Annotated in this window: 385 protein-coding genes, 8 tRNA genes, 1 pseudogene and 2 riboswitches (2 of these 396 only partly in view); of the genes and pseudogenes, 174 read left to right on the top strand and 220 right to left on the bottom strand. The window is 59.3% G+C overall.

Annotated features, from left to right (window positions below; translation table 11 throughout):
• Positions 1-320 carry the final stretch of a hypothetical protein gene (locus J2129_RS03380; protein WP_209629464.1) on the top strand. Its footprint begins 703 nt before the window's first position, so only the last 320 of its 1023 coding nucleotides appear in the window; its start codon lies beyond the left edge, outside the window; the stop codon is at positions 318-320.
• A 95-nt stretch (positions 321-415) separates the two neighbouring features.
• Here J2129_RS03380 and J2129_RS03375 read toward each other — a convergent pair whose 3' ends face one another.
• Positions 416-556 (bottom strand): hypothetical protein, encoded by a 141-nt coding sequence (locus J2129_RS03375; RefSeq protein WP_209631361.1) that lies wholly within the window; start codon positions 554-556, stop codon positions 416-418.
• Positions 557-662: 106 nt separating this feature from the next.
• Between J2129_RS03375 and J2129_RS03370 the strand changes: the two genes are divergently transcribed.
• Both J2129_RS03370 and J2129_RS03365 read left to right on the top strand, forming a co-directional pair.
• Positions 663-995 (top strand): hypothetical protein, encoded by a 333-nt coding sequence (locus J2129_RS03370; protein WP_245320576.1) that lies wholly within the window; start codon positions 663-665, stop codon positions 993-995.
• Entirely contained in the window at positions 985-2538 is a 1554-nt protein-coding gene (locus J2129_RS03365) for a DEAD/DEAH box helicase (protein WP_245320574.1), read from the top strand. Before J2129_RS03370 ends, J2129_RS03365 begins: the two co-directional genes overlap by 11 nt.
• 517 nt (positions 2539-3055) lie before the next feature.
• On the opposite strand, the gene J2129_RS03360 is transcribed toward J2129_RS03365, so the two are convergent.
• Entirely contained in the window at positions 3056-4138 is a 1083-nt protein-coding gene (locus J2129_RS03360) for an NYN domain-containing protein (protein WP_209629458.1), read from the bottom strand.
• A gap of 1171 nt (positions 4139-5309) precedes the next feature.
• Here J2129_RS03360 and J2129_RS03355 point away from each other — a divergent pair.
• Entirely contained in the window at positions 5310-6131 is an 822-nt protein-coding gene (locus J2129_RS03355) for a TIGR01458 family HAD-type hydrolase (RefSeq protein ID WP_245320573.1), read from the top strand.
• A gap of 566 nt (positions 6132-6697) precedes the next feature.
• Positions 6698-8194 (top strand): sodium/proline symporter PutP, encoded by a 1497-nt coding sequence (gene putP / locus J2129_RS03350; RefSeq protein WP_209629456.1) that lies wholly within the window; start codon positions 6698-6700, stop codon positions 8192-8194.
• Positions 8195-8805: 611 nt separating this feature from the next.
• Here putP and J2129_RS03345 read toward each other — a convergent pair.
• Positions 8806-9435, bottom strand: coding sequence for a hypothetical protein (locus tag J2129_RS03345; RefSeq protein WP_209629454.1), 630 nt, complete (start codon positions 9433-9435; stop codon positions 8806-8808).
• 270 nt (positions 9436-9705) lie between these two features.
• Between J2129_RS03345 and J2129_RS03340 the strand changes: the two genes are divergently transcribed.
• Complete coding sequence (locus J2129_RS03340) at positions 9706-11268, top strand: hypothetical protein (RefSeq protein ID WP_209629452.1); 1563 nt, start codon at positions 9706-9708, stop codon at positions 11266-11268.
• A 1246-nt stretch (positions 11269-12514) separates the two neighbouring features.
• On the opposite strand, the gene J2129_RS03335 is transcribed toward J2129_RS03340, so the two are convergent.
• From J2129_RS03335 to J2129_RS03320, 4 genes are all read right to left on the bottom strand, one after another.
• Positions 12515-13027: a flavodoxin domain-containing protein gene (locus J2129_RS03335; RefSeq protein ID WP_209629451.1), complete on the bottom strand. Its 513-nt coding sequence runs from the start codon at positions 13025-13027 to the stop codon at positions 12515-12517.
• Positions 13028-13067: 40 nt separating this feature from the next.
• Positions 13068-14507, bottom strand: a complete 1440-nt coding sequence (locus tag J2129_RS03330) for an ATP-dependent DNA helicase RecQ (protein ID WP_209629449.1) — start codon at positions 14505-14507, stop codon at positions 13068-13070.
• 835 nt (positions 14508-15342) lie between these two features.
• Positions 15343-15426: transfer RNA gene (locus J2129_RS03325), tRNA-Ser, on the bottom strand.
• Positions 15427-15480: 54 nt separating this feature from the next.
• Positions 15481-16587 (bottom strand): hypothetical protein, encoded by a 1107-nt coding sequence (locus J2129_RS03320; protein WP_209629447.1) that lies wholly within the window; start codon positions 16585-16587, stop codon positions 15481-15483.
• A 28-nt stretch (positions 16588-16615) separates the two neighbouring features.
• On the opposite strand from J2129_RS03320, the gene J2129_RS03315 reads away from it, so the two are divergent.
• On the top strand, positions 16616-17611 hold the full coding sequence (locus tag J2129_RS03315; protein ID WP_209629446.1) for an archaeosine biosynthesis radical SAM protein RaSEA: 996 nt from the start codon (positions 16616-16618) through the stop codon (positions 17609-17611).
• Here J2129_RS03315 and J2129_RS03310 read toward each other — a convergent pair.
• From J2129_RS03310 to J2129_RS03300, 3 genes are all read right to left on the bottom strand, one after another.
• The gene (locus J2129_RS03310) at positions 17601-18839 is read right to left on the bottom strand and encodes a TIGR00300 family protein (RefSeq protein WP_209629444.1); all 1239 of its coding nucleotides are present in this window, start codon (positions 18837-18839) and stop codon (positions 17601-17603) included. The genes J2129_RS03315 and J2129_RS03310 overlap by 11 nt on opposite strands.
• 1066 nt (positions 18840-19905) lie before the next feature.
• Entirely contained in the window at positions 19906-20529 is a 624-nt protein-coding gene (locus tag J2129_RS03305) for an NTP transferase domain-containing protein (protein WP_209629442.1), read from the bottom strand.
• Positions 20517-21515, bottom strand: a complete 999-nt coding sequence (locus tag J2129_RS03300; RefSeq protein WP_209629440.1) for a histidinol-phosphate transaminase — start codon at positions 21513-21515, stop codon at positions 20517-20519. Before J2129_RS03300 ends, J2129_RS03305 begins: the two co-directional genes overlap by 13 nt.
• 200 nt (positions 21516-21715) lie before the next feature.
• Between J2129_RS03300 and J2129_RS03295 the strand changes: the two genes are divergently transcribed.
• The 5 genes from J2129_RS03295 (at position 21716) to J2129_RS03275 (ending at position 27785) form a co-directional block, all read left to right on the top strand.
• Complete coding sequence (locus tag J2129_RS03295; RefSeq protein WP_209631237.1) at positions 21716-21892, top strand: ribbon-helix-helix domain-containing protein; 177 nt, start codon at positions 21716-21718, stop codon at positions 21890-21892.
• 10 nt (positions 21893-21902) lie between these two features.
• The gene (gene ftsZ / locus J2129_RS03290; protein ID WP_245320571.1) at positions 21903-23048 is read left to right on the top strand and encodes a cell division protein FtsZ; all 1146 of its coding nucleotides are present in this window, start codon (positions 21903-21905) and stop codon (positions 23046-23048) included.
• Between the two features lie 1754 nt (positions 23049-24802).
• Positions 24803-25666 (top strand): phosphoserine phosphatase, encoded by an 864-nt coding sequence (locus J2129_RS03285; protein ID WP_209629437.1) that lies wholly within the window; start codon positions 24803-24805, stop codon positions 25664-25666.
• A gap of 613 nt (positions 25667-26279) precedes the next feature.
• Positions 26280-26420, top strand: a complete 141-nt coding sequence (locus J2129_RS03280; protein ID WP_209629435.1) for a hypothetical protein — start codon at positions 26280-26282, stop codon at positions 26418-26420.
• 234 nt (positions 26421-26654) lie between these two features.
• Positions 26655-27785, top strand: a complete 1131-nt coding sequence (locus tag J2129_RS03275; RefSeq protein WP_209629433.1) for a DUF373 family protein — start codon at positions 26655-26657, stop codon at positions 27783-27785.
• On the opposite strand, the gene J2129_RS03270 is transcribed toward J2129_RS03275, so the two are convergent.
• From J2129_RS03270 to J2129_RS03230, 9 genes are all read right to left on the bottom strand, one after another.
• Positions 27775-28233 carry a hypothetical protein gene (locus tag J2129_RS03270; RefSeq protein ID WP_209629432.1) on the bottom strand — a complete coding sequence of 153 codons (459 nt, stop codon included), beginning with the start codon at positions 28231-28233 and terminating at the stop codon, positions 27775-27777. The genes J2129_RS03275 and J2129_RS03270 overlap by 11 nt on opposite strands.
• Before the next feature lie 67 nt (positions 28234-28300).
• Positions 28301-28576, bottom strand: a complete 276-nt coding sequence (gene albA / locus J2129_RS03265) for a DNA-binding protein Alba (protein ID WP_209629427.1) — start codon at positions 28574-28576, stop codon at positions 28301-28303.
• Between the two features lie 23 nt (positions 28577-28599).
• Positions 28600-29616, bottom strand: a complete 1017-nt coding sequence (gene asd / locus J2129_RS03260) for an aspartate-semialdehyde dehydrogenase (protein WP_209629426.1) — start codon at positions 29614-29616, stop codon at positions 28600-28602.
• Positions 29617-29839: 223 nt separating this feature from the next.
• Entirely contained in the window at positions 29840-30013 is a 174-nt protein-coding gene (locus J2129_RS03255) for a 4Fe-4S binding protein (protein WP_209629415.1), read from the bottom strand.
• A gap of 65 nt (positions 30014-30078) precedes the next feature.
• Complete coding sequence (gene dapB, locus J2129_RS03250) at positions 30079-30840, bottom strand: 4-hydroxy-tetrahydrodipicolinate reductase (protein ID WP_209629414.1); 762 nt, start codon at positions 30838-30840, stop codon at positions 30079-30081.
• Entirely contained in the window at positions 30833-31708 is an 876-nt protein-coding gene (gene dapA, locus J2129_RS03245) for a 4-hydroxy-tetrahydrodipicolinate synthase (protein WP_209629409.1), read from the bottom strand. The genes dapB and dapA overlap by 8 nt, the downstream gene beginning before the upstream one ends.
• Before the next feature lie 9 nt (positions 31709-31717).
• Positions 31718-31912, bottom strand: coding sequence for a 30S ribosomal protein S17e (locus J2129_RS03240; RefSeq protein ID WP_209629408.1), 195 nt, complete (start codon positions 31910-31912; stop codon positions 31718-31720).
• On the bottom strand, positions 31903-32475 hold the full coding sequence (locus tag J2129_RS03235) for a thiamine-phosphate synthase family protein (RefSeq protein ID WP_209629407.1): 573 nt from the start codon (positions 32473-32475) through the stop codon (positions 31903-31905). The genes J2129_RS03240 and J2129_RS03235 overlap by 10 nt, the downstream gene beginning before the upstream one ends.
• A 32-nt stretch (positions 32476-32507) precedes the next feature.
• A complete protein-coding gene (locus J2129_RS03230; RefSeq protein ID WP_209629406.1) occupies positions 32508-33056 on the bottom strand; it encodes an HDIG domain-containing metalloprotein in 549 nt (182 codons plus the stop codon).
• An 85-nt stretch (positions 33057-33141) separates the two neighbouring features.
• Here J2129_RS03230 and J2129_RS03225 point away from each other — a divergent pair, with 85 nt between their 5' ends.
• On the top strand, positions 33142-33339 hold the full coding sequence (locus J2129_RS03225; RefSeq protein WP_209629405.1) for a hypothetical protein: 198 nt from the start codon (positions 33142-33144) through the stop codon (positions 33337-33339).
• Positions 33340-35116: 1777 nt separating this feature from the next.
• On the opposite strand, the gene J2129_RS03220 is transcribed toward J2129_RS03225, so the two are convergent.
• Both J2129_RS03220 and J2129_RS03215 read right to left on the bottom strand, forming a co-directional pair.
• Positions 35117-36121: a DNA primase large subunit PriL gene (locus J2129_RS03220; protein ID WP_209629404.1), complete on the bottom strand. Its 1005-nt coding sequence runs from the start codon at positions 36119-36121 to the stop codon at positions 35117-35119.
• Positions 36121-36864, bottom strand: coding sequence for a DNA polymerase sliding clamp (locus J2129_RS03215; protein WP_209629403.1), 744 nt, complete (start codon positions 36862-36864; stop codon positions 36121-36123). Before J2129_RS03215 ends, J2129_RS03220 begins: the two co-directional genes overlap by 1 nt.
• Before the next feature lie 99 nt (positions 36865-36963).
• On the opposite strand from J2129_RS03215, the gene J2129_RS03210 reads away from it, so the two are divergent.
• The 6 genes from J2129_RS03210 (at position 36964) to J2129_RS03185 (ending at position 42504) form a co-directional block, all read left to right on the top strand.
• Complete coding sequence (locus J2129_RS03210; protein WP_209629402.1) at positions 36964-37563, top strand: RlmE family RNA methyltransferase; 600 nt, start codon at positions 36964-36966, stop codon at positions 37561-37563.
• On the top strand, positions 37553-38431 hold the full coding sequence (moaA, locus tag J2129_RS03205; protein WP_209629401.1) for a GTP 3',8-cyclase MoaA: 879 nt from the start codon (positions 37553-37555) through the stop codon (positions 38429-38431). Before J2129_RS03210 ends, moaA begins: the two co-directional genes overlap by 11 nt.
• Positions 38432-39878: 1447 nt before the next feature.
• Positions 39879-40394, top strand: a complete 516-nt coding sequence (locus tag J2129_RS03200; protein WP_209629400.1) for a hypothetical protein — start codon at positions 39879-39881, stop codon at positions 40392-40394.
• Between the two features lie 15 nt (positions 40395-40409).
• Positions 40410-41582 carry a M20/M25/M40 family metallo-hydrolase gene (locus J2129_RS03195; protein ID WP_209629399.1) on the top strand — a complete coding sequence of 391 codons (1173 nt, stop codon included), beginning with the start codon at positions 40410-40412 and terminating at the stop codon, positions 41580-41582.
• A 219-nt stretch (positions 41583-41801) separates the two neighbouring features.
• Positions 41802-42338, top strand: a complete 537-nt coding sequence (locus tag J2129_RS03190; RefSeq protein WP_209629398.1) for a hypothetical protein — start codon at positions 41802-41804, stop codon at positions 42336-42338.
• A 94-nt stretch (positions 42339-42432) separates the two neighbouring features.
• Positions 42433-42504: transfer RNA gene (locus J2129_RS03185), tRNA-Arg, on the top strand.
• Positions 42505-43041: 537 nt separating this feature from the next.
• Here J2129_RS03185 and J2129_RS03180 read toward each other — a convergent pair.
• From J2129_RS03180 to J2129_RS03165, 4 genes are all read right to left on the bottom strand, one after another.
• Complete coding sequence (locus J2129_RS03180) at positions 43042-43869, bottom strand: hypothetical protein (RefSeq protein WP_209629397.1); 828 nt, start codon at positions 43867-43869, stop codon at positions 43042-43044.
• 1505 nt (positions 43870-45374) lie between these two features.
• Positions 45375-49238: a PAS domain S-box protein gene (locus J2129_RS03175; protein ID WP_245320846.1), complete on the bottom strand. Its 3864-nt coding sequence runs from the start codon at positions 49236-49238 to the stop codon at positions 45375-45377.
• Between the two features lie 177 nt (positions 49239-49415).
• Positions 49416-51425 (bottom strand): PAS domain-containing methyl-accepting chemotaxis protein, encoded by a 2010-nt coding sequence (locus J2129_RS03170; RefSeq protein WP_209629395.1) that lies wholly within the window; start codon positions 51423-51425, stop codon positions 49416-49418.
• A 539-nt stretch (positions 51426-51964) separates the two neighbouring features.
• Positions 51965-53971: a methyl-accepting chemotaxis protein gene (locus J2129_RS03165; RefSeq protein ID WP_209629394.1), complete on the bottom strand. Its 2007-nt coding sequence runs from the start codon at positions 53969-53971 to the stop codon at positions 51965-51967.
• Positions 53972-55268: 1297 nt separating this feature from the next.
• Here J2129_RS03165 and J2129_RS03160 point away from each other — a divergent pair.
• The 3 genes from J2129_RS03160 to J2129_RS03150 all read left to right on the top strand — a co-directional run bounded on the left by J2129_RS03160 (position 55269) and on the right by J2129_RS03150 (position 61967).
• Entirely contained in the window at positions 55269-55754 is a 486-nt protein-coding gene (locus J2129_RS03160; protein ID WP_209629393.1) for a universal stress protein, read from the top strand.
• A 769-nt stretch (positions 55755-56523) separates the two neighbouring features.
• Positions 56524-57654: an aminotransferase class I/II-fold pyridoxal phosphate-dependent enzyme gene (locus J2129_RS03155; RefSeq protein WP_245320569.1), complete on the top strand. Its 1131-nt coding sequence runs from the start codon at positions 56524-56526 to the stop codon at positions 57652-57654.
• 1571 nt (positions 57655-59225) lie between these two features.
• Complete coding sequence (locus J2129_RS03150; protein WP_209629392.1) at positions 59226-61967, top strand: cation-transporting P-type ATPase; 2742 nt, start codon at positions 59226-59228, stop codon at positions 61965-61967.
• Between the two features lie 313 nt (positions 61968-62280).
• On the opposite strand, the gene J2129_RS03145 is transcribed toward J2129_RS03150, so the two are convergent.
• Complete coding sequence (locus tag J2129_RS03145; RefSeq protein ID WP_209629391.1) at positions 62281-62838, bottom strand: YeeE/YedE thiosulfate transporter family protein; 558 nt, start codon at positions 62836-62838, stop codon at positions 62281-62283.
• A 13-nt stretch (positions 62839-62851) separates the two neighbouring features.
• Positions 62852-63376, bottom strand: a complete 525-nt coding sequence (locus J2129_RS03140; protein ID WP_209629390.1) for a YeeE/YedE thiosulfate transporter family protein — start codon at positions 63374-63376, stop codon at positions 62852-62854.
• A gap of 105 nt (positions 63377-63481) precedes the next feature.
• Here J2129_RS03140 and J2129_RS03135 point away from each other — a divergent pair, with 105 nt between their 5' ends.
• The 4 genes from J2129_RS03135 (at position 63482) to J2129_RS03120 (ending at position 71569) form a co-directional block, all read left to right on the top strand.
• Positions 63482-67168, top strand: a complete 3687-nt coding sequence (locus J2129_RS03135; protein ID WP_209629389.1) for an AAA domain-containing protein — start codon at positions 63482-63484, stop codon at positions 67166-67168.
• A gap of 132 nt (positions 67169-67300) precedes the next feature.
• Complete coding sequence (locus J2129_RS03130; RefSeq protein WP_348632330.1) at positions 67301-68128, top strand: AAA family ATPase; 828 nt, start codon at positions 67301-67303, stop codon at positions 68126-68128.
• Between the two features lie 21 nt (positions 68129-68149).
• Positions 68150-70762 (top strand): methyl-accepting chemotaxis protein, encoded by a 2613-nt coding sequence (locus J2129_RS03125; RefSeq protein WP_209629388.1) that lies wholly within the window; start codon positions 68150-68152, stop codon positions 70760-70762.
• An 18-nt stretch (positions 70763-70780) separates the two neighbouring features.
• Entirely contained in the window at positions 70781-71569 is a 789-nt protein-coding gene (locus J2129_RS03120) for a protein-glutamate O-methyltransferase CheR (RefSeq protein ID WP_209629387.1), read from the top strand.
• A 1698-nt stretch (positions 71570-73267) separates the two neighbouring features.
• Here the strand turns inward: J2129_RS03120 and J2129_RS03115 are convergent.
• On the bottom strand, positions 73268-73504 hold the full coding sequence (locus J2129_RS03115; RefSeq protein ID WP_209629386.1) for a hypothetical protein: 237 nt from the start codon (positions 73502-73504) through the stop codon (positions 73268-73270).
• 141 nt (positions 73505-73645) lie between these two features.
• Here J2129_RS03115 and J2129_RS03110 point away from each other — a divergent pair, with 141 nt between their 5' ends.
• Both J2129_RS03110 and J2129_RS03105 read left to right on the top strand, forming a co-directional pair.
• Positions 73646-74239, top strand: a complete 594-nt coding sequence (locus J2129_RS03110; RefSeq protein WP_209629385.1) for a hypothetical protein — start codon at positions 73646-73648, stop codon at positions 74237-74239.
• A 392-nt stretch (positions 74240-74631) separates the two neighbouring features.
• Positions 74632-75843, top strand: a complete 1212-nt coding sequence (locus tag J2129_RS03105) for a hypothetical protein (protein ID WP_209629384.1) — start codon at positions 74632-74634, stop codon at positions 75841-75843.
• Here the strand turns inward: J2129_RS03105 and J2129_RS03100 are convergent.
• The 17 genes from J2129_RS03100 to J2129_RS03020 all read right to left on the bottom strand — a co-directional run bounded on the left by J2129_RS03100 (position 75777) and on the right by J2129_RS03020 (position 91198).
• The gene (locus J2129_RS03100) at positions 75777-76814 is read right to left on the bottom strand and encodes a hypothetical protein (RefSeq protein ID WP_209629383.1); all 1038 of its coding nucleotides are present in this window, start codon (positions 76812-76814) and stop codon (positions 75777-75779) included. The genes J2129_RS03105 and J2129_RS03100 overlap by 67 nt on opposite strands.
• Positions 76799-77290, bottom strand: coding sequence for a chemotaxis protein CheD (locus J2129_RS03095; RefSeq protein ID WP_209629382.1), 492 nt, complete (start codon positions 77288-77290; stop codon positions 76799-76801). Before J2129_RS03095 ends, J2129_RS03100 begins: the two co-directional genes overlap by 16 nt.
• Before the next feature lie 15 nt (positions 77291-77305).
• Positions 77306-77920, bottom strand: coding sequence for a chemotaxis protein CheC (locus J2129_RS03090; protein WP_209629381.1), 615 nt, complete (start codon positions 77918-77920; stop codon positions 77306-77308).
• 30 nt (positions 77921-77950) lie between these two features.
• Positions 77951-79912 (bottom strand): chemotaxis protein CheA, encoded by a 1962-nt coding sequence (locus tag J2129_RS03085; RefSeq protein WP_209629380.1) that lies wholly within the window; start codon positions 79910-79912, stop codon positions 77951-77953.
• A complete protein-coding gene (locus J2129_RS03080; RefSeq protein ID WP_209629379.1) occupies positions 79905-80939 on the bottom strand; it encodes a chemotaxis protein CheB in 1035 nt (344 codons plus the stop codon). The genes J2129_RS03085 and J2129_RS03080 overlap by 8 nt, the downstream gene beginning before the upstream one ends.
• Before the next feature lie 2 nt (positions 80940-80941).
• Entirely contained in the window at positions 80942-81304 is a 363-nt protein-coding gene (locus J2129_RS03075; RefSeq protein ID WP_209629378.1) for a response regulator, read from the bottom strand.
• Between the two features lie 77 nt (positions 81305-81381).
• The gene (locus tag J2129_RS03070) at positions 81382-82176 is read right to left on the bottom strand and encodes a CheF family chemotaxis protein (protein ID WP_209629377.1); all 795 of its coding nucleotides are present in this window, start codon (positions 82174-82176) and stop codon (positions 81382-81384) included.
• Positions 82169-83374 carry a hypothetical protein gene (locus tag J2129_RS03065; RefSeq protein ID WP_209629376.1) on the bottom strand — a complete coding sequence of 402 codons (1206 nt, stop codon included), beginning with the start codon at positions 83372-83374 and terminating at the stop codon, positions 82169-82171. The genes J2129_RS03070 and J2129_RS03065 overlap by 8 nt, the downstream gene beginning before the upstream one ends.
• Before the next feature lies 1 nt (position 83375).
• Positions 83376-84980, bottom strand: coding sequence for an archaellar assembly protein FlaJ (gene flaJ, locus J2129_RS03060; RefSeq protein ID WP_209629375.1), 1605 nt, complete (start codon positions 84978-84980; stop codon positions 83376-83378).
• A 3-nt stretch (positions 84981-84983) separates the two neighbouring features.
• Complete coding sequence (locus tag J2129_RS03055; protein ID WP_209629374.1) at positions 84984-86849, bottom strand: type II/IV secretion system ATPase subunit; 1866 nt, start codon at positions 86847-86849, stop codon at positions 84984-84986.
• A 1-nt stretch (position 86850) separates the two neighbouring features.
• Positions 86851-87591: an ATPase domain-containing protein gene (locus tag J2129_RS03050; RefSeq protein WP_209629373.1), complete on the bottom strand. Its 741-nt coding sequence runs from the start codon at positions 87589-87591 to the stop codon at positions 86851-86853.
• Positions 87592-87596: 5 nt separating this feature from the next.
• Positions 87597-88079, bottom strand: coding sequence for a hypothetical protein (locus J2129_RS03045; protein ID WP_209629372.1), 483 nt, complete (start codon positions 88077-88079; stop codon positions 87597-87599).
• A 1-nt stretch (position 88080) separates the two neighbouring features.
• On the bottom strand, positions 88081-88569 hold the full coding sequence (locus J2129_RS03040; protein ID WP_209629371.1) for a flagellin: 489 nt from the start codon (positions 88567-88569) through the stop codon (positions 88081-88083).
• Positions 88570-88581: 12 nt separating this feature from the next.
• The gene (locus J2129_RS03035; RefSeq protein WP_209629370.1) at positions 88582-89361 is read right to left on the bottom strand and encodes a hypothetical protein; all 780 of its coding nucleotides are present in this window, start codon (positions 89359-89361) and stop codon (positions 88582-88584) included.
• 51 nt (positions 89362-89412) lie between these two features.
• Positions 89413-90000 (bottom strand): archaellin/type IV pilin N-terminal domain-containing protein, encoded by a 588-nt coding sequence (locus tag J2129_RS03030; RefSeq protein ID WP_209629369.1) that lies wholly within the window; start codon positions 89998-90000, stop codon positions 89413-89415.
• Between the two features lie 11 nt (positions 90001-90011).
• Positions 90012-90605, bottom strand: coding sequence for an archaellin/type IV pilin N-terminal domain-containing protein (locus J2129_RS03025; RefSeq protein ID WP_209629368.1), 594 nt, complete (start codon positions 90603-90605; stop codon positions 90012-90014).
• Positions 90606-90616: 11 nt separating this feature from the next.
• Positions 90617-91198: a flagellin gene (locus J2129_RS03020; RefSeq protein ID WP_209629367.1), complete on the bottom strand. Its 582-nt coding sequence runs from the start codon at positions 91196-91198 to the stop codon at positions 90617-90619.
• A gap of 232 nt (positions 91199-91430) precedes the next feature.
• Between J2129_RS03020 and J2129_RS03015 the strand changes: the two genes are divergently transcribed.
• From J2129_RS03015 to J2129_RS03005, 3 genes are all read left to right on the top strand, one after another.
• Entirely contained in the window at positions 91431-92084 is a 654-nt protein-coding gene (locus J2129_RS03015; protein WP_209629366.1) for a hypothetical protein, read from the top strand.
• A 64-nt stretch (positions 92085-92148) separates the two neighbouring features.
• On the top strand, positions 92149-92856 hold the full coding sequence (locus J2129_RS03010; RefSeq protein WP_209629365.1) for a sugar phosphate isomerase/epimerase family protein: 708 nt from the start codon (positions 92149-92151) through the stop codon (positions 92854-92856).
• 139 nt (positions 92857-92995) lie between these two features.
• Positions 92996-93067, top strand: a tRNA-Thr gene (locus J2129_RS03005).
• Between the two features lie 1558 nt (positions 93068-94625).
• Here the strand turns inward: J2129_RS03005 and J2129_RS03000 are convergent.
• Positions 94626-94853, bottom strand: a complete 228-nt coding sequence (locus J2129_RS03000; RefSeq protein ID WP_209629364.1) for an antitoxin VapB family protein — start codon at positions 94851-94853, stop codon at positions 94626-94628.
• Between the two features lie 544 nt (positions 94854-95397).
• Positions 95398-95634 (bottom strand): hypothetical protein, encoded by a 237-nt coding sequence (locus J2129_RS02995; protein ID WP_209629363.1) that lies wholly within the window; start codon positions 95632-95634, stop codon positions 95398-95400.
• Between the two features lie 350 nt (positions 95635-95984).
• Between J2129_RS02995 and J2129_RS02990 the strand changes: the two genes are divergently transcribed.
• The 4 genes from J2129_RS02990 to J2129_RS02975 all read left to right on the top strand — a co-directional run bounded on the left by J2129_RS02990 (position 95985) and on the right by J2129_RS02975 (position 100965).
• Positions 95985-96947 carry a radical SAM protein gene (locus J2129_RS02990; protein WP_209629362.1) on the top strand — a complete coding sequence of 321 codons (963 nt, stop codon included), beginning with the start codon at positions 95985-95987 and terminating at the stop codon, positions 96945-96947.
• Positions 96948-97848: 901 nt separating this feature from the next.
• Positions 97849-98880, top strand: coding sequence for a hydrogenase formation protein HypD (hypD, locus tag J2129_RS02985; RefSeq protein ID WP_209629361.1), 1032 nt, complete (start codon positions 97849-97851; stop codon positions 98878-98880).
• A 46-nt stretch (positions 98881-98926) separates the two neighbouring features.
• Positions 98927-98998 (top strand) — tRNA-Arg (locus tag J2129_RS02980).
• A 281-nt stretch (positions 98999-99279) separates the two neighbouring features.
• Positions 99280-100965, top strand: coding sequence for a CHASE4 domain-containing protein (locus tag J2129_RS02975; RefSeq protein ID WP_209629360.1), 1686 nt, complete (start codon positions 99280-99282; stop codon positions 100963-100965).
• A gap of 1149 nt (positions 100966-102114) precedes the next feature.
• On the opposite strand, the gene J2129_RS02970 is transcribed toward J2129_RS02975, so the two are convergent.
• The 5 genes from J2129_RS02970 to hxlB form a co-directional block, all read right to left on the bottom strand.
• A complete protein-coding gene (locus J2129_RS02970) occupies positions 102115-103731 on the bottom strand; it encodes a putative manganese-dependent inorganic diphosphatase (protein ID WP_209629359.1) in 1617 nt (538 codons plus the stop codon).
• A 709-nt stretch (positions 103732-104440) separates the two neighbouring features.
• Positions 104441-105016 (bottom strand): flavin reductase family protein, encoded by a 576-nt coding sequence (locus J2129_RS02965; protein WP_209629358.1) that lies wholly within the window; start codon positions 105014-105016, stop codon positions 104441-104443.
• Positions 105017-105477: 461 nt separating this feature from the next.
• Entirely contained in the window at positions 105478-106512 is a 1035-nt protein-coding gene (locus tag J2129_RS02960) for a M42 family metallopeptidase (protein WP_209629357.1), read from the bottom strand.
• 26 nt (positions 106513-106538) lie between these two features.
• A complete protein-coding gene (locus tag J2129_RS02955) occupies positions 106539-107651 on the bottom strand; it encodes a pyridoxal phosphate-dependent aminotransferase (protein WP_209629356.1) in 1113 nt (370 codons plus the stop codon).
• Between the two features lie 5 nt (positions 107652-107656).
• Positions 107657-108256, bottom strand: coding sequence for a 6-phospho-3-hexuloisomerase (gene hxlB / locus J2129_RS02950; protein WP_209629355.1), 600 nt, complete (start codon positions 108254-108256; stop codon positions 107657-107659).
• Between the two features lie 114 nt (positions 108257-108370).
• Here hxlB and J2129_RS02945 point away from each other — a divergent pair, with 114 nt between their 5' ends.
• Positions 108371-109159: a site-specific DNA-methyltransferase gene (locus J2129_RS02945; RefSeq protein WP_209629354.1), complete on the top strand. Its 789-nt coding sequence runs from the start codon at positions 108371-108373 to the stop codon at positions 109157-109159.
• Positions 109160-109449: 290 nt separating this feature from the next.
• Here J2129_RS02945 and J2129_RS02940 read toward each other — a convergent pair whose 3' ends face one another.
• Positions 109450-109782, bottom strand: coding sequence for a DUF1622 domain-containing protein (locus tag J2129_RS02940; protein WP_209629353.1), 333 nt, complete (start codon positions 109780-109782; stop codon positions 109450-109452).
• A 98-nt stretch (positions 109783-109880) separates the two neighbouring features.
• Between J2129_RS02940 and J2129_RS02935 the strand changes: the two genes are divergently transcribed.
• The gene (locus J2129_RS02935; protein ID WP_209629352.1) at positions 109881-110159 is read left to right on the top strand and encodes a glutaredoxin family protein; all 279 of its coding nucleotides are present in this window, start codon (positions 109881-109883) and stop codon (positions 110157-110159) included.
• A complete protein-coding gene (locus J2129_RS02930) occupies positions 110156-110659 on the top strand; it encodes a ferredoxin-thioredoxin reductase catalytic domain-containing protein (RefSeq protein WP_209629351.1) in 504 nt (167 codons plus the stop codon). The genes J2129_RS02935 and J2129_RS02930 overlap by 4 nt, the downstream gene beginning before the upstream one ends.
• A 618-nt stretch (positions 110660-111277) precedes the next feature.
• Here the strand turns inward: J2129_RS02930 and J2129_RS02925 are convergent.
• The 7 genes from J2129_RS02925 to J2129_RS02895 form a co-directional block, all read right to left on the bottom strand.
• Entirely contained in the window at positions 111278-111961 is a 684-nt protein-coding gene (locus tag J2129_RS02925) for an HAD family hydrolase (protein ID WP_209629350.1), read from the bottom strand.
• Positions 111925-112935, bottom strand: a complete 1011-nt coding sequence (locus J2129_RS02920) for a hypothetical protein (protein ID WP_209629349.1) — start codon at positions 112933-112935, stop codon at positions 111925-111927. Before J2129_RS02920 ends, J2129_RS02925 begins: the two co-directional genes overlap by 37 nt.
• On the bottom strand, positions 112932-113420 hold the full coding sequence (locus J2129_RS02915; RefSeq protein ID WP_209629348.1) for a hypothetical protein: 489 nt from the start codon (positions 113418-113420) through the stop codon (positions 112932-112934). Before J2129_RS02915 ends, J2129_RS02920 begins: the two co-directional genes overlap by 4 nt.
• Positions 113421-113458: 38 nt before the next feature.
• Complete coding sequence (locus J2129_RS02910) at positions 113459-114214, bottom strand: ABC transporter ATP-binding protein (RefSeq protein WP_209629347.1); 756 nt, start codon at positions 114212-114214, stop codon at positions 113459-113461.
• Positions 114208-115335 carry an iron ABC transporter permease gene (locus tag J2129_RS02905; RefSeq protein ID WP_209629346.1) on the bottom strand — a complete coding sequence of 376 codons (1128 nt, stop codon included), beginning with the start codon at positions 115333-115335 and terminating at the stop codon, positions 114208-114210. The genes J2129_RS02910 and J2129_RS02905 overlap by 7 nt, the downstream gene beginning before the upstream one ends.
• Before the next feature lie 22 nt (positions 115336-115357).
• Positions 115358-116518 carry an iron ABC transporter substrate-binding protein gene (locus tag J2129_RS02900; protein ID WP_348632282.1) on the bottom strand — a complete coding sequence of 387 codons (1161 nt, stop codon included), beginning with the start codon at positions 116516-116518 and terminating at the stop codon, positions 115358-115360.
• A 131-nt stretch (positions 116519-116649) separates the two neighbouring features.
• Positions 116650-116964 (bottom strand): hypothetical protein, encoded by a 315-nt coding sequence (locus tag J2129_RS02895; RefSeq protein ID WP_209629345.1) that lies wholly within the window; start codon positions 116962-116964, stop codon positions 116650-116652.
• A gap of 570 nt (positions 116965-117534) precedes the next feature.
• Between J2129_RS02895 and J2129_RS02890 the strand changes: the two genes are divergently transcribed.
• Together J2129_RS02890 and J2129_RS02885 are read left to right on the top strand one after the other, a co-directional pair.
• Positions 117535-117960, top strand: a complete 426-nt coding sequence (locus tag J2129_RS02890; RefSeq protein WP_209629344.1) for a fasciclin domain-containing protein — start codon at positions 117535-117537, stop codon at positions 117958-117960.
• A 487-nt stretch (positions 117961-118447) separates the two neighbouring features.
• Entirely contained in the window at positions 118448-119233 is a 786-nt protein-coding gene (locus tag J2129_RS02885) for a hypothetical protein (RefSeq protein ID WP_209629343.1), read from the top strand.
• Positions 119234-120047: 814 nt separating this feature from the next.
• On the opposite strand, the gene J2129_RS02880 is transcribed toward J2129_RS02885, so the two are convergent.
• The 7 genes from J2129_RS02880 to J2129_RS02850 all read right to left on the bottom strand — a co-directional run bounded on the left by J2129_RS02880 (position 120048) and on the right by J2129_RS02850 (position 125731).
• Positions 120048-121226 (bottom strand): STAS domain-containing protein, encoded by a 1179-nt coding sequence (locus J2129_RS02880; RefSeq protein WP_209629342.1) that lies wholly within the window; start codon positions 121224-121226, stop codon positions 120048-120050.
• Positions 121227-121236: 10 nt separating this feature from the next.
• Entirely contained in the window at positions 121237-121641 is a 405-nt protein-coding gene (locus J2129_RS02875) for an ATP-binding protein (RefSeq protein WP_209629341.1), read from the bottom strand.
• Between the two features lie 3 nt (positions 121642-121644).
• Positions 121645-123015, bottom strand: coding sequence for a SpoIIE family protein phosphatase (locus J2129_RS02870; protein WP_209629340.1), 1371 nt, complete (start codon positions 123013-123015; stop codon positions 121645-121647).
• 954 nt (positions 123016-123969) lie between these two features.
• Entirely contained in the window at positions 123970-124596 is a 627-nt protein-coding gene (locus tag J2129_RS02865) for a class I SAM-dependent methyltransferase (RefSeq protein WP_209629339.1), read from the bottom strand.
• The gene (locus J2129_RS02860; protein WP_209629338.1) at positions 124583-125080 is read right to left on the bottom strand and encodes a peptidylprolyl isomerase; all 498 of its coding nucleotides are present in this window, start codon (positions 125078-125080) and stop codon (positions 124583-124585) included. The genes J2129_RS02865 and J2129_RS02860 overlap by 14 nt, the downstream gene beginning before the upstream one ends.
• Before the next feature lie 80 nt (positions 125081-125160).
• The gene (locus tag J2129_RS02855) at positions 125161-125469 is read right to left on the bottom strand and encodes a DUF1894 domain-containing protein (protein ID WP_209629337.1); all 309 of its coding nucleotides are present in this window, start codon (positions 125467-125469) and stop codon (positions 125161-125163) included.
• A gap of 190 nt (positions 125470-125659) precedes the next feature.
• A tRNA-Thr gene (locus J2129_RS02850) sits at positions 125660-125731 on the bottom strand.
• 391 nt (positions 125732-126122) lie between these two features.
• Here J2129_RS02850 and J2129_RS02845 point away from each other — a divergent pair.
• Entirely contained in the window at positions 126123-127100 is a 978-nt protein-coding gene (locus tag J2129_RS02845) for a glycosyltransferase family 2 protein (RefSeq protein WP_209629336.1), read from the top strand.
• Positions 127101-127342: 242 nt separating this feature from the next.
• Here J2129_RS02845 and J2129_RS02840 read toward each other — a convergent pair whose 3' ends face one another.
• Positions 127343-128563, bottom strand: coding sequence for a PD40 domain-containing protein (locus tag J2129_RS02840; protein WP_209629335.1), 1221 nt, complete (start codon positions 128561-128563; stop codon positions 127343-127345).
• A gap of 938 nt (positions 128564-129501) precedes the next feature.
• On the opposite strand from J2129_RS02840, the gene J2129_RS02835 reads away from it, so the two are divergent.
• Positions 129502-130386 carry an ion transporter gene (locus J2129_RS02835; protein ID WP_245320566.1) on the top strand — a complete coding sequence of 295 codons (885 nt, stop codon included), beginning with the start codon at positions 129502-129504 and terminating at the stop codon, positions 130384-130386.
• Positions 130387-130579: 193 nt separating this feature from the next.
• On the opposite strand, the gene J2129_RS02830 is transcribed toward J2129_RS02835, so the two are convergent.
• A complete protein-coding gene (locus tag J2129_RS02830; protein WP_209629334.1) occupies positions 130580-131152 on the bottom strand; it encodes a HemK2/MTQ2 family protein methyltransferase in 573 nt (190 codons plus the stop codon).
• Positions 131153-131266: 114 nt separating this feature from the next.
• On the opposite strand from J2129_RS02830, the gene J2129_RS02825 reads away from it, so the two are divergent.
• Positions 131267-132052, top strand: a complete 786-nt coding sequence (locus J2129_RS02825; RefSeq protein WP_245320564.1) for an ATP-binding cassette domain-containing protein — start codon at positions 131267-131269, stop codon at positions 132050-132052.
• A gap of 12 nt (positions 132053-132064) precedes the next feature.
• Here the strand turns inward: J2129_RS02825 and ilvN are convergent, their stop codons facing one another.
• Genes ilvN through J2129_RS02810 form a run of 3 tightly spaced genes read right to left on the bottom strand, consistent with a single transcriptional unit; the run spans position 132065 to position 135707 of the window.
• Positions 132065-132559: an acetolactate synthase small subunit gene (gene ilvN / locus J2129_RS02820; RefSeq protein ID WP_209629333.1), complete on the bottom strand. Its 495-nt coding sequence runs from the start codon at positions 132557-132559 to the stop codon at positions 132065-132067.
• Positions 132559-134223 carry a biosynthetic-type acetolactate synthase large subunit gene (gene ilvB, locus J2129_RS02815; protein ID WP_209629332.1) on the bottom strand — a complete coding sequence of 555 codons (1665 nt, stop codon included), beginning with the start codon at positions 134221-134223 and terminating at the stop codon, positions 132559-132561. The genes ilvN and ilvB overlap by 1 nt, the downstream gene beginning before the upstream one ends.
• Positions 134220-135707, bottom strand: a complete 1488-nt coding sequence (locus J2129_RS02810; protein WP_209629331.1) for a 2-isopropylmalate synthase — start codon at positions 135705-135707, stop codon at positions 134220-134222. Before J2129_RS02810 ends, ilvB begins: the two co-directional genes overlap by 4 nt.
• An 806-nt stretch (positions 135708-136513) precedes the next feature.
• Here J2129_RS02810 and J2129_RS02805 point away from each other — a divergent pair.
• Both J2129_RS02805 and J2129_RS02800 read left to right on the top strand, forming a co-directional pair.
• A complete protein-coding gene (locus J2129_RS02805) occupies positions 136514-137047 on the top strand; it encodes an RDD family protein (RefSeq protein WP_209631231.1) in 534 nt (177 codons plus the stop codon).
• Between the two features lie 6 nt (positions 137048-137053).
• Complete coding sequence (locus J2129_RS02800; protein ID WP_209631230.1) at positions 137054-137902, top strand: zinc-ribbon domain-containing protein; 849 nt, start codon at positions 137054-137056, stop codon at positions 137900-137902.
• A gap of 347 nt (positions 137903-138249) precedes the next feature.
• Here the strand turns inward: J2129_RS02800 and J2129_RS02795 are convergent, their stop codons facing one another.
• Positions 138250-138504, bottom strand: a complete 255-nt coding sequence (locus J2129_RS02795; protein WP_209629330.1) for a hypothetical protein — start codon at positions 138502-138504, stop codon at positions 138250-138252.
• A gap of 238 nt (positions 138505-138742) precedes the next feature.
• Here J2129_RS02795 and J2129_RS02790 point away from each other — a divergent pair, with 238 nt between their 5' ends.
• Entirely contained in the window at positions 138743-139069 is a 327-nt protein-coding gene (locus tag J2129_RS02790) for a hypothetical protein (protein ID WP_209629329.1), read from the top strand.
• A gap of 357 nt (positions 139070-139426) precedes the next feature.
• Here the strand turns inward: J2129_RS02790 and J2129_RS02785 are convergent, their stop codons facing one another.
• The 4 genes from J2129_RS02785 to J2129_RS02775 form a co-directional block, all read right to left on the bottom strand.
• Positions 139427-140239: an ATP-binding protein gene (locus J2129_RS02785; RefSeq protein WP_209629328.1), complete on the bottom strand. Its 813-nt coding sequence runs from the start codon at positions 140237-140239 to the stop codon at positions 139427-139429.
• A gap of 464 nt (positions 140240-140703) precedes the next feature.
• On the bottom strand, positions 140704-140838 hold the full coding sequence (locus J2129_RS13125; protein ID WP_281069791.1) for a hypothetical protein: 135 nt from the start codon (positions 140836-140838) through the stop codon (positions 140704-140706).
• 113 nt (positions 140839-140951) lie between these two features.
• Positions 140952-142478, bottom strand: coding sequence for a DUF2779 domain-containing protein (locus tag J2129_RS02780; protein WP_209629327.1), 1527 nt, complete (start codon positions 142476-142478; stop codon positions 140952-140954).
• A 352-nt stretch (positions 142479-142830) separates the two neighbouring features.
• Positions 142831-144216: a PAS domain-containing protein gene (locus tag J2129_RS02775; RefSeq protein WP_209629326.1), complete on the bottom strand. Its 1386-nt coding sequence runs from the start codon at positions 144214-144216 to the stop codon at positions 142831-142833.
• Positions 144217-145025: 809 nt separating this feature from the next.
• On the opposite strand from J2129_RS02775, the gene J2129_RS02770 reads away from it, so the two are divergent.
• The 5 genes and pseudogenes from J2129_RS02770 (at position 145026) to J2129_RS02755 (ending at position 148544) form a co-directional block, all read left to right on the top strand.
• On the top strand, positions 145026-145259 hold the full coding sequence (locus J2129_RS02770; RefSeq protein ID WP_209629325.1) for a hypothetical protein: 234 nt from the start codon (positions 145026-145028) through the stop codon (positions 145257-145259).
• 24 nt (positions 145260-145283) lie between these two features.
• Positions 145284-146024, top strand: a complete 741-nt coding sequence (locus tag J2129_RS02765; protein ID WP_245320562.1) for a glucose 1-dehydrogenase — start codon at positions 145284-145286, stop codon at positions 146022-146024.
• 245 nt (positions 146025-146269) lie between these two features.
• Positions 146270-146398: pseudogene (locus J2129_RS12990) on the top strand (EVE domain-containing protein); the annotation flags it as partial.
• Between the two features lie 31 nt (positions 146399-146429).
• Positions 146430-147014, top strand: a complete 585-nt coding sequence (locus tag J2129_RS02760; protein ID WP_209629323.1) for a hypothetical protein — start codon at positions 146430-146432, stop codon at positions 147012-147014.
• Positions 147015-147356: 342 nt separating this feature from the next.
• Positions 147357-148544, top strand: coding sequence for an ATP-grasp domain-containing protein (locus J2129_RS02755; protein WP_209629322.1), 1188 nt, complete (start codon positions 147357-147359; stop codon positions 148542-148544).
• Positions 148545-148624: 80 nt separating this feature from the next.
• Here the strand turns inward: J2129_RS02755 and J2129_RS02750 are convergent, their stop codons facing one another.
• From J2129_RS02750 to J2129_RS02740, 3 genes are read right to left on the bottom strand one after another with little or no spacing between them, the layout of a single operon-like run.
• The gene (locus J2129_RS02750; RefSeq protein WP_209629321.1) at positions 148625-148876 is read right to left on the bottom strand and encodes a hypothetical protein; all 252 of its coding nucleotides are present in this window, start codon (positions 148874-148876) and stop codon (positions 148625-148627) included.
• Positions 148873-149526: a hypothetical protein gene (locus J2129_RS02745; RefSeq protein ID WP_209629320.1), complete on the bottom strand. Its 654-nt coding sequence runs from the start codon at positions 149524-149526 to the stop codon at positions 148873-148875. The genes J2129_RS02750 and J2129_RS02745 overlap by 4 nt, the downstream gene beginning before the upstream one ends.
• Positions 149523-149807, bottom strand: coding sequence for a hypothetical protein (locus tag J2129_RS02740; RefSeq protein WP_209629319.1), 285 nt, complete (start codon positions 149805-149807; stop codon positions 149523-149525). Before J2129_RS02740 ends, J2129_RS02745 begins: the two co-directional genes overlap by 4 nt.
• Positions 149808-150821: 1014 nt before the next feature.
• Between J2129_RS02740 and J2129_RS02735 the strand changes: the two genes are divergently transcribed.
• Positions 150822-151640 (top strand): cupin domain-containing protein, encoded by an 819-nt coding sequence (locus J2129_RS02735; protein ID WP_209629318.1) that lies wholly within the window; start codon positions 150822-150824, stop codon positions 151638-151640.
• Positions 151641-151860: 220 nt separating this feature from the next.
• On the opposite strand, the gene J2129_RS02730 is transcribed toward J2129_RS02735, so the two are convergent.
• The 3 genes from J2129_RS02730 to J2129_RS02720 form a co-directional block, all read right to left on the bottom strand.
• Complete coding sequence (locus J2129_RS02730) at positions 151861-152412, bottom strand: heme-binding protein (RefSeq protein WP_245320561.1); 552 nt, start codon at positions 152410-152412, stop codon at positions 151861-151863.
• 523 nt (positions 152413-152935) lie between these two features.
• Positions 152936-154063 (bottom strand): GNAT family N-acetyltransferase, encoded by a 1128-nt coding sequence (locus J2129_RS02725; protein ID WP_209629317.1) that lies wholly within the window; start codon positions 154061-154063, stop codon positions 152936-152938.
• A 1086-nt stretch (positions 154064-155149) separates the two neighbouring features.
• Positions 155150-155437 carry a hypothetical protein gene (locus J2129_RS02720; protein ID WP_209629316.1) on the bottom strand — a complete coding sequence of 96 codons (288 nt, stop codon included), beginning with the start codon at positions 155435-155437 and terminating at the stop codon, positions 155150-155152.
• A 67-nt stretch (positions 155438-155504) separates the two neighbouring features.
• Here J2129_RS02720 and J2129_RS02715 point away from each other — a divergent pair, with 67 nt between their 5' ends.
• A complete protein-coding gene (locus J2129_RS02715) occupies positions 155505-155834 on the top strand; it encodes a hypothetical protein (RefSeq protein ID WP_245320555.1) in 330 nt (109 codons plus the stop codon).
• Positions 155835-155879: 45 nt separating this feature from the next.
• On the top strand, positions 155880-157898 hold the full coding sequence (locus J2129_RS02710; protein ID WP_209629315.1) for a M3 family metallopeptidase: 2019 nt from the start codon (positions 155880-155882) through the stop codon (positions 157896-157898).
• A 48-nt stretch (positions 157899-157946) separates the two neighbouring features.
• Here the strand turns inward: J2129_RS02710 and J2129_RS02705 are convergent, their stop codons facing one another.
• Positions 157947-158816, bottom strand: a complete 870-nt coding sequence (locus J2129_RS02705; protein ID WP_348632281.1) for an alpha/beta fold hydrolase — start codon at positions 158814-158816, stop codon at positions 157947-157949.
• Positions 158817-158902: 86 nt separating this feature from the next.
• Here J2129_RS02705 and J2129_RS02700 point away from each other — a divergent pair, with 86 nt between their 5' ends.
• On the top strand, positions 158903-159493 hold the full coding sequence (locus J2129_RS02700; protein WP_209629313.1) for a HEAT repeat domain-containing protein: 591 nt from the start codon (positions 158903-158905) through the stop codon (positions 159491-159493).
• Positions 159494-159680: 187 nt separating this feature from the next.
• On the opposite strand, the gene J2129_RS02695 is transcribed toward J2129_RS02700, so the two are convergent.
• Positions 159681-160838: a toll/interleukin-1 receptor domain-containing protein gene (locus J2129_RS02695; RefSeq protein ID WP_209629312.1), complete on the bottom strand. Its 1158-nt coding sequence runs from the start codon at positions 160836-160838 to the stop codon at positions 159681-159683.
• Positions 160839-161757: 919 nt separating this feature from the next.
• On the opposite strand from J2129_RS02695, the gene J2129_RS02690 reads away from it, so the two are divergent.
• Positions 161758-162288, top strand: coding sequence for a GNAT family protein (locus tag J2129_RS02690; RefSeq protein ID WP_245320554.1), 531 nt, complete (start codon positions 161758-161760; stop codon positions 162286-162288).
• A gap of 205 nt (positions 162289-162493) precedes the next feature.
• Here J2129_RS02690 and J2129_RS02685 read toward each other — a convergent pair whose 3' ends face one another.
• Positions 162494-162985, bottom strand: a complete 492-nt coding sequence (locus tag J2129_RS02685; protein WP_209629310.1) for a hypothetical protein — start codon at positions 162983-162985, stop codon at positions 162494-162496.
• 659 nt (positions 162986-163644) lie between these two features.
• Positions 163645-164580, bottom strand: coding sequence for a hypothetical protein (locus J2129_RS02680; protein WP_209629309.1), 936 nt, complete (start codon positions 164578-164580; stop codon positions 163645-163647).
• Between the two features lie 470 nt (positions 164581-165050).
• Here J2129_RS02680 and J2129_RS02675 point away from each other — a divergent pair, with 470 nt between their 5' ends.
• The gene (locus J2129_RS02675; protein WP_209629308.1) at positions 165051-165698 is read left to right on the top strand and encodes a DUF4013 domain-containing protein; all 648 of its coding nucleotides are present in this window, start codon (positions 165051-165053) and stop codon (positions 165696-165698) included.
• Positions 165699-165925: 227 nt separating this feature from the next.
• The gene (locus J2129_RS02670; protein WP_209629307.1) at positions 165926-166585 is read left to right on the top strand and encodes a DUF4013 domain-containing protein; all 660 of its coding nucleotides are present in this window, start codon (positions 165926-165928) and stop codon (positions 166583-166585) included.
• A 460-nt stretch (positions 166586-167045) separates the two neighbouring features.
• On the opposite strand, the gene J2129_RS02665 is transcribed toward J2129_RS02670, so the two are convergent.
• Positions 167046-167465 carry a hypothetical protein gene (locus tag J2129_RS02665; RefSeq protein WP_209629306.1) on the bottom strand — a complete coding sequence of 140 codons (420 nt, stop codon included), beginning with the start codon at positions 167463-167465 and terminating at the stop codon, positions 167046-167048.
• Positions 167466-167572: 107 nt separating this feature from the next.
• The gene (locus tag J2129_RS02660) at positions 167573-167992 is read right to left on the bottom strand and encodes a hypothetical protein (RefSeq protein WP_245320552.1); all 420 of its coding nucleotides are present in this window, start codon (positions 167990-167992) and stop codon (positions 167573-167575) included.
• 258 nt (positions 167993-168250) lie between these two features.
• Here J2129_RS02660 and J2129_RS02655 point away from each other — a divergent pair, with 258 nt between their 5' ends.
• Positions 168251-169006 carry a hypothetical protein gene (locus tag J2129_RS02655; RefSeq protein ID WP_209629305.1) on the top strand — a complete coding sequence of 252 codons (756 nt, stop codon included), beginning with the start codon at positions 168251-168253 and terminating at the stop codon, positions 169004-169006.
• Between the two features lie 523 nt (positions 169007-169529).
• Here the strand turns inward: J2129_RS02655 and dnaJ are convergent.
• The 4 genes from dnaJ to J2129_RS02635 form a co-directional block, all read right to left on the bottom strand.
• Entirely contained in the window at positions 169530-170669 is a 1140-nt protein-coding gene (gene dnaJ / locus J2129_RS02650; protein WP_209629304.1) for a molecular chaperone DnaJ, read from the bottom strand.
• 6 nt (positions 170670-170675) lie between these two features.
• Complete coding sequence (dnaK, locus tag J2129_RS02645) at positions 170676-172550, bottom strand: molecular chaperone DnaK (RefSeq protein ID WP_209629303.1); 1875 nt, start codon at positions 172548-172550, stop codon at positions 170676-170678.
• A gap of 12 nt (positions 172551-172562) precedes the next feature.
• Positions 172563-173117: a nucleotide exchange factor GrpE gene (locus J2129_RS02640; protein WP_245320551.1), complete on the bottom strand. Its 555-nt coding sequence runs from the start codon at positions 173115-173117 to the stop codon at positions 172563-172565.
• A 124-nt stretch (positions 173118-173241) separates the two neighbouring features.
• On the bottom strand, positions 173242-174627 hold the full coding sequence (locus J2129_RS02635) for a phosphoadenosine phosphosulfate reductase family protein (protein WP_209629302.1): 1386 nt from the start codon (positions 174625-174627) through the stop codon (positions 173242-173244).
• A gap of 91 nt (positions 174628-174718) precedes the next feature.
• Between J2129_RS02635 and purH the strand changes: the two genes are divergently transcribed.
• The 6 genes from purH to J2129_RS02605 all read left to right on the top strand — a co-directional run bounded on the left by purH (position 174719) and on the right by J2129_RS02605 (position 183461).
• A complete protein-coding gene (gene purH / locus J2129_RS02630; RefSeq protein ID WP_209629301.1) occupies positions 174719-176203 on the top strand; it encodes a bifunctional phosphoribosylaminoimidazolecarboxamide formyltransferase/IMP cyclohydrolase in 1485 nt (494 codons plus the stop codon).
• A 299-nt stretch (positions 176204-176502) separates the two neighbouring features.
• A riboswitch (Fluoride riboswitch) is annotated at positions 176503-176564 on the top strand.
• A gap of 34 nt (positions 176565-176598) precedes the next feature.
• Positions 176599-178395 (top strand): dynamin family protein, encoded by a 1797-nt coding sequence (locus J2129_RS02625; protein ID WP_209629300.1) that lies wholly within the window; start codon positions 176599-176601, stop codon positions 178393-178395.
• A gap of 8 nt (positions 178396-178403) precedes the next feature.
• Positions 178404-179693 (top strand): phosphopyruvate hydratase, encoded by a 1290-nt coding sequence (gene eno / locus J2129_RS02620; protein ID WP_209629299.1) that lies wholly within the window; start codon positions 178404-178406, stop codon positions 179691-179693.
• A 468-nt stretch (positions 179694-180161) separates the two neighbouring features.
• Positions 180162-180629: a YbhB/YbcL family Raf kinase inhibitor-like protein gene (locus J2129_RS02615; RefSeq protein ID WP_209629298.1), complete on the top strand. Its 468-nt coding sequence runs from the start codon at positions 180162-180164 to the stop codon at positions 180627-180629.
• A 707-nt stretch (positions 180630-181336) separates the two neighbouring features.
• Positions 181337-182062 (top strand): ABC transporter ATP-binding protein, encoded by a 726-nt coding sequence (locus J2129_RS02610; RefSeq protein WP_209629297.1) that lies wholly within the window; start codon positions 181337-181339, stop codon positions 182060-182062.
• Complete coding sequence (locus J2129_RS02605) at positions 182055-183461, top strand: hypothetical protein (RefSeq protein ID WP_209629296.1); 1407 nt, start codon at positions 182055-182057, stop codon at positions 183459-183461. The genes J2129_RS02610 and J2129_RS02605 overlap by 8 nt, the downstream gene beginning before the upstream one ends.
• 3 nt (positions 183462-183464) lie before the next feature.
• On the opposite strand, the gene J2129_RS13120 is transcribed toward J2129_RS02605, so the two are convergent.
• A complete protein-coding gene (locus J2129_RS13120; RefSeq protein WP_281069790.1) occupies positions 183465-183587 on the bottom strand; it encodes a hypothetical protein in 123 nt (40 codons plus the stop codon).
• A 404-nt stretch (positions 183588-183991) separates the two neighbouring features.
• Between J2129_RS13120 and J2129_RS02600 the strand changes: the two genes are divergently transcribed.
• The gene (locus J2129_RS02600) at positions 183992-185179 is read left to right on the top strand and encodes an argininosuccinate synthase (protein WP_209629295.1); all 1188 of its coding nucleotides are present in this window, start codon (positions 183992-183994) and stop codon (positions 185177-185179) included.
• A 732-nt stretch (positions 185180-185911) separates the two neighbouring features.
• Here J2129_RS02600 and J2129_RS13115 read toward each other — a convergent pair.
• The 5 genes from J2129_RS13115 to J2129_RS02565 all read right to left on the bottom strand — a co-directional run bounded on the left by J2129_RS13115 (position 185912) and on the right by J2129_RS02565 (position 193133).
• Positions 185912-188785 (bottom strand): PKD domain-containing protein, encoded by a 2874-nt coding sequence (locus J2129_RS13115; RefSeq protein ID WP_281069789.1) that lies wholly within the window; start codon positions 188783-188785, stop codon positions 185912-185914.
• Between the two features lie 57 nt (positions 188786-188842).
• Positions 188843-190060, bottom strand: coding sequence for a hypothetical protein (locus J2129_RS02580; RefSeq protein WP_209629294.1), 1218 nt, complete (start codon positions 190058-190060; stop codon positions 188843-188845).
• 515 nt (positions 190061-190575) lie between these two features.
• Complete coding sequence (locus J2129_RS02575) at positions 190576-190815, bottom strand: hypothetical protein (RefSeq protein WP_209629293.1); 240 nt, start codon at positions 190813-190815, stop codon at positions 190576-190578.
• 10 nt (positions 190816-190825) lie between these two features.
• Positions 190826-192328, bottom strand: coding sequence for a methanogenesis marker 14 protein (locus J2129_RS02570; RefSeq protein ID WP_209629292.1), 1503 nt, complete (start codon positions 192326-192328; stop codon positions 190826-190828).
• 25 nt (positions 192329-192353) lie between these two features.
• A complete protein-coding gene (locus J2129_RS02565) occupies positions 192354-193133 on the bottom strand; it encodes an ArsR family transcriptional regulator (protein ID WP_209629291.1) in 780 nt (259 codons plus the stop codon).
• Positions 193134-193195: 62 nt separating this feature from the next.
• Here J2129_RS02565 and J2129_RS02560 point away from each other — a divergent pair, with 62 nt between their 5' ends.
• The gene (locus tag J2129_RS02560; protein WP_209629290.1) at positions 193196-193600 is read left to right on the top strand and encodes a pyridoxamine 5'-phosphate oxidase family protein; all 405 of its coding nucleotides are present in this window, start codon (positions 193196-193198) and stop codon (positions 193598-193600) included.
• A gap of 1361 nt (positions 193601-194961) precedes the next feature.
• Here the strand turns inward: J2129_RS02560 and carB are convergent.
• The gene (gene carB, locus J2129_RS02555) at positions 194962-198129 is read right to left on the bottom strand and encodes a carbamoyl-phosphate synthase large subunit (RefSeq protein WP_209629289.1); all 3168 of its coding nucleotides are present in this window, start codon (positions 198127-198129) and stop codon (positions 194962-194964) included.
• Positions 198129-199184 carry a glutamine-hydrolyzing carbamoyl-phosphate synthase small subunit gene (gene carA, locus J2129_RS02550; RefSeq protein ID WP_209629288.1) on the bottom strand — a complete coding sequence of 352 codons (1056 nt, stop codon included), beginning with the start codon at positions 199182-199184 and terminating at the stop codon, positions 198129-198131. Before carA ends, carB begins: the two co-directional genes overlap by 1 nt.
• A 214-nt stretch (positions 199185-199398) precedes the next feature.
• On the opposite strand from carA, the gene J2129_RS02545 reads away from it, so the two are divergent.
• Both J2129_RS02545 and J2129_RS02540 read left to right on the top strand, forming a co-directional pair.
• Entirely contained in the window at positions 199399-200196 is a 798-nt protein-coding gene (locus J2129_RS02545; protein ID WP_209629287.1) for a flavodoxin family protein, read from the top strand.
• 296 nt (positions 200197-200492) lie between these two features.
• The gene (locus J2129_RS02540; protein ID WP_209629286.1) at positions 200493-200834 is read left to right on the top strand and encodes a hypothetical protein; all 342 of its coding nucleotides are present in this window, start codon (positions 200493-200495) and stop codon (positions 200832-200834) included.
• A gap of 712 nt (positions 200835-201546) precedes the next feature.
• Here the strand turns inward: J2129_RS02540 and J2129_RS02535 are convergent.
• The 6 genes from J2129_RS02535 to J2129_RS02510 all read right to left on the bottom strand — a co-directional run bounded on the left by J2129_RS02535 (position 201547) and on the right by J2129_RS02510 (position 208188).
• Positions 201547-202110 carry a hypothetical protein gene (locus J2129_RS02535; protein WP_209629285.1) on the bottom strand — a complete coding sequence of 188 codons (564 nt, stop codon included), beginning with the start codon at positions 202108-202110 and terminating at the stop codon, positions 201547-201549.
• Between the two features lie 33 nt (positions 202111-202143).
• Positions 202144-203103, bottom strand: a complete 960-nt coding sequence (locus J2129_RS02530) for a calcium-dependent protein kinase (RefSeq protein ID WP_209629284.1) — start codon at positions 203101-203103, stop codon at positions 202144-202146.
• A gap of 16 nt (positions 203104-203119) precedes the next feature.
• Positions 203120-203893 carry a DUF6345 domain-containing protein gene (locus J2129_RS02525; protein ID WP_209629283.1) on the bottom strand — a complete coding sequence of 258 codons (774 nt, stop codon included), beginning with the start codon at positions 203891-203893 and terminating at the stop codon, positions 203120-203122.
• Between the two features lie 604 nt (positions 203894-204497).
• The gene (locus J2129_RS02520; protein ID WP_209629282.1) at positions 204498-205085 is read right to left on the bottom strand and encodes a carbonic anhydrase; all 588 of its coding nucleotides are present in this window, start codon (positions 205083-205085) and stop codon (positions 204498-204500) included.
• A 959-nt stretch (positions 205086-206044) separates the two neighbouring features.
• Positions 206045-207688: a dihydroxy-acid dehydratase gene (ilvD, locus tag J2129_RS02515; protein WP_209629281.1), complete on the bottom strand. Its 1644-nt coding sequence runs from the start codon at positions 207686-207688 to the stop codon at positions 206045-206047.
• A gap of 32 nt (positions 207689-207720) precedes the next feature.
• Positions 207721-208188, bottom strand: a complete 468-nt coding sequence (locus J2129_RS02510) for a dTDP-4-dehydrorhamnose 3,5-epimerase family protein (protein WP_209629280.1) — start codon at positions 208186-208188, stop codon at positions 207721-207723.
• A 203-nt stretch (positions 208189-208391) separates the two neighbouring features.
• On the opposite strand from J2129_RS02510, the gene J2129_RS02505 reads away from it, so the two are divergent.
• The gene (locus J2129_RS02505) at positions 208392-209570 is read left to right on the top strand and encodes an NAD(P)-dependent oxidoreductase (RefSeq protein WP_209629279.1); all 1179 of its coding nucleotides are present in this window, start codon (positions 208392-208394) and stop codon (positions 209568-209570) included.
• Here the strand turns inward: J2129_RS02505 and cobA are convergent.
• Genes cobA through J2129_RS02475 form a run of 6 tightly spaced genes read right to left on the bottom strand, consistent with a single transcriptional unit; the run spans position 209558 to position 215266 of the window.
• Positions 209558-210304 (bottom strand): uroporphyrinogen-III C-methyltransferase, encoded by a 747-nt coding sequence (gene cobA / locus J2129_RS02500; protein WP_209629278.1) that lies wholly within the window; start codon positions 210302-210304, stop codon positions 209558-209560. The genes J2129_RS02505 and cobA overlap by 13 nt on opposite strands.
• Positions 210301-211185: a hydroxymethylbilane synthase gene (gene hemC / locus J2129_RS02495; RefSeq protein ID WP_209629277.1), complete on the bottom strand. Its 885-nt coding sequence runs from the start codon at positions 211183-211185 to the stop codon at positions 210301-210303. The genes cobA and hemC overlap by 4 nt, the downstream gene beginning before the upstream one ends.
• The gene (gene hemL / locus J2129_RS02490; protein ID WP_209629276.1) at positions 211170-212420 is read right to left on the bottom strand and encodes a glutamate-1-semialdehyde 2,1-aminomutase; all 1251 of its coding nucleotides are present in this window, start codon (positions 212418-212420) and stop codon (positions 211170-211172) included. Before hemL ends, hemC begins: the two co-directional genes overlap by 16 nt.
• Positions 212407-213393, bottom strand: coding sequence for a porphobilinogen synthase (hemB, locus tag J2129_RS02485; RefSeq protein WP_209629275.1), 987 nt, complete (start codon positions 213391-213393; stop codon positions 212407-212409). Before hemB ends, hemL begins: the two co-directional genes overlap by 14 nt.
• Positions 213372-214616 carry a glutamyl-tRNA reductase gene (gene hemA / locus J2129_RS02480; protein ID WP_209631225.1) on the bottom strand — a complete coding sequence of 415 codons (1245 nt, stop codon included), beginning with the start codon at positions 214614-214616 and terminating at the stop codon, positions 213372-213374. The genes hemB and hemA overlap by 22 nt, the downstream gene beginning before the upstream one ends.
• A gap of 26 nt (positions 214617-214642) precedes the next feature.
• Entirely contained in the window at positions 214643-215266 is a 624-nt protein-coding gene (locus J2129_RS02475) for a bifunctional precorrin-2 dehydrogenase/sirohydrochlorin ferrochelatase (RefSeq protein ID WP_245320549.1), read from the bottom strand.
• A 108-nt stretch (positions 215267-215374) separates the two neighbouring features.
• Between J2129_RS02475 and J2129_RS02470 the strand changes: the two genes are divergently transcribed.
• From J2129_RS02470 to J2129_RS02460, 3 genes are all read left to right on the top strand, one after another.
• Positions 215375-216331, top strand: coding sequence for a hypothetical protein (locus tag J2129_RS02470; protein WP_209629274.1), 957 nt, complete (start codon positions 215375-215377; stop codon positions 216329-216331).
• Positions 216332-216349: 18 nt separating this feature from the next.
• A complete protein-coding gene (locus tag J2129_RS02465) occupies positions 216350-217306 on the top strand; it encodes a hypothetical protein (protein WP_209629273.1) in 957 nt (318 codons plus the stop codon).
• A gap of 285 nt (positions 217307-217591) precedes the next feature.
• A tRNA-Gly gene (locus J2129_RS02460) sits at positions 217592-217663 on the top strand.
• A 1332-nt stretch (positions 217664-218995) separates the two neighbouring features.
• On the opposite strand, the gene J2129_RS02455 is transcribed toward J2129_RS02460, so the two are convergent.
• From J2129_RS02455 to J2129_RS02425, 7 genes are all read right to left on the bottom strand, one after another.
• Positions 218996-219340, bottom strand: coding sequence for a hypothetical protein (locus J2129_RS02455; protein ID WP_209629272.1), 345 nt, complete (start codon positions 219338-219340; stop codon positions 218996-218998).
• 502 nt (positions 219341-219842) lie between these two features.
• Positions 219843-221300, bottom strand: a complete 1458-nt coding sequence (locus J2129_RS02450; protein ID WP_209629271.1) for an aspartate ammonia-lyase — start codon at positions 221298-221300, stop codon at positions 219843-219845.
• Positions 221257-222516, bottom strand: a complete 1260-nt coding sequence (locus tag J2129_RS02445) for an NADP-dependent malic enzyme (protein WP_209629270.1) — start codon at positions 222514-222516, stop codon at positions 221257-221259. The genes J2129_RS02450 and J2129_RS02445 overlap by 44 nt, the downstream gene beginning before the upstream one ends.
• Positions 222517-222556: 40 nt before the next feature.
• Entirely contained in the window at positions 222557-223198 is a 642-nt protein-coding gene (locus J2129_RS02440; protein ID WP_209629269.1) for a LysE family transporter, read from the bottom strand.
• A 719-nt stretch (positions 223199-223917) separates the two neighbouring features.
• Positions 223918-224616, bottom strand: coding sequence for a glycerophosphodiester phosphodiesterase family protein (locus tag J2129_RS02435; RefSeq protein ID WP_209629268.1), 699 nt, complete (start codon positions 224614-224616; stop codon positions 223918-223920).
• 420 nt (positions 224617-225036) lie between these two features.
• Positions 225037-226242: a hypothetical protein gene (locus tag J2129_RS02430; protein ID WP_209629267.1), complete on the bottom strand. Its 1206-nt coding sequence runs from the start codon at positions 226240-226242 to the stop codon at positions 225037-225039.
• A gap of 134 nt (positions 226243-226376) precedes the next feature.
• A complete protein-coding gene (locus J2129_RS02425; RefSeq protein ID WP_245320547.1) occupies positions 226377-226694 on the bottom strand; it encodes an RNA repair domain-containing protein in 318 nt (105 codons plus the stop codon).
• A 69-nt stretch (positions 226695-226763) separates the two neighbouring features.
• Here J2129_RS02425 and J2129_RS02420 point away from each other — a divergent pair, with 69 nt between their 5' ends.
• Positions 226764-227561 carry a basic amino acid ABC transporter substrate-binding protein gene (locus tag J2129_RS02420; RefSeq protein WP_209629266.1) on the top strand — a complete coding sequence of 266 codons (798 nt, stop codon included), beginning with the start codon at positions 226764-226766 and terminating at the stop codon, positions 227559-227561.
• 410 nt (positions 227562-227971) lie between these two features.
• Here J2129_RS02420 and J2129_RS02415 read toward each other — a convergent pair whose 3' ends face one another.
• The gene (locus J2129_RS02415; RefSeq protein ID WP_209629265.1) at positions 227972-228475 is read right to left on the bottom strand and encodes a hypothetical protein; all 504 of its coding nucleotides are present in this window, start codon (positions 228473-228475) and stop codon (positions 227972-227974) included.
• Between the two features lie 154 nt (positions 228476-228629).
• On the opposite strand from J2129_RS02415, the gene J2129_RS02410 reads away from it, so the two are divergent.
• From J2129_RS02410 to mmp10, 9 genes are all read left to right on the top strand, one after another.
• The gene (locus J2129_RS02410) at positions 228630-228854 is read left to right on the top strand and encodes a hypothetical protein (protein WP_209629264.1); all 225 of its coding nucleotides are present in this window, start codon (positions 228630-228632) and stop codon (positions 228852-228854) included.
• Positions 228854-230608, top strand: coding sequence for a carboxypeptidase-like regulatory domain-containing protein (locus J2129_RS02405; RefSeq protein ID WP_209629263.1), 1755 nt, complete (start codon positions 228854-228856; stop codon positions 230606-230608). The genes J2129_RS02410 and J2129_RS02405 overlap by 1 nt, the downstream gene beginning before the upstream one ends.
• On the top strand, positions 230601-231491 hold the full coding sequence (locus J2129_RS02400; RefSeq protein ID WP_209629262.1) for a DUF4350 domain-containing protein: 891 nt from the start codon (positions 230601-230603) through the stop codon (positions 231489-231491). The genes J2129_RS02405 and J2129_RS02400 overlap by 8 nt, the downstream gene beginning before the upstream one ends.
• Positions 231481-232455 carry a MoxR family ATPase gene (locus tag J2129_RS02395; protein ID WP_209629261.1) on the top strand — a complete coding sequence of 325 codons (975 nt, stop codon included), beginning with the start codon at positions 231481-231483 and terminating at the stop codon, positions 232453-232455. Before J2129_RS02400 ends, J2129_RS02395 begins: the two co-directional genes overlap by 11 nt.
• A complete protein-coding gene (locus J2129_RS02390) occupies positions 232456-233772 on the top strand; it encodes a DUF58 domain-containing protein (protein ID WP_209629260.1) in 1317 nt (438 codons plus the stop codon).
• On the top strand, positions 233769-234218 hold the full coding sequence (locus J2129_RS02385) for a hypothetical protein (RefSeq protein WP_209629259.1): 450 nt from the start codon (positions 233769-233771) through the stop codon (positions 234216-234218). The genes J2129_RS02390 and J2129_RS02385 overlap by 4 nt, the downstream gene beginning before the upstream one ends.
• Positions 234215-234985: a hypothetical protein gene (locus J2129_RS02380; protein ID WP_209629258.1), complete on the top strand. Its 771-nt coding sequence runs from the start codon at positions 234215-234217 to the stop codon at positions 234983-234985. Before J2129_RS02385 ends, J2129_RS02380 begins: the two co-directional genes overlap by 4 nt.
• Before the next feature lie 207 nt (positions 234986-235192).
• Positions 235193-236770: a hypothetical protein gene (locus J2129_RS02375; protein ID WP_209629257.1), complete on the top strand. Its 1578-nt coding sequence runs from the start codon at positions 235193-235195 to the stop codon at positions 236768-236770.
• Positions 236771-236963: 193 nt separating this feature from the next.
• A complete protein-coding gene (gene mmp10, locus J2129_RS02370; RefSeq protein WP_209629256.1) occupies positions 236964-238193 on the top strand; it encodes a methyl coenzyme M reductase-arginine methyltransferase Mmp10 in 1230 nt (409 codons plus the stop codon).
• 1187 nt (positions 238194-239380) lie between these two features.
• On the opposite strand, the gene J2129_RS02365 is transcribed toward mmp10, so the two are convergent.
• From J2129_RS02365 to J2129_RS02355, 3 genes are all read right to left on the bottom strand, one after another.
• On the bottom strand, positions 239381-240166 hold the full coding sequence (locus J2129_RS02365; protein WP_209629255.1) for an alpha/beta hydrolase: 786 nt from the start codon (positions 240164-240166) through the stop codon (positions 239381-239383).
• Positions 240167-240773: 607 nt separating this feature from the next.
• The gene (locus tag J2129_RS02360) at positions 240774-242453 is read right to left on the bottom strand and encodes an AMP-binding protein (protein ID WP_209629254.1); all 1680 of its coding nucleotides are present in this window, start codon (positions 242451-242453) and stop codon (positions 240774-240776) included.
• A 576-nt stretch (positions 242454-243029) separates the two neighbouring features.
• Entirely contained in the window at positions 243030-244709 is a 1680-nt protein-coding gene (locus tag J2129_RS02355; protein WP_209631222.1) for an AMP-binding protein, read from the bottom strand.
• Positions 244710-244833: 124 nt separating this feature from the next.
• Between J2129_RS02355 and J2129_RS02350 the strand changes: the two genes are divergently transcribed.
• Positions 244834-246621 (top strand): SLC13 family permease, encoded by a 1788-nt coding sequence (locus J2129_RS02350; protein WP_209629253.1) that lies wholly within the window; start codon positions 244834-244836, stop codon positions 246619-246621.
• On the opposite strand, the gene J2129_RS02345 is transcribed toward J2129_RS02350, so the two are convergent.
• Entirely contained in the window at positions 246612-247040 is a 429-nt protein-coding gene (locus J2129_RS02345) for an EVE domain-containing protein (RefSeq protein WP_281069788.1), read from the bottom strand. The genes J2129_RS02350 and J2129_RS02345 overlap by 10 nt on opposite strands.
• A gap of 105 nt (positions 247041-247145) precedes the next feature.
• On the opposite strand from J2129_RS02345, the gene J2129_RS02340 reads away from it, so the two are divergent.
• On the top strand, positions 247146-247367 hold the full coding sequence (locus tag J2129_RS02340; protein WP_209629251.1) for a hypothetical protein: 222 nt from the start codon (positions 247146-247148) through the stop codon (positions 247365-247367).
• 129 nt (positions 247368-247496) lie between these two features.
• A complete protein-coding gene (locus J2129_RS02335; RefSeq protein WP_209629250.1) occupies positions 247497-248600 on the top strand; it encodes an inositol-3-phosphate synthase in 1104 nt (367 codons plus the stop codon).
• Between the two features lie 319 nt (positions 248601-248919).
• Here the strand turns inward: J2129_RS02335 and J2129_RS02330 are convergent, their stop codons facing one another.
• Both J2129_RS02330 and J2129_RS02325 read right to left on the bottom strand, forming a co-directional pair.
• On the bottom strand, positions 248920-250158 hold the full coding sequence (locus J2129_RS02330) for a hypothetical protein (protein WP_209629249.1): 1239 nt from the start codon (positions 250156-250158) through the stop codon (positions 248920-248922).
• A gap of 57 nt (positions 250159-250215) precedes the next feature.
• The gene (locus tag J2129_RS02325) at positions 250216-251184 is read right to left on the bottom strand and encodes a methyltransferase domain-containing protein (protein ID WP_209629248.1); all 969 of its coding nucleotides are present in this window, start codon (positions 251182-251184) and stop codon (positions 250216-250218) included.
• Between the two features lie 39 nt (positions 251185-251223).
• On the opposite strand from J2129_RS02325, the gene J2129_RS02320 reads away from it, so the two are divergent.
• Positions 251224-251904: a DUF5591 domain-containing protein gene (locus tag J2129_RS02320; protein WP_348632280.1), complete on the top strand. Its 681-nt coding sequence runs from the start codon at positions 251224-251226 to the stop codon at positions 251902-251904.
• Between the two features lie 329 nt (positions 251905-252233).
• Here the strand turns inward: J2129_RS02320 and J2129_RS02315 are convergent, their stop codons facing one another.
• Together J2129_RS02315 and crcB are read right to left on the bottom strand one after the other, a co-directional pair.
• The gene (locus J2129_RS02315; RefSeq protein WP_209629247.1) at positions 252234-252584 is read right to left on the bottom strand and encodes a DUF190 domain-containing protein; all 351 of its coding nucleotides are present in this window, start codon (positions 252582-252584) and stop codon (positions 252234-252236) included.
• Positions 252581-252967, bottom strand: a complete 387-nt coding sequence (crcB, locus tag J2129_RS02310; protein ID WP_209629246.1) for a fluoride efflux transporter CrcB — start codon at positions 252965-252967, stop codon at positions 252581-252583. The genes J2129_RS02315 and crcB overlap by 4 nt, the downstream gene beginning before the upstream one ends.
• A gap of 159 nt (positions 252968-253126) precedes the next feature.
• A riboswitch (Fluoride riboswitch) is annotated at positions 253127-253191 on the bottom strand.
• Positions 253192-253404: 213 nt separating this feature from the next.
• Between crcB and J2129_RS02305 the strand changes: the two genes are divergently transcribed.
• Positions 253405-253641: a hypothetical protein gene (locus tag J2129_RS02305; protein ID WP_209629245.1), complete on the top strand. Its 237-nt coding sequence runs from the start codon at positions 253405-253407 to the stop codon at positions 253639-253641.
• Between the two features lie 352 nt (positions 253642-253993).
• Here the strand turns inward: J2129_RS02305 and J2129_RS02300 are convergent, their stop codons facing one another.
• The 9 genes from J2129_RS02300 to J2129_RS02260 all read right to left on the bottom strand — a co-directional run bounded on the left by J2129_RS02300 (position 253994) and on the right by J2129_RS02260 (position 264750).
• On the bottom strand, positions 253994-255175 hold the full coding sequence (locus J2129_RS02300; RefSeq protein WP_209629244.1) for a hypothetical protein: 1182 nt from the start codon (positions 255173-255175) through the stop codon (positions 253994-253996).
• A 109-nt stretch (positions 255176-255284) separates the two neighbouring features.
• On the bottom strand, positions 255285-255749 hold the full coding sequence (locus J2129_RS02295; protein WP_209629243.1) for a hypothetical protein: 465 nt from the start codon (positions 255747-255749) through the stop codon (positions 255285-255287).
• A gap of 527 nt (positions 255750-256276) precedes the next feature.
• A complete protein-coding gene (locus J2129_RS02290; RefSeq protein ID WP_209629242.1) occupies positions 256277-256681 on the bottom strand; it encodes a pyridoxamine 5'-phosphate oxidase family protein in 405 nt (134 codons plus the stop codon).
• Positions 256682-257621: 940 nt separating this feature from the next.
• Positions 257622-258854, bottom strand: a complete 1233-nt coding sequence (locus J2129_RS02285) for a hypothetical protein (protein WP_209629241.1) — start codon at positions 258852-258854, stop codon at positions 257622-257624.
• Between the two features lie 197 nt (positions 258855-259051).
• Complete coding sequence (locus J2129_RS02280; protein WP_209629240.1) at positions 259052-260257, bottom strand: hypothetical protein; 1206 nt, start codon at positions 260255-260257, stop codon at positions 259052-259054.
• A gap of 1231 nt (positions 260258-261488) precedes the next feature.
• Positions 261489-262424, bottom strand: coding sequence for an ornithine carbamoyltransferase (gene argF / locus J2129_RS02275; protein WP_209629239.1), 936 nt, complete (start codon positions 262422-262424; stop codon positions 261489-261491).
• Positions 262421-263716 (bottom strand): phosphoribosylamine--glycine ligase, encoded by a 1296-nt coding sequence (purD, locus tag J2129_RS02270; protein ID WP_209629238.1) that lies wholly within the window; start codon positions 263714-263716, stop codon positions 262421-262423. The genes argF and purD overlap by 4 nt, the downstream gene beginning before the upstream one ends.
• A gap of 27 nt (positions 263717-263743) precedes the next feature.
• On the bottom strand, positions 263744-264256 hold the full coding sequence (gene pyrE / locus J2129_RS02265) for an orotate phosphoribosyltransferase (protein ID WP_209629237.1): 513 nt from the start codon (positions 264254-264256) through the stop codon (positions 263744-263746).
• Entirely contained in the window at positions 264250-264750 is a 501-nt protein-coding gene (locus tag J2129_RS02260) for a CDP-2,3-bis-(O-geranylgeranyl)-sn-glycerol synthase (protein ID WP_245320834.1), read from the bottom strand. The genes pyrE and J2129_RS02260 overlap by 7 nt, the downstream gene beginning before the upstream one ends.
• Before the next feature lie 178 nt (positions 264751-264928).
• Here J2129_RS02260 and tes point away from each other — a divergent pair, with 178 nt between their 5' ends.
• A complete protein-coding gene (tes, locus tag J2129_RS02255; protein ID WP_209629235.1) occupies positions 264929-266398 on the top strand; it encodes a tetraether lipid synthase Tes in 1470 nt (489 codons plus the stop codon).
• Between the two features lie 764 nt (positions 266399-267162).
• On the opposite strand, the gene J2129_RS02250 is transcribed toward tes, so the two are convergent.
• Positions 267163-268098 carry an ornithine cyclodeaminase family protein gene (locus tag J2129_RS02250; protein ID WP_209629234.1) on the bottom strand — a complete coding sequence of 312 codons (936 nt, stop codon included), beginning with the start codon at positions 268096-268098 and terminating at the stop codon, positions 267163-267165.
• Positions 268099-268334: 236 nt separating this feature from the next.
• Here J2129_RS02250 and J2129_RS02245 point away from each other — a divergent pair, with 236 nt between their 5' ends.
• From J2129_RS02245 to J2129_RS02225, 5 genes are all read left to right on the top strand, one after another.
• Positions 268335-268925, top strand: coding sequence for a hypothetical protein (locus J2129_RS02245; protein WP_209629233.1), 591 nt, complete (start codon positions 268335-268337; stop codon positions 268923-268925).
• Positions 268926-269029: 104 nt separating this feature from the next.
• Positions 269030-269833: a RimK family alpha-L-glutamate ligase gene (locus J2129_RS02240; protein WP_209629232.1), complete on the top strand. Its 804-nt coding sequence runs from the start codon at positions 269030-269032 to the stop codon at positions 269831-269833.
• A gap of 1302 nt (positions 269834-271135) precedes the next feature.
• Entirely contained in the window at positions 271136-272203 is a 1068-nt protein-coding gene (locus tag J2129_RS02235; RefSeq protein ID WP_209629231.1) for an ABC transporter permease subunit, read from the top strand.
• Positions 272204-272417: 214 nt separating this feature from the next.
• Complete coding sequence (locus J2129_RS02230) at positions 272418-272849, top strand: hypothetical protein (protein ID WP_209629230.1); 432 nt, start codon at positions 272418-272420, stop codon at positions 272847-272849.
• A 966-nt stretch (positions 272850-273815) separates the two neighbouring features.
• Positions 273816-274421, top strand: a complete 606-nt coding sequence (locus J2129_RS02225) for a MarR family transcriptional regulator (RefSeq protein ID WP_209629229.1) — start codon at positions 273816-273818, stop codon at positions 274419-274421.
• A 37-nt stretch (positions 274422-274458) separates the two neighbouring features.
• Here the strand turns inward: J2129_RS02225 and J2129_RS02220 are convergent, their stop codons facing one another.
• The 8 genes from J2129_RS02220 to J2129_RS02185 all read right to left on the bottom strand — a co-directional run bounded on the left by J2129_RS02220 (position 274459) and on the right by J2129_RS02185 (position 279948).
• The gene (locus J2129_RS02220; protein ID WP_209629228.1) at positions 274459-274644 is read right to left on the bottom strand and encodes a hypothetical protein; all 186 of its coding nucleotides are present in this window, start codon (positions 274642-274644) and stop codon (positions 274459-274461) included.
• Positions 274645-274872: 228 nt separating this feature from the next.
• Positions 274873-275175 (bottom strand): UPF0058 family protein, encoded by a 303-nt coding sequence (locus J2129_RS02215; RefSeq protein ID WP_209629227.1) that lies wholly within the window; start codon positions 275173-275175, stop codon positions 274873-274875.
• 55 nt (positions 275176-275230) lie between these two features.
• Positions 275231-276457, bottom strand: coding sequence for a DNA primase DnaG (gene dnaG / locus J2129_RS02210; RefSeq protein WP_209629226.1), 1227 nt, complete (start codon positions 276455-276457; stop codon positions 275231-275233).
• A 130-nt stretch (positions 276458-276587) separates the two neighbouring features.
• Positions 276588-276908 (bottom strand): DUF167 domain-containing protein, encoded by a 321-nt coding sequence (locus J2129_RS02205; RefSeq protein WP_209629225.1) that lies wholly within the window; start codon positions 276906-276908, stop codon positions 276588-276590.
• Positions 276909-277108: 200 nt separating this feature from the next.
• Entirely contained in the window at positions 277109-278374 is a 1266-nt protein-coding gene (gene pyrC / locus J2129_RS02200; RefSeq protein WP_209629224.1) for a dihydroorotase, read from the bottom strand.
• Positions 278375-278389: 15 nt separating this feature from the next.
• Positions 278390-279385 (bottom strand): hydrogenase expression/formation protein HypE, encoded by a 996-nt coding sequence (gene hypE / locus J2129_RS02195; protein ID WP_209629223.1) that lies wholly within the window; start codon positions 279383-279385, stop codon positions 278390-278392.
• Positions 279382-279723 carry a hydrogenase maturation nickel metallochaperone HypA gene (locus J2129_RS02190; protein WP_209629222.1) on the bottom strand — a complete coding sequence of 114 codons (342 nt, stop codon included), beginning with the start codon at positions 279721-279723 and terminating at the stop codon, positions 279382-279384. The genes hypE and J2129_RS02190 overlap by 4 nt, the downstream gene beginning before the upstream one ends.
• Positions 279724-279948, bottom strand: a complete 225-nt coding sequence (locus tag J2129_RS02185; protein WP_209629221.1) for a HypC/HybG/HupF family hydrogenase formation chaperone — start codon at positions 279946-279948, stop codon at positions 279724-279726.
• 904 nt (positions 279949-280852) lie between these two features.
• Here J2129_RS02185 and J2129_RS02180 point away from each other — a divergent pair.
• Entirely contained in the window at positions 280853-281221 is a 369-nt protein-coding gene (locus tag J2129_RS02180; RefSeq protein ID WP_209629220.1) for a hypothetical protein, read from the top strand.
• A 716-nt stretch (positions 281222-281937) separates the two neighbouring features.
• Entirely contained in the window at positions 281938-282876 is a 939-nt protein-coding gene (locus tag J2129_RS02175; RefSeq protein ID WP_209629219.1) for a calcium-dependent protein kinase, read from the top strand.
• Positions 282877-282906: 30 nt separating this feature from the next.
• On the opposite strand, the gene J2129_RS02170 is transcribed toward J2129_RS02175, so the two are convergent.
• The 4 genes from J2129_RS02170 to uvrA all read right to left on the bottom strand — a co-directional run bounded on the left by J2129_RS02170 (position 282907) and on the right by uvrA (position 290243).
• A complete protein-coding gene (locus tag J2129_RS02170) occupies positions 282907-283110 on the bottom strand; it encodes a hypothetical protein (protein WP_209629218.1) in 204 nt (67 codons plus the stop codon).
• 827 nt (positions 283111-283937) lie between these two features.
• On the bottom strand, positions 283938-285878 hold the full coding sequence (gene uvrB, locus J2129_RS02165; RefSeq protein WP_209629217.1) for an excinuclease ABC subunit UvrB: 1941 nt from the start codon (positions 285876-285878) through the stop codon (positions 283938-283940).
• Positions 285879-285882: 4 nt separating this feature from the next.
• Complete coding sequence (gene uvrC, locus J2129_RS02160; protein WP_209629216.1) at positions 285883-287433, bottom strand: excinuclease ABC subunit UvrC; 1551 nt, start codon at positions 287431-287433, stop codon at positions 285883-285885.
• Positions 287430-290243, bottom strand: coding sequence for an excinuclease ABC subunit UvrA (gene uvrA / locus J2129_RS02155; protein WP_209629215.1), 2814 nt, complete (start codon positions 290241-290243; stop codon positions 287430-287432). The genes uvrC and uvrA overlap by 4 nt, the downstream gene beginning before the upstream one ends.
• Before the next feature lie 553 nt (positions 290244-290796).
• On the opposite strand from uvrA, the gene J2129_RS02150 reads away from it, so the two are divergent.
• Genes J2129_RS02150 through J2129_RS02140 form a run of 3 tightly spaced genes read left to right on the top strand, consistent with a single transcriptional unit; the run spans position 290797 to position 294056 of the window.
• Positions 290797-292944 (top strand): Tex-like N-terminal domain-containing protein, encoded by a 2148-nt coding sequence (locus J2129_RS02150; RefSeq protein WP_209629214.1) that lies wholly within the window; start codon positions 290797-290799, stop codon positions 292942-292944.
• The gene (locus tag J2129_RS02145; protein ID WP_209629213.1) at positions 292941-293438 is read left to right on the top strand and encodes a DNA-deoxyinosine glycosylase; all 498 of its coding nucleotides are present in this window, start codon (positions 292941-292943) and stop codon (positions 293436-293438) included. Before J2129_RS02150 ends, J2129_RS02145 begins: the two co-directional genes overlap by 4 nt.
• Positions 293439-293468: 30 nt before the next feature.
• A complete protein-coding gene (locus J2129_RS02140; RefSeq protein WP_209629212.1) occupies positions 293469-294056 on the top strand; it encodes a hypothetical protein in 588 nt (195 codons plus the stop codon).
• Between the two features lie 724 nt (positions 294057-294780).
• On the opposite strand, the gene J2129_RS02135 is transcribed toward J2129_RS02140, so the two are convergent.
• From J2129_RS02135 to J2129_RS02125, 3 genes are all read right to left on the bottom strand, one after another.
• Positions 294781-295800, bottom strand: coding sequence for a sugar-specific transcriptional regulator TrmB (locus tag J2129_RS02135; RefSeq protein WP_348632279.1), 1020 nt, complete (start codon positions 295798-295800; stop codon positions 294781-294783).
• An 85-nt stretch (positions 295801-295885) separates the two neighbouring features.
• Positions 295886-296872: a homoserine dehydrogenase gene (locus J2129_RS02130; RefSeq protein WP_209629210.1), complete on the bottom strand. Its 987-nt coding sequence runs from the start codon at positions 296870-296872 to the stop codon at positions 295886-295888.
• Positions 296869-297360, bottom strand: a complete 492-nt coding sequence (locus J2129_RS02125; protein WP_209629209.1) for an amino acid-binding protein — start codon at positions 297358-297360, stop codon at positions 296869-296871. Before J2129_RS02125 ends, J2129_RS02130 begins: the two co-directional genes overlap by 4 nt.
• Before the next feature lie 326 nt (positions 297361-297686).
• On the opposite strand from J2129_RS02125, the gene proV reads away from it, so the two are divergent.
• The 7 genes from proV (at position 297687) to J2129_RS02090 (ending at position 304453) form a co-directional block, all read left to right on the top strand.
• A complete protein-coding gene (proV, locus tag J2129_RS02120; protein WP_209629208.1) occupies positions 297687-298910 on the top strand; it encodes a glycine betaine/L-proline ABC transporter ATP-binding protein ProV in 1224 nt (407 codons plus the stop codon).
• Positions 298907-299758: a proline/glycine betaine ABC transporter permease gene (locus J2129_RS02115; RefSeq protein WP_209629207.1), complete on the top strand. Its 852-nt coding sequence runs from the start codon at positions 298907-298909 to the stop codon at positions 299756-299758. Before proV ends, J2129_RS02115 begins: the two co-directional genes overlap by 4 nt.
• Positions 299759-299773: 15 nt before the next feature.
• Positions 299774-300655 carry a glycine betaine ABC transporter substrate-binding protein gene (locus J2129_RS02110; protein ID WP_209629206.1) on the top strand — a complete coding sequence of 294 codons (882 nt, stop codon included), beginning with the start codon at positions 299774-299776 and terminating at the stop codon, positions 300653-300655.
• A 204-nt stretch (positions 300656-300859) separates the two neighbouring features.
• The gene (locus tag J2129_RS02105) at positions 300860-301738 is read left to right on the top strand and encodes a glycine betaine ABC transporter substrate-binding protein (protein WP_209629203.1); all 879 of its coding nucleotides are present in this window, start codon (positions 300860-300862) and stop codon (positions 301736-301738) included.
• 232 nt (positions 301739-301970) lie between these two features.
• Positions 301971-302858, top strand: a complete 888-nt coding sequence (locus J2129_RS02100; protein ID WP_209629201.1) for a glycine betaine ABC transporter substrate-binding protein — start codon at positions 301971-301973, stop codon at positions 302856-302858.
• A 244-nt stretch (positions 302859-303102) separates the two neighbouring features.
• Positions 303103-303990 (top strand): glycine betaine ABC transporter substrate-binding protein, encoded by an 888-nt coding sequence (locus J2129_RS02095; protein WP_348632278.1) that lies wholly within the window; start codon positions 303103-303105, stop codon positions 303988-303990.
• Positions 303991-304015: 25 nt separating this feature from the next.
• Positions 304016-304453 (top strand): hydrogenase maturation protease, encoded by a 438-nt coding sequence (locus J2129_RS02090; RefSeq protein ID WP_209629198.1) that lies wholly within the window; start codon positions 304016-304018, stop codon positions 304451-304453.
• Between the two features lie 622 nt (positions 304454-305075).
• Here J2129_RS02090 and J2129_RS02085 read toward each other — a convergent pair.
• From J2129_RS02085 to J2129_RS02075, 3 genes are all read right to left on the bottom strand, one after another.
• Entirely contained in the window at positions 305076-305792 is a 717-nt protein-coding gene (locus tag J2129_RS02085) for a DUF169 domain-containing protein (protein ID WP_209629196.1), read from the bottom strand.
• A 68-nt stretch (positions 305793-305860) separates the two neighbouring features.
• Positions 305861-306679 carry an NAD(+)/NADH kinase gene (locus J2129_RS02080; protein ID WP_209629193.1) on the bottom strand — a complete coding sequence of 273 codons (819 nt, stop codon included), beginning with the start codon at positions 306677-306679 and terminating at the stop codon, positions 305861-305863.
• A gap of 5 nt (positions 306680-306684) precedes the next feature.
• Entirely contained in the window at positions 306685-307461 is a 777-nt protein-coding gene (locus J2129_RS02075; RefSeq protein ID WP_209629191.1) for a bifunctional fructose-bisphosphatase/inositol-phosphate phosphatase, read from the bottom strand.
• A gap of 67 nt (positions 307462-307528) precedes the next feature.
• Between J2129_RS02075 and J2129_RS02070 the strand changes: the two genes are divergently transcribed.
• A complete protein-coding gene (locus J2129_RS02070; RefSeq protein ID WP_209629169.1) occupies positions 307529-307909 on the top strand; it encodes a translation initiation factor IF-5A in 381 nt (126 codons plus the stop codon).
• 50 nt (positions 307910-307959) lie between these two features.
• Positions 307960-308826: an agmatinase gene (gene speB, locus J2129_RS02065; RefSeq protein WP_209629167.1), complete on the top strand. Its 867-nt coding sequence runs from the start codon at positions 307960-307962 to the stop codon at positions 308824-308826.
• A gap of 17 nt (positions 308827-308843) precedes the next feature.
• Here speB and J2129_RS02060 read toward each other — a convergent pair whose 3' ends face one another.
• The 3 genes from J2129_RS02060 to J2129_RS02050 form a co-directional block, all read right to left on the bottom strand.
• Complete coding sequence (locus tag J2129_RS02060; RefSeq protein ID WP_209629165.1) at positions 308844-309701, bottom strand: PepSY domain-containing protein; 858 nt, start codon at positions 309699-309701, stop codon at positions 308844-308846.
• 626 nt (positions 309702-310327) lie between these two features.
• Positions 310328-310412: transfer RNA gene (locus J2129_RS02055), tRNA-Leu, on the bottom strand.
• A 209-nt stretch (positions 310413-310621) separates the two neighbouring features.
• Entirely contained in the window at positions 310622-311092 is a 471-nt protein-coding gene (locus J2129_RS02050; protein ID WP_209629163.1) for a hypothetical protein, read from the bottom strand.
• Positions 311093-311301: 209 nt separating this feature from the next.
• Between J2129_RS02050 and J2129_RS02045 the strand changes: the two genes are divergently transcribed.
• Positions 311302-311856, top strand: coding sequence for a TATA-box-binding protein (locus tag J2129_RS02045; protein WP_209629161.1), 555 nt, complete (start codon positions 311302-311304; stop codon positions 311854-311856).
• A 7-nt stretch (positions 311857-311863) separates the two neighbouring features.
• Here the strand turns inward: J2129_RS02045 and J2129_RS02040 are convergent, their stop codons facing one another.
• The 3 genes from J2129_RS02040 to J2129_RS02030 are packed head-to-tail and all read right to left on the bottom strand — an operon-like array spanning position 311864 to position 316051.
• Positions 311864-314626 (bottom strand): DEAD/DEAH box helicase, encoded by a 2763-nt coding sequence (locus J2129_RS02040; RefSeq protein WP_209631219.1) that lies wholly within the window; start codon positions 314624-314626, stop codon positions 311864-311866.
• Positions 314553-315284: a metallophosphoesterase gene (locus J2129_RS02035; RefSeq protein WP_209629159.1), complete on the bottom strand. Its 732-nt coding sequence runs from the start codon at positions 315282-315284 to the stop codon at positions 314553-314555. The genes J2129_RS02040 and J2129_RS02035 overlap by 74 nt, the downstream gene beginning before the upstream one ends.
• Positions 315284-316051 carry a hypothetical protein gene (locus J2129_RS02030; RefSeq protein WP_209629157.1) on the bottom strand — a complete coding sequence of 256 codons (768 nt, stop codon included), beginning with the start codon at positions 316049-316051 and terminating at the stop codon, positions 315284-315286. Before J2129_RS02030 ends, J2129_RS02035 begins: the two co-directional genes overlap by 1 nt.
• Positions 316052-316130: 79 nt before the next feature.
• On the opposite strand from J2129_RS02030, the gene J2129_RS02025 reads away from it, so the two are divergent.
• From J2129_RS02025 to J2129_RS01995, 7 genes are all read left to right on the top strand, one after another.
• The gene (locus J2129_RS02025; RefSeq protein WP_209629155.1) at positions 316131-317099 is read left to right on the top strand and encodes a replication factor C small subunit; all 969 of its coding nucleotides are present in this window, start codon (positions 316131-316133) and stop codon (positions 317097-317099) included.
• Between the two features lie 39 nt (positions 317100-317138).
• Entirely contained in the window at positions 317139-319262 is a 2124-nt protein-coding gene (locus tag J2129_RS02020) for a minichromosome maintenance protein MCM (RefSeq protein ID WP_209629153.1), read from the top strand.
• The gene (locus J2129_RS02015; RefSeq protein ID WP_209629151.1) at positions 319262-321355 is read left to right on the top strand and encodes a minichromosome maintenance protein MCM; all 2094 of its coding nucleotides are present in this window, start codon (positions 319262-319264) and stop codon (positions 321353-321355) included. Before J2129_RS02020 ends, J2129_RS02015 begins: the two co-directional genes overlap by 1 nt.
• Positions 321356-321554: 199 nt before the next feature.
• Positions 321555-324605, top strand: coding sequence for a hypothetical protein (locus J2129_RS02010; protein ID WP_209629149.1), 3051 nt, complete (start codon positions 321555-321557; stop codon positions 324603-324605).
• 3 nt (positions 324606-324608) lie between these two features.
• A complete protein-coding gene (locus J2129_RS02005) occupies positions 324609-324947 on the top strand; it encodes a hypothetical protein (protein WP_209629146.1) in 339 nt (112 codons plus the stop codon).
• Between the two features lie 1217 nt (positions 324948-326164).
• Complete coding sequence (locus J2129_RS02000) at positions 326165-326428, top strand: hypothetical protein (RefSeq protein WP_209629144.1); 264 nt, start codon at positions 326165-326167, stop codon at positions 326426-326428.
• A 93-nt stretch (positions 326429-326521) separates the two neighbouring features.
• A complete protein-coding gene (locus tag J2129_RS01995) occupies positions 326522-326668 on the top strand; it encodes a hypothetical protein (RefSeq protein ID WP_209629142.1) in 147 nt (48 codons plus the stop codon).
• 506 nt (positions 326669-327174) lie between these two features.
• On the opposite strand, the gene rfbB is transcribed toward J2129_RS01995, so the two are convergent.
• From rfbB to J2129_RS01970, 5 genes are all read right to left on the bottom strand, one after another.
• The gene (gene rfbB, locus J2129_RS01990) at positions 327175-328131 is read right to left on the bottom strand and encodes a dTDP-glucose 4,6-dehydratase (RefSeq protein WP_209629139.1); all 957 of its coding nucleotides are present in this window, start codon (positions 328129-328131) and stop codon (positions 327175-327177) included.
• Between the two features lie 15 nt (positions 328132-328146).
• Positions 328147-329223: a glucose-1-phosphate thymidylyltransferase gene (locus tag J2129_RS01985; RefSeq protein ID WP_209629137.1), complete on the bottom strand. Its 1077-nt coding sequence runs from the start codon at positions 329221-329223 to the stop codon at positions 328147-328149.
• 604 nt (positions 329224-329827) lie between these two features.
• On the bottom strand, positions 329828-330223 hold the full coding sequence (locus J2129_RS01980; RefSeq protein ID WP_209629135.1) for a thioredoxin family protein: 396 nt from the start codon (positions 330221-330223) through the stop codon (positions 329828-329830).
• A 620-nt stretch (positions 330224-330843) separates the two neighbouring features.
• A complete protein-coding gene (locus J2129_RS01975; protein ID WP_209629133.1) occupies positions 330844-332343 on the bottom strand; it encodes a serine hydrolase in 1500 nt (499 codons plus the stop codon).
• A 906-nt stretch (positions 332344-333249) separates the two neighbouring features.
• A complete protein-coding gene (locus J2129_RS01970) occupies positions 333250-334257 on the bottom strand; it encodes a phosphate uptake regulator PhoU (RefSeq protein ID WP_209629131.1) in 1008 nt (335 codons plus the stop codon).
• Positions 334258-334403: 146 nt separating this feature from the next.
• On the opposite strand from J2129_RS01970, the gene J2129_RS01965 reads away from it, so the two are divergent.
• The 4 genes from J2129_RS01965 to phoU are packed head-to-tail and all read left to right on the top strand — an operon-like array spanning position 334404 to position 338661.
• Complete coding sequence (locus tag J2129_RS01965) at positions 334404-335267, top strand: phosphate ABC transporter substrate-binding protein (protein ID WP_209629129.1); 864 nt, start codon at positions 334404-334406, stop codon at positions 335265-335267.
• 38 nt (positions 335268-335305) lie between these two features.
• The gene (gene pstA, locus J2129_RS01960; RefSeq protein ID WP_209629127.1) at positions 335306-337234 is read left to right on the top strand and encodes a phosphate ABC transporter permease PstA; all 1929 of its coding nucleotides are present in this window, start codon (positions 335306-335308) and stop codon (positions 337232-337234) included.
• A gap of 3 nt (positions 337235-337237) precedes the next feature.
• Positions 337238-338002, top strand: coding sequence for a phosphate ABC transporter ATP-binding protein PstB (pstB, locus tag J2129_RS01955; protein WP_209629125.1), 765 nt, complete (start codon positions 337238-337240; stop codon positions 338000-338002).
• A gap of 8 nt (positions 338003-338010) precedes the next feature.
• The gene (phoU, locus tag J2129_RS01950; protein WP_209629123.1) at positions 338011-338661 is read left to right on the top strand and encodes a phosphate signaling complex protein PhoU; all 651 of its coding nucleotides are present in this window, start codon (positions 338011-338013) and stop codon (positions 338659-338661) included.
• Here the strand turns inward: phoU and J2129_RS01945 are convergent.
• Positions 338654-339631, bottom strand: coding sequence for a TIGR00341 family protein (locus tag J2129_RS01945; RefSeq protein ID WP_209629121.1), 978 nt, complete (start codon positions 339629-339631; stop codon positions 338654-338656). The two genes, phoU and J2129_RS01945, sit on opposite strands and share 8 nt — an antisense overlap.
• A gap of 589 nt (positions 339632-340220) precedes the next feature.
• Positions 340221-342323, bottom strand: a complete 2103-nt coding sequence (locus J2129_RS01940) for an acetate--CoA ligase family protein (protein WP_209629119.1) — start codon at positions 342321-342323, stop codon at positions 340221-340223.
• A gap of 553 nt (positions 342324-342876) precedes the next feature.
• Between J2129_RS01940 and J2129_RS01935 the strand changes: the two genes are divergently transcribed.
• A complete protein-coding gene (locus tag J2129_RS01935; RefSeq protein WP_209629117.1) occupies positions 342877-343821 on the top strand; it encodes an EF-Tu/IF-2/RF-3 family GTPase in 945 nt (314 codons plus the stop codon).
• A 248-nt stretch (positions 343822-344069) separates the two neighbouring features.
• On the opposite strand, the gene J2129_RS01930 is transcribed toward J2129_RS01935, so the two are convergent.
• Positions 344070-346532, bottom strand: coding sequence for a CHAT domain-containing tetratricopeptide repeat protein (locus tag J2129_RS01930; protein WP_209629115.1), 2463 nt, complete (start codon positions 346530-346532; stop codon positions 344070-344072).
• A gap of 1134 nt (positions 346533-347666) precedes the next feature.
• On the opposite strand from J2129_RS01930, the gene J2129_RS01925 reads away from it, so the two are divergent.
• Positions 347667-348554, top strand: coding sequence for a hypothetical protein (locus tag J2129_RS01925; RefSeq protein ID WP_245320543.1), 888 nt, complete (start codon positions 347667-347669; stop codon positions 348552-348554).
• A gap of 53 nt (positions 348555-348607) precedes the next feature.
• Positions 348608-349591, top strand: a complete 984-nt coding sequence (locus J2129_RS01920) for a hypothetical protein (RefSeq protein ID WP_209629112.1) — start codon at positions 348608-348610, stop codon at positions 349589-349591.
• Between the two features lie 16 nt (positions 349592-349607).
• On the opposite strand, the gene J2129_RS01915 is transcribed toward J2129_RS01920, so the two are convergent.
• The 7 genes from J2129_RS01915 to J2129_RS01885 form a co-directional block, all read right to left on the bottom strand.
• Entirely contained in the window at positions 349608-350627 is a 1020-nt protein-coding gene (locus J2129_RS01915) for an ABC transporter permease (RefSeq protein ID WP_209629110.1), read from the bottom strand.
• A gap of 11 nt (positions 350628-350638) precedes the next feature.
• A complete protein-coding gene (locus tag J2129_RS01910; RefSeq protein ID WP_209629109.1) occupies positions 350639-351628 on the bottom strand; it encodes a PepSY domain-containing protein in 990 nt (329 codons plus the stop codon).
• A gap of 117 nt (positions 351629-351745) precedes the next feature.
• A complete protein-coding gene (locus J2129_RS01905; protein WP_209629107.1) occupies positions 351746-352189 on the bottom strand; it encodes a hypothetical protein in 444 nt (147 codons plus the stop codon).
• Between the two features lie 742 nt (positions 352190-352931).
• Positions 352932-353663: a flavodoxin family protein gene (locus tag J2129_RS01900; RefSeq protein ID WP_209629105.1), complete on the bottom strand. Its 732-nt coding sequence runs from the start codon at positions 353661-353663 to the stop codon at positions 352932-352934.
• A 322-nt stretch (positions 353664-353985) separates the two neighbouring features.
• Complete coding sequence (mutL, locus tag J2129_RS01895; protein WP_209629102.1) at positions 353986-355776, bottom strand: DNA mismatch repair endonuclease MutL; 1791 nt, start codon at positions 355774-355776, stop codon at positions 353986-353988.
• Entirely contained in the window at positions 355773-358430 is a 2658-nt protein-coding gene (gene mutS, locus J2129_RS01890; RefSeq protein ID WP_209629100.1) for a DNA mismatch repair protein MutS, read from the bottom strand. The genes mutL and mutS overlap by 4 nt, the downstream gene beginning before the upstream one ends.
• A 761-nt stretch (positions 358431-359191) precedes the next feature.
• Positions 359192-360286 carry an ABC transporter substrate-binding protein gene (locus tag J2129_RS01885; protein ID WP_245320542.1) on the bottom strand — a complete coding sequence of 365 codons (1095 nt, stop codon included), beginning with the start codon at positions 360284-360286 and terminating at the stop codon, positions 359192-359194.
• 275 nt (positions 360287-360561) lie between these two features.
• Here J2129_RS01885 and J2129_RS01880 point away from each other — a divergent pair, with 275 nt between their 5' ends.
• From J2129_RS01880 to J2129_RS01860, 5 genes are read left to right on the top strand one after another with little or no spacing between them, the layout of a single operon-like run.
• Positions 360562-361641 carry an iron ABC transporter permease gene (locus J2129_RS01880; protein WP_209629096.1) on the top strand — a complete coding sequence of 360 codons (1080 nt, stop codon included), beginning with the start codon at positions 360562-360564 and terminating at the stop codon, positions 361639-361641.
• A complete protein-coding gene (locus J2129_RS01875) occupies positions 361638-362528 on the top strand; it encodes an ABC transporter ATP-binding protein (protein WP_245320541.1) in 891 nt (296 codons plus the stop codon). The genes J2129_RS01880 and J2129_RS01875 overlap by 4 nt, the downstream gene beginning before the upstream one ends.
• The gene (locus tag J2129_RS01870; RefSeq protein WP_209629094.1) at positions 362525-363370 is read left to right on the top strand and encodes a class I SAM-dependent methyltransferase; all 846 of its coding nucleotides are present in this window, start codon (positions 362525-362527) and stop codon (positions 363368-363370) included. The genes J2129_RS01875 and J2129_RS01870 overlap by 4 nt, the downstream gene beginning before the upstream one ends.
• On the top strand, positions 363361-364614 hold the full coding sequence (locus J2129_RS01865; RefSeq protein ID WP_348632277.1) for an ABC transporter substrate-binding protein: 1254 nt from the start codon (positions 363361-363363) through the stop codon (positions 364612-364614). The genes J2129_RS01870 and J2129_RS01865 overlap by 10 nt, the downstream gene beginning before the upstream one ends.
• 7 nt (positions 364615-364621) lie before the next feature.
• Complete coding sequence (locus J2129_RS01860) at positions 364622-365839, top strand: ABC transporter substrate-binding protein (protein WP_209629092.1); 1218 nt, start codon at positions 364622-364624, stop codon at positions 365837-365839.
• 625 nt (positions 365840-366464) lie between these two features.
• Here J2129_RS01860 and J2129_RS01855 read toward each other — a convergent pair.
• Positions 366465-366791: a HEAT repeat domain-containing protein gene (locus J2129_RS01855; RefSeq protein ID WP_209629090.1), complete on the bottom strand. Its 327-nt coding sequence runs from the start codon at positions 366789-366791 to the stop codon at positions 366465-366467.
• A 471-nt stretch (positions 366792-367262) separates the two neighbouring features.
• Between J2129_RS01855 and J2129_RS01850 the strand changes: the two genes are divergently transcribed.
• The 8 genes from J2129_RS01850 to J2129_RS01815 all read left to right on the top strand — a co-directional run bounded on the left by J2129_RS01850 (position 367263) and on the right by J2129_RS01815 (position 382810).
• Positions 367263-367733: a peptidylprolyl isomerase gene (locus tag J2129_RS01850; RefSeq protein ID WP_209629088.1), complete on the top strand. Its 471-nt coding sequence runs from the start codon at positions 367263-367265 to the stop codon at positions 367731-367733.
• Between the two features lie 94 nt (positions 367734-367827).
• Positions 367828-368196 (top strand): hypothetical protein, encoded by a 369-nt coding sequence (locus J2129_RS01845; RefSeq protein WP_209629086.1) that lies wholly within the window; start codon positions 367828-367830, stop codon positions 368194-368196.
• A 470-nt stretch (positions 368197-368666) separates the two neighbouring features.
• Positions 368667-373217, top strand: a complete 4551-nt coding sequence (locus tag J2129_RS01840; RefSeq protein WP_209629083.1) for a NosD domain-containing protein — start codon at positions 368667-368669, stop codon at positions 373215-373217.
• Between the two features lie 375 nt (positions 373218-373592).
• The gene (locus J2129_RS01835) at positions 373593-374762 is read left to right on the top strand and encodes a hypothetical protein (protein WP_209629081.1); all 1170 of its coding nucleotides are present in this window, start codon (positions 373593-373595) and stop codon (positions 374760-374762) included.
• 17 nt (positions 374763-374779) lie between these two features.
• Complete coding sequence (locus J2129_RS01830) at positions 374780-378331, top strand: NosD domain-containing protein (protein ID WP_348632276.1); 3552 nt, start codon at positions 374780-374782, stop codon at positions 378329-378331.
• Positions 378332-378347: 16 nt separating this feature from the next.
• Complete coding sequence (locus J2129_RS01825; RefSeq protein WP_209629077.1) at positions 378348-379427, top strand: hypothetical protein; 1080 nt, start codon at positions 378348-378350, stop codon at positions 379425-379427.
• A gap of 69 nt (positions 379428-379496) precedes the next feature.
• Positions 379497-380228, top strand: a complete 732-nt coding sequence (locus J2129_RS01820; protein ID WP_209629075.1) for a class I SAM-dependent methyltransferase — start codon at positions 379497-379499, stop codon at positions 380226-380228.
• A gap of 1058 nt (positions 380229-381286) precedes the next feature.
• A complete protein-coding gene (locus J2129_RS01815) occupies positions 381287-382810 on the top strand; it encodes an ACT domain-containing protein (RefSeq protein ID WP_209629073.1) in 1524 nt (507 codons plus the stop codon).
• Between the two features lie 957 nt (positions 382811-383767).
• On the opposite strand, the gene J2129_RS01810 is transcribed toward J2129_RS01815, so the two are convergent.
• Complete coding sequence (locus tag J2129_RS01810; RefSeq protein WP_209629071.1) at positions 383768-384073, bottom strand: ferritin family protein; 306 nt, start codon at positions 384071-384073, stop codon at positions 383768-383770.
• Between the two features lie 188 nt (positions 384074-384261).
• Between J2129_RS01810 and J2129_RS01805 the strand changes: the two genes are divergently transcribed.
• From J2129_RS01805 to J2129_RS01790, 4 genes are read left to right on the top strand one after another with little or no spacing between them, the layout of a single operon-like run.
• Positions 384262-385158 (top strand): glycine betaine ABC transporter substrate-binding protein, encoded by an 897-nt coding sequence (locus tag J2129_RS01805; protein ID WP_209629070.1) that lies wholly within the window; start codon positions 384262-384264, stop codon positions 385156-385158.
• Positions 385159-385165: 7 nt separating this feature from the next.
• On the top strand, positions 385166-386290 hold the full coding sequence (locus J2129_RS01800; protein WP_209629067.1) for an ATP-binding cassette domain-containing protein: 1125 nt from the start codon (positions 385166-385168) through the stop codon (positions 386288-386290).
• The gene (locus tag J2129_RS01795; protein ID WP_209629065.1) at positions 386287-386925 is read left to right on the top strand and encodes an ABC transporter permease; all 639 of its coding nucleotides are present in this window, start codon (positions 386287-386289) and stop codon (positions 386923-386925) included. The genes J2129_RS01800 and J2129_RS01795 overlap by 4 nt, the downstream gene beginning before the upstream one ends.
• Complete coding sequence (locus J2129_RS01790) at positions 386919-387527, top strand: ABC transporter permease (protein WP_209629063.1); 609 nt, start codon at positions 386919-386921, stop codon at positions 387525-387527. The genes J2129_RS01795 and J2129_RS01790 overlap by 7 nt, the downstream gene beginning before the upstream one ends.
• Before the next feature lie 1608 nt (positions 387528-389135).
• On the opposite strand, the gene J2129_RS01785 is transcribed toward J2129_RS01790, so the two are convergent.
• Both J2129_RS01785 and J2129_RS13175 read right to left on the bottom strand, forming a co-directional pair.
• Positions 389136-389612: a pyridoxamine 5'-phosphate oxidase family protein gene (locus J2129_RS01785; protein WP_209629061.1), complete on the bottom strand. Its 477-nt coding sequence runs from the start codon at positions 389610-389612 to the stop codon at positions 389136-389138.
• Positions 389613-389670: 58 nt separating this feature from the next.
• The gene (locus J2129_RS13175) at positions 389671-389955 is read right to left on the bottom strand and encodes a DUF427 domain-containing protein (protein ID WP_209629059.1); all 285 of its coding nucleotides are present in this window, start codon (positions 389953-389955) and stop codon (positions 389671-389673) included.
• Positions 389956-390422: 467 nt separating this feature from the next.
• Here J2129_RS13175 and J2129_RS01775 point away from each other — a divergent pair, with 467 nt between their 5' ends.
• Positions 390423-391826, top strand: a complete 1404-nt coding sequence (locus J2129_RS01775; protein ID WP_209629057.1) for a PQQ-binding-like beta-propeller repeat protein — start codon at positions 390423-390425, stop codon at positions 391824-391826.
• Here J2129_RS01775 and J2129_RS01770 read toward each other — a convergent pair.
• Positions 391823-392722: an A/G-specific adenine glycosylase gene (locus J2129_RS01770; protein ID WP_348632275.1), complete on the bottom strand. Its 900-nt coding sequence runs from the start codon at positions 392720-392722 to the stop codon at positions 391823-391825. The two genes, J2129_RS01775 and J2129_RS01770, sit on opposite strands and share 4 nt — an antisense overlap.
• A gap of 975 nt (positions 392723-393697) precedes the next feature.
• On the opposite strand from J2129_RS01770, the gene J2129_RS01765 reads away from it, so the two are divergent.
• On the top strand, positions 393698-395026 hold the full coding sequence (locus J2129_RS01765; RefSeq protein WP_209629053.1) for a deoxyribodipyrimidine photo-lyase: 1329 nt from the start codon (positions 393698-393700) through the stop codon (positions 395024-395026).
• 18 nt (positions 395027-395044) lie between these two features.
• Here J2129_RS01765 and J2129_RS01760 read toward each other — a convergent pair whose 3' ends face one another.
• On the bottom strand, positions 395045-395500 hold the full coding sequence (locus tag J2129_RS01760) for a ferritin family protein (RefSeq protein ID WP_209629051.1): 456 nt from the start codon (positions 395498-395500) through the stop codon (positions 395045-395047).
• A 380-nt stretch (positions 395501-395880) separates the two neighbouring features.
• Positions 395881-397293, bottom strand: coding sequence for an MFS transporter (locus J2129_RS01755; protein ID WP_209629049.1), 1413 nt, complete (start codon positions 397291-397293; stop codon positions 395881-395883).
• 127 nt (positions 397294-397420) lie between these two features.
• Between J2129_RS01755 and J2129_RS01750 the strand changes: the two genes are divergently transcribed.
• The 3 genes from J2129_RS01750 to J2129_RS13105 all read left to right on the top strand — a co-directional run bounded on the left by J2129_RS01750 (position 397421) and on the right by J2129_RS13105 (position 399342).
• A complete protein-coding gene (locus J2129_RS01750; protein ID WP_209629046.1) occupies positions 397421-397897 on the top strand; it encodes a YbhB/YbcL family Raf kinase inhibitor-like protein in 477 nt (158 codons plus the stop codon).
• Positions 397898-398228: 331 nt separating this feature from the next.
• Positions 398229-398441, top strand: coding sequence for a hypothetical protein (locus tag J2129_RS01745; RefSeq protein ID WP_209629044.1), 213 nt, complete (start codon positions 398229-398231; stop codon positions 398439-398441).
• Between the two features lie 772 nt (positions 398442-399213).
• Positions 399214-399342: a hypothetical protein gene (locus J2129_RS13105; protein ID WP_281069786.1), complete on the top strand. Its 129-nt coding sequence runs from the start codon at positions 399214-399216 to the stop codon at positions 399340-399342.
• Positions 399343-399354: 12 nt separating this feature from the next.
• Here J2129_RS13105 and J2129_RS01740 read toward each other — a convergent pair whose 3' ends face one another.
• The 5 genes from J2129_RS01740 to J2129_RS01720 form a co-directional block, all read right to left on the bottom strand.
• On the bottom strand, positions 399355-402585 hold the full coding sequence (locus J2129_RS01740; protein ID WP_209629042.1) for a DNA methyltransferase: 3231 nt from the start codon (positions 402583-402585) through the stop codon (positions 399355-399357).
• A gap of 1147 nt (positions 402586-403732) precedes the next feature.
• A complete protein-coding gene (locus tag J2129_RS01735; protein ID WP_209629040.1) occupies positions 403733-405697 on the bottom strand; it encodes a copper-translocating P-type ATPase in 1965 nt (654 codons plus the stop codon).
• 222 nt (positions 405698-405919) lie between these two features.
• Entirely contained in the window at positions 405920-406114 is a 195-nt protein-coding gene (locus tag J2129_RS01730; protein WP_209629038.1) for a hypothetical protein, read from the bottom strand.
• Positions 406115-406149: 35 nt separating this feature from the next.
• Complete coding sequence (locus J2129_RS01725) at positions 406150-406482, bottom strand: zinc ribbon domain-containing protein (RefSeq protein ID WP_209629036.1); 333 nt, start codon at positions 406480-406482, stop codon at positions 406150-406152.
• Positions 406483-406497: 15 nt separating this feature from the next.
• A complete protein-coding gene (locus tag J2129_RS01720) occupies positions 406498-407736 on the bottom strand; it encodes a hypothetical protein (protein WP_209629034.1) in 1239 nt (412 codons plus the stop codon).
• 83 nt (positions 407737-407819) lie between these two features.
• Between J2129_RS01720 and J2129_RS01715 the strand changes: the two genes are divergently transcribed.
• Together J2129_RS01715 and J2129_RS01710 are read left to right on the top strand one after the other, a co-directional pair.
• Complete coding sequence (locus tag J2129_RS01715; RefSeq protein WP_209629032.1) at positions 407820-408023, top strand: hypothetical protein; 204 nt, start codon at positions 407820-407822, stop codon at positions 408021-408023.
• 61 nt (positions 408024-408084) lie between these two features.
• On the top strand, positions 408085-408279 hold the full coding sequence (locus tag J2129_RS01710) for a hypothetical protein (protein ID WP_209629030.1): 195 nt from the start codon (positions 408085-408087) through the stop codon (positions 408277-408279).
• A gap of 50 nt (positions 408280-408329) precedes the next feature.
• Here the strand turns inward: J2129_RS01710 and J2129_RS01705 are convergent, their stop codons facing one another.
• From J2129_RS01705 to J2129_RS01625, 17 genes are all read right to left on the bottom strand, one after another.
• Positions 408330-409478 (bottom strand): hypothetical protein, encoded by a 1149-nt coding sequence (locus J2129_RS01705; RefSeq protein ID WP_209629028.1) that lies wholly within the window; start codon positions 409476-409478, stop codon positions 408330-408332.
• Complete coding sequence (locus J2129_RS01700) at positions 409475-409975, bottom strand: DUF4365 domain-containing protein (RefSeq protein WP_209629025.1); 501 nt, start codon at positions 409973-409975, stop codon at positions 409475-409477. Before J2129_RS01700 ends, J2129_RS01705 begins: the two co-directional genes overlap by 4 nt.
• A 204-nt stretch (positions 409976-410179) precedes the next feature.
• A complete protein-coding gene (locus J2129_RS01695; RefSeq protein ID WP_209629023.1) occupies positions 410180-411928 on the bottom strand; it encodes a DUF2070 family protein in 1749 nt (582 codons plus the stop codon).
• Positions 411925-412581, bottom strand: a complete 657-nt coding sequence (locus J2129_RS01690; protein WP_209629021.1) for a diphthine--ammonia ligase — start codon at positions 412579-412581, stop codon at positions 411925-411927. The genes J2129_RS01695 and J2129_RS01690 overlap by 4 nt, the downstream gene beginning before the upstream one ends.
• Before the next feature lie 5 nt (positions 412582-412586).
• Positions 412587-413471 carry a carbohydrate kinase family protein gene (locus J2129_RS01685; protein WP_209629018.1) on the bottom strand — a complete coding sequence of 295 codons (885 nt, stop codon included), beginning with the start codon at positions 413469-413471 and terminating at the stop codon, positions 412587-412589.
• Positions 413468-413806 carry a DUF555 domain-containing protein gene (locus J2129_RS01680; RefSeq protein WP_209629016.1) on the bottom strand — a complete coding sequence of 113 codons (339 nt, stop codon included), beginning with the start codon at positions 413804-413806 and terminating at the stop codon, positions 413468-413470. Before J2129_RS01680 ends, J2129_RS01685 begins: the two co-directional genes overlap by 4 nt.
• 21 nt (positions 413807-413827) lie before the next feature.
• Complete coding sequence (locus J2129_RS01675; protein ID WP_209629014.1) at positions 413828-414358, bottom strand: nitroreductase family protein; 531 nt, start codon at positions 414356-414358, stop codon at positions 413828-413830.
• Positions 414345-414701 carry a hypothetical protein gene (locus tag J2129_RS01670; protein WP_209629012.1) on the bottom strand — a complete coding sequence of 119 codons (357 nt, stop codon included), beginning with the start codon at positions 414699-414701 and terminating at the stop codon, positions 414345-414347. The genes J2129_RS01675 and J2129_RS01670 overlap by 14 nt, the downstream gene beginning before the upstream one ends.
• A 56-nt stretch (positions 414702-414757) precedes the next feature.
• Positions 414758-415057 (bottom strand): DUF5350 family protein, encoded by a 300-nt coding sequence (locus J2129_RS01665; protein ID WP_209629010.1) that lies wholly within the window; start codon positions 415055-415057, stop codon positions 414758-414760.
• Positions 415058-415110: 53 nt separating this feature from the next.
• A complete protein-coding gene (gene gatE / locus J2129_RS01660; protein ID WP_209629008.1) occupies positions 415111-416940 on the bottom strand; it encodes a Glu-tRNA(Gln) amidotransferase subunit GatE in 1830 nt (609 codons plus the stop codon).
• Positions 416930-418168, bottom strand: a complete 1239-nt coding sequence (gene gatD / locus J2129_RS01655) for a Glu-tRNA(Gln) amidotransferase subunit GatD (protein ID WP_209629006.1) — start codon at positions 418166-418168, stop codon at positions 416930-416932. The genes gatE and gatD overlap by 11 nt, the downstream gene beginning before the upstream one ends.
• The gene (gene argH / locus J2129_RS01650) at positions 418165-419646 is read right to left on the bottom strand and encodes an argininosuccinate lyase (protein WP_209629005.1); all 1482 of its coding nucleotides are present in this window, start codon (positions 419644-419646) and stop codon (positions 418165-418167) included. The genes gatD and argH overlap by 4 nt, the downstream gene beginning before the upstream one ends.
• Positions 419647-420327: 681 nt before the next feature.
• Positions 420328-420963, bottom strand: a complete 636-nt coding sequence (locus tag J2129_RS01645) for a hypothetical protein (protein WP_209629003.1) — start codon at positions 420961-420963, stop codon at positions 420328-420330.
• A 785-nt stretch (positions 420964-421748) separates the two neighbouring features.
• On the bottom strand, positions 421749-422396 hold the full coding sequence (locus J2129_RS01640; RefSeq protein ID WP_209629001.1) for a hypothetical protein: 648 nt from the start codon (positions 422394-422396) through the stop codon (positions 421749-421751).
• Between the two features lie 611 nt (positions 422397-423007).
• A complete protein-coding gene (locus J2129_RS01635) occupies positions 423008-423241 on the bottom strand; it encodes a type II toxin-antitoxin system RelE/ParE family toxin (RefSeq protein WP_245320821.1) in 234 nt (77 codons plus the stop codon).
• Between the two features lie 20 nt (positions 423242-423261).
• Positions 423262-423513: a hypothetical protein gene (locus tag J2129_RS01630; protein ID WP_209628997.1), complete on the bottom strand. Its 252-nt coding sequence runs from the start codon at positions 423511-423513 to the stop codon at positions 423262-423264.
• 644 nt (positions 423514-424157) lie between these two features.
• A complete protein-coding gene (locus J2129_RS01625) occupies positions 424158-424691 on the bottom strand; it encodes a helix-turn-helix domain-containing protein (protein WP_209628995.1) in 534 nt (177 codons plus the stop codon).
• Between the two features lie 189 nt (positions 424692-424880).
• Between J2129_RS01625 and J2129_RS01620 the strand changes: the two genes are divergently transcribed.
• From J2129_RS01620 to hisB, 18 genes are all read left to right on the top strand, one after another.
• Complete coding sequence (locus J2129_RS01620; protein WP_209628992.1) at positions 424881-426104, top strand: ABC transporter substrate-binding protein; 1224 nt, start codon at positions 424881-424883, stop codon at positions 426102-426104.
• Positions 426104-426922: an ABC transporter permease gene (locus J2129_RS01615; RefSeq protein WP_209628990.1), complete on the top strand. Its 819-nt coding sequence runs from the start codon at positions 426104-426106 to the stop codon at positions 426920-426922. Before J2129_RS01620 ends, J2129_RS01615 begins: the two co-directional genes overlap by 1 nt.
• Positions 426919-427671, top strand: coding sequence for an ABC transporter ATP-binding protein (locus tag J2129_RS01610; RefSeq protein ID WP_209628987.1), 753 nt, complete (start codon positions 426919-426921; stop codon positions 427669-427671). Before J2129_RS01615 ends, J2129_RS01610 begins: the two co-directional genes overlap by 4 nt.
• A gap of 447 nt (positions 427672-428118) precedes the next feature.
• Complete coding sequence (locus J2129_RS01605) at positions 428119-428352, top strand: tetratricopeptide repeat protein (RefSeq protein WP_209628985.1); 234 nt, start codon at positions 428119-428121, stop codon at positions 428350-428352.
• Between the two features lie 1082 nt (positions 428353-429434).
• Positions 429435-429947 (top strand): 50S ribosomal protein L16, encoded by a 513-nt coding sequence (locus J2129_RS01600; protein WP_209628983.1) that lies wholly within the window; start codon positions 429435-429437, stop codon positions 429945-429947.
• 95 nt (positions 429948-430042) lie between these two features.
• A complete protein-coding gene (locus tag J2129_RS01595) occupies positions 430043-430888 on the top strand; it encodes a fumarate hydratase (RefSeq protein ID WP_209628981.1) in 846 nt (281 codons plus the stop codon).
• A complete protein-coding gene (locus tag J2129_RS01590; RefSeq protein WP_209628979.1) occupies positions 430879-431436 on the top strand; it encodes a FumA C-terminus/TtdB family hydratase beta subunit in 558 nt (185 codons plus the stop codon). The genes J2129_RS01595 and J2129_RS01590 overlap by 10 nt, the downstream gene beginning before the upstream one ends.
• On the top strand, positions 431433-431705 hold the full coding sequence (locus J2129_RS01585; protein ID WP_209628977.1) for a ferredoxin family protein: 273 nt from the start codon (positions 431433-431435) through the stop codon (positions 431703-431705). Before J2129_RS01590 ends, J2129_RS01585 begins: the two co-directional genes overlap by 4 nt.
• The gene (locus tag J2129_RS01580; protein ID WP_209628975.1) at positions 431702-432802 is read left to right on the top strand and encodes a 2-oxoacid:acceptor oxidoreductase subunit alpha; all 1101 of its coding nucleotides are present in this window, start codon (positions 431702-431704) and stop codon (positions 432800-432802) included. Before J2129_RS01585 ends, J2129_RS01580 begins: the two co-directional genes overlap by 4 nt.
• Before the next feature lie 32 nt (positions 432803-432834).
• A complete protein-coding gene (locus J2129_RS01575; RefSeq protein WP_209631215.1) occupies positions 432835-433593 on the top strand; it encodes a thiamine pyrophosphate-dependent enzyme in 759 nt (252 codons plus the stop codon).
• Complete coding sequence (locus J2129_RS01570; RefSeq protein WP_209628973.1) at positions 433590-434138, top strand: 2-oxoacid:acceptor oxidoreductase family protein; 549 nt, start codon at positions 433590-433592, stop codon at positions 434136-434138. The genes J2129_RS01575 and J2129_RS01570 overlap by 4 nt, the downstream gene beginning before the upstream one ends.
• On the top strand, positions 434125-435210 hold the full coding sequence (sucC, locus tag J2129_RS01565) for an ADP-forming succinate--CoA ligase subunit beta (RefSeq protein WP_209628971.1): 1086 nt from the start codon (positions 434125-434127) through the stop codon (positions 435208-435210). The genes J2129_RS01570 and sucC overlap by 14 nt, the downstream gene beginning before the upstream one ends.
• Entirely contained in the window at positions 435207-436073 is an 867-nt protein-coding gene (gene sucD, locus J2129_RS01560) for a succinate--CoA ligase subunit alpha (RefSeq protein WP_209628970.1), read from the top strand. Before sucC ends, sucD begins: the two co-directional genes overlap by 4 nt.
• Positions 436070-436867, top strand: coding sequence for a diadenylate cyclase (locus tag J2129_RS01555; RefSeq protein ID WP_209628968.1), 798 nt, complete (start codon positions 436070-436072; stop codon positions 436865-436867). Before sucD ends, J2129_RS01555 begins: the two co-directional genes overlap by 4 nt.
• A 57-nt stretch (positions 436868-436924) precedes the next feature.
• Complete coding sequence (locus J2129_RS01550) at positions 436925-438130, top strand: methionine adenosyltransferase (protein ID WP_209628966.1); 1206 nt, start codon at positions 436925-436927, stop codon at positions 438128-438130.
• Positions 438131-438183: 53 nt separating this feature from the next.
• The gene (gene hisG, locus J2129_RS01545; protein WP_209628964.1) at positions 438184-439047 is read left to right on the top strand and encodes an ATP phosphoribosyltransferase; all 864 of its coding nucleotides are present in this window, start codon (positions 438184-438186) and stop codon (positions 439045-439047) included.
• Positions 439048-439053: 6 nt separating this feature from the next.
• The gene (hisA, locus tag J2129_RS01540) at positions 439054-439764 is read left to right on the top strand and encodes a 1-(5-phosphoribosyl)-5-[(5-phosphoribosylamino)methylideneamino]imidazole-4-carboxamide isomerase (RefSeq protein WP_209628962.1); all 711 of its coding nucleotides are present in this window, start codon (positions 439054-439056) and stop codon (positions 439762-439764) included.
• On the top strand, positions 439761-440339 hold the full coding sequence (gene hisB / locus J2129_RS01535; RefSeq protein WP_209628960.1) for an imidazoleglycerol-phosphate dehydratase HisB: 579 nt from the start codon (positions 439761-439763) through the stop codon (positions 440337-440339). The genes hisA and hisB overlap by 4 nt, the downstream gene beginning before the upstream one ends.
• A gap of 1569 nt (positions 440340-441908) precedes the next feature.
• Here the strand turns inward: hisB and J2129_RS01530 are convergent.
• The 3 genes from J2129_RS01530 to J2129_RS01520 form a co-directional block, all read right to left on the bottom strand.
• Positions 441909-442115 (bottom strand): histone, encoded by a 207-nt coding sequence (locus J2129_RS01530; protein ID WP_209628957.1) that lies wholly within the window; start codon positions 442113-442115, stop codon positions 441909-441911.
• 182 nt (positions 442116-442297) lie between these two features.
• Entirely contained in the window at positions 442298-443050 is a 753-nt protein-coding gene (mtxX, locus tag J2129_RS01525; RefSeq protein WP_209628955.1) for a methanogenesis marker protein Mmp4/MtxX, read from the bottom strand.
• Complete coding sequence (locus tag J2129_RS01520) at positions 443047-444054, bottom strand: methanogenesis marker 2 protein (protein WP_209628952.1); 1008 nt, start codon at positions 444052-444054, stop codon at positions 443047-443049. The genes mtxX and J2129_RS01520 overlap by 4 nt, the downstream gene beginning before the upstream one ends.
• 144 nt (positions 444055-444198) lie before the next feature.
• On the opposite strand from J2129_RS01520, the gene J2129_RS01515 reads away from it, so the two are divergent.
• Positions 444199-445590, top strand: coding sequence for a replication factor C large subunit (locus J2129_RS01515; RefSeq protein ID WP_209628950.1), 1392 nt, complete (start codon positions 444199-444201; stop codon positions 445588-445590).
• Between the two features lie 383 nt (positions 445591-445973).
• Here J2129_RS01515 and J2129_RS01510 read toward each other — a convergent pair whose 3' ends face one another.
• The gene (locus J2129_RS01510; RefSeq protein WP_209628948.1) at positions 445974-446384 is read right to left on the bottom strand and encodes a UPF0146 family protein; all 411 of its coding nucleotides are present in this window, start codon (positions 446382-446384) and stop codon (positions 445974-445976) included.
• 15 nt (positions 446385-446399) lie between these two features.
• Between J2129_RS01510 and J2129_RS01505 the strand changes: the two genes are divergently transcribed.
• From J2129_RS01505 to J2129_RS01485, 5 genes are all read left to right on the top strand, one after another.
• Positions 446400-446936 carry an archaemetzincin family Zn-dependent metalloprotease gene (locus tag J2129_RS01505; protein ID WP_209628946.1) on the top strand — a complete coding sequence of 179 codons (537 nt, stop codon included), beginning with the start codon at positions 446400-446402 and terminating at the stop codon, positions 446934-446936.
• 60 nt (positions 446937-446996) lie between these two features.
• Complete coding sequence (locus J2129_RS01500) at positions 446997-447542, top strand: universal stress protein (RefSeq protein WP_209628943.1); 546 nt, start codon at positions 446997-446999, stop codon at positions 447540-447542.
• A gap of 11 nt (positions 447543-447553) precedes the next feature.
• On the top strand, positions 447554-448828 hold the full coding sequence (locus tag J2129_RS01495) for an ArsB/NhaD family transporter (protein ID WP_209628941.1): 1275 nt from the start codon (positions 447554-447556) through the stop codon (positions 448826-448828).
• A 188-nt stretch (positions 448829-449016) separates the two neighbouring features.
• Positions 449017-450294 (top strand): ArsB/NhaD family transporter, encoded by a 1278-nt coding sequence (locus J2129_RS01490; protein WP_209628939.1) that lies wholly within the window; start codon positions 449017-449019, stop codon positions 450292-450294.
• A gap of 7 nt (positions 450295-450301) precedes the next feature.
• Positions 450302-450754, top strand: coding sequence for a universal stress protein (locus J2129_RS01485; RefSeq protein ID WP_209628937.1), 453 nt, complete (start codon positions 450302-450304; stop codon positions 450752-450754).
• Here J2129_RS01485 and J2129_RS01480 read toward each other — a convergent pair.
• The 4 genes from J2129_RS01480 to nadX all read right to left on the bottom strand — a co-directional run bounded on the left by J2129_RS01480 (position 450741) and on the right by nadX (position 454359).
• Positions 450741-451766 (bottom strand): HEAT repeat domain-containing protein, encoded by a 1026-nt coding sequence (locus tag J2129_RS01480; RefSeq protein ID WP_209628935.1) that lies wholly within the window; start codon positions 451764-451766, stop codon positions 450741-450743. The genes J2129_RS01485 and J2129_RS01480 overlap by 14 nt on opposite strands.
• A 102-nt stretch (positions 451767-451868) precedes the next feature.
• Positions 451869-452702: a carboxylating nicotinate-nucleotide diphosphorylase gene (gene nadC, locus J2129_RS01475; RefSeq protein WP_209628933.1), complete on the bottom strand. Its 834-nt coding sequence runs from the start codon at positions 452700-452702 to the stop codon at positions 451869-451871.
• A 5-nt stretch (positions 452703-452707) separates the two neighbouring features.
• Entirely contained in the window at positions 452708-453601 is an 894-nt protein-coding gene (nadA, locus tag J2129_RS01470) for a quinolinate synthase NadA (RefSeq protein ID WP_209628931.1), read from the bottom strand.
• Entirely contained in the window at positions 453598-454359 is a 762-nt protein-coding gene (gene nadX, locus J2129_RS01465; protein WP_209628929.1) for an aspartate dehydrogenase, read from the bottom strand. The genes nadA and nadX overlap by 4 nt, the downstream gene beginning before the upstream one ends.
• 108 nt (positions 454360-454467) lie before the next feature.
• Between nadX and J2129_RS01460 the strand changes: the two genes are divergently transcribed.
• Together J2129_RS01460 and J2129_RS01455 are read left to right on the top strand one after the other, a co-directional pair.
• On the top strand, positions 454468-455733 hold the full coding sequence (locus tag J2129_RS01460) for a tRNA (N(6)-L-threonylcarbamoyladenosine(37)-C(2))-methylthiotransferase (RefSeq protein ID WP_209628927.1): 1266 nt from the start codon (positions 454468-454470) through the stop codon (positions 455731-455733).
• A 2-nt stretch (positions 455734-455735) separates the two neighbouring features.
• Positions 455736-456272: a hypothetical protein gene (locus J2129_RS01455; protein ID WP_209628925.1), complete on the top strand. Its 537-nt coding sequence runs from the start codon at positions 455736-455738 to the stop codon at positions 456270-456272.
• 387 nt (positions 456273-456659) lie between these two features.
• On the opposite strand, the gene J2129_RS01450 is transcribed toward J2129_RS01455, so the two are convergent.
• A complete protein-coding gene (locus J2129_RS01450) occupies positions 456660-457244 on the bottom strand; it encodes an indolepyruvate oxidoreductase subunit beta (RefSeq protein ID WP_209628923.1) in 585 nt (194 codons plus the stop codon).
• Positions 457241-459016 (bottom strand): indolepyruvate ferredoxin oxidoreductase subunit alpha, encoded by a 1776-nt coding sequence (iorA, locus tag J2129_RS01445; RefSeq protein WP_209628921.1) that lies wholly within the window; start codon positions 459014-459016, stop codon positions 457241-457243. Before iorA ends, J2129_RS01450 begins: the two co-directional genes overlap by 4 nt.
• Positions 459017-459151: 135 nt before the next feature.
• Here iorA and J2129_RS01440 point away from each other — a divergent pair.
• Positions 459152-459224 (top strand) — tRNA-Ile (locus tag J2129_RS01440).
• Positions 459225-459576: 352 nt separating this feature from the next.
• Here J2129_RS01440 and J2129_RS01435 read toward each other — a convergent pair.
• From J2129_RS01435 to cas4, 3 genes are all read right to left on the bottom strand, one after another.
• Positions 459577-459792 carry a hypothetical protein gene (locus J2129_RS01435; RefSeq protein WP_209628919.1) on the bottom strand — a complete coding sequence of 72 codons (216 nt, stop codon included), beginning with the start codon at positions 459790-459792 and terminating at the stop codon, positions 459577-459579.
• An 85-nt stretch (positions 459793-459877) separates the two neighbouring features.
• On the bottom strand, positions 459878-460210 hold the full coding sequence (locus J2129_RS01430; protein WP_209628917.1) for a hypothetical protein: 333 nt from the start codon (positions 460208-460210) through the stop codon (positions 459878-459880).
• Positions 460211-460871: 661 nt separating this feature from the next.
• On the bottom strand, positions 460872-461373 hold the 3' portion of the coding sequence (gene cas4, locus J2129_RS01425) for a CRISPR-associated protein Cas4 (RefSeq protein WP_209628915.1). Its footprint extends 185 nt past the window's final position; the window shows 502 of its 687 coding nt (coding positions 186-687); the start codon falls outside the window, past its right edge; its stop codon occupies positions 460872-460874.

Below are 461373 nucleotides of genomic sequence, written 5' to 3'. Positions count from 1 at the left end.
GGATCGGCAACTGGGTCGGCACCTGGGAGCGCGAGGTCGGGGAGGGGGACTACTCCTCAGGGGTGATGAGCTGGGCGCTCTCGCATGGGCTCATCACGCCTGCCGACATCGCCGCCCACCGTGCCTCAGGCGACGACAACGCCTTCCTTTCCTATCTCAGGGCGGCAAAAGTGGAGGAGCGGCTCATGGAAGAGTGGGAGGAGGACCACCGGCAGGTACGAGAGATTGGCCGGCGGATCCGCTCGGTCGATGCCGCCGAGTACATCTGGGGGCTTGAGACCCTGATGGCCTACTTCCTCGCGTGCCGCGGCTTGATCTAAGATCTTTATTCTGCAGGGATGCAGGCCGGGGGGCGGACATGCCGTCCCCCCGGACCCCTCACCGATGAAGACTGGCGGGGGATTGCGTCCTATCTTCATGGTTTCCCCTCTGCCTTCCCGACGCAATCGAGGTTCAGGAGATCCAGGCGGCACTCGCCCTCGACGTGGGCGTGGGAGTCGGCGACGGATGCATGGGTGCGCGATGAAAATGCAGGGATCTCTTCAATCTCATCCATCGCTCTCATTGGTGAGAGGAGGGCGGGAGAGTTTTGGGATGACCTCCAGGGTCTTGCCCCGGGATCCAGAAGTGACAGGGGAACCGGGCAGGCACAACAGGTGAACATGAAGAGGGAGGTGAAGTACCCTGGAGGGCGTGGCCCTGGTTCCTCCCTCCTCCACCCCCTCGTCGACCGGGCGCGCGAGGAGATGAATATGGGCGTAAAGTCAGTAATATGTGATATCGACCTCCATATCTCGATCTCCTGGAAGTCGGATGCATATCCCCCGGAATATAGATCTCTCAAAAGAGAGTCAGGGAGGGAATATGCCCCTGCCCTGACATGGTACATAATGAGGGGTGAGCACACACATATAAGGAATGCAAGAATATTGTGGCTTCTCAACTTTTCCTATCTCCCCGAATATCCTCAAGGCAATAGAAGATATGGGCTTTGAGGAGCCAACACCCATCCAGAAACTTGCTATCCCCAAGATTCTGGAGGGACAGGACGTAACCGGTCAGGCCCAGACCGGTACCGGTAAGACGGCGGCATTCGGGATCCCGCTCGTCGAGAAGGTCGACCAGGAAGACTCCAGGACACAGGCGCTGGTCCTCTCTCCGACCCGCGAACTCGCCCTCCAGACGTCTGGCGAGATCAAGAGACTGTCCCGTCACCAGGGAAATATCTCGGTCGTCCCCATCTATGGCGGCCAGCCGATCGGGCGGCAGTTCGGAGCACTGCGGCGCGGGGCGCAGATCGTTGTCGGGACACCCGGACGGGTGATCGACCACCTGGAACGCGGCACCCTCATGCTTGACACCGTGCAGACTGTCGTCCTCGACGAGGCCGACCAGATGCTGGACATGGGTTTCAGGGAAGACATCGAGCGGATCCTCTCCGAGACCCCTGACGACCGCCAGACCGTCCTCTTCTCCGCAACGATGCCCAAGCCGATCCGGGACATCTCGCGCCGTTTCCAGCAGGACCCGGCATTCGTGCGGGTGCAGCAGAAAGAGATGACCGTCCCGCAGGTGGAGCAGTTGTCGGTGAAGGTCAGGAGAAAGGAGAAGCCGGAAGTGCTCTCCAGGCTCCTCCAGATCTACAACCCTGAGCTTACGATCGTCTTTTGCAACACCAAACAGGGCGTGGACGACCTCACGGCACAACTCCACACCCTCGGGGTCAGGGCCGAGGCACTCCATGGCGGCATGAAGCAGATGCAGCGCGACCGCGTGATGGGCAGGTTCAGGAACGACGCCATCGACGTGCTCATCGCCACCGACGTCGCGGCCAGGGGGATCGATGTCGAGGACGTGGAACTGGTCATCAACTACGACCTGCCCCAGGACCTCGAGTATTATGTCCACCGGATCGGCCGGACGGCCAGGGCCGGGCGCGGCGGCCGGGCGATCACCTTCATGGGGCCGCGGGACGGCTACCGCCTGAAGGCGATCCAGCGCCGGTGCCGGGCCAGGATCCACACGATCCCGGTCCCGAGTGAACGGGATGTCGAAGAGAGCAGGATGCGTCATCTGGCCGAGGAGATCAAGGAGACGATCGAGGAAGGGGACCTCGACCGTTACGCCGGGATCGTCGACCAGGTGATCGGCGAGGACGATCTCTCTGCCAGGGACGTGGCGGCGGCCGTCCTGAAGATGATGCTCAGTCGCAAGACGCGGCGGTCATCCTCGGCATCGTCCTCATCCGCGGCACCAGAGGACAGGAGTGAGGTCGAGGCCGGGATGGTCCGTCTCCACCTCAACGCCGGCAAAGACCGCAACATAAGGCCCAAAGATATCGTGGGTGCCCTGGCCGGCGAGACCGGGATCTCGGGGCGGTCCATCGGGGCGATCAGGATCGAAGGCACCGATACCTTTGTCGAAGTACCAGAAGAGTCGGCAAAGACGGTTGTCGAGCGGATGAAGGGCAAGAGCATCGGGAACGTCCGTCTTATCGGCGGAACCTGCCTCACCCTTGCAGTGCCAGTTGACCAGTGAGAAGCACTCTCCTTTTTTTTGCTCTGTAGAATCTGGCATGAACCCCTGGTTCACGCATACGCGATTGAACATGATTGTGGGTTTCTATAGTGTGTGGACCTGTGCTCCCTATTCAGAACAGGACAATCTGTGAGACCGCCGCCTCATTGCCGCCCCACCCCTATCCTCGTCGTGGGGGGTCCGGGGGGCGTGTCTGTCACCCTACGGACCTCCCGCAGATGAAGATTGGGAGAGGACTGCGTCCCGTCTTCACGATCATCGCTCTGCCTTCTCGCCCCAATCGCCATCATCGGGGTCCGGGGACAGTGCTCCCAGCGCGAGCATGGGGACAGGCGGCGAATGCAGAGTTGCGCGATGAAAACGCAGGGATCTCTTTATTCTCATCCATCGCTCTTCATCGGTGACGAGGAAGAGCAGGAGAGTTCTGGGATGATCTCAAGTACAAAATTGTTTCAGAGAGTGCTGCCGTCCCTTGCCTATTCAGTCACAGGATCAGAAGGCCCCCCCACCAGGGCGTTCACAGGTCGCGGAACCGGTCGTCCATGAACCTGGCCTTCCTCTCCTCATAGTCGTCAGGCAACATGAACACCGATTTTTCAAGACTCTTCTCGGGATTTTTCCTGATCAATATATCAGACTCGAGGAGACGGAGCAGGGCCGCCTTGAGACTGCTCTGGTCCAGACCGATCTTTCCCTCCCGCCTCTGCTGCGTTAAGTAGGCGATCAGGTACTGGTACCACCCTTGCGTATACTTCCCCTCTCCCTCGCGGAAACACCGTTCAATAGTCCCAAAGATGATCCCCCACTCCCTGAGATGTGGTTCCCGCTGCTGGTATTCCTCTGAGGTGATCATCTCGTCGTGATCAGAGAAGTAGTCAAGGAACCAGTCACCGCTGTCCCTCGTATGGATCTTGATCGGGAGCAGGCATTCGTCGCCGATGTACCTGATAAATTTTCCAAAATTGGAAAACCCATAGGACTTCTCGTTGAAAGAAGGGTCAAGCCTGAGCATCTGGTTTTTGATCGCAGCCAGGTGCAACCCCTTTCCCTCGTCGACCCTGGAGAGGATGACCTTCTCAAGCAGTTCGATCGCATCCTTCAACTTCTTCTTCTCTTCATGAGGTTTCTCGATCCCGGCGATCGTTTCGTAGGAGATGAACTTGTCGCAATTTTTCATGATATACGGACTGGTGAACCCATCGCCGCTGATCACCGTCACATACTTCCCATATTCTCTCAACTTCTGGATGAGCGGGAGGAAGTCGCTGTCTCCAGATACGATCACGAAGATATTGATGAAGTCGTTCTTCAGCGCCAGGTCGACGGCGTCGATGGCGATCTTGATGTCCGCCCCGTTCTTCCCGCTGTTAGTGATGGAAGTCCGTTCGATCAGTTCGATCCCGTGTTCGATAAGTCCTTCACGGTAGGACTGATAGGACACCCAATCACCATAGGCCCGCCTGACCACCACCGTGCCCATCTCAGAGAGTTCTTTGATGATGGGCCCGATCGAAAAATTCCGGTTATATTCTCTCCTGATGCCGATCTCAATATTGTCAAAATCGATGAAGAGTGCAATTGAATCAGATTTTATATCCATTCCATCATGCAATTGATAGAATGATCCATATAAACATCTCGGAATCGAAAGATGAACGATATTATCCTCCTGTCCTTCCCCAATCCAGGGAGAGGATACACCCCTCAAGTATATAGCAAGCAGATCCCAGAACGCTCTGAGGTTTGAACGCTCCTTCGAACCGAAACGCTCCTTTCAAGGCATTTCGAACGCGGATATCCTCTGGGAAGGGTGTCGCCCCCGGCGCAAAGATGTGAGGGGGCCATAAATGCTTCTTAGTGCTACGAGGCGGTAAGAATTCTGAACTGTCGTCCATCGTTATCTTCTGTGAGGGTAAGGCTGGAGAGTGTTGGGATGGCCGCAGTATGAAAATAACTCAGAACTGCGCCCCATGGTCTGGAAAGAATCCTGTCCATTCGCCACCTTTCATGTATCTCTCTACAGGGGATCTGGGAGGGGCAACCCCTCGGTGCAGGACGGTAGTGAAGATTCTACGAGAGGGGTCGCGCTTCTGGCTATCCTGTCTTCCTCTCCTATACATGCCAGGGTTCCTATCGAATATTGCAGATCACCTCGAACATACTATCATTCCCTCCCTAAAGTTTGAATATCCGGCCCTGTAGAAATCACCACTTTTTTGATTTGAGTATGATTCAACCGCCTTCCCACATCCCCGCGCCTGGGGCGCTGTCCCCGGACCCCCGGGGATGAAGATAGGGCCGGGAAGGCACACTCAATCGCCATGAAGAGCGTAATGCCGTCCACCGTTTATCTTCACTCGGAGGGACCAGGGGGCGGCGGCGGCACGCACCCGCCAAAGATAACAGTCCAGAGGATTTCTACAGAGCCCTCTGTAGGATCTCTCTGGCGGGAAGTGTGCCACAAAGACCCGCAAGGGACCGCATTCTGTCCTCATGGTCTTCTTGTTCCGGGGGTCCGGAGAAGTGATGGATGCATGGGTGCACAACGAAGGGGTGAGGATCTCCCCTCTCACCATCTTCCGTATCTTCTGGGAGGAGGGGGGGGCGCGCGAGAGGGCCGGGATGGCCCCATAGCAAATATCAGTTCTATCAGGAGTCCCCTGATGACGATCTCTACAGAGGGGAAGGTACTTCTCTCTTCATATTTCATTGACTGGGCCTTCCAGGCCCAATCTTCGTCCAAGAGGCCACTCCTCACATGAGCATATGAGATGGTTTTTTTAATCGTCTCCACCGACGGACGGGCGATGATCAACACAGAGGCAGTACTTTTCGATATCGAAGGCGTGCTCCATGTCGGCGGCGTGCCCGTGCCTGGCGGGACAGCGGTGGTGAAGGCATTGCAGGCGGCCGGGGTTCTGTTTCGGTGCGTCTCCAACACCACCCGCAGTTCTCGTGCCGCGCTGGCGGCGAAGCTGGAAGGACTTGGATATGACATCCCCGCGTCCTCGATCTTCACCCCGTCGGTGGCGGCGGTGCGAGAGATCAGGCGGCGCGGGGGCGGGCCGTGCTACCTGCTCACCACCGGGGATCTGCACACCGACTTCTCGGCGGCCGGCATACCGCTCGGTGCCGGGGAAGAGGGCACCAGGTTTGTCGTCGTCGGGGACGCCGGGGACGAATTCACCTACGAGTCGATGAACCGCGCCTTCAGGCTTCTCCTCCAGGGCGCCGACCTCATCGCCCTTGAAAAAGACCGCTATTGGCGGGGCGCAGAGGACCTGATGCTCTCCGCCGGGCCCTATGTGACGGCCCTTGAGTACGCCAGCGGGGCCAGGGCCCATCTTGTCGGAAAGCCTTCACCGGCCTTCTTCGCGCGGGCCCTTGACGATATGGGCGTGGCCCCAGGAGATGCCGTCATGGTCGGGGACGATATCATGACCGACATCGGCGGTTCAAAGGGCGCCGGGATGCGGGCGGTCCTGGTCAGAACCGGGAAATACGACGAAAAATTCGTGAATCAGGCGCGGGTAGTCCCAGATGCAGTCATCGACTCGGTGGCGTCCCTTGGAGAAGTCGTGAGACTGCGGTGAGAGATGAGTGCCGGGCAAAACCCAGGACAAGATCTCCGCCTCTTCATTGCGCACCCATGCATCCTTCACCGTCCCCCCTCCCACCGCGCCGGGTTGCCCTCCCCCCGGACGCCAGGGAGGGTAAGAGGGACGGGAAAGCAGAAAGAAGACCATGAAGACAGGACGTGGTGGCCCGCGCGAAGAGAAGGAGTGAACAGGGCAATTCCCTCAAAAAACATCGGTCCTACCTTCCTGCCTCCCCCTTCATCCCGGAGGTCAGGGGCAGCGCTCCAGGTGCGATCGAAGAAAAAAGGCATGGAAGCCACATGTGCATAAAAAATAGGTAGATATTTCTATGCAGTCAATTTCTTAGAGATATAGGGCCTTATTATCAATAATAATTTATTATGGGAACTATTCTGAACATCTGACCCCTTCTGTGCCTCCGCACCAACTCTCTTCCAGAAGTCAAGTCCGAACCCTATAAATAGTGTTCCTGTGAACCTTTCTAAGAATCGATGTATCTCTGCCTTCTTTTTTAAAAAATGAATGAATGGCGGACAGGGTGCATCATTACAGGAGAGAGCATGTTCAGCAACGGCACCGCAATATTGGCCGCATTTATCGTCTATCTAGGCGCAATGGTCCTCATCGGGCTCTTGTATTACAACAAGACGCACACTGTCAGCGACTATATCCTCGGGAACAGAGGTCTGAACCGTTATGTTGCAGCACTCAGTGCTGAAGCCTCAGATATGAGTGGGTGGTTGCTCATCGGCCTGCCAGGACTTGCCTATCTCTCTGGCATGAGTGCCATCTGGGTGGCGCTCGGGCTCATCATCGGGACCTTCCTGAACTGGAAATTTGTCGCAAAACGCCTGCGTATCTATACCCAGAAGGCCAACGACTCGCTAACCCTTCCCGACTTCTTCAGGAACAGGTTCAATGATCAATCCGGCATCATCAGCGCGATTGCCGCCGTCTTTATCCTGATCTTCTTCCTGATATACACCTCGGCGCAGTTTGTCGCCGGCGGAAAACTCTTCAACACGGTCTTCGGGCTCGACTACACCACCGCGCTGCTGGTCGGGTCGTTGATCGTCGTCGCCTACACTTTCACCGGGGGGTTCAAGGCAGTCTGTCTCACCGACTTCATCCAGGGGACACTGATGTTCTTTGCACTCCTGATGGTCCCGATCATGGCCATCCTCGCCCTTGGCGGCCCTGAGGCCACCGTCGCCGGGATCGAACAGATCGACCCTGCGCTCCTCGACCCCTTCATGGACGCAGAGACCGGTCTACCCCTCACTGCCATCGCGATCGTCTCCAGTCTTGCATGGGCGCTCGGGTATTTCGGCCAGCCCCATATCCTGGTCAGGTTCATGGCGATCAGAAAACCCGAGGAGATCAGAGAGGCGAGATCGGTCGCCATGATCTGGGTTACGATCTCTCTTCTTGCGGCGGTCGCGATCGGTCTTGTCGGCCGTGTCTTCCTGAACCAGCCTCTGGTCGGTCCGGACGCCGAGACGGTCTTTATGGTGATGACAAGCGAGGTCTTCTTCTCGTTCCTTGCAGGGATCGTGCTCTGCGGGATCCTTGCGGCGATCATGAGCACGGCCTCTTCCCAGCTCCTGGTCAGCGCCTCGGCGGTCTCACAGGACCTCTACAAATCATTCTTCAGGCATGAGGCGAGTGAGAAGGAACTGATCTGGGTGAGCCGTCTCTCGGTTCTTTTCGTTGCAGTGCTGGCGATCTTCCTCGGGCTCGACCCAGAGAGCAGCGTCTTCCAGATCGTCTCCTACGCCTGGGCCGGATTCGGTGCGACCTTCGGGCCGGTGATCCTGATGGGGCTCTTCTGGAAGCGGACGACGCGGCAGGGGGCCCTCGCCGGGATCGTCGTCGGCGGGCTGACGGTCCTGGTCTGGAAATGGTTCGGGTTCTTCGGGCTGTACGAGATCGTGCCAGGGTTCATTCTCTCGATGCTTGCGATCTATGTCGTCAGCAAGATGACGCCTGCACCTGAGCCTGAACTTGTGGCGGTCTTTGAAGAGACTGACAGAGAGATGCAGAAGAGCGATTCCTGAAGGGATATTTTATTTTTTTTTTTTGCTCTGTAAAATCTGGCATGAACCCCCGGTTCACGCATACGGGATGAAAATTTTTTGTCACGTGGTCTCTCTTTTTCAAGACTGAAGTGCAGGTGAAGATCGTGTTCCCTCGTCGCCCCTGCCTCTCCCCGTCGTGGGGGGGTCAGGGGGGTGCACCCCCCAGGGCGAGACGGCGGTGAAACCTCTACGATCAGGCGGCTGTTCTGATCATCATGCCTTCCCATAGCCTCCTGCTGGGGGCGAGTGCCGCCCTGACCCCAGGGATGACGATGGGGGCGGGAAGGCAAAGGCATGTTCATTCAGGAGATGTATCCGCAATCTGCGTATCGGTCCAGAGGGGGTGTGGGGGATTCAAACCATTGTGGAAACCCAGAGAGGCGACTTTCAGGATCATGTTCATGGTAAACCCTCTCAACTCCTCTTGGTGGCGGGGGGTGCACCCCGCGCTCCCCACGGGAAGAAAGTGTAGGAAAGGAGGTAAAAGTTCCGTTCACACCAAGAATAAGAGAGGGGTTCTACAAAACCTCTTATTTTGTTGTGTAGGATTTTTTTCTGTCCAGACCTGCGGGAAAAATGAGGGGGACCAGTTATCCCAGAGCTGCGATCCCCCTGCAGTCGACAGTGTTCACAAAGGTGTCCAGGTCTTCCTTCGACCCCGCATCCACCGAGACGTAGACCATGAATCGGTCGTCGATCCCGATCCATTGTGCATAGATCTGTGAATCTTTCTCATAGGATTCCCATGACGGATAACCCTGGACCTTGCCAGACTTGAGATAACCGTCAGTGGTCTCGTATGAGAATCTGCTCTCCCACAACTCCCATCCTCCGACAGCATAATAGGCAGAGTCGTAGATGACGAGTTCCGCGGTCGTCCCCTCGTCTGCTTCGTTCAGATAACTGATGGAGGCCATGCTCCACGTCCCGTCATCGATCTGGTTGGCGATGCCGAAGGGTTCTTCCGCAGCCCAGCCCGACGGTGCGGCAGGCAGATAGGAGATCAACTCTTCATACCCGACTGCCGTGACACTTCCCGCCTCCGGCCTCTTTTCCTCGCCAGCAGAGAGATCCGCACCCGGACCGGCGTCACCGCTGCCGGTTGCACCGCCGGGAACCGGCTCCTGATCTTTTTCCTTGTCTGTACCGGGAGATGTACATCCTGCAATGCAACAGGCGACGATAAGCATCAATACATAGATTATGGGCACTGCTCTCATCAGAGATCCCTCGCATGATGAACATCATGATATTATATAAATTTTTCAAATAATCTGATGCACATAGATGCGCATGGTGAGTGATATCGATTGGAGAAGCAGTAGAAAACCATAGAGTCGTATCCCGGGCCGTTTCGAGGATGATCGCTGAAATATAATAACGGTAGAAGGTATCGATCTCCAGTCTCTATTTTTTTGCACGCTTATCCTTTCGTCAGCTCACCCACAATGTAAAGTATCCTTAACACCAATACAGAGCAGATAACAACCATGAGTATACTACTCATCCTCTTCTGGCTCATCATGACGGCCCTCTGGGCTGTCCGCATAGAAGACAGGACACTGACCCTCAACCATCCAGGATTCATTGCTCTCGGTGCCGTGGTCTCAGGGGCCCTCCTCTATATCACGACGCCCGCACTGATCCCCCTTGAGATCATGGTGTACCTCGGGCTCTCTCTCGCGATGAGCGGGTTTGCGTCTTCATTCGTCCACCATAACGAGAAGATGGGGGTCGTCGCCGGGGTCGCTCTGATGGTGGCCCTTGTTGTGGTCCCGTTCGTCACCTCAGGGGCATACATCATCGGGGCCAAGAGCCTTGCCGAGATCCCGCAGGTCGAGACGACCGACGACACCACCGACCTCATCGACACCGACCACATCAGCCTGGCCTCGACCAGGACCGCCCTCTGGCGGGCCGACAAGGTCGTCGGAAACCTGGGATATAAAGTCGGGGTCTTCAAGCCCTACATCCAGTTCATCGACGGAGAACTGACCTGGCTGGTCCCGCTGGACTACAACTCCGTCGACAAGGCCCTCATCTATGCCGGCGAGGGGACCAACGGCTACATCGCTGTCTCGGCCGAGGAACCAAAGGCCGAGCCAAGGTTGGTCACCGGGGTCCCGATGTGCTACACCCCCCATGCCATCCTGGAAAATAACCTGGTCAGACATATCTGGGAGGACTACCCTACCTACATCATCCATGACCCGGTCTTCCAGCTCGACGAGCAGGGCGACCCGAAGTGGGTCGCTCTCCTCTCGCAGCCAGGGCTGTACGGGCTCATCGGCGAGACCCCGCAGGGCCTGGCCGTCACCGACCCAGTCACCGGCACAAACGAGTTTTACGAGATCGGGAAACAGCCGGCCTGGATCCAGCGGGTCTTCGACGAGTCCCTCACCGAGACCTACCTGGGCTGGTGGGGCACCTATTCGGACGGGTGGATCAACTCCTGGTGGGGACAGCGCGACCTGAAGTACCCGACCGGCAGCGTCTACATCGAGCACGGGGAGGCCGGGGCGATCCTCTCGGCAGGTGAACCTGACGTCTATCTTGTCCAGGGCACCGACGGGAACCAGTACTGGTTCAGCGCGATCACCACCCCTGGCAAGGACTCCTCAATGGTCGGGTATGTGCTCGGCGATGTCCAGAACGGGAAGTTCACCTTCTACAACGCCCCAGGCTACTACAACGACTACGGTGCGGCGGCTAATGTCCAGCAGCACCAGAAGGTCGCGATGGCCACCGGGCTTGAGGTCGTGCAACCGATCATGTATGTCATCGACGACCAAGAAGTCTGGATCATCCCGGTCGTCTCCCAGACCGGCGAGGTGATGGAGATCGGACTGGTCGAGGCGCACGGCGGCGAGACCTATGTCGGTCCCACTCTCGACGATGTCCTCACCCAGTGGCGGGGCATCGGGATCACCGGGGACGACGACGGCCCGCAGGAGAGCACGACGCTCCTCCAGGAGATCGAGGAGATCAGAAAACACCTCGACCGGCTTGAGGCGAAACTGAAGGCAGAGGCCACCCAGAAAACTACTGCCTGAGCGGCTCTTCTCTGAAATCTTTTCTTTTCTTTTTTGGCCCTGTAAAAACCCTTACCTTTTCTGGGTACGTGCGCGATTCAACTGCCCTCCCCTATCTTCTCGCCGGGTTGCCCCCCCCGGACGCCAGGGATGACGATAGGGGCGGGAAGGCAGAGGCCCGATCATTCAGAGGTATCCACAATCTGCGTATCGGTCAAGAAGGAGCGGGGGGATTCAAACCCGTATGAAAACCCAGAGAGATGATATTCAGGCTCTGTAGAAACCCTCTTGATGGTTCTTTTCGATGGGGAGCGTGCCGCCCCCCGAACCCCCCGCGCGAGGATAGGTCGTGAACGCCAATCCCCTCTTCATGGTCATTTTTTGTACCTTCCCGGCTCCATCGTGGTCCAGGGGGCCCGGGGGCAGCGCCACCGGCGCGAAGATGTAAGAAGACGATTGAGTCACCCTTGCACCGAGAGGAAGTGAGGGTTTCTACAAAACCGATATTCAGGATATTTTTATGGTAAATCTTCTGGACCGTTTTCTTTGGCGGGGGGTTGCACCCCCCGATCCCCCGCAACATGATTGGTCGAGGACGGCACCACACTCGTCATGGTCGTCGATTCAGCCTTCCTGTCCTCATCGTGGCCCCGGAACGAAGATGGGGGAAGGCGGGAGAATCATGCTCGTGTCAAAAATAGAGGAGTGGTTCCACAATGCCCTTTTTTCTTTTTTTTCGGCTCTGTAGAATTCGGCATGAACCCAGGGTTCACGCATACGAAATGAACATGATCGTGGGTCTCCGGGTCGTGCACTGGCCTGTGTACCTCCTTTCTGGCCAGACACCGAGAGGGACCACTGGATGGCCGCCCCCGACTCTCCTCGTCGTGCGGGGGATCCAGGAGGCCGCACCTCTGAGCGACGCACCCTCCTCTCATACACGTCAGGGGCGCATGCCCCCCTGACCCCAGAATGAAAAGAGGGCCGGGAAGGCAGAGGCTCGATCATTCAGGAGGCGTATCTGCAATCAGGGTATTAGCCCTGAAGATGTTTGACGAATTCAAACCACCATGGGACCTCGGAGAGATGACCTTCGGGATCATTTTCATAGTAATTCCCCTGGATACCTATCTTAGCGGGGGGTTTGGCCACCCCCCGAGCCCCCACGTCAGGATAACGGTGGGAAGGCACCACTCTCTTCATGGACATTGATCTCGCCTCCCCACCCCAACCCTCATCCAGGCGGCGGCCTTCTCCCTCTGCCCCCTCAGACTGCTGCCACGGCACACCGTTCGGCCAGCACCCTGGCCCATCCACGGACCGCCTCCCAGTCCCTGGCGTCCTCGGTCTTCGCCTCGTCATATTTCATGAAACGGCCGAGCACCGGGACGAAAGATGGGTTCATCCTCCCGGCAAACATGCCCAACTCGCCCCTGACCTGGACGCGGTCGGTGATGGGCGCCATCGCCTCCTGCACCTTCCGACGGTTCTCCTCGGTCAGATCCTTGCAACTCATCCCGACGGCGAAGGCCTCGACCTGCCTCTTTTGCAGGTCGTCGGCGAAACGGGCTACAAATGTCTTTGCCTCTTTCAGGATCTTTCCCATATAGATGGGAGACCCAATGACGACCATGTCAAAACCGGCAAGGCTCTCGACCGCATCGACGGGCCTTGCCTCGGTCTCGACGCCCTCTTCTTCAAGGGTACCGGCGATGAACTCAGCGATCTCGCGCGTGGTCTCGTGTTTTGTCGCATAGGCGATGAGAATACGTGGCGGCATGGTGGATGCACGGGTGAATATAGTATATGAGTTGAGCGGGTCAAGAACCCTTTTCCTGCAGAAATTCCCGGATGGCGGCGAGGAAGGCAGGACCGAATCTCCCCAGTTTGGTCGGCCCGACCCCATAGATCTGTCCCAAACTCTCAGGGTCGCGTGGGCGAGTGCGGGCCATCTCTTTTAGGCTCTTATCAGTGAAGATGTTCGAGGCCGGTATGCCAGCATGAACCGCCATCTCCTTGCGCAGCGCCTTCAACCTGAGGAACAGTTCCCGATCTTCAGGGGAGGGATTGAGGCAGTTGTCGCAGAGGCTGCAGTTCTCCACGACATATTCCTCACCAAAATATTCCAGGAGATATTTCCGTCTGCACCCGGTCGTCTCGCAGTACCCGACCATCTTGTCCAGTTTTGTGAGGGCGCCGCGCCGGTGCGCCGCGCCTGAGGCGTCGTGGTCGATTACGGAGCGGAGCATGTCGACTTCCTCGGGACTGTAGAAGAGGACGCACTCGCTGGCCTTCCCATCCCGCCCGGCGCGGCCGGTCTCCTGGTAATATGACTCAATGGTCTTTGGAAGGTCGTAATGGACGACATAACGGACATCAGGTTTGTCGATGCCCATACCGAAGGCGACGGTGGCACAGATGATCGGCACACGGTCGTGGACAAACTTTTCCTGGACCTTCTCCCTCACTTTTTTCGAGAGGCCGGCATGGTAGGCGAGCGCCTGATACCCATATTTCCGGAGTTCCCTGGAGAGGTCTTCTGTCTTCTTCTTGCTGAAACAGTAGACGATCCCTGGCTCGTTCCTGTGCTGACTGAGAATAGTGAGGAGGAGGGGCACCGACTTCGTTTTTGGGACCACGCAATACCTGAGGTTGGTGCGGTTGAAACTTCCAACGAACTCGCAAGGATTTGAAAGACCAAGTTGCCTGGAGATGTCCGCTCTCACCTCAGGGGTGGCAGTGGCGGTCAGGGCGATGAGGGGGACATGGGGGAAACGTCTCTTCAGTCTGGAGAGGTGCCGGTATTCTGGCCTGAAGTCGTGGCCCCATTCAGAGATGCAGTGCGCCTCGTCAACCGCGATGAGACGGACCTGGAGACGACTGAGCACCCGCAGGAAATCGGGCTGCATCGATTTTTCCGGGGAGAGAAAGAGTATCCTGAGGGCGTTGTCACTCAACTGTCTCCTGATCTCCGCCCTCTCCTGATAAGAGAGTGCACTTGTGTAGGCGGCTGCGGCGATCCCCCTCAGGTTCAGGTCGTCGACCTGGTCTTTCATGAGCGAGATGAGCGGGGAGATGACGAGGGTGAGGCCACCGAGGTATAGGGCAGGCAACTGGTAGCAGAGCGACTTTCCCCCGCCGGTCGCCATGATCGCCACGGTGTCCCGACCTTCGAGGACCGATCGTATGATCTCCTGCTGGTGAGGTAAAAACGAGGTATAGCCCCAGTATTTTTTCAGGAGTGCATCGACGGCGTGCATACGTGCTTCTTCATAGTGGGGAGAGGGGGGTGTTGAAGGTTGGGTTCCGGTCTCTAGGACTCCTGCTATACATCTGACCTATGAACCCTGTAGAATCGGGCATCAACCTGCAGTTCAAGCACAGGCGATGAAAATTCGTGTGAGCCCGGGAGAGTGTGAGGAGTGGTGCCCAATCTCTCTTCATCACACCTTCCCCTCTCTCTTCTCGCCGGGCGTTCCACCTTCAGGCCTCCAGAATGAAGATCAAGCAAGGAAAGTAGATCCGGTGCTTCTGGAGAGGATTATGCAGTCTTCGCCCTATCATGTGGTGGGGGAAAGGGGGCGGCAATGAGGCGGTGGTTCCCTGGAGTTTCCTGTTTTGAAGGCGGGGCATTGGCCCAGAAAAACCCGGAGACTCATGATAATTTTCGCCATGAGGTCATCCCAACACTCTCCCGCCCTCCTCCTCACCTGTGGGCACCGATGGGTGGCAATGAAGAGAGCCCTGTATTTTCATCGCGCACCCATGCATGCATCCATCGCCTTCCCCCCTCCCCTCACCGGGCGGCCCGCCCCCCACAATCCACGGCGGAGGAGAGCGTTTTGAATTTTAGAAAGGAAGCACTCTACTAGTTCGAGGGGGTGTTCACCACGAGAGAGTTCTTGGATAGGTTCCAGGTATGTATGCCTGAGCCTCTGGGTTCATGACGAATTCTACAAAGCCAATTCCCGGGATCGTGCCAAGGGGGGAGAAGGCAGAGAACATGATCCACGAAGACCTCCGGGCGACGAATTCCCTGCAATTCACATTCAAGGACAAAATTCTACACAACCGAAAGATCAAAAGAACAAACAGCGCCGGGAGGGAGATTTGAACTCCCGAGGTGCGGACACCAACGGCTTTCAAGGCCGTCGCCTTACCGGACTAGACTATCCCGGCTTGCCATATCATATTGGCGGGCCGCGCATAAAAAGGATATGCGCCTGAGGGCGCTCACACCCGCCTGATAAGGAGGGCGGCACCCAGCGCCGCAAAGACCGGCCAGAGCGGGAGTGGGCTCTGGGTCGTCGGTTCTGGGACAGCGTCGCCGAACTTCTCGGCGACGGTAAGGTCGGCCGCGACCGAGCGGACATTCTCGCCGGTGACCGTCACCGTGCTCTTGTCGGTGTAGAGCTGCGGGGAGACCTTCACATAGACGGTGCCGGCGTCGGCCTCGAAGGTGACCGACTCAGGGGCCGAGGCGCCCCGTTCGTTGACAAGGGTCTTTGTGCCATCTGTGTCGATGTACTCCATCACCCAGTCGATCCCTGAAGAAGTGGCGATGGTCACCTCCCCCCCTTTGGTCTCGACGGCAAAGTAGGCCGGGTTCTCGTGGGAGGCAGGGGCTGAGGCAGAGTAGATCGAGTCTGCGGGCTGGTCCTCAGAGGGGACCGGCGTAGGGACGTCGGTGACAATCCCGCCGGTCACCGTGAAGCCGGTCTTCCAGATGTAACTCGAGTTGTCCATGACCTCGACCACGTAGCGCCCGCCGGCGGTGATCGGAACCTTCTCAGAGAAGGCACCCTGCGTGGTAGTGGTGATCCAGGTGGGGCCATAGACCGTCGTCTTGCCTGAACCCGTGACCGTCAGGCGGACCCCGCCGTCGGTGTAGTCCTTGATCTCACCAGCGACATGGAGGGTGCCGTCGTACTCCTGGGCGGAGGGTGAGGTAATGGTGAGGTCGTCGACGCGGTTCACCACGGTGAAGATCTTGATCTTCTTTGAACTCCCGCCAAAGACGTCCTCGCCCTTCGTCGAGACCTCGACCGAGTGAGATCCGCTCCGCAGACCGTCGGTACTGAACTCAATTGTGAAGTTCCCGTCGTCCTGGACGATCACCTGCTTTGTGTCGGTCACCGACTTGGTCCCATAGGTGAGGTCATAGAGGATGACGTCAAAGGTATAGCCAGGCTTCAAAGACGTGGTCGTGCCGGTGACCTCGAGGGGTTGACCTGCATTGACTGTGTCAGGGGCATCTATCTTTACGAACGCTGCTGATGCCGGCCCTGCCAGAAAGAAAAGACAGAGCAGACAGATAAGGGGGAGAACAACCCTTTTCATAGGTAAAAGATCAACGAATGAGGTGTTAATGGTATCTATGGAGTCGATCAAACCCCTGGCGGCATGGAAGGGAAAGGACCGATATGAGGGCTCGGTTCTCGATTCGCTGACCGTCATCTTCAAGAGCGGCGGTTGCTCGTACCGTCGGTGTCTGATGTGCGGATACCGGTTCGAAGGCTACTTTGGGGCACCCGAGGAGGAGATCCTCGCGCAGATGCGCGGACAACTCGCCTGGGTCGAGGAGCACTTCAATCTTGCAGACGTGCAGATGATCAAGATCTTCACCTCAGGGAGTTTTCTCGACCCGGTCGAGGTGCCTCCTGCCTTCAGGGAAGACGTCTGCCGCGCCTTTGCCGGGAAAGTCGTCGTCGTCGAGACCAGGCCAGAGTATGTCGACGAGGAAGGCACCGAAGCGATGGTCGCCGCCCTCGACACCGGGGCCTATGAGACTCCCCTGCATATCGCTGTCGGACTGGAGACGACCAACGACGCGATCAGGGAGAAGTCGATCAGGAAAGGGTTCACCTTCGCCGATTACGTCGCCGCCTCAAAGCGCGCCGAGGCGGCAGGTGCCGGGGTGAAGGCCTACCTCCTCCTCAAACCGATGTATCTCACGGAGCGGGAGGCAGTCGAGGACATGAAGCGTTCGATCCAGGAGGTGACCCCATACTGCGGGATGATCTCGATGAACGCCTGCACGGTCCAGCGCGGCACCGAACTGGAGAGGGCCTGGAAGGAGCGTACCTACCGCCCGCCGTACCTCTGGTCCATCCTCGAGGTGCTCGCGGGGATCTCCGGCGATGTCCCGGTCTTCTGCGATCCTGTCGGCGGGGGGGCGACACGCGGGCCGCACAACTGCGGGAAATGTGACCGTGAACTTGTCCAGGGGATCAACGACTTCGCCCTCACCGGCGACGTGGAACTGGCCCGCGCCCTCCTCGACGAGGTGGAGTGCGAGTGCAAAAAAGAGTGGGAGTATGTTATGGCGCACGAGCGCCCATGGTGCATGCCCCTTACTCGCTGACTTTTTCTGAAATTTCGTCCAGTTTTCTGGCAAGCATCGGGAAGAAAGTACCTGCATCTGAGACGACACCGATCGCCTGCGAGGTGCCGCGGTCCATCAGTTTTGTCACCGAGGCCGGGTTGATGTCCACGCAGATCGTCTTCACCTGCGAGGGGAGACAGTTGCCGACCGCCACCGAGTGGAGGAGGGTGGCGACCATGAGCACCATATCTGCCCCGCGGAGGTGCTCGCGCATCCGGTCCTGGGCCTCCATCACGTCGGTGATGACGTCAGGGAGGGGACCGTCGTCCCTGATCGATCCTGCGAGGACGAAGGGGACGTCGTGCCTGACACACTCGTACATCACACCGCCGGTGACGACACCCTGCTCGACGGCGTCCTTGATCGACCCGGCGCGCATGATCTCTGAGATGGCGTAGATGTGGTGTTTGTGCCCGCCGGTGACGAGTTTCGCCGTCTTGATGTCCATCCCAAGGGAGGTCCCAAAGAGGTTGGACTCAATGTCGTGGGTGGCCAGGGCGTTGCCGGCGAAGAGGGCGTCGATGTAGCCATTGCGGATGATCCCGGAGAGTGCGGGGCCGCCGCCAGAGTGGATGATCGCAGGGCCGCCGACCAGGACGATCTTGCCGTTTGCGGCCTTGATAGTTGAGATCTCGCGGGCGATCTTCTCGATGAGCGTCTCAGAGGGACGCTCAGAGGAGACTGTGCCGTGCATGAACTCAAAGGTGCTCCCTTCACGCGGCCGGTGGGGGAACTCGACCTTGACCCCCTCCTCGCCGACGACGACGCAGTCACCCTTCTTGAGTTTGGAGAGAGGGGCGCTGAAGGCCCGCTTCTCTTCGGGGTCGACGACCAGGAGACAGTCCATCTCCAGGTCTTCGACCGGTATCCACTCGCCCTTCAACTTGATCCAGGTCGGGTGGTTGGTCGTCGAGTAGAACCCCTTGGGGACGATCCGGTCGCCCTCTGCCGGGATGAGCACGGCGTCGGTGGAGACCGGGAGGTGGGCCCCGAGTCTGAAGAGTTCGCTGAGGATCGCGTCAAGCTGGTGCTCTTCACTGGCACTCACCCGGAGGCGTGCATAACTGGTGTCGGTCTTTTTCTTCCCGATATCGAAGACGAGGGTCTCGAAATCCCCGCCCATATCCATGACCCGGTCCATGACCATCGTCATGACGCCTGAATCGATGATATGTCCTTCCAGTTCTATCTCCCGGGACGCTTGCATAAAGAGAATTCAACGGTTCTGGTTAATATGGTTTCTGAGGGATAAATCCTGGATTCGCACTCAAAACTCGTGGATGCTCTTATCGGTAGCCGATGCCGCACAGATGGTCGAGAGAGAAAGACGATCTGGTGCCAGGAATGGTGAGGACTCGCTATGGAGTGTCGGAGTGTCCTGACCCTCTTCGCTCTTCCTGCTGTGAGAGGGCGTGATGGGTGATGCTGGCGTGGTTCTGCATGCATGGACTCACGGTGTCTTCAAGAAGTTGTTGCCGCCCGGTCTCTCTCTTGGGGGTTCCCCCGGCAGGAGAGAGCAAGGAGCCTTGTTTCATTCTCTCTATGGACGGCACGTCTGATCGGTACGCCTTTCTCTGTCACTCACTCCAGGGACGCTGCTCCCAGACGTCGGGATGAGGATTGAAGTGGGGGGGCAGAAGAATGGCCTGGAGGGGTCTCGATCCTGATGATCGATCAGGCCAAGGATACTGTTGGGATATGCTCCAATTAAACCTCCAGACCCTCTCAGGGTAACGGTTGGAACGAGGCAATCTCATGCTGATCTTCATCGTCGGAGGGTCGGAGTGTGGGGGCGAATGCCCCGTGGAGAAGATAATATTCTCAACATGAGCGCGACAGAACCGCCTTTCTCTCCCCTTGACCGCGCCGGGGGCGCTGCCCCCGGACCCCGGGACGAAGATTGGGCCGGGAAGGCACTATCAATGATCATGAAGAGGGTATTGCCATCCGCCGCCTATCTTCCGCGCGGGGGTAGGGGGGGCGGCACACACCCCGCAGAGAGAACCATCCAGATCATTTCTACAAACCCTAAAATTGAAAATATTCTCAATCTTCCTATGGGTCGCACCGCAAAGCAGAATCAGGCCCATGACGAGAGAGGGGAAGGCATGTCGATCAGAACGGACACCCCTCACTGCAGACTTTTCACTCCGATCTCATAGCCAAGGGAGGGTGAGGAAACAGGATCCCCGCCGATTCTCCAGTCTTAAAAATCTGTCCGGCACAGAACTCTCTCTTCAGAGCATTAAGGCACGGTCCTGGAAAAATAGGGATCAGAGATTTGAGCGGTGGCTTGTCTCACGGGATTCTGGACAGAGGCGATGGACCGCAGCGGTGAGATCGGCGTGCGTGTTGACGTTGAGGCCGAGGCCCGGGTCGTCGATGAGGAGGCGGTACTCTTCCTGCGCCTCGGCGATCCGCGCACCGAGGAGGACGTTCACCCCTGCCGGGCATGCGCCGACCCCTCCGACCTCTTCCTGGTACGATGTCCGGCGCGCCGACCCGGTGCAGCATGCCGCCGGGACCCAGGTGGAGAGGGCCGGGGTGCAGGCCCCGAGATAGGCTTCCTGGACCCTGGTCACATGCTCTGCGGTGATGCAGGGGATGTCTGAGACCGAGGTGATGACCGGTCCCTCCTCGCCAAGTTCGGTGACGGCCTCGACGATGTCTGCGACATAACCATGGGCGCCCGCCGAATAGAGGGGGATGCCATGGGCCCGGCACCAGTTCCTGGTGTACGGGGTCTTTGGGGAAGCGACGACCACGCTCTCGCACCCGGCCAGGGTGAAAGCGTCGACGACATACTCGATCATCGGGCGCCCGCAGATGGTCACCAGCGGTTTCTCTCCCATGTTGAGCCTGGACCCCTGTCCTCCCGCCAGGATCAGGGCAAGCATGCGGCGAGGGCCTCCACAAGTCTCCTGTTCTCGTCCGGCCGCCTGACCGCCACCCTGATCGCGCGGGGAAGCCCGAAGGAAGTGCAGTCACGCACCAAGACCCCGTGGTTCAGGAGAGCGGCGGTCAGGTCTGAAGCCAGGCATGGGAGCGGGACCAGGAGGAAGTTGGCAGTCGAGGAGAGAGGGACAAGCCCGAGCCCCTGGAGGGCGCGGGTGAGCCATGCCCGTTCCACGCGGATCATCTGCCTGGACTCGGCAAGGTCGTCGAAGTGCCGGAGGGCGCGAAGGGCAAAGGCCTCTGCCCAAACATTGACGGTCCAGGGGAGGCGGCGTGCCTCGAGTTCAGCGACGAGGTCGGGATCGCCAAGACCAAAGCCGAACCGCAGGCCAGGAATCGCAAAGGACTTGGTAAGCGACCTGGAGACAAAGAGGGCCGGGTGGCATATGTCAGAGACGCTCTCGGCCGGGTCGGCAAGTTCGATGAAGGCCTCGTCGACAAAGAGCCGTTGGCCAGAGGGGAGGTCGTCGAGGAGGGCGAGCACCTCGTCGCGGCTGGCGAGCGCACCGTCAGGGTTGTTGGGGTTGCAGAGAAATCGGACCGCAGCTCTGGCAGGATCGGCGGTGACCGTTGCCCCGGCAAGGCGTGTCCCCATCTCGTACTCCCCGAAGGTCGGGGGGAGGATGGCGGCGCGCCTGCCAGGACCAAGAGTGGCGGCACAGAAGGTGTAGATCACCTCGACTGAGCCGTTGCCCACGGTGACCTCCTCTGGCGTTCTCCCGAAATGGAGGGCGATCGCTTCTTTCAACTCCTCATACTGATCGTCAGGATAGGAAGTGATCGCATCTTCGTCAGGCGGGGTGAGAGGGACGGCCGGGGGGAAAGGGTTGATACTCGCACTGAAATCAAGGAGATCCATCCCTGAATGCTTTTTGTGCCACCGCACCGTCCCGCCGTGTTTTGTCTTTTTGGGTATCTGTGAGGTCATATCCACATGTATTCTCGCAAATTTGGCATTTCATGCAATATAAGAATACTCCTCAGCAAAAAAAGCAATTCAAAACCTTTTTATGCCATGCTTGTGTTAACTCAATCAACTGGTGCAGCGATCAGACAGATAGCATCTCAACGTCTGACAAAGGGCAGACAATTGTCTGCCACATGTCAGATACCCCCCCGAGGAGGAAGATGGAGCGGATCACGATCAGACTTCCAAAACAGCAGGTCGAAATGCTTCAGCGACTTGTCGATAATGGTGAGTTCCCTACGGTGTCAGAGGCGGTACGACACGCCGTACGGGATCTTGTCGAGAAGCGTGGTGACCGGGCGGTGCGGGAGAGCGACCAGGTGTCAGTGAAGGTTTAGGAGGATTTTGATGCAGACGATCATCAACGAGGCACTGAAAAATGCAGAGATGGAACAGAAGATCTATAATGAAGGAATAATCGGTGACGAGGACGATTTCCTCGGTCAGCCGCGGATCGTCATCGTCGGTTGTGGCGGCGCGGGCAACAACACGATCAACCGGCTTTATCACCTGGAGGTCGAGGGGGCGGAGACGATTGCCGTCAACACCGACAAGCAGCACCTGGACATGATCCAGGCAGACAAGCGAGTCCTTATCGGCAAGTCCCTTACCAAGGGACTTGGTGCAGGCGGGTTCCCTGACGTCGGGAAGCGGGCGGCAGAGATGGCGCGCCCGACCCTTGAAAAACTTCTTGCAACCGCAGACCTCTGCTTTATTACCGCAGGGATGGGCGGCGGCACCGGCACCGGGGTGGCCCCGGTCGTCGCGCAGATCGCAAAAGAGCAGGGTGCGATCGTCGTCGGGATGGTCAGTTACCCCTTCCAGGTCGAGAAGGCCAGACTGCTGCGTGCCGAGGAAGGGCTCCAGCAGCTCTCCAACAGCGCCGACTCGGTCATTGTCCTGGACAACAACCGGCTCATCAACTATGTTCCCAACCTGCCCCTGGGCCAGGCCTTCTCGGTGATGGACCAGCTCATCGCCGAGACCGTGAAGGGGATCTCAGAGACGATCACCCAGCCCTCTCTCATCAATATCGACTACGCCGACGTGCGGGCGATCATGAGCAAGGGCGGCGTCGCCTGCATGCTCGTCGGCGAGAGCAAGCAGCAGAACAAGGCTGAGAGCGTGGTCCACGAATGTCTCTCCCACCCGCTCCTCGACATCGATTACCGGGGCGCCACAGGGAGTCTCATCCACATCACCGGCGGCAGTGACCTCACGCTCCAGGACGCAGAAGAGATCGCAAGCTCTCTCACCTATGAACTCGACCCCCACGCCGACGTCATCTGGGGCGCACGAGTCAACAACGACTTTGAAGGGAAGGTCAGGGTCATGGCCATTATGACCGGAGTCAAGAGCGCCCAGATCCTTGGCGGCACCCATGCCGCAGTTCAGGCATCCCATACCCCGGCCCCGCGCGCAAGGCACGAGGCGGCTCCACACCGCAACTATGTCCAGGACAAGACGAGCGGGCATCTGATCGACTTCCTCTGATCGGCGTTTCCTGGATATCATCTCTTTTTTGCTCCGGTCGATTCACACGAGTAGGAAGCGTCCCTCAAGCAGGACTGGTTCCTGCAAACCGATCTGGATGAAGGGTGGAGGCGACTGCTCGAACAGCGAGCCTGTAAAACCCTCATCAATTCTCAGGCACACAGGTGTACCAATGGCTTTGTAGAATCAGGCATGAATCCTTGGCTCACGCATACGCGATTGAACATGATCATGGTTCTCCAGGGGGTGTGGACCGATGCTTCCTCTCCGAGCAGAACACTTGGTGAGACAACCACCTCATTGCCGCCCCCCTATCCTCGCCAGGGGGTCCGGGAGGTGCAACCCCCCGGCGCGAGACATCAGTGAAGGTTCTGCGCTGGGGACGGCCGATCAGATCGACGTGCCTTCCCGCACCACCGCACCGGGATAACGATGGGGGCGGGAAGGCAGAGACCTGATTATTCAGGAGATGTATCTGCAATCTTCGTATCGGCCCAGAAGGCGTATGGTGGATTCAAACCATTATGCAAACCCAGAGAGATGATATTAAGGATCATTTTCATGATAAACTCTTGATGACTATCTCTGCGTGGGGTTGACCGCCCCTCGGTCCCCCGCGTCAGGATAGGGTTGGGGACAGAACTCCCCTCTTCATGTTCATTGAGTTCACCTTCCCGGCCCTATCTTCATCCTGGTGTGAAGATGAGGGAAGGCATGATGATGAGGTATGCCGCCCTTAATCGCAGGATCTTTCCTGCCGTCTCACGCGAGGGACGTTGCCTTCCCCCCCATAGAGAGAGGAGTGGCGGGGGCGGCAATTGAACTGTGTCCAGGTCCATGGTCCTGCCGTAAGGAAACCCCCTAGAGTTGTCCTCAAAACAATTTTCATCGCGTGATGAAGATAGGCAGGGGTGGGACTAAAGCAGTGTTTTCCTGTGGGGTCCTGCGATGAGGGAGGAGCAGGAACCCACCCACTCCAGAGAACTCCGATTATTTTCATTGCGTATGCGTGAACCTTGGGTTCATGACAAATTTTACAAATCCAGAAAATCGGCTCTGTAAAAATCCTCTGGATAACTCTCTCTGGCGGGAGGGGCGTGGACGGCACTCCCTCTTCAGGGATTTTGAATGCGCCCCCCCCGGCCCAACCTTCATCCCGGGGGTCCGGGAGGAGCGTCCCCGGCGCGATTCATGAGGGAAGACAGGAAAGTGAGGGGTTTTACAGGCAGGACCCATCCCTCTACTTTTCCGACTCCAATCAAATTCCAGAGTCCGAGCATTACTGTGATCTTCGATGTATCCCTTGTGATAGCCTGAACAGACTGAGGCACCGACGACAGAACGGTTTCTGGAACGGTGTCCTCCACCTCTGCCCTTCCATGAAGAGTGCGAGAGAGGGTTTTTTCAGACCTTTTTCTCTGACGTCACCATCATATGACCTCTCTTTCTCCTGTCCCATGCGAAACGCTTAATACAAACAATGACGCTAACTATTAGAAATCCTGGTATATCCCACCGCGGATCGCCACGGTGCAATTGGTGCACCGATCAGTCGGATGCACCAGAGGGTATCGGAGTTGAACATCAATGTACAGCGTTGTGAGCACAGGAAACAGGGGCCTTCTCTGTTCCGAATGGCATCTTTTGTTGTATCATTTCTTTTGTTTCACTTCACGTTCCTACGGGCGCCCCCGTGCATCAATAGACCCGGTGGCTCTATACAATTGGTATCGAGAATTGAGGATTGGTAAAGCATGTTGGACGAACTGATCGAAAAAAGAAAGAAAGCTCTTTCCGAGTCTGAACAGCACAAAAACCGGCGGAACGAACTGAACGCCCTCGCCAGTTCCCATGCTAAGGAACGGAATAAACTCAACGGCCAGACCCGCGAGTTCGTCGAAGAAGCCCAGAAGAACAAAGAACTCCGTGACCAGCATAACACCGAGGTCAAGGATCTGAAGGGCCAGAGGAACAAGCTCAACGCCGAGGCAAACGAATACTTCGGCGAGATTGATTCATTCAAGAAGGAGCACTCCTCATTCAAGCGCAACTCAAGCGTCAAGGAACTTCAGCGGCAGATCGAATCGCTGGAATTCAGGCAGCAGACCGAGGTCTTCTCCACCGACAAGGAACGGGAACTGATCGACAAGATCAAGCAGATGAAGGCCGCCATCAAGGAGCAGGAAGACGAACTTGAGCAGAACAAGGACCTCAAGACCAAACTCCAGGCCGCCCGCGACCTGCGCAAACAGGCTTCTGAGATCCACGCCAAGGTGACCGAGGTCGCCGAGCTCGCCCAGAACCACCACGACCAGATGGTCGACTTCTACCGGAAGGCCGACCAGTCTCGCGAGCACGCCGACGCCGAGCACAAGGCCTTTGTCGAGGCACAGGAAGCAGCCGACGAGGAACACCAGGCCTTCATCTCCTGTCAGAAGGAACTGCGTGACTATGACAAAGTCATCTCTGGCCTGCACAACAAGAAGAAGAAGTCCAAGGTCACCAAGGAACGCCGCCAGGTGCGCCAGGAGGCCGAGCGGATCTTCGAGCTCTTCAAGGGCGGCGAGAAGCTCACCACCGAGGACATCCTCCTCCTGCAGCGTTCCAAACTTATCTAATATCCCTTTTTTTTACCGTATCGCATCCACACATAAGGCGAACGCATGCTTCAGGCATCGCATTGCCCATATCCCGGAGCTCCCCTCGGTCTGGACCCTCCCGAATCAAGCTGCAGGTCTCCACCCGGAAGATAGGGGAGGCGAATAGATCCAGAGGCCATGACGAAGGCGTGCGAGTATCTTCGCCATCATCGCTCTCCTCAAATTCTCACAGAAGAGAGAGGAACGACTGTAGAAATCCCCTGGATGCCCCCTACGGCAAGGGGACTGCGACCGCCGCACCCCCGCGCGAGCGATGAGTGGTGCGCGGCACATCCCTCTTCAGATTCATCGATTGTGCCTTCCCGATCCAACTTCATCCTGGCACGATCGATGCGGAAAGGCGATCGAGGCCCCTTCGTGCCGGAAACGAGTGAGAATTGACCATGAAAATGATCCTGAAGATCATCTTTCTGGAATGATATGAAGAGGATAGAAACGCCTTATGAATGATTTGCCCACGTCAAAGAGGGGGGGGACAGCGACGAGGCAATGAAACAGCACTCTTGCACCATCTTCGCCTCTCCAGATCGATCTTCGCCCCTGTGGCCAGTGACCGCGAGCGAGAGCGACCTTGAAAAAGAAGGACTCTGTAGAGATCCTCAAGATGGCATTCTTTGCGGAGGCCTGGCCGCTCCCCCAAACCTCCACATCAAAGGAGGAGGGGGAGCGCAACCCCCTCTTCATAGTCGTTGAGTATGCCTTCCCTCCCTGATTTCTCCCCGGCGCGACCGATACCGCATTCCCTCCCCAGGATGGCGTCAATCGCCTGTAATCCGTCCCACCAGAAGTCAGGTGCAGAAGGGAGAACAGGGATCCACACCGCCATTGGGGGGAATAATTCTCAATTACGCATGCCCAAACCCATAGATCATGCCCAATTCTACAGAACCCTTATTTTCTGTCCTTTCGCAACCATTTATTACTTTGAAGACAACGTATCTTCTCAATGGCTGACGGCACGACACTCATTCTCTGCGTCGATCGAGACGACGACCTTGGGTTCAAGGCCAATGTCAAGAGCCCGGTGGTCGGGAGGGAGGCATGCCTGGACGCTGCAGAGGCGCTGGGGCTTGCAGACCCTGAAGACTCCGACGTCAACGCCATTTTCCAGGCGGTCAAGACCTATGATACCCTCACCGAGAAAGGCGAGCAGGTCGAGGTTGCCCTCCTTACCGGCGACCACATGCAGATGCTCGAGGGCGACCGCAAGATCGCCGCCGAACTCAGGGAGGTCGTCGACTCGACAGGCGCCGAGTCCTGTATCCTCATCTCCGACGGGGCGGAAGACGAATACATTCTCCCTATCGTCCAGTCAAGGATGATGGTGAGCGGCGTGCAGCGGGTGATCGTTTCCCAGATGCCGAACCTCGAGGGGACCTATTATATCATCAAAAAACTCCTCGACGACCCCAAGGTCTCAAGGATGGTCCTCATCCCCCTTGGACTTGCGATGCTCATCTATGCGACGGCATACCTGATCGGCCGCCCTGAAGGAGCAACCTTCATCGTCGTCGGCGCGCTCGGGCTGTACCTGCTCTTCAAAGGACTTGGGATGGATGAGTTCTTCAGTTACAGCCTCTCTTCGCTCCAGACGGCATTGCACCGGGGACGCATCACATTCGTCTTTTATATCGCCGCGATCCTGTTCGTGATCGTCGGGATCATCATCGGCCTCAACAGTTACCTTGCCTACTATATCGAGGAAGGCTTCCTCCTCCATTTCCTGACATTTGCCTTCGGGGCAATCGGGTGGTTCACCGCCGCCGGTCTCACCGCCTCGCTGGGCAAGATCATCGATGTATACCTCCACGAGATCGTCGACCTTGGCAAAGTGATCGTCCTGCCCTTCTTCATCGGGGCAATCGGGATTATCGTCTACGGCATCAGCATCTACATGCTCTCGATCTCAAGGATCGAGGAGTTCCCATTCGGGGAGATCGTGGGGATCGAGTACGCAGTCTACTCGATGATTGCCGGACTCTTTATCGCCTTCGTCGGCGTGTATGTCCAGTCGCTGGTCAACCGCTGGATCGAAAAAAAAGGGAACGGGTCAGGGGAACCCACATTCACGTCCTGAAATATCCGATGCTCCCAGGGAACCGGGTGGTGTTGTAATATACCCGCTGTTCCTGGGGAGTCTTCACGGTGAGTTCAGGGACAGAGACCGTGAAGTTATGTTCAAAGAACCTGAATGTCCCGTCCTTGTAATCTTTTGCTGCCCCTTGCACAAGGAGGACGGCATGATCAGTCCCGATCTCGTCGATGGTGGCATTCTCGAAATTTGCGACATCAAGCACCTTGGCGCGCAGGTCGCTTGTACCAAGGAGATGAATGAGAAACTTGGGTCCGTTGTCGACATCATAGGTGAGATTGACCTGTGCATCTTCGTTGACCAGGTTAATCTCTATATTCTGGACGGTCATATACCCGCACCGATATTCAGATCCGTTCTCGGTAGCGGCGGCAGGAACCACAAGTGCTGCAAGGACGAGAATGATCAGGAGGTCACACACCACTCGTTTCATTCTCATAAATCTCTCACCAGAGATCATATATCCTTTATGGTCGAGGAAAAAAAGAGGTACGTCCCTGTTAGGGGTTTTGGGACAGAATAATCTCGATACTTGAGACGTTCGTCTTTCCTGTGTCAGTATCGATCATCTCTGTCGAGGTCTGGATCTCCTTTTTGGCGACCCCGTCAAGAAAACGGTTGATCGCGATCTCGGCCGTATCGACAGCCCGTGAGATTGCCTTGCCTCTTGCCTTTATGGCCACTTCATCTGCGCCATTGTTAAACTGGGTGACAACTGCAAGCACGTAGTTCATCACCGGTTTGTTTCCGACGAATACTGTGTTATCTTTCAACATAGTCCACCTCTGCCGATGTTCAATCAGAGATACTTCTCCTTACAAATTAACTCTGCATTCAGGACCGACGCCCCGGCCGCACCGCGGATGGTGTTGTGGCCGAGTGCCGTGAACCGCGGTCCCTCCCGCAGACGTCCGACCGAGACCGTCATCCCGTTGCCGCGGTTCCGGTCGAGCCGCGGCTGCGGGCGGTCAGGTTGCTTCAGGTACTCTACAGACTTTGCCGGTTGAGACGGCAGGCCTGAGAACGGTGCCACGTACTCCTCAAATGCCTGTCTGATCTCCTCAAGGGACCGGTCCAGATCAAGCCACACCGACATGGTATGGCCATCAATCACCGGGACCCGGTTACAACAGGCACTTATCGAGAAGGAAGCCGGTTCGACCGTAGCACCATCAAACGTCCCCATGATCTTTCTTGGTTCGGTCTCCATCTTATCCTCTTCATTCTTGATGAAGGGGACCACATTGTCGAAGATCTCCATGCCGGCGACACCACTGAACCCTGCGCCCGAGATCGCCTGCATCGTCGCCACCTGGACCCCGGTGAACCCGAGCGGCTGCAGGGGGGCAAGGGCAAGCGTGAGCACGATCGTCGAGCAGTTCGGGTTGGTGACGATGAACCCGTCCCGCCCTTCGTCATGCTGCACGTCGATGAGACCGAGGTGATCGGCATTGACCTCAGGAATGACGAGCGGGACATTGGGGTCCATACGGTGTGAACTGGCATTTGAACAGACGCCGACACCGGCAGCTGCCACTTCGGCCTCGACCGTCCCTGCGATCTCTGCAGGCAGTGCCGAGAAGACGAGGTCGCACCCCTTGACCGCCTCGACGGTGGTCGGGCTGACAACAGTCTCTCCCGCCTCCTCTGGGAACGGCACATCCAGACGCCAGTTGACTGCTTCGCGATACTTCTTGCCAGCACTGCGCTCCGAGGCCGTCAGCACCCTGAGATCAAACCACGGGTGATCGGCCAGGAGTTGCACAAACCTCTGACCAACGGCACCGGTAGCGCCGAGAACTCCTACCGTAATCATGGATGACTTTACCTATATGTAAAGGTTTATTAAAATGTTACTTTTGCAACGCATTCTTAATTTTTTCTCTATCAGCGATGTTATCTACGCCCATAGGCCATAGATTCTGACAAATGCAGTGAAATGAGGAAACGTGCCCTTCGATACCATACCCTCGGGGAGAGGAGGGTCGTGAGTGCACAAAAGATCAGGAGATGAGATCGAAAGAAGAAGAGATGGGATTTTATTCCATCTGGATGGCTTCTGCCGGACAGACGTCGACACAGGTCCCACAGTCGGTACAGAGGTTCTTGTCGATCACTGCAATACCGTCCTCCATGGCGATGGCGTCTACCGGGCACTCATCAACGCACGTTTCGCATCCAACACAAAGATCAGAGTCAACAATTGCAACCATACTCTATTACTCCAACATATATCTTCACAAAAAGCAGAGAAATAGATTTCGATGGGTCTGTCAGGTCAGAGCCCCAGGACATCGTCCATCGAATAGATCCCCGGGCCCTTTCCCTGTACCCAGGCGGCGGCGCGTACGGCCCCGCTCGCGAAGACTGCGCGGTCATAGGCACGGTGCGAGAGTTCGATCGTCTCGTAGTTCCCGGCAAAGAGTACCGAATGATCGCCGACGATATCCCCGCCCCTGACCACGTGGACGCCGATCTCGTTCTCCCGCTCCTTCATCCCTTCACGCCCGTAGACATGGGGACGAGAACCGAGTTCTTCATCCAGGATCTCAAGGATCGTCTTTGCCGTCCCGCTCGGTGCGTCCTTCTTGTAGCGGTGGTGGGCTTCGGTCACTTCCACGTCGTAGCCCTCGCAGAGGAGGCGCGCCGCCTCGCGGATCAGTTTCCAGAAGATGTTGACCCCGACACTGTAATTGCTGGAGATGACTGCAGGGACATGCCCCTCGATGGCGGTCCTGATCTCCTCGCGCTGTTCTGGCGAGAACCCGGTCGTCCCGACGACCAGGGCCACCCCATGCGAGGCGGCGACCTTGATGTTCTCGACCGAGGCGCTCGCCACCGTGAAGTCGATGAGCACGTCCGGGCGCACCTCGTCAAGGTACTCCCCGATCTTTCCGGCCTCGACGACCGGCACTCCATAAAATGAGCCCTCCCTGATATCGACCCCGCCGACGAGGTCGAGGGCAGGGGACTCCGAGACCAGGCGCCCGATGATCATGCCCATCCGACCGAGGGCGCCACAGACGACGACCTTAGTCATAATACTTCAGCACCTCCTTGAGCGCCGCGGTCTTCCCGGCATCGAGGTCGTCGAGTGGGAGACGGACCGGCCCTGCAGCCATCCCGCGCAGCCCTACCGCCGTCTTCACCGGGATGGGGTTGGTCTCGATGAACATCCCCCTGAAGAGCGGCGAGAGTTCGTAATGGATCTTCCTTGCCGTGGCCAGGTCGCCTTTCCTGACGGCGTCGTACATCGCGACCATCTGCGCGGGTTCAAGGTTGGCGGCGACCGAGATGACCCCTGCCCCGCCGAGGGCGAGGATAGGGAGCGTGAGGGCATCGTCGCCCGAGAGAACAGCAAAGTCCTTGTCCTGCGTCCCCTCGATGATCATGGAGACCTGCTCCAGGTCGCCACTCGCCTCCTTGACGCCGACGATATTGGGGTGGTCGGCCAGTTCGACGATCAGGTCGGGCTTGAGGTTCTGCCCGGTCCGTCCTGGGACATTGTACATGACGACCGGGATGTCCAGGTCGGCCAGGGCGGTGAAGTGTTTGACCAGGCCAGAGCGGTTCGGTTTGTTGTAATACGGGCTGATGACCAGGGCACCGTCTGCTCCCAGGTCTTTCGCCGCCTTCGTAAACCGCACCGCTTCAGCGGTGTTATTCGATCCTGTCCCGGCAAGCACCGGGATTTTTCCGTCAGCAGCCTCCACCGCAACCCCGATCACCTGCTCGTGTTCCTCGAAGGTGAGAGTCGCGGACTCGCCAGTCGAACCGCAGGGGACGATCCCGTGAACCCCTTCCTGAATCAAATATGCGATATTTGATCTGAGGCCCTCAAGGTCGAGCGCGCGGTCAGGCGTCTGAGAAAAAGGAGTAATAATCGCTGGATAAACTCCCTCGAACATGAGTAGGAGTTATGCTGATGTCTTTTTAGTGTTTTGCTTCCTTGTGATGTATCCAGCGACGCGGTTCCTGACACACTTGGACTCTATGACGGCCACTTCAGCGACGACCTGCTTGTTCTCCTCGAAATCGCCGGAGAAGCGGCCGGTGTGGGCTCTCATCAGATCTGTCGCGAAGTGTTTGATATATGTCGGTTTTATTCCCATTCGCACCTATCCCTCAATTTTGTATCTTTAATGCGTCCTGACAGTTTAAGAATATTGTGCGCGACTTCCATGGGGTCCTCGCCCAGCACGCGGATCATCGGTTCCTTGCCCACTGCCCCGCGGTCATAGATGATGTCGGGCACGCCGGTCTTGCAGCAGGAGGCGACCCCCCAGTCCATCGTCTTGATCCCCGGCGGTTCCTGTGCGCGCTCGAAATACCTGATGTCGAGCATCATCTCCACGAGTTCGTCGACGAGGACGTCGGCATACCTTATGTTTGCGGCCGCCCTGACCCGCCGGTCAAAGCGCATCGCAGTCAGGACGATCCTGGCCACATGGTCGCTTGCCCCAAAGGCGACCACGCCGACCGGGTGGACCCGGTCGGCGAGCCTGACGATCCGGCCTTCGACCGCGGCGACGTCGGCGGGTTCCCGCGCCTTCTCCATGGCATAGACGATGTTGGTCCCGACCTCAGGAATGAGGGCGGGGTCCATCTCCTCTTTAAGGAGTTCGACCGCCTCGGCGAGGTGCCTGAGCACCTGATCGCGTTCATCTCCGGTCATAGCAGATCTCGTCGTCATGTACCGGCATAATCCTACCGCAGGCCGAGTTCCTCCTTGCGCCCGGCAAGTGCATCGATGGCGATCTGGTAGAAGGCGGTCAGGTCCATGAGTGCTCCGACTGCGGCGATCCGTTCCCGCGCGCACCCGGCGGCAAAGGTCTTGTCCTTCAACTTCTTCCTGATGGTCTTTGGCGTGACGGTGGTGACGGCCCCGCCTTTGACCAGAGCACACGCGATGACGAAGCCGCTGATGCTGTCTGCCGACTGGAGGGCGAGGTCGAGGGGTTGAGTGTAGGGTCCAAAGAGCGTATGGTTGTGCTGTTCCACCGCCTGACAGACCTCTTCGGGAAGTCCTTCTTCCCTGAGGATCCGGGCGCCCTCTGGACCGTGGCGGCTCATGTCTTCGCCGATGATCTCGAAGTCGATGTCGTGGAGGATCCCGATCCTCTCCCAGAGGTCGGCGTCCTCGCCGAGGGCTTCGGCAAGCCCTCGCATCACTGCGGCGGTGGCGATGCAGTGTCTGGTGAGCGACTCTGAGGTGACGTACTGGCCCAGGAGGGCGAGTGCATGGTCTCGGTCCATAGGGAATTGATGGACCCGGACCCCGCAAAAGGATGACGCCCTGTCAGGAGAAGAGAAATAGGGGGACGGCAAAACAGGTGAGTATATGGACGCGCGTGTACTTGATGTGCTGACCGGGGTCGTAAGCCTGTTGCTCTTTGTCGTGCTCCTCGTCGCCCTGCCAGGGGTGGTCCCCCAGGAGATGCAGCCAGAAGGGACCGGGCTTGCTTATATCGCTGCCTTTGTCATCTTCCTGATTGCGATGAGCGGTTCGGGGTATATCATCAAAGAAAAAATCAACTGAATTGTCTGTCCTGGCGAACGCTTTCTTTTTTGTGGTTCTGTAGAATCATGCATGAACCCCTGGCTCACGCATATGTGATGAACATGATCATGGGTCTCCAGGGGGTGTGGACCCGTGCTCCCCCTTTCGCGTGGGACATCACAGGGGACCACCACTTCGTTGTCGCTCCCGGCGCGAGATCACAGGAAAAACTCTACGATGAGTCATCACGCTTTCCTCCACTTTCGCCGGGGGCGAGTGCCGCCCGGGCCCAGGGGATGAAGAGAGAGTTGGAAGGCAGAGTGATGATCGTGAAGATGGGATGCGGACCCCCGACGCTCTTCATCAGCGGGGGGGGCCGGGGGGTGCAACCGCCCGGCCCTGAGAGAGAGCAAGAGAATTTTTTCTGGCAAGTAGATCCTTCACCTCCACCGGGAGACGAGTGCCCCCGGACCCCCCGCGATGGTGAGTGGTCGGGGACCGAAGAGCGGTGGACCAAGTGTGGGCGATCTTTTTTCTTCGGGCGGTGTGTGTCTTCTGGTCTTCAACCATGTCTCCCGCGAGCGGACAGGGAGGCCTCTGGATCGACGCCGCCGCCCCTGACTGACCTCTTCACCTTCGCACCTTCGCGCCTGGTTCGCACCCGGCGGGCGCGAAGATGGCGGCCTGGAAAAAACCTCAGTCCTGACGGGATTTTGGTACAGGAGTACAGAGAGAGAAGTGTGTACAGTTCCCCCTGGAATTTTGCATACGATCCAGAGAACACCCGGCACCCGTGGTGGCCGGGTGTAGGGGGGGAACGTACAAATGAAGGGGGGAAACCTGGCACACATGCCAGGTTGACTGATCAGACGCGGCATATGCGTTTTTTTCCAGGTGCGAACCAGGTGCGAAGAAAAAAATGACTCTCCATGGGGCGGAAAGGGTCCATCTCTCTGAGGTAATCCCAGAACTCTCCTGCTTCCCTCTCGAGGCCTTCGCCTCTTCGTAGCGCACACATGCATCCATGGTCTTCCCCCATCTTCTCACCCCTGACCCCCCACTGATGAAGATAGGGCCGGGAAGACACCATCAATGACCATGGAGAGCGTAGTGCCGTCCGCCACCAATCGCTCGCGCGGAGGGTGCGGGACGGCCACCCCCCTGCAGAGAGAGTCATCAAGAGGTTTTCTACAGAGCCAATCCTGAAGATCATCTCTCCGAAGATGTGGGAAGGCACGTTGATCAGACGTGCCGCCCGCACCGTAGGATCTTTCCTGCCGTCTCGCGCCGGGGGGGGTGGACCCCCACGACACGGAGAGGCAGGGGGGCAATGAAGTAGTGTTTCCCTGTGGTCTCATTGCTCAGAAGGAGGAACACAAATCAGTGCACGACTCGGAGACCAACAGTCATTTTCAATTGCGTATACCTGAGCCCGAGGTTCATGCCCGTTTTTAATTAGCCATTTTTTCGGCTCTGTAAAATCCCTCATCTCTTGTGTGGATGAGACGTGTGTCACCCGCCTTCCGACCCCTTTGGCCGGGGGCGAGTGCCGCCCGGACCCCCGGGACCACGATAGGGTCGGGAAGGCAGAATCGATGACCATCAAGAGAGTGCTGCCGTCCCCGACAGAGAGATTCATCAAGAGGATTTCTACAGAGCCATTTTTTCGTGAGTTTCCCCACGTTGTTTCTCGTCTTCGTATCCTGGGTACATGAGTGTCAAAATACTGGTACACGTGAGCATACTCACGTCTCTCAGATTGAAGAGGGAAATGTAAGAAGAAAAAAATAGTGTCTGGCCCTGGTGCGACGACCGATTATTCTTTCTTGTGGCTTTCCTGCTGTCGCTTCTTGCGCCGGTAGTACGAGAGAGGGTGGCTCACCATCTCGCAGAGAATATCCTTGTGGACACAGAGCCCATAGGTCCGCATCGTTGCGCACGAGGGCGCAGTATACTCGGTCCCTGACCTGCCCGAGATATGCTCGACCTGGTAGAGTGTCATCGAGAGGTCGAAGTCGGGAGCGCGCTGGAAGACCTCGGTGATCTGGGTCGTCGAGAGCCCGATGTTATTGAGAAAGGCCGTGAGAGCGAACCGCCCCATATGCGAGAGGTTGGTCCCGGCGGTGACGGCGTTGATGAGGGCGGCGATGCAGGGCGGAAACGAGGTCTCGTCCACCTCACCGAACTCTTCAAGCGTCTTCTCCCTCAGGGCGGCGGTGAGTTCGTCGACCGAGGGCTTGAGCGTATCACAGAGCGATGCCGGGACCGCAAGCGGGAGGTCTCTTCCGACGACGACGCGGATCCGCTCGCGCAGCAGTTCGGTGATCTCGATAGGACCGATGGCAACCGCACCCTCGCACACCTCCCTGTTGACAAGTCTCCAGCGGTCGTCGCGGAGACGGGAGATGAGTTCTACATAGGTCGTGACCGGAATGGCGCGCGCCTCAAGGTCGATCCCGAGGCTCTCGGCGACATAGGCCCTGAGCACAGGCTCCTCGTCCTGAAGCGCCGCGGCGGCGCGGGTGGCCTCGTACCTTGCCAGCCTGTCGGCCATCATCCGGTCCTGGGTACAGGAGACAAGGACACGGGCGACGGCATAAGAAAAGATGGATACCTCAGAGAGGGGCTCTGGCTCCTCCTGACCAGGGGAGTCAGGGAAGAGCGCCGCCTTCACGCGGGCCACCGCATGCGGCAGGACGATCTTTCCTACCTGACTCTCCAGGAAGGTGTCGATGGACCCGGTCCTGTCACTGGCAAATATCTGGGCTTCCTCTAAAAAGGGATATCGTGCCAGGTCCTTCAGGTCCAGGTCGACGCCCATCAATCGGCCTCTATCCGCGGGGCAAGGAGGTACTCGATGTGGCCGCCCCCGTCGGCCAGGTCGAAGATGAAACGCGCCGGGTGGTCGACGCCGATCTCGGCCCTGACCTTCTCGGCGCGTGCCATGACCTTGCCCATGTCCTTGAGATAGTCAAGGGAGAAGAGGGAGCGCACCTCTGCCGCCCTGAGATCAATGACCTGGTCGCGCCCGAGTTCGAGCCTGATGTGGTCGGTGTCGCCTTCGGCCATCATGTAGAAAGTCTCGGTCGCCTCCTCGATCCCGAGGGCGATCTTGTCGGAGATGACATCGGCGGCCTTGATCGCCGAAGAAAGGGCGTTGCCTTCCAGTTCGACCATGCCAGGAAGTTCGATGGCGGGGGGATTGGGGTCCTTCCTGATGGTGTTGACGTCAAGGAGGGTGACCGAATACTGGTAACTCCCAAAAGAGAGCTCAAGTTTGTGGCTCCCCTCAGCGAGGTTGAGCGTGAGGAGGTCGCCTTTCGACATCATCCCGAGGATGCTCTTCATCTTTGCGATATCGATCCCAAGTTCTTCAGGGGCGGCCTCATAGGTCTCAAAGGCATCGGTGCCAAGTTCGAGAGAGACCATGGCGACATTTGCGGTATCGACCGCGCATGTCCTGATCCCGGTATCGTCGACGTGGAGGCGGCATTCGGTCACGAGCGCGGCCACCGCGTCGATCGACTCCCTGAAGGTATCTGCATCAATCGTTGCTTTTAACATTACAAACCCCTTATATGACTCTTTATACATTATATCATGATATTTTTTATTCTATCTGGTACCGCAACAGGGCGCTGAAAATATCGCGGAGAGAAGGCAATGACTTCACAGTGGACACAGGACAAATATCATAAAAAGGCGCTGAAAGAGGGTTTCAGGGCACGTGCGGCGTATAAACTGACAGAGATCCAGAAGCGTTTCTCGATCATTCGAGATGACGACAATGTCGTCGACCTCGGGGCCGCGCCGGGGAGCTGGCTACAGGTGCTGCAGGCGCTTACCCACGGTCGGATCATCGGGGTGGACCTCAACCCGATCGCCCCGATGGAAGGCGTCACGACTGTAGTCGGGGACTTTACCACTCCCGAGGTCCAGGAGGAGGTCAGGGAACTCGCTGGCGGCGTGGTCTCAGTCGTCACCTGCGATGCAGCCCCAAAACTCTCCGGGGCAACGAGTTACGACCAGGCGCGGGCCATCGCCCTAGGAGAGGACGCCCTCGGATTTGCTGTCACGCTCCTCAAAGAGGGAGGGAACTTCCTGTGCAAGTCTTTCCAGGGCGAAGACTTTCCAGAGTTCTATGCCGAAGTGAAGAAGCATTTCCGGTCAGTGCGCACGTACCGGCCTCACGCCTCCAGGCGGGGGAGTCGAGAGGTATATATCATTGCAAAGAACTTCAAGAGGAGTGGCGATGATGCTTGAGGACAATTTCGGCAGGAAGGTGACCAACCTCCGCCTCAGTATTACTCCCAGGTGCAACCTGGACTGTTTCTACTGCCATGCCGAGGGCGAGGTGCAACCGCGCGAAGAACTCTCGCTTGAGGAGATCCAGGAAATCCTGGAGGTCGGGGCAAAGTTCGGGATCAGGAGCGTGAAACTTACCGGCGGGGAGCCTCTGGTCAGGAAGGATATTCTTGATATCGTCAGGGCGGTCCCTGACGGGATCGAGGTCTCGCTCACCACCAACGGCACGCTCCTCGAAGGACTCGCCCACGACCTCAAGGAGGCGGGGCTCTCGCGGGTGAATGTGAGCCTCGACACTCTTAAGCCAGAGCGCTACCAGGCCATCACCAAAAAGGATCTGCTGGACAAGGTGGTGAGGGGTATCAAGGCCGCGGTGGACGCCGGACTTACTCCAGTGAAGTTGAACATGGTCCTCCTCAAGGACATCAACGAGGACGAGGTCGACGACTTCTTTGCCTTTGTCAGGGGTAACCACGACCTCATCCTTCAGGTGATCGAGATGATGGAGTTCAACGAGTGCACCCTGCACGGGGATGTGGACGGCCTGGAGAAGAAGATCGCGAAGAACTCAAAGGAGATTCTCACCAGGCGGATGCACCACCGGAAAAAATATTGTCTGAATGGTGCGGAGATCGAGGTGGTCAGGCCTCTCCATAACACCGAGTTCTGTGCCTACTGCAACCGCCTGCGGGTCACCTCTGACGGCTACCTGAAGCCCTGTCTCCTGCGGACCGACAACCACGTCGACATCAGGGGCAAGCATGGGAAGGAACTTGAAGATCTCTTCGTGAAGGCAGTGCAGATCAGGGAACCGTTCTTTAAGTGACCGGGTCCGGTCCCTTCTCTTCTTTTTCTTATTTCGGCTCTGTAAAAATGCTCTGGATGGCTCTCTCTACGGAGGATTGTCGTCTCGATCGCGCCGGGGGTGCACCCCCTCACCAGAGAGATTCATCAAGAGAATTTACCATGAAAATAAATGATCTCGAAGATCCCCTCTATAGGTTTGAATAAGGATTTTATCACACTGAGGCTCCTCATGACTGATATGCAGAGGGCAGAAACATCGTCCGAATGATCAGCCCTTCGCCTTCCCGGCCCTCTCTTCATCCCGGGGGTCCGGGGGCAGAGCCCCTGGCGCAAGCCTGTGGGAAGGCACGTCGATCAGATCGGCCGCCCTCAGCACAGAACCTTCACTGATGTCTCGCGCCGGGGGTTGCACCCCCTGACCCCCCACGACGAAGAAAGAGGTGGGGGCGGCAATGAAGTGGTGGTCCCATGTGGGTCCTGCTCTGAAGAGGGAGTAAGGATTCATAACCCAGAGACCACCAAGAATTTTTCATCGCGTATGCGTGAGCCCGGCGTTCACGCATATGGGATGAACATGATCGTGGGTCTCCAGGGTATGTGGACCCGTGCCTCCCCCTGTAGTGCAGGAAACCGCGGGGGATCCCCACTCGCCTGTGACGCCCCCCCTCTCCTCTGTCTGGGGGTACACTCCCGGACCCCGGGGAGGAAGATAGAACGGGGGAGGCAGAATGCCGATCATGCTAAAGGCATCTCTGTGGCATCTCTGTAATCTGCATTTCATCTTCAACGAGATCGGGATGGTTCAAATTCTCATAAAAACCCAAAGAGCGCATCATAAGGATCATTTTCATTGAGATCATCCCAAAACTCTCCTGCCCTCCCCCACCCAGAAGAGAGCAGTATAGATAGTGAGGGAATCCACCCCTTTTCGTTGCTGATCCATACATGCATTCATGCCTTCCCACACCACCGCGCCGGGGGCGCTGCCCCCTGACCCCAGGGAGGAAGATAGGGGCGGGAAGGCAGAACAGATGACCGTGAAGAGCGCACTGCCATCCTCCGCCTATCTTCGGGTGGAGGGACCGGGGGGCGGCACGCACCCCCGCAATGGCGATTGGTCAAGGACTGCAGACAGAGGGATATCGTGAGGATTATTCTGCCACCGCTCCGACTGCCTGACGTTCTCGACCAATCTTCATAGCATGGGAGTTCATGGGCCAGAGGTATGAACCCCTCTGTCGAGCGTTCAAGGAGGACAAATACTGTTGTGGTGCCAGCAGGTATGCTCCTCCCATCACCTGGGGGTTGTACCCTCAGGCCCCCACCACACGACAGGGAAACGTCACCGTCTTCAATCCTCTCTTCTGCAGGGGACCGGGCGGCTCTACAGGGCCGATGTTTCTGCGTCTATTCGCGGTTCCTGCCAGTATGCAATGGTATATAGGATGAACAAGTAAACAAAGTGTATGAACGAACTCTTCGAGGATGAATATTTCAGGGTTTTAGTGAAGTATTATGAGAAATCTCTGATCCTGGAGGACCCAAGCGACTTCCACCCGGTACTCTCGTTCTATTTCTTCGACGCACTCGCGCATATCGAGCACACGCTGTGCACCTATGCCATCAACTACCAGGCACCAAAGAACATGATGCACCAGGAATATATGCGCTGGCGGCTTGACGAAGAAAAGAAGGGTGACCGCCCGCTTTTCCCGGGCTTTGTCAGGTGGCTCAAGGCCAACCACCCGGAGAAGTTCAAGAAACTCCCGATGCTCTGGAGGGGGATCTATGACGCGGACAATCCGGCAAGTTACCGGAGTTTCAGGATCGTCCTCGACCCTGACAGCAAGCGACCGGTGCCTGCGGCTTTCTTTGCCGATGCAGTCAACGAGTTCTTCTCTCGTGAGTTTTTCAACGGTATCTACACCGACGGCTCACTCGGGAAACTCTTTGAAGAATATAAATCAAGCGTAAGCGCCTGAAGAGGGACCAACGACATGGGTGTCGCGGATCTCTGCACAGACCTGGTGCGACTCAGGAGCGAAAACCCCCCAGGGGAGACGCAGGAGGTCGCCGAGTACATCCATGCCTACCTTGCAGAGATCGGGATCGAGAGCTCGGTCGTCTCCAGGGACGGACGGCGGTGCAACCTCATCACCAGGCACCCTCGCCCGCACCTTCTCCTCTGCGGACACCTCGATGTCGTCCCGGCTCTCGCAGACGGGTGGCGCCACCCCCCCTTCAGTGGGGCAGAAGAGGACGGGTGCATCTGGGGGCGGGGGAGCAGCGATATGAAGGGCGGGTGCGCCGCCCTGCTCACCGCGCTCAGGCGTGCCGTCGACGCAGGTATGGAACCGCCGGTGGAGGTGGTCTTTGTCTGCGATGAGGAGACTGGCGGGTGCTATGGGATCGAGTATCTCCTGGCCAAGAAGATGCTCAGGCCATGCGATACTCTCATCGCAGAACCGACCCCTCCGCTTTCCCCATGCATCGGGCAGAAAGGTCTTGCACGGGTTTCTCTTTCATTTTCAGGGGAACCTGGCCACAGCTCCCTGTACCCGGCCATCGGAAAGAGCGCGGTGATGGAGGCGCACGAGGTCGTCGAATATCTCAAGATGCTTCACGGCCGTGAGTATCCGGTGAGCACAGAGATGGAGACGATCATCTCGCGCTCCTCAAAGGTGCTGGAGAACCTCTTCGGGCTCCAGGGCCTGGACCATGTGCTCAGCCGCGTCATGTTCAACCCTGGCGTCGTCAGGGGAGGAGAGAAAGCAAATATCGTGGCCGAACACTGTGACCTGGACCTGGACCTGCGGATCCCGTGGGGATGCACGGCCAGCGAGATCGTCTCTGAGATCGCAGACCAGGCGCCGTCGGCAGCGATGCAGGTGACCGCCGTCTCAGACCCGTCCTGCACCTCGCCGACAGCGCGGGTGACCGAACGGGTCTGTGCCGAGATCAGGCGCGTCTATGGTGAAGACCCGGTCCCGATCTTCCAGTGGGCGGCAAGTGACGCACGCCACCTCAGGATGGCCGGGTTCCCGGCGGTGGAGTACGGGCCCGGCGAGGTGACGACGATCCATGGGGTCAATGAACGTGTCCGCATCGACTCGCTCATCTGTGCTGAAGAGATATTTTATGGGATAATTTCTGAATATTCCCGATCATGACCTGAAACGGCAGGGAGAAATGTTCATTACTTTGTCTCTTTCGCTGATATCAAGCATATATACTCTTGCCTCTGCCATGGCTATAAAATCATATATACCGAGAGATGGTATTCATTCGTGATGAAACTCCCATACATTCTCCTCCCTCTTTTCCTCTGTATGGCCATGTTGGCCGCAGGATGTGCCGAGGAAATTCCGTCTGGTGATTCCGGGTCTCCTATGCAGGAGGACGGGACGGCAGTCGATCCAGATGATAACTCTTCGGGCGCGGTCATGGACAGCAACCATGTCGCGGAGGCGACGCCGTACCCGATCAAGACCAACCCCACACTTCGGCCAGGTGCGTCTGCCACGCCGGCGCGGACGGCGCAGCACGAGTACCCGGTGGTCCTCCATGAAAAATTGAACAACACCCCATCGTTCTCAAAGGCCTGGACCATCGAAGTCCCCTATCCGCCAATGATAGTCGAGGCCGAGGTTATACCAGAGATCGAGAGCAGAAAGGTGCTGGTAACCCATGGGTCCAAAGAAAAATGGGAGACTGTGACCAGACCGAGCGCGAACAGCAGACTCTCGATCACGATCAGGGACGAAGACGGCAACATCGTGAAGGAAGATGGGTTTGGGGGTCTCTATTCATCAGTCAAAGAGAAAAAAGTGAAAATCCTGAGCCCTGGCACTTATCTCCTCGATCTCCGTGGCGGCCATGTGGAAGTAGACCTGACAGTCAAGGTCGGGAACACGGTTGAAGAATAGAGGGGGCGCTCCGGGGTCCACCCGCCCCTCTCCTCACGGGCGAGGGGAATGAATATATGGGATGAACTCCAATTTTATTAAGCACGCTTCCAGTGTCCCGGTAGGGTAGTGGATATCCTAGAAGCCTGCGGAGCTTTTGACCCGGGTTCAAGTCCCGGCCGGGGCGTCTTCATTTTTGTGCACGTTTTTTGATTTTTAAGGGTTTTGAAGGTCAGTCGAGACTCTTGTTCTGTCCCGTAAAATGAGCCATGTAGAAGAATTCGGCATAGGCGAGATCACGCCTCATGCATAGGAGATGGAAATTTCCTGGTGTTGGGGCTCTGTAAAACCCCTCATAGATCTGTCAGAGTACCCTTCTTGATCACGTGCCTTCCCGCTTCAGATCGCGCCTGGGGGCACCGCCGGACCCCCCGGAAAGAGGACATGTGGGTGCAGCAATGAGGCGGAGATCTCACAAAGTGCCCTGTTCTGAAGAGGCAAGCACAGGTCCACACACCCCCGAGACCCACGATCATGTTCAATCGCGTATGCGTGAACCAGGGGTTCATGCCTGATTCTACAGGGCCGAAGAAAAGGACCAGAGGAGGAGGACCGCGACCAGGGGGGCCAAAGACCGGCCCGGGATCCACCCGGGACACATCCTCATGCAGTTATGTATGCGTGAGACATGCCCCTGACCCACGCATGATTGAACTCTTTCGCTTCATCCAAGAATGCGCCGTAATTCGCGCGCATACTCGCTGTTTTTCCTGCTCTTGGGCAGGGTCTGGTAGACCTCAAGGGCCCGTTCATAGCGCTGAGAGGTATAATAATCGTCCATGGTCTCAAACCTCGGGTCGCCATGGAAGGGCACCGGCATACCAATGCACCGAGGGATACAGAGGACCGCAAGAGCGTCCCGTTCCTCTGGCGACCCGACGGCGACCACTTTGCCGTGCATGTAGAAGGCCTCGACCGGCACAGAACGCGCATCGATCCCGGCGTCACACCGCCAGTACTTCTCCCCTGATGCCCCGACCCTCTTCATCCTCTCTTTGAGCAACCAGATCTGTTTTTCATACTCTCCAGACTCGATATATGCCTGGACCTCCAGTAAGTCCACCTGCTCATCAGTGGCCAGCACCCTCAGCCCGTCGGTCGGCCGCCTGGTCACCTGGATCTCGTTGCGGCATTTCGGGCACTTTTTCTTTTTGAGGGGCTTGCTCTTCAGGTGCGTGTTGCAGTACGGACAGATCGCCTCGACATTGCCGACCGGCGCCATATCCTGAGGAGTCTCTGCGACGATCTCATCGATCACCCCGTCATAGTCCACCTGCGTCGCGGGATCGGCAGGGTTCCCCGCCGCCCGCCCAGGGACCTGAGGCGCCTGCGCTCGTGCAGATGCCGCAAACTGTTTGAAGGCCTCGGTCTCTTCAAGAGGGACTTCAGGTTCAGCTCCCCCGCCATGGGCGCGGGCGATCAGTTCTTGCGAGAGGGCCTTGATGACATCGTCCTGGGCGGGTGCTGCAGGGGTGTCTTCCCTGGCGGTCATATCTTCCCACCCCTGTTGCTTCTGTTGTCTGGCATATGCCGCCTCCCTGCGGCGTGCCTTGCCGGATTTTCCAAAGAGATCATGGAACAGACCCACATGAATCACAGCCTGGCGGGGAGAGCAGTGGTCTGAAAACTCTGTCCAGGCAGAACTCGCCTGGCCGTGAGGATCTGCCCGGGGACGCACCCGGTTGTACATGTCCCATGCATCATGATGGGGCAGCCGTCCTCACGCTCTCTTCCTGTTACCTCCACCGTCATTGCCATGGCCTATTCACTTCTATAATATACGTTCAACGTCATAAATTCATTTCCATATGCGCTATAATGAATAATAGAGCGCAGTCAGAACCCTTCACATTTTACGAAGGATTGAATAGAATGAAGGTTCTGGAGGATTTATAAGAATCCCATCCTTGTAGAAGGATTCCCATGTTCTTCATAGTCCCCCATGTAGAGACAGGCCAGGCGCCTGCCCCCGCCATCATACGCCTCAGGGCGCGACTCCCCCAAACCCCCACGAAGAAGAGTGGGGCAGGAAGGCAGAACCAACGCGCTTGAAGAGGGGAGTACGTACCATTCTCGATTCTTCCACCTGGATTTTACCGCGCAGGTGTCCTGATACGTTATGGGGTTTTACCGTTCCACGTCTCTTCATGAGGAGCCCAGAGGGGAAATCTAAAAGAGAGCATATCCCAGAACCCTCTTGAGGTGAACACCCCTTCAAACCAAAGTGCTTCCTCTCAGAGATTACTATGAAAATGATCCAGAGGATCGCCCCTCTGGGTTTCCATAATGATTTGAATCCACCAAACGCCGTCTGGACTGATACGAAGATTTCGGATACATCTTCCGAATGATCAGGCCTCTGCCTTCCCTACCCTATCTTCGTCGTGGGGGGGGTCCGGGAGCAGGGGTCCCGACATGATGGTGTGGGAAGGCGTGATGATCCGACGTGCCGCCCTGATCATAGAATCTTCCCTGCCATCTCGCGCCGGGGGAAACCCCCCCGGAACCCCCCACGACAAAGATAGGTGGGGGCGGCGATGAAACACGATCCCCCCCCGGTTCTCCTCTTTTGAAAAGAGAGAGAGAGAGAGAGAGAGAGCACGTGACGAGAAATTTTCATCATGTATGCTTGAACCCCACGTTCATGCCCGATTCTACACTCTCTCCCCCACCAGGGGGCGTGCCACCCCCCCAGACCTCCCGCAGATGAAGACTGGCGGAGGGTCTCGTCCTGTCTTCCATGATTTTTATTCTCCGCCTTCTCGTGCCTTTCTTCATCCCGGGGATCCAGGGGCAGTGCCCCTGATGGGAGGGCGGGGGAAGGCGAAAAATCCATGGATGCGCAATGAAAATGCAGGGCTCTCTTCATCATCATTCATCACGCTCATCAGCGGGGAGGAGGGCAGGTTTGGGATGACCTCGGAGACAATATGGCCGAGGACCCACCTGGAATCCTGATACAGAGGAGGAACACATCCCCACACCGTTCAATCCCCTTCATCCCTTTCTATAAAACCGGTACGCCCTCTTCGGGACCGTGATCTCGAAACGTGCGCCTTCCCCAGGTATGCCGGTCTCCCTGATCGCAAACCTGGTGATGGCGAGGATCTCGCGGGAGAGGTACAGCCCGAGCCCGGTGTTCTTATAATACTCTCTCCTGAAGATCCCCTCTTTGAATTCTTCAGGTATCCCGACGCCGTCGTCCTCGCAGAGAATAATGAGTTTTTCCCCCTCCTCAACACAGGAGAACCTTACCCTCGTCACTTTTTCTCCATATCTGAGGGCATTGTCCACCAGATTGAAAAAGACCTTCTCAAGGAGCGGATCGGCATAGACCTCAAGCCCCTCGAACTCGATCAGGAGGGACACCGCCTCCAGGTCAAGGGCCCGCACGCTCCTCGTGATGACCCGGCGCACCTCCTGCCACCCTGGGGCCGCGACCCCGATCTCCTGGTAGTCGCGCGTGAACTCGATCTGGCGACGTATCGACTCGGCGGCCATCTCCTCTTTTTCAATATACTCGAGCAGGGTCGGATCGGTCGTCTCCATCTTCGCAAGTTCGAGAAAGCCGTGGAGCACCGTAAGCTGATTGAGGATATCATGCCTCGTGATGCTGGAGAGGAGTTTGAGTTTTTTGTTCGCCGTCCTGACCGCCATCTCCGCGATCTTTCGTTCGGTGATATCGCGTGCGACCAGGATGACCGAATCCTCGGTCATCGGGGAGATCACCGCGGCAAACCAGACCTCCCGTCCCTCGATGGGCAGACTGTACTCAAGAGTCACCGGCACCCCGCACTCCAGTGCCTCTCGTATCCTGTCAAGAATGATCCCGGCCTGCGGACCAGGGAAGACCTCGGCGACGGTCTTCCCGACCAACTCGTCACCCGGCCTGTACAGAAGTGCCGGATTGGTCGGGGCGATCTTCTGGCACCGCCCCTCTCCATCATAGACGATGACGACATCGGTCATACTTGCAAACAGCGCTCTCAACTCTGCCTCTGAAGTGTTCCGCTCCTCTTCTACCTGAGTACGCGTGAGATATTGCCCGATCCGCTGGGAGATCGTGATGAGAAGATCGTGTTCCTCCTGCAAGAACGGCCCTTCATCGCGTTCAGGCCACTCCTCCAGGTACGCCACCTCGATCCTGCCGATCGCCTCCCTGTCGGCCACAATGGATCGTTCCTGCATCCACTCAGTCGTCCTGAATGAACCGGTCTGGTAGACCTCTCCTTCTATGGCGATCCGCACCGCCGTGACCTCAGGGTACTGCCAGGCCTGGGGGACCACCGCCACGATCCTGTGCATCACCTCCTCGACCGTGGCCCCTGGGTCGACCAGGATGTTTGAGATCGCATACAGACACCGCAACTCCTTGACCCGCTCATTCAGGTCGTGAGTTCTTCTCTTCAGCGCCTCCTCAGATTCTTTACGCGAGGTGATGTCGCGGATACCCTCGATCGCCCCGGTCATCTCCCCGGCCTCGTCGTAGAGGGGGGCGGCAAATACCTTCTGGACCACCTCTCTCCCTTGCGGCCGCGCCTCGGCGGTCTCGGCGATGAGAAAATCACCGTGCCTCTCGATCTCACGGTAGCCCCTTGCGTCCAGTTTCTCAGGGGAGGCGGTGAGGAGGTCGAGGAGGAGCGGGCGCCGGTCGCCGTAAAGCGGGACGGAATAGGCGCGGCCACCCTTTCCCAGGATCTCCACCGCCGCCACCCCGGTCATCTCCTCGATCGCCCGGTTCCACGCGATCACCTTCCCTTCGGTATCGACGGCGAAGAGGGCGTCAGGCATGAAATCGATGAGGTCTGCAAGACGCCGTGCCTCTTCTCCTTTTTTTCGGCCCGTGATATCCATCACCGCCACAATCCCCTGGAGAGTCTCCGGGACCATCGCCACCGAGATGATCACGTCCTTCACCGTCCCTGTCCTATTCCTGAGATGGCACTCATAGACCTCAGGTGCACGCCCTGGATCGGTCCTGCGCACCCGATGATATTCGGCGACCATCTCGAGGTCGTCCTCGGACGCCACAAAGTCCCGCCAGCTCATGCGGCCCTCTACCTCTTCCCTGGTATACCCGCTGAGCCTCTCGAACTCCTGGTTCACCAGGGAGATGGTGGTGTCTTCCTCGACGATGATCACCGGGCTCCCGCTGTTCTCAAAGAGGGTGCGGTATTTTACCTCTGAAGCTTTGAGGGCCTCTTCGGTCCGTCTCTGTTCGGTGATATCTTCAAGAGTCTCGACGGCCCCGATGACCCGACCCCTCGTATCCCTGAGCGGGGCCGCGGTGAAATAGAGCCAGGTGCCCTCCTCGCCCATCTCAGGAAAGAAGTCGGTGCCCTCAAAGGCACCCTCCACAAACCTCGACCTCGAGTACTTCCCGCCGTACCATGCCGAGAGTGCCACCTTGTCAGGCACCCTGTCGATGAGCAGGTCTGCCAGGCACTGGCGCTCCTCAGGATAGAATGCCTTCCAGTGCTCCCTGGTGCCGACGATCTCCACGGCCCTGATCCCACTGTACGCCTCCAGCGCCTCGTTCCAGTATGCCACCCTGTGGTCACTGTCGAGGACGAACTGCGGGATCGGAGAGCCCTGGACGATGGCGTTGAGGCGTGCATCTTCGGCCTGCTTATACTCGGTGATGTCCCTGAGCGACTCGATTGCCCCGATGATCTCCCCCTGGTCGTTGTACAGGGGCGAGGCTTTCCCCCAGAGATAGGCCCCGCGCCCGCCTGCAAGGAGGGGGAGATACATCCCGGCCACGACCGTATCCCCGTCCCGTTCGAGATCGTGGTATCTTGGCCCGAACTCCGCGTCAGGTTCCTGGACCAGGTCGATGAGGATCGGCATGGCCTCTCCATAGAAGGGGACGGCATAGGCATACTCTCCCTTGCCAAGCATCTCCTCCTTTTTCACGCCGCTCATCTCTTCCATGGCCCGATTCCAGGCGATGACCCTCCGTTCGGTATCGATGACAAAGGTGGCGTCTGGGAGAAAGTCGATGATGTCCAGAAGTTTCTGGCGTGCGGCTTCCCGTTCCTCTTCGGCCTGTTTCCGCCCGGTGACGTCGCGGATCGACTCGATCGCCCCGACGATCCTACCCTTTGTATCATAGAGCGGGGAGGCGATGAACCAGAGGTAGGCCCCCCTCCCCCCATACAGTCGGGGCACGAAAAATTCTGAAATAAGTTTGTCCCCCTCTTGTATGACCTGATGATAGGTGTTCGTGGACTCGCCTTCCTCTGCGAGAACCTGATCGATGAGGAGCGGGCGACTTTCTCCGTAGAAGGGGACGGCGTACCTGAAGTCGTCGACCCCAAGGATCTCGTCCGACTTCACACCGGTCATCTCCTCCATGGCCTGGTTCCATGCGATGACCTTTCCATCGAGGTCGATGGCGAAGGTGGCGTCAGGGAGAAAGTTGATCACGTCGGCCATCCGCTGCCTGGACTCGTGGAGTTCGTCCATCGTTCGTTTCCGCTCGATCGCAAGGGTGATCTTGTGCTCAAGTTCGACGAACTGCGAGACCGGGTCTCCGCCTTTCTGGAGATAAAAATCGGCCCCATGGTTCAGGGCCTCGATCACCACCTCTTCCCTCCCTCGTCCGGTGAAGAGGATGAATGGGAGGTCGCCGTAGGTGGCGCGGATATATTTGAGAAATTCGATGCCGTCCATCTGGGGCATCTGGAAGTCCGAGATGATGCCGTCGTACCGGTGTGAGTGGAGTTTTTCGATCGCCTCTGCGGCCGAAGATGCAGTCTCGACCGCGAGGGTTCCAGAACGCTCCAGGAAGAGCGTGCCGATCTCGAGGAGTCCTGGTTCGTCATCGACGTAGAGGACGGAGAACATCTTCTTCTTCATGTCGGTCACTGGATATAACCGCTGTGATCGCGAAAAGAGATCATGATGGCGGGTTAGTGTCTCCGTCTCTTCTGATCGTGAATAGGGGGGCCCAAAATCATGCCTTCCAGAGAAAACGGTTGGGGTGTGAGGGGATATGTGCCAGGAATGGTCGTCTTTCCCCCCTTTTCGTCTCTCTCACTCAAGCTTGAAATGGTCGATCATTTCTTCCAGGTGCGCCGCCATGCTGGCGACTTCCTGGGCGCCGCCCCCGGCCTCTTCGGCCGAGGCCGAGACCTCTTCGATGAGGGCGGCCACTTCCTCGATGGCCTTCAGGTTTGCCCTCGTCTTTTTCTTTGTCTCTTCCATCGTCTCGGTGACCCTGGTGGTATCGTTGGCCTGGTCTTCGGTGGCCCTGGCGATCTCAGTCACACTTGCCCTGATCTCCCCAGACATCCTGACCATCTGGTCGAGGGCGTCGAGGGTCTGCCCAACCCGTTCGATCCCGGCATGGACCCTGGTATATGAGCCCTCAATCTCCTGTGAGGCCCTGGTGCTCTGGGCATGGATTGTGGTGATGAGGTCTTCGATCTGGCCGGTGGCCTTTTTCGACTCCCCGGCAAGGTTTCGCACTTCGCCCGCGACGACCGCAAACCCGCGGCCATGCTCGCCGGCCCTGGCTGCCTCGATCGCGGCGTTGAGGGCAAGGAGGTTGGTCTGGTTGGAGATGTCAGTGATCAACTTGACGATCTTGTCGATCTCCTGCATCTGGGCATTGAGTTTGCTGATCTCCTCTACACTCTCCTTTGAGGCGGTTTTCACCTCCTCCATCTTTGCCGCGGCGGTCTGTCCGATTTTGTTCGCTTCTTCGCCGATCTCGGCGCTCTTCTCGGTGACCTGCAGTACTTCCTGGCAGGTCCCGGCAATCTCCTCGACTGAGGCTGAGAGATCAGTCATCGCTTCGGCAGATCCTTCGATCATGGTGAGTTGGTCCCTGGAATCGTCGGCATTTTTCTGGCTCTGGCCTGCGATCTCTTCGACGGCCTGCGCAATCCCCTCGACGCTCCTGCTGGCTTCCCCGGTACCGGCTTTGATCTCTCTGATCGCCCCGGCGAGGTCGAGGGTCACACCCCTGAGCCCATCTCTGGTCTCCAGATAATCCTCTTTCACCACCCTGAGGGGGTCGTCCTCGCGGCTCTCAAGGGTGAAGGTAAGGTCCTGCCCTGCCATGGCGCTCATGGCGGCCTTGAGTTCGCGTGCGCTCTCTGCAAGCCTGGCGGCGCGCTCTTCGGTCTCTTTCTGCTGGCGCATGAGGGAGGTAATGTCCTCGATCACCTCGATAAAGCCGATCTGCTCCCCATGGGCGGTGGCGAGGTGGGCGCCTCCTACCTTGAGGGTTCTCTCTCCACGCTCGAGGATGGCCGAGACACGCTTCTTCCCGCTCTTCTGGAGTTGTCTGATGACACACTTCTCGCTGTGGCAGAGTCCGCCGTTGGTGGCACTGCAGTGCTGTCCGATCACCGCGGTGCGGTCGATGCCGAAGGTCTCGGCGAAGGCCTGGTTCACCCCGGTCCAGTGCATCAACGGGTCGGTGACTGAGATGGGGTAGGGGATGCTGTCGAGGACGGCTGCAAACCATTCGTTTCTCTGTTCCCCTTCTTCAATCGCCTTTCTAATTTTTTCGTCCTGCTCCCGTTCTGTAGTGAGATCCTTGAGGTACACCAGGATATACCGCGTCACTCCCTGCGGATCCGCGACCGGAACGGCCCGCTGTGTGAGATATTTTTTCCCGCCTGGCAGATCGATGATGGATTCACCAGAGATGATGGTATTATCAACCATGGCGTCAATGATCCTCTTGCCTTTCACTGTGGTGACGGAGAGATTGTGGAGATCCATCCCGGTCAGTTGCACCTGACCGAGGCCGCTCATCGCGGTGAAGGCATTGTTTGTTCCGACGATCTTGAGGTCTCTGTCCACCAGAAGCATAGGTGTGGGACTCTCCATGACAGCGGTCTTGTAGACTGTATCTCTCGTGCTGAAGTCGTCGATGGTTCTCTGCATTTCCCATCTCTGGGAGTTGGTGCGGTTGACCGCGGCGGCGAGGGACCTGAGGTCGGTGTCGTCGCACGTGGTCTCGTCCAGATGGACTGGAGACCCATTTCCTGGTTTGGTGTCCAGGGCGCTGATGATCTTTTGTATTCCCATGATTTTGCCTCTGAAAGTTCTCCACCCCTGTGTCCTCTTAAGGATTGATGAATAAAATGGGCTAAATATGGCATTATAGATGATCAGGGCCACATTTACCCCTTGTAATCGTTGAAATCTACAAAAGGGGTTATTTCAATGTTATTATCGGAGGAGCTTATAATTTTCTATCACCATACGGAATTAATTAATATCGTTAACTCATTTTATATGGCCCACTAAGCCCAGTATATTGTCTTTTAGGGCTTTGTAGAAACCCTCACTTATCGTGGGGAAAATGCGTGTTATCCGCCTTCCCATAGCCTCCCGCCAGGGGCTCTGCCCCCGGAGCCCCTGAGCATAGATTGGGCCCGGAAGGCGAACTCAATGAACATGAAGGGAGTGTTGCCGTCCCCGCCCTCTCGTGGGGCGGGGGGTCCGGGGGGCGGTACACCGACCGTCGAGGAGTTTCATCAAGAGAATATCTACAAAGCCAAAATTGGAGATATTTATAGAGCAAAAGAGAGATGGTCTTCCCTCTCTTCTTCTCCTCTATACTTTTATTCAAGTGTGAAGTCTTCGATCATCTCATCCAGGCGTGTCGCCATGCCTGCGACCTCCTGGGCGCCGCCGCCGACTTCTTCAGCCGAGGCCGAGACCTCTTCGATGAGGGCGGCCACTTCCTCGATTGCCTTCAGGTTTGCCCTCATCTTTGCCTTCACCTGTTCGACGGTCTCAGAGACGCTGGCAGTATCGTTGGCCTGGTCCTCGGTGGCCCTGGCGATCTCGTTCACGCTTGCCCTGATCTCTTCAGACATCCTGACCATCTGGTCGAGGGCATCGAGGGTCTTGCCGACCCGTTCGATCCCGTCATGGATCGTGGTGTAGGAGGTCTCGATCTCCTGTGAGGTCCTGGTGCTCTGGGCAAAGATAGCGGTGATGAGGTCTTCGATCTGGCCGGTGGCCTTCTTCGACTCCCCGGCAAGGTTTCGCACCTCACCTGCGACGACCGCAAACCCGCGGCCATGCTCGCCGGCCCGTGCCGCCTCGATCGCGGCGTTGAGGGCAAGGAGGTTGGTCTGGTTGGAGATGTCGGTGATCAACTTGACGATCTTGTTGATCTCGTGCATCTGGGCATTGAGTTTGCCGATCTCCTTCACGCTCTCCTCGGACGCGGCCTTGACTTCCTCGATCTTTGCCGCCGCGGTCTGGCCCAGGGTGCTTGCTTCTTCACCGATCTCGGCGCTCTTCTCGGTGACCTGCAGCACTTCCTGGCAGGTCCCGGCGATCTCCTCGACCGAGGCCGAGAGTCCAGCCATCGCCTCGGCAGACCCTTCGATATTCTTAAGCTGATCTTTTGAGTCATTGGCGGCCTTCTGGCTCTGGCCTGCGATCTGTTCGACGGCCTCTGCGATCCCCTCGACACTCCGGCTCGCCTCGCCGGTGCTGGCTGAGATCTCCCTGATCGCCCCGGTGAGTTCAAGAGTCGCGTTCCTCAGCGCATCCCTCGCCTCCAGGTAGTATTCCTTCACGTCCTTGAGGGGGTCGTCCTCGTGGGTCTCGATCTGGCGGGAGAAGTCTCTTCCCGCCATGGCCTCCATGACGACTTCGACCTCATGCGCACTCTCTGCAAGCCTGACGGCCCGCTCTTCGGCCTCTCTCTGCTGGCGCACAAGGGCGGTGATGTCTTCGATCAACTCGATGTAGCCGATCCGGTCGCCATGGGCATCGGTGATGTGAGCGGCGATGACCTTGAGGCTCCTGTCGCCGCGTTCGACGGTGGACGAGACCCATTTCTTCCCGCTCTTTTCGAGTTGCCGTATGGAACACCTCTCAGTATCACAGAGTTCGCCATTGGTGGCACTGCAGCATCTTCCGATCGCGTTTGTGCGGTCGACGCCGAAAATGTCTGCAAAGACCTTATTGATCCCGGTCCAGTTCATCGAACGGTCGGTGACAGAGATGGGATAATAGATGCTGTTGAGAACTGCTGAAAACCATTCGTTCCTCTTTCTCCCTTCTTCAATCGCCTTTCTTGCTTCTTCTTCCCGCGCACGTGCTGCGGTGACGTCGTTGAGGTGCACCAGGATGTATCCAGGCATTCCCTCAGCGTCGGGGACCGGGACACCCTGCTGCATGAGATATTTCTTTCCGGCAGGGAGGTCGACGATGCATTCACCTGATATGATGGTATTATCACTCAGTGCGTCAATGATCCTCTTGCCTTTCACGGTGGTGACGGAGAGTGTGTGCAGATTCATTCCGGTCAGTTGCCCCTGACCGATCCCACTCATCACGGTGAAGGCATTGTTTGCCCTGACGACCCTGAGGTCCCTGTCCAGCAGGAGCGTGGGGGTCGGACTCTCTACGACGGCAGTTCTGTAGACCGCGTGGTCTGTGCTGAGGTCGTCGATCCTTCTCTGCATTTCCCATCTCTGGGCGTTGGTGCAGTTGACCGCGGCGATGAGGGGCCTGATCTCGGGGTCGTACGAAGTCTCGTCCAGTTGGACGGGGGATCCTTTTCCTGGTGTGATCTCCAGTGCGTGGATGATCTCTTGTATTTCCATAACTTGGCCTCGTAATGGTCGTGACCCCCTGTGTCCTCATGGGGACCGGTGAATAATGAGACACCCTTGCGGCCTTTTTGAAGTCATGGACCGCACGAAATTTTCTGTAGTCGCTGTGGCGTACAAAAGGGGGCCATTATCAGGTTATTTGGCGCAATCTTATAGTTTCCGCCCCTCTCAATCTCTCTATTAGATAAAACTATCCATAAAATCATAATATTTTAGGTTAACTTCTGATCATTCAGAGAAATAATTATACGAGCATTCTAAAATGGGCGAAGTACCGGGCAGTCTTTTCGGGAGGGGCAAGAGTGCACATGACCATGGACCACGCAAAACATTCTGGTCTGCGGGCTTTGTAGATACCGCACCTCACGCATACTAGATGATAATTTTTCGTCGTGTGATCTCTCATTTTAACCCAGGTTTGCCATTTGGCTTCTGAAGGTACTTCATGCCCCAAAAATATCCCTTATTGTGGCCCTGTAGAATTGAGCATGAGCCGCGGGTTCACGCATATGTGATTGAATATTCCATGTCACAGGGTTCTGGGGCGTGGAAGGATCTGTGGTCATTCTCCTTGTAACAGGGGAAAGACCAGAAATCTTGCATCGTGCCGCCACCGCCTATTCTCTCTCCGGGGGTCAGGGCGGCACGACTGATCATCATGCCTTCCCATACCCTTGCACCGGGGGCGCGGCCCCCGGACCCCGAGCGAAGAGAACTGTCAAGATGATTTCTACAAAGCCAAAATAGTCTAAATAGAATTTGAGACAGTTGAATTCAATTTATGGGTAAAACGAATATTTTATTATCAGAATGCCAGTTTCATCTGAGATTTAAGGTTACATTGAGGAGATTTCGGGAGATGTTTTTCCAAACACCCGCAACTGTCAAATTCTATTCCACCACAATCTGAATAATTTGAGCGGAGTGACAAACTTAGGTTTTAAGACAGAGGGATCCCTGGAGACCCCTGAGATGACGATTGGGGACTGGAAAGCAGAACAGGCAAATATGAAGAGGACACTGCCGTCCCTGACCTCTCATCCCGATCTCCCCACACACAGAAAGAAGCAACAGGCGACATCCCATCTATCAGGGTTGTTATATCCCCCCGCTCTGTCTTCATCTCCGGGGTCCGGGAGTTGCGAGCGTCCGGAAATGCGGGTGACGCACACTCCCCAGAAGATGGCGGGGAGGGGTTCTCCACCACCATTATTATGAGTCTGTACGAGGGTTTGATTCATATTCTCAGGCACCAAGGATATCTCTGAGTTAGAGGAGCGTGATCTCGGTGTTTAGAAAAGTGCTATATCCCACTGACTTCTCAGAATGTTCATACAAGGCCCTCGACTATATCAAGACCCTCAAGGCCGCCGGCACCGAGGAGGTGGTCGTCGTCCATGTCCTGGACGAGCGGGAGATCGATCTCGTCTCGACCGGGATCGGGTGGCTGGCGGGTGACCGGATGGTCGAGTACGACGCCAAACTTGAAAAACGGATGCGCGAGAACGCACAGGAGAGACTGAACAATATCCTCTCGACCATCAAGGGCGCCGGGATGAGGGCGAAGGCCGAGGTGCGCAAGGGCTACCCCTCTATCGAGGTGCTGGCCACGGCAAAGAGAGAGCGGGTCTCCCTGGTCGTGATGGGCAGTCATGGCAAGAGCAACCTCGCTGGAACGGTGGTCGGGTCGGTCTCTGAGGAGGTGCTCAGGAAGTCGACGGTGCCGGTCTTGATCGTGACCAGGGAGACGCAAAACGCCTGCATCGGCAGGTGATTTTTCCCCCCGGGGGATCCCAAAACTCTCCCGTCCTCATCCTCACCGATGAGAGCGATGGATAAAAATGAAGAGATCCCTGGTTTTTCATCGCCTACCCCACGCCCATGCCAGGGACGGCACGCCCTCCGCTGGAGGAGAATGTTTTGGATTTCTGGAAGAGAGCACTTCGGTTCGAGGGGATGTTCGCTCCAAGAGCGTTCTGGGATATGCTCCCGTAAAATCAGGCATGAACCCCTGGTTCACGCATACGCGATTGAATATTCCATGTCACAGAGTTCTGGGGCGTGGAAGATCTGTGGTCATTCTCCTTGGACAGGGGACCAGCCAGAAATCTTGCATCGTGCCGCCACCGCCTCTCCTCTCTCCGTGGGAGGTCCGGGGGTGCCCCCCGACCCCTGGAGGCAAGATAGAGCCGGGAAGGCAGAACCCCGATAATGCTGAAGGAAGGTGCCTCTCTCATCTTCATATCATCTTCAACGAGATCTTGCGGGTTCAAATTCCCATAATAACCTGGAGAGATAATCGTAAGGATCATTTTCATGGTAATCCCTTGCCTTTTTCGGTTTTTGGGCGACCAACCCCTCGATACAGAGAGACATCAAGAGGACTATTCCATCTACTGGTCCTCTCACGCTTGCCGACGCTCGTGTCCCCAGGCCCAAAGGGGTGAAGAGCAGGCAGAGGGGAGGCGTTCTGAGAGTGCAATGTCGCCGGTCCGTGACGTACGTACGTGCGGGGCGGCATCCTTTATCCCCCTGAAAAACCAATGCCATCACTTATGCCTCTTCACGACTTCAAACTCGAACGTTTTCTCGCACAGTATGAATTCTCGGCACCCCACCTCCTCTGCACCTCAGACTGCGAGTCGGTGCACCTCGCCGACCTCCTGGCACTGGAAGAGGAAGCCGAAGAACAGTTCAGGGACCTCTGGCTCGGCTACACCGAGTCGGCCGGCAGCCCCGCGGTACGCCGGGAGGTCGCCGGGATGTACTCCGCGCTCGGTCCCGACGAGGTTCTCCTCACCGCCGGGGCTGAAGAGTCGATCTTTCTCTGCATGCATGCCATGCTCGGCCCAGGCGACCACGCCGTCGTCATGTCCCCGGCCTACCAGTCCCTCCACGAGGTGGCGAGGTCCATCGGGTGCCGGGTCTCCCCCTGGACGCTCCGCGACGAGGACAGGTGGCGCCCTGACATCGAGGCCCTCAAGGACCTCGTCACCAGGGAGACCGAGGCCGTGGTCATCAACACCCCGCACAACCCGACCGGGTGCCACATGACCCTCGAAGAGTTTCGGGCGGTGAGGGACATCGCCGAGGACGCCGGGGCCTGGGTTTTCTCAGACGAAGTCTACCGTCTCCTCGAGTACGACCCTGCCGACCGCCTCCCGCCGATGGCCGATCTCTACGAGAAAGGGGTCTCGGTCGGCGTGATGTCCAAGGCCTTCGGGCTTGCCGGTCTGCGGATCGGGTGGACCGCGACGCAGGACGCCGACCTGCGCCGGCGGGTCGCGTCTCTCAAGGACTACACCACCATCTGCTGCAGCGCCCCCTCCGAGTTCCTGACCGCCCTTGCTCTCAGGCATATCGACGAGATCGTCGGTCGCAACCTCGGGATCATCAGGTCCAACCTCGCCCTCCTGGACGCCTTCCTCGCGCGCCACACCGATCTCTTTGCCTGGGTCCGCCCGACGGCCGGCGCCATCGGGTTCCCGCGCCTGCTCACCGGCGAGAGCGCGGAGGACGTTGCCGTCAGGACCGTGCAGGAGAGCGGGGTGCTCCTCCTCCCCTCGACGGCCTACGAATACGGCGAAAGCCACTTCAGGGTCGGGTTCGCACGGACCGACCTGCCCGCGGCCCTCCAGGCCTTCGAGGACTATCTCGACGGCAAGACTGCCTGAGCGGTTCCGGGGAATCAGCGACGAACACCAGGCTCACGCATACGCGGTTGAATATTGCCTTAAGCAGCGTTTCGAGATGGGAAGGGATCCCTCCCTTTCCTCGCGACAGGAGGATCACTCAATCGCCGCCCCCCAGAACCCCCGGGATGGCGATTGGGCCGGGAAGGCGGAAATGTGTCCGAAGATGTTGGTGTCGCGGCTTTGTAGAATCGGGCATGAGGGGAGTGCCCGCCTCAAGCATAGGGGATGAAAATATCATATTGCGGCTCTGTAGAAATCCTCTTGATCGTTCTCTTCGCCGGGGGGTTTGCCACCCCCCGGTCCCCCCGCGTGAAGATAGGTGGCAGACAGCAATGTCCTCCTTATAGTCGTTGATGATGCCTTCCCACCCCTATCGTGATCTCGGGGGTCCGGGGGCAGAGCCCCCGGCGCGTGGGGTGGGGAAGGCACGCCGATCAGAATGGCCGCCTTCAAGCGCAGAACGTTCACCGTCATCTCGCGCTGGGGTTTCACCCCCGGACCCCCACGACGAAGATAGGCGGTGGCGGCGATGGAACAAGGTTCCCGCCGGTTCTTCATTCTTGAAAAAGAGAGAGAAAGCAAGCGACGAGATTTCTTCATCGCGTATGGGGTCCGGGGATAGCGTCCCTGGCCAAAGGGGTAGGAAGGCGGGTGACACACGTCTCCCCCACACAATAGGTGAGGGTTTCTACAGAGCCCATATTGCAAGTCTCTGGGTGTGGAAGGATCCTTGATCCTTCTCCTTGTGACAGGGGAACTGGTGTGAACACCTCTCCATCGCCGCCCCTCGGCTATCTTCGGTCCGTGGGGGGTTCGGGGGGTGAAACCCCCCGGCGCGAGACGGCAGGGAAGATTCTGCAATTGAGGGCGGCACATCAGATCGACGTGCCTTCCTCCACCCTTGTGCCGGGGGCGAGCACCCCGAACCCCCAGGATTGCGATTGGGTCGGGAAGGCGGAGAGATGACCACAGAGAGGAGGTTGCAGTCCACCTCCCTATCGTGATGCGGGGGGGAACGGGGGGCGGCCAGCCCCCCGGCGAAGAGAACCATCAAGATGAATTCTAAAAAACTGAATCAAGACTTTTTTCGGCGGTTCATCTGCCTTCCCTGCTTCAATTGCCATCCAGAGATTTTCAGAGGCAACGCCCCTCGTGTGAGTGACTGAGGAAGGCGGGCCGATCAACCGTGCCGCCCACAGCGAGCATACAGAATGATTCCTTGCTCTCACCGGGATCCCCCCACGACGAAGATAGGGGCGGGGCGGCAACAATCTCTTGAACGGCATCGTGCTTCAGAAACCTCTTCTCCTCACCGATCAAGGCCAGAGAAGTTTTTGGATGACCTCCATGAAAATTTCTCTTTGCAGTTCTCCGGAGTGGGGAGGGACCCTTGACCCCTCTCTTTGCAAGGGCATCCGAAGGGTACTGCTTCCATACCACCCCTCGGTGCGAGACGGCAGGGAAGTTTCTGCAAATCCGCCTGATCACATATATAGGATCAGGGACGCGGAGAGAGCGGGTTGGGGCTGATGCCCTGCCGGTGAAGGCAGATGGCGATCTATGCCGGAGACCGCGACGAACTCTATGCGCAGACCGGATCACGGGAGGAGGGGCTGAGTCGAGCGGAGGCCAGTGAACGTCTCCGCGTCCACGGGCCAAACGTCATCCAGAAACGAGAAAAAAAGAATTATTTCAGGGTCTATCTCAGGCAGTATACCCAATTTTTTGCCGTCCTCCTCGAGGTCGCCGCCGTCCTCTCTCTCATCGCCGACGCCTCGGCGCCGGGCGAGGGCTACGACATCCTTGGCTACGCGATCGCCGGGGCGGTGGTCATCAACGCCACCTTCGCCTTCTGGCAGGAGTACAAGGCCGACCAGACCGTCGAGGCGCTGCTGCGACTCATGCCCTCGATGGTAACGGTGCGGCGCGAGGGCGTCGCCGAAGAGGTGGATGCCCGTGAGGTCGTGCCAGGCGACGTCCTCCTCCTTGAAGAGGGTGACCGTATCGCCGCCGACGCCGTGTTGACCGGGGTGAACTCGCTCTATGTCGACCTCTCCACGCTCACCGGCGAGTCGAGACCGCGCCACCGGACCGCCGACCCCTCATCGGCGGTCTCAGTCCTTGAGGCGAGGAATGTCGTCTTCGCCGGGACCACCGTCACCTCGGGGAACGGGACGGCAGTGGTCTATGCCACCGGGCAGACGACCGAGTTCGGGAAGATCGCCACCCTTGCCAGGGAGGTGGAGAAGCGCCAGACCCCGATGCAGAAAGAGATCGTCAGGATCACCAGGATCCTCACCCTCGCCGCGGTCCTGGTCGGCGGGGTCTTTTTTGTCCTCAGTTATTTTGCCGGGTACGGGCTGCTCGTCGCGGCGATCTTCGCCCTCTCCCTCATCGTCGCCAATGTCCCTGAGGGGATGCTCCCGACCATCACCCTCTCGCTCTCACTCGCGAGTCAGCACATGGCGAGGCGAAACGCTCTCATCAAGAACCTCGACTCGGTCCAGACACTCGGGAGCACCACGGTCATCTGCACCGACAAGACAGGAACCCTGACCAGGAACGAGATGACGGCGAGGGTGATCGTCCTCTCAAGCGGAGAAGAGGTCTCGGTCACCGGCGAAGGTTACCTGGGCGACGGCGAGGCGGTCATCAAGGGGCGGACCGAGGGCTCTGACGAACGCCTGGAATTTTTCCTCATGGCCGCACTCCTCAACTGCCGGGCGGCGATCGAGGGCGACCACCTCCACGGCGATCCCACCGAACTCGCCCTCGTCGCCGCGGCGAGGAAGGCCTGTGTGGGGCCAGAGGGCTACGAAAAGGTGGCCGAGATACCCTTCACCAGCGAGCGCAAGATGATGTCCACGGTCCATGCAAGAGACAGCGCCCGCCTCATCTTCACGAAGGGTGCTCCCGAGGTGGTCCTCCCGAAGTGCCGGGGCTTCAGGAACCGCACTGGAACGGTCGTCCCCCTCGACGAGGAGGAACGGGCACGGATCGCCGCTCGTGCCGAAGCCCTGGAGAGGCAGGCCTACCGTCTCCTCGCGGTCGCCTACGGCGAGGGCGAGGAGGAGGAGGGTCTCGTCTACCTCGGGCTCATCGGGCTGATGGACCCGCCGCGGGCCGAGGTGCCGGGAGCAGTCGCGACCTGCCGGCGGGCCGGAATCAGGGTGATGGTCCTCACCGGCGACAACCCGATCACCGCCGGGGCGGTGGCAGAGGCGATCGGGCTCTCGGTGGACCGGGTGATCACCGGCGACGACCTGGCCGGGATCTCTGAAGAGCGCCTGGAAGAGATCCTCAGGGACGAAGACGTCCTCTTTGCCAGGATGCGCTCAGACCAGAAACTTCAGATCGCCACCGCCCTCCAGAAGAACGGCGAGGTGGTGGCGATGACCGGCGACGGGGTGAACGACGCTCCGGCCCTCAAGAAGGCCGACATCGGGATCGCGATGGGGCTGAAGGGGACCGAGGTCGCGAAAGAGGCGGCCGACATGGTCCTCATCGACGACAACTTCTGCTCCATCGTCGCCGCCGTCGAGGAGGGGCGGACCGTCTACTTCAACATCAAAAAGTTCGTCACCTACATCCTCTCCTCCAATGTCCCCGAGATTGTCCCGTATATCCTCCAGTTCTTCCTCAGGATCCCGCTCCCGCTCACCGTAATCCAGATCCTCTCCATCGACCTTGGGTCGGATATGCTCCCAGGCCTTGCCCTCGGCTCAGAGCGGCATGAGAAGGACATCATGGAGATCCCGCCGGTGGGAAAGACCGAGCGGATCCTGGACCGCGAGGTCTTCAAGCGGGGTTACTTCTTCCTGGGGATCATCGAGGCGACCGCTGCGATGACCGCCTTCCTCGGGTTCCTGTATCTGATGGGCTGGCACTACGGCGACCTCTCCATCGCCGGCACCGAACTCCACAGGCAGGCGATGACCATGACTCTCCTCGGGGCGGTGACCTGCCAGCTCGCCAATGTCTGGACCCTCCGCTCCTGGGAGTTCTCGGCCTTTGAGCGCGGCCTCTTCACCAACAAACTCCTCATCGTCGCCGTGGTCCTGGAGGCGATCTGGATCTTCCTCCTCCTCACCGCCCCGCCGGTCCAGGCGGTCTTCAACACCGCGAGCGTCCCGCCTGTCTATCTCCTGCTGCTGGTACCCTTCCCGATCCTCCTCTTCGTCTCTCACGAGTTCTACAAATATCTCATCAGGCGCCGGACCGGGAAGGGGATGCACCGGGAGGGGGAGGCCGAACCTCTGCCTTCAGAGCTCTGCGGGGAGAACGAGGAGTGAGGATGGGAGGATGAGATTTTTGAGCGCAGAGGGAAACTCAAAAATGTTTGTCTACTCTGCCTCCTCGACACAATCTTGATCTCAGGGTCCGGGGGCAATGCCCCTGCCAAGAGACTATGGGAAGGGGGGCGACATACATTCTCCCCACACAATAGCACAATAGGTGAGAGTTTTTACAAAACCCTTTCTGGCCCATTCTTCACCTCAGGGACCTGGGGAACCGATCCTCAGGAGAAGAGGAGGGAAATGGCAGGCAAACAGAAGGTTGACCCACACCCGGACGGATTCCACCCTCACCGCCGGTCCATCCCTTTCACACCCCCAGCGCCTCAAGCAGGTACAGCACTGCGAGTATCAGGACGACGACGCCCCCGACCACCACCCACTCGTTGACCCCGAGCACCTCGGGGATAGTCCTGACCTCGTACTCGCCGCGGGCAAGCACCCCGCCGACAAGCCGCGGGTACAGCCTGGCAAAGATCCCGGCGCCAAGGACCATCCCGACGACCCCGCCGACCAGGGCGTCGAGCCAGCCCTGCCCGACCGCCCCGGCAACGGTGCCGGGGCAGTAACCGAGGACCGCAAACCCGGCGCCGAAGATAAGCCCGCCAATCACCACCGAGCCCAGGGTCACGTTCTTGCAGTGGACCTGCGCCATCCCCTTCCCCTTGAGGAGATAGAACCCGACCATCCCGACGACCACCGCCGAGAGCATCAGTTTCACCACCGTGAAGTCCTGGAGGAGGAGTTGGCCGACGATGACATCGTAGGTGGTCACCCCTCCTTTCTGGAGGAAGAACCCAAACCCGGTCCCGATCAGGAGCCCGATGAACAGTTGGGCCCTGGCATTTTTGTGGAGTGCCGTCAGCATCGCTCTTCACCTCTCAGAACGGGAACCCGTAGATCGCCATCGCCGTCGCGATCCCGCCGATGAAGAAGAAGGCCGCCGCGATGATGCTGTTCACCGAGAGTTGGAGCGTCCCGCTGATCCCGTGCCCGCTCGTACACCCCCCGGCCCAACGTGCGCCAAACCCCAGGAGAAACCCGCCGGCCAGGGCGGCAAGGACGCGGACTGCCGGGTCGTAGCCGAAGGTCTCGCCCCAGCGCGGCGGCACCCAGGCAAGGGCGAAGACCCCGGAGAGCATCGCCGAGAGGAACGCCCCGACGACGATCCCGACGACGACCATCCATGCCCCGTCGATCTTCGGGACGTATTTTCGGTAATATGGGTGCTCCATCACTTTTTCTCCCCGCACCGCCCTCTCGATCATCCCGCTTGTCTTGACAAACGCCGTCGAGCACCCGAGCGGGCGGTCGGCAAGGAGAAACGAGAGCACCGCCATCACGCCGACCCCGGCACCCGCGACGTACGGGGACCAGAGCGGCGCTGTAAGATATGCAAGGACCATATAGACTCCCCCCTCTGCAGACACGCACTCCCTCGGTTCTCCCCTATAAGAATGTGCGCGAGGGGCACCGACTATTTGTGCCCTCCCTCACTATTGATCTATCAGATGCCCCAGCACAACCTCAGCCCCTCTCTTGTCGCTCGCTATTTCTACCACCAGTGCCCCAGGTTCCTCAGGTACGCCGCCACCCCGCCGCAGGCCCGTGCCGCCCTCGGCATCCCTGAGCCCGCAGAAGACCGGAGCATGGTCACCGACCTGCTCAGGGCAAAGGGGTTTGCATGGGAGGAAGAGGCCATTGGCAGGCGGATCCCGGGGAAGGTGCAGGTCGCCCCAGGAACCGGCCCCCTCCATGAACGCCGGTTTGGGGTGCAGGAGAGCCTCCGCCTCCTTGCAGGGGCGCCGGCGGGCACCGGGATCTACCAGTCCACCCTTGTCGCCCCGCCAGGATTTTACCGGCGGTATGGGCTCGACCCCGGCCTCTGCTCCTTTCACGAGAGCCATCCAGACCTCATATGGTCTGTCGACGACGACCGCCTCAGGGTGATCGACCTCAAGGCGACCGACCAGGTGAAGACCAGTCACCGCGTCCAGGTCGCCCTGTACGCCCTCATCATCGAAGAGGTCCTGGCTGAGCACGGGATCGAACGGTGTGTCGACCGCACCTGTGCAGGGGTATGGCTCCAGGACGCCGAGGCCCCTGAGACCGTGGAGATCGCCCCTGACCTGCGGGTGCTGGGCTCGTTCCTCGCTCACGACCTCGGGGCGATCATGAGCACCTCTCCCCACGATCTCCCCTGGCACCTCAGGCCGAACTGCGAGTCCTGCCCCTTCTTCTCCTCGTGCCAGGAGGAGGCAGATGAAACCAGATCGGTCTCCCTCATGCCAGGTCTCACCTCCGGGGCCAGGCGCTATCTCCATGACCTCGGGGTCGACGCCCTCGACGCCCTCGACGGGTTCCTCTCCTGCCCTGATGCGGACGACGCCCTGGAACGCTGCGGGTCATTGCGGGGGAAGGGCGAGCGCCTGCGCCGCCAGGTCCAGGCCCTCACGAGCGGGGAGGTCGTCCCGCTCGACGGGGCCTCGCCTTCCCTCCCGATCAACGAGAGCATCGGGCTTGTCATCACCCTCCAGAAGGAACCAGTCGGGGGCCGTCTCTATGCCGCGGGGTTCAGGCGGTTCAAGGGCAAGGAGGTCTACCCCTCGCCCTCGCAGGTCTGGGTGCAGGTCGCCCGGACCCCTGAGGAGTGCGGGGAGGTCGGCAAAGAATTTGTCAGGGCGCTCTTTCATGAACTCGAAATTCTCGACGCATACAACGAAGGCCGATCCTTCATGGACCAGCGATCCCTCCAGACCTATGTCCTCGACGAAGGCGAACGCCTCCTCCTCCTCGACCTCCTCAGGGAGGTCGCCGCCGATCCGGAGACCGCCGCCGAGGCCCGCCCGCTCCTCCAGTACTATGCCGGCGTGGAAGGCAGGCGGACCAGGTACCCGGTGGTGGTCCTCTCGCGCCTCCTCAACGACTCGGCCGCCCTCCCGGTGCCGGTCGCGGCCCGCCTCCCCGCCGCCCTCGCCGCCCTCCTCGGCCCAGACCACCCTGCGGCCTTCAAGCCTTCAGATCTCTTCTGGCCGGCCTTCGGCAACCTGATGAAGAGCGACGCCGTCGCGATGGCATGGTACGGCGACCGCCCTGAGGCGGTCGAGTGGACAAGAGACGAGGTCGCCCGCCGTCTCCGTACCGCCGGCGACCTCCTCAGCGCCCTCAGGGACCGCTCGCACCCGCACCGGTGGGCCGAGAAGTTCGCCTTCCCGCCGGTCCACCGCTACGCCCACCCAGAACTCGCCGCCCTTGTCGGGACCGTCAGAGAGGAGGCGGCCACCGCGGCGGCCGAGATGCGGCGGGCCAGGTGCCTCCCTGAGGCCGAGGCCGAATGGAACGGGACCAGGGTCAGGCTGCGGTGCGTCGACGGCGAGTGGTGGGAGGTGCTCTCCGGCCTCGACGAGGCGGCCCTCCCCACGACCAGCGGTCTTCCCGGCTACCTCCTCGTCCCTGCCACCACAGACGGACTACGGGCCGCTCAGGGCTTCGACGACGCCCTCTATGTGGCCACCACCAGGCCCCCGCAGGGCGAGGTGAGGTTTGCCGGGGTGAAGGAGGTCAGGACAGACCGGAGCGGCCAGGTCTCGCGCCTCGCCCTTGAGGTGAGGTACGACGCCGAGCAGGACCGGTTCGAGGCCGGCGACCATGCCCTCCTCTTCCCGCGTGCGACCGACTTTGCCACCACCAGGATCCTCGACCAGATCGAGGAGGTGGACGCCCTGAAAGAGCACGACCTCCTCACCCTCCTCACTGACCCGGGAAAGTTCGCCGTGCCGATGCCGCCCCTCTGCCGTCCAGACCTGGCGGCGCTTGATGGGTTCACCGCGAGCCAGACGCGGGCCTTCACCCAGATCCTTGGGAACAGGCTCACCCTTGTCTGGGGGCCGCCAGGCACCGGCAAAACCCACTTCCTCGCCCACGCCATCCAGACGATCGCAAAGGCCAGGCAGGGCCAGATCAGGATCGCGGTGAGCGCCCTCACCCACGCCGCCATCGAGAACCTCCTCTTCGAACTCCAGGACATGACGGCCGGAGACTTCGGCCTCAACCTCTCGGTCTGCAAACTCCAGAAAGCGACGAGCCCGAAGGGGCACGCCCTCCTGGTCCTCGGTCACGACGTCGTCAAGAACATGACCCGCGTCCCAGAGCGGTTCGTCCTCGGCGGGACGGCCCAGGCCTTCTACAAGTACCGGTCCTCACTCCCGAGCTTCGACCTCCTCATCATCGACGAGGCCTCGCAGATGCAGTTCGGCGAACTCGCCCTCCTCCTCCCTCTCCTTGGCGGCGAGGGCAGACTGGTCCTGGCAGGCGACGACCTCCAACTCCCGCCGGTCGTGATGCACAGCACCGACGAGGACGAGAAGGAGAACGAGTTGCAGGACTCGGTCTTCGCCTGGCTGAGACGCCGGGATACCGGGGGGGACTCCTCCTACACCGTCCAGCTCATGGAGAACTGGCGGATGAACGCGACGCTCTCCCGCTTTTCTGCAGAGAGCCTGTACGGCTGTGGCTACCGCCCGGCAAACAAGATCGTCGCCGCCCAGGAGATCAGGCTTCTGGACACCGGGGCCTGCGACCCCTTCGTCGAGTACGTCCTCGACCCCGCCTTCCCGCTCACGGTCGTCGTCCTGGAAGAGGTGCGGGCCGCCGTCGAGAACCTGGAAGAAGCCGGACTGGTTGCCGATCTTGCCTGCGCCCTGAGAGAGAGACTCTGCCAGCCAGATCAAGAGATCCCCTACCCGGCCACGATGAGCGGCGACAGCGCCTTCTGGCGCGGGGGCCTTTTCATCGTCAGCCCGCACCACGCTCAGATCGCGGCGATTACCCATGCTCTCTCCGAGCGCAGAGCATGGAAATCAGACCCTTTCGTCGATACCGTCGACAAAATGCAGGGGCAGCAGTGCGAGGCAGTCATTGTCTCGTACGGCGTCAGCGATACCGAGACCGCCCTCAGAGAGGCCGAGTTCATCTACAGTCTCAACCGCCTCAATGTCTCGGTGACGCGGGCACGGGCCAAGTGCATCGTCTTCCTCCCTCGACGGCTTCTTGAACCTTCGTTTGAACTCTTCAGCCATGAAAAAGCAGTGAGAGGATTTGAGCACATGTGCGCCCTTCTCTCCTTCTGTGAAAGGGGAGAAAAAAAGGAATTCTCTCCTGAAGGGATAGGAGACCTGACCGTCTACAGGACAGCATAATTATTTAGAATTTTAAGGGAAATAAAGACAGAATAACCGATCGAAATAAAAGAATATCACATATTAAAAATTTACAAAATATAAATCTTTATAATGGATCATGCGAAATTCTCATAGCAGGAGCAGGGTGAGATCATTCGGTGTATCGCATTTGCCCACCATAAAGGAGGGACCGGCAAGACGACCTCGTGCCTCAACATCGCGGGGTTTCTCCAGCAGGCAGGGAAGAAAGTCCTGGTCGTGGACAGCGACCCCCAGGCAAATGCAACCTCAGGTCTCGGTGTCGGGCCGGGGTCTTACCAGAAAAGTATCTATGATCTCTTCATGGGCCGCGTCGACGACTTCCCTCAGGTCGGTCTTAAGGAAGTGGTGGTCCAGACCGATTCAGGAATCGATCTCCTCCCCTCCTCTCTCGACCTTGTCGGGGCAGAACCTTTCCTTTACTCGGTCGAGGAGCGGGCGACTATCCTCAGAGACATCCTTGCGAAGGAGGCCACAGACTATGACCTCGTCCTCATCGACACACCGCCGAGCATGGGGCAACTCGTCATCAACGGCATGGTCGCGGCCGACCATGTCGTCGTCACCCTGGACTCAGGGTTCTTCGCTCTCGGGGGGGTGGCGACGATGAAGGCCATCTTTGGGGACATCCAGGAGCATATCGGCGTAAAGATCAGGGCCGAGATGGCCCTCATCACGTCGCGCTCGCCCCCTGAGGAGAGACCGAAAGGGTTTCTCTCCTGGATGAAACGCCGGTTTGCACAGGAGCATGACGAAGAGAACAGAGACCCGGTCGAGGCCGAGGCGGCCAGGACATTTCTCAGGGTGGAGAAGATTCCCTTCTCCCGCGAGGTTCCTGAAGCCCAGAAACACGGGCTCCCGATCTCCCACTATGCCCCGGAATGTCAGGCGGCGGCGGCGTACAGGGAGATTGCGGCCTTTGTCGGCGAGTGGGACTGATCGTACACAGAGGTGGAGATGATGATTTCAGAAAAACCAGGAAGACAGGCGCTTTTTGCCGAACCCGCGGCACTGAACGGGAGTGAAGAGGAACGTGAAGCCCTGGTGGAGAGGGTCGACGCCCTCGCAACGGCACTGCAAGGGGCGCTGGACGGTGACTTCTCGGTCGAAGTGGAGACCAGAGAAGTCCCTGAAGAACTCAGGGGCCTTACCGACGTAGTCACCGGCGTCATCGCAAGGATGCAGGAAGAGACGACACCTTCAGGTGTGCCAGACGACGCGGTCGTCGAACTCACCAGCACCCTGGAGCAGGCCCTCTCCAGTACGTCCCCCGCACCGGTCGAGACCGACGTCCTCCCTTCCCCCCTGCAGCCACTTGCCTGGGTCTTCAACCGCACCCTGAGCATGGTGCAGGAGGAGCAGGCAAAGGTTGCACGACTGGAAGAAGAAACGGCCAGGATACAGCAGCAGGAACAGGCGGCAGTTGAGGAACTGAAAGAGGAGACCACCAGGACGACCGATGAGGACGAGGCGAAGGTTGCAGGATTGAAAGCAGAGATCCTCAGAATGCAGGAGGAACAGGCGACCCTTGCAGACCTGAAGGAGGAGGCGGTCAGGTCAAAAGAATCAGTCCAGAAACTGACCGACACCATCAGGCACACCTTCAACGGGAACGCCTTCCTTCACCTGGACAGCGCCTCCTACCCCGATGAACTCAGGGAACTTGCCGGCGTAATCGAGGAGATCTTCTCCCAGATGCAACAGAAGCAGAAGGCCGACATCTGGCTGAAGACCGTCTTCCAGGAGAACCCGATGCCGATGGCTCTCATCGACAAGGACCTGCAGGTGCTTGCCCTCAACGACGCCTACTGCACCTTGATGGAAGACTCCAGGGAACGCCTCCTCTCTGGCGCAAAGGGCCGTGCTACAATCAGGCATCTTGCTGGGGACAGGAACAGCCATGTCTTCTCCAGGGGGAAGAAGACCAGGTCGACGCTCGAACTCAGCATCGGAAAGAGGAGCAAGATCGTCGATCAGTACGGCATCCCGCTTCGCACCAAGACTGGCCGGACCGACCGGGGGCTCTTTATCTTCTACGACATCACCGAGGTCAGAGAGAACGAGGCGCGACTCAAGGAGGAGATGGCCGAGATCAAAGATCTCCAGGCCCGCTCGCAGACGATCATCGAGCAGAACCCGATGCCCATCCTCCTCATCACCCCTGACTTTACGGTCATCTCGGCAAATGAGGCCTACGCCGCGATGTCAGGGATCCCATACGAGCACCTGGAAGGGACGAACATCCGTTCTTTCAGGGTGCTCGAACAGAAAGGCGAAGGGCTCAAGCAGACTCTCCAGCATAAAAGGCGCTGTTATGGTGAAGTGACGGTCGAACTCCCGAGCGGCACCCACAACCTTGAGCAGTACGGCATCCCGCTCCTCTCCGCGGACGGCGAGATCGCGAGCATCATCATCGTCTACAATGACGTCACTTCTCAGCGCGAGAAGGAGGACAGGATCAGGGCGCTCATGACCGAGGCCGACGAGCGGGCACAGAGTTTTGAGAAGAGTGCCGCCGACCTTGCCGCGGTGATGGAAGCCGCGGCGTGCGGCGATCTCTCCACCAGCGTTGCAATTCAAGAAGACGACCTCCTCGCGGGGGTGAAGGCCAACTACAACCGTTCGCTTGAGAACTTCAGGGCGATCATCGGGGAGGTGAACCAGGCCGTGGACGTCGTGAAGGAGACGGCCGGGGAGACTGGAAAAGGCGCAGCCGAAATCAGCAAGGCCACCGAACAGGTGGCCATCGCGACCCAGAGTTCCTCGGAGTCCTCTCGCGACCTCCTGGAGAGCATCGAGAATGTGAACCGGAGCATCGCCGACTTCTCCGCATCCATCGAAGAGATCGCAAGCACCACCCAGGAAGTCATGAAGAAGGCCCTGACTTCGGCCGAGGACGGGCGGCATGGTGCCGAGATCGGGAAGGTCGCGTCCCAGAAGATGGAAGCCGTCGGGACGATCTCTGAGCAGACTGTCAAAGATATCGGGCACCTCAACACCCAGATGCACGAGATCACAAAGATCGTAAAGTTGATCAACGAGATCTCCAGCCAGACCAACCTGCTTGCCCTCAACGCCGCGATCGAGGCGGCGCGGGCCGGCGAACACGGCAGGGGCTTTTCGGTGGTCGCAGGCGAGATCAGGAACCTCGCAGGTGATTCCAGAGAGGCAAGCCAGCAGATCGAGGAACTGATCGCCTCCATCCAGAAGGAGAGCGAGCAGACCGCCGAGTCGATGCGGGCCTCTCACCAGGAGATCGAGGAGGGGATCGAGAGCGTCAACCGTGCGATCACGGTCCTCTCCAGGATCAGTGTCGATATCGGCGAGGCAGCGAACGCGATCACCGAGATCACCCGGGCGACCGAGAACCAGGCCGGGGAGACCGGGAAGATCATGGAGATGATGGAATCGGCCGCAGGCAAGACGAAAGAAAACCTCAAACAGACAGAAGACATGGCCGCCCTCGCCGAAGAGGTCAGCGCCTCGACGCAGGAGGTCGGCAGCGCCGCCCATGAGCTCACTGAGCTCTCAAGAGACCTGAAAATAAAGATGGACACCTTCAAGACCAAATAGTAATTCAAGGGACACACCATGGACGACTTTGTAGCACTCAACCGGACTATCGAGCGTGTGGTAGGGATCAAGACCTCCAACTACAAGGAAGACTACATACGCCGCCGCGTCCTCTCCAGGATGCGGATCTCAGGGAATGATTCATTTGCCGACTATCACAAGTATCTCCTCTCTGAGGAGGAGGAGAAAGACCGTCTCAGGAACGCCCTCACCATCAATGTGACCGAGTTCCTGCGAGACCCCGAAGTCTTCTCGGTGGTGCGCACGCAGGTGCTCCCAGAGATCCTGGAGAAGAAGACGCGGGTGCGGATCTGGTGTGCAGGGTGCGCCACAGGGGAAGAGGCATACACCTATGCGATGCTTGCCAGGGATCTCTCGTTCACCCACGAGATCGACTGCACCATCTATGCGACCGACATCGACCGCAAGGTCCTCGAGAGGGCGCGGGAAGGGGTGTACGACGCGAGGGCCCTCAAGAACCTCAAAGAAAGAGAGATCCAGAAGCACTTTTTCCACAGGGACGACGGGAAGTACGAGGCAAAGCCCGAACTGAAAGCGATGATCCGCTTCTCCTATCATGACCTGATGTCCAATATCCCGGCAGCCCGATTCCTGGATATCGTCTCATGCAGGAACGTGACCATTTATTTCAATGAAGCGCAGAAGACCGACCTGGTGCGGATGATCCATGACGCCCTCAGGATGGACGGGTATTATGTGATGGGCAAGACCGAATACCTGGGACGCGACGTCGAGGCCCTTTTCGCCCCCTTTGACCCGATCCAGAAGGTCTATACCAAGAAGTAAACATCTCCGCCGCCTCGGGTTTGTAAAAATCTTTTTGATCTCTCCTGGTGGCAGGGGGTTGTACCCTCCCGCTCCCCCCAGCCACACGACCGGTCGAAGACGGCATCCTCCTCTTCAGGTGCATCAATGCTGTCTTCCCGGCCCCAAACCCCTGGCAAGGGGATGGGGGAAGGCGGATGGTTCACACTTGCACCCGGAAAAAATGAGAATTTCGGCTCTGTAAAAATCCTCTGGACAGGTATCTTTGGTGGGGGGCGTGCCGCCCCCGACGAGAAGAGGGGGGAAGGTGGTTGAATCACGCTCGCACCGAGAATTGGTGAGGAGTTCTACAGGGCCAGAATTTCTACAAAATTTCTACAAAGCCACCTTCGCTCTTTTTTGCGCGACGCCGAAGTGGTTCTCGTGGGAGTTTTGTAAAAATGTGCTGGAGAGGAATCTCTACGGGGGGCGTGCCGCCCCCCGGCGAAAAGATGGGGCAAGGCTTCGATGTTCAGACCGGCCGCTCTCATCACAGAATCATTATCACCGTTTCGCGCCAGGGATGGCGATTAAGTGAGATCTGCACCGGTTCTCCTGTCTTGAAATAAGAGACCTAGCGATGAAATTTTTTCATCCAGTATGCGTAAAGCCCAGAGTTCATGCCCAATTCTACAGAGCCAAACAAATATCTTTCACCGGGGCGGCACGCCCGCCGCCACAAAATATCTTCAAGAGGATGTACCATGAAAATGATCGCAAAAATCATCTCTCCAGGATTCCATAATGATTTTTATCCACCAGATTTCCTCAAGAGTGATACACAGATTGCAGATACATCTCTTGAATGAGGGCTCTGTAGAATCCGGCATGAGTCGAGAGCACGCCTCAGGCATATGGGATGAAAATATCATCTCAAATTTGATCAATTCTTGACCCTCATCCTTTTACGAACGAGGAGTGATCGAAGTCGAGCATCATGCCGCCCCTCGGCGCTCTTCGTCGTGGGGGGTCAGGGGCCTTGCCCCCGGACCCCCGGGATTGTGATAGGGCAGGGAAGGCAGAGAGCCGGGTCGTTCAGAAAGTGTCTCCCTCATCTGCATATCAGATCTGAGAGGATTCTGTGTGCTCAAATTCTTATCCGCAACTCTAGAATTGAACGTCAGGATCATTTTCATGGTAAACCCTCACTTCTCGTAGGAAGAATGCGTGTCATCCGCCTTCCCATAGCCTCCCGCCGGGGGCGTTGCCCCCGGATCCCTGGGAGGAAGATAGGAGCGGGAAGGCTGAATAGAAGATCCTGAAAGACGGGATGCCGTCCTCGACTCAATCGTGTGGCGGGGGGTCAGGGGGGTGCAGCCCCCTGTCGAAGAGAACTATCAAGAGGATTTCTACAGAGTTAGAATAAGAGAGCCTCTGTATTCCTGACCCAATCATCATCCCGGGGGTGCGGGTGGCACTCGCCCCCGGCATGGTGTTGAGGGAAGGCACGTTGATTGGAGTGGCCGCCCCCAGACCCCTGCCTGACAATGGAGATCGGTAAGGGCGGCCATGTGATGATCTTCCCACGTGGTGTCTGCTCTGAAGGAGAAACAATAGATCAGTGCACGGTGCAAAGACCCACGATCAGGTTCAACCGCGTATGTGTGAGCCCAAGGTTCACGCCAGGTTCTCCAGAGCCAGGAATGTATTCAGCTCAGAGGACAGAAATAGAGCGACCAATTATTTTTCTTCGACTTCCATCTCTATTGCAGAAAGCCGCTTCATCATCTCCTGTTGCGCCGCACATCGCTTGAGCTCGCTCAGGACGACGAGAAAGTTTGCCCCGACCACGACAAGCACGAGTATCATGCTCATCCAGAGCATAACCCCCTGTGCAGAGAGGAACGCCGCCCAGAGGAGAGCCACCGAGGAGATGAGATACAGAAAGACCCATGTCCTGAATTCCGGGAGGTCCATCAAAGTATAAATCGGAGTCGTAATTTATATAGTTTCGTAATTTCTGAAAAAAGCAGAACCATGAAATAATCGCAATATGTAATTTTTATGTGGGAGAAACTTTAAAAAAGCTTTTTACATACTCTATCATATATACTGAGCATGTCTTCAGGAGACCTCCTGAGTGTCGCGGCAGGTGTCGTGATCGTCATCCTCGTCGCCTTTGGCGTCCAATGGTGGGGAGACTACCAACCTACAGACGAGAGAGGGACCGGATCACAGCACCCCTCGATAGCAAATCAGACCGACCCGGCCCTGACCACCCCTGCACCGGTGCGCGCCCCTTCTATCTTCAGGATCTCATATGTCGAGAAACCTGTCTTAAAATATAAGACCTACCTCATTCCTGACGAGATGAACCTTTTCGGCGGCTCAGACCCGTCATGGGGCCCGGAAGACGGCGTCCCCTTCGCCTGCCTGGACGCGACCCTGGGCGGGGTGACCGAGACCTTCTATGTTCCGTACCAGATGTGGCGGATGAACTGCACCGTTACCTCAGAAAAACCGGCATCGTCCTATGTCAAAGCAGCCCTCGTCGATGCCGGGAACAACACCGTCATCAAAGGATTCGAACTCAACGGCCCTGGCCATATCATCAAAAACATCCAGATCATGCCCCGCGACTACTACCTCATCATCGAATCACAGAATGCCCTGACCCACATCGAGATGGAGACCAAACCAAAATTCCTATGAAGGGGCACTCCAGGGATGATTATCCAGAATAAAGTTCCCGTCAATTTTTTTTTTTGACCTTGAAGATCCCCCCACCATCCCCGACCCCCTGCTGATAATGATTCGCGGGAGATCGCATCACGTCCTCATGATCTTCTTTCTGCCTTCCTGTCCCTATCGTCCTCACAGGGGAGCGGAGGCCCGGACCCCTGGGATGAAGATTGGGCCGGGAAGGCACCACCCTCGTCATAGTCATCCATCCTGCCTTCCAGGCTCATTGAGTCACGAATGTACCTGGAAGAGGCAAGGATTTCCACAGAGCCTAAATTTTACAAAACCCGTGGACCACCGTCCCCAATTCAGAAGATCAATTCCTAAAATATAAAAACTAATATCAATCACTATCACATACTATGCGCGGCGAGACTCTCTCTGAAGCGGTGCACTATGACAAAATCGAGACCCTGAAACAGGACTTCTTTGGATACATCCAGTCCAACCATCATAAAATCGACGAAAAACTTCCAGTCTTCTATGGCCATGTCGTCTCCACACTCGAATCCTCATTTCCCCACCTCGACCCGGGAGACCACGACACCTTCCTTGACGCCATCAGCTTCAAGATCCTTGAGACCTCCCCCAGGGGCTCAGACCCTACCTTTGTCGACCGCGTCGTCGAACATGCCGCACGACTCAAACGAGGAAAAAACCCGCGGGCCGGCGTCGAGATCGCCGCCGGGTTCAGGATGATGAAGGCCGGAGAATTTGCACACGCACTCCCATACCTCAGGAAATACCGTTCCCGGGACCCCCTGATCCACATCGCCCTCGCCTACTGCTACTATGCCCTCTCCCTCTCAGAAGTCGCACAACTCAAGAACATCAAAGCCCCAAGCGAGATGGAACTCCGGGCCAGAGAACAGATGCTCGAACTCGCACGCACCCACCAGACCGTCGCCTCCTCCCTCCCGTACACCGCCGACCCCGCCCTCACCAGGATCTTCTGGCTGATGACCTCAAGTGCCATCGACTGGTTCCCGAGCAACCCCGCCTTCATCAAACTCGGTCTTGAAAAAGCACATACCGATCACAACCACGAGATGAGACGAGAGACCCTCAAGATCGCCCTTACCCGCTTCGGGAACAACATGGGTGTCCTGCGCGAAGCATTCCAGTTTGCCATCGACGAAGGAGATGGAACCGGCGCGGCCGACATCGTCAAACAGATGCTCCAGCAGGCACCGGAAAGCAGCGAACCAGACTACTACGGCATGCTCCTCGCGCTGCGGACCAGGACACGCTCAGGCTACCATACCTTCAGGAAAAAAGCCGGAGAAAAAAAGATGCCGCCCGACGTCCTTGGCTTCCTCGACCTCTCGTTCTCCCTCTTTTCAGGGCATGAAAAAGACGCATACACCCGCATACAGGCCATGAAAGAGACCTACCCCTCGCAGGACCACTACCTCACGCTCATCAACTATCTCTCTCACGACATCCTCTCAGAGGACGAGACCAGGGTAAAAAAAGCAAAAAAAGCCTATCTCAACTCAGTGGAGGCCTATTGCAGACGCAGGTTCCCGTCCCAGCGCGCCGGCCCCACAAAGGAGATCGCTGTACCGGTCTGACTGTGAAGAGGCGAGTACCCTACACACGTCGAAGTGGAGAACCAGCACCGCCCCGCCTGGTCAGGAAAGACCGTCTTGATGGACCGTGCCCAGATCCCATCCGGACGCCCGATCTCCTCGACGACCCTCAGGTTCTTCCAGCAGAAGATCCCGTAATTCGTCGCCACCCAGAGCGCCCCGTCAGGTGCCGCACCAAGGTCCTGGACCCTGATGCCCACTCTCTCGAAGTCCCCGCACCCGAGCACCGGCGCCACCTTCCCGGCCGCATCAAGGTGGACCACCTGACTGCGATTGAAGAGATAGACCCCGCCAAAGGGATCGGTCCTGATCCCCTCGTACCCGCGAAGCGACATGCCGTCCATGGTCACCTGAGAGAACCCCCCCGTAGAGTTCTCCTCGATGGCCCAGAGCCCCTCTTTTGAGAGACAATACAGGTAACGCCCCTCAGGATCGAGAGCCATATCTTCCAGGGCATAACTTGCCGGTGACCCGGGCGCGAACGGTTTGTACCAGGTCCAGTTCCCGCCTTCCACACGGTGAACACCGCTGTTCCGCGTCTCGACCCACATCGCATCGTCCCAGCGCTGCAAGGCGATCACCGCCGGGTTCTTCAACTGATCCTGCGTGGCAAGGGTGTGAAAAGACTGGCCGTCAAAAGACTGCAGGCCCAGGGTTGTCCCGAGCCAGAGCGTATTATCCGGCCCGTACTCCACCGAGAGGATCGTCTCTGAGATGAGACTCTCAGGCACATAGCCCGCAGGTCTATGATAGGTCGTCCAGTTCTCCCCGTCAAAGACAGAGAGTCCCCGCGCGGTCGCCGCCACGACCTCGCCGTCAGGGCCATTGCACCAGTCATAGACATTGGTAGCGGAGAGGCCGCCATACGAAGGCTGAAATACCGTCAGGTTTGCAGACGCGATTGCAGTGCATGCGATGCAGGCAAAGACAATGAAAATTACAGCTCGACGCATGCCCCGTCCGCTCTCCTTACCACGATCTCGCCGCCCGCTCCGGGATCATAGATCACCGATCGTCCGACTTTTCCCCCGACATCCTCGGCGATCAGGGAGATACGCTGCTGGTCCAGCATCATGTGCACCGCCTCGATATTCCGTTCACCGATGTTGAGATTGTTGTCATTAAACCCGAACATATTGGCCCCGCCCACCATCTTTGCCCTGAGCGAACCGTTTCTCGTCCCAAACCTCTCAAGTCCCTCAAGCAGAACCCCAAGCGCAGTGTCTGCATATTTCCCGGGGCGGTCGGCCTGGCCTTTGCTCTCAGGGAGCATCACATGGGCCATGGCTCCGACACCATGCCGCTCGTCATGGAGGATCAGAGCGATACATGAGCCAAGCCCGATGGTGGTCATGGGGTCTTCCCCCACATAGTACTCACCGATTCCTATAAATCGGGCATTGACATCAGCAGGTCGAAACTCGGCCATGATATGCTATCTCCCTTAGATCCCCTGAGAGGTAAGTGCCTCAAGGAGATTGAGCAGGTTCTCAAGCATCTCTGGAGTCAGGAACATCAGGATCGTCCCGTCAATCGCATGCTGGCCAGAGGTCAGTTTGGTCCTGAAGACGACCACATCATTGGTATCAGTAGCGACCTCGGCGATGAGCGCCTCAAGTCCTGCATGTCCCATATCGATGCAGAGGGACGGGGGCGAGGGGAGCATGACGATACCAAGGAGACCTGCCGTCGCATCAAGGAAGGCCGAGACCATGATATTCCCGATCTCGATGATGGCACTCTCATCCATCTCGGTGATCTCGCGCTCGGTATCACCCATGCCGAGCATGGTGTTGGTCATCCTGATCGCGGACTTGAGCGGCATCAACATCACGACAAAGCCCTCGCCCGCGACCTCCCCCTTGATCCTGAAGACTACAAGGGCGACTTTTTCATCACCCACATTCTGGTAAAAATCAGCAATATCGATGATGTCGACCGCCGGTACGTCCATCTCGATATTGCTCATCAACATCTGGGAGAGGGTCGTCGCGGCATGGGCCGCCCCGATGTTTCCGAGTTCTTCGAGTGCATCTGTCTGTATTTCTGTTAGTTTCATGATATTCCTCAAAGATTATGATGCAATTTCTTAGATCATGGTATTTACATCAAGAACCGGGACGACCTCGCCATCACCAGGGATGGTCACGCCGCCCACGCCCGGACAACTCCCGATAAGAGTGCTGAGCGGTTTGACGACGACCTCTTGCTGTCCTTCGACGACATCGGCCACGATACCGCATTTCTTCGAACTGTTCTGGAGGACCACAAGGACCTCGCCGTGGTTGGACCCGCCGAACATATCGTCGAGCAGGTGGATGGGAAGCACCTCGTCGCGCAGGAGGATCACCTGGCTGGTCCCGACACGGTGGACGGCCTCCGTCTTGAGGATGGCAACCTCGACCACGTTGCTGATCGGGATCGCACACCGCCGGCCATTGATCCTGACCATCATCACCTCGACGATGGCCATCGTCGGCGGCAGGACCAGTTCAAAACAGGTGCCCTTCCCTTCGACCGATCTGACATTGATCGAACCCTTCATCGACTCGATCGCGGCCTTCACCACGTCAAGCCCGACCCCGCGGCCGCTGATGTCGGTGATCGTCTCGGCGGTCGAGAACCCGGGGCTGAAGAGAAGGTCGACGACCTGTTCCTCTGAGAGAGAGGCGGCATCTTCTTCAGAATATAATCCTCTTGAGACGGCCTTTGCCCTGACCCTCTCGACGTCGACCCCGGCACCGTCGTCCTCGATCCTGATGACGACATTGTCGCGGTCCCGCTTTGCCGAAAGACGGAGGACCCCCTTCTCAGGTTTTCCGGCGGCCTTCCTGTCTTCAGGGAGTTCAATCCCATGGTCGACGGCGTTCCTGATCAGGTGCAGGAGAGGATCGTTGAGCCCGTCCATGACACTCCTGTCGAGTTCGGTCTCCCCGCCCTCGATGATGAAGTCCACTTCTTTCTCCTCCTGCTGGGCCACGTCACGTACGACCCTCGGGAGGCGATTGAAGATATGGCTCAACGGGATCATCCTGATATGCATCATCAGGTTCTGGAGATCTGCCACCGAGCGCCCGACCATACTGAGGGCCTCATCAAACTCCTTGATCTGGTGTTTCTGGGCGATCTGTTTGAGGCGACCACGGTTGATGACCAGGTCCTCGACCAGGTTCATCATCTGGTCGAGGAGGTGGATATCCACCCTGATGTTCTTGATCTCCCGCGTCTTCCCGCGGTGGTCGGACTTCTGTTTCTTGGTCTCTTTCTTCTCTTTCTTTTTTGGGGGAGCAGGAGGGGCGTCTGCCGGCGCGACCTCCACCCCGGCGATGTCGGTCCCTGAGACGGCCGCCTGGATCGCCTCAGTTCCGACCTCGCTCTCGATGATGGTCTCAAAGGAGTCCTCGAACTGGCCGTCCTCGATCGCCTCGACCGACGGGGTGGTCGAGATGATCGTGCCGATCTCGTCCAGGTTCGAGAGGGCGATCATGGCACGGACGTCCTTCATCGAACTCCCTGACACAATGGATACGGTCACACGGTAGCGTGCGCCGTTCCCGGAGGCTTCACCTGCACTCGGCTCGTCGCCAGGATCTTCTCCGTCTTCAGGATCCCCGGAACCGTCTTCTTCTGTCTCGGGAGCCCCGGCCCCCGGCGGATCGTCCCGGTCCCCGCTTGCCTTACAGTTCTCAAGAGCCGTGACCAGGTCTTCGATATTCTCTCCCTGGTCGGTCCCCCCGCCTTCGATCGAATCGAGCAGGTCTTCGATCTCGTCGGTACACCCGAGCAGGACATCGATGAGTGGTGCCGAGACCACGATCTTGTCGTTCCTGATGAGGTCGAAGACGTCCTCCATTGTGTGGCAAAGTTTCTCCAGGTTCATGAAACCCATCGACGCCGAGGCACCCTTGATGGTGTGCGCCGACCTGAAGATCTCGTCGATAGTCTCCCGGTCATTGCACTCCTCCAGGTTCAGGATCGCCTGGGCGATAGTCTCATTGCTTTCCCTGGACTCCACCACGAAGAGTTCTTTATAGTCCTCCATATCAGCCATGTACTGCCTCCATTTTTTTGACCGTCTTCATGACTTCCTCGGGGATGTGCCGCAGGGAGACCACCTGGTTGACACAGTTCGTCTTGAGTGCTGAACGGGCCATACCATAGACCAGGCAGTCGTGTTCCTTACAGACATAGACCGTCCCGCCGGCGGCCCTGACATCGGCGGCACCGGCACCGCAGTCATTCCCCATACCACTCATCACGACGGCAAGGGTGCGATTTTTGAATATCTTCGCCCCTGACGAGAAGGTCTTGTCAATTGCCGGCCGTACCGCATGGACCGGGGGCGCCGAGGAATGGATGATCTTGCCCCCACGAGTCCCGTTCCTGGTGAGCACCGCCGAAATCAGGGAGTGATACCCGGCCTTTGAGATGACGACTTCACCTTCCATCAGGACCGTCCCGTTCTCAGATTCCCTTACTGGAAGAGGACAGATACGGTTGAACCGCTCGGCAAGAGCGGCCGTGAACCCCGCGGGCATATGCTGGGTCACGACGATTGCCGCCCCCAGATCAGGCGAGAGTCTGGAGAGGACGAGATCGAGCTGCTGGAGTCCCCCGGCCGAAGAGCCGAAGAGGACCACCGTGCTGGCGACCCGGTCCCGGCGCCCTGCGACCTTGACCGCAGGCTTGATCTCGATGAGGTGCTTGATCCTGGTGACCAGTTCCTCCTCGATCCCCCGGACCTTGAAGATCTCGGTGGGTTTGAGCATGAAGTCGTCGGCGCCAAGAGCCAGGGCTTTTTTTGTGTGCTCCGCGTCTTTTGCCGTGAGAGAACTGAGCATCATCACCTTTGGCCGGTGCCGACAGCGTTTCATCCCCTCAAGCACCTGGAGACCGTTGAGTTTCGGCATCTCGATGTCGAGAGTCATCACGTCCGGTTTGAGAATATCGATCTGTTTGAGCGCCTCAGCACCGTCAGACGCAACCCCCACCACCTCAATCTCAGGCGATTTACTGAAGATGTCCCTCAGTATCGTGCGGATAAAGACCGAGTCATCGACAATTAGAATCCTGATCATGATCAGGCCCCAAGGACGTTTTTCACCTCCTCAAGTACTTTCGGGGCCTGGAATGGTTTGACGATGTAGCCTTTTGCACCGCTTTTTACCGCCAATTTCACCATCTGTTCCTGGCCCACCGCGGTGCACATGACCACCCTGGCATGGGGGTCGACTTCCCTGATCCCCTGGAGTGCCTCGATGCCGTTCTTCTTTGGCATGACAACATCCATCGTGACGAGGTCGGGCTTCAATTCCTGGTATTTAGCGATCGCCTCTTCGCCGTTTTCGGCTTCACCGACGATCGTATGCCCTCCAGAGAAGAGGATGTTCTTCAGGAGAGTCCGCATGAAGAGCGTATCATCGACGATTAAGATCCTTCCCATAGTGCTCTAAAGTAACTATTTGAGAGCACGAGAATATATATTTTCCGATTTTTGAAGAGGGGAGAAAATAAAAGAATTTATACTTTTGTTGCATCTGAGATGAACCTCACGCCTTTTGTGGTGAGTTTCACCTCCCTTCGAGTTACGACGACCTCGGCAAGTCCCTGTTTGATCAGGGCGTCGTAGACGCGGTCGACATCACGCTGTGAGAGTGTGAGCATATTCTCGATCGATGCGGTGTCCATCCCACTGTATACAAGCATGGCGACCTGTGCCGACTGGGGGTCGACCTCGTGACTCGCCACATCCATGCCCTTGGTGGACTCTTTCAGGAAATTATAGAGGACCTGGAGCGTCGTGATCGGGCAGAGCACCAGGCTGGTGACCACCTCGTCCTCTTCGATGTGGTCGATCTTGATGACATCGACGTCTTTGCCCTGGACCTCACGCTTGGTCATCTCGATCGAGGCGACATCATCGAGAGGGACACAGATCTGGTGGTTCTTCGAGAAGAACCAGATCCCCGAGACCAGGACGGCGATACCCCCCTTTTCCCAGGCTGCGTTCTTGACGAAGACGCCGCCTCTCACTGCCGGAGACATGAAGAAAGTGCCAAGACGGTATGCACTGCACGAGGCAAGGATCTGCCTCTTAAGAACACTGAGTACCTTCGCGACCGAGGCGATCCTGACAGGGTCCTTCTGTCCTTTCACGACGATATTGAGGACACTGCCCTTTGCCTCCAGGTCGACGATCGATTTGTACAGGACTGCAAGGGACTTGTCCGAGGACTTCATCCCTTCTTTGTCCAGTGCGAGTTTTGCGGTGATCCACTTCCCCTGCTTCTCGATCTTCACAGGCACATTACTCATTCATATTCTCCTCTGTATTCTTTACAGTCTCACTTCCTAATTCCTTCAAGGTATCCTCAAGTTCATTCACCAGGTCATCGGCCTTGAATTTCTGCCCCTTCATGTCACGGACGAGGCTATCATAGTCTTCGGTCTTCTTCTTCTTGACATCCTCTTTAAGGAGGTCCAGCAGACCGCTGGAGTCTCCGCCCCCGTTTGCAAAGGCGAGCATATCAAACCCTTCGTCGCCCTCACCATCCTCTCCTGACCCGGCCTCTCCACCGGTCTCCTGCGGGGGCGCAAGGTCGGCGGCCGGCGCCTCCGCTTCGGGCAGGACGTCCTCTTCTTCCTCAGGCTCAGGCTGGACCCCTTCGACCTCTCCTTCATCGATCTCAAGGGAGTCGAGATCGAGGTCGTCGAGTTCGTCCAGGTCCCCGGACAGATCGGCGTCCAGATCCTCGATCTCACCGAGTTCTTCAAACTCCTCGAGTTCGTCCGAGTGTGCCTCCAGGATCGCGGAGACCGCCGCATCGTCAGGTTCTGGATCGGCCGACGTCTCTGCAGCCGCCCCAGGTACCTCCTCATCAAGGGAGAGGCCCAGGCCATCTGCGCCGGCAATCTCCTCAAGATCATCAAGGTCGTCGCCAAGGTCCAGTCCCTCAAGAGCGTCGTCGAATTCCTCGTCATCAAGGTCAAGGCCGCCTGCACCGCCGCTCCCGGCCGCTGCACCAGAGGCGGCGGCTGCCGCCGCCCCTCCAGCCACGCCCACAGACGCCGCCGCAAGTGCGGTATCGATCTCCTCGAATTTTTCATCTTTATGGAAGAGCGTGGCCTTCAGCCTCTCGGCCCCGCCTCCCACCGCCTCAGTGAAAGACTTCAGAACCGAGACGATCGAGCCGGACTTCCCCTCTGCCTGTGTCTTGAGAAGGGACGCCTTCGTTTCGTCTGCACTCTTACGCTCAGTGGACTTCTCTTTCCTGGCCTTGAACTCCTCGACAGCCTTGTGGACCGCCTTCTTGATCTGACTTGGTCTCAGGTCGGAGAGTCTGGCGGCCCCAAAGATAAAGAGCGTGAGCGAGCCTGCGGCCACGGTCCCGATGATCAGCATCTCGGTCGAGACATCATAGATGATGAAGACTGAACCGATGCTCACCGTCGAGAAGAAGATGAGCAAACGCCTGATAGTCGGGTCAATTGTAGGGAAACTGATCTTTTTCATGTTAAACCGCTCCAAACTGGGGTATCTGGAAGAAGTAACCGATAATCGGCGGTACGACAAGGATAAGCAATCCCGTGATGGTGAAGAGGAGCGCCGAGAGGAAGTAGACCATATAGCGGTCTCCCCCGACAACGATCTTGCCCGCGATGATGTTGGACAGCGTGATCATCAGGAGGATAATCATCACAAAGGGGACCATCTTGTCCTCAGGGAAGTTGATAAACATGTTCATCGAACCCATCATCGACCCGGCGATCGACCCCGACGACGAGGTGAGGGCCGCCTGGCTCTCGCCCAACGACGCCATGACCTCGCCGACGGCCTCCGACATCGTGTGAAGGATCTCGTACAGGGCCAGGAAGATCCCGACCATGGCGATATGCATCGGGACCAGGAGGACGATAAACCCGGTCGCCACCATGTCGCGCTTCCTGCGCAGGAGCACCTGCGAGAGCATGGACGAACCCACGATATTGCCGATGACTCCCGGGGCGCCGCCGAGCGAGACCGAGTCCCTGAAGATGTTCATATACTTCGCGATGAGATTTGTCCCGCAGTCGCCGATGAACCGCTCCCAGGTCATGGCCTCGTCGAGACCGAGGTTCAACTTGGTATAAGCGGCGTTGATATGGGGTTCGAGGGCGAGGAGAGACTTGCGGTCGACCTCCCTGATCGCCTCGACCATGGTGGTGCCTTTCCCCTCCATGATCGACCCCACCCCCCTGATAAATGCCGGGAAGTCCTCGTCCCTGAGCACCACATTGTGGTTGTCGATGTAGCCGATGATCCCGAGAGGGGCAAGCAGGAGCCCGAGCATCAGGTAGACCATTCCTGTGTTCACTCCTGTAAGCAGGAGAAGAAAAACCCCGATCGCAGTGATTGTAAGGATAGGTTTCTGCAACCTGTCGATCATCGACTGTTCTCGCGAACACCAGTGGTTCATCGACCGGTCGATGGTCTTCTCGTCGACCGGGACAGCGCGGTACATCAGGGTGATGCCGAAGCCCGAGGTGAGGAAGACCAGGGCATAGGCCGTGTTGAGGGCCGAGTCGATCCCGCTCGGAGCATAGATCGCGACCGAGATCATCAGGATGATCGCGACCAGCATCGAGGAGAAGAGGAGGGCGATATAGGCGTCGCCCCACTTCTTCAGCATCTCGAAGCCCTGCTCGAAGGTGTTGCGGTAGACGTTGCGGGCGGTGTCCAGTTCTACATCCAGGAACTCGCCGTCAGGCACACCAGACTCGATGGAGTTGGCGTAGCGGTTGAACATGCTCCTGAGCATCTCATTGTTGACCCGGTCGGCCACCATCCTGAGGCCCTCGGCATAGCTGTAGTTCCAGCGCTTGACAAAGAAGACCACTTTCTGGATGTACTTTGTCGAGATGTACTCGTGCCGGTTTGCAGTGTACTCGAAGAGTTCTGGCCGCGAGACGTCTGCCGTCATCGCCGAGGCCATGTAGGTCGTCATGAAGACCAGGTCCCCTTCCATCTTCTTGTTCTCAGCGATCTGGGCGACCTTTTCCTTCGCCGCCCCGACCTCTTCCTCGAAGGGGACTGTCCCGCCGTTCTTCTCGACGAGTTTGTTCTTCACCGACTCGAACATCTCTCAGACCTCGATCTTGAGCAGACCCTGTTTCTTGATCTTCGAGATCGTGTGGAAGAGGTCCCAGAACCTGAGGTAGCCGGCATCATTGAGCCGCTGCAGGATCTTTGCCCGTTTATCGACCTCGAAGTAGATCTCATTCCTCTTGCTCTCAGGGATCCCAAGGAGGGTTGCGATCTTGTTCTCAAGCAGATAACTGCTCCCACGCCCGCAGAAGACATGCTCGTCGGTGACCGGGTCCCAGTGGAACATCTCGACAAAGGAGAAACCCTGGGTCTGGGGGTCGTAGCCGACAAGTTCGTTGACGCTGAGCATCCGTCGCACCGTCCCGCCGCCCGGCCTGCGGACCGCACTCTGGATGATGACGATGTTGAGGTTGTCCACGTGAGTCTTTGGGATGAGGATCGGGTCACCGCAGAGACGCTGGATCAGTTTCTCCACCGAGGCGGCGTGGAAGGTGCTCATGACCGGGTGACCGGTCTGCATGGCCGAGAAGGCGACGCTCCCTTCGACACCACGGATCTCACCCACCAGGATCTGGTTGGGACGCTGACGGAGGGCGGCCTTCAGGAGGTCGAACATGGTGACGTCCGAGCCCTCGCCTTCGCCTTTCCCCTTGCCCTTCGCGACCTCGCGCGTCCAGTTCCGGTGCGGCACGGTCAGTTCAGGGGTATCCTCGATGGTCACGATCTTGTTCTCTGGCGGGAGGAAGGTGGTGATCGCGTTGAGCGTCGTCGTCTTCCCACTCGCCGTCTCCCCGCTCACGAAGAGGGACATCCCGAACTCCAGGCAGATCCAGAGGTACGCCGCGAGCATGAAGTCGCAGGTCTTGGAGTTGATAAGGTGGAGGATGGAGAGCGGTTCCTCGTTCACTTTCCTGATCGTGAAGTTGCTCCCGTGCCGGCTGATGTCGCTGCCGTACACGATGTTGATACGAGACCCGTCCGGGAGGGTGGCGTCCACCACCGGGTTGCGGTAGGTGATCGGTTTCTTGATCCGCTCGGCCATCTTGATGACGAACTGGTCGAGAGGCCCAGAATCAGTAAACCCGATCACCGACTTGAGCCCTTTGAAGGCCTTGTGCTCGATGAAGATCGGGCCGACCCCATCACAGGAGATATCCTCGATATAAGGGTCTGAAAGGAAGGGCTTGAGGATGCCCATCTCGATCTTGTCCCTGATCATCATGTACTCAAGTGCCCGGTGTTCCTGGGGGGTGACCACGATCCGCCCGTCAGGGAGCCTGGTGATCCCTTTGTCCACCTCGCTGGTGTCGAGTTTCTTCTTTGACGAGAAGTCGGTGTTGAGGAACTTGACGACCCTGTCCTTGACCGAAGTTTTCTGGGTGCCGTCGAGGAGGTCGGGATTGATCTCTTCATCAGGCTTTTTGATGTACACGATCTCCTTGATCAGTTTTTTGAGGACCGCGATCCGCTCCTCCTCGGTGATCGGGTCGGTCTCCAGGGCGTCCAGAAGGTCGATGAGCCGCGTCTCCACCGGCGGCAGGAGATAGCCTACACTGTGCAGGAAGGAGGGCTCGATCGGGATATAGTAGTTCCTGACATCGTCGGGGTCCTGGAGGATGTGAATGAAGGTGTCGCCGTCGGCCGGGTAGATGAGGTTGAGAGTCTCGGCTTTTTTAGCGTCATTATTCAGCTCAGAGAAGAAGAGCGGGATCCCGTACTGGTTTACCGGGAAGATGTTGAGGTACTCTAAGAGGTGAGGACTATGCTTCACATATTCCCGTGCATTGGAGGGGAGCATCCGGTACAGGGCCGAAGACTCGAGGTCTGCATAGCATCCGCTCAGGTCCTCGTTTTCTTCAGTCTTGAAGGGAAGTTTCGCTGAGAATGTGAGCCCTGAACTCATATCAGACCTTCGCGTAGGTCATCGGGATGATCTTCATGCCATACCCGGGGTGGACCTCGAAACTGACGATGTTCCCTGTCGTCCTCTGTGCTCCACGCACTTTTACGACCTCAAGCATCATGACGTACTTATCGCCGACAAGCGCCTTCTTCATGAAGAGGTGGGCGTCGCAGATCGAGCGGATCCGCACCAGGGTGTCGGCTTCGAAGGCGTAGGTGTGCAGGGTGATGAGGATCGTCTTGCCATGGTCGACGAGGTTCTTGCAGTTGGTGAAGAACGTGAGGATCATGTCGGTGGAGGCGTACTCGGTGAAGAGGGTGAGCGAGTCGATGACCGCGACCTCTGCCTTGCTCTGGTGGATATGCGTGATGATGGCCTGGAGGATGCCCTGCATGTCCTCTTTCTTCCACTCAAACCCGACGGTGTGCAGCGGAAAGGTCCGCAGATATCCCCAGGCAAAGTAGTCGGAGATGTCCAGGCTCATCGACTCCATCTGGGTGATGAAACTCTTGGTGGTGTTCTCGGTGGTGAAGAGGTCGACATTGAGCCCCTGCTTCATCGCCCCCCAGACGATCTGCTGCGTCAGTACGCTCTTGCCGGTGTCGTTCTCCCCCTCGATGAGGGTGAGCGACTCGAGAGGCAGGCCGTCTGCAATTTTTTTATCAAGTTCTGTGTTCCCTGTGGAGAGGATCTTCTTGTCCGTTCCTCCAAGCAGGTCTCCAAGTGATTCGTTGTCATCCATCTCTCTCACCTCAGGTATCGTGAATCTGAAATTCCGTTCGGGGTGGTCACCTGGACCCATTCTGGGCGCTCGCCGGCGTACCTCACCGAGATATTCATCACCTCGTCAGGGTCGAACTCCTTGGGGTGGACGAGGTCGGGGGTGATGGCGAGCCACGACCAGGTCCCGTCGCTCCCCCCTGGTTCATATGAGTAGTAGACCGGGGGGACGTCCTCGGCCGCGGTAAAGACCACCATCTGATCGTACGTGAGTACTGGTTCGCTCCCGGTGTTGGTAAGGTTGAGGTATAGGATCGAGGTACCCTCATCAAGGGTATAGTCGGTGACCTCGATGCCAGTATGGAGCCTGAGTTCCTCCTGCTGGAGGCGGGCTCCCTGGGCATCGGCCACCGTCTCGGCGGTGATGATCACGCCCCCCATGACCACGTAGGCCACGATGATGATGAGGACGATGGAGATGGCGGATGCGACCACCGATGCCGCGCCCATGTCACACCCCTGCCGTGAACTCTTTTGTCCTGGCCGCACCCCCCGGCAGGACGACCTGGAAATAGACCGAATCCCCTTTTGTGTCAGGGATCAGGAGGTTGTCCATGATGTCGATACGGACCGTCTCTCCTGGAAGCCAGTAGTCGACGTCGCCGTCCAGGATGGTGGCCTCCCACCCGTCGGTCCCCTGCGAGACGCGGTCGAAGTCCCCTGGCGCACCGATGAAGATATCGGAGGTGTTCAGGGCGGCGGCCGAGATCCGGGATGTCCCGGTATTCTTAAGCCAGATTCTGGCGTCATGGCCGCCGGCCGATGCAAAAGTGTTGATGATCTTGACGTCGGTCCTGAGTCGTTCGTCCGCAGCATGGGATGCCGAGCTTGCGGTGTCGGAAACCGTGTAGATAATAGGAAATATGGCGTTGACGAGCACTGCAGCCGCTACGACTGCAGTAATCAGAAAAATTGCGGTGGTTATGGTTTCGCTCGACATCCATCATGCCCTTTAGATCTGTTCAAGCGACTGGACCCAGTCTTCGCTGTTTTTCTTCTCTTTGCACTCTTCTTTGGACTCTTCAGTGCTCTCCGGCTTCTTGCCCATCAGCACCTGGATCATGTCCCTATCAAGGGAGGTGTCGTTGGGATCGAGGATGCGGTTGAGGACATAGAGTTCTGAGACAAACTCTTCTGCCTCGATCTCGTCGGCTTCGCCGAGGGACGGGGGCATGAGCCTGGCGATCTCCTTGACCTGGGCGATTTCCTCGCGTTCAAGGTAGCCCATGGAGGAGTACGAGTCGAGCATGATCTCGAGCCTGTCGAGGCCGTACTTCTTGACGGCCTGCCCGGTCCACTCAAAGAGGCGATGGACTTTCTGGAGCCTGAGTTTGCTCTGTTTGGGCGGGTCTGCGGGGAGAGGTTGGGTCTTGGCAAGGTGTGCCTGGAGGGCCGCAAGCATCTCGCCGTCGGCCTGGAGCCCGGCAAGGTCTGCCCCGAGGTCCGGTGTTTTCTGTTTTTTCGGTTTTTCCTCGACTTCTTCTTCCTCTTCTTCTTCAAGTTCTTCTTCAGCGTCTGCCGACTCTTCAGCAGGTGCCTGGGCAAAGCCGCTTGCAGCAAAGACGAAGGGGTTCTCCATCTCGTTCATCCGCTCCCTGATATCGATGAGGAGCTTTTTGATCGAGGTTTTGACGAGGTCGACCTCGCGCTCAAGGTTGGCGAGTTTGACCTCTGGGTCGTCTGCCGACGCGGCGCCAAGAATCTGATCAACCTGTGCCTGGTTCACCGTCATTCTACGTCACCATTCCCTTTTTGAGAGGCGCACCTCAAAGAAAAAAGGGGGTTAGTAGAGGAGATTGACTGCGTCAATCTGCGGCGGGACAGTCCTCTTCAGACCAAGTGCCGCACCGACCGGGGGCCTGATGTCAACGCTGAACTTCTCGTTGGCGCCAAGTTCCTCATCAGTTGGAAGGGCGAGGCGGACGATGAACTGCTCCCCTGGCTCGACCAGGTAGTCCTTGTCAGCGTCGACTCTCTTGTAGACCGACCAGGTACCCGCTTCGGGGTCAGTGCCTTCAGCAGTACCCTTATACTTGATGACGCCGGCATACTCCGAGGTCACATAGGTCATCGCGGTCTTGTTGATGTCGACCGGGGTGCCACCGGCAGTCAGGGAGAGCGTAAAGTCGATGATGTCGACTTTGTTCTTTGATGCGGCGGTGGTGTTCAGACCATAGACGTCGCCACGGATTTCCATGCTGGCACTGGCCTGCTCCACACTGGTGTGGACGACTTCCTGGCTCTTCTGTGAGGTGAAGAACCCGGCGCCGAGCATGACATAGGAGAACACAGCGGCCACGACGACGAAGGCGATCAGGACGATCGCTGCCTCGAGACCGGTGAAACCTTCTTCATTTCTCATAAACTTCATTCTTTGTCACCTCAGTACAGCAGGTTCACCTTGTCGATCTGCGGCGGGGCGGTCCTCTTCAGACCGAGAGCAGCGCCGTCGGCCGGCTGGATCTCAAGGTTGAAGTTCTCGTTGGCCTCAAGTTCTGCAGGGAAAGTGGCAGTACCGTCGCCACCGATGTCGGCCTGGATGATTGCAAGTTCGCCCTTCTCGACAAGGGTGTCACCGTCGCCGTTGAGGGATTCTTTGAGCATCCACTTGCCCGGAGCAAGATCATCGGTCTTATAGACCTGATCAAGGATCCAGACGCCCTCGTCGGTAGCGTAGGTGAGAACCGTGGAGTTCAGGTCGACAGGCGTGCCGCCGGCGGTCTGGGCCACCGCAAACTCAATGACGTCGATCTTCTGGTTCGTAGTGTTGTCACGGCCGATCACATCGCCGCGGACCTCGAGGCTCGCACTGGCGGTGTCGACACTGGTGTGGACGACTTCCTGGCTCTTCTGTGAGGTGAAGAACCCGGCGCCGAGCATGACATAGGAGAACACAGCGGCCACGACGACGAAGGCGATCAGGACGATCGCTGCCTCGAGACCGGTGAAACCTTCTTCATTTCTCATAAATTTCATTCTCTGTCACCTCAGTACAGCAGGTTCGCCGCGTCGATCTGCGGCGGTGCAGTCCTCTTCAGCCCGAGGGCGGCACCGGCGGCCGGCTTGACCTCAAGGTTGAAGTGCTCGTTGGCCTTAAGGGTCTGCGGGAGTTTGACGTTGATGACGAACTGCTCGCCTCTCTCGACGAGGTTGTCAGTGTCATTGTTCCCGACCTTCTTGATCACAGTCCACTCGCCAACAGCGAGGGTGTCTGCGTCCTTGGTGAGATCCCTGGTGAGAACCTGGACCGTGTCAGCGGTGGCGTAGGTCATGACTGTCTTGTTGATGTCGACCGGGGATCCACCGGCGGTCAGGGCCAGGTTGAACTGGAGACCAACGATCTCACCAGTCTTTGCTTTGTCATAGCCGTAGACGTCGCCACGGACTTCAATGCTCGCGCTTGCCTGCTCCACACTGGTGTGGACGACTTCCTGGCTCTTCTGGGATGTGAAGAACCCGGCGCCGAGCATGACATATGAGAACACTGCGGCCACGACGACGAAGGCGATCAGGACGATCGCTGCCTCGAGACCGGTAAATGCCTCATCATTCTTCGCGAATTTTCTCATAACTTCACCCTAATTGTTTTTTTTGTGAACGCTGGACCCATCCAACATTCCTACCGTGTAACTCTCATTCTAAGTATTTATAGGTTCTTATTTTTATGCAAGCCCAACTAATTCTTTTATCGTGAATACCTCTCCATTCAATTCTTAATTCCAAGATGGAAGAATTTTTATGCATCACGGAATCATATAGTCATCGAGCACGCAGATGGAGAAGGAAGATGTAGTCAGCCTTGTGGCTGCAATTGTAATCGTCATCATCGTTGCCGTGGTCGTCAAGCCCATGGTCAATGGTGAGGACCCCGGCCAGGGAACGCCGGGAGTGACCGGGCCAGGGAACGGGAGCGTCGTCCCGACACCCTCGGTCACCGACCCGCCCCTCCCGACGCCCACGCCCGCCCCAGGATGGGACGGGAAACCCCAGGAGATCGGGTTTGTCGACCCCTCGTCGTACAACCTCAGCCTCGTAAAGGAGCGCGTCCAGGCCCCGATCCGGTACCCCGCCCTCCCGCAGAGCACCAACAAGATGGTCACCTATGCGGAGATCCATGGTACCGAGAGCGGCACGACCGAGATCGTTCATATCCCCTACCCGTACTGGGAACTCTGGTATGAGGCGGACCCGTACAACACTGAGTTCTGCTTCTTCAACATCCAGGTGATGGACGCAAACGACCCCAACCGGTTTGTGCGGATCCTCTCTCACCCCCACGCCGACTTCAAGCAGGGCAACACTACAAAGAGCGACTCAGAGACCGACGGGATGTGGTCTGAGAAGTTCTTCGAGGGCTACAGGGACTACTGGTTCGTGATCAACACCTACTGCATCAAGTCCTATGACCTCAAGGTCATGGTGCCTGAGCGGTATGTAGAGCAGCAGAGCGAGTAGGCCGGCAGGACAGAGGGCCTGGCCCGGCACAACCTCTTTTATTTTCAGTGCGCTATTCTCTTCCATGTACGGGATCTCCACCTATGCCCTCCATGACCTCCCGCTCCCCGAGGCGCTGGACAGGATTGCAGCGTCGACTGGGTACGTCGAGGTGATGGACGACGGGCTTCACTATCTTGAAGATGCAGAGCCTCTTCTCTCCTATGACCTGCGCTATACCCTCCATGCACCTTCAAGGAGCGTCAATATCGCCAGCACTCTCGAACCGATCAGACGCGCAAGTATCGAGGTGATCACCGACTGTTTCTCCATCGCAGGCGAGGTGGATGCCGACGTGGTCATCCATCCAGGCTACTTTGCATGGGAGGCCGACAAAGTACGCGCACGCCGGCAGTTTGAACACTCGCTGGCCGAACTCTCAGAGGCGGCAGAGGAGCGCTCGGTCAGGTATGCAGTGGAAAATATGGCATGGGAGTTCTTTCTCCTCCAGACGCCCGACGAACTCCCGCTCCCGTGCGGGGCGGGCCTGGTCCTCGACGTGGGGCATGCCAATATCAGGGGATGTCTGCCAGAATTCCTCGACCAGTCGATCGTCCATTTTCACCTTCACGACAATGACGGGAGTGCCGATACCCACTCACCGGTGGGTACAGGAACCATCGATTTCGCCGCGGTGATGGATGTGGTCAGGAAGAGCGGCGTCGACCCGATCATTGAAGTGAGAGGGATCGAAGGCGCGGTAGAGAGTATGAAGAGACTTGAAGAGTTTTAAGAGCAGATAATCTCGCAATATAAGCACAATATTATTCTTTTTTCCATCTGGAACAATCAACACCATTTTATAGGAGATACGACCACCTATGTAATGCATCTGTGGTCGAGTGACCTGGTCACCGGCACGATGAACAGGTGCCTCGGTGGCATAGCGGTATCGCGCTTCCTTGGTAAGGAAGAGGTCGCGGGTTCGATTCCCGCCCGAGGCTCTCATCACTTTTGCTCGGTTCTTTTCAGTGTTTTTGAGTAGTATTTTTATTCTATGGATCTTTTCTCCAGGTCGCTCTCCCCTGGACCGCATGTGGAGAGGGCATGCATGAGTCTTATGAGCAGACCACAGAACCACAATGTCCCCCACCTGAGGAGAGAAGGAGACAGCAGGTGAGTAGTGCTCTTATCGATTGCCCACAAGTCCATGCAGATCCCAGAGACTTACAGAAACGTTCAATCACATATCTCTGAGCCTCGACGAGGGTCATGCCGAATTCTACCGAGCCAAATTTTCTGCATTTCTGTGTTCTGATCTCTCGCCATGATAAGTGAGGGTATCTACAGGGCTCAATTTTCGAGTTACGCGTGAGAACACGTTCAAGAACACAAATAATTCGCTCTGTAGAAAACCTCTTGATAACGATCTCTGCGGGAGGCGCGGCGCCCCCCCGAACCCCGCGTCACGATTGGTCGAGGACGGCAAGTTCTCTTCAGGGATTTTGAATATGCCTCCCCGGCCCAATCTTCATCTCAGGGGTCCGGGGGCCGCGACACCATCACGATTCATGAGGGAAGGCGGTTGAATCATACTCAGACCAAAAAAAGTGAGGGGTTACCATGAAAATGATTCAGTCGTTCTATTCTGGATTTATGGATGAGAATTCGAACGCACTGATTATCCTCAATACTGATACACAGAGGAAAGAGACACCTTCTGAACATCAGGTTCTCTGCCTTCCCTCCCTATCTTCATCCCAGGGGTCCGGGGGCAGAGCCCCCGGCACAAACACGTGGGAAGGCACGTCGGTCAGGCGTGCTGCCCTCAATCGCAGCATCTTCCCTGGAATCTCTCACCGGGGGGCGAGTGCCCCCCGGACCCCCCACGACGAAGAGAGGTGGGGGCGGCGATGGAACGAAGTCTCTACCAGTTCTCCTGTCTTGAAAAGAAAGAGAGAGCAAGTGGTGAGAAATTTTCATCCCGTATGCTTGAACCAGGGTTCATGGTGAATTCTACAGAGCCAAATAATTGGCTATGTAGAATCTGGCATGAACTCCGGGGACTCACGCATACGAGATGGACATGACCATGGGTCTCCTGGAACACCATATGGGAAGGTCATCGCATGGCCACCCCCACCTATAGACAGTCGCACCGGGAAGGCACACCAGACAAATTTGAATGGGGGGGATCGCCCGGTGGTTCCCACCTGAAAAAATCATAAAAAGGCTCTGTAGAAACCCTCACTTCCTCTCGGTGCAAGGGTGACTCAATCGCCTTCCCACACAATCACGCCGGGGGCTCTGCCCCCGGACCCCCAGGATCACGATGGAGCTGGGAAGGCACAAAAAATGACCCTGAAGAGGAGATTGCCGTCCACGACCTATCGTGGTGCGGGGGGTTCGGGGGGCGGCCAGCCCCCCGGCGAAGAGAACCATCAAGAGGGTTTCTACAGAGCTCATAAAGAAAATATCTCCAGAGCCCTTGGACCTCCCAATCATCGCGCTACGAGCGCGAGCACATTCGAGAAGATGAGAATCACCAGGACCCACAGACATTCAGAGTTCGTGCTCTTTCATCGCACGCCCTCGCATCTCCTTTGACGTCTCTTCGATGCTGTCGGCGAGATCTTCACACTCTCCGACTTCATCCAGCACTTCGGATAATCTTCTATTTCTTCTGGAATAGTGACGCACGATTACATCTGAGAAACTCTCTGTATCAGATCTCTTCAGCGTGCTCAAGAGATCATATGCTTCATCGGTGATGGAAATCTTCCTCGTCATATGATCCTCCATCCATCTTCCACCCCCTATCTGTTGAGGCAAAGTCTCGTCTCTATAAATTCTGTAGATCTGGTATGAACCCCGGGCTCACATATATGCGATGAAATAATTGTGGGCCTTTGGGACGCACATGGATCTTTTTCCTCGTGAGTTCAAGACGATCTTTGATCTTCGTGTCTGATGGGATGCACACACCCCGCGCGATACGGCGAAAGAGATTCCATGATGACGAGGACGACACACCTCAACATCATGTCTTCCCCCATGCTCCCGCCGCGGGCGAGTGCCACCCCCCGGCGAAGAGAACGATCAAGAGGATTTCTACAAAGCCATCATTCGGAAGACGACTACCATCGGCGGACCGACCTTGAATGGGTATGGCAGAGTACTTCCAATCACTCCTCTCCATCCAGAGAATTTCCACAGGAACTATCTTTTCACACCCGCTGACACTCGTTTCTCCACGACGAAGAGAGGCAGGATAGGATAGCCTCCTCGTCATGACCTGCCCACCCCTCTCTCCGCCACCGACATCTGCAAGGAGTCAATAATCCCTCAAAAACCACTTCTCGTCCAGGGCCTTGATCGCTTTCACCGTCGTCTCCGGGCGCCACACCACCCGCACCGCAATGTCTCGGTTCATGTCGATGAGCAGGTACAGGTCCAGCGCGGTAAAAGCCGGCACCGTGTAGGCCGTCAGCGCCAATCCTTCGACATCGGCAAGAAATTCTTCGAAACGCTCTTTCCTGACGATATAAGTGCTGTCAAAACTGTCATTCATCCAGACTCACGCCCCCTCTCCATGGCGGGAAGTGGCGACCTGCGACATTATACCTTTGCATCCATCTTCGCAGGAACGAGAGGTGAACAGAACCTTCCTTCTCATCTTCATCCATTGCGCCTTCCTGCCTCTATCCCCATCCCAGGGATGCGAACGAGAACGAGTCTGAGAAGATGGAAATCTTCGGGTTCTGTAGAAACCCTCAGGATAGGTATCTCTGCGGGGGAAGCGTAGCGCCCCCGCAGACCAACAGGAATGAAATATTCTTCCGGCAGGCGCGGGCCACCTCCCTACCCCTGCCCTGACAGATCGCTTTTTCTCTGACGAAGTGCAGATCCACACGGCACATTATGACTTATTATCATCTCTTCGGCCCGGTCCCGTCCAGGCGTCTCGGCGTCTCGCTCGGGGTCGACCTCATACCCTTCAAGACCTGCCCATACGACTGCGTCTACTGCGAATGCGGCCCGACAACCCGCCTCACCATAGAGAGAGGAGAATATGTCCCGACCGACGAGGTGATCAGGGAACTGCGCGCCTACCTTGCCACCTCCCCTGACCTCGACTACCTCACCCTTGCCGGGTCAGGGGAACCCACACTTCACACCGGGATCGGCGAGGTGATCAGGATGATCAAGGACGAGTTCCCCTCGTACCGGGTGGCCGTCCTCACCAATGGCAGTCTCCTCCCAGACCCCGAGGTGCGCCGCGCCCTCACCAGGGCCGACCTTGTCGTCCCCACCCTCACCAGCGCCTCAGAAGAGAGTTTCAGGAAGATCCACCGGGCACACCCTCTGGTGACCCCTGAAGAAGTGATCGACGGGATCGTGCAGTTCAGGGAGGAGTACGCAGGCGCCCTCTGGCTCGAAGTCTTCATCGTGCCCGGCATCAATGACAGCGATGAGGAGATCGCCGGGATTGCACGAGCAATCGAGAGGATCAGGCCCGACAAAGTCCAGTTGAACACCCTCGACCGCCCGGGTGCCGCCATATGGGTCAGGCCCGCATCAAAGAAGAGGCTCAAGGAGATCGCATCCGCCATCACCGCCGCACCTGTCGAGATCATCGCCGACCTCCCCTCGCGTGAGACCGTGGGGTCGTTCCACCTGGAGACCTCTGAGTTCATCCTCTCCATGGTCAGGAGGCGCCCCTGCACCCTCGACGATCTGGCCAGGATCACCGGGCTGCACAGGAACGAGGTCGGGAAATATATCCAGTACCTCCTTGAAGAAGAGTTGATTGAAGAGAAGACCGAGGAGAGAGGGACATTCTTCCGACCCAGGCATCGAGACACTCCAGGGGAGTCGAACTGAACGGCACGGCGAGATCCCAGATCACGACCCTGTAGAAATCCCTCTTGACAGACTCTGCGGCGGGGACCGCACCCCTCTCTTCATGATCGTTGGGTGTGCCTTCCCACCCCCATCGCCATCCCGGGGGTCCGTGCGGGTATCGAGGGAGGGAGGCGAGGCACGCGTGCATCAGGAAGAGGTGAGAGGGGTTACCATGAGCATATCCCAGAACTCCCTAGGTGTGAATATCTCCTCAAACTGAAATGCATCCTTCCAGAAATTCTACCCTCTCTCCTCCACCGGGGAGCGTACCCGCCCTCTGGACTCCCCGCGGATGAAGATTGACGGGGGTTCGCATCCCATCTTCACGATCATCCTTCTGCCTTCTCCCACCCCTATCTTCTCATCCCGGGGATCCGGGCGGGACTCGTCCCAGGCGAGAAGAAAGAGGAAGGCGCGATGAACAGGCATGCCGCCCACAATCGCAAGACCCTTCATTGCCGTCTCATGCCGGGGGGCGTACCGCCCCCCTTACTCCCCACAAAGAAGAGAGGCGGGGTCGGCGATGAAGCGACATGAAATGTTCATCCCATATGCGTGAACCCCGGGCCCAGGCATAGGAGATGACCATGGTCGTTGGACCTCCAGGTCGGCACACTCTCCGTGACCGGTTCGAGATCGATGCCGCACTCCGCCAGAGACGTTGGAGAAAATAGAGAGAGTCACCACCCCATCGATCACCTCAATGATCAGGTCGCCAGCCATTGCCTCCGTCCTTCCGCCGCACATTTCCGTAGCAGGCACGAGCCCCCGTCATGACTACCGATCCCATCGGCCCGGAAAAAAGGAGACAGGTAGCGTACAGGGCGTTTCCCATAGGTACACTTATCCTCTGGAAGGCATAGTACACTATGAGGATTCCATGGCAACAGGAGACGAACTGAAGGCCGCGCTCCATGACCTGGTGGACCGCGACTACACATTCATGCATATCTGCGGGACACACGAGGCGGCCATTGCACGGACCGGGCTGCGCAGCGTCCTCCCCGAGAAATTAAAAATCGTGATGGGACCAGGGTGCCCGGTCTGCATCACGCCGCAGGGCGAGATCGACGCCGCCCTGGAATTCGTGGAGAAAGGGTGCATCGTCGCCACCTACGGTGACCTCCTCCGGGTTCCTGGCACAAAAGGTTCGCTTGAGTCGAGCGGCGGGGACGTACGCGTCGTCCAGGGCATCCACAAGGCTGTCGAGATCGCAGAGAAGAACCCTGACAGAGAGGTCGTCTTCATCTCGGTCGGGTTCGAGACGACGGCACCGACGGTGGCGGCGACGATCCTTGCCCGCCCGCCAGAGAACTTCTCCATCCTCTCCTGCCACCGCCTCGTCCCACCGGCGATGCAGTGGCTGCTCGAACAGGGGGAGGCCTCGCTGGACGGGTTCCTCCTCCCGGGCCACGTCTGCGTTGTCACCGGCTACGAAGAGTACGAGCACTTCCCGGTCCCGCAGGTCGTCGGCGGGTTCGAGGGAGAAGACATCCTCCTCGGCCTCCTGATGCTGGTCAAGCAGGTGAAGGAAGGACGCCACGAGGTCGAAAACGCCTACCCGCGTGCGGTCTGCCGCGAGGGAAACGCAAAGGCGATGGAGTTGATGTACGAGGTCTTTGAACCGGTCAACGTGGAATGGCGCGGCTTCCCGGTGATCCCGAAGTCCGGGCTGAGACTCAGGCCCGAGTTTGCGCACTACGACGCCCAGAAGAAGTTCGGGATCGAGATCAAGCACGTGGAAAAGCACTCAGGATGCATCTGCGACCGGGTGCTGCGCGGGATCGCCCAGCCCACCGACTGCAAACTCTTCGGCAAACTCTGCACGCCAAGGACTCCGGTCGGCCCCTGTATGGTCAGTCACGAGGGCGCCTGCAAGATCTGGAGCCTCTACCATGTCCGCCACCTCTGAGTGGCCCACCATTTTTTATATCTGGCGAGACAAGTAGTATGAGCAGGCCCCGGTAGGGTAGTGGATATCCTGGAAGCCTCCGGAGCTTTCGACCTGGGTTCGAATCCCAGCCGGGGCGTCTGTGATTTTCTGTTGCATTTCTTTGAGTACACCGCTTCCTGATCCTGCGTCTCTCACCTTCTTTATCCCTGGTACACCGGTGGGTCGATCCTATTTGTTAGCTAAAATAAGCTGACTTTGTCAAATGCAGCTGAATCCATAGAGCTCTCAAAGCATCCCTATTAAGTATCAGAAACCCGCACTGTTATGCAAATGTGCGCGCACCGGCCCTGTAGTCCATCCAGGTCATCTCCAAGAGGACTTAGAATCTAAGCAGCATACTTCGAGGGAACACGAACGATGAAACTGCGCACTCATGTTGCATTAGTAACAGTCCTGATCACGCTCTCCCTGATCTGCGGGATTGTCCTCGCGTCCAACTACCTCTTGCTCAAGAGCCTGGACAATGTCGAGAAGACCACTGTCGAGAGGACCTGCGACCTGCTCGAGAGTCATATCGATAAGGAAGTATACGCTCTTGGTCTCCTTGCAGGCGACTATGCAACCTGGGACGAGACCTATTACCGCCTCAGTTCTTCTGAATCTTCCAACCTCCAATCTCTATTCCTCAACGAAACCTTCATTTCATCCCAGGTCGATTGGCTCCTCCTATTCGACGCGGAGGGTGATATGGTCGTCCACCTTGGATTCGGTGCCGAAAACCAGACCTCCACCTCGCAGACACTCCTCTCTGAAGCCACGCACCTGAACCTGACCAGGGTCGATGAAGGAGTGGAAGGGATCGTGGTCCTCCAGAACGGACCTACCCTCGTCGCCGCCGCCCCGGTGCTCAGGGGGTCGGGCGAGGGACCCCGGGCCGGGACACTGGTCATAGGGCGCAATCTCGACGGAGAGATGGTGCAGGAGATCTCTGATGTGGCGATGATACCAGTCTCCCTGGTCAGCGAGGGCGAACAGACCATGTTCAGTCCCAGTCATCCCAGGTCGCCAAACACCAACTGGACCACGATCAGAATCTCAGACGACCGCCACACCATCTCGGGGATCCTCCCGGTCTCTGCCCTCGCGGGGTCTTCAGAATATATCATCAGGGTCGACCTCCCGCGCACCCTCTACTTCGGGGGACTGGACGCTATCTATTCCTTTGTCCTCCTGATCATCATCATCTGCTCGGTCGCAGGTATCCTCATCATCCTGATCCTCGACCACTCGCTCATCTCGCACTTCAGGAAGATGACCAGTGTCGTCGAGGCGGTGCGGCGTGACCAGGACTATTCGCGCCGTCTCCCGGCCGGGAACATGAAGGAGATGAACCTCCTTGCCTCTTCGGTCAATGAACTCTTCGAATACCTGGAAAAATATCTTGCCGAGCGCAAACATTATGAGCAGACGATTCAGGAGTCAGAAGAGCGTTACCGCACCCTTGTCGAGTCGGCAAATGACGGAATCTGTATGCTCGACAGGGACCGGATCGTCGACTGCAACTCCAGAGCCGCCGAGATGCTCGGGCACAGGAAGGAGAGTATGGTCCAGACTTCCCCGTGTGCCTACGCCCCAGACCAGCAGCCTGACGGCCGGGATTCGAAAGAGGCGCTGGAAGCGTACATCGCACTGGCCTATGAGGGCAAGACCACTTCCTTCGAGTGGCAATACCTGACCACGGACGGCACCCCGGTCGATGCCGAGGTGATCCTGGGCCGCTTTGAACTGACCTCAGGGCCGTACCTCCTTGCGATCATCAGGGACATCACAGAGCGCAAACAACTCGAACAGTTGAAGTCGGAGGCATTTGCCCAGATCGAACAGAACCTCAGGCAGTTTGCGGCCCTCAACGACGAGATCAGAAATCCTCTCCAGGTGATCCAGGGCCTCGCCGAACTCGACGGCGGGGAGAATACCGAGAAGTACCTCAGGCAGGTGGCGGCGATCAACGATCTCGTCGACAGACTGGACCGGGGATACATTGAGTCAGACAAGGTGCGCGAGTTCCTCAGGAAACATTATCATATCGGGGAAGAGGAGTAAGCGGGTCTGACCTCTGGCCTGCTCGCGCCGGGGGCGAGTGCCCAGGCCGGGAAGGCAGAGAGAACAACCATGAAGACAGGACGCAATTGGGGGTTTAGAATTTCCGGACAGAAGCACTCTGGTTCGAGGAGATGTTCACTCCAAGAGAGTCCAGAGATATACTCAGAGCGAACCTCAGATCACTCGCCTTCCTCATTCCTCGTGCCAGGGGTCTCACCCCCCAGGCCCCACAAGAAGATTCTCTGTGACGGAGGACAACAACACTCTCTTTATGTTCATTGATCTCGCCTTCCCAGCCCAATCTTCTTCCCAAGGGTCCGGACAGCACTCGCCCTCGTCACCAGGATCTGGGAAGGCGTGCTGATCAGAACGTGCCGCCCGCACTACAGAATCGTCACCGTCTTCTTGCGCCAGAGGGGCGGCGATGGAACAAAATCCTCACCGATTCTCCTGTCTTAAAAAGAGAGGACGTGTGTTCACTTCATGAGTGATTTTATGGCCCTGTAGGATGCCTGGTGCCGGCGAGGAAGGCGGCGAGAGAAAACCCATACTATATTTGTAGAATCGGGCATGAACCCCCGGCTCACACATACGCGATTGAACATGATCGTGAGTCTCCAGGGTGTGTGGACCCATGCTCCTCCTTCAGAGCGGGATACTCTATAAGACCATCGCCTCATTGCCGCCCCCGCCTATCTTCTTCTGTCCGGGGGGTCAGGGGATGAAAACCCCGGCATGAGGTTGCGGTGAAGGTTCTGCGATGAGGGCGGCCGGTCATTCGGAGGGAGTTGCTGTAGTCCGTATATCAGGTATGAAGGATCACGGTGAGGAAAAATCATCATACAAACCGCCAGGATTGATCGTCAGGATCATTTTCATGGAGGTCATCCCAACACTCTCCAGACCTCCCACACCCAGAAGAGAGCAGTAGATCTGGTGAGAAGATCCTCCCCTTTTCGTTGCAGGTCCATGCAGTCATGTCTTCCCACACCACTAGACCCCCATGATAGCGATTGAGGCGGGAAGGCAGAGTGATGATCGTGCCGGGGGGTGCAAACCCCCGCCACTCTTCATCCGCAGGGAGTCCGGGGGGCGGCCAAGCCCCCTGTCAGAGAGACAGCAAGAAGATATCGACAGAGCCAAAATCTCTCAAAGCCCGCGCAGCATATTCCCAAACTGCGGGAGGAAATCTTTCTTGCGTGACATCACGTTCTCAAGGCGCATGGGCTGCCCGGTCACCCCCAGTTTCGCGAGGGTCACCTCGTCGGCGGCCGCGAAGAGGTCGCTGGCATTTTCGAAGACGTTCGTGAAGAGGGCGACGAAGATATCGGCCCCTGCCTCGGCACGGAGGACCTCAAGGACCTCCCTGATCTCCCCGGTCCGCTCGGCGCTGTACTCGAAGGAGGGGACGATCACTTGGGCGATGACCACTGCACGGTCGAAGAGGTTGTAGTGCTTGGTGTCCCTGAGGAGGAGGTCGTGGACCGAGACGTCCTTGAGTTCGATCCCCTGCTGGACCATCTCCATCCCGTACGCCTCAGGGTCGACCTCGGCGATCCCGGCAAGATAGTCGACGGCCTTCCGGTCTTCAGGCGTCGTCGTGGACATCCGCAGGACCAGGGTGTCGGAGAGGATGCCCGAGAGGAGGAGACCGGCCGTCCTCTGGTCAGGCTCGACCCCTGCTTCGATGAACTTGCGGGTGACAATCGTCGAGGTCGAACCCACGGGTTCGTTGAGGAACCGGATCGGCTTGAGGGTCGAGAACGCCCCGATGCGGTGGTGGTCCAGGATCTCAAGGACGTCGGCCTTCTCGATCCCGTCGACCGCCTGGGAATATTCGTTGTGGTCGACCAGGATCACCTGCTTGTTGATCTCGTCGACGAAGGTGTTGCGCGAGATCATCCCGAGGAGACAGTCGTCGGCCCCGACCACGCAGGCCGTCCTGTACTTGGAGTTGGAGACGACGCCCTTGACATATTCGAGAGGATCGTTCATCCCGACCCTGGGCATGTCGGTGGCCATCACCATGCTTGCGGGGAGGGAGAGGTTGATCATCTTCCCGACCCCGAAGGCGTCGAGGGCGGTCGAAAGCACGGCGATCTCCCCGGCCTTTGCGGCATGGATGACGCGGTCGCCGACCGGCGAGGCGTCGGCGATGATGAGGGCGGCGATCCCGGCCGAGATAAGGGCGAGTTGCGCCGGTTCGTTGTCGCCGACGATGGCCACGTCCCGTGCGCCCAGTCTGGAGAGCGAGACGTGAAGGGCGTCGATGGCGATGTAGACCTTGCCTTCCAGGAGGTCGGGGCCCGGGACGACGATCTCGGCGCTGAGGATCTTGGCAAGGGTTTCGAGTTTGATGGGGGCGATGGAAAGTTGTTCGATCTTCGTCCTGGTCACATAGGCGCGGGCAAGCCCGTGTTCACTGACCAGGCCAAGGAGGCGGTCGTCGACGTCGACGATCGGCATGTTCCGCACGCCCTGCTCGTCCATTCTGGCAACGACCTCGATGGTCGGGACGTCGGCGCGGGCGCTGATCGGGTAGGTGTAGGGGAGGTCGGAGACGTTGGGTTCGACGCTCTCGATGAAATACGGTTCTTCGGCTCCAAAATGTTCAAGCACAAATCTGGTCTCGGGGTTGATTCCCCCGCAGCGGGAGGCGACGTATTTTCCCGGCTCGCTCTTATTGAGGAGTTCGGCGTAGCCGATGGCGCTGCATATGCTGTCGGTATCAGGGTGCTTGTGCCCGATCACATAGACTTTGTTCATCTGCATTCTCCCTCGGGATCTTGGTCTCATACTCTTGCCGCTCAGTCCTCATATCTCCTTCCCCCTGAGGGGGGCGAGGTGAGGGGAAGCAGAGAGCAGATTGTTATTTGATCGATGTGCCTTCCTTCATGCCCGCCCGCGCCGGGGGCGCTGCCCCCGGACCCCAGGGATGACGATAGGGACGGGAAGACCACGCAGGAAATCCTGATCACTCACATCATAACAAAACCGCAAATGAGGAGCACCAACCACTGTCGTCCCCACCTATCCTCTCTCCGTGGGGGTCCGGGGGTGAAACCCCCGGCGCGAGACGACGGTGAAGATGATCTCTTGATGAGGGCGGCTCCCGATCACCTACCGTCCCCCCTCAATCGTTCTTGCTCTCACTCCTTCCCAAACGCTCACACCGGGGGCTCTTCGAAACACTCCGTGTTTCTCGTGTTCACTCCGCTCACATCTCGAAGACCTGCGAGTATTCTCATGCTCGCTATCGCTCGCAGCCACGGAACCCCCGGGATGGCGATGGGGTCGGGGAGGCGGTCAACCCCGGGTAAATACTCCAGAAAAAGATTCTAAGGCTCTGTAGAAATCCTCTTGATGAATCTCTCTGGCGGGGGGCTTGGCCGCCCCCAGCCGAAGAGGTGGGAAGGCAGGCGACACACATCCCCCCACAATAGGCGAGGGTTTCTACAGAGCCGATTCTAAAAAGTTATTCTTTCTTCAGGGCACGCCCGGCCGAGAAGGCCTTTGCGATCTCGGGGCCGACACCATGGTATGTCCTGCATGCGGAGTCGTAGATGAAGGGCATGACCTTCTCCATCGCCGGGTTCCCGTCCTCGCCAAGGGCCGCCTCGTCCACCCTGACGTCGACGATCTCGCCGATGAACTGGGTGTGAACGCCGATCTCGACGGTCTGCGAGACCTTGCACTCGAGGACGACCGGAAACTCCTCGATGTAGGGGGCGTTCACCTGCGTGGCCTTCGCGGCGGTGAGACCCGCGGCGGCGATCTTGTCGGTGTTCTTGCCTGACTCGATCCCGAAGTAGTCGGCCTCTGCGACATGTTTCTCGGAGGGGATGCAGACGGTGAAGGCCTGCGTTGCCATCAGGTTCTCGTAGGTCTTCCTCGACTTCTGGACCGAGATTGCGACCGACGGCGGGTTCGAGGAGCAGATCCCGCCCCACGCTACGGTCATGGCGTCGGGGGTGCCCTTGGTGTCGTACGTGCAGACGATCAGCACCGGATGCGGATACAGCAGTGTCTTTGCACCGATTGATCTCTTCATGTCTCTATACTGGGCTGCGAGAGGTAAGGTTCTTGCGCCGAACTGCACGGGGAAAATGATGGAGATATGAGAGGGGACCGTCGTCAGGGTGACGGGGATGATTTTTGGTTCTTCGGTTCTGGAGAAAGATTGCTCGATGACGGGAGCCCCTGCCCTGAGCGTGGAGATTCCTATTAAAACGGCTCTGTAGAAACCCTCCTGATGGTTCTCTTCGACGGGGGGCTGGCCGCCCCCCGAACCCCCCGCCACGCGATAGGTCGTGGACGGCAATCCCCTCTTCATGGTCATTTTGTGTGCCTTCCCGGCTCCATCGTGGTCCTGGGGGTCCGGGGGCAGAGCCCCCGGCGTGATTGTGTGGGAAGGCGATTGAGTTACCCTTGCACCGAGAGGAAGTGAGGGTTTCTACAAAGCCATAATATCAAACACCGGGCTCCCTCATCCCGCCCCGCAGAAAAAAAGATTTAGAAGTCCGGTTTGGACTTCAGCGCCTCGACGAGGAGCGCCGCACCGTTCTCGATATCGGCGAGGTCGAGCACCTCGACCGGAGAGTGGATGTACCTCGTCGGGATGCTCAGCGTCGTCGCCGGGATACCGCCCCGCTCCAGGTGGATGGTGGTGGCGTCGGTGGTCCCGCCCTTCCCGACCTCAAGCTGGTAGGGCACCTCCTTTGCCTCGGCCGCCTGGCGCAGCCATGCGACGACCGTGCGGTTCGCGATGAGCCCGCGACCATTGCTGTCGACGATGGTGATCACCGGACCGGCTCCCATCTCCAGGGAAGCGTCCTTCTTCTCGATCCCCGGGTGATCGCCAGGGATCGTGGTGTCGGTGGCGATGGCGCAGTCGGGGTTGAGCGAGTAGGCGACGGTCTTTGCCCCCTTCAACCCGACCTCCTCCTGCACGGTGAAGACCCCATAGATCGTGTGCGGCGACTCGACCTTCTTGAGTGTCTCGATGAGCATCGCACACCCGGCACGGTTGTCGAAGGCCTTGCCGGTCACGCGCGTGTTTGCGAGGGGCCGGAACTCCCTATCGATGCTGACCGGGGTGCCGACCTCGATCCCGAGCGCCGCGGCATCCTCAGCCGAGGTCGCCCCGATGTCGATGAACATGTCGTCCACCTTGGGCGGACGCTTGCGGTCCTCCTCCTTCATCACATGGGGCGGCTTGCCGCCGACCACGCCATAGACCGGGCCCTTCGTCCCGTGGAGCACGACACGCTGGGCATACAGCGTGGGGTCGTACCATCCGCCGATGGTGACGAACCTGACAAAGCCCTTCTCATCGACATACTTGACCATCGCCCCGATCTCGTCCATGTGCGCCGCAAGCAGGACCGAGAAATCGTCGCCCTTCTTGACGGCGATGAGGTTGCCCATCGAGTCTTCCCTGATCTCGTCGACAAAGGGCGCGACCTCGGCCTTGATGACCTCGGCGACGCTCCCCTCGCTCCCCGAGATCCCGTGGGCATTGGAGAGTTTTTTCAAGAGTTCTTTCATATCATTCACCTTTCTTTTCTGAGACCTTAATCTTCAAGGACCGCCTCGGCGATCCTGGCCAGCGCCCGCCGCAGATCGTCCTGCGACGCCGCATAACTGATCCTGGCGTAGTCGGGCGCGCAGGTACCGAAGGCCGAACCCGGGACGATGATTACCCCTTTCTCGATGATCTTTGCAAAGAGGTTCTGGCCCATCGGGACAAACGCATAGAACGCTCCCTCGGGCGCCGGGAACCTGAACCCAAGGTCGGCAAGCCCGGTACAGAGAAGGTCGCGGCGTGCCCGGTATTCCTCGCGCATCGCCGCCACCGGCGACTGGTCCCCGGTGAGCGCCGCCAATGCCGCATACTGCGAGATGGATGTGGCGCACGCCTGGCAATACTGGTGGACCTTGATGCACTCATCCACCACCGCCTCGGGCGCGGCCATATAGCCCAGACGCCACCCGGTCATCGAATAGGTCTTGGAGGTGGCGTTGATGGTCACGACGTCCTCGCCAAACCGCGCCGCACTCACGTGCGGTGTGCCGTAGGTGAAGTGCTCGTAGACCTCGTCTGCGACGACGGTGACGCCTTTGTCCTCGGCATACTCGACCAGAGCCTTCACCGACTCCTCGCTCTCCACCATCCCGGTCGGGTTCGCAGGTGTGTTCAGGACGAGCAGACGGGCGCCGTCCATCTGTTCCTTGGCCGCTTCCACATCGAGGTGAAGAGAGGCGTCGAGGCCGAGCCCCTCGGTCCGGCCGCCGGCAAGCGTGGCAAGCGCCGCGTACGAGACAAAACCAGGGTCGGCGATGAGCACCCGGTCGCCTTCGTCCACCAGGGCCTGCATCACGATATGGAGAGCCTCGCTCGCACCCGCCGTGACGATCACCTGGTCGGGCGAGTACGAGAGGGCGTTCTCGCGCCTGAACTTCTCGCTCACCGCCGCGCGCAGTTCAGGGACCCCGGCGTTCATCGTGTAGCCGGTCATCCCCTGGTCGATCGCCCGCTTTGCCGCTTCCCTGATCAGGGGCGGCGTCGGGAAATCGGGTTGGCCGAGACCGAGATTGATCGAGTCCTCGCCCGCCCCTTCAAACATCTTCCTGATCCCCGAGATCTCGATCCCGCGGACCCGCTCTGCAAACCGCTCTTCAGCCATACCGATCACTCGATATTGGCGTGCCTGCACTTGAGGTCTTCGACATTGGTCTCGGTGATCTCCATCAGGCGCGAGACGATCGCGTCTGCAAAGATCATCGAGGTCGTCTCAAAGATCGTGCCAAGGGGCGCGAAAGACTTGTGCTGCCCCATCATCTGCCTGACCTCGAACTCGGCCGACTCGTCCTTCACCTCGTCGCGGTGGCTCTCGATCTCGACGGTGCAGTCGGCGATCTTGCCGATCCGCGAGTCCGAGTTGGACGTGATCAAGCAGACACGGCCGCCGATATCTTTGGCCGTCTCGGCAAGTTCGGCGACGGTCTTGGTCTTGCCTGAGCCTGAGAAGACGACCAGGACATCGCCCTCCCCCATGGCAGGGGTGACAGTCTCGCCGACGACGTACGAGTGCAGTCCGAGGTGCATCAGCCGCATGGCAAAGGCCTTTGCCACGAGTCCTGAGCGTCCCGCCCCAAGCACATAGATCCTCTTTGCACAGAGGAGTTCCTGGAGGAAAGACTCGACTTCGGCGTCTGCGATCGTGTCAGCGATCGAGGCAATCTTTGAGGCCATCAGACCCATCATATCCTGAACAACGTGATTCTCCATGATCCTACCAGACAGGTGGTCGTGCCAACTACATTAGAATATCGTGGTCTGTGGCCAGAGAGACCAATAGGAAACGTCATCACGAGTGAGAACGACATTTATTCCGGAGAAAGAATGAAGCGGAGAGAGCCTTATTTTTCATGCGACGGTGCGACGCTCCTGCACGGCGATGCGGTCGAGTGCATGGAAACCATCCCAGAAGGCTCAATCGACCTGATCTTTGCCGATCCTCCTTATAATCTTTCCAATGGCGGGTTCACCTGCCAGGGAGGGAAGAGAGCGCCGGTTGACAAGGGCGCATGGGACCAGAGCGCAGGGGTCGAGGAGGACTTTGCGTTTCACCGCCGGTGGATCGAGGCCTGTGGCCGGGTGCTCAGGGACGGGGGGACGATCTGGATCAGCGGGACATATCACTCGATCTATGCCTGCGGGTTTGCCCTCCAGGTCCTGGGGTTCCAGATCCTCAATGATGTCTGTTGGTACAAACCCAATGCCCCGCCCAATCTCAGTACCCGCTACTTCACCGCAAGTCACGAGACTCTCATCTGGGCGAAGAAGGGCGAGGGACGGCATACGTTCAATTACGACGAGATGAAGTATGGCGAGTGGGAGTACGATGTCATCAAGAGGCCTGGCAAACAGATGCGGTCGGTCTGGTCGGTCCCGGCCCCCAAGCCCTCAGAGAAGAAGCAGGGCAAGCATCCGACCCAGAAGCCGCTCGCTCTCTTAGAGCGGGTGGTGCTGGCGAGTTCTCTTGAAGGCGACCTGGTCCTCGATCCCTTTGCCGGGAGTTCGACGACCGGGCTTGCGGCCGTGATGCATGGCCGCCGGTTCCTCGGGATCGAGCGGGAGCAGGAGTACCTCGACCTCTCGGTTCGAAGGTTTCGGGCGTTGATGGACTGAGCACGGCCTTCGAAGACCGTTAATATTTCGGCCCTGTAGAAACCCTTCCCTTTTCTGGGTACGTGCGCGATTCCCCCACCTTCCCCTATCTTCTCACCCGGGGCGCGGCCCCCTGACCCCAGGGATGAAGATTGAGTCGGGAAGGCACATTCAACGTTCTTGAAGAGGAGCATACGGTCTTCGACCAATCGTGGTGGAGCGGGGGTCAGGGGGTGCAACCCCCGGTGAGAAGAAAGGCTGGGGCAGCAAGCCGCAAAGCGGGGCCATATTACTCCGCTCCACAGACCTGATCAATCGAACACAAATTCCTGTGCCTCTTTTGTAAGAAAATATCCGAGGATCGTTCTGATGATGACCGTCGCCCCGAGGATGAGCAGTTCCTCCTGGCTCGGAGCGATGAGGGTGAGAAGGATGTCTGAAGCGATGAGGAAGTCGAGGCCGAAGACAATCTTGGCGGTGAACCCGAGCCTGATGTCGTGATACTTGAATGGTTTTTTGAGCACCTCTTTCTGCAGCGTCCTCACGATGGCCCTGATGCCGCCGTAGATGATCACGAGTGCCCCTGCAAAGCTCAGGCTCTCTGCAGCAAGTCGGTAGACCTCGACGAGGAGCGCAAGACTCATCGACTGAGAGGGCGACCTCCGCGGGCATCAACCTTTTGTTCTGGGCCTGATCGGGATCACAACTCTTATCCAGAAGGGGGGCCACTCTCGCATATCGTATGGACCTGATACATGTCGATGGCAAGAACAAGGGGAGGGTCATGCTCTATGCCCTGAGCACCTGCGGGTGGTGTGCAAAGACCAAAGACCTTCTTAAATCGCTTGGCGTGGAATATGACTACCTCTTTGTCGACCGTCTCTCTAAGGAGGAGATGGAGAAGGTCTACACCGAGATGGTCAACCGCTACAACCCGATGGGGTCGTTTCCCACGCTGGTGATCAATGGCAGGACGATCGTGGGCTACCAGGAGGACGAGATCAGGGAGGCGCTGGTGTGACCGAGGAGGTCAGCGAGGCGGAGGTCGAGGAGGCGTACCGCCGCCTGGACCGCGAAGCCGGGGCCGGGGGTTACCATCTCAATCCTGACGCCGCGTTCGTGAAGGGACTGGTGAGGGGTCTCCTGGTCAATGAACGCCGGTACGGCTACCCGGCATGTCCGTGCCGCCTCAGCACCGGGGAGAAGGAGGCCGACCTCGACATCGTCTGCCCGTGCGACTACCGCGACCCCGACCTCACCGAACACGACGCCTGCTACTGTGCCCTCTATGTCTCGGGGGCGGTCGCCGCCGGGGAGAAGGCGGTCGGGCCGGTGCCAGAACGCCGCGCTCCCGGGGGACCGGCGAAGCGTGTCGCAGACCAGACGGCACCACTCGCCGGTCCGCTCCAGTACCCGGTCCATAGGTGCCGGGTCTGCGGCTACCTGTGTGCGAGAGACGACCCCCCCGAGGTCTGCCCGATCTGCCGGGCGAAGAAGGACCGGTTCGAGCGGTTCCTGTGACCATTGGCCGCCCAGGCATGAGGGTTCAAGGCCTTCACTCTCCTATTCAAGATCTTTGGTTCTGCCATTCCATGTTGAAGGAGAGAGGGCCCGATTGCTCTCTCTCCTCGCGAGAGGACAATAGGAAGAATTCCATTCAATTTCCCGCCCCCGCCAATCTTTATTGTGGGGAGTTCGAGGAGCCTCCCCCCGGCGCGAGATTAAAGTGAAATGTCTACAATTAAGGGAGAGCGTTCTGATCAACGTGCCTTCCCCTATCATACGCGCCGGGGGCTCTGCCCCCGGACCCCAGGGATGACGATTGGACCGGGAAGGCATCTCCGACAATCCCAGAGAGGGGGTTGCTGTCCCCGACTGTATCGTGTGGGCGGGTGCGAGTGAGCGTGATAAAATCTCGATCCTGTAGGGACCCTCACCGCTTCTTCATGTGAACATGACTCACCTAACTTCCCATAGTTTCTCGTTGGGGGCGCTATCGAAGATCAAAGATCTTCTCAGGTTCGCTGACGCTCGCATCCCCAGGATCCACAGGACCACGATTGGACTGGGAAAGCATCTCCGACGATCCCGAAGAGGGATTTGCCGTCCCTGACCTTATCGTGTTTGCGGACCGACCGATCAGATCCCAAGGGCCGGGAGGAGGTCCCTGATATCCTCAAGCACATAGTCGGGCCTGCAGATGGGTTCAGGCCCCTCGCTGTGATCGCCGTACAACGCATAGGCCGCCTGCATCCCAAGTGCCCTGGCGGGGGCGACCTCGCGGCGGATGCTGTCGCCGACGACCATCGTCTCGGCCGGGTCGGCGGAGAGGGCATGAAGGGCGCACCGAAACTGTGTGGGGTCGGGTTTTTTGCGGCCGGTCAGGTCAGGAGTGACAAGATAGGAAAAATAGTTCCTGACCCCGACCTCTTCGAGTCGCGCCATCGCCTGGAAGGAATAGGCATCGGTGACGACGGCCATGGTGAGACCGGCACCGGCGATGGCCTCAAGCGTCTCCTCCACCCCGTCGAAGAGCCTTATCGAGGTGAGTTTTGTGTGTTCGTAGACCCAGCAGGCGCGGCCATAGGCCTCTCTCTCGGCGCTGAACCCGGCAAGATAGTCCCTGATATTTTGCAGGTCCTCGTAGCCCACGCCCGGGCGCCTGAAGTACTGGTAGAGCGCTTCGGCCTCGCCCTCCCCAAAGTCCTCGACCACCGCCCGGCACGCCTCCCTCTTTGCGCCGACAAAATCCCAGAGCGTGTTGTCCATGTCGAAGAGGACGTGCCTTATCGCCTGATCCCCAGGGCCGAAAGTTTCCTGCATACCTCGATGTCCCTCTCGCACTCGGTATAGCGGTCATCACCGATGAAAGTTAGCCTGAAGGCATCGGGGTCGTCGCCCTTGCCTCCGAACTCGCCGAAGAGCACGGCCGAATCGATGGTGACGACCCCGAAGGAGAGGGCGAGATGGGCGATGAGCCTGAAGAAAGTCTCTGGCGAGGCATGGTGGGGTCGTGGGTGGTACGGGGCCCTGAAGAGAAAATATTCCACCCCCTCGGCATCGCAGAGATCGGCCATCGCCCCGTCCGCAGTGAGGAGGACCGGCAGGCCGAACCGTTTCTCCTCGAACCGGCGGAGGGCCTCGACGATCATCTGGTCGTTCTCGCGGGTGGCATGCACCGCCTTCTCCCCCTCCTCAAGGAGGAGGGCCCGGTCGCGGAGGGCCTTGTACTCGGGCATCGCAAGGTACGCTGCCTTTCTCGACTTCTTCTTCCGGCGGTTCTCGAACTCGGCGATGTACCAACTGGCCTCGGGCGCGCTCTCCCGCAGTTCGGCGATGAAACGGGCCGAATATTTGTGGTTGAGCACGTACTCGATCTCCTGGCGCACGATCCCCGTGAGGATCACCTCGTCGGGACGGAGAGCGCGGCTCGTGGTGAAGAAGCGGTGGTACATCAGGTTGGTATCGAGCCCAAAGGAGATCTCTTTCTTCAGCCCGCGGTAGACCTTCGCCTTCTCCCTGAACTCTTCCATGTTCGCATAGGTCGTGACCCCGCTTGCAAGCAGACACTCCTCGAAGTCCGAGAAAAACGGCATCTCCATCGCGTGCTCGCCGAACCTGAGCGAGGCGGCATAGAACTCGTCGGGGTTCGAGAGGATCGAGATCTGGTAGCCGGTGCCTCTGGGCCGCGCCTCGAGGAGACGGATCCCGTAGATCGGGTACGAGACAGTGACCTCGCCGCCGAAAAAGTTGATGAGGGCCGGGATCTCCTGGCTCGTGATCACCATCTCGCTCATCCGCTCCCCTCCTCGACGAGGTCGCGGAGAGGCTGGATGTGGAGGGGGATGAGGAGGTAGGGGCTGGCCGGGGGGTCGGGGATGGGCAGGCCGAGATAATAGATATGGTCGACCTGAAGCCCTTCGGCGGCAAGGTCCAGGCAGACCGAGACGATCGCCGCCTTCCGTCCTGGCGTGATGTCGAGGGCGGTCTCAAACCCCCTGGCGACAAGGGCGCGGACCAATCCGGTCACCTCCCTGCCAGCGGCGGTATAGTCCCCTTCGGCCACCCTGACGACCGAGACCTCGGGGGAGAACCCATAGCGTGCAGAGATCAGCCTGAGCCCTTCCAGCACCGGGCCGAGCCTGCTCTCCTCCCAGGCGACGAGATGGACCTCGGCCGGGCGGGCGCCGCGCTCACGCAGCACCGCATGATAGGTGTTGAGGAGCGCCCAGCCCGAACGCCCGGCAAGGGTGAGGTAGGCCTGCGCCCGCTCCTGAGGCATACTCCTGGATGAGAGGAGCGGGCAAAAAAGGTTGCTGTTTAGATGGCCGGGATCACGAGCGGGAACCCACGGTGGGTCTCCACCTCAACCGGCACCCCATAGACGGCGGCGATGACCTCGGGGGTCACGATCTCGGGGCCCCCGGCGGCATAGATCGTCCCGCCCTTGAGGAAGATAAAGCGGTCCGAGTATCTCAGGGCGGTGTTGAGGTCGTGCATGGTGAGGACCGCGGCGACGTCATGAGTGGTGACCGCCTCACGCACGGTGTCCATGATCTCGATCTGGTTGCGCAGGTCGAGACTGCTCGTGGGTTCGTCGAGGAGGAGCACCCTGGGCTCCTGGACCAGAGCCCGTGCGATGCTCACCTTCTGGAGTTCACCGCCGCTCATCTCGTCGATGAACCTGAGCGAGAGGTCTTCGAGGCAGAGCCTCTTGATCGCCGCGTCGACGAGTTTGAGGTCGTGCTCGGTCACCTTCCAGCGGATATACGGGCGCCGGCCAAGCAGGATCGCATCAAAGGCGGTGAGCCGCCCGGTCTCGCACCGCTGCGGGACGTAGCCGATCCGCTTTGCGATCTCGAGTTGTTCGAGGCCGAGGACATCGTCGTCGCCGACCATCACTGTCCCGGCTTTCGGGCGGAGGATGGCATTCATGCACTTGAGCAACGTTGTCTTCCCGACGCCGTTAGGGCCCATGATCGAGACGATCTGTCCGATCTCGACTGAGAACTCCACGTCCTCGAGGACGGCCCTCGAGTTGTACTCGAACCTGACATCTGATACTTCAATCAACATCGTGCATACCCCCGTACAAGCAGATACAGGAAGACCGGAGCGCCCATGAACGCGGTGAGGATCGCCACCGGCAGGATGTGGGGGGCGAGCATGACCCTGGCCACGGTGTCGGCGGCGAGGAGAAGCACGGCTCCCGCGACACAGGCGCCGGGGATGAGGAACCGGTGGTCGTCGCCGATGACCCGCCTCACCATGTGCGGGCAGACCAGCCCGACAAATCCGATCACCCCGAGGAAGGCGACGACGATGGCGGTGACCATGGAGGCAAGGAGCATCCCGACGAGCCGGATCCGTTCCACGTTGACGCCGAGCCCCTTGGCGGTCTCGTCCCCGGCGTCGATGGCATTGTAGTTCCAGCTGTTAAAGTAGAAGTACACCGCCGCAAGGATGACCGGGATGGCGATGATGGGAAGTTCGTTCCAGCTTGCCCGGCCCAGGTCGCCGAAGGTCCAGAAGACCATCGCGGCAAGCTGGTTGTCGTCGGCAAAGTACTGCAGGAACATCGTCCCCGCGGTGAAGAGCGAACCGAGGGCGACGCCGGCAAGGACCATCACCTCTGGCGAGGTCCGTCGCATCTTGGAGATGGCCAGGATCACGAGGGTGGCGAGGAGGGCGAAGGCGAAGGCCGAGATGGTAGTGAGGTAGGGGTTGGAGATGTTCACCGAGGTGCCGGTGCTCTGCATCGTCCCGGCCCCGAGGATCATCACCGAGAAGGCCGCCCCAAAGGCGGCGGCATTGGAGATCCCGAGGGTGTAGGGCGAGCCGAGCGGGTTCCTGAGGATCGACTGCATGGCCACGCCGGCGACCGAGAGCCCGAGCCCGGCCGCGATCCCTGCCAGAGCCTGGGGGAGCCTGATGTTCCAGATGATCGAGTCGTTCATCTGGGTGACCTGGCCGGCGAGGGGGTTCGGGAACGAGAGGTTGAGGAGGCCGCTGACCCGTTCGATCAGCCCGGAGACAAGGGCGGTCGCCACCTCGGTCGGCGGGATCCAGACTGCGCCCACCGAGATGGAGAGGATGAGAAGGAGGATGAGGAGGATCACTCCTCCGAGGATGGCCGAGATCTTCCGGCCGGTGTAATGGAGATATTCCTGGGGAACCTCCCCGTCAGCAAGATGCATCCGTCACCTCTCTCCTCTCGGTTCAGATATTCAGTTTCGTGAATGCAAGGTCCTGGAAGCCTTTGTTCATCTCGCCAAAGACCGGTTTCTTCACCAGGAAGGTGTAGATCTCGTCGGCCTCGGCGGCCGGGTCGATGTCGGCGAACTGGTCGGGGTACAGCACCTTGCCGACATAGTAGGCGTCGGCCAGGATGGAGCCCTGGTTCTGGTTGTACCAGTTGTACGGGAGGACTCCGTAGACCTCGCCGTTCTTCTTTGCCGTGAGCCCGGCGTACGAGGGGTCGTTCTTCAGTTCGTCGATGGCGCTGGAGCCGTCGGTGAGCTGGAGGCTTGAAAGGTCGACGAAGATGACGTCGGGGTTCCACTCAAGGATCTTCTCCTTTGCGACCGGCGTGCCGGTCTGGAGCTGCTCTTCAGGGGCCTTCGAGGTGTCGTAGGCGACGTTGACGGCGTTCACGAAGATGAAGGGCGGGTAGGATGTCTCGGTGGACTGGAGCCCGTGCGGGCCGCGGTAGGCGATCCCACCGACATAGGCGCTGGTCTTCTCACTTTCGGGAACGTCCTTGGTCCTGGCATCCAGGTCGGCGATCCGCTCGTCGAAGAAGGCGATCACCTCTTCGGCACGCTCGTCGGTGCCGAGTACCTGGCCCATCGTCCGCAGCGACTGGTAGAAGTGGGCTCTCTGGAAGCTCAGGTCGCCGTAGTTGAGGACGACGACAGGGATCCCGGTCTTCTGCTGGAGTTCGTCGGGGTCGTAGCCTGAGGTGGCCATGGTCTTGAAGATTACGTCCGGTTGGAGGGCGAGGATCTTCTCGGGGTCGTCGTGGCCCCTGAACTCACCGATGAGGGGGTAGTCCTTGAACTGGGGGTTGGCAAGGAAGTACGGGCGGGCGTCCATGGGCTCTTCACGCTGTTCGATGTCGTCGACGCCGACGATCCGGTCCTGGGCGTCGAGGTAGGTGAGGTAGCGCAGGCACCCAGAACCTGAACAGGCGACATGCTCGACAGTGGCGGGGACGGTCACCTCGCGGCCAGCGCCGTCGGTGATGGTGACGGTTTCCGCGTCGTCAGAACCGTCCTGGACGGTGGCGCCGCCTTGCTGGGTTCCGGTACAGCCTGCAATGCAGAGGCATGCCAGAAGGGCTGCCGATATGCAGAGATACAGAATGGTGTGTCGTGACACGGTATATCAACTCTATGTGATATAATTCAGGAGGTGCATTATTTAATCTTATCTTTTTTTAGATTGGTATGATTGTATCACAAGGGCGTTTCATCTGTCTGAATTGTTCTGAATGATCTGCCCGATCATAGTTATACCAGGTGAAGCCCTCCCCCGCAGGTCTGAGGGAAGAGCGGTACCCCGAAGGCCTTCCCCTCCTCGACCGCCTCTGCGGGCATCAACCCCTTCTCCTCCAGGTACGCCGTCGCGATCTCGGGTGATTTCAACCGGTAGAGGGGGACGGTCTCGGGCACCGAGGGGAAGTCGACTGGAGCAGAGATAAGGTTGGCCAGGGCGCCGTTCCGCCCCCCCTCGACAAGGACGGGCACGGCCTGAGCCGCAAGTCTTGTACGAAGACGCGACGAGTCCCAGACCCCCGACCTGTTCTGCGAGGGGGTGATGACCATCTCCGGGTTCTCCTCGCGGTCCAGGAAGAGCAGCGCCTCTTCAATGGTGATCTCTCGCGCCGAGCCGTCGGGGAATAACCTGTCACGAAGGGTGCGGGGTCGTCACCGCCAGGGAAGACGACGCCGATCGCGTAGATCTCCGCCAGCGCCTGGACGGCGATGCCGACTCCTATGATCTTCGTCTTCATCATTTCAGGAATGGCACCACACGGAGTCCTGCATCCGTGTGCCTATTGGCAGGGATTATTCGTGCCATGATATTGTGGGTCCCGTGCGTCCCTGGCCATGAGGGGGCATTACGGGGCCGGAAAGGAGAGGAGAGATCAGGATCTGGGCCATGCCGCCCCATCCCTGCGACCTTCATCCGTCTCCCCCACTCTTTGAAGTCGCCGTTATCCGGGCGCCGCGTGGCACCATGGCCGCATGACCGCTCGAACATGGACCTGGTGTCCGGGCGGGACAGAGCGTCCCGACGCCCACCCGTTCGCGCTGGCAACGGACCGGGTTTTCGGCCGGATCTGTTAAATATGACGAGATTCTATGGGGGCAATCCCGTGGAGGGGATGAGAGATGCAGCAGAGAGCAGTTCAAGCACAGAAAAATATCGTGGAGACCGCGATCGAGGCCGGGCAGTTCAACACCCTGGTCGCGGCAGTGAAGGCCGCGGGCCTGGTCGAGACGCTCAGCAGCCCAGGACCGTTCACGGTCTTCGCACCCAACGACGCCGCCTTCGCCAAGATCCCGAAGGAGACGATCGACCACTTGATGGAGAACCCGAGCCAGCTTGCTGAGGTCCTGAAATATCATGTGGTCTCTGGCACGCACATGGCCGACGACATCGTGAAGATGCGCTCGATCACGTCGTTGCAGGGCTCAGACCTCGAGATCGACACCACCCGCGGCGTCCGCATCAACGGTGTCAGCGTCATCCAGCCAGACATCGTCTGTTCAAATGGTGTCTGCCATGTCATCGACTCGGTGCTGATCCCGAAGTAACTCCTTTTTTTGATTTTGTAGAAATTCTCCTGATGGTCATCTCTGCGCAGGGCGTGCCACTCGACGATCAGAGATCTTCTCGACTCTTTCCGCTCGTTCCCCCGCGCGAGGATAGGCAGAGGACGGCAATCCCCTCGTCATGGTTATTTTGTGTGCCTTCCTGCCCCCATCGCCGTCCAGGGGGTTCAGGGCGGCACTCACCCGCGGCGCGAATACGTGGGGAGGTTAGAGAGGAGACGGTGAGGGCTACATCTGTGCACGACGAAATGGCGGAGATTTCTCCGACATCCCCCTCTCTCTCTCGAAAGGGGGAGGGATCTAAAAATATCGGGACGACCTCGGGGAGTAAATCTCAGATCATGTACATTTTAGAATATTAACGAGTTTTTTAGGGGACCCAATTATCACAACCTCTATATGCGGAGATGACTATATCTCAGCGCAGATATGCACCCCATCATATCCCCCCTAGATCCGAGGAACTGCCATGATACTCCCTGATACACCTGATCACGAATCTGAAGAGAAGAAAAAACCAGAAAAAATCGGTTGCCATGGGAGTCACTGGAATGCTCTCGTCAGGACTGAGGGCGAGGTCCAGGCCGCGGTCGTCGGCGCGCTGGAACATGCAGGGCACCTGAAGATGATCGAGAGACGTAGGACAGTCCTTGCGGCGTTGTCAGGGGGCGAGGTCCTGAAGACCTGCTCGGTCGTCGTCGACCAGGAACTCTGCACCGGGTACCCGTACCTCGCCAGGGGGAGCGTCCACGAGGTCGAGGTCGACAGGGTCGAGGAGTGGAGGAGCAGGGTCGAGGGCCAGGTGAGGGGCCGCCTTGCGGGGGCATGGATCGCCTTCTTCGACACCCTGTATTTCATGCACAAGGAGCGATACGAGACCGGCGGAAGATACCGCTTCTCTCTCGCCGCCCTTGCCTACAGGCTCAGGAGAACGGACCCAGGGACCGTGACCGGGCCTGACGGGAAAGAATTTTCTCTGGAGCATATGGCGGGATACTTTCCCTTCCAGGGCGGGGATGTCGACGACTTCGTCTTCCAGACCCACATCAAAGAGGTCAGAGAGGTCACCTTCGGGACGAGGAGGGTCTACCAGATCACCGCCCCCCTCTTCAGGCCAAGGGACAGGGAAGGGCAGGACGACGCAGAGATCACCCTCTATGCCGCCGAGCACGTCACCGGCGGGTATGTCCCGGCCGTCGGCGATGCCATCTCCGGGGTCATGTGGCTCCAGGGGCACCTGGTCGAGGACTCGTGATGGATGCGGTGGGGAGAGGGAGGGAGATGCGGGATCTGTAGAATCCAGCATAAAGCGAGGTCTCGCCTCACGCATAGGGGATGAACATTTCTCGTCGCGTGCGTTCTTTTTTTTCAAGACTGGAAAATCAGTGAAGACCAAGTTCAATTCTCGTCATGGGGGGTCAGGGGGGACGACCGGAAGGAGTTGAGAAAATTTTTGATCTTCGAGTGCCGCCCGCACCCCCGAGATGATGATGATGATGGGGCCGGGAAGGCATACGATTCAGCCATGACGAGGACGTTGCCGTTCTCGACCACCTGTGTGGCGGGTGCGACGGACGGCAGGGAGCATGAGAAGATCTCTGATCTCCGAGGAGAAGAGGGGCCTCAAGAGGGGTGTCTCAAGGTCGGTGCTCATTCTTTAGCGCGGAACATATCTCATAAATCTCTTCGGGTGAAGATCCCCTCAAACTGAAGTGCTCCCTTTCTGAAATTCTGGCTCTGTAGAAACCCTCCGGATCTCTCTCTGGCGGGGGGCTTGACCGCCACACGATACCCCGCCACACGATAGGTCGTGGACGGCAATCTTTCTTTAGGGAGGTCGAATATGCCTTCCCTGGCCCTATCATAATCCCGGGGGTCCGGGGGCAGCGCCCCTGGCACGAAGAGGTGGGAAGGCAACGAATGCGTGGATGTGTCATGTAGAATGGCAGAGTTCTCCACCATCGTTCATCGAGATTCGCGGATGAAACCAGGGTTCACGCATCCCAGATGGAAAGTATTGCAGGTCTCCGGGGGGCATTCCCCTCGAAGGCGGCGGCGTCCTCTGCCTCTCACGCACGCCTGACCTGCGTGACGTACGCCACTCCCACCTTTGCCCGCCGCAGCCGCGTCGTACCCAGGAGGCGGCAGACGTCCACGACGTCCCCCTCGGCAAAACACCGGTCTATCCCCTTTTCCAGGCTGGCGCCCTGGTCCCAGGGGACGCCCCGCACGACCGCCCCATGGGCATAGTGGCAGAGCCCTTCTTCCGCGGACTCGCCAGGGCGTGCCTGGCAGAGGGCGGCGAACTCCTCCCCGACCGCAGCACGCTCGGCCGCGATCCCGAAGGAGAGGAGGGTGTCGCCATGGTGACGGAACGCTCCTCCCGCACCGGGCACCCCGGCGGTCACGCCCCAGAGAGCGGTCGCCACGACGCCTTCAAACCCGGGCCGGCGCCTCTGCGCCAGGGCGAGGAGGGCACGGTAGAGTGCCGCAAGAGTGAAACTCTCCTGTGGACCCGCCTCGACCGACGCCACCTCATGAAACGGTCCGTCGAGCGCCAGGTCGAAGGCGGTATATGCCACCCCCTCGCCAGGGGTCGCCGGCACCAGGTAGTCGGGGGCGCCATGACCATCGCCCGGCACCCAGGCCATCGCCCCACGCAGGGCGACCATCTCCCCAAGATGCCCGGCCGCCTCGTCCCTGCTGCCCCCGAGCGCCCCGACCCCGAGGGCATAGTTCAGTTCAGAGAGCGGGACGGCCCGCACCTCGTCGCCAGTATGGGGGGCGTGGGGGTTCCCGTGCACCCTGAGATGAGCGGCGGCATGCGTCCCTGGTTCGAACCTGAACTTCATCCCGTCGATCTCCACCGCGGGTTGCTCCAGGTCGGCGATGAGCGAGAGGGTGTCCTCCTCTCGCAGACACATCCTCCTCGCCTCCTCCCGTGACCCGACAATCGAGAAGACGCGGTCGAACCCGGCCATCGAGAGCACCTCCATCGGATAGTGTTCCACATTGCAGAGGGACATGCACCCTCCCCGCGCCTTCATTCTCCTCTGGAGGGAAAGAAAGACCCTGATACCGGCACTGCTCAGGTACTCGGTCCTGGCGAGGTCGACGACCACTGCCCTGTCGTCGTCCTGGAGGGCGCCGTCGATCCCCTCCTTCAGTTCTTCAGCCGCATATCCGTCAAGTCGCCCGCTCACCATGACGGTAAGGAGGGCGCCCTCGCGTGCAGATCTCATCTCCATTGTACTCACCTCAGACGTGTTTGAAAAGTTTCAGGACATTCACCCCGTCCCTGTACTCATATCTCATCTCATCGGTCATCTCACGGATAAAATGAACGCCAAGCCCGCCGATCGCCCGTTCGTCCATCTCCCCTTCAAGGTCGGGCGACGGGACGGCGGTCGGGTCGAAGGGCGGGGCGGCGTCCTCGATCACCACCGCCACGCCCTCGCCGGTTCGCGCGCACGAGAGCCTCACCCACCCCTCACTCCCGGCATACCCGTGGAGGACGATGTTCGTCACCGCCTCGTCGACGGCAAGTTCCATCTCCTGCACCGCCTTCGAAGGGAGGCCGAGGGTCCTGAGAGCGCCGGTGACATGGGCAAGCACCTCTGGAAGGGACGACAACTCGGCACTCACGGTGATAGGTTCGACCATCGCTCACTCTCCTTTCAGCACCATCACGGTGACATCGTCGTCCTGCGGCCCTTCGCCGGTAAAGCCCAGAACCGCCTCCCTGATCGCCCTGATCACTCCCATGGCGGGGAGCCCCCTTGCGGCCCGGACCGTCTCTTCCAGGCGCCTGTTCCCGAAGCCCTCGCCCCCAGGGCCGAAGGCCTCGGTCACCCCGTCGGTGAACATGACCAGGAGGTCGCCGGCCTCCACCCGCACTTCGCCGGCGCCGTACTCCATCTCCTCCGCGGCGCCGAGCGCCACCCCGGTCGGGGCCAGGGAGACGAACTCGTCGGTGCCGCGACGCAGGAGGAGCGGGGAGTTGTGGCCGGCATTGGCATAGGTGAGCGTCCTGGTCTCCTCGTCGAGAACACCGTAGAAGAGGGTGACAAACATCCCGGTATCCGACTCTTCGAGGAGCATGGCGTTGGCGTCCTCAAGGGCGAGACTGACGTCGGGGTGGCGGAGTGCCATCGCCCTGATGATCGTCCTGGAGAGGGCCATGAAGATCGCCGCCGGCACGCTCTTGCCTGAGACGTCGGCGATGACCAGCCCGGTCTTCCCCTCCTGGAGACGGATGGCGTCGTAGAAGTCGCCGCCCACCTCGCGGGCAGGACAACTCACGGCGGCAAGGTCGAACCCCTGCATCGTCGGGATGCTCCTGGGAAGAAAGGTCTGCTGGATCTCGGCGGCGACCTTCAACTCGGCCTTCTTCACCCTGAGTTCTTCCTGGTAGGCGTCGCGTTCGGTCTGCGTCCGCCGTTCGGCAACCAGGTTGGCGATGATGAAGGCGAAAACGAACATCCCGGCTGCGTTGGCCAGGACCATCGGGACCGAGACCTGACGTACCAGGGCCCAGGCCTCCTCGAAGGGCGGGCAGGCGAGGAGGACGAGTCCCATGTGCAACGCCTCCATGCCGACGGCAAACCCGACGACGGCTCCGACGCGGGGCACGGGGGTATCGGCGCGCCTGAGGAGGAGGTACACGACCCCGCCGAGGAGCCCGGCAAGCACGGTGGAGAGGGCGCACGGGACGGCGGTGAACCCACCCATCCCGAGCCTGAACCCGCCGCCGATCAATCCGGCCCCGACCCCGACGAGGGGGCCGCAGAAGACCCCGGCGACCATCGGCCCGAGGTCTCTCACATTGACCGGTGCGCCGAGCACCTCGACGCCGCTCAGGGTGCCGTAGATGGAGAGGGCACCGAAAAAGAGGACCAGGGCGACAGACCCCTTCGGGGTGAGGCGGTGTTCGAGGGCGGCGGTGAAGGTCGGTGTCCTGGTGATGAAGTAGGCGGCGACGATGATGACGCAGATCATCTGGAAGAGGATGATGAAGTCCTCGACCTGGGGATTCATCAGGTCTGTCCCCGGGCGACCGTCGCCAGGTCGACATCCCTTGGGGCTTCACTGACCAAGGAGTCTAGGGCATTCTTCTTCACAGATCTTCTGTCTTTTCCCTGAAGATATAAGTACATTTTTTTCTGCGTGTTCTGGAGATATGCCGCATATACAGGATTTTTCGGTTCTGGAGAAATCCTCTTGATGAATCTCTCCAGCGGGGGGCTTGGCCGACCCCCCCGAACTCTCGACCACGCGATTGGTCGAGGACGGAAGCTCCCCCTTCATGGCCATCTATTCTGCCTTCCAGACCCTATCATCATCCAGGGGATCCGGGTGCGAAGTCCCCTGACACGAGGATGTGGAGAAGGCATGATGATCAGACGTGCCGCCCTCAATCGCAAGATCTTCATCGCCGTCTCGTGCGTGGTGTCGTGCCAAGAAGGAGGGACAGAGATCAGTGCATGATCCAAAGACTCACGATCATTTTCATCCTGAAGTCATCCCAAAACTCTCCAGCCCTCTTCCTCACCGATGAGAGTGATAGATGATCATGGAGAGATTCCTGCTTCTTCATCGCGCATCCATGCATGCATCGCCTCCCCACATCACCGCGCCGGGGGCGCTGCCCCCGGACCCCCGCGGGATGGGGAGAGGGGCGGGAAGGCAGCGAGACGCCATGAAGAGGGGCTGCGATCCCACGCCACTCTTCATCGGCGGGGGGTCGGCAGACACCCCCCAGGCCGAGGATAGGGTTCAGAATTCTTGGAAGGAAGCACCTCGGTTCGAGGGGATGTTCACCCAAAGAGAGTTCTGGGATATGCTCCCTATATGCCTGAGTCCAGGGTTCATGCCTGATTCTACAGAACCGTGAATTCAAATCATTATGGAGATTCATCGTGGGAAATGCCACCCCCGGGCAAGAGTATTCACACGTCTCAGGGCCAGGGACTATGCTCCTGGCATGAAACATTACGGGTGCGGCCGTCTCTCAAAGACCGCCGCGATCTCTGCACGAGGGTGGTCCACGCCCCGCACCCTGAGCGCCCACCTCCTGGTCGTCACCGTGCAGGGAGCAAGAGACGGGAAGAGAGCGGTGCCTTCTTCCTCGGTGAAATAATGGGTGAGGACCCCCTCACCCCGCCGGAAGGTCCAGGGCTCGACCTCCTCCCCTTTTCCCGCCCGCATGTCCATGACCGAGAACTCCTTAAAATAGAGGCGCCCCCCCTCCTTCAGCACCCGGGTGCATTCCATGGCGGCCTCCTCCCGGTCGTCTCTCATAAGGTGGCCGATCAGGTGGAAGGCGCAGACCGTGTCGAAGGACCCCGCCGGGAAAGGGAGACGGCGGGCGTCGCCGACGACGAGGTGCGCAGACGTCGACCTGGCGGCAAGGGCGACCGCACCCCTGGCAAGATCGAGCCCGACGACCGTCGCCCCATGTCCGGTCAACCCGGAGAGCGTCTTGCCGTTCCCGCACCCAAGTTCAAGCACGCGTGCGCCCGGTACCAGGGGCGGGAGGTCATGGACCGCCCCGCCCCAGAGCGCACCCCGGTGCCGGTAATCGCGCTCCCAGGCCTCTTCTCTCTCAGGCGTCCCCATGGCCCTGAATCGAGAGGAGAGTGATGCTGAAGGTGAGATTTTCACCTGCAAGAGGGTGGTTCCCGTCTATGGTAACGGTCGTCTCATTCACGGCGGTCACCCTGAAGATCGCATTCTGTCCAGGCATCATGAACGGCGTCCCGACGACCGCCAGTTCGTCAGGGAATTCGGAGCGGTTGACCGTAGAGACAAGCGCGGGGTTATACTCGCCGTACGCCTCCTCCACAGGGACCGTCACCGTCACCGACTCGCCTTCAGAGAGCCCGAGGACCGCCTTCTCGAAGCCGGGGATCACCTGCTGTTCCCCGATGGTGAACGTGAACGCCTCTTTCCCGACATTGCTGTCAAAAATCGTGCCGTTCTCAAAGGTTCCGGTATACTTGACAGAAACATTGTCGCCGGCCGTCGGTTTTGTCCCGGCGCCGACACATCCCGCGGCGAGGACCAGGGCCGCGACCATGACAATCCCTGCCAGATAGTTCATCCGCGTCATCTCCCTGGAGTTTGCGCCTCAGAGGTCTTCAAGTACCCGCACCAGGAGGTGAGGGCAGAAAAAAGAGGGGGTCAGTCCTTCCTGAGGTCTGCCCTGATCGTCGCGATCTCTCCAGGGGTGGTGTCCATCTCCAGGACGTCGGTCCCGAAACAGGGCCTGGTGAAGGTGAAGAGGATCTTTTTCTTCTTCTCTTTGATGCCGATGAGCATCGGGGCCTCCCCAAGGATACAGATATCGCGGATCTCGTAGTCGGGCGGGATCTCGTAGTGTTCCTTCACGTGTTTCCTGATATACTCATTTGCCTCTTCTGCCGAGGCGTCTTTGACGAGGATCTTTGTCGGCAGTCGTTTGACGCAGTGTGGTTTGCCCATGTCTGGCATCGTGGTCCCCCTGTCTGAGCGAGATGGTTGGGGAACCATCTGATTTAATTTTCACGGTGGCAGACCTGGACCACGGGGGACGACCTGCCAGCGGTGCGCGCCGGCGGTATACACTATACCCAAAAATCGGATTGCAATGAGGGAAATTACGCTTCTCACGGTGGAAGGGCGGGAACCCGGAAAAAGGCAGAGCCCCAGGCGAGACTTGAACTCGCGACCTGCTGATTACAAGTCAGCCGCTATGCCACTAAGCCACTGGGGCAAGATCCATTCTATGTTAGTCCTTTGTGATAAAAAAGATGGCGATGCCTCACCCCCCCGAGTGGAGAGGCATGACGACCGTGAACCCGTATTTCTCCTCTCTCGCACAACCTCATATTTGGGGGTCCTTTTTGGTATTCTGCCCGGTGCTATACCGAGAACAAAGATTGCCAGAGAGGAAGATCCCCAGATCAGGCTACAGCAGGTGTCCTTCAGTACAGAACCCCCCTCCCCTCTCTGGCGGGTGGGAAAACCATATATACCTGATCGGCATTTAGGACTCACGTAGAGAACGACCGGGGAGTGATGTTGTACCCCGGGAGGGGTGTTCCAGACGCCTGTACGCCATGGCGAGATTCCCTGGAATACCAATTTTCTTTGGGGGGGACAGAGTGAAATCAGAGGCGGTTGTACATCGCTATAATGAGGGGACCGCTCAGCAGAAGGCCATTCTATTTGGGCCCTCGGTCAAGCAGCGGTCAGTGTCTCGATCAATTGCGGCAATACCCTGCTATAATGAAGCGCTCTCCGTAGGTTCCGTCGTGCTCAAGGCGCGGCGATATGTCGACGAAGTGCTGGTGATCGACGACGGATCGACCGACGACACGCGTGCCATCGCCCACGAGGCCGGGGCCGTCGTGATCACCCACCAGAAGAATGCCGGAAAAGGCGCGGCGGTGAAGACGGCCCTTGAATATGCACGGGTCCGGGGGTTTGAGTATCTTGTCCTCCTCGACGGGGACGGGCAGCATGATCCAGACGAGATCCCGCGCCTGCTGACCCCGGTCAAAGAGGGAAACGCCGACATGGTCATCGGGTCGCGTTTTCTTGACAATACCAGGAGCACCATCCCATTCTACCGGCGCATCGGCCAGCAGGTGCTCACGACGATGACGAACATGGACTCCAGCATCAAAACGACCGACTCGCAGTCAGGGTTCAGGGTGCTGGGGCGGAGTGCGATCCAGCGCTTCACCCTGGACTCAGAGGGCTACAGCGTGGAGTCGGACATGATCTCGACTCTCTCTGAGAACGGCGCCAAGATCTATGAAGTGCCCATCTCGGTGAACTACGACGTCCCAAACAAACACAAGAAACACCCGGTCACCCACGGCTTCGGGGTCCTCAACACCATCATCAGGAACATCAGTTTCAAACATCCAGTGATGACCTTCGGGTCTTTTGGCGGGGCATTCCTCTTCCTTGGGTCGGCGTCCTGGTACGTGGCGGCCACGGCACCTCTCCCGCAGCCGATCGGCCATTCAATGGTCGGACTGCTCTTCATCACCGGCGGTCTCCTCCTCCTCTCCCTGGGGGTCATCATCAGTTACCTTGCATATATGTTCAAGGGAAGAGAGACGAGAGGCTGAGCCCTCTCTTTTTTTCGGCTTTGTAGAAACCCTCACTTCCTCTCAGTGCAAGGGAGACTCAATCACCTTCCCACACAGTCACACCTGGGGCGCGGCCCCAGAGAGATCCAGAAGGTTTCTCCGGGGCCCTTTATTATCACCTCCCCTGGTCCTCGCGCCCGCCCGCCCCTGTCTGGGCCCGGCAAGGACGATTGGAGAGGGAGGCACGCCGACCAGACCGGCGGCCTCAAACTGCGGAACCGTCACCGTCTCCTGAAAAAAGCAATGCCGACGATGATCAGCGAGAGCCCGGCCGTCACCTTCAGCACCTCCACCTGCCGCCCTCCAAGGAGAGGCGCCGCGTCCTCTTCCTCCGGCGAGGGGGAGGGGTCCTTGTCCACGACCGCATAGAGATCGTCTATAGTGCTAAAGACGACCCTCGCCCCGTCAGGCGACCACTGCGGCCACATCAAGGAGAGGGCGGCGCCGGACGCAAGCGGGACGGGGTCTGACCCGTCGTGCTCCGTTACCCAGAGCGCGGGAGGGTCTCGCGTCACCGAGGTGAAAGCGATCCAGGTGCCGTCAGGCGACCAGACCGGGGACTGGTCCCAGTGTCCCGACGTCAGCCTGATGGTGCTGTTCTCCTCAAGATCGACGAGAGAGAGGGGGCACTCCAGGTCAGGCCCAGGGAGATAGGCGGCATAGGCGATCGCGGTCCCGCCAGGCGACCAGGCATAGTCACAGACATGGTTCCCGGTGAATGTCACCTGGTGGTCTCCAGTCCCGTCGCGCTCGACCGTCCAGATCTCTCTTGTCCCTGACCGGTTTGAGAGATATGCGATTTTATCGCCATGAGGTTGCCACCGCGGCGAGGAAGCATCGCCGCCGGTGGTCAGCGCCCTCTTGTTGCCCCCGTCTGCGTCCATGATCCAGAGGTCGGCGTCATATCTGACTTCCAGGACGGCGTCTGCGACCACAGACCCATTCGCCTCTCCGGCAAGAGACGCCTGGAAGACTTCCCAGAAGCCCGAATTGTCGTAGAGGCAGGAAGTATAGACGATCGCGTCCCCGTCTGCGCTCCACACCCCCCCGTAACCCGACGAGGGTTGGCCAGGGGCGACCAGGCCATCGTCTGTCAGCCGCGCCCGTTCGCTCCCGTCAGGGCGCATCGTCCAGAGGTCAGTCTTCCCGTCATGGACAGAGACAAAGAGGAGGTGCCTCCCGTCCGGGGACCAGGGGTCTGAACAGGCGAACTCACATGCACCGTTCTCTGTCAACGCCCTCATCTCCTCCCCGTCATGGTTCATCGTCCAGATACCGATGCGGTCGTCTTCGACCGAGAAAAATGCAAGGCAGGTTCCGTCAGGCGACCAGAATGGAAATGCATAGCATTTCGAGTCGTCGGTCAACTGGACAGGAACGGGCGCCGCCGCCGCAGGGGTGCAGATGATCAGCAGGAGGACGCATGCGTATCTGAGGCTCATCCCCCCACCCCGCGAGGGGGGGCTATCTCATAGAGTCTATTCATTGTCGGTCTCCCCACGGAGGGGTCGAATTCTGCTCTTCATCCCTGGCGGTCCTGAGAATCGTCCCCCCCTCCTTTTTCACTGCCCCTCTCCTCAGACGTGCGAGCCTGGAGGCCATGGTGCAATGGGTGCCTCCTGCCCGACATCTTATATATACGTTGGCGTGGGTCCCTCCATAGACAAAGCATTTCCAGATCTCCAATCCATATTCAGGAGACAGCAAGGTCCGGACCCGCCCTGCACACCTTCTCTCGCCCTGACCCCTGGATCAGAAAAGCAGAGCGAAGACCATGAAGAGGGGACGCGATCCCCCACCACACGATTGAGTTGAGGACGGCACTCGCTCTTCACGGTCATCGATTCTGCCTTCCCCGCCTATGGGGGTGCCGCGCCCCTGGCGTGAAGGTATGGGAAGGCATGATGATCCGACGTGCCGCCCCGACTGTAGAGTCTTCCCCGCCGTCTCGCGCCTGACCCCCCACGACGAAGAGAGGCGGGGGTGGCGAGTGAACACGATCCTCGCCTGCTCTTCAGTCTTGAAAAAGAGAGACCACGTGACAGGAAATTTTCATCCCGTATGCGTGAACCGGGGGTTCATGCCAGATTCTACGGAGCCAGAAATTCGAACCCCTCTTCTCCACCGGTGCGGGGGCGTGAGAAGGGATGAATGCACGGGTGCGCAGCGAAAAGGGGAGGAGGTCTCCACCATCTCTACTGCTCTCTTCCGGGAGGGGGAGGGGGAGGCTCGGAGGGTTTTGGGATTCTCTCCAGAAAAAAGGTGAGTCGTTTTCCGGGGCCGGTCTTCGAGAAAATGCCAGGATACGCCGCAGGGAGAGAAGAGAAGAGAGACCCCCCATCAGGTCGAGATCGCAAATTCCTTTTTTGATGAGCATGGATTGGTACTGCAGACTATGTTCAGGTACCGGGTCTATAACGTCCTCGAAGGAACAGACGAAGGGGGGATGATCGGTGAGGTGCTCAACGTCTTTATCATCGCCCTCATCGTCGCCAACGTGACCGCAGTCGTGCTGGCGACGGACGCGTCCCTGTACCAGGCCTACCAGTCCCTCTTCGACTGGTTCGAGGTCGTCTCGGTCGCGATCTTCACGGTCGAGTACGCCCTCCGTCTCTGGACGGCGCCGTGCAACCCCAGGTTTGCAGGCCCGGGGGGCAGGGTGCGTTTTGCCACGTCGCCCCTTGCGCTCATCGACCTCGTCGCCATCATGCCCTTCTATCTCCCGATGGTCCTCCCCCTCGACCTCAGGATCCTGCGGATGCTGCGCCTGGTCAGGATCTTCCGGCTCTTCAAACTCTACCGTTATTCTGAGGCACTCAGGATGCTGGAGCGGGTCATCAAGGCGGAGAAGGAGGCGCTTGTCGTGGTCGGGTTCGTCCTTCTCGTCCTCCTCATCCTCACCTCGACGGTGATGTATTTTGTCGAGCACACCGCCCAGCCCGAGGCCTTCTCCAGCATCCCGATGGCGATGTGGTGGGCGGTGGCGACGCTCACCACCGTCGGCTACGGCGACGTCTACCCGGTCACTCCGCTCGGCAAACTCCTGGGCGGGTTCATCGCGATCCTCGGGATCGGGATGTTCGCCCTCCCTGCCGGGATCCTTGCCTCGGCCTTCGGGGACGAGATCAGGGGCCGCCACGAGAAGAAGCGCATCTGCCCTCACTGCGGGCGGTGCATCGACGACCCGCCCGCCGGAGACGAGGTCCTGACAGGCAGTGCGGAGGAAGGAACGGCCGTGCCCGGAGCGGCCGACACCTCCCACTGAGGGCAAGGTCTCCGCCTCTCTGGATGACGAACCGGTGAGCACGACGAGTAGAAAATGATCTCAGGTCACATGCCTATCCCCGGTCACTCACACCGGGGATGAAGATTGAGTCGGGAAGGCAGAAGAGACGATCATGACGCCGTCCTCGACCTTTTCGTTTTCGTACTGCGGGAGGTCCAGGCCCAACGAATCCTCACGCACGGCAGGCGCAGAGGTCGCGCGTGATCCTGAGCACGAGCAGTTCTTCCCCCTCGATCACTTCGGTGGCAACGAGGAGGACGGTATACCCGCGGTCCGCAAAGAGGCGCCTGACCTCGTCGGGCCCGGTGAGCGAGGAAACAAGGAGGAGGACCCGACCCGAAGGGGCGAGCACCCGCCCGACCCCGGCGGCAAACCGCTCGATGGTCTCCCGCCCGCTCAGACCCCCGTCCAGGGCATATTCCAGCCAGTCGTCGATCCGCTCCTCTGGCAGGGTCGGGAGATAGGGGGGGTTGAAGAGGACGAGGTCGAAAGGACCGCAGAGCCCGGCGAACAGATCGGTGCGCACCGTCTCGACCCCCTGCTCACGCCCGGCCCTCACCGCATGCGGGTTGATGTCGGTGGCGACGACGACACGGGCCTCGCCAGTGAGGGCGGCGGCCACCGTCCCGCTCCCGCACCCCACCTCAAGGACGCAGTCTTCGAGCCGCACCTCGCGGAGGGCGGCGTCACGCAGGAGGAACGTGTCCTCACGCGGCTGGTAGACCTGGTCGTGCTCGTACTCCATAGATGCCTCTCCTGTTTGGAACTTCTCCGACTTATCCCTGTGGCCCGCCACCTGCCCTGCCCCGCCCCCCTCCCACCGCAACGAGTATCAGGACAGCCCCGAGATCCGCATACCATGGACCCGCCACTCCTGCTGGACTTTGCCCACCTCACTGTGATGAAAGGGAAGACCACCCTCCTCGACTCCGTCTCCCTTGCCGTCGGTGCCGGAGAACACCTTGCAATCCTCGGGCCGAACGGTGCCGGGAAGTCGTCGCTGGTCAGGACGATCACCCGCGAGCACTACCCGGTGGCAGAAGAAGGGCGGCGGTTCAGGATCCTCGGGAAGGAAGTCTGGGACGTGACCGGACTGCGCGCGATGCTCGGCATCGTCTCGCACGACCTGCAGTGCACCTTCTCCAGGGAGATCACCGGACGCGAGGTGGTCCTCTCCGGATTTTTCTCCAGCATCGGGCTCTACGGCCACGAGGTCAGCGCCGCGATGGAGGCGAAGGCCGACGAAGTTCTCAGGTTCCTTGAAGTCGAGCACCTCAGGGACCGCCCCATGACGCAGGTCTCCACCGGAGAGGGGCGGCGTCTCCTCATCGGGCGGGCGCTCGTCCACGACCCAATAGCGCTCATCCTCGACGAACCCACGGCCAGTCTCGACCTCCACGCCCTCCACCACTTCCGTTCAATGCTGCGAAAGATCGCCTGCTCAGGCACCGGCGTGGTCCTGGTCACCCACCACCTCCACGACATCATCCCCGAGATCAGGCGGGTGGTCCTGATGAAGAACGGGCGGATCTACAGGGACGGCCCTAAAGAGGAGGTCCTGACCGACACGGTGATCGGCGACCTCTTCGAGGTGCCGGTGGAGATCAGGGAAGAGGGCGGGTGGTATTACGCGACCCGATATTAGCCCGGCCCCCCTCTACCTCCCCCCCTTCATCCCCCGCATCAGCGCAATCTTCCCGGTCCGCACGAACTCCTTGATCCCGTACTGACGCAGGAGACGTTCCAGGGCGTCGATCTTCTCCGAGTCCCCGGCCACCTGGAGGATGATGCTCTTTGGGCTCACGTCGATGATCTGGGCCCTGAAGATGCTGGCCACCTGCATCACCTCGGCCCGCCCCTCGCCAGGTTCGGCCGCCACCTTGATGAGGGCGAGTTCACGGGCGACCGTGCTCTGCTCGGTGATGTCGGAGACCTTGATGACGTCGATGAGTTTGTTCAACTGCTTTTTCACCTGCTCGATCCTGGCGTCGTCGCCCAGGACGACGATGGTCATCCTGGACATCCCCGGTTCCTCGCAGGTGCCGACCGCAAGGCTCTCGATATTGAACCCCCGGCGCGAGAAGAGCCCAGAGACCCTGGAGAGGACGCCCGCCCGGTTCTCGACGAGGACGTGGAGGGTGTGCGGCCTCATCAGCCCCGCCTCCCGATCATCTCGTTGATCGCCGCCCCGGCCGGGACCATCGGGAAGACGTTCGCCTCCCGCTCGATCCTGACGTCCAGGACGAACGCCCCCTCGGTGCCGAAGCACTCCTCCAGGCCGGGTCCGACCTCGTCGGGGTCCTCGACCCGCCGCCCCTCGACCCCGTAGGCCCTGGCAATCCCGACGAAGTCGACCGGGCTGAGTTCGGTATACGAGTAGCGCCGGTCATAGAAGAGTTCCTGCCACTGGCGCACCATCCCCAGGTAGAGGTTGTTGAGGATGACCACCTTCACCGGCACCTTGTACTCGACGACTGTCCCCAGTTCCTGGATGTTCATCTGGAAACTCCCGTCTCCGGCGACCAGGGCGACGGTCCGGTCCGGACACGCGAACTGCGCCCCGATCGACGCCGGGAACCCGTAACCCATCGTCCCGAGCCCGCCTGACGTGAGCCAGGTCCGCGGCCGCCTGAAGCAGTAGTGCTGCGCCGCCCACATCTGGTTCTGCCCCACTTCAGAGACGATGATCGCCTCGTCGTCGAGGAGGGCGTTCATCTGCCTGATCACCCCGGCAGGGTCGAGCCCGGCGGCAGGTGCGGGGGCGTTTTCTTCCTGCCAGCGCCGCACCCTCGAAAGCCATCCGTTCCCCCGCTCCTGGCGAGCGAGTTTTGCGGTGATCGCCGCAAGGACCAGCCTCGCGTCCCCCACGATCGGGACATCGACCGGTTTGTTCTTCCCGATCTCGGCCGGGTCGATATCGATGTGGACCACCGCCGCCTGCGGGGCGAAGGCCTCCACCCGGCCGGTGACCCGGTCGTCGAAGCGCACCCCGACGGCGATGAGCAGGTCGCACTCGGTGACCGCGAAGTTTGCCGCCTCGGTCCCGTGCATCCCGATCATCCCGAGGGAGAGAGGGTGGTCGCACGGCACCGCCCCCAGGCCCATCAGGGTCGAGGCCACCGGGATGGCCGTCAGTTCGGCAAGGGCGAGGACTTCGGCGGCCGCTCCCGAGGCGACGACTCCGCCGCCGATATAGAGGAGCGGCCGCTCGGCCTCCTGGATGAGGGCGACCGCCCGCTCGACCTGGCGCGGGTGGCCCTCGTACGTCGGCTGGTAGCCCCGCAACCGCGCCTCCTGCACCTCTGGGACCGGGTCGACCTGGGCGGTCATCACGTCTTTGGGGAGGTCGATGAGCACCGGGCCCTGCCGTCCGGTCCCCGCGATATAAAATGCATCACGGACCACCTGGCCAATCTCGGCGGCGTCTTTGACAAGATAGTTGTGTTTGGTGATCGGGAAGGTGATCCCGGTGATGTCAGACTCCTGGAAGGCGTCGTTGCCGAGCATCGTCGTCGGGACCTGGCCGGTGACGGCGACGAGGGGGACCGAGTCCATGTAGGCGGTGGCGATCCCGGTGACCAGGTTGCAGGCGCCAGGGCCTGAGGTGGCCAGGCATACCCCGGTCTTTCCCGAGGCACGGGCATACCCGTCGGCGGCGTGGGCCGCCGCCTGTTCGTGGCGGACCAGTACATGCCGCAGCGGGGCGTCGTAGAGTTCGTCGTACACAGGCAGGACCGCCCCGCCAGGGTAGCCGAAGATCGTCTCGACCCCCTCGCGCTGCAGTCCATCGACCAGCAGTCGTGCTCCAGTCTTCATTTTTTCTCCTCAATCAGTCTGTTCATACCGGCGACCATCGCTTCCACGCTTCCCATGATGATGTCGGTCCTCGCTCCCCGCGCCGTGAGCGTCCGGCCGCCATGGCCGAGCCGCACTGTCACCTCGACGAGGGCGTCGGTGCCTCCGGCAATCGCGTCGACGCGATACTCTTCGAGCCGCACCTCGGCGGCCCCGGCGACCGCTCGGCGCACCGCCTCGACGGCGGCGTCGACCGGGCCGTTCCCGGTGGCGGCGCAGGTCACCTCCTCGCCGTGGACGCGGAGGGTGACCGAGGCCGTCGGGGTGACGGTGTTGCCTGAGACCACGGTCACCTGCCCGAGTTCGATCGCCGGTGCCCCGCCCATCCCGGTGACCGAGTCGGCGATGGCCATGAGGTCGGCGTCGGTGACCCGCCGGCCTTCGTCGCCGAGGGCCTTGACCCTGGCGACGACCTCAGCGTGCTGCGCCTCGGTGCAGTGGTAGCCGAGTTCGGTGAGGGCGGCGCCGACCGAGGCCGACCCCGAATGTTTGCCAAGCACGATCCGCCTGGTCCGCCCGACGGTCTCGGGGGCGAGCGGTTCGTAGGTGCTTGCGTCTCGCAGGACGCCGTGGGCATGGATCCCGCTCTCGTGGGTGAAGGCCATCTCGCCGACGATCGCCTTGTTCGTCGGGAGCGGGACGTTGGTCAGCCGCGAGACCGTCGACGCCAGCGGGTAGATCTTCTCGGTCGAAAGCCCGGTCGCCACCCCATAGAGGTGCTCCAGGGCCATGGCCACCTCTTCGAGGCCGGCGTTCCCGGCGCGTTCTCCCAGGCCGTTCACGGTCACGTGGACGGCGCTCGCCCCGGCCTTGAGCGCCGCAAGGGAGTTGGCGAGGGCGAGCCCGAGGTCGTCGTGGCAGTGGATGCTCAGCGGGGCGGCGAGGAGCGGGGGGATCTTCTCGGCGATCGCCTCGGGGGTCATGAGCCCGACCGTGTCGCAGAAGCAGAGCCGGTCGGCGCCGCGTTCCACCCCGCCCGCGAAGAGCATGGCCAGGAACTCCCCGTCCGCCCGCGAGGCGTCTTCGCCGGAGAGTTCAACGACGAGCCCGTGGTCTTTCGCATACGTCACGCCCTCCCAGGCCATGGTGCAGACCTCGTCTCTCGTCTTCCTCAGTTTCGCCCTGATGTGCAGGTCGCTCACCGGCACGACAAGGTGGACGCACTCGATCCCGCATGCCACGGCGGCGTCGATGTCGCCTGGCAGCGCCCGCACGAAGGTGGCGATCTCGGCGTCCAGTCCGGCGTCGGCGATGAGCCTGATCGCTTCACGCTCTCCTTCTGATGCGGCGGCCGATCCCGCCTCGATGGTGGCGATGCCAAGGTCTGCGAGCATGGTTGCGATCTGAAGTTTTTCGGCGGGTCTCAGCGAGACGCCGGGCGTCTGCTCCCCGTCCCGCAGGGTGGTGTCAAAAAAGCGGATCTTTTCAGGGAATAAAGCAATCACTCATAGTGGGTGTCACCACATCTGAGAGGACTGGATGATATATATTGGTTTGTATATTTCTCGCGAGGGGGCATGCTGACGAGACCAAATCGATGTGGTGGTCATGACCATGAGCCGCCGGGTCGTGTAGTGATCTTGTGCTCCTCATAGAGCGGGATGCTGGAGAAGGGTCTGCAATTGAAGCGGCACGTCTGATCTGCACGCCGCCCCATAGTCTCCGCGTCGGGGGAAAGACTCCTGACCCCCCAGGATCAAGATTGGGCAGGGACGGCAGATTCGAAATCCCTGAAGAGGGAATGCCATCCTCGACCTTATCGTGGTGCAGGGGGTTCTGGGGGCGGCCAAGCCCCCCGCAGAGTTGGCCATCTGGAGAGTTCCTACAAAGTCCGAAGATCAGAGATCTTCTCACGCGTGCTCATGCCCACATCCCCCAGATCCCCTCGACGACGATGAGGACAGGAAGGCAGAATGGGCACCTATGATGTGAGTGCTGCTATCCTCGATCAATCATGCGGCAGGGGTGAGCAAAGCGAACGTGAGAAGACGAAGTCTTCGAGGGTGGTCCTGGGGTGCACCCCCCGGCATAGGCATGTTGGAAGGCATGTGATCAGTTTTCGAGTGGCCCGCTCCTCGGCAGAGAGAATCTTATATGGACGACTCCTCAGGTTTTTGTGTGAGATATGAGAAATAGCCTTGAGGCAAATGTAAACGAAGGGTCGCCATCGTGTTCCACGAGATTCATCCGGCATAATGGCGAGCGATATAATTGAAAATATTTATTATGGTCCAAATTAGGTAATGATTACATGTATTGTCAGCATTGCGGGAATCAAATCCCTGATGATTCTCAATTCTGTCCTGAGTGCGGGAACAGGATCACCACTACCCAGACCGGTCCTTCCTCCCCTGAACCCGAGGAGGTCGAATACATAGGGTTCTGGGAGCGTTTCGGCGCCTATATCATCGACTCAATAATCCTCACGGTTCTGAGTATAGTGGTGTTCATATGCGCGGCGGTCATGCTCATGGTGCTGACACTGGACGAATACGTCTCGGTCTATCTCTCTGTACTGGCCTGTATCCCGGTGAGTTACCTCTACTACGCCTACCTGGAGAGTTCGCCTCGGCAGGGGACCTTTGGCAAGAGTTTTCTTGGGATCATCGTCACCGATCTTGACGGGAACCAGATCTCCTTTGGCCGTGCCACCATCCGTTTCATCGGCCGGATCATCGAGAGTATCTCCTATGGCCTGCTCTACCTCATCATCCCGTTCACCGCGAAGAAGCGGGGGCTGCATGACTTCATGGCAGGGACCGTAGTCGTCAGAAAAAGGGTCTGAGCGTCGATGTACTGCAGGAAATGCGGCGCCGAGATCGCAGACGATGTGCGGTTCTGCAACCGGTGCGGGGCACCGACGTCGCCTGAGGAAGAGGGCGCACCGTACCAGACTGACCAGACCCCTGCGCCCGCCACGTCCTCCGCGCCCTCTGGGGGGAGTCCGGTCGTCTGGGGGATCGTCGGGGTCGTGGCCTGTCTCTTCTTCGGGATTCTGTTCATCGGCGGGGTGGAGGGCGACGACGAATGGGCCGCGGAGATCGGGGCGGCGGTCCTGGACGCGGCAGACTCTCAGGACCCGACCACGCGAGACTACGCCCTCTCTCTGGTCAGGCCCCCTCACTCGGGCACCTACAATATCGCCCAGATCTGCGACATCTGGGAGGGGGTCTATCTCAGGTGGACCTATGTCAACGACCCGCAGGGGGCGGAGTACTTCTCTCCGGCAAGCAGGACCGTGAGCATCGGGCTGAAAGGCGACTGCGACGATTTCGCGATTCTTATGGCGGCGCTGATCGAGGCGATCGGCGGCGAGACCAGGGTGGTCCTGGCCTCCGACTTTCTCGAAGACGGTCATGCCTTCTCAGAGGTCTATGTCGGCGACGAGTATCGAGACCTCAGGGATGCGGCGGAGTACATCTCTGAGCGCTATGGGTGCGAGTCGATATGGTACCAGAAGAGCACGGGCTATTTCGGGTCAGACGAGTACTGGATCAATCTGGACTGGTGGAACGAGCATCCTGGCGGAGAGTATTTCCAGTTTGAAGATGCCCTCGCGGTGGACGTGAGCGGCGGCGAGACCACCGAGATCACGGACGGCGGCGAGATCAGGAGTGTCAGGTGCTGGAGCGGGTGGTGAGGATGCAAGGTCGGTCGAGAAGGACGCCCCCCCTCTCACGTTCACTTTCACCCTGCACGGCCTACCTATATCTTCCCCCGGGTGCCATCATCTCTTAGCCACACAGACGTGGCGAGTCCCCGGAGGAAGGTGGAAGTCTCCGCTTTTCCTGTGGGAGAGATCCGCACACTCGTTCCCCGGCCCCGGCAGAGTACCGCCATGCTCAGGGTGGCCGGGAGGGTTCTGGGGAAGGGCGTTCTTCATGATCGTCTGCGTCTTTCCCCTCTTCACTGAACTTCCTTTTTTTGGATCTGGCGGCGTCGTGATCGCACCAGGATGAGAGTTGTACAGGGGTGCCCGGTTTCTTCTCAGGCTTCTTTTTTGATCCTTGATTCTGGATTCTCAGACTTCGCAGATGAGAACAGTTCCTTTCCCTCTGAAGAACCTGCAAATCCCAGGGGAGAGTCGAGGATGACCTTCTTCTCCTTGATGAGCAGGACGCCTTGTGCTTTCTTTGCGTTCCGATAAAATCCAATCGCCGCCCGGCCAGCGTCGACAGATCCCCGGCTACTGATCTCGTGTGATCCGTCTGGGAGCAGAACGGCAACCGTTACATGAGCCATAATTATAATTGGTTTTTTGAGGTATCAAATGTATCTGTGCGCAAAAAATTCTATTTGGAGGACTTATAAGATTTTTTGAACCACAAATATACTCAGAAACGATATAAAATTGATCCGGGGATACCATTGATGATATTCCTTCTGGACGAGAAAGACAGGGCGATTTCAGAGGACCATAATCGCTCATCAGGGATGAGACTGAAGAAGATCAGAAAATGTTCTGGACAGACTGAGAGAGGTGGCGGCCGAGGACGTGCTCGCGGGGGCGGCGGCCTCGGCGCACCTCCACCTTGCCATGACCGTGCGGGCGCTCCCTGCCTCCGAGCGTCTGGTGCTCAAGGCGGTCGTGGCCGAGGGGCTGATGGGCGTCCAGGCGATCTCTGGAAGGGTGTATGAGCGGGTCTGCGAGGAGGAGCCGATGAGCTACACCGTGTTTCATGAGCAGTTGAAGCACCTGGAGGCGCTGCGGTTGCTGGAGGTGTATGTGTGGCCAGGGAAGGGGCGCGAGATCCTGGTGCGGGAGGGGGTGGAGGAGGTGGTGAGAGAGGATGCACCTCTTCAGTGATCAGGAGGAGGGTCTGAGGATGAGGGGGACGTGAGCGCCCCTCCGATCAAACCGGGGGTGCACATATAAAGCGAGCACATCTTTATAAAGGATCCAATATGAGAGAGATGTGCAGAACACCTCTCTCAACCATGGTGTCTGCATGGAGATCTCGGCAAATAGGCGAAAATTGCCCCCTGTCGAAGAGCCTGATCCATCACAACAAGGATTGAAACTCGTCACCCAATCCGATCTGGACGTCGAGAGGCAGATCTCTGTTCTGCCACACCACAGGAAGTCTTCGACTCCGGGCAGGCCCCGGACACTCCAGGAATAGACGTAGGACTTCTCCAGAGCCTTTCCGCCTCCCCTCTCAGATCACGGCCGCCTCTGGTCGGCGTTCATGATCGCGCGCTCGATAATACTCTTCTTTCGTGCGATCATTCTGGCGACGAACTCATCAAACGACTCCTCCGGATAATACGGGTTCAGAGTCGACTCATACCACGCCCCCCACACCCCGCCCATCCCGGCACCAAGCGCCTCGGCGAAATTCTCCTTCGAGACCGTACGGGCTGGAGAAAGGTGGCGATACAACACTTTGAGCTGGAAGAGATCATTTTTAAACCTCTCTTTCGAGGTCATCCCCGTGAGCGCTGTCGTCCTCCGCTCCAGGATCTCCTGGATCTGTTCATAGGTCGCCTCGTCAGAGTTGGTATTCCCCCGGTAGTAGATCCGGTTTCTCTGTATACTCTCCCCCGCGCTCTCCGGGAGAAAAGGGATATTCTCAGGGGTATCCCTGACTAAAATCACCTGGAACTTTTTCCCTCTCAGCAGACCGAACTCAGACTCGTCATACGCAAAATCGAGGATCTCGTACTCGAGATTTTCCGGGATATACCTGCTCAACCTCTGCTGGATATGCGTCTTGTCCTCAAGCGTGTCAAGCCCGATCGGGGCATAGGTGTTGTCTTCGAGTTCCCGCACCCCAAACACGATGATCCCCCCCGTACTGTTCGCCATCGAGATGATCACCCGCGCCAACTTCGACGCCTCGATCATCATCTCCTTATAATCCAGATGATTGAACTCGCCGAGATTGTCCTTCAGGATGTCACGGAGTTTTGCGCGGTCGGGGTCCCTGAAGAACGGAGCAAAAGCCTCTCGAATCCCGCCGATGCCGATACTCATCTGATCATCACCTGACACCTGCGACCGAGCACGCCGTTCGTCTCGCTGTTCGTCAGGTTCATCGTGAGAGGGTCAGAGGACGCGGGGAGGCGATGAGAAACCGCAGATCTTCCAGTCGGTACACGTCTATGCATTCGCTCCTGTGCGTTTTTAAAAAAAGGCCCGCCTCCCTCCGGGACATAGAAATGAATTTGATCTCGTGTCATCATATCTTTTTGAATATATATTGGGGGTCCAGATGAAATATTGTTGCGATCGAGACGTGCGATGATTTTTTGGGTTCCTGGAACTCGCCGGGCATGCCGGACCGCACGGTGCATCGCCCAGATTTTAATTTTTTTTCCGGGCCTGGAGCCATCCACGCCGGTATCTGGGGAGCGTGCGCCGGTGTGGCATGTCCCGCCCCCGGCCAAAGAGGTGGGACGGCGGGTGACACACACCCCCCACACAAGAGGGGAGGGGTTCTACAGAACTCTTATTTTTTCTTTGAAGATCATCGTAACAGGCATTCCTGCAATCGAGTGGATCTTCGGCCCTGTCGAAACGTCGATGGAAAGAGAATTTTTGGACCCCTCATTATTTTCTTCAATCCCCTGCATCTTGAGAAATCTCTTCTACTGGCACCCCCGCCTCCCCGGAGATCCGCTTGGAGGCGGGTGTCTCGTATCACTCCTCAGAATGACCGACCTGCTCAGTCCCGTGAAAAAGCGCATTACAACTGTGCAAGTGTATCATGAAGCCAGACCATGGCGAGCGTATCCTGCGTACAATACTCAAGCAGCTCCTGTCTCTTCTTCTCAGTCTCTGCCGGATCAAAAACCCCCTTTGCCATCAATGCAAAGGTCGCCATTGCAGTCTCTCCGTCGGCAATGGCAAGACCGTCATAGGACATCCCAGGCACCAGTGCCGGGAGGGCGACCTTGATCGAGGTTCGTCCCTTAAATAGGGGGTGGTTCACCGACCGTACAATCTTTTCAAGATCCACCAACCGGGTGATGATATCCTGTAACTGCCCTTCCAGATCAGGAAACTCCTGTATCAGTCCTTTGATTGTTGTCCTTTCAAAAGAGGTGTAGACCAGGATCGATCCTTCGTCATCCAGATCTTCGATTAAGCGTTCTGCAAGACGACGGCGACAATCACATGTGGGGTCTGCGAGATACTCGGAATGCCGGTCTATTTTCCCACATTCAGGGCAGGTATGGATGGAATACTGGATCGGGAGATGGCAGTACGGAGCGAGATTCGGGTAGAGAGGGATCGCGGTCGTCGTCGTCTCAAAGTCGAGATAGTGGACAGGCCATACGATCTCATCGAGTGCGCTCCGGAGGCCGGGGTCTATGACCGGTTCACCACATTGTACACACTCTACATGCTTTCTCTGATTTTTGGTGAGTGCAAAATCCTCTGGTATATCCTCAATCCGGACAATGTCCTTGCCGACCAACGCGGTGAACTTCTTTTCACTCAGGCGAGGGATGGTAAAGATATGGTTCTCAATATCTTTTCCATGACATTCGGTGAACATCGGGCACTTTTTACATTTGAATGAGAGAGGCAGGGATGGAGGGCGGGGGGTTTGCAGGATCTCTTTCACCTCGGGGAAGTGTTCTCTGAACTCTCCGACCCAGGGGACCACTGCGCCTGTACACTCGCCCTCGATGAAGAGGGCGGAGACGTCCATTCCCAGCCGGAAGTCTTTTGATACGAGCAGAATCGAGATTGTTGAAATGTCCAGCCCGCAGAGAGTGAGGACCGCGGCTGTGTATGCCATGTCGTACATATGCTGCTCTTTGAAGTTGGTGTTTGATTTCACCTCGATCAATTTCCACTGGTCGCCCTCTCTCTGCAAGATATCGGCTTTTGTTGCATAGCCGTCAACCAGAAATGTTGCTTCAAAGAGGACAGAGGTATGAGTGTCACGGATCAGTTCTTGCGTTCTCTGTGCAGCGGCCTGAAGATTTTTTTCTTCGATATAGATGCCCTCTGGAAAGAGTTTTCTGGCGGCTTCACCGATTTCCAATCCCTGATGTATCCTGAATTGATCTCCAGCGGAGACCTCTTCTGCCTCTGTCCGATTGGCCTGCATCCACCCTAATTTCTGACAGAAGATCGTGTTGAGAAAGATGGCTTTTGATATGTGCGGCACATAAATCCCTCCTCGCTCCATTTTTTGGGAGGGGTTGCGTTTTATTTGATATATGATTTTATATTTAAGTTTTTTAAGAAAACGGACCATATCTGGACTCGGCCGGTGGATGGCGACGGGGCGGTCTCTGGTGCGGTTCTGGCAGGTCCATCGGTGTACCGGAGTTGCCGACGATGAAAACCATCGATATGAGACCAGAAGGATCGCCCTCGCGAAGGAGGGTGGAGCGTCGAAGTCAGGCACGTCGATCACGACGGGGCGAATGTGTATCAGAAGAAATGAAGGGTTTTACCGTCCCTCTCTTTCTGGCACCCCTGGATCAGGGGTTCAGACCGACAGAGATCTGGTCCAGACATCTGATCTTCAGGAGGCCGTCGAGGGCCTCTTCTCCTCCAGTCTCAACGATTATACTGAAGCAGATTTCAAAGTGGCAACGTCCTGCTCAGGAGGCCTGGTCCAGCCCAGGGTCGTCGTCTGCCGCGGGCGGCCACCCCAGTTCCCCCCCGAGTTCATCAGAGATCTCGATCATAAGCGACGCCAGTTCGTCTGAAGGGAGCTTGAAGAGATAGTGCCAGATCCACTTGCCCTGGCCCCGCCTGTACTGGAGAGGCGGGAGGAACTCCGGCTTTCCCGTGGCCATGGTCCGACCTGCGCTCTCCATGAGGGCGTTGAAGTTGAGGTCTGGGAAAATCTCCACAAGACTCCGGCCGACAAGATCGGGCTTCGGCACCCCAAGGATCTCTTCGGCCGTCCTGTTGAGATCCTTGAAGGCGTACCCGGCCCCTCCGTCGATCGGCTCGTAGATGATCAGACCGTTGTACGAGTCCTCGAAGATCGAACGGTACCGACTCTCCCTGAATGTCAACTCCCTCCGGTCCCGCCAGTCCTGGGTGATGTCCTTGAAGAGAATCGCACACTCGGTCGGCGCCCCGCCGCCGTCCGGGTAGATCGGGGTGAAGACGACGTTGAAACAGCCCAGGCCCGACTTCGTACTCGATATCCCTCGCTCCTCTCTCATGCGGGTGAAGTCGCAGGCAAGTTCGGTCTCGTCGGCCCGTCCGTTCCTGATCAGCGCCTCCAACTTCCCCGGAGCACAGGAGAGGTCGAAGGCGCTCACCGTGCTGAGGTCTTCGAAGTTCTGCAGACCAAAGAGGTCCAGGGCCGCAGGGTTCGCATTGAGGATCACCCCGTCGGTGGAGAAGAGGACAATCCCACTCGGGACCGTCGCAAAGAGAGTTGCGATCTTCTTCTCCGAGTCCTTCAGGGCAGTCTCGATCCTCCGCCCGGCGGTGATGTCGCGCAGGCTCACCATGATCCCAGGCGTGCCGATCTGGGCGACGATAGGGGCAAAATCGACCAGGTAGATCGTGTCGGTTCTCTCCTCGATCAGCTGCATCGCGGCAACATATGTCTGCGAGTGCCTGATCCGCTCGATGTTCCGCCTGACCGCCGGTTCGGCGAAGAGCGGAAGGCCCAGGTCGAAGAACGGGGTACCGATGACATTGCGCCCTGGGTGGACCCTGAACCTGGTGACAAAATTCTCGTTCATCATCCAGACCCTGAGGTCGGCGTCCAGGATCACGAGGGCGTTTGGAAGGCGGTCGAAGATCTTCTGGAACGGGATGCGAGGCAGCGGGCGGTAGAGTTTCTTCTGGCCGAACCGCTCCATGCTGACGTCTCCGCTCGCGTAGAGGAGTTCAAGATATTTGGACACAGAATTCCGAGGGAGGGCAAGTTCCCGGGCGACCGCCGTGACCGTCATGCCTGTGGTCGCATGGTGTTCGAGCAGGTCGATGATCTGGGCGAACTTCTCCTCGTATTCATTCATGAGATCTTCCTTCGGAGTAGTTATGCACCGATGCGGTATATGGTCGCTTTGACCGCCCTGAGATGCTCCTGCACCGGTGCGTCCCCCTGTCCCCCTCCTCACACAAATTCGATGTGGAGGATCTCAAGGAGAAGACCGGAATTTTGGCTCTGGAGAGGTATTATCTTTGGCGGCGGGCGTGCCGCCCCCTTAACCTCCCGTGCGAGCGAGAGGCGGTGGACGGCAGTGCGCTCTTCATGGCGAACGAGTGTGCCTACCTGGCCCGATCTTGCTCTCCCAGGGAAGATGGGGGAAGGCGGGGGAATCGCGCTCGCACCAAGAATTGGTACGGGTTTCTACAGGGCCGGAATCTTGCTCATCCTGTGGCCCAGGAATGTCCGCCAGGGCCTTCGTCATCGAGAGAGGGGGGGCATGCCTGCAGAGCGTCGTTACTGCCAGTCACTACGGGGCAGAGGCACCGGTAAATGCCACCACATACCCTGAACGATCGCGACTTCGGGCGACGCCAGCATGGCACGATATATAGATGGTCCGATCATCGGCAGGCAGTAAACCAAACCTATATCAATTTCCAGGTGACGATCCTCGTGTGAGGATATTCTGCTGACCGCGGCGACCAGCATGACATGCGAGGGAACCTGATCAAGGCCGCGGCGATCCTCGAGTAACGCAAAGAGAACAGCACTACAGACAGAAAAAATCTGAAACTGATGAGAAGGTGCCTGGGGCGCGGGAGATCCGAGAATTCGGTTCTCATGGTAGCCGCGCCGCAGCCCTGGAAGACATCCTGCCAGACGCGATGATGATCTGTGCGTGCAGACACCCTCCCCCAGACTTCACAGACACCCCTCAATGAGCCCGACCACCCGACGGCGACCGTCTCCTCTGCACCAGGGATAACGATGCCACCCAACCACGGCGCTCGTGAACCCGCGGATCAGGACGGCCATACCATTCTGACCAGGCTCACCATCATGAACATGTGCCACCTTGGCGGGATCTGGATCACAGCCCTCGACAGGGGCCAGGTCTGTAGGAAATAAAAGGAGGAAACCAACATGGGACGAATGGACAACAAAGTATGTATCATCACCGGATCGACCAGCGGTATCGGTGAAGCCTGTGCAAAAGACATGGCAGCCGAAGGCGGCAAAGTCGTCGTTTCCGGCCGAAACGAGGAGAAGGGCGCCAGGGTCGTCGACGAGATTAAGAACGCAGGTGGAGAGGCAATCTTCATCAAGGCAGATGTCGTCGTCGAAGACGATATCAAAAACCTCATCGCCAAGACCGTCGAGACCTTCGGGAAACTGGATGTTATGGTCGCCAACTCCGGCATCGTCATCCTGGGCGAGCCCCACGAGGTTGAGACCGACGACTGGGACAAGGTCATCGACGTGAACCTGAAGGGCGTCTTCCTCGCTGACAAGTATGCGATCCAGCAGTTCCTGGAGCAGAAGACTGGCGGGTCTATCGTGAACACCGGGTCCATCCACAGTTTTGCCGCCAAACCCGGGCTCACCTCGTACGCCGTCGCCAAAGGCGGCGTCGCCATGCTGACCAAGATGGCCGGCACCAGTTACGCGGTCAAGGGGATCCGTGCGAATTTCGTCGCACCTGGCTACGTGGACACCCCGCTCCTCACGGCCCTTCCGCAGGAGACCTACAAAGCACTGCAAGATCTGCACCCGATCGGGCGCCTGGCCAAGCCGGTGGAAGTTGCAAAGGCGGTCACGTTCCTGGCGAGCGACGACGCTTCAGACATCACCGGGACCAGTCTGCTCGTCGACGGCGGGTATACTGCGGTATAGGTACAGTCAAAAGCCATGTGATTATATCAATACACTTTTTTGCCGAATGTTTCAGGGGCGACTCTGGAGAACCTCCCGCAAATTCCTGGGAGGAAGGTGATTCATCTGCCTTCCCGCAAATGGCGAGGGTTTTTACAGGGTTGATTCTCTCGAACTCGCTCTCGCAAATAGAAACGAGAAGACAGCATTGACATTCATGCATCGCTTTCGAGCGGCCACCGCCCGGAAAAAAACTCGGAAACGAGGTCTTCGACCCGCCTGTGGAGTTCAAACCTCTCATTCCTGATCCACAATTCATCATGAACAAAAAACAGTGGTCCGGGCATATCAGGGGGCAGGCGATGCGGACGATCCCAAAAGAGGGTTGTTCTTGAACCGCATATCCTTCCCCTTGAACATGAAAGCATGACCCTGGACATTCTTTCCGCCGAAGAAGAGAAACTCTGGCGACAGATCCATGGAATAAAGCCATGGGACTATGACGAGACCTGTTCATACTGTGGCAAAAGAGAGTACGAGATCCTGAAAGCACCAGAGACCGTTGATGTAATGGTCTGGGTCTGGAACATGAAATGTTATGGATGTAACGACATAACCCCAGTCGTCTGGCCAGTTAATGTAGATTTAGAACCTATTTTTGAATCAATACACTTCCATTCATTTGAAAACCTCCCCCAAAAAATATCTGAGGCCTATCCCTTCTTCAAAAAAGTCTTTAAAAAAACAAAAAACGTTGAAGATTTTGGAAATACCTGCACCTATTGTGGGAGATATCAAGGCGACTGGTTTGTGATGGAAGATTATCTTGAGATCGCCTATACCCCTGAATCAGCCCAGGAACAACGCACTATCAAGGTCGACCTCACGCCCTATGAAAGACTGTGGTATTCAGGTCCAAAAAAGGTCTTGAACCTCCATCATCCACGGAAAGGATCCTTTGCCAGTCTCTGTGATGATTGCTACCGACTATACACTCAGAAAAAAATGTAATTTTTTCACCGAGTGCCTGCGGCTCTTCGCCATAACAAATTCATCGAAGGACAGGAGTGGGAGCTCGCACAATTTACTATTCGCAGTCCATTCAGATCGGGGGTGGTTTTTCCGGGAGTTTGTTCATAGGTGCGACCTGCCAAATACTAATTTAATACAGATTAGTATTTCGATCTGGATCTGTAAACTACTAATTTTACACAAATTAGTAGTTCACGAGTAGTTCAGGGGTGAGAGAGTGGTCTCAGAGAGATCGTCCTGGCCGGACCGTCCCCATCCCCCGCACCTTCATCCCCTCTCCCGGCCGATATATGACCAGAACTCCCCGGAGCCAGACAGACCATGATCATCCTTGAAGAACCCTACGTCTCCCGCCTCCTCATCGAGACCGTCGCCGCGATGCACCTGCCCGTCCTCGCGAACCAGACCTCGAAAAATCTGGATCTTCCCGACGGAACCGTCCTCCTCTCAGACGACGCCTTCGTCGCCAGGATGCAGGAGGAGACGACGAAGAGCGGGTACCGGGTCTACACCAACTCGGAACAGTCCATCGCCTGGATCAAAGACCACCTCGGGTTCACCGGCCTCCCGGCGCAAATCGACCGCTGCAAAGACAAGGTGAAGTTTCGGGAGATGCTCAGGCCCCTCTACCCAGATTTTTTCTACCGCGAAGTCGCGGCCGACCGACTGGACGACCTTGACATCTCCGCACTCCCCAGACCCTTCGTCATCAAACCCGCAGTCGGGTTCTTCAGCGCCGGGGTCTACACCGTCGCGACCGACGCCGACTGGGCCCGCGTGCTCGCCTCGCTCACGCATGAGATCGACGAGATCAGGGCGCACTATCCTCCTGAAGTCTGCGATTCGGGGCGGTTCATCATCGAAGAGCAGATCGACGGCACCGAAATCGCCGTGGACGCCTATTATACCTCTGACGGCACCCCGGTGGTCCTGGACATCCTCAGGCACGACTTCTCCGCGGCCGACGACGTGGACGACAAGGTCTACGTCACCTCGGCGGCGGTCGTCAGGGAATACCTCGACCCGGTCCTCAGACTGCTCAAAGAGATCAACACCCTCGCCGACCTCACCGCCTTCCCGTTCCATATCGAACTCAGGGTCGACGACGACGGCGCCATGGTCCCGATCGAGTTGAACCCGCTCAGGTTCGCCGGGTGGTGCACGACCGACCTCGCGCTGCACGCCTACGACATCAACGTCTACCGCTCCTTCTTCGAAGAGCGTGCACCCGACTGGGACCGCATCCTCTGCGAAGACGCGGGCAGGAGGTACTCCCTGCTGGTCGTGAAACGCCCCGACGGGATCGACCCGGCCGAGATCGAGGGGTTCGATGCCGACCGGTTCCTCGCGACCTTTACCCGCCCGCTCGAGTGGCGCCCGGTCGACTTCCGCAGGTACCCGGTCTTCGGCTTCCTCTTCACCGAGACCGACGAGCGCACCCAGGACGAGATCGACAGGTTCCTCCGGTCTGACCAGAAGGAATTCGTCGTGTTCCGGGCTGACCGGTGACACCGGTCGCCGTGCGGTTTCTGAGAAGGCGTCCTCTCTTGACGGGGGGAACCCGAGGAGGGGAGAGAGGAATAGGGCTCTCACGAGAATGGGCCGGGTCTTTCCCCACAATTCACCACCCCCATCACCGCCGTCACCCAGTAAAACGCAAACATCACCGTCACGTAGGCGTCCCCGCTCCCGATCCCGTGCGCTACCCACAGGGCGTTTCCGACCATCCACGCCCCAAAACCCGCCATCCGCGTCCTCACGCTCCGGGACGCCACCAGCACCGCCCCGGCCATCCCGAGCACCACCGCCGGTGCGAGGAGCGGGTCGAGGAGGGGGATCATCCGCTCGACCTCCTGCCCTTCATATTTCCTTCTCGCACCAGTCCGGCATAACACCGCTCGCAGAGCACCACATGCCCGTCGGCCGAGCGAAAGACCGCCCGGCCCTCTCCGCAGACACCGCATCGCCCCAGGTCGGTGCGCACCCGCCTGAACTCCCGGTGGTCCAGGACGCCAGGGAGCAGGACAGGCGGGCGTGCACCGGTGCACCGGATTGCACCTGGGTGCACTCCGGCATTGTCGATGAACGGAGATGATGTATGGCCGTGATTGCGTATCACTGACCCCTCGCCAGGTTTTTCCCCGTCACGTGCACCCGCACCCCGATCGCACACACCCCTACCCTCAGACCAGGACCGATCAGAGGTGGGGTGTGTGCGCTCGATCTGGTGCAATCTAGTACTATGAGAGAGAGAGATCTCTCTCCTCTCTTTAGAATAGGTACTCTGGGGCCGTTCCTCCGTCTTCTTCTCCTGCACATCTGCGGTGCCATCCCGGTGCATCCTGGGTGCACATGTGCCATCGTCAGTCACCGGCACCACATGCCCTGAGAAGAGAAGGGCCCGCACGTCCTCGTGTGCGATCAGAAAATGCCGATCGCCGAGGAAGAGGTGGAGCCCGCCATCGGCGCCAGGACAGAGTCTCCCGTTCATGCTCCCACCCCGGTCCGCACCACCAGCATGATCAGATAGACATGCCCGCGGGTGCGCTGCACATGCATCTCAGAGATCGCCCCCCTGAGCCGCCGCATCTCCCTGGTAAGCACTGTCTGGACCAGGTCGAGGGGGACAGGGTCGACGAACTCGATCGCTTCGCCGGGCGCCGTCGGCGTCGGTCCGGGGTCGGCGCACAGGTGGTCGCGGGGGCTGCCGACTCTCCGGTCAGGAGCCGTCGCGGCACCCCCCTGATCTTTTATCTGCGATCGTCTTCGCATGGTTGTTCTCTCCTGCGTGGGCCCCGCTGAGCGCCCTCGAAGAGGCGACGACTCGTCGACACCGCACACAAGGGATGATAGAACCATGAGAATATAATCTGGAGCAGCGCGGGGTGAATGAGACGGATGATGGTATTTATACGTTGCGTGAGCGGGGCGAAGGAAAAAAACTCAGGGCATCTCTCCTCCCCCCGGCGCCCTTCTGTATCTACGCGTGACCTCCAGACCGGGATCAGATCATGCGCCGACGATCCGAGTGCCGGACAATTATCCCGGTCCGTCAGGGAGTGCGTGGAAAAAAGACGGAGACGATCACCATCGAGAAAAAAAGATATGAAAAAATGGCGCTGTAGAAATCCTCACCTCTTGTGTGGGGGAGACGTGTGTCTCCCGCCTTCCTACCCCTTTGGCAGGGGGCGCTGCCCCCGGACCCCCCGGAACCACGATAGGGTCGGGAAGGCAGAATTGATGACCATCAAGAGAGTGTTGCCGTCCTCGACCTATCGTGGGGCGGGGGGGTTCGGGGGGCGGCCAAGCCCCCTGACAGAGAGATTCATCAAGAGGATTTCTACAGAACCAAAAGAATGACGCTGTAGAGACCCTCATGGCGCGGTGAGAATTCTCTTCTGATCACCTGTCCCCCTCTACATCGTGCCGGGGGTTCCTCGAAGATCATAGATCGTCCCCCAGAATGAAGATTGGGGCGGAAGGCGGAGAAACGATCCTTAAAGAGAGGTTGCAGTCCACCCCCTATCGTGTCGCGCCGGGGGCGAGGGGCGAGTGCCCCCCGCCGAGATGGCTATCTAGAGAAATTCTACAAGGCCGAAAATACAGAGAATATTGTCGCCTTCACCCTGACACCCAGAACGTAGTATTATGAATAATGGGCATGCCTGGGAAATACGTCAGAGATGAGTTCAGTCCAGGTGATGGCTCTCACATTTTTCCACCGACCTGTAACCCCTACCCCTCTCGGGCGGATCATTTATCTCCCCTGACAGACTCCCTCCCCCCATGCACAGGACGGTCCTCCTCATCCTCATCTGCTTCCTCCTCTCTGCCGGGTGCGTCTCCCCGACGCCGTCAGCAGAGGGGGCCGGAGAATATGCAGGGCTCATCGGCGAAGAAGAGACCCCTGAGATCCCGGCAAACTACAGCCTCGGGACCGTCGTCATCCCGCCGGGCAATGCCACGCCCCTGCACCGGATGGCCGGGAGCACCGAGTTCGTCTTCCTCACTGCGGGCGAGGCCGAGATCAGGTGCGACAACCAGACCGTGACCGCTCGTGCCGGCGAGAGCGTGCTCCTGCCAGAAGGCGTGCTCCAGTCGATCGCTTCGGTCGGGGAGCGCGATCTTCGGTACGTCGACGTGATCGAACCCCCCTTCACGGTGGAAAACGAAATCTCGGGCGACGACCTCGCACTCCTCGCGGGGACGACCGACGGCGTGCCAGTCGTCATCCCTGACCCGAGGGCCGGGGCTGAGTGGAACCTCGGGGCGGATATGAGGATCTACACCCTTGCAAACCCGGTGCTGACAGAGGAGGCGGGCCTCCCGATCGGCTACAGCGTCGCCTACGTCGAACTCCTCCCTGGCGGCTCGATCAGATACAACCGGCTCAACGGCTCGTCGGAGGTGGTCTATGTCCTCGACGGCGAGGTCGAGGTCTTCACCCCGGCAGGGGGCGGGGCGGTGCGGGTGGCGGCCGGGAGTGCGGCATATGTCCCGCCCGACGAGGTGAAGGGGTATCGGAATGTGGCGGCGACGAACTCGACGGTGCTCAGTTTCGTCGACCCGGCCTGGACGCCCGAGCGGACCGAGATGCTGGAGTGAGGGGCGAGTGCCGCCCCTGACCCCCACGGACAGAAGATAGGCAGGGGCGGCACGATGACTCGATCTCTGTTCGTTCATCAAACGCAAGGATAAGGATCAAGTTTTCATCAGGCACACCATATTTTCCAGAACTCATCGGCACAAGGGCCCCCGCGCTCAGGCGCTCACTGCCACCCATTCTTCTTCGCCAGGGGCCAGGCGAGGGGCAAGGGCGGCGGTCTCAGCGTCTGATCTCGATCCCCACCTCGTTTCGCCTGAGAACCCCCGGCACCCAGGGCGGGTTGTAGCGCATCAGAAACGCCTCTCCCACCGGTTCGACCCCGGCCTCTTCGAGTCCGTCCCGCAGCCGCGCCTCTGCCGCCTCCACTTCTTCCTGCGACGCAGTTCCCCTGAACCGGATAACGGCAACCTCCCGTTCGGGCACCGGCACGATCCGCACCCGGTCGTCCAGGGGTTCGGGAACCTCGTCGAGGTTTTTCCCTGGGGGCATCACAAACGAGATCGTGCTCGCATCAGAGACGACCGGGGCGGTCATCGGGATCTTCGTGGCGGTGATGACCGGCGCAGTCATCGAGATGGTATGCCGGGGGGCGTTGTTCCCCGAGATATAACTGAAGAGCAGGTTGAACCCGGGGTCATCCCCGGCACTCTCGACGGTGGCGAGCACCAGGGCGGGATAGGTCCGGAACTCGATCGCTCCTGCCGTGCCGGTGATCTCATAGGGGACGGTCTCGGTCATGGTCTGATTCATCTCCTGTACTGGAGGGGTCATGGCCGCTCCCCCTTCATGGAGGTTTCGGCCTGACGGTCCAGGTGGGGTCCAGGACGGGTACAGGAAATCGATTCCAGGCGGTATGGATCCTCTTCCCTCATCCTGGTGCGGGTCCGGCGAGGGTGTCAACTCGTGTATGCGTGAACTCGGTTCATCCCCGATACCACAGACCTGGATATCGCTGAGTTCACGAACACAGAGATTCGAAAATTCCCGGTGAAGAAAATACAAAATAGGTTCTGTAGAAATCCTCTTGATCGTTCTCTGGCGGAGGGCTTGGCCGCCCCCCAGACCCCCCCACGAGGATAGGCAGAGGACGGCAATCCCTCTTCATGGTCATTGATGGTGCCTTCCCGGCCCTATCGTGGTCCCGGTGGGCCGGGGGCCCGGGCGGCACTCGCCCCCGGCGTGATTGTGTGGGAAGGTGATTGAATCACCCTTGCACCGAGAAGAAGTGAGGGGATCTACAAAGCCGTATATCCACTTCCCATACACAAACTATACACTTTCTTCATTTCACTCATTACATTTCAAGAACCATAACATGTTCACCATTTTCATCTTTTTCTCCATTAAATCTAAAACCTGTTTTTTTATACAAAGCAATGGCCGATTGATTATTTTCATATACAGAAAGGTATATGTCATCACAATGGTATTTTGCAGTAAGCATAGCGATCAATTCTCTTAATGCCAATTTCCCGTAGCCTTTGCCTTGATATTTCTGGTCAATCATAAAACGGTCAAGCCAAACTTCGTCTTCATCTTTTCCTTTGCTGTCGTGCCACACACCATACATAGAAAAGCCAATCACTTTGCTATTTAAAAGAATTGCAGACGTTTCCCACTCTATATCATAAGCATGTATCTGGGCATCATTCAAACATTCTGTAATAGGCTCAATCATATGCTTTTGGCTTTCTGATACCTCAAGGGCTACAACTGCGTTTTTGTTTGTATCATCAACTGGGCGTAAAGTAATCTTTGTTTCGCTTTCTTCTGGATTGTTTATATCGTAATAATATACGAATCCGTTATCTTGAGTTTTGTTTCCATCAGTCAAGTTTTCGTTATGGAAAGTAGAATATTTTTTAAACCCATAGCGTTCGTAAAAGGTATAACTACAACCAAGCTCCGTCCATAAAAATATGGTTTTTAAATGATTTTTGCGGCAAAATTCCACATAGTTGTTCATTAACCTGTAGCCAAACCGTTTGCCACGAAGTTCCTTGCTGACAATAAAGAGATTTACTTCACCATCAAAAAGGTCTGAACATTTCTCACCATCTTGTTCAATTTTTGCGTGTGATTTTAAATTTTGAAAGGCAACTGATTTGTTCCCAAATTTACCGCTGATCCAATTTTTCCGTATCCATAATCTTGTCTGCAAATGATTTGAAAAGCACTTAATCTTTTTCACAAAAGATGGATTCTCAATGCTGCCAAAAAGCAACCCACAAACCTTATCGTTTTCATCAACGATGATTTCAAGGTGTAAGCTGAAATCTATACATTCTCGCACATAAGCAATGTAGATAGGCATTACATCTGTTAGATCTTGATAACTAGAATGAAAATCCCATGTTTCTTTTACAAGTTCGGCACAGCTCATTAAATACTTGTTTTCATAGTTTTTTATTACATGCTGCATTATAAGTTCCGGATTTTATTTAATCAAATTGACGAGAGTGGTTTTCCACACTTTTTTGTATCAACGGTATAATTCTATATTAAAATATCAATTTTATAACTTAGAATTTTTTTCTCCCACTTCCCTTTGATTCCGGTGGTGTCTCAGATCTTCTGAAAATTGTCTGAGCCTTGTTTCTTTGATTGATCAATCTATTTTCATCTTTAAATTTATTTTGCCAGTCACCCCCTCATCAAAGTCATCGATTCTGCCTTCCAGCCCTATCGTGGTCCTGGAGGTCCAGGCGGCACTCGCCCCCGGTGAGATGATGGGGAAGGAGGTTGAGTCACGCTCGCATCAGGAATTGGTGGGGGTTTCTACAGGGCCCTCTTGATCGTTCTCTTCGGCGGGGGGGTGCACCCCCCGAACCCCCGCACCACGAGGATAGGAGAGGACGGCAATCCCTCTTCATGGTCATTGATGGTGCCTTCCCGGCTCAATCTTCATCCCAGGGGTCCGGGCGGCACTCGCCCCCGGCGGGAGGCTATGGGAAGGCGGATGACACGCATTCTCCCTACGATAAGTGAGGGTTTCTACAGGGTCACAAAATATTTTTCATGCGCAGAACATGCTCCGCATTTTCCTGACAGAAAGATCTCTGATCATCGAGATGCGACCAAAAAGAGCGCGAGACCATTTTCAATTTTCGAGGTGTGAGCAGATCGACCACAAGAAGAAAAAATGGCTCTGTAGAAACCATCCTCTTTTCATCACCTCAACCCCCCTGTGAACTGAATCCATCGCCTTCTCCCATGCTCACGCCGGGGGTTCCGCCCCCGGACCCCCAGGATGAAGATTGTAGCGGAAGGCGGAGAAATAACCATGAAAGGGGGGTTGCAGTCCGCCGCCTATCGTGTCGCGCGGGGGGTTCGGGGGGTGGCCAACCCCCCGTCGAAGAGAACCATCAAGATGATTTCTGCAAAACCGAAAAAAGATCTCTCAAGAGCGCCCAGGCGAGATGGAGGAGACGTGCACGTCTGCGCGTCACCCCCTCACGGGGTGAAAAGATCTACACGACGGCGGGAATTTCAACCCCGCCGTCCCGTCTCAATATTCACCCTCCTTAAAAAACCTGGCCGGAATGTGAACAACATCTGCCATTACGTCCACGGAATTCTCAAGATCTATTACGCTTTCCATAAATTTCCGGCCCTCTTCAGTCTCATATTTTTCAGGATGAGCCAGACGGTCCTGTAATATCGCCCAGTCATCATCGTCCAAAAGTAATACCGTCTCTGATCCCCTCTGATGAACAGATTGTATAATTCTCCACCCATAGATATTTTTCAGCCCCTCCCCTCCCCCTGTGAATGGATCCCATCCCGATAGGTCCATGTGATGATGAAAAATACAACTCTGTAGAATCAGGCATGAACCCTGGTTCACGCATACGCGATTGAACATGATCGCGGTTCTTCAGGGGTGCCATCCCCCGGCGCGAGATTACAGGAAAGCCAGCGCCCGCCGTCTCCTCACCGACGTCACCGTGCGGCGGGGCGATGCGATCATCGACGAGTGGCAGGCCCTCTCGGCGAGGCTCATCGTGAAGTACTCGAACGGACTCATCACCGACCCGGCGACCGGGGAGGTCGACGAACCCGGATACCCGGCATGGTGGTACCAGGAGGCCGACTACCAGTATGGCCCCAGGGTCTACGACCTCGAACGCCTCCGCGCCACGCCCGGCCTCACTTACACCGGCAAGAGCATCTGGGTCCCAAGAAACGAATGACCCGACCCTTTTTTTCCCTCCAGGGCGACGTAATCTCTGATCTCCATGCATACCTCGCATCACCTCATCGCAGACGCCGACAGACCCATCCAGACCCGCTACCTCCAGGGCGAGATCACCAGACTGCACAAGGCCGCCGAAGAGACCGCACGCGCCTCGCTCGACGCCATCGCCGGGATCCCCCCTGACAGACGCACCTTCGAGACCACGTTCCTCGCCTTCGACCATGCCCTTGCAGAGTATGCCGATGCAGTCTGCCCCTTCATGCTGATGGGCTCGGTATACCCGGACGCAAAAATCGCCGCAGAAGGGATGGCCTCTGAAGAAGCCGTCTCGGTCTTCATGACCCAGGTCTATACCAGGCGCGACCTCTACGACACCCTCCGTGGCCAGGCCCCGCGCACCCGGGACGAGGCCCGCCTCCGCGACGTGACCCTCAGGGAGTTCGAGAAGCACGGCCTGAAACTCCCTGAAGACCGGCTCGCACACGTGCGGGAGATGAGGACGAGGTTGAGCGGGCTTGAGACCAGGTACTCGGCCAACCTCAACAACGACACCACCACGATCGAGTGCACCGCCGCCGACCTTGCCGGCGTCCCGGCGGCGACGACGGCGGGGTGCTCGCAGACGGCCGCGGGGACCTGTCTGGTCACCACAAAATATCCCGACTATATCGCGGTGATGACCCATGCCCACGACGCCGGGACACGCAGGAAGATGTACGCGGCGTACCACAACCGGCAGGCCGAGGCAAACACCCCGCTCCTCGAAGAGGCGATCGTGCTCCGCGACGAGATCGCACGGGAACTGGGCTATGCCACATGGGCCGACTACCAGATCGAGGGCAGGATGGCGGAGCGCACCGGCAGGGTGACGGCCTTTCTCACCGCTCTCCAGGCGCCCCTGAAGAAGAAATATGCCGACGAGATGACGGGCCTTCTCGTAGTCAAGAGGCGTCTGGACCCGGCGGCGACGGCGGTCGACCCCTGGGACCTTGCGTACCTCCAGGAGGTCTGGAGGCATGAGGAGTATGCCTATGACGAGGAAAAAGTCAGGGAATTTTTCCCGGTCGAGACCGTTCTCCAGGGACTCTTCAAGACTGTCGGCACCCTCTTTGGCATCGGGTTTTCAGAGGTCGAGGACGCTCCTGTCTGGGCCCCTGAGGTGAGGTTGTATGCGGTAGAAGACCTGGGCGGGACCGAGACGGAGACGCTCGGCTACCTGTACCTCGACCTCTACCCGCGGGAGGGGAAGTACGGGCATTTCTGTACGGCGCCACTGGTCGGCGGGAGGAGCGAGGAGGGGGTCTATTCGACGCCGGTCGTGGCGATCATCGGCAACTTCCACGCTCCAGAGAAAGACCGTCCGGCGCTCCTGACCATGTACGAGATCGAGACCCTCTTCCACGAGACCGGGCACGCGCTGCACCATCTCCTGACGACCGCCCCCTATGCCACGCTCTCAGGGTTCGATGTGGAGTTCGATTTCGTCGAGACGCCGTCCCAGGCGCTCGAAGAGTGGGCATGGGACCCCGCGGTCCTGGACGCGGTCTCAGGGCATTACACTGATCAGTCCAGAAAAATCCCGCCAGACCTGCGCGACCGCGTCATTGCGGCGCGGACGGTCGGGGAGGGGAGTGCATACACACGTCTGCTTGTTAATTCCCTGGAAGACCTGCGGTTCCACACCGACCCCGCCCCGGTCGACGTGACCGAGGTCTGGGCCCTGACCTACGAGGAGGTGACCGGCACCCGCCCGCTCCCCGGCACCCATCAACCGGCGTCGTTTGGCCATCTCATGGGCGGCTACGATGCCGGCTACTACGGGTATCTCTGGTCGAAGGTGTATGCCCTCGATATCGTCGAGGTGTTCGAGGAGATTGGGATGACCGACCAGGCCACCGGGACGAGGTTCAGGGACGAGATCCTCTCACGGGGCAATATGGAGGACGGCATGGTGCTTCTCAGAAATTTCCTGGGACGAGACCCCGGTCCAGGGGCGCTCTACCGCCGCCTCGGGATTGAGGTGCCCCAGGAAGACGCCAGGATCTCGCCAGGGGCATAGGATAGGGGCGGCGGCGCCCGTGCTGGAGAGGGGATCTTTCTCCCCTCGTCATCTCTCTCCATCCTGGTTTCCCGGCGCCTCCTGATCTCTGCGGGCCTGGCAGACCTGCTGCGACGGCGTCGCCGGGTCGAGGAGGTACTCCATCACCCGTGCGATCACCTCGGGGTTCCGCGGCAGGGTGAGATGACAATACTGCTCAGGGTGCTCCCCGAGTCCTGACCGACCCGCCGGGAGGATGTCCATACCGGCGCCAGGGAGGTAGGAGTCGCGGTGCGAGACGATCCCGTCGCCGGCATAGGTCGTCTCCCACTCTCCGCCAGGGCCGAGGGTCCAGGTCTTTCCTTCGGACCAGGGGAAGAACGCAGGCGTGGCAGAGAGGTTGGCGGTGAGGACCAGTCTGTAGGCGACGTCCTTGCGGACCCCTGCGCCCGCCAGCGCCGCCATGGTCCTGCTGCCAGGCCGCACCTCCTGGGCCATGAGGTCGGCGGCGGGGTCGTAGGTGCGGGGCACGAAGACGCCTGCAAGTTGGTCGAGAAGGTGGGGGCCGTGCTCAGGGTCGTTGAAGAGTTCGGCAATGGAAGATCCGTTGTTCGGGGGGCCAAGGCAGATAACCTGCCCGACCTGCTCCTCGCGCCTCTCCTGGTCGATCACCTCTATAAGGTACCTCGCGATGCACCCTCCGATCGAGTGGCAGACCATATCCACGGGCCCGGCATACCCGGTCTCCTGGCGCATCTGTGCGATCCGGTCCTGGAGGGCGGTGGCGGTCCTGGCAATCGAGGCGTTTTTCATCGTGCTGTGGTCAAAGACGAGGTACGGGACCGAGGCCTCCTCGATCCGCCGGACCAGATGGTTCCAGACCCCAGGATGACTCTTCCATCCATGGACCAGGACCACCGGAGTTCTCGCCTGCTGCACCTCACGATCCCTCCCTCCGAGAAATGGCATATGTCTCTGGTTTGGCCCTGGGAAGAGATATATGGCATGGCCCATACTCCCCGGCTATGGGCCGCACGATCCACGTATTTGAGAAGGAGTCCTGGGACTGGAGAGACGAGTTCACTGACCTTGGCGCCGACCCCGGAGCGTCCCTGATAGAGAAACTCACCGACGACGAGATCGCCGTCCGGTGGAAGGCCGCCTGGGCCCTCGGCCATCTCGGCGATCCCCGTGCCGTCCCCCCCCTCATCGCCTCCCTGAACTTCACGAGTTCCATGGTCCAGGGAGAAGGAGTATTCACCCTGAACATGGCCTCCACCTGGGCCCTCGGGAGACTGAAAGACCGCCGGGCGGTCGAACCCCTGGTCGGTGGCCTCTCAAGCGCCTGCTCCGACTATGTCTGGGTTGCGGCCTGGGCCCTCGGCGAGATCGGGGACAGGCGTGCGGTCGGGCCCCTGCAGGAGGTGCGGGCGCGGGACGAGCGCGACGAGTTCGAGTGTGTCTGGCAGGGCGACGCCTCATGGACCAGGCGGATGTTCGACCCCGCCGAAAAGGTCGTCCTCACCGCCATCACCGAGCAGACGTTTCAGGAACCTGAGACGCCGGTCGAGAGGGCGCTTGAGAAGTTGGGGGAAATGGTATCGCCGCGGGGATGACGGGGTAGGGGGAGACGTTGATCAGGAGAGTGGTTGCGCCGAGCGGAACGATTGGGATCCCGGCCCTCGCACGGGCCCTCCGGGTTTATAAGGATCTCGAAAAATGTACCCCCTTCACAGTAAATGATATCTTATCAACATATAAACGGTGAAAAAATTGGGACTCTTAATGCGAGGGAGAATATCGTTATTTATTTGCGATCTCCCAATGCCAGTTGTATTTCGATCCAACTTTTTTAATCAATTTTTTCTTTTTTAAATTATTCAACATTTTTTTAACTTCAACTGGCTTGATTTTTTCAAATTTTTTAAGTACATCTCTTGTTTTAGTATCTTGAGAATCACGGATAAATTGAGATATCTTTTCCTCAAACAGTTCATATACAAGTTTTTTAGCGATATCCTGGCCTGAATCGATTTTTATGTCATTATTGAAATAACTGTCCTCATATTTTATAGTGTATCCAAATTTACTTACAGGCATATTGTATGCAAAGCTCTCTTCTGCTCTACCCCATTCACCATAAAGAGCGAAATTAGAACTAGCAACGTTGTATCTATCATCGAATCCCAGGAAATTTGAAGCTTGATCAGAATAGACATGTATTGCCAAAGCTTCCGGTTTATGCTCATTAAATACTGACGCATTACAATGTTTTATATTATACTCAACAGTTTCTTTATTCAAATTAGCAGGAATATTGATCTTGACCTCTATTCTTGATATTTTTGAGTAGGATATATCTTCTATGTTAATAATAGAATAGGACTTCTGAAAACTTCCGTCAGGGAAATCAATATCATCAAGAGGAGTTCTTTCACGGTCGTCAATGACCAACTGGTAAGCCCTGTCAAGTGCGCCTTTTGAGTTCTTTAGGGTTCGTATATTATTTTGAAGTTCAGTTTCCCTTTGGATACCGTTGTCCCTTTCAAATTCAATTAATTTATTTATTGCTATTTCAGCAATCTCCTCAGGATTATTTGAGAAAGACATATACAATATTGTAGACGGAAGCCCATAGATCTGTACTTCATCTAATTTTATAGGGATAAATCTGTTTTTTTCATCTCTTTTCTGGATAACATCGAATTCAAAACGAGGCCAATCTTTTCGCTTATAATTTTCTGAAAAAAGAACAATAACCTGTTTTGAATTTTTAAATAAATCTTCAAAAAATTTTTCCCCATCTGTACCTACTAGGGTACTTTGTTCATCTGATGCAAGAAAAACATTATATCGTCCTGATTTTTCAGATATTGACTGTTTAATTTCTTTAGCAATGTTGAGATCCTCTCCAGCATACGATATCGCAAAGTCATATGCATAATTATTTATTCTTTCCACAAAATCACCAGACCCAATATTTTATTGCCCACGTAAATAATCCTTTTTAATTTCCCACATTCTCACTCACTCAAAGTGAACCAGAAATATTATCTGACTGATAATAGTGCCCATCACGCGAATTCCGTGATTCGCATCGAACCACCACACCAGCAATGGAAAAAATGGCTCTGTAGAAACCCTCACATATCGTGGGGAGAATGTGTGTCATCCGCCTTCTCATAGCCTCCCGCCGGGGGCGCTGCCCCCGGACCCCCAGGATGAAGATTGAGGCGGGAAGGCTGAATAGAAGATCCTGAAAGACGGGATGCCGTCCTCGACCTATCGTGTGGCGGGGGGTCCGGGGGGTGCAACCCCCCGTCGAAGAGAACTATCAAGAGGATTTCTACAGAGCCGAAAAAATAGGTCGTTGATCACACCCCGAAAAATAGGCTTATCCCAGATCAAAACCCGGTCCAGATCCAGTAGTGCCAGGGGTGAAACAGTCAGTACCCAGACCACCGCTCATAGCCCGTGTGGTCCAGCCACTCGATATCACTACGATCGTTTCGCCGTCGCTGACCACAGTATAGATCAGGCGCCAGGAACCGGTCAGGTTGTACTTCCAGAGATTTTGTATCGAAGAATGGCGCTGCCGGTACACCTTCGGCACCTGCTTTTTCTGGATCCGGACACCACAGAAGGCATTCTCTGCCAGGACATCGAACACCCTCAGAGCGACGCGAATTTTTCAGGGGGGCAAACATATCCCTGAGTTTCTCGTCGGCAAAAAAGATCTTCGCCTTCATCTGATCTGCAGATCGTCACACCCCAGGTAGCCCATCCAGAAAAAATTCTACAGGGCCGAGAGATATCGGCACAATCGATCGAATAATAATGAACAGATAAAAGAAAATACCCGTGCACGAGATATGATATGATGAAACCGCCCCTCTGTATCAGGACACCATCAGCATCTCTTCGTCCCTGGGAGATCGATGATGCACCCGCCCTTGCATGCCATGCGAACAATCCGGATATCGCGGGTTCTATGCGGGACGGCTTTCCTTTTCCCTATTCCCTGAACGATGCGGAGCGTTTCATACATATGGCATCAGGCACGTCGTCTGCGATTCTGCTCGCAATAGAGGTAGACGAAGAGGCGGCCGGTGGAATCGGCGTCACTCCTCTTGAGGATGTGTACAGAAATACGGCGGAGATCGGGTACTGGCTGGCCACACCCTATCAGGGCAGGGGAATTGTAACAGAAGCGGTAAAGGCCCTCGTACCGATCGCCTTCGAGCGTCTGGACGTCGTCAGAATCCAGGCAGGAATCTTTGAGAACAACCATGCATCAGGGCGTGTCCTTGAAAAGTGCGGTTTTCAACGGGAGGCCGTGCACAAAAGAGCGGTCACAAAGAACGGAACGATCATGGACGAAGTGCTCTACGCCCGCTTCAGGGACGAATAAATACAGAAACGATAGATCATCTGGTTCTGTAGAAACCCTCACTTCTCGTGGGGAGAATGCGTGTCATCCGCCTTCCCTTATGCTCACGTCACGGGCAGCCCCCCCGTCGAAGAGAACGATCAAGAGGATTTCTACAGGGCCAAAAAAAGCATGAGTCATGCACTTCGCACTCATCCCTTCCACGTACCGAGCGATTCAGAATCGTCTAATCCAGTTTCATAGGCGATGCATGGATGAATATGACAGGTGTGGCATTGACCCCCTCCGCCTTCCCACACCCGTCGATAATAGCGTATATTGCGTCCGTCGTCGTCTCATCGTAGTCTTCGTTCTCATTGAGATAGACTTCGATGGCCCCCAGGTAATTGATGCCATAACCGCATACTGGACCTTCAGGGAAGAACGAGGCAAGACCTGGTTTCGATTTATTCAGAACAAAAGAGAGGTCGTGAAACCATTTCCCTTCGGTTTCCGTATCATTCAATGGAGTTACCTGTCCATAGGTTCTGTAGACATGACGACCCAGGAGCCACTCGAGATCGTCGGCCCTGATATCTGGAAGCACATCCATGATCATCTCTTCTTCAGAAGAGACTTCATCGCACGGGTTCGCGGAGAGATACCCACAAAATACGAATGCTATTACTACGCCCGCCAGTACCGGCATCCAGATACGAGTTCTTCTTCTGATCTTCATGGCTGAAAACCCCTGTCACAATGGTGTCAGAGACACGCACACCCCACGATCTACAGGGAGAATGGACGTCACGGGGTGGTGTCGATCTTCTGGCAAGGTTACAGAACCCTGCAGAGGGATCATTTCGGCCCTCTCCTCGCGAACTATTCCTTTTGTATTATATATCTGTTGTGAACTCGCCCTCCCGTCGTTCGACCCTTCTCGGGACGAGCGAGTTCCAATCACTCGACCATGTGCGGTCAATTTCGTTCCCCGGGGGAGACCTCACGAGTCACAGAGGAGGACGGAATCGCAGATCCCTGTCTGTTGGAAAATCATTATTGCGAGCCGGATTTTTTTTTTGTTCCAGGCGGGGCGAAGTTTTTCGATCATGATCTCGGGGTCAGGCAGGCTTTTTACCTCCTATAAATCGACCCCACCCCTGCAACAAAATAACTGGTATCACCAATGTCATCCCCGCACATATCTTCCTCCTGGGGGTCCGGGGGCGGCCAAGCCCCCCGCCAGAGAGATTCATCAAGACGTTCGCGCCCGCGCCCTGCCTCACGACCGGTCAGGGACCAGATCTCCTGCTTCATGCTCACCGATCCGCGCGCGCACCCTCCCCTCTCTTCACAAGGAGCGGGCAAGAACCCATTTTATTTCAAGTCCCCCCGACCTCACGGGATCTTTGCCGCCGCCTTCACCGCGAGATCTTCGAGCAGGTCATACTCAGGGTCTGGCCCGACGGTCACGAACATCTCATAGAGATCATATTGCGAGAAGGTGATCACGTAGTGAATGTGGTCCTCGGTCGTATTCCGGTCACGTCCGATCAGTTTGAATGCCGCTGAGTGTTCCCCGACGGCGGGGGGGTCGAGCACTTCGTTTCGTCCGACTGAGTAGGTCTCATAGTCAGAGTCGACCATCCTGGTGGCATTTCCTTCAGGGAAGGTGATGAGGGTCTGCGAGATGACAAGGTCCCCAGGCTCTGGTGCGGGGTCTTCTGAAAAAAATTCCACGAACCCGACATCGGCCCCGAACGCTCTCATCGTCGGGGAGAGTTCAGACTCAGGCCTCAACCTGTACCTGGGCGCCGCATACCCCTCAGGGAGATCGTCTCTTGTTAAGAAGAGGTCGAAGAACTCTGTTCTCTGGGTGTCGGGCGACGGCGGCGTGGTCGCCGCGGGCACAGGAGTCTCCTGGACATCGACCTGGACCTGCCCCTCTGCCTGAGGCGCCGGGACGACGAGCAGGGCCGCCGCCGTCACGACGAACACGCAGAGATACACCGCGACCGGCACCCAGAACAACCTGCTCTTCCCGGCAAACTCCGCCTCGCCCAGGTTGATCCTCCTTGCCGTGCGGTAGGCGTCGTAGACCGAATGGCCGAGGATCGCGATCACCAGGAGGACGGCGAGCAGGAGCAGGATCACCGACGCCCAGACCGAGACAAAGAAGAGAGGCACCACGAGCAGGGTGGCAAAGAGCGCCGTGACCGTGTATGCCCCAAGATAGACGAGGCCGTCGTCGGTCCTCCCATTATACCACTGCCCCCACCCGACCCACAGGAGACTGCAGAGGGCGGCGACCAGGGGGGTGCGGATTTTTTTCACGTCCAGCGAACGAGGAGGGGCACTGTCGGATGGTGGCGAAGGGGCGGCATCCCTGTTGTGCGGCAGAGAATCGTTTGGGGCCCCGCAGAACGGGCATGCAGGCAGAGTCTCGTCATAATACAGATCACAGGCAGGGCATCTTCTGACCGACGGCATGGACCTTCTCGATGAAAGAATGTCGTCGGGCTTGAAGTGTCTGGTGATCTGACCTTGGATGATACCTCCCCGCTCCCCTCTTCGTTGCGCACCCATACATCCCGCCTTCCCACACCCCGCAGAGGGGGCGAATGCCCTGCTGTGGAAGAGAGGGCGTAGCGCTCCATCCTGATCACCCCGCCACCGAACCGTCACACGGCAATCGCCCATGGCGTTCTCTTCTTCTGCCCGGCACCGACAGATCTGCTCTCTCGCCTCGGCAGACTTATATCATCTCGTACCCTTTCTCGCCGCACTTCGTGGAGGGGTACAGGATGGAGTACGGAACGCTGATAGGCAGGTCCTATGAGTATACGAAAGAGGCGGTCTGGGGAAAATGGGTGAAGTGGCTGCTGCTGATCATCTCGTCGATCATCTTTCCCCTGATCATGGGATATATGATGGAAATTTACCGGGGAAAACTGATGGCGCCCGAACTCGAAGACTGGATCAAACTCTTCATCGACGGGGTCAAACTCTTCCTCGTCCAGATCATCTACAACATCCCGGTCATCATCCTCGCCATGGTCTTTTTCGGCGGGGCGGCGCTGGCATTTTATACCGGCGGCGGCCTGACGGCCGCAGGTTCGGCGACCTTTGTCATCGGGACAATCGTCCTCTTCGTCCTCGCGGTCCTCATCGGTCTGGTCTCGATCTTTGGGGCGATCAGGCTTGCACGGACCGAGCGTTTCGGCGAGGCCTTCAATCTCTCGGCGATCTTCAGGCATATCGGTGCGGTCGGGTGGCTCCAGTATCTTGTCGCCCTGGTCATCGCGTATCTTGTGGTCTGGGCGGTGACCTTTGTGCTGATGCTCATCCCGGTCCTGGGGGGTCTGCTCCTCCTCGTCCTTGCACCGGTCTTCTCGATCTTTGTCGCACGTTACGTGACGCTCATCTACGAGAGCGCCACGGTGCCAGAATAGGTTCTCCTTTTTTTCGCCCTAAAAATCTTCTGGATGGCGCTCTCTGCCAGAGGCGTACCGTCCCAGACTGGAGAGAGAGGACGGCGGGGGACACACATCCCCCCACAATAGACAGGGGCGAGTAAGAAGAATATTCTGAAAAAAATACCTGCATGGAAATTCCAAATTGCGAAATGAATATATGGTAAAACCGGCACTGAAATTTACACACCTGGAGGTGTGCTCTTATGGATTATGGCTTCATGCTTGGAGATTCCTTCGAATATACGAAGGACGCGGTCTGGGGAAAATGGGGGAAGTGGCTCCTCCTCTTCATCTCGATGATCATCTTCCCCGTGTATTTTGGATACCTGATGGAGGTTTACCGCGGGACGAAACCGGCGCCTGAACTCAAGGACTGGGTCACGCTCTTTATCGACGGGATCAAGTTTCTCATCGTCGATATCATCTACGGCATCCCGGTGTTCATCCTCGCCCTGGTCTTCTTCGGCGGGGCGCTCATGCTCATGGCCAGCGGGTCCGACGTCGGGGCCGTCGCCGGGGCCGGGACAGTGCTCCTCGGGGTCCTGGTCATCATGGTCGTCGGGTTTCTTATCAGCCTCGTCGCCCTCTTTGGGTTCATCAGGTTTGCCAGGACCGGGAGTTTCGGCGAGGCCTTCAACATCTCGGCGATCCTGGCGCATATCGGTGCGGTCGGATGGGGCCCCTTCTTCATCGCCCTCATCGTGCTCTGGGCGGTGGGCGTGGCGATCGGCCTGGGGTTCGTCGCCGTCATGATGATCCCGCTCCTCGGCTGGCTCGTCGCCCTCCTCCTCTACCCGCTGATCGGGATCTTTGGAGCGAGGTACATGACCCTCGTCTATGACAGCGCCCCGGCGCCGGCGTAAATCTTTTTTTCTTTTTTTCTTTTTTCGGCTCTGGAGAACTCCTCTGGATGTCTCTCTCTGGCGGGGGGCTGGCCGTCCCCCGAGCCCCCCCGCACCACGAGAGGTCAAGGACGGCGATCCCCTTTTCAAGATCATCGATTGTGCCTTCTCGCCCCTCTCGTGGTCCCCTGGGGTCCGGGGGGCATTCGCCCCCGACACGAGAGTATGGGAAGGTGTGATGATCATGGGTGCCGTCCCCAATCACAGAACCTTCACTGCCGTCTCACGCCGGGGGGTTGCACCCCCCGGAACCCCCCACGACGAAGATGTGCAGGGGGCGGCGATGAAACCGGATCTTCCAGATATCCAATCGCGAGGAGAAGGACCCTCTTAAACTCTGTAGCGCTGCTCAGAACGATTTTCAACCGCGTATGCTTGAACCCCACCCTCATGCCCGATTCTACAGAGTCGAAGAATCAATTTAGGGGGCATATGTCATGAAGACCATAATCGCCGCCATGAGGGTGCCGGCGACGATGGAAGCCACAAACCAGAGGCCGACGAAGAGGACCATCTTGAGGCCGCTGTTCTCCCTGAAAGGGACTTCACCGGCATTGATCCCCTGTGCGGTCTTATATGCGTCATAGATCCCATAGAGCCAGACGATCAGCCCGGGGATGAGGAGGAGGACCGTGCCGATCGCGGTCCCGAGGAGGATCCCAAACCCCCTCTTGAGGTCCCCGTTGTACACCTGACCAAGACCAGGTATCAGGAACGAGCAGATCGCGGCGAGCGCGACGCTCTTCTTCTCCGGAGGGTGTATCTGCACGCCGCACTCAGGACATGATCCTGCGTCGTCATGTTCGAGGGGGGTGCCACAGTTGGAACAGTAGCCAGACATGATAAGAGAAAGATTGATACCCCTATATTTGTGGATTTTTATTTATGCCCGGTCCATCTCTTCAGTCTGTTCATTTAAGGTCTCTTAATCTCAAGAAGAAAAAAACGTCAGAACGCCCCCATCCCGTACACAAACGCCGCCGAGACCGCAAGGAGGACAAGCACAAAAAGGCCCAGGACCAGGAGTCCGACAAAGAGGATCATCAAGAGGACGTTGGTCTCCCTGAACGGGACCTCCCCGGCATTCATCTTCTCTGCGGTCCGATACCCGTCATAGATCCCGTAGAGATAGACGATCAGCCCGGGGATAAGGAGGAGAGTGCCGACGGCGGTCCCGAGGAGGACCAGCACCCCTTTCCCGATCTCGCCGTTGTAGACCTGGCCGAGGCCTGGGCACGAGATGGCGCAGATGAGGGCGATCGCGAGGTTCTTCTGTTTCGTGGGCGAGAAGTGCGCCCCGCAGTTCGGGCAGACGGCGCCATCCCTCTCCTTGATCGGCGTTCCGCAGTTCGGGCAGTAGTTGGGCATAAATGTCTCAAAAGGGTCGGCCTCAGGAGATGTATAGGTGCTGATCCCGCCCCGGGCCTGGCATGAGAATTCGAGGAGACTGAGAGGAGGCAGGCGCGAGCGGTGGCCTCGTCAAGAATTGGCGAGGGGTTCTACAGAGCCATTTTTCGAGAGAGGAGAGGGCGCGATCACAACCAATATATCCACGCACAATTATATTTGCCCGCGGAGGCGGCCTGCACGCCCCCGGTCCCCTGCGACTCCCATGAAGGTGATGAAATGAAAAAACGCACACTTTTTGGGACCAGTATCCTGGTCCTGCTGGCACTTGTTCTGGTCTCGTACTGGTTCCTCTCCGGTCCTGGCACCAACTCCCCTGGACCAGATCTCAACGCGACAGAGAGCAAAACAATGGTTGGAACCATCACCCGTCTTTCAGACGAGGAGAACAAGACGCCTCTGGCTAAAACCCACAACCAGACATCTGTCGAGACCATAGAAGACGTGCTCGCGGCCAGGAACCTCACGTTGAGTAATAAGGACGACGCCATGCTCCTGACAGAAGACTCCGACCTCGCCGCATTTGCCCGTGAGCGGATGAACCGCCATGGGGTCTTCCAGGACGAACTGGACGGTGCAGTGGCGGGCGAACCGGTCTATGTATACTCGCGGGACGAAAAACTGAACGACTACTACCTCGTCCCGTTTGAAAAGGACGGGTATATCACTGTCGTGGCAGAGATTACCGTCATGGACGAGATTGCACTCTTCGGCGGCGTGGGTGCTCCATCCATACAGACAGAGGACGTCGTGCGGCCGACACTGGACAAGGCCAGGGAGGCACTCTCCGCGCGCGGCCATGACGACGACCTGGACGCCAGACTGGTCTGGAAGCCCTGCCTGCAGACCATGTCGCGGTCCAGTCCGGTATGGGAGTTCATCGACGATGAGGGAGAGACGTGGTACGTCTGCGATTCTTTCGACGGCACGATAGAGGTCTATGACGAACTGACGGAAAAGACGCGTGCCGGGTGAGAGTCACACCCCTCTGTCTCTCTTTTTTTGTAGTTTTCTTACCGCTCACACCAGGGCCGACTCCGCCCTGTCCCGCCCAGGCATCTGGTGATCAAAGAGTGTGCCGTGAATTTTTGACGTTCGATGGGAGTGCCCTGGTGAATGATATGAAGGCCCCCATCCTACCCTCCCGAATACGTCTCCCTCGATCCCCATACGACGAGTGGTCGGGGGCGGTACTCCGGCGATCAACACAGAGAACACTCATCTGATCTCCGCTTCTGTCATTCTCGACCAATCGCCATCGTCAGGGGTCCGGGGGCACTCGTCCCCCGACGAGAAGATGGGGAAAGGCGGTTGAATCATACTCAAACCAAGAAAAGATGAGGAATTCTACAGAGCCGACTCTTCACAATTTGATCTCCCATGCACGAGATCACCGAAACATATCCCGCCAGAAAAAATCATCACTTCAAAAAATCGAGGGGCACACCCAGGGCATGAGACGCACAACAAATTCAGAAAAAAACACGCGAGAAAGGGCCTACTCTTCAGCCCCGCCCCGCATCTTGTCCACGAAATCCTTGAAGAACCCCTTCTTCTCAGAACTCTTCTGCTCGATCTCGAGGATCTTCTCGTACAACTCCTTCTCCTCGTCAGAGACCTTCTTTGGCACGACCACCCGCACCCTGACCAGGAGATCACCGGCCTTCCCCCGCCGACGCACCCCCTCGCCAGGGATACGGAGGGCCATGCCGTGCTGGATCCCTGCCGGGATCTTCAACTCGACCGTGCGCTCATCGATCGTCTTCACCTCGACCGAAGACCCGACCGTCGCCTGGGCCGGGGTGACCTTCACCTCAGTCTCCAGGTTGTCGCCGGTGCGGACAAACTTCGGGTGCTCCTCGACCAGGACCTCGACATACAGGTCGCCGACCGGCGCCCCATACTCGCCGGCCTCGCCGTAGCCTTCCATCCTGAGACGGAGCCCCGAATACGCACCCGCCGGGACATGGACCGTGACCTTCCTCTTCACCCTGGTATGGCCACTCCCGCCGCACATCGAGCACGGCTCCTCAGGGACCTTCCCCCGACCATTACAGTCAGGACAGGTGCTCATCCTCACGAACTGCCCGAAGAGCGACTGGCTCACCTGCCTGATCTGCCCGCTCCCCCCGCACTTCGCGCAGGCGCGCATCTTCTTGTTCTTGCTCCCGGTCCCCTCGCAGTCAGGACAGGACTCGCTATGATAGACCTCGACCTCGCGGTCGACCCCGAAGACCGCGTCCCTGAGACTGATCTTCATCCTGAGAAGGAGATCGGCGCCGGGCTTGGGGCCTCGCGGACCCCTCGGTCCGCCGCCCCCACCAAAGAAGGTATCGAAGATGTCCCCAAACCCGCTGAAGTCTGCCTGGAACCCGCCATATCCGCCGCTGCCCGAGTATGAGCCCTTCGAGGCGTTGGTGAACGCCTCGTGGCCTACATTATCGTACTGGGCCTTCTTCTGCTCATCTGAGAGGACCGAATAGGCCTCGTTGATCTCTTTGAATTTTTCTTCTGCGCCCGGTTCCTTGCAGACATCAGGGTGGTACTTGCGTGCAAGGTTGCGGTACGCCTTCTTGATCTCCTGCTGACTGGCGTCTCGCGAGACGCCGAGGACATCATAGTAGCTTCCCGCACTCATCGATGCTCACTCTTTCTTCTTCTCGTCCTTGACGTCGAAGTCGGCATCGACGACATCGTCGTCCTGCTTCTTGGCATCCTCAGGCCCGGCTCCGGCCCCTGCAGCGCCCGCGCCTTCGGCCCCGGCGGCCTGCTGCGCCTTCTGGGCTTCCTCGTAGATCCTGGCGGTGACCGCGTAGACGGCCTCGGTAAGCTCCTCCATCTTCTTCTTGATCTCCTCGATGTCGTCGCCCTCCAGCGCCTTCTTCAGGGCCTCAGAACCGTCCTCGATCTTCTTCTTCTCGTCCTCAGAGATCTTGTCGCCCGACTCCTTGATCGCCTTCTCGGCGGCATAGACCGCCGCGTCGGCATTGTTGCGGACCTCGATCTCCTCGCGCTTCTGCTTGTCCTCTTCCTCGGCGCCCTTCGCGTCGTCAACCATCTTCTCGATCTCTTCGTCTGAGAGACCCTTGCCGCCCTTGATGGTGATGGTCTGCTCCTTGCCGGTGCCAAGGTCCTTGGCAGAGACATGGACGATCCCGTTGGCGTCGATATCGAAGGTGACCTCGATCTGCGGGATGCCCCGAGGTGCCGGCGGGATCCCGGCAAGCTGGAAGCGGCCCAGGGTGTAGTTGTCCTTTGCAAGGGCACGCTCGCCCTGGATCACATGGATCTCGACACTCGTCTGACCGTCCGCCGCCGTCGAGAAGATCTGGCTCTTCCTCGTCGGGATGGTGGTGTTGCGCTCGATCAACTGGGTGGCGATCCCGCCCAGGGTCTCGATCCCGAGGGAAAGCGGGGCGACATCGAGGAGGAGCACGTCCTTTGCCTCGCCGGTAAGCACCCCGCCCTGGATCGCCGCACCGACTGCCACACACTCGTCAGGGTTGATCCCCTTGTCAGGGTCCTTGCCGGTGACCTTCTTCACCATCTCCTGGACCAGCGGGACACGGGTCGACCCGCCGACCAGCAGGACATGGTCGATGTCGGAGGCGGTCAATTTTGCGTCAGAGAGCGCCTGCTTCACCGGCTCGATCGTCTTCTCGACCAGGTCGCCGATGAGCTGCTCGAACTTTGCACGGCTGAGGTCGAGGTCCAGGAACTTCGGTCCGGTCTCGTCGGTGGTGATGTAGGGGAGGTTGATGTTCGTCTTCTGGACGGTCGAGAGCTCCTTTTTGGCGTTCTCGGCGGCGTCCCTCACCCGCTGCATCGCCATCGGGTCCTTGCTGAGGTCTATCCCCTCTTTTGCCTTGAACTCAGAGACGATCCACTCGACAACCTTCTGGTCGAAGTCGTCGCCGCCGAGACGGTTGTTCCCGGCCGTCGCCTTCACCTCGAAGACCCCGTCGCCGAGCTGGAGAAGAGAGACATCGAAGGTGCCGCCGCCCAGGTCGTAGACGAGGATCGTCGACTCCTCTTCCTTCTCGATACCGTAGGCAAGGGCGCTCGCCGTCGGTTCGTTGATGATCCTCATCACGTCGAGCCCTGCGATCTTGCCGGCGTCCTTCGTCGCCTGACGCTGGGCGTCGTTGAAGTAGGCCGGGACCGTGATGACCGCCTTGGTGATCTCCTCGCCAAGGTAGGCCTCGGCGTCGAGCTTCATCTTCTGGAGGATCATGGCCGAGATCTCCTGCGGGGTGTAGTTCTTGTCGTCAATGGCGACGGTCTCTTCAGACCCCATCTTGCGCTTGATCGAGATGATCGTCTTCTTGGGGTTGGTGATCGCCTGCCTCTTGGCGACGCTGCCGACCAGGCGCTCGCCGTCCTTGCTGAACGCCACGACCGAGGGGGTCGTCCTGCCGCCTTCGGCGTTGGCGATGACGGCCGGGTTGCCGCCTTCCATGATCGCCATGCATGAGTTCGTCGTACCAAGGTCAATGCCAAGTATCTTTTCCGATGCCATGATAATGCTCCTTTACTCTTTTCCTTTGGAGACTGCGACCTTTGCATGCCTGATGACCTTGTCGTGCATGCAGTAGCCGCGGATGAATTCTTCAACGACTGTGCCTTCGGGGTGGTCTGACGGGATGCAGGCGACCGCTTCGTGCGATTCAGGATTGAAATCCTGGTGCACGGCCTCGATCGGCCTGACCCCGTGTTTCTCCATGATCCCGGTGAATTCTTTCTGGATGCTTTCAAGCCCCTCGCGGAGGGAGGTATCGTCACCCTTCAACGCCCGCTCGAAGTTGTCGGCAACTTCCAGCAGTTCGACGGCGAAATTTTCAAGCGCAAACTGCCTGACCTCTTCTTTCTGCCGTGCGGTACGCTTTCTGAAGTTGTCGAAGTCCGCAGCAAGACGGAGGTACTGCTGGTTCAGATCCTCAGAGGTCTTCTTGAGTGTCTCGTTCTCTTCTCTGAGTTTCTGACAGGGATCTTCGGCGACGCCTCCTTCTCCGACGGTATGGGGGGGGCCTGCCTCTCTCGACGCCGAGGAATCTTTCGACGCCTTCCGGTTCATATCCGTCTGCATGGAATGCCTCGTAAATGTGACAATATCTGTTGCAATGAAGTTCTATATATAATTTCTTGTGGGGGGCAGAGAGACATCCATAGATTATCACCTGATTACCAAATCAAAGGAAAAAATATGGTTTTTATCGCTTTTGTCTCTTCTTTGGAAGCGTGATCCCGCACTGCGCCGCGAGTTCCCGCATCTTCGGGGGCGGCTCCTGCCAGCGCCAGACCCCGAGTTCGACACCCCGCAGCGGGATCCGCTCCTTCTTCGCCCAGGCGCGGAGGTGTTTGTCCCACCTCGCCATAAGGTCAGGGTGGAGGTCACGCGTCCGCCCCGCCTCACTCTCCAGCATCGCCGGGCAGAGCCAGCACCCGACCCGCTCGAACCCCTCCTCGTAGAGCGGGTTGTACGGCACCTGGCGCCACCAGAGGTACAGGAAGACCTCGAGGGCCCGCCAGTTTCTGATCGGCGAGATGTTCAGCTGCCGCGGGTTGAAGGGGTTCTCGATCACCGGCGGGAGGGTCGAGCGCGAGAACGACTCGTACCACCGGTTGCCTTGGACCGTGACGCACGGCCCGCTCTGTGCGAGCCAGTCCTTCACCGGCTGGAGTTTGAGGCGCTCGCAACACCAGCGGTCGTCCTTCCTTGGCAGGCCATAATGGTTCAGTTCAGACCAGAAGTCGCGGCCATGCAGCACCGTCTCGATCCCGCACTCCTTCACGAACGCCACGGTCTCAGGGAACTCCAGTCCGGTGTCCACATAATAGGCCTCCTCGACCCCGGCCCGCCTGGCAAGTTCGAGGACGACCGTGCTGTCCTTCCCGCCCGAGAACGAGACATTTGCCCTGGGGCGGTCGTGCATGTGCTGTCTGATGAACCTGACCGCAGTCCTCTCCAGGTTCTTGAGGTGTTTGGCGTTCGCCTTCCCGGTCTCGGTCCACGAGGGGTCAGGAACCCCGGCGGGGTCGAGCGGGTCGACGCGTCCGATCTGTTTCACCTTCACCTTCCCTTCCCTGAGCGTCCCGACCCCGGCGAGGGCGCCCATCTTCACCACCACCGGGCCGTCGGCGAGGGCGGTCGTCCCGACCCTGACATTCTTGCCGCCGATCCGGCCCTGGTTCATCCCTTGCTTCTCGGCGGCCTCGGTGATGTCGACGATGCCCTTCGTGATGGAAGGGAGGAGGAAGGGGAGGGCGTCCTGGGAGAGGTCGAAGGTGTAGGTCCTGGAGGCCGGGTCGTAGGTGAGGCGTCCGACGACGACCCCGCCGGCGATGACCGACTCAGCACGGTCCACGCCGCCGATCTTGTTGAAGAGGACCACCTGCGGCAGGCGGTCGGTCCCGAACCGGTCACGGAGGAGGGCACGCAGGAGGGCCATGTCGTGGCGCAGCGCCGGTCTGACGTCGTAGGGTTTCTGGAGGGCGATGCCGACGCCCTGCGCCCCGCACCGGCATTTCTTGCCGATGAGTGGGAGGTTGCAGACCGGGCACCAGTAGAGGGTTTTCTTGACGGCGGGTTCCTGCATATGATCGCTGACTCTGTTTGTCGGGCGGGCGGATAAGAAGTTGCATCGTGCGCTTGAAAGGTATAAGTCCTCTGAGGGCCATATATCCAGCATGAAATGGGCACTTCTCTCTGTCTGGGACAAGACCGGGATTGTGGATCTTGCACAGACCCTTGTTGAGAACGGCTACCGTATCATCAGTTCGGGGGGGACCGGACGGGCCCTCGGTGAAGCAGGGATCGATTTTGTTGAGGTCTCCGACTACACGGGTTCGCCTGAGATCATGGACGGGAGGGTCAAGACCCTCCACCCGCGCGTGCACGGCGGCCTCCTTGGCAGGCCGGACGTGGACGCCGAGGTCATGAAGGACCTCGACATCAACCCCATCGACCTGCTGGTCGTCAACCTCTATCCATTCGAGAAAATGGCAGGGGAAGACCTGGCGCTCGACGACCTCATCGAGTACATCGATATCGGCGGTCCGGCGATGATCAGGGCGGCGGCCAAGAACTTCAAGTATGTCTCGGTCGTCGTCGACCCGGCAGACTACGCGATGGTCAAGGAGAACGTCGCCAGGGGCGGGTTCACCTACGAGCAGCGGCTCGGGCTTGCAAAGAAGGTCTTTGCCCGCACGGCGGCGTACGATGCGGCCATCTCCAACCACCTGCACTCGATCGAGACCGACTTCCCTGAGGTCTACACGGTGCAGTTCACGAACCGCCGGGGTCTGCGCTACGGCGAGAACCCGCACCAGCAGGCGGCGGTCTACGGGGACCACGGGATCGCGGGGCAGACGACGCTCCAGGGCAAGGAGATGTCCTACAACAACTATCTCGATGTCGATGCGGCGGTCTCTCTGCTGCGCGAGTTCGACGGACCTACCTCGGTGATCGTCAAGCACAACAACCCGTGCGGGGTCGCCACCGGGAAGGACGGGCTCGAGGCCTATCTGGCCGCCCGCGAGGTCGATCCGATCTCGGCCTATGGCTCGATCGTGGCCCTCAACACCGAGGTCGACACCCCGATCGCCGAGGAACTCTGCGGTACCTTCGTCGAGGTGATCGTGGCGCCGTCGTTCACGCCTGAGGCCCTCGAGATCATGACGAAGAAGCCGAACATGCGGGTGCTGGTCATGCCAGAGCCCTCCACGGCCGACAGGCTCAGGTCCATCGACGGCGGGGTGCTGGTCCAGCGGACGGGTGTGCCAAAGGAGGACTGGAAGGTCGTCTCAGAGCGTGACCCGACCGCGGAAGAGATCGCGGCGATGCGGTTTGCGATGAAGGTCTGCAAGCACACGAAGAGCAACGCGATCATCTTTGCCAATGATCATGCCGCCATCGGGATCGGTGCGGGGCAGATGAACCGGGTCGAGTCGGCAAAGATCGCCGTCGAGAAGGCTCGGTCGTCTCTGAAGGGCTCGGTCGTGGCGTCGGATGCGTTCCTGCCATTTGCCGACACCCTCGAGGTCGCCGCAGAGGCCGGGGCGACGGCGCTTGTCCAGCCTGGAGGGTCGATCCGCGACCAGGAAGTGATCGACGCCGCAAACAAACTGAATGTGGCGATGGTCTTCACCGGCGTGCGCTACTTCAGGCACTAATCTTTTTTTGTTGCTCTGAGATTTTTGGAAGTGTGGGTGGGAGAGGGGACCGGATCGAGATGGAACGATCCAGGTCTGGAGAATCCTTCACGACGTTTTGGTGTGAGCGCGATTGGACCGCCTTTCCTTCGTCTCGCGCCGGGGGACGAGTGCCCCCGGACCCCCGGCATGGCGAGAGGCAGGAGATCGCAGGGTGCAGGATCAGATGAACGCCATCATTTTGATTCCCAAAAGATGTCCTTCATCACATCTCCCTCACCCGATTGCAAAGAATTAATGCGGCACCGGTGCATAATTCATTCTATTCAGGTGATGGAGTTCACCGTAAACCGCCTTTTGTGCTGATAACTCCTGCGTTCCCCGAGCATTTCGTAATCTCGCACCGGAGAAGGAGCATGCAGCAGACACTTAACCACGAGGGAGCCCCCGCCTCTCCCCACCGACCCGAGACCCTTGAGCGTGCGATCGCGTGCGTCCGCGGCCTCGGGCCAGACTACGCCAGGTACGAGACCCGTCTTCTCGATCTTGCCGACCGCCTCGACACCGGCAGATTTCATCTTGCCGTGCTCGGCCAGTTCAAACGCGGCAAGAGCACGTTGTTGAACGCCCTCATCGGTGAGGACGTCCTGCCACGCGGGGTGGTCCCGCTCACCGCCGTCCCGACCGTCGTCACCCATGGGGCGCGGCGGGAGGTGCGGGTCAGGTTCGAGGACGAAGGGGAGGAGAAGGTCGTCGAGGCCGGGGACGCCGGGGAGATGAGAGCCGTCCTCCTCGACTATGTCGCCGAAGACCGCAACCCGGCAAACGAAAAACACGTCGCTTCGGTCGAGGTAGTCCACCCGGCGCCCCTGCTCGAGGACGTGGTGCTCATCGACACGCCTGGCATCGGGTCCACTCACCGCCACAACACCGAGACGACCCTCGCCCTCCTCCCTCGATGCGACGCCGCCCTCTTCCTCCTCTCCGCAGACCCGCCGATCACCGAGGTCGAGGTCGGCTTCCTCCGCGAGGTGCGCCAGGCGGTCCCGCGTCTCTTCTTCCTCCTCAATAAGGTCGACTACCTCTCAGAGGACGAACGGGAGGAGGCCGTCGCGTTTCTCAGGGAGGTGCTTGCAGGGGAGACCGGCGAGGACGGGGACGACCTGACGATCTTTCCGGTCTCGGCCAGGGCCGGACTCCGAGCGCGGGAGGAAGGCGATGAGGAGGCCTGGCGGCAGAGCGGGCTTGACGCCGTCGTCGACCACCTTGTCACCTTCCTCGTCCACGAGAAAGAAGACGTCCTCTGTGAGGCGATGGAGCGGCGGGCCCGCACCGTCGTGGACGAACTCAGGTTCCACCTCGAACTCGAACTCCGCTCGCACGAGACCCCTCTCGAAGACCTCGAAGAGAAGTGCCTGGTCTTCGACGCTGTGATCAGGGAGGCGGAGGAGAAGCGCCAGGCGATCGCCGACCAGATCGAGGGCGACCACCGGCGGGTGAACGCCCTCCTTGAAGTCGAGGCCGGGCGCCTCAGGGAGCGTGCGATCGCACGCCTGGACGAGGTCGCCTTTGAGGCGCTCCGCACCTCTCCGCAGGGGCCTCTGGACGAGCAGGCCGCCATTGACGCCCTCGACGCTTTTATTCCTGGCTACTTCGCAGGGCTCCTCGCAGAGATCACCGATCGTGTCGACCGGGTCCTCGCCGCGAGACTCCAGCGTCACCAGGACCAGGTCGACGGTCTTGTCGAGAGCGTGCGCCAGGAGGCGGCCACGCTCTTCGCGGTCCAGACTCCGGCCGGTCCTCGGCGCGAGATCTATGTGGTCGAGCGCGAACCCTTCTGGGTCTCGCGGAAACACTGGGGGAGTGTCCTCTCCCCTGTCGGCGCCGACCTCATCGAGCGGGTCATGCCGCCTCGTCTGCGAGTGAGGCGGATACGGGAGAGGCTCTCCGACCAGATCAAACGCCTCGCCCTCCACAATGTCGAGAACCTCAGGTGGGCGACGCGCCAGAACATCGACGCCGCCTTCAGGCGGTTCAGGGATGACCTGGAGGCTGAACTGGACGAGGCGGTCCAGGTCACCGGCACGGCGGTCCGCATTGCGTCGACGCGGCGTGACAGGGAGATCGAAGAGACAGCGGGTGAGATCACCCGGCTGAAAGACGCCCTGGCGCTCGTCGCCGCGGTTTCAGGGCTGATGACCATAAAGGAGTGAAACTATTCATGACTGACACCACCATCACCTCCCTTCACGGGAGAGAGATCCTCGACTCGCGGGGAAACCCCACCGTCGAGGTTGAGATCTGGCTTGCATGCGGGGCACGTGCCCGCGCCGCCGTTCCTTCTGGAGCGTCGACCGGGGTCCACGAGGCCCACGAACAAAGAGACAGGGACCAGTCGAGGTACCGCGGGAAAGGTGTCCTGCACGCCGTCGACCTGGTGAACACCGAGATCGCGGCTCACCTGCGAGGCAAGGACGCCGCGGCGCAGGAGGAGATCGACCGCGACCTCATCGCCCTCGACGCCACCCCGACGAGGGCCCGTCTCGGGGCCAACACCATCCTTGCGGTCTCGATGGCCGCGGCAAGAAGTGCGGCTGCGGCGGCGGGGCTTTCATTGTGGCGTTCCCTCGAAAACCCCGAAGGGCGAGCGGCGATGCCGGTGCCCATGATGAACATCCTCAACGGCGGGGTGCATGCCGCCTGGCAGGGCGCCGACTTTCAGGAGTACATGATCGTCCCGTACGGGGCGCCCGACTTCAGGGAGGCACTCCGCTACGGCTCAGAGACCTATCACGCTCTCAAGGAACTCCTCGCGGCGAAGGGGTATCACACCGGCGTCGGGGACGAAGGCGGGTTTGCCCCGGCGGTCAGGTCCAACCAGAAACCGCTCGACCTCATCGTCGAGGCGATCGAGGCGGCGGGTTTCAGGCCTGGGGCCGAGATCGGGCTGGCCCTCGACCCGGCGTCGAGCGAATTGTACATGGACGGGGAGTACCGCCTCAAGACCGAGGGACGAGCGCTCTCTTCCGGAGAGATGGTGGACTATTATGCAGACCTTGCCGCCGCCTACCCTCTCATCGTGATCGAGGACGGCCTGGCCGAGGACGACTGGGACGGCTGGCGTCTGCTGACCAGGACGCTGGGCGACCGCCTCGAACTGGTGGGCGACGATCTCTTTGTCACGAACGTGGAGCGGGTCAGGAGGGGGATCAGGGAGCAGGCCGCCAACGCCGTGCTCATCAAACCAAACCAGGTCGGCACGGTGACCGAGACGATCGCGGCCGTCGACCTGGCCCAGGCCAACGGCTGGGGAGCGATGGTCTCGCACCGGAGCGGCGAGACGGTCGATACGTTCATCGCCGACCTCTGCGTCGCCCTCGGTACCGGGCATCTCAAGACCGGGGCACCGGCCCGCGGCGAGCGGGTGGAGAAGTATAATCAGTTGCTCAGGATAGAAGAGGAAGCGGAAGGTCGCCTGCCCTTTGCAGGGCGCGAGGGATTTGTGCGATAGAAGAGGAGTCCAGAGCACAGTGTTTGAGAGTGCCGCCCCCCTGACCCCGCGATGGCGGTGCCACGACAGGTCGTGGACGGCACCCCCTCTTCAGGGAGTTCGAATATGCCTTCCCGGCCATAAAGGGGGAGGGGCTCTATAGGGGCCGTCGCGTGATCATCCATATTTAGACAGGATAATCGTGGAGACCTCCATCCATCGCCGCCCCGGAGACAGACAGACCGTCATTCTCATCCCATATGCGTGCACTCCAGGTTCACGCTGGATTCTGGATTCTACAGAGCCGTTTTTTAATCATCTCTCCAGGCACTGAAATGCGTAACATCTCATCACAAAGATAACAGAAGAACTATTCAGGCCCCCGACTCGCAGGGGCAGAGACCTGCCCTGGATCACCACCGGTCACGCCCCCCCCTCATCACCCCACCTATCATATAGGAGAGCGATACCTCCTGCGGAGGGTCAAGGATGGAAAACCCTATTGTCGAGATCAGTTTTGATATCTTCCCTGAGAGACACACCTGCGACGGTGAGGACATCTCGCCTGAAATTCGGATTTCCCGGTTGGAATCACCCTACTGCGTGATCATTCTCACCGACCCGGGTGCAAAAGTCGACCACTGGCTCATCTGGAATATCCCGGCGACAGATCTCATCCCCGAAGGGATCCCTGCAAACCCCGAGGTCTCGTCGCCAGTCCAGGCACGGCAGGGCAGAAACGACCTCGGGAAGATCGGGTACAGCGGCCCGTGCCTGCCAGAGGGAGCGGCCCACGAGTACTATTTCAACCTCTATGGGACCGACACCCTGCTCGACCTTCCAGGAGGGGCGAGCGGCGCGGAACTGAAGGAGGCACTGAAAGGACACACACTCCAGTACAGCGGGACCGCAGTGGCAGGGTACCGCCGGAAAAAACAGGAACTCAAAGCCAGGTGAAGGGAGGACACCCCTCTCTCTCACAGGGATCTGTACGTCCTCTCCCCGGCATGAGCCGCGGCGATGACCAGGACAGACCTGTAGACCTGTGCAGGAACATCGGAGATGACGCCCTCTTCACGGGTGTCCATCGTGTCTTCCGGCTCATATCTTTATCCCGGGGATCCGGGGGCGAGTGCTCGCCCTGAATGTCTGTTGCGAAAAGAGAGAGCAGAGATCCTTTCGCACCCCCCACTCTCCTGGGGTGACCATCCCCCCGAACCAAAGTGCATCCTTCCAGAAACTCAAAACCCTCTCCTCCTCCGGGGGGCGGTGATGTGAGAAGGCATGAATTGCATGGGGGCGCACCGAAAAGGGGAGGACCTCCCCACCATATCTACTGCTCTCTTCCGGGAGGGGGAGGGCTGGAGGGTTCTGGGATAACCTCCGCGTATGAGTGAACCCCGGGGTTCGTGTCCGGTACCAATAAATCCCTTCCCTCCTCCCCAGGAGAGTACGCGACCGGCCGCAATCTCCCATCGACCACATCGGGTGCACCGCCCCCGGGTAGCCGAGGACAAAGATTCAGAGACCCAGAGACCAGGGTGCCCGCTCCAGGATTCCACACCCCCCATGGAAAAACCATCCCATCTCATCTCCCGGATCAGAGTCCAGAAAAATTAAAAAGACTGATACCTCGCGAGATTCCACCTTCACAGAAGAGACCAATGCGTGCGATACTTGAGGTGGACCATCTCACCAAACTCTACGGCGAGACCAGGGCGGTGGACGGCGTCACATTGTCTGTCAAGGAAGGGTCGCTCTTCGGCCTGCTCGGCCCCAACGGGTCCGGGAAGAGCACGATGATCAAGATGCTGACCGGACAGGTCAGGCCGACGGCGGGGTCGGCACGAGTCCTTGGCATCGACGTCGAAAAAGACCCGGTCGGCGTGCGTTCACGGGTCGGGATCATCCCTGAACAGGAGACGCCCCCAAGTTTCCTCACCTCAGAGGAGTACCTCGACCTTGTCGGGAAAGTGCGGGCGGTCCCCGAGATCGAGGAGCAGAAGGCATGGTGGTTTGAGTACCTGGAGTTCGAAGACACGCGTGACATACTCTGCAAGGACCTCTCGCGGGGCACCAGGCAGAAACTGATGTTTGCCCAGGCCTTTCTCCACAGACCGGTCCTCGCCCTCATCGACGAACCCCTCGTCAACTTCGATCCTCTCATGCAGGAGAAGGTGAAAGACTATCTCAGGACATATGTGAAGGACGGCAACACCGTCTTCATCTCCACGCACATCCTTGAGATCGCCGAGGAGATCTGTTCTGACTTTGCCGTCCTCCATACCGGACGACTCCTTGCCGCCGGCGAGATCGCCGAGGTCACCGGGGGCGGCCGGCACCTCGGCGAGTACTTCCTCTCCCTTGTCAGGGCAGGTGCCCATGCTTGAACTCTTCAGGGCCATGATGAAAGAGGAGTGGCGGGTCCACTCCACGATGTTCGGGAGCCTGAGTTTTGCCCTCTACCCGGTGCTGATCTGCGCCATCGCCTTCATGAGTTCCTTCCTCCTCCCGTACCTCGGACCCCTCCTCCCCTTCGGCGACCTCGCCCTCGTCGTCCACGCCGGCTTCCTCCTCCTCGGGCTCATGGTCGGGGCATTCGGGCTCATGATGAACGAGGTGATGGAAAGGAGGTTCGGGCAGTCGAGCACCCTCGCCTACTCGGCACGGATCTTTCCCCTCTCTGAACGGTTCATCTTCCTGAACTTCGTCGTGAAGGACACGCTCTACTATATCCTCCTCTGGGTGCTCCCTTTCATCGTGGGGTTCGCGCTCGCCGCACCCTGGATCGGCATCCAGTCCTGGACAGTGCTCCTCCTCCTGCTCACTCTCTCCCTCTCGTTTCTCACCGGGCTCTCGGCCGCGTTCTTCTTCTCGATGCTCTATGTCCGCTCGACACGCCTCCTTGCCCTCGCCTGCATCCTCCTCCTCGGCATTTGGGCGGCGGCGTCCGTGACCGTCGGCACCGGTCCTGAAGCGCCCTTCCTCCCGCTGGCACTCTTTCACACCTTCTCGTGGTGGACGTTCCTGGCGGCGTGCGCCCTGGTGATCACCCTCACCGCGGCCGCCCTTGCCCTCCTCACGCCAGAATCGACCGCAAAGACAAAACACTACCGCAACCGCTTCGCTCCCCTTGCCGACCGGTTGACCCTCTTCCCGTCCCCGGCCCTCGCCGCAAAAGACCTCCTCGACCTCTCCAGGAGCGGCAGCGCCGTCGGGCAGACCATCTTCTCGTTCCTCGTCCCGCTCGGACTCATCTGGTGTTTCCTCGCGGTCCTCGGGGACTTCCTCCCACAGCACACCATCCTCCTCCTCTTTGCAATCATCACCGGCATGGTCGCCTCGACGATGTACATCTGGCTCACCATCTTCGACTCCTTCGGGCTGTACGCCTGCCTCCCGGTGAGCGTCGCCGCAGTCATCCAGAGCAAGATCTATAGTTTTGCCGTGCTGCAACTCATCCCGGCCGTCTTCATCGCCCTCCTCACCCTCGCGATCGGGGCGGAGGGCTATCTCCTGCCCGCCCTCCTCCTCTGTCTCTCGGTCTCCTTCTATGGACTGGCGGTGACCGTCTTCCTGACCGGACTCTCGCCAAATGTCCTCCTCTACGACACCAGGGTCCTTGCCTCCTACCTCCTGGCGCTCGGCCTCCCGGTCTTCCTCCTCATCGTCCTCTTGTTCATGAACCCCTGGTACGCCGCGGCGGCAGTGCTCCTCCTCGTGCCTGGCCGGTGGCTTGTGCGGCGGAGTTATGGGAGATGGGAGGGGAGGGAGCAGATGATCTTCTGAGGACTAAAAGTCACCGCAGTCCTCAGGAGTGAACCCTGAGATCAAATTCAGGAGAAAGAAGAGGAGAAGGAGCCCAAGGGCGGTCATGATCGCGGCCCCGGCATTATGGTGCCCCCCTGCTTCCAATGAATACGCACCACACAGACCACCCCCTCCGATTATTCTCTGTAAAAATCCCAGAACTCTCTGGCCTTCCCCTACACTCCCGCCTGGGGCGAGTGCCGCCCGCACCCCCAGGAGGAAGATTGAGCAGGAGAAACATATTCGAACTCCTTGAAGAGGGATTGCCGTCCCCCGCCACAGATAAACCGTCTGGAGGGATCCTACAGAGTTCAATCTTCAAACAAGTCTCCTCCCAGATGGATGGCCAGACTTCTGATCCACGTCGGCCCCGAGGAGACACCGCCGCCCCTCATGGACACCTGGTCCCCTCCAGAGCATTAAAAGTCTGAGAGCACCAATCAATACTGGGTATCTCCTATCGCGTTCAAAAGCGCCAGGACCCAGAAGAGCACACTGGAGCATAACATATGGGAAAAGGAAAAGTTGTTCTTGCCTTCTCGGGCGGGCTCGACACCTCGATCTGCGTCCCCCTCCTCAAGGAGCACTACGGCTTCGATGAGGTGATCACCGTCGCAGTCGACGTCGGCCAGCCGCAGCACGAGGTCGAGGAAGCCACGAAGAAAGGCGAAAAGATTGCGGACCGCCACTATACCATCAACGCCAGAGAGCAGTTCGTCAGGGAGCACGTCTTCAGAGCGGTCAAGGCCAACGGGTCGTACGAGGGCTACCCAATGGGCACCGCGCTTGCCAGACCGCTCATCGCCGAGGAGATCGTGGCCGTCGCCAGGAAGGAGGGCGCCGTGGCCATCGCCCACGGGTGCACCGGCAAGGGCAACGACCAGCTCCGCTTCGACTTCATCTTCAGGGCGCACGGCTACGAGGTCGTCGCCCCGATCAGGGAGATGAACCTTACCAGGGAATGGGAGATCGAGTACGCCGAGGAACACGGCATCCCGGTCCCGGTCAAGAAGGAAAAACCCTGGTCCATCGACGAGAACTTCTGGTCACGGAGCATCGAGGGCGGGAAACTCGAAGACCCGGCCTACCATCCGCCAGAAGATATCTATGAATGGACCGCCTCCCTTGCCGACGCCCCGGCCGAACCCGAGACTCTCTCGATCGGGTTCGAGCAGGGCGTGCCGGTCTCCCTCAACGGGAAGAAGATGGCAGGCGAAGACCTGATCAGGGAACTCAACACCATCGCCGGCCGCCACGGTGTCGGGAGAAACGACATGATGGAAGACCGGATCCTCGGGCTGAAGGCCAGGGAGAACTACGAGCACCCGGCCGCCACCGTCCTCCTCGCCGTCCACCACGACCTCGAGCGCCTGGTGCTCACCCGCGAGGAACTCGCCTTCAAGCAGGTCGTCGACGGCAAGTGGTCTGAACTCGCCTATATGGGCCTGGTCCACGAACCGCTGTACGCCGCGCTCAACGCCTTTGTCGACACCACCCAGGAGCGGGTCAACGGCACGGTCGACTGCATGCTCTTCAAGGGAGCGGTGCATGTCCGGGGGCGGTCCTCGCCGCAGGCCCTGTATTCCGACGACCTTGTCTCCTTCGACACCAAGACCATCGACCAGTGCGACGCCGTCGGGGTCTCGAAGTACTTCGGGATGCAGGCACGCCTCCTCCAGCAGGTCAGGAAGAATTAAATCCTTTTTTTTCGCGAAACATTCGCGGTCTCCCCTTTGAATATGCGTTGATATGTCGGTCCAGTAGAACCTACCTCACTTCAAGGCCGCCATGTGACGATGGACCCATCATTTATTCTTTTTCGCGCCTCTCTTTTTCATGGAGGCCAGGGGGGCGTTCGGTGCGCACTCGCCGTACAGGTCGGCGAGGGGTTCCCCTGAGCCTGATTATTCGGCTCTGTAGAAATCCTCAGGACTCTGGCGGGGGGCTCGCCGCCCCCCGGACCCATCGTGGTCCAGGTGGAGGAGAGGACGTCGCACTCCAGGAAGGAAAACCTTCAGTTCAAGGCGATTGGTCAGGCCACAGGGAGTGGTGAGAGATCCTCTATGGCTATCGACTCCCCCACTGCCCTTCAGCCACGACATATTGCAATTCGGCTTTAGAGTGATTGAGTGAGACAGGAAGGCAAAGGACGAACCGCTCAGAAATGGGATGTCCCCTCTGCGTATCAGTCATGGGGGGCGTGATGGGATCGAATTCTCATGCAAAACCCTCACCTCACCACCTCCTCGTACGAACTTGGCCCCCCAGTCAGGGGACATCATCAAAAGAGTCTCTCCAGAGTCCCAGAGATAGATCTTCAGTTCTATCCTGCGGCAAAATAAAATCAAGGGCAGGGGGAACCAGGTGATCCCCCTGTTCCAGTCATTCCATACTGTGTACAGGTCCAAGAGACCTGTACAACCTCCTCTTTAGGTCGTCTCTTCAGGCGCGGCCTCTTCCTCCTCTGGTGTCAGTTCCTCTTCGTCTTCCTCTGGAGTACTCTCTTCTTCAGGTGTGACCTCTTCCTCTTCCTCCTCTGGCGTCAGTTCCTCTTCTTCCTCTGGAGTACTCTCTTCTTCAGGTGTGACCTCGATGTAGTCGGCCTCTACCTTTGCGTCGGTCTCGGTCCCGTCAGAGACCGTCAGGACCACGGAGTAGAGCCCAGGCTCTGCATATTCGTGAGTCGGGTTCTGCTCGGTCGAGGTGTCCCCGTCACCGAACTCCCAGAACCACGAGGTCACCGGGCCCTCGGAGAGGTCGGTGAAGCCCACGCTCAAGGGCGTGGTGCCGCTCCGCGGCTCGGCCGTGAAGTTCGCGGCCAGGACCGATGGTGCGGCGGTGACATTGATGTAGTCGGCCTCTACCTTTGCGTCGGTCTCGGTCCCGTCAGAGACCGTCAGGACCACGGAGTAGAGCCCAGGCTCCGCATATTCGTGAGTCGGGTTCTGCTCGGTCGAGGTGTCCCCGTCGCCGAACTCCCAGAACCACGAGGTCACCGGGCCCTCGGAGAGATCGGTGAAGCTCACCTCAAGCGGTGCAGTGCCGTTCAGTGGATCGGCCGTGAAGTTCGCGGCCAGGACCGATGGTGCGGCGGTGACCTCGATGTAGTCCGCCTTTGTCTCGGCGTCGGTCTTCGTCCCGTCAGAGATCGTCAGGATCACGGTGTAGAGCCCAGGCTCCGCATACTCATGGGCCGGGTTCTGCTCGGTCGAGGTGTCCCCGTCGCCGAACTCCCAGAACCATGCTGTCGGTGACCCGACCGAAGTGTCGGTGAAGTTCACCTCAAGCGGTGCGGTGCCGTTCAGTGGATCGGCCGTGAAGTTTGCGTCAAAATCACTGGGTGTGACATTGAGGCTCCCGGTACCGGCGGTGAGCAGGTACTCGTTCAGGACCGGGCTCAGGACCCGCGCCTCCCCGACGGCAAGATCAGTCTGGCCTTCCAGGTCGCCGCGGACCGTCAGGGTGCAGAGCGTGATGTTCTCTTTGCCAGGATCAGTGACCCCCTTGATCCCTGAGAGCTGGACCGAGTCTGCCGGCAGCGGCGAGACCAGAGGACCGGACTTTACCCAGGCGGGCATCTCGACATCCACGATCTCGGCGACCGCCGGGTCGGTGAGGTCGATGTCCATGTAGTAGAAGGCGATCCCCTCCTCGGCCCGGTCCATCACGACATCATAGGTGGTGTTCTCCCCCTCGGTTACCTCCGCCTCTCTCGGGACAAAGGAGAGATTCGCCTTGAGTTCTTCTGCAGAGACCGTGATGTACCCGACCTTCCTCTCGGTGTCGGCCGAAGTCCCGTCAGAGATGGTCAGGGAAACCGTGTAGGTGCCTGGTTTCGTGTAGGTGTGTGTCGGGAACTGTGCCGTCGACCCGGTCCCATCGCCAAAGTCCCATGCCCACGAGGTCGGCGACCCGGTCGAGAGGTCGGTGAACGCCACTTCCAGTGGTGCGACTCCGCTCCGCGGGAAGGCCTTGAAGTCGGCGTTCAACGACGGTTGAGGTGCGGGTCCAGGCCCTGGCGCCGGCGGTTCTCTGGGTCCGAGCCTGAGGATAAAGGCGTCGAGCGTGCAGTTCGTGATGTCTGCCGGGTTCTCGCAGATCCCGGCCTCGCCTCCGATCGCATATCCGCCGTCCCCGGTTGCGACGATGGCGTGCGGGTCGTTCTCGAACGGACCGATGGTGTAGAAGTCGCGCCATTCGATCTCGCCGGTGTCATCGGTTGCGATGAGAGAGATGGCGTTCTGCGGGTTTGCCGGCGGGTCGCAGTGGCATGCAAGGATAAACCCGCCTTCTGGTCTCTCGACGAGATCCTCAGCCCAGAATGTATCTGAACACGAAGTATAGGCCCTGGACCACTCGACCTGTCCCTCGGCGTCGGTCTTGATCAGGGCGGCGGCGGCAGTGTCGGGTTTTTCAAAGACGACCCTGCCCGCGACGGCATAGCCCCCGTCGGCAGTCGGGACCGCCTTCACCGTCCAGAAGTCGCCTTCGGCACCCTGCGAGGTCCAGTTCATCTCACTCGCGGGGTAGTAGCGCTCCCAGATCAACGTCCCGTTGGCGTCGGCCTTCCTGAGGAAGGCATCGGTCGTCCCATTGATTATGTCGGCCGAGATCCCGGCAAAGACATAGTCCCCCTCATCGGTCTGCAGGACCGAGAATCCGGTGTCGTCGATGTCTCTCATGTAGCCGTTCGTCCACTCCACGCCGCCGGTCTCGTTGGTTTTCACGAGATATGCGGCATTCGGCGCGGCCGACGGGTTGTCCCTGCCGGTCAGGACAAACCCTCCGTCTTCACAGACGGCAACGTCCTGGACCGCCTCCCAGGTCGGACTCACGTTCCCGGTCGGCCCGGTCCAGAGCACGCTGCCGTTCTCATCGGTCCTGACCATCATCGCCCCGTCGATCGATGCATATGTCATATCGATGAGCCCAAAGCCCCCGAGGATATAGCCCCCGTCTGGGGTCTCCTTCACGGCATGTGCGGTGTCATATCCGGCATAGTCGTAGGTCTGGTTCCAGAGCAGTGTGCCGTTCCTGTCGGTCTTCAGCAGCAGCATGTCGCTGGTCGATCCGTTCTGCACCTTCCCTGCAAGAACAAAATCGCTCTCATTGGTCATCTGGAGCGCATATCCGTAGTCGTTGTAGCCCGAGTCATAGGTCGTCCGCCAGCGCTCTTCCGGGATCTCCACGCCTGCTGCAATGCCTGTCAGGGCAAGCAGGGCGACGATCACGATCACGACGGCAGCCGCTGGTCGATACTTTCCCGGCCGGGATCTTCCGGCCGCGGAGATACTTCTCATCATTCCCCCCTCCTGGTGCCGGGTGGATAGGGGCGTGAGGGGATAAATGTAACTGGTCCCTTACGCCCTCCACTCCCGGGCGGTGAGGAGGATGAAGAGGTCCTGGCTCTCCAGTCCGGTCTCGGGGTCGATGGTCCGGGTCTTTCCGGTGACGGCATAGTTCCCGTCCCGTGTCGTGATGATGCTGTAGGGGTCGTTTTCGAAGGAGTTGAGGAAACCAGGGGTGGCATCGACCTCCCATTGGGAGGTGCCGTTCTCCCCGGTCCCGAAGAGAACGACGAGGTTGGTCGGGTTTGCAAGGGGGTCATGATAGCAGGCAAGGACAAATCCGGTGTCGTCGACCTTTGCCATTGACTCCGCCCAGAAGTCCCCGTCCTTCTGGTACGTCCAGTTCCGCTCAAGATTCCCGTTTTCGTCGGTCAGAAGAAGCAGTGCGGCGGAGACCGGTCTTTCAGGGAAGGTCAACCCCCCCGCGACGGCATAGCCCCCTCCTGCCCTCAGGGTGAGGTCGGGCGAGGTCATGAGGCCCTGAATATCGCTGAAGATCGGCCAGACCTCCAGGGCCTGGAAGGTCCTGGTCCAGGTGCGGGTTCCGTTCGCCCCGGCCATCATAAGAAAGACCTCTTCTGCGCCCGAGGAGAGGCCGGCGACCGCATACCCCTCGTTGTCTGTCATGGCGAGGGCGGTGGCCTCGCTCTCGTTGAGGTCCTCATAGGTCTGCACCCACTCGAGATGACCGCTCTCATTTGTCCTGACCAGAGCGGCGGTCTTCCCTCCCCCCGGCGTACGGGTCGATCCTGCGAGGAGGCAGTCGCCGTCCCCGGTCACGAGGAGGTCACGGGCGGGACCGAGATCGGAGACATTGGCCCCTTCAGGCCCGGTCCAGCGGACCTCGCCCTCGGCCCCGGTCCCGATCAGCGCCAGGCGACCGTCCTGTTCCCCGGCCAGCACATATCCGCCGTCTTCGGTCTCCCTGACGACATGGGCGGCGTCCATACCTGAGAGTGTGTACGTCCGGTCCCAGAGGACGCTGCCGTTCTCGTCGGCCCGCAGGAGGAGCATCGCGCGGGAGGTTTCGTTTCTGGAGGTTCCGGCGACCGCATATCCTCCGCCCTCGACTTCGATGATGTCGGTCCCTGACTCCTCCGACCCCCCGTCAAAGATTGTCCATTGCAGGGGGCCAGGGGGTTCAGACACCCCTGTCCCGACGCCGCAGACGACGGCAAGGCCGACGAGCAGCGCGACCATCATACTCCATGCCCCGCGTACTCCAGACATCTCTCCCCTCTCCCTCTTTGTGCGGCGGGAGATGAGAGACTTCAGCAATAAAAGTTGTCCTTGCGCGCTCCCCTCTCCAGGTCAGGTGAAAGACCGGTTCTGGTGCTCTGTAAAAACAACCCTGTAGAGATCCTCACTTTTTTTGGTTCGAGTATGATTCAACCGCCTTCCCCATCGTCTCACCTGGGGAGATCACCCCCGGAGTCCCGGGATGACGATGGGGTTGGGAAGGCAGAATGGACGACTGTGACGAGAGTGCTGCGGCCCTCGATCAATCAGGCGGCGAGGGGACCGGAGGGCGGCACCCCCCGGTGGAGGAGAGGGCGTAGCACTCCAGGAAAGAAAAACTTCAGTTCAAGACGAAGGCCATGCCCAGGGAGTTTTTGCTCATCATTACCCCCTGGAGATCAAGTAGAGTCGCCTTCAGATCACGTGCCTGCATGCCTCGAACTGCCCGGGGGAGCACACGCCCCAAAACATTGCGACGATCTGTCTCTCCCGGGAAAAAAAGGAAATTATTCCTTGCCGATGAAGTCGAGGACCATCGCCCGCAGATCTTTCTCAGCCTCTTCGAGCACCTCCTTCTTCCCGCGGAAGGCAAGGAGGTAGCGGGTGTCCCCGTCCATATTAGCGAAATTAAGCTGTTCTGCCCGGTCGACCAGGTCGACGTCGTACTTTTCGATGATCGCCCTGATCGCCGTCCTGGGCACGCCAGGGGGGATCAGGAGGTCAAAGAGTTCTTCTTCCTCTGCCATTCGTTCAGCCTCATTTTCCGATCTTGATCCGCTCGGCCATGATACACCGTCCACCGCGGACGCCGCCGAGCGGGTTCTTCGGTTTGCCAAGGGAGTTCATGCACCTGCCCATCAGGGCGGCGCCCCGTGCAAGCCCGTCGTCCACAAAGACCACGTGGTCCTGCGGATCTTTGTACAGCCCGCGCTCGGCGATCCCGTTCAGGATATACTGCGGCTTCTTCCCTGAGATCGCCGCCCGGCCGGTGAACCCGATGGACGAGTTCTCAGGGACCAGGTCGTGCTCGACGGCGACGTCGATGAGCCGCAGGGCCATCTCTGAGCAGACATGGTCGATCACATCGGTGAGCAGACCTTTACTGTACTTCTCATAGATCTCTGCGCCGATAGTATTGAGTGCACCGGTCTCGCTCCCGTTCTCGCCGACGTCGCACCCGATGAGGACCACCCCAGAGTCGTGGGCGACCCTGGAGTTGACCGGCACCCGCCCGAAGCGTTCGCGGTCGGGCGGGACGCGCCTGATGTCGATGTGCCGGTGGATCTGCTCGACATAGTCCTCGACGATCCCGGCGCTCCGTCCGATCCTGGAGACGCCTTCAAGGGCGCTCTTGTCGCCGAACATATCCAGCGCCGTCCCGGTCCGTCCCTCGACCTGCCCGGTGCCCCTGACGATGGAGTCGGGGATCGCACCTGCAAGTCCGCAGAAGTTCCCGATGGTCTTGGCGAAGGGGTCGGGGTCGCCGGGCGCGACGTCCGAGGTGATCCGGCCGTCGAGGGTGGTCCCGAAGTCGATGGAGATGCAGGGGTTGCGGAAGTCGACCGGGGTGTTCTTTGCCCCTTCCTTGATCCCGGCCATCGCGAGTTCGCCTTCCATCTCGTTGGCGACCATCTCGACGCCTGAACTCCCGACCGGCGGGACGACCCCGGCGACCGCCCCGACAAAGACGACCTTGTCGGCGAAGCTGTACCCCTGGAGTTTCTTCGAGAGGTTCTCCTTGGACATCGGGGGCGTCATCTTCTTGGGCGGGACGCCTGCTGCGAGGCAGCCGTTGGCCAGGGCGATCACGAAGTCGCCGACCTGGTCAGGGGAGTCCATCGCCGCCACCACGCCGGTGCTCCTGACGACAAAGTCGAGGTCGTCGGTGACCGAGAGCCCGACTTCCTTGTGGCACTCGAGAAGGGTGTCGCGGACCAGTTCGGTGACCGACTCCCTGGTGATCTTGGTCCCGTCCAGGGTCGCCCCAAAGACCTCTTCGCCTGGCTTTGGCGGGCGGACGTCGCGGCTCATCTTCACGGTCTTGTTGATGGCATAGGCGTGGCCGGTCTCAAGGTTCGTGCCGGTGAGGATGCACTTGGTGGTGGTGTTGCCCATCTCCACAGAGGCGACGATAAAGTAGGGCTTGACCTTGTATTCGGGCACGGCCATCCCGGCACCATGGGCGACCGAGGGGGGCGGTATGCTCTCTACGATATATGGCTTGGGTTTGAAGAAGCGGTCAAGAAAACGGGCGCACATATACTTTTCTCTCCTTCAGAAGACTTTATACCTTTCTATCCTGACCAATCGAGTGCTTCTTCGCCGGTGCCAGCGCTGCGCAGATCCGGGCGATCCCCTGGAGGGAGAGGTACCCGGTCCCGGTGAGATGATATTCCCCGCGGGTCCGGCGCTGCACGATGAGTCCGGCCTCTTCGAGCCGCGAGAGGTGGAAGAGGAGGTTGCCGCCGAGGAGGCCGGTCAGTCGCGAGAGGTCTGAGAAGGAGAGCGACCTCTCGGCGAGGGCCTTGAGGACCATGAGTCTCGGGACGCTGGCGGTGGGTTCGAGGAGGTCCCTGACCGTCTCTTCCACCGGGATCCCGGCGATCTCGGCACGGTCCTGCCCGTCCTTGAGCCCGAGTCCTTCGGCGATCTCGGCCTGTTTTTCGAGGAACAGGAGCGTGGCGTCAAAGCAGGGGCCGCATGCCGCCGACGGGGCCTTCTCCCTGAGGGCCTGGAGACGGGTTTTCTGCCCGGCGATCGCGTCGGGGGTGACGGTGCCGTCCCCCACCTTGAGGGCGCTCTCCCTGATGATCTGGTAGAAGACCTCGGCGCACCGTTCCCGCCCGGCACACCCTTGATCAAGGCGCTGTTCGAGTCCGGCCTGCACGTTCTCCAGGTGGGCGCCGATGGCCACCTGCCCGTACTCCCTGCGCAGTCCGGTCATGAGGTCGTCGAGATAACTGCAGTCCCTCACTTCGGCGAGGTGCCGGAGTTCTCTCCTGATGGCCTGCAGTTCGTCCCTGATCTCCTGGCCGTAGGTGCATTCTTCTGGAGGAGATGTCATGAAGTATAGTTTTCTAACACGCAGGTATATATCTGCTGAATTCAATAGAAAGGGTGATCACCATGGTAAAACTGAATGAAGAGATGAAAGAGGCCTTTTCAAAGGTAAAAACCTTCCCGGTGGCCACTGCATCCAAGGACGGCGTCCCCAATGTCGTGCCGATCGGCTTTTGCATGCTCGTCGACGACGAGACGATCTGGATCGCGGACAATTTCATGAAAAAGACCCTTGCCAATGTCAAGGAGAACCCGAAGCTCTCGCTCTATCTGTGGGGGCCTGAGATCAAGGGGTGCTTCCAGATCAAGGGCGACGTGAAGGTCGTCTCAGAGGGCGAAGACTTCCAGAAGATGCGCGAGGTCGTCCTCTCGAAGATGTCCAAGGCCCCGGCCAAGAACCTGCTGGCGGTCAAGATCACCGACGTCTACACCTGCGCCCCCGGTCCTGAGGCCGGCGATAAACTGCTCTGAACTTTTTTTCTTTTTTTCTGGCTCTGTAGAATCCCTCACCTTCTGTGTGGGGGAGATGTGTGTCACCCGCCTTCCCGCCCCTTTGACCGGGGGCAGGGCTCCCGGACCCCTGGGACCACGATAGGGTCGGAAGGCAGAATAGATGACCATCAAGAGAGTGCTGCCGTCCTCGACCTATCGTGTGGCGGGGGGGTTCGGGGGGCGGCCAAGCCCCCCGACAGAGAGATTCATCACGAGGATCTCTACAGAGCCTTTTTTCCGGACGTCTAAAAAGCCTCATACATTTGCCTGGGGCTCCTCCAAAGATCACGATCATCTCAAGTTCTCTTCGGTCGCACCTGCCCCATGATCAGGTGAGGACGACCGCGTGAGCGAGAGGCAGAGGGCCACTCCCGCCTTTCAGGATCATGTATTCACCTTGCCCCTCCTATCTCCATCCCGGGGGTCCGGGGACCATTCCTCCTTGGCCAGGGATGAATGAGATAGACATGCTGATCAGATGTTCCGCCCTGATAATAGATTCCTCTCCGCTATCGTGCACCGTGAAGATTTTGTCTTCGGTGTCTATCTTCAGTCTTCCCGATGAGATGCTCAGGGAGGCGAATGCCAGGCCCTCAAAGTTCCCGAAGGATCGTTGAGCATAAGATCAGATTCAGTTCCTGTGGCTTTGTAAAATCGAGCATGACCCTGAGGCTTGCGCATACGCGATCGAACATGATCGCGGTTCTCCAGGGGGGGTGGACCTGTGCCCGCCCCTCCAGCACTATCCTCGCTCTCTCCCGGGTGCGAGACGACGGTGAAGATGTTGCACCGAGGGCGGCCGATCATTCAATGAGCGTTTCTGTAGTTCGTATATCAGGCATGGAAAATCAGGGGGAGGAAAAAATCATCATACAGACCTCCAGGGTTGATCGTCAGGATCATTTTCATGGTAAATCCTCTTGATGAGTCTCTCAGACGGGGGGGCGTGCCGCCCCCGGCAAGAAGATAGGGGAAGGCGGGTGAATCGCGCTCGCACCGAGAATTGGCAAGGGTTTCTACAGGGCCGGGATATCCTCATTCTCATCCATCGCGCTCATCGATGAGGAAAAGGGCGGGAAAATTTTGGGATGACCTCATGGTCGTTTATCCTACCTCCCCCCCATCGCCATCCCTGGAGTCAGGGCAGGGGGCGGCGAGTGAACACAATCCCTCACCTGCTCTTCAGTCTCGAAAAAGAGAGACCACATGACAAGAAAGTTTCATCGCGTATACATGAACCAGAGAGGCACGTCCCAGGTGGAGGATAGGGTTCAGAATTTCAGGAACAAAAAGCCACAGGTTTCTCCAGGACCTGCAGAACAAAAAAGAAGAGGATAGAGTTACGCCTTCTCGATATAGTGGTCCAGAGGCTCGATGGTGATCTCCTCGTGCTTCATCACCTCGATCGCCTCAGTCGCCGCCTTGGCCGCCGAGAGGGTGGTGATGTACGGGACCGAGTAGTCGATGGCCACCCGCATGATGGTGTAGTGGTCATGGCGTGACTGCTTGTCTGAGGGGATGTTGATGATCTGGCTGATCTCGCCTCTGCGCATCATGTCGATGACATTGGGCGAGCCCTCCTGGACCTTCCTGACCATCTTCACCTCGACCCCAGACTGGCTGAGGTACTCGGCCGTGCCGCCGGTGCAGTAGATGGTCAGCCCGAGGGCCTGGAGTTTCCTGGCAATCGGGACGATCGACTCCTTCAACTCGTCGGAGACCGAGATGAAGACATTGCCCTCCAGGGGGAGGTCGTTGTCCGCCGCAAGACAGGCCTTGTAATAGGCCCGACCGAAGTCGTAGTCCAGGCCCATCACCTCGCCGGTCGACTTCATCTCGGGCCCGAGGACGGTGTCGACGCCAGGGAGTTTGCTGAACGGGAGGAGCACTTCCTTGACCGCCACATGGGAGATGGTCTGCTCCTCGTACCCGAGGTCTGCGAGTTTGCGCCCCATCATCACCTTGGCGGCGATCTTCGCGAGCGGGAGCCCGGTCGCCTTCGAGACGAAGGGCACGGTCCTGCTGGCCCGCGGGTTTGCTTCGAGCACATAAACGACGTCGTCCTTGACCGCGAACTGGATGTTGATCAGCCCGACGACCCCCATCTCGAGGGCGAGCCTGCGGGTGTAATCCTTCACCCGGTCGGTCACCGAGGCCGAGAGGGACTGGGTCGGGATGACGCAGGCCGAGTCGCCTGAGTGGACCCCGGCCTCCTCGATATGCTCCATCACCCCGCCGATGATCACCTCGTCCCCGTCGCAGACGGCGTCCACATCGATTTCCACGGCGTTCTGGAGGAAACGATCGATGAGCACCGGGTGCTGCTTCGAGACCCGCACCGCCTCCTTCATATAACTGTCCAGTTCGACCTCGTCATGGACGATCTCCATCGCCCGTCCGCCGAGCACATAACTCGGCCTGACCAGGACCGGGTAGCCGATAGTGTCGGCGATCCTCCGTGCCTCGTCCTCAGAGTAGGCCGAGCCGTTCGGGGCCGAGGGGATCTGGAGTCTGTCAAGGAGGACGCTGAACCGGTCGCGGTCCTCGGCCATGTCCATGGCGTCCGGCGAGGTGCCGAGCACCCTGGTCTTGAGCCCGAGACGTGCGATCTCCTGCTCGATCGGGATGGCCAGGTTCACCGAGTTCTGCCCGCCGAACTGGACCATCACCCCGTCGTAGTCGTCGTTTATGAGGATGTTGACGACGTCCTCGAGTTGCATCGGCTCGAAGAAGAGCCGGTCGGAGGTGTCGAAGTCGGTGGAGACCGTCTCAGGGTTGTTGTTGACAATGTGGACCGCAACACCCTCATCCCGCGCCGCCTTCACCGCATGGACGGTGCAGTAATCGAACTCGATCCCCTGCCCGATCCTGATCGGGCCTGAGCCAAGGATGAGCACCTTCTTGCGCGGGTCATGGAGGTCCTCGTTCTCGTCTTCCCAGGTGGAGTAGAGGTACGGCGTCTGTGCCGGGAACTCGGCGGCGCAGGTGTCGACCATCTTGTAGGTCGGCCTGCCGGCGATCTCGTCGACCTGTGCCCGGTCCATGCCGGTGAGGGCGGCGATCTCGGTGTTGGAGAACCCGTAGTTCTTGGCAAGCCTGACGACCTCCTCGCTCCTCTCCTCCCTGAGCTGCGTCTCGATCTCGACGATGTGGTTGACCTTTTCCAGGAAGAAAGGCGTGATCCCGGTGAGGGAGGCAACCTCCTCCACGCTCATCCCCTGCCTGAAGGCGTCGAAGAGACAGCCGAAACGCTCGTCGGTGGGGCTGGTGAGGATCATCCTGATCTCGTTGGCATTGGTGTGCTCGCGCACATCGGTGTCGAGCGAACGCATCGCCTTCTTGAAGGCCTCTTCCAGGGTGCGGCCGATGGCCATCACCTCGCCGGTCGACTTCATCGCCGTGGTGAGCGTCCGGTCGGCGGTCTTGAACTTGTCGAAGGGCCACCTCGGGATCTTCACGACGACATAGTCGATGGCCGGTTCAAACGAGGCCGGGGTCACGCCGGTGACCGGGTTGGTGATCTCGTCGAGGCGCAACCCGATGGCGATCTTGGCCGCCACCCGCGCGATCGGGTAGCCGGTCGCCTTGGAGGCAAGGGCCGAGGAACGCGAGACACGCGGGTTCACCTCGATGACCCGGTAGTCCCCGTCTTTGTAGGCGAACTGGATGTTGCACCCGCCCTGCACGTCCAGGGCGCGGATGATCCTGATCGCCGCCGAACGCATCATCTGGAACTCGTCGTCGCGCAGGGTGAGGATCGGGGCGACGACGACCGACTCGCCGGTATGGACGCCCATCGGGTCGACATTCTCCATCCCGCAGATGATGATGCAGGTGTCGGAGGCGTCGCGCATCACCTCAAACTCGATCTCCTTCCAGCCCATCACCGACTCTTCGATGAGCACCTGGTGGATACGCGAGCGGTTGAGGCCGACGTCGACGATCCGGCGGAGTTCTTCCTCGGTGTGGGCGATCCCGCCGCCCGCACCACCGAGGGTGTAGGCAGGCCTGATGATCGCAGGGAGACCGACCAGGTCGAGCGCCCTGTCGAGGTCCTCGATGTGCTCGAGGATCATGCTCTTCGGGACAGGTTCGTCGATCCGGTTCATCAGATCTTTGAACTTCTCGCGGTCCTCCCCCTCGTAGATCGCCTCGAGCGGCGTGCCCAGGATCTCGACGCCGTCGAGGGCGCCCATCTCGGCAAGTTCGGCCGTTAAGTTCAGCCCGGTCTGGCCACCCATCCCTGAGAGGATCCCGTCGGGCTTCTCCTTCTCGATGATCATCGCGATGATCTCCGGCTGCAAGGGCTCGATATAGACCTTCTCGGCCATCTCGGGGTCGGTCTGGATGGTCGCCGGGTTGGAGTTGACCAGGACCACCTCGACCCCCTCCTCGCGCAGGGCGCGGCAGGCCTGCGAGCCTGAGAAGTCGAACTCCGCCGCCTGCCCGATCTGGATAGGGCCCGACCCGATGAGCAGCGCCTTCTTGATCTGTGGGTTGCGCGGCATCAGACGATCCTCCTGTACATCAGGTCGAAGATAGGACGTTCAGTATCGTGCGGCCCGCCGTGGGCCTCAGGGTGGAACTGGACGCAGAAGAGATTGAGGTCCTCGTCGCAGAACCCTTCGAGGCTGCCGTCGTTGACATTCTCGTAGACGACCTGACACCCTTCAGGGAGGGTCCCGGCGTCCACTGCAAACCCGTGGTTCTGCGTGGTGATGTAGATCTGTCCGTCCATGTGCCTGACCGGTTGGTTCGAGCCGCGGTGCCCGAACTTCATCTTGTAGGTCTCGCCGCCGAGGGCGAGGGCGGCCACCTGGTTGCCCATGCAGATCCCGAAGACCGGCAGGTCGCCCAGGTAATGTTTCACGGCGTTGATGGCGCCGGTCGCCCGCTGCGGGTCCCCCGGGCCATTGGAGATGAAGAGGGCCTCGGGCTCGCATGCGTCAATCTCTGCGGGCGTGGCGTCGTGCGGGAAGAGGTAGAGGTCTGCGCCGCGCCTGGCAAGGCTGATCACCATGTTCTTCTTGATCCCAAGGTCCATGATCGCGATCCGCTTGCCCTTGCCAGGGAGGTGGAGGAGTTCGTCACAGGAGACCTGCGGGATCAGATCGGTCGCCGCGATGTCGGGGGCGGCGCGGGCCATCCGCACCGCTTCTTCGCCGTCGTCGCTCCCGACGATGAGGGCGGCCCGCATCGTCCCGTGCTCTCTTGTCTTGATCGTGAGTTTCCGGGTGTCGACGCCGGTGATACCAAAAAGATTGTGTTCTTCAAAATAGTCAGGGAGTGAGGGAAGAGATGCCGGATGGGTGCACACTTCCCGTGTAATGCACCCGAGGGCACACACCTCGGGACCCTGAAAATTATCATGGTCTACGCCATAATTGCCGATGAGAGGATAGGTGAACATGAGGAGCTGACCCGCATAACTCGGATCGGTCAGCGCTTCCATGTACCCGGTCATCTGCGTGCTGAAGACCAGTTCCCCGGAACAGGAGCCTTCAACACCAAATCCCTCTCCGACAACGAATTCGCCGTCTTCAAGACCCAGAACCGCCTTCATTGAATTACCATATTTAATGCGCCATGCACCTTTTTAACTTGTGGGGATCTCCCTTCCCGCGGGGCGAGAAGGGTTATATGGAGGGGGTGCTTTCTCGGCGTGGGTGAGAGGCATGACCGGGGCGGTGCTGCTGCGATCGGCGGAGGTTGAAGTGAGAGGGGAGAGATGCGACCTTCTTCTCTATAGCGAGGATTTTTCCAGGGTGCTTCCAGGGATGATACGCTATACTGTGGAACTGCGTGCTGCCGGAGGCGTGCTGTACTCATACCATACCAACACCTACGAGTACCCGCCAGGTGGCATGCAGGCCGCACGCAACGTCGCCATGACCGCGTTTTTCCGGCTGAAGGAGGAACTTCCCCGGAAGCCCGACACCTTCCTCCTCCACCCGCCCGAACCCCTGCCAGGGGGACGGCCGCGCGCCCCTGCGGCCGGGGCGGTGGTCCTCCAGGGGAGTCCGCGCACCCATGGGAACTCGGCGGCCCTGGCCGCGTGGGTGGCGGACCGGTGCGGGAAGGCGGGGGTGCGCAGTGAGGTCATCTCGCCGGACAAACTTGCGGTGGAGCCCTGCACCGGGTGTTACCGGTGTTTCAATGCAGGGCGGTGCGTCATCGAGGACCAGATGGAGGAGGTGGTCGCGGCCCTGGACCGTGCGCGGCTCATCGTCGTCTGCACTCCGGTCTACACCGAGACGGTGCCGGCGGCGCTGAAGGCGGTCGTCGACCGGTGCCAGGCCCTCCGCGCCAGGCGGGCCCTTGCCGGGGTGCGGGACCGGGGACAGGTCGGGCTCCTCTTTGCGGTGGCCGGGCGAAAGGGCCCGGAGAACTTCGAGTGCGTGCGGCGGGTCGTGGGGGCGTTCTTCACCTCGCTTGGGGTGGAGACGGCAGGTGAGGTGCTCGTCGACGGGGTGGATGACCTGACCGATATAAGGGCGGTGGCCGGGTGGGAGGAGGATGCGGCGCGGGGTCTCTCCAGGGCGCTGGAAGGACTCGGGGCGGCGCCGCGTCTGTAAGGTCAGGGTATTTTTCGGCTTTGTAGAAGCCCTCACCTCTTGTGTGGGGAGGGGGGGTGTCCCCCGTCTTCACATTTGATAATCCTGAAGAGAGGATGAATGTCCTCTCCCCAAGACAAAGAACAGTTGAGGGCCGCGCCCCTATGGTGGTCGAGGGGAGGGCGATGGATGCTCTTCTGTGAAGACAAGTCCGTGCGTTCTCTCCGCGTCATGGGCGAGTACAGGGGTTCCACTGCGACTGGGTCACCATATGCACTGGACAAATACTCATATCGGCCTGGCGCCAACAGATGATCATGGCTGATCATGCTGAGATCGAGATTATCGGATTTTCATACGGCTCCTGCGGGCCGTTTCCCTGCAATGAACAACGCAGTTGCGACCTCCAGGCCTGCTCCCCCTCGGAGAATCTGGTGAAGGCGGTCGATGCCCTCAAAGGCCGGCTCATGGCCGAATATCCAGGGCAGGTCACGCTGAAGTTCACGCTCCTCGACGACGGGGTGCCAGAGTATGTCAGAAAGATCGTCGAGGAGCACCAGCCCCCGCTCCCGATCGTGCTGGTCAACGGGCGGGTGACGCCGGTGGGGCGGATCTCGGTGCCTCTGATAAAAAAAGAGATTGACGCGGTTCTGAACTGAAGAGTGTGGACACTCACTTTTTTTGATCGGAATTTTTTCGGCTTCGATTTTTCGGTGCATTGTGATTTTCTCGTTTTGCGGAATATAGTACGAGCCTCGGACTCACGCATCTGGGATGAACAGTTTTCGTCGTTTGATCCTTCTTCTTCAAGATTGAAGAACCGGCGAGGATCGTGTTCCATCGCCGTCCCCACTTATCCTCTGTCCATGGGGGGGTTCTTGGGGTGAAACCCCCTGGCACGAGATTGGGGTGAAGATTCTACGATTTGGGGCGGCCGATCAGATCGACGTGCCTTCCCACAACACCATGCCGGGGGCGCTGCCCCCGGACCCCCGGGACCACGATGGGGTCGGGAAGGCAGAATGGATGACCATGACGAGTGCGTTGCCGTCCTCGACCTATCGTGTTCGCGGGGGTCCAGGAGGCGGCCAGTCCCCCGTCGAAGAGAACCATCAAGAGGATTTCTATAGAGCCAATTTTTGAGATCATTTTTCCATGATAACTCCATTGAAATCCAGAATAGAATTCAATCTGTCGGTGTTCATCGGTCCAGCTTGAGGCTTTCGCCTCATGCCGTTTCATGGAATTGGGCATGAACCTGGGGCTCAAGCATACGCGATGAACCTCTCTCGTCGCTTGATCACTCATTTTCAAGATGAAGATCCGACGCCTCCGCCCATCTTCGTCGTGGGTAGGGGGGAGTACCTTAACTCAGTTCCCAACCGCCGCATCTCCTCTATTCCGGAGCGTGGCATTGACCAGAGCACTGAGGCGATCGAGTCCCCGCGCTGAACCGCGTGCTCCCACCTGCGGACTGCTGTCTGTCCTGAATGTGTCATCGGTGTCATAGATCACAAACACATCGATATCATATGGTTCTAGATCGTGCAGCCCGAATACTGCGCCTCGCAACGGGATCATACCCGTGTATGCACCTGCACCTTCGACATCATAGGAGGTATTGAGATTCATCGGTTCCTGCAGGGTGAGTTCAACATACGTACTCTCTTCTTTGTCCATCCATCCCGAGAGATCCTCCCAGGAGACATACATCTCAATCGGAGGAGACAGACTGGAGAGGACCGCCATACACTCCTCATAGAGTGGGTCAAACCCTTCCTCTCCTTCTGCGATCCGCAGGTCCCCCTTCTCCGCAGCATGGATGAGGATCACCGTCCCTTCCTCAGAGGGAGGAGAGGCCGAATACTGAAGGAGAAGAATGGCAGAGAGAAGGACGATGACCACGATGAGGATGAGAGAATATTTTTTCTTCATTGTGTCGCTCCTGAAAAAAGTGATTGTGGAGAGTTACTCAAGGGCGGTCATCTCTTCAGAGAGAACTGCCGGAACAAATTCAACATATGGCATCTCCTCACCATTTACTGTCCCTGTTCCAGAAAAAACGTACACTGGCAAGACATACTTCTGCTCAGAGATCCGTGGCTCCATCCAGTAACCCAGTGTGATATTTTCAACAATGACTTTTTCAAATAGAGCTTCTGCGGGCGGTCTCGCAAATTTTGAAGCGATCAAATCTGAATATGCCTGATTAGGTGTTTTTATTTTTACATCTCTGTATGGTTGTACATCTCTCCATGATTTGATTACCTCTACCACTTCGCCTTTGTCTCCAATGATGACTGAAAGTTCGTCTCCATAAACCGATATCCCGCTGAAGTCTCTGGAATAATGTACATCAAGAGTCATGTCATAGGACAGAACAGGTTCTTTACATCCAACCTTGTACTCTTTGTAGATCTTATCCACTTTCACACTTTCAATCTCTGCATCTTCTGGGAGTAAATCCCTTTTTTTGAGGAAATCAGTGGCAATTTTCTTTGCTTCTTCATTTGATGGGAGCACTGGTTGTGATTCAACAGATGCCGGAAATGCTTTTTCTGGTATTTCATATACGATCCCACCAGAATGTTCATATACCAAAAGACATCTGGATTCCTTTCCAGTGTTGTCTAAGATCTGTATTCTTCCCGTTGATTCACTTTTTTTCTGTGGTTCTCCCTGTATACCGAACTTTTCCCCGATTTTGTTTACATATTCGTCAGAAACGTCTGGAATCACTGTTTGATAGACGGCATAGGATTCATTCACACTTGGAAGTGCTGTGTTTAATGTAAACTTTTCATTGTGAAGACTTTCAGACGGGGGAACTGGGCAATCCTGATCCTGGGTCGAGCACATGGGGAGAGTGATTGCCGTGACACCGGCGACGAGAACCAGACTCACTATAAACAATACCTTTGTTTTCATCATCTCTTCTCACCTCTTAATGCAATCCATAACTCCATGCACACCAGTGTTCATCTACAGGGGGATCCGAAGCGACTGAGCCTTGGCCCCAGATACGATCATCCCATACACTGTTGTCATCAGCAACCATCTGAACTCTACTCCCTGAAGGATGTGTCTCATCCATGGCGTGATACCATGCGATAGGCACGTTTTCACTGTCAAGCAAGCGTTCTGCGAAACTGGGGCCATCTTCTGCATAGTTGTATGAAGTTGTTTCAAACCCACAAATAAAATGAACACCATTGAGGCCGTAGTGGCTCCCTTTAAAGTTACCAGGTTCTTTTGTTCCGCTACATGAATGCAAAGCAATCCATTCTAAGTCGTAGTCCCCCCATTCGATCTCAGATCTAAAGAATACGTCTTTACCATATGTACCAAGATTGATGTGCTGGTCAGATCCATGTCCCTGGAAAAATGCGATGTCCACGCCGTCAATGTAGTTCCTGTCACCACCGTTAAAGTACTCGAAATGACTTTCTGAAGTGCTTGCATCGCCTTTGTTAAATTTACGTGTCCATCCTGCGTTGCCTAGCGTGTTATAGAACCCTTCTGCAGAATCATCACTATTAACAAGTCCACCAGAAGTAACCCATTCAACACCGACTTCAGGAGCACCACCATCATCACCGGTTCCCTTAATTGTCCCAGACAATTCTTCAAGTGTTACTGCACTTGTACATGAAACCATTGTTGTTGTACATAACAACACAATGCACGCTTTTAAAATCAAATTTTGTTGCGTTTTCATTTCATTTACCTCTTTTTTCTTTCATTCTTTTTTCTCCCTTCGACTGTTCTCTAGAAGGTATGAATAATCTTCATCTAGGAAAATCAGAAGAATCACACCTCCTGAGCTTTCCCAGAAGCAGGCACTAGCATCTCATGCCTGCCGACCTTCAGCGGGGCACCGAATCCGGTGCCCACACAGGAGAGATAAATGTGGTTACATTTATAATTTCTAGTACAATCATCTAATTGTCTCGGAGGTCAGGGACAGAGATCAGAAAAACTGAAACCTATAAACCGATAGAATTGTTGTCACTAGAGATTATCCGTCAGATCGACTGTCTGAGATGTATCAGAAGGATTTAATCGGATTATTTATCATAATACAATATCATTCAAAATCAATCATAAAAATAAACGGCATGTTCCTCGAAAAGAACTGCGCGCGTCGTCGCGAGCACCCGGCGTCAGGATAACTGGGGGAGTGCTTTCCCGTCTCGGTCGTGGTGGGGATCCGCACCGGCATGGGACTCTCTCCACGCTTCAAAAAAGATCGGCGCCGGGTGCGATCCCGGCCCGGAGACGCGTTCTGGATCGCTAACCGGGATGGTCGTATCCCGACCTGGTCACGCAATTTTTTCCAGCACGCCGGTCTCAAGGTCGAAGTACAGCCCATGAAGGTCGACCTTCTTCTCTCTCTCGGCATCACGCACGATCGGGTAGGTCCTGAGGTTCTCAAGTTGGAGATGGACATTCTCCTCTTCGACCATACGCCGCCACTTCTTCATCCCCTCGGCATCTGCGGGCCGCGGGGTCTTTGCCTCGACGGTGGCCATGGCATTGGCGGCATTGGAGAGCCAGAGTGGGATATAGGCCTCGTCAGACTCGCCTTCCGCGGTGAGGGCCTTCATCGCCCCGCAGTCGGAGTGCCCGCAGACGACGATGTCGTGGACTTTCAGGTGCTTGACGGCATACTCCAGGATCGTGGCGAAGTTCCAGTCGCCGATCCTCACGATGTTGCCGATGTTGCGGTGGACAAAGATCTCGCCGGCCCATGCCCCGGTGATCCGCTCGGGGGCGACCCTCGAGTCGGAACACCCGATCCAGAGGACAGTCGGACTCTGCCCGGCGGCAAGTTCCTGGTAGTAATCGTTGTGTTCGGTGAATTCACCCTCGATGAAGGTCTTGTTGCCTTCAAGAAATCTCTCGATCATTTTACTATCACCTCGGGGCAGGCCGCGTGCCTGCACTGAAGGGTAGGTATATCGCAGGAGATTTGAACTCTCCGAAATGGGTTTTGTGGAATATCGGCCCTAGAGAAACCCTCACTTCCTCTCGGTGCAAGGGAGACTCAATCGCCCTCCCACACAGTCACGCCGGGGGCGTTGCCCCCGGAACCCCAGGACGAAGATAGGACTGGGAAGGCACAATAGACAAACATGAAGAGGGATTGTCGTCCACGACCTATCCTCGCGCGGGGGGTTCAGGGGGCGGCCAGTTCCCTGCCAGAGAGAGAGCCAGAAGGTTTCTACAGGACCAGAATTTCGGCTCTGTAGAATTCAACATGATCCTCTGACTCAGAGACGCACGATAAAGATCTCCTATCGCAGTTTTCCTGGTCGTGAAAGGATCGGTCCTTGGTCCTTCTCCTTATGCCTGGGGAGCGGCCAGAAATTTCCTGACTTGCTGCCCCCCGGCGCGAGAAGGCGGTACAGATTCGGAGATGAGGTCGGCACATCCGATCATCACGCCTTCCCGTACCATACGCACCGGGGGCGAGTGCCGCCCGGACCCCCAGGACGAAGATTAGGTTTGGAAGGCACATTCAACGTTCTTGAAGAAGATGATACGGTCTCCGACCAATCGTGTGGTGGGGGGTGCGGGGGGCGGCCAGCTCCCTGCCAGAGAGATTCGTCAAGAGGATTTCTACAGGGCCCAATTTCCAGCTCTGTAGATCCCCCTGGGATGACTCTTCTGGGCGAGGAACGACAGAACCCCATATCCGGCACCTGAGTGTCGTCATGAACGACTCACTCAAGAGAAGACCCATCTCCTCAGGCGATACAGCAACTATTCTCTCATATCTTCTGTGAGGAGGGGCACGCCCTTCAGGTCGAAAGTTCCAGGACGACCTCTCAGTATCCCGAGGGCATGCGTCCGCTCCGTACCCTCTTCACCGCAGGACCGCCCCGATATCGGCCTGCCCGACCGAGGCCGCATACCGTTCAAGAACCCCACGCAACTCCTTCTCAGGCGGCCGCCAGGCGGCCCGCCGCTCCTCCAGCGTCTTGTCGTCGACCAGGAGGTCGAGGCGCCGTGCAAAGAGGTCGACGGCGATCCTGTCGCCCTCCCTGACAAGAGCGATCGGCCCGCCGACCGCCGCCTCAGGGGCGACATGCCCGATGCACGGCCCCCGCGTCCCGCCCGAGAACCGGCCGTCGGTGACCAGGGCCACCCGCGTATACCCAAGCCCCATCAGCGCCGAGGTCGGCGAGAGCATCTCTGGCATCCCCGGCCCACCCCGCGGCCCCTCGTACCTGATCACCACGACGTCCCCCTCCCTGACCTCCTGGGCCAGGATCGCGTGCATCGCCGCGTCTTCGCCATCGAAGACCCGTGCCGGTCCGGTGTGCCGCCACATCACCTCGTCGACCGCCGCGCACTTGACCACCGCCCCGTCTGGGGCGAGGGTCCCGCGCAGCACCCGCAAGCCCCCTGCCGCATGCACCGGACCGGTGCACGGCCTGATCACCGCCTCGTCCATCACCCGGGCCCTCTCCGCGATCTCTCCTATACGCTCGCCCGAGACCGTGACCGCCTCTTCCAGGAAGTCGGCGATCGCATGGAGGACCGCCGGAACCCCCCCGGCCCGGTGGAGGGCGACCATCGAGTGCGGCCCGCCTGGTTGCATCGCACTGAGGTGTGGGACATGCTCGCCGATCTCGTTGAAGTCGTCGAGGGAGAGCGGCACCCCGGCCTCGGTGGCCACCGCCATCAGGTGGAGCACCGTGTTCGTCGAACCCCCCAGAGCCATGTCCACCCGCACGGCATTTCTCAGGCTCTCCAGGGTGACGATCTCGCGTGCGCTCGTGCCGCCCTCGACCAGGCGCATCACCGTCTCCCCGCTCTCGCGGGCAAGACGGAGTTTGGCGGCGTCCACCGCCGGGGTGGTTGCGCACCCAGGCAGGGAGAGCCCCATCGCCTCGGTCATGCACGCCATCGTGTTGGCGGTGTACAGCCCCTGGCAACTCCCGCACCCTGGCATGGCCGCACACTCCAGGTCATGCAACTCCTCCTCGGTCATCATCCCGGCGGCGACCGCCCCCACCCCCTCGAAGACATCGGTAAGGCTGAGTTCACGCCCGCCCAGGTGCCCGGGGAGCATCGGTCCGCCGGTGACCACCACCGCCGGAAGATCGCAGCGCACCGCGGCCATCAACATCCCCGGCACGATCTTGTCACAGGTCCCCACGCAGACCAGGCCGTCGAAACGGTGCGCCTCGACCATCAACTCGACCGCATCGGCGATGTTCTCGCGGCTCGGGAGCGAGTAGCGCATACCCTGGTGCCCCATCGCGATCCCGTCGCAGACCCCGATCACCCCGAACTCGAAGGGCACCCCGCCGCCGGCGGTCACCCCCTCAGCCGCCTTCCTGGCGATCTCCCTGAGATGGAGGTGCCCCGGGACAATGGTGTTGAAGGCATTGGCGATCCCGATGAAGGGCAGGTCCATCTCGCGTTCAGTAATCCCGAGCGCCCGCAGGAGAGAGCGGTTCGGTGCCCTCGGATATCCTCTCTTGACAAGGTCACTTCTCATGATCTCAGTTGCAGAGAAGATCGTCCCTGTTCTTAGCCGTTCCGCTGCCCTGGCAGGAGAAGCCAGTCGTACGGGATCTCCGGGGAATCGGCCGGGAGGCGGTACTCGTCGGGATGTGTGGGGTCGTACGGTTCGGTCGGGGTCGAGACGATGATCGACTCCCCCTCTGAGATGCACTTCCACCCATGGTAGACATAGGGCGGGATCGTGAGGAGGAGGGGCGAGTGCTCACCGAAGAAGAACTCGTCCACCTGGCCGAAGGTCGGGGAGTCCTCGCGGCTGTCGTACAGGGCGAATTGGATCATCCCTTTCACGCAGCAGATGTTGTCGGTCTGGACATGGTGGCAGTGCCAGGCCTTCACCACGCCCGGGTAACTGGTGGTCATATAGACCTGCCCGAACTTCTTGAAACATTCGTCATCACACCTGATGATCTCCATCAACCGCCCCCGCTCGTCAGGTACGAACTGCAAGGGCTTTGCCTTTACACCGTCGATCATGAGTTCTCACTCCTTTCAGGCGCGGGTGTGCGCCTTCGGGATCCAATATATTGTACACTATATATATCTCGCGCCTTGAGGGGCCTCTCTTTTCCAGACGCCCGTTCTCATCACTCATTTCATGATCCAGACCATGGCGACGTATCGCCGTCTCTGGCGCCGATCACAAGATATATATGTAAAAAGCCAGAGTCCTCTGCCCAATGTACAGGGGGGGAGAGAGCGGCGACCCGCTACGGGTCGGGGTCGCCGGGACGGGTTTCATCGCCCGCGGATTTATGTTGACGCTCAATGGGCAGGAGGGGATGGTACCGGGGCCGGTCCTGACAAGACGTTCATTACATGACCTATCTGGCCTGCCGATGAATTTCACACCGACCAATGCCGTCGAAGACCTCATCGAAGGTTCCGACCTGGTCGTCGAGTGTTCAGGTCACGTCCTCCACGCCACCGAGGTGATCGAGGAGGTGATGGCCGCCGGTCTGCCGGTGGTCACGATGGACGCCGAGACCCAGGTGACGACAGGGTCGTACTTCGCAGAGAAAGGAGTATTTACCGAGGCCGAAGGCGACCAGCCAGGATGTCTTGCGGCGTTGCGGGAGGAGGTGCTCCAGATGGGGTTTGTGCCCCTGGTCTATGGGAACATCAAGGGCTACCTCAACCACAACCCCACCCCCGCGGAGATGGACTACTGGGGGAAGAAACAGGCGATCACCCTGGACAAGGTCACGTCCTTCACTGACGGGACCAAGGTCCAGTTCGAGCAGGCGCTGGTGGCCAATGGCCTTGGTGCCGGGATCATCAGGCCCGGCCTCCTCGGGCCCGGGACCAGGGATCTCACCGCGGGGGCGGAGATGCTTGCCGAGACCGCAATGCTTGCCGGCGAACCGGTGAGCGACTATATCCTCTCGCCGGACGGGCCTCCAGGGGTCTTTATCGCCGCCCTCCATGACGACCGGGTCAAGGGATATCTCAGCAACTTCAAGATGGGAGAAGGCCCGGTATACACCCTGGTCAGGAACTTCCATCTCTGCAACTTCGAGATCAAAAAGACAGTCCAGAGGATCGCCGCCAGCGGAGAACCGCTCCTGAACAACGGCCCGGCACCGGCGATCTCGGTGGCGACCATTGCAAAGACCGCCCTCGCACCTGGCCAGGCGATCCCGCAAGGGATGGGGAGTTTTGTGGTGCGCGGGAGCACGGTCAGGACCGCCGAAGTCCCTGATCATGTCCCGATCGGGCTGGTCTATGACGCAAAGGTAAAAAGAAAAGTCTCGGCCGGGTCGGTCCTCACCTGGGACGACCTCGAGGTCCCTGAGACCCGTGCCAGAGAGATCTGGGAGGGGCTCCTGGGGCGCCGGGCGGCGCTTCAGGCGCGGTAGACGATCGTGCCGTCGTACAGCCCGGCGACCTCGCCGATGACGATGACCGCCGGGGGCTTCACCCGGCGCTGGCGGGCGAGGTCGGCGATCTCCCCGAGCGGCCCGGCCGTCACCCGCTGGTCAGGCCGCATCCCGCGTTCGATGATGGCCACCGGGGTGTCGGCGTCCTTGCCGTTGGCGATGAGAGCGGCGGCGATCTTGGGGAGGTTTTTGACCCCCATCAGGACCACGATCGTCCCCCTGCTCTTTGCCAGGAGTTGCCAGTCCAGGGCAGACTCTCCTTTGGTCGGGTCCTCGTGCCCGGTGAGGACCGTCACCTGCGAGGCGAAGCGCCGGTGGGTCACCGGGATCCCGACGGCTTCAGGGACGGCGATCGCCGAGGTGATCCCTGGGACGACCTCGACCTCGATCCCGTGCGCACGGAGGGTCTCCATCTCCTCGCCGCCCCGCCCGAAGAGGAAGGGGTCGCCGCCCTTGAGCCTGACGACCCTCTTGCCCTGGCGTGCCCGCTCGACCATGAGGGCCTCGATCTCGTCCTGTTCAAGGGTGTGGTCCCCGCCGTGCTTGCCGCAGTCGATCCGCTCGGCAGCTTCAGGGAGGGTGGCGAGGACCTCTTCGCCAGGAAGCTGGTCATAGAGGACGACCTCGGCGGCGTCGATCGCCTCGCGCCCCCTGAGCGTGAGGAGCCCGAGCCCGCCGGGGCCTGAGCCCACCAGCGTGACCTTCCCGCTCACAGGACCAGCCCCAGTGCTTTGTACGCCTCTCTGATGAGGTCGCCCGCCTCCTTCTTCAGGTGCCGCCCGCACTGTTCCGCCTCTTCAGGGGTCGAGATGTCTTCCTCGATCCTGACCTGCCGCTGGCCGTCAAGCGAGAGAACCTCGGCGATGAGGTGGCCGTCCTTGCAATAGATGCCCTGCGGAGTGAAACATCCTCCACCGACCTCCTGCATTACGATCCGTTCGATCCCCGCGTCTTTTCGAGTCTGGGGATCATTGAGCCCGGCGATCTGGTCGATGATCTCGGGGTCGTTCCTGCAGACGACGGCGATCGCTCCCTGGTTGGGGGACGGGACAAACTGCGAGACCGGGAGACGTTCTCCCTTCGCCGTGTAGCCAAGACGGTCGAGGCCGGCCCTGGCAAGGACGATGGCGTCGTATTCACCCTCCCGCATCTTTCTCAGGCGCGTCTCCACATTGCCGCGGAGCTGTTTCACCTCGATCTCGGGGTCGTGCCTGAGGAGCTGTGCCCGACGCCGTGTCGAGGCGGTCCCGACCACCTGGACATCTTCGATCGGCATGTCGTGGGCCAGGAAATCTTCGGGAGCGTCACGCCTGAGCACCGCCCCGGTGAAAACCCCGCGCGGCCGCTGGGCCGGGATGTCCTTCATGGAGTGGACCGCGGCGTCGATGGTCCCGTCGATGATCGCCTCGTCGAGGGCCCTGACAAAGATGCCCTGGCCTCCTACTTCGTGGAGGGCTACTCCAGTATCTGCGTCGCCTTTCGTTCTGATGACAGCAGTCTCGACCTCGATGCCCATATTGTTCAGCGCCTTGCAGGCCCGTTCGGTCTGGGCGAGGGCGAGTGTACTGCCCCGTGTGCCTATGATGAGAGACATGTGCGGTATCTGTCTGCGATATGTTCGATGATCTCGTCGGTGTGTGCGGCCGAGATGAACTCGGTCTCGAACTGGGAGGGCGGGAGGAAGACCCCGTGCGCGAGCATCTTCTCCCAGAAGGTGCGGAACCGTGTGGTGTCGCTCTCCTTTGCCTCGGTGTAATTTTGTGGGGGCTCTGGCCTGAAGAAGTATTTGTACATCGACCCGATCCTGACAAAGGACCCGCCTGCATGGGCGTCCTCGCAGGCCTCCCCGATCGCCCTCGTCCCCTCGTCGAGGTGCGGGTAGATCTCGGGGTGGTCGTGGAGCCATCCCAGGGCGGCGGTCCCGGCCGCCATGGTAAGCGGGTTGCCGCTGAAGGTGCCGGCCTGGTAGACCGGGCCCTGCGGGGCGACCTGCTCCATCAGGTCTTTTCGCCCGCCAAAGGCCCCAACAGGGAGCCCGCCGCCGATGATCTTACCCAGGGTGGTGAGGTCTGGAGTGACCCCGAAATAGTTCTGTGCCCCACCGATCCCGAGGCGGTACCCGGTGATCACCTCGTCGAAGATGAGGAGGGCGTCGTGCTCCCTGGTGAGGCGCCTCACCTCCTGGAGATAGCCTTTCTCAGGGAGGACAGGCCCGACATTGCCCATCACCGGTTCGATGATGAGGGCGGCGATATCCTCTGAGGAGGAGAGGACAGCGTCCAGGCCCTCAAGGTCGTTGTATGCCACCTGTCTCGTATGCTTCACCAGGTCGGGGACGATGCCCGCCGAGTCGGGGACGCCCATCGTCGTCGCCCCTGACCCCGCCTTGACCAGGACGGCGTCGTGGGCGCCGTGGAACCCGCCCTCGATCTTGATGATCTCCTGCCTGCCGGTGGCGGCGCGGGCAAGCCTGATCGCCGCCATCGTCGCTTCGGATCCACTTGAGACAAACCTGACCATCTCGATGGAGGGGTGGTCGTCGATGACCCGCCTGGCAAGATTGAGTTCTTGCGGGCACGGGGTACCGTACAGCCAGCCTTCAGTCACCTGAGTCTCGATCGCCTCTCTGACCGCCTGGTGAGCATGGCCCAGGACGAGGGGGCCGTACCCCATACAACAGTCGATGAGTTCGTCTCCGTCCACTGTGGTGAGGTATGGTCCGTGCCCCCTGGCGGTGTAAAAGGGGTAAGGCTGGATCGCCCGCACCGGGCTTGAGACCCCGCCGGGCATCATTGTTTTTGCGTCTTCAAAGAGTTCACTGCTCTTCACTCAGCCACCTCGCTACGTCTTCTGCATAATAGGTAATGATCAGGTCGGCACCCGCCCGCTTGATACAGGTAAGGCTCTCAAGGGCACAGGCTTTCTCGTCGAGCCAGCCCTGTGCGGCCGCGGCCTTGAGCATGGAGTACTCGCCTGAGACCTGGTAGGCGGCGACCGGAAGCCCGATCTCGTGCACCGCGGCAAGGACGTCGAGGTACATCCCGGCGGGTTTGACCATCAGGACGTCGGCGCCTTCTGCGGCGTCCATCTCAGACTCGGTGAAGCCCTCTCTGGCGTTCGCCGGGTCCATCTGGTAGGTGGTCCGGTCGCCGAAAGAATAGCCTGAGTCGGCGGCGTCCCTGAAGGGGCCGTAGAAGGCGCTCGCAAACTTGGTGGAGTACGACATGATGGGGACCTCGGCATACCCCGCGTCGTCGAGGGCTTTCCTGATCGCACACACCTGGCCGTCGAGCATGCAGGAGGGGGCGACCATGTCGGCGCCGGCCTGGGCCTGGCTTACGGCGATCTTCTGCATCAGGACAAGAGAGGGGTCGTTGAGGAGATCGATCTCCCCGCTGCACGTCTCGCCGATGACCCCACAGTGGCCGTGGTCGGTATATTCACAGGCGCAAACGTCAGTGATTATCACCATCTCCGGGCATGCAGATTTGATTGCAGCCAAGGCCTGCTGGACCACCCCGTTCTCGGTATAGGCCGAGTGAGCCCCGGCGTCTTTCTCGGCCGGGATCCCGAAGAGGATGACCGCCCGCACCCCGGCGTCGTCCAGGCGTCGCGCCACGGCGGCGGCGTCGCCGATCGGGTAACGCCACTGTCCTGGCATCGATGCAATGGGAACCGCTGTGTCGATTGTCTCGTCAAAGAAGACCGGCATAATAAGGTCTTCTGCCGTCAGCCTCGTCTCCCTGAAGAGGGGTTGGAGGGTTCTCTTTCTCAGTCGTCTCAGTCGTCTCTCTGGGAACATAATCGGTCACCTCGTGTGATCGCTCTCACCAGCCACTCTGCGTCCTCGATCTGTCCCTGTTTCGCGCACGAGCGGATCGAGAAGGTGGCGTCGATGAGAAGTTTCTTTGTCAGCACTCTTGTAAGGTCGTCGATGACGCCCTCGGTCTCAGGGCCGCACCCGTGCAGTCGCCCCAGGGCACGGTCGCGTTCCCTGACCCTCACGGCCTCGGCCCAGGTGTACAGCCCGCGGAGCACTTCGTCGGCCGAGGCGCAGTTGATCTGCGAGAGGAACCGGTCGAGTTCCTCCTCGATGAACGTCTCCGCCCTGGCCGCCTCGGTTCGCCTCGCCTCGATGGTGTGCTCGTTGACGTCCCTGAGGTCGTCGATGGTATAGAGGTTGACGCCGTCGATCCCGGCGGCGGCCTCCTCGACGTCACGCGGCTGTGCGATGTCGACGATGACGAGAGGGCGCGGGTGGCCGTCGATGGGCCAGCACCGGTCTCGCATCGCCCTGGCAAGGATCTCTCTTGTGATGAGCGGGTGCGGCGCCGAGGTGCAGGTGATGACAACGTCGGAGAGGGTGATGTACCTGGTGAGCTCACTGAAATTTACTGCTTTCCCCCCGATCTTCTCGGCGAGAACGAGGGCGCGTTCATAGGTCCGGTTGGCCACGTAGATCGCGGTCAGGTCCCTGGCGGCGAGCGCCTTGGTCACGAGCATCCCCATCTCGCCGCTCCCGATGACCAGGATGTGCCGGCCGTCAAGAGTGCCGAGGAGGTCTTCTGCCAGGGCGACGGCCGCAGACCCGATCGAGACTGCCCCTCGGTTGATCTCGGTCCGCTTACGCACCTCGACTCCCACATGCACCGCCTTCTTGATGCAGAGGTCGATGACAGGGTCGCTTGTGCCGTGCTCCTGCGCCAGTGCCAGCGCCCCTTTCAGTTGCCCGAGGATCTGGTCCTCGCCGATGATCATCGAGTCGACCCCGGCGGCCAATTCGAGGAGATGGCGGAGCACCGCGACGTCTTCCAGGACCTCGAAGGAGTCCCGTCCCTGGTCATGAAGAAAGTCGGTGAGGGCCCGTGCGTCGCCGTGGACCAGCACCTCGGTCCTGTTGCAGGTCTGAAGGAGGAGAGCGCCCTTGAACCGTTCGCGGGCCGCGGCAAGAAAGCCCTCTTCGTCAGAGAACCTGAAGGTCTCCAGGTCGCCGAGGCCTGCGGTGTGGTGATTGAGCCCGGCCATGGCCAGGTCAGTATGGAGTAATTGCGTCACAGATACCGCTCCTTAATCCGCTCATATGCCCGGTCCTCGCCGTCGGCAAGCCATGCCCATGCCTCGGGGTCGCGGAGGACGGCCCTGAGCACTGCCGCACGTGCCGCCTGGTCAGGGACGGTCTGTTTGAGGGCCGCCCGCACCCTGGCCTCGACCCTGATCATCGTGTCGAGGTGCGGGTATGTGGCCTGGAGGTGCTCGCGCAGGAACCTGGGGACGGCCGGGCTTGCGCCGCCGGTGCTGACCGCAAGGAGATATTCTTCTCCCCTGACCACCGAGGGGATGAGCGTGTCCCCTCTCTCTCCTTTCGCGTTATTGAAATGGGCACCGGCCTCACGCGCCGCCCGTCCCACCCGGTCGTTCATCTCCCTGTCTGAGGTGGCGGCGACGACGAGGAACGCCCCCCCGACCAGGGCGGCGAGGGCGGGATCGTCCATGACAGAGAGGTCGGCCTCAAGACATTGGAGATCAAGCCCTGAGAACTCCGGGAGAAAGGATCTGCTGACGACGGTGACCTCTGCTTCGCGGCAGAAATAGCGTGCTTTCCGCAGGCCCACCGTCCCGCCCCCGAAGATGACGACATGCCGGCCGGCGAGGTCGATGATGAGCGGGACCATCATTGATACGTTGGAGGGGGGCGCAGATTAAGATTATGTATTATCCGACGATCTCAATCGTAACACCAGGAGACCGTCTGCTATATATCATATTTTTTCCAACCCATGGCCATGAGTGATGATCTTTACGCCTTTCGCACCATCGACGGGGCCATCTCGCGGACAAAGTCCCTCCTCTGGCCATTTCATGCAGGAATCTGGCTGAGGCTCGCGGTCATCGCCCTCTTCATCGGGGGTGCCGGGGGGTTCAACCCCTTCTCCTACAACTTCGGGGGTGCCGACCAGATCGATCAGGCGGGAGTTCCTTCTGACCTCGGACTTACAGACCCGACGATTCTTTTGATCGTCGGGGGCGTCCTTCTCCTGGGTCTCCTCTTCCTCTATCTCGGGTCGGTCTTCCAGTTCGTCTTTGTCGACTGTCTCAGTTCAGGCGAGGTCTCGCTCTCCCGCACCTTCGGGCTGCGGACAGGGAAAGGGCTACGCCTCTTTCTCTTCCAGGTCCTGCTCATTCTTCTCCTCATCGCGGCCATGGCCCTCCTTGTCGTGCTCTTTGTTCTGCCGGCCGCGGCAGTAGGGGAGGCGTCCATACTCCTCGGACTGGTCGTCCTCATCCCGGCCCTCCTCCTCCTCGCCCTCCTCTTCGGCGTGGTCTTCCTCTTCACCACCGACTTTGTCGTGCCAGTGATGATCGCCAGGGACTGCGGGGTCATTGAGGGATGGAAGAAGGTCTGGGGCTTCCTCGTCGCCGACCTCAAGAACACCCTGGTCTATCTTGTCACCAGGTTCATCCTCGGCATCGTCGTCGGGATCATTCTCTTCGTCCTGGTGCTCCTGGTCCTCCTCGTCGTCGGCCTCCCTCTCGCCGGGATCGCACTCCTTGCGATGGGCCTCACCCCGACCGCGGCCCCTGTATTTTTCATCCCTCTCCTGATCATCGGCATACTCATCGCCCTCCCGCTCCTCCTCCTGGTGCAGGTGCCGTTCGTGACCTTCTTCAGGTACTACGCCCTCCTTGTCCTGGGCCTCTTCAGCCCTGAACACGACCTCCTCCCGGCCAGAGAGGCCTGAGAGGGGATCACAACCCTTTTGACCGCGACCGATCCATTTCAGGGCATGGGTGCGGGAATCCATGCCTTCAAGGCATTCGACAGTGCATTCGAACGGACGCGGTCACTCCTCTGGCCCTTTAACTGGGGCGTATGGCTGAGGCTTGCGGTGTTCGTCCTCTGTATCGGTGGGTTTGGAGGACTTTCCCTGAACCTTATCTCCCTGCCAAACCCCGAGGACCTGGCAAACGCCGGGATCGCCTCGTCCTTCGGGCACCTTGCGTACATTGGGATTTTTCTTGCTATCCTGCTCATCATCCGCGTAATAGGGGCCGTCTTCCATTTTGTCCTCGTCGACGGCCTCACCGTCGGCCCGGTCACCCTCTTCTGGACCTTTGATGTACGGGTCAGGAAGGGACTGCGCCTCTTCCTCTTCGAGGTCCTCCTTGGGGGCGCACTTCTCGGGGTGGGCGCCCTTACGCTCGGTCTATATGATGTCTCCCTCTCCCTGGAGACAATACCGGAATTGTTCGCGGCCTCCCCCCCCTTCCTCATCGCCGCCTTCCTCCTCTGGTTCGTGATGGTCGTCACCATCGACCTGGTCGTCCCGGTGATGATCACCGACGACTGCGGCGTCCTTGCCGGGTGGAGGACGGTCCTCGGCCTCGGCGCCGCCGACCCAGGGAACACCTCCGCCTACCTGCTGACGCGCACCCTCCTGGCCGTCGCCGCCGACCTCATCGTGACGGTGCTGGTCCTCGCTGCAACGCTCTTCAGTTTCCACATCACCTTCTACATCGAGTTTTTTGCCATCCCGCTTGCGTTCCTCGCTGCCGGCCTCATCCAGGCACCGTTCCTGGCCTTCTTCCGCTACTATGGCCTCCTCGTCCTGGGGTCCTTCAGCCCTGAGCGCGCCCTCCTGCCCTCACGCCAGAGTTCTGAGTCTGCGCACGGGGTCGAGGACGCCGAAGCCCTCCTGGTGCCCCAGGTGAGATGAGCACAGGTCGGGAGAGAGGGGAAGAGGGGCCGAGAAGGTCTCGATGAATCGTGCGCGTATGCCCGGAATATCCTCATAGATCTCTTAACTCTGGCCCTAACTCTTCTCTCAGGAGACGCCTGCCGGCTTCTTGCAGGGCGGCGGCGGTGCCGCGGTGCCGGCGGTCGCCGCTGTTGTGCACTCTGGAGGGCCCGGCGACCCTCTCCAGACCCCCCGATCTGGGAAACCATTATATGTGAGTGTAGCGAATATTAGAGAGCACTGCGGTGATACAACACCAGCAGAGCGCCGATAGTGTAGTGGTTATCACTAGGCGTTGCCAACGCCTAAACTCGGGTTCGAGTCCCGATCGGCGCACTTCTTCTTTGTTACCAATTGACAGATACTTTCAGAGATCAAGGGTCTTGGGAGGACTTCATCTCTCCTGACGGCGGAACGCGACTCGATGCTTTTCTTTGAGATCCAGGACAGGGGATTCCGGGGGAGGACAGATAATCACCAGAAGAACTTCTCCAGGGTTCTATTTTGAAAATGAGCAGATCACAGAAGTACCAAAGACTGGCCCTGTAGAAATCCTCCTGGCGATGCTCTCCCCAGGGGAGCGTGCTACCCCCCGAACTCCTGACGCGAGCGATGGTGGCGGTTGTCACATCCCCGTTCAGATTCATCGATTGTGCCTTCCCGGCCCTATCTTCATCCCGGAGGTCAGAGCGGCACTCACCCCCCGGGGGGTGTAGGGAAAGGCGACGGATGCATGGGTGCACGATGAAAACAGAGGGATCTCTTCATTCTCATCCGTCACCCTCATCGGCGAGGGGGAGGGCGGGAGAGTGTTGGGATGACCTCTAAGACAAGGGTCCTGAAGATCGTCTCCTCAGGTTTGCATGAGGATATGAACCCACATGATCCCGTTGAAGCCGATACACAGAGGATAAAAAAACTTCCCCGGCGTGCTCGGCCCTCTGCCTCCTGCCCCTATCGCCTCCTCGCGCGGGAGGGATGGCACCCCCTGATCCCTCCACGACGAGCAATTCTACAAACCCTTTCCAATCGTATATCAAGGTCGGAACGTTCTGGGTGACCTCACGATTTTGCCCGAGACTTTTTCCCTGACTTTGTATCGTGAACGGTAACATCCTCTCTATGCTCGCCTCTTCTGCCCTGGAGCGCAGCGCCCGCTGGGTCGCAGGATAGCCATGAAAAGCCATCATTCCCTTTTCAAGGAGATATTACGAGAATTTCTCGGGGCCGGGGATCGAGCATACGGTCTGATCGATAAAAAAACGAAATCTGTAGGTCCGATCATACCTGCAGTCTAACAAAACCTTTTATATTCAATACAATAATTGTGTAGTGGCGTAATAAAATGTCCGTCAATATCCCCACCCCACGAAAAAGCGATTGCCCGGTATGCGGTCAAAAAGAATTATTCGTCCCGATCTATGTGAAAAAAGGCGATAATGAGATTATGTTCTGGCAATGTGTGAGTTGCGGATATTCACCCCGTCCGAATGTGGAAATTCAGGAGTACCCTGGCGGCGACCTCTTTCTCTCAAAAGAGTAAATCAGAGCTCCGTAAGGTCATGCATGGGTTGAAGGGGCGCTTCAGGCCACTGCACGAACTATTTTTCCATGAACCCCTGATGAGGGTGGAGACCCCTCACCTCTTCGTCGCATACCCGTCGGGCTTCATAATTTCTCGTTGTCTGGTCCAGTCTTCATCCTGGGGAAACAAACCCCAACGAGTTCAAGAAAATTTTCGGCTTTATACATGATGAGCACATCACAGAACTCTCCTGGAGTGACCATCCCCTCGAACCGAAGTGCTTCCTTCCAGAAATTCAAAACGCTCTCCTCCACCGGGGGGCACGCGCCCCCCGACAAGAAGATGAGGGAAAGCGGATGAATCATACTCGAACCAAAAAGGCTCTCTTCATTCTCATCCCTCGCTCTCACCGGTGAAGAGGGGGGCGGAAAAGTGTTGGGACGACCTCGATGAACATTTCTGGAGTTCTCTGGAGAGGGTGGACCCATGCTCCCCTCCTGGAGCGAGACACCATGTGGCAACGCCACTCTACCTCCCCCCACCTCTCGTTATCCAGGGGCAGCAGGAGAGAGTAAGGATACACTCATTTATTTTCGTGTGAGCGGCGCGTCGGATCGGCCTGCCCCCCACCGTCAATCAAGCCAGGGCCCCCCCGTACCCTCCGAGATTGCGATTGAAGCGGGGAAGGCAGAGAAAAGGTCTCGAACCACATGATTGATCGAGCATGGATAGTTTGGGATCGACTCATGGGAGATCCTCATTCATGCCTGGGATGTCTATGTCTCGCTCGCCTTCTCCTATTGATCGTGCCGGGGACTCCGCCCCCCCACTTTATAATGTGGCGGCACGCCCCCCACCAGAGAGATCCGTTCAGATGGACTCTTTCCGTTCTTTTTCAGACAGGAGAACTGTAGGAACTCTCACTCCCTCGCCGCGCCTGAGGCATGAGACCATGGGACGGCGGGCGAGGGTTTCTCCAGAACTCAATACTCATCCCTCGTCCTCCCTCTCCTGGTGCGTCCACGGATACCTGGCATACAGTCCCCGCGCCATCCTCTCCATATCAAAAAGTTCGGCCGCCTCCTTCTCGGTGAGATACCCCTTCTCCACCGCCAGGGCCGGGACCGCCACTCCCCGGCGCCTCGCCTCCCCGGCAAGGTTGGCCGCCCTGAGATGACCGATCTGCGGCGAGAGGAGGGAGGCGAGCGCCGGGTTCTTCATCAACAAGGCGCGGGCCTGGCCGCGGTTCGCTCCTATCCCGGCGACGCACTTCTCCTCGAAGAGCGGGAGGAAGGAGGTGAGGAGCGAGAGAGAGGCGAGGATGTTGGCGGTCATCACCGGGGTCATCACGTTCAGGTCGACCTGCCCGGCCTGGGCGGCGAGGGCGACGGCAGTGTCGTTGCCCACCACCTGGAACCCGACCATGTCAAGGCACTCGGCCATCACCGGGTTCACCTTCCCGTTCATCGTCGAGGAACCCGACTGGACGGCCGGGAAGGTGATCTCGGCCAGACCGCTCGTCGGCCCCGAACCAAGGAGCCTGAGGTCGTTGGCGATCCTGATCAGTTCAAGGGCAAGTTCGCGCAGCGCCCCGGAGAAGGCCGCCATCGCCGCCCTGCTCTGGAGGGCCTCGAAGGAATCGGTGGCAGGAATGAGCCCAAGGCCGGTGAACCTGTTGAGGTCGGCGAGGACGGTCTCGCGGAACTCAGGGTGGGCGTTGGCCCCGGTCCCGTTCGCGGTCCCGCCGATGGCCACCTCCCTGAGGTCTTCCCGCCGCTCCTTCACCCGCCATGCCGCCCGGCGGAGCGCCGTGGCATAAGCCACGAACTCGGCGCCGAGGGTGAGGGGCAGGGCGTCGGTGAGGTGAGTCCGCCCACTCTTCTGGACGTCTGCGAACTCCTCCCCTTTCCTGGAGAAGGCCCTTGCCAGGGAGTCCAGGACCGCAAGGAGACGGTCGGCCTCGGTGATGATCGCAAGATGCGAGGCCGTCGGGAAGGTGTCGTGGGTCGACTGGCACCTGCCGACATGGTCGTTCGGGGAGAGGTAATCGTAGTCGCCCTTCTCGCGTCCAAGGAGTTCGAGGGCGCGGTTTGCCAGCACCTCGTTGACATTCATGTGAAAAGACGTCCCCGCCCCGGCCTGGAAGACGTCCACCACAAACTGGTCGTCGAAGCGCCCTTCAAGCCCCTCGTCCGCGGCTTTGACGATCGCCCACCCCAGTTCCGCGTCGATCTCGCCGAGGGCCATATTCGCATAGGCCGCCGCCTTCTTGAGCACGAGATACGCCCTCACCAGTGCCGCAGGTTCCCGCACACCGCTCACCTGGAAATTCTCGACTGCCCGCAGGGTCTGGACTCCCCAGTAGACCTCTGCGGGCACCGCACGCATGCCGAGGGCGTCGCGCTCACGGCGGGTGGGTGCCCCTGTATTCCCTGCCGGTTCCTGCACTCGAGTCCACCTCCTCTGGGTGGCGCCTGGCGCACCCACCCTGCACCGCCGCCTCGTGCACGGCGGCGGCGACGGCCCCGGTGACCCGGCGGTCGAGGACGTCGGGGAGTATGTGGTCAGGGCGCGGATCATCGACGGTGGCGGCAAGCGCCGCGGCGGCCGCCAGTTTCATCTCGTCGGTGATCCTGGACGCCGCGGCGTCGAGGGCGCCCCTGAAGATCCCTGGGAAGGCAAGGACATTGTTGACCTGGTTTGGGAAGTCGCTCCGCCCGGTCCCGACGACCGCCGCCCCCGCGGCCGACGCCTCGTCAGGCATGATCTCAGGGACCGGGTTGGCCAGGGCCAGGACCACCGGGTCGTCGTGCATCGACCCGACCATCTCGGCGGTCACGATCCCCGGGGCCGAGACCCCGATGAAGACATCGGCGCCGACCAGCGCATCGGCGAGGGTGCCGTCGAGGTCATGCCGGTTAGTCTCGTGGGCGAGGATGTACTTGTGCGGGACCGTGAGGAGGTCTTGCCGCCCGCGGTGGAGCGTCCCCTTGCTGTCGCAGACGATGATGTCCCAGACCGGGGTGCAGAGGTGGCGGTCCATCCCCAGGCAGGTGAGGAGACGGGCGACGCCGTATCCGGCCGCCCCGCCCCCGCTCACCACGATCGTCAGGTCGGCAAAGTCCTTCCCGAGGACGCGGCAGGCATTGACGAGGGCCGCAAGGACCACCACCCCGGTCCCGTGCTGATCGTCGTGCATCACCGGGATCCCGAGGTCCTGGAGGGCCTCTTCGATCGCAAAACACCGCGGCGCCGCGATGTCCTCCAGGTTGATCCCGCCAAAGACCGGGGCGATGTTCCTGATCTGCCCGACGAGGTCCTGGCCTTTGTCGGCAAAACAGATCGGAAAGGCGTCGATCCCGGCAAACTCCTTGAAGAGCAGGGCCTTGCCTTCCATCACCGGGATAGCCCCGTAGCCCCCGATGTCCCCGAGCCCGAGGACCGCCGAGCCGTCCGAGACGATCGCCACGGTGTTGGCCTTGAGGGTGTAGCGGTAGGCGAGGTCTGGGTCGGCGGCGACCTGGCGGCTCACCCCGGCGACGCCAGGCGTGTAGGTGAGGCCCAGGTCGTGGGCCGTCCTGACCGCCACCTTCCCTCTGATCCCGATCTTTCCATGGTGGCGTTCATGGAGGGCCAGCGATTCGGCGTAGATGTCCCGCCCCATAGGCACGCTCTCGCGCCCGCCGGACTCTTAAAGATTGGCGTCACTCCTGCCCGGCCGCCAGCACCCCGAGCCCGAGCACGATGAGGAGGGTGCCCATCGTCCGGTCGAACCAGTGGCCCATCCTGAGAAAACGGCTGCGGACCGCGGCATGGCTGAAGAGGGACGAGACGAGTGTAAACCAGAGGGCGGTCGCCACGCCCATGTACACCCCGTACCCGGCCTGGAGGAGGCCCGGGGTGCCAGGGGTGATCACGACCGTGAAGAGCGAGAGGATGAAGAGGGCGGCCTTGGGGTTGAAGGCGTTGGTCATCACCCCGGTCACGAAGGCCTTCCCCGCGCCCGGAACCCGGACGGCCTCGATCCCCCCGTCGCCGTCCTCCCGGTACGGCGGGGTCTGCAGGGCCTTTATCCCGAGGATGATGAGGCAGGCCGCGGCCAGGACCTTCATCACCGTGAAGGCGACGAGGGAGTGGGCGATGAAGACCCCGATGCCGAGGAGGGCATAGGTCACGTGGATGAGGAGCCCGCAGGCGATCCCGAGGCTGGTGAGGAGGGCGGTCCGCCAGCCATACCTGACGCTCTGCCTCACGACCATCGCGAAGTCGGGGCCTGGCGCCGCGACGGCCAGGAGATGGATGATGGCGATGGTGAGGAACTGGGTGAGATAGAGGGAGGCGGTCATGGTCTGTGGGAAAAGAGTCGGCGGGCAGGAGAAATAAAGCGATCGGCTGGCTCTGTTGAATCATTCGTGAAGCGAGATCACGCCTCAAGCATACGGGATGAAAACTTCCTGTTGCGGGATCATTTTTTTAAGACAGGAGAACTGGCGAGGATTTAGTTCCATCGCCGCCCCCACCTCTCCTCATCGTGGAAAGACGACCGGAGGGAGTCGAGAAGATCTTTGATCTTCGAGTCCGGGGGGGTTCCCCTGGTACGAGACGGCAGAGACGATCCTGCGATCGGGGGCCCTGACCCCGGACCCCAGGGATGAAGATAGGGTCGGGAAGGCGCAACTAATGACTATGAAGAGCGTATTGCCACCCTCGACCTATCGTGCCGCGGGGGGCCGGGGGGTGCAACCCCCCGTAGAGATAACAATCCAGAGGAATTCTACCGAGCCAAAATAGTGACTATGTAGAATCCGGTCTCTATTCCAGATACAGGCGTGATTTTCCCACTTCTCCCCATGCTCGCGCCAGGGGGTGCGGCTCCCCCGAACCCCAGGGAGGATGACAGGGCCGGGAAGGCGCAACCGATGAGCATGAAGAGGAAGGTGCCGTTTTTGGCTATATCGTGTTGCGAAGGGTTCAGGGGACAGTGCCCCTTCCCCGCACACCCACGAATTATTCAATCGCCTCTGCTCGAACCGCACACAGGTTCATGCCTTTAGTCTCCCGCCCTTCACCGCCCAGCCTCCACCGCGAGGAGCGCCTCCACCCAGCGCCGCGCTGCGCACGGGTCGTCGGTGGCAAACCCGTCCGCACCCATCGCCGCCGCCCGCCGCACTTCGCCCTCAGTGTTCAGCACCCAGGGGACGACATGGAGATAATGGGCATGGGCCTGCACGACGAGGTCGCGGCCGAGGCGGTCGACGCGGGGGAGGAGAACGCCGGCCCCGACCGAGAGGGCAAGGCCGATGGGATCCTCGAGGGGGCGCGAGAAGATGAGCCCGGTCTTCACCTGCGGGAGGATCTCCCTGACCACTTCAAGGCTCGAAGGATAGAAGGAGACGACGAGTACCCCGTCGGTCCCGTGCTCCCTGACCGCTTCGCAGACCGCCGCCTCGATCCCGACCTCTTTGATCTCCACCACAAGCCCGCACCGCTTGAGGACAAGGTCGAGCACCTCTTCGAAGGTTGGGATCTGTTCGCCTTCGCCGGCGTCGAGGCGCCGCACCTCGTCGAGGCTGAGGGCCCCGACCGCCCCATGCCCGCTCGTCGTCCGGTCGACCGTGGGGTCGTGGACCGTCACCAGGGTGCCGTCCTCGGTCTGGCGGACGTCGACCTCAACATAGTCGGCGCATGCCATCCCATCCTTGAGCGCCGCAAGGGTGTTCTCAGGGGCGACAGCCCGCGCCCCCCGGTGGCCGATGATGAACATGCCGAGAGGCAGGTGATACGATGATATAGAGGTGACGGCGGCATTGAGATGGACCAGGTGAGATTCGCGCGGTCACTGGAATCACTCATGAAATGAAAACACGCCTCACGCATACGAGATGAACATTTCTCGTCGTTTTATCCCTCACATTAAGACAGGAATACCCGGTGAAGACCTCACCCAATCTCCGCCCTCGCCTCTCTCCGTCGCGGGGATGAGCATAGGGATGAGAAGGCAGAGGCCTGAATCATGCTGAAGGAACTTTAGTCCTCTGCATATCGACCGCACCCCGACCAGGTTCATGCTAAATCTTCCTGTGGGACGACGAGTCTGCAGGGACCGCCGCAGAATGATCAGGTCGAGAGAGGTACGGCAGTCCTCAAGCACGTCGGTCATGACTTCCCGTATCATAACCCGGGCTTAGAGGAGCACCCCGGCAAGCGCACCGGCGCCGGCGACGCAGAGGGACACCCCCATCAGGGGGAGAGTGTAGTGTCTCAGCACCGCCATTGGGGGGTCTTCGGTGGTTCTCCCGACCAACCAGAAGTAGGGGTCGCTGAAGGCGGAGACCGAGAGAGTCCCTGCGGCGATGAGCAGCACAAGGGCAACCGGGTGGAGAGGGAGCGAGGCGACGACGCCGGCAGTGACCACGGCGGTCACCACCCTTGAGCCCTGCGCCGCCTGGACAAGGACGGCAAAGACGAGGGGGAGCAGGAGAAGAGGCACGACCCCGTCCAGCAACCCGAAAGTGTCCTGCGGGAAGGTGCTTGCCAGGATGACCCCTCCCAGGGCACCGGCGCCGCAGAGATCGTAGATGATCACCCCGGCATGTCGTGTCCCCCACTTGAGGGCGGCGTGCCGTTCTTCGGCGGTGAGGAGGAGGAGGGCCCCGGCCATCCCAAAGAGCAGGGCCGCCTGCACCGACCCGTCGCCAAAGACCGGCCAGATCAATCCCGCCGCTGCACAGGCAAGGGGAAGGGCGAGGGGAACCCATGCCCGCCGCCCGACAGTCTGGACCCGGGAGGGAGAGATGGCCGGCGACCCGCCGCGCCCCATCAGTGTGCTGACCCCAATGAGGAGGAGGAGGGCAAGGGGGAGGGCGACGAGCAGGTATTCTCCGGCGGAGAACGCTGGCGCCGCCGCCGACGCCGCAAGGGTGACCGGGGTCGGGTAGACCAGGGCAAACGAGAGGGTGCTCCCGATGGCCGCGGCATAGAGGGCGCGTTTGCGGTCTGAGAGGCAGGAGAGTATGGGGGATGCGACGATGAACGCCGTCATGCAGCACATAAAGGGGACGGCAAGGACCGCCCCTGTGACCGCCCCGACCCAGGTCGGCCGCTTGAAGAGGAGAGAGAGGTCACGTACGATCTGCTCGCGGTAGCCTGGCATTTTGAGCACGCCGGCAACGACCGACCCGGCAAAGACCACCACGCCCAGGAGCACAAAGACCTTGCCCGCCCCTGCCGCGGCGGTTCCGACCACCGCTCCGGCCGGCACGCCGGCAAGAAGCCCGTACACTACCGCCGCGGAGAAGAGAGTCAGGAAGGGGTTGAGGCGGAACCTGACGGTTGCGACTGCGATGAGAAGGAGGACGACAAGAAATGCCACAAATGTCTGCACGATCATCTCTTGCCGCGAGCAGGTATCACCTTTGCGCCTGCAGAGAATGGCGGAAGAAGAGGTTCGCGGCGCGTGGTGTCTGCAGCAGAGCAAATGAATCAGACCAGAACCAAGAAAAGATGAGGACTTCTACAGGGCTCTTATCCCCGGACAACTCTCCTCTCTGCCCTGGCCCACATCAGCCGGCCCTGATACCGGATCTCAAGAAGCCGATGGAGAGGGATGAACGTCTCCTTCCCCCGCACGCAGACGATGAAGTGTCCCCTCTCGATCGCCCTGATCTCACTCCCCCGCACTGTCGAACGGTCTTCCGGCGCCCCACGGTCGAGATAGGCCACCTCCACCTCGTCGAAGTCGTACGAAGGGTCATGAAGGAGACGGAGAAGGAGCCGGTGGCTTGTCCGCATCGCAGGAAGGATCGAGATCCTGCTATATATAGGCGGCGGTGCAGGCCCCATCGCCGCCCCGTTCCACCTTCATGGCTCATTTAATAAAAGATATTAACTTCACGCCCAAACCTCTTTTAGATGTCAAAATCAGTCATCACAGTTCTGCTCATCGGTGCTGCAGTGATGTGCGCCTGCTTTGCAGGGTGCACCGGCACCGAGACTCCCAGCGCCTCCGCCGAGGCCGGGGCAGGGGATATGCCAACCTACGTCGTCGGCATCGACGCCCCATATCCTCCCTTCTCGCTGGTCGACAAAGAAGGCAACCCCACCGGGTTTGACACCGAGTCGATAGAATGGATCGCAAATGAACAGGGATTCAAGGTCGAGTTCAGGCAGATCGCCTTCGGCAGTCTGGTCACAGCCCTCGAGGGTAAGAACATCGACATCATCTACTCAGGGATGACCATCACCCCTGACCGGGCGGAGAAGGTCAACTTCACCAACCCCTATTGGCAGGTCAACCAGACAGTGATCACCAGGGGCGACTCGAGCCTGACCATGGACGATGTCCTGGCAGGCAAGGCGACCGTCGGGACCCAGAGCGGCACCACCGCCGTGATCTGGATGGACGAGCACCTGGTCGAGAACGGCACGATGCCCAAGGAGAACGTGAAGCATTACGACACCATCTCCATGGCTGCCACCGACCTTGAGAACGGCAACATCGATGCCGTGATGTTTGACAGCACGGTCATCAACGATGTCATCTCCGGCAAGGACCTCAAGAAGATCGGCTCCGTCGACACCCAGGAATTCTTCGGGATCGGCGTCAGGAAGGGCGACACCGAACTGCTCAACACCCTCAACGAGGGGCTTGACAAGTTGATGAACGACCCCCACTGGCAGGAACTGATCAAGAAGTACAACATGGAGTGACCTTTTCAGAGGTTACTCTCATCTTTTTCGCAGACTCCGGCCATGCCCGGGGCCTGCACGAATCTTTCACTGTTGATTTTTTTCTTCGAGGTCTCTGAAGAAATTCTCTTGATCTCTCTGTATTGGGAGGCATGCCGCTCGAAAATTGGAAATTTTGGCCCTGTAGAAATCCTCCCCTATTGTGTGCAGAGAATACGTGTCACCCGCCTTCCCTCATGAATCGCGCCCGGGGCGCGGTGGTAGGGGAAGGCATGGATCCATGGGTGCGCAACGAAATTGAGAGGCTCTCTCTCACATCCACCGCAAACTCCTGGGAGGAGGAGGGCGGGAGAGGTTTGGGACGACCTCTTATACTAAAAATCGGTGAAGATTTCTCCAAAACAAAAAAAAGAATTTTTTCCCTGCACTCTTCAGTCAAGTTCCACCAAGACCTCAGGGACCGTGGACGTATCCTCGAAGGTCTTTGTAATCTCTCCTACGAACACAATTCGAGTCTTTGCAGGGGAGAAGTCGGCCTGGACAAGCGGGGCAAACCAGTAGTCATCAAGCGCCTTCTCCGCGTCCGTGAAGTCGAGGGCCGGCGTCGAGTAGATCACGGTCCCATTCTCCCCATCTCTCACCTGTGCAAACCCTTCCACCAGGAAGGACGCCGTCTGATCGTCCACCGCGACCGACTCGACCTCATGCCCTCCAGCATATTTTTCGAGCGCCTTCGCAAATTCCTCGGTCGGGTCGGCGATCTCGAGGAAGACCGCGAACCTCTCCAGCCAGTTGAGCGAGTACGTGAAATCAATCGTCGCGGCGCCGCTTTCATTCACCGAGATGTTCAGTTCTTCCGCCGTGAAGGCCCCTGCCGGCAGGACCATACCTGCAACCAGAAGGAGCATGGCCAGGATCCGAATCCATGCCTTCATCTTTTCACCACCACCCATACATCAGGTTTCCGCTATATAAATATAGTGAGCAGATTCTATTCGTTTCTGTCTCATCCACAATTTTTATATACCTGGACCATGATCGGTGGAGGTAATGGGCCGCCCCGGGAGGCACCTCATTGCAGGAGGGTTTATGACCTGGCTTTTTGCGGTGACCTTCTTCCTCGTCCTGATGAAGAGCGTCGACCTCATGATCTTTCTTGTACTCGTCTCGATCGGATTTTTTCTCCTCATCGAAGTGCTTGACACCGCCTTTGTCAGGCCCTCCCATCTGCTGTACCTCAGGTACCTGGTCGCCGCCGGACTTGTCCTCTGTGGAGCGACTCTCATCGACAACGTGGCGAGGGTGCTCATCTGATGAAGAGAAAAACGGTCGTTCAAGGGGTGGGGGTGACGGCGCTTTCGCTGGCGTGCCTTCTCGTCCTGCACGGGATGATCACATCGCCCATCCTCTACTCAGAGGACCGCCCTCTCTCCACCCTGGCCCATGCCAGGCCGTCGCCAGATGAACGCCCCCATGACGGGCGGGTGGAGACGGTCGTGCCTACCATGGAAGACCTGATGGACCGGACCGAGACCATCGTCCTCCATGTCAGGGAGAAAGACTTTGAAAAGGCGGAAGAGGATCTGGCCCGTTATATTGAAGCCTCTCGCACCTTCAACACCCTGATCGTCAGCCTCGACATGACCGAGAGCGACGTCAGGGAGTTTGCCGAAGGGAACATGGAACACCTCGCCGCCCTCACCGCGCTCCTTGAGAAAAGTAAACGGATGGACGAACTTTCCAGGCTTGAAGTGGTCTACCAGGACGAAGAAGACCCAGGATATTCCAGTTCGATCTCATACGAGGGCGAAGCCCTCCAGATGAAGATGGAGGAGGCCATGGAGCGCTATCAGGACCAGCAGACGACCATGACCGAGGTCGGGACAAAATACGACCTCCCTGTTGCCTCGTATATCCACAGCGCCACCGTGTTTGCAGGGGTGGTGAACGAGACCGACCATGCCAGGCAGGCATGGACCCCCGGGCCAGGCGACAACCGCCCTGACCCACCTGCACCCGCGGTCTCGGTCGACCCACCCTCTGCCACCTATGGTGAGACCATCCAGGTCTCCGGCACGACGCTGGTGGTGTCTTCAAGGGCGGTCTCGCTCTTCCTTGACGGCACAGAATGGACCACTGCGACCGCCGATCAGGCTGGAGGGTACGTCGCGGCGGTCCAGGCCTCTTCTCTTGGCGCAGGGCGCCATCTCGTCTATGCCGTCCATGACGGAGTGTACTCGGATCCGACCGAGTTCGAGGTGGTGGCCGCCCCTGCCGCCCTCACGTTGGAGGCCGGCCCCCTGCCGTCGGGAGGAGAGGAGAATGTCGCCTGCCGCGGCACGCTGTTCTGCCAGGGAAGACCGGTCGACGGTGCCCAGGTCACGGTCACTTCTGACGACGGCGCCTCGCTCACGGCAGAGACCAACAGGGCCGGGGCATATTCCTGCACCGGGCATCTCGCCCCCGGTCAGAGGGCACTGCGCGCGGAGGTCTCCGAAGACCTCCTCCCCATCAGGCCCACGGTCAGCGAGAGCGTCGAGGTGGCGGTTCCTGAGCCCGGCGCACGGGTCACGGTCCCTGTCATGCAGGCCGCGGCCGTCCTGCTCATGGGGATAGGAGCGTCGGCGGTGGCCAGACACTGGCGGGCCCTGCGCCGCGCCCGGCACCTTTGCGTCGTGCCAGGGCGAAAGGTGACTCCTGCAGGAGGATGGCCTGGCAGACCGCCGGACGGCGGCGGCGGCACCCGCTCCGCGGCATGGACGCCCGGGGCGGTCGACGCGCAGTATGCCGTTTTCATCGCCGCGGGACGTTACAGCGATGCGGTCCGCCTCCTGTACCTCGCCCTTGCCGCCAGGATCGGGACCGCCCTGGGGGTCGGGAATTATACCGCCCTCACCCCGCGCGAGGTGCTCGGGATTGCGGCGGCGGGGGCGCCCCCAGCCCTCTCAGGATTCATCCATGGGTATGAAAAGGTGAGATATGGTCGGCATGAACCCTCGTACGAGCAGACAGAACACCTGCGCCGGTTGTATACCCGCGCCTCTGGCACAGGGGGGGATGATGATTAACCGTGCCTGGGGAGTGGCGGCGACCCTCCTCCTCGTGGTGACGGTCGCCCTCTCCGTCCATTTCTCGACGACCGGTGAGGACTACGGGGTTTCAAACCGCGGCTGGAACGGGATCTCGATCTTCTTCGAGACCGTGCACGAGAGGGGCGGGGAGGTGATCGCCGACCCTGGCCTCCTCACGGGGTATGAAGACTCCCTTCTTCTCGTCGTCGCTCCGGTCGGGATGCCGGAAGAGGGGGGGTTCGGCGCATATCGTGCATTCCTTGAAAGGGGCAACACAGTCGTCATCATAGACGAGGGGGGAACCTCCAATGTCATGCTCCAGAGTCTTGGGGCGCTGATGAGAGTCGTCCCTGGCACCGTCTCCTCTCTCGACTCCGCCTATGCCTCTCCCTTCTTCCCGTCCGCCCACCCTGCCGCCGACCACCTGCTTCTCGCCGACGTGGAGAGCGTCACCTTCAACCGCCCGGCCCATGTGACCGGCGGCAATGCACTCCTGGTCTCCGGGGTCTTCACCTGGGAGGACCAGGACGGCGACGGGAGGATGGAGACCGGCGAACCGTCAGGGACATATTCGTTCCTTGCACGAGAAGAGATCGGCGGGGGGGAGGTGATCGTCTGCGCGGACCAGAGCCTTCTCATCAATGCCATGCAGGAGGGGCAGGTGCTCGGCGAGAACAGGGGCTTTGTCGAGAACCTCATGGCATATCGCGGGACGCTCCTCATAGACGGTGCGGTCTCGACGGCGACCGAGGACCACGCGGTTCTTGCCGGTTTCAGGGATGCACCGATGGTCCAGGCCGGTCTGCTTGCGGCGGTTCTCTTCGCCGCGGCGTTCCTCTGGAGAAGGAAATACAGGAGAGGGTGGGTACATGGAACCTGATCATGTCGCAACAGAACTGGATGTCATCGCTGAGACCTATCAGAACATGACCGAGAGCATGGGCCGGTTCGTGGTCGGAAACGAACCTCTCATCAGGATGATCTATATGGGGATGCTCTGTGAGGGGCATATCCTCCTCGAAGGCGTACCGGGCACGGCCAAGACCGTCATTGCAAAGACGATCGCCCTCCTCTCCGGATGCGAGTTCAGCCGGGTCCAGTGTGCGGTCGATATGCAGCCAGCCGACATCATCGGGGTGCGGGTCTATGACCCTGAACGCAGGGACTTTGTCCTGAGAGAGGGTCCGATCTTCTCGAATTTTGTCCTGATCGATGAGATGAACCGGGTCAGCCCGCGGACGCAGAGCGCTTTTATCGAGGCGATGAGTGAACGGCAGGCCACGATCGACGGTACGCTGCACCGTTTTGCAAGCCCCTTCTTTGTGGTCGCGACCCAGAACCCGTACGAGTTCGAAGGAACTTTCCCCCTCATCGAGGCGCAGAAAGACAGGTTTATGTTCAGTGCAAGGCTCGACTATCTGGACGCCGAGGGAGAACTCGAGATCATCAGGCGGGAGAGCACCGGTTTTCTTGACTGGGAGACGTTCAGCACCAGGGTCACCCCGGTGCTCTCCCCCGCCCGGATTGTGCGGTTTGTCAGGGTCGTCAGGGCGGTCGGGATGGAAGACCCGGTCCTCCAGTATATCAGGGACATCGTCCTTGCCACCAGGAACCACCCTGACATCTGGCTTGGCGCAAGCCCGAGGGCGTCCATCGCCCTGGTGCGGGGAGGCAAGGCCCTTGCCGCCCTGGACGGCCGGGCCTATGTGGTCCCTGACGACATCAAGTGCGCTGCGCGTCTTGCCCTTCCCCACCGTCTCATCATGAGGCGCGAGGCCGACCTCGGGGGCGTGACCGCCCACGAGATCACCGACGAGATCCTTGCCGCCGTCGAGGTGCGATAGGTGTCTGTCGGGAGCAGTACCTACGGGGGTCTGGGGGTTCTCGGGATACTTGCAGGACTCTCGCTCCTGGCAGAGAGCCGCGCCGCCGCCCTTGGAGCGTGCGCCGTCGGGACATTTCTTCTGGTCAGGTATGCTGCGACCTCTCGCAGGTTTGCCATGGTCGCCGGCAGTCTGGAGACTACGAGGACGGTGGATGCGGCGGTGGTGAGACAGGACGCAACGGTCGGCGTGCAGGTGCGGGTCAACGGCACATTTCCCCGCGGCTGCCAGGTCGAGGTCGAGGACCTCCCCCCTGCCGGGGTGGAGGTGGTGAGGGGATCGCCCTCTATCACCTGTCTCGGGCCGTTGACTGAGGAGGGCGTTATCTCCTACTCGATGACCGTCCCGACCGAGGGGGAGGTCTTCTTCAGGGGGGTCGCGCTCAGGATCCATGACCCCTTTTTCCCCAGGGCCGCGACCTTCAAAGGAGAAGAGGTACGCCTCCCCACCCTGGAGGTGCGTCAGGAGCGTCGGTTTCTCTCCAGGGAAGGGGGGCGGCGCGACGCCAGGCCTGTCTCCCGCCCTTCCCTCGCAAACACCGGGGAGACGGTCCGTTCTTTCAGGAAGTTTGGGACCGGCGACGACATACGCACGATCGACTGGAAGATCTCAGCAAAACAGGGGTCTCTCTATGTCAGGGTCTATGCCGACGAAGAGGCCCGCCCTCCACTCATCTTTGTCGACCTCCCCAGGAAAGGTGCCAGCTCCCGTGCCCAGGCCGCCATGAAAGAGGCGGTGCGGGGTGCGATCGCGGCCTCGGTGGAGAGACATGGCCGCGCCTCCCTGATGGCGGTGAGGGGCCCAAACCTCCTGGTCTATCTGCCCCTTGAAGCCGATTATGCACGGGCCATGCAGGCGCTTGCCAGGAGTGCGGGCAAAGCGACAGAAGAAGCGCATTTTTACCGTGCCCGCACGCCTCCCTCCCTCAGGGCCGACCTGAACGCCATCATGCACCGTTCAGGGAATGGGAATGGAAACGGTCATGGTGCCGCCCCCGCCTATCGCGAGAGACTGGCGGCGGCCTATGGGTCGGTGCTCAGGGGACGGGAGCAGACAGTCTATGAGCGGCAGGTGGCACAGGCGGTATGGCGACTCAGACCGCACCATATCGAACTATTTTCCTGCAAGGACGGCGGCGACCAGAGTCACCTCGAGTTTGTCGTCTATATCGCAGAATATGTCGGGGTCCAGGTGGACCTCTGGAAACAGAACGGACACGGGTGGGCCGGGGTCGCCGGAAGAACCCCCCCTCTCAAAGGAGCAGAGGTGATCCGGTGAGGCCGGTCCTCTTCCTCCCGGTCCCCCTTGCCCTGGGGATCGGGCTTCTCTCTGGGCTCGTGCCTGAGACCCTGGTCTTCTCGCTCCTTTATCTCGGGGTCCTCCGCCTGGCGCGGGACTGGGGGCCTGACGGCTGGCTCCTGCTCTTCTGCGGCGGCGAACCATTGGTGCTGGTCACGGCGGAGGCGTCATGGGGAGGTGCCGTCCTCCTCCAGGTCCTGGTGTGTTGGGCGGCGGCGGGCGCCCTCGCCCAGGCCCCGTCGACGCCAGGAGTCGGCGAGGTGGGCGTGGGGGCGGGGTGCATCCTGGGGGCCGGGGCGCTGATCGCCGCCCTGGGAAAGGTCGGCCCTGCACTGCTTGCAGGGGGCGGGATGGTGCTCCTGGCATTTTTCCTGGTATGGCTTCTCGAACGCCAGATGAGATCCAGACTGGAGATCGGATCATGAAAGAAGACGGCTACAACGATTATTTCCTGGCAGGGGCGGTGCTGATCGCGGCTGCCGCCCTGGTGCTGGTCATCGCCTCTCTCAGTGACCGGGGCGACCTGACCAGCGCGACACTGGTCCTGAGCGGGATCACCTCGTTTATCGGCGGGGTCTTCCTCCTCACGCTCTCAAAAGGCGAGCCTTTCGACCCCAGATATGTCGGTGCCCTCCCTGCCGCCGGCACCATCAACCTCAGCAGGGTGGCCTCAGACCTCGGGCTGATGGGGGACGGGGTCTATCTTCCCCGCGAGACGACCCGTCCTCCTCTCCAGTTCATCCCGGCGGGGTCATATCATGGCGTACCGGTCAGGGACGATTTCTCGTTTGCCACCGACGACGGATCTGAGGGACTGGTCTTTGTCCCGATGGGGCTCCCACTCCTTGAGCAGTTGAAGCGGGAGGCACGCCTCATGGTCCCGACCGACGAGCAGGACCTCCTCACCTGCGTCCAGGAGGTCTGCTCAGACGTCCTGGAGGTGGCCGAACACACCGTCGCGGAACGGAGCGGCGAGGCGGTCGTCGTGACCCTGGAGAAGTTCAGACTGCTCTCCTGCTGCACCGCCGTACGTGCCGAGTCCCCGAAGTGCTGCACCATGGTCGGGTGCCCGTTCTGCAGCCTTGTCGCCTGTATCCTGGCCGAAGGGTTCCAGAGGCCGTGTATGCTCTCGAAGGTGCAGGTCGACGAGAGGCGGGGCGACCTGACCGTGGTGTACTCTTTCCCTGGATGAGTGTGCAGGAGGGGCGGGTCCCCCGCATCCAGGGTGTGGGCGGTTTTTGCGGAGGCATGATGACCGACGGTCGTGTCACGCCTGCACCGAGAATTGGCGAGGAGTTCTACAACACCATAAAATGTATTTATTCTTTTTGGAGATCTCCGGCGGCAGCAAATAGTTATATACTATAACCGTCTCCTGTCGTACACCTGAGGGGGGAGAATGAAATCATTTATACGGTACAGGCAGGCCCTATTTCTACTCGCTCTGCTCTTCTGGACCGTGCCGGCGGCCCTGGCCGCCGACCCTGTGGTGCTTATCACGTGTTCCGAGCCCCTGGAATGCAACGGACTCGAAGTTTCAGAGGTCTCGTTCCTCGACCTCATCGACCCTGCAGTCACCAGGACCATGCTGGACAGCACCACCGGGGATGACCAGAAGGTGCTCGCCTGTCCAGCGGTCAGGGCTGTCTCCAGGGATTTTCCTGACGCCACCATCAGAGGGGAGAGATATACGGTCACGACCCGCAGCGTTCCAGGGGTCGACTGGACCGGAGTGCAGACCTATCCGGTCTACAGAAGGTCGGTGGTCCCGTCGGTTTCAACGGCGATACCAGGAAAGACCGGGAACGTCGTCCTGATGAGAATTCCGCCGGAGGTTCAGGGCACACCCACATATGAAGCCCTCTTCGCAGGCACCGATACGATGTACCTGTACGCTCCCAGAGGGATCGTCTACATAAACCCGAGGTCCGGCGAGTACATATCCTGGGGAGAGTTCAACGGGACCGGGTATGACCCCTGCGACTCTGCCGCGACCATGGCGAACACCCGCGTCGACCTCGGCAGATTTTCGGTCGACCCAGCGCGGGCACGTGCCATGGGAGAGGCACACCCCGGGACTCTCCCCCCGCCAGGCGAGTACCTCTGGTGCGCCTTCAGGTACGACCAGGAGACGTGTGCCATGGAGGTCCTGGGTATGACGCCGGTATTTGTCATGGACCAGGACCGTGCGATGACCTGGAATGGCGGAGACGTTCCTGCGACCTATGCCGGGGGTAATGTCACCCTCGGTTTTGAAGACGGGGAATCTCTTGATGGGATGGTGTACTTCATCTTCAGAAAAGATACCTCCTATGAAGCCGAGATGAGGGTTGACTGCAAGACTATCATGGCGATGATCGATCATCCTCGAGTTTTCCCGGTCTCTCTCATCGATTTCCTCATCCAGAAGGTGCCCGGAGATGGCGTGGAGGAGCGTCCGGTCAGGTGTACATTGCGTGCCGATGGTGCCGCGAAGGGGGGCGGCGACTCTGGTGCGGTCCTCCCGGTCTCCGCGGGCTACGGGACCTCTGGTGTCGGCGAGGGGCAGGAGGTCACCGTCCCGGCGTCGGCACTCTCCGGTCTGACTGAAGGGATCTACATCGTCACGCTCTGCGGCGCCGGCAGGGACGGGGCAGTCTTTGCCTTCGACCAGGAAGAGATCGCCGTCGGTGCGAACGCACGGCCGGGGAGGTCGCATGACGGCGGCGGGAGCAGCGACTGGTCAGGCCCGTCGAAGCGTGTCGGTCCCTGCGAGGAGATGATCGAGATACAGACGATGGCCCCGAAGAGCAGCGAGGGCGAGGTGAAAAATCCAGGGGGTGCCGCCGCCGTCAAAGAGATCGGGGTCTGGGAAGACTCCTCAAAAGATCCTGCCGAACCTGCCGGAAAACTGCCGGCGGTGCTCGGGTATCTGACGGTCCTCCTGATCGCCCTCCTCGGCATCGGGATCGCCTTTGGCCGGAAGCGGTTCAGGTGACCTGCCACGGCCTGGTCCCCCTCTTCAAGCCTCTCTCAAAACCATCTCCCCAAGAGAGTTGTGGGATATGCTCCCTGTATGCCTGAGTCCAGGGTTCATGCCTGATTCTACAGAACCGGGACGACCTCTTTTATTCTTCAGGCGCACGGCGATCCCAGAGCATTTAACCTTGCATAACAGAAAGAATTAGCAGATGGCTCAGTTGACCGTGGATATCGGGGGCCGGCCCGGTGTCGATTGCCGGGGGTTTTGCGAGTACTGTTATTTCAAGCACGTCGGCGACGTCGCACCCTTCGGATGCCAGTACTGTCCCCCCTTCAAGGTGGGCTGCGACTACTGCACCCGCGGGGTGAAGGAGCAGTACCGCGGGTTCAAACCCCTCTCCACGGTTGCAGATGATATCCTTGCCAACCTCCAGATGCTCTCCGGCGAGATCAGCCGCATCACGATCAGCGGCGGCGGCGACCCGAGTTGTTACCCTGAATTCACCGACCTGGTCGAACTGCTCGGGAGCATGGAGGCCCCGCTCCATATCGGATATACGAGCGGGAAGGGGTTTGACGACCCCGGCATCGCCGATATGCTCATCGAGAACGGTCTTACCGAGGTCTCGTACACCATCTTCTCGGCCGACCCCGAACTCCGCCGGCGCTATATGCACGATCCTACGCCCGAGGCTTCGCTTGCGGTGATGCGCAGGCTCTGCGAGGAGATCGATGTCTATGCGGCGGCGTTGGTGATCCCGGGCGTCAACGACGGCGAGAAACTCGAGGAGACGTGTGCGTGGCTGGAGGACGCGGGGGCGAAGGGGCTGATCCTGATGCGGTTTGCAAACACCACCGAGCAGGGGTTGATCCTTGGGAACGCCCCGGTCATCGAGGGGCAGGAGGTCGAGAGCGTGGAGGCTTTCAGGGAGAGGGTCACCGCATTGGCCGCCTCTCATTCCCTCAAGATCAGCGGCACGCCCCTCTGGGACCCTGAGATCGGGTCCCCCTTCGCCATCCTCAAAGAACCCGGCCTCCTGGCCAGACTCCCGAGAGTGCGGCGGCGGGCGACGGTGGTCAGCGGGAGCATCGCCACGCCGTACATCCAGCAGGTGCTCGACGCCTGCGGCGGGGGGTGCCGGGTGGTGGCCGCGCCCAAGGAGATCGCCTGTCTCATCACCCGCGACGACCTTGCAGCCCTCGACCCTTCCACGCTCGACGAGGCGGTGATCATCCCTGGGCGTGCCTTTGTCCATGACCGGGAAGCCACAAAAGTGCTCTCCCGCGACGGCGTTGCCCGCACGGTCGTCCGCGGTCCCGAGATGCTCACCGCCGATGCCGAGACCTCGATGGGGATGCGCAGGGACGATGTCCTGCTGATGGAGATGGAGGGCTTCGCCGCGCTGATCCATGTGCTCAATCAGTACGGGAGCGAGTGAGTGAACGAGTCTGGCGACGAATAAGTGGGAAGTCAGAATCAAAAGGTCGCCCAATAAAATGTACCCGGCCAAAGACCTGTAGAAAACATCCTTTTTCGGCTCTGTAGAACCCCTCTTGATGGCTCTCTTCGACGGGGGGCTCGGTCCCCCAGCCCCATCGTGGTCCTGGGGGTCCGGGCGGCACTCACCCCAGGCAGGAGGGTGCGCGAAGGCAGGTCGATCAGACGTGCCGCCCTCGTCGCGACTCTTCACCGCAATCTCGCCACCGGGGGGCGAGTGCCCCCGGACCCCCCACGGCGAGGATAGGCAGGGGCGGCAATGACGTAATGATCCTATGCGGTGTCCTGCTCCGAAGAGGGAATAAGGATTCCACTCACTAGAGACCAACAAGAATTTTCATCCCGTATGCTTGAACCCCGAGTTCATGCCCGATTCTACAAAATCACTTTTTCATCACTCACCTCACCCCCCGGTGAACCAGATCCAACGCCTTCCCTCATGTTTGTGACGGGGGCCGTGCCTCCCGGAACCCCCGACAGAGAGAAGATAGCCGAGGGACGGCGATTGGGTGATCCCTCCCTGTGATCAAAGCAATTTTCATCGCGTATGCTTGAACCGCAGGTTCATGCTCAATTACTATGAGCATATCCCAAAACTCCCTGAGACCCGACCATCGTCTTGAACTGAAGGCTTTCCTTCCAGGGATTCTGGACCTTATCCTCCACCGGGGAGCTTACTGCCCCCGAAACCTCCCGCTGATGAAGAGTGGCAGGGGATCGCAGCCTCTCTTCATGGCTTCTTGCTGCCTTTCCAACCCAATCGCCATTCCGAAGGGGTTTGGGGGCGGTAAGGAAGTGGTGATCCCGCCGGGTGTCCTGCTTCGAAGGGGGAGCAAGGCTCGATGCACGCGCCAGAGATTCAGATCATTTTCATCCCGTATGCTTGAACCCACGCAGGGTTCATGTTCAATTCTACAGGGCCCAGGCAATAGAACACCCTGGCCATGATAAAGTATCCCATAATCTCGTGAAAAGAGAGCCAGGGACAACAAGACCTCCATCACGATTTCTTTCTCTGCCTTCCCATCCCTATCTTCACCCCACAGATCTCGGGAGCAACGCCTCCGAGAGAAGGGTTTGGGAAGGCACGTCGATCAGAGATGCTGCCCCAACAGGACGATGGTTCACTCACTCCAGAACCTCGTTTTTCAAGAGATCATAACATCGCTCTTTTGCGTGCCGCTCGGTCCAGGGGCGGTGGCCACATTTCTCCAACAGGATGAACCGAACGTCTCTGAGAACCCTGGAGAGGGGGAGGTGTGTTCCTGCAAAGGGGTGCGGGTCATACGCACCATGGACCACGACGACCCGACATTTGATCTGCTCCCCTGATGCCAGCAGTTCCCCGCTGCTCCTCAACGCATCGGCCTCATTCCAGACGTGCTGATAGACCTCATACCGGCACTCCGCGACCTCCTCGTCATGGGCCAGGGGGTCATAGGCGTCCGCCCTGGCGAGGAGGGACCCGAACCTGGCCAGAGCGGTGTCACGGTTCCCCACGGCCGGACCGCTCAGGACTTTCATCAGGGAGAGGACTTCTTCTCTCTCGTCGTCCCCGAGTCTTTCGAGTCTGGTCCTCATAATCTCCCCGGCACACTTCTCTTCAAACGGGCCGCTCCCGATGAGAATGAGTTTTTTCACGACCGAAGGATACCGGGCGGCCACGATCCATGCAAGCCATGCCCCCCACGAAAAACCGATGAGGGTGACCGGAGGATCCCCTTCGCTCTCCAGAACATTCTTCAGTTCCTCGACCTGGCCTTCAAGGGTGGTCGCCGTCTGGAACGGTTCAAGGACGCCACCCACAGACGAAAGTTCACGGGCAACCGGCGCCATCTCTCCGGCCGCGCCCGGGCCGCCGTGGACGACCGCGATGGAAAACGGGCTCTCGCCGTAGCGTCTCAGGGTGTGCATCTCGCTGTTCCTCTATCTCGACCGATCAGGTGCAGTTGCCTCCAGAGAGAGATATAGGATATGCCTGAGAAGGAGGGCGGGACGTGGGGGCGATGGCGGGTCTGAGATTTGTTCGGGCGGGGGGCGGCACGCCCCCTGGTCACCAATGCGTCACGATTGGTTGTGGACGGCACTTCCCCTTCAAGGATTTCGAATATGCCTTCCCCGCTCTATCTTAATTCCAGGGGTCCGGGGGCAGGGCCCCCGGCGAGAAGATTGAGGGAAGGCGGTTGAATCATACTCAAACCAAAAAACCTGAGATTTTCTACAAAGCCGAAAAAAGAACTCTGTAGAAATCCTCGTGATGAATCTCTCTGGCGGGGGGCGTGCTGCCCCCCGAACCCCCCGCCCACACGATAGGTCGAGGACGGCAACCCCTCCATCATGGTCATCTATTCTGCCTTCCTGTTCTCATCGCGGTCCCTGGGGTTCTGGGGCCGCGCCCCCGGCGAAAGACTGTAGGAAGGCGGGTGACACACATTCTCCCTGCGACAAGTGAGATTTTCTCCAGAACCAAAAAAAGCAAAAAAAGCACGCAGAGAGAGGGGACACTTGCCCCCGCCCCTCCTCACTCCTGGTCGTCGCCGTGATTGTTGTGCCGCTTCATCTCGAGGTCGCGCAGGACATTCCGCTTGATCTTGCCTGAGATAGTCTTTGGAAGATCCTCGACGAACTCGACCGCCCGCGGGTATTTGTACGGGGCGGTCGTCCGCTTCACGAACTTCTGGAGTTCCTTGATAAGGGCGTCCGAGGGCTCGAAGCCCGGCGCCAGGACGACAAACGCCTTGACGATCATCCCCCGGATTATGTCGGGCGATCCCACCACGGCACATTCCTGGACCGAGGGATGCTCCATGAGCGCCGACTCGACCTCGAAGGGACCAATCCGGTAGCCCGAACTCTTGATCACGTCGTCGTTACGGCCCACGAACCAGAAATAGCCGTCTTCGTCCATGTAGGCCTTGTCCCCGCTGTAATACCACCCGTCCTCGAAGGATTCCTCATTCGCATCAGGGTTCGCAAGGTACTCCATGAACATGCCAGGAGGCCTGGGGTCGGCCTTGATCGCGATCCGCCCCTCCTCGCCGACAGGGACAGGGGTGCCGTCGTCGTCATGGAGTTCGACCTGCCACCCTGGCGAAGGCCTACCCATCGACCCGAACTTCGGTTCCATAGAGGGGAACGTCCCGATACAGAGCACCGTCTCGGTCTGGCCATAGCCCTCGTAGATCGTCTCTCCGGTCCCCTTCTTCCATGCCCTGATCACCTCGGGGTTGAGGGGCTCGCCGGCGCTGGCGCAGTGGTGGAGCTGCGAGAGGTCGAACTTTTCGAGGTCGGCAAGGATGAGCATCCGGTAGACCGTCGGCGGGGCGCAGAAACTGGTCACCTCATATCTCTCAAGGACCGGCAGGAGTTCGGTCGCCTTGAACTTGCCGCGGATGTCGAAGATGAGGGTGCAGGCCCCCTGCATCCAGGGCCCGAAGAACTTGCCCCAGGCGCACTTGCCCCACCCGGTGTCGGCGAGGGTGAAGTGAAGGTCGTTTGGCTTGATGTCGAGCCAGAACTTCCCGGTGATGATGTGGCCGATCGGGTAGGCCTGGTTGTGGAGCACCATCTTGGGCTCGCCGGTCGTGCCCGACGTGAAGAAGATGAGCATCGGGTCGGTCGACCTCGTCCTCTTCATGCCAGGGAGCTGGACAAGGGTGGTCGAGGCCGGGGCCGGGTAGGTGAGTTCGATGGGGTAACTGACCCATCCGGCCATCTCCCCATCCACCAGGAAGCGAGAGACAAGCGAAGGGCACTTGGCACAGATCTCCTCGACCTTCCATGCGTTCTCGGTGTCGGTGATGACCATCTTGAACTTGCCGGCATTGACCCGGTACTCCAGGTCCTTGGGGGTCAGCATCGTCGGACAGGGGCAAAATATGGCGCCGAGCTTAATGGCCGCAATCGCGAAGATCCACCACTCTGGAACGCGGTGAAGCATGAGGATGACCCGGTCGCCCTTGTTAATACCGTACTTGAGGAGCATGTTGGCCGCCTGGTTCGAGAGGTTCATCAGGTGGCGGAAGGTGTAGTACTTCTCATGCTCTTCCTGGTCGGTCCAGATCATCGCAAGTCTGTTGCGGTCTTTCTCTGCCCACATGTCGACGACGTCAAAGCCGAAGTTGAAGTACTCCGGCACCTCCTGATGGTAGGAGGCATAGACGTCCTCGTAGGTTTGGTATGTATGCTCGGCGTCGTGCATAACGCTATACCATTGGGAGGAACGGTTGATATAGTATGCGATGTATGGGGTCTGGAAAAACGCTCGTAGATGTGCCAGAGCGACTGTTTTGATCCCGTGCTGGCGCTCGTTCCCCTGGAGAGAAGACCGGGTGGGGAGCGTGGGGTGATCAGAATTGTCCTCAGATTACTCAGTCAAATTTTTGTGGTGTCTCTCTGTGGCGGGGGGGGTGCACCCCCGGACCCCCTGCTACACGATTGGCCGAGGACGGCGACTCCCTCTACGGGATCGTCGGCGATGCCTCCCCGGCCCTATCTTCATCCCCAGGGGTCCGGGGGCCGCGCCCCCGGCGCGGGTGATAGAGGAAGGCACGTCGATCAGATCATGAGGTCCAGCAAATGGATGAAAAAAATTATTTCGCGCTCTCCCTCTGTCGGGGGGGCGCCGCGACAGGATCAGGTTGGGGACGGCACCACTCTCTTCATGCAGTATCCTCATCTCATCCGCGGGGTCCGCTGGCGTAAGAAGGCGAGGCCATCACGATGATCTGCTCTCTCCAGAATAAGAAAAAAGAAAAGAAAAAACCCAGGTCCAGGCTTACTCGTCCTGGTCGTGGTTGTGGTTCTTCTCGTAACGTTCCATCTCAAGCATCTTCAGTTCCTTGCGCTTGATCTTGCCCGAGATGGTCTTGGGGAGGTCGTCGACGAACTCGATCGCCCGCGGGTATTTGTACGGGGCGGTCGTCTTCTTGACATGCCGCTGGAGCTCCTTGACAAGGACGTCAGACGACTCGAACCCCTCGTTGAGAATGACAAACGCCTTGACGATCATCCCGCGGATGAGGTCCGGAGACCCGACGACGGCACACTCCTTGACCGCCGGGTGCTCCATGAGCGCCGACTCGACCTCGAAAGGTCCGATCCGGTAGCCCGAACTCTTGATCACGTCGTCGTTACGGCCCACGAACCAGTAGTAGCCGTCGTCGTCGTAATACGCCCGGTCGCCGGTATAATAAAACCCGTTCTGGAACGACTCGGCATTGGCCTCAGGGTTGTCGAGGTACTCCACGATCAGCCCGACCGGCCTTGGGTCAAGCGAGATCGCGATCCGCCCCTCCTCATAGGCGCCGAGCGGGTGCCCCTCTTCGTCATGGACCTCGACATGCCACCCTGGCGACGGGCGCCCCATCGACCCGAGCTTCGGTTCCAGGCACGGGAACGTGGCGATGGCACAGACCGTCTCGCTCTGTCCGTAGCCCTCCCTGATGGTGATCCCGGTCCCTTCCTGCCAGATCCTGATCACCTCAGGGTTGAGAGGCTCACCCGCGCTGGTGCAGTGGCGCAACTCGCGCAGGTCGTACTTCTTCAGGTCGGCAAGGATGAGCATCCGGTAGACCGTCGGGGGCGCACAGAAGGTGCTGACCTCGTACTTCTCCATGAGCGGGAGGAGTTCGGTCGCGGAGAACTTGCCATGGATATCATGGACAAAGATCGCCGCCCCGCAGATCCACTGCCCGAAGATCTTGCCCCATCCGCACTTCGCCCACCCGGTATCAGAGAACGTGAAGTGGACATCATGCTTGGTGAGGTCCTGCCAGTACTTTGCAGTGATGATATGGCCGAGCGGATGGGCCTGGTCATGGAGCACCATCTTGGGCTCGCCGGTCGTGCCCGACGTAAAGTAGATGAGCATCGGGTCGGTCGCCTTCGTCTTCTTCTTCACCGGGAGCGAGACCGTGTGGTGAAGGACCGGCGCAGGGTACATCAGTTCGTACGGGAAACTCGCCCACCCCTCCTGCTCGCCGTCCGCCAGGAAACGATACTTGAGCGTGGGGCACTCCTTACAGATCTCATCGATCTTCCAGGAATGCTCCAGGTTCGTGATGACCATCTTGAACTTGCCCGCGTTCACCCGGTACTTCAGGTCCTTGGGGGTGAGGAGCGTCGGGCATGGACAGTATACGGCACCGAGTTTGATGAGGGCGGTGACGAAGATCCACCATTCAGGTACTCGTGGGAGGAGGATCAGTACCCGATCACCCTTGCAGATGTCGTACTTGAGCAGGATGTTTGCCGCCTGGTTCGAGAGATTTGCCATGTCCCGGTAGGTGAATTTCTTCTCTTCACCGTGCTGGTCAACCCAGATCATGGCAAGGCGGTTGCGATCTTTTTTGGCCCATGCATCGACGACGTCGTAGCCGAAATTGAAGTACTCGGGGACGTCGATCGTGAAGTCCGCATAGGTCTCTTCGTAGTTTTCCATGTTGTGCTCCGCCATGGGATCTGTCCGTATACCTATGGTCATCCAGCGCTTTTTAATCTGTGCGGTCCTGACGCCGGTCAGACCCCGGGCTTTATGAATACGCAGGGCGATCTCCTGGCGATCAGGGGGCCTGGGAGAGTTGGACATCGGGACGATCGCAGCCATCGGCGTGCTCCTCGCGGCGGTCGTGCTCTTTGTGACCGAACGGTTCAGGCTCGACGTCACCGCGGCGCTCCTCCTGCTCGCCCTTGCGTGGCTCGGACTGGTCACCCCGGCCCAGGCCTTCTCCGGGTTTGCAAGCAACGCCGTCGTTGCGATGGCCAGCGTGATGGTCCTGGGATACGGGATCGATAGGGCCGGGCTGATGCACCGGGTCTCGCAGTTCCTCATCGCCAGGGGCGGGCGTTCAGAGCGGCGCCTCGTCGTGACGGCCTCTGCGGTCGTCGGCATGGTCTCGTCGGTGATGCAGAATATCGGAGCGGCCGTGCTCTTCCTCCCTGCACTACTCCGGGTCGCCAGGAGTGCCAGGATCCCGCCCTCGCGGCTCCTGATGCCCGCCGGGTTTGCGGTGATCCTCGGCGGGACGGTCACCATGGTCGGGTCGACCCCGCTCATCCTCCTCAACGACATTATGCTCCAGGGAGGCTACGAGCCTTTCGGGCTCTTTGCCCCGGCACCGGTTGGGCTTGCACTCCTCCTGACCTGGACCGTTCTCCTCGCCCTTGCCGGGCGCCACCTCCTCCCACGCCCTGCCGCCGGCAAGGTGCCGCGGCCCCAGGAAGACCTCGTCGAGGGATGGGATCTGCCCGCCGAGGTGTGCTACTGCCGCATCCCGGAGACAAGTCCGCTTGTAGGGATGACGCGCGAGGAAGCCGGGTTCATCGCCGGATACACCCTCCACCTCCTCGCCCTCTCCGAGGAGGGCGACGTCCTCTATGCCCCCTGGCGCTACACGCACTTTCTCGCCGGGCAGGAACTTGCACTCCTTGGAAAAGGAGAGGACTTTCTCAGGTGCGTCCATGACTACGGCCTGGAGGTGAGTAGGGGAGAGGGGCAGATCGTCCTTGGACTCTCCCAGGCCAGTGCCGGGTTTGCCGAGGTGGTGGTGAGGCCGAACGCCGGGGCGGTGGGCAGGACGCTCAGGGAACTGACCCTGCGAAAGAACCTGGGGGTCGAACCGCTCCTCCTGGTCTCTAGTGACGAAGGCCCGTTCCACGAGTTCTCTGACCGCCCTCTGAAATCTGGCGACATCATCGTGGTGCACGGGCGCTGGGAACGCCTGCGGACCCTTGCCGAGGGTACCGGGTTCGTGCTCGCCACCCCGCTCGAGGAGGCGGGACTGCGGGAGTCCAGGGCCCCGGCCGCGGCGGCGTGTTTTGCCGGGGCGCTCCTCCTTACTCTTACCGGGGCGCCGATCGGGCTCTCCTTTTTTACGGGGGCGGTGGGGATGGTCCTCTCAGGGGTGGTGAGCGTCGGCGAGGCCTACCAGGCCATCGAATGGCAGACCATCGTCCTCATCGGGGGGTTGATCCCGCTCGGGATCGCGATGGAAACGTCAGGGGCCACCGGGGTGATCGCCGCCGGACTGACCGCGCTCCTGGCCGAGCATTCTCTCTTCCTGGTCCTCCTTGGCTTCTCCCTTCTCACCGCCTTCCTCTCGCTCTTCCTCTCCAATGCGGCGGCGACAGTCCTCCTGGTCCCTCCCGCCCTCGCCCTCGCGGGAGAGAGCGGCCTTGACCCGACCGGACTTGCGCTGCTCATCGGGGTCTCGGCCTCCAACTCCTTTCTTCTCCCTACAAACCAGGTCAATGCCCTGCTGATGGGGCCCGGGGGCTACCGCACCCGCGACTACCTCCGGGTCGGGGCGGTCCTCACCCCGCTCGTGGCCCTGGTCTCGACGTCCCTGGTCTATCTCCTCTACTTCTGAACCTGGGCGGCGGCGGCGGCCATGACCCGCGCGTAATCTTTGTCAGGGACCGCCCGCATCGCCTGAGCAGCAAGGTCGTCCTGCCAGTCTTCCATGTTCCTGAAGCCCGCCAGTGCTGCGGCAAGAGGGGCTGCCCGTACCGGGGTGGGGAAGAGCGTGACCGGTTTGAGTTTGACCCTGAGCGGATAGACTTCTTTGGTTCCGGGGAAAAGCGGGATACGGTTGATATAGAGTTCGGACGCGATCTCGAAGGCCCCAAGAAAGGCAGGTTCGTCCAGGTCATGGATATAGACAAGGAGGCGGTCGCCGAGTTCGACCTTGCTGATCGTGTCGGCATGGCGCTGGGCGACGGCCCAGACCATCTTTTCCTTGATCATCTCCCATCTATTCTCTTCAGAGACGGCAATCCAGCAGGTCATGGAGGGTGATTGGCTGGCCCGTATTAAAGGGTTTCGAGGGCGCAGGGGTGAGGCGGAATATATAAATGTCGGGGCCATGTGATAGCCCGGAGAGGGGAGGTAAGTATGCCGTACAGGTGGACAAGCAGACGAGACGTCGACGAGACGGTGGTCGTGGTCATGAACTCGGTCGAGGAGGAGGGGACACTTCCCGAGTGGCTGAGGAGGACGGTCCAGGGATCGATCGATCTCTCGGACCCGCAGTATGTGCGCTATTTCTATGATCAGGTGAAAAGCCACGTGCCGACTGCGCTGAAACTCTTTGAAGAAAGTCCGTATGTGCCCTGACGGGTGGGGTACGTCCCGTGTGGAAGACGACTCCATTCTTCATTTTTGGAAAAAAGTCACCATTCGTCCTGGCCCGATTCGTTATCATTAAAGTATCACAGGCCGATATCCTAATTAGTGGACGGTTCTATGGATCGGATAAAAATAGCCATCGTCGGTGTCGGGAACTGTGCGTCTTCCCTCATCCAGGGGATCGAGTACTATCGGAACCGTACAGACCTGGACGCGATCGGGCTGATGCACTGGGATATCGGCGGGTATACGCCGGGCGACATCGAGGTCGTCGCCGCCTTCGATATCGATGGACGCAAGGTGGGCAGGGATATTGCCGAGGCGATCTTTGCTCCGCCGAACTGCACAAAGATCTTCTGTCCTGAGATCCAGGAGACAGGGCGGACGGTGAAGATGGGAAGGGTCCTTGACGGGTGTTCAGATCATATGGAGCACTACCCTGAGGCGCGGACCTTTGTCCTGAGCGATGAACCTGAGGCGACGAAGGAGGAGGTCGTGGCAGAACTGAAGGCGTCGGGTGCGGAGATCCTCCTCAATTATCTCCCGGTCGGTTCAGAGGAGGCGGCCAGGTTCTATGCCGGGTGCGCCCTCGATGCCGGGGTGGCCCTCATCAACAATATGCCAGTCTTCATCGCAAGTGATCCAGAATGGTCGGAGCGGTTCAGGGCCCGCGGGGTCCCGATCATCGGCGACGACGTCAAGGCGCAGCTCGGGGCGACGATCACTCACCGGACGCTTGCCGATCTCTTTGCCAAGCGCGGTGTCGTCCTGGACCGGACCTACCAGCTCAACACCGGGGGGAACACCGACTTCCTGAATATGCTCAAGCATGAACGCCTCGCCTCAAAGAGGGTCTCGAAGACGGAGGCGGTCCAGTCGGTCCTCCCGCACCCTCTTGAGGATGAGAATATCCATATCGGGCCAAGCGATTATGTCCCGTGGCAGAACGACAACAAGGTCTGTTTCCTGCGGATGGAGGGGCGACTTTTCGGCGATGTCCCGATGAACCTCGAACTCCGGCTTTCGGTGGAAGACTCCCCGAACTCAGGCGGAGTGGTCATCGACGCGATCAGGTGCTGCAAACTCGCCCTCGAACGGGGGACCGGCGGGGTGCTAGTCTCGCCGTCCTCGTTCTTCATGAAGCATCCACCAGAACAGTATCCTGACGACGAGGCCTATGCGATGACCGAGGAGTTCATCGCCGGGCGGCGTCAGGTCTGAGCGGCGAGGGGTTTCTCCTGAATTTTTTTATGAATTTTTTTTGGTCGTGAGGGTTCTGGAACTATTCTCTGCCGCATCTTTCACTTGCGTCTCTTCATTGAAGACGAGGGGAAGATGAAGAGGGGGGTGCGGCCCTCGACCCCTTGTGTCGTTTCTCTGAGCAAGGTTCTGATCCCAGGCCTTTCTTCATGCTCGCCCCGGGGATGAAGATAAGGACGGGAAGGCATCGCCGACGATCCCATAGAGGGAGTCGCCGTCCTCGACTCTATCGTGTTGTGGGGGGGGCAGAGAGGTCTGGGAGAGGATCTCTACAGGACCGTTATTTCTTGCGTTTCTTCGTCCTCTTCGGACGCTTCGACCGCTTCGAAGGACTTTTCTTTTTTACTGCCTCTTTCTTCTCGTCCCTGACAAAGTAATCAAGAAGAATCCTGGTCTTGCGGGTGCCAAGCGTAGGTCTGGTGCTCTCAAGCCAGAGGAAGAACCCTGCCATATGCGGAGTGCGCCTGCTCTCGTACTTGAACCCCCCGACCTTGGCCGGGACCATCTTAAAATACTCCTTCTTTTTGCGGCTCCTGAAGTACAGGATCGGGCGGCACTCAGGGAGGTTGACCGCGACGATCACTTTGGAGAAGCGCTTCATCACCTCGTCATAGGTAAGAGGTTCGCCCTTGATCGTGACCTTCGTGCGCTCGAAAAGATACTTGATCGCCGGCGGGTGGAGGGCGCCAAAGACGATCTTCTTGACGATCGGCGGGATCTCGTCCGGGGCTGTCAGTGCCTCGCAGGGTGCGCCCTCGTCCATCAAGGCGATCATCTGTTCCCTGCGCCGGTCATGGAGTTCCCGATAATCGAAAGGACGCTTCGGACTAACATCGGCAAGAGGGATTAATTTCTGGTGGGCGATCGGTTTTCTCGGCCTGTACCTGATCTCCCGCGGGTTGAGCATCTTCTTGATCTCCTCGCACGACGGCGTGACGATCAGGACCGAGTCAGGTTCCTTCATGATCCGCTGGACGATGGTGTTCCTTGAGATGTCCACCGACGAGACAAGGATAAACGGGACAAGAGGCTGGCCGTACAGGTAGCCGATGAGCCGTTTCTTAAAGATGATCTCCTGTTCGAAGTCCTTGAGGTCGGCGGGCGACGTGATGATCTCGGCAAAGGCGACGGTATTCTCCTGGTCGACGAGGACGAGGTCGACCTCGGCAAGGTCCTGGCCGTTGCCCCTGACCTTGATATCGCCATAATTCGAGTAAAATGTCCCGTTCTGGTGCTGGGAGAGTTTATGCCTGGTATAGGGAGCGTCGGCCCCCTTCCTGATCATACCCTTGACATATTTGCACTTCGACGCCGCCAGGATCATCATCTCATAGATGAGCCCTTCATACCACCGCCCCTCTGCGGTCCGCATCAGGGAGATGTCCTCGGAAAACAAATATTTCTTCTCAGATTTTCGGAGATGCCGGGTTGCCTTCAGGGCAAGGGCGTGCGTCGGAGTGATGGTATTGAAATTTTTTCGCAGCCACTCGATCATCTCCAGCCCGTTGTTTAATGCCATTGGATTTCCTGTCTTCCCGTTTTTGATCTGCCTATCTGTATAAACGTTTATGGATGTTCAGTCTGTTGCCTTCTTCTCGAGCACCAGAACCCGCCTGGTAAGACTCTTGTGCACCCGCTGTTCATGGTATTGCAGGACGGCGAAGTGCCGGGCGGCGATCTCCCTGATGTCACGGTGGGCGATGACCACCGCCCGACGCCCGTCTTTGAGCACCCGTCTCAGTTCAGTGAGCGACCCGTCGTACAGGCGGTCAAGACTCTCGGCTTTGATGCAGACCGACTGCCCGTACGGCAGGTCGGTCACCACGGCATCGACCGAGGCGTCGGCGACCGGGAGGGCAGTGGCGTCGGCGACGAGGAGGGTGGCCGAAGGCACGTTCTGCTCTGCGCCCCTGACCATGAAGAGGTCGGCGTCGCTCCCAAGGATCCTGGCGCCGACCCGCCGCCCCTCCTCGAGCATCCCGCCGGTCCCGCAGAAGGGGTCGTACATCACCTCGCCTGGCATCACGAGCGAGAGGTTCACCATCGCCCGCGCCATCCTCGGCATCATGACGCCGGGATGGAAGAACGGCCTGGTGATAGGGCTCCTCTCCTCATAGGTGCTCCTGAGCCCTTCATAGATGACTCGGCCGAAAAAGCACCGGTCCTCTGAGATGAGGGCCCTGAAGACTATTTCAGGCGACTTCAGCGAGACCGGACCGTTGATATGGCTCCCGATCAGGCGTTCGAGGGAGAGAGGGTCGGGGTGGTCGGCGGCACCGTCGACCACCTTGACCCGCGCGACAAAGGGGCGGTCGGTCTCCAGTGCCAGGTCGTCGAGGAGGGCGGCGAGGGCGTCGGCGGTCGGTGCGCACTCACCGAGATATTCCATCACTGTATGAGTAAGGGCCAGCCGCCTGGTCGCTGTCGGCACAGGGCACTCGGCCACCGCCACCCGTCTCCGCCGGTCGGTGACCTGGCCCGCACATTCCAGTTCGGCGAAGGGGAGGGTCGGGTGTTCCCCTGAGAGCTCGAAGAGCAGTTTCATGACTACCCATTAATAGGGGATTCTCAGATATATAGAGGCGTGCAAAGCAGTAATGCCCGAACTGGTGACGATTCACATTCATTCTCCCCACACTGTCCTCCTCATGATGAGCACGACGCGGGGGGGGCCCGGTCACGCCCGCCGGCGATCGCCACCGGTATCCCGCCTTTCTTCAGACCTGAATTCGAGGAGGCCTACCAGTTCATCCTCCACCACTACCAGGTCCCTGCACGGGAGGTGGCGGTCTTTGTCCCATGTTCGGTGAAAAAGCCCTATAGCACCAGCCCGAGCCACCGGCTCTTCGACAGGGTGATCTTCCAGGCCCTGCCGCCCGAAGAGGTCCATGTCGTCGTCTTCGGGACCTGCGGGGTGGTGCCGCGAGAGCTCGAACTGATGTATCCTTATGCCTCGTACCGCTACATGCTCGGGCGCTGTCCTGACCCGGCGGTCCATCGGTCGTTCCTGCGGATCGAGACCGTACGCCTGGAGGGGTATCTCAAGAAAACCGCCGGTACGTACCGGCACCGCGTCGCCTACTGCCTCGGCGAGTTCCGCAAGGCGATGCAGGCGGCGTCGGCCCGCACCGGCGTCCCGGTCACGCTCGCGCCTTCCGACGAACTCATCGCCGCGTGCAGGGATCCGGCGGCACGGTTCCCTGACGGGAGTCTGAGCACAGCGGAGTACCTGGAGGAGTTTACGGCGGTGCTCGGGCGGTTGTGAACACCCCTGACCACTCGTGAGGTTGGGGGTGAGCAGAGAAAGTAAACGAATTTGGGGTCTGTAGTAAACCTTTTTTGAGTGGTCTCTCTGGCGGGGAACGTGGGGCACTCGCCCCCAGAACGGCGAGAATTTTTACAAATCCGAATCTCTGGAAAAAGTGTTTCGGTTCGAGAGAACATTTACGTCCAGGATAATTTCATAGGGAGAAAAGCATCGTCACGGTTGCGTGCGTGGAGGCGGCGAGAGAGAAGAGTGCCACGCGGGGGTCACATTCTCAGGGCAGGAAGAGGCGCGGCACGTCCCGGCGCCTCCCTTCCGCGCCCGTCTCCTCACGCCTCCTCCTCGTCACTGCGATAGAAACAGATCGTGACCTCCTCCTCGGTGACCAGTCCCCCGCTGACGATCTCTTCGAGAGTTGGTTTGATCTGCTCGATCTTCTCGCGCGAGTCCACCACCTCGACGACGACCGGCAGGTCGGTGGAGAGCCTGAGGATTGAATGGCTGTGGATCCTGCTGGTCATCCCGAACCCGGTGATCCCGCGCAGGACCGTCGTCCCGTAAAATCCCTCTTTCCTGAACAGTTCCACAAGATAACGATAGAGGGGTTTGCCCCCATATCGGTCGGATTCACCGATGTAGATCCTGAGCAGCACAGCCTGTGCATTTTTTTCCAGTTTCATAGTGCAGCCTCCACAAGATACCCCGCCCCGACCTTCCCTGCCCAGACGGCAAGGAGGGTCAGGGTAATGGTGGCAAGCAGGTTGAGGGCGAACAGCCCGAACGCCTCCTGTTCAAGGAGCCGGAACGACTCGTAACTGAACGTCGACATCGTCGTAAACGCCCCGAGCATGCCGAGGGTCAGGAATATCCTGGTCTCCATATCAAATACGCCCCCATATTCGGAGAGATACATGACAACCCCAATGAAAAAACTCCCGATCACATTGACGCCGAGGGTGCCGACGGGAAATGTGCCGACGCTTCCCTGCAGCCAGCCGCTGGTGAAGTACCGAAGCACCGCTCCGATAAATCCACCGATACCTACAATAATCCAGGTCTGCATCTCTCTTTCCTCCGTGTGTCGCAGGTGTATGCGACGATTGGTCATGACGGGCGAGTGCTATCACGCGAGTGCTATCACCCTTGTCGGCCGGAGATGCCGCAGGCCCCATGAAGAGTGCGAGGTGTAATGGTGTTCCACATGGCGCAAAGCACGTCCGGCCGGAAAATAGACGTCATCAGTCCAGAATAGGGCGGTTGATGGCGGACGTCATCGCCTGCATAATTCTGCACCTCCCGATATATAGGGGTATGCACTGAGTCGCAGGAATTTCGGCTAAAGGTCTTATTCCTGATGAAATCCAGGCCGATCATGTGCCTTTCCCTGGACTGGAGAAACTTTCCTGATGGTCTCTTTGACAGAAAGAGCAGGTCAATCAAAGACCCAGGAGTTTTCTCGACTGCTCGAAAATTGGGACTTGTAGAAATTCACACCTATTCTTGGAGCATATCCCAGAACTCTCTGGGGCTAAACACTCCCTCGAACCGAAGCGCTTCCTTCCAGAAATTCTGACCCTGTCTCCACCGGGGGGCGGCACGCCCCCCGCCAGAGAGAGGTCCTGGGGGTTTACCATGAAAATGATCCTGACGATAATCTCTCAGGATTTTTATGAGAATTTGAACCAGCCAGATATCGTTGAAGATGACATACAGATGAGAGAGATGCCTTCAGCATGATCGACGTTCTGCCTTCCAGGTTCTATCGTCATCGCGGGGGTGCGGGGGGTGCACCCTCGGACCCCCCCGGACAGAAGAGAGGTAGGGGCGGCAGGTAGGTGGTGGTCCCCCTGTGGCGTCCTGCGCTACAGGGGGAGCACAGGTCCACATACCATGGAGACCAACGATTATATTCATCCCATATGCGTGAACCAGGAGTTCATGCCTGATCTTACAGAGCCAAACGACGAGAAGTTTCATCCCGTACGCTTGAGACGTGCTTATCCCTCATGCCCAATTTTACAGTGCCCAACCTTCCTGCATCTTTTCCTTTTTGCCGCGGGTTATCCACGCATTCTTCCGGGTCCGGTCTTCAGATGGTGATATCTTCCACCCCGGAATTGTCGATGTGGCGGTACACCCCCTCGATATCATAGGGGTGGTCGGCGATGTAGTGGTAGACCTCAAGGTAGGTGTTGTACTTCTCGACATAGTCGTTGTGCTCATCGATGAGGGTGAGATAGGCCTCGTGGTCGCGGTTCCACTCCGCACGAGATTCGTAGTCCCCGCCAGTGAGGCGCTTCTCCAGGTCTGCGATCTCGGTCTCCCATTCCTTCATCCTGTCATGCATGAAGGGGAGGCGCTCCTCGATCTTCTGGAATGTCCCGGTGATCCGGCAGATATAGTTCACCTGGGTGAAACGCCCGGTGCCCTCGCCGATGGGGACGACAGAGACCTCTGCACTCTCGAAAGGATCAGTGTACAGCCCGATGTAGGTGGGCCTCGTGCTCTCAATGTAGAAATACTTCCCTGTCTCCAGGCCCTTGAAGACCCGGAACGAGGGGGTGGCGCCGGTGCGGATCCCGATCCCGGCCGCCGCGTGGTGTTCGTCAGGGAAGAGGAGGAAGGCGGTGTCATAGCCTTCGTGGGCCAGGAGACCGAGGAGGAGAAGACTCTTCTCGTCGCAGTCCCCGGTCTGCTCCCAGATCACTTCGACCGGATAGCGCGGCAGGGGCCTCGCCGCCGGGTCATAGGGGATCTGCTGGACGAAGGTGACCAGAAACTCAAGGTACTCGTTCTCGTTGAAGCCCTTACTCTCTTTGACCGCCCTGAGTCCCCGAGCCATATCATCGAAGAAAACCGTCATCGCCGGGTCGTCGATGAATCCACCGTAATATGCGGTCATGACCTCGGGGTCGTCCCAGTCCGCACCTGGCGGCAGGGCCCTGTCGATGTTTTTTGCTCCTGCATAGACGCTGCCGTTCACCTCGACCCTGACTTGATAGACCTTTGTCCCGAACTTTGTCTCAAAGACCCGTGTCACCGTCGGTGTCCCGGCCACCGGCGTGATCGTCTGGAAGGCAGGCTCTTCCCTTGCCGGTGCAGTCGTCGTCACCTCTGGCAGATCGGCAGACCCCGGCCCTGCGGCAAGGCCGTCCACCTCTTCGAGGTGTTCTTCTCCAGGTGGGTTCATGCCGGTGTCGGCACACCCCGCACCCAGAGAGAGGAGGAGCAGGAGGCCGATGAGGAGAGAGATTATGTCCTGTCGGTTCATGGGGGGACCTCGATGATCGCGTTGCATCGAGTATCTCTCTTGGGATGGAAAAGGTTCACGGCACGCTCCGCCCTATGCGGAGATGTCAGGGAGCAAAAAAGCACGTAGTTTATGACCTGATCTCTTCCATCTCCTTCTCAAGCGCCTCGACTCTTCGTCTCAGGTCCTTGATCTCCACCGAGATCTGGGAGAGCGTCTTTGCCTTTGTGAGTTCTCCGATGAGCGCCTGGTTCAGGTTTGGATAGTTCCGGTCCGGGTGTTCGGAATCGCAGACCATCCCCTCCAACCAGTGGTAGAGGTGGAGGGGCAGTCTTCCTGATATCTGTCCTCTCTTGTCTTCGTTTGCCGGCACACTACAAAATTGACCGATAATCGATAAGAATACTATGAACGCCAGATGGGGCAAATAGAATATCATATATATTGTGGTATCAGAGGGAGGGTAATGACCCAGCGGCGCGATCACCAGATGACCGGCGGGGTAGAATGACCCTTGAAAAGAGAAGACCGGCGCCTGTCTCCTCAGTCTCTCATGGCCTCCCCGCGGAAGATACAGGAGAGGAGTCTGCCTCACCAGGTACCAAACCCCGTGCGACGGCGATCGGTGAATCTCTCTCAGACATAATCCTGCGTGCTCTGGACGAACGCCACCGCACTCAAGGTGACAGGGTGCAGGAGAGAAAATGACCGAGAGGCCATCCCAAAACACTCGTGACCTCCCCCCCAGAAGATGGCAGGAGATATGGTGGGGAGTTCCTCCCTTTTTCGTTACGCACCCATGCATTCATGCCTTTTTACCCCACCGCATCGGGGGGTGCGCCCTCGGACCCCCCGATGGCGAGAGGAGCGGGAAGGCAGAGCGGTGATGGTGAAGATGGTATGCGACCCCTCGCCTCGCGGGTGATCGAAAACTGGGCTTTGTAGAATGGGGCATGAACCCTTGGTTCACGCATACGGGATGAACATTTCTCGTCGTTTGCTCTCTCTTTTCAAGACTGAAGAATCGGGGGGGACCGGGTACAATCCGCCGCCCCTCGGCTATCTTCGTCGCGGGCGGTCAAAGAAAACTATACAGAGGATTCTACAAAGCCCAAAAAAAGATTATGCGATCAGATCCCCGGCCTCGGCACCAGGAGCGCAGGAATAGGCCTCGGTGATCCTGATCACGACCAGCGACTTTGCCGGGTACTTCTCCGACTTCGCCTTCACCGTCGCCCGCATCTTCTCGTACTCCGGCCCTGAGGTGAGGATCTCGACGTCGCCCTTCACCTGGATACAGCCGCCGGTCTCAGGCCCCCAGAGGTAGATCGCGGCCCGCGGGTTCTCTTCGAGGTTTGCAAGAGTCTTCTTCATGAAATTGTCTGCGACCCAGACGGTCTCATCGTCGACAAGCCAGACCGACTTCATCGGCGCGACATTTGGTTCTCCGGTCTTTGAAGCAGTTGCAAGCGGATAGACCGGGGCCTTCTCAAAGATCTCCTTCATCTTCTCGTCCAGACGTACCATACCTCCCAATAGGCCTGCAGCAAGATAAAAATGTCACTGGCGAGCGGTGAGGAGGTGCGTGGTCAGGAGAGACGGGCATGGCCGGGGGGCTCTTTGCACGACGGTACATGTTCTCCCATGCAGTCATCTCAGCAGAGTCTCTGGGCCCTATCGTCTGGGAGATATCTCAAGAGAGAATTTGAGATTTTTCAGCCCTGTAGAACCCCTCACCTACAGTGTAGAGAGAATACATGTCACCCGCCGTCCCATAAGTCTCAGGGGTTCTGCCCGTGGACCCCCCGGGCCGACGATGGAGCCGGGAAAACTGAATAAACGATCTTGAAAAGTCGGGATGCCGTCCTCTGACTATCCTGCTATCGCTCACGTGGGCGGGGGCGGCATGCCCCTGGCGGAGAGCATCATCACGAGGATTTACCGGCTTTGTAGAGACCTTCACTTTTTCTCGGTGCAAGGGTGACTCAATCGCTTTCCCGCACAATCGCGCCGGGGGCGCGGCCCCCGGACCCCCAGGACCACGATAGGGTTGGGAAGGCAAAAAATGACCATGAAGAGGGGGTTGCCGTCCTCTGCCTATCCTCGTGCGGGGGGTTCGGGGGGCGGCGAGCCCCCCGGCGAAGAGAACCGTCAAGAGGGTTTCTACAGAGGATATGGAGAGGCGTGATGACGGGTGTGCACCCCCTGACCCCCCACGACAAGGGGGGGGCGGCAATGAGGCGGTGTTCCCCCATGGTGTCGCTCTGAAGGATGAAGGAGGGGCACAGGTCCACACACCCTGGAGACCAACGATCATGTTCAATCGCGTATGCGTGATCCAGGGGTTCATGCCTGATTCTACAGAACCCAAAGATCAAAGATCTTCTCACGCTCGGACGTACCCGCTCCCCGCACCGAGGCGAGGGAAGGGAGTGATCAGGGGCTCTCTCCAAATCAATTAAGGACTCTATCTCTCCTGGACCTCGTGGTCCCCCACCCACCGCGCGGAGAGCGTATACCCCAGTGGACCCGCATTCTCAGGCCCGGTCTTATCGAAGAATAAGAACCCGTCATAGGACCAGCCCTGGCGGCAGTCCATCTCGACGCGGCAGACAGAGTAGGCCCGCCCGTCACGGGTGGAGGACTGGAGGCATGTCGCGGTAGAGCCAGGATCAAAGGTGAAATTCGTCCGCGCATCCACAGCATCGTACTCGAAAGTCAGGTCCCACTTTGCCAGTTCGTCTGAAGGGTGGCTGTCGTCCCACACGTTTCCGTCAGGGACGGCGCAGGTCCACCAACTCAGCGGCGTGCCCTGACTTCCAGTCGCCCGTGGCATCAGAGAGATCTCCCTCTCCGCAGGTCCGGCGATCAGGCCAGGGCCATAGTCACTGAGGCAGGCATAAGGCAGGGGTCCAGAACCAGGAGAATCGCAGTGCATCCAGTCGTGCGAGATCTCGAAGACATGATTGTGGAAGACGCCCCCTGAGGAGCGGTGTATGCCGGGATCGACGACGACCATCGTCCTGACGAAGAAATAGTCGTTGAACCGATCATTCTCCTCGCAGTCCCAGGAGAAGGTGCTCGTGGTCCTGGCATACCCATAATCTTCCCCATATCCCATTCTGGTATACTCACAGTCCATGGTGACGGTGGCGATGGGCTGCGGATTGGATCCCATCGTCAGGGTGCCGTCTGTCCGCGGGATCAAGAGAGTCTCTTTCCACTCGTCTGCACGTGCAATGACTCTTGAATAGTCCTGGCACCCCCTCCCGCAGAGCCCGATGTACTGTATCGTCTCCCCGGTCGGGAGCACCCTGAAGAGATATGCTCCAATCTTTGTGTCCTCAGGTGGCGTGATACCTGCAAGACCAAAGTAGCGTGGCGCGGTCCTCTCCCCGAATTTTTCAGTAAAGGTTTCCAGGAGTGCCCTGCTCTCCTCTTCAAGCGCGGATGGGTCCAGCCCTGTGTCTGGTATGCCTTCAGTCCCTTCTTCTTCGACGTATTTTACGAGAGTGAACTCCTCAGGGTGATATCCGGGCGGAGGAGGGGGAGGGGGAAGAGGAGTCGTTGCAACTGGTGCCTCCTCTCCAGGAGGGGAATCGCGATCGGCCAACCCGGGCACCGTGACGGCAACGATGCCCACCACCCCGATCAGCAGCAGCATGATCAGGGCGAGGAACTCAGATTTTTTCCGTCTCAATGCTCACGCCCCCATGAGATCTGGGAAATGTCCCTGAAATCGGTATTGTAGAGGCCTTCCAGATGAGTTCTCTTTGACGGGGGGCTCGCCGCCCCCCCCCGGGTACATATGAGGGGGGGGGGAGGCGGGAAAATCATGTTCACACCCATAATGGGTGAACAGGGCACATTCATTCATTTCCCACAAAAAAAAGGGAATTAAGTCGTCCATCCATCCTCCCAGCGGGCATAGAGATTGTACGCCAGGGGTCCGGCATCAATGGGTCCCATTATATCAAAGAGCAATCCGTCGTAGAGCCATCCCCTGTGGCAGTCCATCTCCACACGACAGATGGTGTAAATACTCCCGTCACGGGAAAGGGACTGGAGACAGGTCGCAGTAGAACCAGGACGGAACACAAATTGCCTCTGTGAACAGGCTGCGTCATAATTGAAGACTTCGTCCCACTTTGCGAGGTCAAGTGAGTGATGACTATCATCGTCGACTCGATAATCAGGAACTTCAGTGCTCCAGCTCATAGATGTCCCGAGCCCGCCTGTGCTCGAACTTAAACACGCCGTAACCGTCGTGTATCCTGGTGTCTGTCCAGGAGAATAATCTGTGATATCGGCATAGGGGAGGTGTTCGCATCCTGGATACCCATTGTGCACCCAGTCGTGTGAGATCTCAAAGATATGATTGCGAAAAACGCTCCCCTGGAAACAATTCACACCAGGGTCAGTCTGGGCATAGGTTTTCACATAGAAATAGTCATTGTAACGGTCGGTCTCTACATTGTCCCAGAAATATGTGCTTTTGATCTTTGCATACCCATAGTCTTCTCCATACTCCTGGCGGTCATAACTGCATTCCAGAGTGACGGAAGCGATGGGACTGGGATTTGATCCTGTCGCTGTTAGTTCATTTGTTTCTGCGATCAACTCGGATTCTTTCCATTCTTCTGCACGTGTCAGGAGATCAGAATAATCCAGACACGCTTTCCCGCAGAGTCCGGTGTATTGGATGGTCTCCCCGGTCGGGAGTACTCTGAAGATGTATGCTCCCACTTTTGCATCTTCTGGAGGGGTGACACCCGCCATTCCCAGATAGCCTGGAGGAAGTGTCTCCCCAAATTCCCGGACAAACGTTTCAAGGAGTGCTCTACTCTCATTTTCGAGGGTCACAGGGTCAAGCCCCTGATCCGGTGCACTGTCGGCGGTGTTGAGATCCGGTGCAACCATCCTGACAAGTGTGTAGTCTTCAGGGTCGTACTCCTTCTCTGGGGAGAGTGCATCTGTTGCGGTCGTACATGTTTCCTCTGCTGGCTGCATATCGAGTGCTGTGACAATGGGGCTGCATATTATCACGAGTAAAAGCAGCAGGGAGAGTACACCCCGTCTGAATATTCTCATCTCTTCCACCATATATCCCAACAAAGAACGCAGCACGCCCCGGAAAGACAGGAAAAATTGCCGATCATATTTTCATGCCGACATTATCCCGGGGGACACCGGGTGCGGCGTCCTATAGGTGTACTATCGTTGAGAACATATAATTATTATTTGTGCAATATATTTCTCGTACATCCCCTCGGCACGAGAGATCATACTCCGCGAGCATATCCAGAAACTCTCCTGGGTTGAATGTCTCCTCGAACGAAAACGCATCTTTCCACTCGAGTGGAGAACTTTGCCCCCCGGACCCCCCACGACGAGGAGAGCCAGGGATCACTTTCCGTCTTTGTGATTTTCTCTCCGCTTTCCGGTCCTCATCGCTATCCTGGGTCAGGGGTCAGGGAGCATTCGTCCCTGGTATGAGGGTGTGAGAAGGCGGCGAATGTGTGGGGATGTTGTGTCATGCAGAAAGAAATGTCTTCACAGAAAAGACCCCGGATGAACCTGTCAGGGCCCTTCATGAAGGCGACACCCTGCCCTCCCCCTCTTTTCTCCAGGGGTGACACCCCCATATCCCCAGACCTTCCCTCTCAGAAGATGGCAGTAGATATAGTGGGGAGGTTCTCCCCTTTTCATTGCGCACCCATGCATTCATGCCTCTTCACACCACCGCTTCGAGGGCACTGCCCACGGACCCCCTGGAGGAAAATAGAGCCAGGGATGCAGAGCGATGAACGTGAAGACAGGACACACTCCTCTGCTCATCTTCATCAGTGTGGGGGTGCGGGGGGCGGGGCGGCCAAGCCCCCCGCCAGAGAGAACCATCCAGAGGGATTCCTATGAAAAAGATCCTGACGTTCCTCTCTTCAGGTTTACATGAGAGTTTGAACTCGCTATATCCTGTTGAAACCAATACGCAGAGGATAGAAAAATCCTCTGATGGATCTGCCGCCCCCCACTCGTCGATTCCCCCTGTCCTCTCGCGCCGGGGGTTGCCCCTCCCGGACTCCCCGCCGATGAAGAGTGGCGGAGGATGGCATCCCGTCTTCATGATATTTTCTCTCTTCCCGTTCCCATCGCCATCCCAGGGGTCCGGGCGGCACTCGCCCCCGGCGAGGGCGAGGGGGAAGGCGACGAATGCATGGGTGTGCGATACAAATGCAGGGATCTCTTCATTGTCATCCATCGCTCTCAATCGGTGAGGATGAGGGGCGGAGAGTTTTGGGATGACCTCAAAGCAAAAAAAAGAAAAAAGATCCGTTCACTGCATCCCGCAGGAGTGGACCTTATCACTGAGCAGGTTGACCAAGAGGGCCTTCTGGGCATGGAGACGGTTCTCGGCCTGGTCCCATACCACGCTCTGCGGCCCCTCGAGCACTTCTTCAGTGATCTCTTCGCCGCGGTGCGCCGGGAGACAGTGCATCACGATCGCGTCCGGTTCGGCACGCCTGACCAGGTCGGCGGTGAGGGTGTAGCCCTTGAAGTCGCGCAGACGCTTCTCGCGCTCCTCCTCGTTGCCCATCGAGACCCAGACATCGGTGTACAGGGCGTGCGCACCCTCGGCCGCCTCTTCAGGCGTATCGAAGAACGTGAACCGCGCCCCGCGCTCCTCAGCCGCCTCCACTGCCCATGACGGCGGGCGGTATCCCGGCGGCGTCGCCACCTGGACCTCAAGCCCGGTATAGGCCGAAGCAACAAGGAGAGAGTTGCAGACATTGTTCCCGTCCCCGATCCATGCAACCCGCAGACCCTCAAGGGACGAGAACCGCTCCTTCAGGGTGAGGAGATCGGCGAGCACCTGGCACGGGTGGGCCTTGTCTGAAAGCCCGTTGATGACTGGGACCGAGGAATATTTTGCGAACTCCTCGATGGTGCTGTGCTTGTAGGCCCTGATCATCACCGCAGAGACGAACCTGGAGAGCACCCGTGCGGTGTCCCTCACCAGTTCGCCGCGGCCAAGCTGCATGTCGGCCGGGTTGAGGAAGAGTGCATGGCCACCGAGGTCGTGCATCCCGGCCTCAAACGAGACCCTTGTCCTGGTCGAGGCCTTCTCAAAGATCATCCCCAGGCTGCACCCGGGGAGGATCGCATGCGACTTGCCCTCGGCCCGATACTTCTTCAGCCGCGCCGCGCCGTCGAGCAGCGCCTCGACCTCAACTGCGTCACTGTCCAGAAGCGTTAAAAAATCCTTCTTCATTGAATTTCCCTCATATGTGCGATCCTCTTCTCAAGGATCTCTTTTTTTCCGATATCGTGCCTGTACCATACTCCACCGCCGACCGAGCCTGCGGCCGTCTCGGCCTGTGCCTCGGCCTCTTCCAGAGTGTCCCCGATCCCGACGAAGGCCATCGTCCGCGAGGTGAGCGTCGAGAGTCTGCCGTCCTTCTCCTCGACATTGGCATAATACAGGAGAGCGTCGCCATAGTCGCCAAGGGTGATCGGCGCCCCGGCCACCGGGGCCGCAGGATAGCCCTCAGGCACCAGGTACTTGCAGACCGTCGCCTTGGGCGCAAACTTCACATGGGCCTGGGAGAGTGTACCGTCGACGATCCGGCAGAGCACTTCAGAGAAGTCTGACTCCAGGATCGAGAGGACGTTCATCGCCTCAGGGTCGCCAAAGCGTGAGTTGAACTCCACCACCTTGGGGCCGTCCCTGGTATTCATGAACTGCCCATACAGGATCCCGCGGTACGGCTGTCCCTCGGTGATCATCGCGGCCACGGCGCTGCGCATGATCTCAAGGGCCGCATCATAGTCGACACGCGAGACGAAGGGCAGGAGGTGGTCTTCAAGAGAGTACGTCCCCATCCCACCGGTGTTCGGACCGACGTCGCCCTCATAGGCGCGCTTGTGGTCCTGGACCAGGGGCATCGGGACCAGGTGGTTGCCGTCGACAAAGGCCTGGAGCGTGAACTCCTCCCCGATCAACCGCTCTTCAAGAACGACGTCGCCGCCGAGGGTATGCACATATTCTTTCGCTCCCCTGGCATCGACCTGCTCGCCCATGACCTTGACGCCCTTCCCGCCGGTAAGCCCGATCGGTTTGACGACGAGGTCGTCGTCATAGGCGTCGATAAAGTCGCAGGCGCCCTCGGCGTCGCCATGGAAGACCCGGTAGAGCGGGCACCCTGCAACCCCGTGCTTCTCCATCATGGTCCTACAGAAGGCCTTATCAGTCTCAAGTCTGGCCGCCATTCTGGTGGGGCCGACGCAGGGGATGCCTGCTTCATGGAGCACATCGGCGATCCCTGCTTCCAGAGGGGCTTCAGGACCGATGACCGCATAGTCGACCGCACACTCAGACGCAAACGCTGCTACTTCTCTGACCTCGGTCTCTTTTTTCAGGAGTACCTTTTCAGAGACCTGCGCAATGCCAGGATTTTGCCTGGCCATGACAGAATAGAGTTTCACGTCGCTGTTGCGGGAAAGGGCGCGAACAATTGCATGCTCTCTGCCTCCACCGCCCACAACAAGGATCTTCATGTCCATACGTATACACTCCGGCAAATAAATTGGTTATAGGTCCAAGATCTCCGACACGGTCGTCAGGGGTACGAGCGGGACCTCTTCTCTGGCAAATGTCTCAGACGCGCCGCTCTCGCGGTCGACGACCACAGCCACCGCAACGACCTCGGCCCCGGCCTCCTTGAGCGCCCGAACCCCAAAGAGGGCGGACCCGCCCGAGGTCGTGACGTCCTCGACCAGGAGGACGTTCTTCCCTTTGACATCACCGATGATCAGTCCGCTCTTCCCGTGCGATTTCTCTTCTTTTCTGATGATCGCATAGGGTCTGCCTGACGCAAGGGAAGTGGCGACCGCGAGGGGGACGGCACCGACGGCAACCCCGGCGACGACGTCGAAGGTGAACCGCCCTGCAAATGCCGCCCCGATCTCTTTGAGGAGCATAGGATCGGTGATCGCGGACTTCACGTCAAGGTAATAGGTACTCCTGGCCCCTGAAGCTAGGACAAAATCCCCGAACTGGACGGCTCCGTGGGCCTTAAGCAACTCTGCAACTTCTTTTACCATGGTACTTCTTTCACTCCTATCAGATAGCCGATGATATTTGCGGCACGGTGGAGGAGGGGCGTGAGGATGAGGATCCAGAAGAAGACCAGGAGGTCCACGTACCTGACCACCCATGCATACTGGAAGAGGATGAGGAGGACGAACGCCCCGACGACCAGGTCGTACTGGTCGGCGAGGGGCCATTCCTCGCCGCTCTCCTTGCCGAGTCGCCGCTTGATAAAACTCTCGGCCATGTCGCCGAGAAGGGCACCGGTCGCCAGGAGCGTGACCGTGACAAGGGTGTGTTCTGGGAGCAAGGACCACCCGAAGTGCTCTCTCAGAACGATCTGGAGGACTCCGACCGCGATCCCCGCCGCCACGCCAAGGATAAAGCCGCGGTAGGTCTTGCCGTCCCCGAGGATCCGCCTCCCGTCCCGCCAGTTCTTCCCAAGGTCGACCGGCGTCCCTCCTCCCAGGGCAGCGGCGGCAGAATTGGGCACGTAGGCCGGGACCATGATCCAGAACGCAGCAATCAGAGCCGTTGCCACATCAACGATACCAATAATACAAATCCCCTCAATTCTTACTTAAGTTTAAATGCTTGTCGGGTCAAATCACTTTGTCAACGCCCAACACAGTCGGTACCATATATTATTGGAATGCTATTGTAAAGACAATGCCGGTGGATGAGATATGCTCCTAAAAGAAACCAAAAGCCTATGTCCAGTGTGTAGAAAAGTGCTTGATGCGGAGATCACTGAGGAGGACGGGAAGGTCTGGATCACCCGCACCTGCCCTGACCACGGTACCGCAAAGAACCTCTACTGGTCAGATGCAGAGATGTACAGACGCTTCGATGCGTATGAGAGCATAGGTGACGGTGTCGTAAACCCCCAGAACTCAGCCGGGCCAGGGGACTGTCCGGGAGCATGTGGACTCTGCTCGAACCACCACTCTGGGACACTCCTTGCCAATATCGACCTGACGAACCGGTGCAATCTCCACTGTGACTTCTGTTTTGCCAATGCACGGGCATGCGGATTTGTCTATGAACCGAGTTTCGACGAGGTGATCGGGATGATGGAGATGCTCAGGGAGGAGAAACCGGTCCCACCCCCGGCGGTCCAGTTCTCTGGAGGAGAGCCGACGATGCGAGACGACCTCCACGAGATCATCTGGAAGGCCAAAGAGATGGGGTTCTCCCAGGTCCAGATCGCAACCAACGGGATCAAACTGGCAAAGGACATTACCTATGTGCAGGAGCTCAAAGATGTCGGGCTCAGCACGGTGTACCTTCACTTCGATGGGGTCACCAGGGAGACGAACCAGATTCTTCCCACGAGCCTGAAGGTCGTCGAGCACTGTAAGGAAGTCGGGCTCGGGGTCGTGCTCGTCCCCACGATCATCAATGGCAGGAACGACCACGAGATCGGGGCGATCCTGAAATATGCCGCCGAGAACGTGGAAGTCGTCCGCGGGGTCAACTTCCAGCCGGTCGCCTTTACTGGGGCGGCGAGCGAGGACGATATCAAGCGGGAGCGGGTGACCATCCCGGACCTTGCCGACCGGATCGAGGAGCAGACTGATGGCGTGATTAAGAAGGACTATTTCTATCCGGTGCCGTGCGTCATCCCGATCTCCGACCTGGTCGAGGCATATACCGGCAGGCCCCAGGTGCGGTTCACCACCCACCAGCACTGTGGTGCGGCGACCTATGTCTTTGTCGAGGGGGACAAATTCACGCCGATCAACGAGATGGTCGATGTCGATAAGTTCTTCGAGGCGATCGACACGATGGCCGTCAGGATGAAGAGCGGGGGGACGATCAACAAGTACATGTCTCTGATCGAGGGTGTGAGGGAGATGAGCGCCTCGGCCTCGAAAGGTGAGGTCAATGGGACGAAACTCTGGAAACTTCTCGGAGAGGCACTGGTGTTCCAGAACTTCGACGCACTCAGGGACTTCCACTGGAACGCGATCTTCATCGGCACGATGCACTTCATGGACAACTTCAACTATGACCTCGAACGGGTGCAGCGCTGCTGTATCCATTACACGACGCCGGACGGCAGGATGATCCCGTTCTGCACCTACAACTCGGGGCCGGTCTATCGTGAAAAGGTCTGGAAGAAGTTTGCTCAGCCTCTTGAGAAAGAGGAGTAAGACCAGGCACAATAAACATCTCATCCTTTTTCTGGGTGGCATCTGACCCCTGTAATCACAGGGGAGGGGTGGCACGCCTATTTTTTCACGATGAACGGCTTTGTAGAAACCCTCACTTCCTCTCGGTGTAAGGGTGACGCAATCGCCTTCCCACACAATCACGCCCGGGGCGTTGCCCCCCGACCCCCGGACCACGATGGGGCTGGGAAGGCAAAATCAATCGTCATGATGAAGAGCGTAATGCCGTCCACCGTCTATCATTGCGCGGGGGGTTCGGGGGGGGGCGGCCAGCACTCCGTCGAAAAAAACCATCAAGACGGCTTCTACAGAGCTCGATGAACGGTTTTTTCTGAAGTTCTGGCCCTGGAGAATCTGGCGTGAGCCACGGGCTCACGCATACGGGATGAAATGATCGTGGGTCTCTGGAGCAGTGTCATGTCATCCCCCTGAGAGTCCACCCGGGATGTCGCTGTTCACGCTCTTCGCACTGGGGCGGCGAGCGGAGATCACCGCTTCGCCGCCGCCCCTCCCCGATCCTCGCCACGGGAGGGTTCCGGAGGGTCTCCCCCCGCCGCACGATAGGACGAGGACGGCGGCACTCTTGTCATAGTCGTCCATTCTGCCTTCCCACCCCTATCTTGCTTCTGGAGGTTCGAAGGGCGGCACGTCCCCGGCAAGAGACTATAGGAAAGTGTGTGACACACATTCTCCCCATGATGAGTAGAGTAGGGGTTTCTACAGACCCATAAATCCTGAACTTCCATTCACGGGAACCTCAATTCAGTCCCTTCGTCCGATTCCATAACAAGGGCGGCGATGGCCAGGTCCTGGACCGCAAGCCCGGTGGAGTCAAAGACCGTCACCTCCTCCCCTGTCTCCCGCCTCTTTCTCCCGCACACCACCTCACCGAGAGTCCCTGCAATCTCGTCGGCGGAATAAAGTCCGGCCGAGATGGGGACATTCACCTCGCCTGAATGGACGGCCTGCTCCATGTCGTCGACAAAGACGCGGGCACGGCTGAGGAGAGCGGGGTCGAGTTCCTCTTTTCCAGGGGCGTCGGCCCCGATGGCATTGATATGCGTCCCCTCGTGGATCCATTCGGTGCGGACCAGGGGCCTGCGTGACGGCGTGGTGGTGACGACGAGGTCAGCGTCGCAGGCGCGCTCGATCGACCCCCAGGTGCAGGAGATAGCATCGAAGAAGGCACCGAACCGCTCGGCGTTCGTCGGCGTCCTGCTCCAGACTCGCATCTCCTCGATCTCCACGACTTCAGCGATGGCGTTCACCTGGGCGACGGCCTGCCGGCCGCTCCCGATGACGCCGAGCGTCACCGACCTCTTCGGCGCAAGATACTTTGCCGCGACCGCCCCAGCCGCACCGGTCCGCAGGTCGGTGAGAAGCGTGGCATTCAGGACCGCTTCTGGCACCCCTGTCTCAGGGTCGAGGATGACAGTGAGGGCCATCACCGTCGGGAGACCGATCATCGGGTTCTCTGGGTGGACATTGACGATCTTGACCCCTGCGATGCCGAGGCCGGGGAGGGAGGCAGGCATGGTCCTGAAGTCCCCCTTCTCAAAGTACACATAGACTTTCGCCGGCATCTGCACCCGTCCTTCCCCGTGTTCCCTGAAGCCCCTCTCGATCGCCTGGTTGATGGTGGCGAGCGGAGGGAGGAGCACCCGTTCAGGGTAATATTTCATGGCCGAGATACCGCATTTCCTGTACTAATCCCTGCCGGTGAGAGGAGGGAGGGGCGATCCAGTGACCCGGACCCGGATGGACAAAATCAGATTCAGATGCGATCCCGCAGGAAGATTGCACGGTCGATACCGCGAGAGAGACAGACCTCCAAACGGCCGGGCGGGAGCCACCCCGGTCCATGGACCGGGACCAGAACGCTTATATGAACAGACGCGGTTGAACGGATGGGGTGTGCATGCCATACACATATTATGCCCATGGCCTGACCACGGTTCATCACCTCTTTCTTGACCGCCTGGTCGAGGTTCTGAGAGAGAGTGGGGCTGAAGTCGTGCCTGACGACTCTGCCGGGTGGGCGCTGATCCAGACCGCCTGGATGGGAGAGTACGGGACTATAGAGGTGAGACGGACAGGGCCCGACCTGCAGATCGTCTACCGATCCGAAACCCCGAGCAAAGAGACGAATTCCAGCCCGCTCGTCCATCATCTCACCCTTGCGCTCATCGATATCGACGACGAACTCAGGGCCATGACCGAAGGGGAGGAAGAAGGGCGTCTTCTCGAGGGGCCTGGCGTGGCAGAGGAGTTGAAACGGCACCTCATGGACACCAGGAGTGAGGTCCTCTCGGTCAGGGACGAGGTGAGGCAGTTGAAAGACCGCGGGGAGGAGGTAGCCAGGCCTGAACGGTTGCTCAGACGGGTCGAGATCCTCTGCGACGAGGCGGCCCTGAACCTGGAGGCGGGCCTGAATCCCGAGGCGCTCGGGAAGGCCCGCGCTGTCGAGACGCTCCTTGAGAAGGTCGAGGCGGGGCTCGGCGAGATCTGAGGGTGCCTGGGGCTGAATAGATATGTTCATCCCCTCCACCGGCCGAGTACCTGGTACAATCGGTCCGGCCCCCTGGCGCCGGCGACACAAGAGCGTGAGTGAGCATGATCCACATCGTACCAAAACCGACCGACACCCCTGACGACAACTCGACTGCTATGGTGACCGCGGCCCTCAGGCAGATAGGGGCGGACTTTTCGGTCCTCGACCTTGACGCCATCGATCCCCTTGCCGCAGAGGTCAGCGGCGACCTGATCTGGGTCTGCGGGATGAAGCAGGACATTCACCAGTTCGAGTGCCTGGATGTCCTCTCTCTTGACAACCTGGTCATCAACCCGCCAGACGCCATCGCCACCTGCGCAAGCAAGGTAAAGACGACCGCGCTCCTTCTCAAACATGGCGTCTCTTCACCTGAGACGCTTTTCACGGCCTCACGCGACCTTGCCGCCGCCTTCCTGGCCAGACACGGCAAGGCAGTCATCAAACCGGTCTATGGGTATGACGGGATCGGGGTCTGCCTCATCAACAACGAGGGCGATCTCGGTGAAGCCCCCTATTATCTCCAGGAGTACGTCCCCAACGACCGCGACTACCGCGTCTTTGTCATCGACGGGGAGGCGGTCGGGGCGATCTGCCGGCAGTCCCCGCACCTCACCCACAACATCCACCAGGGCGGCACCGGCACCCCGGTCGAGGTCGACGCCGAGATGCAGGAGGTCGCCGCCGGGGCGGCAAGGGCGGTAGGCGCGGCGTACTGCGGGGTCGACCTCCTCGAGACCGCCGACGGCTACACGGTCCTCGAGGTGAACGGCACCCCGAACTGGCACTGCATGGCGGCCCCGATCCCGCAGCTCCTTGCAGAGCACCTCGTCGAGAAAGAGCGGGCGTTCAGGAAGAACGGGGAATAATCTTCATACATTTTTGTTAGAGTTATCCCTTTGATCACTCGTCTTCCTCCCACATGATACAGAATCAGGAGCCCAAAGACCATCTGAACCCACCGCGTGTAATATTCTACGACCAACGCAACAGATCTGGAATTAATCTACACAGTTCACTGAGGATTTCCTCGAAGACCTCGATTCACACATGATCAATGATCTTCCTGTCCAGCGATCAAGACCAATATGCGGCACTATCGCTGGAGAGGATAATCTCAGTTCAAGTCCGTGGTCCTTGAAGCAGGCGAGGTAGTGCTTGTCGTTTCCCCTGATGGGATCCTCCACCCGGTTGCGCAGAAACTTCATCACTTTGATGGTGAAATGTCAAGAAGAGTTCTCGCCTTTTGGCTCTGTAGAATCCGGCATGAACCTCCGGTTCACGCATACGCGATTGAACATGATCGTAGTTCCCCAGGGTGTGTGGATCCGTGCTCCCCCTGTAGCGCAGGACACCACGGAGGAAACACCACTCACCTACCGCCCCACCCCTCTCCTCTCTCCGGGGGGTCAGGGGGCAGCGCCCCCCCCAGCACGAGATGACAGGGACGATTCGACGATGGGGGGCGGGGCGGCACACCCGATCATCGCGCCTTCCCACACTTCAAATTCTCATAAAACCCGGAGAGATTATCGTCAGGATCATTTTCATGGTAAACCTCCACCTATTGTGTGAGGAGAATGTATGTCACCCGCCTTCCCCCTTCTTCGGCCGGGGACGATGCCCCCGGTGTGATTGTGTGGGAAGGCGATTGAGTCACCCTTGCACTGAGAAGAAGTGAGGGTTTTCTACAAAGCCGATTTTATAGAGTGTCTCTAATTTTATTATGTTCGCTCCTCAAAATCTACCTTGTGATGGTAGAGATCTCAATGTCGCTCTTCCCTCGAAATATTTTGTGGTTCTTATGTTCGCTGTCGCTCACTGTCACCGATCCCACGAGTGCAATGCAGGGGGGAGGGCATTTGATGATCCAGATGAGAGAACACACTCCTCTTCTCTCTTGTTTTTCAGAGAATTGTAGAAGAGAATTTTGAGAAGATCTCTGACCATCGAGGTGCAGGCAAGAACGAGATTGAAATGGCTAAAAACCTTCAACACTATTCCTCGTCAGCATCTACAGATCCTGTCGTTCCATTTTCTGGAACACTATTCTTCATCATCATAATATGATATTCCAGCGGAGCAATGATGATGGCGTCACTCCACGTACCCCGCACCGCGTTCCTCCAGCCACGAGGAGGTGGATGATGGGGATCTCCAGATCTCTGATCGTGGCACAGAAGGAATTTGTCGACCACCTCACCAGCAAACGCTTCTTTGTCCTCATGGCGCTCTTCCTGCTCATCATGGTCATCGGGATGTACCAGGGTCTTGGCGAATACGCCAGCGACCTTATCTCGTACCAGGAGACGATGGCGGCGGTCGAGAGCGGCACCCTGACCGGATGGATGCCGGAGCGACCCTCGGTGCTCTCGGTCTTCTCCGGGATCGCCGACCAGTTCGTCATCATCGGGGCGGTCCTTGCTATCGCGATCGGGTTCGACCTCGTCTCAAAGGAGAAGGAGACAAAGACGCTCAAGACCCTCCTCTCCCATCCCATCTACCGCGACGAGGTGATCAACGGCAAGGCCCTCGGCGGGGGAGCGGCGATCGTCCTCGCGGTCGTGGCGGCGCTCCTCGTCGCCCTTGCAATGCTCCTCATCGCCGGCATCGTCCCGACCATCGACGAGTGCTCTGCCATCCTTACCTTCGGGGTGGTCTCTGTCCTCTTCCTCCTCATCTATTTCACCCTCGCCCTCACCGTCTCCACTCTTGCGCCTGACAGCGGGAGCGCACTCATCGCCACGCTCGTCGTCTTCATCGTCCTCTCCTCCCTCCTCCCCCTTGCAGGAGAGATCGCCGTCGACACCTGGGCGGGTGATCGCCCCGAGGTGCCGTTCGTGCAGACATTCATATATTCTGAGAATAGCCCCGTACAACCCATAGATGCTCATGCGCGAGACCTCCAGGAAGAGAAAGAGGCGATGATGAAGTACGAAGCCGACGCCAGGGCATATTATGAGAAAAAGACGTTCGTCACCGCGGTCGTCGAGGCCGCCTCCCCGCAGACGAACTACATTAAGATCACCAGTGCGATCATCGATCCCTATCGTGTCGCATTGAAGGAAAACACCCAGCCGGGTCCGTTCTCAGTTCTGGTCATCGACCCCGACACCGCACCGCCGCATTTCACAGACGTCCTTGCCGGTCTCTGGGGGAACATCGTCCTCCTCCTGGCCCTCCCGGGCGTGCTCTTTCTCACTGCCTATCTCTGTTTTATGAGGATCGATGTGCGGTGAGAGGAGAGCACCCCTCACCTTGAGACCAATTCCAACCAATTAAACAATATTTTCGAAAAAATCAATACCATTTCCATTTTTTGAAATTCTGTCTCACCTCACGCTGAAATGATGTTCCAACAAAGAAAAACATAGGGGTGTTTCATCTCTGAAATCATTGATCGCAGGAATGACGCCCCTGGAGGCATAAAATCATGAAAAAATTGGCATAACTGTGATCCTGCTGGTATCACTGTGTGCACTCTATGGTGGGGCAACTGCCTCTCCAATCTGCGAGAGTAACAATGCCTTGGAGTATCCTGTTATCTCAGGATCATCAGACGACTATAACATCGTAATCCCAGACATTGGAATTTGCGATTATACAAGTTCTCTAAAACCTGGTCATGCAGTGATTTTTTCCCCTGAATTCTCTTGGTCAAAGGGAATCCAAGTCACTTTATCTGTTTCATGGACTCCCACAAACCAGACATTGCATGTTGGTGTCCATGACGGGGCATCAGGACAGCATCATCTTGCAGTCTGCACGGGTGGTTCTGCTGAGCCCACCCTCTCCATCCCATGGGACAGCGATAGTTGGCAGATCATGGTTGCAAGCCCACATGAAAACACAAAAACCATTGAGTACACACTCCACGACTTCTGAGTGGAACTCTAACGCGATTTTTGTGAAATGGATCCCCTATCTTTGGGGATCCTCCTTTTTGCAATGTAATTGAATTTAATGTAGACCTTCAACCATGGAGGCCATCCCAAAATCTCCAGCCCTCTCCCTCTCAGAAGAGAACGCTGAATGTGGTGGAGAGATCCTCCCTCTCTTCGTTGCCCAACCATGTCTTCATGCCTTCCACCAACTCCACCGCGCCGGGGGCACGGCTCCCCCCGACCCTCAACTCAGGATGGCGATGAGGACGGGAAGGCAGAGCGAGGATCGTGAAGAAGGGACGCGCTCCCCCACCAATCTTCATCAACGGGGGTTCCAGGGGGCGGCACGTCCCCAAGTGGAGGAGAGGGTTTAGAAATTCAGGAACGAACGACCTCAGTTCAAGATGATGCTCAAGCCTCAGGGAGTTCTGGGATATGTTCATGGCTGAAGTTACAAATATTGGTTCTGTAGAAACCCTCGCCTCTTGTATGGGGGAGATGTGTGTCGCCCGCCTTCCTACCCCTTTGACTGGGGGCTCTGCCCCCAGACCCCCGGGAGCAAGATAGGGCCAGGAAGGCAGAATAGGTGACCATAAAGAGAGTGTTGCCGTCCACGACTTATCGTGTCGCGGGGGGTTCGGGGGGCGGCAAGCCCCCCGCCAGAGAGATCCATCAAGAGGATTTCTACAGAGCCCAAATATCAAAAAGCCTCCCGTATGCCATATCACAGAACCGGGGCCTTTATTTTTATAGGGGAGATTATTTTACCAACAATACTTGATGGATAATACTTCGGCTGATTCTTTGCTTGAATTAGATGATGTGCTCACAATGTTTAATACTCGCCTCTCTGAATCAATGATATCCGATCATGCCCATGGAAGAGGACTTCTTTAGAGTGGATCCCGTCCATCGCAAGGATGTCGCCGACCAGGAGAGGACTAACGATCTTGAACCCGTGATGAATATGGACCAGAGAGGGAGGAACGCTTTTGCCGGAGGAATAATCGCCATCGCTATACTCACGCTTCTCTCGATATTCATCCTCCCACGACAGGTGCAGATCGTCATCGGAGATGAGTCTCCAGTCGTCCATCAGATCCCTTCGGTCTATACCCTCTCCGACTGCCTCCTCATCGCGTTAGTATCATCTCTCCTCGGTGCAGTGCTCTTCTATCTTCTGGTGGCCAGGCATTCAATCTCTGAGGAGATGCACGGACCGGTTGATCATGAGAACGACGACATTGAAATTGAGGGCACTGTGGTTTCGCCATCCACCAATCTCCCTGTTGATTGTGAGGATGCACCGCCCCCACACTCTCCTCATGTCATCGAAACTGAAGCACCCCCCCTCCCCCAATATCAACAGGCCATGCTGAGGTTGTTGAAAGGGAATGAGCGAAAAATCATCGAGACACTGATCGATCACGGGGAGATGAACCAGACCAAACTCTCTGAGAGGACCGGGATCCCCAAGTCAACGCTCTCACGGACACTCCAGGACCTTGAAGCACGCGATCTGGTGCGAAGATACGAGAACGGTATGAGCAAGATGGTGAAATTGGAGGTCTGACGCAAAAGGAGACGCTACTCATCGACGGACCCACCCCTCAGAGGATCCGTATCAGGTACTGCAGTGCAAAAAAGAGGAGAAGAGCGAGTGCGGCGATCCTGACCCAGCGGTAGACCGCGACAGAATTTTGTGTTTCGTTTCGATGATTCTCAGACAGCGACAGGAGTTCATTCTCCGACTCGACGACAAAGGTCCAGAATAGAAATACTACACAGCAATTCAATTCGATCGATCCTTCTTCCCAGACCAGACCCAAAAGACCGTTTCATCAACACACTGCAAAGAACCGTATCCACTCCTGGGGAGAGGACTATAATCACCCATGCAAACACATAGCCAGCACTACGAGGTCCTGACTATGGAAAAAAAGAGTCTATAAAGATAAGGGGATGTATGCCAACCCCTCACACCAGCCCTTTTCTCGGACAATCCGATGGAAAGATCTGTACCTTTACCGGATGTTCGGGTTCTCTATCGGGCGTTCGAGTTCTCTCTCGGCCCGTTCGGCAAGATCCTTCATCCGCGCTGAGATCCTGGTCGAACCCGTGAACTCGACATCCTTCATGGCATTGGCCAGTTCCTCCCCGAGCACGAAGATCGCATGTTTGTGTTCAAGTTTGCTCTTGTGGATCTGTGAAGGATTGATCCGCAGGGCACCGTACTGGGGGAATTTCAGTTCAGGATTGACCATCTCAAAGTAGTCCTTGATCTCGACAAGGATCTGGTGGAGAGTAATCAGTTCTTCTTTATGCATGTCCAGACCTGGAAAGAGAAATAGGAAATTTTATTATATATATATTTGCTTAGGGCTACGCGTTTCGAATTTTCATGAGCCGTAGAGATAACGGCCTCTTTACAATCTCCTTAAACTCAGGAGCCGCGACAAATTCGATCCCTTTTGCAAGGAACGCATCGATAAGCCGCTGATCCACGGGCCCATCCATGACCACACCGATTGCATCCGTATCAGCGCCATCAAGAGCCTTTTCTACCTCTGAAGCGCTCACTTCATTGATGAGCGTGTAATCTGCGTTCAGGAATCTCGCCGTCTTCTTTCCTTCGACCTCGCGCACCTGCTGCTCAAAGGTCGGACCGGTGACCGGAGGAAGATCAGTCTCCTCTTCCTCCTCAGACTTTTCGGTGATGATCACCTGCGTGGCCTCTTCCTTCACCGGTTCCTTGCCCTTCTCGGGCGGGTGGACTTCAGGCCCTTCAAGCTGGTCCCTGAAGTATTCGACTGGCATCTTGTTCCTGAGAGACTTGATGATCTCCTTTCTGGTCAGGTCCTCGACACTCTTGCCCCGCGGGCAGAGCGCGATATAGTCGATATCGGTCACCTGCAGGAGTTCACGCAGGATCAGGTCACCGCCCCGGTCACCGTCCAGGAAGGCCGTCGCCGTCTTTACCTCGCAGAGTTTGGGGATCACTGCCGGAACCTTCGTCCCCTCGACGGCGACGGCGTTCTTGATCCCGTACCTGAGCAGGTTGATCACGTCGGCCCGCCCCTCGACGACGATGACGGCGTCGGAGTCAAGGACATTTGGCCCGGCAGGGACACGCTCTTCCCCGAGCACCCCGATCTTCTCGATCCGCATTGACTCACGGACATTGTCCAGGAGTTCGGTGGAGTCGATGGTGGTCTCGTCGAAATGCGTCAGCAGGAGCTCTTTTGCACGGTCCACGATCTGCTTGCGCTTCGTCACCCTGATGTCCTCGATCCGCTCGACCCGTGCATGGGCGACACACGGCCCGACCCGGTCGATCGTCTCCATAGACGCTGCAAGCACCGCCGTCTCGGCCCGGTCCAGGGAGGACGAGATCAGGATCTCTCCACGTGTCTCTCCCCTCTTACTCGTAATATGGACGTCGATACGCCCCACCCGCCCGGTCCGCTGGAGATCGCGCAGGTCGAGGTCTTCGCCGAGCAACCCTTCAGTCTGGCCAAATATGGCACCGACTACGTCAGGTTTCTCGACCACCCCCTCGGTATGTAAGTTGATGTGAATAAGATACTTGGTCGTATCAGATGAGTACATAGTAAGCCTCCAGAGTATGTCATATCATGATTACTATGACAGACCATAGATAACAGTAGTAGATATACAGGGAGGGATACTTATATGCACCCCCATACCCAGGAAAAGAGACCTGGAGAGAATAGTCTTCTTATGGCCCAAGAAGATCAGAGAGCCGGGATATAACGTCATCTCTTGAGATCCCGATAATTTCAATTCTTTTGGTACTCGAAGTCGCACCTGAGACGATGCTCACCGAAGACCCTGGAACCCCGAATGTCCTGGCGACGAGGTCGAGAATCGCGCGGTTTGCCTTGCCCCCCACCGCCCTGGCCGCGACATGACAGACAAGGGCCTTGCGCCAGGGATTGTAGTCGGCCGGAAACGCCTCTTTTTTGCACCCGGCAGAGACGTCGAGGGTGATCACGACACCGTCGTCTGAGCCAGAGACTGCATCATCATAAGAGGTCACAAGAATCACCATATGTCGCCCGGCGCTAACGACCATGGATCATCAGTGGCTTGTGCCGTGCTTCACCTGGTCTTAACCCTCGCGCCGGGCGTAATGCCTGTCGCACGTCCGGGTTGTCCCGCAGCTCATATCCAGGGCATCGCCAATTGATCGCGCGGGGACCTATGGACGTGCATGTATCGGCATGATAGTATTTGGGCTCAGGGAATATAGCCTTTGCCAGGGAGCCAGGCGCCCTCGGTCCCGAGGCACTCGCCGTCAAGGACGGCAGCGGCGCCGTCCATGATCACGGTCTCAGGGAAGACCGCGGCCATCCCCTCGAAGGGCGTCCAGGTGCACTTCGTGTGCAGGGCGTCAGGATCGATCGATGTCGATATCTTCGGGTACAACGCGAAGTCGGCCCGTTCGCCGGGCCCGAATCCTGCAGGAGTGATGCCAAGGATCCTGGCCGGGTTGACCGCGGTCTTTTCGATGACAGACGCAAGAGTGAGCCGGCCTGCGACAACTTCAGCCATCAGGAGGGGGAGCATCGTCTCGACGCCCGGCACCCCGGACGGGGCCTCCGCAAAGGGCACCGCCTTCTCCGTAGCAGTGTGCGGGGCATGGTCTGAGGCGATGACATCGACCGCGCCCCACCGGTTCCAGAGTGTTTTTCGTTCTTTCTCGCTCCGGAGAGGGGGGTTCATCCTGGCATGTGTGTCCCCTGCCTCGAACTGTTCCCAGGAGAGGAAGAGGTGGTGGGGTGTCACCTCGACAGTGCCGACGCCGGTGGCGGCGTCGACGGCCGCGGCCGAACTCATATGACAGAAGTGGACCCGTCCCCCAGGGGGCACCAGGCGGCCCACCGCCGTCACCGCCGCGGCCTCGGCAGAGGCAGGTCTGAGGCGTTCGTGGTCCGCCAGGTTCTCAGGCACCCCTGGCCGCGGATCCTCGGCATGGATGGTGGCAAGTGTCCCGAGGTCACGGAGGGTGAGGAAGGCCTGAGAGAGCACCTCAGGCGGCACCGCCGCACCATAACTGGACGGCCCGGCAAAGATCTCGCCGAAAGCCATCGCCCCGGCCTGCCAGAGGGCGGGAAGATCGGCGCCGGGCACCACCCCGGCGTTGACCGCATACCGGCACCTGGCGTGCTCTGACGCCTCCGCAACGCGCGCCCTGTACGCCTCCGGTGAGGTGAGCGGCGGGAGGGTGTTTGGCTGGTCGACGACGACGGTCACCCCGCCGAAGAGGGCGCTCGTCGTCCCGGTCGTCCAGTCTTCCTTGGCCGCCTGCGCCCGCCCGCCCCTGAGATGGGTATGCATGTCCACCGCGGCTGGCAGACAGAGGAGGCCTGAGGCGTCGACGCATTCGTCGGCGGGTATACCTGCACCGATATGGAGAACCCGCCCCTCGCCAAGACTGAGATCGGCCACCCGGCCGGAAGGGAGGGTGACCCCTTCGAGCACCAGCGCCGCACGCCCGGCCATTCTCTCTCTTCTCCTTCAGCAGACCCTTGGCACCGGGTCGCCGATCGGCGCTTCGATAAACCGCTCGCCGCCGATCTTCGTCTTCATCACGACGCCGGATCCCTCGGTGACGCGCCCGATGATCGCGGCGTCCTTGCCGTACTTGTGGGACCGGAGTGCCTTGAGCACCGCCTCGGCGTCCTCGGCAGGCACGCCCATGATCGTCTTGCCCTCGTTTGCCACCTCAAGGGGATCGATCCCGAGCATGGCCGAGGCGCTCCGCACGCTGGTCCTGATCGGCAGGGCCTCTTCGTCGATCTCGACATGGACCCCGGCCTTGCTTGCCATCTCGTTGATGGCATTGGCAAACCCGCCGCGGGTCGGGTCTTTCATGGCGTGGATCTCACCGGCCTCAAGCGCCCGCTCGACCATGCCCCAGAGGGGGGCGACGTCTGACGCGATCTGTTCGCCAAGGTCGAATCCCTCGCGGTGGGCCATGATCGCAAGCCCGTGGTCGCCGAGGGTGCCGCTCGAGAGGATCACGTCGCCTGGCCTGAGGCCATTGTCCCTGACGACATGGTTGGCGACCCCCACACCAGCGGTGTTGATGACGATCCCGTCAAGCGAACCGCGCTCCAGCACCTTGGTGTCGCCGGTGACGATCGAGGCCCCGACCTCGCCGAGGGCGGCGTCCATCGAGGCGACGATCCGCTCGAGGTCGGCGACATCGAAGCCTTCCTGGATGACCATCGCGCACGAGAGGGCGAGCGGCCGGCCGCCCATCATTGCGAGGTCGTTGACCGTCCCTGAGACGGCAATCCTGCCGATGTCGCCGCCGGGGAAGAAGATCGGGTGGACGAGATGGCTGTCGGTCGTAAAGACGATCTTCTGGTCGCCGACCGGGATCACCGCCCCGTCGTCGAGGGACTCAAGCCCGATCCCGCCGGCATTGTTGTTCTCGAACTTCGTGATCACATTCAGAAGTTCGCCCATCACTTCTCCACCCGCACCGTGCATCAGATTGACTTTCATGATTCGTTCACTTCGATCTCGATATTGCTAACTACGATCTCCTTTCCTTCGACAACATGGGGGAGCCCGCCGCACCGGGGGCAGACAAACTTCTCGTCCCCTTCATACCCGCACTCGCACCTGGTCCGCACCTTCACGGTCCGACACTCCAGGTGGGTCTCGGCAAAGAGGGGGTCGTCCTCCACGATCACCCCGAAGAGAAATATGACCTGTTCGGGGTTCACCATCGCGATCTCGCCGACGTCGACGGTGACCGCCGTGATCTCGTCGGCCCCGTTCTCGACCGCAGCCCGTTTGGCGGTGGCGTAGATGTCGTATGCGATACTGTACTCGTGCATTTACTCTTCCATTGCGGCGTAGACTTCTTTGAAGAGCTCCCTGGTAGAAAGGCCCTCCTCGCGGCTGAGTTTCTGGATGGCAAACCCGACATGGACGAGGACGAACTCGCCGATCTCGACATCGACCAGGTCGAGACGGACCTCCTGTTTGAGGTCACCATAGTCGACGACGCCGATATTGCCGTCTTTTTTCTCGATCACTTCGGCAGGAACTGCAACACACATCGTATTTCCTCAGATAGGGAGTATGGGTGTCAGAAGTAAAAACACCTTCCGAAGTGACATGGGAGAATCTGGGGCCGGGAACGCCTGTAGAATGCTTGAAAATGCCATGAAAACGCAGGATGGCAGTGGTTTCTATGAGATGCCCCTGGAGTGCCCAGGGCCCGGAGCCCGGAACCCGGACATCCACCTGGACCGTGGATACTACTGCTATGGAGGTCCCAGGACAGGGGTCTCACGAGGAGTGGGGGGCCTGATCTTTTCGCCAGTGGGCCGCAGATCGCACCGTCCTCTTGAGAGTCACCCCCACACTTCTGATGAGAGTGGGGCCGGCAGACCACTCGCCAGAAGGATGAAAATATTTCGGCTCTGTAGAATCATGCATGAACCTGAGGTTCACGCATACGTGATGAACATGATCGCGGGTCTCCAGGGTGTGTGATGGGTCCGTGCCCGTCCCTTCAGCACAGGACAGTCTGTGAGACCGCCGCCTCATTGCCGCCCCACTCCTCTTCTCGTCGTGGGGAGTCCGGGGGCGTTGCCCCGGGGCGAGACGACGGTAAAGGTACTGCGCTGAGGGGGGCCTATCATTCTGAGAGAGTTTTTGTAGTTCGTATATCAGGTATGGAGGAACCAGGTGAGGGAAAATCATCATACAAACCTCCGGACCGTGCACTGATCTGGATCCCTCCTTCTGATCAAGACACCTTGCAGGAGCGAGCACCATCGGATGCCCGTCCCCACCCAGAGTGCTGTCCAGAGGGCCCCAACACAGCCCAAAGACAGGAGTCTTCGTGACTTCTTCCCCTCTCCCCGGGCACGCACCCTCCAGTACAAGACTACGAAATTATTCGCAGTAAAAAGAAGCACTATATTACCCAGGGACGATCTCAGTGTGGTGGAAAAGATGCATAACAGACTATGGCCGGTTGTACTGGCGGTTGTTGCACTTCTCTGTAGTGCAGTACTCATCGCGGGGTGCACCGGCACCGACCGTGGTGAAGAGGTAAACGAGACCGTGAACGAAACGGTGACCGAGACCGGGACCATGCCGGACGGGATCACTGGCACCGGCACGGTGACTTACATCGACCTCGAAGGCGGGTTCTACGGGATCATCGGCGACGACGGTGAACACTACCTCCCTCTCGACCTCGACGAGGCGTTCGAACGGGACGGACTGGAGGTGCGGTTCACCCTTGCACCTGCCGACGAGATAGTGACCATCCAGCAGTGGGGCAGACCGGTCTACGTCGTCTCCATCGAGGAGATCTGAAATCAGACTTGTTGAATGTTAGGCTCTGAAAAATCCGGCATGAACCCATTCACGCATAGGGGATGAGCCTGTTCACAGGTCTCCAGGGTGATGGGATCCATATTCCTCCTTCGGAGCATGACACCATGCAGGGAGATCATCAAAGGCCGCCCTGCCTATCCCGGCGTGGGGAAATAGGGGGAGGCGGCCAGCCCCCCGCCAGAGAAATTCGTCAAGAAGGTTTCTAAATAGCCGGAATTTGTGATTATTTCCATGGAACATATCCCTTAACTCTCCTGGAGAGAACATCCCCTCGAACAGAAGTGTTTCCTTCCAGAAATTCTACATTCTCTCCTCCACCAGGGGGCGTACCACCCCGGGCAGGAGCGTAGGGGAAGGCCAGAGAGTTTTGGGATGACCTCATGGGAAACCCTCACCTCTTCTTGGTGTGACTGCAGTTCAATTGCTTTCCCTCACCATTGGAAGACACACTCGATGTTCCTGATGAAGATCATGCGGTCTTCGACCAATCGTGTTGCAGGGGGGCGGAGCGCGACCAATATATTCGGAGACAGATATATCTCATGCCATCGACACTGATATTGCTGTCCCAAAGGGACTGGACGTTCCTGTAAGAAGGTTTGACCTGGCCTCAGGAGGACCGGCACTCCTGGAACATCCCTCGGACAGAGAGATCCAGGGGGGTGCAGTGTCGCAATTCGAAGGGGAAATGAACCATGAAAAAGATCGCCATCATCATCGCCGGTGTCTTCGCACTCATCGCCGCACTGGCCGTTTATCCTCTCTTTCTCGCGGACGGCGGGGAGAATACCCCGTTGGCGGTAACGCTGGAAGGCGTCGAGACCGAATTTACACTCTCGGCCCCGCTTCCAGAGACGAATGAGACATCGTACCCCGTGTACAGGACCACGGTGTCAGCGGCGACGCTTGAGTCGGTGGAAGAGGTCGCGGGAGTGTTCGGGATGACCGGGAAGGCGGAGGTGGCGAACCAGAGAACCGGCGAGGTCAGGGTGGTCGACGACTCGAAGGGCGAACTCATGCGCCTTTCTATGTATCCTGCATCAGGGGCGCTCCTCTATGAAATCCCTGACAGACAGTTCCCTGACCTTGTTGAGGAGCGCCCCTCCCTCCCCGCAAGAGACGAGGCGATAAAGATCGCCGACGCCTTCCTGACAGAACGAGGAGAGCGGTCCCCAGGTGCGGTGGTGAATGCCGTCGAAGTGGACCAGCGGCAGGAGGTCTGGGAGGCGGGGGGTAGTGAGCCTGAAGAGGTCTATGACGTGACTCTTGCCGTGAGGTATGGGCGGGCACTCAGTGGCCTCCCGGTCTATGGCGATGAGATGGCGGTGATCATCGGCGACGGCGGCGAGGTCGTCGGGATGGTGAAGTGCTGGCGTGAGGTCGAGGCGGCAGGAGAGGTAGAAATCATCCGGGCAGAGGAGGCATATGAGGACCTGAAGGCGGGAAGGACCATTCGCCCCCTGGAGGTGCCTGGAGATGCCCGGGTCTCAATCGAGGAGATCGCTCTTGGGTACTGGATGGAGCCAAGGACCATTGAGCAGGAGACGGTCGTGCCGGTCTGGGTCTTCTCGGGGACGGCCTATCATGACGGGTCTGGAGAGTCATATCAGGCGTATGTGAAGGCGGTTGAATGAGAGATCCAGTGTTCTCTTTATTACTATGTACTATGACCTGGTCTCTCTGATCCCGATTGCGATGGCCATCTTTGCTGTCTGGTTCTTCATTCCCTCTTTCACAGGGAAAAGAGAAGGGAAAATTTCGCTGAATGAGTATGCCTGGTTTATCCTCTCCTTTGTTTGTATCCCGATTTTTGGGGTAGGTCTTTTTATCACGATTTTTTTTCTGGAATACTGGTACTGTAATCCCATGGAACTTGATATCAGATTCGTGCCATTCGTTTGCATGCCCTGGGTTGTGATATCCGGGGCGATTGTCGCCTATGGTGTCAGTGCACTCAGGCGTCTGAGGAGAGTTCACCATGCGGTCAAACAGGAGGGACGGTCATAATGAACCGTGATCACGGATAGAGGTCATCCCAAAACTCTCCGGCCCTCCCCCACCCAGAAGAAAGCAGTAGATATTGTGAGGAAATCCTCCCCTTTTCATTGCGGGTCCATGCATGCATTCATGCCTTCCCACACCACCGCGCCGGGGGCTCTGCCCCCAGGCTCTCGGGATGGCGATTGGGTCGGGAAGGCAGCGCGATGATCGTGAAGATGGGATGCGACCCCTCGCGAATCTTCATCAGCGGGGGATCGGGAGGCGTGCCGCCCCCCAGTGGAGGATAGGGCTTAGAACTCCAGGAAGGAAAGCCTTCAGTTCAAGGCGATGGTCAAGCCACAGGGAGTTTTGAGATATGCTCCAAGACTAGAGAGTCGGAGGAGACCGTGTTCACTCGCCGCCCCCACCTCTCCTCGTCGTGGGGGGGGTTCCGGGGGGACGACCGGAGGGAGTCGAGAAAATCTTTGATTATCGAGTGGTGACCCCCCGGCGCGAGACGGAAGTGAAGATTCTCCAGGAGGGGGCGGCCGTTCTGATCGACGTGCTTTCCCTATCAATTGCGCCGGGGGCAGCGCCCCCGGCGAGAGTCCATGGGAAAGCACAAGGTCGAAGGATGAGGAGAGGGACAGCGTAAGGCCAAAAAATCCAGACATTCCCCCCTATTCGAGACCAGAAAAACCCGCCAGAAAAAAAATCAGATCCCTGAAGACCCGCTCTTCTCCTTCAACTCCCTCACCTGGTCACGCAAAAAGATCGCCCGCTCGAAGTCGAGGCGCTCGGCGGCCTCGTACATCTGCGCCTCCATCTCGATGATGAGGTTGGGGATCTCGGCCTTCGGGACATGCTTCGTGTCGGTGAGGTCCACCTCCTTTGCCGGGACCGGTTTGGTGATCGTCTGCGGGACGATCCCGTGCGCCTGGTTGTAGGCGATCTGGATCTGACGCCGGCGTCCGGTCTCGGCGAGGACGGTGCGGATCGAGTCGGTCTCGTGGTCGGCGTAGAGAATCACGCGGGCGTTGACATTGCGTGCCGCCCGGCCGATGGTCTGGATGAGACTGCGGGCGTCGCGGAGGAACCCTTCCTTGTCGGCGTCCAGGATCCCGACAAACCCGACCTCAGGGATGTCGAGCCCTTCGCGCAGCAGGTTGATCCCGACCAGGACGTCGAAGGTGCCGAGGCGGAGGCGGCGGATGATCTCGGTGCGTTCGAGGGCGTTGATCTCTGAGTGGAGATACCTCGTCTTGATCCCCTGCTCGGCGAGGAAGTCGGTCAGTTCCTCGGCAAGCCGCTTGGTGAGCGTGGTGACCAGCACCCGGTCGCCGCGGTCGATCGTCCGCTTGATCTCTTTCATCACGTCCTCGACCTGTCCCTCGACCGGGCGCACCTCCACCGCCGGGTCCACGAGCCCGGTCGGCCTGATGATCTGCTCCACCACCCCGGCCGAGTGCTTCAGTTCGTACGCCCCCGGCGTCGCCGAGACGCAGATGACGTTCTTCATGTAGCCCTCGAACTCGTCGAAGGTGAGGGGGCGGTTGTCGAAGGCCGAGGGGAGGCGGAAGCCGTAGTTCACCAGGGTCTCCTTGCGGGAACGGTCGCCGCGGTACATCCCGCGCACCTGCGGGAGGGTCTGGTGACTCTCGTCGACGACCATCAGAAAGTCGTCAGGGAAATAGTCGAGAAGACAGTATGGCTTCTCGCCGGACGTGCGCCCGTCGAAGTGGCGGGAATAGTTCTCGATCCCCTTGCAGGTCCCGGTCTCCTCGATCATCTCGAGGTCAAAGAGGGTCCGCTGTTTGAGCCGGTGGGCTTCGAGGAGGTCGAGGGTCGGGAGCACCTCGTCGAGTTCCTGCCTGATGGAGACGACCGCCCGTTCCCGCTCCTCCTCGGTGGCGACGAAGTGGCGGGCCGGGTAGAGATAGAAGTACTCCATCGTCTCCTTCTTCCTCCCGGTGATTGGATCGATCTCCGAGATCCGGTCCACCTCGTCGCCGAAGAGTTCGATCCTGATGATGTCGTTGAAGTACGCCGGGACCAGGTCGATGGTGTCGCCCTTCGCTCTGAACCGTCCGGGGGCGAGGTCGAGATCGTTGCGCTCGTACTGGATCTCGACCAGATGCTCCAGCAGATCGGCCCGCCGCACCCGGTCGCCGCGTTTCAGTTCAAACCCAAGCCCCTTGAAGTTCGCCGGGTTGCCAAGGCCGTAGATGCAGGAGACCGAGGCGACGATGATGGTGTCTGGCCGCGAGAGCACCGAGGCCGTGGCCGCCAGACGCATCTGCTCTATCTTGGGGTTGATGGAGGCATCTTTCTCGATATACTGGTCCTTTGCCGGGAGGTACGACTCGGGCTGGTAGTAGTCGTAGTACGAGACAAAGTACTCCACCCTGTTCTCCGGGAAAAATCCCGAGAACTCGTGGTAGAGTTGGGCCGCCAGGGTCTTGTTGTGGGCGATCACCAGGGTCGGGCGCTGGACCGCCTCGATGACGTTGGCGACCGTGAAGGTCTTCCCTGACCCGGTGACACCAAGCAGGGTCTGGAACCGCTCGCCCGCCTCGATCCCTTCGGTCAGTTCCCGGATCGCTTGTGGTTGCGATCCTTTCGGGACAAATGCCGCATCCAATTCAAATTCAGTCATCCTCTCATCCTCTCATCGCCTTCCTCCGCAGCAGGCGGTTGTAGGTGATCGCAAACCTGTGTGCCTCGTCCCTGATCTCCTGGACAAAGAGGGAGGAGCGGGCGTCGGGTTCGATCGGGACCGGGAACGGGAACCCTGGCACATAGATCTCCTCCTCACGCTTGGCGATCGAGATGATCGGGAGGTGCAGGCCGAGGGCGGCGATCGCGTCGGTCGCCGCCTTCAACTGCCCCTTGCCGCCGTCGACGATCACCAGGTCCGGCATCGGCTTTCCCTCCCTGAGGAGACGGGCGTAGCGGCGGCCGACCACCTCGGCGATCGCCGCGACGTCGTCGATCCCCTCGACCGTCCTGATCTTAAACCGCCGGTAGTTCCGTTTGTCCGGCCGCCCGCCCCTGAACTGCACCATCGACCCGACCATCGCCGTGCCGGCGAGGTGGGAGATGTCGAAACACTCGATGACATTCGGGAGGTCGGGGAGACGGAGGTCTTCCCGCAGGGCCTCGACCTTCATCCGGTCGGCGAAGAAGGTGAGGTCAAGGTTCTTGCCCGCGAGGTCGAGGAGCCGTCTCTTGTCGCCCCGCTGCGGGACCGTCACCCGCACCTTCCCGCCCCGGCGGTCGGCAAGATACTCCGCGACCGGTTCGCCGACCCCGGTCGGGAGGACCACCTCCTTCGGCGGGGCGTGCTCGCCGTAGTACTGCACCAGGAACTCCTCGACGGCGTCGTCCGAGGACTCGAAGACATACTCCTGTTTTCCGGTGAGGGTGCCCTTCTCGACATGGAAGAGGAGGAGGAAGAGGGTGCCGTCCTGCTCCTGGTAGGCGATGATGTCCTCGTCGTGGTCGGTCCGCCGCTCCATCCGCTGCCGTTCGGCCAGGTGCCGCACCGCCTCGATCTCGTCGCGGAGTTCGAGGGCCCGCTCGAACTCGAGGCGCTCCGACCGTTCGGCCATCTCAGCCTCCATCTCCTCGATGAGATCCTTTCCCCGGCCGCGGAGCACGCCCCGCGCCCGGTCCACCCGTGCGGCGTACTCCTCCTCCGTCACCGTCCCGGTGCACGGGGCCGCACAGGTGCCGAGGTGGCGGCGAAGACAGGGGCGCTTCGGGAGGCGCCGGCACGAGCGGAGACCGAAGGCCCTCTTCACCACGTCGAGCACCTCGTCCCGTTCCTTCGCCGAGACGAAGGGCCCGAAGTACTCGCCGTCGTCCCCGACCTCCCGTGCGATCGCGATCCGCGGGAACGGTTCCGCACTGAGATAGATGTAGGCGTACCGCCGGGCGTCCTTGAGGTCGATGTTGTACTTCGGCTGGTGCCGCTTGATGAGCGTGTTCTCCAGGATCAGCGCCTCAACCTCGGTCCCGGTGACGATGAACTCGGCCGAGGCGATCTGCCCGACAAGTTTCTGCGTCTTCGCGTCGTGGTCGTGCTTCTGGAAATAACTCGAGACCCGTCGCTTCAGGTGCTTCGCCTTGCCGACATAGATCACCGTCCCGTCGGCGTCGCGGTACAGGTAGCACCCGGGCTCTTCGGGGACGAGGGCGAGGTCGATCATGGCAGGATCTCTGCCAGGTAGTGTCCGGTATAACTCTCCTTCACCCCGGCCACCTCCTCGGGCGTGCCGGTAGCGACCACCCCGCCGCCGCCGTCCCCGCCCTCGGGCCCGAGGTCGATGAGATAGTCGGCCGACTTGATCACGTCCAGGTTGTGCTCGATGACCACCACGGTGTTCCCCTTCTCGACCAGACCGTCGAGGACGGCGACGAGTTTCTTAACGTCGTGGATATGGAGCCCGGTCGTCGGTTCGTCCAGGAGATAGACCGTCTGCCCGGTCGCCCGCTTCGAGAGTTCGCGGGTCAGTTTGATCCGCTGGGCCTCGCCGCCCGAGAGCGTGGTCGAACTCTGGCCGAGGGTGAGGTAGCCGAGCCCGACCTGGCAGAGGGTCTCGAGTTTGTTCCTGATCGAGGGGACGTGCTCGAAGAACGTCGTGGCCTCGTCGACGGTCATGGCCAGGACGTCGGCGATGGACTTGCCCCGGTACTTCACCTCCAGCGTCTCGGCATTGAACCGTTGCCCCTTGCACTCGTCGCACTCCACGAAGACGTCGGGGAGGAAGTTCATCTCGATCTTGATGACGCCTTCGCCCTGGCAGGCCTCGCACCGCCCGCCCTTGATGTTGAAGGAGAAGCGGCCCGGTTTGTAGCCCCGCACCTTCGCCTCCTTTGTCTCGGCGAAGACCTTCCTGATCTCGTCGAAGACCTTGGTGTAGGTCGCCGGGTTGGACCTGGGCGTCCGGCCGATCGGGCTCTGGTCGATGACCACCACCTTGTCGACCGGGGCGTCGAGGGTGAGGGCGTCGTGGGGGCCGGGGCTTGTCCTGGCGCCGGAGACCTTTCGTGCGAGGGCCGGGTACAGGGTGTCGGCGATGAGCGTGGACTTGCCTGAGCCCGAGACCCCGGTGACGACGGTGAGGGTGCCGAGCGGGATGGCCACGTCGATCCCCCTGAGATTGTGCGCCCGGCACCCGGTGAGGGTGATGTATTCGCCGTTGGTCCGGCGCGACGACGGGACCGGGACCGAGAGGTCGCCGGAAAGGTAGCGCCCGGTAATGGATGCCGGGTTCTTCGCCACCTCGTCAGGCGTCCCTTCGGCGACCACCGTGCCGCCGTGCACCCCGGCGCCCGGCCCGATATCGACCACATGGTCGGCCGCCCTGATCGTCTCCTCGTCGTGCTCGACGACGACGATGGTGTTGCCGAGGTCGCGGAGTTTCTGGAGGGTCTCGATGAGCCGCCGGTTGTCCCGCTGGTGGAGCCCGATGGAGGGTTCGTCCAGCACGTACAGCACGCCGGTCAGGTTGGAGCCGATCTGGGTGGCGAGCCTGATCCGCTGGGCCTCGCCGCCGGAGAGCGTGCCGGCGCTCCTGGAGAGCGTGAGGTAGCCGAGCCCGACCTCCTGGAGGAAGGAGAGCCTGGCCCTGATCTCCTTGAGGACCTGGGCGGCGATCGCCCTCTCCTTCGGGGTGAGGGAGCGGCTGAGGTTCTCGAAGAACTCGACCGCCTGGCTGATCGGCAGGTCGGTCACCTCGATGATGTTCTTGCCGCCGACCTTCACGGCGAGCACCTTCTCCTTCAGGCGCCTGCCGCCGCAGGCCGGGCAGGGGAGGACCCGCATGAACTTCTGGAGTTCGTGGCGGCGGTACTCGGACTTCGTCTGCTGGAAGAGGCGTTCGGTCTGGGGGAGGAGGCCTTCCCAGGCCCCGGTGTGCGACCAGTGGGTGTCGCCGTTCCTGGTGCTCACCGAGAAGTGGATCCTGTCTGGCGCACCGTACATCAGGACATGGTACTGCTCGGGCGTGAGGTCTTTGACCGGCGTGAACACCGAGAACCCGAAGTGTTTGGCGACGGCCCCGAGGTGCTGGGCCCGGTAGCCGTCGAGGAAGTTCCGGTAGGTCGCCACCGCCCCGTCGGCGATGGACATCTCCAGGTCAGGGATGATGAGGTCGGGGTCGAACTCGGTCTTGAACCCGAGGCCGTTGCACTCCTCGCAGGCGCCGAAGGGGGAGTTGAAGGAGAACATCCTGGGCTGGAGTTCTTCAAAGGAGAGCCCGCAGACCGGGCAGGCCATCTTTGCCGAGTAGGTCTCTTCCTCGCCGTCTTCACCGAGGGCGACGACCAGACCGTCCGACTTTGCGACGGCGGCCTCCACCGCCTCGACGAGCCGCGAGCGTTCGGCCGCGGGGTCGAGGCGGTCGACGACGACATCGATGTCGTGCTTGACGTAGCGCTCAAGCGGATGCTCCTCGTCGGTCCTGACGATCTCGCCGTCGAGACGGACGCGGGAGTAGCCTTCGGCGTCCAGGTCCTTGAGGAGTTGGGCGTAGGTCCCTTTCTTCTGGCGGACCACGGGGGCGAGGACCGTCACCTGCCCTCCGGCAAACCTCCCGGCGACGGCGTCGGCGATCGCCTCGGGCGAGCGCGACTCGATCCTGGTCCCGTGCTCGGGACAGTACGGCACCCCGATGCGTGCGAAGAGGAGTCTGAGGTGGTCGTAGATCTCGGTGACCGTGCCGACGGTGCTGCGCGGGTTTTTGGAAGTGGTCTTCTGTTCGATAGAGATCGCGGGGGAGAGTCCCTCGATCGCGTCGACGTCTGGCTTCTGCATCAGCCCGAGGAACTGACGGGCATAGGCGGAGAGCGACTCGACGTACCGTCGCTGCCCCTCGGCATAGATGGTGTCGAAGGCAAGGGTCGACTTGCCTGACCCGGAGACGCCGGTGAGGACGATGAGACGGTCCCTGGGGAGCGAGAGGGTGATGTCTTTGAGGTTGTGTTCCCTCGCGCCCCTGATCACGAGGTGTTTCATCTTCAGGATCGTCTTGTCCCTGACCCTAATAGAAGGGTGGGCGCGGGCAGTGAAAGTGAACGGGTGGGGAGGCGTTTGGGTGGGGTAGACATCTACATTCAGACAGGCCGCCCCCATCGTCGAATCTTTACCGTCATCTTGCACCGGGGGGCGGCACCATCCTCTTCGTGTCCATCTCTCTCTGCCTTCCCGACCCTATCTTCATCCCGGGGGTTCCGGGGGCAGAGCCCCCGGCGAAACAACGAGGGAAGGCGTCACGATCAAGAACATGCCGTCCCCTCGTCATCGGATCTGTTCTGTCATCTCACACCGGGGGGTTGCACCCCCCGGACCCCCCACGACAAAGATAGGGTGGGGGACGGCACGCTCCTCCCTCTCCATGGTCATTGATGGTGCCTTCCTGCCCCTATCGCCATCCGGGGGGTTCTGGGGGCAGAGCCCCCGACCCGAGTGAAGGGAAGGCACATCACTTGAGGATTTTTTCCACAGATTGAATTCACGGTCGCATGCTCCCGAGGTGCCTTTATGCCCGGAGGGTCCAAGAGTTGAGAAGATGGAGACACGAACGACCAGGGAACGTGCATGCCGGTTCGCCGCCGGGATTGCGGCGGCCCTCGGGGTGAGAGAGGAGCAGGTGGCAGGGACGGCGGCGCTCCTCGCGGGCGGTGCGACGGTCCCCTTCATCGCGAGGTACCGGAAGGAGGCGACCGGCTGCCTGGACGAGGTGGCCGTCGCGGCGGTCAGGGACCGTCTTGCGGCGATGGAGCGGCTCGAAGACCGGAGGGAGACGGTGCTCGCGTCCCTTCGGGAGCAGGGCGTGCTCACCCCTGACCTGACGGTGCGGGTGATGGGGGCGGAGAGTCTGGCCGTCCTCGAAGATCTCTATCTTCCGTTCAGGCCCGGACGCCGGACCCGCGCCTCGGCGGCGCGTGAACTGGGGCTTGCCCCCCTGGCCGCAACCCTGCTCGGGGGCGAGTGCGCCGATCCGCTCGCCGCGGCGCAGAGGTATGTCAGGCCCGACGGTCCGGCCGACGCCGCAGCGGCGCTTGCCGGCGCGAGCGACATCATCGCCGCCACCGTCTCGGAGGACGCCGCCGTCAGGGCGTCGATGCGTCGGCTCTTCATGGAGGCGGGGGTGCTCACGGTGCGGGCGGCCCGCGGGAAGGATCTCGCCGCCACCCCGTACGCCGACTATGCAGGATATACCGGGCGGCTCGGGGCGATGCCAGGCCACCGTGTCCATGCGGTGCTGCGCGGGGCGCGGGAAGGGCTGCTCTCGCTCACCGTCGCCCCGCCTGAGAGACGGGCGCTCGGCCTGATAGGGAAGCGGGGCCGCGGGCAGGCGGGAGAGGTGGTGGCCGCGGCGGTGCAGGACGGGTACCGCCGCCTCCTTGCCCCGGCGATGGAGCGCGAGAGCCTCGCGGCCGCAAAAGCGCGGGCCGACGAGGAGGCGGTGCAGGTCTTTGCCGCCAACCTCAGACGCCTCCTCCTCGCGCCCCCGCTCGGGAGAAAGATCGTGCTCGCCGTCGATCCGGGCTTCGCGGCCGGGTGCAAGGTCGCCTGCCTGGACCGCCAGGGAAAGCTCCTCCACGCCACGGTCGTCCGCCCGCTCCCCCCGCACCGGCAGGAGGAGAAGTCCGGGGCGGTGCTCGCCGACCTCTGCCGGCGGTACGGCGTCGAGGTGGTCGCCGTCGGGAACGGCCACGGCGGCCGGGAGGCGCGGGCCTTCCTCCAGACCCTCGGCCTGGAGGTGCCAGTGGTCACGGTGAGCGAGTGCGGGGCCTCGGTCTACTCGGCCTCGGCCGAGGCCCGCCGGGAGTTTCCCGACCTCGACCTCACCCTCAGGAGCGCAGTCTCCATCGGCCGGCGTCTCCAGGACCCGCTCGCCGAACTGGTGAAGATCGACCCGCAGGCCCTGGGCGTCGGGCAGTACCAGCACGATGTGGACGGCCGACTCCTGGCCGCGGCCCTCGACGACACGGTGGTCAGCGCCGTTAATGCCGTCGGCGTGGAGGTGAACACGGCGAGCGCCCCCCTCCTCGCGAGGGTCTCCGGGATCGGGTCCAGGCAGGCCGGACGGATCGTCGGTTTCAGGGAGGAGCACGGGCCCTTCGGTTCACGGCAGTCCCTCCTCGAAGTGCCCGGCATCGGGCCAAAGACCTTCGAGCAGGCGGCCGGGTTTCTCAGGGTCGTCGGCGGCGCCGACCCACTGGACGCCACCGCCGTCCACCCGATGCACGCTCCGGCCGTCAGGGCGATGGCAGACGACCTCAGGGTCGGGGTCGGCGACCTCGTCGGCAACCCGGCCCTCCTCGGGCAGGTTGAACCGGAACGCTATGTGCACGGCGCCGTCGGCCTCCCGACAGTGCAAGACATCTGCGCCGAACTCGCCGCGCCTGGCCGCGACCCGCGACCGCCCTTTGACCTGAGCGCCTACGAGGGTGCCCCGGCCTCCATCGACGACCTCGCACCCGGCATGGCCCTCCAGGGCACTGTGACCAACGTGACGGCCTTCGGGGCCTTCGTGGACATCGGGGTCGGGACCGACGGCCTGGTCCACGTGAGCGAACTCGCCGACGCCTATGTCGCCCGGCCCCTCGACGTCGTCGGGGTGCACGACCGCGTCGCGGTCACCGTCCTCTCGGTGGACCTGACCCGCCGGCGGATCGCCCTCTCGATGCGGGAGAGTCGGCGAGGATGAGCGGTCTCCCGCCGGTCGTCGGGCCGGCGCCGGTCATTCTGGTGCTCGGGAGTTTCCCGAGCGTCTTCTCGCTGCGCGTTCGCGAGTATTACGGCAACCCGCGCAACGGGTTCTGGCGGGTGATGGAGGCGCTCTTCGGGGTGCCGGCCGACCGCCCCTATGCCGAACGGCTGGAAGGACTGAAGGCGGCCGGCGTCGCGCTCTGGGACGTCGTCGGGGCGTGCACGCGGGACGGGAGCAGCGACGCCTCGATCAGAGAGGTGGCGGCAAACGACATCCCCGGCTTCCTCGACCGCCACCCGACCGTCTGCATCGTCGCCCTCAACGGCCGGGCGGCGGAACACTGGCTGCGGCGTGTCCACCCCGCGGTCCTGGAGCGCCCCGGTGTGCGGGTGCTCGCCCTCCCATCGACCAGTCCGGCGAACGCCCGCCTCACCCTGGAGGAGAAGATCGAGGCCTGGCAGGCGGTGGCGCGGACCGGCGAGAAAGTTTAAGTCTGACCCGGCCCACGAGGGGTGAGCGCCATGCGATGGTCCGGAGTCGCCCTTGCCGGCGGGATCGCCGCCCTCTTCATCGTCGTCAGCCTCAGGGCCGTCATGCAGGGTGGCCCTCCGCTCGGGCTCGCCATCCGCCTCGTCGCCCTCAACGGCGTCCTCGCCCTCTCGATCGCGGCGGCGATGACCCCCTTCCTCGCCGGGATCAGGGCGGTCTTCGGCCGCCCCTTCCTCGCCGTCCACCACCTCTTTGCCACCATCGGCCTCGCCGCCGCCATTCTCCACCCGGCGCTCGTCGCCTTCAGGGCCGGCGACCTCTCGGTCCTCCTCCCCTCCTTCGCCTCGTGGACCCTCTTCTGGACCTATGGCGGGCGGGTGGCCCTCATCCTCATCCCCATCGCCCTAGCGGCCGTCCTCCTCAGGAGGCGCTATCCCGATTCATGGCGGCCGTTTCATATGCTGATGTACGCCGCTCTCTTTCTCATCGTTGTTCATGCGAACCTCATCGGCACCGACTTTGGCGATCCGATCGTCAGGGTGGTGGTGAATGGTGCCTTTGTTGGGGTGTTGGGGGGGTTTGTGGTGAAGCGATGGGGGAGGAGAAAAAAGTTAGATTAATAATATAATAAGTATCCCAAGAATTATTAAAGCCAAAATCGTAATTACTGTTTTAATCTCTTTTATTATGGTATCACCTCCTTGATATTTTTCCCAGTGGAATATGGTGAAGCAGAATGTGATCAGCGGATCTAGAAATCTTTAGCAATAACTGCTCTAAGAGGATTAATAGGATATCCTGAAGTTACTGATTATTTCCAACGGGTATGATATATAATGTACTTGGCCCATATAATGGCGTTATAACTAAACATAATATATATTTTACAGTATAGTTCAGATGCCCCTTTTTAATGTCACTATATCTTGAATTAAATCCATGATGTTGAAATGAGCCTATTATTTGGCTCTGTAAAAATCATCGTGATGGTTCTCTTCGCCGGGGGCGGCAAGCCTCTCTTCATGATCAGTCGCGGTGCCTTCCCGGCCCTATCGCCATCCCGGGGGTCCGGGGGCGGAGCCCCCGGTGCGAAGATAAAGGGGAAGGCACGTCGATCGATCAGGTGGGCCGTTCTCACTTCGTAGAATTTTTCTGCCGTCTCGCGCCGGGGGTTGCACCCCCGGACCCCGCCGGAGCGAGGATAGGGCGGGGGCGGCAATGACGCGAGAGTGGACTCTCAGAGGCGCCACGATAAAACCCGAAAAAATGCTTCGCCCTCTTTTCTGTCTGGAGCAACGTGCCTTCGACACTAAAATATGAGACGGCGGCTGATCCTGAAAAAAATTATTCCGGTCGCTCATCAATCCCGGCAAACGGGTCCAGCAACGCCCCGACCGGCACCCCCCGCAGGGCCACCGCCGCCAGGGCGCCGACGACCCCGCGCCCACCCCTGAGGAGGATGCCGCTCCCGGCCGCGAGGCCCCACGCCTCGTCAGGGGTGACCCGCTCTTTGCGTGCCCGCACCCCAAAGTCCCGGAGGTCGGGCAGGAGCCTGAACCCCTCCCGCACCGCGATCCCCCACTCAGGGGAGAGCGCCTCGGCCGAGACAAAACGGACCGCCCGCTCGGTGACCTCCTCGACCCTGCCAGGCTCCACCGCGAGTTCGATATAACTGCACGAGTTCCCGGCCGTCCGCTCAGGCAGGTCTGGCTTGAGCATCGCCACCTGGTGACCGATCGGGATCACACCCTTGATCGTGCTCAGGTGCTGGAGGAGGGCCAGGGCCAGGGCGAAGGTCGCGCCCCCGCCCGGGGCGTCGGTATCGTCGACCCCGATCCCGAGATGGGCCAGGGCCCGCGTCCGCACCTCGCCCTCGATCGTCCGCCCGCGTTGCCGCGCCTCGACCCCGCAGACCCCCTCGGCCTCAGCCATCTGGTCGGTGAGCGAGTAAGCCGGGCCGCCAACGCACCGGATCTGTTGCACGACCTCGTCGCCCTCGCGCCTGATCCCGACCACCCCGACCGCCGGCAACGGGGCAAGCCCGATCTCGACCTCGTCGTGCTCGGAGATGACCCCGCACTCGCGCAGCAGCGTCCCGTCCCGCTGCACATGCACCAGCGGCCCGCCAGCAAGGGCATGATGATACGCGCAGAATGCCGCACACCCGCTACTCAGACATTCGTGATAGCACTCCACCAGGTCGCCGTCGACCGTCGTGAAGATCCGTCGGCACGCGCTTGCCGGCAGGGCCGAGGCCGCCGCATAGACCGCCGGGTGCCGCCCGCGCCGCTCCTCCTTCTGCACGATACACCCCTCTTCGAGGAGCCGGGTCACCCAGTCCTGGACCGTGCTTCGCGGGAGCATGCAGAGTTTCATCACCTCGGGAACCGTGAAGTGTCCCCGTTCCAGTGTTAGCCTGCGCATCACAGCGAGAAGTTCCCGCCGTCTCTCAATGACCCTCGACATGACACTGTTTGATAAAGAGCAGGTCGCCGATGACCGCACTTGCCGTCTCGACCGACCCCGCCCCCTTCCCGACCTCGGTGACCGCCCCGGCCAGGTCGGTGACCACCGTCACGGCGTTGAGGTTGTCGCGGACGACCAGCGGGTGCTTCTTCGGGAGGATCCTGGGGGAGACCCTGAGCACCCCCTTCTCAGGCACCACCTCGCCGATGAGCCTGATGGTGCAGTTTTTTCTCTCGGCAAGGGCAAGGGCCTCCACCGTCAGGAGGTCGATGCCCGTACAGTCGACATCGGCCAGGGTGGCACCATTCTTCCAGATCGTATTGGCCAGGATGACCAGTTTCAGGGCGGCGTCGATCCCCTTCACGTCGAAGGTCGGGTCGGCCTCGGCATACCCCATCTCCCGGGCCTCGTCGAGGGCCTGCTCGTAGGTCAACCCCTCGTCGGCCATCCTGGTGAGAATATAATTGCAGGTGCCGTTCATGACCCCATAGACGGCCTTGACCGTGTTCCCGGCAAGCCCGTGCTGGAGCGTCTGGATGATCGGGATAGCCCCGCAGACCGTCGCCTCGTACCGCAGTTGCACCCCGTGCTCCCTGGCGAGATTCATCAGTTCCCTGTATTTGAGGGCGATCGGCCCCTTGTTCGAGGTGACCACATGCTTCCCCATCGAGAGGGCCGTCCTGATCGCGGTGAGACCAGGTTCCCCGCTCTTGATATCAGTGGGGGTCACCTCCACCAGGATATCATACTCGCCGCGTGCCACGATCTCCATCGCCGAGATCGCCGGGTCGCCGCAGCGCCCGGTTGTCCTCTTCTGTTCCAGAGCGGCTGCAAGGTCGATGCCCTCAGGCTCGATCAGTCCACTCTTCGAGTCGGCAAGCCCGGTGACCGTCAGCCCGAGTCCTTTCTCGGCGATCACCGAGACGACGCCGCGGCCGACCGACCCCATGCCAAGGACCGCGACTCTCATGCGGCCTCCTCCATCGTCTCGACCATGAGCAGATTCTTCTCCCTGGCCACCGATCTGAGGGTCTCCATTGCGCGTTCCATACTCTCCTCATTGGTTGCAGATATCGTGAGAAGGGCCGAGGACCGCCGGTTGATGCCTGGCATGGTCACATGCATCTCCACCACCTCGGCAAACCCGGTCTGGTCGATCGACCCGACCGTGTCGGAGAGATCGGTGTGCATAATATGCCCGATCATAATGACGCTCCTCTTCATCAGGAGTTGTTCCTCGCCGATCCCCAGGATCGAGACACCCCGGTCCTTGAGAGTCCTGACAAGGTCGTCGAGACGCTCGTCGGTGATCTCAAGGACCACCTGGACGATACGCGTCTTCGGCCTCAGCGTCGGGTCCCACTCATGAATGACTGCCATGATGTTCCCGCCGACCTCAGAGATCGGCTGCAGGGCGTCTACCAGTTGCCCGGGAGCATCTTTCACCTCGATCTTCATGGAAACCTGCAACAAACCACCGTTCTAATATTTACATCCCGGCAAAATAAGCCTTCCATATGAGCGCCCACCAGGCGCTCATAAACTTATCCTATATAATTCAGATGAAAAATATATTTATAATCTTACTTCAAACGTAATGAACAACCAGAACAAAAGGTCCCTGCTCACTGTCAGAACACAAATATTACCTCGTTTTGGACGCCTTTCACAGGGGTTCAACAATGGGTCCTGATAGGGTTTAGCAGAACACCTGCATTGTCCGGGTACACCTGTAATGCACGTATCAATCGCGGGGATCTAGTTACCGCTCAGCGGAGGTTTTCATGAATCAGGAGATGGTAAAACCCAAACTCGTCATCAGATCATTGTATAAAATTTTCGGAAAACATCCCACCGATGCCTTCGCTCTGGTGAAAGAAGGACATTCCAAAGAGGATATCCTGGACAAAACCGGACAGACCATCGGTCTCAGGGACGTGAACCTCTCGATCCAAGAGGGTGAAATTTTTGTGGTCATGGGCCTCTCAGGCTCAGGCAAGTCTACTCTTCTCAGGTGTACAAACCGATTGATCAAACCGACCTCAGGAGAGGTTCTCATCGACGGCACCGACATCGCCTCGCTCGACGAGGACGCACTCAGGGACGTACGACGGAAGAAACTGGGCATGGTCTTCCAGAACTTTGCCCTCCTTCCGCACCGGAGCGTCATCGAGAATGTCGCCTTCGGACTGGAAGTCCAGGGGATGCCAGAGGAAGAACGGCTTGAAAAGGCAAAGAAGACCATCGAGATGGTCGGGCTTTCCGGATACGAGGAGAGCATACCTGACGCCCTCTCAGGCGGGATGAAGCAGCGGGTCGGTCTGGCCCGTGCACTTGCAAGCGACCCTGACATCCTCCTGATGGACGAGGCCTTCAGCGCCCTCGACCCCATTATCAGGACCGGGATGCAGGACGAACTCCTCGACCTCCAGAACGAACTGAACAAGACGATCATCTTCGTGACCCACGACCTCGACGAGGCCCTCAAACTCGGGGACCGGATCGCCCTGATGAAAGATGGGTCCGTCGTCCAGGTCGGCACGCCCGAGGAGATCCTCACCTCCCCGGCCGACGACTATGTGACAAGCTTTGTCGCCGGGGTCGACATGACCAAGGTGCTCACCGCCGAAGGCGTTATGAAAAACCCCGACCCGGTAGTCTCGATCGTCTCAGGTCCCAGGGTCGCCATGAAACTGATGGAAGACCACGGGATCTCGACGATCTTTGCGGTCGGGAAGGGGAAGACCTTCAGAGGCATGGTGACCGTTGAAGATGCGGTCGCCGCGGCACGAGCAAAGAAGACCAACATCGAGGATATTCTCATTACCGACACCCCGGTCACGGCCCCCGACACCCCGGTCCGTGACCTGATGGGGCTCGTGGCCACGACCCAGTACCCGGTCGCGGTCGTCGACGAGAACAACCGGCTCAGGGGAGTCATTGTCAGGGGGTCGCTCCTCGGGGCCCTTGACGTCACCGCCAGCGGTGAGGAGGAAGATGAAGAATGAACGGGTTTGAACTCCCCAAGATCCCGCTCGGCGACGCCGTCGAGGCCCTCGTCGAATGGATCGAGATCAATTTTGCCGTCGTCCTGGACTGGATCAGCGACGGGCTGGACTGGATCATCGAGGGGATGAAATATGTCCTTCTCATCCTCCCGGCCCCGGTCTTCATCGCCGTTGCGGCGGTGCTTATCTGGCTTGTCACCAAACGCGATACCAAACTCGCCATCGGTTCGGCGGTCGGGCTCTTGCTCATCTGGGACCTCCAACTCTGGTCCCTGGCGATGGAGACGCTTGCCCTGGTCCTGGCGTCCACACTCTTTGCGCTCATAATCGGGATCCCAACCGGGATCCTGGCAGCGCGTTCAGAGACCACCCACCGGCTCATCAAGCCATGCCTTGACTTCATGCAGACGATGCCGGCCTTCGTGTATCTCATCCCGGCCGTGGTCTTCTTCGGCCTCGGGAATGTACCAGGCATGATCGCCACCGTCATCTTTGCGATGCCGCCGGTGGTCAGGCTCACGGCCCTCGGGATCCAGCAGGTGCCCAGGGAACTGATCGAACTTGCCGACGCCTTTGGTACGACCGAGAGACAGAAACTGATCAAGGTGCAGCTGCCGGTCGCCCTGCCGACGATCATGGCGGGCATCAACCAGGGCATCATGATGGCCCTCTCGATGGTGGTCATCGCCGCCATGATCGGGGCCCAGGGTCTCGGCTACAAGGTGCTCGAGGGAATCCAGCGTCTCGACATCGGCCTCGGGTTCGAAGGCGGGCTTGCGATCGTGATCATCGCGATCATCCTCGACCGGGTGACCCAGAGCCTCGCCCCCAAACGTACTGAACAATAATTATCAGTGATTATCATGAAACAGAACAGCAGAATCGGATTCATCCTCTGCGGCCTCCTTGCCGTGGCACTCGTCCTCAGCGCCGGGTGCACCGGCAGCGGCGGAGACGCACAACCATCAGAACAGAAATCGATCTCCATCGGGTATGTCCTCTGGGACTCCGAGATCGCGAGCACCAACGTGGTCAAGCAGGTCTTCGAGAAGGCCGGATATGACGTCACCATCACGGCCGTCGACGCTGCGCCGCTCTACCAGGCCATCGTCAGCGGCGACGTGGACTGCACCGTCTCCGCCTGGCTCCCCAGGACCCAGAAGGTCTACATGGACGAGTACGGGGACCAGCTCGACTTTGTCAGGAAAAACCTTGAAGGCGCCAAGATCGGCCTGGTCGTCCCGACCTATGTGACCATCGACTCCATCGAAGAGATGAACGAGGTCAAGGACAAGTTCGACGGGAAGATCGTCGGCATCGACGCCGGTGCCGGGGTCGTTAATAATGCCGAGGACGCAATCGAGGAATACGACCTCGACTATGACCTTGTCTACAGTTCAAGCGCCGGCATGGCCTCAGCCCTGAAGAAGTCGGTCGACCGGGCCGAATGGGTCGTGGTCACCGGGTGGACCCCACACTGGAAGTTCTCCCGCTGGGACCTGAAGTACCTTGAGGACCCGAAAGGCGTCTTTGGCGGCGAGGAGTATCTCGGCACGCTTGCACGTCCTGGCCTTGCCGAGGACGACCCCGAGGCCTACGCGATCCTCGAACGCTTCTACTGGACTCCTGAAGACATGGAGTCGGTGATGCTCGATATCGAGGAGGGCATGTCCCATGAGGACGCCGCAAAGAAGTGGATCGACGCCCACCCAGACCAGGTCGACGCCTGGCTCGGGAAGGCGTAACTGTCTTCCTTTTTCTTTTTTTGATGAAGGTCCGGACCATCGCCTATTACACATCGACGACACGCAACGACGATATCGGACATCTCTTTCCCTGAGAACTCTGCACTGCAAGAGACCGGCGAATTGTTCCCGACCGGATGAACCTGAGCCATGGCGCTCAGTCGTACCGACCGACGAACACAATTTCTATCTTGATTGATGAACATGAGAAAAAGTTGCATAATTTTTGTTATCGGTCTCCTTGCCGTTGCCTGTGTCCTCATCACCGGGTGTACCGGCACCGGCGGAGACGTGAGTAGCGTCGAAAAAGAAGCGACCCTTGTCAGCACCCCCTACGGGACGGCGCAGTCGAGTGCCCATGTGCTCAAAGAGGTGCTTGAAGACGCCGGATATGCCATCACTATCAAGGAGGTGGATGTCGGGATCGCCTGGGCGGCCGTCGCCAGTGGCGATGTGGACTTCATCGTGGATGCATGGCTCCCGACCTGCCATGGAAATTATCTGGACAAGTACGAGGACAAGATCGATTTTGTACGCAAGAACCTCATCGGGACACGGTGCGGACTTGCCGTCCCCACGTATGTCCCCATCGACTCGATCGATGAACTGAACGGGGTCAGGGATAAATTCGACGGGACGATCATCGGCATCGAACCCGGCGCCGGGATCATGCAGGGGACCGACGAGGCGATCGAGGCGTACGGCCTTGAGTATACGCTCCAGTCTGGCAGCGAGGTGGGGATGCTTGCATCGTTGAAGTCTGCGATCGATCGGGACGAGTGGGTCGTGGTCACCGCATGGTCGCCGCACTGGAAGTTCATCAGGTGGGACCTGAAGTACCTTGAGGACCCGGAGAACGTGTACGGCGACGAGGAATACATCGCCACCTACGCCCGGCAGGGACTCAAAGACAAGATGCCCGACCTTTATGCGGTCCTGGAACGTTTCACCTGGACGCCCGAAGATATGGCCTCGGTGATGTATGACATGGAAGAGCACGGCATGACGCCTGAGGAGGCAGCAGAGAAGTGGGTACAGAGTCATCCCGACCAGGTCGAGGCCTGGACCGGCAGCAAAGCATAAAAAGATAGACAACCATTCTACTTTTTGGGTAAAAGTCCGGGCCATCGCCTCTCTCAACCATTATCTGAACAAATGGCATCGGACACGTAGCCAACATCTAGCATATTTCTTGGTGAAACGCCAGAGGGCAACCGGGGCGAAGAGTGCAACCACCGTTCAGCACCCCGGTCTGGCCCTGGACTTTAGCCCGCTCATACTGCATGAGCGTGATCTTGCAGTGCTGTGTGATTGAATGAAACATATCAAAGGTCTTGTATACCTCTTTATCGGCTTCCTTGTTGTTGCATCGGCTTTCACTGCCGGATGCACAGGTGAAGGTGCACAGTCTTCCGAACAGAAGTCGATCTCTATTGGATACGTCCTCTGGGACTCTGAGATCGCAAGCACCAACGTGATCAAGCAGGTCTTTGAGAAAGCAGGCTATGATGTCACCATCACTGCTATCGACGCTGCCCCTCTCTTCGAGGGACTGGCACAGGGAAGCATCGACTGTTCGGTCTCAGGATGGCTCCCGGTGACGCAGAAGACGTACTGGGACAAGTACGGCGACCAGATCGACCTGGTCAGAAAGAACCTCGAAGGCGGGGCGCTCATCGGACTGGTCGTCCCGACCTATGTGACCATCGACTCGGTGGAAGACCTCAACGACCCGGCCGTCAAAGAGAAGTTCGGCGGCAAGATCTATGGGATCGACCCAGGTTCAGGGACCATGCATACGGCCGAGAAATTGATCGAAGCCTATGGCCTGGACTATGAACTGGTCCCGAGTTCCACTGCCGGGATGGTCAGCGCCCTGAAGAGAGGGGTCGACCGCGACGAATGGGTCGTGGTCACGGGATGGGTGCCGCACTGGAAGTTCGCACGCTGGGACCTGAAGTTCCTGGACGAACCCCAGGACGTCTTTGGGAAGGACGAGTATATCGCCACCTTTGCACGTCCTGGCCTGGCCGAGGACGACCCCGAGGCCTACGCGATCCTCGAACGGTTCCACTGGACTGCCGAGGATATGAACACCGTGATGCTTGATATCGAAGATGGCATGAAGGCCGAAGATGCGGCGGCGAAGTGGGTCGAGGCCCATCCTGAGCAGGTCGATGCCTGGCTCGGGAAGACGGCATGAGAATATAAAACTATAATAATACTGACTTCCTTTTTTTCAGGTGTAGGCCCGGTCCAATTGTCTGCGCCACCAGATGTTCGGGCAGCGTCAGTATCGGACACGCTGTAGTGAAACGATTTTTCTGCTCATTCCCCTGGGGTGATGAGCATAGTGACAGTCATGGAGGGGCTGATGAATCGCGCTCGACCAGAGGGGCAGCGCCCCCTGCCGGAGACGGTATGAAAAAGATGCTGGAATGATGTGTATGATGCAATCTAAAATATGTACATATATCCTTGTCGCTCTCCTGACCGTTGCATGTCTCTTCGCCGCCGGGTGTACCGGCGACGATGGCTCTCCCCCTGACGGGACCACAGAACCGAAGTCGATCTCCATCGGGTATGTCCTCTGGGACTCTGAGATCGCAAGCACCAACGTGATCAAGCAGGTCTTCGAGGAAGCAGGGTATGATGTCACGCTCATCGCGGTCGATGCCGCCCCCCTCTACCAGGGACTTGCAAAAGGCGAATTCGATTTCACCGTCTCGTCGTGGCTGCCACGAACCCACCAGGCCTATATGGAGGAGTTCGGGGACCAGGTCGATGAGGTCGCCATCAACATGAACGGCACCAGGATCGGACTGGTCGTCCCGGCCTACGTGACCATCGACTCGATCGAGGAGATGAACGGAGTCAGGGACCAGTTCGACGGGAAGATCATCGGCATCGAACCTGGTGCCGGGATCATGGCGGCGACCGAGGAGGCGATCGAGGACTACGACCTCGAGTATACTCTGGTCTCCAGTTCGAGTGCCGGCATGGCCTCGGCTCTCAGGAAGGCAGTGCAGAACGAGGACTGGATCGTGGTCACCGGGTGGACCCCGCACTGGAAGTTCGCACGCTGGGACCTGAAGTACCTTGAGGACCCGAAGGGGATCTATGGCGGGGAGGAACATGTCGCCACCCTTGCACGCCAGGGCCTGGCAGAGGACGATCCCGAGGCCTACGCGATCCTCCAGCGCTTCCACTGGACCCCTGAGGACATGGAGTCGGTGATGCTTGATATCGACGATGGGATGACAGAGACCGAGGCCGCAAACAAGTGGCTTGACGCCCACCCGGACCAGGTCGATGCCTGGCTTGGGAAGGCATAATACTACCAACCGCCCCTTTTTTCTGATGAAGGTCCGTATTATCACCTGCGGAAACCCCTATATGGGCAATGACGGCGTCGGCCATGCCGTGATGGAAGCGCTCTCTGCAGATCACCCTGAACTCGATATCATCGACGGGGGGCTTGGCGGGTTTGGGCTCATCCCCCTGATGGAGGGCTACGACCGTATCGTCATCGTCGATGCGACGACCGGGATGGGAACTCCCGGCGAGGTGCAGGTCTTCCACGAGGTGCCCCCCTCCTCGGTCTTCCCGATGTCTCTTCATGACCTCGGGATCGCCGAGACGCTCGCCCTTGCCCGCGAGGTCGGGGTGACCGCCGAGGTGGTCATCGTCGGGGTCGAGGGGGGGGAGATCGAGGCGTTCTCACGCGAGTTGACTCCTGAGGTGGAGGCGGCCGTCCCTGAGGCGTGCCGGCGGGTGCTCCAGATGGTGGAGGAGTAAGGGGGCGCAGGAGGGGCCTGTGATGGAGTGGCCAGCCCCACCACAGAATTTTTCCCATCATCTCGCGTCGGAAGGGTGCACCACCCCCCAGACCCTCCCCGCACGATTGGTCGGGAACGGCAACACCATCTTCAAGTTCAGGCCCTGTAGAAATCCTCAGGACAGTTTTCTTTGGCCGGGGGCGGCGAACTGAACACATCTCCCACCGATTCTTCTCTCTTCATATGGGAGATCAAGCGATGAAAAATTCTCATCCCCTCTGCATGAACTCCACCCGGGACCATGCCGGATTCTACAGAGCCAAAAAAAGAAAAATCGGCTCTGTAGAAATCCCTATAGATCTGCCAGAGTAGCCTTCAGATCACACGCCTTCCCACCTCAAATCGCGCCGGGGGTGCACCCCCGGACCCCCGCCACACGATTGGTCGAAGAACGTATTACCTTCTTCAAGAACGTTGAATGCGCCTTCCCGGTCCAATCTTCATCCCGGGGGATCCGGGGGCAGAGCCCCCGGCGCGGGGATGGGGGAAGGTGGAGGAGTTATGTTTACACCAAGAAGTGGTGAGGGGTTCTACAGAGCCAAAAAAAGAAAGATTTCAGATCAGGAAGTCCTGACCCTTTTTTACTTCTTGACCGAGCCAGGTGCGCCGGTGACGACCGGGATGGCCTCGGCGATCTCGGGCAGGAGTTCGACCGGGATGCCCATGACCATCTCGCCGTCCTCGATCCCTGAGAACTTCCTGGACCCGTCGCACCCAAGGGAGAAGTTCACCTTGCCGTTGAGGTAGGTCTGAGCGGCGGTGTCGGCGCAGACCGACTGGATGCCGGAGAAGTTTGCCTCGATCCTGCCGCCGAGTTTGTACAGCACGGCCTGGGCAAGTTTGAGCATTATCCTGGCCTCGGCCACGATGAGAACGACTGTCGGGGTGAAAGGCGTCTTCTCAAGTGGGGCATACATCGTGGCATAGGTCGTCCCCGACTCCAGGTGCGGGATGCTGTCGATGGTCCGCTTGCACGCCGCCCAGGTGTCGAACTTCCCGAGTTTGAAATAGAACTCGCCGCTCTTCAGGCTCGGGGTGAGTCCCTTGAGACCGAGGGCCCATGCACCGCCAGAGCACGAGTGCTTGTCGACAGGTGCATAGAAGATCTTCCCTTCCTTCCTGGCCATGCTGACCATCTGGCAGTGACGGGTGGTCTCGTCGAGCGCCGCGACGCCCTCAGGGATCTCTTCCTCTGTTCGTACGAACTTTACGGCGACCGGAGACCCAGAGAGACCAAGGGTTTCTTTCAGGCTCTCAGAGACTTTTTCATAATCGATTGTGGTTCTTATGTCATCCATTGAGATTGCCTCCACTCTCTACTCTAATTCAGAAGATAAAAAATGTCGCCATGGAGGTAAATCCGGGCTCAGAGAGAATGAAGTTTCTCGCGGACCTTCAGGAAGAAATTTTTCCCGGCATCGATGAAGACCGCCGGGTTTTCGGCTCGCCTGACCGTGAGTTCGACGCTGGTGCCGATAGGAACATTGCCGCGCCCGTCAAGCACAAGCTGGGCCGGCTTTGCGCTCTCCAACCTGATCTTCAGGTCCCGACTGCTGTCGATGAGGTGCGGGCGCGAGGAGAGCATGTAGGGTGCAAGCGGGACAAGGAGAAACCCATCGAATTTGGGGTCGACGATCGGGCCGCCGCCGCTCATCGCATAGGCCGTCGAACCGGTCGGGGTGGCAAGGACGAGACCGTCGGCCCTGAACTCCTCGACTGCCACCCCGTCGATGACGATGGTGAACTTGAGCATCTTGGCCGGCCTGGCAGTGACGACCACCGCCTCATTGAGAGCCTCGCCCAGATACTTGTCCCCGATGCTCAGGGCGATCCGCATCCGCAGTTCGAGGCGCATCCGCCTCTGGAGGTTGCGGAAGAACGCCGGCACCTCTGCGGACTCAAGTTCGGCGAGAAACCCGACATGCCCCTTGTTGATCCCGATCACCGGGATCTGCCGTCTCATCTTCTGGACGGCAAGGAGCACGGTCCCGTCCCCCCCGATCGCGACGACGATGTCGGCGTCGGTCTCGTCGAGCCACTCTGCTTCGTCCTCCCGACCCATGGCGATCGCCGTGCTCCCCTCGATGGCCACATGGTAGCCGTACGAGAGGAGGAGAGCTTCCACTTCAGCGGCATAGGCCAGTACCTCAGGAATGTCTATTCGCGATATCAGGAGTGTTTTCACGTATTTTACCTCAGATATTCGATGACTTTGTTGTGGATGACGCCGTTCGTGGCGATGAGACAGCGCCCCATACTCACCTCGTCAGGGAAGGTGATCGGGTGGCCGTCCAGGTCGGTGACCATACCCCCTGCCGCCTCGCAGAGGACGATCCCCGCAGCGGCGTCGGTGACCCGCAGGGTGTTCCTGACGTCCACGAACCCGTCGAGTCGCCCGCAGGCGACATAGGCCAGTTCAAGCGAAGAAGCACCAAGGAGCCGCCACCGCCGGATCTGCTGCCCGAGGGGGAGGACGGTGCTTGGGTCGAACTTCCGTCCATAGACCGAGAGGGCGCTGTCCTTGAGATAGGCGGTGTCTGAGACCTGGCATGGACGGCCGTCAACATATGCGCCCTTGCCTGTTTCTCCCCAGAAGGTCTCGTGTGTGCACAGGTCCCTGATAAACCCTTTTTTCAGAATGCCGTCCTCGCCGTAGCCGATCGAGAGGGTGTAGAAGGGGATCCCGTGCACCGCGTTGTAGGTCCCGTCGACAGGGTCGAGGTAGATCGTGCCCTTCTCTCCGCCGACTTCCATACTCCCGAGTTCCTCAGAGATGAGACGTTTGCAGACCGGTTCCTCCTGCAAAGCCGCCACGACGCAGTCCTCCGCGACCTGGTCGATCTTCTCGGTCGGGGTGCCGTCGGCACCCATCTTGATATATCGCCCACCTTCCGGCGTGCCTGCGATCTCCCTGACCGCCTCCTCCACTCTGTCGGCCAGGTGCCCGCACCATTGTATGAAGTCCATGGAAACGCTCGTGCGTTGTATTTATTTACTGCCTTTCAGATAAATTACTACTGCGAGCGTGAACTCGATGAAGGAACAAACTGAGACAGGAAAGTTAAAGGAAGGCAGGTACGTTGTGGTCGATGATGAACCCTGCAAGATTCTCTCGATCTCCACCTCCAAGCCTGGTAAGCACGGTGCGGCAAAGGCACGTATCGACGTGGTCGGGATCTTCGACGGGCAGAAGCGTTCCATTGTGCAGCCGGTATCGGCAAAGGTCTATGTGCCGATCGTCGAGCGCAAACTGGCGCAGGTCATCTCGGTCGCCGGCAGCACGGTGCAGTTGATGGACGTCAAGGACTTCGAGATGTTCGAGATCGACCTCGCTGAGGATCAGCTCGCCGGACTTGAAGCAGGGAAAGAGATCCCATACCTTGAGGCACTCGGTAAGCGGAAACTGGACCTCTGAGCCTGCCGCCCGGCCTTCGTGGCCGTGTGGCGCACCAGGGGTGCACACGCATGGAAGTATTCTTAAATAATCTTTTTGCGGACGCCGAGACCGAATATACCGATGCACGGTATGTGGTCTTCGGCGTGCCTTATGACGGCACGTCGTCGTATCGCGCGGGGTCGCGCGAGGCGCCGGGTGCAATCAGGGCCGTATCGTACAATTTCGAGACTTATATCCCGGGCATCGGCGTCGACCTCTGGGAGGTGCCGGTCATCGACCTCGGCGATATCGAACCGCTCTCCCTTCCCGACCTGGTGGTCGAGCAGGTGGAGGACACGGCGGCGATGATCGCGGCAGACGGGAAGGTTCCGATCATGATCGGCGGCGAGCATACGCTGACGCCGGGCGCGGTCAGGGCGATTAAGCCCCAGTGCTATGTCGTCTGCGACGCCCACCTGGACCTGCGCGACGAGTTTGGCGGGACACAGTGGAACCACGCCTGCGCGACCCACCGGGTGATGGACCTGGGGGTCGAGGACATCTTCGTTATCGGGGCCAGAAGCGGGCCTGCAGAGGAGTTCGAACTTGCCGGGGAGTCTGAGCATATCCACGTGTATTCTGCCGACGAGGTGCGGGAGCGGGGGATCGGTTCGGTGATCGAGGAGATACAGGCAGCGGTCGGGGACCGGAGCCTGTATCTCTCCATCGATGCCGACGCCGTCGACTGCTGTCTCACCCCAGGTCTTGGGACGCCTGAGCCCTTCGGGATCACCACCTGGGACCTGCGGAGCGTGGTGCGGGGCTTTGCCGCACAGGCGTCGGGCTTCGACTATGTCGAGGTCTGCCCGGTCGACGCCGGCCAGACTGCGGCCGTCGCCGCAAAATTGATCAGAGAGTTCATCGCCTGGAACTGGGCGGGGAAAGAGAAGGTCTAGGCCCTCTCTTCATTTCTTCAGTCGAGATAGTAGGAGAGGAAGAGTTCTTCTCCAGTATGGGCATCGATCCAGGCGCTCGCCGGGTCTGTCTCATAAGACCTGATAGAATCGTCTTCAAACTCGACCTTCCAGGCCAGAGAGATCTGCTCGCCTTCCCCCCGGTCATACCACCACAACTCGGTCGAGAGGACCTTCATCCCCTCAGACCCGCGCCTCTCTTCCATGGCGGCCGTCAGGATCTCGCCGGCCTCTGCGGCGGAGAGAGTCGGGGTCGGGTCGGGCTCGATCGTCTCGGGGAGATCCCAATAGATATGATATTTCAGAACTGTGCCGGTCTCTGGATCTATGGAGATCGTGACGCCGTCCAGGGAGGGGATCCCGTCGATCACCCGCGTATACGCGACGCGGTAGCGCCCGATATCACCGGCAAAGTGTGGGGGTTCGTACGACACTTCCGGGCCGGCGAGGGTGCTTGCAACCTCCTCGCCCTTCAGAGAATTCCCGGCGATCGCCCCTGCCTCCTCCATGCTGATGCCGGTATTCACCCCCGCACGATCCGCGATCTCGCCGTAGGCGTACACGACCTCTCCGGTTTTTGCGTCGATCCCGATCACGCCTGATCCCTGTTCTTTTGAGGAGACCTCAAACTCCCAGACCCGGGCGTCAGGTGCGTCGCCGACGAGGGTGCCCTGTATCGGCGTCTCTGCGGCGGGGACTGCGGCGTGTACGATCGCCGAGGCGGCGCTCTCGTTCATATCGGCCTGTACACTCACCTGGTTCTCTTCACCTGGGGAGAGGAGCACTGCGGCCCCCACCAGGACGCATCCTGTAAGGAGGGCGGCGACAAGAAGAGAGATCACATGGTACTGCCCCATCTTTTTCCGGGGTTTCTGTGAGGGTGCCATAGGTCGTTCACAGGTCCGGCTATGGTCTCCGGGGTATATGTGGGTTCTGTGTTGGCCGTGATCGTGTCGCGGGGCCGCGGGGAGAGCGCGGTGTCGGGCCGGTTTCACCGGCCCTCACAGGCGTGGAGATGCACCATATCTCAAAGTATCGTCCCCTGTAAATGCCCGGAGACACTCTCCTGAATTGTCCTGCACTTTCGGGTCTGCAGAGAGATCTCGCTTCACGCAGACCTGGAGCAGATCCCTTCAAACCGAAGTGCTTCTTTTCTGAAATTCTGGCCTTGTAGAAACCCTCACGTATCGCAGGGAGAATGTGTGTCCCCCGCCTTCCCACGGCCTTTCGACGGGGGCGACTGCCGCCCGAGACCCCCTGGATGAAGATAGCCAGGGGATCGCAACCCGTCTTCACGATCAATCACTCTGCCTTCCCGCCCCTATCGCCATCCCAGGGGTCCGGGGGGTGAACCTCCCGGCGCGGTGGCGTGGGAAGGCATGGTTGGGCAACGAAGAGGGGGAGGATTTCTACAGGACCCCCAGTTGGAACACTCGAACACTGAGGGCATACGCTCTTTCAAAAGAAGATCTCAGAAACGAAGTGCGAGGGGAGCGATTCGAACGCTCGAACTCCTACGAGATTAGGCCCTGAACCTAACGCCTTTGGCCTGGCTCGGCAACCCTCGCGTTATTACCTATTGTCGCTCCTCGAAAATAAAGATATTGGCCAGACGCCCTCGCCGACCCGGCATGGAGGCTGTGGTTCCCGGGCAGGGGAGGAGACAGGGGATATGCGGCCCGTGGACTACCAGGCCCCGCGCATATGTGGCTGCACACTCTCGTGGGTCCCTGGGTCTGTGGACCGGCGCTCTTGTTCTGGAGGAGCGATCTGATCATCACGCCTTCAAGAATCGGCACGGGTTTGCCATGAGCATATTCCAAAACTCTCTTGGAGTGAACATTTTTTCGAACTGAAGTGCATCCTTTCGGCTCTGTAGAAATCCTCTTGATGAATCTCTCTGGCGGGGGCGTGGCATGCCGCCCCCCGAACCTCCCGCACGAAGAGAGGCAACAGACAACATCTCGCCTTTCAGGATCTTTTTTCCAGCCTTCCCGTCCCTATCGTCATCCAGGGGATCCCGGGACACGCCTCCGGCGTGAGCCAGAGAGAGGGTATGGTGATGAAAAAAGAAGAGGTTCTGCAGGGCCAGAAAGTCATGGATTCTCGAACGGCGACCCCTCCCCACCAAAGAGAGGAAGCCTTTCTTCGGTTCATGCCTCTCTTCCCCTCCCCCCATCGAGGTGAAGACAGAAGAGCCCCCTGAGATCTCTCCTGACCCCGGCGACCCTGGAAGACCGTTGTCCACGCCCCCTGACCAATCAAGAGGAATCCTCGAAAGCCCGGGGGACGTCCCGGCGTTATTTCGGGACACGACCATTGAAACCGCGTCTGACGCGCCCGGGGGGTGATCCGGGCCACGGGATCTGTCAGATTATGCGCCAATACCCGGAGCACTCAACGTATCATAAAGATTTCCAGTTAGTATTATAGTGCGAGGGGATGCACACATAAATAATGGATGATTCAAGGTACGAGTCACTAAAGATCGAAAATATCGTTGCATCTGGTGTCATCGCGGATTCCATCGACCTGGGCGAGGTCTCCCAGAAAGTCGCAAACTGCGAACTGAACACCAAACGTTTCCCTGGCGCGGTCTACCGGATCACCGACCCGAAGATCGCCTCCCTGATCTTCTCGTCGGGCAAGGTGGTCCTGACCGGGATCAGGAAGAAGGAAGACCTCTATAAAGGCCTCAACATCATCGTCTCCTCGCTCAAAGAGGCGGGAGTCGACACCTACGACGAGCCCCAGGTCGGGATCACCAACATCGTCTGCTCGTACGATATCGGCAGGTACATCAACCTCAACAAGGTTGTCATCACCCTCAACCTCGAGAACATCGAGTACGAACCCGAGCAGTTCCCTGGACTTGTCTACCGGATCAAGGACCCAAAGATCGTGGCTCTCCTCTTCTCCTCAGGCAAGATCATCCTCACCGGCGGGAAGAACCTCGACGACATCAAGCGTGGCCTCGACTTCCTCGAGCAGAAGCTCGAGAGCATTATGTGAGGGGCGCTCACCAGAACCTGCGGGTGAGGAGATAATTCCTCTCTGCTTTCAATATTTCCCGGTAAAAACTCTCTTCGCCCCGTGACCGCGCAAGGACCCGTGCGGCGGTCTCGGGACCGACTCCCCGTGCGGCCAGGGCGACGACGGCCGGTTTCCCATAGGAGAGGACGAGGTTTGCGTTCTGCATAAACCGTCTCTCGGCCGCCCGCTCCTCCGCACTTTTTTTCTTTTTCTTCATGGCACGGGTCGTCTCCTCTTCCCAGGGTTTGAGGGCGGCGATGAGGCGGGCCGAACACTTCGGGCACTGCGGTTTCTCGGCCACCCGCTCGACATGCGTCCTACTCGTCCATGCCTTGCAGTGCATGCAGAAGAGGACGACCCTGTCGCCGGCAAGACGGCGCTTGAGGGTCGAGATGACGGCATGGTCGATGGAAGGGGGCGGGACAAGGTCGTGCGACGACGAAAGCCCCTCGGCCCCGATCGCCGACAGCCTCCCGACCTCGACGCCGACCTCTCCGTTCTGCACCGCCCTGAAGACCTCGGCGGCCTTTTCGACGTCCATATACGCCCTGAAGAGTTCGTTGTAGGCCTCGTCGGCGACGACCGTGTCGTTGAAGGTTTCGAGCAACCGGTGGAGGCTGAACTTCTCGTAATCGGCGTCGGCGTCGATGGCCCCGAACTTCTTGGCCACCTGGACAAGTTTCCACTTGAAGAGGGCGGTGTGGCGGAGGGCGAGACGGAGGATCCCGCCAAGGTGCGTCGGGTCGGTGGCAAGGAGAAGGTCGCGGACGTCGGCGGGCTTCACGCTCTTCGGGAGTCTCAACACCGCTCTGTACGCCCCGGTCTCGGTCCCGATCGAGGTGCCGGTCCGTGCCGAGATGAGGATGGAGAGCACCCGTGCGATCGCCTCGTTTGCCAGGTGCCCGGCGCAGATGTTGCAGACCACGCCTTCGTCAGATTCTTCGATGGTGATGAGGCGGTCGGTCGGGACCGGCGCTCCGCTCTCGTCCATCCGCGCAAACATCCGGTCGGCGAAGGCGATCGCCCCGGCGTCAGGGGTGTAGGCGGCAAGGTCACGCGTCCGGCGCAACGCCCCGACCTCCTGCGCCACCTCGTACGGGACCGGGATCTGCTCGCCCTCCCATGAAGGGAGTTCGCCCCTCGCCTCCCGTGCCGGTTCGACGGTGAGCGTCCCCTCCTCGAACTCGAGCACCCGCCAGAGTTCGCCGCGTGTGATGAAGACCGCGCCAGGGTAGAGGGAACTGACCACGAACGACTCGTCCAGCGTCCCGACCGTCCGCCTCGCAACGATGTCGAAGACCGGCACCTTGCGTTCGTCATGGATCATCGAGAGGTTGGAGTAGAGGTAACGCCGGGCGCGGCCTGTCGTGACCACCCGCGTCGCCGGTCCCTCGGCTTCGAGCCTGATCAGGCGGTGGCCGACCATCTGGCGGCAGACCCGGTCCAGGAGCGGTCCGGCGTCCTCGAAACATCCTGAGCGTTCGACGACCTCGCGGATCTTTTCCAGGGGGACCTCGCCGTACTCCACCGCCATCGCGTCGACGGCATTGGCGAGGACGTCGGCGGCATTGACATAGGGCTCGACCCTCTCCACCTCGCCGGCCCGCGCCCGGCGGATGATCACCAGAGACTCGAGGAGGTCGTCGAAGCCGGTGGCAAGGACGGTGCCGCGCGAGACCGCATGGAGGTGGTGCCCGGCGCGGCCGACCCGCTGGACCAGGCGCGCCACCTCTCTCGGGCTCCCGAACTGGAGCACATGGGCGATGTGCCCGATATCGATCCCGAGTTCCATCGAGGAGGTGCAGATGAGCGCCCGCACCCCCCCGGCCCTGAACCGGTCTTCGGCATCGACCCGCACCTCTCTGGAGAGCGAACCGTGGTGGACCTCGACGTCCCCGCGCTCGTGGAGAGCGTGGCCCAGCGCCTCGGCGGTCACCCTGGTGTTCACGAAGACCAGGGACGAGGGTTCGGCGTCGATCATCTCCTCGACGCACTTCGCCTGCTCGCCAAACTCGCCGGCGCAGCACCGCACCCCGAGGTCGAGGTGTGCGGCGACCGGCACCTCCACCAGGGTGAAAGGCCGCTCCCCGCAGAGGAAGCGTCCGATCTCGTCAGGGTTCCCGACGGTGGCCGAGAGCCCGACCCGCTGGAACTCGCCGGCGTACTCCTGGAGACGTTCCAGGGCCACGGCGAGCTGGGCGCCACGCTTGTTCCCGGCAAGTTCGTGGACCTCGTCGACGACGACATGGGTGATCTGCTCGAGATGTTTCCTGAGCCTCTTGCCCATGAAGAGGGCCTGCACCGTCTCAGGAGTGGTGATGAGGAGGTCTGGCGGATGGAGAGATTGTTTTCTCCTCTCACTCTGCGGAGTGTCGCCGTGGCGCACCCCGACCGTGAGTCCGAGCCGCTCGCACCACCAGGTGAGGCGCCCGAGGATGTCGCGGTTGAGGGCACGCAGAGGAGTGATGTAAAGTGCCCTGAACCCGGGGCCAGAGGAGGAGAGGAGGGTGTTGAAGACCGGGTACATCGCGCTCTCGGTCTTGCCGGTCCCGGTCGGGGCGATGAGCACCAGGTGCTCGCCGGCAAGGAGCGGGGGGATGGCCCCCATCTGCGCCTCAGAGAGATCCTCAAACCCGCGCTCCTCGATGAGCGCCCGCACCTCCGGCCTGAGGAGTTCAAGCACGTCGCTGTTCTCTGATCTCTCCGAAGGTCCCGATATATGTCCCGTCACGTAGCCATACCTCGGCATGTTCTTCATCGATGCACCGCGCCAGCGGCCCAAGCCCGCTCTGGGGGAGTTCGAGGACGTCCACGCCCCCGGAAAATTCGCAGGCGGCCGGGATTGCGAGGAGACGCGTCCCTTCGTACTCGCCGATGAGCGGGGTGTACACATAGGCAGGTTCGGCCCGCAGCGAACACCCCACCTCGTCGCAGAGGGTCACCGCCGGATGGAGGTGCCCGGCCACGACCAGACCGCCGCGGAGAGCGGGCGCCAGATGGGTGTGGCCGTGGAGGTAACCGACCCCGTCGATGACCACACCGTCTGCCTGGAGAAGTTCGTCCTCCTCCAGGAACCTCGCGATCCCGCCGTCATGGTTGCCAGGGACGACCCGGAGCGGGGCCCGTGCCCGCACCGCCGCAAAGACCTGCGGGAGTTCGGCGAACTCCTGCCTGCTTGTCAGTGGGACCGAATGCTTCACGTCGCCGAGGAGAAGGACAAGGTCAGGGTTCGTCTCTTCGATGGCGGCGATGAGGCGGGCGGCCCGCGCCCGACTCCTGCTATGCACATGCACGCCTGCCCTTGCAAGCCCTGACTCGATCCCGAAATGGAGGTCGGCGACGACGAGCACCCGCCGGCACTCCTCGACGAGGAGGGCCGGGAGGTCGGGGAGAAACTGCGGGCGCATCAGATCAGCCTGACCTGCCCGGTCGAAGGCATATAGCAATCACCCTCGGCCATCAGTCTCTCGATCGCCGCCTCGGCCTCGGCCTGCCCGACGCCCCGCTCCGCCGCCGCCGCCACAAGGTCGGCCTCGGCGGCGCGCCGCCCCGGCGCCTCTTCCAGGAGAGCGACGATGAGGGCACGGGCGTCGAGCGGCGCCGATCCCTCCCCGTCCTCGTCCTCGTGCACACTTGCAAGGGCGTCCTTCACCATCTGCACATATTCTGAAAGGAGATCAGGTGTCAGGGCATACTGCTCGGCCGCAGCACGGGCGTCCTGGTCCTCCCCCTCGCCGGCAAGGAGGTCCATCACCGCCTCGATCCGCGAGAGTGTCAGGTCAGCGGTCCGCAGCACCCAGGTGTCGCGCACCTGGCGCGAGGCCAGCACCACAGACTCGGGCACCAGGCAGACTCCCATCTCACCCTGCACCACTCTCCCGCTCGCCGCCACAAAGGCCGGGGGCGACGCCGCCTGCAACGCCGACGCCGCCTCGCTCTCCCGCCACCCAGCAGAGAGGAGGAGGGTGCCCGTGGGATCGGCGGCCCTGGCATAGACCCGACCCTCGCCGGTCCATACGGCGGTAAGAGCCCCGGCAAAGAAGACCCGCCGCCCGCACGCCCCGGTCGGAGAGAGGAAGGTGTCCTCCTCAAAAATGCGTGTCTGTGCGAGTTCTCCGGCGAAGAGGCGCACGGCCGCCTCCAACCCGCCGGGCGGTCCGCTCCGCTCATTCATGGGATATTCGTGTACTCCCTCCGGTAATAAAGATCAGGATGAGAGCATTATTCTTGGGGCGGAGACAATTGAATCTATAATGGAGGGCAACAGCACCATCTGGATCGAGAAGTACCGTCCGCAGACGCTCGCCGATATGGTGGGCCAGGCGGAGATCGTCGAGCGGTTGAGGTCATATGTCAGGAGCGGCGACCTCCCTCACCTGCTCTTCACCGGTCCGGCCGGGGTCGGCAAGACCACCGCGGCGGTCGCCCTCGCCAAGGAGTTCTACGGCGAGACCTGGCAGATGAACTTCAGGGAGATGAACGCCTCAGACGAGCGTGGGATCGACGTGGTCCGCAACCAGATTAAACAGTTTGCCAGGACTTCCCCCCTCGGCGGGGCGACCTTCAAGATCCTCTTCCTGGACGAGGCCGACGCCCTCACCAACGACGCCCAGGCGGCACTGAGACGGACGATGGAGAACTATGCCATGACCTGCCGGTTCATCCTCTCCTGCAACTATTCTTCCAAGATCATCGACCCCATCCAGAGCAGGTGCGCGATCTACCGGTTCAAACGTCTTGACGAGAGCGCAGTCGCCGAGCAGGTCAGGCGGGTCGCCGCAATCGAGAAACTTACGGTCTCAGACACTGCAGTCCGGGCGATCGCCGAGATCGCAGAGGGAGATATGAGAAAGGCGCTCAACGCTCTCCAGGGCGCGGCGATCCTCTCCCCTGAGATCGACGAGACGATGGTCTACGAGACCACCTCGACCGCCCGCCCCGACGAGATCGCCGAACTCCTCGGCTCCTCGATGGCCGGCGACTTTGCAGGCGCCGAAGGCACGCTCAGGTACCTGATGCACGACCGCGGCATCGCCCCCAACGAACTCATCAACCAGTGTTTCAAGGCCGTCGTCAGGGGCGAGATGCCCACCGCCCTCAAGGTCGCCTATATCGACCACCTCGGCGAGGCCGACTTCAGGATCTCGGAAGGGGCCGACGCCGAGATCCAGATGGAAGCTCTCATCGCCCTTTTCGTCCTCTCTGCGCAGAAACATGCGTAAAGAGGCCCTCAACCCATTCCCCAACCACAGAGGAGGTACATGGCAGCAAGAGAGAATGCAGACGTGACCGACGTGGTCGCCGACTGGGAGAAGTTCCTCAAGCGGCGCTACAACAAGAAAGAGCGGATAGAACTCGCCAAAGAGTTTCCGCACAAGCGGTCCCTCTACATCGACTACCACAACCTCGAAGCCTTCGGACGCAAGGGTCTGGCCCTCGCCGACCAGGTCGTCGCGAAGCCCGAGAAGGTGATGGCCGATGTGAAGGACGCCCTGGTCCGCCTCGGGATCATCGGCGAGAAGGACCGCAGACGGGTCCATGTCAGGTTCACCAACCTGACCAGGAAGACGAAGATCAGAGACATCAGGTCCAACCAGATCAACACCTTCGTCGCCGTCGAGGGGATCCTCAGGAAGACCACCGAGGTGAGGCCGCGGATCACCGCCGCGGTCTTCAGGTGCCTGGAGTGCGGGCAACTCACCCCGCCGTATTCGCAGAGTTATAGGAAGTTCCAGGAGCCCTTCAGGGTGTGCGCTCAGTGCCAGAAGAAGACGCCCCTCGAACTCGTCCCAGAACACTCCACCTTCGTCGACGCCCAGAAACTGCGGATCCAGGAGTCGCCCGAGGGTTTGCGCGGCGGCGAACAGCCCCAGACCATCGACGTCGACGTCACCGACGACCTCACGGGTTCGTCGGCGCCTGGCGACCGTGTGGTGGTCAACGGGATCCTCCGTTCAGTCCAGCGGGTGAACGGTTCGACCAAGTCCACGCTCTTTGACATCTATGTCGAGTGCAACTCAGTCGAGGTGGCCGAGAAGGAGTTCGAGGAGGTGAACATCTCTGAAGAGGACGAGGCGGCGATCCAGGAACTCTCGCAGGACGAAAAGATCTACTCCAAGATCGCACGCTCCATCGCCCCGACGATCTATGGGAACACCGACGTGAAGGAAGCGGTGGCCTTGCAACTCTTCGGGGGGATCCCCAAAGAGATGCCTGACGGGTCGCGGTTGCGCGGCGACATCCACATGCTCCTTGTCGGCGACCCAGGGATCGCCAAGTCCCAGCTCCTCCGCTATATCGTGCAGCTCTCCCCACGCGGGATCTATACCTCAGGCAAGTCCTCGACCTCTGCCGGGCTGACGGCGACCGCGGTGAAAGACGAGTTCGGCGACGGGCGCTGGACCCTTGAGGCCGGTGCCCTGGTCCTTGCCGACATGGGTATGGCGGCAGTCGACGAACTGGACAAGATGGACAAAGAGGACAGGAGCGCCCTTCACGAGGCGATGGAACAGCAGACGGTCTCGATTGCCAAGGCCGGGATCACGGCGACCCTGAAGTCGCGCTGTGCTCTCCTCGGGGCGGCCAACCCGAAGATGGGACGCTTCGACGAGTACGCTCCTATCGCCGAGCAGATCAATATGCCGCCCTCCCTCCTCTCAAGGTTCGACCTCATCTTTATCATGACCGACAAGCCAGACTCGACACTGGACATGGCCATCGCCGAGCATATCCTCAAGTCCCACTCGGTCGGCGAACTCATCGAGAAGAAGAGGCGGATGCCGGTCGAAGGAGTGGACGACGCATACATCGAGCAGCAACTCAGGCCGGTCACCCCTGACATCGACCCCCTCCTCTTCAGGAAGTACATCGCCTATGCGAAGCGGAACTGCTTCCCGACGATCACCCCTGAGGCAAGGAACGCCCTGCGGGACTATTATCTCACGCTCAGGAACCTCGCCGACACCAACAAACCGGTGCCGGTGACGGCCCGGCAGCTCGAGGCCCTGGTCCGTCTCGGCGAGGCGAGTGCACGGATCAGGCTCTCTGAGACGGTCGAGATCGAGGACGCCGAGCGGGTCATCAAGATCGTCGATACCTGTCTGCGCCAGGTGGCCTATGACGCCGAGTCGGGCACCTTCGACATCGACAAGTGGACGACCGGGATCTCGAAACAGCAGCGCGACATCGTGCGGACGGTCAAGGAAGTGATCCGCGACCTCGGCGGCGAGGACGGTCTGGCAAACCTCGAACAGGTGGTCGAGGAGATGCTCAAACAGAGTTTCCCGAAAGAAAAGATCGAGGCGGCGATCAAGATGCTCAGGAACCAGGGCGAAGTGGTCGAGACCAGGCCAGGGGTGGTGCGGTTGCTGGAGCGTGATTACTGATGGCAGACGAGATCACCGACGTGGTCGGCGAGTGGGTCTCCTTCCTCTCCAGGTACTGCAAGCGCGAGGTCGCCGAGATCGAGCGAGAATATCCGTTCAAGCGTTCGCTGTACATCGACTACCAGACCCTCCAGGCCTCGGGGGCCTCGGGGTTGCGCCTGGCAGACGAAGTGATCGAGAAGCCGGGCAAGGCGATCGGGGATATAAGGGACGCCCTCCGCCGGATGACGGTTATCGACGAGGCGAAGGTCGGGAAGGTCAACATCCGCCTCCACCATATCGAGCGGGTCACCGGGATCAGGGACATCAGGGCCTTTCATATCAACAGGTTCGTCTCGGTCCAGGGGATCATCAGGAAGACCACCGACGTCCGCCCGAGGATCGTCGAGGCCCTCTTCCAGTGTCCTGGGTGCGGGGCCGAGACACGGATCAGGCAGGGGTTCGGGCTCTTCGAGGAGCCCACCGCGTGTCCAACCGAGGAGTGCCAGCGCAAAAAAATGAAACTTATCCCGACGCGGTCGCGCTTTGTCGATTCGCAGAAGGTGCGGGTCCAGGAATCGCCTGAGGGCCTGCGCGGCGGCGAGCGTCCGCAGACCCTCGACGTCGAGATGGCCGACGACCTCACCGGGTCGATCGCCCCTGGCGACCGGGTGGTCCTCAACGGGATCCTCCGTTCGAAACAGCGGGTGAACTATGGGACCAAGTCCACGCTCTTCGACCTCTACCTGGAATGTTCCTCGGTCGAGGCGCCGGAAAAAGAGTTCGAGGAGGTGAACATCTCTGAGGAGGACGAGGCCGAGATCTGGGCGCTTGCAAAGGACCCTCATCTCTACGGGAAGATCACGGGCTCGATCGCCCCGTCCATCTACGGGAACACCGAGGTGAAGGAGGCGATCGCCCTGCAGCTCTTCGGGGGGGTGGCCAAGAACCTGCCAGACGGGTCGCGGCTGCGCGGCGACATCCATATGCTCCTTGTCGGCGATCCCGGGATCGCCAAGTCGCAGATGCTCAGGTACGTCGTCAAGCTCTCGCCGCGAGGGGTCTATACCTCTGGCAAGTCCTCGACCTCTGCCGGGCTGACGGCGACGGCGGTGAAGGACGACTTCGGCGACGGGAGCTGGACCCTTGAGGCCGGTGCCCTGGTCCTTGCCGACATGGGAGTCGCCGCCGTGGACGAGATGGACAAGATGGCCAAGGAGGACCGGAGCGCCCTCCACGAGGCGATGGAACAGCAGACGATCTCGGTGGCGAAGGCCGGGATCACGGCGACGCTCAGGTCGCGCTGCGCCCTTCTCGGAGCGGCCAACCCCAAACTCGGGCGGTTCGATGCCTACGCCCCCATCGCCGAGCAGATCAATATGCCGCCCTCGCTCCTCTCGCGCTTCGACCTCATCTTCATCATGACCGACAAGCCTGACGAGAAGCGAGACTCGGCCATCGCCAACCACATCGTCTCGGCGCACCGGGTGGGCGAGTTGATCATGCAGCAGCAGACCGGCCCGGTCTCCCCTGGCCACGCCGAACTCCTCGCGGCGGAGAGTGTCACCGTCGACCCGCCCATCCCGCCAGAAGTGCTGCGCAAATATGTCGCCTACTCGAAGCGGCATATCACGCCCCTCATCACCGACGAGGCGCGGGAGATCCTCATCGCCTATTATCTCAAACTCAGGCACCTGGCAGACGAGAACAAACCGGTACCGGTGACGGCCCGGCAGCTCGAGGCCCTGGTCCGTCTCGGCGAGGCGAGCGCACGGATCAGGCTCTCGCGCACGGTCGAGCCTGAGGACGCCGAGCGGGTCGTCAGGATCGTCGACCTCTGTCTCAGGCAGGTGGCCTACGACGCCGAGACCGGTACCCTGGACATCGACAAGTGGACGACCGGGATCACCAAGAAGAAACGCGACCTCCTCCATATGATCAAGGACACGATCAAATCCCTCAGCGGCGAGGACGGCACGGCCAGGACCGCCGAGGTGATCGAGACCCTGGCCAGCGAGGGCTTTAACCGCGAGGAGGTCGAGGAGAACCTGGAGAAGATGTGTCGCTATGGCGAGGCGATGCAGCCGCGGCGCGGGATCGTGCGGTTGATCTGAGGATCAACGGTTTCTCAGTCCTGGTGAATTCCTCTATTCTTCCCCTTCTGATAGAGCGGCAGTGGGTTCAGAAACGCTCACCGCCTCCCGGCACAAGATGGCGGTGAAGATCCTGTGATGGGAGCGGCCCTCTGTCTCCATCATGCCTTATACCTTCGTCAACGTACTTATATTCCCCCAACATGAATATTTTGTTATAATGACAGACCCCCTAACCGGAGCGATATTCCTAAATTTAGTTTCTTCAGGGATCACTTCAGGTATCAAAAAATTTTCCTCAGGTATCCTCCGTCAGCAAGATATTGAGGATTACTTGCATTCCATTTCATACAAAGACAGATTCAAAGAAGAAGTAATTCTTGATGAGATATCTGATGAAGACATAGATGCCCTTGATGTTTTTTTTAAATCAGATGAGATTATAGAGATTATTTCTCAAATCTATATAAAATCCGATAACTTACCCTCAGAAATTGAAAATGAATTTGTTCAATTTTTCTGTGAGAAAAAGCCATTAAAAGAGAAATCAAATGAAAATCTTGCCAAGAAATTATTTTCATACATCCGAGAGATATGTAACAGAGTACTTCAAGAGTTGATTTCTAAGGATGAGCTTCTTGCGCATGAATACAAAGCAGAAGAGCGCCATAAAGAAACCAAAGAACAGTTTAAGAAACTAAAAGAAATGATTTCATCCTCTCAGGTACTTCCTGGTATCATTTCAAGTACTGTTCGTATTGAGTATATTGATGATGAACTCAAGGATTCATTGGCGCTAATTAAAACTAAGCAATATGAGGATGCCAAAAGAAAAATAATCTCTGTCATTGGAATTCTTAATAATAAACCACAAGACAATAAAAAAATGCTATCAACAGCATATAATTTGTTAGCAATAGTTTATAATCGGGATAAAGAATTAGGCGGGAATTATGATACCGCCGAATATTATGCCAAACAATCTTTGGAACATAATCCTTCATATGAAGAAGCAAAATGGACATTGGCATCTGTCTATATCAACAAAGGTGGAACAGAGAACTACGAAAAATCATTCTCTATAGCAAAACCTCTATGGGATAATTCTGATGAGAAAGATCCCAAAAAACTTGAAATATATTTGTTGGGTATCGGGTTAACAAAATCACCCTCTGAAACAATAGAATTTTTTGAAAATTCAAATAATATTCAAGATATTACGAAAAAAGATGATATTCTGTCGAATGTTATTGCGAAGTTCTATCTTTCAACGAAAAATCCAGGGCAATCACTCCGATTCATCAATAATTCGATTGAGTTGAACCCTCAAGATCCAGATCATTACGCGGTAAAAGCTGAAGCGTATCGAGAGATTGCGCTTGCAGAAGATTGTTTATCTTCCGAGTTTGAACTGGTGCCAAAACTAAAGAAAACAGATTGTGTTGAAAATGCATTAAATAATTATAAACTCGCTTTGTCGCTATGTACTGGAGAGACAGGTTCACTCTTCCAAGAAAGAATAAAAAAAGACGTTTACATCTGCTCAAGTTGGCTTAATAAATCAAAAGAAGGTGAATTCCGACAAATTCGATCGACTATTAATTTGTCGATTTTATCTGAGAATGAACAAAATATAATCGAATTTCTGGATTTTGTAAATGAATTGAATTGTCGTAATTTTAGTTCGGCCTCGTACAAATTATTTTCACTTAAAGAATGGGAAAAATATCCCTACAACACAAAATTAAAACTGGGTTGGATTTTCCTAAATCGAGGCAGTCCTGAAGAAGCAAAGAGAATATTCAAACCTCTGGAATCTGAAGCTGAATCCAAAAAAGATGTTCGATTCTGGATTTATATGAGCATTATTGAAGCATTATTAGGAAATAAAGCCGGAATGCTTCAGCACATCAATAAAGCGAGAAGTGTAGCCAAAGGATCTGAAGATGAAGAGCGGATTTTTGCTCATCATTATGCTATGATACAAAGATACATTGACAACGATAAAGATAAAGAAACTGACAGATTTATATCTAGCATTAAAGAATATGACAAAAGATTCCCCGATCAAAAAATTCTCAAAATGATCCCTGTCGACGAAAATGATGACAAAACACCTCAAGAAATTATAGATTACGTTACAGACGCCATTGAAAGTGACCAAAGATCAAAAAAAGTCATTCAAGAGTATCAAGTGCCCCTGTATATCCTTGCAAATGCTCATCATTTGAGATTTCCCGTGTTGATGGATAGATTAAATGATCCTAGTTTTCATTTGCGCTATTTCCCTCCAGATGAAGAATCACAACAGGAGATAAAAGACAATTTCAATGGTGGGAATGTTTTCGTTTTTGATTATTCTTCGTTATTAAATCTATCAAAAATGGGATTGCTTGAGGAGTTAGAAAAAATCCCAGGTACACTACTAATAACCAAATCACTTTTCGATACAATACAGTCTGATCTTATTTCGTACGAGAATCAGGATCTAAGAAGATTATGGGATTTTATCCGACATTCAAGTTCCATCACAATAAAGGACATTGATGCTAACCCTGCAAAATATACTGCTATTTCCAAACATCTAGATGAATGGATAGTCGACTCAATAGATTTGGCATCAAATGGAGACAATTCTGTGTTATTCACGGATGATTTTAATCTTATCAGATTATCGAAGTCATTTAAAGTTAAAGGAACAACAACGTTCATTTTTTTGAATTATTTATTGGATGAAAATTACATTGACTCAAAATCGTATGGGATTGCAATCGGAACTTTAGCGGATCGGATGTACATTATTTTACCATTCGATGGTGAAGATCTATTTCACATTGTAATGAATGATGATTGTAAAATTCATTTAAGGTCCTACCACTTAATAAATCACATCACAATACCCGAAGTAAGACCTGCTGCATATATTCGTCAATTGGAATATTTTATCGACAAATTGTGGGAATCTGGATCATTATATGAGGACAAAACAAGATGGTTAATGCTAATTACAGAAAGAATGATTTTTACAATTCATCAGAGATGTGAGATGAAACAGATGGCTGATGCCGAGATTTTAAAATATGATCTTAAACAAATTTGGAAAAAAGTCATATCTCAAAGTAAATCATCAGAATTAGATCTTCTTGAGAAAGAATGTGGAAATTTGCTCGAAAGCGAATCCTCGAAAATTTTTGGGGAGTATGTACAATCCATAATAACACAGAGACGATCTAATTTGCTCAATGGTGACTCCCATTCGTCCCAATCGTGAAAAATGGAACTGCTCGGGCGCGGAGGAATTCCGGAAAAAATTGCAGTGATATTTCATTCGTGCCCGCGAAATGATCCCAGCTGCGATCGAGATCCAAAACTCTTCATCAGGTACCAGGACATCCTCTTCGCCTTCACCGTCGATGAAGAGGCCGGAGAAGTACGAGGCGGAGGTGCGGAGGTACCGAATTCTCCCGACCTGAACAAACCCTACCCGACCTACTATAAAATCAGAGATAATGCCAACCGTACCGATTCCGTTTATCTGGGTGATGACCTGATGATGAAATATAACGACACGTCGTTCCTCTTCTTCAACGAATCGTTTAAGCAGGGAGCATGAACCGAAGAGACGGCACGAGGAAAAACTCGTTCGCCATTTTTCTGGTGCTTACCGTCCTGTGGTGAGCATCTCCATCACGGGGTGCTGAAACGATCGGTTCTCCGACGCATCGATCCGTGAAGGCACGGGATGATCTATCCTCACATCTTTTTCTAGGAGAGAACTCACAAACAAATCCTATATTCGATGAGCACCACACTCTTCTCCACAGACCCTTGAACAACAGTCCCGCCGCATGCCGGCGAGAAAATGCATCGTCGTCTTGTTTGCACCTGTGCACCGGCATACACCCGTTTGCACACCACGACTGCCACCGAATAAGAGATATTTTGAATCCCATTCTTCAATCAAACTTTTTTACCAGCGATTTGATCCTCATCTGCACCCTGATCCCGATCGCGCACACACATCCACAGAGACCCTGCCCGATCGAGCGTGGTGGGTGTTCCTTCAATCTGGTGCAATAGAGTACTATGAGAGAGAGATCTCTCTCTCCTCTCTCTAGAATAGGTACTCTAAGACCACTCCTCCGTCCGCTTTCATTGCACGTTTTCAGTACAATTTCGGTGCATACCAGGTGCACATGTGCCAATCGTCATGCGGGCGAACGTCCCTCATGACACCCCGTCACTCGCCAGCCATACCTGAGGACTCTGTAGAATCGGGCATGAACCTCCGGCTTACGCATACACGATTGAACATGATCGTGGGTCGCCATGGTGTGTGGACCTGTGCCCCCCTCTCGTCATGATCACCTATCCTGCCTTCCCCGCCCCTCTCTTAATCTTACGAGAACGAGCGAAGGGGGAAGAGGCAGGAGCATGGTCTCGGTCTCCTGCTCCTCTCCATCGCCAAGGATATCAGCAACAATTATCGCATGTGGAATATATTATGGTGCGTGGACCCATGCACTCCTCATATTCCATTCCCGGACTCCTGATTCTTCTCCTCTGCACCGCGGGGTGTAGCGGGGTGATGGAAGAGAGCGGGATGATAAGGGCTCTGTAGAAACCCTCACTTATCGTAGGAAAAATGCGTGTCATTCGCCTTCCCATAGCCTCCCGCCGGGGGCGCTGCCCCCGGACCCCCGGGATGAAGATTGGGCCGGGAAGGCTGAAAAGAAGATCCTGATAGACGGGATGCCATCCTTGACCTATCGTGTGGCGGGGGGTCCGGGGGGTGCAAACCCCCGTCGGGAGGACGGGCGTATCGTCCGGATGAACCTCATTTTTTCAGGCGTGATCGATGGAGCGCGTCAGCACTTCAATGCCTACTACCAACAGGACGGCACCGTGAGCGTCACACCGACCAAAGACCGCGCGCTCCCTAGCATCCCCCATCCAGACCAGGTCTTCAAAGACCTCGAAGCAGTCGGTCCAGACGGATTGTATGGGAAAGGGAACTGGACCATTCGCCTGAATGAGATCAGGGGCGTGACCTATGCTCCCCCCGCCGTCAGGGTGTACCTCATGGAGAACTAAACCCTCACTCCTCTTGAGTGGGCCTCGACCGCAGGTGCCTCCTCGCCGGTCTTTTACCTCTCAGTCTGCACGGTCCCTATCCCCGACAAGACCGTGAAGACCGAGCACGGGAGCGGCGCGGGTATAGAGGAGGTCGGGATCGATGGGAGCGAAGTGAGGTGCTCGATCCTTTTCACCCCCGGAGAACTGGCAAAGACCTCATACAAGAGGGTCGAGGAGGGAGAAGTACGAAGATTCTGAAATAAGAGCCCCGTAAAAACGCTCACCCTTTATGGGAGCACGCGTGATTCTCCCGCCTTCCCTCATGAATCGCCCCAGTGGCGTGCCGCTCCCCGGACTCCAGGGGTGAAGATTGGGCCGGGAAGGCATATTCTAAATTCTTGAAGAGGGACTGCCGTCCTCGACCTATCATGGTGCGAGGGTTTGGGGGGCGGCATGATGCTCGACTTCGATCACTCCTCATTCGTAAAAGGATGAGGGTCAAGAATTGATCAAATTTGAGATGATATTTTCATCCCATATGCCTGAAGCGTGCTCTCGACTCATGCCAGATTCTACAGAGTCGAAATCAGGGTTCTGTAGAAACTCTCACCGATTCCCGGGGCGAGCGCGACTCAAGTGAGATGCCGGTCCAATGGGACCATGACAGAGCCCCCCCCTCACCTGATCCACCAGTCTCCCACCAAGGGGCCCGTGGCGGGCGGCAACCAGGCGGCAGAGGTCTTGAAAGACTTGAAAGAAAAAGTTCAGGTGCTCACCTGGAGGAGCGGGGCATACCACCGCTCATTCTCCTGGTACCACCTGCAGGTATGTCTCAGGGCGTCCATGAAGAGGAACCGCGGTTTCCACCCGATCTCGCGCATCCTCGAACAGTCGAGGGCATAGCGCTGGTCATGCCCCGGTCGGTCGGCCACATGGGTGATGAGGCTCTCTGGCTTGTGGAGGATCGCCAGGACCGCCCGTGCGATCTCCAGGTTCGTCCGCTCGTTCCCGCCGCCGATATTATAGGCCTCACCAGACTTCCCCTCCTCGGCGGCGACGGCGATCCCCTCACAGTTGTCGACGACATAGATCCAGTCCCTGACATTCTGGCCGCTCCCATAGATCGGGAGGTGCTGGTCCCGCAGCGCCCTGAGGATCAGGACAGGGATGAGTTTCTCAGGGTACTGGTACGGCCCGAAGTTGTTTGAACTCCTGGTGATGACGGCGTCCAGGCCATAGGTGGTATGGTAGGCCTTCACCAGCATCTCGGCCCCGCACTTGCTCGCCGAGTACGGGGAAGACGGGCACATGGGGTCGTGCTCCCGCGAGTAGCCGGCCGGCACGCTCCCATAGACCTCGTCGGTGCTGACCTGGACAAAGCGCCCGACGTCGTGGTGCAGGGCATGTTCAAGGAGAGTGTGCGTGCCGAGGACGTCGGTCCGCACAAAAACCCCGGCGTCCTCGATCGAACGGTCGACATGGGTCTCGGCGGCGAAGTTGAAGAGGAGGTCGCAGTCCCCGAGCGCCGCCACCTCCTCGGCCGCACAGATGTCTCCCTTCACAAACTCGATCTGGCCGTTGCACCCCTGGAGGTTCTCCATCCGTCCTGCATACGTCAACTTGTCAAAGACCGTAATCTCTGCCTCAGGGTGCCTCGAACGCATGAGACGAACAAAGTTGCACCCGATAAATCCGGCACCGCCGGTGATGACAATCTTCACGTCGCTCCCTCCCCTTCAGATGACCACATTCGAGTTGTCGCCGATCACAAACCGCCGCCCGCCAGGATGCCGGCCGTTCCGGTTGATGGTCACGTTCTTCCCGATCAAACTCTCCACGATCCGCTCAGAGTTCATGATCACCGTCCCCTCCATCACGATCGAGTCCTCGATCTCGGTGTTTGCAAGGTGCGACCCGTTCCCGATGCTGGTGTACGGCCCCAGATAGGTGTTGGAGATGATACAGTCGTCGCCGATGACCACCGGACCTTTCACCACCGAGTTCTCCTTGATGACCGTGTTCTTCCCGATCCGGCACCGCCCCGCGACCGTGCTCCCCTCGGCCACCCCGCAGACCGGGTCTTCCCCGTTCTCCGCGACAAGGGCGTCGAGGATGAGACGGTTGGCGTCCAGGAGATCTTCTGGTTTCCCGGTGTCCTTCCACCACCCCTCGACCAGGTTGTAGGTGACGTCATGGCCATTGAGGATCAGCCAGTGGAGGGCGTCGGTGATCTCGAGTTCGCCCCGCCACGACGGGGCGATATGCTCGATCGCCTCGAAGATCCTGGGTGTCAGCCCGTAGATCCCGACGATCCCCAGGTCTGAGGGCGGGTTCTTCGGTTTTTCAAGGAGCTGGACGATCACCTTCTTCTGCTCGTCGACAAGGGCGACCCCATACTCTTCCGGGTGGGCAACTTTTGTGAGGAGCAGACTTGCCTCCGCCTTCGACTCCACAAAGTCCTGCACAAATTTCCTGATGCCCCCAAGCAGGATGTTGTCGCCGAGGTACATCACGAAGGGGTCGTCGCCGAGGAACGGGCCCGCGACCCTGACCGCATGGGCCAGGCCTCCAGGGCGGTCCTGGGTGATGAACTCGATCTCGGCGTCCCATTCCCGGGCGGTCACCTCGCTGATGACCTGTTCCCTGTTCGGGCCGATGATGATCCCGATCGAGTGGATCCCGGCGTCGATGAGATCCTGGATGCAGTAGAAGAGGATCGGTTTGTTGGCAACCGGGATCAGTTGCTTCTGCTGGGAGTAGGTGAGTGGTCTGAGTCTGATACCATGCCCGCCGGATAGAATTAGCCCTTTCATGCTGTCCCCCCACAGCCATTCATACTCAGACCAATATATATACCCTCTCCACAGGGCGGCAGGGTGTCAGGACTGGATATCCATATTGAAAGGTCTGATCAAGGATCGTGCAGAAAATGAATCGTATCTCAGAGCGGCGGCGACGCGATCCCTGGAGCAGGGGCTCGTGGAATCAGTTCACAGGAAAGTGGAGGAACAGGCACCCCAGAAAAAAGACACATGTTACGGGGGGGACGTGTCACTGAGGTCCCAATTCACTCCAGTATTATGGTTAACAATCACAATATAAATACATTTCTATTTTCATTTGAATTCTTTGACGCGTATTTCTCACGTAATATTCTATTGTCCCCACGGACCAGGTCGGAACCTGTCATCAGGAGCATTCAGCAAAACCCTGGTACCAGACCCCCTCTCCGACCAGGGTAGACCTGGCAGATAATTGAAGAGAATTTGAAAGCCTGAAACACCTCTCATACATCTGCCCCCAGTCATCCTCATTCATCCCCTGACCCCAGGGAGGAAGATCAGGCCTGGAAGGTGGCAGGGATGTCCATGACCAGAATCATATGGCGGGTGGGCCTGGGATCCAGAAGCAGGGGTGTCACCCATATCCCGTGATCTCGTAGTCGATCTCCCGACTGCTCCGGGCACATGCCTCGCCATGTTCCAGGAACCCCTCGATGTTCTTCCTGAGCAGGGCGGGGAATGCCGCCCCCACGATCTCCTGGACCGGGCGCCCCTGACAGAAGAACTTGAAGGTGGGGGTCTGCCGCACGGCATAACGTTCGACCGTCCAGGGGTTCTGCGTCACATTCAGCATGGCAAAGAGGAGGTCGCCCCCGAACTCCCCTGAGAACTGCTTGAAATATGGTTCGATCTGTTTGCAGAAGGGACAGGTCTCGCTGTAGAACATGACCACGACAGGCCTCTCCCCCCGCTCGACCAGTCCTTCCCAGGTGCGGTCGCTCACCTCTACCAGTGTCTTCTCGTCGGCCATGGCGATCAGGAGGGAAGTGGTCGTCGGAGTATTAAAAAAGTGTGGAGGTCTCTATCCCACTCTCCAGACCGCGAATGCGGCGGCGGTCATCGCAGGGGTCGATGTCAGGGAGGGACCGCCGCCGATCGCAGAGAGGGAGAAAACCGGGCTCGTGGTCGAAAAGTGCCAGCAGATCTTGTCCTCCTCGACTATTGCGGCAGGTTCTGGTCACTTACGCAAGGAGCAACGATTTTATCGATCTTCCTCTTCGGGAGTGATCACTCGACAGGAGGGTTTCCTATGAGCATATCCCAAAACTCTCTTGGGGTGAACATCCCTCCGAACCAAAGTGCTTCCTTTCAGAAATTCTAAACTCTCTCCTCCACTGGGGTCCGGGGGCAGTGCCGCCGGCGTGTATGGTGAGGGAAGGTATGATGATCAGAACATGCCGCCCTCAGTGCAGAACCTCTCCCGTCGTCTCTCGCCGGGGGTTGCACCCCCGGAGCCGAGAAGGCAGAATAGATGACCATGAGGGGTGATGCCGTCCTCGAACGATCGTGTTGTGGCGGGGGTTTGGGAGGCGTGCCGCCCACCGCCAGAAAGATTCATGAAGATTTCTACAGAACCGTTTTTTGGTCCGCTCATGCCCGGGCAAACGACCCGTAGTCATCCGATGTAAAGCCGGTGACTGCTCCCGACTGGTTTGCGGCAAAGGTGAGATAGCCGACTGCGTCGTCAGGGTTCGGCCACGAGAGGTACCAGGTATCGCCGGTCTGGTGTTCCAGGGTGCCCGGGTATTCTGCCGGACCAAGCAGGACGGTCATGGTGTCGGCATCAGGTCCCGCGTTGAGAATCATCGTGCCGTACAGGTCGCCTGTGTACGTCCCCGCAATCGCGGACGCCGGGATCGTTGCGGGCTGTGCATCGGCCGGCACCTCCATGCTCATTAAAAGGGAATACCATCCTTTCTGGTTGAGTTTTTCCCGTGCCTGTAAGTCGATCCCGCTCCTGTCGATGTAGCGTTCGAGGAATTCGTCTCTTACGGCCTCTGGAAATACCGTTAACTGCTTGTTTGCGATCACCACGAGCCCGACTTTCCTGTCCGGGACGAGGATCACGATTGACCTGACCCCTTCAAGCGCCCCGTTCTTCTCGATAACCCGTTCGCCCAGGAAATGATAGGCGTCACAGCCGAGGCAGACCGCACCGTCAGGATCTCCCAGCGGACCGGCACGCCCTGCGACCAAACTCGCCGTATGGATCTCCGCCACGGTCTTTTTCGAAAGAACCTGCTTCCCGTCGACCGAACCGTCGTTGAGCATCATCCGCAGAACCTGCGTCATGTCGCGGCCGGTGGAGACCACCTGGCCGCCGGCCGGAAGCGCTGCCTCTTCGAGCGGGATGACGGTGACATTCCCCTCACTGCCGCCATGGGCAACAACATGGTTGTCATCAAGGTACAGGGTCTCGGGATGGGCTCCCGAGCGGGTCATGTTGAGCGGCTGGAGTATCCGGGCGTCGGTCAGGTTCTCCCAACTCCGGTTGTCCATGCCTGCCGCGACTTCCCCGGCAATGAAATATCCGGCATTCGAGTACGCGTATTTTTCCCGGAACCCGTACGGCAGGTCGAGGTATCGCATCCGTTCGAGCATCTCGCGGTTCGAGTACCCGAGCCGGCCCAGCATGTCACCGTCGTACTCTTTTAAGCCGGTCCGGTGGGCAAGCAGGTCCCGGAGCGTTACGTGCCCGGTGACATAAGGGTCTTTGAATGCAAAGTCAGGCATGTACGTGACGACCGGCGTGTCCCAATCGAGTTTTCCTTCGTCAACGAGCGTCCCGATTGCCTGTGCGGTGATGTACTTGGTGACCGATGCGATCTGGAACCTGGTATCCGGGTCCACAACTCCGGGTTTCCCTATTTCGCGGACGCCGAACCCTTTCAAGTACACGACCGAATCGTTTTCGACAATACCGACAACGGCGCCCGGAACTTCGTATTCCGTCATCGTCAGGGTGACAAACGCATCAAAGCCGTCGAGTTTCCCGGCGGACCGGTTCTCCGATTTCGTCTGGGTGCATCCCGCAGCAAGGATCAGGGCGGCGGCGATAAGGATCATGATCAGGAGGATCTTTTTGGGCATGATGGATACATCCGGAGATGATTTTGATGCACATATATATCTGCGGGTTTTATCTGCGAAAATCAGGAACGCCAGGGAGACGGCAACGACATCGCCGGCCTATCGTAAAAAATAGGGCTTTGTAGAAATCATCCTGATGGTTCTTTTCGATGGGGGGCCGGCCGCTCCCCGAACCCCGGCGCGAAGATAGACAGTGGACAGCAACCCCCCATTCATGGTCATTTCTCCGCCTTCCGCCCCAATCTTCATCCAGGGGTCCGGGCGGCACTCGCCCCCGGCATAAGCATGAGGGAAGGCGATGGATTCAGTTCACAGGGGGGTTGAAGTGATGAAAAGAGGATTTTTCTACAGAGCCAAAAATAGAGGATATTTAAGAAATCCAGGTTTTTTTCATGAGACCTTCACCGATTCATCGTACAAACTTTCTTGGGCTGTGTAGAATTGGGCATGAACCCCTGGCTCAAGCATACGGGATGAAAATTTCATAGTGCAGGTCTCTGGTGTGTGAGATGATCCTTGATCCTTCTCCTCGTGACAGGGGAACGGCCAGAGATCTCTGGACCTGCCGCCCCTCGACTCTCTTCGTCCGTGGGGATCCGGGGGGTGCAACCCCCCGGCGCGAGACGGCAGGGAAGTTTTCTGTAATTGAGGGCGGCATGATGCTCGACTTCGATGCACTCCACGAACGCAAGGATGAGGGTCAGGAATCAATCCAGATCTGATCTGATATTTTCATCGCGTATGCTTGAGGCGGGCGCTCGCCTCATGAAAAATTCTACAGAGCCCTTTCTTGAGTATACATCTTCAGGCCGTTGATCTATCCTCACTGATCTCCATGCGGCGCCCGCAACCCTGGAAAACGCGCGAAAGGGAAGACGAGCGATCACGAAGTTCCGCCCCCTCAGCTCACGCCTCCCCATTGATGAGATAGTTGATGACCGTCTCGCAGATGTCGCCTGAATATTCGCCGGTCCGCTTGATACTGTCAGAGAGCGAGACGATCGCCGTCGCCGTCGCCGCGTCGAAACGCATCGCCTCCTCGTTGAGGGCCCGCGCCTGTTTTTCGAGGTGGGAGATATGTTTGAGCGTCTCGTTGGCGGCCTCCAGGTCCTGACTGAAGAGCGACCTGAGCGCCTGGTCGAAGAGGGTCTGGGAGGTGGCGCTCGCCTCGCGGACCATCTCGGTCACCCCGCCCGCGACTTCGTCGTCGAGGAGCAGGAGGGCGTTCTTTGCGACCCGCGTCGCATGGTCGCCGATCCGTTCGATGATCCGTGAGATGAGGAAGAAACTCATGGCCATCGACGGGTTCACCTCCATCTTCCTGGAGAGGTTGGGGTCGGTAAGCACGAGATGAGTCTGCCTCGCGACAAGCCAGTGGAGACGGTCGACATCATTGTCCCGCGTCAGGACGTCGTTGGCCAATCGTCGGTTCCCGCTCATCAACGCCTCGACACTGTCCTGGTGCATCCCGCGCACCAGCACGCCCATCCTCTTGATGGTGTTCTGGAAGGGCATCTCGGCCGGGCTGAGAAGGTCCTTGATGGTAATCGAGGTCTCGGTCTCGTCCACCACCTCCTGCCCGATGGCCATCTGGGTGAACTGCCGCACCTGGATCCTGACCTGCGGGGGGAGGCGTGCCCTGGCAAAGAGGGTGATCGTCGTGTATCCGGCGATATAGGCCCCGATAAGGCACCTGAAGATGAAGGTCTGGTCAGTGGCCGCGCTCACCTCGAACCGCTTCTCACGCTGCACCACCTCGGGGGTGATCTTGGGGGTGACGAGGAGCGTGCCATCTGGCTGTACGATGAGGCCGACGGGATCGTTCTTCTGGATCCCTGACGTCTTCACCCAGTCCTTGGGGAGGGAGACGATGTAGGAAGACCCTCCTGTCACCTGAACTTTCCTGATCTCCATTCACGTTTTTCTTTCTCTCATGAAGATATATGTATTTCCATTTGCTCTATAGAGATACATAGCACCCAATATTTATGGGGCGAAAAATAGTCTCCTTCGAGAGCCATTATATTTTTACGGCGAGAGTGATATCTCGGCGAACTATCATGAAGAACACACAGACCACCGTCCTTGCCGGGGGTGTCCTGGCACTCCTCGTCGGTGCCACACTCTTCACCGGGTGCATGGACACCGGCGACGGCCCCACCCAACCCCCAGAGGCCCAGCAGAGCATCTCGGTCACCGGGTCCACGACCGTCCTCCCGGTCGCCCAGTTGACCGCCGACCTCTTCATGGACACCCACCCAAAGACCGAAGTCCGGGTGAGCGGCGGAGGGTCCAGCGTCGGGATCCAGGCCGTGGGCAGCGGCACCGCCGAGATCGGCATGGCCTCCCGCGACCTGAAATCCTCAGAGAAGACCAGGTTCCCTGACCTTGTCCGGCACGTCGTCGCCCTCGACGGGATCGCCCTCATCGTCCACCCCTCCAACACCGTCGGAGCGCTCACCACCGCCGAGGTGAAGGCGATCTACAAAGGCGAGACCACCAACTGGAAGGAGGTCGGCGGGCCCGACGAGACGATCGTCGTCGTCGGCAGGGACAGCGCTTCAGGCACCCGCGAGTTCTTCCACGACTTGGTGATGGAGAAGGAAGACTTCGTCGCCACCCAGCTTGAGAAGAACTCGAACGGGGCGATCCAGCAGACCGTCGCTCAGACGCCGGGCGCCATCGGGTATGTGGGACTCGGATATCTCGACGACTCGGTGAAGGCTGTGAATATCGAGGTGAGCGGCACCCAGATCGAACCGAGCGTCGCCACCGTGACCAGCGGCCAGTACCCGATCGCCCGCTCCCTCACCATGTTCACCAATGGCGAACCGACCGGCCTGGTACAGGAGTACCTCGACTTCATCCTCAGCCCTGACGGGCAGATGATCGTGGAAGAAGAGGGTTTTGTCCCGGTGCAATAAATTTCTCCACCCTTCAGGGTATTTTTTTGGAGTCACATATGCCAGAGAGCACTCATCCAGAGGCCGGGTCGACCTGGCTGAAGAACCTGAAAGAGCAGGGCGTCAGGTCGGTCTGGTTCCTTGCCGCCTCCTTTGCCACCCTCACTGTCTTCTTCATCCTCCTCTTCCTGCTGCACGACGCCCTCCCCCTCTTTGCCACCGTCAGCCCCCTCGAATTTCTCACCGGCGGCACCTGGAACCCGACCGGCGCCGTCCCGTCCTACGGGATCTGGCCCCTCCTCGTCGGCACTCTCCTCGTCACCCTGGGGGCGATGGTCATCGCCGTCCCGCTCGGGATCGGGAGCGCGGTCTGCCTCGCCGAACTCGCCCCGCCCCGCGTGAAGGCCGTGGCAAAACCTGCCATTGAACTGCTTGCCGGGATCCCTTCGGTCGTTTACGGGTTCTTCGGGCTGATCATCCTCACCGACTGGCTGCGGGTCGCCTTCGACGTCCCTTCAGGCGAGAGTTGGCTTGCCGGCTCGATCCTCCTTGGGGTCATGGCCCTCCCGACGATCATCTCGGTCTCTGAGGACGCCCTCAACAGCGTGCCAGGATCGTACAGGGAAGGGAGCCTGGCCCTCGGCGCCACCAGGTGGCAGACGATCAGCCGGGTGCTCGTCCCCTCGGCCCTCTCAGGGATCACCGCCGCCGTGATCCTCGGGATGGGCCGGGCCATCGGCGAGACGATGGCGGTGATCATGGTCACCGGCAACGCCGCGATCATCCCTGACCCGATCACCAACCTTCTCTCCCCGATCCGCACCCTCACCGGCACGTTGGGGATCGAGATGGGCGAGGTCGCCGTCGGGAGCACTCACTACCACGCCCTCTTCGGGGTGGCGGTGGTCCTCCTCCTCATCACCCTCGGGGTCAACCTCGCCGCCCTCTGGATCATGACGCGGATCCAGGCGGGGTACGGGACCGAGGAGCAGGGGCGGCAACGTCTCAGGGTGCCGGGGTTGCAGGGGAAAGGGAAGCTCATCACCTTCCTTGTCCTCGCCCTCCTCGTCCTGCTCCTCCTCCCGCTCCCTGCGGCCGCGGCACTCCTCGGCCTCGGGGCGGGCGCCGTCCTCATACACCGCCGCCTCTCCAGAGCGAACATGCAGCACCTCGCCTTCGCTCTCCTCTGGGCCGCCCTCGGGGTGGTGCTCGCCGTCCTCGCCGTCATCCTCGGCTACATCGTCGTCAACGGCCTCCCGGCCATCACCTGGGAGTTCCTCACCCAGCCCCCCCGCGACCTCGGGCGGGCCGGCGGAATCTTCCCGGCGATCGTCGGCACCCTCTACCTCGTCGGTGGGGCGATCCTCTTCGCCCTCCCGATCGGGATCGGGGCCGCGGTCTATCTCTCAGAATACACTCGCGGCGGCCGGGTGACCGCAGCGATCAGGACCGGGATCGACCTCCTCAACGGCACGCCCTCGATCGTCTTCGGGCTCTTCGGCTTCACTTTCCTGGTGATCTTCCTCAACTTCGGGGTCTCGCTCATCGCCGGGATGATCACCCTCGGGCTGATGATCCTCCCGACCATCATCAGGACGACCGAAGAGGCGTTGAAGAGCGTGCCTGATTCGGTGCGGGAGGGGAGCCTTGCGCTCGGCGCCACCAGGTGGCAGACGATCCACCGTGTCGTCCTGCCCCCGGCCGTCCCCGGCATCCTCACCGGCACCATCCTCTCCATCGGCCGTGCCGCGGGGGAGACCGCCCCCATCCTCTTCACGGCGGCGGTCTTCTCCACCCGTTTCCTCCCAGACTCGCTCGGCGATCCCGTAATGGCCCTGCCCTACCACCTCTTCATCCTGGCGACCACGGTACCGGGCGCAAAAGAGCAACAGTACGGGACGGCCCTCGTCCTCCTGGTCCTGGTCGTCGGGATCTATGCCGTGGCCATCGCCCTCAGGCACCACTCACAGAAGAAAATCCACTGGTGAACCATGAAAGAACACGACACAATCATCACCGTCAACCACCTCGATCTCCACTATGGGGAGCACCACGCCCTCAAGGAGATCGAGGTCGGGTTTGCACGCCACAAGGTCACCGCCCTCATCGGGCCGTCAGGGTGCGGCAAGTCCACCCTGCTGCGGTGTCTCAACCGGATGAACGACCTGGTCGAGAATGTCAGGATCCAGGGCGAGGTGCGTTTTAACGGCACCGACATCTATGCCCCTGAGGTCGACGTCGTCGAGATCAGGAAACGGATCGGGATGGTCTTCCAGCGTCCCAACCCCTTTCCCAAATCCATCTACGAGAATGTCGCCTACGGCCCCCGCGTCCACGGGGTGCGGGACCGCTCGACCCTCGACGCCGTCGTCGAGAAGAGTCTGCAGGACGCCGCCCTCTGGGACGAGGTGAAGGACCGCCTGGACGCCCCGGCCTTCAGCCTCTCAGGCGGGCAGCAGCAACGGCTCTGCATCGCACGGACCCTGGCCGTCGAGCCCGAGGTGGTGCTGATGGACGAGCCCTGCTCGGCCCTCGACCCGATCGCCACCGCAAAGATCGAGGGGCTGATCGAAGACCTCAAGACCCGCTACACCGTCATCATCGTCACGCACAACATGCAACAGGCGGCGCGGGCCAGCGACTATACCGGGTTCATGTACCTCGGCGAACTCGTCGAATTCGGGGAGACCCCGCAGGTCTTCGAGGCGCCGCGGGAGGAGTTGACCGAACGCTACATCACCGGCAGGTTCGGGTAGGTGAGACGATGAGCGAGAAGTTTCATGAAGAACTGGACACTCTCAAAGAAGAATTTCTCGAATACGGGCACTTCGCACGCGGGATGCTCGTCGACGCCTTCGAGGCCCTGAAGACCGGCGACGAGGACCTTGCCAATTCGGTGCTGGCGCGGAAGGGCGAACTTGCAGACCGCTCAGACGCCTTCGACGAGCGGCTGCTCAAACTCATCGCCCTGTACCAGCCGATGGCCCTGGACCTGCGGGCGATCCTCTGCACCATCCGGATGAATGCCTCGCTGTACCGCATCGGGCGCTATGGCAAGGACATCGCCCTCCTGGTCCGCCACTTCGCCGGCGCCGGACACCTGGGGCGGATGCTGAACCTGCCTCATATGGCGGGGATCGTTGCCTCGATGGTCAACGACGTCCTGGCGGCGTACGGGACCGGGGAGATCTCGCTGATCAAAGATCTCTCGGCACGCGATGACTGTGTCGACGACCTGCGCTACTCGGTCTTCCGTGAGGCGCTCACCTATATGATGGAGGACCCGCAGCACATCGAGCGCGGGATGGACTATGTGATGGTGGCCCGCTATCTCGAACGGTGCGGGGACCATTGCTGCGCGATGGGCGAGAAGGTCCATTTCATGCTGACCGGCGAGCGGATCGAGATCAAGTGAGGGCCAGGCTGAGCCCGAGCAGAATGGCAAGGAGGAGGGCTATCGCGAGGGCGGTCCGCACCATCGCCTTCCTGGCGGCGACCTGTTCGTAGTAGTCGCGGGCGCCGATCCCGAGCACCAGGGTGGCGATGAGCGCCCCGGCAAGCATGCCCACCACGTTCTCCAGGACGAGCACCCCGGCCTGGAGGACGCGGTCAGTGAGGAGGACGGTGGCGATCCCGGCCACCACGGTCGGTGGGAGGAGGGCGGCGGCGATCGCGACGCCGGCGATGAGGTCGGACATCCCGCGGTCGAGGGCGAGCACCGCCGCAAACCCGAGCAGGACGGCCATGAGGATATAGATGGGGCTGACCATGGTGCGCGAGAGGATCTCAGGGGTGACGGCAAGCGGGACGAGCAGGTGGAGGCCCGCGGTGGAGAGGGCCGAGAGGACGAAGACCGAAAGAAGAAGGGCGGCAAGGACCGAGAGGCTCCGCACCCCGTCTTTCCCGTGGCCGACGGCGACGCTGATCGCGAAGGCGTAGATGGGCCCGAGGATCGGGGAGAGGAGCATGGCCCCGATGATCACGGCGACATTGTTGAGAAAGAGCCCGGTGAGAGCAATGAGTCCGGCGATGGAGGTCATGGCCAGGGTGTCGGCGTTGAGGCGGAGATAGGGCTTCGTTGTCTCGACGAGTCTTTCGATCGGGGTCCGTTCGGTCTTTTCCCCCTTCTCTGCCTTTTCTTCGGCCCGCGTGAGGTACGGCGAGATGACGAACTCAGGCGAGGAGACCTCTATAAGATTCTCTTTGTAGCGCAGGTCGACGGTCTCGCGCACCTCCTCGATGAAGGCGTCGAGGTCGTTGTCTGGCAGAAAGATTTTTATTTCGTAGACCGGGTCCTGCCTGAGGACGACATGGTGGTGGTCCTCGATGACGGAAGCGAGGTGTGCGTAGTCCTCTTTGCGCGCGTTGATCAGGACTTTTTTCATGGTAACGACTCTTCTCTCTTCGATCGGTTCGGTAGAAAGTTTTTGGTCGCGCTCCTCGCGGGCGGGCGGCGGACACCGCTATCCTTGTCGCGATGATCCAACGTGCCGCCCGTATTGTAGAATCTTCTCCGCCGTCTCGCGCCGGGGGTTTCACCCCCAGACCCCCACGGAGAGAAGATAGACAGGGGCGGCATGATCAGAGATTTCCGGCCGATCCTCTATTGCAAGGAGAAAGATCAAGGGGCTCTGTTGTATTGGGCATGAGCCGAACGCCCCCCTCGGGCACATCGGATAAAAATTCCTGTGGGCTTTTGGGGTGTGCATGGATCCTGCTCCCCTTGGAGCAGGACACCGGTGGGAACACCACTCAACTGCCGCTCCCGTCTATCCTCATCGTAGGGGGTCCGGGGGGCAACGCCCTCCGGCGCGAGATTGTGGGATAACCTCTACGATTGAGGGCGGCACGTCTGGATCATCATGCCTTCCCAAACATCGGTGCCGGGGGCGCTACCTCCGGACCCCCAGGACCTCGATGGGACCGGGAAGGCACCATCAATGAATATAGCCCCCCAGAGTGGGCCAATAGCACTCACCTCGGCGGCGGAGGCAGGGGGGCGGTCCTGAACCGCGCTCTCTCCCCGTGGCGGTCGCAGGCAGGGCGCCCTCCGCTCCCCCGCCGCCCGCTCCGAAGCACCGTCCCGACGGCCCTGAAGGCGTCCTCGATCTCAGGGAAGTTCGGGATGCAATGGTTCTTCAGCACCCGCACCGCCCCCTGCATCGTCTCGCCGCCGAGGAGACAGGGGACCACCATCTTCCCGGTCTTTCTGGAGAAACGCACGATCTCGTGGGCGATCTCGATGGGGTTGAGGACGGCCGAGGGGACGGTGACGACGAAGGCGATGTCCCAGGCGTCCTGGTGCTCGATCATCACGTCGAAGACGCGGGCGTAGCGCCCGGCCCCGCCGTCGCCGACGATGTCCATGGGGTTGGCGCGGTTCCAGAGAGAGGGGAGGACGGCGTCGAGGTCGCGGAGGATGTCGTCAGGGATCGTCTGGAGGGAGACGCCATGGCGCTCGGCAAAGTCTGAGGCCAGGACCGCAAACCCGCCGGCGCCAGAGATGACATAGGCACGCTCGCCCTGTGGGTAGCCCTCTGAGGCGAGGAGTTCGCCGAGCTGGAAGGCCTCCTCGATGGACCCTGCATGGAGGATCCCGGCCTGCCTGAAGGCAGCCGAGTAGACCTCGAACGACCCTGCAAGCGATCCGGTGTGTGAGGAGGCGGCCGCCCGGCCCTTCGCAGACGAGCCAGACTTGACGGCAATGACCGGGACGGTCCCGGTCACCTGCCGCGCCGCCTCCAGGAACCGTCGGCCGTCCTTCACCTCCTCGACATAGAGGATCGCCGCCCTGGTCTCGGGAGCGGCGGCGACGGCCGGGAGGAGGTCGGCGAACCCGAGGTCGGCCTGGTTGCCGACGCTGACCACCGCCGAGAACCCGGTCTCGGTCATGACGCTCCAGTCGACGATCGTAGTGATCACGGCGCCGCTCTGCGAGAGAAACCCGAGATGGCCCTTCTTAGGGGCGATGGGGTCGAAGGTGGCATTGATCCCGAGGTGCGGGAGCATCAGCCCGAGACAGTTTGGGCCAAGGAGGCGCATCCCGTATTTCCTGGCCATGGCCCTGGTCTCGTCCTCAAGCCGCTGCCCGGCCTCGCCGGTCTCGCCGAATCCGGCCGAGATGACGACGGCGAGGGGCACGCCCTTCTCCCCGCACGCTTCGATGACCCCCGGTACCAGCGGGGCCCTGACGGCGACGACGGCAAGGTCGACCTCGCCCCTGATCGCCCTGACCGTGGGGTAGGCCTGGAGGCCGAGCACCTGCTCGCGGTGCGGGTTGACCGGGCAGAGCCGGCCGTCGAAGCCGAGCAGGTTTCTCATGACCGCATACCCGACCTTGGCCGGGTCGGTGGAGGCCCCGACGACCGCAATGGTCCGGGGTTCAGGGAGTGTAAAGGGGGCAGTCTCAAACATCTGTGTGACCTCCGGGGTGCTGGTGACGACCCCGGCGTCGACGGCCACGGCGCCGTCGGCGTACAGGACGAGGGGGTTGATGTCGAACTCGACGATCGCCTCGTGCTCGAAGAGGCGTGCCGCCGCGAGGACGGCGCCGATCAGGGCCTCCTCGTCGAGGGGAGGGGCGCCGCGGTAGCCCTTCACCAGGGCATAACTCCGCAGTTCCCTCACCATCGCCTGCGCCCCGGCCTCGTCGATAGGGAGCACCCTGAACGAGACGTCCCTGAGAAGTTCGACAAGGGTGCCGCCGGTCCCGACGGTGAGTACCTTCCCGAAGGCCGGGTCGGTCGTCCCGCCGATGAGAAACTCCTGGCCGTGCGGGAGGTGCTCTTCGACGATCGCCCCTTCGAAGTGTGCGTCTGGCACGGCGGCGGCGGCGGTGCGGACCTGCTCATAGGCCGCCATGACCCCGATCTCGTCGACGACCCCGGTCACCACCCCGCCGACGTCGGACTTGTGCACGATTTCGGGGGAGACGACCTTGACCACCACCGGGTAGCCGACGGCCCGTGCCGCAGTCACCGCCCCGGCACGGTCGCGGGCAAGACGGTGGGCCGGCACCCCGATCCCGTATTTTTCCAGCAGGGCATAGCTTGCGGCCTCGTTGAGCCTCTCATTCATCTCCCGGCACCCTGCCGGAGTTCAGACGGGAAGTATATACATCTGTCGCTCAGGCAGGGCGTCGACACCCCCGGGTCATCTCCAGGATGCCGGGAGCACATTGGACCGTCCGCGCGAAGAATAAAAATTCGGCGCTGTAGAGTTCAGCATGAACCCGTGGTTCAAGCATACACGATGAAAATTTTCGGGCCTGCAGAACCCCTCACCTATTCTCGGTGCGAGCGCGATTCAACGGCCTTCCTCCATTTTCTCGCTGGGGGGAACGGCGGATTGAACACGGTCTCTACCGATTCTCCAGTCTTGAAAAGAGAGAAAACACGCGACGAGAAATGTTCATCTCGTAGGCGTGAGGCGTGATCCCGGCCCATATATGATTCTAAAGAGCCCACTCTCGCGACCAATATGCCTGAGATCTTCTTTCGACCGAGGCATCGTCCTTTTGAGCCGCCATGCGAGGATCTGATCGTCCCCTGTACGCCTCGAACAAAACCCAGGGACCCCGGCGGTTGCCCCGCGGAGAACCATTATGCCGTTCTCCTGCCAACATCTATCTATGGCAAACCTCACGGTTGCAGTGCTTGGTCCCACTGGGTATGCGAAGAACCTGGGCAAAAAGGGGACAAGCACCGATATCACCTTCTATAACCTCAAGAAAGGCACCGCTACACTCACGTTCATCGAGCCGACCAGATATCCCGACCGTCTTGCCCCGCTCTTTTATGCGGTCTCGATGGCCGACGCGGCGGTCGTTGTGGTGGACCAGCTCGACGCCACCTTCGGGGAGTGCCTGCTGATGCTCCAGGCGGCCGGGGTGCCCCGCGGCTTTATAGTCCTGCGAAACTACATCGCCCCCGAGCAGGTCACCCCGCTCCTGAAGGGCACCGCCCTCGAAAATTACGAGTGCGTGGAGGACGACCCCATCGTGCTCAGGGAGCGTCTCCTCGACGAGGCGGCGAGCGCCCATGCCGACGCCGAAACAAAAGAGACCTGCATCGTCCCCATCGACCACTTCTTCAATGTCAGGGGGATCGGGACCGTGGTCCTCGGCACCGTCGCCGACGGCACGCTCAGGAAGCACGACGAACTGCGGGTCTTCCCGACCGAGAAGAAGGCCCTGGTCAGGTCCATCCAGAAGCACGACGACGACTTCGACGAGGCGAGTGTCGGCGACCGCGCCGGCATCGCTCTCAAGAACGTCGATGAGGAGGACTTTGACCGGGGGTATGTCCTCTCCGACGACCCCACGCTCAGGTGCGAGACCACGCTCACCGGCACCCTCGACCTCGTCCCCTTCTGGAAGACCCCCATCACCGAGGGGATGGTCCTCCATCTCGGGCACTGGGTGCAGTATTTGCCGTCACGCGTCGTCGCCGTGGAGGGGGCGACGGTCACCGTCGAACTGGAGAAGGAGTTGGTCTTTAAGGCTGGTTCGAAGGCGGTCGTGACCTATCTCGAGGGTGGGAGTCTGCGGGTGGCAGGGACGATCACTCTGGAGTAATCTTTTTTTTTTGGGGGGGGAGGGAGAGTGTTCTTTCTCTGGATGGATCTTGAGTATCTGTCTGAGTAGGAGCAAACGGAGGGAGATGAAGACAATCAAAAATCTTCAAGGGATCTTTGATTTGCATAGATCGTGTGAGATTTCTACTTCATCCTAGAGGGGATATCTTTCCATCCCTGAAGGGGAATGTCGGGCTAAGTAGATCACAGAGATACACTTCCTTGATACAAAACGCAGAGAATATTAACTCACCAAAGTATCTTATCAGATACTCCTTGCAAGATAAACGCACCCCAATAATAGGGGTTAGAATGGTTTGTTTTTACTGACAACTGTGCTTTTTGCAACGCTTCAGCTCTCTCCATTCCAGCCTTTAGATTAGAATAAAATGAAACCATTAATTCTTTTGTTTCTTCATCTGGTATTGACCATAAACTTATGACAAGTGTCTTTGCCCCTGCTAATGCAAATGATCGACGAAAACCAAACACCCCTTCACCAGCGAGACTATCTCCAAGGCCTGTTTCACATGCGGATAGAACCACCATATCTGTTGATTTTAGGTCCAACTCGGCAACCTCATATGCATTTACAATTCCATCTTCTGCTTCTGTTGGAAGAGGCAGACCATGAATGAATGAATTCACTCCTGCGAGGACAAAACTACATCGAAAAAGAGAATGTGAATTATTTTTTTGGTTTTCAGGCAGATAATATCCATGTGATGCTATGTGAAGAATCTTTGGTGAATGAAGATTTTTTAATTTTGATTCGAGAGCATTTGCATCCAGCCAAAGTTCACCTCCAATGATGCTGTGTATTTTTTTCCCTTCGACTCTTGTCCCTTCGAGTCTCTCAAACTGTTTCAGAGGCTCGGAAAAAATTCTTTGATCATCTACTGTGGATATTAGGTTCGAATGGTCATCTTTGTCAACTAAGTCGTAATCTGGGTCTGCTATTATAATTGGATTTGTTTGATTTTGTGGCTCACACGCCTTGTTTTTGAGCAGATCTCGTGAAGACGTAAGATATGTGATTCGAGTTTTCTCAATCAAATATTTCCCATCACTTACTAAGATGCCAATTGGCAGTAAATTTAATGAAGCATCAGGGATGACGAACAAGTGTTGTTTCTGATCTATTGCAGACGATATAGGAGATAATATTCTATCACTCAATCTTTCAAGAGTCGGAAAGATTAGTTCTCCTTCTCCAATCTCAGAAATTGTTTTTTTAATGAGATTCTCGATCTCAAGAGCAGATCCTAGATCCACAAATTGAATATCTGCGTCGCTTGTCAGGATAAATACAGCATATCTTGGTTTGGGTATATGTGGAGTTTTTTTCTTCAAATTAATAGAGTTGTACCTTATGAATTCAATAACTGCTGAATTTGGAGGCAATTGCGCTCTGATCGCTTCATTCCCCTCAATATCTTTAATATTTTCTAAATATGAATCTGGAATCTGATATGCAATATTTCGCTCCAATATTTTGCATTCATTTTCAAGTTGGTACAGTTTATTTTTGAATTCTTCAAAATTTTCGATATCTTGAGGTTGAGTATTTATCATCCGAGCAATTTCATATTTCGTAGATGTTAATCGACCAAGATCATTTTTGATCCCCTCATCACACTTAAGAGATGTCATTCGTCTTCGGTAAATATAAGAGTCCATAACAAATGCTTTTCGCCGAAAAATTACGTTGAATGCAAAATTTATGCATTTTTGTGGTGGATTTTTCCATTGCTGAAGGAGTGAAAACAATATGTGGACATGCAACTGGAATTGGTTAATGGGGCCCGAAAGTTCAGTATCAGATAGAAAACCAGCAAAATCATCCAGATATTTCTCATTTATCTTTGATGATTTAATAATCAATTCAAATGCTTTTTCGTAATTATTACATTTGATGTAAATCCCAGATAGATTATCGTAAATATTTGTAATGTCAATATGGTTTTCACCAAACTTCGATCGGAATAAGTTCAAAACATCTGTATAGATCTCAATTGACTTCTCATAATCACCCTTTTTCTGATGTGCTAAGGCAATGTTATTCAATATTGGAAGGTAATCCGGTCCGTTTTCCAGTCCGATTTCTTTCAACAGAATAAGTGCTTTGTTAAAATAATTGATTGATCCATTATAATTTTGCAATTCAATATAATAAAGGCCGATATGATTAAGCATAGCAGCATAATCTGAAGTTCTTGTTTTTCCATTGTCTTCATAGATTTTTTTTGCTTCTTTGAGATCGTTCAGTGCTTCATGATATCTGCCCATCTCTCGATGGATGGAGCCGCGATTGACCAATGTTTTTGCATAGTTTGAATCTTTTTTTTCTTTAGATTCTATTTTCAAAATAGATGTGTATATAGAACGCGCTTTTGATTTTAATCCAAGAGATGAGTAGATATTCACAAGATTATTTAAGAGCGTTCTGTATTCTTGTGAATCTACCTCTCCTGCCTTTTCCATTATCTCTCTTGCAGATTCGCAGTATTGAATCGAATTTCTATCCTGTTTACTTTTGTAAAGAAACAGTCCAAAATAGCCAAGTGCTATCGCATAACAGGGGTGATCTACACCATATACTTGTTCTGCTTGACGGCAAGCTTCATTGAAGTAATCATATGCCTCAGTCTCGGATCCATTGTTTTGATATTTGATTGCATTTTCCAGTAATTTGTTAATTTCGGGATTCATAAGTATCATTTTAATGCTCCAATTCAACTTCCATTTTAATCAGCAGTATTATTTATATTACATTAATAGGACTCGCCCAATAACGTCCAAATATCCAAATTGCAGATTGTGAAAACGGTCGGTTTATTATAACGCGGAGAGGAGATCACTTTCACACCGCACGGGCCAGATTTATCCCTGGTATCGTATCATGATCATTCATGCCACAGTGATGTGGCGAAATATCCGGCATGAGCAGACTCCTCTGCTCCTCCGGGAATAAAGACCTCGAACCCGACACCGGCACGTTACCGCCGTATCGCCGGTGTGTGTTCGGGAGAGGTTTATGACAGACCTCTTCATGATGGTCAGGATCCGTCCAACCTTCACGGAACTTTTTTTTTCATATTTCCGGGCTCTCTAGAATTTTGCATGAGGGGAAAGCACGCCTCAGGCATACGCGATGAAAATTTCTCGTCACGTGCTCTCTCTTTCTCTTTTCAAGATAGGGGAATCGGTGTGGATCCTGTTCTATCGCCGCCCCTGCCTATCTTCTGTCCGTGGGGGGGGTCCGGGGGGTGAAACCCCCCGGCGCGAGATGGCAGGGAAATCTCGACGATTGGGGGCGGCCGATCCATCTGAAGAATTTTCTATCCTCTGTGTATCGGCTTCAACGGGATATGGCGAGTTCAAACTCTCATGCAAACCTGAAGAGAGGATCGCCTAGATCGTTTTCATGGTAATTTTTCATGAGGCGAGAGCACGCACTCTCTCTCTCTTTTCAAGACTGGAGACTTGATGGAGACCTCACTCCACCGCCGCCCCCACCTATCTTCGGTCCATGGGGGGTCCGGGGGGTGCAACCCCCCGGCGCGAGATGGGGGTGAAGATCCTGTGATGGGGGGCGGCACGGCTGATCATTCTATCACGCCTTCCCCACCACCATGCCGGGGGCTAGCACCCCGGACCCCCGGGATGAAGATAGGGCCGGGAAGGCACAATCTATGGCCCTGAAGAGCGTACTGCCGCACCGCCTATCGCTCGCACGGGGGGACCGGGGGGCGGCCACTTTGATCGCTCACTTTCCCCCTCACGATAGAGGCAGGGATGGCAGAACCCGAGGTCCTCACGATCCCATTGCAACCCAGACAATACATGATCATCCATATATCTCCCACCGTCAACGAACTCCCCATGGGAAGCCTCCCAAACATCGCAACAAAAATCGCTCTCGCCCTCGTCATCCTCGTCGCCGCTCTGGTCGTCTCCTTTGTACTGGTCCTTGGCTACTTCAGTCTCACCGCACCGGAAACTTCACAGGCGGTCTACGACTACGACCTCGAACTCTCGACCACCGGCCCGCTGGAGAACGCGACCCTCCTGATCCCCCTCCCCTCCTACTACAACGCGACCACCGGAGAGAACACGACGGTCGTCAACCTCTCCCGCACCAGTTTTGAAAACTTCGACACTGAGAAGATCTCGGTCGAGATCGAGGAGGTGAACGGGGTGCCGATGCTGAATATCTCAGCCGACCGGATCACCCCGCTCTACACCAACCGGATCGAACCGATCCCGATCATGCCGGGCGAGAACGAATCCGACCTCCCCCAACCGACGCATATCTACGCTGACCACTACTCAGAGGAGACGCCGGTGCCGGTCGAGATGGAACTGCATATGCTCGACACCGCGGTCGACCATGAGATCGATACCAGGACGCCGCTCGGCCACGAACCCCTCTTCATGCCCTACCAGATCACCGAGAATTTCAGCAGGGCTGAGGGGGGCATGGATGACGACTACTACCTGAGCGAAGGATCTTCCGGATGTTTCGTCGAGGTGCCGTTCATCCTCACCTATGAGGCCGACGACGAGAACGTCCTCAGCATCTCCACCGAATTTCAGGGGACCAACCAGTGGTGGGTGCTTGGGTGGCAGTCGAACTCGTACTGGCAGAGGATCAGGCACGAATTTCAGGGGGCATGCAATGGGACGTACCCGGTGAGAGGCGTCCTGATCACCGGAGAAGGAGTGTATTGAGAAGAGATCACAACCATTTTGTAAAGAGACGAGGATGAACTCCTGTATAAAATATGATCGGTTTTATCATTCTCATTGGATTCCTCCTCGCCCCGCCGGTCCTGTACTGGCTCTTCGAGAGACTGCCCTCCGCTCTCCTCCGTGCCCTCACGCCCGCCCTCCTCGCCCTTGCCCTTGCGCTCATCATACCGCACTACTACCAGTTCCAGATCGCCGCCCCCGAGGCACTGCCCGGCACCCTCACGATCGTCGCCGTGCAGGTGCTCGGCATCATGACACCCCTCCCCCTCGTCATGGAGAAGTTCACAGACCACAAAAAATATCTTCTGGCCTCAACCGTCTCCTGCGCCTCGGTCCTCTTCTTTTTCCTGCAAGGGTTTGCGACTGAGTTCAACGCCCCGCCTGCCCCGGAGGCCGTCGGCACCTTCTTCTTCTCGCTGGACCTCCTCACGACCTACCTGGCATACCTCCTCGTCGCCGCCTCGATCTGCGGATTCGTCCTCTTCATCGGCCAGATAAGGGAAGACTACCCCGACTTTTTCTCGAAGATCGGGTGGATGAACGCGGTCGTGGTCCTCGCACCGGTGCTGTACGTCGCCGACTGCTTCTTCATCGCCGCCCTCGCCGCCGCCGGACGGCACCTGGCAAAGTCCATCCGCCACCCCGTGTTCGCGCTCTCGTTCCCGCTCCTGCTCGCATTCACGGTCTCGACTCTTCTTGCCTATGCCGGGAGCATCGTCACCGCCTACGACACACCGTTCCTCGTCCTGCTGCTCTCGCAGACCGTCCTCGCGCTCGGGATGGTGGCGGGCCTCGAAGCCGCAGCATCTCTCAGGTTCTCCAGGTTCACCCCGACGGTCGGGATCCTGCTGGGGACGGCATCGATCAAGGTCGTCGATGTATTCCTTGGACTCACCGGGCATCCTGACCTCTCCATCCTGGTCCCCGCCCACCCCCTCTTTGTCTTTGTCCTCGCCGGGGTCATCGTCTGCGGCGTGCTGGCCCTGGGAGGTAAAGTCAAAAACCGATCTGGATGAGAGGGACCATGGTGCCTCATCTCAAGTCGATCCTCAGGAACCGCACATAGGCAAACCCAAAAAAGATTGCCGGGATGAGGAGGAGCGCGACGACGTTCTGCCAGAGGTAGCCGAGCACCACACCATAGTCAGGCTCCTCGTCGGGGCGATACCAGGGATCGTCAGCCTGCCCGCGCATGATCAGATATTTTTGGGGCTGGGTGATCGCCTGGCTGATCGCATGGAAGTTCTGCTCGGGCGAGAAGAGTTGCCCGGTCGAGAGGACGGCCGCCCGCAGTTCGGTGCGGTGCTCCCATGCCTCCCATCTCTCCTGGTAGTCGTACCAGTCGTCGAGATCGCCACCGGCGGGCATCCTCTCAGGTGCCTCGCCGACGATGGCATCGGCGACGACGAGCCCGGCGGCCGGCATCACGAGGGAGAGGAAGAAAAAACAGACCAGACTGTACATCAGCGCCTCGCCGCTCCGGCGTGCAACCGTCGACATCGCCAGAGCGATCGCAAAGCACCCGACGAGGTAGAGGAGAGAGACGGCACCGAAGAGAAAAATCAGCCCCCACTCGCCGAGAAGAGGCATGTGGCCAGAGAGGAGGAGGACGGCAAGGGTGATGAGCAGGGCGGTCACGGCCGAGAGGGTGAGGACCGCCATCCCGCCAAGTGCCTTGCCGGTGATCACCTCGTCGCGGTAGACCGGGTGGGAGAGGAGGATCTTCAGCGACTTCTCCTCTCTCTCGCCTGAGATGAGATCAAATCCCACGGCGATCCCGAGCACCGCCCCCAGGACCGCGACCATCTCGCCCATCTGGTAAAAGACGTCCAGGAGCGTTGGCCGCACCTGCCAGAGGGGCGAGATCGACTCCGCACCCATGGTCAGGGCCTGGGTGTAGTGGTCGAGGTCGGCGGTGTAACTCTGGATGCCCTGCAGGGTGCCGATGAAGGCGATGATCAGGAATATCCCGAGCACCATCAGGAAACGCCGACCCCTGAGGGTCTCGGCAAATTCTTTCCCGGCGATGATGAAGATCCGTCTGCTCTCCATAGTCTCCTCCTTCAGGTAAGGTCAGGGCGATAGTCGCAGGCAAAGACTTCGCCAGTGTGGGCGTCGACCCAGGCTGTGGCGTTTCGCGGCCATGTGAGCGAGCGGTAGTGGTCGTTGTCGAAGGTGACCTCCCACCCGAGAGGTACGGGGGTGGACGGGTCTTTGGTCCAGAGAGGACGGTCAGCCCACTTCAGGAGCGTGGCATGGATGGTGAGCCCAGGCAGGTCGCCGTAGGTCTCGGTGAGATATGCCCTGAAATGTTCCTCCGCCTCTTCTGCCTGTATCGAAGGAGTGGTATCGGCACGGCAGCGGTCTTCGTCGAGTGCCCAGGTCTTGCAGAACCGCCTCGTCTCTCCGTTGACGGCGTCAACCTCAAGATCACACCCGTCGCCGCTGCACGGCACTCCCCTGACAAGGCGGGCATATCGGACCCCATAAAACCCGGCCACTTCCTTGCTGCCTTCCAGTCGGCTGGTGTAGGTCATGTAGGATACATCGGGCCGCCGTTCAAGGACAGCACCCTCCTCTCTTCCCTGAAAGAATTCATCGGCACATGCGCATGCTTCTTCCTCGCTGAGGACAGGTTCATCTGGCCGCCCCTTTTTACCGGTATGGATAGCAAACTCCATGATCTCGCCGGTGGCCGCATCTACCCAGACCTGGGCATGTCTCGCACCCTCGACATTGAGGTCGGCGCTGTAGTCATCGACTTCCCATGATCGTCGTTCCCCAAGTGCGTCGTTCATCTGCTCGAACCTGACCTTCGCCGTGTCAGGACCGACGATCTCAGGGAAGGCGTCGACGGCGATGGCCTTCGCCTCTTCTTCGGTGATCTCTGTGGCGATAGTCGTCGCCGGGCTGGTCGTCTCTGGAGGGGTTGGTGAGGGAGAGGGAGAAGGACCTTGCTGGACGGGATCGGCCTGCCAGGGGCTGGAGAACCATATGAATATGATGAATACTGCAAGAATAATTAAAAATGAACTGAATAACTTTTTGTACATCGTATCAACCAAAATTTATGTGGATTTTCTGAGGGAGGGCAGAGAAAACCTCTCCCTACCTTCAGTCTCTATCCAAAAAGGTTTTTAGACCCTCTTCTGTTGTTCAATCAACAAGACTCAGGGATTATAGACGTAGCGCATTTTACTTGAGGTGTAATCCGCGTCATGGGATGGAGCTACAGTCCATGCTTCCGCGTAGACGTAGTAATCTCCAGTAGGAGGATGGAGTTCTAGGTTCTCCTGTGGCTCAAGGTAGTCAACACCTTGCCCTGAATTGGCAGTGTGCGTCATTTTTTCCCCGGAATTATAGTCATAGAGATAAACGGCGATATGCATACGTCCTGCGATGCTATATGACTGTGCCCAACCTCCAAATCGGATCCAGTACTGTTCTCCTTTGAGGTATCCATAGCAACTAAGGAAGTCGTCTCCTCCCATAACTTGTTCTGAGAGAGCATTTTCTGAAGGAATAATTCCCTCATTTGCACTGACCGGCATGAACGCAAGACTGGTAAGCAGCAGTCCTGCAAGCACAATACCGATTCCACATTTTGTTTTCATGTTCTGCACCTTCTTTCAAACATGCTCTCCCGAAGGCACGGCACCGCAATGGCTATCAAGGATGATGACCAAACAGCACCATAGCCTCCGGGCGAAGCGTTGGGGTCGGTAAGTACTCTTGTCAAGTTCGCCGACCCCGACGGGACACCTATTCAGGTGTCCTCAGCCACAAGTATAATTGTATGGTTATATATCGTTTGTGTGTCGGTACTATGCATCTCAGAATAATGAGAGCCTCTTCTTTGGTGTAAAAAGCCCATACACTGTTGCGACCGGTCACCTCCTCCAAGGGGGATCCATGCTATCTGTTGTTCATCTGAGAGAGACGACCCCCCAGTGTCCGCTCTTCTTCGTCTTCTGCTCAATAGCGAAAGTAGCCTTCCTTTCCAACGCTCACCAGGGGGGCGACGGATCGCCGCACAGATATCCACGCCGCCATCTCCTCTCCTGGATCCCATGCACTCCGGCCGCAAGAGGCATTCCTGCTCTCCCCAATTCCCCCCGATTTCCACCCGTTTTATCGCCGCCTCTCGTCTCTTCGACACACCCATCTGACCATGTGAATCATCTCCCGCCAGAAGAAGCATCCTCGGCCGGATACAGGGGCGGTTCCCGGCGGCGAATCAGTCCTTATCCCCCAGAATACCGTTTGCCGGAACGCGCCCTGTTCCGCCCATATAAAAACGTTGGAAATCTAAAATAGAGCCTAAAATAAAGAGATCTGGGGGCGGGTGCACCGGCCCTATCCCTGCCTCCCCCACAGGTCGTCCCAGTACCGGTTGACCCCCTCCCGGTAGAACTCAAGAAAATCTGGCGACGGAATGAGGGGTTGTTCGAGGCGCTCTCGTGTCTCTTCGGAGAGCCTTCCGGCCCTCACCACCTCTTCTCCAGCCGCCTGCACCACCTCCCGGTACCCCTCGACCGCCTCCGCGGCGGCCGGCTCGGTCAGCCAGGGCCCGCCGCCGCGGTAGATCTCGGCGACGAACTCAGTCCTGTAATTGCGTGCCATCCGTTTCGTCAGCAGCCTGAGCACCTGAAAATGACTCTGCTCAGGAAAACCGCAGTTCGAGATCATTACGAACTTCGGGATCTTCCGGCCGCCCCTCGACGGATGGACCGTCTCCCCTCCTTCGTCCACCATAAAATGAGGATCTCCGGTCGGCAGGAGGCGATCGATGAAGACCTTCAGGTGACTGGAGATGTTGTCGTTGTGAAGCGGCGTCGCAAAGACGACGAGGTCGGCGGCGGAGTAACGCTCGATCAGGTCTTCCATGTCGTCTTTCAGGACGCATTTCCCCGCCGGGGACGCCCAGCACTGAAAACATCCCAGGCAGTGTCCGATCGTTTTCTGTGCGAGAAAGACGTTCTCCACCTCGGCACCCGCCCTTGCCGCCCCTTCGAGAAAGGCGTCGACCATGACGTGGGTGCTGCTCTCCTCGGCCTTCGGACTCCCGTTGAATGCCACGATTTTCATCGGTGCCACCTGAGCGGGATGGGGTCATGGGGGGTAAGAAAGTTGTGGGTGATTCACTCCACCGCCGCCCCCACCTATCTTTGGTCCGTGGGGGGTCCGGGGGGTGAAACCCCCCGGCACGAGACAGCAGAAATATTTCTCCGAACTTGGGCGGCACGTTCTGACCATCTCGCCTTCCCAACACCATCGGCCGGGGGCGCTGCCCCCGGACCCCCAGGATGGCGATTGGGCCGGGACGGCTCAATCGATAGACATGAAGAGAGGGGTGACGTCTTCAACCAATCGTGTGGCGGAGGACCGGGGGGTGGCACACCCGCCTCTCTCACGTCCGCCGGAACATCGCCGCCATCTCGTCAGGCGAAAATAAAATCACCGTTGGCCGCCCGTGCGGGCAGGTGTACGGATTCTCGGTATGCGCCAGTTGCTCGACGAGCCGCTGCATCTGCTCGTGGGTGAGGGGGTCGCCGCCCTTGATCGCACCCCGGCAGGCCACCCGTCTGGTGATCGCCTCACGCCTCCCCACCGGGTCTGAAGGCGCCTCGCGCACCAGGGCAGAGACGAGGTCGCGGACCACCTCTGGCTCCTCGAGTTTGCCCAGGACCACCGGGATGGCGTTCACCGCGAAGGTCGAGGGCCCGAACTCCTCGACGACGAAGCCCTCCTCCGCAAGAGTGGGGAGGGCCTCACGGGCGAGTTCGACCTCTGTCGGCGAGAAGGTGATGAGCACCGGGACGATCAGTTCCTGGGTCTTTGGGCCGCCTGCCTGCTTTGCCAGCACCTGCTCGTACAGGATCCGCTCGTGAGCGGCGTGCTGGTCGATGAGCACCAGGGTGCGCCCGCCGGTCGAGCCGACGATATAGGTGGCGTCCACCTGCCCGAGGACCGTGACCTCAGGGAGGCGGTTGCGCTCGGCACCCGCGAGCGGGAGCTGGGTCTGGCGGAGGCGGCGGTCCGACTTCGCATAGTGTGCAAGGCTCTCGCCGACACCAGGACGGGGAACGGCGGGGGCGGGGACGGAGGTGGGAATGCGGGATGGGAGAGGGGCCGGAGCGTGCGGCGCCGGGGTGACGCGTTCGGCCTCCTGCTCCCCGGCAAGGAGGTCCTCGCCATGGAGCGCCGCCCGCACCGCCCCGGTCACCGCCTCGTAGACCTCGCGCTCATGGGTGAAGCGCACCTGCCGCTTGGTCGGGTGGACATTGGCGTCCACCAGGCCCTCTTCGGTCGTGAGGGCGAGAAAGACCACCGGAAAACGGTTCGCCGGGAGGAGCGTCCCATACCCCTCCTTGATCGCCCGCACAAGCCCGGTCGAATAGACCGGACGGCCGTCGACCGAGAGAAAGATCTGGTACTGGTCGGCCCGCGTATGCGACGGGCGGGCGACAAAACCCCCGACCCGCACAAACCGGTTCCCGCCGCCCACCTGCACGAGGGCGCGGGTAAGGTCGGTCCCAAAGAGGGCACCCGCCGTCTCTCTCAGGTCGTCGGCGGCATAGGTGGCGATCCGCTCCCGTCCATTGTGGAGGAGGCGGAAGGCGACCTCTGGATGGGCAAGAGCGGTCTTCTCGACGACCCCATGGATATGAGCCAGTTCGGTATGGAGGGTCTTGAGAAATTTTCGGCGTGCGGGAGTGTTGAAGAAGAGGTCTTTCACCTCCACGCTCGTCCCGTCAGGCGCCCCGACCTCGGAGACCTCGGGTTCGCCCCCGCCCCTGACCTGCACCCGCGTCCCGGCAAGGACCCCGCGGTCCCGCGGTTTCGTGACGATGGTCACCTCCGCGACCGAGGCGATGCTCGCAAGCGCCTCCCCCCTGAACCCCAGGGTGTGGAGACGGTCGAGGTCCTCGATCTCCCTGATCTTGCTGGTCGCATGCTCCTTGAACGCCAGCACCGCATCGGCCCGGCCCATCCCGACCCCGTCGTCGACGACCCGCACGATCGTGACCTGCCGACGGTCGGAGGTCACCTCCACCCGCACCAGACCTGCACCGGCGTCGACGGCGTTCTCCACCAGTTCCTTCACCACCGAAGCCGGGCGCTCCACCACCTCACCGGCGGCGATCTGGTTCACCGTCCCGGTCGGGAGCACCTGGATGGTGGCGTCCTCCACATTCATGCCGACCCCTCCTTCCTGGCCATCTCCCTCAACTCGTAGAGTTTTTCGAGGGCCGAGCGCGGCGTCATCGCGTCAGGGTCGAGGTCGCGGAGCGCCCTGAGGACCGGGCTCTCCTGGGGGGGTGCCTGGGCCGGGGCGACCCCCTCCTGCGGCGGGAAGAGGAACATCTGGGCCGAACGCGCCTGCGCCGTCTTCCCCCCGCTCCTCACCTCCTGCGCCGTCTCTTCAAGCACCCTCCCGGCCCGCTCGGTGACGGCCCGCGGCACCCCGGCCAGGCGGGCGACATGGATCCCATAACTCCGGTCGGTCGCCCCAGGCACGATCTTCCTGAGGAAGACCACCTCGCCCCCGGCCTCCTTCACCGCGAAGTGATAGTTCTTCACCCGCCTCAGTTCCTTCTCCACCTCGATGAGGCGGTGGAAGTGGGTGGCAAAGAGGGTCCGCGGCCCCTTCGCCCCGGTCCCGTGGAGATATTCGAGCACCGCCTTTGCGATGGAGTAGCCGTCGACCGTGCTCGTGCCCCTCCCGATCTCGTCGAGGACGATGAGGCTTCTGTCGGTGGTGTTGTTCAGGATATTTGCGAGTTCCTGCATCTCGACCATAAAGGTACTCCGCCCGCTCGCCAGATCGTCTGAGGCCCCCACTCTCGTAAAGACCCGGTCGACGATCCCGACCGAGGCGTCGGCCGCCGGGACGAAACTCCCGACCTGGGCCATCACGGTGATCAGGGCGACCGCTCGCATATACGTGGACTTGCCTGCCATGTTCGCCCCGGTGAGGATGAGGATCTGGTCGCCCGCACCGTCGAGGCAGGTGTCGTTTGGGACAAAGGTGCCAGGCACCATCGCCTCGACCACCGGGTGGCGCCCGTCCCTGATCTCGGTGCGCACCGAGTCGTCGAGGGTCGGGCGCACGTAATTGTTCCTCACCGCCACCTCGGCGAGGGCGGCATAGACGTCGAGGAGCCCGATTGCCCGCGCCGTCTCCTGGAAGGCCGGGACATAGGCGTTGAGTTCTGCAAGGAGGGCGGCGAAGAGTTCGGCTTCCAGGCTGAGGAGGCGCTCGTCGGCATGGGTGATCAGCGACTCCTTCTCCTTGAGTTCAGGGGTGATGAAACGCTCGCCGTTTGCGGTCGTCTGCCGGCGTTCGTATTCTGGCGGGACCAGGTGGAGGTTGGGTTTGGTCACGTCGATATAGTAGCCAAAGACCCGGTTGTACTTCACTTTCAGCGACTTGATCCCGGTCCGCTCCCGCTCCTGCTGCTGGAACTTGGCGATCCAGGTCTTGCCAGAGCCCGAGACCTCCCTGAGTTCGTCGAGTTCCTTCGAGTAGCCGTCCCTGATGAACCCCCCGTTCTTGGTGTTGGCCGGGGGGTCGTCGACGATGGCCCGGCCGAGGAGGGCGCTCACCGCCGAGAAGTCTGAGACCGCTCCGAGGGCGGCGGCGATCCGTTCGGGGAGGTCGCCGCCGAGGAGAGTGCGGACCGTCGGGAGGGTCTCGACCGAGGTCTTGAGGGTGACGAGGTCGCGGGGCGTGGCATTCCCGTAGGCGATCCGCCCGGCGATCCGCTCGATGTCGGCACACTCCTTGAGCACGTCGCGGAGATCGCTCCTGAGGCTGGTGTCCTGGTAGAAGAACTCCACGGCGTCGAGGCGTGCGTCGATCGCCGCAGGCGAGAGGAGGGGGTTGACCAGGAACTGCCGCATCGTCCTGCTCCCCATCGAGGTCGCCGTCCGGTCGAGGAGGTGGAGGAGCGTCCCCTCTTTCCCTTCGCCCTGCATCGTCTCGGTGATCTCCAGGTTTTTGAGCGTGATCGCGTCCAGGGCCATCCGGTCGGCCGGGGCCCTGACCGCAAGGCCCGTGATGTGGGTGAGGGACTTGTACTGGGTCTCGGTGGCATAGGTGAGCGCCGCCCCGGCGGCCCCGACGGCCGCCTTCATCCCTTCGCACCCGAAGCAGTCGAGCGACCTGATCCCGAAGTGCTCAAGGAGGAGCGAGCGGGCCCTGGCTGGGGCGAAGGCCTCGGGGCGGTACGGGGTGACGAGCACCCCGGCATGGGAGAGGCGGGTCGTGAGGGCGTCTGGGAGGGGGGTGCCGGTGATGCACTCGTGCGGGTGGTAGCGCTCCACCTCTGAGAGGACCGGGGCGGCGTCAGCGTCGCCGGGAGCGTCGCCACCGACCTCTTCGACGAAAAACTCCCCTGTCGAGATGTCAAGGAAGGCCAGCCCCCACCGCCCGCTCTTCCCGTCAGGGGAGAGGGCCATCAGGTACCTGGCGCTGGGCGAGGCGATCATCGAGGCGTCGATGACCGTGCCGGGCGTGACCACCCGGACCACGCCGCGCTTCACGATCCCCTTCGCCTTCCTGGGATCCTCGAGCTGCTCGCAGATCGCGACCCGGTGGCCACGTGCGACAAGGCGGGAGACATAGGTCTCGGCCGAGTGGTACGGGACGCCGGCGAGGGGCATCTTCTCGCCGTTCTTGTCCTTGCCCCGCGAGGTGAGCACGATATCGAGCTCACGGGCGACCACCTCGGCGTCGTGACCAAATGTCTCGTAAAAGTCCCCCATGCGGAAAAAAATGATGCAGTCTGGGTGTTCTTCCTTCATCGCATAGAACTGCCGCATGGCCGGGGTCATCTTCGCCGCCTTCATCCTGTATGAGATCGGCCGTGTATCTATAAGGTGTTTTTTTCAGGGAGGTGAAGGTCAGGTTTCACCTGGATCTCAAAAATGGTTCTATTGCATGGTTCTGTAAAGTTCCTCACGGTAACTCCCTCTGCAGAGGGATGGCTGCGCTCCCACACATCCCCCGTGTCAAGATGGTGCGGGGTACGCAGTCCCTTCTTCATGAAGTCATCCCAAAACTCTCCGGCCCTCATCCTCACCGATTGAGAGCGATGGATGACAATGAAGAGATCCCAACTTTTTCATCGCGCACCCATGCATTCGTCGCCTTCCCCCTCGCCCCCGCCGGGGGCGATGCCCCCGGACCCCCGGGAGTACGATAGGGTTGGGAAGGCAGAATCGATGACCATAAAGAGAGTGCTGCCGTCCACGACCGATCATGACGCGGGGGGTCCGGGGGGCGGCAAGCACCCCGGTCGAGGAGAGTTTCAACCCTAGAGAGTTTTGGGATATGCTCCATGTCTATTGGGTGTGCCTCCCCGACCCAATCGTCATCCCAGGGGTCTGGGGACTCATCGAAACACTCCATGTTTCTCATCTCCACTCCGCTCACACATCAAAGATCTTCTCGAACGCGCTATCGCTCGTTTCCACCAGAACCCTGGGACTGCGATGGGGGCAGGTGGGGGGAGGGGAGAATTGTTTAGAGGAGGTTCCCATACTCCACCCCCCACTCACGCGAGAGAGATCAGATCCTGATTTCTATTTCAGAGAGGAGAGAGGATCGTCTAGAACCCCTCCTCCACAGTCCAATCAAGCCACTGGACCGATCTAAGTTCTTTTGCCGTCGCTTCGTCGACACCATAGACCTCCTGGTAGAAGTTGAGCGTCCACTCTCCAAGATTGACGTCCGCAAAACGCTCGGGATACGCGGCCTTTGCAATCACCATCGCCTCAACTGGATACTCAAGACGCTTTGCCCAGTTGTAAGGAGTCCAGGGGAGAGCATAGACGCGCTGATTCTTCACCGCCGAGATCTCCTGCAGGTTCTGGTAATATGGGGCGGTGTAGAGTTCACTCGCCGGGTGGTAGCCCTGCGCCGTCGGGAGAACGACGACGTCGGGATCGAGCGCAAGAATCTGTTCTGTCGAAAGAACAACAAATGCGCCTGTACCCTCATACACATTCTTTGCGTGCGCGATCTCCTCGATGAAATATGACTCGATCGTATCTCCGCCCCAGGCCATCCCTGCACCACCGCCCTGCCGGGCTCTCGGTGAGAGGCCAAGGTGCATCATCCGTGTCTTTTCGTCTTCAGGAATGTCCTTTGTGCGCGCACGGATATCTGCAATCCGCCCTTCGAGATAGGACGCGAGCGCATCGGCATCTTCCTGGCGAGAAAATACCTCGCCAACAACCCGGATCTCCTCGCCGATCTGGTCTACGTCCGGGCGTTCCTGGTATGGCGGGCCGACAAGGACGACAAGCGGGATGCCGAGCGAATCGATCGTCTGGATGGTCTTCTCAAGGGTTTCATCAGACCCCGCCCTGAACGAAGATGCCCCCATGCGGAGGAAGACGACGTCGGGATCAAGGGAGGCGAGGGTCTCATAGTTGATCCCTGTGCCGCTCTCGACCACCACCGGGAGGTCGGCAAGACCTGGTATGAGGTACCTGACCGGGTTCATACCATTCCGGTACTCATGCGTCCTGCCGTCCGTTGTCTCGAAGGCATAGGTATAGTTCTTCTGGCAGCAGGCGCCGCCGAGACCGACAATCCTGTCCTGCATCCCGAACCGGTACATGATGCCCTCGACGAACCCGTCGTCGATGGCGACGACTCGCTCGATCGTTGTCGGGAGTGCCACCGTCTCTCCGCGCATATCGGTGACTGTCCGTGTACCGGCGGTATCTTCTGTCGATGATATATCAGCAGTCGTTCCTGTGCATCCGCAGACAAGGGCCGCACAGAGTAGGGTGATGAATAAAAAGGCTGGTCCCACAACACCCGGGTTACGTTTCATAATACTATCGCGAAATGATATTATTTATATGTTCTATAGTCACAATTTTAAAAATAAGATGATTAAATGTTCACAAAAATTATTACAAAATTAAAAGAAATAGACACTGGCCCGCACAGACAGGAGGAGACCGTATGACAGAATCGACAGGCTTCAAACAGTTTTTTACCAATCTCGGCTATGATCACGTCGAAGGATTTGGCGAAGGGAGAAAGATCGCCGTCCTTGTGGCCCTCGCAATCCTCCTCTTTGTGACGGCGTGTATCGCCGTCATCGCCGGGGCATACGACCTCACGATCGCCGACGTGTACCAGACGATCTTCGTCCATCTCACCCTCGGCGACGTGACCGCCCTGCCCAAACTGCACAACACCATCATCTGGAACATCCGCGTACCAAGAGTTCTCCTCGCCGCCTCGGTCGGCGGGGCGCTTGCCATTGCGGGCGCTGTCTTTCAGGGCGTCTTCCGAAACCCCCTGGTCGAACCCTATATCCTCGGCGTCTCGTCGGGAGCAGCGTTCGGGGCGGCACTTGCAATCGTCTTTCCCGCGATATTTTTTTCGATCCAGGTCTCCGCGTTCGCCTTCGGCGCCCTTGCAGTGACAATGGCCTACTTCCTCGCCCGCGTCCGCGGTGAGACCCCTGTCATCACCCTCATCCTCGCCGGCGTCATCATCGGGTCGATCTTTGCCGCCCTCGTCTCGCTTCTCAAGTACATCGCGGACGACACCGCACTCAGGGAGATCGTCTTCTGGCTGATGGGCGGGTTTTACTACGCGACATGGAACGACGTAATCCTCTTTGTCCCCGTGGTCCTCGTGAGTTTTTTTGTTCTCTGGGCGCTCGGGTGGAAACTGAACATCCTCTCCATGGGCGACGAGGAGGCGCGGACACTCGGGGTGAACCCGGAAAAGTACAAGATCGTGGTCATCACGTTCGCCACCGCCATCACCGCCTTCGCCGTCTCGCTCGTCGGGATCATCGCATGGGTCGGGCTCATGATGCCCCACGCCTCCAGGATGATCCTCGGCCCTGACAACCGATTCGTGATCCCTGCGTCGATGATGATGGGAGGGTGCTACCTGATCATCTGCGACACCCTTGCCAGGACGCTGACCGCGGCAGAGATCCCGGTCGGCATCCTGGCCTCCATCCTCGGCGCCCCCTACCTCTGCTATCTGCTCCGTCATAAGGGCAAGGTGATCTTCGGATGAATGCGATGTTACGTGTCCAGGATATCCATTTCAAATACGAAGATGTCCCTGTTCTCTCGGGGGTCTCTTTCTCGGTAGGAGAAGGTGAACTCTGCGGGCTTTTTGGCCCCAACGGGTCAGGGAAGACCACACTGTTCAAGTGCTGCCTCCGCTTTTTGCGTGCCGAACAGGGTACGGTGCAGATGTGCGGCGAAGATATCTCGCAGCGCTCAATCGAGCACCTCGCACGGGTCGTGGCCTACGTGCCGCAGGAGCACAAACCCCCTTTCCCGTACCTTGTGCGAGAAGTCGTCCTTATGGGCCGGACACCCCACCTGGGGGGGTTCTTCGGGGTGAAGAGGCGTGACAAAGAGATCGCGATGGACGCCCTTGCCGCCCTCGGCATCACCGATCTTGCCGACCGCCCGTACAACCACCTCTCAGGCGGGCAACGCCAGATGGTCCTGATGGCCCGCGCCATTGCGCAGGACACCCCGATACTCTTCCTTGACGAGCCGACAAGCGCGCTGGACTTCCAGAACCAGATGCGCATCTGGGAGATCATGCGCGATATCGCCGAGGACGGCAAGACCATCCTCGCCTGCAGCCATGACCCAAACCATGTCGCCTGGTTCTGCGACCGGGTGGTGGTGGTGGGGGATGGCCGCGTCGTGGCCGAGGGCGAACCTGCCAGCGTGATCTCAGAGGAGGTGCTCAGGACGATATACGAGGACGCCTGCTCCGTCCGGACGCTTGACGGCGTGCAGATGGTGATGCCGCGCTGCGTGACCGACCGTCCCTGCACCAGGGATGCCCGGGTGCCTGGCGTGGAGGGGGCTGAGATGCAGTTGAGTATTGATGTGGATGCAGTACCGCACAATTATCAAAAGTATGGAGAATCTCAATGAAACACAACAAAATTGACTGGAACGATGTCTGGAAGGAACTGTACAATGAAAATCTGCACTGCCGCGGCAGCGACGAATGTGCCTCGATCTGGGAGTCCCGGGAGAGAGCACGGGATTTCTTGAATCGATCCCTGGACAATCCAGAACGGATCCTCAACATCATCACCACCCTGCCGGTCGAGTCCGGCACACGGGTGCTCGATATCGGGGCCGGGCCTGGAACCCTGGCGGTGCCGCTTGCAGGTGTCGCCGCTCACGTCACCGCCGTCGAACCGGCAGACGGGATGGCCGAGGTGATGACCGAATATGCCGAGAAAGAAGGGCTAACAAACCTCTCGGTTGTGCGAAAACGCTGGGAAGATCTCGACCCGGCCGTCGATCTCGACGGACGGTTCGACGTCGTGGTCGCGTCGTATTCGCTCGGGATGCCTGATATCAGGGCGGCGATCGAGGCGATGTGCAAGGTCTCCTCGCGATGGGTGTATCTCTACTGGTTTGCCGGCACGACGACCTGGGAACAGGCGCAGATCGACCTCTGGCCGGCACTCCACGGGACAGAATATCGCCAGGGACCGAAGGCCGATGTCCTCTTCAATGTCCTCTATTCGATGGGGATCTGCCCGAATGTCCAGACCTCACGGATGGCACACACCCGCACCTTCCCTGACCTCGATACAGCAGTCGCCGAATTCAGAGCGCAGTACAGGGTCGAGACGCCCGCACAGGAGAGGGTGCTGAGAGACTATCTCGCCAGGACGCTCACGACGAACGGCGGGACGCTCCTCCACTCGGGCATGACCACACGGGTGAAGTTCTGGTGGGAGGTGAACAGGTGCCAGTGAGCGGGAGGCGCGGCCGGGCGACCGTCGTCCTGTGTCTGGCATTTCTGCTCATCCTCTCCGCGGGATGTATGGGTACAGAACAGTCGGGAGATGCATCTGGCCTGAGCGGCGACGAAACCGAATACCGGACAGTCGTCGACTCCCGCGGCGTCGAGGTGCAGGTGCCGACCGAGATCAGGCGCGTCGTCACGGTCTCCGACGGCCTCATCGAGAGCGTGATGACTGTTCTTGGAGAGGAGAAAAAGATCGTCGGGGTTGGATCGTCGTGCATCCAGAGAAACTTCAACTACACCTTTCAGACCAGTGGCGGGGAGACCTACGAGTATAAAGACGGGATGAACCCTGTCACCTACCTGAACCCCTGGATCATGGACCTACCTCTTGTCGGAAAATCAGGTACGGCCATCAATTACGAGACCCTGGCAGGGCTTGACCCCGACGTGGTCATCCTGCGGGCAGGGTCATGCACGCTTCGCTCGATGAAAGACGAGGGGGTGCAGAAGACCATCCGGACCATCGAAGATCTCGGGATCCCGGTTGTCGTGCTCAAGGCACACCCGTGCTATGACGACCCCGACCTCTCGACGATGTCAGACGAGATCAGGATCATCGGCGAGGTCTTCGGAAAAGAAGAGAGGGCTGGCGAACTTGCAGACTATCTTGAATCCCAGACCACTCAAGTATTTGAACGAACCATAGGCATTCCAGAAGATGAAAAACCGGACGTTCTCGTCTTCGGTGCCTCGCCCAGTTCCCGGAAAAATGGAGGGGCAGGAAATGTGAAGGGGATCGACACCATCGAGTCGTACTTTATCGAGGAGATTGTCCACGCAAAGAACGCCTACCAGGAACCAGGAAATTCGGTCGTCGTCTCGGCAGAGCAACTCCTTGCCCTGGACCCGGATGTGATCGTGCTCGGCACCTCTTCGGGATACCACCCACCTGAGGAACTCTACTCGGCGCCCTACTACCAGAATGTCGCAGAACTCTCGGCCGTGAAAAACTTGCGCGTCTCATCGTTCCCGTGGGAGCCCTGCAACTGCGCCAAGCGTCTCGAGTACCCGATCGACGTGATGGTGATCGCCAAGGCCGCCTATCCAGACCGCTTCGCCGACATCGATCTCGGCGAGTGGCTGCTGGACTTCTACAAAAACGTCTACGGCGTGGACGACGAGACCGCAGAGGCGTTGCGGTCGGCGCAGTGGATGGACTGGTGCGTCGAGACCTGCCCGACCTGCGAGTGAATGAGTTATGGAAAAGCAGAATGTTCTGATCATCGGTGTCGCGGCGTGCATCTGCGTTGCGATCATCGTCACTCTCTTCCTTGCGACGGCACACCCCGCCGGAGAGGGAACGCCCGGGCCGGAGAACACCGACGCAGACAGGTGGAAGACCATCACCGATATGCGTGGCGTCGAGGTGACGGTCCCCGACGATCCGCAACGGGTCGTGACCATCTCCAGGTCCCTCATCGACACCACGATGTACATCTTCGGGGTGGAAGACCGTATCGTGGGAGGGAGCATCTACGAGAAACCCATAATAAAAGGAACATATGTCTGGAACGGCACCGATTACACGGTAAATACCTGGATCGGAAAAATACTCAATCCTGAACTGGACCGTCTGACCAATGTCGGCGGGTTTGGCGGGCCATATGGTCCTCCCAATGTGGAGACAATCGCCGGCTTAAACCCCGACCTCGTCATCCTTCGCGATCTCGGCGAACAGGAAGAGAACACCGGGAGGTTCCTGAACCAGCTCGAGTCTGCCGGGGTCCCGGTTGTCGTCCTGAAGTATCCCTCCTGTTATGAACACCCGTCAGTGGATACGATGTACGAGGAGATCAGGGTGCTTGGTGCGGTCTTCGGGAAAGAGGACCGGGCAGAAGAGATCGTGGAAACGATCCATTCACGGGTTACCTCTATCCACGACCGCACACAGGACATCCCACCGGCCGAACAGAAACGCGTCCTCTACTTCGGGGCCCCGACCTATGCAAAGGACAAAGGAGGAGCGGGATACGCATTCGGTTCAGGGACCACGGAGGTGGGGATGATGGAGGACGTCGTCCATGTCAGGAGTGCCTACACCGAATCGGGCAGAAATATGATCTCGGCAGAGCAGTTGCTCGCCCTCGATCCAGACGTCATCATCCTCAGCACCTGGAGTGGCTACCATCCGCCGCGGCAGCTCTACGAGGACACACAATATGACACCATCCAGGACCTCAGGGCGCTTAAAGAGGGGGAGGTCTACGCTCTGGCGGCCACGCCCTGCAAATCCGAGCGGCTCGAGTTCCCGATCAACATGATGATCATGGCAAAGGCGGTCTATCCTGACCGATGTGCAGATGTCGACCTGGAGACCTGGATCAGGGAATACATCGTCGAACTCTACGATACTGACGAGGCTACGACCGATTCCATTGTCGATGCCCTGATGCTCGAGTACCTGGAGATCGTCTGAGCCTGAAATAAATGGAAGACTGGGTGCAACCATCTCCCCTGGTTCGTCTCCTCTTTTTTCGCGCAGATCCGTTGCGCACGCCGGCAGGACCACACTGATATTCACAGAGTATCACGACTGTCCGGTTCTCCACACTGCAGGTCAGGCCACTCATCAAGGCGTGTGTCTGTAATTACCCCTACGTCCACATCACCATGCACGAGATCCACTTCGACACCACACACAGCGCGACGATCCTCCAGGTTCTAGTCGATCATTCCTGAACCATGAGCATGTCCCAAAATTCCCTGAGGCCCGACCCTCGTCTTGAACTGAAATCTTTCCTTCCTGGAGTGCGACGCCCTGGCCTCGACCGGGGGGCAGCGCCTCCGGCATGAAGAGGTGAGATGGCGAGGGACACACGTCTCCCCCACACGATAGGGGAGGGGTTCTCCAGAGCCGGAATCTCTGAAAAGAATGTTTTGATTCGAGGGGGTGCGCACACCCCTGGGGGTTGTGGGATCTGTTCTGTCCTCTTGCGGTCATCCTCGGGGAGGTCCCCAGACCGTGTTGATGCATGGAGAGAGGAGAGGGCTCTCGCGAGGTGTAGCGACAGAGGTTGAGCCCGTGTAATGAGCGGTATTCATCACCTCACACTCTGCAGAAGGAGTTTCCGTTTCAACACTTCCAGCGCCTCCCCGGCGATCTCCTGCACGTCGTCGTCCCGGTCGCCGAGGGCCACGAGAAGCGGGCGCTGCGCCCTGAGGTCCCCGAGCTGGCCGAGGGCCCATGCCGCCTTCTTGCGCACCCTGGGGTCGGGGTCGTCCTCCAGCGCCCTGATCAGGGGCTCGACCGCCCGCATATCCCCGAGCCGCCCGAGCGCTTCGGCCGCCCCCCACCTGAACTCAGGTCTCTCGTGGTCGAGGTTCCCGAGGAACTCCCTCACCACCAGTTCTCGCTCCTCCTCTCTCATATGCCTCCCATAGGCGCGGCCAGGCAAAAACCTGCCTGTTGGACTCTGGAGAATCTGGCATGAATCGAGCACGCGCCTCCGTGAATATCGCATGACATTTTTCCGGGTACACTCCCGACCGCCTCTTCCCGGGATGACCACCCGGCCAGGAGGAGGATATTCGGATTTCATGAAGATGAGATCCTATCTCCCGCCTTTTTTCTTCTGTGGGGGAAAACCGGATCGACATGCCTTCCTCATGAATCGCGCCGGGGGCGCTGCCCCCAGACCCCCGAGATGAAGAAGATTGAGCCGGGAAGGCAGAATAGATGTTCATAGAGAGAGTGCTGCCGTCCTCGACCTATCATGTCGCGGGGGGTCCAGGGGGCGGCACGCCCTCCCCTCGCCTCCTCTCCAGAAGAAAAATCCTCATGGACCGCCTCGCGGGAAGGTCTATAAAGTGTCACTGCCATGAAACAGAGAGGAGTTAACATGGCAAATCATCCAGAAGGAGCAAAGGTCGTCCTCCACACGACGATGGGCGACATCACCATCCAGCTTTATGGCGACATGCCGATCACCGCAGGGAACTTCGAGAAACTCGTGAAAGAAGGATTTTACGACGGCGTCATCTTCCACCGCGTCATCGCGAACTTCATGATCCAGGGTGGCGACCCAACCGGGACCGGGATGGGCGGGCCTGGATACGTGATCCCTGACGAGTTCACGCCCTCGAACAGGAACGACCGCGGCACCATCTCGATGGCGAATGCCGGCCCGAACACCGGGGGAAGCCAGTTCTTCATCAACCTCGTGGACAACGTCCATCTCAACCAGATGCACCCGGTCTTTGGTGAGATAGTCGAGGGTCTGGAGGTCGTCGACGCCATCGGCACAACCCGGACCGACCGCCAGGACCGGCCGCGCACCGAGGTCAGGATCACGAAGGCCGAGGTCCTCTAAACCCGGCATCTCAGTTTTTTCTCTCTTTTTCGCAAGGGCTCTCCCTACCCCCATCCGCAGTTTTATCCCCGCAGGTTCGTACCTGAGTACAGACATGGACGTCAATTTCAAGCGCTACGGCCTCTACCTGATCAGGTGGCAACTCTCCACCCCGATCCTTGCCGGCGTGCTCATCCTTCTCTCCACGATGGACCCTCTCCTTGCGACCGTCATCGCCAACCTCATCGGCGGGCTCATCTTCTTCTGGGTCGACCGGTTCATCTTCACCTCGAAGGCGCTCGCCGCTCAGTGGGAGGTGAAGGAGAATATCGCGTGCGTGGACTGCGGGAAGGTCTGCCGGGGTTACCGCCTGGTGAAGACCGCCAACTACGACAGGACCGACGACCACGCTCCTGAGTTTCGGTGCGAGACCTGTTCGCAGAAGAAGACCGAGGAACTGAGAGCGCGCGGCGTGGATTGTTGAGGGGCGGGGTGCGGACCCGATCCTTTTTGTTGAACTTGCCGGCGGGAGGATTCCCCCCGGTGCGAGACGACGGTGAAGAAGTTGCGAGGGCGGCCCGTCTGAACAGCACGCCCCCCTGAAAAACGGTCGGAGTTCTTCTCCGGAGCGTTCGGCCGCCGACCCACCGCCGATCCCTTCCGGACGGGAGGCGGGCGCATCCCGGATCGCCCCCCACACTTCCGGATATGGGCGGGTTCCGAAACAATCGGACGATATAACCAGTTTTTTCTCCATACGACGACACGATTGTGACTCTATTCTTTATGTGGCGCTATCTCTTGTTAGAACGCTCATTTTTGCCTGGATCGTCCCCCACAGCGACGGCGAGAAATTCACAAGATCTGTTAAACATAATTAACAGAAACATCAAAATCAATTTATATTATATATCGAGAGATGATATCGATCTACAATTTACAGGGCGGTATCACATGAAATCGAAAATCGATCGAAAATACAAATTATCCAACCATTCTAATCTCGAAGCACGGATAAAACCGGGAGTTTTTCTCCTCTTCCTCCTTCTTGCTGGCCTCCTCCTCGTGGCACCGGTCTCGGCCGGGTCGGCGACGACCGAGTTGACGGTCTCAAAACTGGCAAAGGACGGGACATTGATCGCTCAGGAGACAGTCGACTATCAATGGATGGAAAAGAATCTCCCGATACAGGGAGACGGAGTGACGCATTACTATCATCAGGGGCCCGAACTCGGGGAAGAGGACGAGGACCTGCGATGGAACCCCCAAGAGGACGGGAACATCCCGGACAAGGACTATCATGCCGTCAAGGGGACCGACGTCAGGGATCTCTGCGAACTGGTCGGCGGTATGAGCCCGAACGACACCATCATGATCAAGGCCAATGACGGGATGTACCAAATCTTCGGGTACCGGAACGTCTACGACCCCGATCCCAGGCAGGGGCCGATGGTCGTCACCTGGTGGCGGCCGGACAAGGGGTATGTCCCGAATTATTTTGACGGGATGCGCCTGATCTTCTTTGCCGACGACTCCACCAACCCGTGGGGGTGGCATGTCTTCGGGACGTGGGACATGCACGAGTGCATGGACAAGAAGTACTGGCACTATTACATCTCCAGCAGGGAGAAGTACCCGGCGACCACCGGACTGTCAGTAAAGTACATCGACCGGGTCATCATCCGTTCGCAGGACCCGGCCCCCCTCTTCAGGGTCAACTTCGCCGCGAACCAGACTTCAGGATATGCCCCTCTCACCGTCGCCTTCACGCCCGAGACCTCGGCGACGACACCGACCGGATGGCAGTGGGACTTCGGCGACGAGACCGCCGGTTCGCCGGCAGAGAGTCCAGTGCATGAGTACACCGAACCGGGCACGTACAACGTCACGCTCACGGTGACGGCCGCGGAGGGTACGGCGGCCTGGACAAAGAAGGGGTATATCAGGGTGAGCGAGCGGCCGGTGCTGACCGCGGTCTCGGTCTATCCTGCGGATGCGACGGCGGTGGTCAGGAAGACGAAGCAGTTCTCGGCCGTGCCCAGGGACCAGAACGGCAAACCGATGGAGGGCGTCGCGGTCTCCTGGTCGTGCGACAACGAAACGGTCGGGACGGTGGACCCGGCCACCGGGCTCTTCACGGCGCTGGCAGAGGGGACGGCAACGGTGACGGCGACGGCGGGCGAGGTCTCAGGGTCGGTGACGGTGACGGTGGGCCAGGCGCCGCCCGCGGCGAAGACGATCGTCGTCGATATCGACGGCGGCGGGGACTACACCACCATCCAGGAAGCGGTGCTCTCTGCCAATCCCGGAGATACCGTCCTTGTCAGGGACGGGACGTACACCGAGAACATCGATGTCGGCAAACGCCTGACCCTCGTCTCAGAGCATGGCGCCACAGCCGTGACAGTGAAAGCAGTGAATACTCGCGACGACGTGATCGCCGTGAACGCTGACAACGTCACCATCGAAGGGTTTGCGCTGACCGGGGCGACGAACGAGGGGGTCGGGCTTCTCCTGGACGGCGTGCGGGACTGCCGGGCCGCAGATATCGTCGCGTCCTCCAACTATCAGGGGATCGTCCTGAAGGATGCAGAGAACGTTACTATCCGCAATTCTTCGGCAAATAAAAACGCACAAAACGGGATGTCCCTCAATGCCACCAGAAATTCGGCAATCACCGGATGCACGATCTCCGAGAATACATTCAACGGCATCTGTCTCCAGAAGGCGGACAGGACAACGATTCTAGACTGTACAGGATCCTGGAACGGCGTATATCATATTGACGTGACCGATTCGCCGGATACGACGATTGAGAACTGCTCCATGACTTCAAGCAAGAAGTCCGGGTTGCGCATAACCGGATCGGACAGGTCGTCGGTGCTGAACAGCGCCATCACAGAGAGTGCATTATTTGAGATCGTGCTGGGTACATCATCTGATCTCGTACTGGAGGGGAACACCTTTACCGGGAGCGTACCCATGAGCAGTGACGGTATCAGGGGGGAAGGCCGGTTCGAGAATCTCACCGTCGATAAAAATACTGTTTCCAGAGGGATGAAACTCGGGAGCATCGCAAACGCCACGGTATCCGGGAATTCTGTTTCAGGCGGATATTGTGGGATTATAACGTCTTCCAGCGACAGCCTGATCTGCGACAACTCAATTGTCGGGAGTTATAATGGATTATATCTGGGTCAATCGAAACGAAACGTCATCGTCAACAATACATGCTCCAGATGCGGGAAAACAGACCTTTACCTCAAGAGTGCGAACGAAAACCAGATCTACCTGAATACCTGGGCCAAGACCAAAGATGTACCCACCAGCGGCAAGACCAGCTGGATCAGTGAAGGCTCCTCGAATATGGTCAACACCCCCGAACCATGCGATTACTGGTACAACGGCACCCTCTACCAGGGTTATCTGGGCAACTACTACTACAACTACGATGGGACCGATGCAGACGGTGACGGTATCGGCGACACTCCCTATATCGCCTCGGCGACGGATCAAGATCTCTATCCTCTGATGGAACCGGCCGACCGGTACGAGGTCCTCCCCCCGATGCCAGAGGTGCAATGGGGGCCGTACCTGACCGGGACGACGACGAGCGGGACGACGGTCAACTGGAAGACCGATATCCCGGCGGCCGGGATGGTGGAGTACGCCGCTGAAGCGTACTTCACCGAGCACGGGAAGTACGACCGCAATGTCTCCGCTGCCGGCGAGGAGGTGCTCAGGCATGTGAACCTCACCGATCTTGCGCCCGATACCCGCTATCATTACCGCGTCCACGCGGGCAGGAATGTCTCCGCGGACCTGACCTTCAGGACCTTCCCTGCGGCCGGGCCGTGCACCTTCATCGTCTACGGCGATACGCAGGAGCAGATCTCCGACTTCACGCAACTGGAGCGGCACAAACTCGTCGCGGACCGGATTGCCGCGGAGGAGCAGGACGCTGCCTTCGTGGTCCATGTCGGCGACACGGTCTGCGACCCGAACAACCCAGAGGAGTGGGACCGGTTCTTTGCCTCCGGGCGGGCGCTGTATGCGAACACGACGCTGTACCCGACGCGCGGGAACCACGAGTATTGGGACGATGCCGAAGAGTTCATGGCGGCGTTCCCGGTTCCCCACTGGTACTCCTTCGACTGCGGGGACGTGCATGTCGCCATGCTCGACTCCAACGACGATGTGGGACCGAGGATGACCGAACAGACGGCGTGGCTCGGAGAGGATCTGGCGGAGAGCACCGCGTCCTGGACGTTCGTCGCCTTCCACCATCCGCCGTACAGCTCTGGCACCCGTCATCCGGGCGGATGGAAGAACTTCCGGACGCTCTGGGGGCCGACTTTCGAGGCGAACGATGTCGATGTCGTCTTCAACGGGCATGTCCATTCGTACCAGCGGTACCTGGTGAACGGCACGCAGTACGTCGTCGCGGCGACCGGCGGTGGTCCGCTGTACACTCTCACCGAGGAGAAGGAGGCCGGGTACCAGAACAGTCTGGAGCATACGCTCGGTTATACGCGGGTGACGGTGGACCCAGCGAACGAGACGATGACGATGGAGTTCGTGCCGGTGGCAGACATCTCCGAGGACAACAAGGAAGTCCTCGGTATCCGTCCGCCCGGCGAGGTCTTCGACCGGGTGGTGATCGACCGGAGCGGGGTGCCTGATCTTCTCGTCACCGGGATCGAGGTGCCTGATCTCGATCCGGGCGTCAATGCGACGGTCACGGCGAGGGTCGAGAACAGCGGAGGCAAAGACGCCGACGCCTTCGCCGTGGTGTTCGCGGTGGACGGTGCGAAGGCCGGGACCGAAACGGTGGCCCGGCTTGCGGCCGGGGACCATGCGGATGTCTCCTTCGTCTGGAGGCCGGCGGCCGAAGGGGTCTACGAACTCTCCGTCATCGCCGATCCCGACGGCGCCGTCGAGGAGGCGGACGAGGAGAACAACATCTTCAGGCGCGTCGTCGTCGTGGGCGCGGGCGGCGACGAGTCCGATACGCTCACCCTCATCCCCGGCTGGAACTTCGTCTCGGTGCCGAAACGGCTGGCGCCCGGCGCCGACACGATGGCGGTCTTCGAGGCGGTGGACTGTGCGGGCCACTCGATCTTCGGGTACGCCCAGCCGGACGGCTGGCGGGTGCTCAAGTCTGACGATCGGCTCGGGGTGCTGGACGGCATCTGGATCTATGCAAAGGAGAGCACCGCCGTCGGGCTGACGTACAACCCCGACCTCAGACAGGTACCGCCGGTGAAGCACCTCGCGCCCGGATGGAACGCGATCGGGTTCTCGGACACCGTCCCCGCACCGGTGGAGGAGACGCTCCAGTCGGTGGACGGGGCATGGTCCTCTCTCGTCGGGTTCGACAGGATCAGACAGGAGTACAGGCCGGCCGTCACCGCCGGGAGCAACCGGATACAGCATATGGGGCCAAAGGAGGGCTACTGGATCTTCATGAGCGAGAAGGGAGATCTTGCGGCGATAGGGGCGTGAAAAAGGGCGCCCGAGATCTTTGAAATATCCATAATATATTGCTTTTTTTAGATTTCAACAAATATTTTAAAGCGCTGAATGGATCCTGGCCGATCGGTCTCCCCGAAATTTCAAAATGCATCCATATCTCCTCTCTCCGGAAATACCCAAAAGAATACGGCCATATCATATTTCCCTCATCACATCAGGTGCAGAGGTCGGAATCACCTGAAATCCGGGGAGCGGGTACGAGGGGCATGCGGCGCATGCGGACAATCGGATCAACAAAACATCATTAACACGGCCAGAAATGTAATCAAAACATTTTTATTATATTTTGTTTGAGCATTCATTGTCTCGGATGAGACAATCAGCATAAAATCCCGAGGTGATAAAATGAAAGCCAAATCTAGAATCTTGCTGATTGCAGTCTGCCTGTGCATCGCCCTGATGGCGGCACCGGCAACAGCATCAGATAGTGTGACGGTCACGAAGTACGCGGACAACAACTACTCCGTGTCTGACAGCCAGAAGACCCTGTACGCCAGCGATCTGAAAAACGGCACCAACACCGTCGTAAGCAACGGCAACATCTCCATGCAGGGCCCGGTCTTCCTTGACGAGTGGATCGACGCCGGTCTCGACGAGAACGACTACAACAACTGGGACCAGAACCAGACAGGAGTCAACCTCCGCGACTACGGCGCCCACAACGGCACCTTGATCCGCACCATCGTCAGTGAGGTCGGCAACATGAGCACCGGCGACGAGATCGCGATCAAGAGCGTCGGTTCCAAGACCTACACCATGTGGTTCAACGCCACCCACGTCAACAACCCGCCCTCAGGGCTCGGCGAAATGGTGCTGACCTGGTGGGACTCTGCCTATGGAGACGTTCCGACCTGGAGCGACGGCATGCGTCTCTTCTTCTACGATACGACCGACAACAACTTCACCAACTGGAACATGCACGAAGCGCTGCCGTCCTGGTACTGGAAGTACTGGTACGACAAGTACGACAACTACACCGCATACCCCTCAGCAAAGGGCCTCTCGGTGAAGCAGGTCACCAACATCGACATCTACCCCCCACACCGCTATGACTTCGCCACCGGCGGAGACACCGTCGAGTACGCGTACGAGGGCGGCGTGACCGGCGTGCCGAGCGCTAGCGACGTGCCAAGTGGTACCGTCGACACCTCGATGATCGCCGCCGATGACGGTGACGTTGACAGTTCCAGCACTTCAACCAACAACGAGTCCGCCGCTCAGCGCTTCGTCTTCAACGTCACGGAGAGTGCGAGCAACATCGAGAAACTCGCCTTCACCTGGGACGGCACTGGAACTTATGCCGGCGGCACCGACGGTGCTGACCTCTACATCTGGAAGAGCGGCACCGGCTACGAGACCTTCTCCGGCGACATCACCTCAGACATCGGTGACTACGTCGTCAACGGGAATGTCACCGTGCTCGTGAAGCAGAAGGGTGTATCAAATGGATTGTATGCATCAACCCTTTCGACCGATTACGTAAAGCTCGTGGTGACGCATCACCACACCAACTAACCCTTTTTTTCTTTTCTATGGTGATTTTCATGAAAAAATCAATTGTAATTTTCTGTCTTATTCTGCTTGCTCTCCTCATCGCACCGACAGCGGCGACGACATGGTACCTCCATGACGGTGACAACATCAATGATTACACACGTGTTTCAGGATCAGTAGATACACAGCCAGGAGACACCATCTTCCTGTACAACGGTACCTACTATGATTTTGAAGTACAGAAACCGCATCTCTCTATCATCAGCGAGGGCGCCGATCTGGTGACTATCGACTGCAGGGAGACTACATATATTAGCTTGGGATATGGGAATGTCTACGCAGACGCGAATAGTACCCATATAGAGGGCATTTCTGTTGTCAACAGTACTTACGGCATATTGATGAAGGAAGGCCTTTCTTCTGATTCTATTATCCGCAACTGCACCTTCAAAGGAATAAGTTCCTTTATCACACTATTCAGTAACAACATTACATTTGAGAATAACATCATAATGGACAATATAAAGAATCCTGCCTGTAATTTAATGCTGAGAGATTCAAACAACTCTTGCGTCATTAATAACAGGTTCATTAATCTTACATCAGCATTTTCACCCATTTGTATAATGGAAACAAAGGCGGCCAACAACACCGTCAGCCAGAACACCTTCGAAGAAAACGGCATATTGCTCCTCAATGCCGGCGAAGGCAACAAGATCTTCCTCAACACCAACGTCTCAGGGGTAACCCTCATGGGCACCGCCCCCACCCTCACCCACTGGAACTCCACCGCCCCCGTCACCTACACCTATAACGGCGCCACCCACACCGGGTACCTCGGCAACTTCTGGTCAGACCACACCGGCGCCGACGAGAACAACGACGGCGTCATCGACACCCAGTACGACCTCCCCGACGGCCTGGGCACCGATTACGCCCCGCTGACCGCGACGCACGACGCCTACACACCGCCCGAACCGCAGACCCTGTACGTCGACGACGACGGCGGCGAAGGCGTCTACACCACCATCTCCGATGCGGTCGCGGCCTCGAACCCCGGCGACACCGTCGTCGTGAAGGACGGCGCCTACACAGAGAACGTGCAGGTGAACAAACAACTCACCATCCACACCGAGAACGGCGCCGTCACCGTCACGGCCGCCTCCCCCGCCAAACCGGTCTTCAACCTCGCCGCAGACGGCGTGACCCTCGAAGGATTCACGGTCCGCGGGCCGTGCGACTGGGGCGGGATCGAGATCGTCGGTTTCGACGACTGCATCGTCAGGAAGAACGACGTTTCAGGCTGCTACAACGGCGTCCACCTCGGCGGCGACGCAACCGGCAACACCGTCGAAGAGAACTATTGTCACGAGAACAACAGACGCGGCCTCAGCCTTCGCGACACCGTCGCCGGCAACCTCGTCTTCAACAACACCTGCGAGAACAACGCTGAAGCCGAGATCTGCATCAAGGACGCGGCAAAGGGCAACACCATCTGGGCCAACGCCTTCCTCGGCCCCGTCGAGATCAAGACCGCCAACACCTACCACTCCCCCGACGAGGTGACCTACACCTACCGCGGCGGCGAGTACACCGGCTACGTCGGCAACTACTACACCGGGTACACCGGCACCGACGCCGACAAAAACGGCATCGGCGACACCCCGCTGTCCTTCGGCACCTACAAGGACGAGTACCCGATGATGGGCGAGTGGCAGAACGGCGAGATCATCCCGACGGTCCCGATGCTCGCCACCGTCGCCGTCACCCCGGCCGCCGCCGAACTCGAAGAAAAAGAGACCGTCCAGTTCACGGCCGCAGGGTACGACGACACCGGCGAAGCGATGGAAGATCTCGTCTTCACCTGGACGAGCAGCAACACCACCGTCGGAAAAGTGAACGCCACCGGGTACTTCGAGGCCCTTGCAGGCGGCACCACGACTGTCACCGCAGAAAGCGACGGAGTTCAGGGCACCGCGAACGTCACCGTCCTCGCCCTCGCCGACCTCCCAAAGATCAGGATCGTCAAGTATGCCGAAGACGGGAGGACCGTCGTCGACGAGACCACCGTCACCGTACGGTGGATGAAGAAGAACCTCGACGTCTACGGCGGGGAGAACGGCGTCGAACTCCACTTCCAGGGCCCGGTATTCCCGGACGAATGGAACGAGACCCATCCGGGCGAACCCTATGACTTCTGGGACGCCGGAGAGACGGTCAATGCCAACCCAGGCAAGATCAATGAGGTCGTGAAAGGCACCTCTGTGCGTGACCTCTGCGACCTCGTCGGCGGCGCAGAAGAGGGCAACGAGATCAAACTCTCCTCTAAAGATGGATATAAGAAGGGGCTCCCCTACTCCACATTCTATAACCCGCCGACCAGGCAGGGCGAGGCCATCATCGCATGGTGGAACGAGGATAAGGGAGACGTCCCGGCATACGGCGACGGCCCACGCCTCTTCTTCATGGCTCCCGACGGGATCTTTGGCAACTGGGACATGCACGAGTGCCTCCCGGAGGGGTGCTGGCACTACTTCGATAAGATGCCCTCAGTGGCCGGCATCTCGGTCGCAATGGTCGACACCATCGAGATCATGCCAGAACCCAGAAAGGACTGGAGCCTCACCCTGAACGGCGCGATCGACGAAGAGATGAGCCGCAGTTACTACGAGCACGGCGTCGAGTGCAGCGACAGCATCCACCGTGCCGAATGGACCGACGACGGCGGGAAGACCTGGTCGGGCCTTGCACTCTGGCTCCTCTGTGGATGGGTCGACGACGGTCAGTCGCACGGTGCCGAGGCATACCGCGACGACCTCGCCGACGCGGGATACACCGTCATCCTCATCGACTACGGACCCGACGGCATCGAAGGCACCGCCGACGATCGTACCGTCGAGTTCGCAAGCGCAGACGTGAAGAGGAACGACGACATCATCCTTGCCAACGAGATAGACGGCCTGCCCCTCGCCGAGGGCGACTGGCCGCTCAAACTCGTCGGCGACGACGTGCCCGCCGAGAAGCGGCTCGGTAGCGTCGACGCGATCATGCTCACCGGACTCCCCGGCAACGACGAGGGCATGGCCCTCACCCTCCACATGGGCTGGAACTTCGTCTCCGTCCCGCGGACCCTTGCGCCAGGCAACGACACCGTCGCTGTCTTTGACAGCGTCGACTGTGCCGGCCACTCGATCTTCGGCTATGACGGCACGGACGGATGGGAAGTTCTCAAAACCAGCGCTCCGGTCAGACCGCTCGACGGCATCTGGATCTATTCCAACACCACCGAGACCGTCGCACTCGCCTTCGATTCGCTCAAACCCACCACCGCCCCCACAAAGGCACTTGTGCCGGGATGGAACGCCATCGGCTTCTCTGATGTAAGCCCGGCACCAGCAAAGGAAACACTCGCATCGGTCAAAGATGTATGGGCCATCCTCATCGGCCTCGACGCCGAGGAACAGGCTTATTCATCCTCGATCATCAACGGAGGGACCGGAGCACACGCAGACGAGAGAGACCTCAACCCAGGGGAAGGATACTGGGTCTTCATGCGGGCTGGCAGCACCCTTGCCGCCATCAGCATCTAAATTTTTGAGGAGTAGAATGAAAAGCAGAACAGCAATCACCGTGCTCATCGTCATGATGGCGGCCCTGGTCGGCAGTGCCGCCGCGGCTAACGAGACACCGATCGTCCCGCAGGAGTTCAGCGGGACCGTGACTATCAACGGAAACCCGGCACCTGCAGGAACCGTCATCGAAGCATCGATCGCCGGCACACTCTACGGCACCCTCACCACCGACACGAAAGGTGTCTATGGCGGGGTTGAGAAGAACGACGACCGTCTTGTCGTCAAGGGCGGGGGCGATGTGATCGGCAGGACGATCACTTTCACCTTAAACGGCAATAAAGCCGCACAGACCGCAGTATTCAAGCCCGGCAAACTCGGAAACCTCGCCCTCAGTGCAAAGACCGGTAGCACGTCGGGCGGCGGCGGTGGGGGCGGTGGGGGCGGTTCCGAACCCGCACCGGTAAAGACCGTCGCACCATCAGTTGAATCCCCTGCATCGCCGATCGTCGGCAGCACGAACCTGACCACCTCGGACGAAGGCATCGTGGACGAACCCGTCGCCGTCGTCTCCTCCGACCGGATCGCCACCCTCACGGTACCCGAAGGCACCGCGGCACACGCCTCGAACGGCACGCCGCTGCCTGAGATCACCATCAGGCCGGCCCTCTCGTACGAGGTGCCCGAGACCGGCGGGATGACCGGGTTCGCCTTCGCCGGGTACGCCTACCTCTGCGGACCCGCAGGCGCCACCTTCGACCCCGCAATCACCCTCACCTTCGCTCTCCCGGCAGAGAAATGGAAGAACCTCAAAGGAGACGAGTTTACGGTACAGTGGTACAACGCCGACACAGGCCGCTGGGAAGAGGTCCCGACCACCGTCGACTACGAGAACATGACCGTCACCGCCGAAGTCTCGCACTTCAGTACCTTTGGGCTCTTCACCTCGGCACCGACCGACGACGGCGACCACCCGGCCGCACAGGTCACCGACCAGACTGGAGAAGACACCCCAGGCGGCGAAGGCGCAGACCTCACCATCCCGATCATCGTGATCGTTCTGGTCATGATCGCCCTTGTGGGCGCAGGGATCTACATGAAGAAGAAAAAAGAATAACCCATTTTTTTCGTCGCGGGCCCGCACCGCCGATGCCCCTATATCCCACCGGCCTCCATTCTTTCTCCAATGGACTACTACGACCTCATCTCCATCTCCACCCGCAACATGGCCATCATGAACCCGACGACGCCTGAGAAACTCAGGCGTGCCGGGGAGATGGCAGGGCTCGCGGCGGGCGAGGAGGTGATCGAGTTCGGGTGCGGCTACGGCACGGTGCTCACCACCCTGGCCAGGGGCTTTGGGATCCAGGGACGGGGGATCGACCTGCGGGAGGACGCCTGCCGGCGGGCGGCCGAGCAGATCGCGGCGGAGGGGTACGCCGACCGCCTCGCCGTCACCTGCGCCGACGTCCTCGACGAGACCCCAGACTGCGCCTACGACCTCGCCGCCTGCATTGGCTCCACCCATATCTGGGGCGGGCTCGCCCCTGCCCTCGAAGCGATGGCGGCCTGGCTCAAACCAGATGGCCAGGTGATCGTCGGCGAACGCTGCTGGCAGCACGCCGCCGTCCCGCCCGACTTCGCCAGGGCCTGGCCTGGCGTCCTCACCGAGTACGAAATCTTCGGGTGCGCAAGGGATGCCGGCTACGAGGTGCGGGGCGTCCTCCATGCCACCGCCGACGACTGGGACACCTACGAGTCAGGGAACTGGGGCGGGCTTCTGACATGGCTGCATGAACACCCCGACGACGAGGAGGCCGACGAGGTGCGCGAGTACCTCCACCAGATCCAGGACGAATTCGCAGGCTACGGGCGTGAATATATGGGATTCGGACTCTACGTCCTCGTCCCGGTATGAAGGTTGATGGGGAGAGCATCCTGGAACAAGTAAGAGGTCTCTTGAAATATATCGTCGTTCAAGAGAGCGATGCCGCCCCGCCCCAATCAATGACTATGAAGAGCGTATTGCCGTCACCGCCGATCTTCACGCGGGGGGACAGGGGATGGCACTCTGACCTGCCCTGTCTTCCTCTATCGATCACACCGGGGGCACTCCCTATTGAACCCCCAGGATGCCGATTGAATCATGGAAGACAGAAGAATGGCTGAAAAGAGCCCTAATCCGGCCCTGTAGAAATCTTCACCCATTATGGGTGCACGCATGACTCACCCGCCTTCCCTCATGAATCGTGCCGGGGGCTCCATCAGAAGCCTTCGGCTCTCTCGTGTTCGCTCACACTCACATATCGACGATCAAAGATCTTCTCGACTCCCTCCTGTCGTCCCTCTGGATGAAGATTAAGCCGGGAAGGCATATTCGAAACCCCTGAAGAGGGATTGCCGTCCACGACCTCTCGTGGCGCGGGGGACCTGGGGGTGCAACCCCCCGCCAGAGAGATTCATCAAGAGGATTTACCATGAAAATGATCCAGACATTCAATTCTGGAGTTGATGGATGAGAATTCAAAGATACAGATTTCCCTCATAACTGATATGCGGAGAACAGACCGTCCTCAGAACGATCAGGCCCTCTGCCTTCCCGGCCCTATCTTCATCCCGGGGGTCCGGGGGCGGCGCCCCCGGCGTAAAGATGTAGGAAGGTGTGATGATCAGGCGTGCCGCCTTCAATCGCAGAATCTTCATCCCAATCTCGCGCCGGAGGGTTGCACCTCCCGGACCCCCCACGACGAAGATAGGCGGGGGCGGCGATGGAACACGATCCCCACTGATTCTCCTGTCTTGAAAAGAGAGAGCACGCGGAGATCTATCTTCAACCGCATATGAGTGAACCCCGAGTTCATGCCTGATTCTACAGAGCCATGAAAAGAGTCCTGATCCCGACGATTGATCGAACTCTGGATCCTTCTGTGATATGCTTGAGTTTAATACCCCTCACGAAAAAACCTATACCAGACTATGGAGACCAGGGAAGAGAAGTTCTCCTTCATTGCCCGCATGCCCGACCGTCCCGGCGCCCTCCAGCAGGCGGCCGCGATCGTCACCGAGCATGGCGGGAACATCAACCGGATCCAGTACAGCCGGCGCATCGACCCGAGGACCGTCTTCTTCGAGGTGACCGCACCGAACGAGGCCCACGCCACGATCAGGCAGAGGCTCGCCGCCATCGGCTACCTCCAGACCGCCCTCCCGGGCCCGGGCATCCTCCGTTTCCACGTCCACCTCCCCCACACCCCGGGCGCCCTCGCCGCCTTCCTCGACCTGACGACAGAGGCCGGGGCCAACATCGCCCTCATCGACTTCGACGACGCCGGCCCCCACCCGGACCGCGTCACCGTGAGCGTCAGCCTGGAGGAGCGTGGGCAGGCCGAGGCCCTCCTCGACGCCCTCAAGTCACGCTACCCCCTTGAGATCCTGGAGTACGACACCACAGGCAGTTCTCTCGACGAGACCGTCTTCTACCTCTGCTTCGCCCAGCAGGTCAGGGAGATCATCGGCCCGGCCGGCGACGGCTTCCTCCTCCGCCTCCTCCACGACATCAACCATGTCGTCCAGGAACTCACCGCACGGGGCGAAGACCCGCGGGCCGTCTTCGCAAGCGTCCTCCAGACCGGCGAGAGCCTGCGGCGGACCTGCGGCGAGGGGTTCTACGCCGACGTCCAGCAGGTGGCAATCACGCCTGAGATGGACCTCTTCTGCTTCCAGCTTCCCGGCGGCGGGAACGTCTACCTCCTCCACACCGCTGAGGAGAGCATGATGATCGACACCGGGTATGGGATCTATTATCCCGACATCATCAGGATGCTCACCCACTACGGCCTGGGCAATGGCACCAGGCTCAAGAGGATCCTGCTCACCCATGCCGACGCCGACCACTGCGGCGCCACCGGGTTCTACGAGGCCCCGGCCATGATGCACCCCACCTCCGCGGCGATCATCGAGACCTCGAACCGCGCCTTCGCCTCCCCGGTCGAGGGCTCGGTCCTGGAGATGGTCTACACCACCATCATCAACCTCTTCTCGCGGTTCAACCCGCCGGAGAACTACACCCTCTTCGACGGCCCGACCGGCGAAGTCCGCGGGATCTTCCCGGTCATCCACCGCGTCACCTTCGGCGGGCTTGAGTTCGAGGTGCTGGAAGGGTTCGGCGGCCATGTGCAGGGGCTGATCTACGTCTTCTGCCCGAGGTGCGGCCTCCTCTTCACCAGCGACACCGTCATCAACTTCGGCAGCCTCACCGAGGAGCGCAAAACCTACAGTTCGCTCGCCGACTTCCTGGTCACCTCGGTAAACGTCGACTCGGCCACGGCCAGGCGCGAGCGCCGCGCCCTCATGGAGATCGCGGCCAGGACCGACCAGGCCCTTGCAGAGAAGGGGCGGCGCTGCTACGTCTGCGGCGGGCACGGGGCGGTCTCGGTCCTCGACGCCGATGGGAGGCTGGAGGCCGTCGGCGAGGTGGAGCACTACACCCACCAGGGATGAAGCCGGCCCCGGCTCTGGATCTTTTTTCGACTCTGACTGTTCCCCCCTATCTTTTCCCATGGGTCCAGGGGCAACGCCCCAGGCACGTATAGGGGGGAAGGCGTGATGATCAGGGGTGCCGTCCTCGGCCTATCGTGGCGGGGGGGCCTGGCGGGTGCACCCCCCGGTGAAGATGAGCGAAAAATAGTCTGTTCACCTTTTTGCTGGATCACTCTCTCTGATCGGCGCCCCTTCCCTGCTCTTGCGCCGTGACCTCTTCTCTCGACCCCTCAGAGGAAGAAGGGGGGGCGGGGAGGCCTCCCCCCTTGACACCAAATTCTCCACAGGGCCAGAACACACCCATCGCCCCCATGAGAAGCAGGCCTCCCTATTTTGGCTCTGTAGAAACCCTCACTTATCGTGGGGAGAATGCGTGTCATCCGCCTTCCTATCTCTTTGGCCGGGGGTGCTGCCCCCGGACCCCCGTGAGGAAGATAGGGGGTCGGGAAGGCATCATGGACAACTGTGACAAGAGTGCTGCCGTCCCCGACCTCTCGTGTCGCGGGAGGTTCGGGGGGCGGCACGCACCCCGCCAGAGATACCTGTCCAGAGGATTTCTACAGAACCCTATTTTTCAGTCCTTTCCATCAGGTTACGGCGGGCGCCGCCATTAGACAGCGGACATTGCGCCATCTGATCCTAATTCCCGCACCGTCCCGGCGAGATCGTTGATCAGTTACAACAATTCTAAACTTTCACACACCCCCGGACCCGGACACCATGAGACCCAGGTCATCTCCTGTGTGTCTGATCTGCTGTACTATAGTACTAAGAGAGAGACGCGTCTCTCTCTATACTATAGTACACTACGATCCAGCGCCTCTCCTCGTCGTTTGATCCTCGCGACATCTGCTGAAAAACTGCGGGAAACCTGCTGCAATGATGAAAGTCTCGTCACGGCCAGGGGCGGGGTGGGCCTTACTTCTTCAACGCCTCAATCATTTCTTCGACCTCTTCGGCGCCCTCCCGATAAAGGGCCTCCTCTTCAGGGTAGAGTTCCTTGAGCAGACGGAGGAACTCACCGGCATGCACGATCTCCTCCTCGGCGATGTCCATGAGAACCTCCCTGGCCAGTTCGTGTTCGACCGACTCGGCGAGCTGCTGGTAGACCTGCACAGCCTCGTATTCAGCGGCGATCATGAACCTGATCGCCCTGATAAGTTCTGTGTCGGTCAGCTTTCTGTCATGTGCATTCCCGGCAAAGGGGTTGGCAAACTCAGGCATTTTTCTTCCCTCGTATCGTGCGATCGGTGCGAGGGTATATATGTATGATCATTTTGGACCGGCACCGGCGAAGGTCCGCCAGATCAGATCAAAAAACCCTTAAAATCTCTTCATCATGGCACCCGGCACCGGCGGACCCGGGCAACATTTAAGAATCATAAAAGGCACTTCCCCACAGGGGGACAAGAATGAAAAGACCGATGACCGCAGGTGCGGTCCTCATAGTCGCCGCCCTCTGCATCGCCGGGTGCACTGAGATCCCGGGGATGGGCGGCGAGACAGTAGTGGTCGGGGCCAAGACCTTCAATGAACAGTATATCCTGGCCGAGATGGTTGCCCTCCTCCTGGAGGACGCCGGCTACACGACCGAGATGAAGGCAAACCTCAACGACCTCTCCCTTTTTGAAGGGATCAAGAAAGACCAGGTGGACGTCTATGTCGAATATACCGGGACGGCCTACTCGCAACTTCTCAAACTCCCGCCCATGGAGACCTGGGAGCCCGAGGTCGTCTACGCCGACGTGGTGAAGGGCCTGGAGGCCGAGAACATCACCGTCCTCTCGCGCCTCGGGTTCAGGGACGACTACACCATCGCCGTCCCCGAAGCCTGGGCCGAGGAGCAGGGCGTGACCACGGTCTCGGACCTCGCGCCCCATGCCGGCGAGATGGTGCTGGTCACCGACTACGTCTTTGCCGAGCGAGAAGACGGCCTGCCGCAGGTGGCAAAGGTCTACAACTTCACCTTCAAGGAGGCGAAACCGATGTCGCCGACCCTGATGTACGACGTGATCAAGAGCGGCGAGGCCGACGCGATCACCCCGTATACCACCGACACCAGGGTGGACCTCTACGATCTGCGGGTCCTGGAGGACGACCTGGCGGCTTTCCCGCCCTATCATGCGGTCCTGCTCGCAAACGAGAAGATCGCCGGTGACGAGAAAGCGGTCGAAGCGCTCAGCGTGCTCTCAGACCAGATCGATGCCGACACCATGCGGAGGCTCAACCATGAGTTCGATGTCGAGAAGAGGGAGGCGCGTGCGATCGCCCGCGACTATCTTGTTGCGGAGGGGCTGATCCAGGGTTAAACCCTCTATGACGCGCCTCTTCGAGCGGATCGACGCCGTCGACCTCGCCGGGATCACCAAACGCTACGGCGAGCGCTCGGCCGTCGAAGCCCTCGACCTCGGGATCGAGGGCGGCGAACTCCTGGTCCTCATCGGGGCGAGCGGCTCGGGCAAGACCACGACCCTGCGGATGATCAACCGTCTTGTCGAACCAGACGAAGGGACGGTCAGGATCAACGGCGTCGACACAAGAGATCTCGACGTGGTCGCCCTCAGGCGGAGCATCGGGTATGTGATCCAGGAGGTCGGGCTCTTCCCGCACATGAGCGTCGGGGAGAATATCGGCCTTCTCCCCACGCTCGAGGCATGGGAGAAGGAACGTGTGCGGGCGCGGGTCGACGACCTCCTCGACCTCGTCGACCTCCCGCCCGAGACCTATGCCGCCCGCTCCCCCAGGGAACTCTCAGGCGGGCAGCAGCAACGTGTCGGCCTTGCCCGCGCCATCGCCACCGACCCGCCGCTCGTGCTGATGGACGAGCCCTTCGGCGCCCTGGACCCGATCCTCCGCCGGCAACTTCAGGACGAGTTCGAGGAGATCAAGGCGGCGCTCGGCCGGACCATCGTCTTCGTCACCCACGACATCGACGAGGCCTTCAAACTCGGCGACAGGGTGGGGGTGATGCACGACGCCCGCCTCGTCCAGGTCGGGCGGCCCGAAGAACTCATCCTGGACCCGGCCTCAGAGGTCGTCGCCAGGATGGTCGACGCCGACCGCAAGTTCAGGCACCTGGAGAGCCTCCGGGTGCAGGACCTGATGCTCCCGCTCCTCAGGTCCTACCTGGTGCCAGCCGAGACGGCGGTCGACAGGGGGTTCGAGGCGATGATGGAAGGCGACGTCGGCGTCGCGGTCGTCACCGAGGGGGAACGGGTGGTCGGGACGGTGCGGCGCCGGGAGGCCTACACCCGTCGCAAGGGCGGGGCGACGATGGCGGCGATCGCCGTCCCGCCCCTCGTCTTCGCCCCTGCCGACCCGCTCCCTGCCGCCCTCGCCGACCTGAAAAAGGCGGGGGCCTCCTTCGCCCTGGTGACCGACGACGACGGCCACCCGCTCGGCCTCCTCCTCGCCGACGAGGTGCTGATGAGGCTGGTATGACCGACGGCGGGATGCTCGAACTCTGGCAGGACTACCACCTCACGGCAAGGACCGTCGAGCACCTGGCGATGTTCTCGGTCGCCCTCCTCCTCTCGATGATCATCGGGTTTGCCGTCGGCGTCTTCCTCTCCAGGCGGCGGCGCTTTGCCGGGGTCTCCTTCGCCGCCCTCAACACCCTGGAGACCTTCCCCGACCTCGCCCTCCTCGTCGTCCTCATCCCGCTCCTCGGGATCGGGGCGGTCCCGACCATCGCCGCCTGCGTCCTCTACTCGGTCCTGCCCATCGCCCGCAACACCTACACCGGACTGACAAGCGTGAGCGCCGGGCACGTCAACGCCGCCGAGAGCATCGGGCTCACCGAAGGCGAGGTGCTCGTCCATATCCGCGTCCCCCTCGCCCTCCCCATGCTCGCCGGCGGGGTGCGGATCGCCGTCGTCTTCACGATGGGGATCGTCACCCTCGGCGGCCTGGTCGGCGCCGGAGGACTCGGCGTCCCGCTCCAGACCGGGATCTTCAACAACATGCCAGACCTGATACTCCTCTCCGGGGCCTGGGTCGGCCTCCTCGCCGTCCTCTTCGACGGGGTTGCCGCCGTGGTCGAACGTCGCCTGACCAGGAGGTACGGGCAATGGTAGCCCTCGCCACCGTCCTTGCCGCCTCGCTCCAGCACGTCGCCCTCGCCTACTCCGCCCTCCTCGTCGCCGTCGCCCTCTCGGTCCCGCTCGCCGTCCTCTCCCTCTCCTCCCGCACCCTCGCCTCGGTGGTGATGACCGGCGCCAACCTGGCGCAGGCGGTGCCGAGCCTGGCCATCGTCGCCTTCGTCGTCCCGCTCCTCGGGATCGGGTTCTATCCGGCACTCATCGTCCTGGTGCTGCGGGCCCTCCTCCCGGTCGTCAAGAACACCTGGATCGGGCTCTCGAACGTCGACCCGGGCATCATCGACGCCGCCGTCGGGATCGGGCTCACGAACCGCGAGATCACCTGGCGGATCAGGTTCCCGCTCGCCTACCCGGCCTTCTTCGCGGGCGTCCGCTTCGCCGCGATCCTCACCAACAGCGTCGCGGTGCTCACCGCCCTCATCGGGAGCGGCGGGCTCGGCAACCTCATCTTCGAGGGGATCGCCGGCACCAACACCCAGACCCTTCTTGCCGGCGCCCTCCCGGCGATCCTCATCGCCGTCCTCGTCGACGCCGGACTGGCGGCGCTGGAGAGGAGGGTGGTGTACGAGGGGGCGTGATTCCCCTATGAGATGATAGGAGACGGCAAAAAATAGATCAAATAGGGATGATCATCTTTCGCATAAACCACGGTGGACCCCTGAAAGAGGATGCAGAGAGATGAACGACGAAACCAGGGAGAATAAGACAATTTTCCATTCATACCAAGGGGCTCTGAGGCCGTCCCCAGACTGAGAGAATCTTGTCACAAGAATACGCCTGGATCACGACACCGAGTGCAAAAAGATAGAGGACCGGAACCCGAGAATGCCCGGTCCAGAGTGTAAAGAGGATTCCATCGCGGAGTGAGCATGTGCGTCGATCTCTCTCATGATTTTTTTCCGTGGTTTTTCCAGATTTCAGTTACGTGGTCAGGCTCCAGATCGTTCCCTGGAGACCGGCACGTGCATCTTGCCGGCCTCTGCCAGGGCACCCGGTCCAGGGCCCACACTGGAGACTAAAATGTACTGCCATTTATAATTTCTAGTATGATCCTCTAACTGCCTCGACGATCAGGAAGAGCGACCAGAACAATCGGACCTGGAAAGTCGATGGAATCACCACCGTCAGAAAAGTATCCACAGGATAACTGCCTGAGAGGGACCTGGCGGGTTTCATCAGGGCATTTGTTCGAAACATCCATTTTCGAGCCCATCACAAAGATCGGCGAGAGATATCTCAGTCGGCAGTTATGCGCCCCGTCGCCCTCTGAGAGGGAGAGAATGGCAGAGTATCAGGCGTGTAGAATCAGGCATGACGCGAGAGCACGCCTCATGCGCCACGAAGAGGGAGAAAGCACGTGATCAGAAGGTTACTCTGACGAGATCTATGGGAGTTACCAATGAGATCGGCTCTCCAGAGTTGTATGATGATTACCCCCCACGGTAAGGGTGGGGGTGGCGGCACGGTGCAAGATTTCTGGCCGGTCCTCTGTCACAAGGAGAATGACCACAGGTCCTTCCACGCCCCAGAACCCTGTGCCGTGAAATTTTCAATCGCGTATGCGTGGACCCCAGTTCATACCTGTGTCTACAGACCTGATCTTCAGGATCTTTTTCATGGAGGTCATCCCCAAACCCTCCTGGCCGCCCCCTCACCGATGAGAGCGATGGATGATGATAGGGCCGGGAAGGCAAAGAAAAAACCATGAAGACAGGACGCAACCCGTCGCTGATGAAGAGTGAGGGGGGGGCTCGCATCCCGCCTTCGCTATCATCGCTCTGCCTTCCTGCTTCAATCGCCATCCAGGAGGCCCGGGGGAGCCGCGCTCCCGGCGCGGGCAGGTGGGAGAGGGCAGGAGAGTTCGGGATATGCTCATGGCAAACCCTCTGGACACCCATCCCTGCGAGGAGGGTACACCCTCCCATGGGCCAGGATTCACACATGTGCTTTGCAAAAAATGAGTCCTGGGGACCTGAGCAGGGCAGGCGGTCCCATGGCGTGGACCCCCTCCATAAAAAGTTCAGCGCGCTCTGTAGAAACCCTCACCAATACCTGGTATGAGCGTAGACCTCCCGCCTCCCCTTATCTTCTTCTCGCCCAGGACGCGGCGTCCCAGGACCCAGGGGATGAAAAGGGGGACCAGGGGTGGCACGAGACCGCCGCTCAGGAAATCTCTACAGAGCCGTTCAGAAATTCTTCAACGCCACAATATCGACGACGCCGGTCAACTTCCAGATGTTCGAACGCCCTTCAGAGGCGATCGCATCGATCGGTTCGCCAGGTTTGTGCCCGAGGGCCGCAAGGATGTTCGGGGAGAGGGCCCGATCCTCGATCATGTCCACAAACATCTTGCGCACGACCTTCTTCTGGATCGAGTCCTCCTCCTGGACCAGGTAGCCCTGCATCGTCACGAAGGTGTAGCAGGAGAGGTCCTCGGCATACTTCTCGATCTCCACCGAGACATAGGGACTCTTCTTGAAGAGATCATTTTTCCGCCCGTACTTCGTGGAGAGGAAGTACAGAAACGTCCCGTCAAAGACATACAGGAACGGGGCGATGTACGGATACTTATTGCCCTGGAAGGCGATGCGGGCCACATACCCGTCGGTGATGAGGGCGTCGTACTCCTCTTTTTTCATCTTCGGGATCTTTACGATTTCCATGGGTGCTTCCTCAGTGCGTTTCTCCTGCACCTCTCTAAATAGATTTTCATTTACATTCTCAGTCACGTACCTTCACCCCCTTCCAGAACGAGACATACCCACGGATCTGTTCGGCCGCAGGTTTCGGATCAGGATAATACCACGCAGCATCCCGGTTCTCCTCGCCGCCGGCCACGACCGAGTAATAACGGGCCTCCCCCTTCCAGGTGCAGGTCGTCTTCGTCGGCGACTCCTTCAGGTACTCGAAACGGACCGACTCGCGTGGAAAATAGACATTGCCCTCGACCAGCATGACCTCGTCGCTCTCTGCGAGCACTTTTCCTCTCCACTTGGCCTTCGGCACGGCCCCACCCCCTGCCCCTCCCTTGAGCGCGCGACAGATAAGGCTTTCCCAGCACCCTGGGGACTGCTCCTCTTCGCGCCGACATCCTGGGATTCGGACCGACCGGAGCAGCGTGATAGACGCGCACGGCCAGTTCGGGCCCTTCTTTTTCTTCAACTCTCCCCGGCACTCCGTGCGTCTTGAAGAACGATCGCAGAGGTGCGGGTGGAACCCCGCCGCCATAGAACAATGACAGGAGAAGAGACCGTCCATTCCCATCACCCCTATGAAGCGCGGACCGTATCCCGACATCTCGCGAAAGATACCAGGTCCGCTCCCGCCTCTCCCCCCAGTCGACCTCCCAATTCCGGAGAAATCTCCTATAATTTCAATTGTATCTATCGGAATGATTATACCCATACAACCGACACCTGTGGAAATGATGGCAGTATGGACAGCATATCATGGCACTGGCAGGGGGCGGTAACATGCGATCATTTCTGCACATCGCCCTCTGTCTCGCACTCCTGATCGTCCCCTGGGGGGTCGTCGCCGCCGACGAACAGCCTGAACCACTCTGGGACGTTGCAATAGGGAGCAAAGTTCTTTCGACCGCAGTTTCACCCAACGGTGCCTATGTCGCTGTCGGGACCGGTTCCAACGGGGCGATGCGCCTCTTCGACGGCGAAGGCGCCCAGGTCTGGGAAGTGCCGACCGGGTCGCCGGTCTTCCAGGTCTCCATCAGCGAAGACGGGAGGTACGTCGCCGGGGCCTCAGACAAGGTCAGGGTCGTCGACCAGAACGGCAAGGTGGCGACACAGATCGAGGACAACGGCTTTTTCGCCTACAGCACAGCCATCTCCCCTGACGGTAAACATGTCGCCGCAGGTTTCGACAACCACGTCTTCGGGGTCTACTCGGCCAACGGGTTTGCCGAGTGGATGGGCACCCTTGGCGATGACGCCGCAAGTCTCGCCCTCTCAAGGGACGGTCGATACCTTGTCGCGGGGAGCAAGGACGACAATGTCTCCTACTTCGCCGACCATGGCACCCTCGTCTGGAGTTACGAGACCGGCGAAACCGTCGGCAACGTCGCCCTCTCCCCTGACGGCGGCTACGTCGCCGCAGGTTCGATGGACCGCACCGTCTACTTCTTCGACCGTGACGGCACCCTCCTCTGGAAATATACTGCCGACGACCGCATCTTCGGGGTGGCGGTCGCAGAAGACGGAGAGCGGGTCGCCGTGGCATCCGGGCACACCGTCACTCTTCTGGACCAGAATGGAGAGGAACTATGGGGCTATGACGCCGGGACCACGGTCTTCTGTCTCTCGATGACGCCCGACGCCGGCATGATCGTCTATGGCACCGGCGGGAGCGGCAACCGCCTCGTGGTGCTCGAAGGAGAGAAGGTCGGAGATACCGGCGAGGCCCAGGACCCGATGCCCACGCCTGTCTTCTCATACACCAGAGGGGAGGAGAACGGGATCGAGTATCTTGCCGACTCCTTTGCCCTCAAAGAAGATCCCGCTCCCGAGATCGCCGGCACCTCTGACGGCGCCGCGGTCACCGAGATCTCACGCCGCACCGCCGACGCCGACTCGGCGGTCATGGTCAGGATGACCGTCGACGCCTCCTGGGTCGCCGCTCACGGCGGCACCGGTCAGGTAAAGATCGCCACCTGTCTCCCTGACGAGGACGGGATCCTGACGACGGACGCCGAGGTCATCCCCACCAGGTTTATCGGCTACGACCCAGAAAACCGCCTCATCTTCGAGGGGAAGTCGCCGTACCCCCTCACCGCCTACGGGGTCGTCGCAGTGACCGGGGACACCGCTCCGATGGGGGCCTTCCCGGCCATCCCCTCCCTCCCTGACCCTCCTGAGGCCTAAGGGATCCGGTACTCCCCCTCCTCTTCGGCCACAAACCCTTCGGCCAGGAGTTTTTTGAGGATCGCTCTCCCTCTCTTCTCGTCGACCCCTCCTTTCATGATCAGGCGCTCTATCGTGAGCCTCCCCCCTTCATCATCAAGGAGGGCCTTCAGCATCCGCCCGCGCACCTGGCGGTCAGACCCCTCGAAGGGCGCCTGCCGGCGGTACGACGCACTCCGGCGGTTCGGGTTGGGGTAGCGTTTCTTGAGCATGGTGCCATAGTCCATCACCGCCCAGTAGAACTCACGCGGGTGCGCCTGGTCCAGGGTCATCGCGACGAGAGGGAGGACCTCGGTGTCCTGCACCTCTCCACGGCCCTTGAAGAAGAAGTGGATGAAGACCCGGCGGACATTGGTCTCGATAAAGACTGTCGGGCGGTTGTGGACGAAGGCGGCGATGGAAGAGGCGGTCGCCTTCCCGATGCCTGGCAGGGTCTGGAGGACCGCAGGGTCGTCCGGGACGGTCCCGCCGAAGTCCTGGATGATCGTCTGCGCCGCCTGCCTGAGGGCGAGCGCCCGCCTGTTGTAGCCAAGTCCCTGCCATGCCTCCAGCACCTCCCGCGGTTCGGCGGCGGCAAGGGCGGCGAAGTCCGGGAAACGTTCGATAAATTCGGGATATTTTTTGCGCACCCGCTCCACCTGCGTCTGCTGGAGCATCACTTCTGAGACAAAGATGCGGTAGGGATCGTCGGTCTCCCGCCAGGGCATCTGCCTGGCATGATAGCGGAAATAATGGCATATCACCACTCTGAACCGTGCGCATGCCTCAACGCCGGGCCCCTCCTCTCGCAGGGCCTCTTCAAACGCCCGGATCAATCGGGCGTGCTCGTCGGTAGAGGTCGTCTCGTTGCCAGACACCGATAGGATCAGGGAGGGAGGCGCAAAAAAGGCTCTGGTGAAACCCGCGACCTCGCCCCTCCCAGGGGAGGCGGAGAGCGGATCATGAAGAGGGGGTTTGCATCCAGACATGGAGGCGGTCTTCCCTCACCCTCGTGCCAGAACCCCTCCCGAAATACTCCGTGTTTCTCAAACCCGCTCACCCTCGTACTTCGAAAATCAGAGATTTTCTCGAACATACTATCGTTCGTATCTCGAAGATCAAAGATCATCGGGCTCTGTAGAATCGCTGATGAAACAACGTTCCAAGCGGTTCTTTGAAAAACACCGCCAGTGTTTTTCATGGTAAACTTCACCTCTTGTGTGAGGGGACGTGTGTCGCCCGCCTTCTTACCCCAGTGGCCGGGGGCTCTGCCCCAGGACCCCCCGGGACCACGATAAGGTCGGGAAGGCAGAATAGATGACTATAAAGAGCGTGCTGCCGTCCTTGACCTATCGTGTGGCGGGGGGACCGGGGGGCGGCACGACACCCGCAGAGATAACTGACCAGAGGGTTTCTACAGAGCCCCTCTTGATGGTCTCTTCACCGGGGGGCGAATGCCCCCCAGACCCCTCTATCTATGAAGATGGACAGGGGATAGCATATCTCTCTTCTGGATCTTTTTTTCTTCGGGATCTTCTCTTCAACCTTCCCTGCCCAATCGCCATCTCGCGGGTTCTGGGGCCGAACAGAGAGGAAGATGATCGAGTCATGCTCGCCCCTCGAAGAGGAGCGGGAGTTCTACACGCCAGGTCCATGGAAGATCTCCGATCTTTCGTGCATCATTGATCTTCGAGTGAGACCGGAAGGAGCCTGAGATAATTTCCAATCTTTGAGAGGCACGCGCCCCGCCAGAGAGAGTGGGGGTGGCGGGTCGGTCGCGTTTCGTCCCAGGAAAGGGCAGGGGTCTCCAGGACCATGACTTCTTTTATCTCTTCCCCCTCCGATCATCCCCCATGATCCGTCGACTCAACCGGCACGCCTTCGGCAACGGTCGGCACGTGCTCTACTGGATGCAGGCCTCCCAGCGGCCCGAGTGGAACCCGGCCCTCGAGTACGCGATCACGCAGGCGAACGCCCTCAAAAAATCCCTGGTCGTGGTATTCTGTCTGGACCCGCGAGGCGAGGGGCGGCAGGCCCGCCACCTCAGGTTCATGCTCGAAGGGCTTTCTGAGACCAGGGAACGCCTGGCCGCACGCGGGATCGGTTTTGTGCTCAGGCCCGGACCGCCGGCAGAGGGGGTGGCCGCCCTCGGGGAGGAATCGGCGCTGGTAGTCGCCGACCGCGGATATCTCCGCGGCCAGGTGGAGGACCGCGCCCTCCTTGCCGATCGACTGGCGGTGTCGCTCGTCGAGGTGGAGGGCGACGTCGTCGTCCCGGTGGAGACAGCTTCGAGAAAAGAGGAATGGTCGGCGGCGACCTTCAGGCGCCGGGTCGCCAGGCACCTCGACCCCTTCCCCGCCCCTCCTGTTCACCACGAGGTGCGGGTGCGCTCGGCAGACGACGAGACCTACGACTCTCTCAGGCTCGACCGCCTCGAAACCCTCCTCAGGACACTCGGGGCCGAAGAGGACGCCGGGCCGGGATACTTTACTGGCGGCCTCGCCGCGGCCCGCCAACTCCTCGACCAGTTTGTCAGGGAAAGACTCGAGCACTACGCGACCGAACGCAATGACCCAAACGCCGACGTCCTCTCCTGCATGAGCCCGTACCTCCACTTCGGGCAGATCTCGCCGCTTGAGATCGCCCCCCGTGTCCGTGCGGTCGGCGACACGAACGCTGCCGCATATCTCGAAGAACTGATCGTCCGCCGCGAACTCTCGATGAACTTCGTCCACTACAACCCCGCGTACGCCTCGCTCCAGTGCCTCCCGGCATGGGCGGCGACGACCCTTGAGGAGCACGCCGGCGACCCGCGGGAGTACGACTATGCCCTCGCCGACCTCGAAGCGGCGGCGACCCATGACCCCTACTGGAATGCCGCCCAGCGCGAACTCCTCGCCACCGGGAAGATGCACGGCTACATGCGGATGTACTGGGGCAAAAAAGTCATCGAATGGTCTTCCACTCCTGAAGATGCCTATCACGCCCTCCTCGTCCTGAACAACCGCTACGAACTCGACGGGCGCGACCCGAACAGTTATGCCGGGGTGGCCTGGTGCTTCGGGAAGCACGACCGGGCCTGGAAGGAGCGCCCCATCTTCGGGAAGGTGCGCTACATGAATGCAAGAGGGCTCAGACGAAAGTTCGACGCCGACCGCTACGCGAAGCGTTTCGGCGAATAAGAGGAGAGATCTCCTCCCTTACCAGACCTCAGGGAAGGCCATCTCGGTGTACAGGTCTTCGAGCCGCGCCTTGTGCCCGAGTTCCATCCTGGCCAGTTGCTCGAAGACCTTGCGCTGCTCAGGGTCGGTGCTCAGTTCGGCGAACTGCCGGTACATCTCCACGGCGTCCTCCTCCCGTTTGATGGCCAGTTTGATCCCATCCACCGGTTTCATGTCGGACGTCGGTCCTGGACGGTCAAAGGTCTCCGAGACTTTGTAGTCCCGTGACTCGTCGAAGTGGAGTTCCATCGGCCGTGCCGCAAGATAATTCTCCAGGAGTTTGCGGTGCTGCCTCTCCTCAGAGGCGAGTTCCCGAAAGAGCGTCTGGAGGACCGGGTCGTTCACCCGGTCTCTGATCTCCTCATAGAAGACATAGGCCTCCACCTCTTTGTCGATGGCGCTCGCGATGATCTGTCGGTATTCCTCGGTCTTCATACCTGTCCCCCTCTGGCGAGAGAGAGGGCGGGTCACGTTATATAAATATGTCGGCATGCCGCCCGGTGTCCCCATACCTATTCTGGATCCTGACGCCCCGTTCTCCAGGAGGACGGGGTATGAGGGGAGTTGTCTGATCCCCCGTGCACCAGATCAGGGTTTCCCTCTCGTGCGTTATCATGAAAGAACAATTCGAGGGTTCCGCTCCGACGTCCTCATCAGGTCCTTCTGCGCTGGCCTTCCCGCCCCTCTCTGCGTGTGACGGAGAAGATAGCCGAGGGGGCGGCAGTCTCCCACCTGGATCTTCTGTATATCTCTGGTCTCCGAGGTGCGAGCGGGAGAGGATAGGGGAAGCGGGAGAGCGACCCTGAAGAGGGCGTTCACCGCCGACCGGCGCCGTTTCGCTTTGGGTCCTTCAGTCTCCCGCTGAGGGCGAGGACCAGGGCCGCAAGACAGGTGACCGTCACGAAGATCCCGAGGAATGCATCCTGTGTCGGTACTTCCACACTCCACCCCGGCACCGCCACGGTGTGGAGAGTGAGGAAGATCCCGGCGATGATCGGGCCGATCATCCCGCCGAGGTTCTGGACGGTGTGGTAGACCGCGGTCCCGACCCCGGTCTCCTCAGGCCGCACGGCATTGACGACGATGATGGTGTTGCTGGTGAGGGCCACCGACATCCCGGCATTATAGAAGAGCCCGGCGACGACGAGCGAGGCGACCGAGAGGGGGAGGAAGAGATAACAGACCGCACCCACCGCCACGATAGAGGTCCCGAGCAGCATGGCGGTCCGCACGCCCCGCCGCCTGATCAGCACCCCGGTGAGCGGGCCGCAGATCATGTCGGCGATCGCCCCCGGCATCATCACGAGCCCCACGGTCAGCCTGGAGAGCCCAAGCCCGGTCGGGCTCTCGATGAGGTACGGGAGCGTCTGGATGATGATGAACGAGATCATCGAGACAAAGAACCCGATCGCCATCGCAATGAGCACTGGCGGGTTTCTGATCATCTCAAGGTCGACCATCGGGTCGGCGACCGCCTTCTCGGTCCGCACGAATATGACGCCAAAGGCGAGGGTCAACACCCCGCAGAGGAACACCTCAGGCGAGGCCCACCCGACCTGCGCCCCCATGGTGAGGGCGAGCACGAGGGTGAGGAGGCCGAGGGTCATGGTGACCAGACCTTTCCGGTCGATCCTGGAGGTCTGTGCCGACGGCGAGGGAATGATGACGAGGGCGATGGCCAGGAGGAGGAGCACCACCACCGGCGTGATCACGTGGAAGGTCATCCTCCACCCGACATGCTCGATGATCCAGGAGCCGACAAACATCCCGACAAAGGCGCCGGCCCCGAACATCGCGGCGATGGTCCCGATCGCAACCGGCACCTTCTCTTCAGGGAACTGTTCCCTGATCAGGGCGTAGCCGAGCGGGAACATCCCCAGACCCGTGCCCTGGAGGGCCCGGAAGAAGATGAGCGACCAGATGTCGGTGGCCCATCCGCTCGCAAAGACGCCGACGAGATAGACGCTCATGCAGAGGACCATCATCCGTTTTTTCCCGTAGAGGTCGCCGCATTTGCCGATGATCGGGGTGATGATCGCCCCGACGAGGAGGACGATCATCAGTATCCACGAGGTCCAGACGCTCGAGACCCCGAACTCGTCCTGGATGATCGGGAGCGCCGGGGTGATCATCGCCTCGGTGAACATCGTGGCGGCCACGGTGATGCACAGGATAAAGAGTGCGGCAAGATGGTAGCGAGGATCGTTGAGATTAAAGGGTTGTTTCACGGTATCGACCAGGAAATAAATTCCATATTAGATAGGTTCCCCTGGCTCATCATACTTCTCCAACCGTCCCCTCACCTGTAGAGAAGATATATTAATCGTCGGTACCGAAGGGGGCGCGGGGACTATCATGATCGGAAAAACGGTCACCAAATTGAGTGTCGAGATCGCGGTCCTGAAACTCCCGCCCAACTATACCTGCGACGGGGCGGATGTCTCGCCGGCCGTCGGTCTGGGAGGGGTGGACACCGAGAGGACGAAGTCGCTTGTCATGGTCGTCGACGATCCCGACTCGCCGGGAGGCGGGGGGTTCACCCACTGGCTCATCTGGAACATGGAGCCGGTGCGGGTGATCCCTGAGGGGCTTGCAAAGGACGCCGAGATCTCTTTTCCTCTCTCTGCACGACAGGGGGAGAACTCGTTCGGGAAGATCGGGTACAATGGCCCGTGCCCTCCGCGGGGGGAGCAGCACCGCTACCAGTTCAGGGTCTTTGGCCTGGACACCATGCTCGACCTTCCGGCCGGGGCGACGAAGAAGGAGCTCCTCGACGCGATGAGCGGGCATGTCGTCCAGTACGGGGACACCTATGTGCTGTACGGGAGGTGAAGCCGCACCCTCCTGTTTATTATGACCATGGGCACCCCCAATAATTCCTATATTTTATGTCGAAAATTATTATCGCGGGTTCTTCGATACTCCTGTGCGGGCGTGATGGCATCTGGTCACTTCCGAGGAATTAAAGGAGGTCGCAAAGATCTATCTCATCCTCTTCCTGCTGATCACCTTTCTCTATGGTGTCCTCCCGCGTATCGACGGCGGGACGTTTGTCCTTGGAAAGGAGATCTCAGAAGAGTCTGAGTATGAGGTCGACCTCACCACCGAGGCGAGATACGAGATCTGGGTCGTCGAGTGGTATGCCGGGCCGGAGAGGATCAGCGTGCTGGTCCACAAGGGTCCTTATGTCGTCTTCGACGAGACCTTCGACCTGACGCGTCCTGAGCACGACTACCTCCCGTTCCGCCCTGAGTTCACGGTGAGGGAGAACGGCACCTACCAGGTGCATGTCAAACCCCTGGACGAGGGGGTGTTCAAGATCGGGATCAGACGGTACCCGCCGGGAATTCTCAGCAAGATTTTTTCTGGGGGATGATGAGGGAATGTCTCATCATGCCAGGATACGCAAGAAGAGAGAATAGAATGAAGGGTTCTGTAGAATCAGACATGAACCTTCTTTGCTCAGGCTACGGGATGAACATGATCGTGGGGCTCCAGAGTGTGTGAATCGGTGCCGCTCCCTCTGAGCAGGACACTCTGTGAGACCACCTCATTGTCGCCAACGCCTCTCCTCTCTCTGTGGGGGTGGTCCCTGGGGGGTGCAACTCCCAGCACATGATAAGAGGGGGGCAGCAATTTTCTCGTTATGAGTGAGTTTGAGAAGATCTTTGATCTTCGATGTGCGGATCGGCCAAAGAAACGGGGAAGGCGAGGGAGTCACGCGTATACCTGGAATGAGTGAGGGGTTCTCCAGAGCCGAAAAAATAAAAAATCTCAGCATGGATTATCACTCAGTGAGTAAGTCCTTCCCGAAAAGGATGAGGCCACCGTAAGGTGGGTGGGACGAAGTAGGGAAGGGTTCACTGTTTCTTGTATGGATCGTGAAAGAGTTGCATCACGACGAGATTTTACATGCATCTTCAAACCCATCTGATGATTCTTGAATCCCTGGACACGATCACCCTCCCAACACCCCATGACAGGGTCTTCATCAGTGGCCACGCCCCACCCCGACAGAACCTGCACCACCATCCGCCCTCTTTTTCCCCCTGCCAACCCCTCCACTGTTCTCAACCCACCTCCCCAGACCAGAACCGAACCATTTATTAAAATGGACAGTATATCATCTGCCATATCCCCGAAGACCTATGGCTCGACACCCCCCCACCCAGGCAGACGAGGCGGAGGACAGACCTCCGCAAGACCTGCAGATGAGCGACGTCATCATCCTGGCGCTCGAAAAACACATGAACAGGAAATACACCGCGGAGAACTGAGACGGCGCGAAGTCACGGCAAGAACGCCCTGTTCATACTCAGAGACTGGCCTGGCCTCCCCTTCGCAAGTCTCTGCTGGACCAGTTCGCAGACCGCATAGTAGACCTCATCTCGCTCCTCCCCGGTCAGCCCGAACGCCTCGAAGATCATCCCATCAAGACGCTCGCGGTCAGGAAGTGGGGCCGGGTCCTGGTCCCTGAACGGGAGGGCCGGATCAAACCCGCACTCTGCAAAGATCGACCTGCACTCGCGGTCCTCCACGACAAGGCCCTCGGTCAACCCTTCGATCCCGGAGGGCACATAGGACTGATTGACCTCATAGACCATCACCGACTTTGCCCCACATCCTAAATTGCTCCTTGCAAGAACCTCGGAGAAGAGGTGGGTGACCGTGCTGTTGAGCGCATTTTTGACCTCAGTCGGGCCCTCGCCGGCATACAGTCTGCAGTCGCATGCCACCGACTCCTCTGAGAGAAAACACCCGAGACGGTCGTGCGTCTCCTTGCTCCAGAAGATGGTCCCTTTCTTTTCTTCCAGCGAATACCATCGTTTTCTCTCTTCCAGCGTCCTCAGGTGCGGGTAGCCCCGCACCCACACCCCCCTCCCGCCGCCGCCCCTGACCCTCACCTCGTGCGCCTCGCCCCACTCGATATATCGTAACGCATTCGTGGACCTGAGTTCGTCCTTCGGGCTGGTGCAGACAAACACCCTGTACTCAAGCGCCTCTGGGTCGACCATGATGCGCCTGCTCTCCCGCGGGCTTTTGAAGACCGGTCTCAGGAACTCCTCTTCGATCTCCCATCTCGCCTGCGCCTCTCTGTCCAGGTAGAAGAACGCATTCGACCCGGTGGTGATCCCGCGCCTGAATGGGGCGACGTCTCCGATCCGGACCAGGTGACCCCTGCCTTTTTTCAAGAGGGTATAGAAGATGTCAGGCGCCCTGAGATATTTCCCGCCCCACTTGTCCCCCCCATATGCCCCTCTCCCGCCCCGGCCCTGGCTCAGCCCGTCTTCGAGGAGGGCTGCCTGGAGAAGAGGAACGATGCGGCACGCCTCTGTCCTGACCATGTTTTCCGCCACTCCGGGCAGGCCCCCGCCCTCTGCCCTCGTCCCCACCCGGGCCAGGTCGATCGCGACCATTGTCTCCGCCGAGACGCCCTCCTCGAAGGGGCGGCTGAAGCGGACGAACTTTGCGGTCTTTGAGGCCGATGTCAGGCAAGAGGCTTCCCTGGAAGACAGGAGTTCAGGGGCCCCGAAGACCGCAATGACGGTGTTCACGTCGGCACGCCTGAAACTTCGTGTTGGGACATCGTAGATCGCATGAATCGGGACATACCTGAGGAGAAACTCCTGGAGGTCCCGGCCATACCCGACATCAAGCCAGGCATTCGAGGTGATGAAACAGCAGATCCCGTTCTTGTTGAGGAGGCCAAGACCGCGGAAGATGAAGTAGACGTAGAGATCGTTTTTTCTGTCGAACCGTGTGACCATGGGAAAGCACGAGCAGACGGTGTCGATGAGCCTGGCCTTGTACTCGCGCCGCTCGGCAGGAGTGGCCGCCGACGCCTCCCCCCTGGCAGGCGGGGAGATGAGCTCCTGGCGGACATAGGGGGGGTTGCCGATGACGATGTCAAACCCGTTCTTCTCCTGAAAGACCTCGACAAACTCGACGTCCCAGCGAAACAGATCTCCTTCCACCACCGCGTCCCCGACGCGAAGTCTCTGGTCAAGGTCAGGGAGGAGGGGACTGTCTATCGCGAGGTCGGTCCCGGCGGCGAGGGAGAGCCACAGCCTCATTCGGGCGGCCTGCACCGCCCATGGCATGACGTCGACGCCATATAGAGATCGCTGCAGGACCCCGGACCGGACGTCATGGTCGGGGCCGCCAGGGCTGGTGCGGGTATGGAGCGTATGGATGAGTTCGGCGAGGAGGTCGAGCATCCCGACCAGGAAGGCCCCTGACCCGCAGGCCGGGTCGACGACCAGGAGGGCGCCAAGGGCGTCGTCGACCCTCCGCCAGGCCCCGGGATGCAGGTCAAGCGTGCGGGTCTTCTCTCTCTCCCAAGGGGGATCGAAGACAAAATGATAGAGGCCCTCGCGTGGGAGGTCTGGCATCTGGTTTCTCAGCGCTCCGGCCACGGCCCGCCGGCACATGAAGTCGACCTCGACTCTCGGGGTGTAGATAATCCCCTGGTCTTTCCTGCCAGCGCCTTCTGCGGCATACCACTCATAGAAATGTCCGATCATCTGAGGGTCGACCGCGACCTCCTCGTCATAGAGCGTGGCCTCGCGGGGGGTGAAGGGGTAGGCCTCAAAAAATGCAAACACCTCTTCAAAGATCTCATCGGGGAGCGTGAGTCCTGATCTCTCGACCTCCCCCTCCACGAAGAGAGAGTCATTGAGATAGGGGATCGTACGGAGAACCCCGACGACCTCGTCAGGGAGGCCGGTGATCTCATGGTTCCGGCCGTTCAATCCCTGAAAAAAGATCGCTCGCAGCCAGTCTTGATAGAACCGGCCAGAGCCATAGAGCCCCTTGGAAAGATACGCTTCCCACACCCACCTCATGAAGTGCGCGGACCCTGGCCACCATGTCTTCTCGATGAAATAGATGAAGATCAGCCTGTTCAGGCACTGCAACGAGAATGCACGGGCTTCCTCGGGGGACACCCCTGCGGCATGCTCGCAGAGACGAAAAAAGATTTCCTTGTAGCCTGCAAGAAACGAACCGGAAAGCGCCTCGACGTCGAACCCCTCTCCCCAGCGTCTCCAGACCGCGGACGGTGCGGGGTCTGCCGGACATGCCATCCGCCCCAGCGCCCTGACCTGCACAGGACAGAGGGCCGCAGGGTCTATGGTGAGGCGGGTGGTCTTCCTGGTCCTGTCACTCCTTCTGGGATAGGCAAAGACGACGCGGGAGTAATCAATCGTAAAAATTGCCAGGGATCTTGGGTTCCGGCGCCCGAGGGCATGGGTGACAGTATGGATAAACTCCGGGTCCAGCGACGAGGTCTCAAGTAAAAATATCCTGAGGTCGTCTTCGAAGATCCTGAGAGACGACAGCGTCGAGATCCTCTCCGCACCCTCAAGGCCGGGGTCGATGTCTTCTTGACCCCATTGCAGACGCTCCTCCGGGTATCCAAGGATGGAGAAGAGGCCGGGGATGTCCTCTGGTGCGGAGAGAGAAGAGAGGTGTTTCTCCAGGGAACGCAGGTCCCCACTCTCATTCAGACTGATCGGCATCTCTCTCAACCCCCCGGTACCCTGGAATGCCAGGCACGCACCGGGCAGCACAGGGTAAAATTGATCCACTCATATCATGGGGAATATATTAGTGTGGCGCGCAGAATGGGTCGGGAGATCACCCTGCGGCCCTGCGGGCGGACAGATGATGCAGGGACGGTGAGAGAAGCCTGGTGGTTACAGAGATGAAGGTCCTCAGATCTGGAGATATGGCTCCCGACATGTCCTCCGCACCCTCATGATACACAAGAGGGCGAAGACGGCCTCATCTTCATTCAGCGAATTTGTTTAGCCCTGGAGAATCCGGCACGAACATCTTGCTCACGCATACGCAATTGAAAATACGGCTCTGGAGAAACCCTCTTGATGGTTCTCTTCGACGGGGGGCTCGCCGCCCCCCGAACCCCCTGCACGAGGATAGGCAGAGGACGGCAATCCCCTCTTCATGGTCATTTTTTGTGCCTTCCCGGTCCCATCGTGGTCCAGGGGGACGACCGGAGGGAGTCGAGAAGATCTATGATCTTCGCTGTACGGGGGCAGCGCCCCCGGCGTGATTGTGTGGGAAGGCGATTGGGTCACCCTTGCACCGAGAGGAAGTGAGGGTTTCTACAGAGCCGAAAATACTGAAAATTCTCTAAGAATAAGTGTATCACCGCTCCTCCTTCATCGCAGGACACCGAGGTTGAAGTGATGAAAAGAGGGCTCTGTAGAACCCCTCACCTCTTTGGGGAGATGTGCATCGCCCGCCTTCCCACCACTTCGGCCGGGGGCGCTGCCCCCGGACCCCCGGGATGAAGATAGGGCCTGGAAGGCACACTCAATCGCCATGAAGAGTGTAATGCCGTCCAACGCCTCTCTTCACGCCGGGGAAAAAGATACCTGTCCAGAGAATTTCTACAGAACTGTGAATTCAAACCATTATGATCTCCGCGATCATTTTCATGGACCATATCCCAAAACTCTCTGAGGCTTGAACTCATGATCATCGCTCTGCCTTCCCGCCCCGATCGCCATCCTCGGGGTTCTGGAGCAGCACTAGGGTAGTGGGTTCCCTGGGTGTCCTCCCATGAAGGTGGGTCCATGCCAGGTCCTCCAGAACCAGCGTTCAGGCCCAGACCACGAAGATGCAGGAGGACAATGGTCCTATCTATCCTGAGTGCGACCCGCGGAGGAGTTGGGCATTGACCGCCACGATGACGGTGCTCGCGCTCATCAGGATCGCTCCGGCCGCCGGGGTGAGGACGAGTCCGTAGCCACTTGCCACACCGGCGGCGAGCGGGATGGCAACGGCGTTGTAGCCGGTGGCCCAGAAGAGGTTCTGCACCATCTTGGCGTAGGTATTCTTCGAAAGGTTGACGATTGCCGCGGCGTCGCGGGGGTCGTTTCTGACCAGCACGATATCGGCACTCTCGACGGCAACGTCGGTGCCAGCCCCGATCGCAATTCCCACATCGGCGGAGACAAGGGCCGGAGCGTCGTTGATCCCGTCGCCGACCATGGCGACGACGTGGTTCTTTTTGACCTCCGCGATTCTTTCGGCCTTCTCATGAGGGAGGACGCCGGCGAAGAACTGATCCAGCCCCAGGTCCTCTGCCACCCAGGCAGCGACGAACCGGTTGTCGCCGGTCAGCATCATGCACTGGACCCCCGTCTCCTTGAGGCGGGCGACCGCCTCGCGAGACTCAGGGCGCACGATGTCGGCAAGGGCAAGGGCCCCGATGGGAGTCCCCTCCTCGATGAGGGAGACAACGGTCTTCCCCTGCCGCTGTAGCGCCTCCACCCTCGGGTCGGTCTGCAGGGGTTCTGGGCCCGCCACCTCCAGGTGCCGCCCGGCGACGACCGCCTCCACCCCCTGGCCAGGGACCGCCCTGAACTCTTCGGCGGGTTCCAGAGCCAGGCCACGGTCCTCGGCCTCCCGCAGGATCCCTCTCGCGATCGGGTGCTCTGAGCGGACCTCAAGGGAGGCCGCAAGGCGCAGCACCTCCTCTTCGTCCCGGTCCCCAAAGGCAAGGAGGTCGGTCACCCCAAACCGCCCCTCGGTCAGCGTCCCGGTCTTGTCAAAGACCACGGCCCCGATATCTTTTGCCCGCTCAAAGGCCTGACGATCCCGGATCAAGAACCCGGACTGGGCCGCAAGGGCGGTCGAGACAGCGATCACCAGCGGGACGGCGAGCCCGAGGGCGTGGGGGCAGGTGATCACCATCACCGTTGCCGCCCGTTCGATCGCAAACCCGGCGTCGCCGACAAGATAGACCCAGCCGACAAAAGTCAGCGCCCCGACCGAGAGGGCGATGACGACGAGATAGAAGGCGGCGCGGTTCGCAAGGTCCTGGGTCCGCGACCTGCTCTCCTGGGCCCGGCGCACCAGGTCGACCACCTGGCTGAGATAGGTGTCGGCACCCACCTTCTCCACCTCGACGACGAGCGAGCCTTCGCCATTGATCGCCCCGCCGATGACAGGGTCGCCGAACCGCCGTCTCACCGGTTGCGACTCGCCGGTCAGCATCGCCTCGTTGACACTGCTCTCCCCCTCGATAACCACGCCGTCGATCGGAACCTTCTCACCCGGCTTCACAAGCACCCGGTCCCCGACGGTAAGCACCTCGACCGTCACCTCCTCGACGCCGCCGTCCCCCAGGCGGTGCGCCTCCTGGGGCATGACCCGCACGAGTTCTTCGAGGGCCCGCGACGCCCCGAGCACCGAGCGCATCTCGATCCAGTGGCCAAGGAGCATGATGTCGATCAGGGTGGCAAGTTCCCAGAAGAACCCCTCGCCTGGAACACCAAAGACCACCGCGGCGCTGTAGAAATAGGCGACCGTGATCGCGACGGCGATGAGCGTCATCATCCCTGGCATCCTGGCCTTCAGTTCGTCGACGATCCCAACGAGGAAGGGGTAGCCGCCGTAGAGGTAGACGACGGTGGCGAGGACGAGGACGATGTAGGCGGCGCCGGGGACGTCGAAGCTGAACCCTAGGAGCGTCTGGATGGTCGGGGAGAGGAGGAGGATGGGGACGGTGAGGATGGTCGAGACGATGAACCGGCGCTTGAAGTCGGCGAGGGCCGCCTGGTGTCCGCCGCCTGCCCCGTGGTGGCCGTGATCGTGATCCATCGGTCTTCAGGGCGGGAAGGGAGGTGACAGTATAAAAGGGGATCGGGAGAGGCCCCCCGAACCCCCGCTGATGAAGAGTGGCCGGGGATTGGGTTCCCCCTTCATGGTTTATTCTCTGCCCCTCCCCTCTCTCGCCATCCCAGGAGTCTGGGGGAGCCGCGCCCCCGGCGCGATCGTTCGGGAAGGGTATGGATGCAAGTGTGCGTGACGAAGGGATGAAGATCATTCTAGCCATAATCCATCGCTATCTTCTGCGAGAGAAAGGTCGGAGAGTCTTGAGATGAACTCTCCGAGAAGGCGCGGCCGGAAAATGCGTGCACAGAGGCCGATGAGGAGATCGCGATCACGGAGGGGATGGGGGTAGAGCCTGCTCCCCCACTCCTTCACGACCTTGAACTTCATCACGCTGTCTTTCATTGCCTCATCAGACACTATCTTCAGAATCTCACTACTCAGGTAACGCTCGTCCGAGGAAGGGGGATCGATCTGTCTACTGCCTGCCCGAAGATTGCGAGGAAGAGACGGCTCTTGAATTTTTCATCGTTCAGGCCCGTCTGCGAATGTTCAGAAATTTTTTGACGTTCTGTCTCAGGAAACTCCAGTATTTTTTTGGAATCAACCATCCACCTTCTGGCGTCGGGAAGTTTTGCCAGGCATTCTCCACAATAATTTGCATCATCAGAGCATTGTGCATGGCAATCTGGACAGATCTGCATAGGCTCCGTCCCATCATCTGATGATATATTAATTATTCCTGCTCTGGCTGGCCAGTCTGGCGGGTACACGCCCAGAGACTTCTCCTACCGGCAGGGTTCGAGGAGCATGATGGCATCCCTGCTCCTCTTGCAATATCCCTTCTCAACCAGGGAATCGACGGCGAGTTCGAACTCGACGGGGCCGACGGTGACCGTGTCCATCGCCTCCGTGATCGGGATATTATAGTCGGCCCCGAAGACGTCGTAGCACTCGAAGTACACTCTCCGCCCTTCGCCGGTCAGTTCGTACATGTGGTGCGTCTTCATCGGGTACGACAAGAGTTTCCCCGCCCTCTGGAACATCGACGACCACATGTCGACCACATACCTGACGTCCTCTTTTCTGATCTCGGGGTTGGACTGCACCCTGGCATATGATGAGGCCAGTCTCGGAACCGCATCCCCGACATTCTGGTTGAAAGGAACCTGTCCGGCGGATAGGTACTCGTCCCGCAGTTCATAGATGACGTTGCCCATCATTTTTCCAATGGAGTCTGACGATTCCGGTTTCAGGAGCAACCCGTCCAGCACCTGGGCGATAATGACTCCCGCCTCAATCTCGTGGTTCTCGTGGTGTCCCTTCGAAAACGTTCGTCTGGCGGTCTCGTCGATCACGACCGGGAGGTCTGAGACCATTTTTTCAGGCCTGAGAATGGCCTGATTTATTTCTCCGCTCGTTTTCCTGATCCGTCGATCGGTTTTCGAGACCGAATAATAGTACTCAGAACTGATCTTCTTGAATTCCGGGGGGATGATCTTCAACGGCCTCTGAAAGAGATCCCATTGATAGTTTTTCCCAAAGACCGCGGTCTTGATCCCGCCGGTCTCGCCGGTTATCGGCGGGGACGAGAACGCAAACAGCGTCGAACAGGTCGCGACCTCCTGAACGATATCTGCTTCGCCCTTATATGGATAGGTGAAATAATCGATGATCTCCATGAAGTCGAGATTTTTTCTCCGTGTCGCAAGGGGGGTGATGTCGAAGGGTTTCCATCCGCAGATCGTCTTTACATACAGATGGTCTTTGCAGGCCCTGTCCAGGAACACCTGTGTTCTCTCAGAGACCTCGACCTCGACGAACTCGTACTCTGGAGGGGGAGAGGTCGGGGCATAATAGATCTCTTTTCTGGCCGTGGGCAGGAAGGGCGAGGGATGGAGGTAAAAATAATGGCCGTCTTTCGTATCGTATTGCACATAGCCGACGTCCTCGTATCTATTATTGCAGGCGATCTCTCTCTCAACGACCGAGAGTTCCGATCCTCTCGACCGGGTGTTCAAGGCCATGATAGGAGATCATCACGTCATGGATATATAATTCTACGGCAATTGAATCGGGTTCTTTCGAATAATTTTATCGCCGGGTCTGGATGGGGTTTTCGATTGTCAAACACGGTCCCGACGACCCGGAGCGGTGCGAATATTTCGTCAGGGTCGAATGGTCGAAGACGGTTCCGGAGGACGAGGCGTTCTGGACGAAGGGGCTGAGGGCGAGCCAGAACAGCGCCTTCAAACTGAGAAATACGTTCACCCTCGAGAGGCTCGTCGAGCATTTCGGGGAGGAGGAGGGGTGAACGGCGGCGGGCCGGGTGAGGAGGGGTGAAGATCTCGTCTCCCAGCGAGGAAGGGGTAGCCGTGGAAGACATAGTAGACGACGGCCGAGACGATGAACCGGCGCTTGAAGTCGGCGACGGCCGCCCAGTGGCGGTGTTCGTGGTGTGGATCCATCGGTCTTCGGGGGAGGGGTTATCGATGTGTGTTGTCCAGGAGAAAAACGGATTTTTCGTCTTCTATTGCCTAATGAAGAGATTTAGAAAAAGAGTATTTTAAAGAAATATTCTATGAAGAGAAAGGCATATTTTTCCAAGTTGTTTCACCACCTAACTTTCTACGTCAAAATGATGGACAACCGAAAGCCAATATGTTCTACCTTCTTTTTGCAATGTTCCTTTACAATATACATTCTTTTGTTGATCATGAGCTTGAATTGCCAAATGATAGTCGTGTTCAGACAATTCGATTTTGATGTTTCTAACAGATCCAAAAACAAAAGATTGGACGGTAATTTTACCCATTGTTGATTCTTCCAGTCGCTCAAGCCTTAATACTGGACCATAGACTACAAAGTTTTCTTTGGGTTCAAATTCTCTTAAGTAGTCTGCAGCTTTTTCAAAAATTGGCATCTTTTCGGCTTTTAGAACTATTTTTTTTGGAATGTCTTGATCGGTTTGATATTTTGGTGACCATGTGAAGCCGAATTCAACATCCTGAAAATCATCATTGAATGAACTCATTTCGACTACAGCTTCGCACAAATTTGCACTTACTCCTTTTTGTACTGTAGACTTAAATATCTCAATAGAATCATCTGGAGAGGTCTTCTCAATATACTCCTGCGCTGTTGTATTCATCACGTTTAATGCGCATGCTAAATTCTGAGTGACTTGTCGCTCGAATGGTTCGAATAAATATTGTTGTCCCCTGTAAGGTGGCGGAAGTTTCGAGATTATTGGTAGAATATAACTCCCTATTTCTGTTTGACCCATAAATACGGTTTCCATATACTCAAGTGCGTCTTTGAATTTTTTCGGAGGAAAAAAAGGGCGAGGTTCAATCGTTGAACAAGCAGCTGCCAATACCATTTCCTTTGCTTGTTGAACCAATTGTACTCCCATATTAATTGGAACATTGCCTTGAGATGTTTCAGGAGTATCCCTACGAACTCGAACTACATCTGCAAAAATCATCTGTAAATCTTTCAAAATTTCTATTTGCGGCCTCTTTTCAACATTTTCAAGAATATTTATGATTTCACCAATTCTTATCTCATAATCTTTAAATTCTTGATTCAAAGGGAGAAGTATATCGAAAATATTCCTATCATTGTTTTCTTCATCAACATACTCCCATGTAGAGAATTTTTCGGGATTTACCTCTAAATTTTTCCAACCTCTTGAAGATAGATATTCCGCAATATCTAAAGGGTGAAGCGATGATAGTAATGAATAATCCCTAGGATCTAGTTTCATATCTTTTCTCCATTACTCGCCCGGTTCATCATCGCATCCAATTCTTCAACTGAAAAAACTTGACTTCTTGGAACATATACCATCTTTGATGCAGTATTATTGGTTTCTGGTTCCCCTGCAAGAGACACCCAGTAGCCACAATGGGATAATGCTAAACATTCTTCATCTTGAGTGAGCCAATGATTGATATTTCTCGGCACAAAAACGACTATTAAAATCGTAGGGACTGATCGAAATTCGTCTCGAAGATCGTTGTAATTTTTTATTTTTAAAGGGAACTTGATATGATTGTCATCAACTAAATCTTGTTGGCCAGTACATTTAATTTGTGCGTCAATTTGTGGAGATCTATATTTTCCATTCCCTCCTTTCCTTTTTATCGTTATGTCGACGCTATCATGGTCAACTCTTGGTCTGTCGACACCACATCCTGCAACTGAAGCCACCGCATGAATGTATGCGTAGCTGAACTCTTCCATCCGCATTTCGTACTGCATCTATCGACCCCTAATAGACCACTTTACATTGAATCAAAATTCCATACAATATAATTATTTTGAAAATATTCTCGTATAAAAAATAAGATTAATTGAAATGCCAGTCTCAAAATTACTCATCTAGAAAGAGATATTCCTTAAGTACCTCCTCCACCTAGTGCCACTACTTACAAAAAAAGAATCCTCAGAGGCCCCCCTGGGCCTCTAAACAATCACCACATACGCGAGCACCGACAGCAGAAACGCCACCAGCAGCACCGCGAGGGAGAGCGGGGGGATGAAGACGAGCATGGCGTTCACCGTGCTCGCGAGTTCTGAGATCCGGTTCGAACCAAAGACCAGGACGTCCTCGCAGGCGGCCGAGGCCGAAGCCACCTCCGCATCGGCGAGGTCGGCGACCGCCTCCTCCACCGCCTGCTTCGCATAGGTCGCAAGAACCTCAGGACTTACATGAAGCCCGAGCGGGTTCTTGCCGGTGACAGTGTTGACCACATGCGAGTCAGAGGTCATCACCTCGCATTCGTCGACCAGGCCGCCGACTGCCTCGAACACCGCGGCCCGGAGGTCGGTGACCATGTTGTTGCCGTCGAAGAGGACATAGCCCGTCCGTTGCCCCGCGGTCTCGACGACCAGGGCCTGCACCCCGAGGTCACCGATCCCCTCCTCGCGGCTGAAGGGCATGGAGACACGGGCCGCCCCGGCCCTGAAGGGGTGCACCGCCCCCCCGGCAGAGTCAGAGATACACTGCTCCGCGGTGGCGAGGTACTCGCTCCCCTCCTTTGAGGCGATATGGACCGGCGAGGCGACGTCGGCCATGCAGTTATGGGCATCGACGAAGGCGCAATGCGCAAAACACCGGTGCGCCTCGGCCATCACCGTCATCCCAATCGCGAAGTCGACGTCCTCGGTCTTCTGCGGCCAGCGCGTCGAGACCATCAGGAGGGCGTCGCCCATCGGCTGCGCAAGCACCTCCACCGACCCGACACGGGTGCGGCAGGACGGCCCTGCACACGGGGAGTAGGGGAGATCTTCGAGCGAGTCCTGCACCGCCGAGATGATCTTCTCGCTCTCAGAGGCCGAGACCAGGTTGAAGTCGTGCGTCGAACACCCGTGGGCCGTCATCACCTCCTCAGGGAAGGCCTCGTAGACCGCACGGGTCAGGTTCCCCCCGCCGATCTCGCCCATCGGACCTGGATGGACATTCGGGACCGTAAAGATGATGTCGCGCCTGTCCCCCCGGCGGAAGGCAAGACTCACCTGCGGGACCGAGACCTCCTCGCCGATCTCCCTGAAGAAGTCCTCCATACTCTTCGAGCCGTCGGTCATGTGCTCGATGAAGGTGTTGATGAAGTTGAAGGCGCTGATATGGAAGCCCTTGTTCAGCGGCCGCTCCACAAACCAGACAAAGAGCACGCACCCGAACCCGAAGACCAGGTGGAGGACCACCCCCAGGAGCAGGAACTCCTGCCCGAACGAGAGCGTGGCAAAGACCACGCCAAAGGCGCTCTGCGGCAGGGCCGGCATCACCACATGGGTGAGACGGTAATCGGCGATGGCCGCGATGACCAGCAGGCGTACCCCAAAGACCAGCCCCATCGCAATGGCAAAGGCCAGGGGCAGGAGTTCGCTCTGCCCGAGGATCACCGAGAAGAGGGTGACGATCACCGCAAAGACCGTGCCCGCCGCCGCCAGCAGGGCCGAACGGTTCCAGGTGATCACCTTGCCCCGCTCCATCAGGAGGGGTTTTGTGAGGAAAGTCGCGAGCACCGCCGGGATGGTGAAGGCCAGGGTTCCAAAGAACGGATACGTCTCGCCAGCCCGCAGGCTCACCGCATCGATGAGCAGGCCGAGAGCAATGATGATCCCAAGGGACCTGGGCCAGGACGGGGCCGTGAAAATATACCGGGAAAGCCCGGCCATCCTGACGTCGCTCGCCTCGGCCCGACCGTTCATGCGAATCCCTTGAGAACCAGTTCATGCCGGTCGCCGACCGAGTGCCGCTCGGCCGACTTGTAGGTGATCGGCCTGGAAAAGAACGGGGCATCGAGGGTGAGGCTCTCGTATTCACCCCCCTCGCCCGCCGGGTTGATCCGGTAGCGCTGTTCAAGGGCAAGGAGACGTTCCACCATCGCATCGTCGATATGCGCCCCAAGAAACTCCTCGGTCAGGCCTTCGGCAGCACAGACGACGATGATCGCATCAAATTGAGCCGCCACATCACGCAGGAGGTCGGCATAGTCCATATGCCAGAGCGGGGCAGAGAGGCGCATCCCGAGCCTGCCCGCGATCGCCTCCAGGCGCGCACGCTGGTAGGTCGAGGCCACCGCCCCGGTGACGATCCCGTCGAGCCCGAGGGCCGCGAGCCCTTCTTCCATCTCGAAGATCTCTTCTTCCTTCCTGCCGGCCGACGGGATCTCGTGATATTCCATCCCGGCGACCTCGGCCATCACCTGCACGGCGTCCAGGTTGGCCGAGTGGAACATATATGAATGCGGGTTCTCAGGCCTGACCGTCACCAGGGCCGAGACCTCGATCCCGGCGTCGATCGCCCGCTGCACGGCAAGGACCGAGTCCTTGCCGCCAGATGTCAGTGCTGCCCATGTCATGTCTCTTACCTCTTCACAATCGGTCCGAAGTGCTCCTCATGCCGCCGTGCCAGCCGCTCCCAGGTCGGGAGGTTGGTCTGGCACCCAACCTTCTCCACCACAAAGGAGGCCGCCGTCGTCCCGACGGTGCAGCAGCGCACTGGATCGTAGCCGCGCGTATAGGCCGTCAGGAACCCGGCCCTGAAGGCGTCGCCCGCTCCTGTGGGGTCGGCCATCTCGACCCTGATCGCCGGGACCTGCTTCTCCTCCCCGTCGACGCAGAGCATGCACCCCTTCGAGTCCATCGTAAAGACCGCCAGGTCCACCCGCGCCGCCAGGTCGTGCACCGTCGTCCCGATCGTCTCGGCCATCTGCCGTGCCTCGTGCCGGTTCGCAAAGAGGACGTTGATATTGTCGAGGATCGCCTCGAACTGTTCCTTCGTATACTTCAGGATGTCCTGACCTGGATCGAACGAGGCAAATTCGCTTCTTTCCGCGACCTGCACATTGAACGAGGGGTCGGCGGTCGCCATATGCACGAACTCCAGGGCCGGGGCCGTCGCCTCGGCAAAGACTGTCGAGGCCCCCCAGTCGAAATAGGTGATCTGGTCGCCGCCGACGTCGTTGAACATGAAGGCCGTCGCCGTCGGGCGGTCGGGCACCTCGAAGAACCGGCGCCTGATCCCGAGTTCGTCCAGCCTCTGGTCGTAGGCTCCTCCCGGAAAGTCCGAGCCGACGGCGCTGACCAGTTCGCAGGCCTCGCCGAGCGTTGCGATCCCCGCGGCGATATTTGCCGCCCCGCCGCCAAAGAAGATCTGGTGGTCGAGGGTATAGACCGAGGTGTGGCGCTCAGGGAAATGCGGCACCGTGCAGATATGGTCGATGGCCGTATGCCCGACGACGCTGATCATAACTCCTGCACATCCACGACTTTGAGGGGGATCGTGCCGAGCGCCCGGCCGACGACCGACTTCGCAATCCTCTTTGCATGCTCTTCTGACTCGGCATTGAAGACCTTCATCGAGAGCATAAGCCCGACCAGGGCGGTGTTCGCAACGACCAGTGCACAGTTCAGGTCTTCTTCACAGTACGGACACTGGCTATATCCGCTCTCGATCTCGACAAACTTTGCCGAGGGGTTGAGGCGTTTGCCCGCCTCGCTGATAGCGATCCCCACAGCATCGTCGAGGGACTTGACGTCCTTGATGATCCATGCGGATTCGAGTGTTACAAGATAGTCGGTCATGAATCTCACATTCCCAGAATATTACCACGTCTCTCTATGTACATGCTCGCCGATCGGCATCCGTTCTGTCCTGGCGGCCGGAACCTCGCCCCTGCCGACGGCAAGAAGGGCCACCGGCCTGAGATGCGGCGGGAGGCCGAGCACCTCTCGAACCCCGTCATCTTCAAAGGCGCCGGTCCAGCAGGCATGAAGCCTGAGGGCGTGGGCGGCGAGCATCATATAGGTACAGGCAATGGTTGCGTCCTCAAGGGCATAAAGGATACCCCGTTCGCCGTACCTGGACATCGATCTGATGTAGTTTGCAGAGACGACAAAGACGACCGGGGCGTTCCTGATATGCGCCTGGTCATAGGCGACCTCGGCAAGGGCCTCGCGCTGGTCCTCGGCCTCCACCACCACGACGTCCCAGGACTCGCGGTTGCCTGCGCTCGGTGCGGAGGAGGCGGCCTTCAGGATAGACTCGACCTCGTCCTCGGCGACCTCCTGGTCGGGATCGTACTCCCGCACCGTCTGGCGGCCTTCAAGAAAACTGAGAAACTCAGAGAAGTCCATGGCTGGTCAGCGCCTCCCAGGACTCCTGGGCAACCGTCGTCGACGCGGAAACGGCCTCGGCCACTTTCGGGAGGGCCTCCTCGAAGTTCAGGCCCTCGACCTCGGAGATCGCGGCGTCCAGGGACTCGAGGGCTTTCTTAAACCCGGGGTGCCCGCTGCTCCCGTGAGCAAAGGCGATCTCTGACCTGACGCCCTCGAGCACCAGGAGGAGCATCCGCTTCCCGCCCATCTTCTCGCCGCCAGGAAAACCCGGCATGCTGGCGATGAGTTTTGAGGCCAGAAGAAGTTCGGATTTGGCTCTCTCGCCATACTGATAGTTCAAAACGGCTGTCTTTGGATCCATACAATGAATGGACACCAGAGATATAAAAGATAATTAGGGGGTGGGACCCGCGGGTCTCACCTGGACTTCTGCTTCACGCCCATAGCGGTCGTCTTGGAGCGCAGCATCCGCCTGCGGACGCGCTGGTCGGTCATATCCTGACCGCGACGGCCACGGCCACCGCGACGGCCACCGCGACGGCCACCGCGCCCCTGCTGGCGCTCGTTCTGGATCTCGATCTTCTTCAGGGTTGCAGACGCCTTGAAGCGCTGGTTCGGCCCCGGCTTTTTCTGGGTTGCCTCTTGTGCCCGGACCAGGCGGATCTTGCCTCTGACATTCTTCACCTGGGCCCAGGTCGTGGTTCCTGTTTTTCCCATAATCAAACTCCCTATATATTTACTCAATACGTGGTTTAAAGATGTTGCTCTGCTCAGATCACCCGCGAGATCTCGGCCCTCAGGGCCTCGCTCACGATCTTGCCGTCGACTTTGCCACGGACTTCCTTCATCACGACGCCCATCAGCGGACCGAGGGCACGCATCTGCTTTTCCTGGACAAACTTGATCCGCTCGGCGACGATTTTTTCGACGATCGCAGCCAGTTCCTCGGCAGAGACCCCGCCGGCATGGTCGGCGACCGCTTCGGCCGCCGTCTTCCCGCCTGCCACCTCGGTGAGGAGGTCAGGGACCGCTTCCTTCGCGACCTCGCCCTTCTCGACAGCGGCAAGGACGTTCAGGACGTCCTGGTCGGCGATCGTCTCGACGGCGACGCCGTCCCTGGAGAGTTCCTTGAGGGTGCCAAGCACCGTCCGCGCCGCAAGGTTAGGTTTGATCCCGGCCTGCACCGCCGCCCTGAAGAGCGGGAGGTGCTCGGAGTAGGCGGCCTGCCTGGCCACCGCGGGGTCGAGCTCGAGTTCGTCTTCCATCCTGCGTGCCAGGTCTGAGAGGAGTTCTGGCACCCTGACCGCCGCCCAGTGTTCGCCGGTGATCGTCACCGGGAGGACGTCGGTCTCGGGGTACATCCTGGCGGCGCCAGGGAGGGGGCGCATGTACGCCGTGTTCCCCTCGTCGAGCATCTTCCTGGTCTCCTCTGGCACGCCCTCGAGGGCGAGGCGGGCACGGTGGCGGACCTGCTTCGCCCCGCAGGCGGCCTTCTCCTTGCTCCCTGAGATGAGGATGACCGCATCCTCGTCGGCGACGCCAAGATGGGCGCGGAGGGCGGCGACCTCCTCGGCCGTGACCCCGTAGGCCGGGAGTTCGTCGGTGTGGAAGATCCCGCCAAGCCCGCACTTCTTCACATAGTCTGAGATCTCGGTGCCGAGCCGCCGGCCAGGCTGGACCTCGCGCCCGACCAGTCCGGCAAACCCTGGCAGGACGACTGCCAGGATCGACTTCGCCCGTTTGAGGATGGACGACTTCGTCTCCGCAAAGAGGGCGGTGACGTCGTGGGTCTCTTCGCCGACCGAGGCGTTGCGGACGCGGAGTTCGTCGCGGATCGCGAGGAGGTTCACCTGCCTTGTCACCTCGCGGCGGACCACCTCGGCGATGAGGGCGAGGTCCTGCACCCCCTTGATCTCGACGCGGGCGCCGTCCTTGATCGAGATGTTGACGTCCTGGCGGATCGTCCCAAGCCCCCGCTTCACCTTGCCGGTGGAGCGGAGCACCATCCCGATATACTCGGCCGTCTCCTGGACCGCCTCAGGGGTGTGCATGCAGGGCGAGGTGGTGATCTCGACAAGCGGGATCCCGAGACGGTCGAGGGAGAAGGTGCTCCCCTCGACGCGCTGGGCCGCCTCCTCTTCGAGACAGAGGGTCTCGACCTCGCCGTCGCCTGGCAGGACCCCACCCATCGCCACCATCGCCGTCCGCTGGAACCCGCTGGTGTTCGAGCCGTCGATGACGAGTTTGCGCATGGTGTGCACCTGCTCGACCGGGTGCATCTCGAAGGTCCTGGCGACCTGGAGGGCGATCTCCAGGGCCTCGGGGTTCATCGGGGCCGGGGGTTCCTCGTCGTTCTCGACCAGGCAGGTGGTGTCGTAGGTGAGATAGTGGAACTGCCGGCGGTTCATCATCTCCTCGGCCGCCGCACGGTCGACCTCACCCATCTCAGAGACCGTCGCATGGAGGTACCGGAAGAACTCGCCGGTGTGCTCCTCGGTCTCGCGCAGGGTGGTGGGGCAGTGGCAGAAGAGTTTCTCTGCTGTGTCGAGCTGCTGGTGGATCTCGATCCCGGCCTTGAGCCCGAGCGCCTTAAAATCCATAATCTGACCTCCTTCTGATCTCGCCTTTGAGGTCGGTGGCCATCAGCCTCCGCCCCTCCTCCCTGTCGGCGGTGTTGCCAAGCACCCACATCAGTTTGGTGAGCGCGGTCTCGGGGAGCATGTCCTCACCCTCGACGACGCCCGCGGCAAGGAGGTCGCGGCCGGTGTCATAGACCCGGTCGCAGACCCGGCCGTGGAGGCACTGGGAGGTCATGACGACGGTGGTCCCGGCGTCGATCATCTCGCGCAGGGCCTCGATGCACTCTGAACTCACATGGCCAAGCCCGGTGCCGGCGATGACCAGGCCTTTGAACTCTTCGTAGACCCTGACCGCCTCCTCTGGCATCCCTGGATAGGAATACAGGAGCCCGCAACGCTCTTCGAGGTCGGCGTGGAGGGCCGGTTCGACCGCACCCCGGCGGACCGCCTCAGGGGAGAGGTCGACTGCGAGCGAGGGGTAGGCGACGGTGGCGACCGGGGCCATCTCGTGGCTCTGGAAGGCGTCGCGCCGTGAGGTGTGCATCTTTCGCACCCTCGTCCCGCGGTGGACGGCACAGAGGTCGTCGTTGGTGGTGGCGTGCATCGCCACCGCCACCTCGCCCAGATCGCTCCGTGCGGCGGCGGCCGCGCACATGGCGTTCATCACGTTGTCGCTGCTCGGGCGGTCGGCGGACCGCTGCGATCCGACAAAGACGACCGGGGCAGGGGTGTCGAGCATGAACGAGAGGGCCGAGGCCGAGTAGGACATCGTGTCGGTCCCATGGGTGACGATGACCCCCTCGGCACCGTTGGTGACCGCGGCGTGTACCGCCCTGGCCAGGGCCTGCCAGGTGGACGGGGTCATGTTCTCAGAGAGGATGGTGGCAAGCATCTCGGCACGGTAGCGGGCGACTGTGGTGAGCCCTGGCACCGCCCTGAGGATGTCGTCGGCGGTGAACTGGCTGGTCACGGCCCCGGTGCGGTAGTCGATCTTGGAGGCGATCGTCCCGCCGGTGGAGATGATCGCAAGTTCTGGCAGGGTCTCGTCCTGCACCACGGTGGGAACTGCGGGAGCGGGCTGGTCGCCGGCACGCCGCACCAGGGTGCAGGTCTCCTGGTCGACGCCGATGTTGTAGCCGCTCTTCAGTTTGAGGACCGCCATGCCGTCGCGGTCGGTGATATAGATCCCTTCCACCGGGTGGCCCCGGCAGGAGGCGGCGACGACGTCGCCGGTCGCATAGGTACTCATGCTTCTGTCATCCTTTTTGCTTCATCGACCAGGCGGGCAAGGGCCGTTTCCACGGACCCTGCCAGCCTGGCGGTCGCGGCCTCGTCGGCCGCAAGGTCTTTGTTCCGTGCGGTCAGAGCCCGCGCCGTCTCTTCTGGTGCTGGGCCGCCAATGGCCTTCCTCTCGGCAACGCTGATCGCCGGGTCGAGGGCGGCGGCCACCCGTGCGGCGGTGAGCCCGCGCCCGGTGAGCGAGAGCCCGGCGACCTCCTCTGCCGCCGCTTCCAGGGTGGCAAGGTCGAGGGCGCCCTCTTTCACCGCCCGGCCGACGACCGAGTGCGCAGTCCTGAAGGGGAGTCCATACTCCCTGACCAGGACGTCGGCAAGTTCGGTCGCGGTCGAGAAGCCGCGGTCAGATTCGGCGGCCATCCGCTTCGTATCAAAGGTCGCGGTCGAGAGCATCCCAGCCAGGACGACAAGGCTCTCGCGCGCCGCGGCGACGCCCCGCCAGAGGTGGGGGGTGAGTTCCTGGAGGTCGCGGTTGTAACTCATTGGGAGCCCTTTGGTGATAGTCATCGCCCCGGCAAGCGAACCCGCAACGGTCCCGGCCTTTGCCCGCATGATCTCAGCGGTGTCCGGGTTCTTCTTCTGGGGCATGATCGAACTGGTCGAGGAGTAGCCGTCGGCGAGGTGGACGAACCGGACGAAGGCGCTCGACCAGACAACCATCTCCTCGCAGAGGCGGCTTGCAGTGGTCATCATCACCGCACAGGCCGAGAGACTTTCAAGGGCGAAGTCGCGGGTGGCGACGGCGTCCATCGAGTTGCCCATCGGGCGCGCGAACCCGAGGAGCCTGGCGGTCATCTCGCGATCGATGGGGTACCCGGTCGAGGCGAAGGCCGCCGCACCGAGGGGGCACTCGTTCACCCTGGCATAGGCGTCGGCGAGCCGCCCGAAGTCCCGCCCGAAGGCCGCCTCGTAGGCGAGGAGGTGGTGGGCAAGGGTGGTCGGCTGGGCGTGCTGGAGGTGCGTGAACCCTGGCATGATGCTCTCGCGGTGCGCCTCGGCAAGCCCGAGCAGCACCTGCCTGAGGTCGCAGAGCGCGGTCATGCACCCGAGCAGTTCTTCGCGCAGGCGCATCCTGATGCAGGTCGCCACCTCGTCGTTCCTGGACCGGCCCATATGCAGGCGGCCGCCGAACTCCTCGCCGACGCGGGCGATGAGCGCCGCTTCTTTCCCGGCGTGGATGTCCTCAAAACATTCGTCATAGGCTTCGTCTGGGATCCCGTCCTCGTGGAAGGCGAGAAGCGCACCCATCAGCGCTCTGGCCGCGTCCTCCCCGATGATCTCTTGTTTCCTGAGCATCAGGAGGTGGGCCATGTCCACCTGGATATCTTTCTCGGCGATCCAGTGATCGGCCGTCATCGAGGAGAGGAAGTGCATTACCTCACCGGTACGGTCGTCACTGAGTCTGCCTCGCCGCAGCAGATCACGATGCATGGTGGTGTACCTTGCGGCCCGAGAGGAAATGAACTTGTGGGGACGGCGGGAGGGATGAGGGGAGCGGCAGGGCCGGGAGAGGGAAATAATCTGGTGTGCACCGGTGATGGGGGCGACCTGATGCTTCGGTCGATGCGGTCCCTGTCAATCTTCGTGATGAGGGGTTCGAGGAACCCGAACTCCTTGTTGAGTGGCGATTGGAAGAGGCCGCACCATGGAGGATCATGAGAGAGCATAGTACCTCCCTGCCAGAGAGAGACATCAAGAGAATTTACCATGAAAATGATCTCGAATATCCCCCCTATAGGTTTGAATGATGATTTTATCACACTGAGGCTCCTCATGACTGATATGCAGAGAGCAGATACATCTTCTGAATGATCAGCCCTTCGCCTTCCCGGCCCTCTCTTCATCCCCGGGGTCCGGGGACAGAGTCCCTGGCGCAAGCCTGTGGGAAGGCACGTCGATCAGATGGCCGCCCTCATCGGAGAATCTTATTTGTCTACTCCCTCGGGTCGTCCCCCCACGACGAAGAGAGGTGAGGGCGGCAATGAAATGGTGGTCCTATTTGGTTCCTGCTTCGAAGAGAGAGCAAGGATTCATAACCCGGAGACCACCAAGAATTTTTCATCGCGTATGCGTGGGCCCGGGGTTCATGCCCAATTCTACAGGGCCGATATTCTATCTCCCCAGGATGGTGAGTGTTGAAAGAAAATTCTGGATGTCGAGAATATCCACCCCCACAAGGGCCTGGACCTGTATCCCTCCGATCGATGATTGGGATCGGTTCTGAGGATTCTCAAGCACAGGAGTATGAAGCACGAGACTGTCTGGATCGACACTCCTGAATTTGACCGGGATGTTGTCAAAACCCATCTCTCTCCCTTTCTCATCAATGAGTCGAGAGAGTGCATCCATGGTGTCCCCCAGATGTTCTTCAGGCATGGTGTCAGGAATCCCGACGCTGAGATACCCCTCGGCATCACATCCATACCCGATAACCGGGCCGTCCGGGTAGAGACGAGGTTTCGCTATCGAGTCAAAGGTCTCATCGTGAAAATCGTCCAATCGATCGTACCAGACGCGTCGGTCACGTGCATCTTTGAATTCCGGAAGATCCCCATAAATGCCCAGAACGATTTCATGTGATCTCAACTCCCGAATGGCATCTGTATATTCTTCAAGCGTTGGTCCAATACATCCATTCAGATCACTCTCTTCACGGTCACCCTGTTGTGCGGAAACAGATCCCGCACACCCGGATGTGAACAACGTCAGGATAAGCAAGACGAACAATAATCTGGTTTTTCTTCTCATACCGTTCACCTCTCCAGTCCCCCTCCTGTACCATCGACCTCGGGAAGGACCGGACGCAGGCACCGGAGTGCAAGGGAGTTTCATCGACCAGGCCGGAGACGAGCACCGGACCACGGCATCCACATCGAGAAATCTTGCTGGATTTATATATCTGCTTTGTGGGATGGCCCTATGCATACCAGGAGAGATAACAGCGAATAATAGGGAGAGGATTCTGTAGAATCACGCATGAAGCAAAAAGCATGCCTCCAGCATACCACATCAAAATCGTTCCGAGGAGAACTTCTGATCGACGTGCCTTCCCACACTATCACACCGGGAAAAAACCCGGGCCCCCGTCGAATGACAATCAGGGGAGACTGCAGCGTGGAAGATCATCAAGGGCAAAACGCACCAGGGAGGCGCTCGAGAGAGTGATCAACTATGCCTTCTTCATGCCCGAAGAGATGGCGGAGCGGACCGCCGCAGACGATCCCTCCGTCGCGAACGTGCTGAAAGGACCGAAGGTGATGCTGATTGGAACCGACTGAAGACCTGAGACGCCTGGGCCTCATCAAAAAATTCCACCCGGAACCCGGCGCGTTGGAGAACGCGATGGCCCTCGCACGATGGGACGCCGCCGTCTCGCGGGGGGTGCACCCCCGGGCCCCCACGGATGAAGATAGCCAGGAGGCGGCGATTGAGCAATGCTTTGATTCGTTGCCATGGAGTGAAAAGCAAGGATCCCTCCACACTACAAAGCACCGCTCGGAGTGACGTTCATGACATATCTCTGAGACGTGCTCTCACATCATGCCCGATCCTGCGAGGCTGATATTGTACCTCCCGGACATTGTACATTCTGAAACAAGATCCCGAATGCCGAGAATATCCATTCCCACAAGGGCCTGAATCCCGATCCCTTCGATCGCTGAACGGTTCTGAGGATTTTCAAGCACATGAGTATGAAGCACGAGACTGTCCGGATCGACGCTCGTAAATTTGACGGGGATGGTTTCAAAACCCATCTCTCTCCCTTTTTCATCGATGAGTTGAGAGAGTGCATCCATGGTGTCTTCGAGATGTTCCTCAGGCAGGGTGTCAGGAATGCCAACGTCGAGATACCCCTCGATATCATACCCGTAACCAATAATAGGCCCATCTGGGTATAGGCGAGGTTTCGCTATCGAGTCAAAGGTCTCATCGTGAAAATCGTCCAACCGATCATACCAGACGCGTCGGTCACGTGCATCTTTGAATTCTGGAACATCCCCATAAATGTCAAGAATTTTTTCATTTGATTTCATTTCTCGAACGGCATCTGCATGTTCTTCATACGTGAGTTCTACACATCCATTCAGATCACTCTCTTGTGCGAGAACAGATCCCACAAGTCCAGACGTGAACAGTGTCAGTACGAGTAATAATGACAGGAATTTGGTTTTTCTTTTCATGCGGTTCACCTCTCTGATCTCCTTCCCATACCAGGGGGCGTTGAGAGGGGTTGGGTGCAGGCACCGGAAATGAGAAGGAGTTCACCGCCTCGACCGGAGATGAGTACCGGTACACGCCATCCACACTGATCAATCGCGTTCAATTTATATATCTGGTTTTTGGGACCATCCTATGCCTATCAGAAGTTCGAAGATCAAAAATATGGAAAATCGGCCCTGCAAAACTCCTCGTCAATTCTAAACGTGAGCATGAATGGACCACCTTGCCCCACCATACACACCAGGGGTGGGCGCGGCGCCCCAGAACCCAAGGAAGAAGAGCGGACCGGGGGAGGCAGGGGATCCGACAGAGTCAAATTCACCGCCTCACACGGGCGAGACTGCAGAGGGAAAGGTCACGCAAAAGCGCTCTGTAGAAATCCTCTAGATGAATCTCTCTGACAGGGGGTGGCCGCCCCGGTCCTCCCGGTGATGATGATTGATAGGGGCTCGCATCCCATCGTCACAATCATCGCTCTGCCTTCCTGCCCTCTCTTCTGAGGGAGGTCTGGAGAGTTTTGCGATGACCTCGATGAAAGGAAGAGGAATCTACAGAGCCGAAAAAGAGAGGCTTAGATTTTTCGATAGACCTCTGACCGGTGACCCACTACGACGACCACAATTTTTTGCACCTCTTTATGATGGATAGTCAGGATCGCCCTGTACGCCCCGACACGAAAAGAGCAAAGTGGCATCGCACTCCCTCCCTGCAATATCTTCACATGCAAGGATGGATCAGGCTGCCGGGCAAGGTTCTCCACCTCATCAAGGATCCTCTCTCTGACCTCTTCGGGGAGGTGGCGCATCCGCCATATGACAGATGGCGTCACTCTGACTTCGTACGCCATCCAGCCCTGAGCTCTGCGCGGACCTCGTCAAGGGTGAAGAGGCGGCCGGCTTTAATGTCTTCAACCGATTCATCGAGTGCTTTGAGCGTCTCCTCACTGAGGGGTTCTGAATCTATGGCAATATCGATCAGCCTGATGATCACGTCCTCGTAGGTCTCGTCAGGATGGCATTTTATCGCATCCAGCCGCTCCTTGGTTTCCGGCGACACCCACACCGTCGTGGCTCCCATGGTCGAGACTATAGTGGGTATAGGACATCATCCTTCTGATCGGCTCTGTAAAAATCCTCTTGATGAATCTCTCTGACAGGGGGCACTCGCCCCCGATCCCCCCGCCACATGATGGGTCGAGGATGGCAGCACCCTCTTTATGGTCATCTCTCCACCTTCCGGCTTCCATCTTCATCATGGGGATCCCAGGGGCGGCGCCCCGCGGTTGATAGTAAGGGAAGGCAACGGATTTCGATCCCAGGGGAGGACTGTGTGATGCAAAGAGGATGTATTCTACAAACCCCCAGATGAACGTGTTACGTAAAAGTGTCGATCGATGTTCATCCGCCAGTTCTGTAGAAACTTAGCCGGGGGCTCAGCCCCCGGACCCCCGAGACCACGATGAGATCTGGAAGGCAGAATAGATGACCATAACAAGTGCGTTGCAGTCCACGACCAATCGTGTTCGCGGGGGGTCCGGGGGGCGGCAAGCCCCCGCAGAGACAATTATCCAGAGGGGTTCTACAGAGCCCATCCGCCTCTAACTTCGCGATAAGTGGGTCAGGGAAACCCGGGCCCCAGTTGAGCAGCAGTGGAGAAGATCAAGAGGGAACGATCCCATTCTTCAGCCGATGCCCGCCCCCCTATCCTCACCTGAACCCCCTTTACAACCACGCCTTGCGCGCCGCCGACTCGATCGCCCGCTGGACACTGTCCTTTGGCACGATCGTCGTCACCGGGATCCTGACCAGCTGCTCGATCGTCGAGGAGGCGATAGGTGCGCAGACGACGGCGATGGCACCCTCCCGCTCGGCCCGCACGGCGGCGATGATCGCGTCCTCAAAGGTATAGACCGGGTACTCCCGTACCCTGTACTCATGACCATCGACGACCGCCGTCCGCTCCTGGATGGACTCCAGGACATAGCGCGCGGCGATGAGCCCGATAAAGGCTTCTTCAGGGATACGGGAGAATGAACGGACACTATTGACGATCGCCCGCAGGGTGGGGAGCGTGGGCGAACGTTTGCCGGTGAGCACCTTATAGAGCGTGCTCTGGGCGACCCCGCTCCGCTCAGAGAGCTCGCGCACGCTCACCCGCAGGTCATTCTTCAGTACATGCTGGAGGACCGCCACAAACTCCTCGTCAGAGATGAGCGCCGCCTTGATGATGCGCTCGACCGGGTCTGCCTGGATCATGGGTTATCCCTTCTGGGTAAAGCATGATAAATGTTCTCCCGTATGTCCACATAATACGCCGGAAAAGAGAGGACGAAGAGGTACATTGCATAGACAAAAAGACACAAATCGACCACAGAAGACACAATTGGATAGTTCTGAGACAGCAAGACGACGACCTATAAATATCCCGAGGCTGACCAGTACCCCATGGCAAACAAGATGCTTGCTGCAGTCCTTGCCATCGGACTTGCAGCTCTTCTCGTCGTCGCCGGGTGCGTCTCAGAACCCGAGACCCCGACGACCCCTACAACCGAAGGCGCTGAGGTCGGCGTCACCTACAGCCAGGGCGTCGGCCCCATGCCGATGCTCCTCTCGACCGGTGAGATCGACGGCTACATCGCCTGGCAGCCCTTCGTAGAGATCGCCACCGTCAGCGGGATCGGCAAGGTCGCCTCGTACTCGCAGGACCTCCCGCCCGAAGACATGTGGAAGGACCACCCCTGCTGCGTCGTCGTCACCAGTGACGCCTTTGCCGCGGAGCACCCCGACACAGTCAACGCCGTCAGCGCCCTCGCGACCCTGGGCAACCAGTACGTCAACGAGCACCAGGACGAGTCCGCCGAGATCGTCGCCGACTGGCTTGTCGGCAAGGGCAACTTCACCTACGGCGACGTCTCCGTGAACTCGGTCGACGTCCTGGAGAAGGCGATCCCGACGATCAAGTTCACCAGCGAACCCTCAGAGAAGTGGATGGAAGGGGTCGACCTCTTCGTCGACGCCCAGTCTGAACTCGGCTACCTCACCGGCAGCCTGAAAGACGCCACCAAAGAAGAGCGCCGCGACCTCATCTTCAACACCCAGCCCTACACCGAAGGCAAGACGATGATCGACGCCGGCGAGATCGCCACCCCTGAGAAGTTTGACAAGTTCAGCATCGGCTACCTGATGTCAGACCATCACGCCTCGCTCTTTGTCGCGATCAAAAACTGGGAATATTTCGAGGAGAACTACGGCATCGCCCTCAAGCCCACAGACCCCTCACAGAGCAGGCCTGAAAATCTCGAGCTGATCGTCAACGGCGAGAAGATCGCCGACGTCACCCTCGTCTCCGGCGCCGCAGGCCCGGCCCTGATGCAGCTTGCCGCCACCGACAACATCCAGATGGCCTGGGTCGGCGCCCCGCCGGCGATCAGCGCCATCGACAAAGGAACACCTATTAAGATCGTCCAACCCGTTAATACTGAGGGATCCGGACTTGTCGTGGCTGCATCCGCACCAGTAAACGACTGGCCGTCCTTCGTCGAGTGGGCGAACAGCAGAGCAGCCGAGGGGAAACCGCTGAAGATTGCGGCCCCGTTGAAAGGTTCCATCCAGGATGTCATGCTCAAGTTCGCCCTCAAAGACAGCGGACTGGTGGTGAAAGAAGTCTGATGGAAGGAACAGATACAGCCAAGAACAGAACACGGAAACAGAAAAATACTGCCTTGCGGAGGAGGGCCCTCGGGGCCATCCTCCCTATCCTGATCATCATCTGCTGGGAGATCGCCGCGGTCCTCATCAACAATGAGTTCATCCTCCCGCGTCTTGAATCGGTGCTTGCCGTCCTTGCCACCCCGACCGTGGACATCCTGGGGAGCGGGAGCCTCATCAACAATGCCCTTCTCTCTATCGAACGGGTAATTCTGGGCTTTGGGCTCGCGGCCCTGGTCGGGATCCCGGTCGGACTGGTGATGGGCTACTGGCAACGGGTCGAGGACTTCGTCGACACGACGGTCCAACTCTTCAGGCCCATCCCGCCGCTCGCCTGGATCCCGCTGGCCCTTGCCTGGTTCAAGACCGGGATCGTCTCGATGACCTTCATCATCTTCATCGGGGCGGTCTTCCCGGTGCTGCTCAACACCGTCGACGGGGTCAAGTCGGTAAACCGGACCTGGGTCGAGTCTGCCCGCACCTTCGGGGCAAGCCAGCGGCAGGTTCTTGCCAAGGTGATCATGCCCGCCTCCCTCCCGACAATCTGGACCGGGTTACGAGTCGGGTTCGGGATCGCCTGGATGTGCGTGGTGGCGGCCGAAATGTTGCCAGGCACCACCTCGGGCCTGGGCTACCTGATCATGTATGCCTACAACTGGGGACAGGTTCAGGTGATCATCGCCGGAATGATCGTCATCGGACTGATCGGCCTGCTCATCGACGGGCTCTTCAGGGCCATTGAACACCGGAGATTCAGGTGGAGGGGGATGACAAGATGAGTCTCTCGATCAAGCATGTATCAAAGGTCTTTGTCAACGAGAAAGGCGAAGAAGTAACGGCTCTTGGCGACATCAACCTCCAGGTCGAGGAAGGAGAGTTCATCTGCATCCTTGGCCCTTCCGGGTGCGGGAAGACGACGCTCCTGCGGATCATCGCAGGGCTCGACGCCCCTTCCTCAGGCAGGGCCGAGATCAATGGCAAAGAGATCGCAGGCCCGGCGCCTGAACTTGCCATGATCTTCCAGGAGTATTCGCTGTACCCCTGGCGGACGATCATCGACAACGCCGCCTTCGGACTCGAAGTGCGGGGTGTCCCAAAAGAGGAGCGGTACGCAAAGGCGCGGGAGTACCTCGATCTTGTCGGGCTCAAAGAGTTCGAGAGCAGCCATCCGTACGAACTTTCCGGCGGGATGCGCCAGCGGGTAGCGGTGGCACGGGCTCTCTGCTCTGAGCCTCAGGTCCTCCTGATGGACGAACCCTTCGGGGCCCTCGACGCCCAGACCAGGAACACGATGCAGAAAGAACTCCTGGATATCTGGAAGAAGACGAAGAAGACCGTGATCTTTGTCACGCACAGCGTGGACGAGGCGGTCTATCTCTCTGACAGGGTCGTCGTCCTCTCGCCACGGCCGTCTGATATCAGGGAGATCGTCACGGTCGAGCAGAATCGACCCCGCGACCGGACAAGCGTTGAGTTTGCCCAGGTGCGCCGCTATGTCCTCTCGTTGATCCATAACGGGAGCGACTGAGGGGCGCGGTAACGGCCCCAGGGGGGGCCGGCAGCCCACTCACCATGATCGTTTCTCTGCCCTCCCGGCTCTATCGCCGTCCCCGATGCAGAATATCCTACCATCTCGCACCTGGGCTGGGGGAGACCCCCCACAGTGACGAGAGGCGGGGGACGGCACCGCCTCTTCTCTTCAGGATCTCAGGAGTGGCCTTCCCGACCCTATCTTCATCCCAGAGGTTCCGGGGGCCGCGCCCCTGGCGCGAGCGATAAGGGGAAGCACATCAGTCACGCAGACGGCCCGATCCACAACCATATATAATTCTGAATGAATGGTCGAGAGATGAAATCACCCCCCCTCAAACTCTCGCTCTGCGGCATCGGCATTCTGATTTTGTATACAGGCGGGTGTATTGCCGCCGACACGAAGATGTCAGAGACCTCGAACCTCTCTGCATTCTAAGAGCGGGTGAACGAGAGCCAGGAATACTACGATGACCTCGTCATCTCAGACCCTGAGAACGCCACCGCGTGGTGTATCAGGGGGATGTCCTACAACAACAATTACAATCAGTATGAAGAAGCGCTGACGAGTTGCAATCACGCCCTCGAACTGGACCCGGAGTACGGGCTTGCCTGGTACCTCAAGGGGATCATCTATCTGAATATGGAGAATGGTCCTGAAGCAGAGTTGTGTTTCTAGAATGCAACACGCTATGACCCCTCGCTGGCCGAATATGTTGAAGAGGAGTCAGGGGCGGTGTCTCCCTATGGGGCTAAGGGATATAGCATTGCCACAGGGTGACCCCGCCCCTTCTTCTCCCTCCCCTCCTCACGCGGAGACTCTGTAGAATTCGGCATGAGGCGAGCGCCCGCTTCAAGCATACGGGATGAAAATATCATATCAAATTTGATCAATTCTTGACTCTCATCCTTACGAACGAGGAGCGAATCAAAGTCGAGCATCATGCCGCCCCTCGACTCTCTTCGTCGTGGGGGGTCCGGGGGGTTTCCCGCCGGCACGAGATGGCAAGGAAATCTCGACGATTGAGGGGGGCCGATTCATCATAGGAATTTTCTATCCTCTGCGTATTGGCTTCAAAGGGATATGGCGAGTTCACACGCTCATGCAAACCTGAAGAGAGGATCGTCAGGATCATTTTCATGGTAAATCCTCTTGATGAATCTCTCTGGCGGGGGCGTGCCGTCCCCGGCCAAAGAGGTAGGAAGGCGGGTGACACACGTCTCCCCCACACAAATAGGTAAGGGGTTCTACAGAGCCCACGCGTACGCAATTGAACCTATCTTTATGGCCAGGAGACGGCCAGGACCCCAGGTGGAGGAGAGCGTTTCGAATTTCTGGAAGGATGCATTTCAGGTCGAGGAGATAGTCACCCAAAGAGAGTTTTGAGATATGCTCACGGTAAATCCTCATGGTGGCCCTTCGACAGAGGGGGGGCTCGCCGCCCCCTACACCCTCGCGTCAAGATCAAAGGGGGAGCGCACACCCCCGCCTCATCTCCACCGGGGGTGCCTTCCCGGCGCAATCGTCATCCTGACGTGTCAGGGACAGAGGAAGGCCCGAGGCAAGATATTATAAAATGCCCAGGACAGAAGAGTACAAAACATGGATAGGAGTTTCAACAGTGCCTGAAACACCCTGCACCCAGGATCTCCGGGATGGCAGGATTTTGCGTCATGCGCAATTCTCCTCCCTCCAGTAACCTTTATTAGGAAAAATCACTATCTTATAAAGCACGAACTTACGGCGAGGCGTTGTGAGGAATGGTACGTAAACCTGGAGTAATGTATAGGAATCTCGCCAAGAAGGCATATACACGGCGAGAATATATGGGCGGTGTGCCCGGTAGCAGGATCGTGCAGTTTGATATGGGCAACCTCAGCGGCGATTTCCCGATGGAGATCAGCCTTGCGGTGGAGGAGTCCTGTCAGATCCGCCACACTGCGCTTGAAGCAGCGCGTATCAACATCAACAGGCGTCTGATGAACGAGGTCGGGCGTGCAGGCTACCACCTCAAGCTCCGCACCTACCCCCATCATGTACTGCGTGAGAACAAGCAGGCCACCGGTGCCGGTGCAGACCGTGTCTCGGAAGGGATGCGGATGGCCTTCGGCAAGGCGGTAGGGACCGCTGCAAGGGTCGAACCGGGCCAGAAGATCTTCACGGTCTATACCAACAAGAACCAGATCGAGAAGGCAAAGGACGCCCTCAAGCACGGCGGCTACAAACTTCCGTCACCGACCCGCATCGTCATCGAAGAAAAGGCACAGCACTAAATATTCTTCTTTTTTTCTCTCCTCTGCCGCAAGGCAGGAGGAGAGAAGAGTTCGACAGCATATTTTTTAGCCCTCCTCATCCATTATATCCGGTGATGGAGAGCGTGTCATCCGGACTTCTGGAAGCAGTCACCGCGGCAACCGCGTCTGCACTCCATGAAGCCGAGACCTCCCTTCCCCCCGACGTGAACACGGCGATCGGTCGGGCACTCGAGCGAGAAGAGGACCCCACCGCACGGGCCCAACTCGAGAACATCAGGGAGAATATACATTATGCCGGGGAGCGCGGACTCCCACTCTGCCAGGACACCGGGGTGCCGGTCATCTATCTCACCCTCCCCCCATCGGTCCCGGCAACTGAAGCACTCTATGACGCACTCGCAGAGGGGGTGCGCCAGGCGACAGACTCGGTCCCGCTCAGGCCCAATGTCGTCGACCCCCTCACACGAGAGAATACAACCGACAACACCGGGGGCGGGATGCCGGCGGTCCACCTGAAGCCAGGCAACGAGTTGACGATCACCGTCCTCCCAAAGGGCGCGGGCGCCGAGAACTGCTCGCGGATCGCCATGCTCCTCCCCTCAGAGGCCAGCGAGATCGCCCGTTTCGTCGCCGAGACCATGCTCCTTGCCGGCGGCAAACCCTGCCCGCCGGTTGTCCTCGGGATCGGGATCGGCGCCACCTTCGACGGGGCGGCGGCGCTTGCAAAAGAGGCGCTGCTTCTCCCGATCGACGAGATGGACCCCTTCGAAGAGGAGATCTGCGACGCCGTCAACGCCCTCGGGATCGGGCCGATGGGGCTTGGAGGCACCACCACCGCCCTCGCGGTGAAAATTAAACGCGGCCACTGCCATACCGCCTCCCTGCCGGTGGCGGTCAATGTCCAGTGCTGGGCGAACCGACGGGCGACCAGGACCGTGGAGGTGGAGAAATGGACCTGAAGACCCCGCTCGGCGACGAAGTCCTCGACCTGCGTGCCGGCGACGCCGTCACCCTCTCGGGAACCGTCTACACCGCACGGGACGAGGCGCACCTCAGGATGAGAGAAGAAGGCATCCCCTTTGACCCGGTTGGGGCCGCGATATACCACTGCGGCCCGGTGATCAGGGGGCGCGAGGTCGTCGCCGCAGGCCCGACCACCTCGGCACGGATGAACGCCCTCTCTGGATTCCTTCTTGACGCCGGCGTCCGCGCCCTTATCGGCAAAGGTGGGATGGACGAAGGGGTCAGGGAAGAACTCCGCGGCCGCGGGGTGTACCTCGCCTTCACCGGCGGATGCGCCGCCCTTGCCGCCGCAAGGATGCAGATAAAAGGCGTCTCCTTCGAAGATCTCGGGATGGCCGAGGCGGTCTGGGAGATCGAACTCGACCACCTCCCCCTCATTGTGGGGATCGACGCCCACGGCGGCGACCTCTTTGCGGCCGTGATGCAAAAGGCAAAACTACAATTTAGGCAGGAGTTCAATAGTTATAAAGGACCGAGTTTATGAAACTCATCATCGACGAGACCAGGTGCAAGGGCTGCAACCTCTGCACCCTGGTCTGCCCATACAAGATCTTTCAGGAGGGGACAAAACCGAACCACAAAGGTGTGGTGGTGCCTGTCCTCGACCGTCCTGAACGCTGCACCAACTGCCGCCTCCAGAAACTCTACGGGCGGGTGCTCTGCGGCGTCTGCCAGATGATCTGCCCGGATCAGGCGATCACCTGGGTGGACGAAGACCCCTACTCGTCAGAGAAGGTGGTGGTGGAGGAGTGACACGACTTGAATTCTGGCAGGGCAACATCGCCTGTGCCGAAGGGGCCCTGGCAGCCGGGTGCCGCTTTTTTGGGGGTTACCCGATCACGCCCTCGACCGAGGTCGCCGAGCACATGGCCAGACGTCTCCCCAAGATCGGAGGCACCTTTGTCCAGATGGAAGACGAACTCGCAAGCATTGCCTCGGTGATCGGCGCCTCATGGACCGGGACGAGAGCGATGACCGCCACCTCAGGCCCCGGGTTCTCCCTCATGATGGAGAACATCGGGTATGCGATCATGACCGAGACCCCGTGCGTCATCGTCAATGTCCAGCGGGGGGGGCCGAGCACCGGCCAGCCGACCCGCGCCTCCCAGGGCGACATGATGCAGTGCCGCTTCGGCTCGCACGGCGACTCCAGCATCATCGCCGTCAGCCCGGCCTCGGTCCAGGAGATGTACGAACTGACCGCGAAGGCCTTCAACCTTGCCGACCGCTACCGGGTGCCGACCTTTGTGATGACCGACGAGATCATCGCCCATATGCGCGAGCGCATCGAGGTGCCCGACGCCGTCGAGATCATGGAACGGCGTCAACTTGAGAAAGGGACCCTCCCCTTCGCCGCGGGCGCGGACGGCGTCCCAGGGTTCCCCACCTTCGGCCAGGGCCACGGGGTCCACGTGACCGGGCTCACCCACGACGAGCAGGGCTACCCCTCCTCCACCGACCCGGGCGTCCATGACCGCCTGGTCAGGAGACTGGTCGGGAAGGTCGAGGAGGCGCGCCAGGAGATGGCCGACTACGAGGTGACCAACCCTGACGCCGAAGTGGTCTTTATCTCATACGGCTCGCCGGCACGTCCGGTGAAACAGGCGGTCAGGGACATGGACGACGAGCGGGTCGGATCCCTGCGCCTGCGGGTGGTCTGGCCCTTCCCCGACTTTGCCCTGCAGGAGTTCAAAAATGCCAGGGTCTTTTTAGTCCCTGAACTGAACCTCGGGCAGATTGCACGGGAGGCAGCCAGGCACACCGCGGTGCCGGTCGTCCCGGTACCCGAACTCGGCGGCGAACTGCACACCCCGGCGCGGCTTGCCGGGACCGCGGAGGAATATCTGTGAAAGACTTCCGGGAGTGGCTGCGGGAAGACCGCATGCCCCATATCTACTGCACCGGGTGCGGGAACGGCACGGTGATCAACTGCACCCTCAATGCCGTGAACCAGATGGGCTGGGAGCCCGAGAACACGGTCTTCATCTCTGGGATCGGGTGTTCGTCCAGGGCGCCAGGCTACATCATCACCGACTCCCTCCACACCACCCACGGGCGGGCGATCCCCTTTGCCACCGGCGTGAAACTCTGCCGGCCAGACCTCCATGTGGTGGTCTTCACCGGCGACGGCGACCTGGCGGCCATCGGGGGCAACCACTTCATCCATGCCTGCCGGCGCAACATCGACCTCACGGTCGTCTGCATGAACAACTACATCTACGGGATGACCGGCGGACAGGGGAGCCCGTGCACCCCGCTCGGCGCCATCTCGACGACGACGCCCTACGGGTGCGACGAGGCCCCCTTCGACCTCGCCTCCCTGGCGGTGGCGGCAGGGGCGAACTATGTCTCCCGCTGGACCTCCTACCATGTAAAAGAACTGACCAGGGCGGTGAAGGCCGGGCTGGAGACCCCCGGACTCTCCTTCATCGAGGCCATGGTCCAGTGCCCGACCGGCTACGGGCGGCGGAACAAACTCCGCGACGCCAGACTGATGGTCCAGTGGATGCGGGACCACGCCGTCCTGATGAAGAAATGGAAAGAGATGGAGGCCGAAGGCCGACCCCTCCCCGAGGACAAGTTCCCGGTAGGAGAGTTTGTGCGGCGGTATCGGCCGGCGATGGGGGTGCACGAAGAATGAGACACGAGATCCGTTTTTCGGGCTTCGGCGGCCAGGGGATCATCCTCTCAGCCGTCATCCTCGGCAGGGCGGCGGCGATCTATGACCAGAAATACGCCGTCCAGACCCAGGTCTACGGGCCTGAGGCACGGGGCGGGGCATCGATGAGCGCCGTCGTCATCGACGACGAACCGGTGCTGTACCCCGAAGTGACCAGGCCTGATATCTATGTGATCATGTCGCAGGAAGGGTTCCTCAAGTACGGGGCCGGGGCGCCCGAGGAGGCGGTGATGCTCCTCGACGACGGGCTCGTCCAGGACCGGCCTGAGTGCCGGTTTTATCCTATCCCTGCAACCTACGAGGCAAAGTTCACCCTCAACCGGGTGATCGTCGCAAATATCGTGATGCTTGGGGCGCTGGTGGCGACCACCAGGATCGTCTCCAGGGAGGCGATCGAGAAGGCCGTCCTCGACTCAGTCCCGAAGGGGACTGAAGACCTCAATATGCGGGCGTTGAAACTCGGCTTTGACCTCGGCACAAGGAGCATACAAGATGAAACTGCTTGAATTTGAAGCAAAAGAACTTTTTAAACAACATGGCATTCAAGTGCCAAAGGGCATCCTGATCAGCGACCACGAGGAAGCGGTCCTCAACCTCCGCAAGGTCGGGCCAGAGGTCGTGGTCAAGGCCCAGGTCGACGTAGGCGGACGGGGGAAGGCCGGCGGCGTCCTGATGGCCAACACCGACACTGCGGTCCTGGCCGCCAGAGAACTGTTTGCCAGAAAGATCAAAGGCGTCAAGGTCGCACGCGTCCTCATCGAGGAACACCTGGAGATCCAGCACGAATATTACGTGAGCATCACCATGGACCGCTCGACCAAGCAGCCGGTCGTCCTCTTTGCCGATATCGGCGGGGTCGATATCGAGGAGACCGCGAGGAAGAACCCGGACGCGATCAGGAAGGTCTCGTTCACCCCGCTCCTGCGCAATATCCCGCGGTTCCTGCTGCGCGAACTGATCAGGGACGCACCCTCCGAGGTCGGAGAGACTATCAACAAACTCTATCATGTCTTCTGCGACCGGGACGCTCTCCTTGCCGAGATCAATCCCCTGGTCACCACCCCCCAGGGGGTCTATGCGGCGGACGCCAAACTGATCGTCGACGACAATGCCCTGACCCGCCAGGAGATCGCGGTGAACCGCGACCTCACCAGGCGCGAGCGCGAGGCCGAGAGGCATGGGTTCTCCTATGTCGAACTCGACGGCTCGATCGGGGTCATCGGCAACGGCGCCGGGCTGACCATGTCCACTCTGGACCTCATCGACCACTTCGGCGGGAAAGCGGCGAACTTCCTGGACGTCGGCGGCGGTGCCGATAAAGACCGGGTGAAGTACGCCGTCGAACTCGTGGCGGACATGCCCGCGGTGAAGGTGATCATCGTCAACCTCCTTGGCGGGATCACGCGCTGCGACGAGGTGGCCCGCGGGATCATCGAGGCCGGGGTCGACCAACCGGTGATCGTCCGTCTCGCCGGGACAAACGAGAAAGAAGGGAGAGAACTCCTTGCCGGGCACGGCTACAAGATGCTCGGGAGCATGGACGAGGCCGTCAGGGCCGCGGTGGAGGTGACCGCATGATCTATGGAGACAAGAACACCGGGATCATCGTGCAGGGCGCCACCGGGAAGCAGGGTTCTTTCCATATCAACCTGATGAACGAGTATGCCAGGTCGGTCGGCGGGGCAGGCGTCCTTGCCGGGGTCACCCCGGGCAAGGGAGGCCGGGAAGTCTGCGGCGTCCCGGTCTACGACAGTGTCAAGGAGGCCCTGGCCGAGCACGACGCTACTGCAAGCGTCCTCTTTGTCCCTGCCGGCGCGGCAGGGGACTCGATCATGGAGGCCGCCCATGCCGGGATCGAGACGATCGTGGCGATCACCGAACATATCCCGGTCCATGACGCCATGAAGGCGATCGGGTATGCGGAGACGATCGGGTGCACGGTCATCGGCCCGAACTGTCCTGGCCTCCTCTCGCCTGGCGAACTCAAACTCGGGATCATGCCGACCCACCTCTACTCTCGCGGGCATGTCGGGGTCATCTCAAGGAGCGGGACGCTCACCTACGAGGTCGTCGACGAACTGACCAGGGCCGGGATCGGCCAGTCCACGGTCATCGGGATCGGGGGCGACCCGATCATCGGCCAGACCTTTGCCGACGCCCTGGCCCGCTTCGAAGAAGACCCCCAGACCAGGGCCGTGGTGCTCATCGGCGAGGTCGGCGGCAACCTGGAGGAAGAAGGGGTTCGGTCGACCGACCTTCCGGTCGTGGCCTATATCGCCGGGGTCACCGCCCCGCCGAACAAGCGGATGGGGCACGCGGGTGCGATCATCTCAGGCGGCGAGGGCGACGCAAAGTCCAAGATCATGCGGTTGAAAGCAATGGGAGTCGACGTGGCCTCACGGCCGTCCGAGATCCCGGGTATCATCAAGAGTCTCCTATGAACGAGCACCTCCTTGTCCAGACTGCAACCGAACTCGCCGAGGAGATCGGGGCGCGGGCCGTCGTCTCCTTCACCCAGCCCTGCACCTGCCAGGCCAAGGTGCCGCTGGTCTGGGTCAAGGACCTGCAGCTCGACATCCTCAAGGACCTCTCGATGTGCGAGATCCTCTCGGTCTGCGAGCACCATATGCTCGACGCCGCGGTGCATGCCTATCTCAAGGAACAGTTCGAGGACGGGACGGTCGTGGCGGTCTTCCCGTACGCCATCCTGGTCTTCGACCTGGAGAAGGCGAAGAACTTCGTCGACATCAAGGAATACGAGGACATCGCCCCGAGGGACGTGATGTATGCGGTCCTCAACCTCGCCCTCGAGATCGCTATCGAGGGGCGGGAAGGCAGGAGGATCGGGACGGCCTTCATCATCGGGGATCCGGCCAGGATCGCGAGGCACTCCCACCAGGCGGTCCTCAACCCCTTTGCCGGGCACGACCCGGCCTCCCGCGATATCACCAGGCGGGAGAACTGGGAGAGCGTGAAGGAGTTTGCCCAGATCGATGGAGTTTTCATCATCGACACCGAAGGCAGAGTCTGTTCTGCCGGGACCTACCTCGACGTCAACGCCAAGGTGGTCAATCTCCCGCCTGGCCTGGGGGGGCGCCACCTGGCGACGGCGGCGATCACCGCGGTGATGCCGGCGGTCGGGGTGACGGTCTCAGAGAGCGGAGGAATGGTGAGAGTCTTCCGTGACGGGGCCTGCACCATCACGATCAGGTCAGATATCAGGATCACCAGTTAGAAATGGTTAAATGATGCCCAAGCATTTTATTTACTATTCAGAAGAGTGAGGGTTATTATGATCAGGAATATCAGGGTAGAGCAGATCGAACAGACCCCTATCGAGAGACAACAGATCGAACTGGTCGAGCGAAAAGGCATCGGCCACCCTGACAGCATCGCCGATGGGATCGCTGAGGCGGTCTCGCGGGCGCTCTGCCGGGCGTATATGGATGAGTGCGGGGTGTACCTCCACCACAACACCGACCAGGGCGAGATCGTGGCCGGCGAGTCCATCCCCTGCTTTGGCGGCGGCAAGGTGGTCAAGCCGATCTATGCGCTTCTCACCGGACGGGCCACCAAGGTCTTTGACGGAGTCAATATCCCGGCCGACGCCATCGCGGTCGAGGCGGCCAGGGCCTATGTGAAGAGCATCATCCCCATCATGAATATGGAGCGCGACATCATCGTCGACTGTCGGATGGGGGCGGGGTCGACCGACCTGCGGGACGTCTTCAAGACCTGCGGGGGCACCAGGGTGATGCGGGCAAACGACACCTCGTTCGGTGTGGGCCACGCTCCCTTCAGCGAGGCCGAGAGCCTGGTCAAGGGGGTCTCAGATTATATCGACACCGTCTACCGCCCGCGCCACCCCGAGGTCGGGACCGACGTGAAGGTGATGGGGCTGCGTGACGGCGACGAGATCACCCTCACCCTTGCGGTAGCGATGGTCGACCGTTATCTCTCAGACATCGGTGAGTACGCCGAGGCGGTCGAGAAACTGAAAGAAAGCATCCAGGAGATTGCCCCCCGGTTCACGGGGCGCACGACCAGGGTGCATATCAACACCGCCGACGATATCGCCAGCGGGAGCGTGTTCCTGACGGTGAACGGCACCTCGGCCGAGATGGGCGACGACGGCTCGGTCGGCAGAGGCAACCGGTGCAACGGGCTGATCACCCCCAACCGCCCGATGAGTATGGAGGCGACGAGCGGGAAGAACCCGATCAACCATATCGGTAAGATCTACAACCTCCTCGCCACGCACCTCGGCACCACCTGCGTCGCCGAGGTAGACGGGATCGAGGAGATCTATATCAGGCTCCTCTCCCAGATCGGTCATCCGATCGACCAGCCGCTGGTGGCAAGTGTCCAGATCATCCCGCAGCAGGGCGTCGATCTCACCGAGGTCACGCCGGCGGTCGAGGCGATCATCGACACCGGGCTTGAGGACATCGCCGGGGTGACCGAGAAGGTCATCAGGGGCGAACTCAAGACTTTCTAAGATTTTTTGAACATCCAATTATTTTTTGCAGGTACGACCTGCAGGAGGAAGATATGACCTGTATCCGCCTGGCATTACCGAACAAGGGGCGGATCGCTCAGCCGGTCCGTGAACTTGTGGAGAAGAGCGGGATCCATCTGGTCGGGACCGGTGAGCGCAAGCTCGTCGCCAGGACCGTGGACCCTGAGATCGAGGTGCTTTTTGCCCGTCCTGCCGATATTCCAGAATATGTGGCCAACGGCGCCGCGGACGTCGGGATCACCGGGCACGACATGGTGATGGAGCGAGGCTCAGAGGTAGAAGAACTCCTTGACCTCAAGATGGGGGGCGCCACCCTGGTGGCGGCCGTGCCCGAGGACTCGGCGGTGACCGGGGTCGCCGCCCTTGACGGGAAGAGAGTGGCGACCGAGTTTCCGGTCATCACCAGGGCGTTCTTTGAGAAGCACGGGGTCTCGGTGACGATCGTCCCGGTCGGGGGGGCCTGTGAGGCGACGCCGTACCTGGGGATCGCCGACGCCATCGTGGACCTGACCAGTTCAGGGACGACGCTCAAGACCAACCGGCTGAGGGTGATCGCCGAGGTGCTCAGGTCGAGCACCGGGGTGATCGCAAGCAAGGAGGCCCTCACCGAGAAGAGGGAGAAGGTCCATGAGGTGCTCCTGGCCCTGGAGAGCGTGGTGCGGGCGAAGGGGCAGTGTTATCTGATGATGAATGCCCAGCGCGAGGCCCTGACGGCGATCGAGCAGGTGCTCCCTGGCCTGGGCGGGCCGACAGTGATGGACGTGGCCTCGAAGGAAGGACTGGTCGCGGTCCATGCGGTCGTGGCCGAGGAGTGCGTGTACCAGCTCATCAACCAGTTGAAGCAGGCGGGGGCGCGCGATATCCTGGTGATGCCGATCGAGCGGATGATCCCCTGATCGCCTATGATGGTCTTTCCGGCAGTCGATATCCTGGGCGGGCAGTGCGTGCAACTGGTCCAGGGGAAGCGGGAGAGTGCGCGGACTTTCGGGACGCCGCTTGAGAATGCACGCCGCTGGCTGGACGCGGGGGCCGAGGCGCTCCATGTGGTGAACCTGGACGGGGCCTTCGGGTCGGCGCGGGCGAATGCCGAGATGATCCGCGAGGTGGTCGAGGAGACCGGGGTCTTTGTGCAGCTCGGCGGTGGGATCAGGAGCCGCGAGGACGCCCGCGCCTGGCTGGAGACCGGGGTCGGGCGGGTGATCCTGGGTACGGTGGCGGTCCGCGAGCCCGAGATCGTCCGCGATCTCTCCCTGGAGTTCGGGCCTGAGCAGGTGATGGCCGGCGTCGACGCACGGGGCGGGGCGGTGGTCATCGAAGGCTGGCAGGAGGAGGCCGGCGACTATCTTGCCTGGGCGGAACGCTTCGAGATGCTCGGGGCGGGTTCGCTCCTCTTCACCAATGTGGCGGTCGAAGGGCTCTGCCAGGGTATCGAGACCAGACCGGTCGCACGTCTCCTGGAGCGGACCTCCCTGCCGGTGGTCGTGGCCGGGGGGGTGACGAGCGCGGCGGACGTGCGGGCGCTGCGCGACCTGGGGGTCGCGGGCGTGGTGCTCGGGTCGGCGCTGTACAATGGAAAAATCACGTTTGAAGAGGCACTGGAGGCGGCACGATGAGACGAAGTTCCATTCAGAGAGCGACGAAGGAGACGAAAATCGCCCTCACCCTGGACCTGGAGGGCGAGGGGGAGAGCAGGGTCGAGACAGGCCTGCCCTTCCTCGATCATATGCTCGGGTCGTTTGCAAAGCACGGCGGGTTTGCCCTGCAGGTGGAGGCAGAAGGCGACCTGGAGGTGGACGCCCACCACCTGGTCGAGGACGTCGGGATCGTCCTCGGGGCGGCGCTGAAGGAGGCGGTCGGCGACGGTGCCGGGATCACGCGTTTCGCCGACGCTTCGATCCCGATGGACGAGGCGCTCGCGACGGTCGCCCTGGACGTCGGCGGCCGGGGCTACCTGGTCTTCACGGGGTCGTTCAACACGCCGGCGGTCGGCAGGATCGACACCACGCTCTTCGAACACTTCTTCTACAGTCTCTGCATCCAGGCCGGGGTGACGGCCCACGTCAGGTTCTACGGGCGCAACGACCACCACATCGCCGAGGCGATCTATAAGGGCTTTGGCGTCGCCCTCAGGAAGGCGGTCGCACAGGACGGGCGGCAGGGCGTGCCGAGCACCAAGGGCACGCTGTGAGGCCCTGAGATACTTTTTTTTGGCTTTGTTGAATTCGGCAGGGATGGGCTCTGTAGAAATCCTCTGGACAGTTATCTTTGGTGGGGGACGGCATTACGCTCTTTATGGCGATTGAGTGTGCCTTCCCGGCCCTACCTTCATCCCGGGGGCCCGGGGGCAGAGTCCCTGGCGCGAAGATGGAGGAAGGCGGTTCTGGCATGCTTGGGATAAGGAAGAGAGAAGGATCTACCCGAAACTCTAAAACTCTCTGCACCGGGGGCGTGCGCCCCCCAGACCCCCGCAGAAGAGAGCGAGGAAGACGGGAAGCCTCTCTTCAGGAGCATCACAGACATCTTCCTACCTCATACCCCAGAGATCCAGCGGCAGAGCCCATAGGGCGTATGGCGTGAGAGGCCCACAGATACGTTTTATTTCGCTACAAAGAAGTGATGAGGTGAAACCCCATAGGCCCTGTAGAAAACCTCAGGATATTTATCTCTCTAGGGGGGGGGGCGGCACGCCTCCCTGACCCCCCGCCGATGAAGAGTGGCGGGGGATCGCACCCTGTCTTCACAATCATTGCTCCGCCTTCCAGACCCGATCGCCATCCCGGGGCCAGGGGGCAGAGTCCCCAGCGCGAATATGTGGGAAGGCATGAACGCATGGGTGCACACCGAAGAGAGGAGGATCGCCCCACCACATCTAATTGCTATCTTCTGGGATGGGGAGGGCGGGAGAGTGTTGGGATGACCTCCATGAAAAAAATCGCGAAGATTTCCAGAATGGGTTGAATTCACTATTGTCGTGTCATCACTCAAATGTCCGACCTGGATGCCGCGGATCACACTCTTCACAAGAGGGCAGGGAGCGGGATCGCCGCCTCGTCGCCGCCCCACCCCTATCTCTGTCGTGGGGGGGGGGTCCGGGGGGTCTCCCCGCCGGCGCGAGAGAGTGACAACAATTTTTTCGTTTTTTTGTGGGGGCGACACAGTTGATCAACGTCCCTTCCCACCCCCTCACCCCTGGGACGCGGCTCCCCCTGACCCCCACCCCAGGATGACGAGAGGGGGGGGGAAGGCAGGGGCGTGAACATGAAGAGGATAGTGGCGCGACCTACGTTCTCTTCACGCGAGGAGAGAGATCTCTCGATCTATTGCATCGTGGTGACGACTTTTCGTTCTTGACTTGACACTAGATTCCTTCAAGAGTGATACACAGATCCAGATACATCTCCTGAATGATCGAACCTCTTTATTCCTGTTCCTATCTTCGTCCTGGGGGTGTGGGAAGACGTGGTGATCAGAAGTGCCCCCCGGACGGACCGGACCCCCCACAGAGATAGGGATAAGGCGAGGTGGCGATGAAGTGTGGTCCCATCTGGTGTCCTGCTCCAGAGAGGGAGCACGGATCCACACACTGGTTACTAACGAGAATTTTCAACCGCGTATGTGTAGGAGAAGAGTTCGTGTTTGATTCTACACAACCGGCCGTCCCAACCAGAACAGGAGCGAGCCCATGGAATCGACCATCAGAAGAGCAGCGAAAAACAGCAACGCGTCTGAGAAACGCGAAGGAAAGAAAGAGGGGAGTTCAGGCGGACTTTGCCGCGAGTTCAACATCCTCTTCCTTGATCGTCTTGCGACCAGCGTGCTGGGCGAGACGGTTGGCTTCCTTGGTCAGGGTAGCGATGTATGCCTCGGCCTTTGCAACAAGGGCCGCCGCTGCATCGCTGCCAACTCTCTCAGCACCATTCTTCTTAGCGATTCTGACAACCGCTGCAATTGGTAAGTCTGCCATGTCCAATTACCTCTAAATTATCAGTTCCTCGAAGAGTATTTAAACCTTTCCACTTGAACCGGCTATTATGGCTTTCAATATGACATTGGAGAGGGAATTCAGGTTCACACACGGTTTAGGTGAAGGAAAAGAGCCAAACCAATCAAAGCGATTTAAAGGACTTTTAAGCCAAAAAAAGAGATTTACTCAGATCTTTCAGATTTTATCATCGACGAGGCAAGGAGAAGAGCGCTTGAGTAGTCGGGAGAGGCGCGCGAAGAATCTACAAAGATCGGCCCAATATTGACCACCGGCGCCCCATGTCCCGCTCCCCCCCCCAGGAAGGTGAGCGTGCGAAAGATCAGGTTGCCCGTGATCCCGTCTGGGGCGATGACCACCCCGCACTCCTGCACCGCGTCTTCGATGCGGACCTCGCAGTGTTCTGCCCCTGCCAGACGGGCGACCAGTTCGGCATCGGCAAGCGACCGGTCCACCGCCTGGTGGCGCCCCACGTCGCCGTACCGCCCGCCAGAAAGAACGGCGACGCCCGCCGAGAGCCCGAACGCACGCGCGATCGGCCGCGCCTTCTCGACAAACGCAAGTTTCTCGGCGACCGTCCATCCCTCGTCCACCCCCACCGGGGCAAAAAGGAACTGGACACCATTCGCCGACTCTAAAAGGGCAACCCGTTCCAGATGATCGACACCGCACCCTGCCTTCAGGCACCGCAGCGTCTCATTGGCCGGGAGGGTGCCCCGCACCGCCCCCTCGATCCGCCCGGCCAGGAGGTCGTCGACCATCATCTCCCAGGGGCACTCGCTCTCACGTGTCTCGACCCCCAGACCGTCCATCGCCCCAGGGCAACAGTAACAGACGACCTGCAGACGGTTTCCGACCTTCCTGACACTCGCGGCGACCTTCTCCGGGTCGGCGCCAGCCCCGATCCCGATGCTCATACCAGGTCTGTGGCGTCGATGATCCGCATAATCCCCTCGGTCTCCAGATCGAAGACCGAGGTCGTGGACCCCTCATACGAGACCGAGAGAGTGTGCGAGTCATTCACCCACCCGACCGGCTGCGCCGTCATCCCGGCCTCCTCGAAGAGCCGACAGATCTCGTCGGTGTGCTCGTCATGACAGGTCATGATGAAACCCATCCCGGGGTACATCCGCACCCAGTGCTCGAAGGTGATCCCATGCTCCTTCAGGTCAGGGCGCGGGATCGCGTCGAGTTCCACCTCGGCCCCCTTCCTCGAGGTCTCAAGAAGCATCCCCAGGGTGCCGATGACCCCGGGGTTGGAGATGTCCTTGGCCGCCGTGACCAGGTGACGCCTGGCAAGTTCCTGCATCACCCCGATCTGGCGGCGCACCTCCTCGGCCGACCGCATCGTCGCCGAGTCCCAGTTCAGGATACACGAAGGATGCACCCTGCCGTCGAGGTCGATCGCCGCCACGACCCGGTCCCCAGCTTCCGCAGTGCTCGAATAGATGACATCGTCGACCGGCACCGAACCCATGATCGCAAGATCGATGACCGAGTACGGGGTGTCGGGGTGGAGATGGCCGCCCACGATCGGGACGCCGAACTGCGCGGACGCCGCCTGCATCCCCCTCGTCACCTCATTGCAGAGTTTCCCGTCGGTGAACGAGAGGACGTCGACCATCGCCAGGGGCCGCCCGCCCATTGCAGCGATATCGTGCACATTCACCAGCACCGCACAATATCCAGCCCAGAAGGGGTCGGCTTCCATCAGTTTGCTCCAGATCCCGTCTGCTGCCAGGAGGAGGGCCATGCCGTCCTGCCTGATCACGGCGGCGTCCTCCCCATAAGACGCAACGACGTCGGGCTGGTCATTGATCTTGAGATTCTCGATCAACTCGCCGATCGCGCGTTTTCTCGTAACCCCCTCGTATTCCCGGACCGATCTGGCGACCGAATCGGGGGAACAGTTGTCTACCACGATAACACCAACATCCTGTAAGCTTGTATGGTACTCTTTTTCATCAAAGATAATGTATTTGATTGCTCGCCAGGGGCTCATGCACCCGGGGCCGTAGACCATACCACTCAATATTTGAGATCCCCGGCCCTATGATCCTGCTATATGGACTGGACCGAGAAGTACCGCCCACAGAGTCTCCGGGACCTTGTCGGGAACGGACCAGCCGTGCGCCAGGTCTACGAATGGGCCAGGTCATGGACGAGGGAAAGCCCGCCCCTCGTCCTGTACGGGAAACCCGGCATAGGCAAGACCTCGAGCGCCCACGCCCTGGCACGCGACCTGCACTGGGAGGTCGTCGAACTGAATGCAAGCGACCAGCGGACCAGGGGTGTCCTCGAACGGGTGGCCGGGACCTCGAGCGCCACGGCAAGCCTGCTCGGCGCCGAACGCAAACTGATCCTCCTCGACGAGGCCGACAACCTCCACGGGACCGCCGACCGGGGGGGGGCGCGCGCGATCATCGAGATCGTCAGGCACTCCTGCCAGCCGATCATCCTCATTGCCAACGACCTCTACGGCCTCCCGAAGGAACTGCGGGCCATCGGCGAGCCAGTCCAGTTCAGGGCCATCCAGGCCCGCTCCATCGTGCCGCGGCTCAGGGAGATCTGCCGGTGCGAGGGGGTCTCCTGCTCACAGGACGCCCTCATGGCGATCGCCCAGAGTGCCGGGGGCGACATCCGCGCCGCCGTCAACATGCTCTATGCCTCGGCCCTCGGCAAGCAGGAGGTCGGCGCCGACGACGTTCACACCAGCCAGAAAGATCAGCGGTCGACGATCTTCGACCTTGTCGCCTCGACCTATGCAGGAAGAAAGTCAGACACCGAACTGGACAGACTTGGCTGGGAGGTGGACGAGGATCCAGGGACCGTCCTCCAGTGGCTGGAAGGGAACCTCCACACCCTCCAGCGCCCTGAGGCCGAGACGCGGGCGTACACCCCGCTGGCGCGGGCCGACGAATGGCTCGGGCTCACCCGCCGCCGCCAGTACTTCGCGCTCTGGAAATATGCCAGGGCGATGATGATCCTCGGCGTCAAGGAGGCCGCCGGCGGGGCGGGGGCCCATGGGAGACTGATGCCCCCAGCGCGGTGGCGGCGGATGGGCGGCGGGCGCAAACAGAAGTCGATCCGCGCCTCGGTGATGCAGAAACTCTCCCATGCCCTCTCCCTCCCCCAGCACACCATCAGGGAAGAGTATCTCCCGCTCATCACCCACCTCATCGAGGAGGACCCTGCCCTCTATGCGGAGACGCTCGTCTTCGACGCCGACGAACTGAACTTCTTCCTCCACGACAAACCTCGCTCAAAAGCGGTGATCAAAGAACTCAAGGCCGCCGAGAGAGCGCGAAAGAAGAAAGAGAAGGAAAAAGAGAGGGAGAGGAAGAAAATAGAGAAAGAGAAGAAGAAGGCCGAGGCCAAAGCCCGCGAAGACCCCCCGGTGCCCGAAGAAAAATCACAGCCCAAGGTGAACCAGGCCACGCTCTTCGATGCATTTTAACTGAGGGGCTCTGGAAAACCCCTCGCCTATTATGCAGGGAGAATAGGTATCTTGCGCCGGAGGCGGAGGAAGGCATGAGATCAAGGAACCTTGTTCATCCCCACACCGGGCTCTGGAGATATTCTCTCGTTGAATCTCTCTGGCAGGGGGCTTGGCCACCCCCCAAACCCCCCGCCACACGAGAGGTCGTGGACTGCAACGCACTCGTCATGGTCATCTATTCTGCCCTCCCGATTTCATCGTGGTTCCCGGAGGGCCGGGGGAGCCGCGCCCCCTGCTCTTCAGGCTTGAAAAAGAGAGACCACGTGACAAGAAGTTTTCATCCCATATGCGTGAACCCACGGTTCATGCCCGATTCTACAGAACCAGAAAGATCTCCGCAGTCACTTCAGGGCGCGACAATACCGGTGGAGCCTGACCCCGCCGCACTCGATCCGCTCGCCCCCGTCCAGGTAGACCTCGTCCCCCAGGTGATAAACGAGGAGGTCGCACCCTAATGCCTGTGCGAGGGCGATGAGGGACGGGACCATCTCGACCCCTGGCCTCACTGCATAGACAAGGTCGGCCCCCACATACCAGGGAAGGTCAGGGGAGAAGACGTCGTCCCTCCTCGTCTCCACCCCTACCACCGGCGCGGGGTCCCTGATGTCGGTCGCCCGCACCCGCAACCCTGCCTGGCAGCACCGTACTGCGACGTCAGGATTCCTTCCGATACCGACCTCGACGACATCCCGATAATTTCTGGCAATATACTCTGCAATACAGCCTTCAATACGTTTATACTCAGATGCCACGAATACCTAGGTATCATGGGCGTCACACTTATTTGGGACCACCAGGTTCCGACCGGCATGCACCTGCCGGTGGGACGGCGGATCGAACTGGTCCTCGGCACCCCCCTCGATCATGCGGATGCAGAAGGGTTGATCAACGGCTATCACCCGGAACGCAACCAGTATGACGCCCGCGCCGTCCTCGAACGCGTCCTCTTCATGAAACGCCGGACCAATTGCCGCGACCCCGCCCTCCTCGTCGTCACCCACGACCTCTTCATCGACGGGTGCGACTTCGTCTTCGGGCTGGCCAGACCCTCCACCGGGTGCGCCGTCGTCTCCCTTGCCCGCCTGGACAACTCCTACTACGGACGCCCCTCCTCCTTCGACGACCTCGCCGACCGGACGGCAAAGGAGGGGGCCCACGAGATCTGCCACCTCCTCGGGCTCGAACACTGCGATAACCCCGAATGCGTGATGTTCAAACCCGCCACCCTCGACGAACTGGACAGAAAACGGATGAATCTCTGCCCGGCCTGCCGCTCACACCTCGCCTACCTGACCGGCAACTGAAGGGAGAAGGGTTAAAGTCACACCTATCATACTATCTCTGGATCGCAGTGGGGTATTTTAATGGGGTATTTTACTTCATTGATTCAGAGAAAGTTCAAGGACGTGGCTGGGAGGCGGTACGATACCGTCGTAAAGGAGTACCGTGAGTTCCTTCTCACCGAAGAGGAGGCCGTGGTCCCTGAGGTCAGGTCGATCCTCATGCCTCTCGACTACTTTGTAAAAGAGATCCCACCGGCCCTGTACGAGACCCTCTCGACCTATGAGGGGGCCACCGTCTCGCTGGTCTATATCATCGATATGGAGGTGATCAGGATCGTCGAGGACAGCCTCGACGAGACGGTGATCCAGGACTTCAAGCAGAAACGCGAAGCCTTCGGCGAAGAACTGCTCGCGCGGGCCGTCTCAGACCTCGAGTCTGTAGGGCTCCCGGTGAAGAGCAGACTTTTCTCAGGGAAAAAATACGAGAATATCCACGAACTCATGAGAACACATGACATGCTCGTGGTCTCGAAACAGTACGGGGCCTCGACGACCGAGATCTCGCCCTTGAGTTCGGTCACCCTCAAACTTGCCCAGACCGCTGACGTCCCGATCATTGTTTATTAGAGATATCAGCCATGATAGAAGCAGAACTCATCGCAATAGGAGTATTTCTCGTCACCTACGCCCTGATCATCGACGAACGGATCCACCGTGCCGTAGCGGCGCTGGCCGGCGCTGCGGTGATCACCTTCTCCCAGGTCGTCCCCTGGGAAAAGGTTCCCGAGTATCTTGACCTCGGCACGATCTTCCTCTTGATGGGGATGATGATCATCGTGAACACGGCGCGCGGGAGCGGACTCTTCGAGTACATCGCGATCAGGACCGCCAAACTCGCGAAAGGCAGCCCGATGCGGGTGCTGATCCTCTTCTCTGTCGTAACGGCGGTGACGAGCGCCTTCCTGGACAATGTCACGACTGTCCTCCTCCTCACCCCGATGCTCCTGTACATCGCGAAGGTGATGAAACTCAACCCGATCCCCTTCCTTCTCTCAGAGATCTTTGCCTCCAATGTGGGCGGGGCGGCAACGCTCATCGGCGACCCGCCAAACATCATGATCGGATCGGCCGCAGGACTCGGCTTCAACGACTTCCTCATGACCATGGGACCGATCGCCCTTGTCGATATGACCATCGTGCTGGTCATGCTCTACTTCATCTACGGCAAACAGCTCAAGGTCGAGCCTGAGGAACAGAAGAAGATCGCCGGGGTCATCGACAACCTGGACGAGCGGGCGGCGATCAAGGACCGTTCGCTCTTCAACAAGTCGGTGATCACCATCCTCCTGGTCGTCTTCCTCTTCTTCATCCATGGGGAACTCGGGGTCGAACCGGCGGTGGTGGCCATGACCGGTGCGGCGATCCTCCTCTTCTGGAGCCGCGTGCCGCCCGACGAGATCCTGGAAAAGATCGAGTGGCCCGCCCTCTTCTTCTTCGGTGGGCTCTTCATCATCGTCGGCGCACTCGTCGAGACCGGGCTTATCAGCCAGGTCGCAGAGTTCGTGGTCAGCCATGTCCACACCACCGGCGAGGCGATGATCATCATCGCCTGGTTCTCTGCCATCGCCTCGGCGATCGTGGACAACATCCCGCTCACCGCCACCCTTATCCCCCTCATCCAGGACATGGGGATGACGATGGAGATCGAACCGCTCTGGTGGGCCCTCTCGCTTGGCGCATGTATGGGCGGGAACGGGACCGCCATCGCCGCCTCGGCAAACGTCGTGGTCATCGGGATCGCCGAGCGCCAGGGGATTACCATCACCTTCATGGATTTCCTCAAGATGGGGATGCTCATCCTCTTCGTGACCGTGGCCGTCGGCCTTGGCATGCTCCTCCTCATGTTCACATGAGGACGGGACCCTCTTTTTCGCAAAACTGATGTAGCGAGAGCGACAACAGATCACTGCAACTCACCAGAGGGTGGCGCCGTGTCGCCCCCTCTGCTCAGGACCAACCTTCTGCTGGAGGCATACACAACGATAGAACAAGAACGTAAGGCATATTACGCGCACACTACACCGTCAGAGGAGACGACGCCATGACCGGCCCAGAACTCATTGCCATCGCCGTCTTCCTCTTTACCTACGCCCTGATCATCGACGAACGGATCCACCGTGCCGTGGCCGCAATGGCCGGCGCCGCGGTGATCGTCTTTGTCGGGGTCGTCCCCTGGGAAAAGATCCCGGAGTACCTCGACCTTGGCACGATCTTTCTCCTCATGGGGATGATGATCATCGTGAACACGGCGCGCGGGAGCGGACTCTTCGAGTACATCGCGATCAAGACCGCCAAACTCTCGAAGGGCAGTCCGATGCGGGTACTGATCCTCTTCGCCCTGGTGACCGCCGTGACAAGCGCCTTCCTGGACAATGTCACGACCGTCCTCCTCCTCACCCCGATGCTCCTGTACATCGCGAAGGTGATGGGGCTCAACCCGGTCCCCTTCCTCCTCACCGAGATCTTTGCCTCCAATGTGGGCGGGGCGGCGACGCTCATCGGCGACCCGCCAAACATCATGATCGGGTCGGCCGCAGGACTTGGCTTCAACGACTTCCTCTTTACCATGGGGCCGATCGTTGTCGTCGATTTCATCGTGGTCATCCTCTTCCTGGCCCTCCTGTACCGCAAGAAGATCGCCGTCGGGAAAGAGGCGATGGAGACGATCGTCCAGACTCTCAAAGGCCTGGACGAGCATGCAGCCGTCAAGGACCGCACGCTCTTCATCAAGTCGGTGGTCACCATCCTCATGGTCGTCGTCCTCTTCTTTGTGCACGACCAGCTGGGAGTCCAGCCGGCGGTGGTGGCCATGACCGGTGCGGCATTCCTCCTCTTCTGGAGCCGCGTGCCGCCCGACGAGATCCTGGAAAAGATCGAGTGGCCCGCCCTCTTCTTCTTCGGCGGGCTCTTCATCATCGTCGGCGCTCTCGTCGAGACCGGGCTCATCGGCCAGGCCGCAGAGTTCGTGGTCAGCCATGTCCACACCACCGGCGAGGCGATGATCATCATCGCCTGGTTCTCTGCCATCGCCTCGGCCTTCGTGGACAACATCCCGCTCACCGCCACCCTCATCCCTCTCATCCATGACATGGGTACGGCGATGGATGTCGGACCGCTCTGGTGGGCCCTCTCGCTTGGCGCATGCCTGGGCGGGAACGGGACCGCCATCGGGGCCTCGGCAAACGTGGTGGTCCTCGGGGTCGCCGAGCGGGAAGGAATAAATATCACGTTCATCGAATTCATGAAAATAGGGATGATCGTCCTCGTCCTGAGTGTAGCGGTCGGCCTCGGCCTCCTCTGGATGCGTTTCATGTGGTGATGATGATATGAAGATACTGGCACTCATCGACGGCTCCAAATGGGGCCACAAGGCGGCACTCCATGCCGTCTCAATTGCAAAGCGGAAAAAAGACGCCGAGATCGTTCTCCTCTCTGTGATGGACCGGCGGGAGGCGCGGGTGATGGCCTTCAACTACTGCACTCAGAGCAACAAGTGCGACATCATCGGGACCTATGAGCAGAACATCTGGGACTCGATGCACCAGAGCATCAAGGGCGAACTCGAGGCCCTTAAACTCTACTGCGCCGAGGAAGGGTGCCAGTGCACCACCAGGATCGCCGAAGGGAGTAGAAAAGAGGAGATCACCGGCGAGATCAACGCAGGCGGGTATTCACTCGTCGTGATGGGCGCCCACGGCCGAACCGGGCGGCTGCAACTGGGCAGCACTCTCGGCGAGATCTGCGGGGAGATCACGGCCCCGGTGCTTATTGTCCACTGACCGAGAGGTCAGCAAGACTCCTATTTTTCATCCTGATCGCCGTGAGCGAGTTGAGGACCGCGACCCGCACACAGGGGTCGCAGAATTCATAGACCTGCTGGAGCGGGGCAAAGGCCCTGGCGTCCCCGATCTTTCCCAGGGCTTCGGCTGCTTCATATCGGCACTTTTCGTCGTGCCTGAGTACAGCGACAAGCGGTTCGACCGCACGGGATTCCCCTATCTCCCCGAGCATCTCGACGGCCGCCCGCCGCACGTCGGAAGCGTCGTCGGTGAGGAGGGCAAGGAGCGACTCGATCACGTCGGCCCCGCCGATCCTGACGACCGCCTCCGCGGTGACAAGTCGCACTTCCCAGCTCCTGTCCCTGAGATGGGCGATGAGGGGTTTCTGGGCCTCTGGATCTCCGATCTTGCCGAGGGCCTTCGCCGCTTCGAACCTGATCTCATAGTTCGGATCGTCCAGGGCCGTGATGAGGGGGGCGACCGCCTGGCGGTCGCCCAGTTCGCCAAGGGCGAAGACGATCCCGTCCCGGCCGTCAGGCCCGTCTTTCTCTTCGAGGGCGTCAAGGAGGTACTCCACCGCCCTGGGGTCGCCGATCTCGCCAAGTCCGGTCGCGGCCCCCCACCTGACGTCGGGGTCCTCGTCCCTGAGTGCCCTGATCAGGGCACAGACCGCCCCAGACGCCTGCATCCCGCCAAGGCTGATCGCCGCCTTCCACCTGACGTCCTTATCCGGATCGTTCAGCACCCTGATCAGAGGGGCGACCGCTCTTTCGTCCCCGATCTTGCCGAGGGCCTCGGCCGCACCCCACCGTACGTACTTGTTCCGGTCTTGGAGGGTTTCAATGAGCCGCGGGACAGCAGGTGCTCCGATCTCCACGAGAGAGGCAACGGCCTCCCATCGGACAGCGAGATTCGGATCCTTGAGATCAAGGACTAGCCCATCGATCTCTTCTTCCAGAGACTCCTCTATCTCACCATCCCGGCTATTGGTGTCCCGAATATGTGCTCCCATGCTCCAATCCTGAAATGAGTTAATCACTACGGTGTGAAATCATATCAAACTTCCCGCCACGCCCTGCTATGACGGGATGCGCGCGCCCCCATATATGCCTATTCAGACGATATCAAGCCCGACATCGACGTTCCTGACCGTGTGGGTCAGGGCACCCATGCTGACGAGGTCGGCCCCGGTGCCCCCATAGTCCGGGGCGGTCTCAGGGGTGATCCTGCCAGAGACCTCGACAAGGACGCGGTCGCGCAGGCCAGCGGCATTGAGTGCCTCGACCGCCGCGGCGACCGCGGCGGGGTCCATGTTGTCGAGGAGGACCAGGTCGGCCCCGGCCCTCGCCGCAGTGACGGCATCCTCTGCCGTCTCCACCTCGACCTCCACCTTATGATAGAGGGTGTAGGCCCGTGCCCGGCGCACCGCCTCCTCAAACCCAACAAGGGCGAGGTGGTTGTCCTTGATGAGGACCATGTCGGAGAGGGAGAGGCGGTGGGCCTCCCCGCCGCCGAGGACCACGGCCTTCTTGTCGAGCCCCCTGAGCCCGGGCGCCGTCTTCCTGGTGGAAGCGACCCTGAGATGCGGGTCTGTAGCCTCCACGGCCTGCACCGCCGCCCTCGTCGCGGTGGCGATCCCGCTCATCCGCCCGATGATGTTGAGGACCGTGCGCTCGCCCAGGAGCACGGCGCGGGCCGGGCCTGAGACCGTCATCACGGTCGCGCCAGGGTCGACCTCGGCCCCGTCCTCGACCGTCTGCTCGGCGTCGACCCCGAGGTGGCCAAAAAGGGCGACGCCTTCCTCAAGTCCGGCGATGACGCAGCGTTCCCGCGTCCTGACCGCCGCGGCGAGCACGGCGTCCGCAGGCACCACGCCCTCAGAGGTGATGTCCCCGAAGGGAGCGTCCTCCTCCAGGAACGAGAGAAGGTGCGCAAGGTCGACGGTCATCTCACTCATCCCCTGAGCGCGATCATACGCTCGATGGCCTTCCTGGCACGCCCGGCAACCGCTTCGTCAAGGGTCACCTCGTACTCCCCGGTCTGGAGGGCCCTGCGCACATCTTCGAGGGTCGTGCGCTTCATGTCCTCGCAGACGATGCTCTCGACGGCATGGAAGGTGCGGTCTGGGAAGAGGCGGCCAAGACGGTAGGCCATCCCCTTCTCGGTAAGCACCGTCCACTGCTGGTGGAGGTGCGCCTGTCTGGCCATCCCTCCGGTCGAGGCGACGAGGTCAGAGGCCTCCTGCACTTCTGGATCGCACTCGGGGTGGCAGACCACGGCATCGCCCCGTGCATGCCCGGCCTCGACGTCGGCGAGGGTATACTCCTGATGGACCGGGCAGTGCCCGTCCGCGGGAAGGGGGATGATCTCCTTTTCCGGCACCTGGGCGGCGACATGGTGCGCCAGGTTGGCGTCAGGCCCGAAGAGCACCTCTGTCTCGGCAAGGGACCGCACCACCTCGACGGCGTTTGCCGAGGTGCAGGTGATATCGGCCTCGGCCTTCGACTCGATCGTCGAGTTGACGTACAGCACCACGGCGGCCCCGGGATGACGGGCCTTTGCCTCGCGGACCATCTCAGGAGTGAGACAGTCGGCAAGCGGGCACCCGGCCTCCTTCACCGGGAGGATGACCTTCCTTGAAGGGTTGAGGATCTTGGCGGTCTCGGCCATGAACTCGACCCCGCAGAAGATCAGCACGTCGGCCGTGGCCTCCTTGGCCTTGATCGCAAGTTCCAGGCTGTCGCCCACAAAATCGGCGATCTCCTGGACCTCAGGGATCTGGTAGTTGTGGGCGAGGATCACCGCGCCCTGTTCGTCTTTGAGTCTCTGTATTTCATCCTGTATCATGTTCCCACTCTCATCGGTTCGCCAAGGTTCTTGAGCAGGGTCACGATCGAGAGCGCGGCAAGGTAACTCGTCGCCGGGTTATCTGGGCTCGGACGGTTTTTCACCGTGATCGTCGCCTCGCCAAAGTCCCCTTCAATAAAGATCTCGTGCACGTTCCTGTCGATGTCAGGGTCGGCCCAGAGTTCTACCTCGACATCTCTGCCGGCGGCAAGTTCGAGGGCGACCGAGACATTGGTATTCTTGGGATAGTGCTTGATGCACTCGTTCGCCATCCCGGAGAAGAGGCACGTGCGTCCGGTGCACTCTTCGATATTGAGGGACCGAGGGTTTTTGGTCGTGCGCAGCAGGAGTCTGGTGATCCCTGAGACCTGCCCGATCTTGAGGTTGTCGAGCCCGAAGATCGCCCCGCTCGGGATATAGATCTTTTGTCCGAGGGAGGTGGCAAGCCCGGTGATCTCGTGCCTGAAGGGCTCGTCTGCAAAGACCCCGACGCTCATGACGACAAGGTCTTTCCCGTGTTCAAGAACCGATGCGGCATATTTTTGAGCAGCGGCGATCGAAGCTGCTTCGACAACGATATCGTAGTCTTCATTGAGAAAGTCTTCGATATTTCCAAACGCCTTTGCGCCGCAGAGTTTCCCAGCCTCCTCTGCGCGTCCGGGCATCTGGTCATAGAGGGCAACAATATCGACTCCTACATGATTTTTAATTATGATATTCCCGATATTGCCGCACCCCAGCAGACCTATGGTGAGCATCTGTATATGATAGGTGGAAGGGGGGTTAAGCATTGTGCCGGGGGGATCTGGCGCCCTCTGCGGCCGCAGTCTGCAGACTGATATGGGGGGGAGACAGAGTGTATAGGGATGGACCAGTTCAGGAACAGGCGGGTGTACATCGAGACCTATGGCTGCACCTACAACCAGGCCGATTCCGAGAGGCTTGCAAGGGTTCTGGAGGAGCAGGGGTGCGCGATCGTCGACAGTCCAGGGGCGGCGGACCTGGTCGTCGTCAACACCTGCATCGTCATCGGCCGGACCGAGCGGCATATGCTCAGGCAGATAGGAGCATATGCAGACCAGGACCTGGTGGTCACCGGGTGCATGCCGGTGGTCATGGGGGAGAAGGTCCTGGCCGCGGCGCCGCATGCCCACCTCCTCCTTCCTGACGAGATCGACCGACGCGCTCCTGCCGCGTGTGCGCAGACCGGGAAGACGGTCGGGATCCTCCAGGTCTCGTCAGGGTGCCGGGGCAGGTGCGCCTACTGTATCACCCGCGCCGCGCGCGGGAGGCTGAAGAGCCGGTCGGCTGGTCTGGTCTGCAAGGACCTGGCGGCCCTGGCGGCCGCGGGGGTCGTGGAGGTACAGGTCACGGCCCAGGACGTGAGCGCCTGGGGACTGGACACCGGGGAGGGGCGCCTCCCCGACCTGGTGCGGGCGATGACCGCGGTGCCCGGCGAGTTCAGGCTGCGCCTGGGGATGATGAACCCGGCGACGGTGCTGGACTCGCTCGATTCCCTCGCAGAGGCGTGCCAGCACGAGAAGGTCTTCTCGTTTGTCCATCTCCCGGTCCAGTCCGGGTGTGACCGGGTGCTTGCGGCGATGCGCCGGGGCTATACGGCCGGGGAGTTCGAGGAGGTCGTCGCCGCCTTCCGCGCCCGGGTGCCTGGGGTGCGGATCTGCACCGACCTCATCGTCGGCTACCCGTCCGAGACCGAGGAGGACTTCGAGGAGACCCTGGCGATGGTGGAGCGGGTCAGGCCAGACAAGGTGAATATCACGCGCTACTCGGTGCGGCCCGGGACGCCGGCGGCCGAGATGAAGCAGGTCCCTGGCCGGGTGGTGAAGGCCCGGTCCCGCCGCCTGGACGCGGCGGTCAAGCGGATCTTTTCAGAGAAGAACGAGGAGGTGCTGGGCCGGGTCGTGCGGGCGGTGGTGGTCGGGCAGAAGCGCCCGGGCTCGGTGGTGGCCCGTGACCAGGCCTACCGCGAGATCGTGGTCCAGGGCGACCTCACCCCGGGGACATGGGTCGAGGTGGAGGTGACCGGGAACCGGACGGTGTACCTGACCGGAAGGCTGAACGAAGGGTCTACATATAGTGATAGGTCAAACTCACTATCAACGGAGCATTAGGCATGGACGAGATCGAAGCAGGGCTTGCGGCCCTTATCAACCGGATCAATGCAGTACAGGAGGAGAAGGTACACCTTGCCGGCGACCTTGCCGGGCGGGAGGCCGATCTGCTCGTGCGGATGGGCGAGATGGCGGCGCCCCTCATCGGCGAGATCGGGGTCAGTCTCCTCCAGGCCGGGCGGCAGGACTCACAGGGCGAGATCTTCAAGCCCCAGTATTACCGGGAGAAGATGATCGTGCTTGGCAAGACCGATCCGATGCCGTACCGTCCTGACGATGCGAGCAAGCAGGTGGCCGACCAGTACTGCGTCCTCACCGAGAAGGGCGAGTTTGCCGAACTGATGTACAGCGCCGACGGCCAGACGGTCGACTCGTATTTCTGCCCTCTCGACCCTGCCGAGGCGGTGGAGATCTATGGCTATGACCTGATGCTCATGCTCTACCGCGCCCTCCAGGAATATCTCCGCGGTGATGAGGAGACGGTCGAGGCGCTGGGAAAGACCCTCGCGTTCCTGAAGGAAGAAGCGAAATCGAAATAATTTTTTTGTGGGGCTGGCGGCCCATGGTATTTTTTCGGCGACGGGGCGGCCGGATCTGTTCTCGGATAATGGGGTTCCAGGGAGCTCTCGCCCCCGGTGTGAAAATGTGGGAAGGTACGTTGATCAGATGTGCCGCCCTCACTTTGCAGAATTTTTCATGCCGTCTCGCGCCGGGGGTCGCACCCCCGGACCTCCCATGGACAGAAGATAGGCGGGGGCGGCGATGAGGCGGATCCGGCGAGCCCTCTTCTCTCTCTCCGGCGGTGTACCGTCCACTCCTCTCCTCACCCCCGCGGCGACACCAGAAAGAGAGACAAGAGATCGAAGACGGCCGCTCCGCTCCACGCGTTCATTCTTCACAAAACCTGAGGGGGAAAGATCCCCTGCTCAGTCCTTCTTCAGTCCGGCCTCGCGCCCCAGGGCAAAGGCCTTGAGATTGAGGTCGAGGGTCTTTGGCGGGACCGAGCGCCGCACCGCCTCTTCCAGGCTCTCGGGTTTGAGCGGGAAGGAGGGCGCCGCGGCGCCGAGCATCACGACGTTCTGGACGATGAGGTTGCCGGCCTCTGCCGCAAGGCCTGCGGCGTCGACCAGGGTGAGGTCGAAGTCGGCAAGGTCGGCGATGAGGGCGTCACGGCCCGGCATCTCCAGGTGCTGCATGTGCACCGAGGTCGGGACGACGGTGTGGTCATTGGCGATGACCCGCGCCCCCTTCTTGAGATAGTGGCGGTACCTGACCGCCTCCAGGAGGTCGAGGGCGATCATCAGATCGGCGCCGCCTGGCACGATGAGAGGACCGTACTCCCCCCCGATCCTGACATGACTCTCCACCGATCCGCCGCGCTGGGCCATGCCGTGGGTCTCCACGCCCTTGATCGGGGTCTCCTCGATGAGGCAGGCCTCGCCGATGATGTTCGAGGCAAGGATGGTGCCCTGCCCGCCGATGCCCACGATCAATACGTCAAAACTGCTCATTTCCGTCCCTCCTTTCCGATGGCGCCGGTGGGGCAGAGGTCGGCGCAGACCCCGCAGCCGTTGCAGAGTTCATTGATCACGGCCCTGTCATTCTCGTCGCGCCCGAGGGCCGGGCACCCGAACCTGAGGCAGGCGCCGCACGCGGTGCAGACCTCAGGGTCGACGACGTAGCGCCACCGCCTGATCTTCGCCCGTCTCGCGGTGATGACGCAGGCCTGTTTGGCGATGAGCACCTTGACGCCTGGCCGCGCCTTCGCCTCCTTGAGTGCCTGGAGGGTGGCGGTGAAGTCGTAGGGGTCGACGGTCTCGACGAACTGCACCCCGCAGGCCCGGCAGAGGGCTTCGAGGGAGACCGGGACACTCGCTGCGCCCATCGCTGTCTCACCGGTGCAGGGGTTTGGCTGGTGGCCGGTCATCGCCGTGATCCGGTTGTCCAGGATGACGAGGGTCATCTCGGCATTGTTGTATACGGCGTTGAGGAGCCCCTGAACCCCGGTGTGGAGGAAGGTCGAGTCGCCGATGGTGGCGACGACCGGCCGTTCTTCACCAGAGTGGGCGATCCCGCTCCCGACGGTGACCGAGGCGCCCATGCAGATGGTGGTGTCCACGGTGCCGAGTTGGAGGCCGAGGGTGTAGCACCCGATGTCTGAAGGGTAGATGCCGTCAGGGAAGGCCCGCTTGATCGCATAAAAGACCGAACGGTGCGGGCACCCGGCGCAGAGGATCGGGGGCCGGGGCGGGAGGTCTGGGGCCGGGGCGGCGGGAGCCTGGAAGGGTGAAGCCTGGAGAATCCCGGCCTGCACCATTGCGTCAGCAACGAGAGCCGGGGAGAACTCGCCCTCTTTCGGGACGGTCCCGTCCATCTGTCCAAAGACCTTCACGCCGCAGGAGAGCTGGCGGAGCCGTTCTTCGACGACCGGTGCGCCTTCCTCGATGACCAGCACGGTCTCGTGCGCCTGGACAAACTCTTCCATCCAGGCCGGGTCGACCGGGAAGCACCCAATCTTCATGAAGGAGACGTCGGCCGGGAGCACCTCCTGCACATAGGAGGCGGCGATCCCACAGGCCACGACCGCAGTCGTGCCGCGGACTTCGGTAGTGTTGTAGCCGAGGTCAAGGACGGCCTTCCTGACGACAGGCTGCTTCTCGTTGAGCCGTTTGTGGAGCATCCTGGTGTGCGCCGGGACCACGACGTACTGTGCCGGGTCCTTCTCGAAAGCGCCGGTGCGGTGTTCCTGGCTCACTTCAGCCAGATCGACGTCGCCCTTGGAGTGGCAGATCCTGGTCGTCGGCCTGAAGAGGACCGGCAGGCCCACCTCTTCGGAGAGGGCGAAGGCGTCCTTCATCATGTCGTGCGCCTCCTGCACGCTCGCGGGGACCATGCAGGGGATCTTTGCGAAGTGAGCGTAGCGCCGGGTGTCCTGCTCGTTCTGCGAGGAGTGGGCGTAGGGGTCGTCGGCCGAGAGGACGACGAACCCGCCCTTCGCCCCGGTGTAGGCGCTGGTCATCAGGGGGTCGGCGGCGACGTTGAGGCCCACGTGCTTCATGGTCACCATCGACCGGAGCCCGCACCAGGATGCGGCGAGGGCGTTCTCGAAGGCCACTTTCTCGTTCACCGACCATTCGATGTAGAACTCCCGCTCCTTCTGCGCCCTGAGTGTGTCGACCACCTCGGACGACGGGGTTCCGGGATAGCCACTCGCGAAGTCGATGCCGGCCTCGATGCAGGCATGGGCGATGGCTTCGTTCCCAAGGAGGTATCGTTTCACCATATTCTGCGTCCCATGGTATGTAGTCCCGACTCCTTTTTAATGATCCCTCATGATGGGGGGGCATGAGGCGAAAAAAGGCGTAACCTTTAAATCAATATTCGTACAACATTTACAGGCACTAACAGGCACTGAAGAGGGCCCGTAGCATAGTCGGTGGTGCACCCGGCTGATAACCGGGAGGTCGTGCGTTCGAGTCGCACCGGGCCCATTGCTTTTCCTTGTTTTTGTTGTTTCTCTGATTATTACGCGTAAGTATCAGAAGTGCTGTTCCTGGTGGTGCACCCGGCTGATAACCGGGAGGTTGGTCATCGGTGGCGCTTCCTTCATCTGGATGAACCCATGCCCCCATCAGAAGAATTTCACCGCCTTCTTGCGCCCGGGGTGTTGCCCCCAGGCCCTCACGACAAAGATAGGCGGGGGCGGCACCACCCACTTCATGTTCGCTTCCGAGAATCGTCGTGGCTGTGCAGAGGGGTGTGAAAAATAGGAAGGAGCACTGGACCAGAAGCACGTCCCGGTCATGCTGCATGAAAAAAGTTCTGTGAATCAGCGCGACATTTTCAGGCTGCGGACTCAAGATATTTGTATAGCAAATATGCCCCGACGATGATCAGACCCAGCGTCACGACGGTTTCAAACGTAACGTCCTCTGCCCCTGGTTGCTCGACGACAACATAACGCCGTAATTCATCTTGTTCATTTGGAGCTAACGAAGTATGTTGAGCCTTGCCAAGGAGGTACTCCATCCTTTCAAATTGTGCAGGCGTCAACGGCATCAGTCATCCCCTCTTCGTTTTTTGTATATGTCTTCCGAACCGGCGAGGCCGGCCTTCATCAACAGGTCAGACGTTGTCTGCAATGTTAATATAATTCTTCCTTCAGCTGTGAGTTCTTATCCTGAAGTCTTCGCTCGATCTGGTCCGCTCTGTTCCAGAGTTCTTTGTCGGCCCGGTCGTATTTGTTTTCAAAGGATTCCAGCCGTGCATAGATGTTCTCGATCCGGATGGTGCAGTTCTCAATTTTGGCGTTCAGGTTCTCTAGAGAGGTGGCGATGTTCCCGATCTTTCCATCGATCTGATTCCGAACATCATCTTTGTATTGATAGTATGCCCGGCATGACAGCACCAACTGCCCCAATACCAGTATGATGAGTCCGACCACCAACGCCCCCACCCACTGGTCTGGAATTTGCATGGGAGGGAGATCTGTTCATGAGGATTTATGGGTATCCAAATCATCTTACGGCATGAGGGGAGGCAACATTCCTGGGTGAAGGCGGTGAACCTGGACACGAAGATCGACCCCACTCCATCCAAACTCCCGCCGGCACCGCGGTGAAGGCGTGCGTTCATGGGCCCTTGTCTTACAGAATCCGAACGGAAAGCACCTGCCGAATCCATTGCAGAGAACAAATAAGCCCTCAAAATAATGGCAAAACAATAATAAACTCGTTTTTTCTAGATATTTCCGGATTCATCATTCAATATCGCCTCCATCATGCCGATAGTCCGCACCTTCGATGATGCAAAAACCCCGCGGAACATGACCAGGACCCACCCCCAGATCCCGCCATTTCACCCCCCGTTTCATGAACCACCCCCCTGATCCCGGGCCATATCGACCCCTGTTTCCGATCCGCTCATAACGTCCTTTATTCCCCCAGCACCGCAAGGAAACCACCCCTCACCAGGCCCTCTGACGGCCCGTATGACCAGAAGTAATACCAAACGTCCCGGCCACCCGGCACGGCCACGAGAAGGGCGGAAGAGACGCGAGAATATCGCCCTGATTTGAGAAGGATATCTGGAGAAATTCTACCAAATTCCTCCCGAAATCCAGCCCCAGAGAATCCCTATCAGAGATCGCCCTCGCACGCGTCTCTCACATGGTTCCTGACATATCTCCTGACAGAACGACGTTTTGTCGTCAACTTCGGGACGCAGAGATCGACAAGAGAGCAGAGTCTGCAGGCCCGCGATTTTTCAGCGGCAGGGGTTTTCTCCTTCCTGAACAGGTCGTGCATCTCTTCAGAGAGAGCACAGACATGGTTCCGCAATGCATCGGTCAGGTCGAGGGGCACCCGTCTCCGAATCTCATGGTAATAAAAATCGGCTGACCTGATCTCAACACCGAACATCTCTTCGAGGCACATCGCCTGGGCGCAGAGTTGGACCTCGTCGCGTTCGTCGACCTTCGGCCTGCCCCTCTTGTATTCGATCGGGCGTATCGTCCAGAGGCCCTCGTGACCGGGCAGCGCGATACCCTCTTTCGACCGCGTGTACTCGATCACGTCTGCCACCCCGTAGAACCCGAGCGCATACGACACCAGGGGAAACGCCCGCGAGATCACGACATCG

Source organism: Methanofollis sp. W23 (assembly GCF_017875325.1).
Classification (GTDB): domain Archaea; phylum Halobacteriota; class Methanomicrobia; order Methanomicrobiales; family Methanofollaceae; genus Methanofollis.
The sequence above is the reverse complement of the archived record's forward strand: the minus strand, read 5'-3'. Positions and strand labels throughout refer to the sequence as shown.

Bases quoted from the DNA above. Each gene is read 5' to 3' on its own strand.
- J2129_RS02340 (WP_209629251.1), top strand. From the start codon at position 247,146: ATGCCGTACAGGTGGACAAGCAGACGAGACGTCGACGAGACGGTGGTC.
- J2129_RS02245 (WP_209629233.1), top strand. From the start codon at position 268,335: ATGCCATACACATATTATGCCCATGGCCTGACCACGGTTCATCACCTC.
- J2129_RS13115 (WP_281069789.1), bottom strand. From the start codon at position 188,785: ATGATGAGAAGTATCTCCGCGGCCGGAAGATCCCGGCCGGGAAAGTAT.
- J2129_RS02405 (WP_209629263.1), top strand. From the start codon at position 228,854: ATGAAGAGAAAAACGGTCGTTCAAGGGGTGGGGGTGACGGCGCTTTCG.
- J2129_RS02435 (WP_209629268.1), bottom strand. From the start codon at position 224,616: ATGTTCATCATCGGCCACCGGGGGGCGCGGGCTGTCGCCCCTGAGAAC.
- J2129_RS01630 (WP_209628997.1), bottom strand. From the start codon at position 423,513: ATGGGAGCCACGACGGTGTGGGTGTCGCCGGAAACCAAGGAGCGGCTG.
- J2129_RS03100 (WP_209629383.1), bottom strand. From the start codon at position 76,814: ATGCGTCGAGCTGTAATTTTCATTGTCTTTGCCTGCATCGCATGCACT.
- J2129_RS01805 (WP_209629070.1), top strand. From the start codon at position 384,262: ATGAAAAGACCGATGACCGCAGGTGCGGTCCTCATAGTCGCCGCCCTC.
- J2129_RS01785 (WP_209629061.1), bottom strand. From the start codon at position 389,612: ATGGAAATCGTAAAGATCCCGAAGATGAAAAAAGAGGAGTACGACGCC.
- J2129_RS02830 (WP_209629334.1), bottom strand. From the start codon at position 131,152: ATGGAGTACGAGCACGACCAGGTCTACCAGCCGCGTGAGGACACGTTC.
- J2129_RS03120 (WP_209629387.1), top strand. From the start codon at position 70,781: ATGGACGACTTTGTAGCACTCAACCGGACTATCGAGCGTGTGGTAGGG.
- J2129_RS03310 (WP_209629444.1), bottom strand. From the start codon at position 18,839: ATGCAAGCGTCCCGGGAGATAGAACTGGAAGGACATATCATCGATTCA.
- J2129_RS03375 (WP_209631361.1), bottom strand. From the start codon at position 556: ATGGATGAGATTGAAGAGATCCCTGCATTTTCATCGCGCACCCATGCA.
- J2129_RS01430 (WP_209628917.1), bottom strand. From the start codon at position 460,210: ATGCAAATTCCAGACCAGTGGGTGGGGGCGTTGGTGGTCGGACTCATC.
- J2129_RS02750 (WP_209629321.1), bottom strand. From the start codon at position 148,876: ATGATCCCCCTCCTCGACCCGCTCCTCGCACCGGCGGTGGTGCTCGGG.
- J2129_RS01900 (WP_209629105.1), bottom strand. From the start codon at position 353,663: ATGAAAATCGTGGCATTCAACGGGAGTCCGAAGGCCGAGGAGAGCAGC.
- J2129_RS02280 (WP_209629240.1), bottom strand. From the start codon at position 260,257: ATGGTGGAAGAGATGAGAATATTCAGACGGGGTGTACTCTCCCTGCTG.
- hypE (WP_209629223.1), bottom strand. From the start codon at position 279,385: ATGAAAGTCAATCTGATGCACGGTGCGGGTGGAGAAGTGATGGGCGAA.
- J2129_RS02890 (WP_209629344.1), top strand. From the start codon at position 117,535: ATGCAGCAGAGAGCAGTTCAAGCACAGAAAAATATCGTGGAGACCGCG.
- J2129_RS02250 (WP_209629234.1), bottom strand. From the start codon at position 268,098: ATGAAATATTACCCTGAACGGGTGCTCCTCCCTCCGCTCGCCACCATC.
- J2129_RS02605 (WP_209629296.1), top strand. From the start codon at position 182,055: ATGCTTGAACTCTTCAGGGCCATGATGAAAGAGGAGTGGCGGGTCCAC.
- J2129_RS02410 (WP_209629264.1), top strand. From the start codon at position 228,630: ATGACCTGGCTTTTTGCGGTGACCTTCTTCCTCGTCCTGATGAAGAGC.
- J2129_RS03190 (WP_209629398.1), top strand. From the start codon at position 41,802: ATGCAGGAGGACGGGACGGCAGTCGATCCAGATGATAACTCTTCGGGC.
- J2129_RS03080 (WP_209629379.1), bottom strand. From the start codon at position 80,939: ATGATCAGGATTCTAATTGTCGATGACTCGGTCTTTATCCGCACGATA.
- J2129_RS01975 (WP_209629133.1), bottom strand. From the start codon at position 332,343: ATGCCCAAAAAGATCCTCCTGATCATGATCCTTATCGCCGCCGCCCTG.
- J2129_RS02840 (WP_209629335.1), bottom strand. From the start codon at position 128,563: ATGAGCCTCAGATACGCATGCGTCCTCCTGCTGATCATCTGCACCCCT.
- flaJ (WP_209629375.1), bottom strand. From the start codon at position 84,980: ATGTTCGAGTCGGTGAAGAACAAACTCGTCGAGAAGAACGGCGGGACA.
- J2129_RS01675 (WP_209629014.1), bottom strand. From the start codon at position 414,358: ATGGACTTCTCTGAGTTTCTCAGTTTTCTTGAAGGCCGCCAGACGGTG.
- J2129_RS02360 (WP_209629254.1), bottom strand. From the start codon at position 242,453: ATGCACGACGCCGAGCATACATACCAAACCTACGAGGACGTCTATGCC.
- J2129_RS03010 (WP_209629365.1), top strand. From the start codon at position 92,149: ATGTACGGGATCTCCACCTATGCCCTCCATGACCTCCCGCTCCCCGAG.
- J2129_RS02825 (WP_245320564.1), top strand. From the start codon at position 131,267: ATGGACCCGCCACTCCTGCTGGACTTTGCCCACCTCACTGTGATGAAA.
- J2129_RS01600 (WP_209628983.1), top strand. From the start codon at position 429,435: ATGGTACGTAAACCTGGAGTAATGTATAGGAATCTCGCCAAGAAGGCA.
- sucC (WP_209628971.1), top strand. From the start codon at position 434,125: ATGAAACTGCTTGAATTTGAAGCAAAAGAACTTTTTAAACAACATGGC.
- J2129_RS01625 (WP_209628995.1), bottom strand. From the start codon at position 424,691: ATGATCCAGGCAGACCCGGTCGAGCGCATCATCAAGGCGGCGCTCATC.
- J2129_RS02885 (WP_209629343.1), top strand. From the start codon at position 118,448: ATGATACTCCCTGATACACCTGATCACGAATCTGAAGAGAAGAAAAAA.
- J2129_RS02335 (WP_209629250.1), top strand. From the start codon at position 247,497: ATGGATCGGATAAAAATAGCCATCGTCGGTGTCGGGAACTGTGCGTCT.
- J2129_RS02240 (WP_209629232.1), top strand. From the start codon at position 269,030: ATGATCCACATCGTACCAAAACCGACCGACACCCCTGACGACAACTCG.
- uvrA (WP_209629215.1), bottom strand. From the start codon at position 290,243: ATGAAACACCTCGTGATCAGGGGCGCGAGGGAACACAACCTCAAAGAC.
- J2129_RS02330 (WP_209629249.1), bottom strand. From the start codon at position 250,158: ATGGCATTAAACAACGGGCTGGAGATGATCGAGTGGCTGCGAAAAAAT.
- J2129_RS02425 (WP_245320547.1), bottom strand. From the start codon at position 226,694: ATGGGGCCTGCACCGCCGCCTATATATAGCAGGATCTCGATCCTTCCT.
- J2129_RS02565 (WP_209629291.1), bottom strand. From the start codon at position 193,133: ATGACATCTCCTCCAGAAGAATGCACCTACGGCCAGGAGATCAGGGAC.
- J2129_RS03180 (WP_209629397.1), bottom strand. From the start codon at position 43,869: ATGACCGCCAGGGAAGACACCCCTGCAGCACCCGCCCAGGACGATGTC.
- J2129_RS02700 (WP_209629313.1), top strand. From the start codon at position 158,903: ATGGGCCGCACGATCCACGTATTTGAGAAGGAGTCCTGGGACTGGAGA.
- J2129_RS01735 (WP_209629040.1), bottom strand. From the start codon at position 405,697: ATGGATCACGATCACGGCCACCACGGGGCAGGCGGCGGACACCAGGCG.
- J2129_RS02505 (WP_209629279.1), top strand. From the start codon at position 208,392: ATGTACAGGGGGGGAGAGAGCGGCGACCCGCTACGGGTCGGGGTCGCC.
- J2129_RS02395 (WP_209629261.1), top strand. From the start codon at position 231,481: ATGGAACCTGATCATGTCGCAACAGAACTGGATGTCATCGCTGAGACC.
- J2129_RS01820 (WP_209629075.1), top strand. From the start codon at position 379,497: ATGGACTACTACGACCTCATCTCCATCTCCACCCGCAACATGGCCATC.
- J2129_RS03145 (WP_209629391.1), bottom strand. From the start codon at position 62,838: ATGCTGACGGCACTCCACAAAAATGCCAGGGCCCAACTGTTCATCGGG.
- J2129_RS01610 (WP_209628987.1), top strand. From the start codon at position 426,919: ATGAGTCTCTCGATCAAGCATGTATCAAAGGTCTTTGTCAACGAGAAA.
- J2129_RS02085 (WP_209629196.1), bottom strand. From the start codon at position 305,792: ATGGATGACATAAGAACCACAATCGATTATGAAAAAGTCTCTGAGAGC.
- J2129_RS01860 (WP_209629092.1), top strand. From the start codon at position 364,622: ATGGAAAAGCAGAATGTTCTGATCATCGGTGTCGCGGCGTGCATCTGC.
- hemB (WP_209629275.1), bottom strand. From the start codon at position 213,393: ATGTTCCCAGAGAGACGACTGAGACGACTGAGAAAGAGAACCCTCCAA.
- J2129_RS01570 (WP_209628973.1), top strand. From the start codon at position 433,590: ATGAGACACGAGATCCGTTTTTCGGGCTTCGGCGGCCAGGGGATCATC.
- J2129_RS01920 (WP_209629112.1), top strand. From the start codon at position 348,608: ATGATCGGTTTTATCATTCTCATTGGATTCCTCCTCGCCCCGCCGGTC.
- J2129_RS03340 (WP_209629452.1), top strand. From the start codon at position 9,706: ATGAGTATACTACTCATCCTCTTCTGGCTCATCATGACGGCCCTCTGG.
- J2129_RS01690 (WP_209629021.1), bottom strand. From the start codon at position 412,581: ATGACATGGGCAGCACTGACATCTGGCGGCAAGGACTCGGTCCTTGCC.
- J2129_RS02895 (WP_209629345.1), bottom strand. From the start codon at position 116,964: ATGGTCATCACCCCCTCGCAGAACAGGTCGGGGGTCTGGGACTCGTCG.
- J2129_RS02140 (WP_209629212.1), top strand. From the start codon at position 293,469: ATGCGATGGTCCGGAGTCGCCCTTGCCGGCGGGATCGCCGCCCTCTTC.
- J2129_RS03240 (WP_209629408.1), bottom strand. From the start codon at position 31,912: ATGGGAATAAAACCGACATATATCAAACACTTCGCGACAGATCTGATG.
- J2129_RS02870 (WP_209629340.1), bottom strand. From the start codon at position 123,015: ATGAATCCCCAGGTCGAGGACTTCATCATCCTCTTCCAGATGATCTGC.
- nadX (WP_209628929.1), bottom strand. From the start codon at position 454,359: ATGCTCACCATAGGTCTGCTGGGGTGCGGCAATATCGGGAATATCATA.
- hypD (WP_209629361.1), top strand. From the start codon at position 97,849: ATGGCAACAGGAGACGAACTGAAGGCCGCGCTCCATGACCTGGTGGAC.
- J2129_RS01590 (WP_209628979.1), top strand. From the start codon at position 430,879: ATGGACCTGAAGACCCCGCTCGGCGACGAAGTCCTCGACCTGCGTGCC.
- J2129_RS01450 (WP_209628923.1), bottom strand. From the start codon at position 457,244: ATGAGCAGTTTTGACGTATTGATCGTGGGCATCGGCGGGCAGGGCACC.
- J2129_RS01585 (WP_209628977.1), top strand. From the start codon at position 431,433: ATGAAACTCATCATCGACGAGACCAGGTGCAAGGGCTGCAACCTCTGC.
- argF (WP_209629239.1), bottom strand. From the start codon at position 262,424: ATGAAGAAGGATTTTTTAACGCTTCTGGACAGTGACGCAGTTGAGGTC.
- J2129_RS02040 (WP_209631219.1), bottom strand. From the start codon at position 314,626: ATGCCGAGGTATGGCTACGTGACGGGACATATATCGGGACCTTCGGAG.
- J2129_RS01550 (WP_209628966.1), top strand. From the start codon at position 436,925: ATGATCAGGAATATCAGGGTAGAGCAGATCGAACAGACCCCTATCGAG.
- J2129_RS01645 (WP_209629003.1), bottom strand. From the start codon at position 420,963: ATGAGAAGAAAAACCAGATTATTGTTCGTCTTGCTTATCCTGACGTTG.
- J2129_RS03050 (WP_209629373.1), bottom strand. From the start codon at position 87,591: ATGGATGACAACGAATCACTTGGAGACCTGCTTGGAGGAACGGACAAG.
- J2129_RS02710 (WP_209629315.1), top strand. From the start codon at position 155,880: ATGCATACCTCGCATCACCTCATCGCAGACGCCGACAGACCCATCCAG.
- J2129_RS02785 (WP_209629328.1), bottom strand. From the start codon at position 140,239: ATGAGTATCGGCATCGGCGGGATTCGAGAGGCTTTTGCTCCGTTCTTC.
- J2129_RS02945 (WP_209629354.1), top strand. From the start codon at position 108,371: ATGAAGCGGAGAGAGCCTTATTTTTCATGCGACGGTGCGACGCTCCTG.
- crcB (WP_209629246.1), bottom strand. From the start codon at position 252,967: ATGCAGACCTGGATTATTGTAGGTATCGGTGGATTTATCGGAGCGGTG.
- mutL (WP_209629102.1), bottom strand. From the start codon at position 355,776: ATGAATGTGGAGGACGCCACCATCCAGGTGCTCCCGACCGGGACGGTG.
- J2129_RS01795 (WP_209629065.1), top strand. From the start codon at position 386,287: ATGACCGACGGCGGGATGCTCGAACTCTGGCAGGACTACCACCTCACG.
- J2129_RS01490 (WP_209628939.1), top strand. From the start codon at position 449,017: ATGACCGGCCCAGAACTCATTGCCATCGCCGTCTTCCTCTTTACCTAC.
- J2129_RS01720 (WP_209629034.1), bottom strand. From the start codon at position 407,736: ATGGCCTTGAACACCCGGTCGAGAGGATCGGAACTCTCGGTCGTTGAG.
- J2129_RS01870 (WP_209629094.1), top strand. From the start codon at position 362,525: ATGAAACACAACAAAATTGACTGGAACGATGTCTGGAAGGAACTGTAC.
- J2129_RS03335 (WP_209629451.1), bottom strand. From the start codon at position 13,027: ATGCCGCCACGTATTCTCATCGCCTATGCGACAAAACACGAGACCACG.
- J2129_RS03330 (WP_209629449.1), bottom strand. From the start codon at position 14,507: ATGCACGCCGTCGATGCACTCCTGAAAAAATACTGGGGCTATACCTCG.
- J2129_RS03095 (WP_209629382.1), bottom strand. From the start codon at position 77,290: ATGGCCGAGTTTCGACCTGCTGATGTCAATGCCCGATTTATAGGAATC.
- J2129_RS03135 (WP_209629389.1), top strand. From the start codon at position 63,482: ATGCCCCAGCACAACCTCAGCCCCTCTCTTGTCGCTCGCTATTTCTAC.
- J2129_RS02880 (WP_209629342.1), bottom strand. From the start codon at position 121,226: ATGGAGATGAGATCTGCACGCGAGGGCGCCCTCCTTACCGTCATGGTG.
- gatE (WP_209629008.1), bottom strand. From the start codon at position 416,940: ATGGATTTTAAGGCGCTCGGGCTCAAGGCCGGGATCGAGATCCACCAG.
- J2129_RS02755 (WP_209629322.1), top strand. From the start codon at position 147,357: ATGATCATCCTTGAAGAACCCTACGTCTCCCGCCTCCTCATCGAGACC.
- J2129_RS03360 (WP_209629458.1), bottom strand. From the start codon at position 4,138: ATGGATATAAAATCTGATTCAATTGCACTCTTCATCGATTTTGACAAT.
- hemC (WP_209629277.1), bottom strand. From the start codon at position 211,185: ATGTCTCTCATCATAGGCACACGGGGCAGTACACTCGCCCTCGCCCAG.
- J2129_RS01515 (WP_209628950.1), top strand. From the start codon at position 444,199: ATGGACTGGACCGAGAAGTACCGCCCACAGAGTCTCCGGGACCTTGTC.
- J2129_RS02045 (WP_209629161.1), top strand. From the start codon at position 311,302: ATGGATGATTCAAGGTACGAGTCACTAAAGATCGAAAATATCGTTGCA.
- J2129_RS02300 (WP_209629244.1), bottom strand. From the start codon at position 255,175: ATGAACCGACAGGACATAATCTCTCTCCTCATCGGCCTCCTGCTCCTC.
- J2129_RS02470 (WP_209629274.1), top strand. From the start codon at position 215,375: ATGAGTGATGATCTTTACGCCTTTCGCACCATCGACGGGGCCATCTCG.
- J2129_RS02540 (WP_209629286.1), top strand. From the start codon at position 200,493: ATGGCTGATCATGCTGAGATCGAGATTATCGGATTTTCATACGGCTCC.
- J2129_RS02095 (WP_348632278.1), top strand. From the start codon at position 303,103: ATGATGCAATCTAAAATATGTACATATATCCTTGTCGCTCTCCTGACC.
- J2129_RS03370 (WP_245320576.1), top strand. From the start codon at position 663: ATGAAGAGGGAGGTGAAGTACCCTGGAGGGCGTGGCCCTGGTTCCTCC.
- J2129_RS01840 (WP_209629083.1), top strand. From the start codon at position 368,667: ATGAAATCGAAAATCGATCGAAAATACAAATTATCCAACCATTCTAAT.
- J2129_RS02030 (WP_209629157.1), bottom strand. From the start codon at position 316,051: ATGAATGAGCGGAGCGGACCGCCCGGCGGGTTGGAGGCGGCCGTGCGC.
- J2129_RS02290 (WP_209629242.1), bottom strand. From the start codon at position 256,681: ATGGTACGTCTGGACGAGAAGATGAAGGAGATCTTTGAGAAGGCCCCG.
- J2129_RS02600 (WP_209629295.1), top strand. From the start codon at position 183,992: ATGGGAAAAGGAAAAGTTGTTCTTGCCTTCTCGGGCGGGCTCGACACC.
- J2129_RS13125 (WP_281069791.1), bottom strand. From the start codon at position 140,838: ATGCAGGGGATTGAAGAAAATAATGAGGGGTCCAAAAATTCTCTTTCC.
- J2129_RS02580 (WP_209629294.1), bottom strand. From the start codon at position 190,060: ATGTCTGGAGTACGCGGGGCATGGAGTATGATGGTCGCGCTGCTCGTC.
- J2129_RS01855 (WP_209629090.1), bottom strand. From the start codon at position 366,791: ATGAGAGAGGAGGAGCGAGAACTGGTGGTGAGGGAGTTCCTCGGGAAC.
- J2129_RS02925 (WP_209629350.1), bottom strand. From the start codon at position 111,961: ATGCAGGAAACTTTCGGCCCTGGGGATCAGGCGATAAGGCACGTCCTC.
- J2129_RS02060 (WP_209629165.1), bottom strand. From the start codon at position 309,701: ATGGGGCAGTACCATGTGATCTCTCTTCTTGTCGCCGCCCTCCTTACA.
- J2129_RS03070 (WP_209629377.1), bottom strand. From the start codon at position 82,176: ATGAGTAATGTGCCTGTGAAGATCGAGAAGCAGGGGAAGTGGATCACC.
- J2129_RS01705 (WP_209629028.1), bottom strand. From the start codon at position 409,478: ATGAAACTAGATCCTAGGGATTATTCATTACTATCATCGCTTCACCCT.
- J2129_RS02795 (WP_209629330.1), bottom strand. From the start codon at position 138,504: ATGGCTCATGTAACGGTTGCCGTTCTGCTCCCAGACGGATCACACGAG.
- J2129_RS03055 (WP_209629374.1), bottom strand. From the start codon at position 86,849: ATGAGTTCAGGGCTCACATTCTCAGCGAAACTTCCCTTCAAGACTGAA.
- J2129_RS03150 (WP_209629392.1), top strand. From the start codon at position 59,226: ATGGCGATCTATGCCGGAGACCGCGACGAACTCTATGCGCAGACCGGA.
- J2129_RS02315 (WP_209629247.1), bottom strand. From the start codon at position 252,584: ATGAAACTGGAAAAAAATGCACAGGCTGTGCTGCTCAGGATCTACATC.
- albA (WP_209629427.1), bottom strand. From the start codon at position 28,576: ATGTTGAAAGATAACACAGTATTCGTCGGAAACAAACCGGTGATGAAC.
- nadA (WP_209628931.1), bottom strand. From the start codon at position 453,601: ATGATACAGGATGAAATACAGAGACTCAAAGACGAACAGGGCGCGGTG.
- J2129_RS01765 (WP_209629053.1), top strand. From the start codon at position 393,698: ATGATCCGTCGACTCAACCGGCACGCCTTCGGCAACGGTCGGCACGTG.
- J2129_RS02215 (WP_209629227.1), bottom strand. From the start codon at position 275,175: ATGCATAAAGAAGAACTGATTACTCTCCACCAGATCCTTGTCGAGATC.
- J2129_RS02575 (WP_209629293.1), bottom strand. From the start codon at position 190,815: ATGGCAGAGGAAGAAGAACTCTTTGACCTCCTGATCCCCCCTGGCGTG.
- J2129_RS02875 (WP_209629341.1), bottom strand. From the start codon at position 121,641: ATGGTCGAACCTATCACCGTGAGTGCCGAGTTGTCGTCCCTTCCAGAG.
- J2129_RS02520 (WP_209629282.1), bottom strand. From the start codon at position 205,085: ATGATCGAGAGATTTCTTGAAGGCAACAAGACCTTCATCGAGGGTGAA.
- dapB (WP_209629414.1), bottom strand. From the start codon at position 30,840: ATGACTAAGGTCGTCGTCTGTGGCGCCCTCGGTCGGATGGGCATGATC.
- pstA (WP_209629127.1), top strand. From the start codon at position 335,306: ATGCCAGAGAGCACTCATCCAGAGGCCGGGTCGACCTGGCTGAAGAAC.
- J2129_RS03110 (WP_209629385.1), top strand. From the start codon at position 73,646: ATGTCTTCAGGAGACCTCCTGAGTGTCGCGGCAGGTGTCGTGATCGTC.
- carB (WP_209629289.1), bottom strand. From the start codon at position 198,129: ATGCCGCGCAACCCACAGATCAAGAAGGCGCTGCTCATCGGGTCGGGC.
- phoU (WP_209629123.1), top strand. From the start codon at position 338,011: ATGAGCGAGAAGTTTCATGAAGAACTGGACACTCTCAAAGAAGAATTT.
- J2129_RS01930 (WP_209629115.1), bottom strand. From the start codon at position 346,532: ATGAATCCCGAAATTAACAAATTACTGGAAAATGCAATCAAATATCAA.
- J2129_RS03030 (WP_209629369.1), bottom strand. From the start codon at position 90,000: ATGAAGTTTATGAGAAATGAAGAAGGTTTCACCGGTCTCGAGGCAGCG.
- proV (WP_209629208.1), top strand. From the start codon at position 297,687: ATGAATCAGGAGATGGTAAAACCCAAACTCGTCATCAGATCATTGTAT.
- ilvD (WP_209629281.1), bottom strand. From the start codon at position 207,688: ATGAGAAGTGACCTTGTCAAGAGAGGATATCCGAGGGCACCGAACCGC.
- J2129_RS02865 (WP_209629339.1), bottom strand. From the start codon at position 124,596: ATGGGGACGCCTGAGAGAGAAGAGGCCTGGGAGCGCGATTACCGGCAC.
- moaA (WP_209629401.1), top strand. From the start codon at position 37,553: ATGATGCTTGAGGACAATTTCGGCAGGAAGGTGACCAACCTCCGCCTC.
- J2129_RS03125 (WP_209629388.1), top strand. From the start codon at position 68,150: ATGATTTCAGAAAAACCAGGAAGACAGGCGCTTTTTGCCGAACCCGCG.
- J2129_RS02025 (WP_209629155.1), top strand. From the start codon at position 316,131: ATGGAGGGCAACAGCACCATCTGGATCGAGAAGTACCGTCCGCAGACG.
- pstB (WP_209629125.1), top strand. From the start codon at position 337,238: ATGAAAGAACACGACACAATCATCACCGTCAACCACCTCGATCTCCAC.
- J2129_RS02110 (WP_209629206.1), top strand. From the start codon at position 299,774: ATGAAACAGAACAGCAGAATCGGATTCATCCTCTGCGGCCTCCTTGCC.
- hisB (WP_209628960.1), top strand. From the start codon at position 439,761: ATGAGACGAAGTTCCATTCAGAGAGCGACGAAGGAGACGAAAATCGCC.
- J2129_RS02860 (WP_209629338.1), bottom strand. From the start codon at position 125,080: ATGAACTATCTGGCAGGGATTGTCATGGTCGCGGCCCTGGTCCTCGCC.
- mmp10 (WP_209629256.1), top strand. From the start codon at position 236,964: ATGGCTCAGTTGACCGTGGATATCGGGGGCCGGCCCGGTGTCGATTGC.
- J2129_RS01460 (WP_209628927.1), top strand. From the start codon at position 454,468: ATGGACCAGTTCAGGAACAGGCGGGTGTACATCGAGACCTATGGCTGC.
- hxlB (WP_209629355.1), bottom strand. From the start codon at position 108,256: ATGGAGAATCACGTTGTTCAGGATATGATGGGTCTGATGGCCTCAAAG.
- J2129_RS01835 (WP_209629081.1), top strand. From the start codon at position 373,593: ATGAAAGCCAAATCTAGAATCTTGCTGATTGCAGTCTGCCTGTGCATC.
- J2129_RS02760 (WP_209629323.1), top strand. From the start codon at position 146,430: ATGACCCTGGACATTCTTTCCGCCGAAGAAGAGAAACTCTGGCGACAG.
- mtxX (WP_209628955.1), bottom strand. From the start codon at position 443,050: ATGAGCATCGGGATCGGGGCTGGCGCCGACCCGGAGAAGGTCGCCGCG.
- J2129_RS03255 (WP_209629415.1), bottom strand. From the start codon at position 30,013: ATGGTTGCAATTGTTGACTCTGATCTTTGTGTTGGATGCGAAACGTGC.
- J2129_RS03300 (WP_209629440.1), bottom strand. From the start codon at position 21,515: ATGACCTCACAGATACCCAAAAAGACAAAACACGGCGGGACGGTGCGG.
- J2129_RS03170 (WP_209629395.1), bottom strand. From the start codon at position 51,425: ATGGGAATACAAAAGATCATCAGCGCCCTGGACACCAAACCAGGAAAT.
- putP (WP_209629456.1), top strand. From the start codon at position 6,698: ATGTTCAGCAACGGCACCGCAATATTGGCCGCATTTATCGTCTATCTA.
- J2129_RS03090 (WP_209629381.1), bottom strand. From the start codon at position 77,920: ATGAAACTAACAGAAATACAGACAGATGCACTCGAAGAACTCGGAAAC.
- dnaK (WP_209629303.1), bottom strand. From the start codon at position 172,550: ATGGCATCGGAAAAGATACTTGGCATTGACCTTGGTACGACGAACTCA.
- J2129_RS02180 (WP_209629220.1), top strand. From the start codon at position 280,853: ATGCATAACAGACTATGGCCGGTTGTACTGGCGGTTGTTGCACTTCTC.
- J2129_RS03000 (WP_209629364.1), bottom strand. From the start codon at position 94,853: ATGACGAGGAAGATTTCCATCACCGATGAAGCATATGATCTCTTGAGC.
- J2129_RS02530 (WP_209629284.1), bottom strand. From the start codon at position 203,103: ATGAAAACAAAGGTATTGTTTATAGTGAGTCTGGTTCTCGTCGCCGGT.
- J2129_RS02130 (WP_209629210.1), bottom strand. From the start codon at position 296,872: ATGAGAGTCGCGGTCCTTGGCATGGGGTCGGTCGGCCGCGGCGTCGTC.
- J2129_RS03210 (WP_209629402.1), top strand. From the start codon at position 36,964: ATGACTTCACAGTGGACACAGGACAAATATCATAAAAAGGCGCTGAAA.
- speB (WP_209629167.1), top strand. From the start codon at position 307,960: ATGGAAGTATTCTTAAATAATCTTTTTGCGGACGCCGAGACCGAATAT.
- J2129_RS02345 (WP_281069788.1), bottom strand. From the start codon at position 247,040: ATGACCTGCTGGATTGCCGTCTCTGAAGAGAATAGATGGGAGATGATC.
- J2129_RS01555 (WP_209628968.1), top strand. From the start codon at position 436,070: ATGAACGAGCACCTCCTTGTCCAGACTGCAACCGAACTCGCCGAGGAG.
- J2129_RS03285 (WP_209629437.1), top strand. From the start codon at position 24,803: ATGTTGGACGAACTGATCGAAAAAAGAAAGAAAGCTCTTTCCGAGTCT.
- J2129_RS03065 (WP_209629376.1), bottom strand. From the start codon at position 83,374: ATGAAAAAGATCAGTTTCCCTACAATTGACCCGACTATCAGGCGTTTG.
- tes (WP_209629235.1), top strand. From the start codon at position 264,929: ATGCTCCTAAAAGAAACCAAAAGCCTATGTCCAGTGTGTAGAAAAGTG.
- carA (WP_209629288.1), bottom strand. From the start codon at position 199,184: ATGAAGGCGGTTCTGGGTCTTGAAGACGGCGAATTCGTTGTCGGAGAG.
- J2129_RS01500 (WP_209628943.1), top strand. From the start codon at position 446,997: ATGGGGTATTTTACTTCATTGATTCAGAGAAAGTTCAAGGACGTGGCT.
- J2129_RS02005 (WP_209629146.1), top strand. From the start codon at position 324,609: ATGGAACTGCTCGGGCGCGGAGGAATTCCGGAAAAAATTGCAGTGATA.
- J2129_RS03025 (WP_209629368.1), bottom strand. From the start codon at position 90,605: ATGAAATTTATGAGAAATGAAGAAGGTTTCACCGGTCTCGAGGCAGCG.
- J2129_RS01455 (WP_209628925.1), top strand. From the start codon at position 455,736: ATGGACGAGATCGAAGCAGGGCTTGCGGCCCTTATCAACCGGATCAAT.
- J2129_RS03140 (WP_209629390.1), bottom strand. From the start codon at position 63,376: ATGGTCCTTGCATATCTTACAGCGCCGCTCTGGTCCCCGTACGTCGCG.
- J2129_RS03040 (WP_209629371.1), bottom strand. From the start codon at position 88,569: ATGTCGAGCGAAACCATAACCACCGCAATTTTTCTGATTACTGCAGTC.
- J2129_RS02960 (WP_209629357.1), bottom strand. From the start codon at position 106,512: ATGAAAGAACTCTTGAAAAAACTCTCCAATGCCCACGGGATCTCGGGG.
- J2129_RS03225 (WP_209629405.1), top strand. From the start codon at position 33,142: ATGGACGCGCGTGTACTTGATGTGCTGACCGGGGTCGTAAGCCTGTTG.
- J2129_RS02010 (WP_209629149.1), top strand. From the start codon at position 321,555: ATGACAGACCCCCTAACCGGAGCGATATTCCTAAATTTAGTTTCTTCA.
- asd (WP_209629426.1), bottom strand. From the start codon at position 29,616: ATGATTACGGTAGGAGTTCTCGGCGCTACCGGTGCCGTTGGTCAGAGG.
- J2129_RS02690 (WP_245320554.1), top strand. From the start codon at position 161,758: ATGAAACCGCCCCTCTGTATCAGGACACCATCAGCATCTCTTCGTCCC.
- J2129_RS02745 (WP_209629320.1), bottom strand. From the start codon at position 149,526: ATGAACGGGAGACTCTGTCCTGGCGCCGATGGCGGGCTCCACCTCTTC.
- ilvN (WP_209629333.1), bottom strand. From the start codon at position 132,559: ATGAGGCCGCACACCCTCCACGTCCTCGTCGAGAACCGGGCGGGCGTC.
- dnaG (WP_209629226.1), bottom strand. From the start codon at position 276,457: ATGTACTCATCTGATACGACCAAGTATCTTATTCACATCAACTTACAT.
- J2129_RS02420 (WP_209629266.1), top strand. From the start codon at position 226,764: ATGTCAAAATCAGTCATCACAGTTCTGCTCATCGGTGCTGCAGTGATG.
- J2129_RS02035 (WP_209629159.1), bottom strand. From the start codon at position 315,284: ATGCGCCCGCAGTTTCTCCCCGACCTCCCGGCCCTCCTCGTCGAGGAG.
- J2129_RS01700 (WP_209629025.1), bottom strand. From the start codon at position 409,975: ATGCAGTACGAAATGCGGATGGAAGAGTTCAGCTACGCATACATTCAT.
- J2129_RS02905 (WP_209629346.1), bottom strand. From the start codon at position 115,335: ATGCATCTTGCTGACGGGGAGGTTCCCCAGGAATATCTCCATTACACC.
- J2129_RS02780 (WP_209629327.1), bottom strand. From the start codon at position 142,478: ATGGTCCGTTTTCTTAAAAAACTTAAATATAAAATCATATATCAAATA.
- hisA (WP_209628962.1), top strand. From the start codon at position 439,054: ATGATGGTCTTTCCGGCAGTCGATATCCTGGGCGGGCAGTGCGTGCAA.
- J2129_RS02715 (WP_245320555.1), top strand. From the start codon at position 155,505: ATGATCGCGGTTCTTCAGGGGTGCCATCCCCCGGCGCGAGATTACAGG.
- J2129_RS02090 (WP_209629198.1), top strand. From the start codon at position 304,016: ATGAAGGTCCGTATTATCACCTGCGGAAACCCCTATATGGGCAATGAC.
- J2129_RS01620 (WP_209628992.1), top strand. From the start codon at position 424,881: ATGGCAAACAAGATGCTTGCTGCAGTCCTTGCCATCGGACTTGCAGCT.
- J2129_RS02145 (WP_209629213.1), top strand. From the start codon at position 292,941: ATGAGCGGTCTCCCGCCGGTCGTCGGGCCGGCGCCGGTCATTCTGGTG.
- J2129_RS01695 (WP_209629023.1), bottom strand. From the start codon at position 411,928: ATGAACGGTCGGGCCGAGGCGAGCGACGTCAGGATGGCCGGGCTTTCC.
- J2129_RS02725 (WP_209629317.1), bottom strand. From the start codon at position 154,063: ATGCAGCATGTAATAAAAAACTATGAAAACAAGTATTTAATGAGCTGT.
- J2129_RS02150 (WP_209629214.1), top strand. From the start codon at position 290,797: ATGGAGACACGAACGACCAGGGAACGTGCATGCCGGTTCGCCGCCGGG.
- J2129_RS03175 (WP_245320846.1), bottom strand. From the start codon at position 49,238: ATGAAGAAGAAGATGTTCTCCGTCCTCTACGTCGATGACGAACCAGGA.
- J2129_RS02175 (WP_209629219.1), top strand. From the start codon at position 281,938: ATGAAAAAGATCGCCATCATCATCGCCGGTGTCTTCGCACTCATCGCC.
- J2129_RS02965 (WP_209629358.1), bottom strand. From the start codon at position 105,016: ATGAAGAGATCAATCGGTGCAAAGACACTGCTGTATCCGCATCCGGTG.
- J2129_RS02765 (WP_245320562.1), top strand. From the start codon at position 145,284: ATGGACAACAAAGTATGTATCATCACCGGATCGACCAGCGGTATCGGT.
- J2129_RS02560 (WP_209629290.1), top strand. From the start codon at position 193,196: ATGGTAAAACTGAATGAAGAGATGAAAGAGGCCTTTTCAAAGGTAAAA.
- uvrB (WP_209629217.1), bottom strand. From the start codon at position 285,878: ATGACTGAATTTGAATTGGATGCGGCATTTGTCCCGAAAGGATCGCAA.
- J2129_RS01935 (WP_209629117.1), top strand. From the start codon at position 342,877: ATGGCAAACCTCACGGTTGCAGTGCTTGGTCCCACTGGGTATGCGAAG.
- ilvB (WP_209629332.1), bottom strand. From the start codon at position 134,223: ATGAAGACTGGAGCACGACTGCTGGTCGATGGACTGCAGCGCGAGGGG.
- argH (WP_209629005.1), bottom strand. From the start codon at position 419,646: ATGCATCGTGATCTGCTGCGGCGAGGCAGACTCAGTGACGACCGTACC.
- J2129_RS02935 (WP_209629352.1), top strand. From the start codon at position 109,881: ATGGACCTGATACATGTCGATGGCAAGAACAAGGGGAGGGTCATGCTC.
- J2129_RS03320 (WP_209629447.1), bottom strand. From the start codon at position 16,587: ATGAAAAGGGTTGTTCTCCCCCTTATCTGTCTGCTCTGTCTTTTCTTT.
- J2129_RS01665 (WP_209629010.1), bottom strand. From the start codon at position 415,057: ATGGGAAAAACAGGAACCACGACCTGGGCCCAGGTGAAGAATGTCAGA.
- J2129_RS03270 (WP_209629432.1), bottom strand. From the start codon at position 28,233: ATGAAACGAGTGGTGTGTGACCTCCTGATCATTCTCGTCCTTGCAGCA.
- gatD (WP_209629006.1), bottom strand. From the start codon at position 418,168: ATGAGTACCTATGCGACCGGCGACGTCGTCGCCGCCTCCTGCCGGGGC.
- J2129_RS02510 (WP_209629280.1), bottom strand. From the start codon at position 208,188: ATGATCGACGGTGTAAAGGCAAAGCCCTTGCAGTTCGTACCTGACGAG.
- J2129_RS02125 (WP_209629209.1), bottom strand. From the start codon at position 297,360: ATGAAGATCGAGGTGAAAGATGCTCCCGGGCAACTGGTAGACGCCCTG.
- J2129_RS02070 (WP_209629169.1), top strand. From the start codon at position 307,529: ATGAAGGAACAAACTGAGACAGGAAAGTTAAAGGAAGGCAGGTACGTT.
- J2129_RS02365 (WP_209629255.1), bottom strand. From the start codon at position 240,166: ATGCACACCCTGAGACGCTACGGCGAGAGCCCGTTTTCCATCGCGGTC.
- J2129_RS03215 (WP_209629403.1), bottom strand. From the start codon at position 36,864: ATGTTAAAAGCAACGATTGATGCAGATACCTTCAGGGAGTCGATCGAC.
- dnaJ (WP_209629304.1), bottom strand. From the start codon at position 170,669: ATGAGTGCGGGAAGCTACTATGATGTCCTCGGCGTCTCGCGAGACGCC.
- nadC (WP_209628933.1), bottom strand. From the start codon at position 452,702: ATGACCGTCGACCTTGCGCACCTTCTCTCGTTCCTGGAGGAGGACGCT.
- J2129_RS01530 (WP_209628957.1), bottom strand. From the start codon at position 442,115: ATGGCAGACTTACCAATTGCAGCGGTTGTCAGAATCGCTAAGAAGAAT.
- J2129_RS02740 (WP_209629319.1), bottom strand. From the start codon at position 149,807: ATGCGAAGACGATCGCAGATAAAAGATCAGGGGGGTGCCGCGACGGCT.
- dapA (WP_209629409.1), bottom strand. From the start codon at position 31,708: ATGTTCGAGGGAGTTTATCCAGCGATTATTACTCCTTTTTCTCAGACG.
- J2129_RS02525 (WP_209629283.1), bottom strand. From the start codon at position 203,893: ATGAAAACGCAACAAAATTTGATTTTAAAAGCGTGCATTGTGTTGTTA.
- J2129_RS02800 (WP_209631230.1), top strand. From the start codon at position 137,054: ATGTACTGCAGGAAATGCGGCGCCGAGATCGCAGACGATGTGCGGTTC.
- J2129_RS03295 (WP_209631237.1), top strand. From the start codon at position 21,716: ATGGAGCGGATCACGATCAGACTTCCAAAACAGCAGGTCGAAATGCTT.
- J2129_RS03235 (WP_209629407.1), bottom strand. From the start codon at position 32,475: ATGACCGGAGATGAACGCGATCAGGTGCTCAGGCACCTCGCCGAGGCG.
- J2129_RS02415 (WP_209629265.1), bottom strand. From the start codon at position 228,475: ATGAAGGCATGGATTCGGATCCTGGCCATGCTCCTTCTGGTTGCAGGT.
- ftsZ (WP_245320571.1), top strand. From the start codon at position 21,903: ATGCAGACGATCATCAACGAGGCACTGAAAAATGCAGAGATGGAACAG.
- J2129_RS02970 (WP_209629359.1), bottom strand. From the start codon at position 103,731: ATGAACAAAGTCTATGTGATCGGGCACAAGCACCCTGATACCGACAGC.
- J2129_RS02990 (WP_209629362.1), top strand. From the start codon at position 95,985: ATGACTTATTATCATCTCTTCGGCCCGGTCCCGTCCAGGCGTCTCGGC.
- J2129_RS02475 (WP_245320549.1), bottom strand. From the start codon at position 215,266: ATGATGGTCCCGCTCATCATCGACCTCGCCGGCCGGCATGTCGTCATC.
- J2129_RS02735 (WP_209629318.1), top strand. From the start codon at position 150,822: ATGCACAGGACGGTCCTCCTCATCCTCATCTGCTTCCTCCTCTCTGCC.
- J2129_RS01880 (WP_209629096.1), top strand. From the start codon at position 360,562: ATGACAGAATCGACAGGCTTCAAACAGTTTTTTACCAATCTCGGCTAT.
- J2129_RS03115 (WP_209629386.1), bottom strand. From the start codon at position 73,504: ATGGACCTCCCGGAATTCAGGACATGGGTCTTTCTGTATCTCATCTCC.
- J2129_RS02225 (WP_209629229.1), top strand. From the start codon at position 273,816: ATGGACCAGAGAGGGAGGAACGCTTTTGCCGGAGGAATAATCGCCATC.
- J2129_RS02955 (WP_209629356.1), bottom strand. From the start codon at position 107,651: ATGGCTGAAGAGCGGTTTGCAGAGCGGGTCCGCGGGATCGAGATCTCG.
- J2129_RS02910 (WP_209629347.1), bottom strand. From the start codon at position 114,214: ATGTTGATTGAAGTATCAGATGTCAGGTTCGAGTACAACTCGAGGGCC.
- J2129_RS03230 (WP_209629406.1), bottom strand. From the start codon at position 33,056: ATGGACCGAGACCATGCACTCGCCCTCCTGGGCCAGTACGTCACCTCA.
- J2129_RS01640 (WP_209629001.1), bottom strand. From the start codon at position 422,396: ATGAAAAGAAAAACCAAATTCCTGTCATTATTACTCGTACTGACACTG.
- J2129_RS03355 (WP_245320573.1), top strand. From the start codon at position 5,310: ATGGTTTTTTTAATCGTCTCCACCGACGGACGGGCGATGATCAACACA.
- J2129_RS03220 (WP_209629404.1), bottom strand. From the start codon at position 36,121: ATGGGCGTCGACCTGGACCTGAAGGACCTGGCACGATATCCCTTTTTA.
- J2129_RS02260 (WP_245320834.1), bottom strand. From the start codon at position 264,750: ATGGTCCCGGCCTACGTGCCCAATTCTGCCGCCGCTGCCCTGGGAGGA.
- J2129_RS02915 (WP_209629348.1), bottom strand. From the start codon at position 113,420: ATGCCTCAGGAGCGGGCGCAGGCCTACCTCACCCTTGCCGGGCGTTCG.
- J2129_RS01985 (WP_209629137.1), bottom strand. From the start codon at position 329,223: ATGAAAGGGCTAATTCTATCCGGCGGGCATGGTATCAGACTCAGACCA.
- J2129_RS01505 (WP_209628946.1), top strand. From the start codon at position 446,400: ATGGGCGTCACACTTATTTGGGACCACCAGGTTCCGACCGGCATGCAC.
- J2129_RS02075 (WP_209629191.1), bottom strand. From the start codon at position 307,461: ATGGACTTCATACAATGGTGCGGGCACCTGGCCGACAGAGTGGAGGAG.
- J2129_RS02445 (WP_209629270.1), bottom strand. From the start codon at position 222,516: ATGGGGCGGGACATCTACGCCGAATCGCTGGCCCTCCATGAACGCCAC.
- J2129_RS01940 (WP_209629119.1), bottom strand. From the start codon at position 342,323: ATGAATGAGAGGCTCAACGAGGCCGCAAGCTATGCCCTGCTGGAAAAA.
- J2129_RS01485 (WP_209628937.1), top strand. From the start codon at position 450,302: ATGAAGATACTGGCACTCATCGACGGCTCCAAATGGGGCCACAAGGCG.
- J2129_RS02400 (WP_209629262.1), top strand. From the start codon at position 230,601: ATGATTAACCGTGCCTGGGGAGTGGCGGCGACCCTCCTCCTCGTGGTG.
- J2129_RS02805 (WP_209631231.1), top strand. From the start codon at position 136,514: ATGTATTGTCAGCATTGCGGGAATCAAATCCCTGATGATTCTCAATTC.
- J2129_RS02545 (WP_209629287.1), top strand. From the start codon at position 199,399: ATGATACGCTATACTGTGGAACTGCGTGCTGCCGGAGGCGTGCTGTAC.
- J2129_RS02135 (WP_348632279.1), bottom strand. From the start codon at position 295,800: ATGCTCCCGCGAAGCACGGTCCAGGACTGGGTGACCCGGCTCCTCGAA.
- J2129_RS02170 (WP_209629218.1), bottom strand. From the start codon at position 283,110: ATGGGATTACAGTACCAGTATTCCAGAAAAAAAATCGTGATAAAAAGA.
- J2129_RS01775 (WP_209629057.1), top strand. From the start codon at position 390,423: ATGCGATCATTTCTGCACATCGCCCTCTGTCTCGCACTCCTGATCGTC.
- J2129_RS01925 (WP_245320543.1), top strand. From the start codon at position 347,667: ATGATCATCCATATATCTCCCACCGTCAACGAACTCCCCATGGGAAGC.
- J2129_RS01970 (WP_209629131.1), bottom strand. From the start codon at position 334,257: ATGGAGATCAGGAAAGTTCAGGTGACAGGAGGGTCTTCCTACATCGTC.
- J2129_RS01905 (WP_209629107.1), bottom strand. From the start codon at position 352,189: ATGAAAACAAAATGTGGAATCGGTATTGTGCTTGCAGGACTGCTGCTT.
- mutS (WP_209629100.1), bottom strand. From the start codon at position 358,430: ATGAAGGCGGCGAAGATGACCCCGGCCATGCGGCAGTTCTATGCGATG.
- J2129_RS01945 (WP_209629121.1), bottom strand. From the start codon at position 339,631: ATGAAAAAAGTCCTGATCAACGCGCGCAAAGAGGACTACGCACACCTC.
- J2129_RS01750 (WP_209629046.1), top strand. From the start codon at position 397,421: ATGATCGGAAAAACGGTCACCAAATTGAGTGTCGAGATCGCGGTCCTG.
- J2129_RS02570 (WP_209629292.1), bottom strand. From the start codon at position 192,328: ATGTGCGCCCGTTTTCTTGACCGCTTCTTCAAACCCAAGCCATATATC.
- J2129_RS02380 (WP_209629258.1), top strand. From the start codon at position 234,215: ATGAAAGAAGACGGCTACAACGATTATTTCCTGGCAGGGGCGGTGCTG.
- J2129_RS01635 (WP_245320821.1), bottom strand. From the start codon at position 423,241: ATGCGCCACCTCCCCGAAGAGGTCAGAGAGAGGATCCTTGATGAGGTG.
- J2129_RS01790 (WP_209629063.1), top strand. From the start codon at position 386,919: ATGGTAGCCCTCGCCACCGTCCTTGCCGCCTCGCTCCAGCACGTCGCC.
- J2129_RS01885 (WP_245320542.1), bottom strand. From the start codon at position 360,286: ATGCGCGGAGAGACGGTGGCACTCCCGACAACGATCGAGCGAGTCGTC.
- J2129_RS01595 (WP_209628981.1), top strand. From the start codon at position 430,043: ATGGAGAGCGTGTCATCCGGACTTCTGGAAGCAGTCACCGCGGCAACC.
- J2129_RS02655 (WP_209629305.1), top strand. From the start codon at position 168,251: ATGAAAAAACGCACACTTTTTGGGACCAGTATCCTGGTCCTGCTGGCA.
- J2129_RS02660 (WP_245320552.1), bottom strand. From the start codon at position 167,992: ATGCCCAACTACTGCCCGAACTGCGGAACGCCGATCAAGGAGAGGGAT.
- J2129_RS02000 (WP_209629144.1), top strand. From the start codon at position 326,165: ATGAACCTCATTTTTTCAGGCGTGATCGATGGAGCGCGTCAGCACTTC.
- J2129_RS03275 (WP_209629433.1), top strand. From the start codon at position 26,655: ATGGCTGACGGCACGACACTCATTCTCTGCGTCGATCGAGACGACGAC.
- J2129_RS02105 (WP_209629203.1), top strand. From the start codon at position 300,860: ATGAGAAAAAGTTGCATAATTTTTGTTATCGGTCTCCTTGCCGTTGCC.
- J2129_RS02020 (WP_209629153.1), top strand. From the start codon at position 317,139: ATGGCAGCAAGAGAGAATGCAGACGTGACCGACGTGGTCGCCGACTGG.
- eno (WP_209629299.1), top strand. From the start codon at position 178,404: ATGACTGACACCACCATCACCTCCCTTCACGGGAGAGAGATCCTCGAC.
- J2129_RS02440 (WP_209629269.1), bottom strand. From the start codon at position 223,198: ATGACCGCCTCCCTCTATCTCACCCAGTTCCTCACCATCGCCATCATC.
- J2129_RS01810 (WP_209629071.1), bottom strand. From the start codon at position 384,073: ATGCCTGAGTTTGCCAACCCCTTTGCCGGGAATGCACATGACAGAAAG.
- J2129_RS01965 (WP_209629129.1), top strand. From the start codon at position 334,404: ATGAAGAACACACAGACCACCGTCCTTGCCGGGGGTGTCCTGGCACTC.
- J2129_RS01435 (WP_209628919.1), bottom strand. From the start codon at position 459,792: ATGCCGTTGACGCCTGCACAATTTGAAAGGATGGAGTACCTCCTTGGC.
- J2129_RS02670 (WP_209629307.1), top strand. From the start codon at position 165,926: ATGGATTATGGCTTCATGCTTGGAGATTCCTTCGAATATACGAAGGAC.
- J2129_RS02855 (WP_209629337.1), bottom strand. From the start codon at position 125,469: ATGCCAGACATGGGCAAACCACACTGCGTCAAACGACTGCCGACAAAG.
- J2129_RS02430 (WP_209629267.1), bottom strand. From the start codon at position 226,242: ATGATCGTGCAGACATTTGTGGCATTTCTTGTCGTCCTCCTTCTCATC.
- J2129_RS03105 (WP_209629384.1), top strand. From the start codon at position 74,632: ATGCGCGGCGAGACTCTCTCTGAAGCGGTGCACTATGACAAAATCGAG.
- J2129_RS01910 (WP_209629109.1), bottom strand. From the start codon at position 351,628: ATGTACAAAAAGTTATTCAGTTCATTTTTAATTATTCTTGCAGTATTC.
- J2129_RS02675 (WP_209629308.1), top strand. From the start codon at position 165,051: ATGGAGTACGGAACGCTGATAGGCAGGTCCTATGAGTATACGAAAGAG.
- J2129_RS02640 (WP_245320551.1), bottom strand. From the start codon at position 173,117: ATGCAGACGGATATGAACCGGAAGGCGTCGAAAGATTCCTCGGCGTCG.
- J2129_RS03165 (WP_209629394.1), bottom strand. From the start codon at position 53,971: ATGGAAATACAAGAGATCATCCACGCACTGGAGATCACACCAGGAAAA.
- J2129_RS02115 (WP_209629207.1), top strand. From the start codon at position 298,907: ATGAACGGGTTTGAACTCCCCAAGATCCCGCTCGGCGACGCCGTCGAG.
- J2129_RS03315 (WP_209629446.1), top strand. From the start codon at position 16,616: ATGGTATCTATGGAGTCGATCAAACCCCTGGCGGCATGGAAGGGAAAG.
- J2129_RS01730 (WP_209629038.1), bottom strand. From the start codon at position 406,114: ATGAAAGACAGCGTGATGAAGTTCAAGGTCGTGAAGGAGTGGGGGAGC.
- J2129_RS01915 (WP_209629110.1), bottom strand. From the start codon at position 350,627: ATGGAGAGCAGACGGATCTTCATCATCGCCGGGAAAGAATTTGCCGAG.
- J2129_RS02920 (WP_209629349.1), bottom strand. From the start codon at position 112,935: ATGAGCGAGATGGTGATCACGAGCCAGGAGATCCCGGCCCTCATCAAC.
- J2129_RS01800 (WP_209629067.1), top strand. From the start codon at position 385,166: ATGACGCGCCTCTTCGAGCGGATCGACGCCGTCGACCTCGCCGGGATC.
- J2129_RS01680 (WP_209629016.1), bottom strand. From the start codon at position 413,806: ATGACCGACTATCTTGTAACACTCGAATCCGCATGGATCATCAAGGAC.
- J2129_RS01740 (WP_209629042.1), bottom strand. From the start codon at position 402,585: ATGCCGATCAGTCTGAATGAGAGTGGGGACCTGCGTTCCCTGGAGAAA.
- J2129_RS01575 (WP_209631215.1), top strand. From the start codon at position 432,835: ATGCCCCATATCTACTGCACCGGGTGCGGGAACGGCACGGTGATCAAC.
- J2129_RS01615 (WP_209628990.1), top strand. From the start codon at position 426,104: ATGGAAGGAACAGATACAGCCAAGAACAGAACACGGAAACAGAAAAAT.
- J2129_RS02455 (WP_209629272.1), bottom strand. From the start codon at position 219,340: ATGGGTCCACCCTCTCCAGAGAACTCCAGAAATGTTCATCGAGGTCGT.
- J2129_RS03085 (WP_209629380.1), bottom strand. From the start codon at position 79,912: ATGGCTGATATGGAGGACTATAAAGAACTCTTCGTGGTGGAGTCCAGG.
- J2129_RS01815 (WP_209629073.1), top strand. From the start codon at position 381,287: ATGGAGACCAGGGAAGAGAAGTTCTCCTTCATTGCCCGCATGCCCGAC.
- J2129_RS01495 (WP_209628941.1), top strand. From the start codon at position 447,554: ATGATAGAAGCAGAACTCATCGCAATAGGAGTATTTCTCGTCACCTAC.
- J2129_RS01830 (WP_348632276.1), top strand. From the start codon at position 374,780: ATGGTGATTTTCATGAAAAAATCAATTGTAATTTTCTGTCTTATTCTG.
- J2129_RS02940 (WP_209629353.1), bottom strand. From the start codon at position 109,782: ATGAGTCTTGCGCTCCTCGTCGAGGTCTACCGACTTGCTGCAGAGAGC.
- iorA (WP_209628921.1), bottom strand. From the start codon at position 459,016: ATGGTGAAACGATACCTCCTTGGGAACGAAGCCATCGCCCATGCCTGC.
- J2129_RS03345 (WP_209629454.1), bottom strand. From the start codon at position 9,435: ATGAGAGCAGTGCCCATAATCTATGTATTGATGCTTATCGTCGCCTGT.
- J2129_RS02375 (WP_209629257.1), top strand. From the start codon at position 235,193: ATGAAATCATTTATACGGTACAGGCAGGCCCTATTTCTACTCGCTCTG.
- J2129_RS01875 (WP_245320541.1), top strand. From the start codon at position 361,638: ATGAATGCGATGTTACGTGTCCAGGATATCCATTTCAAATACGAAGAT.
- J2129_RS02665 (WP_209629306.1), bottom strand. From the start codon at position 167,465: ATGTCTGGCTACTGTTCCAACTGTGGCACCCCCCTCGAACATGACGAC.
- J2129_RS03365 (WP_245320574.1), top strand. From the start codon at position 985: ATGGGCTTTGAGGAGCCAACACCCATCCAGAAACTTGCTATCCCCAAG.
- purD (WP_209629238.1), bottom strand. From the start codon at position 263,716: ATGGACATGAAGATCCTTGTTGTGGGCGGTGGAGGCAGAGAGCATGCA.
- J2129_RS03075 (WP_209629378.1), bottom strand. From the start codon at position 81,304: ATGGGAAGGATCTTAATCGTCGATGATACGCTCTTCATGCGGACTCTC.
- sucD (WP_209628970.1), top strand. From the start codon at position 435,207: ATGATCTATGGAGACAAGAACACCGGGATCATCGTGCAGGGCGCCACC.
- J2129_RS02615 (WP_209629298.1), top strand. From the start codon at position 180,162: ATGGAAAACCCTATTGTCGAGATCAGTTTTGATATCTTCCCTGAGAGA.
- J2129_RS02185 (WP_209629221.1), bottom strand. From the start codon at position 279,948: ATGTGTGTTGCAGTTCCTGCCGAAGTGATCGAGAAAAAAGACGGCAAT.
- J2129_RS01825 (WP_209629077.1), top strand. From the start codon at position 378,348: ATGAAAAGCAGAACAGCAATCACCGTGCTCATCGTCATGATGGCGGCC.
- J2129_RS02685 (WP_209629310.1), bottom strand. From the start codon at position 162,985: ATGAAGATCAGAAGAAGAACTCGTATCTGGATGCCGGTACTGGCGGGC.
- J2129_RS03155 (WP_245320569.1), top strand. From the start codon at position 56,524: ATGCCATCACTTATGCCTCTTCACGACTTCAAACTCGAACGTTTTCTC.
- J2129_RS02720 (WP_209629316.1), bottom strand. From the start codon at position 155,437: ATGGACCTATCGGGATGGGATCCATTCACAGGGGGAGGGGAGGGGCTG.
- J2129_RS02535 (WP_209629285.1), bottom strand. From the start codon at position 202,110: ATGAAGAAAAAATATTCTCTCATCCTCATCGTGGTCATCGTCCTTCTC.
- pyrC (WP_209629224.1), bottom strand. From the start codon at position 278,374: ATGGCCGGGCGTGCGGCGCTGGTGCTCGAAGGGGTCACCCTCCCTTCC.
- J2129_RS03200 (WP_209629400.1), top strand. From the start codon at position 39,879: ATGAACGAACTCTTCGAGGATGAATATTTCAGGGTTTTAGTGAAGTAT.
- pyrE (WP_209629237.1), bottom strand. From the start codon at position 264,256: ATGGTAAAAGAAGTTGCAGAGTTGCTTAAGGCCCACGGAGCCGTCCAG.
- J2129_RS02015 (WP_209629151.1), top strand. From the start codon at position 319,262: ATGGCAGACGAGATCACCGACGTGGTCGGCGAGTGGGTCTCCTTCCTC.
- J2129_RS02355 (WP_209631222.1), bottom strand. From the start codon at position 244,709: ATGGCGGAGCACAACATGGAAAACTACGAAGAGACCTATGCGGACTTC.
- J2129_RS01760 (WP_209629051.1), bottom strand. From the start codon at position 395,500: ATGAAGACCGAGGAATACCGACAGATCATCGCGAGCGCCATCGACAAA.
- J2129_RS02995 (WP_209629363.1), bottom strand. From the start codon at position 95,634: ATGAATGACAGTTTTGACAGCACTTATATCGTCAGGAAAGAGCGTTTC.
- J2129_RS03035 (WP_209629370.1), bottom strand. From the start codon at position 89,361: ATGACGGTGAACCAGGCACAGGTTGATCAGATTCTTGGCGCCGCGTCG.
- J2129_RS03020 (WP_209629367.1), bottom strand. From the start codon at position 91,198: ATGAGAAAATTCGCGAAGAATGATGAGGCATTTACCGGTCTCGAGGCA.
- J2129_RS02610 (WP_209629297.1), top strand. From the start codon at position 181,337: ATGCGTGCGATACTTGAGGTGGACCATCTCACCAAACTCTACGGCGAG.
- J2129_RS01715 (WP_209629032.1), top strand. From the start codon at position 407,820: ATGGGGTTTTCGATTGTCAAACACGGTCCCGACGACCCGGAGCGGTGC.
- J2129_RS03195 (WP_209629399.1), top strand. From the start codon at position 40,410: ATGGGTGTCGCGGATCTCTGCACAGACCTGGTGCGACTCAGGAGCGAA.
- J2129_RS02625 (WP_209629300.1), top strand. From the start codon at position 176,599: ATGCAGCAGACACTTAACCACGAGGGAGCCCCCGCCTCTCCCCACCGA.
- J2129_RS01850 (WP_209629088.1), top strand. From the start codon at position 367,263: ATGGCAAATCATCCAGAAGGAGCAAAGGTCGTCCTCCACACGACGATG.
- J2129_RS01845 (WP_209629086.1), top strand. From the start codon at position 367,828: ATGGACGTCAATTTCAAGCGCTACGGCCTCTACCTGATCAGGTGGCAA.
- purH (WP_209629301.1), top strand. From the start codon at position 174,719: ATGAAATGGGCACTTCTCTCTGTCTGGGACAAGACCGGGATTGTGGAT.
- hisG (WP_209628964.1), top strand. From the start codon at position 438,184: ATGACCTGTATCCGCCTGGCATTACCGAACAAGGGGCGGATCGCTCAG.
- J2129_RS01685 (WP_209629018.1), bottom strand. From the start codon at position 413,471: ATGATCAGCGTCGTCGGGCATACGGCCATCGACCATATCTGCACGGTG.
- J2129_RS13105 (WP_281069786.1), top strand. From the start codon at position 399,214: ATGGCTCGACACCCCCCCACCCAGGCAGACGAGGCGGAGGACAGACCT.
- J2129_RS01480 (WP_209628935.1), bottom strand. From the start codon at position 451,766: ATGGGAGCACATATTCGGGACACCAATAGCCGGGATGGTGAGATAGAG.
- J2129_RS02190 (WP_209629222.1), bottom strand. From the start codon at position 279,723: ATGCACGAGTACAGTATCGCATACGACATCTACGCCACCGCCAAACGG.
- J2129_RS01670 (WP_209629012.1), bottom strand. From the start codon at position 414,701: ATGGATCCAAAGACAGCCGTTTTGAACTATCAGTATGGCGAGAGAGCC.
- J2129_RS02635 (WP_209629302.1), bottom strand. From the start codon at position 174,627: ATGCAGGAACCCGCCGTCAAGAAAACCCTCTACTGGTGCCCGGTCTGC.
- J2129_RS02325 (WP_209629248.1), bottom strand. From the start codon at position 251,184: ATGAAACTGCTCTTCGAGCTCTCAGGGGAACACCCGACCCTCCCCTTC.
- uvrC (WP_209629216.1), bottom strand. From the start codon at position 287,433: ATGATCGACCTCGCCCTCGTCCCCGAAGAGCCCGGGTGCTACCTGTAC.
- J2129_RS02775 (WP_209629326.1), bottom strand. From the start codon at position 144,216: ATGAATGAATACGAGGAGAAGTTCGCCCAGATCATCGACCTGCTCGAA.
- J2129_RS01980 (WP_209629135.1), bottom strand. From the start codon at position 330,223: ATGGCCGACGAGAAGACACTGGTAGAGGTGAGCGACCGCACCTGGGAA.
- J2129_RS02100 (WP_209629201.1), top strand. From the start codon at position 301,971: ATGAAACATATCAAAGGTCTTGTATACCTCTTTATCGGCTTCCTTGTT.
- J2129_RS03305 (WP_209629442.1), bottom strand. From the start codon at position 20,529: ATGCTTGCCCTGATCCTGGCGGGAGGACAGGGGTCCAGGCTCAACATG.
- J2129_RS03045 (WP_209629372.1), bottom strand. From the start codon at position 88,079: ATGGGCGCGGCATCGGTGGTCGCATCCGCCATCTCCATCGTCCTCATC.
- J2129_RS02975 (WP_209629360.1), top strand. From the start codon at position 99,280: ATGAAACTGCGCACTCATGTTGCATTAGTAACAGTCCTGATCACGCTC.
- J2129_RS02730 (WP_245320561.1), bottom strand. From the start codon at position 152,412: ATGACCCCTCCAGTACAGGAGATGAATCAGACCATGACCGAGACCGTC.
- hemA (WP_209631225.1), bottom strand. From the start codon at position 214,616: ATGGCCGGGCTCAATCACCACACCGCAGGCCTCGGCGACCTGGAGACC.